This window comes from Pseudomonas sp. NPDC089428 (genome assembly GCF_044749325.1).
In the GTDB taxonomy this organism is placed as follows: domain Bacteria; phylum Pseudomonadota; class Gammaproteobacteria; order Pseudomonadales; family Pseudomonadaceae; genus Aquipseudomonas.
The window spans coordinates 110,836-562,659 of sequence record NZ_JBIVHT010000003.1; the positions used below are offsets into that span (position 1 = coordinate 110,836).

Consider the following 451,824-nt stretch of genomic DNA (forward strand, 5'->3'; position numbering starts at 1 on the left):
TGATGACCTGGTTCGGCGTGGCCTGTGAGCTGCACCGTGACTGGCGCAACGATATCGAAGGCCTGGGCACGCTGTTCTCCAACCACATTCCGGACTACCGCAACCTGATGACCAGCTACAACAAGCTGGCGAATTAAGGGCGTCAGGGCGCGGCAACTTGCCTGACAAGCGAAACGGCAAATCGCCATGGATCGACCATACTGACTCTTCATTCGCCCTCAGGAGAGTGCCATGGCCAAGCCGTCCAGGAAAAAAGACCCGAAAGATCAATCGGAAAAGCTGGGCGGCAAGGCCTATGAACAGGCGCTCAAGAAGCTGCACGTTGAACTCGTGAAGCTGCAGGAGTGGGTCGTGGCCAAGGGCCTGAAGGTCTGCATCGTGTTCGAGGGCCGCGATGGTGCTGGCAAGGGTGGCACCATCAAGGCCATCACCGAGCGGGTCAGCCCCCGGGTGTTCCGTGTGGTGGCACTGCCGGCACCGACCGAGCGGGAAAAGACCCAGATGTATGTGCAACGCTACCTGCGCCATCTGCCTGCCGCGGGTGAGGTGGTGATCTTCGACCGCAGCTGGTACAACCGCGCCGGTGTCGAGCGGGTGATGGGGTTCTGCAGTGAAGAGCAAAGCGCCAAGTTCCTCAGCGTGGTACCGCTGTTCGAGAAGATGATGGTCGAGTCGGGGATCATCCTCATCAAGTACTGGCTCGAAGTCAGCGCCGAGGAGCAGACCCGGCGCCTGCAGGACCGCATCAACGACGGGCGCAAGCTGTGGAAGCTGTCGCCCATGGACCTCAAGTCCTACACCCGCTGGGACGACTACACCCGCGCCCGTGACGACATGTTCGCCGCCTCGGATTCGTCCTGGGCGCCCTGGTTCATGGCGCATTCCGACGACAAGCGCCGTGCCCGGCTGAATATCGTCAGCCACATGCTGTCGCGCATCCCGTACAAGGACATCACCCGCGACGCGGTGGTGAAGCTGCCCAAGCGCGGCAAGATCGGCAAATACAAGGCCGTGCCTTATCCGTTCAAAGTGGTCGAAGAACGTTTCTGACCCCTCCCGGCTGTGCCTAGCAAGGGTGCGAACTTATGCCTCATGACGGCAGCCTGCTGCAGGCGACGGTAGTGTTCCTGCTGGCCGTGGTGCTTCTGGTGCCATTGGCGCAACGTTTGAAAATGGGTGCGGTGCCCGGTTATCTGCTGGCCGGGATCCTGATCGGGCCCTCGGTGCTGGGCCTGCTGGGTAACCCCGACAACGTCGCCCGCCTGTCGGAGATGGGCGTGGTCATGTTGCTGTTCGTGATTGGCCTGGAGCTGTCGCCGCGGCGGCTGTGGACCATGCGCAGGGCGTTGTTCGGCGTGGGCTCGCTGCAGGTGGGGCTGACGGCGGTGGTGCTGGGCCTGCTGGCCTGCTTCCTGTTTGATCAATCGAAAGCGGCGGCCATCGTGCTCGGCCTGGGGCTGGCGCTGTCATCGACGGCCTTTGGCCTGCAGGTGCTGGCCGAGCGCAAGGACCTGGGCAAGCCGCACGGTCGCCTGGCCGTCGCCATCCTGCTGTTCCAGGACATTGCCGCCATTCCACTGATTGCCGTGGTGCCGTTGCTCGGTGGTGATGTGAGCACCGCCGACGAAGGCAGCTGGCCGCTGCTGGCCGTGGCAGCGGGTATTGGTGTGCTGATTGTGTTTGGCCGCTACCTGTTGACCCCGGTATTCAAATGGACGGTCGGTTCGGGCTTGCCCGAACTGTCCACCGCTACCGCCTTGCTGGTGGTGCTGGGCACCGCCTGGTTGATGGAGCACGTGGGCGTATCCATGGCCCTGGGGGCTTTCCTGGCCGGTGTGATCATGGCCGAGTCGCCCTTCCGGCATGAACTGGAAACCCAGATCGAACCGCTCAAGGGCCTGTTGCTCGGGCTGTTCTTCGTCGGGGTCGGCATGAGCGCCGACTTGCAACTGCTGTTCGGCATGCCCTTGATCGTGCTGGGGCTGACGTTGCTGCTGGTGGTGATCAAGCTGCCGCTCCTGTTGGCGCTGGGGCGCACGGTGGGCGGCCTCAATCGTGCCCAGGCACTGTGCCTGGCGGTGGTGCTGGCGTCCGGTGGCGAGTTCGCCTTCGTGGTATTCAACCTGGCGCTGGATCACCAGGTACTGACCCAGCAGGTGCACGACCTGCTGGTGCTTGCCATCACCCTGTCGATGGCGGTGGTGCCATTGGTGATGATGGCGCTGGCGCGGCAACTGAGAGAAGACGACAGCCCGCAACCGACAGCGGAAGCAGGCTCTGATTCGCGCCGTGATGGCGCGCCTGACGTTCGGAGGTGAAGCATGCAGCCGAGTTTGAAGCTGGACAGCGCCGTGTCGCGGGGCTTGCTCGACGTGCTGATCAAGGCGGGGCTGGTGGCCGCCCTGGTGGTTTTCTCCTTCCAGGTATTCCAGCCGTTCCTGGAATTGATGCTGTGGTCGGTGATTCTCGCGGTGACGCTGTATCCGTTGTACTTGCGCATCAAGCGCGGCACCGGCATCAAGGATGGCTATGCGGCAACCTTGGTGGTGCTGTTGGTGCTGATCGTATTGCTGGTGCCGATCTACCTGGTGGTGATGTCCATCGGCGAGTCGGTGGACAGCATGGTGACATTGCTCAAGAGCGGCGCCTGGAGTGTGCCGGCACCGCCTGAATCGGTGGCGACCTGGCCGCTGATCGGGCCCAAGGTCCATGCGCTATGGCTGTCAGCCTCGGAAAACCTGGCGCATGTACTCAACCAGTGGATGCCGCAGCTGAAGGGGGCCGGGCGCACCGTGCTGGGTGCTGCGGCCAGTGCCGGTGGCGCCTTCCTGCTGTTCGTGGGGGCGATTATCGTCTCGGGCATCATCATGGCCTTTGGTGATCGTGGCGAGGTCGCCGCGCAGCGCATTGCCATGCGTGTCTCCGGCGAAGAGCGTGGCAAACCGCTTGCCAGGCTGTGCACCGCGACCATTCGCGCCGTTGCCCAGGGTGTTATCGGCATCGCCTTCATCCAGATGCTGCTGATCGGTGTCGGCTTCGTGATCAAGGGCGTGCCAGGCGCCGGCATGCTGGCCATCGTCATCCTCATGCTGGGGATTGCCCAGGCCCCGGCGACCCTGGTCACGGTGCCGGTGATCATCTACGTGTTCAATGCCGAGGGCTTCACCGTGGCGACCATCATCTTCGCCATGTACACCTTCGTCGCCGGGCTGGCCGACAACGTGCTCAAGCCACTGCTGCTGGGGCGCGGGGTGGATGTGCCGATGCCGGTGGTGCTGATAGGGGCGTTGGGTGGCATGGTGGTCAAGGGCATCATCGGGCTGTTCATCGGCCCGGTGATCCTCGGCGTGACCTACGTGTTGTTCTGGCAATGGGTCGCGTTGCAGGTGCCGGAGCAACCGGCGCCACCTGCAGCCTGAGCCAGGGCCTGCCATGGCCAATCGTTGCTATGGAATAGCAGTGCTGCTGGTCCTGGCCGGCTGTACCCAGGTCGGCCCGGATTTCGAGAAGCCCCAGGACCCATGGCTGGACAGCTGGAGTACGCCCCTGCTGGAGCAGGCCGGGCGTAGCGCCGCCACGCCAGACCTGCGGCAGTGGTGGGCAGTGTTCGCCGACCCGACGCTGGATGCGCTGATTGCCGAAGCCGACGCCAATAACAGCAACCTGCGCGTGGCGGGCCTGCGCATCGCCGAGGCCAGGGCACAGCTGGCCATCGTGCAGACCGGGCGTTATCCACAGCTGCAGCAGCTGCGTGCGCAGAGCCTGTACCTGAAGCAGGACCAGTCTGGCACTTCCACTGCCCGTGACTCGGTGTTCTGGCAGTCCAGCGCAGGCTTCGACATCGGCTGGGAAATCGACTTCTGGGGCCGTTTCAGCCGCGCCATCGAGAGCGCCGATGCGGTCTACTTCGCCTCCCAGGCCAACTACGCCGATGCCATGTTGCTGATGCGTGCGCAGGTGGCCGATACCTACTTCGCCCTGCGCACCGCCGAGGCACGGCTGGATATCGCACAGGACAACGCCAAGCGCCAGGCGCGCAGCCTGCAGATCACCGAGCGGCTGTTCCGGCATGGTGAGAACGACGAACTTGACTGGCAGCAGGCGCGTACCCAGTACCTGGCGACCCTGGCCACCATCCCCGAGTTCGAAAACCAGCTCAATGCCTTGCGCAACGTGCTCTGCGCGCTGCTGGGCAGGCCACCGGGGCCGCTGCCCGAGCTGGACGCGCGCCATGGGCAGTTGCCATTGCCGGACCGTGCGGTGTTGCAGGACGTGCCTGCCAGCCTGCTGCAACGGCGCCCGGACATCCGCGCCGCCGAACAGGCGGTGGCGGCGCAATCGGCGCTGGTGGGCGTGGCCGAGGCAGACCTTTATCCACAGCTGAGCCTGCTGGGCAGCATTGGCTGGACCTTCCTGTCGGCCAACCACCTGCCCAACACCTTCGACCTGGCGGCGGGGCCGAGCCTGATCTGGAACCCGTTCGACTACGGCCGGCGCAAGAACGCCGTGCGGGTCGAGGACGCCCGCCTGCAGCAACTGATCGAGCTGTATCACCAGAGCGTGCGCGAAGCTGCACGTGAGGCCGACGACGCTGCCAGCGGCCTGGTGCGCTCGCTGCAAAGCGCCCACATTCGCCAGGATGCCTCGCAGGCCGCCCAGCGTTCGCTGACCCTGGCCAGTTCGCAGTACCAGGAAGGCTTTGCCGACTTCCAGCGCGTGCTCGATGCCCAGCAGCTGCTGTTGCAGCAGCAGGATGGCTATCTGGTCAGCCGTGGCAATGCGGTGAGCAGCCTGGTGAGCTTGTACAAGGCGCTGGGCGGCGGCTGGGACAACCGCCGCAAGCCGATCGACCCTGTCACCCGCCAGACCATGCAAAACCGTACCGATTGGGGCGACCTGCTTGACGAGCCGGCCCCTACCGCCCCCCAACAAGGTGAGCCGAAATGAGTGACGCCGCGGACACACCGCCAGCCCCTGATCGTGGCATGCGCTGGGTGCTGATACTGATCGTCGTCAGCCTGGTCTGGTACCTGCTGGCCGACCGTTTCACCCCCTATACCCAACAAGCCCGGCTGCAGGCCTACGTGGTACCGGTGGCCGCCGAAGTGGCCGGGCAGATCAAGCGTGTGGCGGTGGGCAACAACCAGGAAGTGCGCCAGGGCGATGTGCTGTTCGAACTCGATCAGGAGCAGTACCGCATCGCCCTGGCCCGCGCCGAAGCCGACCTGGACACCGTGCGCCGGCAGATCGGCGCCAGTACCGCCGGCATCGACTCGGCCCAGGCCGCGTTGGTGGCGGCCCAGGCCAACGAACGCAAGGCGCGCCAGGATGCCGAACGGCTCAAGCGGCTGATTGACGAAGACCCGGGCACGGTGTCGGTCCGCCGCCTGGAAGGCGCGCAGGCTACCCGTGATCAGGCCATCAGCCAGGTGGCAGCCGCCCGCGCTGAAGTGCAGCGGGCCCGTGAGCAGCAGGGCGGCGCCGACACCGACAACGCGCAACTGCGCAGCGCCGCAGCCAATGTGGAAAAGGCCCGCCTGGACCTGGCCCGCACGGTGGTGCGGGCCGATGCCAACGGCTTGATTACCGACTTGCGCACCGACGTGGGCCACTATGTCGGTGCCGGCAGCCCGATGATGACCCTGATCACCATCCACGACGTGTGGATAAGTGCCGACATGACCGAGAACAACCTCGGCCGCCTGCGCCCCGGTGCGCCCGTGTTGGTGGTGCTCGACGCCCTGCCCGGTACGGTACTGAAAGGGCAGGTTCGCAGTATCGGCTATGGCGTGAGCGTCGGCCAGCCGGCGCCGCCAGGCAGCTTGCCGACCGTGCAGAACAGCCGCGACTGGCTGCGCTCGGCGCAGCGCTTCCCGGTGATCGTCGAGCTCGACCGCGATCAGCTGGCCGACAAGTCTGGCTTGCGTGTGGGCGGGCAGGCCGAAGTCATGGCCTTGCCCAGCGAAGGTAACCCGCTGAACCTGCTAGGCCGTGTGTTCATGTGGCTGATGAGCTGGCTGTCCTATGCCTATTGAGCTGCGTCGCCTGCGCGCGCTGCGCCTAGCCTGGGGCGTGGCGCTGTGCCTGGCGAGCAGTTTCGGCCTGGGCCTGCCGGTGCCGATCCTGGCACCGGTGTTCGCGGTGCTGCTGCTGGCCATGCGCAGCGAGCCACTGCCGGTCAAGGCGGCGCCGGCGCTGGCGATTCTGGTTCTGCTCAGCTGCGGCAGCGGTTTGCTGCTGATTCCGCTGTTGCGCCATGCCCCGCTGAGCGGGGTGCTGCTGGTCGGCGTGGGGGTTTTCCTGGTCTTGCGCTACGCGCTAAAGGGCGGCAACGGCCTGCTGGCCAACCTGCTGGTGATCGGCCTGACCATGATCGCGGCGGCCGGTACCAGCGATTTCACCCTGGCGCTGTCGGTGGTCGAGGCCCTGGCCAAGGGCATGCTGCTGGCGGTGTTGGGCACGGCGTTGGCCCATGTGCTGTTTCCCGAACCTGCTGGCGCGCCGGTGCAGCCCTCGCCACCGTTGCTCGACAGCGCCGATGTCAGTTGGGTGGCCTTGCGTGCCACGCTTATCGTCATGCCGGCGTTCCTGCTGGCGTTGATTGCCCCGGACCAGTTCATGCCACTGATCATGAAGGCGGTGAGCCTGGGCCAGCAGGCAGGGGAGACGCGGGCGCGGCATGCCAGCCGCGAGCTGATTGGTTCGACCTTGCTCGCGGGTGTGCTGGCGATGCTGGTGTGGGGGGCGTTGAGCCTGTTCGTGCACCTATGGATGTTCTTCCTGTGGGTACTGCTGTTTGTGCTCTGGCAGGCGCGCAGGCTCTACCGCGCGGTGGATACGAAGCAGAGCCCGGCGTACTGGGTGAGTTGCCTGACCACTATGCTGATCCTGCTTGGGCAGTCGGTGCAGGACAGTGCCGGCGGGCAGGATGTGTACAAGGCCTTTGCCGTGCGCATGGCGCTGTTCGTGGCGGTGTCGTTGTATGCCAGCGCCATGTTGATCTGGATCGACCGGCGCCGGGTTCGGGCGGCCTAGCAATCCTGCACTGGCCTCTTCGCGGGCAAGCCCGCTCCCACAGGGCCTGTGCAGCTTTCAAGTCGTGTGCAAATCCTGTGGGAGCGGGTTTACCCGCGAAGAGGCCAGCACAGGCAACTCAAGGCTTCCAGTCAATCCCGGTATCGGCCAGATAGGCATCCACCGCCGCCCCGACGGTAGGGTGAAACGCCCGTTCGCCCATATGCTCGAACAACTCGAAGCGCTTCATCTTGTCCTTCACCGGGTCCTTCATCTCGGCAAACTGCAGCTCCACGCCTCGAGCCTCCAGCGCCCGATCCAGCTCGGCGAGCATGTCTGCCGAAGTGATATCGATGCTGGTCACCGGTTCTGCTGCAATCACCAGCCGCTGCACCGGGGTCGGTGATTCATCCACCGCCGTGAGCACTGTGCTCTGGAACTGCTCGGCGTTGGCGAAGAACAGCGGTGCATCCCAGCGCAGCAGCACCAGCCCGGGAATCCGCCGTGCCTGTGGATAACGCGACACGTCATGATAGCCACGGGTGCCATCGACCCGCCCGAGTACCGCGTAATGCGGCCGCCAGCCGTCCCACAGGAATTCGATCACCGATATCGCCACGGCAATGCAGATGCCCGGGATGGCGCCGAATACGGCGACGCCGACGAAGCAGGTGATCGACAGCCAGAACTCCCATTGCTGCATGTGGAAGATGCGCTTGAGGTCGGCGAACTCGAACAGCCCCAGGGCCGCAGCGATCACCACGGCCGCCAATGCGCTGTTGGGCAGGTGCTGCATCAGGTTGGGCGCGACCAGCAGCAACAGGGTCACCGCCAGCGCACCGATGATGCCGGTCAATTGGGTTTTCGAGCCGGCCGCCTCGGCCACCGGGGTGCGCGACGAGCTGCTGCTGATCGGGATGCCCTGGAACAGGCCAGAGGCCAGGTTGGCAACGCCGAGGCCGAACATTTCCTGGTTCGGGTTGACCGGGGTCTTCAGCCGCGCGGCATAAGAGCGCGACAGCACGCTGGTGTCGGCGAACGACACCAGCGCCACGGCAATACCACCCAACACCACTTCGACCAGGTCGATGTCGCTGGCCCACGGCAAGACGAAGCTGGGCAGGCCCTGGGGCAACTGGCCTAGCACCTTCACGCCCAGCTGGTCGAGGTTGAACAGGCTCACGGCCAGGGTTGCCAGGACCACGGCGATCAGGATGCCCGGGATGCGCTTGAAGGGTTTGAGCAGCAGGATCAGCACCAGGCTACCGGCACCGACGATGAAGCTTGGCCAGTGCCCGGCGCCTGCGAACAGTGCCTGGCCGAGGTGCCAGAGGTCGCGAAGTGGGCCTTGGCTGTCGACTTTGATGCCGAACAGCTTGGGTAGCTGGCTGATCAGCACGGTGAGCGCGATACCGTTCATGTAGCCATAGCGGATCGGCTTGGACAGCAGCTCGGTGATGAAGCCCAGGCGCAGCAGCCCGGCGATCACGCAAAAGGCTCCGGCCACCAGGGCCATCAGGCTGGCGATGGCGATGGCACGCTGCGGATCGCTGGCGGCGTATTGCACCACCACCGCCAGGATCGGCGCGGCCAGTGCCGAATCCGGGCCGAGCACCAGGATGCGGCTTGGGCCGAACAGGGCATAGGCCAGCAGCGGAATGATGGTGGCATAGAGGCCATAGATGCCCGGCACCCCGGACGCTTCGGCGTAGGCGATGCCGACCGGCACCAGCATGGTGGTAAGCACCAGGCCGGCCGCGATGTCCTTGGGCAGCCAGGCGGGCTGGTAGTGCAGCAGGGTGGCCAGGCCGGGGAGCCAGCGTTGCCAGTCGAAGCGGGCAGGGGGCGGCGTTTCATGCATTGAAGAGGCTCCTTGGAGGAGGGCGCATGAACCGCTTCGGTGCCCTTCTGAAACTCAGCTTAGATGCAGAAATCTGAGGCTGCTCCTGCAGCAATTCGAGTCACTTCTGCGGCCTTGTGTCGCGCAAGGTTGCCAAGCAGCCCCGACAATCGTGCTCGAGAGCCACAAAGACAAAACCCCTTGAGACCGCAGGCCTCAAGGGGTTTTCAGTACTGCAGACTACCGCTTAGACGTTGAAGCGGAAGTGCATCACGTCACCGTCCTTGACGATGTAGTCCTTGCCTTCCAGGCGCCATTTACCGGCTTCCTTGGCACCGCCTTCACCCTTGAACTGGATGAAGTCGTCATAGGCCACCACTTCGGCGCGGATGAAGCCTTTTTCGAAGTCGGTGTGGATCACGCCGGCCGCCTGCGGGGCGGTGGCGCCGACGCGAACGGTCCAGGCGCGGACTTCCTGCACGCCGGCAGTGAAGTAGGTCTGCAGGTTGAGCAGCTCGTAACCGGCGCGGATCACGCGGTTCAGGCCAGGCTCTTCCAGGCCCAGGGCCTCGAGGAACATGTCTTTTTCTTCGCCGTCTTCAAGCTCGGCGATTTCCGCTTCGATCTTGTTGCACACCGGTACCACGACCGCGCCTTCTTCCTCGGCGATGGCCTTGACCACGTCCAGGTGCGGGTTGCCTTCGAAGCCGTCTTCGGCGACGTTGGCGATGTACATCACCGGCTTGCTGGTCAGCAGGTGGAAGCCACGGATGACGGCCTTTTCGTCGTCAGCCATGTTCTTCATCAGGCTGCGTGCAGGCTTGCCTTCGGTGAAGTGCGGGATCAGTTTTTCCAGGATCGCCTTCTGCGCCAGGGCGTCCTTGTCGCCGCCCTTTGCGTTGCGGGCAACCTTCTGCAGTTGCTTCTCGCAGCTGTCGAGGTCGGCGAAGATCAGCTCGAGGTCGATGATCTCGATGTCGCGCTTGGGGTCGACGCTGTTGGAAACGTGGATCACGTTCTCGTCTTCGAAGCAGCGCACCACGTGGGCAATGGCGTCGGTCTCGCGGATGTTGGCGAGGAACTTGTTGCCCAGGCCTTCACCTTTCGACGCACCGGCTACCAGGCCGGCGATGTCGACGAACTCCATGGTGGTCGGCAGGATGCGGTTAGGCTTGACGATTTCCGCCAGCGCCGCCAGGCGCGCATCGGGCATCGGCACGATGCCGCTGTTCGGCTCGATGGTGCAGAAAGGGAAGTTCTCCGCCGCGATGCCAGACTTGGTCAGGGCGTTGAACAGGGTGGACTTGCCGACGTTGGGCAGGCCGACGATGCCGCAATTGAAACCCATGGGTATTCCCCTCTCTAGGAAATCAGGCCTTCTGGCTGTGCAGCTCGCGCATGGCCTTGGCGAAGTCGCCGGCCAGCACGTCCGGCAGCACGCCGAGGGCAAAATCGATGCTGGCGTCGAGCTTCTCCTGCTCGGCGCGCGGCGCGCGGCCCAGGACGAAGTTGGAGACCAGTTTGGCGTCACCCGGGTGGCCGATGCCAAGCCGCAGGCGGTGGAAGTCGTTCTGGTTGCCGAGCTGCGCGATGATGTCGCGCAGGCCGTTGTGCCCCCCATGGCCGCCGCCGCGCTTGAGCTTGGCAACGCCCGGAGGCAGGTCGAGTTCGTCGTGTGCCACCAGGATCGCTTCCGGCTTGATGCGGAAGAAATTGGCCAATGCCGCCACGGCCTGGCCGCTACGGTTCATGTAGGTGGTGGGGATCAACAAACGAACGTCGTTGCCCTGATGGCTGAACTTAGCCGTCAGGCCGAAATATTTTTTGTCAGCGGTCAGCGATACACGCTGGGCGCTGGCAATGCGTTCAACGAAAAGAGCCCCTGCGTTATGCCGGGTCTGTTCGTATTCGGGGCCGGGGTTACCCAGGCCAACGATCAACTGGATGGCGGTCACGTCAGGGGCTCTTCCTTGGAGTTGGTGGGTTACAGGGCGCGGGGCGCACTGTAACCCGATCAACACCGGCGCGCGAGTGGATTACTCGGCAGCGCCTTCTGCTTCTGGAGCAACGCGTGGAGCGTGAACGTTGGCAACAGCTTTGTCATCACCGTGGGCCAGAGCGACGAACTCTACGCCTTTCGGAGCTTTCAGGTCCGACAGGTGGATGATGGCGCCGATTTCGGCCTTGGACAGGTCGACTTCGATGAACTCAGGCAGGTCTTTGGCTTCGCAGGAAACTTCGATCTCGGAAACAACGTGCGAGATTTCGCCGCCTTTCTTGACCGGGGCTTCTTCGCCAACGAAGTGAACTGGAACCTTGGCGGTCAGCTTCTGGCCAGCAACGACGCGAACGAAGTCGGCGTGCATGATGAAGCCTTTGGCTGGGTGACGCTGCATGGCCTTGACCACGACGTTCTGCTTGGCGCCATCGACGTTCAGTTCGATAACGTGGCTGAAGGCAGCTTCGTTTTCGAACAGCTTGGCGATTTCCTTGGCCACGATGGTCAGGGATTGGGCTTCTTTATCGCCACCGTATACAACGGCAGGGATGCTGGCGGAGTGACGCAGGCGGCGGCTCGCACCTTTCCCCAGGTCAGTACGCGCTTGGGCGTTCAGGATGAAATCAGTCATTTTGTTTCTCCAAAATAGCCTCCCGTAAGGCGTTTGCGACCAGCGCCAGACGGGGATGGCAAAAAAGCCCCGCCCCAACAAGTGCTGGGGCGGGGCGCTTCACATCAACACGTGTTCCGCTTAGCGGAACATCGCGCTGATCGATTCTTCGTTGCTGATGCGGCGGACCGCTTCAGCGACAACCGGTGCGATATCCAGCTGGCGGATACGGTCACAGGCTTGAGCAGCGGCGGACAGCGGAACGGTATTGGTCACCACCAGCTCGTCCAGTACCGACTTCTCGATGTTCTCGATCGCGCGGCCCGACAGGACAGGGTGCGTGCAGTAGGCGTAAACCTTGGCAGCGCCGTGTTCTTTCAGGGCTTTGGCCGCGTGGCACAGGGTGCCGGCGGTGTCGACCATGTCGTCTACCAGGATGCAGGTGCGCCCTTCGACGTCGCCGATGATGTGCATAACCTCGGAGTGGTTAGCCTTTTCGCGGCGTTTGTCGATGATACCGAGGTCGACGCCCAGGGACTTGGCAACGGCGCGTGCGCGCACAACGCCACCGATGTCCGGGGAGACGATCATCAGGTTCTCGAAACGCTGGTCTTCGATGTCGTCGACCAGTACGGGCGAGCCGTAGATGTTGTCGACTGGAATATCGAAGAAGCCTTGGATCTGGTCAGCGTGCAGGTCGACGGTGAGAACACGGTCGATACCCACGACAGTGAGCATGTCAGCGACGACTTTGGCGCTGATGGCTACACGTGCCGAACGCGGACGGCGGTCCTGGCGGGCATATCCGAAGTAAGGAATCACGGCGGTGATTCGGGATGCTGAGGAGCGGCGGAAGGCGTCGGCCATCACTACCAGTTCCATCAGGTTATCGTTGGTCGGGGCACAGGTCGGCTGAATAATGAAAACGTCTTTACCGCGGACATTTTCATTGATCTCAGTGCTGATCTCACCGTCGGAGAATTTACCGACAGAGACGTCACCGAGAGGGATATGCAGCTGACGTACGACACGCCGAGCCAGATCGGGGTTAGCGTTCCCCGTAAAGACCATCATCTTGGACACGCGCAGTACCTGAAGGCTGAGGGTATACCTGGATGAGTATAAGGAAAATGGCAGGGGCGGCTGGATTCGAACCAACGCATGGCAGGATCAAAACCTGCTGCCTTACCGCTTGGCGACGCCCCTGTATCTGTTGCTGCGAACGCTTATGCGCTCGACTTCTTGACCAGACTTTGCAGCTTGCGATGCAACATCGAAACATTGCTTCCTTTCGCCACAAACCCTGTTTGGGTCACTGAAAGAAGGGCCAGAACTTTATCAGCTTCGGCTTTGCTTGGGAAGGCCCCAAACACGCAACTTCCAGTACCGGTTAGTCGAGCCTCAGTGAATTTCCCCAGTGAATTCAACGCATTGCGAACTTCTGGGTAACTCTGCTCTACCACCGGTTGGCAGTCATTTCGACTGTTTCCCTCGGGAACGGGGCGCATCTTAAGGGGGAGTGAATCACGTGTCAACTGCGGATGTGAAAAAATTTCTACTGTGCTGACAGACACTTGCGGCACCAGCACGACGTACCAAGGTTCCTCGGGGTCGACCGGGGTCAGTTGCTCGCCCACGCCTTGGGCAAATGCCGCGTGACCACGGACGAACACCGGTACGTCGGCGCCCAGGCTCAGGCCCAGCGTGGCCAGGCGGTCTTCGTCCCAGTCCAGTTGCCACAAGTGCGCCAGCGCCAGCAGGGTGGTCGCCGCATCGGAGCTGCCGCCGCCGATGCCACCGCCCATGGGCAGCACCTTGGTCAGCCAGATATCGGCGCCCAACCGGGTGCCGGACTGTTCCTGCAATTTACGTGCGGCGCGCACGATCAGGTTGCTGTCGTGGGGCACCGCTTCGATTTCGGTGTGCAGGCGGATCACGCCGTCCTCGCGCAGGGCGAAACTCAGTTCGTCGCCATGGTCGAGGAACTGGAACACGGTTTCCAGCTCGTGGTATCCGTCGGGGCGGCGACCGATGATGTGCAGCCACAGGTTGAGTTTGGCCGGGGCGGGCAGGGTTAGCGTACGCATGAAATTAGTGCCCCAGCTGGCGCGGCTGCCAGTCCTTGACCACCAGGGTCACGTCGAGGTCCTTGCCGTGCAGCTTCAGGCGCTCGGGTAGCCAGTAGCCGTTCTGCTCGGTGTAGCTCAGGTACTGCACCTGCCAGCCATCCTGCTCGAGGCTGGCCAGGCGGCTATCGCCGTCCAGGGTCAGCTTGCTCTTGCTGTCGGGCGCGGGCAGGCCGCGGACCCACCAGACCAGGTGCGAGACCGGCAGCTGCCAGCCGAGCTGTTCTTCCAGCAGGGCTTCGGGGCTGGCTGCTTCATAGCGGCCCTGGTTGGCCACTTCCAGCACCACGCCACCGGGGCGGCCGGTGAGGCGAGCGGCGCCGCGGCCGAGCGGGCCGGCCAGGCGGATGTCGTAATAATCCTGGCGTTGCAGCCAGAACAGCGTGCCGCTGCCGGAATCGCGCGGTGCGCGGATGCCGACCTTGCCGTTGATCTGCCAGCCGTCGAGGCTGCTCAACTGCTCTTTATGGGCGCGCCACTGCTGTGGGTCGCCGTGGCCCTGCAGGGCCTCGCGGCTCCCGAAGCCGGCGCAGCCGGTCAGCAGGGCGATCAGGGTGAAGGTGATGCAATGGCGCAGGAACATGGCGTTAAAGAGTCTCGGATCCGGTCAGGCGCAGGAGGGTCTTGCGCAGGATGGGGCTGTCGGCCTGGGCTTCAAAGCCCTTGGCCCAGACCTGGCGGGCTTCGCGGCGCTTGCCGTTGGCCCACAGCACTTCGCCCAGGTGGGCGGCCACTTCGTGGTCGGGGAAGCGGCTGAAGGCCTGGCGCAGGTAGTTTTCAGCCACGTCGAGGTTGCCCAGGCGGTAGTTGATCCAGCCCATGCTGTCGAGCACGGCCGGGTCGTCCGGGGTCAGCTGGTGGGCTTTGTCGATCAGATCCTTGGCTTCGGCGTAGCGGGTGGTGCGGTCGGCCAGGGTATAGCCGAGGGCGTTCAGGGCCATGGCGTTTTCCGGCTCGCGGGCGATGATGGCGCGCAGGTCCTTTTCCATCAACGGCAGGTCATTGCGCTTTTCGGCCAGCATGGCCCGGGTGTACAGCAGGTTGAGGTCGTCCGGGTAGTGCTTGAGGGCTTGCTGCAGCACCTGGTCGGCCTGGGCGTCCTTGTTGTTGTTGCTGTAGCTTTCCGATTCGATCAGGTACAGCTGCACGGCCATGTCCGGCTGCGCCTCGCGGGCTTCGGCGAGCTGGCGCGAAGCTTCGGTGCCGCGGCCGTTGGCAATGAGGATGTCAGCCTGGCGCAGTTGTGCCGGCAGGTAGTCCGGGCCGGTGCCGACCAAGGCGTATTCGCGCAGGGCACCCGCCGGGTCGTGGCGTTCTTCGGCGATGCGGCCCAGGTTGAGGTGGGCGGCGTCGACGTTGCTGTCGCGCTCGATCAGCTCGCGCAGGTAGACCTCGGCTTCGTCCCAGTCCTTCATCTCCAGGCACACCAGGGCCAGGGAGTAACGCGACTCGTCGTCGTCCGGGTATTGCTGGACCAGGCTGAGGAATTCGGCCTTGGCATCAGCCATGCGGTCCTGTTCGACCAGGGTGCGCGCGTAGGTCAGGCGCAGGCGCTTGTCGTCCGGGTTGTCACGGATCGCCCCGCGCAGCAGCGGCAGTGCTTCGGGGCCGCGGTCCAGGGCCTGGAGCAGGCGGGCGCGCAGCAGGATCGGGGCGATTTCGCCATTCTGCGCAGGGTGCGCTTCGAGCAGGTCGAGGGCTTCCTGGGACTTGCCGTCCTGGTTCAGCAGCAACGCCTTGCCAAATACCAACTGGCTGTTGTCCGGGTATTTGACCAGCAGGCGGTCGAAGCTCTGCATCAGGCCGTCGCGGGTGCTCTGATCGGTTTCGGCGGCCGACAGGGCGAGGAAGTCGAAGTGGGTATCCCCCTGGCCTTGCAGCACCTTCTCCATATAGGTCATGGAGTCGTCATAGCGGCCGGCACGGGCCAGCTGGATGGCGGCGGCGCGCTGGGCGTCGAGGTTCTGCGGGTCGTTCTTGGCCCAGATCAGTGCGCTATCGAGGGCCGGCTCGTCGGCGCCGAGGTACTCGGCAATCCGGTAGGCGCGCTCGGAAACGCCCGGGTCCTGGGTCTTCTCGGCCTGTTCGGCGTAGTTGGCCAGGGCGATGTCGAAGCGATTGCGCTGGCCGGCCAGTTCGGCCACCAGCAGGCTATAAAGGGTGTCTTGCGAGAACGACCCATACACCACGGGCTTCTTAGCCTCGGCCTCGGCGGCGGGAGGCTCGGCCTTTTGCGGGGCCAGGCTCTGGCAGCCCTGGAGCAGGGCGAAGGCAAGCAGCAATGCGTAGGGTCTGTTCATAGAGAGGCTTAAAAAGACTAACCGGCGGTCGGAGCATGATGACACAAGCGCGGGGGCAAACCCACCTGCGAAGGTCGTGGTTTACAGCCTGGGTGGTGCTAGGTCGGACAGCGGGGTAGGTAAGAGGTTCGGTGGTATAGATCGCCCCGCTGATTCGGTTGCTGAGGGCAATGCTCACCTCGTTGAGCATTACATATTAATGCTTGAATTTGTCACCGTCGGCGCGGCAGGGCGAGATTCAAATGAAATGTTGGCATGCGTGAAGCAGCAGTAATGCTAAAAATAGTGCAAGGTTGAAGATAACGAGTCTGCATAGTCGTTTTTTCATTCGGGAGGGTAGTCGATCAACTTCATCAAGGTTTATCAGGCCTCTGCGTGCATACGCGTCTGGGAAAACTAACATGAGAGATAGCGCTCCAAATCGAATGATTTTGCCTGTCAGGCCAAATTTAGAATATAGCTTTCTGTTGTCGCTGATGATTTTACAGTTTGGTAGCAGGGATTCAATATGATCGGTGTCGCGATGTGATAAATAGAAAGTTATAGGTAGTGAGGTGAAAATCGCAGTAAATAGGATGCCATAGGCCGCTCCCAAAGCAAGTTGAATCGTGGTCACTTTATCACTCGCTCATACAAAATTTCGCCCAGATATTCTCCTCCTTCACTTCCGAGCTCTCCGCCGACCATTCCTCCCAAGGCTCCGCCCCCTACTCCGCATGCAATCGCTCCAGGCCCGCCCGAAGCTATTCCCAAAACCACGCTGCAGGCTGCCATGCCAATCAAATTGCCACCGATTGCGCCAATTAGGCCTCCTCCCACGCTACCTGCAAGTGCACCACTCTCAATGATGGTAGCTCTTTTGCATTCTTCGTCTCTCCCTTCAGTGCATGCTTTTTTGATTGATAGGCTTGTGCCCGCGACCTCCAACGCAATGCCTATATAGGCGCCTTTCTTGATCAGGTTGGCGGCCTTGCCGACTCCTGCGACCTTGTCGGCATACCCTGCGATCTCACTAGCGTGCAAATAGCTTTTCGTGGAAATCCCAAGGATTCTTTTGATCGACCCCTTATTTCGCAAGCTGGCACCAAACGCTGCCATTTTGCCCAACTGCTCATCCAGCCTGGCGAACAGCGCTGCACGCTTGGCATAAAACTGATCGCGAGCCTTGAGCGTGCCTGAACTCATATGTTCCTGATACAGCTTTTCAATTTCCAGCAATGTGTCCTGAATAGCCTTCAGGTGCCTGCTCCAGCCATCGCTGACCACGCCTGCGCCTGTGGCAGCATGGGTAAGCAGACTTTTGAGTAGCTCGAAATTATCCAGGAAAAACTCATCAGCACCTTGCCCGCTGCGCATCAGCCCCATATGTGTCTGGGCAGCCTTCGCCATCAGATAAGCCTCCTGGCTGGTACACGAAGGCGTCGACCAGTCGCCGACAATAACCAATTCGCCGCTCCTGACCACATTGTTGTAGATGTGTGCATTCAGAACGTCGAACTTGCTGGCCGAATGCCCGCTAAGCGCAAGGCCTGCCTTGAGTGTGTGGTAGTTCTGCATTTTGGGGTTGATGAACGCGCGGGCTTCGGTCATGGCATCCTCCTTAGGCGTATTTCTTGTTGCCGATTCGGTCCCACCCGCCAGCGATGTTTCCGCCGCCAGAGCCGTCGATGCGTTTCTGCTGGGTATAGGTGGTCTTGATTCGGCCGTAATCGAGTTGCACTACCTCGATCGGCACGCCATCGGCAGCACTCTGTGTGTAGTCGGCAATGATCACTTCTTCGAGAATGACCTCGTAATACTTGAGCTTGTCGCCGCCTGCGCGACACAGTGCGAGTTTCACTTCTTTGAGGTGCAGGCCTGAACAACTGGCTTCCATCAACTTGCAGCTGGCACTGTCGAGAAGTTTGGTGAATCTGAAGTTGCTGACGGCGGTGCGGCCCGAGGTGGCACCGCCGGCGGAGCTTGCAGTGGCCGAGGTGCTTTGGCTGACGCCAAAGTCGTAGCCGGTAACTTCAATCCATTTGTTGTATTTTTCATCCAGGGCTTCACCTGGGATTTCGTCGATTTGTATATATGCGTCAAATGCCATGCTTACCTCTCCTTGGCAATCAATTCTGGGAATGAATGACTGGCGGGGAACTTGGCCCGGTCAGTGATTGGCAAGGCTAGGTAGCGATATTGGGGAACGCAATAGAGGGACATCTATTTGGGAAACGGACTACAAGATTGTGGATAACTTCGCTGTATATATGTCGAAAGATTTCATTGAAAAGTGTTTTTGTAGGAAATATTCCCCGCCAGCTGTGCAATGGCTCGTTGCGGGGAGCCTGGTGCGGGAGGGGGCTCAAAGGAAACTGGCTTGACCTGCAATGGCCTCTTCGCGGGGCAAGCCCGCTCCCACAGGTTTCTTGCGTGCCTCAGCCGTGCGCAGGGGGCTCCGCGGGGTCGGGTCGGCCCGGGCTATCACGACAATAGCGAACGGTGGTTGTCCAAAAACCTGCGAAAGAGGACAATTATCGGCTTCCCGTCACAACCAGCGACCTTGCATGGCCTTTCTTGCACTCGGTATCAACCATAAGACTGCCTCGGTAGACGTACGCGAGCGCGTGGCGTTTACCCCAGAGCAGCTGGTCGACGCCCTGCAGCAGCTCTGCCGACTGACCGCCAGCCGTGAGGCGGCGATCCTGTCGACCTGCAACCGTAGCGAGCTTTATATAGAGCAGGATCACCTGTCCGCCGACGCCGTTCTGCAATGGCTGGCCGACTATCACCGGCTGAGCCTGGATGAGTTGCGCGCCAGCGCCTACGTCCACGAAGAACACGCTGCGGTGAAGCACATGATGCGGGTGGCCTCCGGGCTCGACTCACTGGTGCTCGGCGAACCGCAGATCCTCGGCCAGATGAAGTCCGCCTATGCGGTGGCGCGTGAGGCCGGCACCATCGGCCCACTGCTCGGGCGCCTGTTCCAGGCAACCTTCAGCGCCGCCAAGCAGGTGCGCACCGACACCGCGATCGGCGAAAACCCGGTTTCCGTGGCATTCGCCGCGGTCAGCCTGGCCAAGCAGATCTTCAGCGACCTGGGCCGCAGCCAGGCCTTGCTGATCGGTGCAGGGGAAACCATCACCCTGGTCGCCCGCCACCTGCATGAGCAAGGTGTGCGCCGTATCGTCGTGGCCAACCGCACCCTGGAGCGGGCCAGCATGCTCGCCGAGCAGTTCGGTGCCCATGCCGTGCTGCTGGCCGACATCCCGCAGGAGCTGGCCAACAGCGATATCGTCATCAGTTCCACCGCCAGCCAGTTGCCGATCCTGGGCAAGGGCGCGGTGGAAAGCGCGCTGAAGCAGCGCCGGCACAAGCCGATCTTCATGGTCGATATTGCCGTGCCGCGCGACATCGAGCCGCAAGTGGGAGAACTCGACGACGTCTACCTGTACACCGTCGATGACCTGCACGAAGTGGTCGCGGAAAACCTCAAGAGCCGCCAGGGCGCAGCCCAGGCCGCCGAGGAGCTGGTTTCGGTGGGCGCCGAAGACTTCATGCTGCGTTTGCGCGAGCTGGCCGCTGTCGATGTGCTGCGCGCCTACCGCCAGCAAAGCGAGCGCCTGCGCGACGAAGAACTGCAAAAGGCCCAGCGCCTGCTGGCCAATGGCGGCAACCCCGAGGATGTATTGGCGCAACTGGCCCGGGGCCTGACCAACAAACTCCTGCATGCGCCCAGCGTGCAGTTGAAAAAGCTCTCGGCCGAGGGCCGCCTCGATGCGCTGGCCATGGCCCAGGAACTCTTTGCCCTCAACGAGGGCTCGACGGACAAATCCCCGCAATGAAAGCGTCGCTGCTGAACAAACTGGAGATTCTCCAGGACCGCTTCGAGGAACTCACCGCGCTGCTTGGTGACGCCGAAGTCATATCCGACCAGACCCGCTTCCGCGCCTATTCCCGCGAATATGCCGAAGTCGAGCCGGTCTACGCCGCCTATAAAGAGTGGCGCAAGGTGCAGGACGACCTCGAGGGTGCCCAGGCGCTGCTCAAGGATGCCGACCCCGACCTGCGCGAGATGGCCGTGGAGGAAGTGCGCGAGGCCAAGGAGCAACTGGTCGACCTGGAGTCCAACCTGCAGCGCATGCTGCTGCCCAAGGACCCCAACGATGGCCGCAACGTGTTCCTTGAGATCCGTGCCGGCACCGGTGGCGATGAGGCGGCGATCTTCTCCGGCGACCTGTTCCGCATGTACTCGCGCTACGCCGAGAAGCGCGGCTGGCGCCTGGAGATCCTGTCCGAGAACGAAGGCGAGCACGGCGGCTACAAAGAGATCATTGCCCGTGTCGAAGGCGAAAACGTGTATGGCAAGCTCAAGTTCGAGTCCGGCGCGCACCGTGTTCAGCGTGTGCCGGAAACCGAATCCCAGGGCCGTATCCACACCTCGGCCTGCACCGTGGCCGTGCTGCCCGAGCCCGACGAGCAAGCGGCAATCGAGATCAACCCGGCCGACCTGCGTGTCGACACCTACCGCGCTTCGGGCGCCGGCGGTCAGCACGTGAACAAGACCGATTCGGCGATCCGCATTACCCACTTGCCCACCGGCATCGTGGTCGAGTGCCAGGAAGAGCGTTCGCAGCACAAGAACCGCGCCCGTGCCATGTCCTGGCTGTCGGCCAAGCTCAACGACATGCAGACCAGCGCCGCGCAGAACGCCATCGCCAGCGAGCGCAAGCTGCTGGTCGGTTCCGGTGACCGCTCCGAACGCATTCGTACCTACAATTATCCACAGGGGCGGGTAACCGATCACCGCATCAACCTGACCCTGTACTCCCTCGACGACATCCTCGCCGGTGGCGTGGAGGCCGTGATCGAACCGTTGCTGGCCGAGTACCAGGCCGACCAACTGGCGGCCCTGGGGGACTGATGACCATCATTGCCAGCCTTCTGCGCAACGCGCAGTTACCCGATTCGCCCAGCGAGCGCCTGGACGCCGAGCTGCTGCTGGCTGCCGCCATCGGCAAGTCGCGCAGCTTCCTGCACACCTGGCCCGAGCGGATTGTCAGCAGCGAAGATGCCGAGACCTACGCCGGCTACCTGCAGCGCCGCCGCGCCGGCGAGCCGGTGGCCTACATCCTGGGGCAGCAGGGCTTCTGGAAGCTCGACCTGGAAGTGGCGCCGCATACGCTGATCCCGCGCCCGGATACCGAGCTGCTGGTCGAAACGGCCCTGGAGCTGCAGCCCGCATCGCCCGCCAAGGTGCTCGACCTGGGCACCGGCACTGGCGCCATCGCCCTGGCCCTGGCCAGCGATCGCCCGACCTGGCAGGTGACGGCCGTGGACCGCGTCGAACAAGCCGTGGCCCTGGCCGAACGCAATCGCCAGCGCCTGGGCCTGGGCAACGTCCAGGTGCTCACCAGCCATTGGTTCGGCAGCCTGGCCGGGCAGCGCTTCGATCTGATTCTCAGCAACCCGCCGTACATCCGCGCCGAAGACCCGCACCTGGTCGAAGGCGACGTGCGTTTCGAGCCCAGCAGTGCACTGGTGGCCGGTATCGATGGCCTTGATGACCTGCGGCTGATCGTCGCCCAGGCGCCGGCGCATCTGTTGCCAGGTGGCTGGTTGCTGCTCGAACACGGTTACGATCAGGCCGCCGACGTGCGTGCCCTGCTCAGTGCCCAAGGCTTCACCGAGGTGGCCAGCCGCAAGGACCTGGGCGGCCATGAACGTATTTCACTGGGGCGCCTGGCATGCTGACCGATCAGGAACTGTTGCGTTACAGCCGGCAGATCCTGCTGGCCCAGGTGGACATCGACGGCCAGTTGCGGCTCAAGCACAGCAAGGCATTGATCGTCGGCCTCGGCGGCCTCGGCTCGCCGGTGGCGCTGTACCTGGCGGCCGCGGGCGTAGGTGAGCTGCACCTGGCCGACTTCGACACCGTCGACCTGACCAACCTGCAGCGCCAAGTCATCCATGACAGCGACAGCGTCGGCATGAGCAAGGTCGATTCGGCGCTCCAGCGGCTGCAGGCTATCAACCCCGAGGTCGCCCTGGTCGCCCACCGCCAGGCACTGGACGAAGACTCCCTGGCCGCGGCGGTGGCAGCGGTCGACCTGGTGCTGGACTGCTCTGACAATTTCGGCACGCGCGAGGCGGTCAATGCGGCCTGCTTCGCTGCCGGCAAACCGCTGGTGAGCGGCGCGGCGATTCGCCTGGAAGGCCAGTTGTCGGTGTTCGACCCGCGGCGTGACTACAGCCCTTGCTACCACTGCCTCTACGGCCACGGTAGCGAAGACGAGCTGACCTGCAGCGAAGCTGGCGTGATCGGCCCGCTGGTGGGGCTGGTCGGTAGCCTGCAGGCGCTGGAAGCGATGAAGCTGCTGGCGGGCTTCGGCGAACCGCTGATAGGCCGCCTGCTGTTGATCGATGCCCTCGGTACGCGCCTGCGTGAGCTGCGGGTCAAGCGTGACCCGGCCTGTGCCGTGTGCGGCAAGCGCGATGGCTGAGCGCTCGGCGCCGGTCGGCGTGATGGACTCGGGGGTCGGCGGCTTGTCGGTGCTCGCCGAGATCCAGCGCCTGCTGCCCAATGAGTCGCTGCTTTACGTGGCCGATTGTGGTCATGTGCCCTATGGCGAGAAATCCCCGGACTACATCCGCCAGCGCTGTCGGCGTATCGCCGAGTTCTTCCAGGCCCAAGGTGCCAAGGCAATGGTCCTGGCCTGCAACACCGCGACCGTGGCTGCGGTCGCCGATCTGCGCGAGTTGTACCCCGACTGGCCGTTGGTAGGCATGGAGCCGGCAGTCAAGCCCGCCGCTGCCGCCACACGTTCGGGGGTGGTCGGCGTGCTGGCCACCACCGGCACCTTGCAGAGCGCCAAGTTTGCCGCCTTGCTCGACCGCTTCGCCAATGACGTGCAAGTGGTCACCCAGCCCTGCCCGGGGCTGGTCGAACGGATCGAAACCGGAGACCTTGCCAGCCCGCAGCTGCGCCAGTTACTGCTGGGTTACGTGCAGCCGCTGCTGGCCGCTGGCTGCGACACGCTGATCCTCGGCTGCACCCATTATCCCTTCCTGCGCCCGCTGTTGGCCGAGATGGTGCCTGCCGATGTGGCCATCATCGATACCGGTGCCGCCGTGGCACGTCAACTGCAACGCCTGCTGGCTGCGCGTGACCTGCTGGCCGACGGGCCGACGCGTGGGGCTCGTTTCTGGAGCAGCGGCGACCCGCTGTCCTTGACGCAAATCCTGCCCGTGCTGTGGCATAGATCCGATAGTGTGCAAAGCTTTGCGTTGTAAGAAAAACGTGAAAAGAAGCTGAACTATCGTACTACTGCCGATTTCTACCGCATTGCCTGATGGCAGGCGGACACTAATAACAGTATGGAAAGAAGGATGTTTCTCATGAAGAAACTGCTCGGCTTGGCGGCGGCTGCCGCAGTTACCCTGGGGCATGTGGTGGCAGCGCAAGCGGCCGATGTATCGTTCTCGGTGGGGCAGACGGGTGACTCGACCATGGTGTACCGGTTGGGCCTGCAGTCGAACTGGGATGCGAGCTGGTGGCAGACCAGCGTCGGTCGGCTGACAGGCTATTGGGATGGGGCCTACACCTATTGGGAAGGTGACGAGACGTCTAGCAACCACAGCCTTTCGTTCGCACCTGTGTTCGTCTATGAGTTCGCCGGTAATTCGGTGAAGCCTTATATCGAAGCTGGGATTGGCGTGGCAGCCTTTGCCAATACCGAGCTCGAGAGCAACAAGCTGGGCTCGGCTTTCCAGTTTGAAGACCGAATTGGTTTCGGCCTGCGTTTTGCCGGTGGGCATGAGGTCGGGGTGAGGGCGATCCACTATTCCAATGCAGGGCTGCAGACCCCTAACGATGGTGTCGAGAGCTACAGTTTGCATTACCGCATGGCCCTCTGATAATTCCTCTACCGGCCTCTTCGCGGCTAAAGCCGCTCCCACACGAACTGCATTGCCTGGAATACAGGTGCGGTCCTTGTGGGAGTGGATTCACCCGCGAAGAGGCCGGACCGCAAATTACAAGGATTAGCGGGACAGTGGCCACAGGCTGCTGATATCCAGCACCTCCAGCACCAGCTCTGGTTCGCGCAACACCAAGCGGGACAGCAGTTCATCCGCTGCACTCTGCGGCGTCCAGGCATCCGGGACGGCTTGCACGGAAGTGACCGGTGACTTCAACGACTGTGGAGCCACCACTGTCAGGTCGATCCCCTGGTCGTTCAGCGCCTGACGTTGTTCACGTAACCACTGCGGCACATTGTTCCAACCCGCCTACACTTGGGTCGGCGAATAAAGCTGCAAGGCCGAATAGCGGTTGAAAATCGCCATGACCTGGGGCTGATGCCCCTGGGCCAACAAGGGCTGCGCATGGGTCAGGCAATACTCGCCAGCCAGTTGGTTGTCATTGACGATGGCCTCGAACAATTCGCTGTCCGCTACGGCATCAGCCAGGTAGTCGCTAGTCCCGGCGTTGATGATCAATACGTCCAGCGAGCACCAGGCATGGCATAGCTGTTCTGCCGCGCTGGCGGCCTGACCTTCTTGATGCAATTGCCATGGCAGTTTCAACAGCCGGCTGCCATGGCGCACGGCCAGTGCCTCCAGCGCCTCGCTGCTTTTGCCACTTGCGCCAACCCGGTGCCCTTGTTCGAGCAAGCGCTCCACCAGGGCCAGACCCAGTCCGTTGCTGGCCCCCGTAACCCAGAAACTACGCGAGTTATTCAAGATACTGCCCTCTGATCCTGCCGGCGTGGTAGGCCCTTGAAGGCCTCCAGTGCACGCTGGCGACTGCTGCCGAGATCGACAATCGGACTGTGATAGGAATTATTAGCAAAAAGGTCTGCAGACTTCACGGGCTGGTGGATGGCTTTTTCATCCAGCCCCCGCAACTCCGGTATCCAGTGGCGGATGAAGCGACCCTCGGGGTCGAAACGCTGCGACTGGGAAACCGGGTTGAAGATACGGAAATAGGGCACTGCGTCGGTGCCGGTCGAGGCACTCCACTGCCAGCCACCATTGTTCGCGGCCAGATCGCCGTCTATCAGGTGGCGCATGAAATGGCGTTCGCCCAGGCGCCAGTCGATCAGCAGGTTCTTGCTGAGGAACATGGCAACGATCATGCGCAGGCGGTTGTGCATCCAGCCGGTGTGCAGCAGTTGGCGCATGGCCGCGTCGATGATCGGGAAGCCGGTACGCCCCTCCTGCCAGGCCTTGAAGTCGTCCGGCGCATCGCGCCAGGGCAGGGCTTCGGTCTGGGCGCGGAAGGCCCGATGCCGGGAGACCTGTGGATAACCCGTCAGGATGTGTTTGTAGAACTCGCGCCAGAGCAGCTCGTTGATCCACGTCTGAATCCCGCTGCTGCCACTGTCGAACTCACCGTGGTTGCTGGCGAGGGCAGCATGCAGGCATTGGCGGGGCGAGATCACGCCTGCGGCCAGATAGGCAGACAGCTGGCTGGTGCCTGGTTTGGCCGGGAGGTCGCGCAAGCGTTGGTAGTCTTCGACCGTTTCATCGAGAAAGCGGCTGAGCCGCGCCTGCGCTTCGGCTTCACCGGCGGGCCAGTGATCGCTGAGTGCGCGAGCAGGCTTTTCGAAGCCGTCGATGTGCTGTGGGATCGGATCGCTGCTGATCGCCAGCGGGGCCTGTTCTTTTACGCGTCGGGCCAAGGTTGGCAGGCTGCGGTGCAGGTGCTCCAGGCAGGCCTTCTTGAACTGGGTGAAGACCTGGAAGTAGTCGCCGCTGCGCGTCAGGATGGTGCCCGGGCGGAAGAACAGCTGGTCGAGGTAGCTGTGGGCACGGATGCCGGAAGCCTCCAGCAGCTGGCGCGTGGCTGCATCGCGCCGCTCTTCATTGATGCCGTATTCATCGTTCCAGTGCACCGCCGCGATATTGTGCTGGCGGCAGATTTCGAGCAGGGTGGCCGGGGCTTGGTCCCAGGTGTCGATCTTGCGCACCAGCAGCGGGATGTTCAGCTGGTCCAGGGACTGGCGCAGCTGGCGCAGGTTGCGCAGCCAGAAGTCGACCTTGCAGGCGGCATCGTCGTGGGCCTGCCATTGGCCGGGGCTGGCTAGCCACACGGCCACGGTCGGGCCGCGTTCGCAGGCGACGCTGAGGGCGGAATTGTCATCGATGCGCAGGTCGCTGCGCAGCCAGATCAGTTGCATGGGGCACTCGTCTCTACAGGCCGGCGGACATTGCCTAGCAGCACACGCAATGCCGCCTGCGGGGTATCGAACAGGAAAAGGTCGGGCAGGTCGAAAGCGTGCAGCTGAGCCTGGTGCAGGGCGAGGGTGGCGCCGCCCAGCAGCTTGGTCCCGGCGATGCCCTGCAGGGTGCGCAGCAAGGCGTTGGCATCGATACGCGGGCCAAGGTGCATGAGCACTGCCCGCGGCTGCAGGGTGACCACCGCACGTTGCAACTGCGCGCTGGCCACCGGTTGCTCGAAAACTTCTACCGGGATGCCGTTGCTGCTCAGTAACCAGGCGCACAGCCACAGGCTTGGGTCGAACGGGCGCTCGCTGTCTTCGCAGAGCAGCACGGCTGGCCCTTGTAGCGATTGATTGTCGTGATACACCCGTGCCCCTAGCTTGCTGCGCAGCCAGGTGTGGAAAAACACCTGTTCAAGGCGTGCATTGAAGTGACTGCGCCAGCGTACGGCCAGGGACTCCAGCAAGGGCAACAGCAGCTGTTCGCACAGCGTCACGGCGGGGTACAAGGCCATGACCTGGTTCAGTTGCTGGTCGAGGGCACGTTGGGAAAGATTGGCGATGGCTTCGATCAGCTGCTGCTGGCGCGGTTGCCAGTCACCCATCGGTGCCCGCTCCAGCGGCTGGTCGAGCAGTTCGCGAACCTGGCCGACGGATGCGCCGCGCTCAAGCCAGGCGAGAATCGCCTGCACCCGCTCGAGTTGCTCTTGCCCATACAAGCGGTGCCCCTTGGCGGTACGTTGCGGCTTGAGCAGGCCATAGCGGCGCTCCCAGGCGCGCAAGGTGACGGGATTCACCCCAGTGCGCCGGGCCAGTTCGCCGATCGGCAGGAGCGTGTCAGACGGCATTGCGCAGGCCAAGGCTGTCAGGGTGCGGCTGCAGGTAGGTCTGTTGCTGCAGGTAAGGATCCGGATGCTTGCGCAGGTAATGCTTGAGCAAGGTCAGCGGCACCACCAGCGGCACCACGCCTTGTTGGTACTGCCCGATGATGTGCTGCAGTTCGGCCTTGTCCTGTTGTGTCAGCGAGTCCTTGAAGTAGCCGCTCAGGTGCTGCAGGACGTTGCAGTGTGTGCCACGGCTGGCGCAACGGCGCAGGGCCTGCATCAGCTGGCTGAAGTAGCGGGGGCCCACCTGCGCGGGGTCATCTTCACGGCTCATGCTGCCCAGCAGGCGGCCAAGCTGGCGATAGGCCTGGGGGTTGTTCGCCATCAGCAGGTACTTGTAGCGTGAATGGAAGCGTACCAGGGCGCCACGGCTCAATCCTTGCGTCAGCACTTGCTGCCAGTCGGCGTAGGCATAGACACGGCTGATGAAGTTTTCCCGCAGTACCGGGTCGTGCAGGCGGCCTTCCTCCTCCACCGGCAGGTCGGGGCGACGGGCGCAGAAGGCCGCGGCATAGGCCCCCCTGCCACCTTGCGGCGCAGGGTAACCGTTGTCCTGGTAGACCTTGACCCGTTCCAGGCCACAGGAGGGGGATTTCTGCATGAAGATGTAGCCACAGATGTCATCGAGCTCATTGGCCATCTGTTCGGCGTAGTTGCGCAGCGGGCCGCTCAGGTCGGCGCCTGGGTTGCGCGTACCGACCACAGCGGGGCTTGATGGGTCACCTACCAGGCGGATCGGCTCGCGTGGCACGCCCAGGCCGATGGCGACCTCAGGGCATACCGGCAGCCATTCGAAGTGCGCTTGCAATTGCTCAAGGCACAGATCAGAAGCCTTGTGCCCGCCGTTGTAGCGCACCTGACGACCGGTCAGGCAGGCGCTGATGGCGATACGGGGCTTATGTGCGGGGGCAGGTTCGTGCATGGCTGTCTCCGGAAAACTTGTACATGGACGCAAGCGCGTACAAGTTCATTCCAGCACAGCCAGAAACTTATGCAACTAGTATTTTTTGTATAGCTTTGCCGCGTGATGTTATTCGAGATGTTCCAGCAACCGTCTCGCGGCTTCCTGGCCGCTGAGCCAGGCGCCTTCGACGCGGCCAGACAGGCACCAGTCGCCGCAGGCATACAAGCCCTGATCGGCATCGGCCAGCGCGCCCCATTCGTGATTGCCGGCCGGCCGCGCGTACAGCCAGCGGTGGGCCAGGGCGAAGCTCGGCGCTGGCACCACGCAGCCGACCAGTTCGGCGAATTCCCCCCACAGTTGTTCGATCACTTCTTCCTTGGCCAGGTCGATGTGCTGCTTGCTCCAGTCGGCGGTGGCGTGCAGTACCCAGGTGTCGAGGTGTTCCTCACGGCCGGGTTTGCTGCGGTTGCGGGCCAGCCAGTCGAGCGCGCTGTCCTGCACGAAGCAGCCTTGCATCGGTGTATCCAGCGCAGTCTGGAAGGCCAGGGCAACAGCCCAGGTCGGTTCCATCTGCACACCGGCCGCCACGGCGGCGAGCTTGGGCGTGGCCGCCAGCAGCGGAGTGGCCTGGGGGGCGGGCACAGCGATTACCACGCGGCTGAACGGGCCATGGCTGCAACCTTCGGTGTCCTGCAGGTGCCAGTATTGCTTGCCGCGGAACACCTCGGCGATACGGCAGCCGAAGTTGACCGTGACGTCCTTGAGCAGGCCACGGGTGATGGCACTCATGCGCGGCACGCCGACCCAGCGCGTCTGTTCGTCGGGGGAGGGGGTGAGTTCGCCGTTGCGGTAGTTGTACAGCTGCGGCTTCCACTGCTCGGCCCAGCCGGCGGCGACCCATTGCTGCACCTGCTCGACGAAGCGCCGATCGCGGGCCGTGAAGTACTGTGCGCCAAGGTCGAGTGCGCCAGCTTCGCTGCGCTTGCTGGCCATGCGCCCGCCAGTGCCGTGGCCTTTGTCGAACACGTGGACGGACTGCCCGGCTTTTTGCAGGGCCTGGGCGGCGGACAAGCCGGCGATACCGGCACCGATGATGGCAATAGGTACTGTCATGATGGCCTCTTCGAACCTTGCTGTAGGCAGACTACGCTGTCAGGTAAACCTGTACAATGCACAATCTTTGTATAAGGTTATTCCGCTTCATAGGCATGTGGCCTATGGTTATCCGAGAGCGATTGGTCTGGAAAAGTGCCTTGTTCTTAAAAATAGACCATGGCCGCACGCTGCGAGGACACAGCCATGCATATATTGCTGACGGGTGGTACCGGCTTGATCGGCCAGCACCTTTGCCAATACTGGCTAGGCAAGGGCCATCGGCTTACCGTGTGGAGCCGGCGCCCTGAACAAGTGCCTCGATTGTGTGGCAGCGAGGTGCGTGGCATTGGCCGGCTGGAGGATCTGGGCGCTGATGAGCCGGTGGATGCGGTGGTCAATCTGGCCGGTGCGCCGATCGCCGATCGGCCTTGGTCGGCTTCGCGACGCAACTTGCTATGGGCCAGTCGCATTACCCTTACCGAACAACTGCTGGCCTGGCTGGGCAGCCGTGAGCAGCGCCCCGAGGTGCTGATTTCCGGTTCCGCCGTGGGCTGGTACGGCGATGGCGGCGAGCGTGAACTTACCGAAGCCTCGCCGCCGGTTCGCGAAGATTTCGCCAGCCAGTTGTGCATCGCCTGGGAAGAAACCGCCCAGCGTGCGCAGCACCTTGGCATGCGCGTGGTGCTGGTACGTACCGGGTTGGTGCTGGCCAGCGACGGCGGCTTTTTGTCGCGCCTGCGCCTGCCGTTCAAGTTGGGGCTGGGCGGGCCGTTGGGTGATGGCAGGCAGTGGATGCCGTGGGTACATATCGACGATCAGATCGCCCTGATAGATTTTCTCTTGCAGTACAAGGATGCCAGCGGTCCTTATAATGCCTGCGCGCCAGAACCGGTACGTAACCGCGATTTCGCCAAGGCGCTGGGGCGTGCGCTGCATCGGCCGGCGTTCATGCCGATGCCCGGCCTGCTGCTCAAGGCGGGCCTCGGCGAGCTGTCGACCTTGCTGCTTGGTGGCCAGCGGGCGCGCCCGGTGCGCTTGCTGGCGGCGGGCTTCACCTTCCGTTTCAACGATCTGCAATCGGCCCTGGGCAACCTGTCCAGCCGCCTCTGACATAGGACGCTGCATGACCGATCACGCTCTGCTGCTGGTCAACCTGGGTTCCCCGGCCTCTACCTCGGTGGCCGATGTGCGCCGCTACCTCAACCAGTTCCTCATGGACCCTTACGTGGTCGACCTACCCTGGCCAGTACGGCGCTTGCTGGTGTCGCTGATCCTGATCAAGCGCCCGGAGCAGTCGGCGCACGCCTATGCCTCGATCTGGTGGGATGAAGGCTCGCCGCTGGTAGTTTTGACCCGGCGCCTGCAGGCGGCGATGGTCGAGCACTGGCCGCACGGTCCGGTGGAAATTGCCATGCGCTACGGTGAGCCGGCGCTGCCCGAAGTGCTGGCACGGTTGGCGGCGCAAGGTGTGCGCAAGGTGACCCTGGCACCGCTTTATCCACAGTTCGCCGACAGTACGGTGACCACGGTGGTGGAACAGGCAAGGCAGACGCTGACCGAGCGCCAGTTGCCGTTGCAGCTGCGCGTGCTGCAGCCTTTCTATGAGCATCCAGAGTACATCGATGCGCTGGTTGCCAGTGCCCGTCCTTACCTCGAGCAGGATTTCGACCATCTGTTGCTGAGTTTCCACGGCTTGCCGGAGCGGCACCTGAAAAAGCTGTACCCGACCGGCAAGCATGATCTGCGCGCAGCCGACTGCTGTCGCGATGCCAGTGCCGAGGTACGTGCCGTGTGTTATCGCGGGCAGTGCCTGGCCACGGCCAAGGCCTTTGCGGCGAAGATGGGCATCCCCGATGGCAAGTGGTCGGTGTCGTTCCAGTCGCGGTTGGGGCGTGACAAGTGGATCGAACCCTACACCGAGACGCGCCTGGACGAGTTGGCCAAGGCTGGGGTGAAGAAGCTGTTGGTGATGTGCCCGGCGTTCGTCGCCGATTGCATCGAGACGCTGGAAGAGATCGGCATGCGTGGCAGCGAGCAGTTTGTCGAGGCGGGCGGCAAGGAGCTGGTGCTGGTGCCGTGCCTGAATGATCACCCGGAGTGGGTGAGGGTGTTGGCGGGGATGTGCGAGAAAATCTGAACAGCTGGGGCTGCAAAGCAGCCCCAGGAGCTTAAGGCAGCTGATCATCCAGCTTCTTGTGCTTCCAGCCGTCATTGCCCGGCAGGATCAGGTTCAGCGCGATCGCCACGATGGCGCACAGGGCAATACCCTTGAGGCCCCAGTCGTCCGGGCCATCGCCACTGCCGATCAGCACGCCGCCGATACCGAACACCAGGGTCACCGAAACGATGACCAGGTTGCGCGCTTCGGCCAGGTCGATCTTGTGGCGGATCATGGTGTTCATGCCCACCGCCGCGATCGAGCCGAACAGCAGGCAAAGAATGCCGCCCATCACCGGTACCGGGATGCTCTGCAGCAGCGCGCCGAACTTGCCGATGAAGGCCAGGGAAATGGCGAACACCGCCGCCCAGGTCATGATCTTCGGGTTGTAGTTCTTGGTCAGCATCACCGCGCCGGTCACTTCGGCGTAGGTGGTGTTGGGCGGGCCGCCGAACAGGCCGGCTGCGGTGGTGGCCAGGCCGTCACCCAGGAGGGTACGATGCAGGCCGGGCTTCTTCAGGTAGTCGCGGCCAGTTACGCTGCCGACTGCAATCACTCCGCCGATGTGCTCGATCGCCGGTGCCAGGGCAACCGGGACGATGAACAGGATGGCCTGCCAGTTGAAGGCTGGCGCGGTGAAGTTGGGGATTTCCAGCCACGGTGCGGCGGCGATCTTGGCGGTGTCGACCACGCCGAAGGCGAACGACAGGGCAAAGCCCACCAGCACGCCGGCAATGATCGGTACCAGGCGGAAGATGCCCTTGCCGAACACGGCGACGATCAGGGTGGTCAGCAGTGCCGGCATGGAGATCAGCATCGCCGTCTTGTACGGCAGCAGCACGCTGCCGTCACCGGCCTTGCCCATCGCCATGTTGGCGGCGATCGGAGCCATGGCCAGGCCGATGGAAATGATCACCGGCCCGATCACCACCGGCGGCAGCATGCGGTCGATGAAGCCGGTGCCCTTGATCTTCACCATCAAGCCCATGAAGGTGTAGACGAAGCCTGCGGCCATCACCCCGCCCATGGTCTCGGCCAGGCCGAACTGGCCCTTGGCAAGAATGATCGGGGTGATGAAGGCAAAGCTCGAAGCCAGGAATACCGGTACCTGACGGCCGGTGACCAGCTGGAACAGCAGGGTGCCGATGCCAGCGGTGAACAGGGCCACGTTCGGGTCGAGGCCGGTGATCAGCGGCATCAGTACCAGCGCGCCGAATGCCACGAAGAGCATCTGCGCGCCCGAGACGACCTGGCGCCAGAGCGGGTCGTTGAAGCCGTCCTGCATGGTCAGGCGTCCTTCTGCTTGGTGCCGAAGATCTTGTCACCGGCATCGCCCAGGCCTGGGACGATGTAACCATGCTCATTCAGGCGCTGGTCGATCGAGGCGGTGTAGATCTGTACGTCCGGGTGGGCTTTTTCCACCACGGCGATGCCTTCTGGCGCGGCGACCAGCACCATGGCGCGGATCTCCTTGCAACCGGCCTTTTTCAGCAGGTCGATGGTGGCGACCATCGAGCCGCCGGTGGCGAGCATCGGGTCGATGATCAGGGCCAGGCGCTGGTTGATGTCTGGCGCGAGCTTTTCGAGGTAGGTGTGCGCTTCGAGGGTTTCCTCGTTGCGGGCAACGCCGACAGCGCTGACCTTGGCGCCCGGGATCAGGCTGAGCACGCCGTCGAGCATGCCGATGCCTGCGCGCAGGATCGGTACCACGGTGATCTTCTTGCCGGCGATTTTTTCAACTTGCACCTTGCCGCACCAGCCGTCGATCTCATAGGTTTCGAGGGGCAGGTCCTGGGTGGCTTCGTAGGTCAGTAGCGCGCCGACTTCCTGGGCGAGTTCGCGAAAATTCTTGGTGCTGATATCGGCACGGCGCATGAGGCCGAGCTTGTGGCGGATCAGCGGATGGCGGATCTCACGAGTAGGCATAGGGGGCTCCGAAAGGCGGGCAAAAAAACCGCGCTAGATTAATCTATTCAGCCTTTGCTGTCGTGTAGTCCTTTTGCACGTTAGTCCATAAATGCTTGATCTGTGACGAGCGGATGCGTACCTTTGCCCGCTTTTCCAAAATGCCCCCCGGAGAGCGCCATGTCCGCCGATCTCGAGCACATCCGTCAAGTCATGCGCGAGGCAGACTGCCTGTACCACGAAGCCGAAGTCGAAGCGGCCATCGCCAAAGTCGGCGAGCAGATCTGCAAGGACCTGCATGACACCAACCCCGTGGTGTTCTGCGTGATGAACGGCGGCCTGATCTTCGCCGGCAAACTGCTGACCCACCTGCAGTTCCCGCTGGAGGTCTCGTACATCCATGCCACGCGTTATCGCAACCAGACCAGTGGCGGTGAGTTGTTCTGGAAGGCCAAACCGGAAGTGTCGTTCATTGACCGTGACGTGCTGATCGTCGATGACATCCTCGATGAGGGCCACACCCTCAGCGCCATCATCGAGTTCTGCAAGCATGCCGGTGCGCGGGCAGTGCACACCGCCGTGCTGATCGACAAGGACCACGACCGCAAGGCCAGCCCAGGCCTGAAGGCCAGCTACGCCGGCCTGCCGTGCATCGATCGCTATATCTTCGGTTACGGAATGGACTATAAAGGCTACTGGCGTAACGCAAACGGCATTTTCGCTGTGAAGGGACTGTAACCATGAGCCAGCCTGCATTCATCGACCAAACGTTGTTAACCGGGCTGGCGCAAAAAGCCGCCGATGCGCCGCGCCGGCGGCACCATCACAACTTCCATGACATGGAAGACCCTTGCCACCGCCTGGCAATAGGCTTGCAGCCTTCGACCTACATCGCACCGCACCGGCACCTGAGCGACGACAAGGCCGAGACCTTGCTGGTGCTGAAAGGCCGCCTCGGTCTGTTGCTGTTCGATGAGCAGGGCGCGTTGGCCAGCACACGCATCCTCGAAGCAGGCGGCGAGTGCATGGGCGTGGACTTGCCGCCGGGCGTCTACCATGGCCTGGTGGCGCTCGATGCCAACACAATCATGTTTGAATGCAAGGCCGGCCCTTACCGCCAGTTGGTCGAAGGTGAACATGCTCCCTGGGCGCCACGTGAGGGCGAGGCCGGTGCGCCTGAATACCAGGCCTGGATGCTCGCGCAGTTCGATTGAGGTTTGCCGTTGCCTGCGTGCTAGAGTGCTCCTTCATGCCAAGGAGCCTCACATGCGTGCGATTCTTCCCCTGCTGCTGGCGCTGAGCCTTCCTCTCGCCGCCGCACCGCTGCACAGCCAGTTCCTCCCGCCCGATGACCAGTCCCTGCGCCAGGAAGCGCCGACCGGCCAGCAATTGCTGCAAGTGACCGACTACTCGGTGGTGGTGGGGGCTCAGCGTCAGTCCGACCAACAGCCGATCCCGATTACTGCTTCGCTGCAGATGCGCCTGAAAGGCAAGCCGCTGAGCAAGGGCGCGACGATCAGCCAGGTGCTGCTCAACTTCGACGGTGAGGCTGGCAAAAGCCTGAAGAAGCCGGTGTACGACGACAAGACCCGAACCTTGAGCCTGAATTACCCGGTCAGCGATTATCGGGTGATCATGGACCTGCTGCGCAACGAGACGGTCTATGTGCAGTTCCTGACCTACGCCAACGGCCATATCTGGGCCGACCTGCACACCGGTACCGTACGTTCGCGTTGAGGCTTGCCGCCTGTGGGGGGTAAACTGCCGGCCTTCGAAATTCCATGATGGTCAGTTGGAGCCGGCAATGCGCAAAGACAAGAAGCAGGTGATTGGTGACGAAATCAGTGACGACTACATCAAGTCGTTCCTCCAGTTTGAGCCGGCCGATGGCGTGACCTCGCCTTCGCACCACAAGCTGATCAAAGGCTACCGTGGCCTGCGTGTCGATGACTTCGAGCGTTTCGTGGGCTTCTTCGTCGAGGCGGGCCTGGACCTGGATGGCAAGGACGAGCACGGCAAGACCTTCGTCGAAGTGATCGCTGACCAGCGCAACGCGCCGGAATACCTCGAGATCATCGCCAAGGCCCGCGGCTGATTGAGCCTGCACCGGCCTCTTCGCGGGGCAAGCCCGCTCCCACATTGATCGGCGTATACCGGACCTTGTGGGAGCGGGCTTGTCCCGCGAAGAGGCCAGTGCAGACTGATAGAGATTCCAGGCACAAAAAAACGCCCCGAGGGGCGTTTTTTCGTTTCAGGCCGGCTTAGGCGTAATGCTTGGCCGGGCTGTCTTCCACCAGTTCCAGCGCCGCATCGTTGTCGGCACTGATCTTGCGGTACAGCGCTGCGTCGGTGGCCAGGGCCTTTTCGCGAGCCGGGAAGATTTCCTTGAGCTTGGCAGCCCAGGCACCTTTGGCCTGCTCGGGGAAGCAGCGCTCGATCAGCTCGAGCATGATCGACACGGTCACCGAAGCACCCGGCGAAGCGCCGAGCAGTGCCGCCAGGCTGCCGTCCTGCGCCGAGACCAGCTCGGTACCAAACTGCAGGATGCCGCCTTTCTTCGGGTCCTTCTTGATGATCTGCACACGCTGGCCGGCCACTTCCAGGCGCCAATCTTCGGCTTTGGCCTGTGGGTAGAAGCGGCGCAGGGACTCCAGGCGCTGTTCCATCGACTGCATCACTTCGCTGACCAGATACTTGGTCAGGTCCATGTTGTCGCGGGCCACGGCCAGCATCGGGCCGATGTTGCCCATGCGGACCGACAGCGGCAGGTCCATCAGCGAGCCGTGCTTGAGGAACTTGGTGGTAAAGCCGGCATAGGGGCCGAACAGCAGCGACGTCTTGCCGTCCACCACGCGGGTGTCCAGGTGGGGCACCGACATCGGTGGTGCGCCGACCGCCGCCTGGCTGTACACCTTGGCCTGGTGCTGCTTGACGATTTCCGGGTTGTCGCAACGCAGCCACTGGCCGCTGACCGGGAAGCCGCCGAAGCCTTTGCTTTCCGGGATGCCGGACAGTTGCAGCAGCGGCAGGGCCGCGCCGCCAGCACCGAGGAAGACGAAGCGGGCGTCGACTTCGCGGGTACCGCCGCTGTTGACGTCCTTGATGCTTACGGTCCAGCCTTTGCCGTTACGGCGCAGGCCGACGACTTTCTTGCTGTACTTGACCTGGGCATCGGCGCTGTCGCCCAGCACTTTGAGCAGCTTGTTGGTCAATGCCCCGAAGTTGACGTCGGTGCCTTTGGCCACACGGGTTGCGGCGATGTGCTGGTCGGCCGGGCGGCCAGGCATCATCAGTGGCATCCACTCGTTCATCACAGCCTTGTCTTCGGTGTATTCCATCTCGGCGAAGGCGTGGTGCTGCTTGAGCAGCTCGAAGCGCTTCTTGAGGAAGGACACACCCTTGTCACCTTCGACGTAGCTCAGGTGCGGGACCGGGTTGATGAACGCACGTGCCGAGCCGAAGTTGCTCTTCTTGCTCAGGTAAGCCCAGAACTGGCGCGAGACCTCGAACTGGGTATTGATGTGCACGGCCTTCTTGATGTCGATACTGCCATCGGCGGCCTGGGGCGTGTAGTTCAGCTCGCACAGGCCGGCGTGGCCGGTACCTGCGTTGTTCCAGGGGTTGGAGCTTTCCGCGGCCCCGGAGTCCATTGCCTCGACGACCTCAAGCTTCAGGGTCGGGTCAAGCTCCTTGAGCAGTACGGCCAGGGTGGCACTCATGATGCCCGCGCCTACCAGTACCACATCAACCGATTCGTTCTGCGCCATTTAACGCGTCTCCACAATCTACAGCTACCTAATTGACAGCATAGGATCACTGGGGTTGCCAGGATCGCCATGTCCGACTCTTCGCAGTTCTTGCAACTTCCGCGGACACCGCCAATCAGTCTTCGGGTTCGGGTATTGAACGCCGTTTGCCACAGGTGCGGCAATTCGACTTATGGTCAAGGTGTCGTGCGTGCGTTATGGAACGACTTCAGACACTCATCCGGGATGAGCGCTTTTGCCGTCTGTTCAGGGCTGTTCGGGACACATCTGCCGCTTTTGCACATGCCAGACTGTTCATTTGCTCGCCACACTCTCGTGAAGTTGTGAAAAACCGTTTTTTCACGCTCTTTTGGAGACGTGAACCTCAAAAGGGGACTGCGCGATGGCAACCCACAGGTTCATGCAGTGCGAAGGGCCGGAAGAGCAGGCACGACAGCCGATGCAAGACCTGAGTGGAAGGCTCTCTGTGGGCGAAGCGGGTGACGGTGCCGGGGTCAAGCGGCGGATGCGGGGCCCGATCAGGAGACGTCCTTATAATCGGGGGGAGATTATAACGATGTCGCGGGCAGAAAGGTCGTTATTCGTGGTTTTTATTGCAGCGTTTGTCAGGCTGCGAGGATGCGCTGGTGCCAGCGGCGGCTTGCAGGGGCGCAAACCCGGGCCTCGGCGGGCAGCTCACGGCCCAGCCAGGTAAGCTGGATTTCGCCGATCCGGACCCAGCCGCTACCGCTGGGGGCCTGGCTGCACTGCTTGAAGGCCAGGCATTTGCCGTCGGCATCGAGGCGGGCATAGGCATTGTGGCGCGGGCGTTGGCAGAGCAGGGTCCAGAGCGAGGCCATGTCGGTGCGTCCTGTGCGTTTGGGCTTGGCGCAAGGATAAGGGCGCAGCGATGAAACGATTGTGACAAGCGGGGCGGACCGATGACTGGTCTGGTCTGGGCTGGGTATACTGTGGGCCTTCGCCGTATTTTCTGGAGAAACGCGCATGTTGCAACGTCTGTTGTTCGGTTTGATCGCCGTGGCCAGCCTCAGCCTGGTCGGTTGTGCCCACAGCCCGCAACAACTCAGCCCGCAACCCACGCTCAAGGCTCAGCTCGCACCGGTTGGTCACGGCCAGCCGGTCGTGGTCAAGGTGGTTGATGGGCGGGCTTCGCAGTCCCTGGGCACCCGTGGTGGCATGTACCCCGAAACCAGCACCATCAGCGTCAGTGGCAATGATGTGGTGCCCAAGCTGCAGGCCCAGGCCGAGGCCGCCGTGCGCCTGCTCGGCTTCACCCCGACGCCCAACGCCTACAACGCACCGCAGCTGACCGTGACCCTGGCCGAGCTGAAGTACCAGTCGCCGAAGGACAACCTGTACGTGACTGAAGCCACCATCGGTGCCACCTTCCGTGCCGATGTGCAGAATGCCAACCGCCGCTACAGCGGCCGCTACGGTGCTTCGCTGGACCAGCGCTTCGGCATGGCGCCGAACCAGGACACCAACACCCAGCTGGTGAGCGACGTGCTGAGCGATGCGCTGACCCGCCTGTTCAAGGACCCGACCATCGGGCAGGTATTGGGCGAATAAGCCTAAGGCTGCAAACGAAAAACCCGCTACCTGAGTGCCAGGTAGCGGGTTTTTTGTTGCCTGCTCCGACCTCTTCGAGGCGTCGAGCCGCCGCGAAGAGGCCGGAACAGGTTCAAGCGGCTGCTATGTGGAAATCCAGCAAGCTGACACCGGTGCTTGCGTCCACCTCGGGCAGGTCCGCGTGCACATGCCCACCCAGCGCGCAGTAGACCAGCCACTGGCGGTCCTGGACATTGATGGCAAAACCATCGATCAACGCCTGTTGCTCATCACTCTGGGCCACGAGATAGAGGCGGTCCTGGTTTTCGGCGTGCAGCATCGACAAGCTCCGGTACGGGAAAAGGCCGCTAGCGTGGCCTGCCCTGATGACGAGCTTATGACAGATGAAATCAATTGACACTTTGTCGCCAAGACCGGGCATGCGGGGTGGACTTCGGTAGAATGCCGGGCTTCGCTGTGGCTATGACCGAGGTTGCGTGATGTCTTTGCAAGTGCTCTGGGGGTTTCTCTGCGCCCACCCGACCAAGCTGATCAATCTGCTGGCGCTTTTGCTGACCTGCCCAGGCGGGTTGCTGCTGCAGAGTGCGCGCAGGCGTGAGGTGACGGCCCGTGAGCGCCTGGCGGTGGACGAAGGGGTGGTGGATGCCTTCGACCAGCGCGTGCCGCGCTACTACTACATTCTCGGCTTTTCCTGCCTGGCCATGGCCCTGCTGCTGTCCTGGTTCAGCACCTGGATCTGAAATGCCTGGGGCCGCTTTGCGGCCCCAAATTTGATCAGGCGACAGGCGCCTGCTGCTTGACCTGGTACTGATTGCGTACCGGCGTCGCATACTGCAACACCAGGTACGGCCGCTGCTCCTCGGGGCAGGCATCCAGGCGGCGCTGCCATTCTTCCCTTGCCTTGGCCAGCTCTTCGGCCGGGAACACCTTCTCGGCGCTCGGCACCTGCAGTGCGTCGTCCTTCTCGCTCCACATCGCATAGGCCAGGTAATGCACCGGGAACAGGCGGTAGCCGCCGAGGATCTGCCGGTCGGTTTCCAGTGCCAGCTGCTTGGTGTCCTCGTAGTACTCGGTCACCGGCGGGGCGAAGTTGATGTGTACCCGGCCCTTGTAGCCGGTGATGCCCTTGGCGATGCTGTTGTCGTCCTCGCCCGGCGCCTTCTTGTAGGTGCCGGTGGTGGCGCGGATGTACAGCTCGCGGGCCTTGGCCTGGTCGCATGGGTCGTATTCGTAGCTGATCGACACCGGGATCAGGTTCAGGCTCTGGATCACCGCACCGAACGGCTCGTCCTTGCGGCTCATGTGGAACATCTTGAGGATCGCCGAATCGGTACGGTCGTCACCGTCCTTGGCGCGGCCTTCGGCCTGGGCGATCCAGATCGACGTGCCGTCATTGCGGATCGAGTGGTTGATGTAGGCCGAGAGCAGCTGGTAGGCCGCGAGCTTTTCGCGGCGGCCGCTGATCGAGCGGTGCACGATGAAGCTCTTGTTCAGGCGCATCATGTCGCTGACGAACGGCTTCTGCAGCAGGTTGTCGCCGATGGCGATGCGCGGTGTTGGCAGGCCGGCGTGGTATACCGCGTAGTTGACGAAGGCCGGGTCCATGACGATGTCGCGGTGGTTGGCCAGGAACAGGTAGGCGGTGCCTGACTTGAGCTGCTCGACGCCGGAATAGGTGACGCCGTCGGTGGCACGCTCGATGGTCTGGTCGACGTAGTACTCGACTTTGTCCTGCAGGGTCGAGACGCAGGTGACGCCGGCGAATTCCTTGCGCAGGCGCCGGGCGATCAGCGGCTTGAGCAGCCAGCCGAGGGCGCCGGCCGCACGCGGGAATTTGAAGTGGGTGAGGATATCGAGGAATGCCGGGTCGCTGAGCAGGCGTGCCAGAACGGCAGGGACCTCAGCATCGTCGTACGGTCGGATGGCATCGAATTCGCCCATCATGCTCTCTTGTTGGAAACGGCTAGGGTAATAAGGTAAGGGGTGGGTCCCGAAAAACGGCTCGGGCACTCGCAAGCCCTGTAAACAGACCGGCAATTATACGCACAAGTCACCCCGGAGGCCGCGATGCTCGAAAAAGCGTTCTACGATTGCCCTTATTGTGGCGAGGAAGTCGAAACGACAGTGGACCTGTCCGGGGGAGACCAGGAGTACATCGAGGACTGCCAGGTGTGCTGCAAGCCTATCCGCTTTGTGCTGCAGGTTCATGGCGAGGAATGGATGCTGGATGTCTACGGTGAGAACGACTGATGCGGCGGATCTACGAACCGGAAAACCTGCTGGAAGCCGAAATGCTGGTGGGCATGCTCGTCAGCGAGGGCATCGACGTGCACCTGGCCGGCCGCGACCTGATGGGTGGCGTCGGTGAGTTGCCGTTGCAGGGTTTGCTCGGGCTGGCGGTGCCCGATGAACAGGCCGAATACGCACGGCAACTGATCGATGCGTACAATGGTGCCGAGCCGCTTGCCGGCGACGAGCCGGAGAGTCACCCCGGTACCTTGATCTGCTAGGTTCTGAAATCGCCCATGTGTGGACGTTATGCCCTGTTCCGCTGGCCCCAGGCGCTGGCCAGCCTGCCGGGTTTCCCCGCCGGCCAGCCGGCCCAATGGAACATCTCGCCCGGTGCCTCGGTGCTGATCCAGCGCCAGCTCGATGGCCAGCAGCAACTGGCCAAGGCACGCTGGGGGCTGACCCCCGCCTGGCTCACTGACCTTTCCCGCACCCCCGCCCATGCCCGGGCCGAGACCTTGGCCGAGCAGCCGATGTTTCGCGAAGCGTTTCGCCTGCGCCGTTGCCTGATGCCGGCCAACGGTTTCTACGAGTGGCGCGGTTCGGTGCGCAAGCGGCCTTACTGGCTGACGCCGGGGGAGGGCGCATCGTTGTATTTTGCCGCCGTGTGGGAAGCCTATCCGGTGCAGGACCAGGTGTGGCTGAGCTGCGCGGTGGTAACCCAGGCCGCGATGAACCAGCGCCGGCCGCTGATTCTCGACGAGGCCGGCCAGGCTGCCTGGCTGGACCCTGATACGCCGCTGCCGCGCTTGCATGAGTTGCTTGCCAGCCCGCCGGCGACGCTACGCGAGCGGGCCCTGGCGAACTTCGTCAACGACCCGAAACTGGACGCGCCGGAGTGCCTGACGCCCGCTTAGGTAAAATCTTCCCTGCGGCTATGGCGAGATACGGGCGACTCAGCCTAGGATACGGCGCATATAAATAGGGAGTGTTTTGATGCGTAAGTATTTTGTCGTCAGCCTGTTGAGTGCTGGCATCCTGCTGGCCGGCTGCCAGGCGGTGAATACCACCAGTGGCGGTGCTGTCGGCGTACAGCGTCAGCAGTACATGTTCAGCATGCTCTCGACCGATGAGGTCAACCAGATGTATGCCCAGTCGTACCAGCAGACCCTCGGTGAGGCGTCGAGCAAGGGGGTGCTGGACAAGTCCAGTGCCGACGCCAAGCGCGTGCAGGCCATCGCCAGCCGTCTGATCGCCCAGGCGCCCAAGTTCCGTCCCGATGCCGCGCAATGGAACTGGGAAGTCAACGTCATCAAGAGTGACGAGCTCAATGCCAACTGCGGGCCAGGCGGCAAGATCATCGTGTATACCGGGCTGATCGACCAGCTCAAGCTCACCGATGCGGAAATCGCCGCTGTAGTCGGGCACGAGATCGCCCACGCCTTGCGCGAGCACAGCCGTGAAGCGATGTCCAAGGCCTACGGTGTGGAGATGGCGCGCCAGGGCGCGGGTGCATTGCTTGGCCTTGGCCAGGACAGCATGGCGTTGGCCGACGCCGTGGTGAACTATTCCATGACCCTGCCCAACAGCCGCGCCAACGAGAACGAGGCCGACCTGATCGGCCTGGAGCTGTCGGCGCGTGCCGGCTACGACCCGAATGCCGCGATCACCTTGTGGAACAAGATGAGCAAGGCTTCGGAGGGTGCACCGCCCGAGTTCATGAGCACTCACCCGGCGTCCAGCAGCCGGATCGCCTCGTTGCAGGCGGCGATTCCGAAGGTGATGCCGCTGTACGAAGCGGCCAAGAAGTAATACTCATAGGGGCTGCTTTGCAGCCCATCGCCGGCAAGCGCGGCTCCCACAGGGTATCGCCTTCCCCGTGGCAGATGCGCTTACCGCGATGGGCCGCAAGGCGGCCCCAGCTTTTCAGGTCAGCCTACCCAGCCGCTGGTTTTCATCGCCGAGTACACGGCCACGATCGCCAGCACGAAGAACGCGGTAGCCGCCAGGCGACGAATCAGCGTCAGTGGCAGTTTCTCCGCAGCGAAGTTACCCGCCAGCACGACCGGCACGTTGGCGATCAGCATGCCCAGGGTCGTCCCGAGAATAACCAGGATCAGGTGTGGGTACTGGGCAGCCAGCATCACCGTGGCGACCTGGGTCTTGTCACCGATTTCGGCCAGGAAGAAGGCGATCAGCGTCGTCAGGAACGGGCCGAAGCGGCGCGCCGGGTTCTCGTCATCGTCCATCTTGTCTGGCACCAGGGTCCACAGCGCGGTGGCTGTGAAGCTTGCGGCAAGTATCCAATGCAATACCGATTCGCTGAAGAAACTACCGACCCAGGCACCCACCGCACCGGCCGCGGCATGGTTGGCCAGGGTGGCGGCGATGATGCCAGCGATGATTGGCCAGGGCTTGCGGAAGCGTGCGGCGAGGATGAGCGCGAGCAATTGCGTCTTGTCGCCGATTTCGGCCAAGGCAACGATTGCAGTGGGGACCAACAGAGATTCCAGCATCAGGATTCCTACGGGGGCGGGTCGACACGGCTATGACACGTACAGCCTCCCCGCCCCGGGTAAGGTGTGCGTGTCATAGGTCTTGTCAAACCCCGGACCTGTCTGTGCAGGTCGCTGGGTCGCACGCGCCATGGCCTGTGGGCCAAGTATGTTGACGCGTACCGGGCGAGCAGGGCGCTCGCGGGAGACTACTCCCCTAGGACGGTGCGGATTCTGCCTAGCCGAAACGGTTTCGGCAAGCCCTGATTTCTATCCACGTGTGGCGCGGTAGATGCGGAAGCCATCCGCCTCGGCGCAGGTCTGGCAGTTACCCAGGGCGCCCTCGATCAGTGGCTGATAGCGCAGGAAGCTATTCGCCACAAGGCGCATTTCGCCACCTTTTCGCAGATGTTGGCCGGATTTTTTCAGCAGGTTTTCCGACGCCTGGTAATTGGTGTGCACCCCGGTGTGAAACGGTGGGTTGCTCAGGATCAGGCTGAGGTCGGCGGGCGCGGCATCAATGCCATCGCCGCTGATGACCTCGCCTTCAAGGCTGTTGGCCGCCAGGGTCAGGCGGCTGGCGGCCACGGCGAAGGCATCGACATCCAGCAGGGTAACCCGGCTCTGTGGATAACGGCGTTTGACCGTGGCACCGAGCACGCCAGCGCCACAGCCGAAATCGAGCACATGGCCGACCGGCAGGTTGTCCAGGTGCTTGAGCAGCAGGGCGGTGCCGCGATCGAGGCGACCGTGGCTGAATACTCCCGGCAGGCTCACCACCTGCAGTGGGCCGTCTTCGAGGTCGAGGGTGAAGCGCTCGGCCAGGCTTTCCAGCGGTGTGGCTTGCGGGGCGTTGGCCACGGTTACCTGCCACAGCTGGCAATGCCGTGCGCTGTCCAGCTTGCGCGGTTTGCCGAAAGCCTGCAGCTGCTTGGCTGCGCCCTCGATGCCGCCACGCTTTTCACCCACCAGGTACAGCTCACGGCCAGCCAGGCGCGAGGCCAGGGCATTGAGCAGGTAGGCCGCCAGTTCGCGAGACTTGGGCAGGAACAGCACGGCCGCCTCGAAAGCGACCGGCGGTACGTCGACGCCGTAGTGGCTGCGCCCGGCAAAGCGGCTGTCGAGCATGGCCTGGTCACCGGCATGCCAAGTCCAGCCATGGGCCTGGGGCAGTTGCCCGAGCAGGCCGTCGGCGGGGGCGCCGGCGAGCAGCAGCGGGCCCTGGAACAGCTCTGCCTGGCGGAGCAACACTTCACTGCGCGGGTCCATGGACGACGCCTCCTGAAAAAAGTGGCGCAGTGTAGCAGAGCTGGGCGCGGGACTGAGCTGGCGCTCAGCTGACCACGCGGCGTGGCTGGCCTTCGAAGAAGGCCTGGGCGTTTTCGCTGAGCTGGCCGACGATGCGCTGGCGCGACTCCACCGCGCCCCAGGCGCTGTGCGGGGTGATCAGCAGGCGCGGGATGCCCTTTTCCAGCAGCGGGTTGCCATTGACCGGCGGCTCGACGCTCAGCACATCGGTGGCGGCGCCGCCCAGGTGGCCGTTGCGCAAGGCGTCGGCCAGGGCCTGTTCGTCGATCAACCCACCACGAGCAGTGTTGACCACCAGCGCACCTTTCTTCAGCAGCGCCAGTTCGCGGGCGCCGATCATGTGCCGGGTATGCTCGTTGAGTGGGCAGTGCAGGGTCAGCGCGTCGACCTGCGGCAGCAGTTCGTCCAGCGCCAGGCGATCATCACGGGCCGGGCGGCCAGGGATCTGTCCGCTCAGCACGCGCATGCCGAAGGCTTCGGCCAGCCGTGCCACTGCACCACCCAGTTCGCCATGGCCGAGCAGGCCGAGGGTCTTGCCTTCCAGTTCGACGATCGGGAAATCCAGCAGGCAGAACTGGCTGGCCTTGGCCCACTGGCCGTCGGCCACTGCCTGGTTGTAGTCGCACAGGCGCGTGGCCAGGGCCAGCAGCAGGGCGAGGGTGTGCTGGGCCACCGACGGTGTGCCGTAGCCCTGGCAGTTGCAGACCGTAATGCCCTGGGCGCGGGCAGCTGCCAGGTCGACATTGTTGGTGCCGGTCGCGGCCACCAGGATCAGCTTCAGCTGCGGGTTGGCGGCCAGGGTGGCGGCATCGAGCATGACCTTGTTGCTGACCACCGCCACAGCGCCCTGCAGGCGTTCGGCGACCTGCTCCGGGCGAGTGGCGGCAAACAGCTCGAATTCGTCGAACTGTTGCTGCAACGGTGAAAGGTCGAGGTCGCCAAGGTCCAGAGATTGGTGATCGAGAAACACGGCACGGCGCAAGCTGGGCATCGGTGGGGCTCCGGTGGCAGGGCAGGGGTTGATCCATCCACCCGCACAATGCCACTCATACCTCGCACAGCCAAATCATTCCTTCGGCTGATTTGACCGTCACATTCAGCTACTACAGTAGTTCCAGACTTGTTCGGCATGCTTTTCAGAAAAGGGATCACCATGTTGCAGACCCGCATCATCAAGCCCGCCGAGGGCGCCTATAGCTTCCCTCTGTTGATCAAGCGCCTGCTGATGTCCGGCAGCCGCTACGAAAAGACCCGCGAGATCGTCTACCGCGATCAGCTGCGTCTGACTTATCCACAGCTCAACGAGCGTATCGCCCGCCTTGCCAACGTGCTGACCGAAGCCGGGGTCAAGGCCGGTGATACCGTGGCGGTGATGGACTGGGACAGCCACCGTTACCTGGAATGCATGTTCGCCATCCCGATGATTGGTGCGGTGGTGCACACCATCAACGTGCGCCTGTCGCCGGAACAGATCCTCTACACCATGAACCACGCCGAAGACCGCTTCGTGCTGGTCAACAGCGATTTCGTCGGCCTCTATCAGGCCATCGCCGGGCAACTGACCACGGTCGACAAGACCGTGCTGATCACCGATGGCCCAGACAAGACCGCCGACCTGCCGAACCTGGTCGGCGAATACGAACAACTGCTCGCCGCCGCCAGCCCGCGCTACGACTTCCCGGATTTTGACGAGAACTCGGTGGCCACCACCTTCTACACCACCGGCACCACCGGTAACCCCAAGGGCGTCTACTTCACCCACCGCCAGCTGGTGTTGCATACCCTGGCCGAGGCCGCAGTGACCGGCAGCATCGACAGCGTGCGCCTGCTCGGCAGCAACGACGTGTACATGCCGATCACGCCGATGTTCCACGTGCATGCCTGGGGCATCCCCTACGCGGCCACCATGCTTGGCATGAAGCAGGTCTACCCGGGCCGCTACGAGCCGGACATGCTGGTCAAGCTGTGGCGCGAAGAGAAGGTCACCTTCTCCCATTGTGTGCCGACCATCCTGCAGATGCTGCTCAACTGCCCGTCCTCCCAGGGCGAGCATTTCGGTGGCTGGAAAATCATCATCGGCGGTAGTGCGCTCAACCGGGCGTTGTATGAGGCGGCGTTGGCCCGCGGTATCCAGCTGACGGCTGCGTACGGCATGTCGGAGACCTGCCCGCTGATTTCCGCCGCGCACCTGAATGACGAACTGCAGGCCGGTAGCGAGGATGAACGCGTCACCTACCGCATCAAGGCCGGCGTGCCGGTGCCGCTGGTGGAGGCTGCGATCGTCGATGGCGAGGGCAACTTCCTGCCGGCCGATGGCGAGACCCAGGGCGAACTGGTGCTGCGTGCGCCCTGGTTGACCATGGGTTACTTCAAGGAGCCGGAAAAGAGCGAGGAGCTGTGGCAGGGCGGCTGGCTGCACACCGGTGACGTCGCCACCCTTGACGGCATGGGCTACATCGATATCCGCGACCGCATCAAGGATGTGATCAAGACTGGCGGCGAGTGGATCTCCTCGCTGGACCTCGAAGACCTGATCAGCCGTCATCCGGCCGTGCGCGAAGTGGCGGTGGTCGGGGTTGCCGACCCGCAATGGGGCGAGCGCCCGTTCGCCCTGCTGGTGGTGCGTGACGACAAGGCCATCGACGCCAAGGCGCTCAAGGAACATCTCAAGCCTTTTGTCGAGGAAGGGCACATCAACAAGTGGGCCATTCCGAGCCAGATCGCCGTTGTTACTGAAATTCCCAAGACCAGTGTCGGTAAGCTCGACAAGAAGCGCATCCGCCAGGACATCGTCCAGTGGCAAGCCAGCAACAGCGCCTTCCTGTCCACCTTGTAGCACCCAGCCGGTCGCGTACGATGTAACGCGACCCGCATGCTAGAGGGGCTGAAGCCTTGCCAAACGAAAAAAATCGTCCATGCTTCAGCACGGCCAACGCGCAGTCTGCGCAAATCACACTTTAGAGGGATCAAGCACCTGTGCCTGCTGGCTATAGTCGGGGCCAGGGGATTTTCAGAAATGGGGGAGGGCGGCGCGCGCAAGACGCGTCGTCGCGGGTGCAAGCTCGCATACCGGTCGCACGGGCCGTTTCTGAAGGGACTCACTGCCATAACAATAAAGTACATGGAGTAGCGTCGATGAAATCTGCAAACCCGTTCTGGCGCCGGGCCAAGTTGCCCTTGGCCGTCAGCCTTGCTTCAACGCTCGCAAGTCCTGCTTTCGCTGTCAGCTTCAATATCGGTGAAATCGAAGGCCAGTTCGACTCGTCGCTCTCCGTTGGCGCCAGCTGGTCCACTGCCAACCCCAACAAGAACCTGATCGGTGTCAACAACGGCGGCAAGGGCCTGTCGCAGACCTCCGACGACGGCCACCTGAACTTCAAGAAGGGTGAAACCTTCTCGAAGATCTTCAAAGGCATCCATGACCTTGAACTCAAGTACGGCGACACCGGTGTGTTCGTGCGTGGCAAGTATTGGTACGACTTCGAGCTGAAAGACGAAGGCCGCGAGTTCAAGGACATCAGTGACTCGGGCCGCAAGGAAGGCGCCAAGTCGGCGGGCTCGGAGCTGCTCGATGCGTTCGTCTACCACAACTACTCGATCGGTGATCAGCCTGGTTCGGTACGTTTTGGCAAGCAGGTGGTGAGCTGGGGTGAAAGCACCTTCATCGGCGGCGGCATCAACTCGATCAACCCGATCGACGTAGCAGCCTTCCGCCGTCCGGGTGCCGAGATCAAGGAAGGCCTGATCCCGGTCAACATGTTCTACATCTCGCAGAGCCTGACCGACAACCTGTCGGCCGAGGCCTTCTACCAGCTGGAGTGGGACCAGACCGTCGTCGACAACTGCGGCACGTTCTTCTCCCAGCCTGACATCATCGCCGACGGCTGCACCGACAACCTGCGCGTGCTCAACAGTAGCCGTACCGTGCCTGCTGCGGCCCAGCAGTTCCTCGCCACCCGTGGCGTCAATATCAATGAAGAGGGTGTGATGGTCGCCCGGGGCGCAGACCGCGACGCCCGGGACAGTGGCCAGTTCGGTGTGGCCATGCGCTACATGTTCGAACCGCTCGACACCGAGTTCGGCGCCTACTTCATGAATTATCACAGCCGCGCACCGATCTTCAGTGCCACCGGCGCCTCGCCGTCGGTGTTCCAGGGCATCGCCGGGCTGCCGGCGCAGCTGCGCGCGCTGGCGCCGCTGATCGTTGCGGGCAACTCGAAGTACTTTGTCGAGTACCCCGAAGACATCCGCCTCTACGGCCTGAGCTTCTCCACCACGCTGCCTACCGGTACTGCGTGGAGCGGTGAGATCAGCTACCGGCCTAACGCCCCGGTGCAGCTGAACACCACCGATATCCTGTTCGCCGGTGTACGGCCACTGGGTGGCGCGCTGACCAACGCCTCCCTGCTCACCGGTACCCCGGGCCAGGACCTGCACGGCTATCGCCGCAAGGAAATCACCCAGTTCCAGACCACGCTGACGCACTTCTTCGACCAGGTGATGGGCGCCAGCCGCATGACCGTGGTTGGTGAACTGGGCGTCACCCATGTCGGTGGCCTGGAAAACGCGCACGACACCCGCTATGGCCGCGACCCGGTATTCGGCCCTGGCCCGCTACCCGCTACCGGCGGCGCTGACACCTGCCAGGCGCTCAATGCCAGCACCATCGCCGGCGCCGGCGCTGGCGCCTCGACCACCAACCTCAACCGCAAGTGCGAGAACGACGGTTACACCACCAGTACCTCCTGGGGTTACCGCGCCCGGGTCATCTGGGACTACAACGACGTGTTCGCAGGGGTCAACCTCAAGCCGAACGTGGCCTGGTCGCATGACGTCTCCGGTTACTCGCCAGGCCCTGGCGGCAACTTCGAGGAAGGGCGCAAGGCAGTCAGCCTGGGCCTGGACGCGGAGTACCAGAACACCTACACCGCCAGCCTTTCGTACACCAACTTCTTCGACGGCAAGTACAGCACCGTGGATGATCGCGACTTCGTCGCCCTCAGCTTCGGCGTGAACTTCTAAGAATACTGATCCAGGAAGACACGAGATGAACAAGACCAGAAGTCTGCTGCAAGCCGGTGTACTGGGCCTGTCCCTGCTGGCGACCAGCGTCATGGCTGCGGTATCCGCCGATGAAGCGGCAAAACTGGGCAGCACCCTGACCCCGATGGGCGCGGAAAAGGCCGGTAATGCCGATGGTTCGATCGGCCCGTGGGAGCCGTTGTCCAAGAGCGCAGGCAGCGTCGATGCCAAAGGCTTCCTCGCTGACCCGTATGGCAGCGACAAGCCGCTGTTCACCATCACTGCGCAGAATGCCGAGCAGTACAAGGACAAGCTCTCGCCAGGCCAGCTGGCCATGCTCAAGCGTTACCCGGACACTTACAAAATCCCGGTGTTCAAGACCCATCGCGGCGCCACGGTGCCTGACGATGTGTTTGCCGCCATCAAGAAGAACGCCACTGCGACCACCCTGGTCGAAGGCGGCAACGGCCTGAACAACTTCCAGACAGCCGTACCGTTCCCAATCCCGAAAAGCGGCCTGGAAGTGATCTGGAACCACATCACCCGCTACCGCGGCGGCAGCGTCACCCGCCTGGTGACCCAGGCCACGCCTCAGCAGAACGGCTCGTACAGCCTGGTGTATTTCCAGGACCAGTTCGTGTTCCGCGACCGGATGAAGGACTACGACCCGAACAACCCAGGCAACATCCTGTTCTACTTCAAGCAGGAGGTGACCGCTCCGGCACGCCTGGCCGGTACCGTGCTGCTGGTGCACGAGACCCTCGACCAGGTCAAGGAACCGCGCAAGGCATGGATCTACAACGCCGGTCAGCGCCGCGTGCGTCAGGCCCCGCAGGTGTCGTACGACGGCCCGGGTACTGCGGCCGACGGCCTGCGCACCTCGGACAACCTGGACATGTACAACGGCGCTCCGGACCGCTACGACTGGAAGCTCGAGGGCAAGAAGGAGATGTACATCGCCTCCAACGCCTTCAAGCTGGATGACCCCAAGCTCAAGTACGCCGACATCCTCAAGGCCGGGCACATCAACCAGGACTTGTCCCGTTACGAACTGCGCCGCGTCTGGCACGTGGTTGCAACGCTCAAGCCCGGCCAGCGGCACATCTACGCCAAGCGTGACTTCTATATCGACGAGGACACCTGGCAAGCGGCGGTGATCGACCAGTACGATGGTCGCGGTCAGCTGTGGCGCGTATCCGAGGCCCACGCCCAGCCGTATTACAACGTGCAAGTGCCGTGGTACACCCTCGAAGCCATCTACGACTTGCAGTCGGGCCGCTACCTGGCCCTGGGCATGAAGAACGAAGAGAAGCGCGCTTACGACTTCGGCTTCAGTGCCAGCAAGGCCGATTTCCAGCCAGCCGCCTTGCGTCAGTCGGGTATCCGTTGAGCTGAAAACCTGCAACTCCGTGTGACTCTCCCAGAACGCCCCGGCTTGCCGGGGCGTTTCTGTTTGGCCGGTCGATAAGACCGATGAATACCTCGCCAAAGCCCCGTTCCAGCCACTGTCCATCAGCCATGTTGCTTTTTGTCGCAGTCTTTTCCAGGCTTATGGCGCCCATCATCTTCAAATGCGTGGCATTACCCGCTAGTCTCGCAAGCATCCGTACCGCCGTAGTTTTTCCAACAGAACGAGCCGGCCATGACAGATCTGTCCCGTACGCATGGATTCGCCAGCCAGGCCCTGGGCCTGCTGGACGGGCGTTTCTTCCGGCCTCCGCAGCCGGACGGCCACGTGCCGCGTGCACGCTTGTGCCAGCGCTTGCAGGGCGGCCTTGGCGGGCGCCTGTTGCTGGTCAACGCCCCTGCCGGCTTTGGCAAAAGCTCCCTGGCCATTGAGTTCTGCGAGTCGCTGCCCAGCCATTGGCGCAGCCTCTGGCTCGGCCTGAGCCAACGGGACGCTGACCCCGGTCGTTTCCTCGAACGCCTGCTCGAAGGCCTGCAGCAGTACTGCCCGGCACTGGGTGGGCAGGCCATGGGCCTGCTGAAGATGCGTCAGCGCCACCAGCCCTTTGCCTTCGAAGAATGGCTCGACAGCTTGCTCGACGAGTTGGCGCTCTATCTCCAGGCCGATACGCCTTTGCTGATGGTGCTGGACGACTACCATCTGGCCCAGGGGCCCGTACTCGATCGCTGCCTGCAGTTCTTCCTCAACCACTTGCCCGCTGGCCTGGTACTGCTGGTGACCAGCCGCCAGCGCCCGGACTGGCACCTGGCGCGGCTGCGCCTGTCCCGGCAGTTGACCGAACTCAGCGAGCAGGACCTGCGCCTGACCCCTGAAGAGTCACTGGCGGTGATTGGTCGCCAACCCACAGGGCTGCGTGGCCAGGCGCTCGACAACCTGATTCAACGCAGTGACGGCTGGGTGGCCGGGCTGCGTTTCTGGCAGTTGGCAGCCAGCGAAGCCGGTGACGAACATGCCTTGCCCCAGGCCCTGCACGGTGGTGAAGGGTTGATCCGCGACTACCTGCTGGAAGAAGTCATCGAGATGCTGCCTGCGGATGTGCAGGCGTTTCTGTTCGACACGTCCTGCCAGGAGCGCTTCTGCGCGGCGCTGTGCGATGCACTGCGTGACCGTCATGACAGTGAAGCGATCCTGCGGTATCTGCAGGCGCATCAGGTTTTCCTGGTGCCACTGGACGAGCATGGCCACTGGTATCGCTACCATCACCTGTTCTCCGACCTGCTGCGCAGCCGCCAGTCCAGCGAACCGCTGGCGCGCCTGCACCTGCGTGCCTGCCGCTGGTTCCAGGCCCAGGGCTTGCTCGACGAGGCGGTGGAACAGGCGCTGCGCGCCGGCCACCTCGATGTCGCTGCCGACCTGGTGCAGAGCCTGTCCGAGGAGCAACTGCTGGCCGAGCAGAATGTCGGCATGCTCTTGCGCTGGAAGATGGACTTGCCCGACAGCCTGCTGATCAGCACCCCGCGCTTGATCGTGCTTTACAGCTGGGCGCTTGGCCTGGCCTGCCAACTGGATGCCGCTGAGGAACTGGCCAGTTATCTCAGCCGCTTCCTGCCGGCACCTTCAGCCACCGCACAGAAGTCGATGCTGGCGCAGTGGCTGGCCCTGAGCGGGGTCATTGCCCGTGGCCGGGGTGACCGCGAGCGCACGCTGGCCTATTGCGGCGAAGCGCTGCAGAGCCTGCCGAGCAAACGCTACGGGCAACGACTGGTGTGCCTGTCGACGCTGTCCAACCTGGCCATTGCCGATGGCGACTTCTGGCGTGCGCGCGGCTGGAACCGCGAAGCGCTGGAACTGGCGCAGCGTGTCGGCAACCCGTTGTTCGAGGCGCTGGCGCATTACGATCGTGCGCGGGTGCTGCATGCCCGCGGCGAGGTATTGCGGGCGCTGGATGAAGTGCGCCAAGGTTTGCAGCGCCTGCAGGGGCTGTCGGCACAGCGGCTGTACGCGGTGCGGGCGCGGCTGACCCTGTACGAGGGTTATCTGCTGGTGGCACGCCTGCATCCCGCGCAAGGGCGGGCGCGCCTGCGTGCAGGGCTGGGCGAGGCGCGCGCCTGCCGAGACATCAGCGTGCTGATCGGCCATTGCGTGATTGCCTCGCTCGATGGCCGTGAGGGCCAGTATGCCGAGGCGTTCGCCGAGCTGGCCGAGGCGGAACGGTTGATGCACATCTGGGATGTGCCACCGATCTTCTACCTGGCGATGATTACCCTGGTGAAGTGCGAGCTGTGGCTCGCCCAGGGCCGTATCGACCTGGCCGAATCCTGGTTGCTGCGCCTGGGGCAGACCTACGGCGGCGAGCACCCTGCGGCGGCGCCAGAGTTCCACCCCTTGTTGCCGCTGCATATCGAATTGCAGCAGGCACTGCTCGAGCGCGTGCAGCAGCGCAGCGAAGACGCCGTGGCACGCCTGTGCGCCCTGGCCGAACGCGGGCGGGCCAGTGGCGGCATGATGCTCACCCTGCACGCATTGTCGCAGTGGGTCGACCTGTTGTTGAGCGAGGGGCGTGAAGCACAGGCAGCGCAGCTGCTGCCCATGGCTTTGAACGCAGCCCGGGGTGGGGTTGTACAACCTTTCCAGCGGCTGATCGAATTGCACCCTGCATGGCTGCGTGAGCAGCTGCTTGCGCAACCAGCCTGCCAGGCCCAGGCAGAACTGCTGACTCGACTGCCCGAGCCTGCAGCCCATACAGGCAGCGCCGCTGAAGCATTGAGCGGTCGGGAGCTGGCGGTGCTCGAGTTGATCGCCCAAGGCTGTTCCAACCAGCAGATCAGCGAGCGGCTGTTCATCTCCCTGCACACCGTCAAGACCCACGCCAGCCATATCAACAGCAAGCTTGGGGTGGAGCGTCGTACCCAGGCAGTGGCCCGGGCCAAGTCGTTGGGCTTGCTGGCCTGAAGCTAGCCGCAAGGGGCATGGCGTCATAAAATAATGGCTCTGAGCCATCATGCCTTTTCGGGGCGAGTCCGCTGCATTTTCCACCCTCATCTTTCCAGACCGGTTGCCGATAAAGGTTTCGGCGGTATGCATGGCCTCACGCCATCCACTCAACTACTCAATACAGGTCGTGTTGATGCTGCAGTACGGGCAAAAAAGCTTTCTGATCGTCGACGACTTCACCGACTTTCGCACGTCGACCCGTTCCATGCTGCGCGAACTGGGCGTGCGCGATGTGGACACTGCGGACAGCGGCGAGCAGGCCCTGCGCATGTGCGGGCAGAAGCGCTACGACTATATCCTCCAGGACTTCCACCTCGGCGATGGCAAGAAGAACGGCCAGCAGGTCCTTGAGGACTTGATCCTCGACAAACTGATCAGCCATGAATGCGTATTCATCATGGTCACTGCCGAGAGCAGCCAGGCCATCGTGCTCAGTGCTCTCGAGCACGAGCCGGATGCCTACCTGACCAAGCCGTTCAACCGCGTGGGCCTGGCCCAGCGCCTGGACAAACTGACCCAGCGCAAGAGCTTGCTCAAGCCGATTCTGCAGGCCCTCGACCGTGGTCGCCCGGCTGAAGTGCTGGCGGCGTGTGCCGAGCTGTGCAAGAAGGATCCGCGTTTTGCGCCGTTGTGCCTGCGTTATCGCGCCGACGCGCTGCGCGACCTCAACCGCTTCGATGAACTGGAGAAGTTTCTCAAGAGCATCCTCGCCAGCCGCCCGCAGCCCTGGGTGTATTCGGCGCTGGGCAGCTTGATGCACAAGCGTGGGCAGAACGCCCAGGCCCAGGGTGTCTATGAGCAGGCGCTCAAGGCATTCCCGATCATGCCCGGGCTGTACGATGGCATGGCCGAAGTGCTGGTCGCTCAAGGCGAAACCCGGCGTGCCCAGAGCATGCTCGAGGAAGCGGTGCGCTTGTCACCCCTGGCGGTGCGCCGGCAGGCTGCACTGGGCAAGTTGGCGCTGAGCAACGAAGACTTCGAAAGCGCCTCCAAGGCCTTCCGCCATGCGGTGAATCAGGGCCAGAGCTCGCGCTACAAGGATGCCGAAAGCAACCTTGGTCTGGTCCAGGCGCTGATGAGCAAGAACGCCGGCTTCGGCCTGGATGCCCGTGCCCGGGTCGAAATCAACACCGTGCTCAGTGAAGTGGCCAAGGACAACATCGAAGATCAGGGCCTGCAAGTGCGTGCCCGGCTGATGAAGGCCGCCAGCCTGCAGCAGGCGGGCGACCCCGAGACCGCCGCCAAGCTTACCGAGCAGGCCATGCAGCGGCTGGAGAAGATGGACCAGTTCTTCTCGGTCGAAGCCGCCCTGACCGTGGCCAAACAGTTGCAGTCGCTCGGCCAGGAAGCGGCAGGCGGCACCATTCTCAAGGGGTGCGTGGAAACCTACGGCGACGACCCCAAGGTCATGCAGAGCGTGGCCAAACTGACTGATGACCCGGCCGTGTTGGGCGCCGTCACCGAAGCGGTCGACCTCAACCGCCAAGGCGTGCGCAGCTACCAGGCCGGGCAGCTCAACGAAGCCTTGCAGATGTTCCGCAAGGCCCTGTCGCTGCAACCGAAGAACATCAGTATCGCGCTCAACACGGCGCAGGCCTTGCTGCGCATCGGAGGTGAGGTGACCCCGCCAGCGATCCAGCAGGAATGCCGCGACTGCCTGACCCGCGTGGCCGGCATCCCGACCAGCGACAGCCGCTACGACCGCTACCGCAAACTGCACATCAAGGTCTTCGGCGCATGAGCCAGGATAATCAGGGGCTGGATTTTTCCACGGTGATCGCCTCCACCGTGCATGACCTGAAGAACTCACTGTCTGCGCTGATCCAATCCCATGACCAGTGGCTGGCACGGCTGCCCGAAGAATGGCGCAGCGGTACCGAGCAGGGCGTGATCGAGCATGAGTTCCGCCACCTTAACGGCATGCTGGTGCAGTTGCTGGGGCTGTACAAGCTGGGGGTGAACCAGCTGCCGGTATGCCCGGACTACCACGAGCTGGATGACTTCATCGAGGCCCAGCTGGCGGCCCACCAGGAAGTGCTGCAGCACAATGACATCCTGGCGACCTGGCGTGTCGACACCGACAACCCGCTGGGTTTCTTCGACCGCGAGCTGGTGGCCTCGGTGATCGCCAACGTGATCACCAACGCCACCCGCTATGCCGGCCATGCGCTGTTGGTCAGCATTGGCGAGGAGCACGAGCATCTGGTCATCAGCGTCAACGACGACGGCCCGGGCTATCCAGCGCGGATGCTCGAGCGTCAGCAGGATTACGTGCAGGGCATCGACTCGCAGAGCGGCAGTACCGGGCTCGGGCTGTATTTCGCGGCGCGGATTGCGGCGTTGCATGAGCGTAACGGCGTGCGCGGGCGGATCGAGATTGCCAATGGGGGAGCACTTGGGGGCGGGTTGTTCAGGTTGTATTTGCCGTAGCGTGAGGGCTGCCATGTGTTCGCCACAACATCTTCAGCGCCTGTGAGATCGAGCGCCGCCCGCGCGGCGCTCGGTCTCACAGGCGCTGCATCTCTCAAGACAGACACCCCAGACCACGCTAACATCCGGGCAGTAGTCAGGAGCCCCCATGAACACTGCCCCAACCACCCTCATCCGCGAAACCTTCCCCGTAGGCCCCCTGCAGTGCAACTGCACGCTGATCGGCGACCCGGTCAGCAAGAAGGCCATCGTCGTCGACCCGGGTGGTGACCCGGACAAGATCCTCGCCCGGCTGCAGGCCCATGGCCTGACGCTGGTGAGCATCATCCACACCCACGCGCACTTCGACCATTTCCTTGCTTCGGGCAAGCTCAAGGAACTCACCGGCGCCACCTTGCACCTGCACAAGCAGGACCAGCCGCTGTGGGACAACCTGGAGATGCAATGCCAGATGTTCGGCGTGCCCTACACCCCGGTGCCGTCGCCAGACCGTTGGCTCGGCGATGACGAGGAGCTCGCCTGTGGTTGTGGCGTGGCCCTGCACACGCCAGGGCACACGCCAGGCTCGATGAGTTTCTGGTTCGCCGACGCCAAGCTGCTGATCGCCGGCGATACCCTGTTCCGCCGTGGTATCGGCCGCACCGACCTGTGGGGTGGTGACCAGCGCGCCATCGTGCGCTCGATCAAGGAGCGGCTGTATCGTCTGGACGAAGATGCCGTCGTGGTCACTGGCCACGGGCCGGATACACGCCTGGGCGACGAGATGCGCGAGAACCCGTTCGTGCGGGCCTGAGCCTGCATGAAAAGCCTTTCATGGAATTTTTCCGTATCCTGGCAATCCAAGGCTGGCATAGATCCCTCCGTGATCTGCCGCACACACGAATTTTTGTAGGAGCTTGTCCATGTTCACCATGCGTCGTCTGATTATCGTCGCAACCGCTGCTGCCCTGATGACCGGCTGTGCCGGGCAGAATCCTTACGACAGCCAAGGCCAGGCGCAGGGCGAGTCCTCGGGGATGAGCAAGACCGCCAAGTACGGTGGCCTGGGCGCCCTGGCCGGCGCAATCGCCGGTGCAGCCATCGACCACAACAACCGTGGCAAGGGTGCGCTGATTGGTGCCGCCGCCGTCGGTGCCGCCGCTGCCGGTTACGGCTACTACGCCGACAAACAGGAAGCCGAGCTGCGCGCGAAAATGGCCAACACCGGCGTTGAAGTTCAGCGCCAGGGCGACCAGATCAAACTGATCATGCCGGGCAACATCACCTTCGCCACCGACTCGGCCAACATTTCGCCGAGCTTCTACAACCCGCTGAACAACCTGGCCAACTCGTTCAAGTCGTTCAACCAGAACACCATCGAAGTGGTCGGCTTCACCGACAGCACCGGCAGCCGCCAGCACAACATGGACCTGTCGCAGCGCCGCGCTCAGGCCGTCAGCACCTACCTGACCTCGCAGGGCGTGGATGCTTCGCGTGTGACCGTACGTGGCATGGGCCCGGACCAGCCGATCGCCAGCAATGCCGACGCCAACGGCCGCGCGCAGAACCGCCGTGTAGAGGTCAACCTGAAGCCTATTCCAGGTCAGCAGTATGACCAGCAACAAGGCCAGGTTCAGCAGTACCCGTAAGCCGTTCAGTACGGCGCAATGAAAAAGGGCAGGCCGGTCACGGTCTGCCCTTTTTCATTTCAGCGGATGCTGCTGGCCTGAATCGCAGTCAGGGCGATGGTATGCACGATATCGTCCACCTGCGCCCCGCGTGGCAAGTCGTTCACTGGTTTGCGCAACCCCTGCAGCATTGGCCCCAGGCTGACCCCGTCGGTGCTCCGCTGCACCGCCTTGTGGGTGGTGTTGCCGGTGTTCAGGTCCGGGAACACGAACACCGTCGCACGCCCGGCCACCTGGCTCTCTGGGGCCAACTGGCGAGCGACTTGCGGGTTGGCAGCCGCGTCGTACTGCAGCGGCCCGTCGATCAGCAGCCCTTGCTCCGCAGCCTGCGCCAGGCGCGTGGCTTCGCGCACTTTCTCGACTTCCTCGTCACTTGCCGAATCGCTCGAATAGCTGATCATCGCCACCCGTGGCGCGATGCCGAAGGCTTGCGCCGATTCAGCGCTCTGCCGGGCAATTTCGGCCAGTTCACTGGCGCTGGGGTGCGGGTTCATCACGCAGTCGCCGTAGACCAGCACCTGCTCGGGGAACAGCATGAAGAACACCGACGATACCAGGCTGGCGCCGGGCGCGGTCTTGATCAGCTGCAGTGCCGGGCGAATGGTGTTGGCAGTGGAGTGCACCAGGCCCGAGACCAGGCCATCGACCTCGTCCAGGGCCAGCATCATGGTGCCGATCACCACTGGGTCTTCCAGTTGTTGCTCGGCCATGGGCGCATTGAGATTCTTGCTCTTGCGCAGGTTGACCATCGGTTCGACATAGCGCCCGCGAATCAGCTCGGGGTCGAGTATCTCCAGGTCTGGCGGCAGGGTAATGCCTTGCGCGCGGGCCACCGCTTCGACTTCCTCTGGCTTGGCCAGCAGCACGCATCGGGCGATGCCGCGCGCCTGGCAGATTGCCGCAGCCTGTACCAGTAGCGGCTCGGCGCCTTCCGGCAGGACGATGCGCTTGTTGGCCTGTTGTGCCCGCTGGATCAGTTGATAGCGGAATACCGCCGGCGACAGGCGCATTTCCCGTGGTGTGCCGCAGCGCTGGTGCAGCCAGGCGGCATCCAGGTGGCTGGCGACGAAGTCGGTGATGAATTCGGCCCGGTCACGGTCATCCACCGGGATTTCGCGGTTCAGCGAGTTGAGCAGGTTGGCGGTGTCGTACGAGCCGGTGCTCACCGACAGGATCGGCAGTCCGGCCTGCAGGGCGCCACGGCACAGGTCGAGGATGCGTGCATCGGGTTTGCTGTCACTGGTCAGCAGCAGGCCGGCCAGGGGCACGCCGTTGATGGCGGCCAGGCTCACGGCGAGGATGATGTCGTCGCGATCGCCCGGGGTCACCACCAGGGTGCCCGGGGTCAGCAGGGGCACGGTATTGGCCACGGTGCGGGCGCAGATGATGATCTTGTTCATCCGGCGTTGCTCGTAGTCGCCGGCGTTGAGCACCTGGGCACCCAACAGTTCGGCCACGTCGCGGGTGCGTGGGGCGTTCAGCTCGGGCTGGTAGGGAATGCAGCCGAGCAGGCGAAAGTCGTTGCCGCGCAGCAGCGGCGAATGTTCGCGCAGGCGGGTGGCAAAGTCGGCCATGCTCTCGTCGGTGCGTACCTTGTTGAGGATCAGCCCGAGCACTTTAGGATCGCGTGGGCCGCCGAACAGCTGGGCCTGCAGCTCGACCCGCCCGGACAGCTCGCTGAGCACTTCGTTTTCCGGGGCGGAAACCAGGATCACTTCGGCATCCAGGCTCTTGGCCAGGTGCAGGTTGACCCGCGCCGCATAGCTGGCATGGCGGGTCGGCACCATGCCCTCGACCACCACCACGTCATTGCCGACGCAGGCTTGCTGGTACAGGCGGATGATCTGTTCGAGCAACTCGTCCAGCTGGCCATCGCCAAGCATGCGCTCGACATGGGCCAGGCTCAGTGGCACCGGTGGCTTGATGCCGTGGGTGCGGGCAACCAGTTCGGTGGAGCGCTCCGGGCCCGTGTCGCCGGGGTGAGGCTGGGCGATCGGCTTGAAGAAGCCGACCTTGAGCCCTGCGCGCTCCAGGGTGCGGACCAGGCCCAGGCTGATGGAAGTCAGGCCGACACCAAAGTCGGTCGGCGCAATGAAAAATGTCTGCATGCGTGCTTCTCGGAATAAGCGGTGCAAGGAATCAACGGCCAAGGGTAGCGCTATCGGCCCCTTGTGCGCACCAGCCGCAAGCGAAAGGCTGGCCGATGTGCCCGGCGCGCTGCCCGGCGTCGAGCACCCACGGGCGAGCCTGCCACGGTGGCTGGTGGCGCAGGTGCTGGGTGTGGCCGCAGGACAGCTCGACCACCCAGTGGCCTTCTTCGTCCTGGTGGAAGCCGGTGATCCGACTGATGGGTCGCCCCTCGTCCGCGCTGCGGTCGCAATCGGGCGATGCCTTGGTTACACTTGTCCGCTCTACATACTTTTGCAAAAGGTCTTGCCCCATGCTGATCGCCGCCAACAAGGCTGTCTCCATCGACTATACCCTGACCAACGACGCCGGGGAGACCATCGACAGCTCCGCCGGTGGCGCGCCGCTGGTTTACCTGCACGGTGCCGCCAACATCATCCCAGGCCTGGAAAAAGCCCTGGAAGGCAAGCAGGCCGGTGACGAGCTGGAAGTTGCCATCGAGCCGGAAGATGCTTACGGCGAATACCTGGCCGAACTGGTCAGCACCCTGAACCGCAGCCTGTTCGAAGGCGTTGACCAACTGGAAGTCGGCATGCAGTTCCACGCCTCTGCGCCGGACGGCCAGATGCAGATCGTCACCATCCGCGATATCGACGGCGACGACATCACTGTCGACGGCAACCACCCACTGGCTGGCCAGCGCCTGAACTTCAAGGTCAAGGTTGTCGACGTGCGTGACGCCAGCGAAGAAGAAATCGCTCACCGTCACATCCACGGTGAAGGTGGCCATCACCACTGATTTTCTGCGCTAAGCTCAGAAAGTCGCCAGGCGCTCGGACAAGCCGGCATGCCTCCCCAGCGGGAGGTGCGCGGCTTGGAAGAGCGCCTTTTTAGTGGGCGCAATTTGCCCCCAGCGGCAACCGGGAACCTGAGAGGGGATTCATCATGAGTGCATTTCACGACCTGACGTTGAAAGCGCTGAACGGCGAGGACCTGCCCCTGGCACCGTTCAAGGGCCAGGTGGTGCTGGTGGTCAATGTCGCCTCCAAGTGTGGCCTGACGCCTCAATACGCCTCATTGGAAAAGCTCCAGCAGCAGTTCAAGGGCAAGGGCTTCAATGTGCTGGGCCTGCCCTGCAACCAGTTCGCCGGCCAGGAGCCTGGCAGCGAAAAGGAAATCCAGGATTTTTGCAGCCGCAACTACGGCGTGAGCTTCCCGCTGAGTGCCAAGCTCGAAGTCAATGGCCATGACCGTCACCAGCTGTACCGTCTGCTGGCGGGCGAGGGGGCGGAGTTCCCCGGTGACATCACCTGGAACTTCGAGAAGTTCCTGGTGGGCAAGGACGGCCGGGTGCTGGCGCGCTTCGCCCCGCGTACCGCGCCGGACGACCCGACCGTGGTACAGGCAATCGAGAGAGCGCTGACCTGACTGCGTAACCTGTGGGAGCGGGTTTACCCGCGAATGCTGCAGTGGCCATACCGACGCATTCGCAGGTAAACCCGCTCCCACAGTCTTCCACCTCGATACCTGCGAATCACTCAAATCAATAATGCTGGGCCCAGGCCCGCGCTGCCCCTAACCTCAGGCGCATTTCCTCCTTCAGACGGAAGCGCCCCATGTCCAGCAACCCCCTGTTCCAGCCCTTCACCCTCGGCGCGCTCGAGCTGCCGACCCGCGTCGTCATGGCGCCCATGACCCGTACCTTCTGCCCCGGTGGCGTGCCGCACGCCGGCGTGGTCGAGTACTACCGCCGCCGTGCAGCAGCAGGCGTGGGGTTGATCATCACCGAGGGCACCACGGTCGGGCACAAGGCCGCCAACGGCTACCCCAATGTGCCGCGCTTCCATGGTGAAGATGCCTTGGCCGGCTGGAAGCAGGTGGTCGATGCAGTGCATGCCGAAGGTGGCCGTATCGTGCCGCAGCTGTGGCATGTGGGCACGGTGCGCCGCCTGGGCACCGAACCGGACGCCAGCGTGCCGGGCTATGGGCCGAGCGAGAAGGTCAAGGACGGCCAGGTGCTGGTGCATGGCATGACCCATGACGATATCCGCGACGTGATCGCCGCCTTCGCCCAGGCGGCCCGCGACGCCAAGGCCATCGGCATGGACGGCGTGGAGATCCATGGCGCCCACGGCTACCTGATCGACCAGTTCTTCTGGGGCGCCAGCAACCGCCGCAATGACGAGTATGGCGGTGACCTGGCCGGCCGCTCGCGCTTCGCCATCGAGCTGATCCAGGCCGTGCGCGCAGCCGTGGGGCCGGACTTCCCGATCATCTTCCGCTTCTCGCAGTGGAAGCAGCAGGACTACAGCGCGCGCCTGGTCGAAACGCCAGAAGCATTGGCCGCGTTCCTTGAGCCGCTGTCGGCAGCGGGTGTGGATATCTTCCACTGCTCGACCCGGCGCTTCTGGGAGCCAGAGTTCGAAGGTTCCGAGCTCAACCTGGCCGGCTGGACCCGCACGCTCACCGGCAAGCCAACCATCACCGTCGGTAGCGTGGGGCTCGATGGCGAGTTCCTGCAGTTCATGGTCGCTACCGACAAAGTGGCCAAGCCCGCCAGCCTGGAAGGCTTGCTGCGCCGTCTGGGCGATGAAGAGTTCGACCTGGTGGCGGTGGGCCGCGCACTGCTGGTTGATGCCGAATGGGCGCAGAAGGTGCGTGAGGGGCGTGAAGCGGATGTGCTGCCGTTCAGCCGCGAGGCGTTGACGACCCTGGCTTGATCGCCAGTGCGGCGCCAGCCGGCCGGGTGCTGGCTGGCGCCGGGTGGCAGGCGTTGAACAGGTGCGATTCGAACTGCTCGACGATCGCCGGCCAGCCTTGGCGGCTGGCATGCTGGCGGGCGTTGAGGCGGACCCGGCGCAGGGTTTCATTTTCTTCCAGCAGCCAGCAGGCGGCATCGATGAACGCGCACTGATCGCCAGGCATGGCCAGCGCGCCGCTGTGGCCATGGCGGATATGCTGGGCCGCGGCCGCTTCATCGTAGGCGACCACGGCCAAGCCAGAGGCCATGGCTTCGAGCACCACGTTGCCGAAGGTTTCAGTCAGGCTCGGGAACAGGAACAGGTCGCCGCTGGCATAGTGCTCGGCCAGTGCTTCGCCGCGCTGGGCGCCGCAGAACACTGCATCTGGCATCAGCTGCGCGAGCGCTGCCCGCAGCGGGCCGTCACCCACCACGATCAGTCGTATGTGCCGCTGTGGATAAGCTTTCTGCAAGGCTTGCAGGCAGGGCTGCAGCAGCGTCAGATTCTTCTCCGCGGCCAGGCGCCCGACGTGCAGCACGGCGATGTCATCGGCGCCGAGCCCCCAGTTTTCGCGTAAGGCCTGGCTGCGCCGGGCCGGGTTGAACAGGCTGGCATCGACGCCACGGGCCATCAGGGCCAGGCGCTCGAACCCGCGTCGCTCCAGTTCCAGGCGCTGGCTGGCGCTGGGCACCAGGGTGGCGGCGGTGCGACGATGGAACCAGCGCAGGTAATGGGTCAGCAGGCGCGCCAACAGGCCGAGGCCGTATTGGCCAGAGTATTGCGGGAAATTGGTATGAAAGCCGCTGACCACGGCAACCCCCAGGCGCCGCGCGGCGCGCAGGGCACTGAGGCCCAATGGCCCTTCGGTGGCGATGTACAGCACGTCCGGGCGCTGCCTGCGCCAGCGGCGCAACAGCTTGTGCATCGATACCTCGCCCCACTGCAGGCCGGGATAGCCGGGCAGTGCCCAGCCTCGGCAGAGCAACAGACCCTGGTCATCGTCCGCCGGTATCTCGTTGGCCTGTCGTGGGCGAACGATCTCCACCTGATGGCCACGCTCTCGCAAACCTTCGCTGAGGCGGCCAAGGGTGTTGGCCACGCCGTTTATCTCGGGTGGGAAGGTTTCGCTGACGAGCGATATACGTAGGGCAGGTGTATTCATGACAAAAAGTGTCCACCTGCTGCGTTGCGCTCACATGACAGTCTGGTGACGCTCAGGTGATGCCTGATTGCTGGCAGTTTCGGCGTTGTGAATATTTCTTTTCAGGGTGCTCAAGCGGCACGCGGTGCAGCCGATGAAGATGCATCCGAATCGGTTTGATGCGCTCCGGGAGTGCGGTGATGTTCAACAGCAAGCTCAAGAAAGAAATCCAGCAACTGCGCGAAGAGCTGATGGCCATCGAGCAGGTCAAGAGCAGCCTCGACAGCGAGATGCTGGTGCTGCAGCTCGACCCCCAGGGGCGTATCGAGCAGGTCAACGGCAACTTCGAGAGTGAAATGCTCTACCGCGCCGAGCAACTGATTGGCCGCAACATCGAAGACATCGTGCCGGCACACGTCAAGAAGCTCGATTTCTACCAGCGCATGAAAAACGCCATCACCCGTGGGGAGCACCTCAACGGCGCCTTCCGTCTGCTGCGCGGCAACGGCCAGGAAGCCTGGCTGCGCTCAATCCTGCAGCCGGTGAAGAGCGCTGACGGTCGGATCAGGCATTTCTCCATGCACTCCAGCGACCTGACCCGCACCATCGAAGCGTCCCGTGAGCACGAGAGTCTGATCAAGGCACTGATGCGTTCCACCGCCGTGATCGAGTTCAACCTCGACGGCGAGGTGCTGACCGCCAACGACCGCTTCCTGCAGACGGTGGGCTACAGCCTGGAACAGGTGCGTGGCAAGCATCACCGCCTGTTCTGCGAACCTGAGGAAGCCAACTCGGCGGGTTACCAGGCCTTCTGGGAGAAGCTGCGCCGTGGCGAGTATGTGGCCGACCGTTTCAAGCGGATCGATGCCCATGGCCGCACGATCTGGCTGGAGGCTTCCTACAACCCGATCTTCGATGCCCATGACGTGCTGTACAAGGTGGTCAAGTTCGCCACCGTGATCACTGAGCAGGTCAATCAGGAACAGGCCGTGGCGCAAGCCGCCGACATCGCTTACAACACCTCCCTGGAAACCGACAGCAGCGCCCGCAAGGCCACCGAAGTCGTGACCCAGACCGTGGACGTGATGCGTGGCCTGGAAGGCTCGATGCAGGACGCTGCCGAGGGTATCCAGGCGCTGGACAAGCAGTCCAAGGTGATTGGCGCAATCATCAAGACCATCAGCGACATTGCCGGGCAGACCAACCTGCTGGCGCTCAACGCCGCCATCGAGGCCGCCCGTGCCGGTGAACAGGGCCGTGGTTTCGCCGTGGTCGCTGACGAAGTGCGGCAGTTGGCCTCGCGTACCAGCAGTGCCACCGAGGAGATTGCCAAGGTAGTACAGCAGAACGAACAGCTGGCCCAGGCGGCGGTGGACATCATCGATACAAGCAAGCGCCAGGCAGAGCAGGGGTTGGCGCTGGCGGCGGATACCGGTGGGGTGATCGTCGAGATCCAGGAAGGGGCGAAGAAAGTGGTGGATGCGGTGGGGCAGTTTTCCAGCCAGCTAAGCCACTGATGGCAGCCCCGGGGGCATGACGGGAAGGGCGCAGGCTGGCCCTTCCCGGTGGGTATTGGTCAATCGGCCTGTTCGGTTTGCTTGATGTGCCGGTAGACGGTCGAGACGGCATCGTGGACGGCCGCCAGATCGACGTTGATATGATGCTCTTCCCCATTCACCCCACGCGCACCGAAGATGCCTCCAGCCGGCCCTATGGTGGGCGTTTCACTGTTGAGCACTGCATCGACCAGCAACTCGATCAGGGGCTTGCTGTAGTTGACCGACCCACTGTCCGAGTCCCAGGTGGTGTAGTGCAAACGCTCGATCGGCTCATGGATATCCTTGGCCTCCAGCGCCTCGCGCAGCCGCCACTTAACCCGCTGCTCGGCGATAGTGGTGCCGTGAAGATGGTCGGGGATGCCTGCCAGTTCAATGAAGTCTTTCGATTTGACGTCTGTGAATTCCATATTCGATCTCCAGGGAAGAGGTCGCTACATTGCGGCCTTGAACGCATTGGAAACCGGACAAGTCCTGGCCAGGCCCTATCTATTTACCACGAGGGCTCGTGCCCATAGCACACCGCACCATCAGTACATTCCAGCGACCTGACCCGCACCTGCCACACCTCCCTGGAAACCGGCAGCAGCGCCGCAAGGCCACCGAGGCGATTGCCAAGGTGGCGCAGCAGAACGAACAACTGGACCAGGCGGCAGTGGACAACATCGATACCAGCAAGCGCCAGGCCGAACCGGGGGTTGGCGCTGACGGCGGATACCGGTGGGGCAGTTTTTCCGCCAGCTGAGCCATTGATCATGGCTTAGGTTATCTAGCGCCTGTGAGATCGAGCGCCGCCCGCGCGGCGCATCGCGGATGAATCCGCTCCTACATTTGTTGCAACGTGCCGAACCTGTTACGCCATGGTTGCCCGCCTTGGTGCATGTCTCAAGTGATGTGAAGCAGCATCAATGCACACCTCGATACCCCGTCGGGCCAGCGAGGCTGACAACCATGGCCTCACAGGCATGGTCACGTTGCAACAAATGTAGGAGCGGATTCATCCGCGATGCGCCGCGCGGGCGGCGCTCGATCTCAAGGGCGCCAAATCCCTCCAGCCGTACCCCTCGCAGCATCAACCCAACCCCCAACGTCCCCACCAGCATCGAATCGACTTTTCCTACAACTGACTCAGGAACGTCCTACCCGCACCCCATGATGTGATTCCCCTGCACAAAACTGGCAGGGAGACGCCTCATGCTGCTCTGGCACATCGTGCCCACCTGGCACGATATCGAGTCACGCATCACCGATGAAATGGGCTATCAGGGAGGCGCCCATTTCCGTACCTACCTCAACGAAGAAGTACCGTCACTGGCCCTCAACCTGCGCCGTGTCGACAGCGTGCGGCGCGCTTTCAACAAGGCCGAATGGGTAGCGGGCGAACTGCTGCGCCAGCGCTTCGCCGACCTCGACATCAAAAGCATCCTCAACGACCTGCTCGGCGTCGCCGAGCAGATGGCGATGATCGTCGCCGGCAGCGCCCTCACTGGCGGCCTGCTCGGTGCCGGCATTGGTGCCTTCGCCGGCGGCGTCGGTGCATTTCCCGGCGGGGTTGCAGGTACCGCCATCGGCTTCAAGGTCAGCGGCTGGATCCTCGGTGTGCTGGGCATCGCCTCCCTCGCCGAGTTCTTCGTCGACGGCTTGCCGCGCATTGGCGAGTGCTACCTGGACGGCATCGGCATCGCCTGGGAGGGCCCACGCGGTGAACAAGGGCTGAACGCGTTCAGCCAGGACAACCCGTTCGCCATCAATCAGGCCGCGCATTTCATTGCCACCGGGCATGTGGAAGTCGTGATGCTGCTGTTGGGCGCCATGGTGTCCTACCTCACCCGCGGTGGTGGCAATGCGGGTGTGTTGGCTCAGGAAATGGCCGCCAGCAAGAAAGGCGCACGGATTGGGCAATGGATGCTCAAGCATGAGGAGGCCTTGAAGAAACGGCCGGACCTGCAGGTGCCGGAGCGGCGCAAAGGCGCGGTGAGTGAGCCGCAGCCTGCGCAGCCGAACCGGCCAGCGGGGAAAGACAAGGAGCCTTCCACGGGCAAGCCCGGTAGCATGCCGTTGCATACGGTGGCGTGTTTCAAGGCGGACAATTTGCCAGCGTCGAAGCATGGAGAGTTTGAGCGTCAATTAAAAGGGCAGCAGGATGGATTGAACCGGCTCACAGTTGAAGAATTTTTGGAGAATGTTGTAAATCCCAAGGAGCGTGATCCGAAGGTTGCGAGAAATGCAAGAAGGAAATTGTATGATGATCTGAGGAGAAGAGCTTATGACGAGCTATCTAAGGATATGAGCCAAGTTGAAGCAAAAAAACTCTCAGCGAAACAGGCGAAGGAAACTATGTCCTCTCTTGCTGCGCTGCACAATCCAGATTTAATCGCCGGTGGCAGGGATGTCATTTCTGACTTCGGTGATAGGCAAGTAAATTCCACTATAGGTCCCCAGTGGAAAAGCAGGGTAGGTGAGCTAATACAATCAGTCAAAAAGCAGTCCAAAGAGGACGGTGTCTCAGGCTTTTTGAATGTTAGATTGCATAAGTGCTAATAAACTGAGGAGCACAAGAATGGACGACGTTTACTCACTTTTCATAGAGGAAATGGGCGAGCCGGTGTTCAGGCAGGAGGTACCTCCCTCCAGCATTGAGCGCTACAGAGGTAAGTTGCCGGAAAAACTGTTAGGATACTGGGCCGAGCACGGCTGGTGCGGATATGGTGATGGGATATTTTGGACCGTCAATCCTCAAGATTACGAGGGCGTGGCTGCCTCATTCATAGAGGGCACTCCGCTAGAAGGGCGGGATACCTATCACATCATTGCCCGTGGCGCTTTTGGTGACCTCTACCTGTATGGTGAAAATTCCGGATTTTCATTAAATATCGTAGCCCATACTTCAAACTATTGCGGTTCGGCTGGTGAACTTGATGCGAATAATATGGATAAGGAGGTAGAGGGTTTCTTTCTTTTGATGGAGCGAGAATCCAATGATTTTGGGGAGTTCTTCGCGCCTGCAAAGGAACGTTTAGGTGTCCTTGGGTGTGATGAGATGTACGGCTTTGTTCCTGCGCTAGCGTTTGGTGGGTTAAGCAAGCTCGATAATCTACAAAAGGTAAGTGCAGTAGAACATTTGATACTGCTCTCTCAGTTGTCACCTCTTAAACCCTACAGCTTCTCCGATTTTTAATAAAACACGCTGCGTAAGTGGCTGCCCGGCAGCCCCTCGCTCAATCAGTTCCGCTCGCGCACCCAGAACAACGTAGCCCCCGCCACCGCCGCCGGCATCATCAGCACGTTGACGCCAGGAATCAGCAACGCCAGGTAGGTGATGCCGCCAAAGCCCAGCGACTGCCAGCGCTTGCTGCGCAACCAGGCAAGCATGTCCTGCCAGCTCATCTTGTTGTTGTCCGCCGGGTAGTCGATGTACTGGATGGCCATCATCCACACGCCGAAGATCAGCCACAACGGCGCGGCGACGACGTTGACCACCGGGATCAGCGACAGAATGAACAGGCCAATCGCCCGCGGCAGGAAGTAGCCGAGCTTGCGCATCTCGCGGCCGAAGGTGCGCGGCACCATGGCCATCAACTCGCCCCAGCTGAATGCCGGGAACGGGTCTTCACCACGAACGACCACCTCGACCTTTTCCGCGAGAAAACCATTGAACGGCGCGGCGATGACGTTGGCCACCAGGGTGAAGGTGAAGAACACCATCAGCACCAGCAAGGCGACGAACAGTGGCCACAGAATGTAGGAAAGGAAGCTCAACCAGCTGGGCAGGGTCGGCATCAGCGCGTCGAGCCACAGGCTGAACTCGTGGCCGGCGAAGTAGATCAGGCCGCCGAACAGCAGCAGGTTGATCGCCAGCGGCAACAGCACGAACATCCGCAGGTTGGGGCTCAGCACCAGTTTCAGGCCTTCGCGCAGGTACTGGGGGCCGGAGAGGACAGGGGCTTGCATCGGGACACTCCGCAGAGAAGGGAAAACGCGCTGACCTTACCGAGTTTGCCGCGCCGACGAAAGGCAGGCGCACATGAAGAAACCGGCTGTAACAAATGCGCCAGGGCCGTTCGCCCGGGTGAAATTCGCAGATAGAGGATGCCTATGAGGTGGATTGTCGAAGGATATTTCCTTAATCTCTGCCACCTCGCTACAGTGCGCTCAACTTTCCGCTTTCTGGGCCTGCGCGTTGTAGCCTTCCCCAAGTGCTGCGTGGGTCCTTTTTAATTTCCAGCTGGCGGCCGCTGCGGCCCGCTCGACAGGAGTTCGACATGTCTGAAGTACGTCATTCGCGCGTCATCATCCTCGGTTCCGGCCCCGCCGGTTACAGCGCTGCGGTCTACGCCGCCCGCGCCAACCTCAAGCCACTGCTGATCACCGGCATGCAGGCGGGTGGCCAGCTGACCACCACCACCGAAGTCGACAACTGGCCGGGCGACCCCCACGGCCTGACCGGCCCGGCCCTGATGCAGCGCATGCAGGAACATGCCGAGCGTTTCGAGACCGAGATCGTCTTCGACCACATCAATGCCGTCGACCTGGCCAACAAGCCGTTCACCCTGCAGGGTGACAGCGGCAAGTACACCTGCGACGCGCTGATCATTGCCACTGGCGCCAGCGCCCGTTACCTGGGCCTGCCGTCGGAAGAAGCGTTCATGGGCAAGGGTGTATCGGCCTGCGCCACCTGCGACGGTTTCTTCTACCGCAACAAGCCGGTCGCCGTGGTCGGCGGCGGCAACACTGCCGTGGAAGAAGCACTGTACCTGGCCAACATCGCCAGCAAGGTGACCCTGGTGCACCGCCGCGAGACCTTCCGCGCCGAGAAGATCCTGGTCGACAAGCTCAACGCACGTGTCGCCGAAGGCAAGATCGAGCTCAAGCTCAACGCCACCCTGGACGAAGTGCTGGGTGACAACATGGGCGTGACCGGTGCGCGCCTGAAGAACAACGACGGCAGCAGCGACGAAATCAAGGTCGACGGCGTGTTCATCGCCATCGGTCACACCCCGAACACCTCGCTGTTCGAAGGCCAGCTGACCCTCAAGGACGGCTACCTGGTGGTCGCCGGCGGCCGTGAAGGCAACGCCACCGCCACCAACGTCGAAGGTGTGTTCGCCGCTGGCGACGTGGCTGACCACGTTTACCGTCAGGCCATCACTTCCGCCGGTGCCGGCTGCATGGCAGCCCTGGACGTCGAGCGTTACCTGGACGGCCTGGCCAACGCCTCGTTCTAAGCTGACATTGCTGGGGCCGCTTTGCGGCCCCTCGCCGGCAAGCGCGGCTTCTACAGGGGTTATGCAGTCCCTTGTGGGAGCCGCGCTTGCCGGCGAAAGGGGCGCAAAGCGCCCCCACAAAAAAACCGGCCATCTGGCCGGTTTTTTCATGCCTGCGATTCGCTCACAGGCTCAGTCGCATCGACAGGTCCACGGCCTTCACATCCTTGGTCATCGCGCCGATCGAGATGTAGTCGACGCCGGTCTCGGCAATCACCCGCAGGGTAGTTTCGTTGACCCCGCCGCTGGCTTCCAGTTTGGCCTTGCCAGCGGTGATACGCACCGCTTCGCGCATTTCATCCAGGGTCAGCTCGTCGAGCATGATGATGTCGGCGCCAGCATTCAGCGCCTGGCGCAGTTCATCCAGGCTTTCCACTTCGATTTCCACCGGTTTGCCGGGGGCAATGCGGTGCGCCGCCGCCACTGCCTCGGCCACGCCACCGCTGGCGGCGATGTGGTTTTCCTTGATCAGGAAGGCGTCATACAGGCCGATGCGGTGATTGTGGCAACCGCCGCAGGTGACCGCGTACTTCTGCGCCAGGCGCAGCCCAGGCAGGGTCTTGCGGGTGTCGAGCAGTTGCACCTGGGTGCCTTCGACCAGGTCGGCGAGGAAGCGCGCACGGGTGGCCACGCCCGACAGCATCTGCAGGAAGTTAAGTGCGCTGCGCTCACCGCTGAGCAGCGAACGCGCCGGGCCTTCGAGGTGGAACAGCGGCTGATTGGCAGTGGCGCGCTCGCCATCGGCCACCTGCCAGTGCACGGCCACGCGTGGGTCGAGCTGACGGAACACGGCATCGACCCAGGCGGTGCCGGCAATCACGCAGTCTTCGCGGGTGATGATGGTGGCCTTGGCCAGGCGCTCGGCCGGGATCAGCTGCGCGGTGATGTCGCCACTGCCGATGTCCTCCAGCAGTGCGCGGCGCACATTGGCTTCGATCTCGGCGGTCAGGTCGGCAAGGCGTAGGTTCGGCATGGTCGGCTCCACAAGCTAGATGCCGGCGATTATAGGGCAGGGGGACGGCGCCGTGTACAACTGCCTGGCAGGCGACCATTGGTCAGGCCAGATGAGCATTTTGCCGAAAACACAGTCATTTACCCGCCAGTGAAGAGTACTGGCAGCTGTAGCCATTTTTACCGATAATGGCGTCTAACATTTGGCGTCATAGCTTTGACGATTTCTCGCCCTATCGAATACGTCACCCAGCAAGGAGTCCGGGATGCATAAAGAAGGCAAGGTGGTGCCCCTGGCGGCCGCCATCGATCGAGGCGCACGTACGCCTTTACCTTGCCTTCCGGTGTTGCTCCTGCAAGTGCGTGACAAGGCCGCCCTGCAACTGCGCCAGGGCCTGCAGGCGCTGTTCGACAATGCCGACGATACGCTGTTCGAAATGGCCGACCGGGCGGCTGACCGCTTCGACCAGAACTTGTATTTCGAGGCCATGCGTGACCTGCGCCTGAAGCGCAAGCACATCGAACGCGGTTTTCTCGACATCTTCTACGACACGTTCGCCCGGATCGGCCAGTTCGACCCGCTGGGCCGGCTGGGGGCGACTAACAAGGCACAAATGGAGCGTGCCGCTGCTGTCGACGGCATGGTTGCCCGGGTGCTGTCGCGTGATGGCGTCGCCCTTGAGCAACTGGGCCAGCGCTTGCAATGCCTGCTCGGGCGCAGCTTCGACGAACAGCAGAACCCGTTCGGGCCTGCTGCGCTGTGTGGCTATTTCCTCGATGCCGGGCGCAATCTGGGCGTGGGCTTGCGGGTCAAGCTGATCCTGCTGAAGCTGTTCGAGCGTTATGTGCTGCGTGATATCGACGTGCTTTATGCTGAAGCCAACCAGTTGCTGGCCGCTGCTGGCGTGATGCCGGAACTGCAGCCGGCACCGCGTCGGCGCGCCGAGGACCGCCGCCTGAGTTCGCGGCGAGTGTCGGCCAACCTCGAGCCTGATGCCATGGGCGCAGACAGCGCCGGGCATGCCTTCATGCGTTCACTCGAAGGCCTGCTATCGCCGTGCCGAGGCCGCATCGCCCCGCGCCTGCAAGCTGCCGCCAGCGCCCAGCCGATCAGCACCGCCGACTTGCTGCGCCTGCTATCGCACCTGCAGCACTATGTGCCGGCCACGATCGACGATGACGACTTCGACCTGGGCCAGCAGCTTGAACAGCTGCTGCTGCGGGTCAGCGTGCGCAGCGGTACCCGCCGGCGCATCGCATGCGCCGACGAGGACATGATCAACCTGGTCGACCTGCTGTTCGCTTACATCGCAGCCGACGACAACCTGCCGCTGAGTCTGCGCGCACTGATCGTTCGCCTGCATATACCGCTGCTCAAGGTGGCGCTGCTGGACAAAAGCCTGTTCAGCCGTGCCAGCCACCCGGCGCGGCGCCTGCTCAACGAGATCGCCGCTGCCGCGATCGGCTGGGAAACCGGCAGCGAAGGCCTGCGCGACAGCCTGCATCTGCGCGTGGAGCGCATCGTCCAGCGCCTGCTCAATGATTTCACCGAAGACGCCACGCTGTTCGCCGAGTTGCTGGAGGATTTCCTCGCCTTCAGCCAGGACGAGCGCCGGCGCAACGAACTGCTGGAACAACGTACGCGCGATGCCGAAGAAGGCCGTGCCCGTGCCTTGCAGGCCCGCCAGCAGGTGCAGCAGGCGCTCAACCAGCGCCTGCGCGGTCGCACGCTGCCGCAAGGGGTCGTGCACATGCTCGTGCAGTCCTGGAGCCAGGTGCTGTTGCTGGCCTGGCTCAAGCAGGGCGAAGCGTCCCAGGCCTGGCAGCAAGCGCTGGCGACCATGGATACCTTGCTCGCCAGCATTGCCCCGCATCAATCGCCGCAGGTTTTGCTGCAACAAGTGCCAGGCCTGCTCAAGGCCCTGCGTGACGGCCTGGCCAGCGTGGCGCTGGACTCGGCGGCAAGCCGTGGATTCTTCCAGCAGCTGGAGCAGCTGCACCTGCGCGCGTGTGCACAGGGCACACTGCCTGCTGGCAGCGATGCACTGGCCGAAGTCCTGGTGGCCGAGGATATCGTACTGGCCGTCGCCGACGAGTCCGCCTGCGCGCCGCTGCATCAACTCGATGAGCAAGCGGCAGAGCTGCGCCTGGTAAAGCGCCTGCGTATCGGTGCCTGGGTCGAAATGCTCGATGATGACGAGCCGCTGCGTTGCAAGCTGGTCGCGCGCATCGACAGCAGCGACCGGCTGGTGTTCGCCAACCGTACCGGAATGAAGGTGCGCGAATGGAACACGGTCAGCCTGGCCCAGGCCTTGCGCCGTGGCGCGGCGCGATTGCTGGATGACGGCCTGCTGTTCGAGCGGGCACTGGAAACCGTGCTCCAAGGCCTGCGCCAGCAGCAGGTGCAGTGAGCTGGCGGCATTACAATCATTCACATGCACAGCGCCCCACGCCCAAGGCATACTGCAGCTCTGTACCGGTGCTTTTCAGGATCTGCCCCATGCAATTGGACCGTGCCACTGGCTGGTTCCACGGAAACGGAATCACCCACTGCCCCTCGCCGAACTTCAACGCCCGCCCGGAGGGTGAGGCGATTTCCCTGCTGGTGATCCACAACATCAGCCTGCCGCCGGCGTGCTTCGGCAGCGGCAAGGTCCAGCAGTTCTTCCAGAACCGCCTTGACCCGAACGAACACCCTTACTTTGCCAGCATCAGCCACCTGACCGTTTCGGCGCACTTGTTCGTCGAACGCGACGGTGCAGTGACCCAGTTCGTCTCGTTGCTCGACCGTGCCTGGCATGCCGGCGTGTCGAGTTTCGACGGGCGTGAGGGCTGCAACGACTTTTCCATCGGCATCGAGCTGGAAGGCACCGACGATCTGCCCTATACCGATGCCCAGTACACCGTGCTGGAGCAACTGACCCGGCAAATCCAGGCCGCCTGGCCGGTGATCGGCCTTGAGCGTATCCAGGGCCACAGCGACATTGCCCCGGTGCGCAAGACCGACCCCGGCCCGGCGTTCGACTGGGCGCGCTACCGCAAGGCCATGGGGTACAACGAGGACAACGCATGAGTTTTCTGGTGCTGTTACTGGCGCTGTGGGTAGAGAAGTTCTCTGCGCTGCGCCATCAAGTTCAACGAGACGCTTTCTTCCTGGGCGAACTGGTGCGCCTGGAGCGCAGCGGCAAGGTCCACCCCTGGTGGACGCTGGCGATCCTGGTGCTGGCGCCGGTGGCGGTGCTGGTGCTGTTGCTGCACGTGCTGGACCCGGTTGCCTACGGCTTGCTGGCCTTGCCGCTGCACTTGCTGGTGCTGATCTACAGCCTGGGGCGCGGCGATGCCAAGGCTTCCCTGGGGCCATTTCGCGATGCCTGGCGGCGTGGCGATGACCAGGCTGCACTGCATGTGGCCGAGCGCGACCTGGGCTTGGCGGCCGACGAGCCACACAGCCTGCTGGTGCGGGTGCAGGGTTACCTGTTGTGGCAGGCCTACCAGAGCTTCTTCGCGGTGATCTTCTGGTACTTCGTGCTCGGCCCCGGCGCGGCGCTGGCATACCGCTTGCTGGCACTGACCGCCGAGCATAGCCGTCAGCCTGCGCTCAAGGCCCGTGCCGAGCAGCTGCGGCACATCATGGACTGGCTGCCGGTGCGGGTGCTGGCCCTGAGCTTCGCGCTGGTCGGCAATTTCGTCGCGGTGACGCGGGTGATGCTGCACGAGCTGCTCAACTGGCACATCAGTGCCGGGCACCTGGTGGCCAGGGTCGGGCGCGTTGCCGATGACATCCCCGAGGAAGAAGACCCCCAGCGCGGGCTGGGGAGACTGGACAGCCTGTGGGAGCTCCTGCTGCGTTGTGCGGTGCTGTGGTACGCAGGGTTTGCCCTGTGGACAGTCCTCGTATAGTCAGCTGCGGTCGCTCCTACAGAGGCATTCGCGGGCAGCGGTTAACCTTAAGTTACAAACCTCCGATTCGATCTGCGTTATACAGGTGGCCTAGTGCTATCTCTGCAGAACAACAAGAATCCATGGAGGTGCCCCGTGAAGCGTCTGCTCTACCCGGCCATCGCATTGATGAATCGGCTGAGCTTCGGCCAGAAGTTCAGCCTCATCAGCGTCCTGTTCTTCCTGCCCATGTTGGCCACCAGCTTTTATCTGGTGCGTGATGCCTACCAGCAGTTCCAGGCCACCCGCGCCGAGTTGCAGGGCATGGCGCCGCTGGCTGACAGCCTGAGCCTGCGCGCCGACCTGGAGGCGCTGGGCAACCTCTTGCAGATCAATGCCGTGCTTGGCCAGTCGGGCCAGGCCGGGGACCTGGAGGCACGAATCGCTGCATTGCAGGACAAGGTCCAGGCGCAGTTGCACAGGCTGCAAGGGGATGCGGCGGTACCTCAAGGCAAGCTCGAAGAATTGGCTGGGGCATTTGCCAGTGCCCGGGCTGAATCGTCGCTGCAGAACAAGGCCGCACTGTTCGACAAGCTGCTGTCCCAGGCGCAGATGCTGGCCAAGCAGGTGGTCAGCCAGTCTGGCCTGAGCCAGGACAGCCAGGCTTCGGTGCGTCAGTTGAGCGAACTGCTGGGGGGCGCCACGGCGCAGGTCACCCAGGCCCTGGGTGAGGGCCGGGCCATGGGCGCCATTGCCCTGGGGCGGGGGTTCATCGACTCTTCTGGCAGTGCCCGTTTCGAAGACCTGCTGCAACGCCTCGATCGCCTTGGCGCCGACTATGCCTTGCGGCTGGATGATGCCCTCGCCACGGAGCGGACTGCCAAGGCCAGCTTGGCGGGCGCGGCAGCAAGCAGCCAGGCGACGGTCAGGCAGGCCGCGTCGTTGTTCGAAGAGCAGGTAGTGGTGGCGGAAACGCTCGATGCCCCTTGGCCAGCGTTCTATCAGCAGGTCAGCGAACTGATGGCGCAGACCTATCGTTTCAACGATGCCTTGCTTGCGGACCTGCAGGGGCAGCTGCAACAGCGCCTGGCTGAGCAGCGCGTGCGCATGCTCGCCCTGGGCGCGGTGCTGGCCGGTGTCTTCGTGCTGATCCTGTACTTGTATGGCGGCTTCTATGTATCGACCCGGGCCACCTTGCGCCGGCTGGGCTGTGCCATGGACAAAGTGGCTGCCGGTGACATGACGGTCAGCTTCCAGGCCCACAGCCGCGATGAACTGGGTGAGTTGGGTCAGGGCTTCAGTGAAACCGTGCGTCGTATCCGCGGCCTGATCGACCAGGTCGGGCGCACCGTGGTGGCCGTCGAAGAGCAGGCCGGGCAGGTGCTGGCGGTGTCGGCGCGGAGCAATCAGGCGGTCAGTGGCCAGCGTGAACAGATAGAGCAGGTGGCCACGGCGATGAACCAGATGAGCGCCACTTCGCAGGAGGTGGCACGCAGTGCCGCGCTGGCCGCCAACGGGGCACAGCAGGTCAATCGTGAAAGCGCCAATGGCCGCACGTTGGTGGAGAGCCAGCAAGACAGCATCGGCCGCCTTGCCGAGGAAATCGACCAGACCGTGCTGGCAATCAATCGGCTGGCTGACGACAGCCAGGCAATCGGTCAGGTGCTGGAGGTTATTCGCAGCATTGCCGAGCAGACCAATCTACTGGCGTTGAATGCGGCCATCGAAGCTGCCAGGGCCGGTGAGCAAGGGCGTGGGTTTGCCGTGGTGGCTGATGAAGTGCGCACCCTGGCCCGGCGTACCCAGGACTCCACTGAGCAGATCGCGCTGATGATCCAGCGCCTGCGTGAGGGTGTGGCTGCGGCGGTGCAGGCGATGGGCAGCAGCCATCAGATGGCGGCGGGTACGGTCGATGAAGCACGCCAGGTGCAGCAGGCACTGGGCAATATCCTGGGGGCAGTGGGTGGCATCGTCGAGCAGAACCAGCAGATTGCGGCGGCGGTCGAGCAGCAGACGGCGGTGGCCCATGACATCGATCGCAACATCGTCGCGATCAACCGGGCGGCGCAGGACACCACCCAAGGGGCTTGCCAGGCCGAGGATGCCAGCCGGGTGCTGTCGACGCAGGTGGTGGAGCTGAAACGCCTGATCGGGGCGTTCAGGGTTTAAGGCCGGCTCTTGAGTTTGTCTGTATTGGCCCATTCGCGGGTGAACCCGCTCGCACAGAGACTGCGCAACACTCGGTCTCTGTGCAATACCTGTGGGAGCGGGTTCACCCGCGAAGAGGCCGGTACTACCAGCCAAACAGCTCACAGGCATTGCGACTGCTGGCCTCAGCCAGTGCTTCAGGCTCAATGCCCATCAGCTCGGCCAACGCCTCGGCAATCTCCGGCAGATGCTCCGGGCTGTTGCGCTCGCCGGCATACATCGCCGGGGCCATGTCCGGCGAATCGGTCTCCAGCACGATGCTGTCCAGCGGCAGGCGCGGGAGGGTCTTGCGCAGGCGTAGCGCCTGCGGCCAGGTCGCTGCGCCACCCAGGCCAAGCCGAAAGCCCAGCTTGATGTACTCGCGCGCCTCTTCGTAACTGCCGGCAAAGGCATGGATCACCCCCGCGCGCGCCGGCTTGTAGCGCTTGAGCGTGGCAATCACCTGGGCATGGCTGCGACGCACATGCAACAGGGCAGGCAGCCCGAAGTCACAGGCCATCTGCAACTGGGCTTCGAACAGCGTCTGCTGGCGTTCCTTGTCCAGTGCTTCGAGGTAGTAGTCCAGGCCGAACTCGCCGACGGCGCACAGCCTTGGGTCGCCGTGCAGGCGCTCCAGCCATTCGCGCAGCTGCGTCAAGTGCTCCGGCCGGTGCTGCTCCAGGTAGATCGGGTGCAGCCCCAGTGCCGCATGCACGCTGCGTTGCGCGCAGGCCAGGTCCCACACCCGCTGGAAATTCGCCTGGTACACCCCCAGCACCACCATGCGCTCCACCCCGCGCGCCGCTGCGTTGGCCAGCAGGCGCGGGCGGTCGGCATCGAAGTCGGGGAAGTCCAGGTGCGTGTGGGTGTCGATCAGGCGCATGTTCAGGCTGCTGTGATGCGTTGCTTGAAGGTGCGGCCAATGGCGTGCACGCCAGGTTCGTAGCGTTTTTCCTCGATCGCGGCCAGGGCCAGCTCCAGCGCGGTGGCGGCGATCAGGCCGTGCTGTTGGGCCATGGCGTTGACCGGCAGCGGCAGGAAGTCGAGCAGTTGGTTGTCACCGAACGTGCCCAGCTGCAGCTGACGCGAATCGGCCGGGCGAGCCTGCAAGGTATCGAACACACCTTGCAGCAGCACATAGGAGGTGGTCACCAGGGCATCCGGCAGGCCGCCGTGTTCTTCGATCAATTGTTGCATCAGGCGTTGGCCGCATTCACGGCTGAAGGCCTCGCCCTGATAGCGACGCACCACACCTTCGAAACCTTGCATGGCTTCGTCGAAACCACCGGCACGGGCCTGGCTCACCGACAGTTCCTGGCGAGCGCCGATCAGCGCGATGCTGCGCGGGGCAGTCGCCAGCAGGCTCTCGGCCAGCTGACGGCTGGCATCGCGGTCATCGCTGATCACCGAACAGAAGTGGGCCGGGTTCAGGCGCCGATCGATGGCGATTACCGGCAAGCCTTTGTCCTGCAGCTCACGGTAGCTGTCGTCCTCTGGCGGCAGGCAACTGGCCACGAACAGCGCATCGCAACGGCGGGCGCGGAACAGCTGCTGCAGTTGGCGCTCACTGTCGGGCTGGTCGTCGCTGCTGGCAATCAGCAGCTGGTAGCCACGGGCGCGGGCGCCTTGCTCAAGCTGTTTGGCGATGCGGGCATAGCTGGGGTTCTCCAGATCCGGGAGAATGAAGCCCAAGGTACGGGTATGCCGGCTGCGCAGGCCAGCTGCTTGCGGGTTGGGCGTGAAGCCATGGGCCTCGACCACCGCGCGCACGCGCTCGACAGTGCTGTTGCTGATGCGCTGCTGTTCGGCCTTGCCATTGATGACATAACTGGCAGTGGTCACTGACACACCGGCCAGACGGGCGATATCGCTGAGTTTCACCGAATTTTCCTTGTTATTACCGGGACTGGCTACGGAACCAGGACCGGGTAGTTTGACCCGGGTTGGCCGCCACGCGCAGGCGACCATTGTCGCAATTGTCCGACAGGATGGGGCTTTTTCATCAGGAGATTATCGAGTAACGTGGCCGCTTGGTCAGATTAAACGTTTCAGCTATTAATTTTTCTGCCTCGGCCGCCGCCCATGCAAGGCTGTCGAACTGGCTGATTCTGTGAATATCACAACAATACCTCAGTACCCGGCATCAAAACCAAGCTGGGGCTGCAAAAGGAGAAGGTCATGCTCGAGCTTGCCAAAGAGCAGATAGCCATGGGCCAGAAGGCCGCCAACAAGGCCGAGGCGCTAAGCCTGCTGGCGGATCAGCTGGTAGCCGACGGCCTGGTTGCCGAAGGTTATCTTGACGGCCTGCAGGCGCGCGAAGCGCAAGGCTCGACATTCCTTGGCCAGGGCATCGCCATCCCGCACGGCACCCCGCAGACCCGCGAGCTGGTGTTCGCCACGGGGGTGCGCCTGCTGCAGTTCCCTGAAGGCGTGGACTGGGGCGATGGCCAGATCGTCTACCTGGCCATCGGCATTGCCGCACGCTCCGATGAACACCTGCGCCTGCTGCAGTTGCTGACCCGTGCCCTCGGCGAAACCGACCTGGCCGAGGCGCTGCGCCGGGCCAGCTCTGCCGAGGCGTTGCTCAAGTTGCTGCAAGGTGCGCCCCAGGCGCTGGCGCTGGACGCGCAGCTGGTCGGCCTGAACCTGCCGGCGGAAGATTTCGATGAACTGGCCTGGCGCGGTGCCCGCCTGCTGCAGCGCGCCGGTTGTGTCGACAGCGGCTTCGCGGCCGTGCTGCAACAGGCCGACCCCCTGCCACTGGGCGAGGGCCTGTGGTGGCTGCACAGCGAGCGCCAGGTGCGCCAGCCCGGCCTGGCCTTCATCACCCCGCAGCAGCCCCTGCGTTATCGTGACCAGCCGCTCAATGGCCTGTTCTGCCTGGCCAGCCTCGGCGCGGCCCACCAGGCGCTGCTCGAGCGCCTGTGCGAAGTGCTGATCGAAGGGCGTGGGCAAACGCTCTACCAGGCCACCAGCAGCCGCGCGGTACTGGAGGTGCTGGGCGGTGAGGCACCGGTAGACTGGCCCAGTGCGCGGGTCGTGCTGGCCAACCCGCATGGGCTGCATGCCCGCCCGGCGAAGGTCCTGGCGCAACTGGCCAAGGGCTTCGAGGGCGAAATCCGCGTGCGGGTGCTCGACAGCGCGCAGCCGGCGGTGTCGATCAAGAGCCTGAGCAAGCTGCTCAGCCTGGGCGCCCGACGCGGCCAGGAACTTGAACTGATGGCAGAACCGTTGATTGCCGCCGATGCCTTGCCGGTCCTGTTGGCAGCCATTGAGCAGGGCCTGGGCGAAGACGTCGAGCCGTTGGCGCAAACGGCCGCAGTGGCCGTTGCCAGCGCAGTCGACGTACTTCAGGCGCCTGCTGCAGGCAGCCGTATCCAGGGCGTCAGTGCATCCCCAGGTATCGCCAGCGGGCCGGCGCATGTCTGTGTCGAGCGCGAAATCGACTACCCACTGCGCGGCGAGTCGCCAGCCCAGGAGCGCCTGAAGCTGCGTGGCGCGCTGGATGCCGTCAATGGTGAATTGCAGGCGCTGGTGCAGCGCAGCGACAAGTCGATAGGCGAGATCTTCGTCACCCACCAGGAAATGCTCGCCGACCCCGCCCTGAGCGACGATGTCGACGCACGCCTGGCCCAGGGCGAAAGTGCGGCAGCGGCCTGGATGGCGGTGATCGAAGCAGCGGCGCGCCAGCAGGAAGCGCTGCACGATGCGCTGTTGGCCGAGCGTGCTGCCGACCTGCGCGACATTGGCCGCCGGGTGTTGGCCCAGTTGTGTGGCGTGCAGGCCCAGGCCGAACCTGAACAACCTTACGTACTGGTGATGGGCGAGGTCGGCCCCTCCGATGTCGCCCGCCTGGACCCGGCCCGCGTCGCCGGCATCGTCACCGCTCACGGCGGTGCCACCGCGCACAGCGCGATCGTCGCCCGCGCCCTGGGCATCCCGGCGGTGGTCGGCGTGGGCCCGGCGATGCTGCTGGTCGATTCCGGCACTCTACTGCTGCTCGACGGCCAGCGCGGCGTGGTCTGCGTCGCACCGCCGGCTGATGAACTGCAACGCGCACTGGCCGAGCGCGACCTGCGCGAACAACGCCTGCAAGCCGCCTGGGCCAAGCGCCATGAGCCGGCCGTGACCCGCGATGGCCATGCCATCGAAGTGTTCGCCAACATCGGCGAGAGCAGCGGCATCGACAAGGTGGTGGAGCAGGGTGCCGAAGGCGTTGGCCTGCTGCGCACCGAGCTGATATTCATGGCCCATTCGCAGGCACCCGACGTTTCTACTCAGGAAGCGGAGTACCGCCGGGTGCTCGATGGCCTCGGCGGCCGGCCACTGGTGGTGCGCACCCTCGATGTGGGGGGCGACAAGCCATTGCCGTACTGGCCGATCGCCGCCGAGGAAAACCCGTTCCTTGGCGTGCGCGGCGTGCGCCTGACCCTGCAACGCCCGCAGATCATGGAAGACCAGCTGCGTGCTTTGCTGCGTGCCGCCGATCAGCGGCCCCTGCGCATCATGTTCCCCATGGTCGGGCAGGTGCACGAGTGGCGTGAGGCGCGGGCCATGGTCGAGCGCCTGCGCCTGGAAATCCCGGTCGCCGACCTGCAAGTCGGGATCATGGTCGAAGTGCCGTCCGCCGCCCTGCTGGCGCCGCAACTGGCCCGCGAAGTGGACTTCTTCAGCATCGGCACCAACGACCTGACCCAGTACACCCTGGCCATCGACCGTGGTCACCCGAGCCTTTCCGCCCAGGCCGACGGCCTGCACCCGGCGGTGCTGAGCCTGATCGACATGACCGTGCGCGCCGCCCACGCCGAGGGCAAGTGGGTCGGTGTTTGTGGCGAACTGGCCGCTGACCCGCAGGCGGTGGCCGTGCTGCTGGGCCTGGATGTGGACGAGCTGAGCGTGGCTGCCCGCAGCATTGCCGAAGTCAAAGCCCTGGTGCGCCAGGCTGATCACCAAACGGCCCGCGCCCTGGCGCGCGAGGCCTTGCAACAGGACAGCGCCGCGGCGGTTCGCGCGCTGGTGGAGCGTTACTGATGGCCAAGATCCTCACCCTGACCCTGAACCCGGCGCTGGATATCACCGTCAGCCTCGATGCCTTGCGCCCGGGGCACGTCAACCGTGCCCAGGCCCAGCAAAGTCACGCGGCGGGTAAAGGCCTGAACGTGGCCCAGGTGCTCGCCGACCTGGGCCACAGCGTTACGGTCGGGGGCTTTCTGGGCCGCGACAACCCGCAACCGTTCGAGGCACTGATCGCCCGGCGCGGTTTTGCCGACTGCTTCGTGCGGGTGGCCGGTGAAACCCGCAGCAACCTCAAGCTGGTCGAGGCCGATGGCCGGGTCACCGACATCAACGGCCAGGGCCCGGAAGTCGACGAAGCCGCCCGCGCCGAGTTGCTGCACCGCCTGGCGCAGGTGGCGCCAGGGCACGACGCGGTGGTCGTGGCCGGTAGCCTGCCGCGCGGTATCAGCCCTGAGTGGTTCCGCCAGTTGCTCGAGCAGTTACAGGCACAAGGGCTGAAAGTGGCCCTCGACAGCAGTGGCGACGCGTTGCGTGCCGGGCTGCAGAGCGCGCCATGGCTGGTCAAACCCAATACCGAAGAGCTGGGCGAAGTGCTCGGCCTGGTCGTGCAGACCGCCGCTGAGCAGCGCGCCGCTGCCGAGCAACTGCTGGCCAGTGGTATCGAGCATGTGGTGGTTTCGGCGGGCGAGCAGGGTGTCAGCTGGTTTGCCGCCGGCCAGGCGCTACAGGCACGGCCGCCGCAGGTGCGGGTTGCCAGTACCGTGGGCGCGGGTGATTCGCTGGTCGCCGGTATGGTCCACGGCCTGCTGGCAGGGGAATGCCCACAGCAGACCTTGCGCCGCGCCACGGCCATCGCGGCGCAGGCCGTGACCCAGGTCGGCTTCGGCATCAGCGACCGCGAGCAACTGGCGCACCTGGAAGCCGCCGTGCAACTGACAGAACAACAAGAGGGTTGCCGATGAACATTGCCATTGTCACCGCCTGCCCCAACGGGCAGGTGTCCAGCGTGCTCAGTGCCCGCCTGCTGGCAGCTGCCGCCCAGCGCCGCGGCTGGAGCACCAGTGTCGAGGTACAGGATGCCGAACATCCCGAGCGCCAGCTGACGCCGGCGCAGATTGCCGAGGCCGATTGGGTGCTGGTGGTCAGTACCGGCCCGGTTGACCTTGCGCGCTTCGCCGGCAAGCGTGTGTACCAGAGCACACCGGCGCAGGCCCTGGCCGACCGTGAGGGCTTCCTCGACGAGGCGGCGGGCAAGGCCGAAGTGCTGGCTGCCCAAGCGCTCGGCACGGTGCCTTCAGCGGCGGTACGCATTGTTGCGGTTACCGCCTGCCCGACGGGCGTGGCGCATACCTTCATGGCTGCCGAAGCCCTGCAACAGGCGGCGCAACAGTTGGATTACCAGCTCACCGTCGAGACCCAGGGCTCGGTCGGTGCACGCAACCCACTGTCGGCCCAGGCCATTGCCGAGGCCGATGTGGTGCTGCTGGCCGCCGACATCGAGGTGCCGACGGCACGCTTTGCCGGCAAGCGTATCTATCGCTGCGGCACCGGTATCGCCCTCAAGCAGGCGCGTGCGACCTTGGAAAAAGCCCTGGCCGGGGCCAAGGTCGAGAATGCCGCGGACGCTGCCTCGGCGGCGCCGGCCAAGGCTGAGAAAAGCGGCGTCTACAAGCACTTGCTGACCGGCGTTTCGTTCATGTTGCCGATGGTGGTGGCCGGTGGTTTGCTGATCGCGCTGTCGTTCGTCTTCGGCATCGAAGCCTACAAGCAACCGGGTACCCTGCCTGCCGCGCTGATGCAGATTGGGGGTGAGGCGGCGTTCAAGTTGATGGTGCCGCTGCTCGCGGGTTACATCGCCTGGTCCATCGCTGACCGACCGGGGTTGGCGCCGGGCATGATCGGGGGCCTGCTGGCCAGCACCTTGGGTGCCGGTTTCATCGGTGGCATCGTCGCCGGCTTTCTCGCCGGCTACAGCGCCAAGGCCATCGCCCGCTGGGCCCGCCTGCCGAGCAGCCTGGATGCGCTCAAGCCAATCCTGATCATCCCGCTGCTGGCCAGCCTGTTCACCGGCCTGGTGATGATCTACGTGGTCGGCCAGCCAGTGGCGGCCATGCTCGAAGGGCTGACGCATTTCCTCGACAGCATGGGCACCACCAACGCCATCCTGCTCGGGCTGCTGCTGGGCGGGATGATGTGCGTCGACCTCGGCGGGCCGATCAACAAGGCCGCCTATGCCTTCTCGGTGGGGCTGCTGGCGTCTTCCAGCTATGCACCGATGGCGGCGACCATGGCCGCCGGCATGGTGCCGCCGATCGGGCTGGGCATCGCCACCTTCCTGGCCCGGCGCAAGTTCGCCCAGAGCGAGCGCGAGGCGGGCAAGGCGGCGTTGGCGCTGGGGCTGTGCTTCATTTCCGAAGGGGCTATCCCGTTTGCTGCCAAGGACCCGCTGCGGGTGATCCCGGCGAGCATTGCCGGTGGCGCCTTGACCGGTGCGCTATCGATGTACTTCGGCTGCAAGCTGATGGCGCCGCATGGTGGGCTGTTCGTGCTGCTGATCCCCAATGCGATCAACCATGCGCTGTTGTATCTGCTGGCGATTGTGGCGGGGAGCCTGGTGACGGCGGTGGTGTATGCCGTGATCAAGAAGAGCGAGCGGGTGGAGTTGGCGGTGGCGCCGGTGAAAGGTTAAGCCTTGTGTTGGCATTGGCGGCCTCATCGCGGCTAAAGCCGCTCCTACAGGGACGGCGCTATCCTTGTAGGAGCGGCTTTAGCCGCGAAGGGTCATGACAGGCTAGCGCCGATGTTTTTGCCGCAATGGCTCCAGCAGGTCGCTCAGGCCGTTATGGTCGACCTCGTGCATCAACGCCAGCAACCCGCCCAGTTCCCCTGCCGGAAAGCCCTTGCGCGCGAACCACGCCAGGTAATCGCCCGGCAGGTCGGCAATGATCCGCCCTTGGTATTTGCCAAAGGGCATGGTGCGGGTGACCAGCAGTTCGAGCATTTCCGGTTTCATCGACGAAGCCTGGTAGTGAATGAGCGCCGACCATACTGCAATCTGCACGAGCACCCAAGCGGCAATCATGCATAACGCCGTTTTCAGGCTTCCTCTCGAGATCACTAACCTATTGTTTTTAAAGGTTTTATTTTAGTTGTGCGGTTTGGCATGAAGGCTGCTCCAGTACAAGTGAATATCACCTGCCAAGGAGTTCGTGCCATGAGCAACCCCAACAAAGACGTGATCGACGTATTGAACGACCTGATCGAGTACAGCAAGGATGGCGAAAAAGGCTTCAAAGCCTCGGCCGATGATGTGAAGAACCCCGAACTGAAGGCGTTCTTCGTTCAGCGCGCCGGAGAGTGCGCCAATGCCGCCAGCGAGCTGCAGAGTGAAGTACGCCGATTGGGTGGGGATCCGGAAACCTCCACCAGCATCAGCGGCGACCTGCACCGTGGGTGGGTCAACCTCAAATCGATGGTCACCGGCAAGGATGAGGAAGCGGTGCTCAACGAAGTTGAGCGTGGTGAAGACCATGCCCTCAAGGCCTACAAGGAAGCACGTGAGAAACTGGTCAAGCTTGGCCGCCAGGCCAGTGATCAGAGCTATGCGCTGGTTGAGAAACAGCTGCAGGGTGTGCAGCGTAACCACGATCAGGTGAAGGCACTGCGCAACGCCGCCCGCGCCCGTTCCTAGTCCATCGGCCCCTCGACCCGGTTGCGGCCATTGGCCTTGGCCCGGTAGAGCGCTTCGTCCGCGGCACCTAGCACCTGTGTCAGGTCTTGCTGGGTGCCGGGGATGTAGACCCCGACGCCAATGCTCACTGTCACCGAGTGAGCATCATCGGCAAACGGTGCCAGCGCCTCGACCTGGGCACGAATGCGCTCGGCCAGTAGCAGCGCGCCGGCCAGTTCGGTTTCCGGCAGGATCACCTGAAATTCTTCTCCGCCGTAGCGTGCAGCCAGGTCTGCCGGGCGCCGGATACACCGCTCCAGTGTACTGGCGACCTCGCGCAACGCGTGGTCCCCTCCCGCGTGGCCATGGCGCTGGTTGAATGCCTTGAAATGATCCACATCCACCATCAGTACCGCCAGCGGCTTGCGGTTGCGCTGCGCGCGTGACCATTCCTGTCGCAACACCTGGTCCAGCCGACGGCGGTTGGCCAGGCCGGTCAGGCTGTCGGTGGCGGCTAGGGTCGCCAGGCCCAGTTCGGCTTCGTGGCGGCGGCGCAGTTCGCGGCCCAGCAGCAACGTCAGCCAGAGAATGCCGATACACAGCACCCCTGTGGCGACGCTGACCAGAATGGCCGTGCGCCGCCATGACTGGAACACTTCGTCGGCGGAGTGCACCACCAGTACGATCAGCGGCAGGTCGGCGACCTGGGCGAAGGTGTACATGCGCTGGGAAGGGGAGCTGCCAGAGCGGGCGGTGAAGCTGCCGCTGTGCTCGCTGAGAATGCGCTTGAAGTTTGGGCGCTCGCCGTAATAGGTGCCGATTGCCGAATCCTCTGGGCTTGCAGGTTCCCGGGCGAGCAGCTGGCCGTTGGTATTGAACAGGTTGATGCTGCTTTCATCGCCGATATCCAGACGGCGGAACAACTCACTGAAGTACGACAGGCGCAGAGCCCCGGCGGCCAATCCGGCAAATTCGCCGTGTGGGCCATTGATGCGTCGGCTGAAACTGATGCACCAGTCCATGTTACCCAGCTTGGCCTTGAAGGGCGGCCCCACCAGCAAACCCAGGTTTGGATCATGCTGGTGTGCCTGGAAAAAGACGCTGTCGGCGAAGCTGGCCTTGGGGGGGACGGGGCTGCTGGAGTCCCCGACCACATTGCCATCCTTGTCCAGCCACAGCACATTACCGCGCTTGCGGTCGACGAAGGCTTCATTGAACAGCAGATGCTGGCGCAGCGGGCCGGAGATCTCCGGCAGTTCCTTGCGGCTGACCGCCCAGATCAGGCCTTTTAGCGAGTGGTCGTAGAGTTCGACATTGCGCAGGATGTCGCTTTCGATCAGCTGGACGATGTTGTTCGAGGAGCGGATGGCCGATTGCTCCACACTGTCGCGCTCGCGGGCCAGCAGGTAGCTGACGATGGCCACGATGGCGAGCACGGCAAGGCAACTGCCCAGGTTGAGGATCAGCTCGGGGTGCGACCTGTAGAGTGCGAAACGCGAAGATCGAGTGGGCATGCGCGCTACTGCTGAGGCAGGGCCATTTGCGGCGGGCGACATTCTAGGGAAGCGTGGATTGTCGGACAAGATTTGTCCGACGGAAATACGCAGGGGGCTGCTTTGCAGCCCATCGCCGGCAAGCTCGGCTCCCACAGGTATTTCACCGCCCTTGAGGCCTGTGGTGTCCTGGTGGGAGCCGCGCTTGCCGGCGAAACGAGGGCAAAGCCCTCGCCAGCGGTCTCAGGTCAGAAGATGTTCAGTGGGTAATCGACGATCACCCGCACTTCATCGTTGTCGCTGTTGCTGTCGATCGAGGCATAACCCTGGCTGCCACGGTGGGTGGCATAGCGCAGTTGCACCGCCAGATCCTTCAGGTCGCCTTCCTGGAACACATATTTCACATCCATGTCGCGCTCCCAGTGCATGGCGTTCTTGCCATCGGCGCGGTAGTAGTCGTAGTGGCTGGTGTCCTGGGTGGCCTTGGTCAGGTCCGCCTCACCGCGCGAGTACGACAGCGAGGTGCTCAGGCCTGGAATACCGATTCCGGCAAAGTTGTAGTCGTACTGCAGCTTCCACGAACGCTCGTTGGGGGCGTTGAAGTCCGAGTACATGCGCGAGTTGTCCAGGTACACGCTGTCGCCCAGGTTGATGTAGTCGAACGGCGTGTTGCCGTTGACCCGCTGGTAGGCGGCCGTGACGCTGTGGTAACCGGCGTTGACGGTGAAGTGCAGGCTGTAGGTGTTGTTGTCGATCTTGCCCAGCAGCGCCTGGCCGGTGTCCTGGGTGTGGTAGAAGTGCACGCCCGGGTTCAGGCTGACCAGGTCGTTGACCACGTAGGTGTAGTCGAAGTCGGCGTAGTACTGGTTCCAGACGTCCTTGAGCTCGGCCGCATACAGGTTGGCGGTGACGTTCTCGGTACCGCTCCACGTGGCGCCCGCCCAGTTCAGGTGCTTGCTGGTCTGGCCCTGCATGTCGCCGTAGTAGCTGTCGATACGACGGTGGCCGCTCTGGTTGTACGGGTGGGTGAAGCTGACCTGGCCGCCTTCGAGCAGCAGGCCGTCGACGCTGTGGTTGGTCAGGCTCACACCGCGGAAGGTCTGCGGCAGCATGCGGGTTTCGCCGCCTGCGATCACCGGGTTGGTGATGAACAGGTCACCGGCTTTCAATTCGGTGTCGAAGGCCTTGAGCTTGACCGCTGCACCGGCGGTGGAGAACGAGTGCGGTGCGGCGCCCAGTTCACCGTTGTCCTTGATGTGCTCGGGCAGGATGCTGGTGCCGGCATGGCCGCCACCGCCGTCGAGCTTCAGGCCCAGCATGGCATGGGCGTCGAGGCCGAAACCGACCACTCCCGGGGTGTAACCGGACTCGAAACGGGCGACCGCGCCCTGGCCCCACTCGCGGGTGTCGCGCACGCCGGCATTGTGGTTGTCACGGTTGAAGTAGGCATTTCGGAAATGCAGATTGAAGGACGAACCTTCGATGAAGCCATCAGCCTTGTCTTCATCTGCCTGGGCGGCGAAAGGGATCGTTGCAGTCAACGCAATGAACAACGGGGTGAAACGAAACGCGGAAGGCACCGGTACTAGCTCCTTGGGTCGGGCGGTGGGGCAGTTTTTATTTTTGAATGTGCGTCTTTTTATAGGTGTACGTTACGGCGGGGCTGATAGTTAGAGCACATAAAAAAAGGCGCTGATCGGCAGCGGCTTTGAAAGGCTAACATATCGGCACCGACGGTGCCCATGGTATAGCCAAGGGAAAACTGGAGCAGGTGCAACGCCCGATCAGCTATCGGCATTGGCGTCGCTGGAAACTTTTGAAGCTGTCTGTTCTGCGCCTTTGCCGGCGTCGGCCTTGTGTGCCAGGGCTTCGCGGGCATCTTGGTGAACAGCGGCAAGTTCTGCAGTGCGAGCAACGAAAGCCGGGGATTCTTCGGCCATGGCCAGGGGCGACAACAACAGGGACGACAGAACGAAAACGCTGGCAATACCCATACTGTTGGACATGTTTGAAACTACCTTCTTGCTTGGCAAGTGCTATGAGGACGGGGCTAAAGTTAGTCCTTAAAGTGCCGCGGAAACAGCGTCTTTGGCGATAAGCACTGTTGCGCAAAAAGTAATGATCGATGGAAAAGCAATTGAACTTTGGCCGAAAACCAGCATGCTAGAGGGCCTGCTCGTGTTTTGCGGGCCTGTGCGCCGCGCTGTGGGAGCAACTGTCTTGCTCAATTTCTAGAGTCTGGCGCGATCCTTGTGGGAGCGGGCAAGCCCGCTCCCACAGGGTGCTAGACGGGCTTGCAGATGGGTAAACGGATGCCAAAAGTATTGGCGCCGGCAGCGCTGCGCACGAAAACTTCCCCACCGTGCATCAGCGCGATCGCCTTGACGATTGCCAGCCCCAACCCATGGTTCCCGCCGCCACTGTTGCTGCGCGCCGCGTCCACCCGGTAGAACCGTTCGAACAGCAGCGGCAGGTGTGCGTCGTCGATGGCAGGCCCCGGGTTGCTCACGGCAATGCTGACGTGTTCTGGCCCGTCCTCGATGTGCACGCCGATCACCTGATTCGGCGCGGTGTGCTGCACGGCGTTGTTCAGCAGGTTGATCAACGCCCGGCGCAACTGGGCCTTTTCGATGGGCGCCTGGGCATCACCGCTGACGGTGACGCTGACCTGGGCGTCTTCGAGGATGTAGTCCAGGTAATCAAGGGTGGTGGCCACCTCCTCGGCCAGCGAGGCCTGGGTCAGCGCGGTGGCCTTGCTGCCCTGGTCGGCACTGGCGAGGAACAGCATGTCGTTGATGATGCTGCGCAGGCGCTCCAGTTCTTCCAGGTTCGATTGCAGCACCTCGAAGTAATGCTCGGCGCTGCGCCCGCGGGTGAGGGCGACCTGGGTCTGGCCGATCAGGTTGGTCAGCGGCGAGCGCAGCTCGTGGGCGACGTCGGCGTTGAAGGCCTCCAGCCGTGAATAGGCCTGGCTGACCCGGTCCAGCGCGGCATTGAAGGCGCCGGCGAACTGCGCCAGTTCCGGTGCCAGGTCCTGGGTCTGCAGGCGCCCGTCCAGGCGCGGCGGTGCCAGCGCCTGGGCCTCGACAGACAGCGCCAGCAGTGGCCGCAGGCCGACGCGGGCAACCCAGTAACCCAGTACCGAAGCCAACAGCACACCGAGCACGGCCAGGCCGACAATGGCCACCAGCAGGCTGTGCTGGGCCTGCCAGAACGTTTCGGTGTCGATGCCGATCAGAAAGCGCAGCGGCGGGCGCTCGCCCAGGGCTGGCAATTCGCTGACCAGCACCTTGTACGGGTAAGGCTGGTCAGGCAGGCGCAGGTCATGCATGCCTTGCGGGCCTTCGGCAAAGGCGCGGACCAGTTCGCTGGGGTGGCCGTATTCGTAGGCCGGGTTGCTGCTGACTACCCAGAAACGGATGCGCTTGTCTTCTTCGCTGAGCAGGTTGAGCTTGTTGTTGATCTTGGCCCAGTGCTCGGGTGTACCGAAGCGGTTGAGGGTGGACTCGAGCACGCTGAACCGCGCATCCAGTTCGGCGGCCGGCAGCAGGTCGAGGCTGCGGTCGACCTGGCGATACAGCGCCGTACCGATCAGCAGGAACACCCCCAGCGCCACCAGGATGAACAGCGTCGACAGGCGCAGGGCGATGGAATTAAGCGGCACGGTTTTCCAGGACATAGCCCATGCCTCGGATGGTGTGCAGCAGCTTGTTGTCGAACGGCCCGTCGAGCTTGGCGCGCAGGCGTTTGATGGCCACTTCGACGACATTGGCGTCGCTGTCGAAGTTGATGTCCCAGACCAGCTCGGCGATGGCGGTCTTGGAGAGGATTTCGCCCTGGCGCCGGGCCAGCACGCTGAGCAGCGAGAATTCCTTGGCGGTCAGCTCCAGGCGTTGGCCGGCACGGCTGGCCTTGCGCGCCATCAGGTCGATCCACAGGTCGCCGACCTGGATCTGCAACGGCTCGTGGCTGCTGCTGCGGCGGGTCAGGGCCTGCAGCCGGGCGACCAGCTCAAGGAACGAGAACGGCTTGCCCAGGTAATCGTCGGCACCTTCGCGCAGGCCGTGGATGCGGTCTTCGACGCGCTCGCGGGCGGTGAGCATGATCACCGGTGTCTGCTTGCGCGCGCGCAGTGCGCGCAGCACGCCGTAGCCGTCCAGGCCCGGCAGCATCACATCCAGCACGATCACCGCGTAGTCGCCTTCCAGGGCCAGGTGCAGGCCGTCGATGCCGTTGCGCGCAAGGTCGACAGTGAAGCCTTGCTCGGTCAGGCCGCGATGCAGGTAGTCGGCGGTTTTTTCTTCGTCTTCGATGATCAGCACACGCATGGTCTTGTCCTAGCTGGCACTTGGCGCCGCCGCACGGGCGGCCTGGCGGCGGTGGAAGAGGCGCTCCAGGGCCAAGTATATGACCGGGGTGGTGAACAGCGTCAGTGCCTGGCTCACCAGCAGCCCGCCGACCACCGCGATGCCCAGCGGCTGGCGCAGCTCGGCGCCGGCGCCGAAGCCGAACATCAGCGGCACCGCGCCGAGCAGGGCGGCGAGGGTGGTCATGATGATTGGCCGGAAGCGCGTCAGGCACGCCTGGTGAATCGCCTGCTCGGGTGCCATGCCCTGGTGGCGCTGGGCTTCCAGGGCGAAGTCGATGAGCAGGATGCCGTTCTTCTTGACGATGCCGATCAGCAGAACCACGCCGATCAGGCCCATGATGCTGAAGTCCTGGCCCATGCCCCAGAGCAATATCAACGCACCCAGGCCGGCCGAGGGCAGGGTGGAAATGATCGTCAGGGGGTGGACGAAGCTCTCGTACAGCACACCGAGGATGATGTACACCGCCACCAGCGCGGCGAGGATCAGCCACGGTTGGCTCGACAGCGAACTCTGGAAGGCCTGGGCCGCGCCCTGGAAGTTGCCGCTGATCGAGTCGGGCATGCCCAGTTCGCGCTGGGTGCGCTCGAGGATCTTCACCGCATCGCCCAGGGCCACGCCGGGGGCCAGGTTGAACGACAGGTTGGCCGCCGGGAACAGGCCGTCGTGGCTGATCGACAACGGGCCGGTGCTCGGTGGCGCGACATGCGCCAGGGCCGACAGTGGCACCATCTCGTTGGTCAGTGGCGAGCGCAGGTAGAAGAAGTTCAGGCTCTCGGCCTTGCCGCGCTGCTTCGCGTCCAGTTCGAGGATCACCTTGTACTGGTTGGTCTCGGTCTGGAATTCGCTGATCTGCCGCTGGCCGAAGGCATCGTACAGCGCCTGGTCGACGTCGGTGGTGGTCAGGCCGAAACGCGCCGCGGCCTGGCGGTCGATGTCGATGCGGGTGACGCTGGCGCCCAGCTGCAGGTCGTTGGACAGGTCGCGGAACACCGGGTTTTCCCGCAGGCGGTCGGTCAGGCGCTGGGTCCACAGGTTCAGGGCCACGCCGTCGTTGCTCTTGAGCACGTACTGGTACTGGGTGCGCGACGGGCCGGAGCTGAGGTTGATGTCCTGGCCGGCACGCATGTACAAGACGATGCCCGGCACCTGGGCCAGTTTTGGCCGCAGGCGGTCGATCAGCTCGCTGGCCGACACGTCACGCTCACCGCGAGGCTTGAGGGCGATCCAGAAGCGGCCGTTGGCGATGGTCTGGTTGCTGCCAGTGACCCCCACCGAATGGGAGTAGGCCTGCACCGCCGGGTCGTCGCCGATGATCTTCGCCAGCGCCAGGTGCTTCTCGACCATCGAGGGGTACGAAACGTCTGCCGCCGCCTCGGTGGTGCCGAGGATGAAGCCGGTGTCCTGCAGCGGGAAGAAGCCTTTGGGGATGCCGACATAACCGACCACGGCCAGGGCCAGGGTCACGCCGAACACGCCAAGGGTCAGGCGCTGGTGGGCGAGGGCACGGTTCAGGCCCTTTTCATACCACTTCACCAGGCGCTCGCCAAAGCCGCCGTGCTGCTCGCCGGGCGGGCGGCGCATGAACAACGCACACAAGGTGGGGGCCAGGGTCAGCGACACCATCACCGAAATCAGGATGGTCGAGGTGGCAGTCAGGGCGAACTCCTTGAACAGCCGGCCGACCACACCGCCCATGAACAGCAGCGGGATGAACGCGGCGATCAGCGAGAAGCTGATTGACACCACGGTGAAGCCGATCTCGCCAGCGCCCTTGAGCGCTGCCGTGCGGCTGTCGTCGCCGGCCTCCAGGTGGCGGTGGATGTTCTCGACCACGACGATGGCGTCGTCCACCACGAAGCCCACCGAGATGACTATGGCCACCAGCGTGAGGTTGTTCAGGCTGAAGCCCAGCACATACATCAGTGCGCAGCTGGCGATCAGCGACACGCCGAGCACGCTGGACACCACCAGGGTCGCCGACCACTGGCGCAGGAACAGCGCCATCACCCCGATCACCAGGGCCACGGCGATCATCAGGGTCAGCTCCACCTCGTGCAGGGAGGCGCGGATGGTCTGGGTACGGTCCTGCAGCACCGACACTTCGATCGACGCCGGGAGCATTTCCTGCAGCTTGGGCAGGGACGCCATCACCCGGTCGACGGTGTCGACGATATTCGCCCCGGGCTGGCGGAACACCACCAGGTTGAGCCCTGGCTGGTCGCCGGACCAGGCCTTGACGTAGGCGTTCTCGGCGCCGTTGATCACCTTGGCGACGTCCTGCAGGTGCACCGGTGCGCCGTTGCGGTACGAAACGATGAGCTTGGCGTAGTCCTCGGGGTGGAACAGCTGGTCGTTGGCGGCGATGGTCGAGACGCTGTGTTCGCCGTACAGCGCGCCCTTGGCCAGGTTCAGGCTGGTCTGCTGGATGGCCAGGCGCACATCGGCAAGGGTCAGGCCGATGGCGGCGAGTTTTTCCGGCTGGGCCTGCACGCGAATGGCCGGGCGCAGCTGGCCGGTGATGTTGATCAGGCCGACCCCTTCGATCTGGCTGAGCTGGCGAGCCAGCAGGGTTTCGGCGTAGTCGCTCAGGTCATTGCCGGGCATTTGCGCGGAACTGACGGTGAGCACCAGCACCGGGCTGTCGGCCGGGTTGACCTTGCGCCAGGTCGGCGGGTTGGGCAGGTCCTGGGGCAGGCGGGCGGTGGCGGTGTTGATCGCCGCCTGGACTTCCTGGGCGGCGGTGTCGATGTTCTTGTCGAGGGTGAACTGCAGGATCAGGGTGGTCGAGCCCAGCGCACTGCTGCTGGTCATCTGGGTCATGCCGGGGATGGCACTGAACTGCACCTCCAGCGGCGTGGCCACCGACGACGCCATGGTTTCAGGGCTGGCACCGGGCAGCTGGGTGGTGACCTGAATGGTCGGGAAGTCCGCTTCGGGCAGGGGGGCCACCGGCAGCCGCGGGAACGCAATGGCGCCCAGCAGCACCAGGGCGAAGGTCAGCAGCAAGGTGGCGATCGGGTGATCGATGCACCACGCCGACACGCCGTTGCGGGTATTCATGGCTGGCTCCTGCGGTCAGCCATTTCTGCCGGTGGCGGTGCGTCCGGGGTGACCTCGACCCGTGCACCGGGCTTGAGCCGTGACTGGCCGTCGAGCACCAGGCGCTCGCCCGGCTTGACCCCGGCGATGATGTTCAGGCCGCTGTCCTGGTACAGCACCTTGACCGGCACGCTGGTGACCTTGTCGCCGTCCAGGCGGTAGACGAAGTGCCCGTCGATACCGCGCTGCACCACTGGCGGCGGCACCACCAGGGCATTCTCTTCGATCGCAGTGCGCAGGCGGATGGTGACCAGCTGGCCCGGCCACAGGCGGCCGTCCTTGTTGTCGAATTCGGCCTTGACCCGCACCGTGCCGGTGTTGGCCGAGATCTGGTTGTCGATCAGGGCCAGGTGGCCTTCGCCGAGCAGGTTGCGTTCGCCGTCGGCGTCCATGTAGGCCTGCACCAGCGCCGGGGTTGGCGCCTTGAGCAGGGCTTGCAGGGTTGGCAGCATCTGTTGTGGCAAGGCGAACTCGACAGCGATCGGGTCGATCTGGGTGACGCTGAACAGGCCTTGGGTATCGCTGGTGCGCACCAGGTTGCCGGGGTCGACATTGCGGATACCGACACGCCCGGTCACCGGCGAGCGGATCTGCGTGTATGACAGCTGCACCTCGGCGTTGGCGATGGCTGCCTGGTTACCTTTGACTGTGGCCTGCAACTGGTTGACCAGCGCCTGTTGCTGGTCGAGGGTCTGCTTGGACACGCCATCGTCGGTGCTGAGCAGGCGGTAGCGCTTGAGGTCGACACCGGCCACCTGGATCTGCGCCTGGCTCTGGCCGAGCTGGGCACGGGCCTGGTCGAGGCTGGCGCGGATCGCCCGGTCATCGAGGGTGGCGAGCAGGTCGCCTTCTTTTACCCACTGGCCCTCTTTGACCAGCACCTGGGTCAGCACCCCTTCGACCTGGGGCCGCACTTCAACGCTGTGCAGGGACAGCACCGCGCCGATGGCGCTGGCGTAGCGGGGTACGTCCTGCTGGGCGACGCTGACCACCCGCACCGGAATCGCCGCTTGCGCGCGCGGCGCAGTGGTTTGCTGGCGCTGGCCATACCAGACGCCCAGGGCCACCAGGGCGAGCAGGGCCAACGCGGCGAGAAGTACGGAACGGGAAGGACGTCGCATCGGCGCGGGCACCTTGGCCAAGGGGTGGGAAACGGAGGTCTGTATTGAAGCTTATAGCGCTGTGACCGGGTCGGCAGCGTGACAGCTGGCTGACAGCGGTGACAGGTTGGGTTTTGTGTTGGCTTTGCGGGTGCCTGGCTGGAGGTTGATGTGGGCTTTGGGGTGCATGCCGTGAGGTTTGCGGTGATGCGGAAATCGAGCGCCGCCCGCGCGGCGCATCGCGGATAAATCCGCTCCTACATTTGTTGCAACGTGCCGAACCTGTGACGCTATGGTCGCCTGCCTAGCGCATGTCTCAAATCATGTGAGGCGGCATCAATGCCCACTTCAAAATCCCGTCATGCCAACAAGGCTGAAAACCATGGCCTCACAGGCATGGCCACGTTGCAACAAATGTAGGAGCGGATTTATCCGCGATGCGCCGCGCGGGCGGCGCTCGATCTCATAGGCGCTGAAGATGTTGTGGCAAGCACCTGGTGGCCCTAACGCGATCCTGTTACCAGCTGTAGGAAGATTCTGAACCTGAAACCAAATGCTTCAAGAGCGCAGGCATGACGAATTATCCTACGCGCCCTGTCGGATGGCGTCTGATAGTCGGGGAACTGCTTCAGCGATAACTTCACGGTTCGCCAATAACGGCGAGCGGCCGTGAGAAGCTGCGGCTGTATCTGGGATGCCTGTTTTCATGGCAGCCGTGCGCGTGCGGATTTCGGTCCGGGCCGCGGTTCCTGGACGCGGTCTTCTCACCTCGCGTACGGCTGCCACCCAATCCGTGAGAAGAGCACGGTGGTTGCTTTCCAATAGCAATTTTCAGGAAAGTTACGATGAAAAAAATAGTTCCAGATCCACCACCCGCGTACCCACTCCCTTACATCACAATAATCGCCGACCTAACCTTCGAAGACGCCAAACCCCACGCTGCCGCCCTCATGGACAGCCTCTCCAGCACCATCCAGGTCTTGCTCGAAACCGAGGCCGAGGACCACCGCAAGGTCCTGCTGGAAAACATGAGCATCCTCACCGAGCTGCTGCGTGCCCTGTTCGCCCATATGGCAATGCAGGAGGCCACCCATGAGCAATGAGCTGAAGTCGCGCAGCACGGCAGGCAAAGAAACCTTCCTCGACTTGTACGCCATCCAGCCGGGTATCCCGCTCGATCATGCCTTCGATGAGTTGTCTGTCCTGCTCGGTTGCATCCGCCATTTGAGCGAAGAGGCCGAGATGGAAGGCAATCTGATCGCAGGCAGTGCAACGCGGATTCTCAGCGCCATGGCCAAGGCGCTGATCAATGATATGGAAATGGGCTTGAACCGCAGTGCCTGATAGTTATCGGGGCCGCTTTGCGGCCCTTCGCGGGCCTGCTTACCTAAAACCCGATGAAGGCATAGTAGACCGGCGTTTCAGCAGTGGTCCGCAATCCCTGAGCCTGCAAATCATTCACCAGCCCAGGCTGCTCCACATGCAGCAACCAATCAGCCCCGGTCCCAGATGGCGTCTGTGCCAGCACCCCGGCAAAGGCCGCCATCTCTGGCAGGTAAGCGGTAAACCCATTGCCTTTAAGCGCACTGGTGGTCATCCCCAGCGCCTCGCAGATGGCCACCTTGGCCGCGATATCATCGCGATCCGCCTGCCGCGAAGCCTGCACCAGCGCCAGCAACGCCGGGTCCACCGGCAGCGAGCCATGGATCAGTTCAGGCCCCTGTTCCCACGCCTCGGGCGGGCAGTCCTTGTTCTCTGGCCGCAACGGAATATGCGGGTTGATCTCCACCGGATAGATGCGGCAGACCAGTGGCCGGCTTTCATAGATGGTGCACAGGTCGTTGTCGTCGAGGTTGCGACAGCGCCCTGGGTTGAACGCGGCAAAGGTCACCGAAACGCGGGCTTCGCTGCCGCCACAAGGCACCGGGTACGAGCGGCGCATCACATGCTCGCGCTGCTCTGCAGGCATGCCTGGCCCATCGGTCACGAAGGCTTCGATCAACACGATCACCTGCCCACCGGCCGTCGCCCACTGGCGTGCCTCGGCCAAGGTCAATGGCACATGGTGGCCGGTGCAGCACTTGCCGCAACCGGTACAGGCAAAGCGCAGGCTGTCGTTCACTTGGCGTCCGGGTTCCATTCGCTGATGTAGGCCTGCTGCTGCTTGCGGTCGTACAGGCAGAGCTCGGTGCCGGTACGTTGCTGCATGTGCTTCTGTGGATAAACACCTTCGATCAGCAGGGCACTGAAACCGACCTGATCATCGAACTCCGCCGGTTTGCCACGGGCGTGGGCATCCTTGAACTGGCTGGCCTTCAGGCAGGCCTTGAGCATCTGCTGGCGCTGCTCGTTCCAGGCCTGGCTGCTGGAGGCCTGGGCGACACCGCTGAACAGGGCGCAGGCGATCAGAATAGAGCTGAAAAACTTCATACGCGGTTCCGGGAAATTATCCGAGGGGCGCGAATTATGCCCGAGTCATCCCTGGCGGCAAGCCAGGGAGTTTGTCGCTGAATATAACAACACGTGCTTCAGCGCTCGGCAAACACCACGGTCCGCGCCGCCGTCACCAGGCAGTCGGTCAGGTCGGGCGAAGAGAACTTGGTGAGGATGGCATTGGCCCCGGCCAGCCTGGCTTTCTCGCTGCTCATGGCGCTGTCCAGCGAGGTATGCAAAAGCACGTAGAGGTGCTGGAAGTCCGGCGTCTCGCGCAGGGTGCGGGTGAAGGCATAACCGTCCATCTCGGACATTTCGATGTCCGAGACGATGATGTTGATCTCCTGCGCGGTGCCTTGCAGCTCCAGCAGCACGTTTATCGCATCCTTGGCGCTGCGTGCGGTGTGGCAGTCGATGCCGAGGTTGCGCAGGGTGTGCACCGACTGCTGCAGCGCCACCTGGCTGTCGTCGACCACCAGAATGTTGGCGGCGGCCAGCAGGCTTGCGTCTTCCTCGCTCAGCTCACCCGGTTGTGGCTCCGGCTCGGGCGGGGCGATGCCGTGGATGACCTTTTCGATGTCCAGCACCTGCACCAGGGTGTTGTCGACCCGAGTCACGCCGGTGATGAACGAACGGTTGCCCGAACCGAACGGCGGCGGCTTGATGTCGGTGCTCAGGCAATGGACGATGCGGCTCACCGCCTGCACGTGCAGGCCCTGGCGCGAGCGGCTGATCTCGGTGACGATCAGGCAGCCGCCATCCGGGTCGGCCAGCGGGCGTTCGCCGATGGCCCGGGACAGGTCGATCACCGACAGCGAATTGCCGCGCAGGGTCGCCACGCCTTTCACGTGCGGGTGCGATTCGGGCAGCTTGGTCAGGGGCGGGCAGGGGATGATCTCGCTGACCTTGAGCAAGTTGATTGCCATCAGCTTGCCGCTGCGCAGGGTGAACAGCAGCAGGGACAGCGAATCCGCGCGGGCATTTTGCGTGGCCATGGTGACCTTCGTGGGAAACAGGGGATGCCGGGTTATCGGCCTGATCTGGCTGCGCTTTAGCGCCCATGTACATATTGCAGAGCGGATCTGGATCCTGTGGGAGCAACTGACTTGCTCAATTTCTTGAAGCTGGCGCCATCCCTGTGGGAGCCGGGGGGGGGGGGGGGGGGGGGGGGGGGGGGGGGGGGGGGGGGGGGGGGGGGGGGGGGGGGGGGGGGGGGGGGGGGGGCGGGGGGGGGGGGGGGCGCGGGGGGCGGCCGCCGCCCGCGCGCCGCGCCCCCCCCCCCCCCCCCCCCCCCCCCCCCCCCCCCCCCCCCCCCCCCCCCCCCCCCCCCCCCCCCCCCCCCCCCCCCCCCCCCCCCGGCTCCTACAGGGGATCTCTACCGGGGCCCAGATCAGCGTTCGCGCAGGGCTTCGCGGGCGCGGTTCAGCGGCTTGATCAGGTAATCGAGAATGGTCTTCTCGCCGGTGCGGATATCCACCGTGGCAATCATCCCCGGCACGATCGCGAAGTGCTTGCCGGCCTTGTTGGTCAGGCTGTCCTGCTCGGTGCGGATGAACACCCGGTAGTAGTAGATCTCCGGTTTCACCTCGTCCTGCAGGGTATCCGGCGATATCCCCACCACCTTGCCATCCAGGCCGCCATACACCGAGTAGTCATAGGCGCTGATCTTGACCTTGGCGGCCTGATCGGGGTGGATGAAGGCGATGTCGCGTGGGGCGATACGTGTTTCGATCAGCAAGCGCTCGTCCATCGGCACGATCTTCATCACCTGGCCGCCGGGCTGCACTACGCCGCCCAGGGTGTTGACCTCGATGTCCTTGACGATGCCGCGTACCGGCGAGCGCAGGGTCAGGCGTGTCAGCGAATCGCTGCGCCCGCGGATCACTTCCGACAGGCTGTCGGCTTCGGCACTGGCCTTGGCCAGTTCTTCGCGGGCACGTACCAGGTAGTCGGAGCGCGCTTCGTTGGCCTTGAGTTCCAGTTCCGAGCGCTGGCGGTTCAGGCGGATCACTTCGACCCGGCTGGAGGCCCCCATCTTGGCCAGGTTCTCGGTGATCTTCAGCTCCGCACGCACCAGCCGCAGTGAGTCCTCGATGCCGGCCAAGGTCTGCTCCAGGCCACGGCGGCGGGTTTCGTACAGCGCCGTCTCGGCGTCGATCAGGTCGGGCGAGTCACGCAGGCTTTCGGGGAAACTCAGGGGTTTGCCGGTGACCTCGGCACGCAGCCGCGCCACGCTGGCTTTGGCAGCACGGTACTTGGCCTCGCTTTCGCCAACGCTGGAGGCGGTCTTGGTCGGGTCGAGCTGGGCCAGCACCTGGCCGCGTTCGACCAGGTCGCCTTCGGCCACGTTCATTTCAGCGACGATGCCGCCTTCGAAGGACTGGATCACCTGCTCGCGTGAACTGGGGATCACCTTGCCGGTGCCGGTGGAGACTTCGGTCACCTCGAACCAGGCCGCCCAGGCCAGGAACGCGGCGAGCATGATGGCGCAAAGGGTGATCACACGGCCGGCGCGCAGCACCGCCTGGTCATCCTGGCCGTCCAGGTAGGACGCGGGGAGTTCGTGGTTGCTCATGCCTGCGCTCCTTGCAGCTTGGCCAGGGCAGCGTCGCGTTTGTCGTCGATGACAATACGCCCGCCGTCCAGCACGATGATGCGTTCGACCCGCTGCAGCAAGCTCAAGCGGTGCGTGGCGATCACCAGGGTGCGGCCCTGGCAGAAGCGATCAAGGTTATCCAGCAGCTTGCGTTCGGTGACGTCGTCGAGCGAGGCGGTGGGTTCGTCGAGCAGCAGTACCTGCGGCTGGCGTACTAGCAGGCGAGACAGTACCAGGGCCTGACGCTGCCCGCCGGACAGGCCCTGGCCACCTTCGAGGATCAGGTGGTCGAGGCCCTTGGGCAGGTGGCGGACGAACTCCAGCGCACCGGTGGCGGCCAGCGCGGCCACCAGTTCCTGGTCGCTGGCCTGGCCGGCGCCCAGGGTAAGGTTCTCCCGCAGGGTGCCATGGAACAGCCGGGCGTACTGGGCCAGAAGGCCGACGTCACGGCGCAGGTCGGCCGGGTCGAGGTGGGCCATGGCGATGCCATCGAGGCTGACTTCGCCCTGGCTCAGGTCCATGGCGCCGCCCAGGGCCTGCAGCAAGGTCGATTTGCCGGCGCCGTTGCGCCCTAGCACGGCGATGCGCTCGCCGGGCTCTATGTGCAGCTGGCCGATGCTCAGTACCGGTGGGGCTTCCGGGCTGTAGCGGAAGGTGGCCTGGCGCAGGGCATATTCGCCGCGGATGGCCGGCAAGTGCACGCGGGCTTCGCCTTCAGGGTGGTCGACCGGAGACTGCATCAGTTTGTCCAGGCCCTGCAGGGCCACCTTGGCCTGCTGCCAGCGGGTCAACACATGGGTCAGCTGCGCCAGTGGTGCCATCATCCGAGACGACAGCATCGAGGCGGCGACCAGGCTACCGGTGGTGAGGTCGCCGGCAATCACCATCGGTGCGCCGATCACGATGACCACGGCAAACACCGCGCCCTGCACGTTCTGGGTCCAGGTCACCAGGCCGTTGGTCAGGGTGCGCAGGCGCAGGCTGGTGTGCGCACAGGCGGCGTTGTACTGGTTCCACTGGCGCTCGAAACGCGCCTCGGCCTGCAGCGCCTTGATCTCGTCCAGGCCCTGGATGCTCTCCACCAGCATGGCATTGCGCAGCGAAGATTCACGCATCGAGGCATTGGCCAGTACCGCCAGGCGCCGTTGTGCGAGCAGGCCCGGGATGACCATGGCCAGCAGCGCCACCAGCGGGATGAATACCAGCACCCCACCGATCAGCCAGAACACAAACAGGAACAGCAGGAAGAACGGCAGGTCGGCCAAGGCGGTGGCGGTGCTCGAGGTGATCAGGTCGCGGATCGACTCCAGCTCGCGCAATTGCGAGATGAACGAGCCGGTGGATTTAGGCCGGGCCGAGTTGCGCAGCCGCAGCGCATGCCCATAGACCAGGTCGGACACCCGCAAGTCGGCACGCTTGCCGAGCAGGTCGGTAACCTTCAACCTCAGCAGGCGCATGCTGAAGTCGAACACCAGCGCCAGCACCACACCGCCGAACAGCACGTACAGGGTTGGCAGGGATTCGGCGGGGATCACCCGGTCGTACACCTGCATCGAGAACAGTACCCCGGCCAGGGCCAGCACGTTGGCCACCAGCGAGGCGACCATCACCTGGCCGTAGGGGCGCAGGTCGCGCAGCACGATGCGGGCGAACCAGTGCCGATCATAGGGCGCGGTGTAGTCGTCGGTGCGCACATCGCGCAGCGGCCGCGCCGGGCGCATCAATGCCACGCGGTTGATACGCCCTTCAAGTGCCTCGCGGGGCAGGCGCGAGGTCAGGCGCTGGTCGCCAGCGAAGACCACGGCCAGCTCGTTTTCTTCGGTCACCGCCTCGACCGTGGCCAGCTGGCCATCGTCCAGTTCCAGCACCAGTGGCGTGCGCCATTGGCGCAGGGCCTTGGCGTCGTAGCGCACGAAGCGCAAGGTCAGGCCAGCCTGGCGCGCCATGTGCCGGAGGATTTCATCCAGCGGGCGCGCATCTTCGACCGCTGCCAGGCGAATGCGCTGGGGTGAGACGTCCAGGCGATAGTGATGGGCGACTTGCAGCATCACTTCCAGCCAGGGGCCCAGGTCGGGGCGATGTACCACCGGCTGCTCCGGGTTCTGCTCCTGAGCGGCCTGGGTCAGCTTCACGGTATCGTTCATGGCTCGATTTCCACCCCTTGCAGGTTGCGCCCTTCCAGCCCGAAGGCGGTACGCAGGGCGCCGGTGTTGTACAGGCAGTCGACATCCAGGCGCAGCAGGTCGGAGCGGGTGCCGGCAAGTTCGAAGCGTGACTGGTAGATCTCCTGCTCGGCGTTGAGCAGGTCGAGCAGTGGCCGGGTACCCAGGTCCAGGTACTGCCGGCCATACAGTTCGCGGGCTTCCTGGATGCTGGCCTGGCGCGCCTCCAGCGAGTTGAGGCGCCGGCCCAGCCCGGACGTCTGTGCCATGGCTTCGGCCAGGCCGCGGCGGGCTTGCAGGCGTGCGGCGTCTTCGGCGGAGTCGGCGGCGCTCAGGGCATGGCCGGCGGCGCGGCTGCGGGCGCTGATGGCACCGCCCTGGTAGATGGGCACCTCGACGTTCAGGTAGATGCCCGCCTGGGTACGGTCCAGGCTGCGGTTGTCGCGGTTGTAGTCGTTGTCCAGGTAGTGATTGACCTGTGGTTGCAGCGACAGCGTGGGGTAGGCTTCGGCCTTGGCCTGGGCCAGTTCGGCCTGGGACTGGGCACGCAAGGCCAGGGCCATGAGCACGGCCGGCAGCCGGTCGCTGCTGCCTGAGGCGCGCTTGCAGGCCTGGTTCAGCTCTGGCGGTTGTTCCTCGGCGAGGGCCGGCGGCGCTACCCGGCCAAGCAGTTCGGCCAGGGTCGAACGCCAGCGTTCGAACTGCGACTGGTATTCCTCGAGGGTGGCGCGGGCACCTTCCACCCGTGATTCGGCCTGGACCACGTCAGAGCGCGTGCTGGCGCCCATGTCGCTGCGTTGGCGGGCCATGCCGGCGATGTCGCCCACGCCACGGATCTGGTCGCGGGCAATCACCATCAGCTGTTCATAGCGGCGGGTTTCGATCCAGGCGTAGGCCGTGTCGCGGGCGAGGTCGTCGACCACCAGCAAAATATTGGCCTGGGCCCGGGTAGCGGCGGCCTGGGCGGCGCTGACGGCACTGTCGACCTTGCCGAAGTCGTAGAGCATCTGTTTCAACGACAGGTTCAGCGCCTGGCTGTTGCGGTCGCCGCCGTAGCCGCTGTCATAGCCGGTGCGGATACCGCCGGAAATCTGTGGGTAATAGCCGGCACGGGCGACGTTGATGCCTTCGCCCTGCTTGTACAGGTTGCCGACTGCTTCGGCGATGCTCGGGTGCCACTGCGCGGCGGTCAGCACCGCCTCGGCCAGCCCCAGCCGGTCGCCATGGCTGGCGGCCTGGCCGGAAGGCGGGCGGGCGGGGATGGCATCGGGCGCGTCGCGCATCAGCGACGGGCCGATGGTGCGCAGTCTGGGGTCTATGTCATCGGCTGCCTGGGCAACCGGGTTCAGGTTCACTACCAGGAGCCCGAAGGCTCCCAGCCACAGCGGTGACAGCGGACTGCGTCGCTTCACGTAATTCCCTTACTGCTGATCGTCCTTGCCGCCGGGCGGTGTGCCCGGCGGATTGCAGCGGCCTCAGACGACATGGATGCTGTTCTGCACCCAGAGGTGGTGGCTCGGATCTTCCTGGGCCGTGTATTGGTTATAGTCGATGCCGTCGGCAGTCTGGTTGCCGACCAGGGTCCAGTTGTCCGTCATGTGCACCGAGTCTTTGTCATCCCCCTTGATGATCAGTGTGTTGTTGCCGGTTTCGGTGATTGCCACCACGTCGGCCAGGTTGAGGGTCAGCGCCACCGCACTGGTGTCGTTGAGGTCGATCACCTCGATGTTGTGGATGCGTTCGGCCAGGGTGCCCAAGTCGATGCTGGCATCGCCGCCGCCCCACAGCAGGGTGTCGGTACCGCTGCCGCCATCGACGCTGGCGAAGTTCTGGTCGACCACTTCGAGGATGTCGTTGCCGGCGCCGCCTTCCAGGGTGATGTGCCCGCCCTGGCTGCCCACCAGGTGGTCGTTGCCGTCGGTGCCGGCGAGCACTTCGCTGGAAGCGGCGGCCGCCACGCTGGCCACGGCCAGGCTGTCGTCGCTGGTGTCGGCCACCAGCGCGGAGAAGGTGGTGAGACCGGCGGCGTTGTCCAGGTTGACAGTCAGCGTGGCGGTGTCGGTGGTGCCGTTGGGGTGGGTCAGCTCGTAGGTGAAGGTGTCGTGCTGGCCGATCACCGCCGAAGTCAGCCCGCTGTTGAGGGTGTAGGTGTAGCTGCCGTCCGCATGCACCAGCAGCGTGCCGTAGGTCCCGGCCACGCTGACGCCGTTGTAGCCGGGGATGGTATACGTGCCGGCGGCCGTCAGCACGCTCAGCACGGTCAGTGCCGAACCCAGGTTGTCGGTACCGGTCGGGTCGGTGATCAGGTTGCCGCTGGCCACCGTGGCGCTGCTGACCACGAACTCGGTGAGGTGCGTGGTGGTGGTGTTGAGGCTGGTGGTGATCGAACTGAGCAGCCCGATGCCACTGGAGCTGACGCGGACCTGGTAGCTGCCGGCTGTCTGCCCGGTGAAGGTGTAGCCGGCGCCACCACCGAGCAGGGTAAGCAGCGAGCTGCCCGGCACCGATTGCACCAGCACGTACTGGCCGGTGCTGGTGTTGAGCTTGTACAGGGCAATGGTGGTGTTGCCGAGCAGGGTCAGCAGGTTGGCCGAGTTGACCACCACTTGCAGGTCGGCGCTGGTGTCGGCGGCCACCGACGTGGTGTAGATGGCCTGGCGCGAGCCGATCACCGGCAGGCTCAGCGTACCCAGGGTGGCGCTGCTGCTGTCGACCCGGTTGGCCAGGGTGATTTGGCTGCTGTCGATATCGTTGACCGCATCCACCACCGTGGCCGGCGCGCTGAGGTTGCTGTCGCTCCAGATTTCCGTGGCCTGCGGGCTGTCGATGCGCACGTACAGATTGGCGGAGTCGGACAGGCCGTTCGGGTGCACCAGCTGGTAGCTGAACACGTCCACCTTGCCGACGCTCGAAGGGCTGCCATTGGGCGTATAGGTGTAGCTGCCGTCCGCATGGATCACCAGGGTGCCGTACTGGCCCTGTACCGTGGTCCCCGCACCGCTGGCGGCGGCCACGTAGGTACCGTTCTTCAGCACCTGCAGCACGGCGCCGCTGTCCGGGCCGCGTGAGTCGACGGTACCGTCTGTGCCCGTATCGGTGATGACGTTACCTGAGGTGGCGCTGCCCGTGCCGGTGAACTGGGTGAGGCTGGTGGCTTCGATGTCCAGGCTGGTGGTGACCTGAGTCACCAGGCCGATGCCGCCGCTGGCCACGGTCAGACGGTAGTCGCCGGCCTGCAGCTTGCCGATATCGACCTGCAGCCCCAGCGGCAGCACGATCAGGTCGAGCAGCCCTTGGGTGTTGCCGGTGGCGATGGTCACCCAGGCGCCGGTGGCATCCTTCACTTGCAAGGTGAAGGTGGAGTTGTTCAGCAGTGCCAGCACGCTGTTGGTGGTCAGTGTCAGGGTCGGATCGACCGTGGTGCCGGCCGCCACCGTCCAGGTGTAGGTCTTGCTGAAGCCCGACAACAGGGTGGTGAAGCTGTCGGTGTAGGTGGTGGTGGCGGTGACTGGCGCCAGGTTGACGGTGGCAGTGGCCAGGTTGTCGCTGGCGATGACCGGGGCGTTGGCGTCGATGTCTGGCGCGGTGATGTTGACGTTGCCAGAGGTATTGTTGCGCGGGTCGGTGAGGGTCACCGTGAGCACCTGGCCGTTGTCCTGGGCCGGGCTCAGGGTCACGCTGAAGGTGCCATTAGGCTGTACCACCGCGGTTTGCAGCACGGTGCCGCTGGCACTGCGCACGGTCACCGTGGCACCGACCTCGCCGGAGCCGGTGAGGGTGGTGCCGTCGGCACTGATGACCAGGTTGCTGGCATTGGCCGGTGGGGTGAGGTCCGGGGCGTTCAGCGCAGTGGCGCTGGAGGTGTTGCCGGCGGCATCGGTGAGGGTGACGCTCAGCGCCTGGAAGTTGATCTGCGCCGCATTCAGGCTCACGGTGTATTGGCCGGTGCTGCCCACCGTGGCGGTGCCGAGCACGGTGCCGGCGCTGTTGCGCACGGTTACTGTGCTACCGGCCTCGCCAGTGCCGCTGACCGTGGTGCCGTTGGCGTTGATTGTCGCTACCGGGGCGACTGGCGGGGTGGTGTCTGGCGCAGTGATGCCGGTGCTGCCGGATGCGTTGCCGGCGGCGTCGGTCTGGCGCACGACCAGGGCCTGGCCATTGTTCTGGGCGCTGGTCAGGGTGATGTTGAAAGTGCCGTCGCTCTGCACGATGGCGCTGCCGACCTGGCCGCCGGGGCCTTGCACGGTCACGGTCGCGCCCGGCTCGCCGTTACCGGTGAGCAGGGTGCCAGCGCCATTGATCACCAGGTTGGTCGGTGCCAGCGGGGCCTGGGTGTCTGGCGCCGTGTAACTGGTGGTGCCAGAAACGTTCAGGGCGGTATCGGCCTGGCTCAGGCTCAGCACCTGGCCATTGAGCTGGGCACTGCTGAGGTTGATGCTGAATGCCCCTGCACCGTTGACCAGGCCGCTGCCGAGCACATTGCCGCTGGCATCGCGCACGGTCACGGTGGCTCCGGCTTCACCGGTGCCGCTGAGCACCAGGCCATTGGCCGACAGCGAGGTGACTACCGGGTTGGCCGGTGGTGTGGTGTCGGCCGCGGTGACGAACACTGGTTGCGACTCGCCACCGAGCAACGACTCTGCCGTCACCGTCAGGTGTTGCCCGTTGAGCTGGGCGTTGTTCAAGGTGATCGAGAAACCACCGTTGACGATATTGGCCGTACCGGTGCCGATCAGGTCGCCGGCGGCGTCGTAGACACGGATCGACGCGCCGGCGGCTGCTGTGCCTGTCAGGGTCAGGCCGTTGGCGGCCAGGGTCACGTTGACCGGTGGTTCCGGTGGGGGCACGAACGGCGTGGTGTAGTCGAACACCGCCGAGGTGTTGTTGGCGGCATCGGTCTGGGTTACTTGCAGGGTGGCCGACGCACCGGGTGCCGGTGACAGGTTGATCGAGAAGTTGCCGCCGCTGTCGACCAGGCCGGTGCCGATCGGCACGCCGCCGAAACTGACCGTTACGGTCGCACCCGCTTCACCACGCCCGGTGAGCACGTTGTAGTCGGTGTTGATGGCAAGGTTGGTGACGATGGCGGGCGGTGAGGTATCGGCGCTCTGGTACTCGGCCGGCAGCGAGGTGTTGCCGGCGTTGTCGGTGGAAATCACGCTCAGCAGCTGACCGTTGTTTTGCGCCGGGCTCAGGCTGACAGTGAATTCGCCGCCTGCCGGCACGGTGACGGTGCCGACCACGGTGCTGGTAGCGTTGCGCACGGTGATCACGCTGCCCGCTTCAGCGCTGCCGCTGAGCAGCGTGCCGTTCCCGGTCAGGGCCAGGTTGCTGGGCTGTACCGGTGGTGTCAGGTCCGGGGCGATCAGTTGCAGGGGCGCGGACGGGTTGCCAGTGGCGTCCTGGGCGATCACGGTCAGCACCTGGCCGTTGACCTGCGCTGCGTTCAGGTTGAGCACGAAGAGACCGTCGGGGTCGATGGTGCCCTGGCCGATCAGGTTGCCCTGGCTGTCCATCACGGTGACGCGCGCGCCGGCTTCGCCGGTACCGACCAGTTGCGTGCCGCTGGCGTTGAGGCTGGCGATCACGGTGCCCGGCGGTGTGCTGTCGACGGCTGTCACCGTGCTGATCGGCGAGAGGTTGCCACTGGCATCTGTCAGGGTCACCTGCAGGACCTGGCCGTTGAGTTGCGCCGGGCTCAGGTTGACCACGAACGTGCCGTTGGCAGCCACCGTGGTGGTGCCGACTTCGATGCTGCCGACGTACACCCGTACGGTCGTGCCGGCTTCACCGGTACCGCCGAGCTGGTCGCCCGCGGCATTGAGCCGCAGGTCGAGCGCCGCGGCGGGCGGCGTCAGGTCAGGGGCGTTGACGGTGACCGGCTCGCTGATGTTGCCGGGTGGGTCGGCCTGTTGCACCGACAGCGCCTGCTGGTTGATCTGCGCAGGGCTGAGTTCGACGCGGAAGCTGCCGTCGGCGAGCACCGTGGTGGTGCCCAGCAGTACACCGGCGGCGTTGTTCACGGTGACTGTCGCACCTGGCTCGCCACGGCCACTGACCACGCTGCCGTCGGCATTGATGACCACGTCGGTGAGGGCGTCTGGCGGGGTGAAGTCCGGGGTTTGCAGGGTCGCTGCCGCCGACACGTTGCCGGCAGCGTCGGTCTGGGTAAGGCTGAGCAGTTCTGCGTTGCCCAGCGCCGGGTTGAGGGTCACGGTGAAGTGGCCACTGGCGTCGACGGTCGCCGTGCCGATCTCGTTACCGGCAGCGTTGGTCACGCTGACCCTCGCGCCGACCTCGCCGCGTCCGGTGAGGGTAACGCCATCACTGGAAATCGCCAGCTCGCCCGGCGCCGCCGGTGGCGTTGTGTCGGGCGCGGTGATGGCAGTCGCCGGGGACTGGTTGCCGGCGGCATCGGTAAGCACCACTTGCACGGCCTGGCCGTTGGCCTGTGGCGGGTTGAGGGTGACCTGGAAACTGCCATTGCTCATCACCGTCGCGGTGCCCAGCACAGTACCGTCGGCAGCGACGACTTTTACCGTGGCATTAACCTCGCCAGTGCCGTTGAGCAGGCTGCCGCCACCGGCGAATGCCAGGTTGGCCGGCGCATTGGGTGCCGTGATGTCTGGCGCGTTGAGGCTGACGCTGTTGGACTCGTTGCCGGCCGCGTCGGTCTGTGCGGCGCTGAGCAGTTCACCGTTGACCTGTGCGGCGTTGAGGTTGACGGTGAAATTGCCATTGGCGCCGACCACGGCGGTACCCAGGTCGGCCCCGCCGATACCCAGCACGGTCACGGTGGCACCTGGCTCGCCGCGGCCGGTGAGCACCAGGCCGTCGTTGGATATCACCAGATTGCTCAGCGGTTGCGGCGCGGTGATGTCCGGGGCTTGCAGGTCGGCCGGCAGCGAAGCGCTGCCATCGGTGCCTACCGCACTGACTTGCAACAGCTCGCCGTTGACCTGGGCACTGCCGAGGTTGACGGTGAAGGTGCCGTCGTTGCCGACCGGCGCGGTGCCCAGCAACACGCCGCCCGGGCCGTAGACGCTGACCGTGCTGCCCGGCGCGGCGCTGCCGGTGACTACCAGGCCGTTGGCGGACAGCACCAGGTTGTCGGGGGCATCTGGCGCCAGCTCACCCGGTGCGGTGACGCTCTGTGCCGGCGAGGCATTCTGCGCCGCGTCGGTTTGCACCACGCTGAGGCTTTCGCCGGTGGTGGCGGCCGGTGCAAGCGTGACCGTGAAGCGACCATTGCTGCCCACCGTGGCGGTACCCAGCGAAGAACCGTCCGGTGCGCGCACGGTGACCGTGGCGCCCGCTTCGCCGCTACCCGTCAGGGTGGTGCCGTCGGGCGACACGGCCAGGTTGCTGACTGCCGCCGGTGGTGTGGTGTCGGCAGCCGTGTACGGCGTGGCGGGCGATACGTTGCCTGCCGCATCGGTAGCCGTGACCTGCAAGGTCTGGCCGTTGGTCTGGGCACTGCTCAGGGTGACCTGGAAGGTACCGTTGGCGCTGGCCACGGCAGTGCCGAGCACATTGCCCGCCGCGTCGCGCACGGTGACGGTGCTACCGGCCTCGGCGCTACCGCTCAGTTGCAGGCCGGTGCCCGCCAGCGCCAGCGCAGTGGGCGCTGCCGGCGGGGTGTGATCCGGTGCGATGACAGTGACTGCGACCGATGTGTTGTTAGCGGTGTCGGTCTGGGTCACGCTCAGGTGCTGCGCATTGAGCTGCGCGATGGCGAGCGAGAGCGTAAAGGTGCCATTGGCGGCCACCTGGCCGGTACCGATGATGGTGCCGTCAGGGCCGCGCACGGTGACGCTGGCGCCAGCTTCGCCAAGGCCGGTCAAGGTCACGCCGTTGTTGTTCAGCGCGACATTGGTCAATGCTGCAGGCGGGGTCAGGTCCGGTGTGATGACGCTCACGGCTGGCGAGACGTTGCCAGCGGCATCCACCTGGCTTACGCCGATGGCCTGGCCATTGGCTTGCGAGGTGCCGAAGGTAACGGTGAATCGGCCGTCGGCGCCGACGATGGCGGTGCCGAGCACAGTACCGGCCGCATTGCGTACCTGTACCGTGGCGCCGACTTCACCGCTGCCGGACAGTTGCCGGCCATCGGCACTGAGCAGCGGGTTGCTCACGGCCGCCGGCGGCGTGCGGTCCGGGGTCGCCAGGCTGGCCGGGCCGGAGACGTTGCCGGCGGCGTCGCTAAGGGTGACCTGCAGCGCACTGCCGGTGGTTTGTGCGCTGGGCAGGGTGATCTGGAACTGGCCGCTCTGGTTGACCGTGCCGGTGGCCAGGATCGCACCACTGGCATCGCGCACGGTCACCAGCGCGCCCGCTTCGCCTTGGCCGCTGACCACGGTGGCGGCGCTGTTCAGGCTCAGGCCAGTGGCGGCATCCGGGGCTTGCAGGTCGGGTGCCTGCACGGTGGCTGCCAGCGAGACGTTACCGGCGGCATCGGCCTGGGTGATGGTGAGGTTTTGCGCATTGGTCTGCGCCGGCACCAGGGTGACGTTGAACAGGCCGTTGCTGCCCACGGTGCCGCTGCCTACGAGGGTGCCATTGGCATCGGTCACGTTTACGGTCGCACCGACTTCGCCATGGCCGCTGAGGGTGCTGCCGCTGCGGTTGATGGCAACCTGGGTGGGGGCGTCGGGTGGGGTGGTGTCCGCCGCCACGATGGTGGCCGGTACGGATGGGGTGCCGCCGGCTGAAGCGCGCGCACTGACGCTCAGAACTTGCGCATTGAGCTGGGCACTGGCCAGGAAAATGTGGAAGAAACCGTCACTGCCGACCGTGCCGGTGCCCAGCGTCGCGCCGCCGGAGGTGACGGTGATCAGCGAGCCGACGGTACCTTGACCGGTCAGCAGGAAGCCATCGGCACTGATGACAAGGTTGCTCGGGGTGGCGAGCTCGCTGCCAGTCGGGCCATTCACGGTGATCGCGGTTTCGTTGTTGCCATTGTCTTGCACCACCAGCTGCACGCTGTCGCCAGTGGCCAGGGGTGGGCTGACCTGAACCACGAACGTGCCGTCCGGGCCGACGGTGACGGTGCCCAGTTCGGAGTTGCCGTCACGCACGATCACGGTGGTACCGGGTTCGGCAGTGCCGCTGATGGTGCTGCCATCCGGGCTGACCGAGATATCCGTGGCCGGTGCCGGTGGTGTGCTGTCTATGGCACTGACGCTGGTGGGTTGGGTCGCGTTGCCAGCGGCATCGGTGACCACCACCGTCACCGTCTCGCCGTTGAGCAGGGGAGGGGAAAGCGGAACGCTGAAGGTGCCGTCAGGGTTGACCGCTACGGTGGACTCGACGCCGGTCGCGCTGATTACGGTGACCGAAGTCGCGCCCGGTGCGTTGCCGGTGAGCGCCAGGCCATCGGGGGTGATCGCCAGGGCCGTGGGCTGTGCGGGTGGAGTAAGGTCGGGCGCGGTGGCCTGGGCGGCGCCGGAGACAATGCCCTGGGTATCGGTCTGGGTGATGTCGAGGGTCTGGCCGTCCAGTTGTGGCGGGTTCAACGCCACACTGAAGTTACCGCTGGCCGGCACCACCACGCTACCTAGCAGATCGCCGGCGGCGTTGCGCACCTCTACCGTTGCGCCGGCCTGGCCGGTACCTTGCAAAAGAGTACCGTCGGCACTCACCTGCACGCCGCCCGGGACCGCCGGGCCGCTGGTATCGTCAGCGGTGAAGGGGGCCGAAGGCGAGGCGTTGCCAGCGGTGTCGATCAGCACCACCGACACGGTTTCGCCGTGGGTCTGTGGTGGCGCCAGGCTGATGCTGAAGGTGCCGTCCTCTTCAACGACGCCGCTACCAAGCAATTGCCCGGCCGTATCGCGCACTTGCACGAGGGCGCCGGGTTCACCCTGGCCGGAGAGCACAATGCCATTGGCGCTCAAACCAAGGCCTTGTGCCGGCGCGGGTGCTTCGAGGTCGCTGGCGATCAGGGTGTTGGGGGAGGACGGGTTGCCGCCGCCGTCAGTCTGGATGACGGTCAGGGTCTGGCCGTTGAGTTGTGGTGGATCGATGGTCACACGGAAGCTGCCATCGGCTTGCACCGTGGCGGTGCCGAGGACGGCGCCGCCAGCGCCGGTGACCTGCACCTGCGCGCCGGGTTCGCCATTACCGGTGACTTGCGTACCGTCTCTGGTCAGCGCCAGGCCAGTGGTTATCGAGGGCGGAGTGGTATCGGGTGCTGGCAGATCGACGGCGACGGAAACGTTGCCGGTAGGGTCGCGCTGCTCGACGGTCAGTACCTGGCCATTGGTCTGCGGGGGATTGAGGGTGACTTCGAAGTTGCCATTGGCGCCTACCAAGGCGGTACCGAGGACGCTGCCACCAGGGCCACGCACGGTGACGGTGGCGCCAGCTTCGCCGGTACCCGTGACGGTGCTGCCGGTGCCGTCGATGACCGGGGTGCCGACGGTTTGTGGCGGGGTGCTGTCCGGTGCGGTGAAGTCCACCGGCCCAGCGCTGTTGCCCTGGCTGTCGGTAGCCTCGACCGACAGGCTTTCACCATTGCGCTGGGGCTGGTTGAGGGTGACATCGAAGCGCCCGTCGGCAGCGACCGTGGCGCTGCCCAATACGCTTCCGTCCGCCGCGCGCACGGTGATGATCGATCCGGCCTGGCCCTGGCCGGTCAGGTGCAGGCCTGTACTGTCGATGGCCAGGGCCGAAGGTTGCAGCGGGCCGTCCAGGTCGGGTGCGGTGATGGTGGTGGTCGAACTGTTGCCTGCGCCGTCGCGCAGCACCACGTCCAGTTGCTGCCCGTCGGTCTGGGCCGGGCTCAGGGTGACGCTGAACGTGCCATTGGCGCCGACCACGGCGCTACCCAGTACGGCGCCCTGGGCGTTGGTGACTTGCACGGTGCTGCCGACCTCGCCGCGGCCGGTCAGGGTCACGCCGTCGCTGCTCAACTGCAGGTCGCTGGCTTGGTTCGGCGGGGTGATGTCCGGGGCGTTGATCTGGGTTGGCAACGAACTGTTGCCGTCGGCGTCGATGGCCACCACATCGAGCAGCTCGCCATTGGCCTGGGCCGGGGAGAGGGCAATGGTGAAGGTGCCATCGTTGCCCACTTGCACGCTGCCAAGTACCGTGCCATTGGCATCGCGCACTTCCACCAGGCTGCCCACCGGGGCCGAGCCGCTGATGGAACTGCCATTGGCCGCCAGCACCAGGTCCGCCGGGCTTTCCGGTACGGCAGTGGCAGGGACGATGACGGTGAGCGATACCGAAGGGTTGCCGGCGGCATCGGTCTGTACCAGTACGATGGCATCACCGGCAGTGACCGGGCCGTTGAGGTCGACCAGGAAGGTACCGTTGGCCGCGACTATGCCGGTGCCGATGACCGCGCCGTTGGCATCACGCACTTCCACCGTGGCCCCCGGCTCGCCTCGGCCAGCCACGACCAGGCTACCGGAGCCGATGATGACGTTGCTGATGATCGACGGTGGCGTGGTGTCCGGCACGGTGTAATCCAGCGGTTCCGAACGGTTGCCGGCGGCATCGATCACGCTGATGGCCAGGTGTTCGCCATCGGTCTGGGCCGGGTCGAGGGTGAAACTGAAGCTGCCGTTCGGGCCGGCGATGCCGCTGCCGATCAGGGTACCGTTGGCATCGCGTACCTCCACGCGGGCGCCCGCTTCGGCGCTGCCGCTCAGGGTCACGCCATTGGCCAGGTTGAGCCCGCTCGGTTGTGCGGGCGGTACCAGGTCCGGCGCGGTCAGCGGGCTGGGCGTGGAGACGTTGCCAGCGGCATCGGTGAGAGTGACCTGCAACGACGAGCCATCGACCACTGGCGAAGTCAGTTGCAAGGTGAAGCTGCCATCGGGTTGCACGGTACCGGTGCCGATCAGCTGACCTTGATCGTTCAGGACATTGACGGTGGCGCCGACTTCGCCACGGCCAGATACGGTGCGCCCGTCGGCGCTGATGATCAGGTTGCTGGCCGGGAGTGGCGGGGTGGTGTCACCGCCGTTGTCGATATCCGGTGCGGTGATGTTGCCGGCAGTGGAGGTGTTCCGCGCTGCGTCGGTTGCCGTGACCTGCAACTGTTCGCCGCTGACTTGCGGCGGGTCAAGGGTAATGCTGAATTCACCATTCGCACCGACTACGGCACTGCCGAGCACTGCGGTGCCATCGGCAGTCAGCACGCGCACGGTGCTACCTGGTTCGGCACGGCCGGTGACCACGGTACCATCGGCGCTGATGACAAGGTCGGTCGGGGCATCCGGAGGCGTGGTATCGGGCGGGTTGCCGACGTTGTCATCCGGTGCAGTGATGGCGGTGGCGGAGGAGGTATTTCCGGCCGCGTCGGTGGCGGTGACTTGCAAGGCCTGGCCGTCGGTCTGCGGCGGCTGCAAGGTAATGCTGAACTGGCCGTCGGCACCGGCAACCGTGCTGCCCAGAACGGCGCCGTCGGCACCGAGGACCTGCACGGTGGAGCCCGGCTCGGCGCGGCCGGTGAGGGTGTCGCCTTGCTGGTTGATCGCCAGCTCCGCAGGTGTTGACGGCGCGGTGATGTCCGGTGCGGTGACGGTAACGGATTGCGAGGTGTTGCCTGCGGCATCGGTCAGTGACACACCGAGGTTTCCGCCATTGGCCTGCGGGGTGTTCAGGGCGACATCGAAGCGGCCATCGGCATTCACCGTGCCACTGCCGATGAGGTTGCCTGCGGCGTCGAACACATTCACCGTGGCACCCGCTTCACCGCGGCCGCTCAGGCGCAGGCCGTCGGGCGAAACCAGCAGGTCGATGGCCGTGGCTGGGGAGGTGGTGTCGCCCGGTGCGCTGCCGCCACCTCCACCACTGCCGCCACCGCTGTTGTTTGCCGCTGCCGCCACGCCGCCGACACCGAGCAGGCTGAGGCCGGCGATGGCGAAGGTCGAGGTCCCGGCACCGGCGACACCGATGCCTGCCACCAGTTCGTCAAGCGAGGCCACTTCGTCGAAGGTGAAGCCGTTGAAGGCCGTCGCGTCATAGTTCGCGTGCCACAGGGTACCGTCTTCGCCAACGAACACCATGTCGCTGCCAACACCTGCCTGGTCCACGGCAAAGAAGTTGCCGACAGTGACCTTTTCTCCGGATTTGAGCGTGACGATGAGGTCCTGCCCGCGCCGGGTGACGGTCGCCACCTGGTCGGGGGCGATGGGCATCTGCACGACGGCAGGGTTGTTGAGGGTGATGTTGCCCCAGACATTCTGGGTGGCGACGGCGGATTGCTTGTCGGCGACGACGATGTTGTCCATGAGTGCTCCCTGCTGGATTTCGGTCCACCGGGTCGCGTTTGGCGACCCTTGGCCGTGGCACGGCCGCGTAACCGGAGATTAGGGAGATATAGCAGCCCAGCAGATTGCCACCAGATGGCTTTCCGGGTAGTCCTTTAGTGCATGGTGCCTCAGCGAAGCCCCAGACGACGGGCCAGGCGGCTCAGGTTGGCACGGTCCAGGCCCAGTTCGCGGGCCGCTGCGGCCCAATTGTCCTGATGGCGTTGCAGGCAGGCGTCGATTACCTGGCGCTGATAGTCATCGATAGCCTCGCGCAGGCCGCCATTGGGTACCGCCAGGGCTGCAGGCGTAGCAGGGGCAAGGGCGGCAGTCACCGCTGGCGCGGTGGCACGCAGGTCGAGATCGCTGGCTTCCAGGGTGAGGATGCGTGGGCGCTCCGGGTGTTGGCCCATGGCCTTGAGTGCCGAGCGACCGATCAGGTGTTCGAGTTCGCGCACGTTGCCTGGCCAGTCATACGCAAGCAATGCCGCTTGCGCCTCGCTGCTCAGCCGAAGGCTGTTCAAACCCAGGCGTGAGCGGTTCTGTTCAAGGAAATAGCCAGCAAGAAGCAGCACATCGCGCCCACGTTCGCGTAACGGCGGCACCTGTAGCGGGTACACGCTGAGGCGGTGGTAGAAGTCAGCGCGGTAGTTGCCCGTGCGCACCTCGGCGGCCAGGTCGCGGTTGGTGGCGGCGATCAGGCGCACATCGACCCGGTGTTCGCGGTCCGACCCCAGGCGTTGCAGTTGGCCGCTCTGCAGCACGCGCAACAGCTTGGCTTGCACGGTCAACGGCAATTCGCCCACTTCATCGAGGAACAGCGTACCGCCGTTGGCCAGTTCGAACTTGCCGCGGCGCTCGCCGTGGGCGCCGGTGAAGGCGCCCCGCACATGGCCGAACAGTTCGCTTTCCACCAAGGTGTCGGGCAGGGCTGCACAGTTCAGGCTGACCAGAGGTTTGTCGGCGCGGTTGCTGGCCTGGTGCAGGGCCATGGCCACCAGTTCCTTGCCCACGCCGGTTTCGCCGGTGATCAGCACGGTCAGCTCGCTGGCGCCCACCAGGCGGATTTCATCCAGCAGGCGCTTGTGCGCCGGGCTCTGGCCGATCAGCTCTTTGTCCTGGCCGCTGGCCTGGCGGTAGATCTCGGCGCGCTGGTGCTCGTCTTCGGCGCGCAGGGCCAGGTGCTCGATGCGCTCGGCCACGGTCACGGTGGCGGCGGCCAGGCTGGCGAAGGCTTGCAGGGATTCCAGCTCCAGGCTCTGGAACTGGCCGGGGGTGAGGGCGTCGAGGGTCACCAGGCCCCAAGGGCGCTCGTCGACCATCAGCGGGCAGCCCATGCAGTCGTGCACCTCGAGGTCGGCGTCAGGTGCATTGACCAGGCCATCGTAGGGGTCGGGTAATTCGGAGTCGCTGGCAAAGCGTGTCGGTTCCGGGCGGCTGAGCAGGATCTGGAAACGCGGGTGCTCGCTGACCTTGAAGCGACGACCCAAGGTATCCGGGGAGAGCCCGTCGACGGCTAGCGGCACCAGCCATTCGCCATCCAGGCGCAGCAGCGCGGCGGCATCGCACGGCAGCAGCCCGCGCATGGCTTGCAGCAGGCGGCGGTAGCGCTCCTGGTCGGGCAAGTCGCGGGACAGGTCACTGACCAGGGGCAGCAAGGTGGTGAGCAACGGCTTTGTAGTCATATGGACTCCTGCGTGTCGATTTGACTATACACCTGAGTAGGTCTTTTTGACATGATCGCTGCCAGTGGCTTGATTTCATTGGCGAAAAAAGTTGGCACGATTGCTGAAGTAGCAGGGGCAACCATTTGAAGCCACAGGCTCAGGAGTCGTTGCAAATGCTCAATGCCGAACAACGTGCAATCATCAAAGCCACTGTCCCTCTGCTGGAAACCGGTGGTGAAGCGCTGACCACCCACTTCTACAAGATGATGCTCAGCGAGTACCCAGAGGTCCGCCCACTGTTCAACCAGGCCCACCAGGCCAGTGGCGACCAGCCGCGTGCCCTGGCCAATGGCGTGCTGATGTATGCCCGTCATATCGACCAGCTGGAGCAGCTGGGTGGCCTGGTCGGCCAGATCATCAACAAGCACGTCGCCCTGCAGATTCTGCCGGAGCACTACCCGATCGTCGGCAGCTGCCTGCTGCGAGCCATCGAGGAAGTGCTGGGCAAGGAAATCGCCACCCCTGAGGTCATCGCCGCCTGGGCCGCAGCCTATGGCCAGCTGGCCGACATCCTGATCGGTGCCGAAGAAAGCCTGTACAAACAGAAGGAAGAGGCCGCCGGCGGCTGGCGCGGTACCCGCGAATTCCGCCTGGTCCGTCGTGAACAGGAAAGCAGCGAGATCACCTCGTTCTACTTCGCCCCGGTGGATGGCCAGCCGGTACTCAAGGCCGAGCCTGGCCAGTACATCGGCCTGCAGCTGTTCATCAACGGTGCCGAGCAGCGCCGCAACTACTCGCTGTCGGCCCTGTGCGACGGCCAGGGGTACCGCATCAGCGTCAAGCGCGAGGAGGGCGGCAAGGTTTCCAACTACCTGCATGATGAGCTGGTGGTGGGCGACACCTTGCAGTTGTTCCCGCCAGCCGGTGACTTCACCCTGGCTGCCAGCGACAAGCCGTTGGTGCTGATCAGCGGTGGTGTGGGCATTACCCCGACCCTGGCGATGCTCGAAGCGGCCCTGAAGACCCAGCGCCCGGTGCATTTCATCCATTGCGCACGTAACGGTGCGGTGCACGCCTTCCGCGACTGGGTCGACGGCCTGGCCGAGCGCCATCCGCAGCTCAAGCGCTTCTATTGCTATGCCGAGGAAACGGGCGCACAGAAGGCCGACGCAGTGGGGCTGCTGAGCCAGGACCTGCTGGGCGAGTGGCTGCCGCGTGAGCGCGATGTGGATGCCTACTTCCTCGGGCCGAAAGGCTTCATGGCAGCGGTCAAGCGCCAGCTGAAGGGCCTGGGTGTGCCGGAGCAGCAGAGCCGTTACGAGTTCTTCGGGCCGGCGGCTGCCCTGGAGTGATGGAGTGATGTACTGACTGGGCCGGCCTCTTCGCGCCGAACCGCCGCGAAGAGGCCGGTACAGGTTCATCAAAACATCATCCCAGTCGCTGGCAAGCCAGCTCCCCTGCAGCAGTGCTCCCGCCCGTGGGTAATCGAGAACGAAACGGTCGATCGCATTCGCCGCGCGGGGGCTGGCTTGCCAGCGACTGGGCCGATCAATACTTCCTGCCTATATATAAGGAAAGATGAAGGGTGCCTCGGCACCTTTCATCTTTAATCCTCCTTTAATCACTGTATCCTTCACTCCCGGGTGTCGAGGGGCTTGCCCCTGCGCGGCACCCGGGCAGCCGCTTTTTTACCGGCCGACGTTGAACCGACCTTGCTGCATCCGGTCTCAGCATCTCCGGATAGCCCTGTGCAGTGCTGTCTCGCCGCCTCCTCGACACGCTAAAGGGCCATGCCTGCGTGTAGAATCGCACGAAGGCGGGCGGACCACGCTGCCACTATCCATCGAAGGAATCGGCAATGAACGAACAAACCTTGCGCCTGAACCGCGAACGGCGCTTTCTGGTGCTGCTGGGGGTGATCTGCCTCGCCCTGATCGGCGGTGCGCTGTACATGCAGGTGGTACTGGGTGAGGCTCCTTGCCCGCTGTGCATCCTGCAACGCTATGCCTTGCTCTTTATCGCCATCTTCGCGTTCATTGCCGCCGCCATGCCCGGGCGCCGCAGCCTGACCCTGTTCGAGGGCCTGGTGGTGCTCAGTGCCATTGGCGGAATCGTTGCGGCCGGCAACCATGTGTATATACTCGCCAACCCCATGGTCAGTTGCGGCATCGATACCCTGCAACCGATCGTCGACGACCTGCCCCTGGCCAAGCTATGGCCGCTGGTGTTCCAGGTCGATGGCTTCTGCAGCACGCCGTACCCGCCGATCCTCGGTTTGTCGCTGGCGCAGTGGGCACTGGTGGCGTTCGTCCTGACTGCCATCCTGGTACCGTTCGGCATCTACCGCAACCGGCGCCAGTCTTAGACATAAGTCCCGATTTCGGTGTGGTCTTTTGCACCGGATGAGAAGAGTGAAAAGTCCTCTCCCGCTTGATCCAGATCAACCTCAAAGCCTTGTGAAATGCGGGCTCGAGGGCTAGCAAGCGGGGTGCGACAAACTGTCGCGAAGTTGATTTGTCGAGCTGTATTGTTACAGATCCTGTAAAGGACTGTTGCTCAATAAGTCATAGTCAAGGGTTGGCGACCTATCTACAATCGCCCCCAATTTCCGTTCGGCACTGCTTGCGAGTCGCAGGATTGAAGGAAGCCCCAGCGCTCCTTTTTGCTGACTTCGTCAAGTTTCGCCCAACGGCGATACCGGGCGGACCCCCCTCCGCGTTTTCCCGCACCAAATGGACTTGGTCTGAAGTACAGGCCTGTTGCCTACGAAACCATAAGCACCGCTAACCCGCTTTGCGCCAAGGTCCTGCAGTCGGACCCAGGCAGGAGCGAGTACGGGCGCGAAATGCCGCACTTGGCAGGACGAAGTGTTGGCTACCAAAACACAAATTGCATTGAAGCAAGCTGATCTAGAGGTCGTGAGATGAGTAAAAAGCGTTACCCCAGACTGTTTGGCATATTGCCCTTTTTAGGCATGCTTTTACTCAGTGGGTGCAACTGGACCCTGCTCGACCCGAAAGGTCAGGTCGGCATTGAGCAAAAGAACCTGATCCTGATCGCTACCGGCCTGATGCTGCTGGTGGTGATTCCGGTCATCATCATGACCGTGGCATTCGCCTGGAAGTACCGTGCTTCCAACAAGGCCGCCACCTACACCCCAGACTGGTCGCACTCGACCAAGATCGAAGCCGCGGTGTGGATCATCCCGATCATCATCATCATCGCCCTGGGCTACGTCACCTACAAGTCGACCCACAAGCTGGACCCGTACCGTCCACTGGATTCCGATGTGAAGCCGGTGCAGATCGACGTGGTCGCGCTGGACTGGAAGTGGCTGTTCATCTACCCGGAGCAGGGCATTGCCACGGTCAACAAGATCGTCTTCCCGGCTAACACCCCGGTCAACTTCCGCGTCACCTCCGACGCCGTGATGAACTCGTTCTTCATCCCGGGCCTGGGTGGCCAGATCTACGCCATGGCTGGCATGACCACCAAGCTGCACCTGATCGCCAACGAGAACGGCGAATTCGACGGTATCAGCGCCAACTACAGCGGTGCTGGCTTCACCGGCATGAAATTCAAGGCCACTGCAACCTCTCAGGAAGACTTCGACAAGTGGGTCGCCGAGGTCAAGCAGTCGCCGAAGAAGCTGGACAAGGCTGAATACGACGCCTTGGCCAAACCAAGCGAAAACAACCCAGTCGCGCTGTACAGCGAGGCCTCGCCTGACCAGTTCCAGATCATCGTCGACAAGTACGAAGGCATGAACCGCGGTCGTCCGAGCCACGAAGAAGCAGGCAGCAAAGATCTGGCCACAACCAAGGGTGTGGAATCGAGTATGCAACCAGCTGCCGGTGCAGAGGAGTAAGAGATGTTCGGTAAATTAACCCTGGAGGCGATACCCTTCCACGAGCCGATAGTCATGGTGACCCTTGCCATGATCGCGCTCGGGGGTATTGCTGTCGTTGGTGCTATCACCTATTTCCGCAAGTGGACCTACTTGTGGACCGAGTGGTTGACCACCGTCGACCACAAGAAAATCGGGGTGATGTACATCGTCGTCGCGATGGTCATGCTGCTGCGCGGCTTCGCCGACGCCATCATGATGCGTACCCAGCTGGCTGCCGCTACCGGTGGCTCCGAAGGCTACCTGCCGCCTGAACACTATGACCAGATCTTCACCGCTCACGGTGTGATCATGATCATCTTCATGGCGATGCCGTTCTTCACCGGCCTGATGAACCTGGCGGTTCCTCTGCAGATCGGTGCACGTGACGTTGCCTTCCCGTTCCTGAACTCCCTGAGCTTCTACCTGCTGCTGGCAGGCGTGCTGCTGGTCAACATCTCGCTGGGCGTTGGTGAATTCGCCAAGACCGGCTGGGTTGCCTATCCGCCGCTGGCGGGCATTCAGTACAGCCCTGGGGTGGGTGTCGACTACTACATCTGGGCGCTACAGCTCTCAGGCTTGGGTACGACACTGACCGGCGTGAACTTCCTCGTCACCGTGATGAAGATGCGCGCACCTGGCATGAAGCTGATGGACATGCCGATCTTCACCTGGACCTGCACCTGGGCCAACGTGCTGATCGTGGCTTCGTTCCCGATCCTGACCGCTGCACTCGCTCTGCTGACTGTTGACCGTTATCTGGACTTCCACATTTTCACCAACGAGCTTGGTGGGAACCCGATGATGTACGTCAACCTGTTCTGGGCGTGGGGTCACCCTGAGGTTTACATTCTGATCCTGCCGGCCTTCGGCGTGTTCTCGGAAGTGACTTCGACCTTCTCTGGCAAGCGTCTGTTCGGCCACCACTCGATGATCTACGCATCGGGCGCCATCGCCGTTCTGGGCTTCGCTGTATGGCTGCACCACTTCTTCACCATGGGTGCCGGCGCCAGCGTCAACACCTTCTTCGGCCTGGCGACGATGCTGATCTCCATCCCGACCGGTGTGAAGCTGTTCAACTGGCTGTTCACCATGTACCAGGGCCGTGTGCGCTTCACCGCGCCAATGCTGTGGACCCTGGGCTTCATGATCACCTTCTCGATCGGTGGCATGACTGGCGTTCTGCTGGCTGTTCCAGGTGCTGACTTCGTACTGCACAACAGCCTGTTCGTTATCGCTCACTTCCACAACGTGATCATCGGTGGTGCGGTATTCGGCTACATCGCCGGCTTCGCCTACTGGTGGCCAAAAGCGTTCGGCTTCAAGCTGAACGAGAAGTGGGGCAAAGCTGCCTTCTGGTTCTGGATCTCTGGCTTCTACGTAGCGTTCATGCCGCTGTACGCCCTGGGCTTCATGGGCATGACCCGTCGTCTGAACCACTCCGACAACCCACTGTGGGAACCCTACCTGTACGTAGCCGTTGTCGGCGCCGTGCTGATCCTGTTCGGTATCGCCTGCCAGCTGATCCAGATCGTCGTTTCGATCCGCGATCGCGAGCAGAACCTGGACGTGACCGGCGACCCATGGGGCGGCCGTACCCTGGAATGGTCGACTTCGTCGCCACCTCCGTTCTACAACTTCGCCCACATGCCTGAGAAAGTTGGCCTGGACTGCTGGAACGAAGCCAAGGAAGCCGGTGTTGCCTACAAGGTGCCAGGCAAGTACGAAGCGATCCACATGCCGAACAACACCGCTACCGGTCTGTTCATGGGTCTGTTCCTGACTGTCTTCGGCTTCGCTTTCATCTGGCACATCTGGTGGCTGGTTGGCGCGAGCCTGCTGGCAACCATCGCGGTCTTCGTTCGCCACGCTGCACGTGACGACCAGGGCTACATGGTTCCGGCCGAAGAAGTGGCGCGCATCGAAGGCGAGCGTCTCAAAGCGCTGGCCAAAGCAGGTGCTCTGCCTGCCGGCGCACGTGTCGAATCGTTTGAACGGGTGTAATCAATGTCCAGTCAAGTAATCCACGGTGGCGCGCATGGTCATGACCATGCTCACGATGACCACCACCACGACTCGGGCCAGATGACCGTCCTCGGTTTCTGGCTGTACCTGATGACCGACTGCATCCTGTTTGCGTCGCTCTTCGCCACCTACGCGGTGCTGTCCGGCAGTTTTGCCGGCGGCCCGTCGGGTCACGACATCTTCCAGCTCGACTTCGTAGCTGTAGAAACGCTGTTCCTGCTGCTGTCCTCGATCACCTTCGGCTTCGCCATGCTGAAGATGTTCGACGGCAAGAAAGCGGGCGTACTGGGCTGGTTGGCTGTGACCTTCCTGTTCGGTGCAGGCTTCATCGCGATGGAAATCTATGAATTCCATCACCTGATCGGCGAGGGCTTCGGCCCGACCCGCAGTGGCTTCCTGTCGGGCTTCTTCGCCCTGGTAGGTACCCACGGTCTGCACGTGACCGCCGGCCTGATCTGGATGGCAATCATGATGTACCAGATCAACAAGCACGGCATCACGCCGACCGCCAAGACCCGCATGAGCTGCCTGAGCCTGTTCTGGCACTTCCTGGACGTGGTCTGGATCTGCGTATTCACCGTCGTCTACCTGCTGGGAGTTCTGTAATGGCTAACGCACACGACACTCATCACGAAGGTAATCACGGCAGCGTCAAGTCGTACATGATCGGCTTCATCCTGTCGATCATCCTGACCGCGATCCCGTTCGGCCTGGCCATGTCGCCAAGCCTGCCGAAGAACCTGACCGTTCTGATCATCGTGGCCATGGCCGTGATTCAGGTAGTGGTACACCTTGTGTACTTCCTGCACATGGACCGCTCGAAAGAGCAGCGTTCCAACGTGTCGACGTTCCTGTTCACCACCCTGGTAATCGCTCTGCTGGTCGGCCTGTCGCTGTGGATCATGTTCAGCATCCACTTCGAAATGATGGCCAAGTGAGGTAAGACTGCATGTCCGTTAAGCACTTTATCCAAATCACCAAACCGGGGATCATTTTCGGTAACGTGCTTTCCGTGGCAGGCGGTTTCTTCCTTGCCTCGAAGGGCCATGTGGACTTCGCCCTGTTCCTGGCGGTGGTGATCGGTACTTCGCTGGTGGTGGCGTCCGGATGCGTGTTCAACAACTGCATCGACCGTGACATCGACCACAAGATGGAGCGCACCAAGAACCGCGTCATGGTGCAGGGCGGCATGTCGCTGACCCTCGCGCTGATCTACGCCACCCTGCTCGGGGTGGCGGGTTTCAGCCTGCTGTATGTCCAGGCCAACCCGCTGTCGGCGTTCTGCGCAGCTGTAGGCTTTATCGTCTACGTCGGTTTCTACAGCCTCTGGCTGAAGCGCAAATCGGTGCACGGCACCTTGGTCGGCAGCCTGTCCGGTGCCATGCCTCCGGTGATCGGCTACTGCGCCGTTAGCAACAGCTTCGACCTGGCTGCAGTGACCCTGCTGGTGATGTTCAGCCTGTGGCAGATGCCGCACAGCTTCGCCATCGCCATCTTCCGCTTCAAGGATTACAGCGCTGCCAACATTCCGGTCCTGCCGGTGGCACGTGGCATCCTCGCGGCGAAGAAGCAGATCGTGCTGTATGTGCTGGCCTTCCTGCTCGCCACCTTGATGCTCACCCTCGGCGGTTACGCCGGCCTCGGCTACCTGGCCGTGGCAGCAGCCATGGGCCTGTACTGGCTGTACATGGCCTGGGGTGGCTACAAGGCTGAAGACGACAGCAAGTGGGCCCGCAAGGTGTTCGGCTTCTCCATCCTCACCGTCACTGCCCTGAGCGTGATGATGTCGGTGGACAGCCAGACCGCTGCGGACGTGCTGATGACCTACGCGCGCTGATCGAGGCGAGTGCTTCACTAGAAACCCGGCCACTGTGCCGGGTTTTTTTATGCCTGTTTTCCTGTGCCGACCCTTTCGCGGGACAATCCCGCTCCCACAGGTACAGCGTCAGCTTCTAATGTGGCGTGGTCCCTGTGGGAGCGGGCTTGCCCCGCGAAGAGGCCGGGCTAAAACATAAATCTTTGATTTTCAAAAAATACATCTGAAAAGTTCTAACAAAACAGGAAATTATCCTTTACAGATATCCTGTTTCGGCACTATCTTCTGAATCAGGCCGCCGCAGCGGCCAACGTCGCTCGGACGGTTCCGGGCGCTTACGTCTGCAGAGGAAACCATGGCCAATCCAGGTTCGCCGCGCCGCTTCGCGCGTATCGATCGTCTCCCCCCCTACGTCTTCAACATCACCGCCGAACTCAAGATGGCTGCCCGCCGCCGTGGCGAGGACATCATCGACCTGAGCATGGGCAACCCCGATGGCGCGACCCCGCCGCACATCGTCGAGAAGCTGGTGCAGGTCGCCCAGCGTGATGACACCCATGGTTACTCCACATCCCGCGGCATTCCGCGCCTGCGCCGGGCTATCTCCAACTGGTACAAGGAGCGCTACGAGGTCGACATCGACCCGGAAAGCGAAGCCATCGTCACCATCGGCTCGAAAGAGGGCCTGGCGCACCTGATGCTCGGCACCCTCGACCACGGCGACACCGTGCTGGTGCCCAACCCGAGCTACCCGATCCACATCTACGGCGCCGTGATCGCCGGCGCCCAGGTGCGCTCGGTGCCGCTGGTGCCGGGGGTGGACTTCTTCAACGAGCTGGAGCGGGCGATCCGCGAATCGATCCCCAAGCCGAAGATGATGATCCTCGGCTTCCCGTCCAACCCCACTGCCCAGTGCGTGGAGCTGGATTTCTTCGAGCGCGTGGTAGCCCTGGCCAAGCAGTACGACGTGCTGGTGGTGCACGACCTGGCCTACGCCGACATCGTCTACGACGGCTGGAAGGCCCCGTCGATCATGCAGGTGCCGGGCGCCAAGGACATCGCGGTGGAGTTTTTCACTCTGTCCAAGAGCTATAACATGGCCGGCTGGCGGATCGGTTTCATGGTGGGCAACCCCGAGCTGGTCAGTGCCCTGGCGCGAATCAAGAGCTACCACGACTACGGCACCTTCACCCCGCTGCAGGTCGCTGCCATCGCCGCGCTGGAAGGCGACCAGCAGTGCGTGCGTGACATCGCCGAGCAGTACCGCCAGCGCCGCAACCTGCTGGTCAAGGGCCTGCACGAGCTGGGCTGGATGGTCGAGAACCCCAAGGCCTCGATGTACGTGTGGGCGAAAATCCCTGAGCAGTACGCGCACCTGGGTTCGCTGGAGTTCTCCAAGAAGTTGCTGGCCGAAGCCAAGGTCTGCGTGTCGCCGGGCATCGGTTTTGGTGACTACGGCGACGACCATGTGCGCTTCGCTCTGATCGAGAACCAAGACCGGATTCGCCAGGCGATTCGAGGTATTCGCCAGATGTTCCGGGCCGATGGATTGACCCAGAAATAGCGCTTCACCCGGGCCCGCTTTGGCGGGCTCGGGCCAGCCGGATCAACGGCAAACTATTTTTGCATTACCCCTCTTCTCAGCCGACCTGGCTTCGATTACAAATGGCGCGCGGGCCAGCCCCGATAACAACAACCTTCCCTCCGTGCCATCATGTCCGAATACAACCCTTGCCTTGACTGCGGCGCCTGCTGCGGGTATTTCCGTGTGTCCTTCTTCTGGGGCGAATGCCAGTCTGCCGGCGGTGTTGTGCCGGATGACCTGGTGGTGCAGATCAACCCCACCCGCGTTGCCATGATCGGCACCGACGCCAAGCCTTGCCGCTGCGTGAGCCTGCAGGGCGAGATCGGTACCGAGGTGGCGTGCACCATCTACGCCAACCGTTCCAGCCCTTGCCGCGAGTTCGAGGCATCGTGGGTGGGTGGTGTGCATAACCCGAGTTGCGACGATGCGCGGGCGGCCTATGGCTTGCCGCCGCTGACCCCGCCGGGGGCAAACGAGCCGCACTGGCCGGATGATGGGGCGGAGGTGGCCTGAGCCATTTTCGCTATCTGCGGCACCTGTAGGGGGTTCGCCCACAGAGATGCAGCGCTCTTGAGACCGAGCGCCGCCCGCGCGGCGCATCGCGGATAAATCCGCTCCTACATCTGTTGCAACGTGCCAAACCTGTAACGCCATGGTTGCCAGCCCTGGCGCAGGTCTTGAGTCGTGCAAACCGGTTGACAACCATGGCCTCACAGGCATGGCCACGTTGCAACAGATGTAGGAGCGGATTTATCCGCGATGCGCCGCGCGGGCGGCGCTCGATATCCGCCCCACCGCAAACCCCAAGACATACACCCGCAGCCCCCACATAACGTTAAACTGTCATCTCCCCAGCAATGGACAGGAGATCCGGCGTGACCCCACCCCGCAGTTTCCCCACTGACCTCTGCCTCGACAGCCCGCGCCTGCAGTTGCGCCCGATGCGCCATGCCGACGCTGAGCAATGGCTGACGATCATGGCTGACCCCGAGGTCATGCGTTACTGGCACCATGCCCCCTGGCAAGACCTGGCCGAGGCCGAAAGCGCACTGGCCGCCGACCGCGAAGCCTATGCCAATGGCGACCAGCTCAAGCTCGGCATGTACCGCCGCGACAATGGCGAACTGATCGGCATGGTCCAGCTGTTCAACATCGACGACGTCTCGCGCCGTGGCGAGATCGGCTACTGCCTGGCCAGCGCCGTGCAGGGCAGGGGCTACATGGACGAGGCGCTGACCTGCTTCATCGACTACATCGCCCATACCCTGCACATGCGCCGTCTGGAAGGCGAAATCGACCCACGCAACCAGGGCTCGGCCCGTACCCTCGAACGGCAGGGCTTCGTGCTCGAAGGCACATTGCGGGCGCGCTGGTGTGTGGCGGGCGAACTGACCGATTCGGGTATCTACGGCCTGCTGCTGGAGCCGCCAGTCGCATGACACTGGGCGCCCGTTTACCGGCCTTCTACCTGACCCTGAGCCTTGCCCTGTATCTGCTCAGCCTGGCCTTCGACGGCGCCCTGATGAGCGCAGGCCGGTACATGCCGGCGCTGCAGATGTTCCTGTACGGTCCCTGGGGCATCCCCTTCGGAATGTTCCAGTGGTTCGCCAACCCACTGCTGGCGGTAGCCATCCTTTGCCATCGACGCCTGCGTCGGCTGGCCTTGCTGCTTGGGCTGGGTGCGTTGTACCTGGCGGCCAGCAGCTTTGGCATCGAACGGCTGCCTGACAACATCAGCTATGAATTTACCAATCGCACCGGCTTTGGTGCGGGCTTCTACCTGTGGCTGGCAGCGTTCGCCGTATTTTGTTTGGGCCAGGCCTGGCAGTGCTGGACCGCACGCAGCAGTACCGATGTGCCGGGCTGGAACTGGCTGGATGTCGCCCTGATCGCGGCGCTGGCGGTGACCGCTTACGCGGCCACCCAGATGCCATCGCTGCAATTCGAGCCAGGCAAGGTGCTGATGCCGCCGGCGCCGGTACAAACGCTCTGAAAGGATTTGCGATGAACAAGCGATATCTGATGCACCTGGCCTTGCTTGCACCCATGGCGCTGGCCGACGACAACTCGCCGGCCTACAGCCAGTGCATGGACAAAGCCTCCAGTACGGTGGCCATGAGCAGCTGCATCCAGGGGGAGACCCAACTTCAGGACCAGCGCCTGAATCGGGTCTACAAGCAACTGATGAGCAAGCTCCAGACCGGGCCGCAGAAGAGCTTGCGCGATGTGCAGCGGCAGTGGATCGCCTATCGTGATGCGAACTGCACGTTCCATGTGCAGGCCAGTGGCGGCACCCTGGCGCAGCTGGAAGGCGGCATGTGCGTGCTGGACATGACCCGCGAACGGGCGGCGGAGCTGGAGCGGGTTCTCAGCCCCGGGCAGTGATCTTGCCTGAGGCTGGCGCTCGCGCAGGTGGGGCGCGTTTAGATCAACGTCGGGCGCGTGCCTTGAGGTACTCGCGTACTTCCACGGCATCCCCGGCGAACTCGATGCGCTCGGCCTTCGCCTCGCGTTGATAGGCGTACATCGGGTCGTAGTATTCCTTGAGCAAGACCTCGAGCCAGCCGCGGTGCAAATCCACCTCGCCACTGCGCAGCTGCTCCTCCAGCGCCTGGCGCAGCAGTTCGGACATGCGCTGGTGGCGCTCGCCTCCGAGCCGCTTGCGTATGTTGCCCATGCTTTGCGTCAGCCGTTCGGCATACAGGTGGCGACCTTGGTCTTCACCGTACCTATCGATGAATTCTGCGCAGAGATTTATCCCGTAGTCGCGCAACAGGCGGCCCACACGGTTCTCGAAGCTGTCCTCCAGCCACACCAGCGGATAGCGCTGCATGCCCTTGTAAAGCTCCAGCGGTACCATACAGCTACCGACGATACGGCCCTCATCCTCAAGCACGAACTGGTCGATGCCACGGGCACGCTTTTTCAGCACATCGACGGCCAGCTTGTTCTCGAAGTCGATCTGTGCCGGCTGTGCGGTGGCCCGCTTGCCGAAGCTGGAACCGCGGTGGTTGGCATGGCCTTCGAGATCGAGTGCGTTGCCGAGCTGGTGCAACACATCGGTCTTGCCGCTGCCGGTAAGGCCGCCGACCAGGATGAAATCGCATTGCTCGACGGCCTGCTGGGTGGTGTTCAGCAGGAAGCTGCGCATCGCCTTGTAGCCACCCTTGATCCGCGGGTAGTCGATGCCGGCCTCGTCGCGCAACACGTTTTGCACGAGCAGTGAGCGCAGGCCGCCGCGGGCACAGTACAGGTAACCATCGGGATGCTTTTGGGCAAAACTGACCCAGGCGTGCAGGCGCTCGCGCAGGACGGCGCCGCTGACCAGCTGGTGGCCGAGGGTGATGGCGGCGGCCTGGCCCTGTTGTTTGTAGCAGGTGCCGACCTTCTGCCGCTCCTGGTCATTCATCAGCGGCAGGTTGACGGTGCCGGGGAAGGCACCCTTGGCAAATTCGATCGGCGCGCGCATGTCCATCATCGGCGCGTCGTTCAGGAACAGCTGGCGGAAGTCGGTGCAGTCGGGGCGCATCAGTTCACCTCAACTGCGTGGCTCTGTCGCTCGACCAACTGGCCGATCGGCGCCAGGTTAAGGCCCAGTTCGGTGGCCAGCGCGAGGAACTCGGCTTCGCCTTCAGGGGTAACGGCAACCAGCAGGCCACCGCTGGTCTGCGGGTCGCACAGCAGGTGCTTCTGCTCGTCGGTCAGCCTACCGAGCTTGTGCCCGTAACTGTCGAAGTTGCGCAGCGTCCCGCCAGGGATGCAGCCCTCGGCCAGGTAATGGTCGACACTCGGCAGGCGCGGTACGGCGGCATAGTCCAGCTGAGCGGTCAGGCCACTGCCTTCGGCCAGCTCGACCAGGTGGCCGAGCAGGCCAAAACCGGTCACGTCGGTCATCGCCTTGACCCCATCGAGCTTGCCGAAGCGGCTGCCCGGCGTGTTCAGCGTGCACATCCAGTCGCGTGCCAGGCCCTGGTCCTGCTCGCGCAGCTTGGCCTTCTTCTCGGCGGTGGTGAGGATGCCGATGCCCAGCGGCTTGGTCAGGTACAGGCGGCAGCCGGCGGTGGCGGTGTCGTTGCGCTTGAGGTGGCGTTTGCTGACCACACCGGTGACAGCCAGGCCGAAGATCGGCTCGGGGGCGTCGATGGAGTGGCCGCCGGCCAGCGGAATGCCGGCCTCGGCGCATACGGCGCGGCCACCGCGGATCACTTCGCGGGCGACTTCCGGTGGCAGCACGTTGACTGGCCAGCCGAGGATGGCGATGGCCATCAGCGGGTCGCCGCCCATGGCGTAGATGTCGCTGATGGCGTTGGTCGCGGCGATGCGACCGAAATCGTAAGGGTCGTCGACGATCGGCATGAAGAAATCAGTGGTCGAAACCACCCCGCGCTCGTCGTCCAGGGCATACACGGCGGCATCGTCACGCGAGGCATTGCCGACCCACAACTTCGGGTCCAGGGCCTGGGCGCCGCTTTCGGCAAGGATCACATCCAGCACCTTGGGGGAGATCTTGCAGCCACAGCCGGCACCGTGGCTGTACTGGGTCAGGCGAATCGGCTCGCTCATACGTACCTCAGGGGATCAATTTGTTGCGCGATTGTAGCAAAGCTGGCCTTTGCGCCTGTGGCTCTTATAATTCCCACCGTCGGCGCGTTGCCGGCACTTTCCCCGCTATTGAACCGGAGAACTCCCATGCTCAAACGCCCCCTGGCGCTCGCCGCCGGCCTCGTGCTGTCCTGCTGTGCTGTTGTTGCCCAGGCTGCCGACACCTTGCGGGTCAGTGCCATCCCCGACGAGGCGCCGACTGAACTGCTGCGCAAGTTCGAGCCACTGGGCAAGTACCTGTCCAAGCAGTTGGGCATGGACGTGAAATTCGTCCCGGTAGCCGACTACCCAGCAGTGGTCGAGTCGCTGGCCAGCGACCGCCTGGACATGGCCTGGCTGGGTGGTTTCACCTTTGTCCAGGTGCACCTGAAAGACCCGACCGCCACGCCGCTGGTGCAGCGTGAGCAGGACGCCCAGTTCACCTCCAAGTTCATCACTGCCAACCCGGCCGTGAAGAGCCTGGCCGACCTCAAGGGCAAGTCGTTCGCCTTCGGTTCGATCTCGTCCACCTCGGGCAGCCTGATGCCGCGTTACTTCATGCTCAAGGAAGACAACATCAAGCCTGAAAGCTACTTCAGCCGCGTGGCCTATTCCGGTGCCCACGACGCCACTGTCGCCTGGGTGCAGGCCGGCAAGGTCGATGGCGGCGTGCTCAATGCCAGCGTCTGGCAAAAGCTGGTCGATGCCGGCAAGGTCGATACCAGCAAGGTCAAGGTGTTCGCCACCACGCCGGCCTACTACGACTACAACTGGACCGTGCGCGGCAACATGGACCCGGCGCTGAAAGAAAAGATCAAGAAGGCCTTCCTCGACCTCGACCCGGCCAACCCGGAGCACAAGGCGATCCTCGACCTGCAGGCGGCCAGCCGCTTCATCGAGACCAAGCCCGAGAACTATGCGGGTACCGAGCAAGCCGCACGTGAGGCCGGCCTGCTCAAGTGACTATTCATGTACACGGCGCCGGCCTGCGCCACGGCCAGGTCCGCGCGCTTGATGGGGTAAGCCTGAGCATCGCCAAGGGTGAGCGGGTCGCGATCATCGGCCCCTCGGGGGCCGGCAAGTCCAGCTTGCTGCACCTGATGGCCACCGCCGTGCAGCCCAGTAGCGGGCACCTGGAACTGTTCGGTGAGCAGCCCTGGGCGCTGTCTGCCGGGGCGCGCCAGCGCCTGCGCGCGCGCATTGGCCTGGTGCACCAGGCACCGCCACTGCCGCCGCGCCAGCGCGTGGTGACGGCGGTGCTGGCAGGGCGCCTGGGGCAGTGGAGCCTGCTGCGTGGCCTGCTTAACCTGGTGTATCCGACCGACGTGCCGGGGGCGCGCCAGGCCTTGGCCGAGTTGGGCCTGGCCGACAAGCTGTTCGTCCAGTGCGGGCAGTTGTCCGGTGGCCAGTTGCAGCGGGTCGGCATTGCCCGGGCGTTGTATCAGCGCCCGGAAGTGCTGTTGACCGACGAGCCGGTATCGGCCATGGACCCGGTGTTGGCCGATCACAGCCTGGCACTGCTCAATCGCCATGCCCAGGCCAATGGCGTGACCCTGGTGGCCAGCCTGCACGCGGTGGACCTGGCGCTGGCGCATTTTCCGAGGGTGATCGGTATTCGTGAAGGGCAGGTGGCGTTCGACTGCCCGGCCGAGGCGGTGACCGAGCAGTTGCTGGATGCGCTGTACGCCAACGAGCAACTGGGTTCGCCAGTGCAAGCCCAAGGGCCGACCCTGACTGTGCAGATTCCCCGATGCTGAAGGCCGACGCCCGCGACCCGGCTGCGTTGCCGCGGTTGCTGCTGACCTTGCTGGCGCTGGCCGTGCTGTGGCCCGGGCTGCAATTGAGCGAACTGAACCCAGGTGTTTTGCTGCAGGCGGAAAACCGTCAGCAGATTGCCAACTTCACCCGTGCCTTCTGGCCACCGGCACACAGTGGCGAATTCCTCACGTTGTTGTACCAGTCCACTTTGCAGACTCTGGCTGTGGCGACTGCCGGCATGGCCCTGGCGCTGTTACTGGCGGTTCCGACCAGCCTGTTGGCAAGCCGTGCGCTTTCACTGCGTGCTGCGTCCCGTGGTGGCCGGGCAGGTGTGGGGTCGCGCTTGCTGCGCCTGCCCGTTCGCGGCTTGCTGATATTCCTGCGCAGCGTGCCGGAGATCGTCTGGGCGCTGCTGTTCGTGCGGGCGGTGGGCTTGGGGCCGACGGCCGGGGTGCTGGCCATCGCCATTACCTACAGCGGGATGCTTGGCAAGGTCTACGCGGAAATCTTCGAATCGGTCGACCAGCGCCCGGCGCATGCCTTGCTGCAGGGCGGCAGCGGCCGGTTGACGGCATTCTTCTACGGCATCCTGCCCAGTGCGTCGGCGGAAGTGGTGTCCTACACCGTCTACCGCTGGGAGTGTGCCGTGCGTGCGTCGGTGGTGATGGGCTTCGTCGGTGCCGGCGGGTTGGGGCAGCAGATCGATCTGTCGATGCGCATGTTCGCCGGGGGCGAGGTGGCGAGCATGCTGCTGGCGTTCCTCGGCCTGGTACTGTTGGCCGACCTGCTCAGCCGCTTCCTGCGTGGGAGGCTGGCATGAACCGGGTGATCAACCTGCTGGTGATCGTTGCCATCGTGGCGGCGGTGGTGGCGTCGTTCGGTTATCTGGAGCTGGACCTGCACGCCCTTGTGGGTGATGGCGGATTGGGGCAGATGGGCGAGTATGCCGCCCGCTTCCTGCATCCGGACCTTTCCGTCGAGCACCTGCAAGCTGTAGTGCGAGGGGCTCTGGAAACCCTCGCCATGTCAGGGCTGGGCACGTTGCTGGCAATGGTCCTCGGCATGCTGCTGGCCCTGCCGGCGGCGGGGCGTTTCGGTTGGCCGCTGCAGTCGCTGGCACGTTTGCTGCTCAATGCCCTGCGAGCCATACCCGAGTTGGTATGGGCGGCATTGACCGTGCTGGCGGCAGGCCTGGGGCCCAATGCCGGTACGCTGGCCTTGGCGCTGCACACCTCAGGGGTGCTGGGGCGATTGTTCGCCGAAGCGCTGGAGAATGCGCCGGCCGAGCCGGCGGCGGCCATTCGCCTGCAAGGCAGCGGGCAGGTGGCGGCGTTCTGCTTCGGCACGCTGCCGAACCTGTGGCCGCAATTGCTTGCGTACAGCTTGTACCGCTGGGAGAACAACATTCGCATGGCCAGTGTGCTGGGGTTTGTCGGGGCAGGGGGGCTGGGGCAGATGCTCTATACCACCCTGAGCCTGTTCCAGGAGGCCCAGGCCAGTACGGTGATCATGGCCATGTTGCTGCTGGTGTTGTTGGTTGATGCTTTCAGTGATGTGCTGCGCCAGCGCTATGTGCGTGCCTGAGCGATAGTTGGGGGCCCCGCAGCGGCCCCCTTACTGCACCAGTTCCCCACACTGCGCTTCGCGCTGCATCGATTCCAGATTCCGCTCAATGGTCTCGCAAATCGTATCCATCTGGATCTGATGCTCACTGAAGCGAAACGGGCTCTGCAGATCCGTCCCGATCCGCTCGATCGCCAGCAGCATGAACCCCACCACCGTAGACGCCAGTGGCGTGAACCAGCCCAGCGATTCAACCAGCCCCACCGGCACGATCAGGCAGAACAGGGTGATGAACAGCCGTGGGAAATACACATAAGGGTAGGGCAGCGGCGTATTGGCGATCCGCTCCATGCCGCCCTGGGCGTTGGACAGGTCCACCAGCGTCGACTCCAGCCGCGCCAGGCGAATGCTGTCGAGCCTTCCCGCCTGGTATTCCTTGGCCAGCAACGCCGCCGAGCCACCCAGGATGTCGTTGGCGAAGTTGTTCGAACGGTTGCGCCGTTCAAACTCACCCGGCGGGATGAACGCCATCAGCGCGTCCGGGCAGGGCTCACCCTTCAGGTGCGCCGCCAGGCAGTTCACATAGGCGATGTGCCGGCGCAGCAAGGTCGCCTTGACCGGGTTCAGTCCATCTTCGGGGTCTTCGATCAGTGTCAGCGTCTGCCGGGCGAAGCTGCGCGAACTGTTCACCAGCGCCCCCCACAAGGTGCGTGCTTCCCACCAGCGGTTGTAGGCGCTGCTGTTGCGAAAGCTCACCAGCACCACCAGCGCCGAACCCAGCAAGGTCAGCGGGATCAGCGGCAGGGTGAACTTGCTGTTGAAGAACAGCATGAAGTCGATGGTGACCAGCACGTCCCAGAGCAGCAGCCAGAACAGTGACCAGCCGATGTAGCTGAAGGTCTTGACGACCAGGCGGTATTTGCGGGCGATGACGTCTTTCACGCGAGCTGCCTCGAAAAGTCGGGGATGCAGGATGGGACGTCGACGGATGGCTATGGTTCGGCGCTGTTCGTTCAGGGGTGTTTCTGAACGTGTTGTTTCATCTGCACCAGGGCTACCCGCTTGCCATCATGAGCCTGCCGTTCTTCGATGCCAAAAGGTACGAAACCAAGTTGTGGATAAAGTAGCAAACCCGCCGTGTTGTGGTTGAAGCACGACACCCAGACCTCCCGCGCTGTGAACTGCTCGCGGGCAAGGTCGACCATGCATTGCACCAGGTAACGCGCCACGCCCTGACCGCGAGCGGCGGGGGCGACCACCACGTTGCCGAGGGCGCAGATACCCCCGTGCTCGGCCTTGTAGAAGTTGGCAAAACCGAGCACCAGTCCGTCGCCCTCGACCACGGTCGAGCCGCTGCGCTGGGCGATGGCCTCGCTCAGTTGCACGGGAGTCAGCGGGTAGCTGGCCTTGGGGAACATGTAGAACAGCTCGTCCGGGCCTTGCGCAAAGCAGCAGATGGCCGGGATGTCACCGGGTTGGACGGGGCGGTGGGCAAGGTGCATGGCAGGTCCTTTTGCGTGCAGGTGCTGGCTACATCATCAGTGCCGACCGCTACCGTATCATGTTGGCTTGCGCAGAGGAGCAGGGGAATGTTCAGCGTCACTCTCAACGGTAAATCAAGGCTTGCTGGCTACCGCCACATAGCCCTTGATCGCGTCAGGTGCGCCATGCGGCTTGCCCTTGTGCACCAGGTACTGAAAGCGCCGCCATTCCTTGTCGATTTCGCTGTACGACAGGAACACGCTGACCCGTGCCTTGCTGGCCAGATCCGGGCGGTTGCGGGCATCGATCTCATCCTTGGCGATGAAGGCGACGTTCATCCCGACCACCTTGCCGTCATCGGCGAACACCGGGCCTCCGGACATGCCCTTGGTGATAGGGCCATCATGCACCGAGTAGAAAACGCTGCCCGGCGTGCCTTCGAGTCGCACCAGGGAGTCGAGCGTGCGGCCCTTGCCTTGCACCGGCATCATGAAGCTGTTGAAGCCGACTGCGGTCACCGACTCGCCCGGCACGAACTGACGCCACTGCGGCACCTTGCTGGCCTTGTGCTTGAAGAACACCAAGTCCCCCAAACCTTCGTGCACCACATTGGGCAGGAACGGTGTGTGCTTGGCGGTGACGGCAAAGTCTTCGTTCCACTGGATGGCAGTGGCCATCAGCAGCATTGGCAGGGGGGCACCGGAGGTGACGACAAAAGCCTGGTCGTAGACGGGGTCTGAAACGTATGCGGTTGGCATTCCATTGCACCCACTCAGCAGCATCATTGCTGCCAGACAGGGCGCGGTTCTGTTCATGGGGCACGCGGTGGTTGGCTGGAAAAGGAGCGCAACTATGGCTGGATGTCATTAGGCCATCAATGCTTTCGGAATATATATCCGACCAGTGACAGCTTATTGCTATCACTCACGGCTTGGCCAATAGATTGAGTGGATTGCTGGAATGCGCCTGGTCGTTGGGTTGGCGTCAAAAAGGCCCAGGTAGAAGGCTTGCAGGGATGAATAATTTGAGCTCGATCGAGCTGCATTGAGCTGAATACGGCATATGGCCTATTCGTGGTCAGACCCAAGGCCACATGGAGGCGGTAAATGCTGAAAGACGGGCACAAAAAAACCGACCATAAGGTCGGTTTTTTCCGGATCTTGGTGCCCCGAGGGAGACTCGAACTCCCACTCCTTTCGAAAACGGATTTTGAATCCGCCGCGTCTACCAATTCCGCCATCAGGGCTTGTGGCGCGCAGTATAGAGAGGTGCCCGTGGTCGGTCAATCGGCTTTCATGGTCAATTTTCACACATTGGGCTAAACTTCCCGGCCCTGTCGAACCCGAACATCATCATGCGCGTCGCCGATTTTTCCTTCGAACTCCCCGATTCCCTGATCGCCCGCCACCCGCTGGCCGAGCGCCATGGCAGCCGTCTGCTGGTCCTCGATGGGCCGAGCGGGGCGTTGGCGCACAAGCAATTCCCGGATCTGCTCGACTACCTGCAGCCGGGCGACCTGATGGTGTTCAACAACACCCGGGTAATTCCCGCGCGGCTGTTTGGCCAGAAAGCCTCCGGCGGCAAGCTGGAAGTGCTGGTCGAACGAGTGCTCGACAGCCACCGCGTGCTGGCCCATGTGCGTGCCAGCAAGGCCCCTAAAGAAGGCGCGATGATCCTCATCGATGGCGGTGGCGAGGCCGAGATGGTCGCCCGCCACGACACGCTGTTCGAGCTGCGCTTCACCGAAGAGGTGCTGCCGCTGCTCGACCGCGTCGGCCACATGCCGCTGCCGCCGTACATCGACCGCCCGGACGAGGGCGCCGACCGCGAGCGCTACCAGACCGTGTACGCCGAGCGTGCCGGTGCCGTGGCTGCGCCGACTGCCGGCCTGCACTTCGACGAAGCGCTGCTGGAGAAGATCGCAGCCAAGGGCGTCGAGCGGGCCTTCGTCACCCTGCACGTGGGGGCTGGCACCTTCCAGCCGGTGCGGGTCGACAAGATCGAAGACCACCACATGCACAAAGAGTGGCTCGAAGTGAGCCAGGACGTGGTCGATGCCATCGAGGCCTGCCGGGCCCGTGGCGGCCGGGTGATCGCGGTCGGTACCACCAGCGTGCGCTCGCTGGAGAGCGCGGCGCGCGATGGCGTGCTCAAGGCCTTCAGCGGGGACACCGACATCTTCATCTACCCGGGCCGGCCGTTCCATGTGGTCGATTGCCTGGTCACCAACTTCCACCTGCCGGAGTCCACGCTGCTGATGCTGGTCTCGGCCTTCGCCGGTTACCCCGAGACCATGGCTGCCTATGCGGCGGCGGTCGACAACGGGTACCGCTTCTTCAGTTACGGTGATGCCATGTTCATCACCCGCAATCCGGCGCCACGCGGCCCAGAGGATCAAGCATGAGTCGCACCTGTCGAATGTCGTTCGAACTGTTGGCCACCGACGGCAAGGCCCGTCGTGGTCGGCTGACCTTCCCCCGTGGCACGGTCGAGACCCCGGCGTTCATGCCGGTGGGCACCTACGGCACGGTCAAGGGCATGCTGCCGCGTGACATCGAGGCCATCGGCGCCGAGATCATCCTCGGCAACACCTTCCATCTGTGGCTGCGCCCGGGTACCGAGGTGATCAAGATGCACAATGGCCTGCACGACTTCATGCAGTGGAAAGGCCCTATCCTCACCGATTCCGGTGGTTTCCAGGTGTTCAGCCTGGGCGCCATGCGCAAGATCAAGGAGGAGGGGGTGACCTTCGCCTCGCCAGTCGACGGTTCCAAGGTGTTCATGGGCCCGGAAGAGTCCATGCAGGTGCAGCGCGACCTGGGCTCGGACATCGTCATGATCTTCGACGAGTGCACGCCGTACCCGGCCGAGCACGACGTGGCGCGCACTTCCATGGAGCTGTCGCTGCGCTGGGCCCAGCGTTCGAAGAATGCCCACGGCGACAACACCGCGGCGCTGTTCGGTATCGTTCAGGGCGGCATGTACCAGGACCTGCGCATGCGTTCGCTGGAAGCCCTGGAAAACATCGGTTTCGATGGCCTGGCCATCGGTGGCCTGTCGGTCGGTGAGCCGAAGCACGAGATGATCAAGGTCCTCGACTACCTGCCGGACCAGATGCCGGCTGACAAACCTCGTTACCTTATGGGGGTAGGCAAACCGGAAGATCTGGTTGAGGGTGTGCGCCGCGGCGTCGACATGTTCGACTGCGTGATGCCCACGCGCAACGCGCGCAACGGCCACCTGTTCGTCGATACAGGGGTGATCAAGATCCGCAACGCGTTCCATCGCCATGATGATTCGCCGCTGGATCCGACCTGTGATTGCTACACCTGCACCAACTTCTCCCGCGCTTATCTCCATCACCTGGACAAGTGTGGCGAAATGCTGAGCAGCATGCTGAATACCATCCACAACTTGCGCCATTACCAGCGCTTGATGGCCGGTTTACGCGAGGCTATTCAACAGGGTAAATTGGCCGCCTTTGTCGACGCCTTCTACGCCAAGCGCGGGCTGCCTGTGCCGCCTTTGGACTGACTGTTCGCATCCATTATTAGAAAATTACATTAGGAGTGCCCAATGAGCTTCTTGATCCCCGCCGCATACGCGGATGCTGCTGCACCCGCCGCTGGCCCTGCCGGCACCGGCTTTGAGTGGATTTTCCTGGTTGGTTTCCTGGTCATCTTCTATCTGATGATCTGGCGCCCGCAGGCCAAACGTGCCAAAGAGCAGAAGAACCTGCTGAGCAACTTGCAGAAAGGTGACGAAGTTGTCACCAACGGCGGTATCGCCGGCAAGATCGTCAAGGTTTCCGATGACTTCGTGGTCCTGGAAGTTTCCGACACCGTCGAGCTGAAGTTCCAGAAGGGTGCCATCGCGGCCACCCTGCCAAAAGGTACGCTCAAGGCTATCTGAGTTACCGGTTTCATTTTTCCAGTCGGGGCGCGCAAAGCGCCCCGCGTCTTGAACGGGCGGCGTGATGCTGAACAAATACCCTCTGTGGAAATACGCACTGATCCTGGTGGTACTGGCGATCGGTTTCATTTATTCCGCTCCCAACCTCTACCCGGATGATCCGGCGGTGCAGATCAGCGGTGCCAGCTCGGCGCTGCAGGTCAACCAGGCCGACCTCGACCGCGTCAGCAAGGCGCTGGTCGATGCCGGTATCACCGTCAAGGGCGCGAGCCTGGGTGAGAAGGGCAGTGGGCTGATTCGCCTGACCAACCAGGAAGATCAACTGCCAGCCAAGGATGTAGTGCGCAAGGCACTGGGCGATGATTATGTCGTGGCCCTGAACCTGGCCCAGACTACCCCGCAGTGGCTGCGTAACCTGGGTGCAAGTCCGATGAAACTGGGCCTGGACCTGTCCGGTGGTGTGCACTTCCTGCTGGAAGTGGACATGGACAAGGCCATGAGTGCCCGCATGAAAGTCTACGAAGGCGAGGTCAAGACCTTGCTGCGCAAAGAGCGCATCCGCTACCGCAGCCTGCCGCAGCAGGATGGCGGTGTGATGCTGGGCTTCGCTGACGATGCTACTCGCGAACAGGCACGTGCCCTGATCCGCAAGAATTTCAATGATTTCGACCTGACCACCACCGAGCGCAACGAGCTCGCCGTGCTGCGTCTGGCGCTGACCCAGGCGAAAGTCGCCGAGATCCGCGAATACTCGATCAAGCAGAACCTGACTACCGTCCGCAACCGTGTGAACGAGCTGGGCGTGGCCGAACCGCTGGTGCAGCGCCAGGGCGCCAACCGCATCGTGGTCGAACTGCCGGGCGTGCAGGACACTGCCGAAGCCAAGCGTATCCTCGGCAAGACCGCCAACCTGGAGTTCCGCTTCGGTGCCGAGCCGGGGGCTTCCAAGGCCACTACCGAGGTCTTCGAGTTCCGTGAAGGCAACCGTTCCGCTGCGGTCGAGCGTGGCCTGATCATCACCGGTGACCAGGTCACCGACGCCCAGGCCAGCTTCGACGAGCACGGCCGCCCGCAGGTGAACATCCGCCTGGATGGTCACGGTGGCGAGCTGATGAGCCGCGCGACCCGTAGCAACGTCGGCCGCAGCATGGCGGTGATCTTCATCGAGCAGAAGCCGGTCACCCGCTACGTCAAGCAGACGGTCGACGGCGTCGAGAAGGACGTTGCCGTTCAGAGCTTCCAGGAAGAGAAGAAGATCATCAGCCTGGCGACCATCCAGTCGCCACTGGGCAGCCAGTTCCGCATCACCGGCCTGAATGGCCAGGGTGAATCGTCCGAGCTGGCCCTGCTGCTGCGTGCCGGTGGTCTGGCCGCGCCGATGTACTTCGCCGAAGAACGTACCATTGGCCCAAGCCTGGGTGCCGACAACATCACCAAGGGTATCGATGCGTCGCTGTGGGGCATGCTGTTCGTCTCGCTGTTCATCATCGCCATCTACCGCGGCTTCGGCGTGATCGCCACCGTCGCCCTGGCGGGCAACATGGTGCTGCTGCTGGCGCTGATGTCGCTGCTGGGCGCGACCCTGACCCTGCCGGGTATTGCCGGTATCGTGTTGACCATGGGTATGGCGGTGGACGCCAACGTGCTGATCTTCTCGCGTATCCGCGAGGAGCTGAATGCCGGCATGTCGGTGCAGCGCGCCATTCACGAAGGCTTCAACCGCGCCTACACCGCGATCATCGACGCCAACCTGACCAGCCTGCTGGTCGGCGGCATCCTGTTCGCCATGGGTACCGGCCCGGTCAAGGGCTTCGCGGTCACCATGTCCCTCGGGATTTTCACCTCGATGTTCACCGCCGTCATGGTGACCCGCGCAATGGTCAACCTGACCTGCGGCGGGCGTGACATCAAGAAGCTGTGGGTTTGAGGGAGCTGCGATGAAAACCATCAACTTCATGGGCGTGCGTAATGTCGCGTTCGCCGTTACCGTGCTCCTCACCGTGCTGGCGCTGTTCAGCTGGTGGCAGAAGGGCCTGAACTTCGGCCTGGACTTCACCGGCGGTACGCTGATCGAGCTGACCTACGAACGCCCGGCCGACCTCAAGGCGGTGCGTGCCGAGCTGGTCGAGTCCGGCTTCCACGAGGCCGTGGTGCAGAGTTTTGGCGCCACCACCGACCTGCTGGTGCGCATGCCGGGCGATGACCCGCAACTGGGTGCCAAGGTTGGCGCTGCCCTGCAGAAGGCTGGCGGTGACAACCCGGCCACCCTCAAGCGCGTCGAGTTCGTCGGCCCGCAGGTGGGTGAAGAGCTGCGTGACCAGGGCGGCCTCGGCATGCTCCTGGCGCTGGGCGGCATCCTCATCTACCTGGCCTTCCGCTTCCAGTGGAAGTTCGCCGTTGGCGCGATCGTGTCGCTGATCCACGACGTGGTGGTGACCCTGGGCATCCTGTCGTTCTTCCAGATCACCTTCGACCTGACGGTGCTGGCGGCGGTGCTGGCGATCATCGGCTACTCGCTGAACGACACCATCGTTGTCTTCGACCGGGTGCGTGAGAACTTCCGTGTGATGCGCAAGGCCTCGCTGATCGAGAACATCAACGTCTCGACCACCCAGACCCTGCTGCGCACCATCGCCACCTCGGTTTCGACCTTGCTGGCGATCGCCGCGCTGCTGTTCTTCGGCGGCGACAACCTGTTCGGCTTCTCCCTGGCACTGTTCATCGGTGTCATGGCCGGTACCTACTCGTCGATCTACATCGCCAACGTGGTGCTGATCTGGCTGAACCTGAACAGCGAAGACCTGATCCCGCCGGCGAAGAACGAAGGCGTGGATGACCGTCCTTAAGGATTAGTCCTACGCCGTTCGGCGACCAAAAAGGCGCGAGTGTTGAACTCGCGCCTTTTTTTTCGCTCCAAGGCTTGGAGAAAGCAGGTTAGCCCTGCCGGTACAACAGGAGGTTCGTGTGAACAAATCAATGCTCGTAGGCGCTGTGTTGGGTGCTGTCGGTGTTACTGCCGGAGGTGCTGTCGCCACCTACAGCTTGGTGAACAAGGGGCCTGAGTATGCCCAGGTCACCGACGTGCAACCGATCAAGCAACAGGTCAAAACCCCGCGTGAGGTCTGCAAGGACGTCGCCGTCACGCGTCAGGCGCCGGTCAAGGACCAGCACCAGATCGCCGGTACCGTGGTCGGTGCTATCGCTGGCGGTTTGCTGGGTAACCAGATCGGCGGCGGTACCGGCAAGAAGATCGCTACAGTGGCAGGTGCGGTCGGTGGTGGTTATGCCGGTAACAAGGTGCAGGAAGGCATGCAGGAGCGTGACACCTATACCACCACGCAAACCCGCTGCAACACGGTCAACGATATCAGTGAGAAAGTCGTTGGGTATAACGTGAAGTACACCCTCGGCGACAAGGCCGGGCAGGTGAAGATGGATCATGAGCCGGGTTCCACCATTCCTGTGGACAAGAATGGCAAGCTGATCCTCAGCGAAGCCGGGCAGTGATCTGACTGTTCCTGTGCTGGCTTCTTCGCGGGGCAAGCCCGCGAAGAGGCCGGCACAAGCAGTGCTAAACCATCAGGCACAAAAAAAGCACCCCGAGGGGTGCTTTTTTTTGCCTGCAATCCGCGCTTAGCGCTTCATGTGCTCTGGCAGGTGCGGCTGGATAGCGGTCAGTACGGCCTTGAAGCACTTGATGTTGCCTGCAACGATGTGGCCCTTGTCGAGGAAATCGTGGCCACCGTTGAAGTCGCTCACCAGGCCACCGGCTTCCTGGATCAGCAGCACGCCAGCTGCCATATCCCACTCGGACAGGCCCGACTCCCAGAAGGCGTCGAAACGGCCGGCAGCCACGTAGGCCAGGTCCAGGCTGGCGGAGCCGGCACGGCGGATGCCGGCGGTCTGGCCAGTCAGGGCGCGGAACATGCCCAGGTAGTTGTCCATGTCAGCCATCTGGTTGTCACGGAACGGGAAGCCGGTGCCCAGCAGGGCGCCGTCCAGGCTGGTGCGCGAGCTGACGCGCAGGCGGCGGCCATTGAGCTGGGCGCCACGGCCACGGCTGGCGGTGAATTCTTCCTGGCGAACAGGGTCGACGATCACGGCGTGCTCGAGGCGACCACGGTATTTGCAGGCGATGCTGACAGCGAAGTGCGGGATGCCACGCAGGAAGTTGGTGGTGCCGTCCAGCGGATCGATGATCCACAGGTAGTCCTTGCCTTCTTCGCCGGTGCCGGCGTGCAGGCCGGTTTCTTCACCTTGAATGGAGTGGTTCGGGTAGGCCTTGCGCAGGGCGTTTACGATGCTCTGCTCGGCGGCGCGATCCACTTCGGAGACGTAGTCCTTGGCCTCTTTCTCGTCGACCTTGATGCTATCCAGGCGTTCGATGGAGCGGAAAATCAGTTCACTGGCGCTGCGAGCGGCGCGCAGGGCGATATTCAGCATAGGCTGCATGGGCGGGTCACCTGGAGATGTTAAAGAAGAAAGCCGAACATTCTAGCAGAAAAGTTTGGCGGCAGAAGTGCCACATTTGCTTTCATGGCGTTACGCTGGTCGGTTCTGTAAGATCGATTTCCCCCAAACCTGCATCTGTGAGCACAACACCTTGCTGCAAAATATTCGTGTTGTTCTGGTCAATACCAGCCACCCCGGCAACATCGGCGGCGCTGCACGTGCCATGAAAAACATGGGCTTGTCGCGTCTGGTGCTGGTGCAGCCGAAAGAATTCCCCGCCTTGGATGCCAGTGCCCGCGCGTCGGGCGCAGACGATGTGCTGGACAATGCCCAGGTGGTCGACAGCCTCGAGCAGGCGCTGGTCGGCTGCAATCTGGTCATGGGTACCAGCGCTCGTGAGCGCAGCATCCCCTGGCCGTTGATCGGCCCGCGTGACTGTGGTGCCAAGGCGGTGGAACATGCCAATGGCGGCGAAGAGATCGCCCTGGTGTTCGGGCGCGAACACGCCGGCCTGACCAACGAAGAACTGCAGCGATGTCACTTCCACGTGCACATTCCCTCCAACCCCGACTTCAGTTCGCTGAACCTGGCGGCCGCTGTCCAGGTGCTCGCCTATGAGGTGCGCATGGCCTGGCTGGCCGCCGGCGAAGCGCCGGGCAAAGTCGAGAAGGTTGACGCCAGCGAGCTGGCGACCATGGACGAAATGGAGCTGTTCTACGACCACCTGGAAAAAACCCTGGTGGGCATCGGCTTCCTCGACCCCGAGAAGCCCAAGCACCTGATGCCGCGCCTTCGCCGGCTGTATGGGCGGGTGGCGGTCGAGCGTTCGGAAATGAGCATTTTGCGTGGCATCCTCACCGAGACCCAGAAAGTGGTCCGGGGCGAGCCGCATAAACGGAAGGACTGACAGATGTTCGAACGTCTGCGTGAAGATATCCAGAGCGTATTCCATCGTGACCCGGCGGCGCGCAACGCCTTCGAGGTGCTGACCTGCTACCCCGGCATGCACGCCATCTGGCTGCACCGCCTGGGCAATGCCTTGTGGAAGCGCGACTTCAAATGGCTGGCCAGGCTGGTGTCGAACTTCGGTCGCTGGCTGACCGGTATCGAGATCCATCCCGGTGCGACCATTGGTCGGCGCTTCTTCATCGACCACGGCATGGGCATCGTCATCGGCGAAACCGCCGAGATCGGAGATGACGTCACCCTTTACCAGGGCGTGACCCTGGGGGGCACCAGCTGGAACAAGGGCAAGCGCCACCCGACCCTGGAAAACGGTGTGGTGGTAGGGGCGGGCGCCAAGGTGCTCGGCCCGTTCACGGTCGGCGCCGGGGCCAAGATCGGTTCCAATGCGGTGGTGACCAAGGCGGTGCCGGCGGGGGCCACTGCGGTTGGCATCCCTGGGCGGATCATCGTCAAGAGCGAAGACAGCGAAATCGAGGCCAAGCGCAAGGCCATGGCCGAAAAGATCGGTTTCGATGCCTATGGCGTCAGTGGCGACATGCCTGACCCGGTGGCCCGCGCCATCGGCCAGATGCTCGACCACCTGCAGGCCGTAGACGAGCGCCTGGAGGGCATGTGCGGCGCGCTGACCAAGATGGGCAGTGACTACTGTGCCAAGGCGCTGCCGAAGCTGCCGGAAGATGACTTCGCGATCGAAACCCAGGCTGCCCAGCGCGACACTCAGTCGCATTGATTGCGCCGCGCTGAAGCCGCACTGACATATGGGGCGTGTGCTCACGCCCCTTTGCTGCTACAATCGCGCCCGCCTCCCTGATGCAAACCCGACTAAAGCAGTAGGTCTAATAGTTGACTTAAATGCTCGGGAATCGCATACTCGCTCCCATCCCGTAACTCCCGTGGTACCCATTAGCCATGCGACTGACTACCAAAGGCCGATACGCCGTGACTGCCATGCTCGACCTGGCATTGCACGCGCAGCATGGGCCGGTGTCTTTGGCCGACATTTCCGAGCGCCAGGGCATTTCCCTCTCTTATCTGGAACAGCTGTTCGCCAAGCTGCGCCGCAGCAGTCTGGTTTCCAGTGTGCGCGGTCCGGGCGGTGGCTACCAGCTGTCGCGCGGCATGGAAACCATCCAGGTGGCCCAGGTCATCGACGCGGTCAACGAATCGGTCGATGCCACTCGTTGCCAGGGCCTCGGGGATTGCCATGCCGGTGACACCTGCCTGACCCACCATCTGTGGTGTGACCTCAGCCAGCAGATCCACGAATTCCTCAGCGGCATCAGCCTGGCCGACCTCGTCATGCGCCGTGAGGTGCAGGAAGTCGCCCAGCGCCAGGACCTGCGGCGTGTCGCAGGCCGTACCGCCATGCTGGACAAGATTGAGACGTCCGCCGTCGACTGAAACTCTGCAGTGACGAGCGACGCCACCGCCTGATAGGAGATACCCATGAAGTTGCCGATCTACCTCGATTACTCCGCTACCACGCCGGTCGACCCTCGTGTCGCCCAGAAGATGGCCGACTGCCTGCTGGTCGACGGCAACTTCGGTAACCCGGCCTCGCGCTCCCACGTATTCGGCTGGAAGGCCGAAGAAGCGGTCGAGAACGGCCGTCGCCAGGTTGCCGAGCTGATCAATGCCGACCCGCGCGAAATCGTCTGGACCAGCGGTGCCACCGAGTCCGACAACCTCGCCCTGAAAGGCGTGGCGCACTTCTATCAGACCAAGGGCAAGCACATCATCACCTCCAAGATCGAGCACAAGGCGGTCCTGGACACCGCTCGCCAGCTCGAGCGTGAAGGTTTCGAAGTCACCTACCTGGAGCCGGGCGAAGACGGCATCGTCACCCCGGCCATGGTCGAAGCCGCCCTGCGCGACGACACCATCCTGGTCTCGCTGATGCACGTGAACAACGAAGTCGGCTCGATCAACGACATCGCCGCCATCGGTGAACTGACCCGCTCGCGCGGCGTGCTGTTCCACGTTGACGCCGCCCAGTCGGCCGGCAAGGTCGAAATCGACCTGCAGAAGCTGAAAGTCGACCTGATGTCGTTCTCCGCGCACAAAGTCTACGGCCCTAAAGGTATCGGCGCGCTGTACGTCAGCCGCAAGCCGCGCGTGCGCCTGGAAGCCATCATCCACGGCGGTGGCCATGAGCGCGGCATGCGTTCGGGCACCCTGCCGACCCACCAGATCGTCGGCATGGGCGAAGCCTTCGCCATTGCCAAGCAGGAAATGGCCGCCGAGAACGTGCGCATCAAGGCCCTGAGCGACCGCTTCTTCAAGCAGGTCTCGGACCTCGAAGAACTGTACGTCAACGGCAGCAAGACTGCCCGCGTGCCGCACAACCTGAACCTGAGCTTCAACTACGTCGAAGGCGAGTCGCTGCTGATGTCCCTGAAGGACATCGCCGTATCGTCCGGTTCGGCCTGTACCTCCGCTTCGCTCGAGCCGTCGTATGTACTGCGCGCTCTGGGCCGCAACGACGAGCTGGCGCACAGCTCGATCCGCTTCTCCTTCGGCCGCTTCACCACTGAAGAAGAAGTCGACTACGCCGCGCAGAAAGTCTGCGAGGCCGTTAACAAACTGCGTGAGCTGTCGCCGCTGTGGGACATGTACAAAGACGGCGTTGACATCTCCAAGATCGAGTGGGCCGCCCACTAAGCAGTCGCCGGCAAGAGCGGCTCCCTGATGAGGAAGGAATTGCACCATGGCATACAGTGAAAAGGTCATCGACCACTACGAAAACCCACGCAACGTCGGCAAGATGAACGCCGAAGACCCGGATGTCGGTACCGGCATGGTCGGCGCCCCAGCGTGTGGTGACGTGATGCGTCTGCAGATCAAGGTCAACGAGCAAGGCATCATCGAAGACGCCAAGTTCAAGACTTATGGCTGCGGTTCGGCCATCGCCTCCAGCTCCCTCGCCACCGAGTGGATGAAGGGCAAGACCCTGGACGAGGCCGAAACCATCAAGAACACCCAGCTGGCGGAAGAACTGGCGTTGCCGCCAGTGAAGATCCACTGCTCGGTACTCGCCGAAGATGCCATCAAGGCAGCCGTTCGCGACTACAAGCAGAAGAAAGGCTTGATCTAAGCCGCCCGTTGCAAGGTAAGACTCAAGGAGTTCCGATGGCTATCAGCATGACAGAAGCCGCCGCCAACCACATTCGTCGCTCCCTTGACGGGCGCGGCAAGGGTGAGGGCATTCGCCTGGGCGTGCGCACCACCGGCTGCTCGGGCCTGGCCTACGTGCTGGAGTTCGTCGACGAGCTGGCTGAAGAGGACCAGGTGTTCGAGAACCATGGCGTCAAGGTGATCATCGATCCCAAGAGCCTGGTCTACCTCGATGGCACCGAGCTGGACTTCGTCAAGGAAGGGTTGAACGAAGGCTTCAAGTTCAACAACCCCAACGTGCGCGGTGAGTGTGGCTGCGGCGAAAGCTTCAACGTCTGAGGCTGGCCGTGGGTACTCCTTGTCATTTCGCTCTGTTTGACCTCCAGCCCTGCTTCCGCCTGGATCTCGACAAACTGGCCACTCGCTATCGCGAGCTGGCCCGCGAGGTTCATCCGGACCGCTTTGCCGACGCCTCCGAGCGCGAGCAGCGGGTAGCGCTGGAAAAATCCGCGGCTCTCAACGACGCCTACCAGACCCTGCGCAGTGCGCCGCGCCGTGCCCGCTACCTGCTGGCAATCGGTGGCCACGAAGTGCCCCAGGAGGTCACGGTCCATGACCCTGACTTCTTGTTGCAGCAGATGCAGTGGCGCGAAGAGCTCGAAGAGCTGCAGGACGAAGCCGACCTCGATGGCGTAGCTGTGTTCAAGAAGCGCCTGAAGGCCGCTCAGGACACGCTCAACGAGGATTTCGCCGCCTGCTGGGATGTGCCTGCCGAGCGCGACAAGGCCGAGCGCCTGATGCGCCGCATGCAGTTCCTCGACAAGCTCGCCCAAGAAGTGCGCCAACTGGAAGAGCGCCTCGACGATTAACCCGGTGTCGTCCGTGATGACGCCTAAGGTATTCAGATAAGCATGGCCCTACTGCAGATCGCCGAACCCGGTCAAAGCCCTCAGCCGCACCAGCGCCGCCTGGCGGTGGGGATCGACCTGGGTACCACCAATTCTCTGGTCGCTGCCGTGCGCAGCGGTCGTAGCGAGCCCCTGCCCGATGCGCAGGGCAACGTCATTCTGCCGTCGGCGGTGCGTTACCTGGCTGGCCACAGCGAAGTCGGCCTGGCCGCGCGCGAAGCGGCTTCCAGCGACCCGCTGAACACCGTGCTGTCGGTCAAGCGCCTGATGGGCCGTGGCCTGGCAGACGTCAAGCAGCTCGGCGAGCAACTGCCGTACCGCTTCATCGGCGGCGAGTCGCACATGCCGTTCATCGACACTGTCCAGGGGCCGAAAAGCCCGGTGGAGGTGTCGGCCGACATCCTCAAGGTGTTGCGCGAGCGTGCCGAAGCCACCCTGGGTGGTGAGCTGGTGGGGGCGGTGATCACCGTGCCGGCCTATTTCGACGACGCCCAGCGCCAGGCCACCAAGGATGCTGCGCGCCTTGCCGGCCTGAGCGTGCTGCGCCTGCTCAACGAGCCGACCGCCGCCGCCGTGGCCTATGGCCTGGACCAGAATGCCGAAGGCCTTGTCGCCATCTATGACCTGGGTGGGGGTACCTTCGATATTTCCATCCTGCGCCTGACCGCCGGTGTGTTCGAAGTGTTGGCTACCGGTGGCGATACCGCCCTGGGCGGTGACGATTTCGACCACGCCATCGCTGGCTGGATCATCGAGCAGGCCGGTCTGTCCGCCGATCTCGACCCGGCCACCCAGCGCCAGCTGCTGCAGGCCGCCTGCGCCGCCAAAGAGGCCCTGACCGATGCCGATAGCGTCAGCGTCAGCCATGGCGCCTGGCAGGGCGAGCTGAGCCGCGCTGCCTTCGAAGCCATGATCGAGCCACTGGTTGCCCGCAGCCTGAAAGCCTGCCGACGCGCCGTGCGCGACAGCGGTGTCGAGATGGAAGAGGTGGGTGCAGTGGTGATGGTCGGTGGTTCGACCCGCGTGCCGCGTGTGCGTGAGGCGGTGGGCGCGCTTTTTGGTCGCACCCCGCTGACGTCGATCGACCCGGATCAGGTGGTGGCCATTGGCGCCGCCATCCAGGCCGATACCTTGGCTGGCAACCGCCGCGAAGGTGGCGAACTGCTGCTGCTTGACGTCATCCCGCTGTCCCTGGGCCTTGAGACCATGGGCGGGCTGATGGAGAAGGTGATCCCGCGCAACACCACCATTCCGGTGGCCCGCGCCCAGGAATTCACCACCTACAAAGATGGCCAGTCGGCCATGATGATTCACGTCCTGCAGGGTGAGCGCGAGCTGATCAGCGACTGCCGCTCCCTGGCGCGCTTCGAGCTGCGTGGCATTCCTGCCATGGTTGCCGGCGCCGCCAAGATTCGCGTGACCTTCCAGGTCGATGCCGACGGCCTGCTCAGCGTTGCCGCCCGCGAACTGGGCTCGGGCGTGGAAGCCAGCATCCAGGTCAAACCGTCCTACGGCCTGACCGACGGCGAGATCGCCCGCATGCTCAAGGATTCCTTCGAGCACGCAGGCTCCGACAAGCAGGCGCGCCAGCTGCGCGAGCACCAGGTCGATGGCGAACGCCTGCTCGAAGCGGTGCAGGGTGCCCTGGATGCCGACGGTGATCGCCTGCTCAGCGAAGACGAGCGGGTAGCCATCGAGTACCAGATGCAAGAATTGCGTGATTTGCTCAGCGGCACCGATGGCGCAGCCATCGAGCAGCAGACCAAGCGTCTGTCGCAAGTGACCGATGCCTTTGCCGCCCGTCGCCTTGATTCGACGGTCAAAGCCGCACTGGCCGGGCGCAACCTGAATGAGATCGAGGAGTAACCGATGCCCCAGGTGATTTTCCTGCCGCACGAGAAGTTCTGCCCGGACGGGCTGGTGGTTGAGGTGGAGCCAGGGACCAACATCCTGGAACTGGCCCACGAACACCACATCGAGATGGAAAGCGCGTGTGGCGGTGTGTGCGCCTGCACCACCTGCCACTGCATCGTGCGCGAAGGCTTCGACTCGCTCGAAGAAGCCGACGAGCTGGAAGAGGATATGCTGGACAAGGCCTGGGGCCTGGAGGCGCAATCGCGCCTGGCCTGCCAGGTCATCGTCGGTGAGGACGACCTCACCATCGAGATTCCCAAGTATTCGCTCAACCACGCTGCCGAAGCGCCGCACTGAGGTTTGCCCCATGAGCCTGAAATGGATTGATGTACTTGAGATCGCCATCCAGCTTGCGGAAAGCAAGCCGGAAGTCGATCCTAAATATGTGAATTTCGTCGATCTGCACCGTTGGGTGCTGGCCTTGCCAGAATTCAGCGACGATCCGTCACGCGGCGGTGAGAAAGTGCTCGAGGCCATCCAGGCGGCCTGGATCGAAGAAGCCGACTAAGCGTGAAGCTGCAGGTTAGGCAATCCCCTGGAACCCGCGTATAATTCGCGGGTTTAATTTTTCGTAACACTCATATTCTGGAGTTTTCCATGGCTGTTCAACGTACTTTCTCGATCATCAAGCCTGACGCCGTTGCCAAGAACGTCATCGGCAAGATCACCACTCGCTTTGAAGAAGCTGGTCTGAAAATCGTTGCCTCGAAAATCAAGCAACTGTCCAAAGCCGAAGCCGAAGGCTTCTACGCCGAGCACAGCGCTCGTGGCTTCTTCGGTGACCTGGTTGCCTTCATGACTTCCGGTCCGGTCGTTGTTCAGGTTCTGGAAGGCGAAAACGCCATCGCTCTGAACCGTGAGCTGATGGGCGCTACCAACCCTAAAGAAGCTGCTCCAGGCACCATCCGTGCTGACTTCGCCGAGTCGATCGACGCCAACGCCGTTCACGGTTCGGACTCCGAAGCTGCTGCTGCTCGCGAAATCGCTTACTTCTTCGCTGCTACCGAGGTAACCACTCGCTAAGCGAAAGCTTAAGGGTGAAGGTGAATCCATGACGACATCTACCGGCAAAATCAACCTGTTGGGGCTGACCCTGCAGGAAATGGAACAGTTCTTCGACTCGATCGGGGAGAAGCGCTTTCGCGCCGGCCAGGTGATGAAGTGGATTCACCATTATGGCGTCGATGATTTCGCCGCCATGACCAATGTCGGCAAGGTCCTGCGTGAAAAGCTCGAGGCCGTTGCCGAGATTCGGGGGCCGGAAGTGGTCAGCGAAGACATTTCCGCCGACGGTACCCGCAAGTGGGTGGTTCGCGTTGCCTCCGGCAGCTGTGTCGAGACCGTCTACATCCCAACCGACGACCGCGGCACGCTCTGCGTCTCGTCGCAAGCCGGCTGTGCCCTGGACTGCAGCTTCTGCTCCACCGGCAAGCAAGGCTTCAACAGCAACCTCACCGCCGCCGAAGTGATCGGCCAGGTGTGGCTTGCCAACAAATCCTTCGGGACCGTCCCTGCCAAGATCGACCGCGCGATTACCAACGTGGTGATGATGGGCATGGGCGAGCCTCTGCTGAATTTCGACAATGTCATCGCCGCCATGAAGATCATGATGGAAGATCTTGGCTATGGCATTTCCAAGCGTCGCGTCACCCTGTCCACCTCGGGCGTGGTGCCGATGATCGACGAGCTGGCCAAGCACATCGACGTGTCCCTGGCACTGTCGCTGCACGCGCCGAACGACGAACTGCGCAACCAGCTGGTACCGATCAACAAGAAGTACCCGCTGAAGATGCTGCTCGAGTCGTGCATGGGCTACATGTCGACCCTGGGTGGCAAGCGCGTGCTGACCATCGAATACACCCTGCTCAAAGACGTCAACGATCAGCCTGAGCATGCGGCACAGATGATCGAACTGTTGCGCGACGTTCCGTGCAAGATCAACCTGATCCCGTTCAACCCGTTCCCGCACTCGGGTTACGAGCGCCCGAGCAACAACGCGATCCGCCGCTTCCAGGATCTGCTGCACCATGGTGGTTTCAACGTCACCACCCGCACCACCCGTGGCGACGATATCGACGCCGCCTGTGGTCAGCTGGTCGGCCAGGTCAATGACCGTACCCGCCGCAGCGAGCGCTACATCGCCGTCCGCCAGCTGTCCGCTGACGCCGATCTGCAAGACAGCGCAGTGCGCCACTGAGTCCGGCCTTGCCATGAGCCTGCGCGCCGCGCTGTCGATCCTTGCGCTTTCGCTGCTGGCCGGCTGCGTGTCGGGCGGCGCGAGCGACCCCCTGGCCAACCGCCAGGGGCGTACGGAGGCGGGGAGGGCCTACACGCAGCTTGGCCTGGGTTATTTGCAACAAGGTTTGACCGAACAGGCCAAGGCCCCATTGGGCAAGGCCTTGGCGCTGGATCCCGGGGATGCCGATGCCCACGCGGCTCTTGCTCTGGTGTTCCAGGCCGAAGGTGAACCTGCCCTTGCCGAGGCACACTTCAAAAAAGCGCTGGCTTCCCACCCGGACGACACGCGAATTCGCAACAATTACGGCAGTTTCCTATATGCTCAGCAACGTTTTGCCGAAGCCGAGCAGATGTTTCGCCTGGCCAGTGCCGATACCCTGTATCCTGAGCGCTCGCGGGTGTACGAGAACCTTGGCCTGACGGCCTTGAAGCTCGACGATCGCGACCAGGCACATGCGTATCTGACCAAGGCCCTGCAACTTAACCAGCGCCAACCCAGAGCGTTGCTGGAAATGGCTGAGTTGTCCTACGAAAACAGGCATTATGTGCCGGCCCGAGACTACTACGATCGTTTCAGCCAGTTGAGTGATCACAACGCCCGTAGCCTTCTGCTGGGCAGCCGTCTTGCCCGGGTATTCGACGAGCAGGGCACCCTGGCCGAACTGGGCCAGCAATTACAACGACTTTATCCCGGTACGCCGGAATATCAGCAATACCTGTCGGAGCAACGATGAAAGCCGCGCATCCCGAAGTAGCAGCAGCGACTGGCCAGAACCCCGGTGAGCTGTTGCGCCAGGCCCGCGAGAAACGGGAGTGGTCGCAAGCCGAGGTGGCCCGCAAGCTCAACCTCACCGTAAGTTCGCTGAACCACGTGGAAACCGGCGCCTTCGACAAGCTGCCCGGGCACACTTTCGCCCGCGGTTATATCCGCGCCTACGCCAAGTTGATGGACATGGACCAGGCTCCGCTGGTCGAGGCGTTCGACCAGTACACCGGCACCCACGCGAAAGGCAGCGAAGTGCATTCGCTGGGTCGTATCGAAGAACCCGTGCGTCTTTCGCACAACATCATGCGCGGTGTCACCCTGTTGCTGCTGGTCGCCGTGGTCGGCGGCAGCTTCATCTGGTGGCAGGACCAGGGCAGCATGAAAGGCAAGGACCTGGCCAAGATCGCCCTCGAGCACGTAGAAGTTGAAAGTGCCGACGGCACCACCCAGATCCACCCGCTGGACGAGCCTGAAGACCAGGCCGTAACGGCGGGCCAGCAGCCCGAAAGCGCGCCGCTGCCGCTGGAGCAGGCCCCTGCCGAGGCAGCTGCCGAAACCACCGGCGAGGCCGCCCCGGCCGCTGCTGCACCGGCACCGGCACCTGCACCTGCACCTGCTCAGCAGGCGCCGGCCCATGCTGTTGCGCCAACCCCGGTCCCGGCCCCGGCCGCTCCGGTAGCAGCCCCGGCCGCGCCGGTGGCCAGCGTGCCAGCCATCGCCGCCACCGAGCCTGCCGCCCCTGCGGCCGTGCCGGCCGGTAGCGCCAAGGTTGCAATCCAGTTCACCGCCGATTGCTGGACCCAGGTGTCCGATGGCAACGGCAAGGTGCTGTTCAGCGCCATCAAGCGCAAGGGGGACAACCTCGAGCTGACTGGCAAGCCGCCATTCGCGGTACGTCTGGGCTTTGCCCGTGGCGCCCAGGTCAGCTACAACGGCCAGGCCGTCGATGTTGCCCCGTTCACCAGTGGCGAGACCGCTCGCCTGAAGTTGGGACAGTAAGTCATGCACGGCGAATCTCCGATCAAACGTCGCGAATCCCGCAAAATCTGGGTCGGCAATGTGCCGGTGGGTGGTGATGCCCCCATCGCGGTGCAGAGCATGACCAACACCGACACCAACGATGTCATGGCCACCGTGGCGCAGATCCAGCGCCTGGTCGATGCCGGCGTCGACATCGTCCGTGTTTCGGTGCCGGACATGGACGCCGCCGAGGCGTTCGGCAAGATCAAGCAGCTGGTCACTGTGCCGCTGGTTGCCGACATCCATTTCGACTACAAGATCGCCCTGCGTGTGGCCGAGCTTGGTGTCGATTGCCTGCGCATCAACCCCGGCAACATCGGCCGTGAAGACCGCGTGCGCGCGGTGGTCGATGCCGCCCGCGACCGCGGCATCCCGATCCGCATCGGTGTCAACGCCGGCTCCCTGGAAAAGGACCTGCAGAAGAAGTACGGCGAGCCGACCCCGGCCGCGCTGGTCGAATCGGCCCTGCGCCACGTGGAGCACCTCGACCGCCTGGACTTCCAGGACTTCAAGGTCAGCGTCAAAGCCTCGGACGTGTTCATGGCCGTCGAAGCCTACCGCCTGCTGGCCAAGCAGATCATCCAGCCGCTGCACCTGGGCATCACCGAAGCCGGTGGCCTGCGCTCCGGGACGGTGAAATCCGCTGTCGGCCTCGGTATGCTGCTGGCCGAAGGCATTGGCGATACCATCCGTATCTCGCTGGCGGCCGACCCGGTCGAGGAAGTGAAGGTCGGCTACGACATCCTCAAGTCGCTGCACCTGCGTTCGCGTGGCATCAACTTCATCGCCTGCCCGAGCTGCTCGCGGCAGAACTTCGATGTGGTCAAGACCATGAACGAGCTGGAAGGGCGCCTGGAAGACCTGCTGGTACCGCTGGATGTGGCGGTGATCGGTTGCGTGGTCAACGGCCCGGGTGAAGCCAAGGAGTCCCACGTGGGGCTGACCGGTGGTACGCCGAACCTGGTCTACATCGACGGCAAGCCGGCGCAGAAGCTGACCAATGACAACCTGGTCGATGAGCTGGAGAAGCTCATCCGCCAGAAAGCGGCCGAAAAGGTCGAGGCTGACGCGGCGCTGATCGCGCGCAGCTGACACACAGATTCGTAAGGACTTTTCGTGAGCAAATCGCTGCAAGCCATCCGTGGCATGAACGACATCCTGCCAGAGCATTCGCCGCTCTGGCGCTACTTCGAAGGCACCGTTGCCGGCCTGCTGGACACCTACGGGTACAGCCAGATCCGCACGCCGATCGTCGAATTCACCGAGCTGTTCAAGCGCTCGATCGGTGAAGTCACCGACATCGTCGAAAAAGAGATGTACACCTTCGAGGACCGCAACGGCGATTCGCTCACCCTGCGCCCTGAAGGCACGGCCGCCTGCGTGCGCGCTGTACTGGAGCATGGCATCACTGGCAACGGCCAGGTGCAGAAACTCTGGTACATCGGCCAGATGTTCCGCCACGAGCGCCCGCAGAAAGGCCGCTACCGTCAGTTCCACCAGATTGGCGTGGAAGTGTTCAACCTGGACGGCCCGGACATCGACGCCGAGCTGATCATGCTGACCTGGCGCCTGTGGGGTTTGCTGGGCATCCAGGACGCGGTCAAGCTCGAGCTCAACAGCCTGGGCACCAGCGAAGCCCGCGCCCGCTACCGTGACGCGCTGGTCGAGTTCCTCTCGGCGCGCCTGGAGCAGCTCGACGAAGACAGCCAGCGCCGCCTCAAGAGCAACCCGCTGCGCATCCTCGACAGCAAGGACCAGGGCACCCAGGCGGTGCTGGTCGGCGCGCCGAAGCTGGAAGACTACCTGGACGAAGATTCCCGCGTGCACTTCGAGGGCCTCAAGGCGCGCCTCGACGCAGCCGGCATCCCGTTCGTGATCAACACCAAGCTGGTACGTGGCCTGGACTACTACAGCAAGACCGTGTTCGAGTGGGTCACCGACAAGCTCGGCGCCCAGGGCACCGTCTGCGCCGGTGGCCGTTACGACGGCCTGGTCGAGCAAATGGGCGGCAAGCCGACCACTGGTGTTGGTTTCGCCATGGGTATCGAGCGCCTGATTCTCCTGCTGGAAACCCTCGGCAAGGTCCCGGAGTCGATCAACCGCACCATCGACGTGTACCTGTGCGCCTTTGGCGAGCAGGCGGAACTGGCCGGCCTGCGCCTGTCCGAAGGCCTGCGCGACCGCTTGCCGGGCCTGCGCCTGGCGGTCAATGCTGGTGGCGGCAGCTTCAAGAGCCAGTTCAAGAAAGCCGACAAGAGCGGCGCGCTGTTCGCCCTGATCCTCGGCGACGACGAGCTGGCCAAGCAAGAGATCGGCTTGAAGCCCCTGCGTGGTCAGGGCGAACAACAGAACATTGCCTGGGATGCTCTGGCTGAGCACCTGGAAACCGCGATCGCTCAGGCGTAACGCGGTTCAACAAGCGAATAGGCGAAAAGGAGTATTGGGGTGTCGAGTACCGATGATGAACTGGCAGGGGTCAAGGACTGGTGGAACCGCAACGGCAAGCCGCTGCTGACCGGTGCCCTGCTGGCTGGCGTGGTGGTGTTGGGCTGGAATACCTGGCACAAGTACCAGAGCAACCAGTCGCAAGGTGCCTCGCAGCTGTATCAGGCTTTGCTTGAGACCAGCCTGACGCCAAGTGGCCAGCCTGACGCAACCAAGGTCGCGGAACTGGCCGGCAAGCTCAAGAGCGAGTTCGGCGGTACGGCGTACGCCCAGTACGGCAGCCTGTTCGTGGCCAAGGTCGCTGTCGAGAGCGGCAAGCTCGACGACGCTGCTGCCGAGCTGAAAAGCGTGCTGGACAAGCCGGCTGACGTCACCCTGGGTGAAATCTCGCGCCAGCGCCTGGCACGTGTGCTCGCCGCCCAGAACAAGGCCGAAGAGGCCCTCAAGCTGCTCGACGGCGACGCTGACAAGGCGTTCCTGGCCAGCCGCGAAGAATTGAAGGGTGACCTGCTGGTGCAGCTGGGTCGCGGCGACGATGCCCACAGTGCCTACGAAAAAGCCAAGGCCGCGCTGTCTGACGAAGCAGCGGTCGGTGGCCTGCAACTGAAGCTGGATGACCTGGCCAAAGGGGACGCGTAAGTGATCGGTTGGAAACAAGCAGCAGTGCTGACCCTGGCCGTGCTGGCCGCAGGTTGCAGCAGCAACAGCAAGAAGGAACTGCCTCCGGCCGAGCTCACCAAGTTCACCGAAGAAGTGGTGCTGAAAAAGCAGTGGAGTCGTTCGATCGGTGACGGCCAGGGCGAAACCTACAACACCCTGGTTCCGGCCATCGAGAACGACCGTATCTACGCATCGGACGTCAACGGCGAAGTCTTCGCCCTCGACCGCATCACCGGTGACGTGGTGTGGAAGAAGGACCTGGACAAGCCGGTTTCCGGCGCGGTCGGTGTCGGCTATGGCCTGGTCATGCTCGGCACCCTCAAGGGTGAAGTGATCGCCCTGGATTCCAGCACCGGTGAGGAGCGCTGGAAAGCGCGCGTCACCAGCGAAGTGCTGGCTCCGCCCGCCAACAACGGTGACGTTGTGGTTGTGCAGACCCAGGATGACCGCCTGATCGGCCTGGACGCCGCTACCGGCGACCGCCGCTGGATCTACGAAAATACCCCGGCCGTGCTGACCCTGCGTGGCACCGGCGCGCCGATCGCCACCAACCGCCTGGCCGTCGCCGGCCTGTCCACCGGCAAGGTGGTGGCGGTGGACATCAACAACGGTGTGCCGGTGTGGGAGAGCCGCGTGGCCATCCCGCAGGGCCGTTCCGAGCTGGACCGCGTGGTCGACATCGACGGTGGCCTGCTGCTGTCTGGTGGTACCCTGTATGTCAGCACCTACCAGGGCCGTGTAGCGGGCCTGGACCTCGAAAGCGGACGCGTACTGTGGCAGCGTGATGCTTCCAGCTACGTGGGTGTCGCCCAGGGCTTTGGCAACGTCTATGTCAGCGAAGCTACCGGTACCGTTGAAAGCGTCGATGAGCGCTCTTCCAGCGCCCTGTGGAGCAACGATTCGATGGCTCGCCGCCAGCTGACCGCCCCCGAGGTGTTCTCCAGCTACGTGGCGGTCGGTGACTTCGAGGGTTACCTGCACCTGCTGAGTCAGGTCGATGGCCGTTTCGTCGGCCGTGAACGTATCGACAGCGATGGCCTGCGCGCCCGCCCACTTGTGGTCGGCGACACCATCTACGTCTTTGGCAACAGCGGCAAGCTCGAGGCACTGACCATCCGCTGAAGCTATGCTTGAAGCCTTGCCGGCTTCAGGCCGCGGCGTAGGATACGCCGCCCGAACTCCGGCCGCTGCCTTGCAGCGGCCTTTGCATTTTCAAGAATTCTAGAGTGGAGAGCCGATGGTTCCCGTAATCGCCCTGGTGGGCCGCCCGAACGTCGGCAAATCCACCATGTTCAACCGCCTGACCAAGACCCGCGATGCCATCGTCGGTGACTTGTCGGGCCTGACCCGCGACCGCCAGTATGGTGATGCCACCTGGCAGGGTCGTTCCTTCATCCTCATCGACACCGGCGGTATCACCGGTGACGAAGTGGGCATGGACGAGAAGATGGCCGAGCAGTCGCTGATGGCCATCGAAGAAGCCGACTATGTGCTGTTCCTGGTCGACGCCCGCGCCGGCATGACCGCCGCCGACCAGATGATTGCCGAGCACCTGCGCAAGCGCAACAAAGAGGCGATCCTGGTCGCCAACAAGATCGACAACATCGACGCCGACGTCGCTTGCGCCGAGTTCTCGCCGCTGGGCATGGGCAACGCCATTCCGGTGGCCGGCTCCCAGGGCCGTGGCATCAACGCGCTGATGGAAGCTGTGCTTGGCCACATCCCGCGTGACCAGGTCGAGGAAGCACTGGACGCCGAGGTCGCCGAAGGCGAGGAAGCGGTGCGCATTCCAGGCCCGAGCGAAAAGGACGGCATCAAGATCGCCATCATCGGCCGCCCGAATGTGGGCAAGTCGACCCTGGTCAACCGCATGCTCGGTGAAGAGCGCGTGGTGGTGTACGACCAGCCGGGCACTACCCGCGACAGTATCTACATCCCGTTCGAGCGTGATGACGAGAAGTACACCTTCATCGACACCGCCGGTGTGCGCAAGCGCGGCAAGATCCACGAGGAAGTCGAAAAGTTCTCGGTGGTGAAGACCCTGCAGGCGATCAAGGACGCCAACGTGGTGATCTTCGTCATGGATGCCCGCGAAGGCGTGGTCGACCATGACCTCAACCTGCTGGGCTTCGCCCTGGAAGCCGGCCGCGCCATCGTCATCGCCCTGAACAAGTGGGATGGCATGGAGTCGGGCGAGCGCGACTACGTGAAGACCGAGCTGGAGCGCCGGCTGTTCTTCGTCGACTTCGCCGACATCCACTTCATTTCCGCCCTGCACGGCACCGGCGTGGGCCACCTGTACAAGTCGGTGCAGGCCGCGTTCAAGTCGGCGGTCACCCGCTGGCCGACCAGCCGCCTGACGCAGATCCTCGAAGATGCCGTCAGCGAGCACCAGCCGCCGCTGGTCAATGGCCGCCGCATCAAGCTGCGCTATGCCCACCTCGGTGGTGCCAACCCGCCGCTGATCGTGATCCACGGCAACCAGACCGACAAGATTCCGAAGTCGTACTCGCGTTACCTGGAAAACACCTACCGCCGCGTGCTGAAGCTGGTCGGTACGCCGATCCGCATCGAGTACAAGGGCGGTGAGAACCCATACGAGGGCAAGAAGAACACCCTCACCGATCGCCAGGTCAACAAGAAGCGCCGCTTGATGTCGCACCACAAGAAGGCCGAGAAGAAGCGCCGCGACAAGCGCTGATTCCGCGTCAGCTTCTTCGCGGGCGAGCCCGCTCCCACAGGTAATGCACAGTATTCGAAATCTGTGAGGTTCATGTGGGAGCGGGCTTGCCCGCGAATGGGGCCTTTGATCCAGCGCAATCCCCCTATTGTTTCAACCTTTTTCCTGACCGCTCGATCCGCTATGCTCGGACTCCACCCCGTGCCGGATACACCCCAGGAAAGAGGGCTCCATGATCCGCAGCAAACTGCCGAATGTCGGCACGACCATCTTCACCACCATGTCCCAGCTCGCCATGCAGACCGGCGCGCTCAACCTGTCCCAAGGTTTCCCCGACTTCAACGGCCCGCAGGCACTGCTCGATGCAGTCGGCCGACACGTGGCCGCCGGGCATAACCAGTATTCGCCGATGACCGGTTTGCCGGCCTTGCGCCAGCAGGTGGCGGCCAAGGTCGCGCGGCTGTATGGCGCCCAGGTCGATGCCGACCAGGAAGTGACCATCACCCCAGGCGCTACCGAAGCGATCTTCTGCGCCATTCAGGCGGTAATCCACGCCGGCGACGAGGTGATCGTCTTTGATCCCTGCTACGACAGCTACGAGCCTTCTGTAGAGCTGGCGGGCGGGCGTTGCGTGCATGTGCAACTGAGCGACGGTGACTTCCGCATCGACTGGCAGCAGTTCAGCGATGCCCTGAGCCCACGCACGCGGATGGTGATCCTCAACTCACCCCACAACCCCAGCGGTGCGCTGATCAGCCGTGAAGACCTCGACCAGCTGGCGCGGCTGATCGGCGACCGCGATATCTACCTGGTCAGCGACGAAGTTTACGAGCACCTGGTCTACGACGGCGTGCGCCATGCCAGCGTGCTCGCCCACGAGCAGCTGTACCAGCGGGCATTTGTCGTCAGTTCGTTCGGCAAGACTTACCACGTCACCGGCTGGAAAACCGGCTACGTGATAGCGCCGCCGGCCTTGAGCGCCGAGCTGCGCAAGGTGCACCAGTACGTCAACTTCTGCGGCGTGACGCCGCTGCAATGCGCATTGGCGGACTTCATGGCCGAGCACCCGGAGCACATCGATGAGCTGCCGGCCTTCTACCAGGCCAAGCGCGACCTGTTCTGCGACCTGCTCGAAGGCTCACGTTTCAGCTTTACCCGCACCGCAGGCACCTATTTCCAGCTGGTGGACTACTCGCAGATCCGCCCCGACCTGAACGATGTCGACATGGCCTTGTGGCTCACCCGTGAACACGGTGTGGCGACCATCCCGGTGTCGGTGTTCTACCAGCAACCCATCCCCGAGCAACGCCTGGTGCGCCTGTGCTTTGCCAAACGTGAGGAGACGCTGCGTCAGGCAGCGGAAAAACTATGCGCGATCTGAGTGCACTGCCCAACCTGAAAGTCGCCCTGGTCCAGACCACCCTGGCGTGGCATGACCGTGAGGCCAACTACGCGCATTTCGAGGTGTTGCTGGACCAGGCCCGTGGTGCCGATCTGGTGGTGCTGCCGGAGATGTTCACCACGGGTTTTTCCATGCAGTCGGAAGCCTTGTGCGAGCCTGAGAACGGCCCGACCTACAAATGGCTCAAGGCCCAGGCCAAGCGCATCGATGCGGTGATTACCGGCAGCGTGATCATCCAGGCCGCCGACGGCAGCCACCGCAACCGCCTGCTGTGGGCGCGGCCGGATGGCGAGATCCTGCATTACGACAAGCGCCACCTGTTCCGCATGGCGGGCGAGCACAAGCACTACACCCCGGGTGAGCGCCAGGTGCAGTTCGAGGTCAAGGGGTGGCGGGTGCGCCCGCTGATCTGCTACGACCTGCGTTTCCCGGTGTGGAGCTGTGATGCCCAGGACACCGACCTGCTGCTGTACACCGCCAACTGGCCCGCGGCACGGCGCCAGCACTGGAACCGGCTGTTGCCGGCGCGGGGTATCGAGAACCTGTGCTATGTGGCGGCAGTGAACCGGGTGGGTACGGACGGCAAAGGCTTTGCCTATTCCGGCGACAGCCAGGTGCTGGACTTCCAGGGCGAAAGCCTGCTCAGTGCAGGGGAGGCCGACGGGGTGTTCACTGCAGTGTTGAGCGCGGCGGAGCTGGCGGCCTACCGCACCAAGTTCCCGGCCAACCTGGATGCCGATACCTTCGAGCTGCACTAATACAGAGCCGGCCTCTTCGCGGGCTTGCCCGCGAAGAGGCCGGCCCTTGGTTACCTCAACGTCCGATCAGTACACATCCCGCCGATACCGCCCATCCTCGACGAGCTGCTGCACCGCTTCTTCCCCAAGAATGCCCTTGAGCGCTGCATCCACGCCAGCCGCCATCCCTTGCAGGCTGCCGCAGACATACACGCAAGCCCCGTCAGCCACCCAGCGCTTGAGTTCCTCGGCGTGCTGCAGCAGCACATCCTGCACATACACTTTCTCGGCCTGATCCCGCGAAAACGCCAAGTCCAGCCGCGCCAGGTCGCCGCTGTCGAGCCAGCTCTGCAGCTCTGCGCCACACAGCAGGTCATGCGCCCGGTTGCGTTCGCCAAACAGCAGCCAGTTGCGCTGTTCGCCAGCATTGATCCGCGCCCGCATCAGGCTGCGCAGGCCAGCCAGGCCGGTGCCGTTGCCGATCAGGATCATCGGTGCCGCCGTGTCCGGGAGGTGGAAACCACTGTTGCGGCGCAGGCGCAGGCTCAAGGTGCCGCCCTGCGGCAGGTACTCGGTCAGCCAGCCGGAACCCAGGCCGAGGTTGCCGTCGGCATGGCGCTCCTGGCGTACGATCAGTTGCAGCACGCCATCGCTGGCGATCGAGGCAATCGAATACTCGCGGCTGCCGATCGGCACCAATGCATCGACCAGCGCTTGCGGGTGCAGGCCGATCAGGTGATCGCGACGGCTTGGCAACTGGCGGCCAGCCAACGTCTGGCCCAAGGCTTGCTGCAGGCCTTCGATGTGGACGATGGCCTTGGCGTCCAGTGCCATGCCGTCGAGGAACGCATCGATCCGTGGCTGGCCATTGAGTGGCAGGATTTCCACCAGATCTCCGGCTTCCCAGCTGGCCGGTTGCTCGGGTTGCAGGCCCAGCAGGTAGACCGGTTGGCCCTGGCTGCCTGGGTTGAGCAGGTCGCGCTGCACCAGGGTCCAGTTGCCGAAACTTGGCGGCTGCCAGGCGCTGACGGGCTGGGCACCGGTCAGTTGCGCCAGTTCCTGCTGCCACTGTTGCAGGGCGGCCTGGTCAGCGTTGTCCACTTCCACCGGGCTGAATGCGCTGCTGGCGCCACGCTCGGCAAGCCACGCCTGCAGGCGCCGGGCGAAGCCGCAGAAGTGCGGATACTGGCGGTCGCCAAGGGCGAGCAGGGCATAGTTGAGGTTGCTCAGTGCCCAGGGTTGGCCGAGGACCTTGCGTTCGAAGCCGCGGGCGCTGTCGGGCGCTTCGCCGTCGCCGAAGGTGCTGACCACGAACAGGGCGCGGCGCGTCTGGCGCAACTCGTCTTCACCCAGGTCGGCCAGGGCGCGTACCTGTACCGGCAAGCCGGCGGCCTGCAACTGCCCGGCACTTTGCCAGGCCAGCTGCTCGGCTAAGCCACTCTGGCTGGCGAAGCCGATCAGCCAGCTGTCGCCGCTGGCCTGGGTACTGCCGACATTGTCGCGGGCGGCACGCACCTGGCGCTTCTTGCGCCGGCGGTCGAGGTACAGCAACCAGCCAGTGACGAAGAACAGCGGCATGGTCAGGCTGGCGAGGGTGACGATGATGCGCCCCGGCAGGCCGAAGTATTCGCCGACGTGCAGGGCGTAGACGCTCTGCAGCAGCTGCGCCTTGAACGACTTGTCGGTGTAGCGGTCCTGACTTTTGACCTGGCCGGTGGCCGGGTCGAGCACCAGGGTGTTGAACGCGCGCGGGTGGGCGGCGTCCTCCAGCAGATAGAACAGGTTGGCCGGCTGGCCGCCCGCCGGCGGCAGGCGCAGGTTGTACATGGCCAGGCCCGGGCCGGCAGCGTCCTTGAGGTTGGCCCAGATGGCGTCGTAGTCGACCACCAGCGGCGGCGCGTTCTTGTCGACCTTGGGTGGCCCGTGGCGGCCACGGCCTTCGCCACGCTTCTGCTGCTGCCCGGCGGCGGGTTCGTCTGCCAGCAGTTTGTTAAGCCCTGAGCGATACCATTCGTAGGACCAGAACAGACCGGTCAGCGCGAACAGCAGATAGAACAGCAGGCACCAGGTACCGGCTACGGCATGCAGGTCCCAGTTGAAGGCGCGGCCTTTCTTGGCCCAGTCGAAGGTCAGCCAGGTGCGCCAGTTCAGCGCCTTGCGCGGCCAGCGCAGGTACAGGCCGGACAGGCAGAAGAACACCAGCATCAGGGTGCAGGCACCGGTGATCTGGCGGCCAGTGTCGCCCATGGCGAGGAAGCGGTGCAGGGTCAGCATCAGGTTGAAGAAGCCTTGCCCGCTGGCCTCGCCCTTGAGCTCGCCGGTATACGGGTCGGCATAGCGCAGTGCGCCGCGGCGTTCACCCGGCGGTGGTGTGAAGAACACCCGCGCGGCGTTGCCTTCGCGCACGTCCACCCATAACATCGACACCTTGTCGCCTTGCTCAGCCTCGACCCGGCGCACCAGCTCGGCCGGTGGCAGCACGCCCTCGGCGCGCACCTCGACCTTGAGCACATCGACGTTGAAGGCGCGCAGCAGCTCTTCCTGGAACGAGTACAGCGCACCGGTGATGCCCATCAAGGCCAGCACCAGGCCAGCGGTAATGCCAAAGAACCAGTGCAGCTGGAACAGTGTCTTCTTCACCACATCTCTCACCTTGTGTAGCTGCCACAGACTACGCGGCGTGCATTATGCCTTGATACGCAAAAGCCCCGCTCACAGGTATGAACGGGGCGGGGGTGGGCTTCGTTTATGTCTGTTCCGGCCTCTTCGCGGGCAAGCCCGCGAAGAGGACGGTTCAGGCTAGCCCAACCCCATCATCAGAAGTGAACGCTGGTGGTCAGCAATGCCGTCCTGCCCGCCGCCTGGTTGGCGAAGTGGGTGGAGAAGGCCTTGTCGTAGTACACCTCGTTGGTCAGGTTCTGCACGTTCAGCTGCAGGTCGACGTTCTTGGTCAGCTTGTAGGCGGCCATGGCGTCGTAGCGCACATAGCTGTCGACCATGGTGGTGTTGGCCACGCTGCCGTACACATCATCCACGTAGAACGCACCGCCACCGACAGTCAGCTTTGGCGTGATCGAGTAGGTTGTCCACAGGCTGGCGCTGTTGTTCGGCGTGTTCGGCAGCTGGTTGCCGTCGTTGGCCTTGCCCAGCGGGCCGCCGTCGATCTGGCGCGCTTCCATGTAGGTGTAGCCGGCGAACACCTGCCACTTGTCGGTGATCTTGCCGCTGGCCGACAGCTCGATGCCCTGTACGCGGGTTTCGCCGACGTTTTCGTAGCTGGTGGTGTCCACCTGGACGCGGGCGTTTTCCTTCTCGGTGCGGAACAGCGCGGCGGCCAGGGACAGGCGCTCGTTGAGCAGGTCCCACTTGGTGCCGATCTCGTAGTTGGTGGTTTCTTCCGGCTCCATGTCGCTGCTCAGCAGGTTGCCGGAGCGATCGGTGGTGTTGCCCAGCGGATTGCCTTCAGTGCCTTCACCGAGCATTGCACCAGGTGGGGTTGCTGAGGTCGCGTAGGACACGTAGATGCTACCGTTGTCGGCCGGTTTCCACACCAGGCCCAGCTGGCCGGTGACGAACTCACTGGTGTCCTTGCCCTTGGAGGCAACGCCCTTGCTGTTCACCACGGTGGCGCCGGCGGCGTCGTAGGTGCGGTACTCGGTGTCGAAGTGGTCGTAACGCAGGCCCATGTTCAGCAGCCACTGAGGCGACAATTCAAGCGTGTCGAACACGTAGATCGCACGGGTGTTGCTCTTGGTGTCGGTACCTGCATAGTTGCGCGCAATGCTGCCGTTCCACGGATCATCCGGGTTCGGATTGCTCAGCGAGGTGCAGTTGTAGCCGCTGGTGGCGCCGATCATGCCGGGGGTGCAGTTGGTGTTGGCTGCGCCACCCGGAACGGTATCGGTGTCTACGGTGTAGGAAGAGCGGTCGCTTTCTTCACGGCTCAATTCGATACCGGTAGAGAAGCTGTTCTTCATGCCGCCCAGGTAGAACTCACCAAACAGGTCGGTCTGGTTGGTGGTAGTGGCGGTGTTGCCAACGCGGGTGTTGGCACGGCGCCAGACGCTGCCGTTGTTGACGTTGCCCTTGCTGTCATCGGGCTGGGTCAGGATGTAGTCCTGCATGCTGTTGCCGTGACGGAAGGTGTTCTTGATGGTCAGCGAGTCGGTCAGGTCGTGCTCGATGGCGAAGGTGGCGATATCCACGCGGCTCTTGCGGAAGTCGCGGTCGGTCAGGCCGTAGAAGTTGTCGCTGTCGCCGCCGTCGTATGGCTTGCTCGGGTGAGCAGAGGTCCGCGCAGCGCTGCCAGCGGTCGGGATGGTGTACGGGATGCCCGAATCTGGCAGGTCGTCGCTTTCGAGGTGGTAGTAGTCGAGGTTGACCCGGGTCGCGGTGCCCAGGCCGAAGGCCAGCGACGGGGCGATACCCCAGCGGTCGTAGTTGACCTTGTCACGGCCGGCAACGTTGCTTTCGTGGGTCATCAGGTTCAGGCGGCCGGCAACGGTGTCACTGAACTGGTAGTTGCCATCGAAGGTGTAGCGCTGGGTCTGGTCGCTGCCCCAGGTCCAGGCACCGTCGAGCGAGTTGCCCAGGTGCGCGCGCTTGCTCACCAGGTTGATGGTGCCGCCAGCGGCACCGCGGCCACCGATGGCCGAGTTCGGGCCCTTGGCCACTTCGACCGATTCGATGGCGAAGATTTCGCGGGTCTGGGCGCCGGTGTCGCGTACGCCGTCCAGGTAAGTGTCACCCTGGGCGTCGAAGCCGCGGATGAACGGGCGGTCGCCTTGCGGGTTGCCGCCTTCGCCGGCACCGAAGGTGATGCCAGGCACGGTGCGCAGGGCGTCCTGCAGGGTCAGGGCGTTGGTGTCCTTGATCACTTGCTGCGGGATCACGGTGACCGAGCGCGGGGTGTCCACCAGCGGTGCGGTGTACTTCTGCGAGGAGGCCTTCTCGACCTTGTAATCGGTGCTGGCCTGCTCAGCCTTGCCATTGACGCTGGTGGCGTCCAGGGTGATGGCGTTGCTGGCAGCCGGGTCAGCCGCGTAAGCGCCCGAAGCGCTGAGGGCGACACCGATGGCCGAAACGATCAGGCGTGGTGAACTCACTGCAGATGGTACGTGACGCATTGTTGTAGGCCTTCCCCAAGGTGTGAAGGCCGCGGATGTTAATGTAAGGATTTGTAAGGCACAATTGAGACTCGTTACCATTCGCTATGAATTTACAATCTTTACATATTCTCTTTACGTTTTGTGGACGCTGAATCGTCTAAAGCGCAGCCAGGGCTTGTGCGGCGTAAAAGGGAATCAATATCATTGACGCTTTACGGATCTTAACGGTGCCGCCGCCATGCTGCTTCATATCCCAGGGTTGTTCGACGCCGATGAGCTGGCCCGTATTCGCGAGGCGCTGGAGCAGACCGACTGGGCCGACGGCAAAGTCACGGCCGGCTACCAGTCGGCCAAGGCCAAGCACAACCTGCAACTGCCGGAAGGGCACCCGCTGGCCAAGGAGATCGGCAGCGCACTGATCGACCGCTTGTGGCAGAACCCGCGTTTCATGTCGGCGGCCTTGCCACACAAGGTGTTCCCGCCATTGATCAACTGCTACCGCGAGGGCGGCAATTTCGGCTTCCACATCGACAATGCCCTGCGCCAGCCCAAGGGCAGCCCGGAACGGGTGCGCACCGACCTGTCCTCGACCCTGTTCCTCAGCGACCCGGACAGCTACGACGGCGGCGAACTGGTGATTCAGGACACCTACGGCCTGCAGCAGGTCAAGCTGGCGGCCGGCGACCTGGTGCTGTACCCCGGCACCAGCCTGCACAAGGTCAACCCGGTGACCCGTGGTGTGCGCTACGCGGCGTTCTTCTGGACCCAGAGCCTGGTGCGCGAGGACAGCCAGCGGGCCTTGCTGTTCGAGATGGACAATGCCATCCAGCAGCTCACTGCCGATGTGCCAGACCACCCGTCGCTGCTGCAACTGACCGGCACCTACCACAACCTGCTGCGCCGCTGGGCCGAGGTCTGAGCCATGTCCTATCAGTTGCGGCGTGAAGAAGTGGTGGATGCTGCCGGCCTGCAGGCCATGCTCGAACACAGCCCCGGCAAGGCGGCCCAGGCGATCCTGGCAGCGGCGGGGGAGGGCATGGTCGAGGCGCAGTTGCTGCTCGGGCAGATCCTGCTCGATGGCCGGGGTATCGAGCAGGATGCCGGCGTTGCCCGGCGCTGGTTTGGTATTGCCGCGCAGGGCGGCAGTGCCATGGCGCACAACATGCTCGGTCGTTGCCTGGAACATGGCTGGGGGGGCGAGGTGAACCTTGCGCAGTCGGCCATTCATTATGCACGGGCGGCCGATGCCGGGCTGGACTGGGGGTTGTACAACCTGGGCAACCTGCTGGCCACCGGGCGTGGGCTGCCGGCCAACCAGGCCCAGGCGCTGGCCTGTTACGAGAAGGCCGCGCAGATGGGCCATGCCAAGTCGATGAACCTGTATGGGCGTTACCTGGAGCATGGCATCGCCACCGCGCCGAGCCCGGTGCGGGCGGTACGCTGGTATCGGCGCTCGGCCGAGGGGGGGGATTTTCGCGGGATGTTCAGCCTGGCGATGGTGCTGGCCGAGCGTGGGGAGTTAGTGGAGGCCGGGGCTTGGCTGGAGAAAGCCAAGGTCGAGGGGAACCTTAATTTCCTGCGCAGTGCCTTGGTGACCTTGCAGGGGGCGGGGCCGGCGTTGATGGCCTTTGCCGGGAGCTATGCCCAGGAGCTGGAGCGGCGCGAAATCTGATGTTGACTGGGCCGGCCCCTTCGCGGGCAAGCCCGCTCCCACAGGTACAGCGCCAGTTTTCAATGTAGCGCCGTCCCTGTAGGAGCGGGCTTGCCCGCGAAGAGGCCGGTGCAGGAGAGCACAAATGAAAACGGGGCCTTTCGGCCCCGTTTCGCATTACAGGTAGTAAGCCTTCAGCGGCGGGAAGCCGTTGAATTCCACTGCGCTGTAGCTGGTGGTGTAGGCACCGGTCGACAGCCAGTACAGGCGGTCACCGATGGCCAGGTTCAGCGGCAGGCCGTACTTGTAGTTTTCGTACATGATGTCGGCGCTGTCGCAGGTCGGGCCGGCGATGACCACTTCTTCGGCTTCGCCTTTCTTCTCGGTCCAGATCGGGAACTTGATGGCTTCGTCCATGGTTTCGATCAGGCCGGAGAACTTGCCCACGTCGGTGTAGATCCAGCGCTCGACGGCGGTGCGCGACTTGCGCGCGACCAGCACCACTTCGCTGACCAGGATACCGGCGTTGGCGATCAGCGAACGGCCTGGCTCGAGGATGATTTCTGGCAGGTCGTCACCGAAGTCTTCCTTCAGGAAACGGATGATTTCTTCGGCGTAGGTCTCGAGGCTGTTGGTACGGGTGATGTAGTTGGCCGGGAAGCCGCCACCCATGTTGATCAGCTTCAGCTCGATGCCGTCTTCTTCCTTGAGGCGCTCGAAGATCACCTTGACCTTGGCGATGGCCGCGTCCCACACGCTGATGTCGCGCTGCTGGGAGCCGACGTGGAAGGAGATGCCATAAGGCACCAGGCCCAAGTCACGGGCAAGGATCAGCAGGTCCATGGCCATGTCGGTCTGGCAGCCGAATTTGCGCGACAGCGGCCAGTCGGCAGTGGTCGAGCCTTCGGTGAGGATACGCACGTATACTTTCGAGCCCGGCGCGGCCTTGGCGATGTTGCGCAGGTCGGCTTCCGAGTCGGTGGCATACAGGCGCACGCCCTTCTCGTAGAAGTAGCGGATGTCCTTGGACTTCTTGATGGTGTTGCCGTAACTGATGCGGTCGGCGCTGACACCACGGCCCAGGACCTTGTCCAGCTCGTAGATCGAGGCGATGTCGAAGCTCGAACCTTTCTCTTTGAGCAGGTCGATGATCTCGACGGCCGGGTTGGCCTTGACCGCGTAGTACACCTTGGCGAACTCGAAACCAGCGCGCAGGTCGTCGTAGGCCTGGCTGATCATCTGGGTGTCGATGAGTACGAACGGGGTTTCCTGCTTGTCGGCGAACGCCTTCATTTTCTGGAAGGTGTCACGCGCGAAATAGTCTTCGACCTGGATCGACATGCTCAGGGACTCCATGGGCAAACTGAAAGAATAAGTGGCTGCAAACTGAACGTCCTCCGTATCCCCACTTTGGTTCGCCTACTCAGTACTTGAGCCGGATGGATCGTTTCCAGCATGGACGTTCGGCGCGCACTTTAGGGCGTGAAGAATGCAGAATCAACAGGCAATCCGGGTGCGATCGTCGTGGATCGACGCCCTACCAGCTGAATAACCGACTCGCATGACCGACTGATGTTCCTCACGGTGTTTCAAGCGTAAAAAATTGTGGAATGGAGCGTTTTGCCCCCTTGGCAGGCAAGCCCCTTTTTACAGGCATCACACGTTTTCCGCGGCAACGGGCTTGCCCACGAAGGGGCCCGAGGTGTTCATATTTATGGCCACGTTTCCTGGTACTCACGTACATGAAATCAGTCATAAATTTTTTGTTACCGACTGGCGGATTTGCTGGTTTTGATGAGAAACATTACTATTCGCACCCTCATCCGCCTCCCTGACGACCCCCAACGTGTCCGGACCCAAAGGCTTCCTCGACCACTACCATGAGCTGATCGGCACCTGGACGCGCAAGCTGCGCAATCGTCAGCAGGCCGAGGACCTCACCCACGACGCCTTTGTAAGGGTGTTGGAAAACCCGCGCGAGCAGGTCGAGCAACCGCGCGCCTACCTGCACCAGACGGCCCGCAACATCGCCGTGGATGGTTTCCGCCGCGAGGACCGGCGCCAGGCCCTGGCGCAGGAAACCTTCGACGAGGGCGTGGCCACCAGCGACGACCCGGAAGCCTACGTGCATGCCCTGGAGCTGGCCGAAAGCGTCGAGCGGGCGCTGGCCGAGTTGCCGCTGAACTGCCGCCGGGTGTTCATCTGGCAGAAGCTCGAAGGCCTGAGCCAGGCTGAGATCGCCGAACGCATGGGTGTGACCAAGAACATGGTCGAAAAGTATATGATCCGCACGCTCCGGCATCTGCGTGAGCACCTGGATGTGTCGGCATGATGAGTCAGGAGACCTTTCCCATGAAACAGCACGGTTCCGAGACCGTCCGTGAGCAGGCGGCCGCATGGTTCGTCCGCATGCAGGACGCGCCGCGCGATGCCGCGCTGCAAAAGCAGCTGCGCGCCTGGCTAGCCGCCGACCCCAGCCACCGTGCCGAGTACGATGCCCTGGCCACGGTCTGGAGCGCGGCTGAACTGATCCCGCGTCAGCGTCTCGAAGCACTGTGCGAGCCGGCCCCGGTGCGCCCGTTACCGCAGCGGCGCCTGGTGCGCCAGGCGCTGGCGGCGAGTGTGGCAGTGGTGGCGCTGGGGCTGGGCTGGACGGGCTGGCACTACCAGCGGCTCAATCACCAGGGCAGCCTGCAGACCGCCTTTGGCGAGCGCCGTCAGGTCGAACTGCCCGATGGTTCGCACCTGGAGCTCAACGGCGCAACCCAGCTGCACGTCGATTTCAGCCCAGGCCGCCGACACATTCAGCTGAACGCAGGTGAGGCGATGTTCATCGTCGCCCACGACAGCAGCCGCCCGTTCGTGGTCGATACCGCCCAAGGCAGCGTGACCGTGACCGGCACCCGTTTCGATGTGCGTCTGGACCCGGCCGCTACCCGGGTGGCGGTCGAGCAGGGTTCGGTGCGTGTGCAGGGCAGCGACGCCTCGCTGGCGCAACTGGGCGCTGGCCAGGGTTCGTGGATCGATGCGCAGGGCCAGGTCGCTGCGCCTTATGCGGTCAACACCGCAGCCCTGACGGCCTGGCGCCAAGGCAAGCTGGTGTTCGACAACGCCACCCTCGCCGACGTGGTGGCCGAAGTGTCGCGCTACCGCGCCCAGCCATTGCGCGTGGCACCTGGCAAGGCTGCCCAGATGCGTATCTCCAGCACCTTCAGCACCGATGACACCGACGCGCTGTTGCGCGCCTTGCCGAGCATCCTGCCGGTGGCGATCAAGGCCCATGAAGACGGCTCCCGCGAAATAATCGCGAAATAGATTCAGGTTTTTTTCCGCTCGTTCGTCTTCCCCGCCAGCTGCAACTGCCAAGCATTTCCATTTGCATGCAGTTGGCGTTTATTCCTTCTTCAGGATGTTTCGACGACGTGAACAACAACAAACCTTTTCCACCCCTGAGCGCGCTGGCCCTGGCCCTGGCGGTCAGCACCGCGGCCGTCAACGCCCAGGCCGAGCAGGCCGGCAACGCGATCCAGATCCAGGCGCAACCTTTGGCCTCGGCACTGAGCCAGTTGGGCCAGCAGACCAGTCTGCAGCTGTTCTTCAGCCCTGAACTGGTGGCTGGCAAGCAGGCCCCGGCGGTGTCCGGCAACCTGGCACCCGAGCAGGCGCTGCAGCAACTGCTGCAAGGCAGCGGGCTGACCTATGAAAAGTCGCAAGACACGGTGGTGGTAAAGCCGGCCCAGGTAGCCGGCACGCTCACCACCGGCAGCCTGGAGCTGGCGCCCACCGACGTGAAGGTGGTCGGTGACTGGCTGGGCGATGCTGACCAGGCCGTGGTGCAGAACCACCCCGGCGCGCGCACCGTGGTGCGCCGCGAGGCGATGGTGGAGAAGGGCGCGATGAACGTGCGCGATGTACTGCGTGGCATCCCGGGCGTGCAGGTGCAGGACAGCAACGGCACCGGTGGCAGTGACCTGTCGCTGAACGTTGGCGTGCGTGGCCTGACCTCGCGCCTGTCGCCGCGCTCGACCGTGCTGATCGACGGCATTCCGGCTGCGTTTGCGCCCTATGGCCAGCCGCAACTGTCGATGGCTCCGATCTCTTCGGGCAACCTCGACAGCATCGACGTGGTGCGCGGTGCCGGCTCGGTGCGCTATGGCCCGCAGAACGTCGGCGGCGTGATCAACTTCGTCACCCGAGCGATCCCCGAGAAGGCCTCGGCGCAGCTGTCCACCACCTTGGAAACCTCCCAGCATGGTGGCTGGAAGCACACCGAGTCGGCTTTCGTTGGTGGCACCGCCGACAACGGCATGGGCGTGGCCCTGCTGTACACCGGCGTGAACGGCAACGGTTACCGCGAAAGCAACAACGGCAACGACATCGACGACGTCATCCTCAAGACCCACTGGGCGCCGACCGACGTCGACGAATTCTGGCTCAACTTCCACTACTACGATGGCCGTGCCGACATGCCCGGCGGCCTGACCCAGGCCCAGCACGACAGCAACCCCTACCAGTCGCTGCGTGATTACGACTATTTTGCCGGGCGGCGCAAGGATGTGTCGTTCAAGTGGCAGCGCCAGCTCGACGATGCCACCCAGTTCGAAGTGCTGACCTACTACACCGACAGCTTCCGTGGCAGCGCCATTGCCGCGCGCGACATGAAGACCCTGTCGTCGTACCCGCGCAACTACCACACCTTCGCCATCGAGCCGCGGGTGTCGCGGATCTTCTTCGCCGGCCCCACCACCCAGGAAGTCAGCGTCGGTTATCGCTACTTGAAAGAAGCGATGCGCGAACAGTCGACCCGCCTGGCGCTGATCGACAACGTCCCCACGCCCACGCCGACCTCCGACGGCCACGTGTTCCAGGACCGCAGCGGCGGCACCGAAGCCAGCGCCTACTACATCGACGACAAGATCGATGTCGGTAACTGGACCATCACCCCGGGCATCCGCTTCGAGCACATCAATACCGACTGGCGCGACCGCCCGGTGCTCGGCACCAATGGCCAGCCGGTGCCGGAGAAGAACCGCAGCATCACCAGCAACGAGCCGCTGCCCGCGCTGAGCGTGATGTACCACCTCTCCGATGCCTGGAAGCTGTTCGCCAACTACGAGACCTCGTTCGGCAGCCTGCAGTACTTCCAGCTGGGCCAGGGCGGTACCGGCAACAGCACGGCCAATGGCCTGGAGCCGGAAAAGGCCAAGACCTACGAACTCGGCACCCGCTATGACAACGGCGGATTCGCCGGCGAACTGACCGCGTTCTACATCGACTTCGATGACGAACTGCAGTACATCAGCAACGACGTGGGCTGGACCAATCTTGGGGCGACCAAGCACCAGGGTATCGAGGCTTCGCTGCGCTATGACCTGGCAGGGCTGGACCCGCGCCTGGAAGGGCTGTCGGTAAATGGTGGCTACACCTACACCCGCGCAACCTATGAAGGGGATATCCCGGGCTTCAAGGGCCGTGACCTGCCGTTCTATTCACGTCAGGTGGCCACTGCCGGTGTGCGCTATGCGATCAACCGCTGGACCTGGAATCTGGATGCCTATGCCCAGTCCAAGCAGCGTGCGCCGGGGACCGGCATCAATGCCGATGGCAGCTTCAATGGTGACTACATCACCGAGCCGAGTGCCGATGGGCAGTACGGCGACATTCCGGGTTACGTGACCTGGCATGCCCGTGGCGGGTACGAGTTCGGGCCGGATATGTCCAACCTGAAGCTGGCGGCGGGGGTTAAGAACTTGTTCGACAAGCAGTACTTCACCCGCTCCAGTGACAACAATGCCGGCATTTATGTGGGTGAGCCGCGGACCTTTTATGTGCAGGCCAGTGTAGGGTTCTGACCAAGATCGCCGGGGCCGCTGTGCGGCCCATCGCCGGCAAGCGCGGCTCCTACAGGTCCTCTGCAAGCCTCAAGGTTGGCGCTGTACCTGTGGGAGCCGCGCTTGCCGGCGATGGGGCGCAAAGCGCCCCCGGTGATTACGAAGCCACCACCTCAGCCGGCGAGACAATGCTGGTCTTGGCCCCGCGCGAACGCCCCGAGCTCAGGTAGGCCGCAATCGACTCCTGGGTAACCTCCCCCAGGAACACCTGCTCGGCATCCAGCACCGGCAACCACGCCCGGTTGAACTCGTACATCCGCGACAGCAGGATGCGCAGGTGCTCGTCATGCGAGGCCGTGGCATTGAACGGCCGCAGGAAGTCGCCACAGGTGCCCTGCTGGCGGTGCATGTCGCGTCGGCGCACATAGCCTAGGGCCTTGTTCTGCCCGTCGGTCACTACCACATAGCGGCGGTCGTGCTCGTCGAGCAGCTCCAGCGCATCGCTGACCGGCGTCTGCGGGCTTACCGACGGCGCGTTGTCCGCGGCATCCTCGGCGCGCACCAGCAGCAGGCGCTTCAGTGTGCTGTCCTGACCGACGAAGTTGCTTACGAAGTCATCCGCCGGGTGCGCCAGCAGGGTGTCCGGGTGGTCCAGCTGGAGCAGCTTGCCGGCGCGGAAGATGGCGATCTTGTCGCCCAGCTTGATCGCCTCGTCGATGTCGTGGCTGACCATGATCACGGTCTTGTTCAGCGCCCGTTGCATCTCGAAGAACTCGTTCTGGATCATCTCGCGGTTGATCGGGTCGACTGCACCGAATGGCTCATCCATCAACAGTACCGGTGCTTCCGCCGCCAGCGCGCGGATCACCCCGATGCGCTGTTGCTGGCCACCGGAAAGCTCGCGTGGATAGCGCTGCAGGTACTGCTTGGGTTCGAGCTTGATCATGTGCATCAGCTCGCGGGCGCGTTCGTGGCACTTCTGCTTGTCCCAGCCGAGCAGGCGCGGGACCACGGTGATGTTCTCCTCGATGGTCATGTTGGGGAACAGGCCGATCTGCTGGATCACGTAGCCGATGTGCCGGCGCAGGGTCACTTCGTCCAGCGCGCTGGTGTCATCGCCATTGATGAACACCTGGCCGGAGGTCGGTGTGATCAGGCGGTTGATCATCTTCAGCGTGGTGCTCTTGCCGCAGCCCGAGGGGCCGAGGAACACGCAGATTTCGCCTTCGTTGACAGTGAGGCTGACGGCGTCGACGGCTTTGACGTCCTTGCCGTTGACGTTGAAGGTCTTGCTGAGGTTCTTGAGTTCGATCATGAGCGCAGTCCTTCTGGAGTCAGGGCACGTTGCAGGGTTTGCAGGAGCAGGTCGGCGATGATCGCCAGCAGGCTGACCAGTACGGCGCCTACCAGCAGCATCGACATGTCGCTGCGGCTGATGGAGGTGAGGATGAGCACGCCCAGGCCGCCAGCGCCAATGGTGGCGGCGATGGTCATGACGCCGATGTTCATCACCACGGCGGTGCGCACGCCGGCGAGGATCACCGGCACCGCAATGGGCAGCTCGACCATGCGCAGGCGCTGGCCGAAGGTCATGCCGATGCCGCGTGCTGCTTCACGGATGCCCGGCTCGACGTTGGTCAGGGCCAGGTAGGTGTTGCGCAGGATCGGCAGCAGTGAGTAGAGGAACACCGCCGTGATCGCCGGCAGCGGCCCGAGGCCCTGGCCGAACTTGGAGTAGAACGGCAGCAGCAGGCCGAACAGGGCGATCGAGGGGATGGTCAGCAACACCGTGGCGCTGGCCTGCAATGGGCCGGCGACGGCCGGGAAGCGGGTCATCAGGATGCCCAGCGGCACGCCGACGATGATCGCCATGCCCACGGCGACGCCGACCAGCATGATGTGCTGCCAGGTCAGCTGCAGCACCTGGGCCCAGTCGAGGTGGGCGAATGTGTCGAGCAGGTTCATGGTTGTACCTCGCCAGGCATTGGGTGCTCACGCAGGAAGGCGGCGGCCACCGTGGTCGGGTTCTGGTGTTCGACGTCGACCTTGGCATTGAGCTGGCGCATGGTTTCGTCATCCAGCTGCTCGGCCAGTGGCTTGAGCAGGCCGGCCAGTTTCGGGTTGGCGTCGAGCACCTGTTTGCGCACCACCGGGGCGGCGGTGTAGTCGGGGAAGTAGTGCTTGTCGTCTTCCAGCAGCTTGAGGTTAAACGCGCTCAGGCGGCCGTCGGTGGTGTACACCAGGCCGGCGAACACCTGGTTGTTGTGCATGGCGGTGTAGACCAGGCCGGCATCCATCTGGCGGATGTTGGCGCGGCCCACTTGCAGGTCGTACATCTGCTTCAGGCCGACCAGGCCGTCCGGGCGGTTGGCGAACTCGGTGTCCAGCGCCACCAGGTGGTTGCGGCGGCTTTCATCACGCAGCACCTGGTTGAGGTCGCTGATCGAGTTGATCTGCGGATAAGCCTCGGCGACCTGCTTGGGCAGGCCCAGTGCGTAGGTGTTGCTGAACTTCGACGGAGTCAGCCAGATCAGGCCCTTCTTCGCATCCAGTGCCTTGACCTTGGCGTAGGTGGCCTCGGCACTGGGCATGCGCTCGTCGATATGGTTGTACGACACCAGTGACACGCCGGTGTATTCCCACATCAGGTCGAGCTGCCCGGTTTCCTGGGCCTGGCGCGCGATGCTGCTGCCAAGGCCGCTGGTGACGCGCACGTCGAAGCCGTTGGCACGCAGGTATTGCGCGGTGATTTCGGCGAGCACGGTCTGTTCGGTGAACACCCGCGCGCCGATGCGGATAAGCGGTTTTTCCGCTGCCTGGGCAAATCCTGCGAACAGCAGGGCCGCGCCCAGCAGCAAGGCGATTCTCTTGTTCATACGTTCCCTCTTGTTATCCAGCCAGGCCACGTTCCAGCCAGCGCTTGCTGGAGAAACTCACCACCGCGTCGAGCACCAGCGCGAGCAATGCGGTGCAGGCGGCACCCAGCAGCAGTTGTGGCTGGTTGTTCAGGGCGATGCCGGGGAAGATCAGGCTGCCCAGGCTGTTGGCGCCGATCAGGAAGGCCAGTGGCGCGGTGCCAACGTTCAGCGCCAGGGCCACGCGCACACCGCCGACGATGATCGGCACGGCGTTGGGCAACTCCACCTGCCAGAGTTGCTGGCGCGGGGTCATGCCGATGCCGGTGGCGGCTTCCTTGAGCGAGGCGGGGACGTTTTTCAGACCCTCGTAGGTGTTGCGCACGATGGGCAGGAGCGAGGCGAGGAACAGCGCGAAGATCGCAGGCCCGGCGCCGATGCCGAGGATACTCAGGGCGATGGCCAGAACGGCCAGGGGGGGAATGGTGTTGCCAACGTTGAAGAACTGCATGAAGCGCTCGGCTTTGTCGACCCGTTGCGGTCGACTCAAGGCAATGCCGGCAGGGATGCCCACGGCCAGCGCCGCCGCCATCGAAGCCAGCACCAGTACCAGGTGCGCTTGCAGGTAGAACCCAAGATCGTCGCGATAACGCGCAATCGTGTCGATGCCGATCCAGTGGATCAGCAGGGCCAGGATGACGAGCACGGTGGCGCATCCCAACAGCCCTTTTCCGTAGCGTTTAGCCACAGGCGGACTCCTTGTATTGTCGGCGAGCACACTTCTTGGTAGCCGGCCAGTCCTGGCGGCAGGTGGTGTGTTCGCGAGTAGCAGCGTGAAGCAACCGAAGGCTGCGATCAGGCCATGAGCCGAACCCCGTCGGGCCCGAAAATGCTGATGAAACCAGTCCCCAACCGAAGCGGGTTGCAGGGGAGTGGACGTCTCCGTGGGTGGAAAGGTTCCCATCTGAAGCGGCATTTGGCCAGCGTTAATCACTGGGACGGTGGATTTTTCACACGAAAAATAAGCGCAAATCCTACTTCAAGGCGTTGAATTACCTGCTATCGATCAACCTTCACCTATCGACAGAATTCTCTTCCTGAATTTCTCAATAATCACTTGAGAGAATATTCCTTGGGAGGTATTTTTCTGGTGTGGACGATCAGATTCTGTGACGAGTTCACAAGCGACTTCGATGATATGGATGAAAGCACTCAGGAGCGGATGCTGGGGCATCTGCGATTACTGCAAGCTTCAGGGCCGGCGCTTGGGCGTCCTCATGTCGATACGCTTAACGGTTCTCGATATCCGAACATGAAAGAACTGAGGTTCACTGAGCGCAATTCGGTATGGCGGGTTGCATTTGCCTTCGATCCGGATCGCCATGCCATCATTCTGGTGGCCGGTGATAAGGCCGGGATGAGGGAGGAAAGGTTCTATCAGGGGTTGATCAGGCGAGCAGATGCTCGTTTCGATAACCACCTGTCGAAAGGAGGAGAGAAAGATGTCCAAGACACTTGATGAGGTCATAAACGGATTGTCCCCAGAGCGCAGGGAGCGCGTGGAGCACCTGGGTCGTGAGCTGATCCGCGAAGAAATGACACTCCAGGCATTGCGTAAGCAACTCGAATTCACTCAAGAAGGCCTGGCTGAGCGACTGGATATTCGTCAGGGCAACATTTCAAAAGTGGAAAAGCGCAGTGACATGCTGATTTCGACACTTCGCAGCTATGTAGAAGCACTGGGCGGCACTCTGGAACTCGTTGCGCATATGCCCGGTCGTCCACCTGTCACGCTTGAGGGGTTTTGTGAGGAACAGGCAAAACGCGCGTGACGGCGATGATTGACCAGCGGACGGGGATCAAATTTTGGTCCCCGCCCAACTTCAGGTATGATATCGCCCCTTTTAAATCCCCCAGTCAGGCGATTTCCCATGACCAACCAGGCCGCCGAAGTCGCGAAGCGCCGCACTTTCGCAATCATTTCCCACCCCGACGCCGGTAAGACCACCATCACCGAGAAGCTCCTGCTGATGGGCAAGGCCATTGCCGTCGCGGGTACCGTGAAGTCGCGCAAGTCCGACCGCCACGCCACCTCCGACTGGATGGAAATGGAGAAGCAGCGCGGCATCTCCATCACCACCTCGGTGATGCAGTTCCCGTACCGCGAGCACATGATCAACCTGCTCGACACCCCCGGCCACGAAGACTTCTCGGAAGACACCTACCGCACCCTGACCGCGGTGGACTCGGCGCTGATGGTGCTCGACGGCGGTAAAGGTGTAGAGCCACGGACCATCGCCCTGATGGACGTGTGCCGCCTGCGCGACACGCCGATCGTCAGCTTCATCAACAAACTCGACCGTGACATCCGTGACCCGATCGAACTGCTCGACGAGATCGAAGCCGTTCTGAAGATCAAGGCCGCGCCGATCACCTGGCCGATCGGTTGCTACCGCGACTTCAAGGGCGTGTACCACCTGACCGGCGACTACATCGTGGTCTACACCCCAGGCCACGGCCACGAGCGCACCGAAGCCAAGATCATCCAGAAGCTGGACTCGGACGAAGCCCGTGCTCACCTGGGTGACCAGTACGATTCGTTCGTCGAGCAACTGGAGCTGGTGCAGGGCGCCTGCCACGAGTTCAACCAGGAAGAGTTCATCAACGGTCAGCTGACCCCGGTGTTCTTCGGTACCGCACTGGGCAACTTTGGTGTCGACCACGTGCTCGACGCCGTCGTCGACTGGGCGCCGCGCCCGCTGGGCCGCGTGGCTCACGAGCGGACCGTCGAGCCTGTGGAAGAGAAGTTCACCGGCTTCGTGTTCAAGATCCAGGCGAACATGGACCCGAAACACCGCGACCGCATCGCCTTCATGCGTATCTGCTCGGGCAAGTACGAGAAGGGCATGAAGATGCGCCATGTGCGTATCAACAAGGACCTGCGTGTCGGCGACGCGCTGACCTTCTTCTCCTCGGAGCGTGAGCAGCTGGAAGAGGCCTATGCCGGCGACATCATCGGCCTGCACAACCACGGCACCATCCAGATCGGCGACACTTTCACCGAAGGCGAGGCGCTGGGCTTCACCGGTATCCCGCACTTCGCCCCTGAGCTGTTCCGCCGCGTGCGCCTGAAAGACCCGCTGAAATCCAAGCAGCTGCGTCAGGGCCTGCAGCAGTTGGCCGAAGAGGGCGCGACCCAGGTGTTCTTCCCCGAGCGCAGCAACGACATCATCCTCGGTGCGGTCGGTGTGCTGCAGTTCGACGTGGTCGCGAGCCGCCTGAAGGAAGAGTACAAGGTCGAGTGCGCCTATGAGCCGATCACCGTGTGGTCGGCCCGCTGGATCGGTTGCGACGACAAGAAGAAGCTCGAGGAATTCCAGAACAAGGCCATGGAAAACCTGGCCATCGACGGTGGCGGCCACCTGACCTACCTGGCACCGACCCGGGTCAACCTGGCGCTGATGGAAGAACGCTGGCCGGACATCAAGTTCCGCGCCACCCGCGAGCATCATTAAAGAATGAAATGGGGCCGCTTTTGCGGCCCTTCGCGGCGGTTCGGCGCCCCGACATGCCCGCTCCCACAGGGCTGCACAACTTCAGACCTGGCGCTAAATCTGTGGGAGCGGGCATGTCGGGGCGCCGAACCGCCGCGAAGGGCTGCAAAGCAGCCCCAATTCAATTACCTGCCTTGATACTGGTCCAGATCCGGGTTCTGATGCGGTCGATCTTGGCCGGCATCGCCTCCAGCGCATACAGCTTGCCCATCACGTCCTCGCTCGGGTAAATCATCGTATTACCCTTCATCGCCGGCTCCACCAGCCCGTCCGCCTTGAGGTTGCCGTTGGCGTACTGCACGTGGTTGCTGATGTTGGCCATCACCTCCGGCTGCAGCAGGTAGTTCATGTAGGCATACCCGGCCTTCTCATCCGGCGCATCGGCCGGCATGGCGACCATGTCGAACCACATCGGCGCACCTTCCTTGGGGATCGAATACCCCACCTTCACCCCGTTCTTCGCCTCTTCGGCGCGGTTCTTCGCCTGCAGCACATCCCCCGAGAAGCCCACCACCACGCAGATGTCGCCATTGGCCAGGTCGCCGGTGTACTTCGAGGAGTGGAAGTAGCTGATGTACGGCCGCACCTGCATCAGCAACGCCTTGGCCTTGTCGTAGTCGGCCGGGTTCTGGCTGTGGTGCGGCATGCCCAGGTAGTGCAGGGCGATTGGCAGCAGTTCGGGGCCGTTGTCCAGTACCGCGACGCCGCAGCTTTTCAACTTGCTCATGTACTCGGGCTTGAAGATCAGGTCCCAGGAGTCCACCGGGGCATTGTCGCCGAGCACTGCCTTGACCTTGTCGATGTTGTAGCCGATGCCGGTGCTGCCCCACAGGTATGGAAAGCCGTATTGGTTGCCCGGGTCATTGACCTCCAGTGCCTTGAGCAGCACCGGGTTGAGGTTGTGCCAGTTGGGCAGCTGCGACTTGTCCAGCGGCTTCAGGGCCTTGCCCTGGATCTGCCGGGCCATGAAGTGGTTGGACGGGAACACCACGTCGTAGCCGGAGTTGCCGGTCATCAGCTTGCCGTCGAGGGTTTCGTTGCTGTCGTACACGTCGTAGGTCGGTACGATGCCGCTGGCCTGCTGGAAGTTCTTCAGGGTGTCGGGCGCGACGTAGCTGGACCAGTTGTAGATCTTCACCGTTTCGGCGGCGCTGGCGAAGCTTGCGGCCAGCATCAGGGGAGCGAGAAGGAGCGTGCGCATATCGGGTTTACCTTGCTTTGTCTGTTGTTATCGAAGGCAGGCGATCAGCGGATCAGAAAATCAGCACGTAGGTCTTGCGCACGGTCTCCTGGATATCCCAGGTGCCGGTGCTGTTGGCCGGTAGCATCAGGGCATCTCCGGCTTCTATGAGCAGGGGCTCGCCACCGTCGGGGGTGAAGGTGCAGCGGCCCTTGATGAAATGGCAGAACTCCTGCTGCACGATCTGCCGCCGCCAGCGCCCGGGAGTGCACTCCCAGATGCCGGTTTCGACGCCGTCGCTGCGCTCCACGCAGGTGACCGACGTCACTGCCACGGGTTCGCCAAGTGGCACCGCGACCGGGTTGGAGCTATCGAGCACGGCGCTGTCGGTGTGTTTGAACTGGGTGATGCTCATGACCGGTGGATCCTGTGTCGGGGAAAGGGAAGTCAGTGCATGAAGCCTTCCATGAAGTCCGCAAGGGAGCTGGCCAGGCGCCGCCTCCAAGGCGCGCTGGCGGGGTTGGCGAGGGTCCGGTCCTCGTGGACGAAGCTCTGGATGATCGCGTTGTAGCCGAGCCAGCGGCAGGGCTCGGGTGGCCAGCTGGCCAAGCTGGAAACCGGACGGTTGTCGAGTACCCAAGGTTGTGCGGTCAGCAGGTTGTGCTGGTTGAGGATCAGCGCCGCCAGCGTGCGCCCGCCGAGGTTGGTGGCGCCGACACCTTCGCCGCCGTAGCCGCCGGCCAGGGCGATGCCGCGCTGGCGGTCGCAGAGCATATGCGGGCGGAAGCGCCGTGCCATGCCCAGGTTGCCGCCCCAGGTATGCGTGATGCGCACGTGCTTGAGCTGCGGGAACAGTTCGCTGAACAGGTAGCGACGCAGTTCGATTTCGTGCTCGTCGAGGTTGAAGTTCTCGCGCAGGCGGCCGCCGAAGCGGTAGCCGCCGCGGGCACCGAACACCAGGCGGTTGTCGGCGGTGCGCTGGCCGTAGGTGACCTGGCGGCTGCTTTCGCTGAAGGCTTGGCCTTGGGAGAGGCCGATCTGCTCCCAGGTCGACTCGGGCAGTGGCTCGGTCGCCACCAGCAGGCTCTGCACCGGTAGCTGGTGCTTGCCCAACGGCGGCAGGCTGGCGGCGTACCCTTCAACGGCGGGTACCATCCATTGGCAGCGGATGCGCGCCAGGGGCGAGCGCACTTCACCGGGTTGCCAGTCGATGGCCGGGGTGTTCTCGTAGATCGTTACCCCCAGCGCCTCCACCGCTCGCGCCAGGCCGCGGGCCAGCTTGGCCGGGTGGATGGTCGCGGTATGCGGGCTGTAGATGGCGCCGTAGGCATTGCTGACCCGCAGTTGCGCGTCCAGTTGCTCGGGGCGCAGCCAGCGGTAGTCGTCCTCGGTCATGCCCTGGCGGTACAGCTCGTCCAGGTAAGCTCGCAGGCTGCGTTCCTGCTCCGGGTAACGCGCGGCGCAATACAGCACGCCGCCTTTGCGGTAGTCGCAGTCGATGCCCTCGCGTTGCAGTACGCTGTGCACTTCATCGGGAATGCCATGCAGCAGGTCGATGCTGGTGCGGCGCTGCTGCGGCGACAGGGTGGCGAGCAGGCGGTCTTCGCCGAGTAGGTTGCCCATCAACCAGCCGCCGTTGCGCCCCGAGGCGCCGAAGCCGGCGATGTTGGCCTCGATCACCGCGATGTTCAGTTGCGGCGCCTGGCGCTTGAGGTAGTAGGCGGTCCACAGCCCGGTGTAGCCGGCGCCGATGATGCACACATCGACCTCGAGGTCTTGGCGCAGGGCCGGGCGCGCGCACAGCGGCTCGTCGAGCTGGTCCATCCACAGGCTGAGCGTGCGCAGGGGTTGCATCGGGTTTTGCTCCACATCCGTCAAGGTCTGTGGGCGATGCTAGTGGTGTCTGCCAGTGCCTGTCTTACGTGCGTGCACGCAGGGAAATTTGCTTCAGATAGGCCTTGGGGGTGAGGCCGGTGTGCTCGCGGAAGCACTTGTAGAACGCCGAGAGCGAGTTGAAGCCGGCGCTGAACGCCAGCTCGTCGATCGTCGCTTCGACGCTGTCATCGTCAAGGCTGGCCATCAGGTGTTGCAGGCGCGCCTGGTTGACGTAGCGGTAGAAGCTTTGCCCGAGCACCTGGTTGAGCAGATAGGAGATCTGGTTGCGGCTGTAGCCGCTGGCGTCGGCCACCTGCTGCAGGTCCAGTTCCGGATCGAGGTAGGGGCGCTGGCGCTGGAAGTAGTGCTCCAGGTCCTGGGCCATGGTCGACAGCTGCCTTGGCGACAGGCCCAGGCGGCTGGTGGCCGGGCGTGGGCCGCTGCTGGCCAGGCCGTTACCATTCTGGCGAACCAGAGTGGCGTATTCGTTGACCCGCCAGATCAGCCCGTCCTTGACGGTGATCGCTTCGCTGGACTGGAACGCCACCAGCCCGTCGCCACCTTGCACCGTGACCTGGTACTGGATGAAGGCGGTGCAACCGTCGACGCGGATACGGTCGCTATGGACGATGTCCTCGCCGGCTTCATGGGGCAGGCAGGCGCGCACGTAGTCGCGCAGCTCGAGGTAGCCGAGCACGCGGTTCTGGAAGAAGTCGTGGTACTGGATGTCGGGGTGGTAGAGCGCGATTACGCCGTCGAGGTCACGGTGCTTCCAGCACAGGTGGTAGCGCAGCACGGTGTCGGCGGTCAGCGGGGTCTGCTCGGGGCCGTCGGGGAGGGTGATGGCGGTCATGGGCCTGATAGTGCATTGCAGAACACCCAGGTGCAAGGGGGCGGATCCTGCATATTGCACGGTTCGGGCAAGCGGCTTTAGCGGTAAGGCGTTGATTCTTATGAGCGTAATTTTTTGATACAGCTGGCATGGGGAGTGCACCTTTCCTGTTACCACCGAACAAGGAGAAAGGCCATGCGCTCGATACTGCTGTGGATGATTGGAGTGCCGATTCCGGTGATCATCCTGATCTGGTTCTTTATGCATTGAGATTTTTTGCGCCGCTGTGCGGCCCTTCGCGCCGGTTCGACGCCTCGATAAACCCGCTCCCACAGGGACCGCACAGATTTCGAATGCTGTGAAACACCTGTGGGAGCGGGTTTACCCGCGAAGAAGCTCATACCGAACTAGAGGAACTGCTCCGCATAGTGGCAGGCCACCTGCCGCGTACTCACTTGCCGCAGCGCCGGCACTTCCTTGGCACACCGCTCTGTCGCATACGGGCAACGCTTGTGGAACGCACAGCCATCTGGTGGATTCAGCGGGTTGGGCAGCTCCCCGGCAATGCGGATCTTCGGCTTCAGCGGATCTGGGTGGATCGCCGGCGTCGCCGACAGCAGCGCCTGTGTATAGGGATGCAGCGGCTTCTCGTAGATATCCGCCTTAGGCCCCATCTCCGCCGGCCGCCCCAGGTACATGACCAGCACCTGATCGGCCACATGCCGCACCACCGCCAGGTTGTGCGAGATGAACACGTAGGCGGTGTTGAACTCTTTCTGCAAATCCATGAACAGGTTCAGCACCTGGGCCTGGATCGACACGTCCAGTGCCGAGGTTGGCTCGTCCGCCACCAGCACCTTGGGCTGCAGCATCATCGCCCGGGCCAGTGCGATGCGCTGGCGCTGGCCGCCGGAGAACATGTGCGGGTAGCGCTGGTAATGCTCGGGGCGCAAGCCGACCTGCTCCATCATCTTCTGCACTTTCTCGCGCCGCTCGGCCTTGCTCAGCGAGGTGTTGATCAGCAGCGGCTCCGCCAGCTGATCACCGATCTTCTGCCGTGGGTTGAGCGAGGCGTAGGGGCTTTGGAACACCATCTGCACGTCGCGGCGCAGTTGCTTGCGCTCGGCCTTGCTGGCGCCCTTGACCTCGGTGCCGGCGATCTGCAGCGAGCCGGAAGACGGTTCTTCGATCAGCGTCAAGGCACGGGCCAGGGTCGACTTGCCACAGCCGGACTCACCGACCACGGCCAGGGTCTTGCCGGCCTCCAGTTCGAACGACACACCATTGAGCGCGCGCACCAGGGCGTGGCCCTTGAACAGCCCGCGGGAGACTTCGTAATGCCGGGTCAGCTCCCGGGCAGTGAGAACGACGGCCATCACGCCACCTCCTGGTTCAGCGGGTAGAAACAACGCACCAGGCTGTGTGCCTGTGGGTCGAGGGGCGGGCGCTGGTGCCGGCAGTTGTCCTGCACGTACGGGCAGCGCGGTGACAGCAGGCAGCCAGCCGGGCGGTCATAGCGGCCGGGGACGATGCCGGGCAGGGTAGCCAGGCGCTCGGCGCCGACGCTGTGCTCAGGGATCGCCGCCAGCAGCGCTTCGCTGTAAGGGTGGGCAGGCACGTCGAACAGCTCCGGCACCTGGCCGACTTCCACGGCCTGGCCGGCGTACATCACGCACACGCGCCTGGCGGTTTCGGCGACCACGGCCAGGTCGTGGGTGATCAGGATCAGCGCCATGTTGCGCTCTTTCTGCAAGTTGACCAGCAGCTCCATGATCTGCGCCTGGATGGTCACGTCCAGCGCGGTGGTCGGTTCGTCGGCGATCAGCAGCTTGGGTTCGCCGGCGATGGCCATGGCGATCGCCACGCGCTGGCTCATGCCGCCGGACAGCTGGTGCGGGTAGGCATCCAGGCGGCTTTCCGCAGCCGGGATCTCGACTTTCTTCAGCAGCTCCAGGGCACGCTGGCGCGCGGCCTTGCCTTTCAGGCCCAGGTGTTGGCGCAGCACTTCTTCGATCTGGTAGCCCACGGTGTAGCTTGGGTTGAGTGCGGTCATCGGGTCCTGGAAGACCATGGCGATGTCCTTGCCCACCACCTTGCGCCGCAGGCGGGGGCTGAGCTTGAGCATGTCGGTGCCGTCGAAGGTGAGCGCATCGGCAGTGATGCGCCCCGGGGCGTCGATCAGGCCCATCAGGGCCATCATGGTGACGGACTTGCCTGAGCCGGACTCGCCGACGATGGCCAGGATCTCGCCAGCCTCCACCGTCAGGTCCAGGCCGTCGACCACAGGGACTGCATTGGCGTCGCCGAAGCGCACATTCAGGTTGTTGATCTGCAACAGTGACATGGCGTTCTCCTCAGGCGGCGTTCTTGAGTTTCGGGTCCAGCGCATCGCGCAGGCCGTCGCCCATCAGGTTGATTGCCAGCACACTGAGCAGAATGGTCAGGCCGGGCAGGCTCACCACCCACCAGGCGCGCTCGATGTAGTCACGGGCCGAGGCCAGCATGGTCCCCCACTCGGGGGTTGGCGGTTGCACACCGAGGCCGAGGAAGCCCAGCGCGGCGGCGTCGAGGATCGCCGAGGAGAAACTCAAGGTTGCCTGCACGATCAGCGGCGCCATGCAGTTGGGCAGCACGGTGACGAACATCAGCCGTGGCAGCCCGGCACCGGCCAGGCGTGCGGCGGTGACGTAGTCGCGGTTCAGTTCGCCCATCACTGCGGCGCGGGTCAGGCGCACGTAGGAGGGCAAGGAAACGATGGCGATGGCGATCACCGTGTTGATCAGGCCTGGGCCGAGGATGGCGACGATGGCCACGGCCAGCAGCAGTGACGGCAGCGCCAGCATCACGTCCATCAGGCGCATGATCGAGGGGCCGAGCACCTGCGGGAAGAAGCCGGCCAGCAGGCCCAGCAGGATCCCTGGGATCAGCGACATCACCACCGACGACAGGCCGATCAGCAGCGACAGCCGCGCGCCCTGGATCAGCCGCGACAGCAGGTCGCGGCCCAGTTCGTCGGTGCCGAGGATGAACTGCCAGTTGCCGCCTTCGAGCCACACTGGCGGGGTCAGCAGGAAGTCGCGGTACTGCTCGCTCGGGTCATGTGGGGCGACCCACGGCGCGAACAGCGCGCAGAACACCACCAGGCACATGAAGGCCAGGCCCATTACCGCGCCCTTGTTGCGCGAGAAGGCGTGCCAGAATTCTTTGTAGGGTGAGGGGTAGAGCAGGCTCTGGTCCACCGGGCTGGCCGGTGTGACGGATTTCGGAATCGGGCTAGTCATGGCGAAGGCCTCAGCGCTGATGACGGATGCGTGGGTTGGCCAGGCCGTAGAGGATATCCACGACGAAGTTGACCAGGATCACCAGGCAGGCGATCAACAGGATGCCGTTCTGGACCACGGGGTAGTCACGGGCGCCGATGGCTTCGATCAGCCATTTGCCGATGCCCGGCCAGGAGAAGATGGTTTCGGTCAGTACGGCACCGGCCAGCAGCGTGCCGACCTGCAGGCCGAACACCGTCAGCACCGGGATCAACGCGTTGCGCAGGCCGTGCACGAAGACCACGCGGGCCGGCGACAGGCCCTTGGCGCGGGCGGTGCGGATGTAATCCTCGCGCAGCACTTCGAGCATCGACGACCGGGTCATGCGGGCGATCACCGCCAGCGGGATGGTGCCGAGCACTATGGCTGGCAGGATCAGGTGCATCACCGCATCCTTGAATGCGCCTTCCTCGTCGCTGAGCAGGGTGTCGATGAGCATGAAACCGGTTTTCGGCTCGATGTCGTAGAGCAGGTCGATGCGCCCGGAAACCGGGGTCCAGCCCAGGCTCACCGAGAAGAACATGATCAGGATCAGGCCCCACCAGAAGATCGGCATGGAATAGCCGGCCAGGGAGATGCCCATCACCCCGTGGTCGAACAGCGACCCCCGCTTGAGTGCGGCGATCACCCCGGCCAGCAGGCCGACGACGCCGGCGAACAGCAAGGCGGCGAGGGCCAGTTCCAGGGTGGCGGGGAACAGGGTGAGGAACTCGGTCCACACGCTCTCGCGGGTGCGCAGCGATTCACCCAGGTCGCCGTGGGCCAGCTTGCCGACATAGTCCAGGTACTGGACTGGCAGCGGCTTGTTCAGGCCCAGGCGCTCCATGGCCTGGGCGTGCATTTCGGGGTCGACCCTGCGTTCGCCCATCATCACTTCCACCGGGTCGCCGGGGATCAGGCGTATGAGCGCGAAGGTCAGCAAGGTGATACCGAAGAAGGTCGGTATCAGCAGGCCCAGGCGCCGGGCAATAAAACTCAACATTGTCGGGGTTACCTCATCAGCAGGTCACGCAGTGTCGCCGGTGCCCGTGCGGGATCCCGGCGATCGTTGTTGTTCTACTTCACCTTGGTGGTGGCGAAGTTGTTGTTGGTCAGAGGGTTGATCACGTAGCCCTCCACGTTGTCACGCATGGCGGTGAACATCTTCGGATGGGCCATGCTGATCCAGGGTTGATCGTCATCGTACACCTTCAAAGCCTCGGCATAGAGCCTGGCGCGTTCGTCGTTGTCGATCACTTCGCGGGCGCGGGTGATCAGTTCCTGGAATTTGGCATTGCACCAGCGTGCATAGTTCTCGCCGCTTTTGGCGGCGTCGCAGCTAAGCAGCGGGCTGAGGAAATTGTCCGGGTCTCCGTTGTCGCCGGCCCAGCCGGTGGACACAAGGTCGGCCTCGCCCTTCTTGGCGCGGCGCAGCATTTCGGCCCATTCCATCACGCGGATATCCAGCTTCAGGCCGATCTGCTTGAGGTCAGCCTGCAGCATCTCGGCGGACAGGCGCGGGTTGGGGTTGGTCGGGCCGCCGCCATTGCGGGTGAACAGGGTGATCACCGCGCCTTCCGGCACGCCGGCCTGCTTGAGCAGCTCGCGGGCCTTGGCCAGGTCGCGGGGCGGGTTCTTGTTCTCGGTGTTGTAGCCGATCATGGTCGGCGGATACGGGTTCACGCCGACCAGCGCGTTGCCCTTGCCGAACAGCTGGTCGACGTGAGTCTGGCGGTCGAAGGCCATGTTGATGGCTTTGCGCACGCGCACGTCGCTCAGGTACTTGTGTTCGGTATTCATCGAGATGTAGCCGGTGACCAGGGCTTCGATTTCGTCGACCTTGAGTTTCGGATCTTGCTTGATCAACGGTACGTCATCGGGCTTGGGGTACAGCGCCACCTGGCACTCGTTGGCACGCAGCTTCTGCAGGCGCACGTTGCTGTCGGTGGCGATGGCGAAGATCAGCGCGTCGGCAGGCGGCTTGCCACGGAAGTAGTCCGGGTTGGGCTTGTAGCGAACCTGGGCGTCCTTGTTGTAGCGCTGGAAGATGAACGGGCCGGTGCCGATCGGCTTGCTGTTGAGGTCGCCGGTCTTGCCCGCCTTGAGCAGCTGGTCGCCATATTCGGCGGAGTAGATCGAGGTGAAGGCCATGGCCATGTCGCGCAGGAATGGCGCTTCCGGGCGGGTGAGGGTGATCACCACGGTGTGGTCGTCGGTCTTGGTTACCGACTTGAGCAGGTCCTTGAAGGCCATGCTTTCGAAGTACGGGTAGCCGACACTGGTCTTGGCGTGCCAAGGGTGGTTCGGGTCGAGCTGGCGGTTCAGGCTCCACAGCACGTCATCGGCGTTGAACGCGCGGGTCGGCGTGAAGTACTCGGTGGTGTGGAACTTGACCCCTTGGCGCAGGTGGAAGGTGTAGGTCAGGCCGTCGGGCGAAATGTCCCAGCGTTCGGCCAGGGCCGGCTGAATTTCGGTGGTGCCGGGCTTGAAGTCGACCAGGCGGTTGAACACCGTCTCGGCCGAAGCATCGGCGGTGACCGCAGTGGTGTACTGGACGATGTCGAAGCCTTCCGGGCTGGCTTCGGTGCAGACCACCAGCGGTTTGGCCGCGAGGTTGCCAGCGGCGCCCAGGATGACCGCTGCCAGGGCAGCGCGGAGCGGTAGCGATGTCATGGAAACTCCCTGCATGCATTGATTCCAGCGTAGCCGCCACGGCCCGGGTTGAAGCGGGCCGTGGCGCCATCGGTCAGAGAATGTTGAATGGAATGGTGGTGACCACGCGGAACTCGTCCAGGCTGCCATCGGCCTGGGCCTTGCTGGCGCGGTGCGCGGTGTAGGTGGCACGGATGCTGGTGTCCTTGAACGGCCCGCTCTGCACCGCGTAACTGGTGCCGATGCCCCACTCGTAGTGGGTTTCGCCGTCCAGGCCGTTCACGTCATAGGCGGTGCCCCGGTAGTGGGTGCCGTCGATGCCCCAGCCGCGGGCGTTGTACAGGTTGAACTTGAGGCCCGGCACGCCGTACGGCGCCATGTTCAGCACGTAGGAAAGCTGCAGGGACTTCTCGTTGGGGCCGTTGAAGTCCGACAGCAGCGAGTTGGCCAGGTAGATGCCGTTGGTTTCGTGCAGGTAGTCGAAGTACTCGTTGCCGTTGACCTGCTGCCAGGACGCGGTGAGGGTGTGCGCCTGGTGGGTCAGGCCGAACGACAGGCTGTAGGTGTCGTTGTCGATCTCACCCATCTTCTTGCTGCCTTCGTCCACGGTCTTGTAGTAGTTCAGGCCGGTGGTCAGGGCGAGCACGGCGTTGTCGCCGAGTACGTGGTTGGCGCCGAAGTAGTACTGGTTCCAGAAGTCGTCGACCTTGGTGGCGTACAGGCTGGTGGTCAGGCTCTTGAACGGCTGGTAGTTGACCCCGGCGGTGCTGGCGCGGTCGGTCTCGACGCCAGTGGCGCCGTACTCGCTGCGGAACTTGCTCAGGCTTTGTTCGGTACGTGGCGAAACGCGGTCGAAGGTGCCCAGGTCGATCGACAGGTTGTCGAACTCGGCGCTGTGCAGGAACGCGCCCTGGAAGCTCGACGGCAGCGCACGGTTGCCGATGTAGGCGATCATCGGCGTATCCACCGACTGGCGGCCGACGGTGAGGGTGGTGTTGGAGACACGTGCCTTGACGTTGGCCAGGCCCATCTTGCTCCACTGGCCGACCGGGTCGCCGTCGCTGTGGGTGAGCGTTCGGTTGTTCGGCCCGGCGATTGCGGCGCGGCCCTGCTGCAGAGCGATGGCGTTGTAGCCGGCGGCCTCGACGGCAAAGCCGACGGTGCCCTGGGTGAAACCCGAACTGTAGTTGAGGATGGTGCCCTGCACCCAGTTGTCGCGGCTGTGGGTGTCGTGGCGGGTGCCGTCGCCCTTGTAGTACTTCCACAGTGGTGCGCGGGTGGCGCGTTCGTGGGCGTACCAGTTGCGGGTGCTGCCGGACAGGCTCTGGCCGTCGATGAAGCCGTTGGCCTGATCCTGTTCGCTGCTGGATTTGAGGCTGAACGGGACATAGTCCTGGCTCTGGGTGTCGGCCTCTGTCACGGCGGAAAAGGTGCCGATGGATAAGGCCAAAGCGGTCAAGGTGAATAGTCTCAAGGTTAAAGCTCCCTTTCTGTTCTTTTAGTTATCACCTGGCCTTGTGGGCCGGGTTGCTTGCTGCGGTGTTGCCAGGGTTGCCCGGGGTTACCGGGCAAAATCGGGGCGTTGTGTTGGCTGTGCCGGCCCTTTCGCGGGGCAAGCCCGCTCCCACAGATTTCCTGAGATCTGCAAGCTTGTGCTGTGCCTGTGGGAGCGGGCTCGTCCCGCGAAGAGGCCGGTAAGGGCTATTGCTCAATCAACACTCACACCGGAAAAGTTATTGCGCCCGAACGGGCTGACCTTGAAATCGGCCACCTTGATGCTCAGCGGCTGGTTCACCGTGGAATGCGCCACCGGGGTGATCGGCACTTGCTGCTTGAGGCGCTGCTGGGCCTGCTGGTATAGCGCCGTGCGCTGCTCGCGGTCGGTGACCTGCTTGGCCTGCTTGACCAGGCTGTCGTACTGCGGGTCGCACCACAGCGAATAGTTGTTGCTGCCGATGGCGTCGCAGTTGTAGAGGGTGCCGAGCCAGTTGTCCGGGTCACCGTTGTCGCCGGTCCAGCCGATCAGAGCGATGTCGTGCTCGCCGCTCTTCATGCGCTTGAGGTATTCGCCCCATTCGTAGCTGACGATGCGCACCTTGAAGCCGAGCTTGTTCCAGTCGGACTGCAGCATCTCGGCCATCAGTTTGGCGTTGGGGTTGTACGGGCGCTGCACGGGCATCGCCCACAGGGTGATCTCGGTGCCTGGCTTGACCCCGGCTTGCTGCAGCAGCTGCTTGGCCTTCTCCGGATCGAAGGGCGCGTCCTTGAGGCTGCTGTCATAGGACCATTGGGTCGGCGGCATGGCATTGACTGCCAGCTGGCCGGAGTCCTGATACACCGCCTGGAGAATGGCCTGCTTGTTCACCGCCATGTCCATGGCCTGGCGCACTTCCAGGCGGTCGAACGGTGGGTGCTGGGTGTTGTAGGCGATGTAGCCAAGGTTGAAGCCCGGCTGCTGCATGACCTGCAGCTTGCCGTCGGCCTTGAGCGCCGGCAGGTCGGCCGGGCGCGGGTGCAAGGTGACCTGGCATTCATTGCGGCGCAGTTTCTGAATGCGTACCGACGGGTCGGTGTTGATCGAGAACACCAGGTTGTCGATCTTCACTTCATCTGGCGCCCAGTAATCCTTGTTGCCCTTGAAGCGGATCTGCGAGTCCTTCTGGTAACGCTGGAACACGAACGGCCCGGTGCCGATCGGTTGCTGGTTGATGTCGCTGGGGCGCCCGCTGGCCAGCAGCTGCTCGGCGTATTCAGCAGAGAGTATCGAGGCGAAGCTCATCGCCAGGTTCTGGATGAATGCGGCGTCGACCTTGTTCAGGCTGAACACCACGGTCATCGGGCCGGTTTTCTCGACCCGGGCGATGTTCTTGTCCAGGCCCATGCTGACGAAGTAGGGGAATTCGGTGGGGTAGGCCTTACGGAATGGCTGGTCCTTGTCGAGCATGCGGTTGAAGGTGAACAGCACATCGTCGGCGTTGAAGTCACGGCTTGGCGTGAAGGCCTTGTTGGCGTGAAACTTCACGCCCTCGCGCAGGTGGAAGGTGTAGCGCAGGCCATCGTCGGAGACTTCCCATTTCGTCGCCAGCGCCGGGTGCACGGCGGTGCCGCCGCGTTCGAATTCCACCAGGCGGTTGTAGATCGGTTCGGCGGCATCGTTGTCGGTGGCGCTGGTGTACTGGGCGGTGTCGAAGCCGGCCGGGCTGCCTTCGGAGCAGAACACCAGGTTCTTGGCCTGAAGGGCAGGGGCCTGGCTCAGCAGGCCGAGGGCCAGTAGGGTCGAAAGGCGAGTGACGTGGCGCATGGCGGTTCCTTTTCCAGCTGTTTACGCCGCTTCGGGGTACGAATGACGGCAACAGTTTGCCGACTCCGTCGCGGATAGCGTCGGAGTGGGCACGAGATGCTTGATGGTGGTGAGGAGGCCTCCGCCGTCGATCGGGGGGGGCCGGGACCTACCCTATTTGTCCACGCTGACGCCGTAGAAGGCGTTCAACGCGAATGGGCTGATCTTGAAGTCCTTCACCTTGGCGCTCATCGGCTGGTAGACCGTGGAGTGGGCGATCGGGGTGATAGGCACCTGCTCCTTGAGGATGTGCTGGGCCTTCTGGTACAGCTCGGTACGCTTGCCCTGGTCGGAGGTGGCCTTGGCCTGCTTGATCAGGTCGTCGTAGGGCTTGTAGCACCACTTGGAGAAGTTGTTGCCGTCGATGGCGTCGCAACCGTAGAGGGTGCCGAGCCAGTTGTCCGGGTCACCGTTGTCGCCACTCCAGCCAATCAGCATGGCGCCCTGTTCGCCGCCTTTGGACCGCTTGATGTACTCGCCCCACTCGTAGCTGACGATCTTGGCCTTGATGCCGATCTTCGCCCAGTCCGATTGCAGCATCTCGGCCATCAGCTTGGCGTTGGGGTTGTATGGGCGCTGTACGGGCATTGCCCACAGGGTGATCTCGGTGCCTTCCTTGACGCCGGCTTTCTTGAGCAGTTCCTTGGCCTTTTCCGGGTCGTACGGCGCATCCTTGATGCTGGTGTCGTAGGACCACTGGGTCGGTGGCATGCCGTTGACGGCGAGCTGGCCGGCGCCCTGGTAGACCGATTCGATGATCTTCTTCTTGTCGACGGCCATGTCCAGGGCCTGGCGCACTTCAAGCTTGGCCATCGGGTTAGGCTCGTTGCTGCCCTTGATCTTGTCCATCACGTTGTAGGCGATGTAGCCGAGGTTGAAGCCGGCCTGTTGCGGCATCTGCAGGTTCTTGTCGGCCTTCAGCGGCTCGATGTCGGCCGGGCGCGGGAACAGGGTGACCTGGCACTCGTTCTTCTTCAGCTTCTGCATGCGCACCGAGGCGTCGGTGGTGATGGCGAAGATCAGGTTGTCGATCTTCACGTCCTCGGGCTTCCAGTAGTCCTTGTTGCCCTTGAAGCGGATCTGCGCGTCTTTCTGGTACTTGCTGAACACGAATGGGCCAGTACCGATCGGCTTCTGGTTGATGTCGGCGGCCTTGCCGTCCTTGAGCAACTGGTCGGCGTACTCGGCGGACTGGATGGAGGCGAAGCTCATGGCCAGGTTCTGGATGAACGCGGCGTCCACTTCATTGAGGGTGAACTTCACCGTGTGATCGTCGAGTTTCTCCACCTTGGCGATGTTCTTGTCCATGCCCATGTCGGTGAAGTACGGGAATTCGGTGGGGTAGGCCTTACGGAAGGGGTGGTTCTTGTCGAGCATGCGGTTGAAGGTGAACAGCACGTCGTCGGCGTTGAATTCGCGGGTCGGCTTGAAGTAGTCGGTGGTGTGGAACTTGACCCCTTCACGCAGGTGGAAGGTATATGTCTTGCCGTCCTCAGCCACGTCCCACTTGGTCGCAAGGCCCGGGATGACCGCGGTGCCACCGCGCTCGAACTGGGTCAGGCGGTTGAAAACGGTCTCGGCCGAGGCGTCGAAGTCGGTTCCGGTGGTGTATTGCCCCGGGTCGAAGCCGGCCGGGCTGCCTTCGGAGCAGAACACCAGGTTGGACGCGGCGTGGGCCAGCGGAGCGCCAGCGAGCAAGCCTGCACCTAGCAGGAACGGAATGACTGCGTGTTTGAGCATGGTGGCCTCATTGTTGTCATTTTTGATTTTGAGGTGGCCTCGTGAGCCGACCTGCGGATACTTATGCAGGGGGTATTCCCAATGCAACAGGCACAAGGATAGTTGGCGTCAGAAAAGTAGTACGAGCGTACATGAATGTCGCATTCGTATAACTTTCAGCGAAGTTGAACGTTTGCGCAGGCGAAATGATGGCTTTTTGCGGGATATTTCGGGGCGGGGGAGTGTGTAGGAAGCACCTATATGGTGCGTAGGAAATTTCTCTGTTTCGGGAATTTCACCCGTGGTTCCTGTGGGAGCGGGCTTGCCCGCGAACACCGGCAAAGCCGGTGCCAGGCAACGTGTCGCCTTTTTCGCGGGCAAGCCCGCTCCCACAGGTACTGCTTATCGGCTTAAGGCATCTGCACTTCGATCAGGCCATCAGCATTCATGCTGACTTCGCTGGTGCCGGCCTCGATATCCGGCGCCGGCGCCGCTTCATCGGCCGCCATGGCCTTCATCGCCATTGGGGCGCTGCGCAGGTAAGGGCGCGGATACCCGGAACTGTTCAGGTTCAGGCTGACCACTTTATAGCCCTTGCCCCCCAGCGCCTCGGTGGCCAGCTGCGCACGGGCCTTGAACGCATTCACCGCGTCCTTGAGCAGCTCATCCTCGCTGGCCTTGCGCGTGGCCGGGGCAATCGAGAAGTCCATGCCACCCATCTTCAGGTCCTGCAGCAGGTCTGCGGTGAGCTGGGACAGGGCCGGGAAGTCGGCGCCTTCCAGGCGCAGCTCGGCGCGTTCGCGCCAGCCGGTGATCTTCTGGCCCTTGCTGTCATAAACCGGGTAGCTGTTACGGCTGCCCTGGCTGATCTTCACGTCCTTGACCTGGCGAGCCTGCTGCACGGCCTTGTTCATGGTTTCGGTGATCTGCTTGGCGAGCTTGCCTGGGTCGGTATTCTGCGCTTCGCTATAGAGGGTCACGACCATCAGGTCACGTGCCACTTCCTTGCTGACTTCGGCGCGCAGCGATACCTGGTTGAAGCGCGGCTCGTCGGCCGCCAGTGCCGGCAGGCTGGCGAGCAGGCCGCAGGAGAGGATCAGGGCCGCGCCGCGACGTGGGATGTGCATGTGTTACTCCTTGGCAATAGTGGGCGTGGGGTCTGGCCATCCATTCCACGCATGGCCCATCAGACCCGGAGCAGTGTAGTGGGTTCAAAAGTGCCACTATTAACTTGTGACAAAGTGTGGCGCTTTGCCGCATCGCTGCAGCGGGGCGCCCGGCTTCGGTATACTTCAGCCGATTGAGCACTCATCGGGAGAGCGCATGCTCGCCGCCGCACAACCGTTATCCGCAACACGCCAGAACCTCTGGCGCCTGACTGTCATTCGCGTTCTGGTCCTGGCCGCCCAGGCAGGCTCTGTGGGCGTCGCCTACTGGACCGACCTGCTGCCGCTACCCTGGCTGTCGCTGGCCGCCACCTTGGCGCTGTCGTCGATCCTCTGCGCCTTCACCGCCTTGCGCCTGCGCCTGTCGCTGCCGGTCACCGAAACTGAATACGCCCTGCAGCTGGCCTGCGACCTGCTGATTCACAGCGCCTTGCTATATTACTCCGGCGGCTCGACCAACCCGTTCGTGTCCTATTACCTGGTGCCGCTGGCGATTGCCGCAGTGACCTTGCCGTGGCTGTATTCGCTGATCCTCTCGGGCATCGCCCTGACCGCCTACAGCCTGCTGCTGGTGCAGTTCTACCCGCTCGAGGGGCTGCCGATGGCGCGGGACAAGATGCAGGTCTACGGCATGTGGCTGAGTATTGCCCTGGCCGCCGCCGTGATCACCTTCTTCGCCGCGCGCATGGCCGAAGAACTGCGCCGCCAGGAGCAACTGCGTTCCGAGCGCCGCGAAGAAAGCCTGCGTGATGAGCAGCTGCTGGCCGTCGCCACCCAGGCTGCCGGCGCCGCCCACGAACTGGGCACACCCTTGGCGACCATGAGCGTGCTGCTCAATGAAATGCGCCAGGACCACACCGACCCGCTGCTGCAGGAAGACCTGCAGATCCTTCAGGACCAGGTCAAGCTGTGCAAGGAAACCTTGCAGCAACTGGTGCGCGCCGCTGAGGCCAACCGCCGCCTGGCGGTGGTCGAGCAGGATGTCACCGCCTGGCTCGACGAGGCGTTGAACCGCTGGCACCTGATGCGCCCGGAGGCCAGCTATCGCTTCCAGCGCCTGCGCGACGGCCAGGTGCCGCGCCTGACTCCGCCACCGGACCTGACCCAGGCGCTGCTGAACCTGCTGAACAATGCCGCCGATGCCTGCCCCGATGACCTGCAGGTGACCCTCGACTGGGATGCCCAGGACATTCTGATCAGCATCCGCGACCATGGCCCCGGCGTGCCGCCGGCCATCGCCGAAGCGATCGGCAAACCCTTCATTACGACCAAAGGCAAAGGTTTCGGCCTGGGCCTGTTCTTGAGCAAAGCCAGCGTGACCCGTGCGGGCGGTTCGGTGAAACTCTATAGTCATGAACAGGGTGGCACCCTGACCGAATTGCGCCTGCCCCATGGCAAGCGAGGAGATGAATGATGAGCGAAGAAAACCAGGTCGAAGGCGAAGAGCTGCCGCACCTGCTGCTGGTGGACGATGACGCCACCTTCACCCGGGTCATGGCCCGCGCCATGAGCCGCCGCGGTTTCCGCGTGAGCACGGCCGGTTCTGCCGAGGAAGGCCTCATCCTGGCCCAGCAGGACCTGCCGGACTACGCCACGCTGGACCTGAAGATGGAAGGCGACTCGGGCCTGGTGTTGCTGCCCAAGCTGCTGGAGCTGGACCCGGAGATGCGCGTGGTGATCCTGACCGGTTACTCGAGCATCGCCACCGCCGTCGAGGCGGTCAAGCGCGGTGCCTGCAACTACCTGTGCAAGCCGGCCGACGCCGACGACGTGCTGGCAGCACTGCTGTCGGAACATGCCGACCTGGACTCCCTGGTGCCGGAAAACCCGATGTCGGTGGACCGCCTGCAATGGGAGCACATCCAGCGCGTGCTGAACGAGCACGAGGGCAATATCTCCGCCACCGCGCGGGCGCTGGGCATGCACCGCCGGACCTTGCAGCGCAAATTGCAGAAGCGCCCCGTTCGCCGCTGAATCGGTGTTGGCTTCTTCGCGGGGCAAGCCCGCTCCCACAGGTTCGCCACATCCTTCGGGCCTGTTGATATTTCTGTGGGAGCGGGCTTGCCCGCGAAAAGGCCGGCACAGGTTAATCGAGAAACGTGCATATGGTCCTCCACGATCCCCGCATTTCCTGACGCGTTGGCGTATCATTAGCGGCCTAACGGCAACCCCATCAGGACCGCTTGCGCATGCTCGCCCTTCTTATCCAGACGCTGAACATCACGGCGCCCGTCTTCGCCATGCTGTTCATGGGCGTGCTGCTCAAACGCATCCACCTGATCGACGACAATTTCAACCGCGTTGCCTCGCAGCTGGTGTTCAACGTCTGCATGCCGGCACTGCTGTTTCTCGGCATCTATCACGCCGACCTGACAGCGGCAGTCAAACCCAAGGTCATCCTCTACTTCGTCGCCGCCACCCTGGTCGGCTTTGCCGTGTCCTGGGGCGTGGCCATCTGGCGCAGCCCGCTGGCTGACCGCGGCATCTACACCCAGGGTGCGTTCCGCGGCAACAACGGCGTGATCGGCCTGGCCCTGGCCGCCAGCCTCTATGGCGACTACGGCATCTCCCTGGGGGCGGTGCTCGCCGGCCTGGTGATCCTCATGTACAACTCGCTGTCGGCGGTGGTGCTGGCGGTGTACAGTCCGGACCTCAAGTCCGACCCCTGGAGCATCTGCAAGAGCATCCTCAGCAACCCGCTGATCATCAGCGTGCTGGTGGCCACGCCGATGGCTTACGGCCAGGTGCCACTGCCCAACTGGCTGCTGACTTCGGGTGACTACCTGGCGCAGATGACCTTGCCGCTGGCGCTGATCTGTATCGGCGGTACCCTGTCGCTGGCGGCGCTGCGCGACAGCGGCAAGCTGGCCATCGATGCCAGCCTGGTGAAGATGGTCTGGCTGCCGCTGATCGGCACCCTGGGTGCATGGTTGTGCGGCTTCCGTGGCGCCGAGCTGGGTATCCTGTTCCTGTACATTGGCAGCCCGACCGCAGCGGCCAGCTACGTCATGGCCCGCGCCGCCAACGGCAACCATGAACTGGCGGCGTCGATCATCGTGATCACCACGCTAATGGCGGCGATCACCACCAATATTGGTATTTTCATCTTGCAGTGGGGCGGATGGATCTAGATCCTTGACTGCAAAACAACAGAAACAACACTGCCTCACTGAGCCAAAGGACACTTCATGCAAGACCAGAGCACGCCCGAGCCGTTGAAGCGCGGGCTGAAGAATCGCCATATCCAGCTGATCGCGCTGGGTGGTGCCGTTGGCACCGGGCTGTTCCTGGGCATCGCCCAGACCATCCAGCTGGCCGGCCCCTCCGTTTTGCTGGGTTACGCCATCGCTGGCCTGATGGCCTTCTTCATCATGCGCCAACTGGGTGAAATGGTGGTCGAGGAGCCGGTCGCCGGCAGTTTCAGCCACTTCGCCCACCAATACTGGAGCGAGTTCGCCGGGTTCGTCTCCGGTTGGAACTACTGGGTGGTGTACGTGCTGGTTGGCATGGCCGAACTCACGGCCGTGGGCATCTATGTGCAGTACTGGTGGCCGGAATTCCCGACCTGGGCCACGGCGGCGATCTTCTTCGTGGTGATCAACCTGATCAACCTGACCCAGGTGAGGGTCTACGGCGAGATGGAGTTCTGGTTCGCCCTGGTCAAGGTGGTGGCGATCGTCAGCATGATCGGCTTTGGCGCCTGGATGCTGGCCAGCGGACATGGCGGCGCGGATGCCAGTGTGGCCAACCTGTGGCAATACGGCGGGTTCTTCCCCAATGGCGTGACCGGGCTGGTGATGGCGCTGGCGGTGATCATGTTCTCGTTCGGTGGCCTGGAGCTGGTCGGCATCACTGCAGCCGAGGCCGACAATCCGCGCCAGAGCATCCCCAAGGCGACCAATCAGGTGGTGTACCGCATCCTGATCTTCTACATCGGCGCCCTGGCCGTGCTGCTGTCGCTGTACCCCTGGCAGAAAGTGGTGCAGGGCGGCAGCCCGTTCGTGATGATCTTCCACGAACTGGACAGCGACCTGGTGGCGACCATCCTCAACATCGTGGTGCTGACCGCGGCGCTGTCGGTGTACAACAGCTGCGTTTATGCCAACAGCCGCATGCTGTTCGGCCTGGCCAGCCAGGGGGATGCACCGCGTCAGCTGCTCAAGGTCAGCCGCAGCGGCGTGCCACTGACGGCGTTGGGCGTTTCGGCCTTTGCAACCGGCATGTGCGTGCTGATCAACTACATGATGCCTGGTGAGGCGTTCGGGCTGCTGATGGCGTTGGCGGTGTCGGCGCTGGTGATCAACTGGGCCAGCATCAGCATTACCCACCTGAAATTCCGCAAGGCCAAGCTGGCGGCGGGCATTACCCCGTTCTACCAGAGCTGGGGGCACCCGCTGACCAACTACCTGTGCCTGGCGTTCATCGTGCTGATTCTGGTGGTGATGTACCTGACCCCGCCGATTCGCATCTCGGTGCTGCTCATTCCGGGTTGGATTGCGCTGCTATGGGTGGCCTTCAAGCTGAAGAAGGCTCGCCAGGCCCTGTAAGTAAGACAGGCCCGGCCTTTTCGCGGGTAAACCCGCTCCCACAGGTTCTGCACTGTACCTGTGGGAGCGGGTTTGCCCGCGAAGAGGCCGGGCCTGAAAAGGCTGAATCAGGCTTGATAGCTGTCGATGACTTCCTGCGCGGCCCTGAACGCATCGATCGCCGCCGGCACCCCCGCATAGACTGCGCAATGCAGCAGCGCTTCGCGAATCTCCTCTACCGTACAGCCATTGTTCAATGCCCCGCGCACATGCCCCTTGAGCTCCTGTGGGCACTTGAGCGCCGTCAGCGTGGCCAGGGTAATCAGGCTGCGGGTTTTCAGCGGCAGCCCGTCACGTGCCCAGACACTGCCCCAGGCATGCTCATTGACGAAGTCCTGCAGCGGCTGGGTAAAGTCGGTGGCATTGCCCAGGGCTCGGTCGACGAAGGCATCGCCCATCACCTGGCGGCGAATCTGTTCGCCGGTCTTGTTGCTCTCAGCCATGTTGTTTTCCTTAGTGTTGGCGGCGCCAGGCACGAACGGTGGTGAACAACAGCACCACCACGAGCACCGGCAGAACGTAGAACAGCATCAACCGCTCCAGGCGGCCGGCCAGCGGCATGCCCATGGTAAAGGCCGCCACATGCAGGCCGTAGACCAGGTACAGGCAGAGGAACACCAGCCCCTCGGCGCGGGTGATGCGATAACCGGAGTAGAACACCGGCAAGCTCAGCGCGGCGACGCCAAGCATCACTGGCAGGTCGAAGGCCAGTGCATTGGGCGAGATGGTCAGTGGCTCGGGGGTGACCAGCGCGGTCAGGCCGAGTACTGCCAGCAGGTTGAACAGGTTGCTGCCGATCACCGTGCCGACCGCAATTTCCCGTTCACCCCGAATGGCGGCGATCAGCGCGGCGGCAAGCTCAGGCAGCGATGTGCATACCGCGACCACGGTCAGGCCGATGACACGTTCGGACAGGCCCAGATCAGTAGCCACTTCAATGGCAGCTTCCAGCAGCAGGTGGCCGGCCAGGCTCAGCAGGCCAAGGCCGAACAGCACCTGTAGCAGTGTCCCGGACCAGAAGCGCCCGGCGCTGGCTGCCCCGGCATCTGGCGCAGGGTAGGTGCGCGCATAGTTGCGTGACTGGTGCCACAGCATGGCCAGGTAGCCCGCCAGGGCGAGCAGCAACAACAAGCCTTCGAACCGGCCAAGATGGCCATTGGCACAGAGTGCATAGACCAGGCCGCTGGCGGCAATCATCAGCGGGATGTCCAGACGCACCAGTTGGCGCGACACCCGCAAGGGGATGATCAGCGCCGCCAGGCCGAGGATGACCAGCACGTTGAAGATATTGCTGCCGATCACGCTGCCCACGGCCACGTCGGGCGCACCCTGGTAGGCGGCCTGCAGGCTCACGGTCAGTTGCGGTGCGGTACTGCCGAAGGCCACCAGGCTCAGGCCGATGATCAATGGCCGCACGCGCAGGCGCCCGGCCAGGCGCAGCGCCGCGCGCACCAGCAGTTCAGCTCCGGCGATCAGCAGCAGCAGGGCAACGCCCATTTGCAGCAGGCTGAAGGTGGGGAGGGTGGCCAGGTCGAAAATGGTCGGGCTCCAGTCAGGGCGGGTGTCAGGTCAGTCGCTCAGACCTTGTACCCGGACGCGCGCCGTTCCGCTACGGAGCATGCCGATTTTTTCTGCTGCGGCACGTGACAGGTCGATCAACCGGCCGCGGGTGTGCGGGCCACGGTCGTTGATGCGTACCACCACGCTGCGGTCGTTGGCCAGGTTGGTAACCAGCACCCGGCTGCCGAAGGGCAGGCTGCGGTGGGCGGCGGTGAGGCCGTGCTGGTTGAACGGTTCGCCGCTGGCGGTGCGTTTGCCGTGGTGGCGCGAGCCGTAATAGGACGCGGTGCCGGTTTCGTTGTAACCGCGGGGGTCGATGTCATGGCTGGCGCAACCGGCCAGCACAGAGAAGAAAGCGAGGGTGGTGAGGGATCGTTTTAGCAATTCGGATGCTCCGATATGGCCCTTTCGCGGGCAAAGCCCGCTCCCACAGGCACAGCGACATACCTGTGGGAGCGGGCTTGCCCGCGAACGAGGGCAAAGCCCTCGCAAGGCTACAGGGGAAAAACAATCACCCTTCGAGCTTGGCCTTGAGCAATTGGTTCACCTGCCCCGGGTTGGCCTTGCCTTTGGACGCCTTCATCGCCTGGCCGACGAAGAAGCCGAACATCTTGCCGCGCTTGGCCTCGTCGGCGGCGCGGTACTGTTCGACCTGTTCGGCATTGGCCGCGAGCATTTCGTCGAGCATCTTGTCGATCGCACCGGTGTCGGTAACCTGCTTGAGGCCTTTGCTTGCGATGATGCTGTCGGCATCGCCTTCACCGGCGGCCATGGCTTCGAACACCGTCTTGGCGATCTTGCCGCTGATGGTGTTGTCGCGAATGCGCAGCAGCATGCCGCCCAGGTGCGCGGCGCTGACCGGCGCCTGGTCGATCTCAATGCCGAGCTTGTTCAGCAGGCTGCCCAGCTCGACCATGACCCAGTTGGCGGCCAGTTTGGCGTCGCCACCGATCTTCACCACTTCTTCGAAGTAGTCCGCCTGTTCGCGGCTGGATGCCAGTACGTTGGCGTCGTAGGCCGACAGGCCGTACTGGCTCTGGAAGCGCTCGACCTTTTGCGGTGGCAGCTCCGGCAAGCCAGCGCGGACGGTTTCGAGGAAGCTGTCCTCGATCACCACCGGCAGCAGGTCCGGGTCGGGGAAGTAACGGTAGTCGTTGGCTTCCTCCTTGCTGCGCATCGAGCGGGTCTCGTCCTTGTTCGGGTCGTACAGGCGGGTTTCCTGCACCACCTTGCCACCGTCCTCGATGAGGTCGATCTGGCGCTGGATCTCGCTGTTGATCGCGCGCTCGATGAAGCGGAACGAGTTGACGTTCTTGATCTCGCAGCGGGTGCCGAACTCGGCCTGGCCTTTCGGGCGGATCGACACGTTGCAGTCGCAGCGCAGCGAGCCCTCGGCCATGTTGCCGTCGCAGATGCCCAGGTAGCGCACCAGGGCGTGGATGGCCTTGACGTAAGCCACGGCTTCCTTGGCGCTGCGCATGTCCGGCTCGGAGACGATTTCCAGCAGCGGCGTGCCGGCACGGTTGAGGTCGATGCCGGTGGAGCCGCTGAAGTCTTCGTGCAGGCTCTTGCCGGCGTCTTCTTCCAGGTGCGCGCGGGTGACACCGATGCGCTTGATGGTGCCGTCTTCCAGGGCGATGTCCAGGTGGCCCTTGCCGACGATCGGCAGGTCCATCTGGCTGATCTGGTAGCCCTTGGGCAGGTCGGGGTAGAAGTAGTTCTTGCGCGCGAACACGTTGCGCTTGCCGATCTCGGCATCGATCGCCAGGCCGAACATGCAGGCCATGCGCACGGCTTCCTGGTTCAGCACCGGCAGTACGCCGGGCATGCCCAGGTCAACCAGGCTGGCCTGGGTGTTCGGCTCGGAGCCGAAGGTGGTGGCGCTGCCGGAGAAGATCTTCGACTGGGTGGCCAGCTGGGTATGAATCTCCAGCCCGATCACAACTTCCCATTGCATGTGTGAATTCCTCAGAAGCCGTTAGGGGCGCGGGTGTGCCAGTCGGTGACTTGCTGGTAACGGTGCGCGACGTTGAGCAGGCGGCCTTCCTGGAAGTACGGGGCCAGCAGTTGCACGCCGACCGGCAGGCCATCGACGAAGCCGGCTGGCATCGACAGGCCGGGCAGGCCCGCCAGGTTGGCGGTGATGGTGTAGACGTCTTCCAGGTACGCGGCGACCGGGTCGCTGCTCTTGGCGCCAAGCTTCCAGGCCGGGTTCGGCGTGGTCGGGCCGAGGATCAGGTCGACATCGTTGAAGGCGGCCATGAAATCGTTCTTGATCAGGCGGCGGATCTGCTGCGCCTTGACGTAGTAGGCGTCATAGTAGCCGGCCGACAGGGCGTAGGTGCCGACCATGATGCGGCGCTGCACTTCGGCGCCGAAGCCTTCGCCACGGGAACGCTTGTACAGGTCGGTGAGGTCTTTCGGCTCCTCGCAGCGGTAGCCGAAGCGCACGCCGTCGAAACGCGACAGGTTGGAGGAGGCCTCCGCCGGGGCGATCACGTAGTACGCCGGAATGGCGTGCTGCATGTTCGGCAGGCTGATTTCCTTGACCACCGCGCCGAGCTTTTCCAGCTCCTTGACGCTGGCCTGGACCAGTTCGGCAATGCGCGGGTCGAGGCCGGCGCCGAAGTATTCCTTCGGCAGGCCGATGCGCAGGCCCTGCAGCGAGCCATTGAGGCTGGCGCTGTAGTCCGGCACCGGCTCATCGATGCTGGTGGAATCCTTGGCGTCGAAGCCGGCCATGCCTTGCAGCAGCAGGGCGCAGTCTTCGGCGGTGCGTGCCAGCGGGCCACCCTGGTCGAGGCTGGAGGCGTAGGCGATCATGCCCCAGCGCGACACACGACCGTACGTCGGCTTGAGGCCGGTGAGGTTGGTCAGTGCTGCCGGCTGGCGGATCGAGCCGCCGGTGTCGGTGCCGGTGGTGGCCGGCAGCAAGCGCGCGGCCACGGCCGCGGCCGAACCGCCGGACGAGCCGCCTGGCACGTGCTCGAGGTTCCACGGGTTCTTCACCGCACCGTAGTGGCTGGATTCATTGGCCGAACCCATGGCGAATTCGTCCATGTTGGTCTTGCCAAGGGTGACCATGCCGGCTTCGGCCAGCTTGGCGACCACGGTGGCGTCATATGGCGCCTTGAAGTTGTCGAGCATCTTCGAGCCGCAGCTGGTGCGTACGCCGAGGGTGCAGAACAGGTCTTTGTGGGCGATCGGAGCACCCAGCAGCGCACCGGTCTCGCCAGCGGCGCGACGGGCGTCGGCGGCGCGTGCCTGGCCCAGGGCCAGTTCTTCGGTGACGCTGATGAAGCTGTTGATCTGCGGGTCGATCTGCTTGACGCGCGCCAGCAGGGCGCCGGTCAGCTCTTCGGAGGAAAACGACTTGTCGGCGAGTCCGCGGGCGATCTCGGCCAGGGTCAATTCATGCATGGCAGGCTCTATCCCTTACTCGATGACTTTGGGAACCAGGTAAAGACCGCTTTCGGTCGAGGGTGCGATGGCCTGGTAGGCGTCGCGCTGGTTGCTTTCGGTGACCTGGTCGGGACGCAGGCGCTGGCTGGCCTCCAGGGGGTGGGCCAGGGGCTCGATGCCGTTGGTATCGACCGCTTGCATCTGGTCGACCAGGCCGAGAATGCTGTTCAGGGCGTCAGTAATGCGTGGCAGTTCGCCGTCATTCAGGCCCAGGCGGGCCAGATGGGCGATCTTTTCCACGTCGCTGCGTTCAAGCGCCATGGTGATCTCCAGGGGAAACAAAGAACGGAATAGGGTCCGCGGTGAGGAACATGTCAGCATTTTGGCGGTCTATCGGCCGCGATCATCTGCTGGCGTGCTCGGAAAAACAGCCAATTTAACATATTGGCTCCTTGCCCAAAATCCCTGCCATTGTTAGAGTTTGCCGCACTTTTTTACCCACGCTTTCCCCAGGGTCACTTTCCCATGTTCAAGAAACTGCGTGGCATGTTTTCCAGCGATCTTTCCATCGACCTGGGGACTGCCAACACCCTTATTTACGTGCGTGAGCGCGGTATCGTCCTGAATGAGCCCTCGGTTGTTGCCATCCGTACCCACGGCAACCAGAAAAGCGTCGTCGCCGTCGGTACCGAAGCCAAGCGCATGCTGGGCCGTACGCCAGGTAACATCGCTGCCATTCGTCCGATGAAAGACGGCGTCATCGCCGACTTCAGCGTTTGTGAAAAAATGTTGCAGTACTTCATCAACAAGGTTCACGAGAACAGCTTCCTGCAGCCCAGCCCTCGCGTGCTGATCTGCGTGCCGTGCAAGTCGACCCAGGTAGAGCGCCGCGCCATTCGCGAGTCGGCCCTGGGTGCCGGTGCCCGTGAAGTGTTCCTGATCGAAGAGCCCATGGCCGCTGCCATCGGTGCCGGCCTGCCGGTCGAAGAAGCCCGTGGCTCGATGGTCGTCGATATCGGTGGCGGTACCACCGAAATCGCCCTGATCTCGCTGAACGGTGTGGTCTACGCCGAGTCCGTGCGTGTTGGCGGCGACCGCTTCGACGAAGCCATCGTCACTTACGTGCGCCGCAACTACGGCAGCCTGATCGGCGAGTCCACCGCCGAGCGCATCAAGCAGGAAATCGGCACCGCCTACCCGGGCGGCGAAGTGCGCGAAGTCGACGTGCGCGGCCGTAACCTGGCCGAGGGCGTACCACGTGCCTTCACCCTGAACTCCAACGAAGTCCTCGAAGCCCTGCAGGAATCACTGGCGACCATCGTCCAGGCGGTCAAGAGCGCCCTGGAGCAGTCGCCGCCGGAGCTGGCCTCCGACATCGCCGAGCGCGGCCTGGTGCTGACCGGTGGTGGCGCGCTTCTGCGTGACCTCGACAAGCTGCTTGCCCAGGAAACCGGCCTGCCGGTGATCGTCGCCGAAGACCCGCTGACCTGCGTCGCCCGTGGCGGCGGTCGCGCCCTGGAGATGATGGACAAGCACGCGATGGACCTGCTCTCCAGCGAGTGATCCTTGCTGCTTTCGAGCGCCCGGTTTACAGGTAGCACACGCAGTGCTACCTGTATGCGCTGGGCTGGCGTCCATCCGGGCGTCGTTTCCGTCAACCCGCAACCAGGCTGGTGCGTTGTCCCATGTCCAATGACCTCCTGAGTCGTCCACGAGGAACGGCCCATTAAACCGCTTTTCTCCAAGGGCCCTTCGCTGGGCGTTCGCCTGCTGGTACTGGTGGTGCTGTCGGTCGCGTTGATGGTTGTCGATGCGCGTTTCGACGTGCTCAAGCCGGTGCGCAGCCAGATGGGCCTGGTGCTCATGGAATCGTACTGGATCACTGACCTGCCGCAGCGTATGTGGCAAGGCGTGGCGGGCCAGTTCGGCAGCCGCACCGAGCTGATCGCCGAAAACGAAAAACTCAAGACCGAAGCCCTGCTGCTGCAGGGGCGCCTGCAGAAGCTGGCGGCCCTGACCGAGCAGAATGTGCGCTTGCGCGAGTTGCTCAACTCCTCGGCGCTGGTCAACGAGAAGGTCGAAGTGGCCGAGCTGATCGGTGTCGACCCCAACCCGTTCACCCACCGCATCCTGATCAACAAGGGCGAGCGTGATGGCGTGTTTCTCGGCCAGCCGGTGCTCGATGCCCGTGGCCTGATGGGCCAGGTGGTCGAGCTGATGCCGTATACCTCACGCGTCCTGCTGCTGACCGACACCACCCACAGCATCCCTGTGCAGGTCAACCGCAACGGCCTGCGCGCCATCGCCAGCGGTACTGGCAACCCGGAACGCCTGGAGCTGCGCCATGTCGCCGACACCGCCGACATCAAGGAAGGCGACCTGCTGGTGAGCTCCGGCATGGGCCAACGCTTCCCGGCCGGCTACCCGGTGGCCACGGTCAACGAGGTGATCCACGACTCCGGCCAGCCGTTCGCCATCGTCCGCGCCATTCCTACCGCCGCGCTCAACCGCAGCCGTTACATGTTGCTGGTATTCAGTGATCGCCGTAGCCCGGAGCAGCGTGCCACCGATGCGGCAATTGCCCAGGAAGAAGCCGATCGCAAAGGTGCTGGCCAACCTGCCGCAAACCCCGAGCACCCGGCAGCAGCCCCGGTGCAGCCAGCGGCTCCGACAGCTGCGGGTCCGGCTCCTGCAGCCCCGGCCGCCAGCCCCGCCGCTGCGCCAGCGGCACCCGCCCATCCACGGAGGCAATGATGGCCAAGTCGCGCCGTAATCACGGTTGGGTCATCTGGCTGACGTTCGCCATCGGCCTGCTGCTCAGCGTTTCGCCCATGCCGCAGTTCCTCGAAGTGTTCCGGCCGATGTGGCTGGCAATGCTGGTGTCGTTCTGGACCTTGAACGTGCCGAACAAGGTGGGCATGACCACCGCTTTCGTCCTGGGCCTGGCCGAGGACGTGCTGTATGGCACCTTGCTCGGGCAGAACGCGTTCATCCTCACCTTGATCACGTTCCTGGTGCTTTCGCTGCAGCAGCGCCTGCGCATGTTCCCGCTGTGGCAGCAGAGCCTGGTGATCCTGGTGATCTTCGGTATCGCCCAGCTGATACAGCTGTGGCTCAGCGCGCTCACCGGTAACCGCCTGCCAACCCTGGCACTGGTCTGGTCAGCCGTGATCAGTGCCTTGCTCTGGCCCTGGATCAGTTTCGCCCTGCGCGACCTGCGCCGACGTTTGCATATCAACTGACGGCGCTGCCACCACTGACAGGGAGATGTCTGAATGAAACCCCTCTACCTCGCCTCTGGCTCCCCGCGCCGGCGTGAACTGCTCGGCCAGATCGGCGTGCCGTTCACCGTCATCAGTGCACCCATCGATGAAACCCCGCTGCCGGGCGAAAGCGCCGAGGTCTATGTCGAACGCCTGGCCCGGGCCAAGGCCGAAGCCGGCCTGGCCTCGCTTCAGGGCCCTGCCGTGGCGCTTGGCGCCGACACGGCAGTGGTGCTCGATGGTCGTATTCTCGGCAAGCCGGAAAACCGTGAACATGCCCTGACGATGCTGGCAGACCTGGCTGGCCGCGAGCACCAGGTGCTGACGGCCGTGGCGTTGAGCGATGGCCAGCGCTGCGAGAGCCTGTGCGTCAGCAGCACGGTGCGTTTTCGTCCAGTCGATGGCGCAGAAGCCGAGCGCTATTGGGCCAGTGGCGAGCCAGCGGACAAGGCCGGCGGCTACGCTATCCAGGGCCTGGGCGCGGTGTTCGTCACCGGGCTCGAAGGCAGTTATTCGGCGGTGGTCGGCCTGCCGCTGTGCGAAACGGCCGACATGCTCGCCCGCTTCGGTATCGCCTGCTGGCAGGTACCGGCGCTTTTGCCGGAGGTAACAATCCAGCGGTAGCCAGCCCAGCACGCGCGATCCATCATTACCGAAGACCTTTGACGAGAGCCTGCCATGAGTGAAGAGATCCTGATCAACATCACCCCGATGGAATCGCGTGTGGCGGTGGTGGAAAACGGGGTGCTGCAGGAAGTGCATGTCGAGCGCACCCAACGTCGCGGCATCGTCGGCAATATCTACAAGGGCAAGGTGGTGCGGGTGCTGCCGGGCATGCAGGCAGCGTTCGTCGATATTGGCCTGGAGCGTGCTGCGTTCATCCATGCGTCGGAAATCTCCCAGCGCGAAGGCTCGGCAGTGGAGAACATCACCGCACTGGTGCACGAGGGCCAGGCCCTGGTGGTACAGGTGACCAAGGACCCGATCGGCACCAAGGGCGCACGCCTGACCACGCAGCTGTCGATCCCTTCGCGTTACCTGGTGTACATGCCACGCAGCAGCCATGTCGGTATCTCCCTGAAGATCGAAGACGAAGCCGAACGTGATCGCCTCAAGCAGGTGGTCAGCGACTGCATGGACAGCGAGAACATCAAGGACGCCGGCGGCTTCATCCTGCGCACTGCCGCCGAGGGCGCGCGGGCCGAGGAGATCCTGCAGGACATCCGTTACCTGCGCCGCCTGTGGGAGCAGATCGGCAGCCAGATCAAGACCTGCGGGGCACCGACGGTCATTTATGAAGACCTCGGCCTGGCCCTGCGCACGCTGCGCGACCTGGTCAACCCGAAGATCGAGAAGATCCGCATCGATTCGCGGGAAACCTTCCAGAAAACTACGCAGTTCGTCGCCGAACTGATGCCTGAAATCGCCGATCGGCTCGAGCATTACCCAGGCGAACGGCCGATCTTTGACCTGTATGGGGTCGAGGACGAAATCCAGCGTGCCCTGGAGCGCAAGGTACCGCTCAAGTCCGGTGGCTACCTGGTGGTCGACCCGGCCGAGGCGATGACCACCATCGACGTCAACACGGGGGCGTTCGTCGGCCACCGCAACCTCGAAGAAACCATCTTCAAGACCAACCTCGAAGCTGCCACGGCCATCGCCCGGCAGCTGCGCCTGCGCAACATCGGCGGGATCATCATCATCGACTTCATCGACATGGAAGACGAGGAGCACCAGCGCCAGGTGCTGCGTACCCTGGAAAAGCAGCTGGAACGCGATCACGCCAAGACCAATATCATCGGCATCACCGAACTGGGCCTGGTGCAGATGACCCGCAAACGCACCCGCGAAAGCCTGGAGCAGGTACTGTGCGAACCCTGCATCGCTTGCCAGGGGCGCGGCAAGCTGAAAACCCCCGAAACCATCTGTTACGAGATCTTCCGTGAAATCCTCCGCGAAGCCCGTGCCTACCAGGCCGAAGGTTATCGCGTGCTGGCCAACCAGAAGGTGGTCGATCGCCTGCTGGACGAAGAGTCCGGCAACGTTGCCGAACTGGAGACCTTCATTGGTCGAACCATTCGCTTTCAGGTCGAGTCGATGTATTCGCAGGAACAATATGATGTGGTGCTGCTCTGAGGCGTTCTGATACCCACCCAGGATCGCTCTGGCTGGCAAAATCGGCACGTCGGGCCATGATGGATAAACGACCTGGAGGGCCATGGCCATGGGACGTCTGAACCGCGTTCTTGTTGCCTTGACCCGCTGGGGGCTGGGCATCTGCGCGCTGCTCGCGGTGCTGGTGGCGTTGTATGTCAGCCTCGGTCGCGAGCTGGTGCCACTGGTGGCCGAATACCGTGCCGACGTCGAAAGCAAGGCCGAACAGGCCCTGGGCCTGCCTGTGCATGTGGGGGCTCTGGAAGGGCATTGGAGTGGCCTGGCGCCGGTATTGCGCGTGCGTGACCTGCAACTGGGCGAGGGTGCTTCGGCACTGCGCCTGGATGACGTCAAGGTGGTGCCCGACCTGTGGGCCAGCCTGACGTCCCGCGAGGTGCGCCTGGCGCGCATCGAACTCGGTGGCCTGCAATTGATTCTGCGGGAGGATGAGCAGGGAGGCTGGGCCCTCGAAGGGCTACCGAAAAAGGACGACGCGCCGCTGGACCCCGCCGAAATGCTGCAGCGTCTGCGCCAACTGGGGCGCATCGATGTGTTCGACAGTCAGGTTACCCTGCAGCCCTGGCAGCGTGACCCGTTGACCCTCACCTATGTCAGCGTCGGTCTGCAGGCTGGCGCATCCCGCCAGGCCCTGGACCTGCGTGCGACCTTGCCCGATGGCCAGCCGCTGGCGGTCAACCTGCGCAGCCGGGCGAGCGCCAAGGCCTGGCGCGAGGGTGAGGTCGAGGCCTACCTGAGCCTGCCGCAAAGCGACTGGGCGCGGTGGTTGCCACCGCGTTTGCTGGGCCAGTGGCGGGCCGAGGCGCTGAAGGCCGGTGGCGAGTTCTGGGTCGACTGGAGCAAGGGCCAGTTGCAGCAGGCGGTGGTCCGCCTCAATGCCCCGCAACTGCGGGGTGCCTACGCCGAACGCAAGGCCGTGGCCCTGGACAATCTCGCCTTGTCCGCCTGGTTCCAGCGCCGCGATCAGGGCTTCGACGTGGTGGTGGATTCACTCGCCGCAAGCATTGGCAAGACCCGCTGGGAGTCGCACCTGCAAGTGAACCAGCGGCTCGGCGATGAGCCGGCGGGCGAAACCTGGCAATTGCAGGCCGACCGCCTTGACCTCACCCCGTTGACCCCGTTGATCGAGGCATTGGCCCCCTTGCCGGACAAGCTCATGACTGTGGTCGATGCGCTGAAGGTGACTGGCGCCCTGCGTAACGTTCGCCTGGAAGCACGGCCAAAAGCCGAGGGCGACCAGCGCCTGCAGTTTGCCGCGAATCTTGAGAGGGTCGGTTTCGATGCCTACCATGGCGCACCGGCGGCCGGTAATGTCAGTGGCAGCATCAGTGGTGACCTTGGGCATGGCGAGCTGCGCCTCGATACTGACGCGTTCATGCTGCATCTGTATCCAATCTTCGCCAAACCCTGGCATTACCAGAAGGCCAATGCGCGCCTGACCTGGGCCCTCGACAAGCACGGCTTCACGCTAATCGCGCCCTACCTCAAGGTACTGGGCGAGGAAGGCAAGATTGCCGGCGACTTCCTGATTCGCCTGCTGTTCGACGAAGGCACTGAAAGCTACATGGACCTGCGTGTCGGCCTGACCGAAGGCGATGGCCGCTACACCGCCAAATACCTGCCTGAAGTGCTGAGCCCGGCCCTCGACGAATGGCTGCGCAGCGCCATCGTCAAGGGCAATGTCGACCAGGGCTATTTCCAGTACCAGGGTTCGTTGAACCATGGCGCCGCGCCGGAAGCACGCAGCATCAGCCTGTTCTTCAAGGTCCACGACGCCGCGCTGGACTTCCAGCCTGGCTGGCCGCAGGTGCAGCAGGTGGACGGCGATGTGCTGATCGAAGACAGCGGCGTGCGCATCAAGGCCAGCAAGGGCTTGCTGCTCGACACCCAGGTCAGCGACGTCAGTGTGAATATTCCCCATGTCGACAGCGGCCAGCACAGTCACCTGTACCTCGACGGTGATTTCGATGGCAGCCTCGGCGATGGCTTGAAGATTCTCAAGGAAGCACCGATCGGCACTGGCGAGATCTTCGCCGGCTGGGAAGGCGAGGGCCCCCTCAAGGGCAAGCTCAAGCTCGACGTCCCCCTGGCCCACGGCGAGCGGCCAAAAGTGCTGGTGGACTTCGCCACTGCCGATGCACACCTGAAAGTTGCCCCGCCCAGCCTGGACCTGACGCGCCTGAAGGGTGACTTCAGCTTCGACTTCGACAAGGGCCTGAGCGGCAAGAACATCAGCCTGCAGGTATTCGGCAAGCCGGCCACTGCGCAGATCAGCGCCGAGGGCCAGCCCGGGCAGATGCAGACACGCATCAATGCCAGCGGCCAGGCCTCACTGAAGTCACTGACTGACTGGTTGCAGTTCAAGCAGACCTTGCCCGCCTCCGGCGATCTGCCCTACCAGTTGCAGCTTAATTTGGGCAGCCGCGACAACAGCTTGAATGTCAGCTCTTCGCTCAAGGGCCTGGCCATCGACCTGCCAGCGCCATTCGGCAAGGCGGCGGCGGATACCCGCGACAGCCGTTTCAGCATGAACCTGCAAGGTCCAGAACGGCGTTTTGATGCGGCTTACGCCGATCTCGCCCGTTTCGCCTACGCAGCACCGGCCGACAAGCTGGGCCAGGGTCGCGGCGAATTGCTGCTCGGTGCCGGGCAGGCGCAGTTGCCGGCGGGCCAGGGGCTGCGGGTGAAAGGGCGGCTGGAAAGCCTGGACCTGGCGCCCTGGCAGCAACAGGCCGCACGCTTTGCCGGTGACGACCCCGGTGGCAATGCCCGGCAGAACCTGCAGAGCGTCGACCTGAGCATCGGCCAGCTGAAAGCCTTCGGCATGGACCTGAACCAGGCCGTGGTGCGGCTGGCCCGTGGTGGCCAGGCCTGGGACCTGCGCCTGGACAGCAAGGAAGTCATCGGCAACGCGCGCGTGCCAGATGCCAAGGCTGCGCCGATGACCGTGCGCCTGCAGACCCTGCGCCTGCCGCCTGCCGACCCGGCTGAGACACAATCGGAAGAGGGCCCCGACCCGCTGGCCTCGTTCGACCCACGCAAGGTGCCAGCCCTGGACCTGAGCATCGACAAGCTGTACCGCGGCGATGACCTGTTCGGCAGTGCCGCGCTGAAGCTGCGCCCGACTGCACGTGGTGTGGCGGCGCAGGACATCGACCTCGATTTCAAAGGGCTACATGTCGATGGCAGCGGTGGTTGGGAAGGCGAAACCGGCGCGACCAGCAGCTGGTACAAAGGCCGACTCGATGGCAAGAACCTTGCTGATGTGCTCAAGGCCTGGGGCTTCGCCCCGACCGTGACCAGTCGCGATTTCCGCCTGGATGTGGACGGCCGTTGGCCCGGTTCGCCAGCCTGGGTCGGCCTCAAACGCTTCTCTGGCAGCATGGATGCAGCCTTGCGCAGCGGTCAGTTTGTCGAAGTGGAAGGTGGCGCCCAGGCCCTGCGCGTGTTCGGCCTGCTCAACTTCAACTCGATTGGCCGGCGCCTGCGCCTGGACTTCTCCGACCTGTTCGAAAAGGGTCTGGCCTATGACCGGGTCAAGGGCCTGCTGGTGGCCAGCAACGGCGTCTATGTGACCCGCGAGCCGATCACCGTGACCGGGCCGTCGAGCAACTTCGAACTCGATGGCACCTTGGACCTGGTGCGCGATCAGGTCGCTGCCAACCTCCAGGTGACCCTGCCGGTGACCAACAACCTGCCGCTGGCCGCACTGATCGTCGGTGCGCCAGCGGTCGGTGGTGCGCTGTTCCTGGTCGATCGGCTGATCGGCGACCGGGTGTCGCGTTTCGCCAGCGTGCACTATCGCGTCGAAGGCCCGGTGAAAGAGCCTAAAATCACCTTTGTGAAACCGTTCGATAAATAACTTCGGGAGTGCCCATGAAGGCAGCGGTGATCCAGATGGTCAGCCAGGACGATGTGCTGGCCAACCTGCAGCGTGCGGGGGCCCTGCTCGAACAGGCGGCCCTGGGCGGCGCACGGCTGGCGGTGCTGCCGGAAAACTTCGCGGCAATGGGGCGCAAGGATGCCGCCGCCATCGGCCGCGCCGAAGCCATGGGCGATGGCCCGATCCTGCCATGGTTGAAACGTACCGCACGCGACCTCAGATTATGGATTGTCGCCGGTACCTTGCCGCTGCCACCACAAGGTCAGCCTGAAGCCAAGGCCCATGCCTGTTCGCTGCTCATCGACGAACACGGCGAAGTGGTGGCGCGCTACGACAAGCTGCACCTGTTCGACGTGGATGTGGCCGACAACCGTGGCCGCTACCGCGAGTCCGATGACTATGCCCATGGAGCCCGGGTGGTGGTGGCCGATACGCCGGTAGGGCGCCTGGGGCTCAGCGTATGCTACGACCTGCGCTTCCCCGAGCTGTACAGCGCCTTGCGCAGCGCCGGAGCGGAACTGATCACGGCACCGGCCGCCTTTACTGCGGTCACAGGCGCAGCGCATTGGGAAGTGCTGATCCGTGCCCGGGCCATCGAAACCCAGTGCTATCTGCTGGCCGCGGCCCAGGGCGGCACCCATCCAGGCCCACGGGAAACCCACGGGCATGCGGCGATCGTCGACCCTTGGGGGCGGATCGTCGCCGAACAGGCGCATGGCGAAGCGGTATTGCTCGCCGAGCGCGACATTGAAGAACAGGCGTCCATCCGGGCGCGCATGCCGGTCATTAGCCACCGGCGCTTTTTCTCGCAGGACGCCTTGCGGCCTGCGCACACCTCGGAGTGACTATGAGCCAGATGTTATCCACCGTCAGCGAGCAGCTCCTGGCCCCGGGCGGACTCACCCTCGACAGCCTGCAGAGCGTGCTGGGCGAGCTGGCCGGCCCCGGCATCGACGCCGCCGATCTGTATTTCCAGGGCCAGATTTCGGAAACCTGGGCGCTGGAGGACGGCATCGTCAAAGAGGGCAGCTTCAACCTTGACCAGGGTGTGGGCGTGCGTGCCCAGTCTGGCGAGAAGACCGGCTTCGCCTACAGCAATGCGATCAACCTCGAGGCGTTGACCTCAGCGGCCCGCGCTGCCCGCTCGATTTCCCGCGCCGGCCAGAATGGCAAGGTGCAGGCGTTCCGCAGCCAGGACGTGACGGCGCTGTATGCGCCGGACAACCCGCTGGACGTACTCAGTCGTGCCGAGAAGGTCGAGTTGCTCAAGCGTGTCGATGCTGCCACCCGTGCCCTTGACCCGCGCATCCAGCAGGTCAGCGTGAGCATGGCCGGGGTCTGGGAGCGCATCCTGATCGCCGCGGCCGACGGTAGCCTGGCCGCCGATGTGCGCCCGCTGGTGCGCTTCAACGTCAGCGTCATCGTCGAGCAGAATGGCCGTCGCGAGCGCGGCGGGCAGGGCGGTGGCGGGCGTACCGACTACCGCTTCTTCACTGAAGACCGCGTCATGGGCTATGCCCGCGAAGCGCTGCGCCAGGCGCTGGTCAATCTCGAGGCTGTCCCGGCTCCGGCCGGCACCTTGCCGGTGGTACTGGGTTCCGGCTGGTCGGGCGTGCTGCTGCACGAAGCGGTCGGCCATGGCCTGGAAGGCGACTTCAACCGCAAGGGAAGCTCGGCATTCAGTGGGCGGATCGGCGAGAAGGTCGCTTCGAGCCTGTGCACCATTGTCGACGACGGCACCCTCGAAGGTCGCCGCGGCTCGTTGAGCGTGGATGACGAAGGTACCCCGACCGAATGCACCACGCTGATCGAGAACGGCATCCTCAAGGGCTACATGCAGGACAAGCTCAATGCGCGCCTGATGGGCATGGCGGTTACCGGCAACGGTCGTCGCGAGTCTTATGCGCACCTGCCGATGCCGCGCATGACCAACACCTACATGCTGGCCGGCAAAAGCGACCCGCAGGAAATCATCGCCTCGGTGAAGAAGGGCATCTACTGCGCAAACCTTGGCGGTGGCCAGGTCGATATCACCAGTGGCAAGTTCGTGTTCTCGACCAGCGAAGCCTACCTGATCGAAGACGGCAAGATCACCGCCCCAGTCAAAGGCGCAACCCTGATCGGCAACGGCCCCGAGGCCATGAGCCGGGTGTCGATGGTCGGTAACGACCTGGCGCTGGACAGTGGTGTGGGAACCTGCGGCAAGGATGGTCAGTCGGTGCCGGTAGGCGTCGGTCAGCCGACCTTGAAGCTGGACGCGATTACCGTGGGCGGTACTGGCGCTTGATGATACGCGCTGCCTGTAGGGGCGGCCTTGTGTCGCGAAAGGGCCGCAAGGCGGCCCCGGGATATCAGCGACACAGCAGAAACAGAGGGGGCTGCTGCGCAGCCCTTTCGCGATGCAAGGCCGCTCCTACAAGCGGCCAGCGGCGGGAATCAGCGCAGACCGCGCTGCATCTCGTCGAGATCACGGATGTACTTGAACACCTTGCGCGCAGCGGCAGGCGGTTTGTTCCGCGCCTTTTCGTGCTGGGCATGACGGATCAGCGAGCGCAGTTGCTGGCGATCGGTCTCGGGGTATTCGTTGACGAAACGCTCGAGGTCTTCGTCGTTACCGTCGATCAGGCGGTCGCGCCAGCGCTCCAGATTGTGGAAGCGCTCGTTGTACTGGCGGCTGGAGCTGTCGATCTGCTCGAGCACGGCGTGGATGGCGTCCAGGTCCTGGTCGCGCATCAGCTTGCCGACGAAGGACATGTGGCGTTTGCGTGCGCCGTGGGCGGTGTGCTTGCTGGCGTCGGCCAGGGCCTTGCGCAGCTCGTCGGTGAGTGGCAGGCGCGCCAGGGTGTCGGCCTTGACTGTGGTCAGGCGTTCGCCGAGTTCGACCAGCGCATGCAGCTCGCGCTTGATCTGGGTTTTGCTTTTTTCGCCGTCGAAGGCGTCGTCGTATGAATCAACCATGGTGGCAGTCCGCTAGAAATCGCCGCCATGATAACCAGTCGGGGGCCGCTTGTCCGGCCCGGTCGTAGAATGACCCTTGCCGAACGCAGAATTTGAGTGGAGAAAACCATGAGTGCAGTCCAGAGCGTAGGCCCCAAGGACCTGCCAGCGTTGCAGGAGCAGGTCGAAGCGATCATTGCAGAAGCGCGCAAGCAAGGCGCCAGTGCCTGCGAAGTGGCGGTGTCGCTGGAGCAGGGCCTGTCCACCACGGTGCGTCAGCGCGAGGTCGAGACGGTAGAGTTCAACCGCGACCAAGGCTTTGGCATCACCCTCTATGTCGGCCAGCGCAAGGGCTCGGCCAGCACCTCGGCCAGTGGCCCGGAGGCTATCCGCGAGACCGTTGCCGCTGCCTTGGCGATTGCCAAACACACGTCCGAGGACGAATGCTCGGGCCTGGCTGACGCCGCGCTGATGGCCCGCGAGATTCCCGACCTCGACCTTTATCACGACTGGGACATCGAGCCTGAGAAAGCCATCGAGATGGCGCTGACCTGCGAGGCGGCGGCATTCGACGCCGACAAGCGCATCCTCAATGCCGATGGCACCACCCTGAATACTCACCAAGGTTGCCGCGTATACGGCAACAGCCACGGCTTCATCGGTGGCTACGCTTCGACCCGGCACAGCCTGAGCTGCGTGATGATCGCCGAAGGTGATGGCCAGATGCAGCGCGACTACTGGTATGACGTGAACCGCCAGGGCAATCTGCTGGCCGACCCGCGCAGCATTGGCGTGCGCGCCGCCCAGCGTGCCGCCAGCCGCTTGGGCGCGCGGCCGGTACCGACCTGCGAAGTGCCGGTACTGTTCTCCGCCGAGCTGGCAGGCGGCCTGTTCGGCAGCTTCCTGTCGGCCATCTCGGGGGGCAACCTGTACCGCAAATCGTCGTTCCTTGATGGCGCCATTGGCCAGCGCCTGTTCCCGTCCTGGCTCACCCTCGACGAGCGCCCGCACATTCCGCGTGCGCTGGGCAGCGCCGCATTCGACGGTGACGGCCTGGCGACCTACGCCAAGCCGTTCGTCGACCAAGGCGAGCTGGTGTCCTATCTGCTGGGTACCTACTCCGGGCGCAAACTGGGCCTGCCGAGTACTGCCAACGCCGGGGGCGTGCACAACCTGTACGTTACCCATGGCGTCGAAGACCAGGCGGCGCTGATTCGCCGCATGGGCCGTGGCCTGCTGGTAACCGAGCTGATGGGCCATGGCCTGAACATGGTGACCGGCGACTATTCGCGCGGTGCGGCGGGCTTCTGGGTCGAGAATGGCGAGATCCAGCATGCTGTGCAGGAAGTGACCATTGCCGGAAACATGAAGGATATGTTCCAGCAGATTGTCGCGATCGGCAGTGATCTTGAGACCCGTAGCAATATTCACACAGGGTCGGTGCTGATCGAGCGGATGACCGTCGCTGGCAGCTGAAAACTGCCGGAATTGCCCCCTGACATTGAAACCCGGCCATCGCGCCGGGTTTTTCTTTCATCACGACCCACTTGAAGTGATTATGTTTATCACTTAATAATGAATATCATTATCCAGTAACCCGGCGATGATGTTCATGAAACCCGTCCTCCGCGAACTGCCCTACCTGGAAAACTGGCGCTGGCTCAGCCGTCGCATCCGCTGCGCCCTCGAACCCGACGAGCCGCGCCTGATCGAGCACTACCTGGCCGAAGGCCGTTATCTGGTGTGCTGCACTGAAACCTCGCCATGGACCGTGGCACTGACCTCCTTCCGCCTGCTGCTGGATACCGCCTGCGACCGCATGTTGCCGTGGCACTGGCGTTGCCTGTGCCTGGACCAGGCCTGGCGCCCGCTGCTTGACCTGCGCAACCTCGATCGCCGCGAGCAGAACCAGCGCTGGCAGCCCTATGCCTTGCAGCTGGCCAACTGCCGGCTGCTGCCGTCGATTTCTCCCGATGAACTGATGCAAGGACTTGAAGATGAGTGATACCCGTATCGAGCGTGACAGCATGGGCGAACTGCAGGTGCCGGCTAAGGCCCTGTATGGCGCCCAGACCCAGCGCGCGGTCGACAACTTCCCGATCAGCGGCCAGCGCATGCCGGCCCAGTTCATCCGGGCCCTGTTACTGGCCAAGGCCGCTGCGGCCAAGGCCAACATCGAGCTGGAGCAACTGTCGGCGGGGCAGGGCCAGGCCATCGCCAAGGCGGTCGAGCAGCTGTTGGCCGAAGATTTCATCCAGCACTTCCCGGTGGATGTATTCCAGACCGGTTCCGGCACCAGTTCGAACATGAATGCCAACGAGGTGATCGCCACTCTGGCCAGCCGCATCCTCGGCGAGCCGGTCAATGCCAACGACCACGTCAACTGTGGCCAGAGCAGCAACGACATCATCCCGACCAGCATCCACGTCAGTGCCGCCCTGGCCCTGCATGAGCAACTGTTGCCGGCGCTGAGCCATCTGGTCCAGGTGATCGAGGCCAAGTCAGCACACGTGCATCAGTATGTGAAAACCGGTCGTACCCACCTGATGGATGCCATGCCGGTGCGCATGAGCCAGGTGCTCGACGGCTGGGCTGCGCAAATCAACGCTGCCAAGGCACATATCCAGGCAACCTTGCCGAGCCTGCAGGCACTGGCCCAGGGTGGCACGGCCGTGGGCACCGGGATCAATGCCCATCCACAGTTCGCTGCCGGCTTCGCGCGCCAGTTGAGTGCTCTCACCCAGGTCGAGTTCACCCCCGGCCAAAACCTGTTCGCCCTGATCGGCTCCCAGGACACCGCCGTTGCGCTGTCTGGCCAACTCAAGACCACCGCGGTGGCGCTGATGAAGATTGCCAACGACCTGCGCTGGATGAACTCAGGCCCCTTGGCCGGCCTGGGCGAAATCGAGCTGCAGGGCCTGCAGCCGGGCTCATCGATCATGCCGGGCAAGGTCAACCCGGTGATCCCGGAGGCCACCGCCATGGTTGCCGCCCAGGTGATCGGCAATGACGCCACCATCGCGGTGGCCGGCCAGTCGGGCAACTTCGAACTGAACGTGATGCTGCCGGTGATCGCCCGCAACCTGCTGGAGAGCATCGAGCTGATGGCCAATGCCAGCCGCCTGCTGGCCGACAAGGCCATTGCCAGCTTCAAGGTCAACGAAGGCAAGCTCAAGGAAGCCTTGGCGCGCAACCCGATCCTGGTCACCGCGCTGAACCCGATCATCGGTTACCTCAAAGCCGCCGACATTGCCAAGACGGCCTACAAACAGGGCCGTCCGATCATCGATGTCGCACTGGAGCACACCGACCTGTCGCGCGACCAGCTGGAGGCGCTGCTGGATCCGGAAAAACTCACCGCAGGCGGTATCTGACAAGCCGCCGGCCCATAGGAAGTAACGTCATGCAGCACTGGAAACGCACCACCGAGGCCGCCAACCGCCTGTTCGAACAGGGCCAGCTGGTCGATGCCCGGGAGCACTATCTGCAAGCATTGGCCCTGGCCCAGGTGCTGTTCGAGCGCTGGCATGACGTGGACGAAGCGGTGGCCGCGCTGGTCATCGCCCATCACAACCTGGCCGACCTGCACCTGCGCCTGAACCAGCCGCACGAGAGCGCCGACTACCTGTGCGCCGCCCATCAGCGATTGCTCCAGGCCAGCCAGGAGGCGCGTTTGCCGCAGGCGCTGCGTGCTGCAGCGCTGCGCCACAGCGGACGAACCTATACCGAACTGCTGAGTTTCATCGCCGAGTACGGCCAGTACCCGCGTACCGAGCGCCTGCTCAACCGCCATGGCACCGTTGCCAGCGAACTCGCTGCCCAGCCGGACGTGGCGCCCAGAACCCAAGCCTACGGAATCCACTGATATGCCGCATACCTTGCCTGCATTGACTTATGCCTACGATGCGCTGGAACCGCACATCGATGCGCAAACCATGGAAATCCATCACACCAAGCACCATCAGACCTACGTCAATGGCCTGAACGCGGCCATCGAGGGCACCGAGTGGGCCGAATGGCCGGTCGAGAAACTGGTCGCTGCGGTCAAGCAGCTGCCCGAGAACCTGCGCGGTGCAGTCACCAACCACGGGGGTGGCCACGCCAACCACAGCCTGTTCTGGACGGTCATGTCGCCCCAGGGCGGCGATCAGCCACACGGCCAGCTGGCCCTGGCCATCGACGCTGAGCTCGGTGGTTTCGAAGCGTTCAAGGATGCCTTCACCAAGGCGGCGCTGACCCGTTTTGGCAGCGGCTGGGCATGGCTCAGTGTTACGCCAAAAAACAAGCTGGTAGTGGAAAGCAGTGGTAACCAGGACAGCCCGCTGATGCACGGCAATACGCCGATACTTGGCCTGGACGTGTGGGAGCATGCCTATTACCTGAAGTACCAGAACCGTCGCCCGGAATACATTGGCGCTTTCTACAACGTGATCGACTGGGCGGAAGTGGATCGCCGCTATCACCAAGCCTTGAAGTGAGTCGGCCCGGTATGCGCACGGAGGTGATGTCTGTCGGCAGTGTGCGCCTGTTCCGGCTGGCGCTGGGTACCTTGCTGTTGCTGGTCGGCACTGCGCTGCTGCTGGCCCGGGGCATCGCCTGGCTGGACCTGGAACCGCGCATGCTGCGTGCCCTGGAAGGTGGCGCACTGTGCGCGCTAGGTACGGCGTTGGGTGCTGTACCGGTGCTGGTGATCCGCAATATGCCGGTAGCCCTGGCCGATAGCTTGTTGGGCTTCGGGGCAGGGGTGATGCTGGCGGCCACGGCGTTCTCGCTGATCATCCCCGGCCTGGATGCCGCCCAGGCCATTGGTTTCAGCCCTTGGGGCGCCGGAGGCCTGATCAGCTTCGGCCTGATGCTCGGTGCGCTGTGCCTGTTTCTGGTCGACCTCAAGGTCTCTGGTGCTTCGCCGCAAGCGCTGGTCGGTATCGAGAATCAGCCCGTGATCGCCGCGCGGATCTGGTTGTTCGTGATCGCCATCATTGCCCATAACATCCCTGAAGGTATGGCCATCGGTGTATCAGCAGGCGGTGGCATGGCCGACGCCGATAGCCTGGCAATGGGCATTGCCTTGCAGGATGTGCCCGAAGGGCTGGTGATAGCGCTGGTGCTGGCAGGGGCGGGGATGCTACGGTTCAAGGCGTTTCTGATCGGTGCCGCTTCTGGTCTGGTAGAGCCAGTGGCTGCTGTGATCTGTGCTTGGCTGGTGAACCTGGCAGAGCTGCTGTTGCCGGTGGGGTTGGCCTGTGCTGCCGGAGCAATGCTGTTGGTGGTGACCCAGGAGATCATTCCCGAGTCACGCAGCAATGGCCATCACCGCTTGGCCAGCCTGGGGCTTTGCCTCGGTTTTTGCCTGATGATGGTGATGGATACGGCAATGTCTTGATTCGCCGTGAGGCCAAGTCGTCCCTTGTGGCTACTCGCCTTCGTCGAAGTAGTTGTTGATCAGCGCCACCAGCGCTTCCAGCGCATCGTTATCCTGCTCCCCTTCGGTATGCAGGTGCACCTGAGTGCCTTTGCCCGCGGCCAGCATCATCACCGCCATGATGCTTTTGCCATCCACCAGCTTGTCGGGCGCGCGACCGACACGGACCTGGCACGGGTATTTGCCGGCCACGCCGACGAATTTGGCTGCCGCCCGGGCATGCAGGCCCAGCTTGTTGATGATGGTGATTTCGCGGGCGGGCATCGTGCGGTGGATCCTGTGGGCTAGAGGTCGCGGTGGCGGACCTGGACGTTTTTAAGAGATTGCTGCAGCAGTTGGCCGAGGCGTTCGGTGATGTAGACCGAGCGGTGGTGGCCACCCGTGCAACCAATGGCGATGGTGACATAGGCGCGGTTGCTGGCAGCAAAGCGTGGCAGCCATTTGAGCAGATAGCTGGAAATGTCGTTGAACATTTCCTCGACGTCCGGCTGTGCGGCCAAGTAATCGATGACCGGTTGTTCCAGGCCGGAGTGTTCGCGCAACTCTGGTTTCCAGTACGGATTGGGCAGGCAGCGAACGTCGAACACCAGGTCGGCATCGACCGGCATTCCGCGCTTGAAGCCGAACGACTCGACCAGGAAGGCGGTGCCGGGCTCGGGCTGGTTGAGCAGGCGCAGTTTGATCGAATCGCGCAACTGGTAGAGGTTGAGGCTGGTGGTGTCGATCTTCAGGTCGGCAAGGTCGGCAATCGGCCCCAGCAGTTCGCTTTCAACGCGGATTGCTTCGGCCAGCGAGCGGTCGGCGTTGGTCAGCGGGTGACGTCGACGGGTTTCCGAGAAACGCTTGAGCAGTGTGTCTTCGTCAGCATCGAGGAACAGCACATCACACTGGATGTGGCGCCCACGGGCCTCCGCCAACAGTTCGGGGAAGCGCGAGAGGTGGCTGGGCAGGTTGCGCGCATCAATCGATACGGCCACCTTGGGTTGCAGCAGTTCGGTATTGATCAGCGCGTTCTCTGCCAGCTGCGGTAGCAGCCCGGCGGGCAGGTTGTCGATGCAATAGAAACCGTTGTCTTCCAGCACATCAAGGGCGGTGCTCTTGCCGGAGCCGGACCGGCCGCTGACGATGATCAGGCGCATGTTCAGTGCTCGTTCTGTGCGTCCAGGACAACCTGGTACAGGGCCTCGCTGCTACCGGCGGCACGCAGGCGATCGCGGACCTCCTTGCGATCGAGCATGCTGGCTATCTGGCGCAGCAATTCAAGATGGGCATCGGTGGCCGCCTCTGGTACCAGCAGGACGAACAGCAGATCCACCGGGGCGCCATCGATGGCGTCGTAGTCGATCGGCGCATCCAGGTGCAGCAAGGCACTGACCGGGGAGGAGCAGCCTTCGAGCCGGCAGTGGGGAATGGCAATACCATTTCCAAAGCCGGTCGAGCCAAGTTTTTCGCGAGCGATGAGCTTTTCGAAGACGTCTTGCATCGCAAGCGCGGGTACTTGATCGGAAATCAGGGTGGCGACCTTTTCCAGGGCGCGCTTCTTGCTGCCGCCCGGCACGTTCACCAGGGAACGGCCGGGGGTCAGGATGGTTTCAAGTCGGATCATGGATGAGAGGGATCAGCGGGCGGCTGCACCTTGCAGCAGGCTTTGCTGTTTTTCCTTGTGTTTTTTCAGTTGGCGGTCGAGCTTGTCGGCCAAGGCGTCGATCGCTGCATACATGTCTTCGTGTTCCGCGTTGGCAACCACTTCACCGCCTGGAATCTGCAGGGTCGCCTCGACCTTCTGCTGCAGCTTCTCGACTTTCATGATGACCTGCACGTTGGTGATCTTGTCGAAGTGACTTTCCACGCGAGCGAGCTTTTCAAGCACATAATCGCGCAGTGGCTGGGTGACTTCTACATGCTGTCCACTGATATTGACTTGCATACAGCTTCTCCTTTGTTGCCCGTGCATAAAGAGGCAGGTATTGCACCTGCCCCACAAACGCTGTGGCACATCCGGGGGCTACATCAGTCGCTTGCGCTCGCTCGACGGTGCGATGCCGAGGGACTCGCGGTACTTGGCGACGGTGCGACGGGCTACCTGGATGCCTTGTGCCTCCAGTAAACCAGCGATCTTGCTGTCACTCAATGGCTTTTTCTGATTTTCCGCTGCAACCAGTTTCTTGATGATCGCGCGGATCGCCGTAGACGAGCATTCTCCGCCTTCGGCGGTGCTGACGTGGCTGGAGAAAAAGTATTTCAGTTCGTAGATGCCACGCGGGGTGTGCATGTATTTCTGCGTGGTCACCCGCGAAATGGTCGACTCATGCATGCCCACTGCTTCGGCGATGTCATGCAGGACCAGTGGCTTCATCGCTTCGTCGCCATGGTCGAGGAAGCCGCGCTGGTGCTCGACGATCTGCGTGGCGACCTTCATCAGCGTTTCGTTGCGGCTTTGCAGGCTCTTGATGAACCAGCGCGCCTCTTGCAGCTGGTTGCGCATGAAAGTGTTGTCGGCGCTGGTATCGGCGCGGCGCACGAAGCCGGCGTACTGCGGGTTGACCCGCAGGCGTGGGATTGCTTCCTGGTTCAGCTCGACCAGCCAGCGGTCGCTGTCCTTGCGCACGATCACGTCAGGTACCACGTATTCCGGTTCGCTGGACTCGATCTGTGAACCGGGCCGCGGGTTGAGGCTCTGCACCAGTTCGATCACCTGGCGCAGCTCGTCTTCCTTGAGCTTCATGCGGCGCATCAGCTGGCTGTAGTCGCGGCTGCCGAGCAGGTCGATGAAGTCGGTGACCAGGCGCTGGGCTTCGCCCATCCACGGCGTGCTGGCGGGCAGCTGGCGCAATTGCAGCAGCAGGCACTCGCCCAGGTTGCGGGCGCCGACGCCGGCCGGCTCGAACTGCTGGATACGGTGCAGCACCGCTTCGACCTCGTCGAGCTCGATATCCAGCTCCGGGTCGAAGCCTGCGCAGATCTCTTCGAGGGTGTCTTCCAGATAGCCCTGGCCGTTGATGCTGTCGATCAGGGTGACGGCGATCAGGCGGTCGGTATCGGACATCGGTGCCAGGTTCAGCTGCCACAGCAGGTGGCTCTGCAGGCTTTCGCCGGCCGATGTGCGGGTGGTGAAGTCCCACTCGTCGTCATCGTTGCTCGGCAGGCTGCTGGCGCTGGTCTGGTAGATGTCTTCCCAGGCGGTGTCGACCGGCAGCTCGTTGGGGATGCGCTCGTTCCACTCACCGTCCTCCAGGGTTTCGGCACTGCTGGTGCTTTCCTGGAAGCTGGTGTCCTGGACTTCGGCGGCCGGCTTGTTCTCGGCGTTGTCCGCCATCGGGTCGCTGTTGTCGAAGTCGTCGCCGTCTTCCTGACGTTCGAGCATCGGATTGGATTCCAGCGCTTCCTGGATTTCCTGCTGGAGGTCCAGGGTGGAGAGCTGAAGTAGGCGGATGGCCTGTTGCAACTGCGGTGTCATCGTCAGTTGCTGGCCCATTTTTAGGACGAGCGATGGTTTCATGGCTGGGGCTTAATACCTTATTCGCCGGCGCGCATGCGCCATCCACTACACGAGGGCGCCGGAGCGCCAAATTCAAGCAAGTTTTATGCCTTAAATTGTAGCGTTTGCCTAGAGCACTGTAACAACTTAAGCCCCGACAGGGCGTTAATGCCAGCGCTCCAGGCAGGTCCCAGGGGTCAGAGTCGGAACTCGTGACCCAGGTAGACCTCCTTGACCAGATCGTTGGCCAGAATGGTCTCGGCATCACCCTCGGCGATCAGTCGGCCGTCGTTGACGATATAGGCGGTCTCGCAGATATCCAGGGTTTCACGGACGTTGTGGTCGGTAATCAGTACACCGATGCCCTTGGCCTTCAGGTGGTGGATGATCTGCTTGATGTCGCCCACGGAGATCGGGTCGACACCGGCAAAGGGTTCGTCCAGCAGGATGAACTTCGGTGCGGTGGCCAGTGCACGGGCAATTTCGACCCGGCGGCGTTCACCACCGGAAAGGCTCATGCCGAGGTTGTCGCGGATGTGGCTGATGTGGAACTCCTGCAGCAGGCTTTCCAGCTCCTTGCGCCGGCCTTCGCGGTCGATGTCCTTGCGGGTCTCGAGAATGGCCATGATGTTGTCGGCCACCGATAGCTTGCGGAAGATCGAGGCTTCCTGCGGCAGGTAGCCGATACCGGCGCGGGCGCGGCCGTGCATGGGCTGGTGGCTGACATCGAGGTTGTCGATGAGCACGCGCCCCTGGTCGGCCTGGACCAGGCCGACGATCATGTAGAAGCAGGTGGTCTTGCCGGCGCCGTTGGGGCCGAGCAGGCCAACGATCTGCCCGCTGTCGATCGACAGGCTGACATCGCGTACGACTTGCCGCCCCTTGTAGCTCTTGGCCAGGTGCTGGGCTTTGAGGGTTGCCATTTACTCGGCCTTCTTCTTCGGCTGGATCACCATGTCGATGCGCTGACGTGGTTGAGTCACGTTGCCACCGCGACCGGCGGTCGCAACCTGGGTCTTGGTGTTGTAGATGATCTTCTCGCCTTCGGTGGTGTTGCCTTCGTTCTCGACCTTGGCGCGATCAGTGAGGATCACCGTGTCTTTCTGCGCCTGGTACTGGATGGTCACCGCCCAGCCCTTCATCTTGTCAGGCTTGGCCGTGCTCTGCTGCTGCTCGAAGTAGGCCAGGTTGCCCACCGAAGTCACTACGTCGATGTCGCCATTGGCGGCACGGGTCATGGTCACGGTGTTGCCTTTGATCATCATCGAGCCCTGGGTGATGATCACGTCGCCGGTATAGGTGGCCACGCCTTGCTTGTCGTCCAGGTGCGCGTTGTCGGCCTGGATGCGAATAGGCTGGTCACGGTCGGTCGGCAGGGCGAAGGCGCTCGCGCTTCCCAGTGCTGCGCTCAGGCTGAGCAAAAGGGGGAGGGTTTTAACGAGCCTCATACTGTCCTCTTACGTTAGAGAGCAAGTCCATCTTGCCTTCTTTCAAATACGCTTTCATTCCCTTGCCTGTGGTTGTGCCACCGGCGCCGTCGATTCTAACGGCTTGCTCGGTCTGAGCATATTGCTTCTGCGGGAATACGGTCATGCGCGAGCTGGTGATGATGGTATCGCGCTGCTTTTCATCGGTGCGGGCAACTCGCACCTGGTCGATCAGTTCGACTTCGCTACCGTCGGGGTTGACCTCGGCGCGCAGGCTTTGCACGTGCCACGGGTATTCAGTACCGCGGTACATGTGCAGGTTGGGCGTGGTCACCAGTGTGACCTCGCTGGCCTTGAGGTGTTCGACCTTGTCGGCAGTCATTTCGTATTGCAGCCTGCCGTCGGGCAGGAACTGCACGCTGTGGGCGTTGATCGCATAGTAGTCGATGGCGCTTTCGTCGACCTGGACCGTCGGCTCCTCGAGGAAGCGCTCAGGGCTGACGTTCCAGTAGCCGACCGCCACCAGGAGGGCGGCGATGACCACGAGCAGCGCAATGTTGCGGGCTTTCTTGCTGAACATGGGCAGCCTTAAAGGTAGTTGGCGTTGGCAGCGTCCAGGGTGCCCTGGGCCTGCATGATCAGTTCACAGAACTCGCGAGCGGCACCTTCGCCACCCCGTGCCTCGGTCACGCCATGGGCGTGCTGGCGTACGAATGATGCGGCATTGGCCACCGCCATGCCCAGCCCGACACGGCGAATTACCGGCAGGTCAGGAAGGTCGTCACCCAGGTAGGCGACCTGTTCATAGCTTAGGCCCAGTTCGGCGAGCAGGCCGTCCAGCACCACCAGTTTGTCCTCGCGGCCCTGGAACAGGTGGGGGATGCCCAGGTTCTTCGCCCGGCGCTCGACCACCGGGGTCTTGCGCCCGCTGATGATTGCCGTGGTCACGCCTGAGGCCATGAGCATCTTGATGCCTTGGCCGTCGAGGGTGTTGAAGGTCTTGAATTCGCTGCCGTCTTCAAGGAAATACAGGCGGCCGTCGGTGAGCACGCCGTCCACGTCGAACACGGCGAGCTTGATGGCCTTGCCACGTTGCATCAGGTCTTGGTTCATAGTCATGACTCTCGGTTACATGACGCCTGCGCGCAGCAGGTCGTGCATGTTCAGCGCACCTGTCGGGCGGTCGTTCCTGTCGACCACTACCAGCGCGTTGATCTTGTGATCTTCCATGATTTTCAATGCTTCGGCGGCGAGCATCTCGGCGCGAGCGGTCCTGCCGTGCACGGTCATCACCTGGTCGATCAGGGTGGTGTGCACATCGATGTTGCGGTCCAGGCTGCGGCGCAGGTCGCCATCGGTGAAGATCCCGGCCAGGGTGCCGTCCTGCTCCAGGACCACGGTCATGCCCAGGCCCTTGCGCGACATTTCGAGCAGTGCGTCCTTGAGCAATGTGCCTCGTTGAACCTGTGGCAGCTCGTCGCCGGCATGCATGACATTCTCGACCTTGAGCAGCAGGCGCCGGCCCAGTGCACCGCCGGGGTGCGAGAAAGCGAAGTCTTCTGCGGTGAAGCCGCGCGCTTCGAGCAGCGCGATGGCCAGCGCGTCGCCCAGCACCAGCGCGGCGGTGGTGGAGGAGGTCGGGGCCAGATTGAGCGGGCAGGCTTCCTGTGCGACGCGGGCATCGAGGTTGACCTCGGCAGCCTGGGCCAGTGGCGAGTCCGGGTTGCCGGTCAGGCTGATCAGCTGGATGCCAAGGCGCTTGATCAAAGGCAGCAGGGTAACGATTTCGGCCGTGCTGCCGGAATTGGATAGCGCCAGGATCACATCATCCCGGGTGATCATGCCCATGTCGCCGTGGCTGGCCTCGGCCGGGTGCACGAAGAATGCCGGTGTGCCGGTGCTGGCCAGGGTGGCGGCGATCTTGTTGCCGATATGCCCTGACTTGCCCATGCCGACCACCACCACGCGGCCCGTGCTGGCCAGGATCAGTTCGCAGGCCTTGACGAAGTTCGCGTCGATGCTGGCTGCCAGGCCCTGTACGGCCTCCAGCTCCAAGCGCAAGGTGCGCTGGGCGGACTGGATCAGCTCATTGGATTGGCTCATGTCGAAAACACTGCCTGAAGAAAAGGCGGCGATTATAGCCGCAATGTAAGAAAGCCTCATCCATTGGATTGCCTGAACATTTGTCATGAAACCCTGTCGTTGCCCTGAACGACACGTTGCATGCCCTTGGGGGCGCGGGGTCAGCGGTGCTATAGTTCGCCGCTATTCGGCCTGCCAAGGGCGCGTGTGTCTTCACGATGAGGGCCGGCGTCCATTAGTGCGAGGCTGCACTAGCAAGGAGTCTAGATGAGTGTGGATAGCGCCTACGCGGTCGAGTTGAAGGGAGTCACCTTCAAGCGCGGTTCGCGCAGCATTTTCAGCAATGTCGACATCCGTATCCCGCGCGGCAAGGTCACTGGGATCATGGGGCCGTCGGGTTGCGGCAAGACCACGCTGCTACGCCTGATGGGCGCGCAGCTACGGCCGTCGAGCGGTGAAGTGTGGGTGGCGGGGCAGAACCTGCCGAGCCTTTCGCGCAGCGACTTGTTCGACGCACGCAAGCAGATGGGCGTGCTGTTCCAGAGCGGCGCGCTGTTCACCGATCTCGATGTGTTCGAGAACGTCGCTTTTCCGTTGCGCGTGCATACCCAGCTTTCGGACGAGATGATCCGCGACATCGTGTTGATGAAACTGCAGGCCGTGGGCCTGCGCGGTGCCATCGACCTGATGCCGGACGAACTGTCCGGCGGGATGAAGCGCCGGGTGGCGCTGGCCCGGGCGATTGCCCTGGACCCGCAGATCCTGATGTACGACGAACCGTTCGTCGGCCAGGACCCGATTGCAATGGGTGTGCTCGTGCGGCTGATCCGACTGCTCAATGATGCCTTGGGTATCACCAGCATCGTGGTCTCCCACGACCTGGCCGAAACCGCCAGTATCGCCGACTACATTTATGTGGTCGGTGATGGCCAGGTGCTGGGCCAGGGAACGCCCGACGAGCTGATGGGCTCGGACAATCCACGCATTCGCCAGTTCATGAAAGGTGACCCGGATGGCCCGGTGCCCTTCCACTTTCCCGCGCCTGACTATCGCGCCGATCTGCTGGGGGCGCGGTGATGCGCAGAAAATCCTTACTCGAACGTATCCGCCTGCTCGGGCGCTCGGCGATCGACGTGCTGGCAGTGCTCGGGCGCTCGTGCCTGTTCCTGTTCCATGCACTGATTGGCCGTGGCGGCATCGGCGGCGGTTTCCAGTTGCTGACCAAGCAGCTGTACTCGGTGGGCGTGCTGTCGCTGGCGATCATCGTCGTTTCCGGCGTGTTCATTGGCATGGTGCTGGCCCTGCAGGGCTACAGCATCCTGACCAAGTACGGCTCCGAGCAGGCGGTCGGGCAGATGGTCGCCCTGACTCTGCTGCGTGAGCTCGGCCCGGTGGTCACCGCGCTGTTGTTCGCCGGCCGCGCCGGTTCTGCACTGACCGCCGAAATCGGCAACATGAAGTCCACCGAGCAGCTGTCGAGCCTGGAAATGATCGGCGTCGACCCGCTCAAGTACATCGTCGCGCCACGCCTGTGGGCTGGTTTCATCTCGCTGCCGCTGCTGGCGCTGATATTCAGCGTGGTTGGGATCTGGGGTGGATCGTGGGTCGCGGTCGACTGGCTGGGCGTTTACGAAGGCTCGTTCTGGGCCAACATGCAGAACAGCGTTTCCTTTACCGACGACGTGCTCAACGGGCTGATCAAGAGCCTGGTATTCGCCTTCGTCACGACTTGGATTGCCGTGTTCCAGGGGTACGACTGCGAACCCACCTCTGAGGGGATCAGCCGTGCCACCACCAAGACCGTGGTCTATGCCTCGTTGGCAGTACTGGGTCTGGACTTTATTCTGACCGCCTTGATGTTTGGAGATTTCTGATGCAAAACCGCACCCTGGAAATCGGTGTCGGCCTGTTCCTCCTGGCCGGGATCCTGGCGCTGCTGCTGCTGGCCCTGCGCGTCAGCGGGCTGTCCGCCAGCCCGAGCAGCGATACCTATAAAGTTTATGCGTACTTCGACAATATCGCCGGTTTGACGGTCAGAGCTAAAGTGACCATGGCCGGTGTAACGATCGGCAAGGTCACCGCCATCGATCTGGACCGTGATTCCTACACCGGTCGGGTGACCCTGCAACTGGACAAGTCGGTCAACAACCTGCCGACCGACTCCACTGCTTCGATCCTGACTGCCGGCTTGCTTGGCGAGAAGTACATCGGTATCAGCGTGGGCGGTGAAGAAGACGTGCTCAAGGATGGCTCGACCATCCATGACACTCAGTCGGCGCTGGTGCTGGAAGATCTGATTGGCAAGTTCCTGCTCAACTCCGTTGGCAAGGAACCAAAAGAAGCGCAACCGGCTAATTAAGGAGTTTCCATGATTTCGATCCTGCGACGTGGCCTGCTGGTGCTGCTGGCGGCCTTCCCCCTGATGACCCTGGCCGCGCAGTCGCCGCATGACGTGGTTCAGAGCACCACCACTGAGTTGCTCAGCGATCTGAAGGCCAACAAGGAGCAGTACAAGACCAACCCGAATGCCTTCTACGATTCGCTCAATCGTATTCTCGGTCCGGTAGTGGATGCTGAAGGCATCTCGAAAAGCATCATGACCGTCAAGTACTCGCGCAAGGCCACCCCTGCGCAGATTCAGCGCTTCCAGGACAACTTCAAGCGCAGCCTGTTTCAGTTCTATGGCAATGCGCTGCTGGAGTACAACAACCAGGGCATTACCGTCGACCCGGCCAAGGCTGATGACGGCAAGCGCGCCAGTGTCGGCATGAAGGTTACCGGCAACAACGGTGCGGTCTATCCGGTGCAATACACCCTGGAAAACCTCGGCGGTGAGTGGAAGGTGCGCAACGTCATCGTCAACGGCATCAACATCGGCAAGCTGTTCCGCGACCAGTTCGCCGATGCCATGCAGCGCAATGGCAACGACCTGGACAAGACCATCGACGGCTGGGCCGGCGAAGTGGCCAAGGCCAAGGAAGCTGCCGACAACTCGCCAGAGAAGACCGTCAAATGAGCGAGGCCGCTGTAACCATGGCCGAGCCGGGCGTGCTGTGCCTGGCCGGCGAACTGGATTACCGCAGCGGGCCGGCCCTGCGCAAGCAGGGCAAGGCGCTGATCGGCGCCTGCCGTGAAGCGCGTCTGGTGCTGGATTGCTCGGCCGTGGCGCGCTCCACCAGTGTCGGCCTGTCGCTGCTGCTGGCGTTCATCCGTGACGCCCAGGCTGCCGGCAAGGCCTTCGAAGTGCGTGGCATGCCCGACGACATGCGGGAAATCGCCGGGGTCTACGACCTCGATGAGGTACTGGCAAGCTGATGGCTTGGCAGTGATGAGAGGCCCCTCGGTCGCGCGCCCCTTCGTTGGGCTTCGCAGGCGAGGGGCTTTTTTGTATGATGGCCGACCCGTGCGCATCGGGCGCCGATTGAGGTTGAGCATGCAGGCCGTAGAAGTTAAGAGCTTCCTTGAAGAGAAATTGCCGGGATCCCGGGTCGAAGTTGAAGGCGAAGGCTGCAACTTCCAGTTGAACGTGATCAGCGACGAGTTGGCTGGCCTGAGCCCGGTCAAACGTCAGCAGGCGATCTATGCTCACCTGAATCCGTGGATTGCCAATGGCAGCATCCATGCGGTAACCATGAAATTTTTCAGCAGCGCAGCCTGGGCTGAGCGCACCTGAGCCAACTTGGCGGCGAGACACCAATGGACAAACTGATTATTACTGGCGGCGCTCGTCTTGACGGCGAGATCCGCATTTCCGGCGCGAAGAACGCGGCCTTGCCGATCCTGGCGGCGACCCTGCTGGCCGATGGCCCGGTCACCGTGGGCAACCTGCCGCACCTGCACGACATCACCACCATGATCGAGCTGTTCGGGCGCATGGGCATCGAGCCTGTGATCGACGAAAAGCTGGCGGTGGAAATCGACCCGCGCACCATCAAGACCCTGGTAGCCCCTTACGAGCTGGTCAAGACCATGCGCGCCTCGATCCTGGTGCTCGGCCCCATGGTCGCGCGCTTCGGTGAAGCCGAGGTGGCACTGCCAGGTGGCTGCGCCATCGGTTCGCGCCCGGTCGACCTGCACATCCGCGGCCTCGAGGCCATGGGCGCGAAGATCGAAGTCGAAGGCGGCTACATCAAGGCCAAGGCCCCTGAAGGCGGCCTGCGCGGCGCGCACTTCTTCTTCGACACCGTCAGCGTGACCGGCACCGAAAACATCATGATGGCCGCGGCACTGGCCAAAGGCCGCAGCGTGCTGCAGAACGCCGCGCGCGAGCCTGAAGTGGTCGATCTGGCCAACTTCATCAACGCCATGGGCGGCAAGGTCCAGGGCGCAGGCACCGACACCATCACCATCGATGGCGTCGAGCGTCTGCACAGCGCCCACTACCGCGTCATGCCCGACCGTATCGAGACCGGCACCTACCTGGTCGCCGCCGCCGTGACCGGTGGCCGCGTCAAGGTCAAGGATACCGACCCGACCATCCTCGAGGCGGTACTGGAAAAGCTGAAGGAAGCGGGCGCCGACCTCACCACCGGTGAGGACTGGATCGAGCTGGACATGCACGGCAAGCGGCCCAAAGCCGTCAACCTGCGTACCGCCCCGTACCCGGCGTTCCCGACCGACATGCAGGCGCAGTTCATCTCGCTGAACGCCATCGCCGAAGGCACTGGCGCGGTCATCGAGACGATCTTCGAAAACCGCTTCATGCACGTGTACGAAATGCACCGCATGGGTGCGCAGATCCAGGTCGAAGGCAACACCGCGATCGTCACGGGCGTACCGACCCTCAAAGGGGCGCCGGTAATGGCCACCGACCTGCGTGCATCCGCCAGCCTGGTGCTGTCGGCGCTGGTCGCCGAAGGCGATACCCTGATCGACCGCATCTACCACATCGACCGTGGTTACGAGTGCATCGAGGAAAAACTGCAGATGCTCGGCGCGAAAATCCGCCGCGTACCGGGCTAGTCGCCCACTGGCACAAGGATGTGTCATTCGAATTGAATGCGGTCGGGCGATAGTTGCCCGGCCGGCAGTAGCCGCTTAAGGACCGACGTTCCAATGTTGACCATCGCGCTTTCCAAAGGCCGTATTCTCGACGATACCCTGCCATTGCTGGCTGAGGCCGGTATCGTGCCGACCGAGAATCCGGACAAGAGCCGCAAGCTGATCATCCCCACCACGCAGGACGACGTGCGCCTGCTGATCGTGCGTGCCACCGACGTGCCGACCTATGTCGAGCATGGTGCTGCCGACCTCGGTGTGGCTGGCAAGGACGTGCTGATGGAGTACGGCGGCCAAGGCCTGTATGAACCACTGGACCTGCAGATTGCCCGCTGCAAGCTGATGACCGCCGGTGTGGTCGGTGCGCCAGAACCCAAGGGCCGCCTGCGCGTCGCCACCAAGTTCGTCAACGTGGCCAAGCGTTATTACGCCGAACAGGGTCGCCAGGTCGACATCATCAAGCTGTACGGCTCGATGGAGCTGGCACCGCTGATCAACCTGGCCGACAAGATCATCGACGTGGTCGACACCGGCAACACCCTGCGTGCCAACGGCCTGGAACCCCAGGAACTGATCGCCACGATCAGCTCGCGCCTGGTGGTCAACAAGGCTTCCATGAAGATGCAGCACGCCCGCATCCAGAGCCTGATCGACACGCTGCGCCAAGCGGTCGAATCCCGACACCGCGGCTAAGACTCACTACCTCCTGCGCGCGGCCTCCGCTGTCGCGCCCGTCTATCCGCGTCATAGCCATTTTTCTCGGGTGCCCGCGCGGATGGACTGGTAGCCTAGGGCGCCTGAGCATTCGCTAACAATCGAGGCCCTCGCCATGACCGTGTCCACTGCAATTGCCCGTCTCAACGCTGCTGATCCGGATTTCGCCCGACATCTGGATCATCTGCTGAGCTGGGAAAGTGTGTCCGATGACGCGGTCAACCAGCGCGTGCTCGACATCATCAAGGCCGTGCGCGAGCGCGGTGACGCCGCGCTGGTGGAATTCACCCAACGCTTCGATGGCGTTGACGCCAAGTCCATTGATGACCTGATCCTTGGCCGCGAGCGCCTGGAGCTGGCACTGACCCGCATCACCGACGCCCAGCGTCGAGCCCTGGAAAAAGCCGCCAGCCGCGTGCGCCTGTACCACGAGCGCCAAAAGCAGGACTCCTGGCAGTACACCGAAGCGGACGGCACCGTGCTTGGTCAGAAGGTCACGCCGCTGGACCGCGCCGGCCTGTACGTGCCGGGTGGCAAGGCGTCGTACCCTTCGTCGGTGCTGATGAATGCCATTCCGGCCAAGGTCGCTGGCGTCACCGAAGTGGTGATGGTGGTGCCGACCCCGCGTGGCGAGGTCAACGAGTTGGTGCTGGCAGCCGCCTGCATCGCCGGTGTCGATCGGGTGTTCACCGTTGGCGGCGCCCAGGCCGTTGCAGCCCTGGCCTATGGCACCGAAAGCGTGCCTCAGGTAGACAAGATCGTCGGCCCGGGCAACATCTACGTGGCCACTGCCAAGCGCCACGTGTTTGGCCAGGTCGGCATCGACATGATCGCCGGCCCTTCGGAAATCCTCGTGGTGTGCGACGGCCAGACCGACCCGGACTGGATCGCCATGGACTTGTTCTCCCAAGCCGAGCACGATGAAGACGCCCAGGCCATCCTGGTCAGCCCGGATGCCGCATTCCTCGACCGCGTGGCCGCGAGCATCGACAAGCTGCTGCCGACCATGGAGCGCGCCGAGATCATCGGCAAGTCGATCAACGGCCGGGGTGCGCTGATCCAGGTGCGCGACATGCAGCAGGCCATGGAAGTGGCCAACCGCATCGCCCCTGAGCACCTCGAGCTGTCGGTTGCCGACCCGCAAGCCTGGCTGCCGCAGATCCGCCACGCCGGCGCGATCTTCATGGGCCGCCACACCAGCGAGGCCCTGGGTGACTACTGCGCGGGCCCCAACCACGTGTTGCCGACCTCCGGCACCGCGCGTTTCTCGTCGCCGCTGGGCGTGTACGACTTCCAGAAGCGCTCGTCGATCATCTTCTGCTCAGAGCAGGGCGCATCCGAGCTGGGTCACACCGCCTCGGTCCTGGCCCGTGGCGAGTCGCTGACCGCCCACGCCCGCAGTGCTGAATACCGTATCCTGACCCAAGACAAGGGGAACTGAACATGAGTCGATTCTGGAGCCCCTTCGTCAAGGCACTGGTGCCGTACGTGCCGGGCGAGCAGCCGAAAATGGCCCGCCTGGTGAAGCTGAACACCAACGAGAACCCATATGGCCCGTCGCCCAAGGCGCTGGAAGCCATGCGCGCTGAACTGAACGACAACCTGCGCCTGTATCCGGACCCGAACAGTGACCGGCTCAAGCAGGCGGTGGCCGACTACTACGGCGTCACCGCGGCCCAGGTATTTGTCGGCAACGGCTCGGACGAGGTGCTGGCGCACATTTTCCACGGCTTGTTCCAGCACGATCGTGGCCCGCTGCTGTTCCCGGATGTCAGCTACAGCTTCTATCCGGTCTATTGCGGCCTGTATGGCATTCCATTCGAGCAGGTGGCGCTGGATGAGCAGTTCCAGATCCGCATCGCCGACTACGCCAAGGCCAACGCCGGGATCATCTTCCCCAACCCCAACGCGCCAACCGGCTGCCTGCTGCCGCTGCAAGCGATCGAGCAGTTGCTGCAGGCCAACCGCGATTCGGTCGTGGTGGTGGATGAGGCCTACATCGATTTCGGGGGTGAGACGGCCATCAGCCTGGTGGATCGTTATGACAACCTGCTGGTGACCCAGACCCTGTCGAAATCGCGTTCGCTGGCCGGTCTGCGGGTCGGCTTGGCCGTCGGCCATCCGGACCTGATCGAAGCGCTGGAGCGAATCAAGAACAGCTTCAACTCCTACCCGCTGGACCGCATGGCCATCGTGGGTGCAGCGGCGGCGTTCGAAGATCAGGCCTATTTCGAGGAAACCTGCCGCAAGGTGATCGGCAGCCGTGAAGCGCTGGTCGAGCAGTTGGTTGCAAAGGGCTTCGAAGTGCTGCCTTCGGCGGCCAACTTCATCTTTGCCCGCCACCCGCAGCACGATGCCGCGCAACTGGCGGCGCGCCTGCGTGAGCAAGGTGTGATCGTGCGTCACTTCAAGCAGGAGCGGATTGCCCAGTTCCTGCGTATCACCATTGGTACGCCCGAGATGAACCAGGCGTTGATCGACGCCCTGAACTGAGCCCGGCTTGCTGCAGGAGCGGGTGTGCTCGCTCCTGCAGGCTATGTGCACGCATCAGTAGCTGTTTTCTTCGATGACGATTGGTTTGCTGACGGGCCGGGTGCGCACCGCCACCGGTGTGTCATCCAGCTCAAGCACGTAGTCGTTGGGCTGGCGCATGCCCTGTGGATCAGTCCATTGCTGCAGGTAAGCTGGCACGTTAGCCACTACCTGGCCATTTCTGTGAATGATCACCGTGCCTTGCGAGTCGCTGTTCCACAGCAACTTGGCGGCGCCTTCAATGGCCCGTGCCTTGCGTACTCCCGTAGCGCCAAGCAGTGGGGTGCCATCGAGCCTCCATTCGGGCAGCAGGTCGAGCCCCATGTGCCTGAGCACGGTCGGGGCCACCGAGGTCTGCGCCGCGTAGCCATACAGGTTGTTGGGCCCCGGGTTGTCCTCTGGAATGCTTGGCTGGTTCAACTCTTCGTTCAACGGCTTGTTGCTGGCAATGAAGACCGTCTTCTCCTGTTCGGTCATCCCACCATGACCTGTGCCCTCGTAATCACGGCCGTGGTCAGTGCAGACGATCACCAGCCAGTCTTCCTGGGGGTTCTTGTAGGCACGTGCCTCGACCTTGTCCAGCAGGCGCCCGAGCCTGTTGTCAGCTTCGCGCAGGGCAAACTGGTAGGCCGGGCCAAAGCCGCTGGCATGGCCGACCTCATCGGGATCGTCGAGCTGGATGAAGGTGAAGTCGGCAGGTGTGCTTTCTAGGATCTCCAGAGTTCGGACGGTGACCTGTTCATCGGTCAGGCCGCTTTCGCGCACATTGTTGCCTTGCGCGTCCTCCAGCAGGAAAGCCGTGTTGATCGGTGACCAGTTGACGATGCTGGACAGGTAAGCGTTCGGCAGGGCATCACGTAGTCGTTTGAACAGGCTGGGGAACTCAGGGTCGACGCGCAAGGATCCGGCATTGGAAATGACCCCGTGCTTGTTTGCCCATACCCCGGTGAGCAAGGTCATCCAGCCTGGGCCACTGATGGTCGCCTGTTCACTTGCGCGGCCACTTATGCCGCCGGCATAGGCTTTATTGTGGAGCATACGCTTCTTCAGGTGGGTATCGGCGCCCAGTTGTTCGTAGTACTGCAACTGCACGCCGTCCATGCCGATGATGAGTGTTTTGGGGTGTATGGGGGGCTGCCTGTGCTCGCAACCTTTGAAGAGCAGGCTGAACAGCAGGGCGGCTGTCACCAGCGCACCCAACCGCAATGCTTTGGAAGTAAACATGAATCGTGCCTTGATGGAGTCGCGCCAAGCGTTACAACAAGGCATTCAACTGACAACTGGTAAAAATGCCAGTTGAATTGATGTCCGGAAGGCGTTCCATTAAGCTTCGCAAATTCATCGGATGATTGGTTGAGTGAAATGAGCAGTGAATTGGCCAAGCGATCCCTGGTCGAACTTGCCGTAGAGCGGATGCGTGAGCGCATTGTGCAAGGCGACTGGCAAGTCGGGCAGCGCCTGCCGACCGAGCCGGTGCTGGCGCTGGAAATGGGCATCAGCCGCAATACCGTGCGCGAAGCCATGCGCGTGCTGGCATTCAGTGGCCTGGTGGAAATCCGCCAGGGTGACGGCAGTTACCTGCGCACCTGCCAGGATCCGCTGCAAGCCGTGCAGGCCATGTCGCGTTGCACCCTGGAGCAGGCCCGCGAAACCCGGCGCATCCTCGAAACCGAGGCGATCGGCCTTGCGGCGTTGCGCCGTACCGACGCGGACCTGCAAGCCTTGCGCGCAGCACTGACGGGCAGTGCCGAGCACTTCCACGGTGATGTCGATGCCTATGTCAGCTGCGACCTGGTGTTTCACCAGCGGCTGATCGACGCCGCGCACAACCCGGCACTGAGCGAGCTGTACCGCTACTTTTCCGGCGTGGTGGCCGCCGCGCTGCAACACAACATGGCGACCGTGCCACGCAGCCAGGCGACTTTCGACCTGCACGGGCAGATCCTCGACGCCATCGAACAACGCGATCCGGAGCGGGCCAAGGCCCTGAGCCGGACCCTCATCGAATCCTGAAGACGAAAAGGCCATGGCTGAACCAATGACCCGAGACGCGCCTGCCCGCGAGCGAGAACTGGAAGAACTGCTGATCGACGCCGAGGCCGACGATGCCCAGGTGCAACAACAAGCGCCGGCTCTGCAGCGGCCCTGGCTATTGCTGCTGGGCCTGGTGCTGGTGGCGCTGAACCTGCGGCCGGCATTGTCGAGCATGGCGCCCGTGCTTGGCCAGGTCGCTGCGGGGCTGGGCCTGAATGCTTCCGAGGCCGGTCTGCTGACCACCTTGCCGGTGCTCTGCCTGGGGCTGTTCGCACCGCTGGCACCGGTCCTGGCGCGCCGTTTCGGCAGCGAGCGGGTGATCCTGGGCATCCTGCTCACCTTGGCATTGGGTATCGTGGTGCGCAGCGCCCTGGGGGCTGCCGGGGTGTTCATCGGCAGCCTGATGGCGGGGGCCAGCATCGGCATCATCGGGGTGCTGTTGCCGGGTATCGTCAAGCGCGACTTCCCGCAGCATGCGGGTACCCTGACCGGCGTCTACACCATGGCGCTGTGCCTGGGGGCGGCCATGGCCGCAGGGGCCACAGTGCCGCTGACCCAGCATTTCGATGACAACTGGGCCCTGGGCCTTGGCTTCTGGATGATACCGGCGCTGCTGGCGATGCTCATCTGGTTGCCACAAGCGCGCCAGGGCCACGGCCTGCACAAGGCTGCCTACCGGGTACGCGGGCTGTGGCGAGACCCGCTGGCGTGGCAGGTAACGCTGTACATGGGGTTGCAGTCGTCGCTGGCGTACATCGTCTTTGGCTGGTTGCCGTCGATCCTCATTGGCCGCGGCCTGAGCCCGACCGAAGCCGGCCTGGTGCTGTCCGGCTCGGTGATCGTACAGCTGGTCAGCTCGCTGAGCGCACCTTGGCTGGCGACCCGTGGCAAAGACCAGCGCCTGGCCATCGTGATCGTTATGCTGGTGACGCTGGCTGGGCTGTTCGGTTGCCTGTATGCACCGGTCGACGGTTTGTGGGGCTGGGCGGTACTGCTGGGGCTGGGGCAGGGCGGTACTTTCGCCTTGGCCCTTACGTTGATCGTGCTGCGCTCGAAGGATGCCCATGTGGCGGCAAACCTGTCGAGCATGGCGCAAGGGGTGGGGTATACCCTGGCGTCCATGGGCCCGTTTGCGGTTGGCCTGGTGCATGACCTGACCGGGGGCTGGGCGGCGGTGGGCTGGATTTTCGCCGTGCTGGGCGTCGGGGCGATCGTGTTCGGGCTTGGCGCCGGGCGGGCTTTGCACGTGCAGGTGAGCAGCGAAAAACTCTGACATCGAGGCTTGCCTTGCCGGCCTCTTCGCGGGTAAACCCGCTCCCACTGGAGTACCGCCAGCGCGAGGATTGCGGTGAGCCTGTGGGAGCGGCGGTTCGGCGCCCCGACTTGCCCGTGAAGAGGCCGGTACTGGCATATGCAGGCGGGGCAGATTATCGTGCAACTTCCCATTCCCAGGACGGACCAGCCCCCCATGAGCGACGCCAACCGTGACCTGATCACCCGCTTCTACCAGGCCTTCCAGCGCCTGGACGCCGAGGCCATGGTGGCCTGCTACAGCGACGACATCGTTTTCAGCGACCCCGTGTTCGGCACCCTGCGCGGCCGCGACGCAGGCGATATGTGGCGCATGCTCACCACCCGCGCCAAGGATTTTTCGCTGACGTTCGACCAGGTCCGCGCCGACTCGCACAGCGGCTGCGCGCACTGGGTTGCAACCTACCTGTTCAGCCAGACCGGCCGCACCGTGGTCAACGATATCCAGGCGCGCTTCATCATTCGCGACGGGCTGATCTGCCAGCATGACGATACCTTCGACCTGTGGCGCTGGTCGCGTCAGGCACTGGGGGTGCCAGGGGTACTGCTGGGTTGGTCGCCAATGCTGCAGAACAAGGTGCGCCAGCAGGCGTTCAAAGGGCTGCGAGCGTTCCAGCAGACGCGCTAAGCGGTTAAGCTGTCGGCCATGAGCATCGTCAACGAAGTCAGCGAAACCCCGCTGTGCAAACCTTGGTATGTGTATCTGGTGCGGGCTGCCAATGGCTCGCTGTACTGCGGTATCAGCGATGACCCGCAGCGGCGTTTCGCTGCCCACCAGAAGGGCCAGGGTGCCCGCTATTTCAAGACCAGCCCGGCACAGGCGTTGGTCTACGTCGAGCAATGGCCGGACAAGGGCGAGGCGCTGCGCCAGGAGCGCCTGGTGAAGAAGTTGCGCAAGTCGGCCAAGGAGGCGCTGGTCGCCTCCTATGCGGCCGTCTGATCAGTCCTTGCGGCGCTTGAGCTGATCCACCAGCGTGGTCGGCAGGCCTTTGATGATCAACGTGCCGGCGGCCTCGTCATACTCCACCTTGTCACCCAGCAGGTGCGCCTCGAAGCTGATCGACAAGCCTTCGGCGCGCCCGGTGAAGCGGCGGAACTGGTTGAGGGTGCGTTTGTCCGCAGGGATTTCCGGCGACAGGCCGTAGTCCTTGTTGCGGATGTGGTCGTAGAAGGCCTTGGGGCGGTCCTCGTCAATCAGGCTCGACAGCTCTTCGAGGGTCACCGGTTCACCCAGCTTGGTCTGGGTGGTGGCGTACTCGACCAGGGTCTGGGTCTTTTCGCGGGCGGCTTCTTCTGGCAGGTCCTCGCTTTCGACGAAGTCGCTGAAGGCCTTGAGCAGGGTACGTGTCTCTCCCGGGCCGTCGACGCCTTCCTGGCAGCCGATGAAGTCGCGGAAGTAATCCGACACCTTCTTGCCATTCTTGCCCTTGATGAACGAGATGTACTGTTTGGAGTTCTGGTTGTTCTTCCACTCCGACAGGTTGATTCGCGCCGCCAGGTGCAGCTGGCCGAGGTCCAGGTGGCGCGACGGTGTCACGTCCAGCTCGGCATTCACCGCCACGCCTTCACTGTGGTGCAGCAGGGCGATGGCCAGGTAGTCGGTCATGCCTTGCTGGTAGTGCGCGAACAAAATGTGGCCGCCCGTGGAGAGGTTGGACTCTTCCATCAGCTTTTGCAGGTGCTCGACCGCGACCCGGCTGAATGCGGTGAAGTCTTTCTCGTCTTCCAGGTACTGTTTCAGCCAGCCACTCAGCGGGTAGGCGCCGGACTCGCCGTGGAAGAAGCCCCAGGCCTTGCCTTGCTTGGCGTTGTAGCTGTCGTTGAGGTCGGCCAGGAGGTTTTCGATGGCGTCCGATGCGCCCAGTTCGGTATCCCGTGCATGGAGCACGGCGGGGCTGCCATCGGGCTTCTTGTCGATCAGGTGAACGATGCAATGACGGATTGGCATGGAATTCTCGGTGAGTCCGGGGCGGCCAAAAGCCGCGCTGCAAAAGTTGTCCAGTTTACCTCAGACAACAGGCGCTGCAGTGGCCGCATGTTGGCAGAAATGCCGGTTGTTCGTTTTTTGTTCAAAATTGTGGGATTTCGGCTAAAACCCCCGAAAAACCTGCACTAAATCGAAGCGGGTAGCGGATATTTATCCATTCCTGTGGTAGCTTTGCGCCGTCTTGCGCCCCGTGTGTGGCGCATTGCTGGCAGCGTGCTCATGCCGTGTCGAACCAAACGCCGATTTACGCATCTACATGCGCGATTGGCGCGGCCCTCCAGAATTCAGGGGCTGGCCCGATAACGTCGTAGAACGCTGCATAACCACTGAATTAGATAGGGAAGGAACACCACCATGGCATTGACCAAAGACCAACTGATTGCCGATATCGCTGAAGCCATCGACGCGCCAAAAACCACCGCTCGTAACGCACTGGAGCAACTGGGCCAGATCGTTGCCGACCAACTGGAAAACGGCGCTGAAATCACCCTGCCAGGCATCGGCAAGCTGAAAGTCTCCGAGCGTCCTGCCCGTACCGGCCGCAACCCTTCGACTGGCGCTGCCATCGAAATCGCTGCCAAGAAAGTCGTCAAGTTCGTTCCGGCCAAAGGCCTGACCGACGCTGTCAACAAGTAATCCGTTGACGCAATGACGAAGCCGCGCCCGGCTTGCCCGGGCGCGGTTTTTTCATGCCTGCGATTTACCCAGGGCTCGCCAGGCCTGGCGAGCGGTGGTGTCCTGGAAGCTCCAGGCGACCATGCGGCTCTGCTTCTGGCCTTGGCCCATCTCGGTGATGCGCACGGCCTTGGCGCCGGCCTTCTTCAGCGCCGCCTCGATACCCGGCAGGTTGCTGGCCTTGGACACCAGGCTGGTAAACCACAGCACCTGCTGCGCGTATTGCGCGCTTTCGTCGACCAGTTGGGTGACGAAGCGGATCTCGCCGCCCTCGCACCATAGTTCGTTGTTCTGCCCGCCGAAATTGAGCACCGGTAGCTTGCGCTTGGGGTCCTGCTTGCCGAGGTTCTTCCACTTGCGCTGGCTGCCGCGGGTAGCCTCCTCGCGTGAAGCATGGAAGGGTGGGTTGCACAGGGTCAGGTCGAAGCGCTCATCCTCTTGCAGCAGGCCACTGAGGATGTGCTTGGGGTTGGCTTGCTGGCGCAGGCTGATGCCCTTGCTCAAACCATTGGCCTGGACGATGGCCTTGGCCGAGGCCAGCGCAACCGGGTCGATGTCCGAGCCAAGGAAGCGCCAGCGGTAATCGCTATGGCCGAGCAGCGGGTAGATGCAGTTGGCACCCACGCCAATGTCCAGCGCGCGAACCTGGGCGCCCCTGGGTACCTCGCCGGCATTGTCCTCGGCCAACAGGTCGGCGGCCACATGGATGTAGTCGGCACGGCCGGGGATCGGCGGGCACAGGTAATCGGCAGGAATATCCCAGTGCTGGATGCCGTACTGCGCCTTGAGCAGGGCGCGGTTGAACACCCGCACGGCTTCGGGGTTGGCGAAGTCGATGCTGGGCTTGCCGTGGGGGTTGGTGATGGTGAAGCGGGCCAGGTCAGGGTGGGCCTTGATCAGGCTGGGGAAGTCGTAGCGACCCTGGTGGCGGTTGCGCGGGTGCAGGGTGGGTTTGTTCTGGGTCATGCTCGGGTCCGGTGTTGCTTGCGCTGGCCAGAGGGCCGCTGTGCGGCCCATTCGCGGCCAAGGCCGCTCCCACAGGACAGTGGTGCTACCTGAAGGCAGCATCATTCCTGTGGGAGCGGCCTTGGCCGCGAACGAGGGCGAAGCCCTCGCCGGTCAGATCAGCAATGTCAGGTTACAGCGCTGCAATCCGCGCATGCTGCTCGGTGAAGTTGGCCAGGGCCTGCTCGGACTCGGCCAGCTTGGCGCGTTCCTTCTCGATCACTGCAGGCGGTGCCTTGTCGACGAAGGCCGCGTTGGACAGCTTGCCGCCCACGCGCTGGACTTCACCCTGCAGACGCTGGATTTCCTTGTTCAGGCGAGCCAGTTCGGCGTCCTTGTCGATCAGGCCGGCCATCGGCACCAGTACCTGCAGGTCGCCCACCAGGGCAGTGGCCGACAGCGGTGCTTCGTCGGCGTCGCCGAGCACCGTGAACGATTCGACCTTGGCCAGCTTCTTCAGCAGCGCTTCGTTTTCCTGCAGACGACGCTGGTCGTCGGCGTTGGCGTTCTTCAGGAACAGCGGCAGCGGCTTGCCTGGGCCGATGTTCATCTCGGCGCGGATGTTGCGCAGGCCAACCATCAGCTCCTTGAGCCACTCGATATCACCTTCGGCGGCGGCATCGATGCGGCTTTCATTGGCCACTGGCCACGGCTGCAGCATGATGGTCTTGCCTTGGATGCCGGCCAGCGGCGCGATGCGCTGCCAGATTTCTTCGGTGATGAACGGCATGAACGGGTGCGCCAGGCGCAGCGCCACTTCCAGCACGCGCACCAGGGTGCGACGGGTGCCGCGAGCGCGCTCGACCGGGGCGTTCTCGTCCCACAGCACGGGCTTGGACAGCTCCAGGTACCAGTCGCAGTACTGGTTCCAGATGAACTCGTACAGCGCCTGGCTGGCCAGGTCGAAGCGGAACTGCTCGAGCTGGCGGGTCACTTCGGCTTCGGTGCGCTGCAGCTGCGAGATGATCCAGCGGTCGGCCAGCGACAGCTCGTAGGCTTCGCCGTTCTGGCCGCAGTCTTCGCCTTTGTCCAGCACATAGCGGGCGGCGTTCCAGATCTTGTTGCAGAAGTTGCGGTAGCCTTCGACGCGGCCCATGTCGAACTTGATGTCGCGGCCGGTGGAAGCCAGCGAGCAGAAGGTGAAGCGCAGGGCGTCGGTGCCGTAGCTGGCGATGCCTTCAGGGAACTCGGCCTTGGTCTGCTTGGCGATCTTCTCGGCAAGCTTGGGCTGCATCATGCCGCTGGTGCGTTTTTCCAGCAGGGCGTCGAGGGTGATGCCGTCGACGATGTCCAGCGGGTCGAGCACGTTGCCCTTGGACTTGGACATCTTCTGGCCTTGGCCGTCACGTACCAGGCCGTGTACGTACACGGTCTTGAACGGTACCTGCGGAGTGCCGTCCTCGTTCTTGATCAGGTGCATGGTCAGCATGATCATGCGCGCAACCCAGAAGAAGATGATGTCGAAGCCGGTCACCAGCACGTCGGTGGAGTGGAACTTCTTCAGGAACTCGGTCTGCTCCGGCCAGCCCAGGGTGGAGAAGGTCCACAGGCCCGAGCTGAACCAGGTGTCGAGCACGTCGTCGTCCTGGCGCAGTTTCACCTCGCTGCCGAGGTTGTGCTTGGCGCGGACTTCTTCTTCATTGCGCCCGACATATACCTGGCCAGCCTCGTCGTACCAGGCCGGGATGCGATGGCCCCACCACAGCTGGCGGCTGATGCACCAGTCCTGAATGTCGCGCATCCAGGAGAAGTACATGTTCTCGTACTGCTTGGGCACGAACTGGATGCGGCCGTCTTCCACGGCTTCGATGGCCGGTTCTGCCAGCGGCTTGGTGGAGACGTACCACTGGTCGGTCAGCCACGGCTCGATGACGGTGCCCGAGCGGTCGCCTTTCGGCACTTTCAGGGCGTGGTCGTCGATGCTCACCAGCAGGCCCTGGGCGTCGAGGTCGGCGACGATCTGCTTGCGGGCGACGAAGCGGTCGAGGCCGGCGTACTGGGCAGGCAGGCTGGTATCGACCTGCTCGTTGAGGCTGCCGTCGAGGTTGAAGGCCTGGGCGGCGGGCAGCACCAGGGCGTTCTTGTCGAAGATGTTCAGCAGCGGCAGGTTGTGGCGCTTGCCGACTTCATAGTCGTTGAAGTCGTGGGCCGGGGTGATCTTCACGCAGCCTGTGCCGAACTCCGGGTCGCAGTAGTCATCGGCGATGATCGGGATGCGGCGGCCGACCAGCGGCAGTTCGACGAATTTGCCGATCAGCGCCTGGTAGCGCTCGTCGGTCGGGTTGACAGCAACCGCGGCGTCACCCAGCAGGGTTTCCGGACGGGTGGTGGCGACTACCAGGTAGTCCTTGCCCTCGGCGGTCTTGGCGCCGTCGGCCAGCGGGTAGCGCAGGTTCCACAGGTGGCCCTTCTCGTCGTGGTTTTCCACTTCGAGGTCGGAGATGGCCGTGTGCAGTTTGGTGTCCCAGTTGACCAGGCGCTTGCCGCGGTAGATCAGGCCGTCCTCGTGCAGGCGCACGAAGGCTTCCTTGACCGCCTCGGACAGGCCGTCGTCCATGGTGAAGCGCTCGCGGCTCCAGTCTACCGACGAGCCCAGGCGACGGATCTGGCGGCTGATGTTGCCGCCCGATTGATCCTTCCATTCCCAGACCTTTTCCAGGAATTTCTCACGGCCCAGGTCGTGACGGTTCTGGCCCTTGGCCTCGAGCTGGCGCTCGACCAGCATTTGCGTGGCGATACCGGCGTGGTCGGTACCTGGCTGCCACAGGGTGTCGCGGCCTTGCATGCGGCGGAAACGGATCAGGGCGTCCATGATCGCGTTGTTGAAACCGTGGCCCATGTGCAGGCTGCCCGTCACGTTCGGTGGCGGGATCATGATGGTGTAGGACTCACCTGCACCTTGTGGAGCGAAATAGTTTTCGGACTCCCAGGTGTTGTACCAGGAAGTTTCGATGGCGTGCGGCTGGTAGGTCTTATCCATGCGCGGCGGGACCCTGTGCATTTATTCGGGAAAGCCGGGAAGTATAACCAAGCTGGGGGCCGCAGGCGACAAGCTGCTGACAACTGTCGGAACAGTGGCGCCTGCTTCGCGGGCAAGCCCGCCCCCACAGGTTCTGCGCAGATTTGAAGGTGTGGGAGCGGATTTACCCGCGGAGCAGGCGCCGCCGATCTCAGGGGATTACTCGGAACGCTTGATCAAACGCTCGATCCGCGCATCGAGGCGGCGCTTGATCTCGTTCTCGATATGCGGGGTGAAGTCGTTGATCACGTCCTGCATGATCATCTGCGCGGCGGCGCGCAACTCGCTCTCCAGGTGCAGCAGGGTGTCCTGGCGGCGGGTTTGCGGATCATCCTCGGGCTCAGTTGCTGCGGGCTCGGCTTCGGGCGCCGCGTTGCCTGCAGGCACGTCGAGCAACAGCGGAATCTGCTCGACCGTATCGGTCAGCAGCGGCGGCTGCAGGTCGGCATCGCCGAGCAACTGGCGAATCGATTCCAGATCGTCCAGCAGATGGGCAGAATCGGGTAGGGCGGAAGGCTTGTCCATCGTCGTTAAAGTCGCTGTAAGCGGTGGTCTTGCAGAGCATAGCCCTGTTCGCGGTAGAAACGGAACCGCTCGCGGGCCGATTGGCGAATGCCGGGCTCCTCGACAACGATCTCGGCAACCCGCTCGAACTGGCCGACGAACCCTGGTACATCGGCACCCAGGTTGATCAGCAGGTCCCGGTGCTCGCCGGCATTGTCTGCCAGGCCCAGGGCAACCGAGGCGTGCGCGTGCACTTCAGCCAGGTCATGGGGCACGAAGGCTTCGCCCTTGAAGCGCCACAGGCGTTGATCCAGCTCGTTGCGCTGCTCGGCGTCCTGGCAATGCAGGTAGACCCGGTGGCCGAGGCGCCAGGCCTTCTCGCACAGCTTGCAGGCGAAATCCAACCGTGCCGACAGCGAGTCGGTGGGCAGGATATAGAAATCGACTTTGCTCATGGTGTGCTCTGCCAGCCAGCGGCGCCTGGGGCGCCGCCAGCTTCACGGCATCAGGCGCCAGCGCGGTCGAGCAGGTACTGGGTCAGCAGCGGCACCGGGCGCCCGGTGGCGCCTTTGTCCTTGCCGCCGCTGATCCAGGCCGTGCCGGCGATGTCCAGGTGCGCCCAGTTGTAAGCCTTGGCGAAGCGCGACAGGAAGCAGCCAGCGGTGATGGTGCCGGCTTTCGGCCCGCCGATGTTGCCCATGTCGGCGAACGGGCTGTCCAGTTGCTCCTGGTACTCATCGAACAGCGGCAGCTGCCAGGCACGGTCGTCGGCACGCTTGCCGGCGTCGAGCAGTTGGCCGACCAGCTCGTCGTTGTTGCCCATCAGGCCCGAAGTGTGGCTGCCCAGGGCGACGATGCAGGCGCCGGTCAGGGTGGCGATGTCGATCACCGCCTGCGGCTTGAAGCGCTCGGCGTAGGTCAGGGTGTCGCACAGCACCAGGCGGCCTTCGGCGTCGGTGTTGAGGATTTCGACAGTCTGGCCACTCATGGTGGTGACGATGTCGCCTGGGCGGGTGGCGCCGCCGCTTGGCATGTTCTCGGCGCAGGCCAGCAGGCACACCAGGTTGATCGGCAGTTGCAACTCGAGGACCGCACGCAGGGTGCCGAACACGCTGGCGGCGCCGCACATGTCGAATTTCATTTCATCCATGCCGGCGCCGGGCTTGAGGCTGATGCCGCCGGTATCGAAGGTGATGCCCTTGCCCACCAGCACGAACGGCTTGTCGGCCTTCTTGCCGCCTTGGTAGTTGAGCACGATCAGGCGTGGCGGCTGGTCGCTGCCCTGGCCAACGGCATAGAACGCGCCCATGCCCAGGTCCTTGATCTTCTTCTCGTCCAGCACCTCGACCTTCAGGCCCTTGTGGGCCTTGCCCAGGTCCTTGGCCTGCTCGGCCAGGTAGCTCGGGTGGCACAGGTTGGGCGGCAGGTTGCCCAGGTCGCGGGTGAAGGCCATGCCGGTGGCGATGGCGCTGGCGTGTTTCACTGCGCGCTCGACCTCGGCCAGGCCGGCCTTGTCGGCCAGCAGAGTGACCTTCTTCAGGGTGCGCGGTTCGGCCTTCTGGCTCTTGAAACGGTCGAACACGTATTCGCCGTCGAGCAGGGTCTCGGCCAGCAGGCGGTACTTGCCGTAATGAGCGTCGCGGTTGCTGACGGCGATGTCGTCCAGGGCCAGCACGGCATCGCCGCCATTCAGGCCCTTGAGCACGCCGGCCACGCTGGCGACCAGTTTGCGCCAGGCGCGGTCACCGAGGGCTTCGTCCTTGCCGCTGCCGACCAGCAGTACGCGCTCGGCCTTCAGGCCCGGCAGGCTCTGCAGCAACAGGGTCTGGCCAGGCTTGCCGGCCAGGTCGCCACGTTTGAGCACAGCGCTGATGGCGCCTTCGCAGGCTTGGTCGACGGCCTTGGCAACGGTCCCGAGCTTGCGCCCTTCACCGACCGGTACGACCAAGGTGGCGGTTTTTACGGATGCAGCAGCTACGCTTTTTACAACCAGTTCCATGTCAGGGTCCCCGAATGATCTATGCAGTTGGCGCTATACTTTTCGCGCTCTGGACGGGCCTGGACGCGTTGTCGCGTACCAGTGGAAAAGCTGCCAGTTTGAGCCTCTGGCAAGCGTGCTGACAAGCCCGAAGTGGGGCTTCATGCGCGGCCAAGTGACAGGCGCGGTCAATCACAGGATAATGCGCGCACTTCATATGGAGGTTCGCCGTTGGCGAACCGGCTTTGGTCCTGGCTGTAACAGGCCAATGTTTGGCAGTCCGCCCCTGACAACCCAGGAGTGTCTGGTTTGATCGTCTTTCGTTATCTGTCCCGCGAGGTCCTGGTGACCTTGAGCGCCGTCAGCGCCGTGCTGCTGGTGATCATCATGAGCGGGCGCTTCATCAAGTACCTGGCCCAGGCGGCCCAGGGTATCCTCGACCCGGGCGTGCTGTTCCTGATCATGGGCTTCCGCATGCCAGGTTTCCTGCAGTTGATTCTGCCGCTGGGTCTGTTCCTAGGGATTCTCCTGGCCTACGGCCGGCTGTACCTGGAAAGCGAAATGACCGTCCTGTCGGCGACCGGCATGAGCCAGCAGCGCCTGCTGGGCCTGACCATGGCACCGGCGGCGCTGGTCGCCGTGCTGGTCGCCTGGCTGAGCCTGAGCCTGTCGCCCCTGGGCGTTGCCCAGGTGCAGAAGATCATTGCCCAGCAGGATGCCATGACCGAGTTCGACACCCTGGTGCCGGGCCGCTTCCAGACCCTGCGCGACGGCTCGCGGGTCACCTACACCGAGCAGCTGTCGGATGACCGCGTCAAGCTGGCTGGAGTGTTCATTTCCGAGAAGCGCTTCAACCAGGACAAGACCAAGGACCGCGCACCATCAGTGCTGGTCGCCGAAAAAGGCCATCAGGAAATACAGGCTGATGGCAACCGCTACCTGGTGCTGGAAAACGGCTACCGCTACGACGGTAACCCGGGCCAGGCCGACTACCGTGCCATCAAGTACGACACCTATGGCGTATTGCTGCCCAAGCCGGAAGTGGCCGAGGAAGTGACCGATCGCGAAGCGATCCCGACCCTTGAACTGTTCGGCAAGACCGACCTGCGCGAGCGTGCCGAGCTGCAATGGCGCCTGTCGCTGCCGATCCTGGTGTTCATCGTGACCCTGATGGCGGTGCCGCTGGCCAGGGTCAACCCGCGCCAGGGGCGCTTCCTCAAGCTGCTGCCGGCGATTCTTCTGTACATGGCTTACCTGACAATGCTGATTTCCGTACGCGGTGCCCTGGAGAAGGGCAAATTGCCGATTGGCCTTGGCATCTGGTGGGTGCATGGCCTGTTCCTGCTGATCGGCCTGGCGCTGATGTACTGGGAACCGCTGCGCCTGAAAATGGCTGCCCGTCGTGCGGAGGTGGCCCGTGGCTAAACTTGACCGTTATATCGGCCTGAGCGTGCTGCTGGCCATTCTGGCCGTGCTGGGGATCATCCTCGGCCTGGCCTCGCTGTTCGCCTTCATCGACGAGATGGGTGAGCTGAGCGACACCTACACCTTGCTGGACGCGGGCAATTTCGTCTTGCTGACTGCACCTCGGCGGCTGTACGAGATGCTGCCGATGGCGGCACTGATCGGTTGCCTGATCGGCCTCGGCAGCCTGGCCAGCAACAGTGAACTGACCATCATGCGCGCCGCTGGCGTGTCCATCGGCCGTATCGTCTGGGCGGTGATGAAACCGATGCTGGTGCTGATGCTGGTCGGCCTGCTGATTGGTGAATACGTCGCCCCGGTGACCGAGAACAAGGCCCAGGCTGACCGCTCCCTGGCCCAGGGTGGGGGAGAAGCGCAAAGCTCCCGCCATGGCATGTGGCACCGCCAGGGCGAGGAGTTCGTGCACATCAACTCCGTACAGCCCAATGGCTTGCTGCTGGGCGTGACGCGTTACCGCTTCGACAGCGAGCGCAAGATCCAGACCTCGAGCTTTGCCCGTCGTGCCCAGTACAACGACGACCACTGGACGCTCAGCGATATCAGCACCACCTACTTCCACGGTGACCGTACTGAAGTGGTGAAGGCGCCGACTGAGCTCTGGGACGTTTCGCTGACACCGCAGTTGCTCAATACCGTGATCATGGCCCCTGAGTCGTTGTCGATCACCGGGCTGTGGGACTACATCCACTACCTGTCCGACCAGGGCCTGAACAACGCCCGCTACTGGCTGGCGTTCTGGACCAAGGTGTTGCAGCCGATGGTGACTGCAGCGCTGGTGCTGATGGCGATTTCCTTCATCTTCGGCCCGCTGCGTTCGGTAACCCTCGGTCAACGCGTATTCACCGGTGTGCTGGTGGGCTTCGCGTTCCGCATCGGCCAGGACCTGCTGGGCCCATCGAGCCAGGTGTTCGGCTTCCCGCCGCTGCTGGCGGTGGTGATACCGGCGGGCATCTGTGCTTTGGCCGGCCTGTGGTTGCTGCGACGGGCAGGATGATCGCCTGATTCGTACAAAAAAGCCGACCCCAGGGTCGGCTTTTTGCTGGCATTTACATGGCCTCTTCGCCCGCAAGCCCAGTGATATCGCTGTGGGAGCGGGCTTGCCCGCGAAGGGGCGGGACGGCAATACAGCGCTCAGCTCAATTCTTCTGCTTGGGCACCCGCACCAGCTGAGTTTCCGAATAGATGTCATGCCAGCCGCGCTTGCGCTTGTCGATCAGCGACCAGAAAAACCCAAGCCCCAGGCACAGCCAGGAGGCAATCGACACCACGAAGCGCAACAGTGCCTGCCACAGGCTGATCGCGCTGCCATCGGCGTTCTGCACGCGTACACCCCACACCTGCATGCCCAGGGTCTGACCGCCATGGGTCCAGAACTTGGCAAAGAAGCCGAACAGGGCGAACAGCAGAACGGTCGACAGCAGCGGGTCGCCATCCAGTGCGCCGGCTTCGGTCAGTTCACGCATGCGCGCTTCGCCGATGATCGCCATCTGGATCAACTTGTAAGCACCGGCCGTGACGATCAGCAGCGCCGTGCACAGCAGGAAGTCGTAGAACATCGCCGCCAGGCGTCGGCCCAGGCCGACCGGTGGGAAATCACCCTGGGGGGAGAGCAGAGGCTTGGACATGCAGAACAGCTCCGAATGGCGAAGCCGCTATTCTACGGGCAAAAAAAAGCCCCTGCACATGGCAGGGGCTTTTCTTCGAAGTCGGGGGCGGCTTAGCCGGCGACCTGAACCTTGTCAGCCTGCATGCCTTTCTGGCCTTGGACTGCTTCGAAGGTGACCTTCTGGCCTTCTTTCAGGCTCTTGAAGCCGTTACCCTCGATGGCACGGAAGTGCACGAACAGATCCGGACCGCTTTCTGGGGTGATGAAGCCGTAACCTTTTTCGTCATTGAACCACTTGACGGTACCGTTCTGACGCTCAGCCATTGTCTTATTTCCTATGAAGCTTAAATATTGATGACAGTTTCTTTCACGTTCTATAAAAGTGAAAGAGTACTGGGCTGGGTTGCAGGAAAGTAAGAGACGTCGAACGGGTTGTAGCAAATCTCGGCTACTGGCCCAGGTCACGAACTGTTGCGACCCATGCAAACACAGTGCAGTGACTCTACGCCAACTCCCAAGAAAAAAACAAGCCCTTGGTCGTATGGAAAATCGGCGTTTAGCCGATAACCGACAGATTTGTCGGAAACGGCATGGCGCCTGGCCTGGCGCCATGTTCAAAAGTTATTGGACAGGTTCGAAATCGAATATGTAGGACCCGCCCGCAAACCTCAGGCCGTACCTTCAACCACGGTAGTAACGCTGCGCAACGAAAGGCATTTTGCTGACTTTCAAGGCAACCTTCTTGCCCCGCACCAAGGCAAACAGTGCTGTGTCGAGTGCACTGTGTTCGATATCGACATAGCCCATCGCAACAGGGGCACCGAGTGTCGGGCCAAAACCGCCACTGCAGACTTTGCCTACGTTTTTATCGAACGCATCAACAATTTCCGCACCTTCACGCACAGGCGTACGTTCTTGCGGCAACAGGCCTACCCGTTTGCGGGCTACGCCTTGTTGCTGCTGAGCGAACACTGCCTCGGCGCCCGGGAAACCACCGGCACGGCCACCGTCGGCGCGACGGACCTTGGACACTGCCCACAGCAGGCTGGCCTCGACCGGGGTAGTGCTGGTATCCATGTCGTGGCCGTACAGGCATAGGCCGGCTTCCAGGCGCAGCGAGTCGCGGGCGCCCAGGCCGATAGGCTGCACTTCAGGTTCGGCCAGCAGGCGACGTGCCAGGGCTTGGGCAGCACCAACCGGCACCGAGATCTCGTAGCCGTCTTCGCCGGTGTAGCCCGAGCGGCTGACGAAGCAGTCTTCACCGAGCAGTTTCACCGGGCGGAACTGCATGAAAGTCATGCCTGCCACTTCAGGCGCCAGGCGTTCCAGCACCTTCACCGCAGCGGGGCCTTGCAGGGCGAGCAGGGCACGCTCGGCGAACAATGGCTGCACTTCACAACGGCTGCCGATATGCGCCTGCAGGTGGGCCAGGTCCTGGTCCTTGCACGCCGCGTTGACCACCAGGAACAGGGTGTCGTCACCGAGGTTGGCGACCATCAGGTCGTCGAGGATGCCGCCTTGCTCGTTGGTGAACATGGCATAGCGCTGCATCCCCACCGGCAGGTCGATGATGTCCACCGGTACCAGCGACTCCAGTGCCTTGGCGGCACCGGCGCCACGCAGGACAATCTGGCCCATGTGCGAGACGTCGAACAGGCCGGCCTGTTCGCGGGTGTGCAGGTGTTCCTTGAGCACGCCCAGCGGGTATTGCACCGGCATGTCGAAGCCGGCGAACGGCACCATGCGCGCGCCCAGCTCCAGGTGCAGGGCGTGCAGCGGGGTCTTTTGCAATGTTTCGGACATCGATGACTCCTTGGTTTTTTATCGGGTCAACATTCGATGATGTTGACGGCCAGACCGCCGCGGGCGGTCTCCTTGTATTTGCTTTTCATGTCGGCGCCGGTCTGGCGCATGGTGCGGATCACCTTGTCGAGCGACACGTAGTGCTGCCCGTCACCGCGCAAGGCCATGCGCACGGCGTTGATGGCTTTCACCGAGCCCATGGCGTTGCGCTCGATGCAGGGCACCTGAACCAGGCCGCCGATCGGGTCGCAGGTCAGGCCGAGGTTGTGTTCCATGCCGATTTCAGCGGCATTTTCCACTTGCTGCGGGGTACCGCCCATCACTTCGCACAAGGCCCCCGCAGCCATGGAGCAGGCCACGCCGACCTCGCCCTGGCAGCCGACTTCGGCCCCGGAAATCGAGGCGTTTTCCTTGTACAGGATGCCGATGGCCGCAGCGGTGAGCAGGAAGCGCACCACCCCGTCGTCGCTGGCACCAGGGACGAAACGCATGTAGTAGTGCAACACCGCCGGGACGATGCCCGCTGCGCCGTTGGTGGGCGCAGTGACCACGCGCCCGCCGTAGGCGTTTTCTTCGTTGACCGCCAGGGCGTAGAGGTTGACCCAGTCCAGCACCGACAGCGCGTCGCGCAGGCTGGCCTCTGGATGGCGGCTGAGCTGGCGGTACAGCGCCGGGGCGCGGCGCTTGACCTTGAGCCCACCGGGCAGGATGCCTTCGTGCCGGTAACCGGCTTCGACGCAGTCCTGCATCACCTGCCAGATGTGCAGCAGCCCACTGCGTGTTTCGCGTTCGGGGCGCCAGGCGGCCTCGTTGGCCAGCATCACCTGGCTGATCGACAGCTGCTGTGCAGTGCAGTGGCCGAGCAGTTCCTTGGCGGTCTTGAACGGGTAGGCCAGCACGGTGCTGTCCTCGACGATGCGATCCTGGCCGGCAGCGTCCTCGTCCACCACGAAACCGCCACCCACGGAGTAGTACTCCCTGCTGCGGATTTGCAGTCCGGCTGCATCGAACGCACGAAAGATCATGCCGTTGGGGTGATAGGCCAAGGGCTTGCGGATCATCGCCAGGTGCTGCTTTTCGTTGAAGGCGATGGTCTGCTCACCGAGCAGGCAGAGCTGGCCGCTGGCGCGGATGGCCTGCAGGCGGGCGGGGATGGATTCGGTGTCGACGGTATCAGGGTGCTCGCCTTCCAGGCCGAGCAATACCGCCTTGTCACTGCCGTGGCCTTTGCCGGTGGCGCCGAGCGAGCCATACAGCTCGGCCTTGACGCAAACGGTGCTGGCCAGCAGGCCATCGCGGCGCAGCCCTTCGGCGAAGCGCGCGGCGGCGCGCATCGGGCCGACCGTGTGGGAGCTGGAGGGGCCGATGCCGATCTTGAACAGGTCGAAGACGCTCAGTGACATGGTGACCTCCTGCCAGGTTCGTGGAGCGGACGGTGAGCCCTGTGGGAGCGGGCTTGCCCGCGAATGCGATAGTGGCTCTACCGCCGCATTCGCGGGCAAGCCCGCTCCCACAGAGGCCCACACCTCGGATCAGGGAACGGGCCGAAGGCTATCAGGCGTCCTGATAGCTCTCGATCGACGGGCAGGCGCAGACCAGGTTGCGGTCGCCGAACACGTTGTCGACCCGGCCGACCGGTGGCCAGTACTTGCCTTCCACCAGGCTCGGGAGCGGGTACACCGCCTGTTCGCGGCTGTAGCCATGGGCCCATTCGCCAACCAGCTCGGCCGCAGTGTGCGGGGCGTTCTTCAGCGGGTTGTCATCCTTGTCCAGGCTGCCGGTTTCCACCGCGCGGATTTCTTCGCGGATCTGGATCATCGCGTCGCAGAAGCGATCCAGTTCTTCCTTGGACTCGCTTTCGGTCGGTTCGATCATCAGCGTGCCGGCCACCGGGAACGACATGGTCGGAGCATGGAAACCGAAGTCGATCAGGCGCTTGGCCACGTCATCGACGCTGATGCCGCTGGTGTCCTTGAGCGGGCGCAGGTCGAGGATGCATTCGTGGGCGACCAGGCCATTGCCGCCGGTGTACAGAACAGGATAGTGCTCTTCCAGGCGGCGGGCGATGTAGTTGGCGTTGAGGATCGCCATCTGCGAAGCACGCTTGAGGCCGGCACCGCCCATCATGCGAATGTACATCCAGGTGATCGGCAGGATGCTGGCGCTGCCGAACGGCGCGGCGCACACCGCGCCCTCGGTGTTGGCAAGCGCCGCGTGGCCTGGCAGGAACGGCGCCAGGTGCGACTTCACGCCGATCGGGCCGACGCCCGGGCCGCCACCGCCGTGCGGGATGCAGAAGGTCTTGTGCAGGTTCAGGTGCGACACGTCGCCACCGAACTTGCCCGGGGCGCACAGGCCGACCATGGCGTTCATGTTGGCGCCGTCGATGTACACCTGGCCACCGTTGTCGTGGATGATCGCGCAGATCTCGCCGATCGCTTCCTCGAACACGCCGTGGGTCGACGGATAGGTGATCATGATCGCGGCCAGGCGATCGCGGTGCTCGATGGCCTTGGCGCGCAGGTCCTCGACATCGACGTTGCCGCGGGCGTCACAGGCCGTGACCACCACGCGCATGCCGGCCATGTGCGCGGTCGCCGGGTTGGTACCGTGGGCCGAAGACGGGATCAGGCAGATGTCGCGGTGGCCTTCGCCACGGCTGCGGTGGTAGGCACGGATGGCCAGCAGGCCGGCGTACTCACCCTGGGAGCCGGCGTTGGGCTGCAGCGACACGGCGTCGTAGCCGGTGGCGGCGCAGAGCATGGCTTCCAGCTCGGTGGTCATCTGCAGGTAGCCCTGGCTTTGCTCGGCCGGGGCGAACGGGTGCAGGTTGCCGAACTCGGCCCAGGTCACCGGGATCATCTCGCTGGCAGCGTTGAGCTTCATGGTGCACGAGCCCAGCGGGATCATGCTGCGGTCCAGCGCCAGGTCCTTGTCGGCCAGGCGGCGCAGGTAGCGCATCAGCTCGGTTTCGCTGTGGTAGCGGTTGAACACCGGGTGCTCGAGGATGGCCGACTGGCGCAGCAGGGCGGCCGGCAGGCGCGAGCCGGTGCTGGCGGCCAGGGCGGCGAAGTCAGGTTGGGCCTGGTCGGCGCCGAACAGTTGCCAGAGGGCTTCGACATCGGCCTGGGTGCTGGTTTCGTCGAGCGACAGGCCCAGGTGAGCGGCGTCGATCTGGCGCAGGTTGATGCGCTGTGCGCGGGCCTGTTCGTGCAGGCTGGCGGTGGCACTGCCGGTGGCCAGGGTCAGGGTGTCGAAGGCGGTTTCGCCGACCACTTCCTGGCCCAGGGTTTTCAGGCCGGCAGCCAGGATCGCGGTGAGTGCGTGGGTGCGTTCGGCAATGCGCTTGAGGCCGGCCGGGCCGTGGTACACGGCGAACATGCTGGCGATGTTGGCCAGCAGCACCTGGGCGGTGCAGATGTTGCTGGTGGCCTTCTCGCGGCGGATGTGCTGTTCGCGGGTCTGCATGGCCAGGCGCAGTGCGGTCTTGCCGAAGCGGTCGATCGACACGCCGACCAGGCGGCCCGGCATGTCGCGCTTGAAGGCATCGCGGGTGGCGAAGTAGGCCGCGTGCGGGCCACCGAAGCCCAGTGGCACGCCGAAGCGCTGGGCGCTGCCGATGGCCACGTCGGCGTCGAACTCGCCCGGCGGGGTCAGCAGGGTCAGGGCCAGCAGGTCGGCGGCAACGGCGACCAGGGCGTTGGCGGCGTGGAAACGCGCGACCACGTCGCGGTAGTCGAACACTTCGCCGTTGCTGGCCGGGTATTGCAGCAGAGCGCCGAAGAAGGCACTGACATCGCCCAGTTCACGCTCGTCGCCGACCACGATCTCGATGCCCAGCGGCTCGGCACGGGTGCGCAGCACGTCGAGGGTCTGCGGGTGGCAGTGCACGGAGGCGAAGAAGGCGTGGCTGGCCTTGTTCTTCGACAGGCGCTTGCAGAAGGTCATGGCTTCGGCAGCGGCAGTGGCTTCGTCGAGCAAGGATGCGTTGGCGATCGGCAGGCCGGTGAGGTCGCTGATCAGGGTCTGGAAGTTCAGCAGCGCTTCCAGGCGGCCCTGGGAAATTTCTGGTTGGTACGGGGTGTAGGCGGTGTACCAGGCCGGGTTTTCCAGCAGGTTGCGCAGGATCGGCGCGGGGGTGTGGGTGTTGTAGTAGCCCTGGCCGATGAAGCTCTTGAACAGTTCGTTCTTGCCGGCGATGGCTTTCAGCGCAGCGAGGGCATCGGCCTCGCTCTGGCCGTCTTCCGAACCGAGCACGCTGGTGCCCTTGATGCTGTCGGGGATGACCGCGGCGCTCATCGCTTCCAGCGAGTCGAAGCCCAGGGTGGCAAGCATGGCTTGCTCGTCGGCGGCGCGAGGGCCGATGTGACGGGCAATGAATTCGTTGGCGGTGCCGAGGTTGATGGTCATGGTCGGATTCCTCAGGCGTCGTCGTTGGCTTTGATCAGGCGGTCGTAGGCGTCCTGGTCGAGCAGGGCGGTGACTTCGCTCATGTCGGTAGGGATGAAGCGGAAGAACCAGCCTTCGCCCAGCGGGTCTTCGTTGACCAACTCGGGGCTGTCATTGAGGCCATCGTTGACGGCAACCACTTCACCGGCCAGGGGCATGTACACGCCGCTGGCGGCTTTCACCGACTCGACGGTGGAGGCTTCGGCGCCTTTGTCGTACTGCTGCAGCTCAGGCAGTTGCACATAGACCACATCGCCAAGGGCGTTCTGGGCGTAGGCGGTGATGCCCACGGTGACGCTACCGTCGGTTTCGACGCGCAGCCATTCGTGATCTTCAGTGAAACGCAACTCGCTCATGGGGAATCCTCGGGAAGCAGGGCGTTGGGCGCGGTGTGTCCGCGCTCTTGGGTTGCGATTCCCTAAGCAATAATGCGGCCAGTCTATAAAAAGCCTTTTAAATCAGTAGCTTAATTATTTTATGTGGCCGTTTTCCCATTCTTGTGGAATGAAAACGCTACAGCGGGGAGGGTGATGAAAAGGGTTTGGGGATCAAACCCTTGCGTAGAGGGATAGAGAAGGTGTTGTATTGATTTCAATACGCTGTATTGAAATCAATACGAAAAGACAGGTTCGCTTCAACCGGCAGTGAAAAGGGGTAATGCCAGGTACAACTTGATAACGATGACATTGATGATGTCGATGAAGAACGCCCCCACCATCGGCACTGCCAAAAATGCCAGTTGCGAGGGCCCGAAGCGTTGGGTCACCGCTTGCATGTTGGCAATGGCAGTTGGCGTAGCCCCAAGGCCGAACCCGCAATGCCCTGCTGCGAGCACTGCAGCGTCATAGTTGCGGCCCATGACCCGGAAGGTGACGAAGATCGCGAACAGGGCCATGAGCAGCGTCTGCACGGCCAGGATGATCAGGAAGGGCAGGGCCAGTGCCGCCAGGTCCCACAGTTTGAGCGACATCAGCGCGATGGCCAGGAACAGTGACAGGCTGACGTTACCCAGCACGGAAACCTCACGCTCGAAGACTTGATACAAACCCAGCGCAGAAAGCCCGTTGCGCAACAGCACACCGACAAACAACACGCAAACGAAGGTCGGCAATTCGAACGCCGTGCCATGGAGCTGGCCATTCAACAGCGTGCCGCCGAGCAGGCTGACCGAAATCAGTGCCAGGGTCTCGATGAATGAAAACGGCGTGATCAGTCTCTCTTTCTGAGGTTCTTCAAACCCTTTGGGCATGTGGGGTACTGCTTGTTCGACGCCTGGCGTTTGTACCCGCTTGATCAGCAGACGGGCGACCGGGCCACCGATCAGGCCGCCCAGCACCAGGCCAAACGTGGCCGAAGCCAGGGCCAGTTCCGAGGCCGAGGCCAGGCCATATTTTTCGCTGAACGTAGTGCCCCAGGCCGCGCCTGTGCCATGGCCGCCGGACAGTGTGATGGAGCCCGTCAGCAGCCCCATCAGCGGGTCTAGCCCCAGTGCGGTGGCCAGGCCGATGCCCATCGCGTTCTGTACCAGCAGCAAGCCGGTAACTGCGAGCAGGAAGATCACCACCACGCGCCCGCCTTTTTTCAAGCTGGCAAAGTCTGCGTTCAGGCCGATGGTGGCGAAGAACGCCAGCATCAAAGGCGCCTGCAGTGAAGTATCGAATTGTACTTTCAGGTCGAAACTGCGTAATCCCAGCAGTATCAGGGCCACCACCAGGCCACCGGCAACAGGTTCGGGGATATTGTAGGTGCGCAGGACAGCGACACGTGTCACCAGCCCGTGGCCCAATAACAGCACCAGTGAGGCGGCGACCAATGTGCCATAGAAGTCGAGTTCCAGCATGAGAGGCGCTCTCTCTCCATCAACAAAGAAGAGCGTCATTTTCGCAGCAGTGCTTGTTGAAGTATTGGCTGGACCCGTAGGAATAGTCTGAAACCTGACAGCGTAAAGTTCTAATTCTTGCCCGGAATACCATGATTTGCGCAAATGTTGTGCGATCGCGGTACGCGATGCTTGCCGTCGGCCCGCCATTCTCCGGGCAGATCAAAAACGGCCGGCTGACCAAAGCCTTGTAAACGCGCCCTCAAACGATCGTGTATCAAATGCTACGGCGTACCGAAATCGATACGTATCACATCTGTCATGGGCTGATGAAGTGCGGAATGGAGAGTGGGGGAGCCGATCATGCAGCATCTCCATGCAATGGGGCAGTAACCTATTTTAAATAGGCGGTGTTTACGGGAATGTATGTGTGTGACAGTTATTTGTTCCTTGCTTGTAGGACCTGTCTATTTTCAATGACTCATCTCTTTTTTCTTGGGCTGTTGTATTAGGCTGAGTGCTCCGGCGCAGCAGTGATTTGCATTTTGTTTGAGAGCGGCAGGGGAGTTGGCTAAGCCACTTTTCTCGGTTTCGCTCGCCCTGGAACTTATCAATGTAAATCGCGAATGTTGTGATCGGCGCGCACGAGGCTAATGAGAATTTCTCAAGGAGATATATATGGGCCGAAAAAAAAGACAAGTCATATTGCCACCAACCTTTGTCGGGGCACAACCTTCACGTCCAGGGGCTTCTGCACCCGGGGGGGCTGTTGCCAATCATGTAGGGCCGATTCTGGACGGGTTTAAGATATCCGCCGCTGGCGCGATGAAGATCGCTGATGATGCAGCGAGGGTCGTTTATCTGGAAAGCTTGTCTGCACTGGCTGGTATGCTCGAGCAGGAAGTCGTTGCTGTACGTAATGAATTGGGTAGCGCTCAGGAAACGAATATTGAGAGCCTTAAGCAAGATATCGCTGCTCGGTCAGTTTTGCTGGAACGAAAAACTAATGATTTAAGGCAGCAACAGGAACAGGCGAATAGCTATTACGGATCGTCGCCATTTGGTAAGAGTGCCGAGGATTATGCCAGTACCACGTTTAAAAATATTGCGACTGGTCGTATAAGAGTTGCGAACATTCAAGAGGCTTTGAACGCAGCGTATCGTGCCGCTTACATGGTGCAGTTGCGAGAAGCCGAAGTACAAATGCTTCAAGCGCAAATCGCAGCGCTGCAGCAGGCTCTTCACACTGCGCAGGAGCAACTGAGAGCGGAAGCAGAGGCCCAAGCTCGTGCCCAAGCGGAGGCGGAAGCTGCGGCTCGTGCCCAGGCAGAGGCGGAAGCTGCGGCTCGTGCCCAGGCAGAGGCGGAAGCTGCGGCTCGTGCCCAGGCAGAGGCAGAAGCTGCAGCACGAGATCAGGCAGAGGCCCATGCCGAAGCTGAAGCGCATGTCAAAGCCCAAGAGGCGGCTGAGAGGGCGTTGGCAGAGCAGGCGACGCGTCAAGCCAACACATTTAAAGCGCCGCTATCTGAGTTAGCGGCAAAGCCAGCCATCGTCTTGGCTACGGCAGCGGCGCCCGTGCTAGAGGCTGGCGTAGCACTGGGCACGGCCATTCGCTCCGCCGTCGCATCGTTGAGTGTCGCTTCCATCGAAGCTGTGGCTGGGCCTTTCCTGGTGGGGACCTTCGCACTGCTCTACACCCCCAAACTGGGGAATGCGGAGTTGCCGGACAACTATGTCCTGACCTCGCCGCTGACCGACCTGACGGTCGAATTGGATGCTGCAGCTCAAGCTGCCGCCCTTGAACTTGGCACGGTCGATCTTCCAGTGCGGATGGGCGACATGCGCGAGCAAGTCGGGTCTATCGAGCTGTTCGCCGCCCGCACCGGGGGGGCCGTCATTCCTTCCACAGTGCCGGTACTGGCGGCAGCGTATGACGCCCAAAGCGGTCAGTACACCGTCACCACCGATGACATACCGTCCAGAACACTGACCTGGACGCCCGCAGTCGAGCCTCAGGACAGCTCGACAACCTTACCAGCGACTCCTCCATCTGGAGCGGCACTGGTTGGACCGACGCTCGAGCCACTCGAGGGCCGGCTCGACATTTACCCTGAGCTGCCAGATTTCGGGTTCGATGACTACGTCATCATTTTCCCCGCCGATTCGGGATTGCCGCCGCTTTATGTGATGTTCAAAAGCCGCCGCCTCATGGCGGGGGAAGTGGAAGGTGAAGGCAAACTAATCGATGGTGAGCTTTTACATGATGGAAATCGAGAAGGCGCGCCGATTCCCATGCAGATCGCCAGCGAGTTGCGAGGGCAAAAATTCAGTAGCTGGAACGCATACCGGCGCAGGTTGTGGCAGTTGATAGGGCGTAGTCCCCTTTTTGAAGGCCAGTTTGACAGGGTGGATCGCGCTTTGATGTTGCGCGGGTTGGCACCCTATGCTAGTAAAGCTGAATGGATAGGTGGGCGGATCAAATATGAAATTCATCATGTGAAACCAATCAGTGATGGTGGGGGCGTTTATGATAATGATAATCTCGTGATTATTTCTCCTAAATTTCACATCGAACTTCATAAGTGAAGAGTGTTTTCATGAAAAGCATAGCTGACTATACAGAAGAAGAATTCTTGAGTTTCGTTAGTGGGATTTATCATGCTGATCCTCATCTCTATCCCACTGAAAAGTCACATGTCAATGCAGTCTTTGAGTTCGAACGATTGACAGAACATCCCCTTGGGGCCGATTTGCTAACAAAGCCCACAAAAAATGGTTTCAAAGACACGCCGCAAGATATGGTCAATGAAGTGAAGCGATGGAGAAGTGAGCAAGGTCTGGCGGGGTTCAAAGCCTCGTAGGCGTTTAAAGGTAGCTTCGGCTGTTTTCGGTCAGGTCTTTTCAGACTGAACTAAGATAAGTGTTCGTGTTGATCGTTGTGACAGTTTTTAAGCGGAGTTGTCGCGACGCACGGCAAGTGGAAAGCCCGGGTTCCGCGAGAACTGAATCACTGCTTGATCTGGCTTGATGATTAACTATGAAGCCCCTTTGTGGTGCAACCCGCGAAGGGGTGATGGTTGCATCATTAAATTTTCGTTTTGGGAATTCCATACTTACGCAGCCGCTGGGCTATCGCGGTATGCGAAGTCTGCAAGCGCCCCGCCAGCTGCCGGGTGGAGGGGTAGCTGGCGTATAGCCGCTGGAGTAGTTCTCGTTCGAAATCGCCCACCGCTTGATCAAGGCTCGCCACCTCGCCGTCCTGCCCCCGTGCCACCGATGTCCCCGCGATATCCAGGTCGCCGATATCCACTAGGTTGCTTTCACAGATCGCTGCTGCACGGAAGATCACGTTCTGTAGCTGGCGCACGTTGCCAGGCCAAGTGTTGGCAAGTAGTGCCGAATGGGTGGCAGGCGTCAGCCGGCAGGCCGGGCGCTGAATCTGCGTGCAGGCCTGCTGCATGAAGTAGTGCGCCAGCATGAGGATGTCCTGGCCTCGGTCGCGCAGCGGCGGTACCTGCAGGTTGAGCACGTTGAGGCGGTAGAACAGGTCCTCGCGGAAGGTGCCTTCGGCGACCATGCGTTCCAGGTCGCGGTGGGTGGCGCTGATGATGCGCACGTCCACCTTCACCTCGCGGTCGCCACCCACGCGGCGGAAGCTGCCGTCGCTGAGAAAACGCAGCAGCTTGGCCTGCAGGTACGGCGACATTTCGCCGATCTCGTCGAGAAACACCGTGCCCTGGTTGGCCAGCTCCATCAGCCCCGGCTTACCGCCACGTTGGGCGCCGGTGAAGGCGCCGGGTGCATAGCCGAACAGCTCGCTCTCGGCCAGGCTTTCAGGCAGTGCGGCGCAGTTCAGGGCAAGGAACGGCGCGGTGTGGCGGCTACTGATGGCATGGCAGGCGCGGGCCACCAGTTCCTTGCCGGTGCCGGTTTCGCCGTGCACCAGCAACGGCGCATCGAGGGCCGCCACGCGCAGGGCGCGGGCCTTGAGGGTGCGGATCGCCGGTGATTCGCCGAGCAACGCATCGAAACCTTCTGCGTGGTCGTGGTGCAGGGCTGACAGGCGCTCGCCCATGCGGTTCGGCGCATACAGCGTCAGCAGGCCGCCGGCGTTGGTGATGGGCGAGGCGTCCAGCAGCAGACTCTGGCCGTTGAGCTGCATCTCGCGCATCGGCAGGTGGAAATTGTTGTCCAGCAAGGCCTGCAGCAGGTCGGGGTCGTTGAACAGTTCGCCCACCGTGCGCCCGGCGGATTCGCGGCCGCACAGGGCGATCAGCGCCGGGTTGGCCAGTAGCACCTTGCCGGCGCTGTCGACCGCCAGCACCGGGTCGCTCATGGCCGCGAGCAGGGCGTCGAGCTGCAGGTGGCGGCGCTGGCCGGGGAGGATGTCGACCACGTCCACCGACTGCACGCCGCGGACTTCGAACAGGGCGTCATGGAGTTCTTCGAGCACCGCCGGGCTGAGGGTCGGGGCGTCGATGTAGACGTTCGGCGGGACCATTTCCACGGCGTCCAGGTTGAGGTTGCGGGCACCGAGCAGGGCGAGGACTTCCTGGGTGATGCCGACGCGGTCGATGAAGCTGACGTGGATGCGCATGGAGTTCGAACAGTAGGCGACGGAGTTCGCCAGTATGCCTTGAGTCGGATGCCAGGCCCAACATCGGCGGTGGCATCTTCGCGGGCAAGCCCGCTCCCACAAGGACTACACAGGCCTCAAGGGCAATGATCAACCTGTGGGAGCTTGCCTGCGAATGGTGTCACTCGAGGTGTTCAGGCTTGATCGGGTCGCCCGATTTCACATCCAGTTTCTGGCGAATGTCTTCGAACATGGCGTCGTACAGCTTGTGCGGCGAGCCCAGGCTCTCGAACTTCTGGTGGGGTGCCAGGTAGGACTGGGCCTTGCGCGAGGCAATCATGAGGAAGCTGGGCAGTACCTGGTCCTTGGCCAGGAAGAACGGTTCATCCACCTTCTTGCCTTCGATGATCCCGTGCATGCGGAACTGGATACCGCGGCCTTCCTTGGGGTCTGTCGCCGCCTCGTACTCGATATTGAGGTCGTAGCTGTGGTCGTTCTTGGTCAGCGCAGTGCGCTCGATATGGACGTGGCCGGGTTGAAACTGGGCCATGGCAAACTCCTCCGGAAGGTGAAAATGGCGGGCCCGTAAGCCCGCCCACTGCATTCAACGGTAGCTGATCCCCGGCTTTTCGGTGCTCACACGGGTGCCGGCGACGCCTTTGACGATGCCCTCGATGTTCTCCAGCGAGCTGATCACCGCCACCTTGCCGGTGTGGCGGGCAAAGTCGCAGGCCGCTTGCACTTTCGGCCCCATGGAGCCGGCTGCGAAGCCGAGGCGTTCGAGTTCGTCGGGGTGGGCCTGGGCAATGGCCTTCTGCGTCGGCTTGCCCCAATCAATGTAGGCCGCATCGACGTCGGTGGCGATGATCAGAAGGTCGGCTTCCAGCTGCTCGGCCAACAGGGCAGAGCACAGGTCTTTGTCGATCACCGCCTCGATGCCCTTGAGCTTGCGGTTTTCGTCGTACATGGTGGGGATGCCGCCGCCACCGGCGCAGATCACGATGCTGCTCTTTTCCAGCAGCCACTTGATCGGGCGGATCTCGAAGATGCGCTTGGGTTTCGGGCTGGCGACCACGCGGCGGTACTTGTCGCCATCGGCCTTGACCACCCAGCCTTTTTCCTTGGCCAGGCGCTCGGCCTCGTCCTTGCTGTAGACCGGGCCGATGAACTTGCTCGGGTCCTTGAAGGCCGGGTCGTTGGCGTCCACTTCCACCTGGGTCAGCAGGGTGGCGAACGGCACTTCGAACGCCAGCAGGTTGCCCAGCTCCTGTTCGATCATGTAGCCGATCATGCCTTCGGTTTCGGCACCAAGCACGTCCAGCGGGTAGGCCTCGTCGGGCTTGTACGACAGCCCTTGCAGCGCCAGCAGGCCAACTTGCGGGCCGTTGCCGTGGGCGATGACCAGTTCGTTGCCGGGGTGAATCTTGGCGATCTGTTCGGTGGCCGTGCGGATATTGGCGCGCTGGTTGTCAGCGGTCATGGGCTCGCCGCGGCGCAGCAGGGCGTTGCCGCCCAATGCAACAACGATACGCATGGGGAATGTCCTTTAAGCGAAAGAAATGAACGCTGCTCGGGGCGGGACACAGCCCCTGTGGGAGCGGGTTCACCCGCGAATGCGTCAGCGGCCCCAACGGTAATACCTGGGCTGACGCTTTCGCGGGTAAACCCGCTCCCACAGGGGAGCGGGTTGCCCGGCCAGGCGAGTCAGCCTTACAGGTCAGCCAGGGTCGAAACCAGAATCGCCTTGATGGTGTGCATGCGGTTTTCCGCCTGCTCGAAGGCGATGCACGCTGGCGACTCGAACACGTCATCGGTCACTTCGATGCCGTTGGCCAGGTCCGGATACTGCTCGGCAATCTGCTTGCCGACCTTGGTCTCGGAGTTGTGGAAGGCCGGCAGGCAGTGCATGAACTTGGTCCGTGGGTTGCCGCTGGCTTTCATCAGCTCCTTGTTCACCTGGTAGGGCTTGAGCAGCTTGATGCGCTCGCCCCAGGCTTCGATCGGCTCGCCCATCGAGACCCAGACGTCGGTGTGAATGAAGTCGACCCCCTTGACCGCCGCCTTGGGGTCTTCGGTCAGGGTGATGCGTGCACCGCTTTCTTCGGCGTACTTGTGGCAACGCTCGACCAGGTCTTCATGCGGCCACAGCGCCTTGGGCGCGGCGATGCGCACGTCCATGCCAAGCTTGGCGCCGATCAGCAGCAGCGAGTTGCCCATGTTGTTGCGGGCGTCGCCCAGGTAGGCGTAGCTGATGTCGTGCAGTGGCTTGTCGCTGTGCTCGCGCATGGTCAGCACGTCGGCGATCATCTGGGTCGGGTGGTATTCATCGGTCAGACCGTTGAACACGGGTACGCCGGCGAACTTGGCCAACTCCTCGACGATTTCCTGCTTGAAACCGCGGTACTCGATGGCGTCGTACATGCGCCCGAGCACGCGGGCGGTGTCCTTCATGCTTTCCTTGTGGCCGATCTGCGAGGAGTTGGGGTCGATGTAGGTGACGTTGGCGCCCTGGTCATAGGCGGCGACTTCGAAGGCGCAGCGGGTGCGGGTCGAGGTCTTCTCGAAGATCAGGGCGATGTTGTTGCCCTTCAGGTGCTGCTGCTCGGTGCCGGTGTACTTGGCGCGCTTGAGGTCGCGGGACAGGTCCAGCAGGTATTTCAGCTCACGGGTAGTGTGGTGTTCGAGGCTGAGCAGGTTGCGGTTGTGAATGTTGAACGCCATGACTTTTCTCCTTGAATTCGGTGATGTCCCGGCCGCCACTTCGTGAGTGCGGCCGGGCGTGATGGGCGTTAGTAATTGATTGGATCGCGCACGATCGGGCAGGTCATGCAGTGGCCACCGCCCCGGCCCCGGCCCAGCTCGCCGGCGCTGATGGTGATGACCTCGATGCCGGCCTTGCGCAACAGGGTGTTGGTGTAGGTGTTGCGGTCGTAGCCGATGACCACGCCGGGCTCGATGGCCACCACGTTGTTGCCGTCATCCCACTGTTCGCGTTCGGCGGCGAAGCTGTTGCCGCCGGTCTCGACCACGCGCAGCTTGACGCCCAGCTGCTCGCCCACCACCTCGATGAACGATTTGTTGATGCGGCGCACGTCCATGCCGTATGGCTTTTTCTCGTCCGGGCGGATGATGAACGGCACGATCTCATTGACCACTTCCGGGAAGACCGTGACCAGGTCGCGGTCGCAGAAGCTGAACACGGTGTCCAGGTGCATGGCGGCGCGGGACTTCGGCAGGCCGGCGACGATGACTTCCTTGACCGCGCCCTTGGCGAACAGGTTGCGCGCCAGTTGGCCGATGGCCTGACGCGAGGTGCGTTCGCCCATGCCGATCAGCACGATGCCCTTGCCGATCGGCATCACATCACCGCCTTCGAGGGTGGACTGGCCGTGGTCCTTGTCCGGGTCGCCGTACCAGACTTCGAAGTCGGCGTTGGTGAACTCCTTGTGGAACTTGTAGATGGCGGTGGTCAGCAGGGTTTCCTGGCGACGCGCCGGCCAGTACATCGGGTTCAGCGTCACGCCGCCGTAGATCCAGCAAGTGGTGTCGCGGGTGAACTGGGTGTTGGGCAGCGGCGGCAGGATGAAGCTGGAGTGGCCCAGGTAGTCGTTGTACATCTTGACCACATCGGCGCCTTCGCTCTGTGGCAGGTCCTGGCCGGCCACACCACCGATCAGGAACTCGGCGAGGTGACGCGGCTCCAGGCCTTCGAGCCAGCTGCGCACTTCGTTGTTCAGGCCAACACCGACGGTGTCATCGGTGATCTTGCGGTCGAGAATCCACTTCAGGGCTTCAGGTTGCTGGACAATGTCGGTCAGCAGGTTGTGCATCTCCAGCACATCGACGCCACGCTCGCGCATCTTGGTGACGAAGTCGAAATGGTCACGCTTGGCCTGGTCGACCCAGATCACGTCGTCGAACAGCAGCTCGTCACAGTTGCTTGGCGTCAGCCGCTTGTGCGCCAGGCCCGGTGCGCAAACCATTACCTTGCGCAGCTTGCCGGCTTCGGAGTGGACACCGTACTTCTGTTTTTCAGCGGACATGGTTTCATTCCTCCAATTGAACGAAGACGTGGGTCAAAGGGTCAGGAAGCCGTCATACAGGCCGAAGGCCGCCACCAGGGCGCCGATGACCACGGCTGCGAAGATCAGTTTTTCCACGTTGGTGAAGATCGGCTGGCCCACCTCGCGCTTGGCCTTGGCGAACAGGATTGCGCCAGGAGCGTAGAGCAGGGCCGAGAGCAGCAGGTATTTCACGCCGCCGGCATACAGCAGCCAGATGGCATATATCAGCGCGATGGCGCCGATGATCAGGTCCTTCTGCCGCTCGGCAAGGGCCTGCTCGTAGGTTTCGCTGCGCAGTGCCAGCAGGAAGGCATAAGCCGCCGACCACAGGTACGGCACCAGGATCATCGAGGTAGCAAGGTAGATCAGCGACAGGTAGGTACTGTTGGAGAACAGGGTGATGACCAGGAAGATCTGCACCATGGCGTTGGTCAGCCACAGGGCGTTGGCCGGCACCTGGTTGGCGTTCTCGCGGCGCAGGAACTCCGGCATGGTGTGGTCCTTGGCGGCGGCGAACATGATCTCGGCGCACAGCAGCACCCACGAGAGCAGGGCGCCGAGCAGCGAGATGATCAGGCCGACGCTGATCAGCACCGCGCCCCAGTGGCCGACCACATGCTCGAGCACGGCAGCCATCGACGGGTTCTGCAGCTTGGCCAGTTCCGGTTGGGTCATGATGCCCAGCGACAGCACGTTGACCAGCACCAGGAACAGCAGCACGGTGATGAAGCCGATGACCGTGGCCTTGCCCACGTCGGAGCGTTTTTCCGCCCGTGACGAGAAGATGCTCGCGCCTTCGATACCGATGAACACCCACACGGTGACCAGCATCATGTTGCGCACCTGGTTCATCACGCTGCCCAGGTCCGGAGTGCCCACCGCCCAGATGTCGGCGGTGAAGATGTCGAGTTTGAAGGCGAACAGGCAGATCAGTGCAAACAGCACCAGCGGCACCACCTTGGCCACGGTGGTGACCAGGTTGATGAACGCTGCTTCCTTGATGCCGCGCAGTACCAGGAAGTGCACGGCCCAGAGCAGTACCGAGGCGCCGATGATCGCCGCCGGGGTGTTGCCTTCGCCGAAGATCGGGAAGAAGTAGCCGAGGGTGCTGAACAGCAGCACGAAGTAGCCGACGTTGCCCAGCCAGGCACTGATCCAGTAGCCCCAGGCCGAAGAAAAGCCCATGTAGTCGCCGAAGCCGGCCTTGGCGTAGGCGTACACACCGCCATCCAGGTCAGGCTTGCGGTTGGCCAGGGTCTGGAACACGAAGGCCAGGGTCAGCATGCCCACCGCCGTGATCGCCCAGCCAATGAGTACCGCGCCAACGCCTGCACTGGCGGCCATGTTTTGCGGCAGCGAGAAGATCCCGCCACCAATCATCGAGCCGACCACAAGTGCAACTAACGCGCCGAGCTTTAGTTTTCCGGAAGAATCAGACATTTAACAACTCCTGCCAGGAGAAAGTTGACGACAGAATAAATCCGACGCCTGGACCATGAGCTGACTTGGGTCAGTTCTTGGCAACGCGAAGGTAGGAAATTTCCTTCACGCGGCTCCTGGAGAGTGCCGACAGCTATGCTGCAGGCCTTGTGCGCTGGCACCTCCATGTCCTACTAGAGCAAACGCTCTGTTTAGCCTGCGATTTTTGAAGCTAGCCGCTTTTGTCGCTTTCGCAAATTTTTCACAAGAATTTCGAGTTTTATCAGTTTCTTTTCTAGTTGCTTGGCAGCTGCTAGTTTTTACAGAGGCATGGCGATAGACATTGTGGTTATTAATGCTATAGGTTTAATGGTTTTGGCCATATAAGTAACAGCATCTATATGGCCACCATGGCTGTTGCAAACGCATGACAGCACGGAAAAAAGGGAGCCCCATGAGCGAACCGGGACAAAAGCTGCGTCTGGGTGCACTGATCGCACTGGTGGTCGGTTCGATGATTGGTGGCGGGATCTTCTCGCTGCCGCAGAACATGGCAGCGCGTGCCGACGTCGGCGCCGTGCTGATTGGCTGGGCGATCACCGCCGTGGGCATGCTGGCCCTGGCCTTCGTGTTCCAGACCCTGGCCAACCGCAAGCCTGAGCTGGATTCGGGGGTATACGCCTACGCCAAGGCCGGGTTCGGCGAGTACATGGGGTTTTCTTCGGCCTGGGGCTACTGGATCAGTGCCTGGCTGGGCAACGTCGGCTACTTCGTGCTGTTGTTCAGCACCCTGGGCTTCTACTTCCCGGTGTTTGGCGAAGGCAACACGCCGATTGCCATCGGCTGCGCCTCGCTGCTGCTGTGGGCGGTGCACTTTCTGGTGCTGCGTGGCATCAAGGAGGCGGCGTTCATCAACCAGGTGACCACCGTGGCCAAGGTGGTGCCCCTGTTGATCTTCGTCGTCATCGCCGCCTTTGCTTTCCGCGCCGATATCTTCACCCGTGATATCTGGGGTCTGAGCAATCCGCAGTTCGGCAACGTGCTGAACCAGGTGCGCAACATGATGCTGGTCACGGTGTTCGTGTTCATCGGTATCGAGGGCGCCAGTGTCTATTCCGGGCGGGCGCAGCGTCGTTCCGACGTTGGCAAGGCCACGGTGATCGGCTTTCTCGGGGTGCTGGCGCTGCTGGTGCTGGTCAACGTGCTGTCGCTCGGGGTGATGACCCAGCCGGAGCTGGCCGGGTTGCAGAATCCGTCGCTGGCCTCGGTGCTGGAGCATATCGTCGGACCTTGGGGGGCATTGCTGATCAGCATTGGCCTGGCAGTGTCGCTGCTCGGTGCCTTGCTGTCGTGGGCATTGCTGTGCGCGGAGATTCTTTATGCCACGGCACGTGACAAGACCATGCCGCGCTTCCTGGCCAAGGAAAACGCCAACCATGTGCCGGCCAATGCCCTGTGGCTGACCAACTGCATGATCCAGGGCTTTTTGCTGATTACCCTGGTTTCAGAAGGCACTTATACCAGCCTGATCTATCTCGCCTCGTCGATGATTCTGGTGCCCTACCTGTGGTCGGCGGCCTATGCGGTGTTGCTGGCCTGGCGCGGGGAGAGTTACCAAGGGCAGGCGGGGCTGCGGCGCAAGGACCTGCTGGTGGCGGCTGTGGCGCTGCTGTATGCGGTGTGGCTGCTGTACGCGGGCGGCCTCAAGTACCTGCTGCTGTCGGCGCTGCTGTATGCCCCAGGCGTCATCCTGTTTGCCCGGGCCAAGCATGAACAAGGGCAGACCCTGTTCACCACTTGGGAGAAGCTGATTTTCGCGGCAGTGCTGGCGGGGGCGGCACTGGCGGCCTACCTGCTGTACTCAGGGCTGCTGAGCTTGTGACACAGCGGGGCAGGGCTGTTCCGGGCGTGACCAGATCCACAGGTTGCCCAGGGTCATGCCGGCAATCGCCAGAAACACCGGCCAGTGGTGTTCGAGGAAAATCAGCATCAGTGCGGCGCAAAGCAGCATGCTGATGGTGGCGCTGACCTTGGCACGGCGCTGGATCACCTTGCCGTTGCGCCAGTTGTACAGAATCGGCCCGAACAGACGATGGTTCTCCAGCCAGGCGGACAGGCGCGGTGAACTGCGCGTTGCGGCCCAGGCGGCCAGCAGGATGAACTCGGTGGTCGGCAGGCCGGGGATGACGATGGCGACCAGGCCTATCCCCAAGCTCACGTAAGCCAGGATGCCATACAGCAGGCGGGACAGTTTCGAGCGGGCGGGTCGGGTCATGTTCTCACTGCGCAAAAACGTCCGGCCACCGGGAAGGTGGCCGGTTGGTGCGTATCAGGCCAGCGCGGCATCTGCGGCGTAGGCATGCTTGAGCAGTTCGGTGAAGCGCTCGAAGGCGGCAACCGCACCGCGCTCGGCGGCGGCGTCTTCCTCGGGCGACAGCGCCAGGCCATCGAGGATACGGGTGAACTGCTTCCAGCCTTCGGCACGGCCACCGGCCGGCTCGCCGAGGTGGCGGGCACCGAAACTGTCGGACAATTCCAGGGCCACGGCACGCTTGATCAGGAACGCTGCGCCAAGTTTGGAGCCTTCTGACACGAAGATCCAGCCCATTGCCTCACCCAGGCTTGGGTTCTGCAGCGCGCCGGGCACGGCAGCTGGCACTTCGCTGCCGAGGTCGGCGAGGTCCAGGCGGGCCTGTTCGGCGCGGCAGCGCTCGGCCAGGTCGGGGACGATGGCGATCAGTTGCGGGTCGTTGTACAGCGCTTGCAGTTCGGCCTGGAACAGGTACTGGGCGACGACGAAGCGGGCGAAGCTTTCGCGGCTGTCGAAGGGGGCGTGGGATTTGACCAGTGCGTCGAGTTCGCTGTGCGGAGCGTGGGTGGCCTGGTTCAGGCGTTGCGAGCGCAGGGCTGGGCGGTCGGTCATGGGTGTGTCCTTGGTAAATGAGGGCGTCTAGTGACAAGACGAAACAGCGGGGTGGTAACAGTAAAAAAACTGGGTTTTCATGCTGAGTTCTGCAGCGCCTATGAGATCGAGCGCCGCCCGCGCGGCGCATCGCGGATAAATCCGCTCCTACATTTGTTGCAACGTGCCGAACCTGTTACGCCATGGTTGCCCGCCCTGGCGCATGTCTTGAGTCTTGCAAACCGCTGACAACCGTGGCCTGTCAGGCGTGGCCACGTTGCAACAAATGTAGGAGCGGATTTATCCGCGATGCGCCGCGCGGGCGGCGCTCGGTCTAACAGGCGCAACAATCCTCAAACCGTACCGTCAGATATCCCACACCACATTGATGGCGAAGTTGCGCCCCGGCATGGTCAGGCGATCAAGGTTGGCCGGTTGGGTCACACCTGCTTCACCCTGGCCGTCGTAGCCGCGCACCGAATCCCACTGCCAGTACTTCTTGTCGGTCAGGTTGTACAACCCGGCGTTGACGGTGACGTCGTCGGTCACTTTGTAGAAGCCACTCAGGTCAAGCACACCATAGCCGGGCGTGCGGAACTGCGAGCTCTGGCCGTCCGGTGCGAAGAACGTGGTGTCGTCGACACGGGTCTTGCGCTTGACCAGGGTCCAGCTCAGCAGGCCGCCGTAGTTCGGCTGCTCGTAACCCAGGCCGAACACGCCGGTCAGCGGGTTGACGCTGTTCAGTGGCTGCCCATTGTCATCGTTGCGGCCGTAGGCGTAGGCGATCGAGCCCTGGGTGTACAGGCCCTGCGCCGCACCGAAGTGGTCGAGGTTCAGGCGGCCCTTGATCTCGGCGCCCTTGATGGTGGCGTGCTTGATGTTGTTGGCCTGGAATGTGGTTTCCAGGTTGGCCGATTGCACGGCGTCTTCGTCGATGAAGTCGCGGTACTTGTTGTAGAACACCGCCACGTCGAAGTTGCCGGCGTCGAAGTTGCCACGCAGGCCGGTTTCGTAGCTCTTGCTCTTTTCCGGTTCGAGCCCGGGGTTGCCCTGCACGCTGTAGCCCAGGGTCGGGTTATCGAAGCGCCCGTACATCGACTTGGCGGTCGGGGTACGGAAGCCCTCGGCGTACTGGCCGTACCAGGTGTAGTTGTCGTTGAAGGCGTAGGTCAGGCCGAACTTGGGCGAGACGCGGTGCCACTTCTTGTCCGAGTCGTCGAGGCTGCTAGGAGCGGTACCCGAACCCTGTATGCCACGCAGGAACTCCTCGGTGAACTTCGGCTCCATGCGCGTGTAGTCGTAGCGTGCGCCGGGCATGAAGGTCCAGTTGTTCCAGCGGATCTCATCCTGCACGAACAGGCTGTAGGTGTTCACGGTCGGATCCGGGAAGTCGCTGACCAGCGCCTGGGCGTCGCTGGTGCTGACCTGGCCGATGGTGCGGCAGGTGCCACCGACCGCTAGGCAGGTGCCGGTGCCGCTGCGCGAGCCGGTGACCTTTTCGTGCTTGAGGGTGGTGCCGTAGGTCAGCAGGTGATCGGTGGCGCCGATGCTGAAGGCCTTGTCCAGCTGGGCGTCGAACACCCACTGGCGGTCCTTGTAGGTGGTGTCGCGGGTGCGCAGCACGGTGCGGCTGAACGGGAAGTAGACTTCCTCGGTGCTCTGGTCGGTCTTGGCGACCTGATAATTCAGGCTCCACTTGACGTGGTCGGCGACCAGCGAATCCAGGCCGAACTCGTGGTTGATGCCGAAACGCTCGCGGGTCACCGTGTCGTTGCCGATGCGGCTACGGTACATGCCCAGGCCGGTGCCGTTGGTGAACGGGCCGCCGACGGCGCTGAGGATGTTCTGGTCGCGGTCATCCTTGTAGCGCTCGTAGGTGAAACCCAGGCGGGCATCGTCGGCGTAGTTCCAGCCCAGCTTGGCCAGCACGTTGGTGGTGCGCACGTCTTCCGGGTTGGCCTCGGTGCGTGCCAGGCCGGTGCCGCCATGGCTGCCGTAGGAGTCGGTCTCGTGGCCATTGCGCTGGCTCAGGTGCAGCAGGCCGTCGAAATCGCCGGTACGGCCAGCCACGGTAGCCGAGGTCAGCCAGCTGTCGTCGGCCGAGCTGTAGCCGGTCTTCAGGCGTGCACCGACGTCCTTGCCGGGCTTGATGATGTCGTCCGGGTCGAGGGTGAAGTAGCTCACTGCGCCGCCGATGGCGTTGCTGCCGTACAGCACCGATGCCGGGCCGGGGAGGATTTCCACACGCTTGACGATCTCGGGGTCGACGTAGTTGCGCTGGGTCTGGGCGTAGGGGCCATAGAAGAAGCTGTCGGGGATCGACACGCCATCGACCTGGGTAAGGACGCGCTCGCCGTCGATGCCGCGGATGTTGTAGCCGTTCAGGCCGCTGCGCTGGCCGGTGCCCCCCACCGATACACCCGGTTCGTAACGGACCAGCTCCTGGATGTTGTTGACGTTCTGCCGGTCCAGTTGCTCGCGGGTCTGCACGGTCACGGTGCTCGGCACCTGGCTCACGTCCTGGGCGCTACGGGTGGCGCTGACTGTCATCTGCTGCAGGGCGATGACGTTGCCCGCCGACTGGCGTTCGAGCACTACGTTACCGTTGCTGATCTTACGAAAGCCCAGGCCGGTGCCCTGGAGCAGGCGCTTGAGGGCGGCGTCTGGCGGCAGCGAACCCTGAACGCCAGGCGACGCCACGCCGTCGGCCAGTTCGGCGCTGAAGCCGACCTGCCAGCCGGTGACCTTGCTGAAGGCGTTGATCGCCTCGACCAGAGGCTGCTGGGCAATGCTGAAGCGGTAGTCGCCCATGCGCGGGCTGCTGGCCTGAGCAGGTTCGGCGGCCAGCGCCGGCAGGCTGAAGGTACCTGTGGCGAGCAGCGCCAGCGTCAGCAGGGACAGCTGACCGGTACGGCGGGGAAGGGTGGACGGGCGAGTTGGACCTGTGGACATCGAAAGCGCTCCCTGACGCGCGAACTGTTATAGGTGATGACCGTTCTTGTTTTCAAACAAGAATCAGTTGCATTGGCTATAACGAGACGGACGGGGTTGCGCGATCGCGTAAAAAAACTTGTAGGTCAGTTGATGATCACCACGGCGGGGAACTCGTGCAGTTGCGCCGAGGTGATGTGGGCCAGGGCGCGCAGGGTTTCCAGCGGCTGATCGAGGCGGTAGTTGCCGGTCACCGCCATGTCGTCGAGGTGGTCGTTGCGGTTGATGATCCAGCCGGGGTAATAGCGCCGCACTTCGGCCAATACCTGGCTCAAGGGGCAGTTCTCGAACACCAGGCGGCCATCGACCCAGGCCAGGTCCTTGTGCATGTCCGGGCGTTGGCGCTGGCCGAAGCCCTGCGGGCCAACACTGATGCTGTCGCCGGCACTGAGGCGGATGCGCTGGTTGCTGGCGGCCTGCAAGTCGACGTCGCCACGTTGCACGCGAACCTGCGCCTCGCCGTCGAGGTAGCGCACGGCAAAATCGGTGTCGCGCACCTGTGCGCGCACTGGCCCTGCCTGCACTTCAAGCGGCAGCTGGGCACTACCGGGCACCTGGAAATACGCCTCGCCCTGCAGCAGGCGCGCGACCTGGCGCCCGCCCTGCAGGTCGCTGGCGAAAGCGGAGTTGGTGTTGAGCAGGACCTTGGCGCCGTCATCCAGCTCCAGGCGCTGGCGCTCACCGACCACGGTCAGGTGGTCCGCCTGCAGGCGCACCGGCAAGTTGCCAAATGTGAACAGCCCGACCAGCAGCACGGCGGCGGTCGCCAGTGGCTTCCAGTGTGCACGCAGGCGCCCGCGCAACGAGCGGCGCTGATGCTGGTGCAGGTGCAGGGCGGCCTGGCGCAGCGGGGTACCGTTCCACAGGGCTTCGGCCTCGACATAGGCTTCGGCGTTCTCAGGCGCTGCGCTGAGCCATTGCTCGAAGGCCAGGGTGTCGGCCTCGCTGGCGCACTGCAGGCGCACGAGCCAGTCCAGCGCCTCGTCCAGCGCACGGGCGCGGGCGTCGGGCCCGGTGGCTGGCGGGCGAGTGACGGGGCTGTCGGTCACGGTGGGTCCTTGCAGGTATTTTTGCGAATGATCAAGGCTGGGGCGAAGCATGGCAAGGGCTACGGCGCATTCGGCGAGCCGGCGGTCGGCTCATTTGAGGCGGTCGGCCACGCCCATGCAGATCGCCATGATCAGTTTCAGTTCCTTCTGTACCGTGCTGGCCGAGACTTGCAGTTGCTCGGCAATTTCCAGGTAGCTGGCGCCGTGCAGGCGGCTGAGGATGAAGATACGCTGCTGGCGTTCGGTCAGCTGGTTGAGGCTGACGCTCAGGTGCTTGAGCAGTTGTTCGGCGTGGGCGGCGTCCTCGCTGCTGCCGAGCGGGGACGCGACATTGTGCAGCACCTCGTCAGGCACATCGTCGACCAGCATGCGCGACTGCACCCGCCGTGTACGCAGGTGGTCCAGGGCAAGGTTGCGGGCGGTCTGGAAGACGAACGGCTCGAGGTGTTCGATGGGCCGTTCACCCAAGGCGCGGGATACCCGCAGGTAGGTTTCCTGCAACAGGTCCTCGGCCGTGCTGGGGTTGCCCACCATGCGTTGCAGGGTACGCAGCAGGGAAAGGCGCTGGACGAGGAAGACGGAGTTGAACCGGGACTGACTCACGGGGGGACCTGGCCGACGAAAGGTTAATGATAATGCTTATCATCTTGCGCTCAGGTCAAGCTGGGAATTGTTAGGGAAAGGTAAAGATTGTGAGCTGTGGGGGCTTGGATGGGGATGTCTGGAGATATTCAGCGCCTGTGAGATCGAGCGCCGCCCGCGCGGCGCTCGATTTCACAGGCGCCAAAAACCTACAGCCAGGAGGAGCCCTCAGCGCGCGCTGGCCAACGCCAGGCAGTTGTCCAGCATGCGGTTGGAGAACCCCCACTCGTTGTCATACCAGGCCAGCACCTTGAGCATCCGCCCGTTGGCGCGGGTATGGTTGGCATCGAAGATCGACGACAGCGGGTTGTGGTTGAAATCGCAAGACACCAGCGGCAGGGCGTTGTAACCGAGCACCTTGGAGTGCCGGCTGGCTTCGAGGAACAGCTGGTTGACCTGCTCGGCGGTGGCCTCGCGTTTGAGGTTGACGGTAAGGTCGACCAGTGACACGTTGATCACCGGTACGCGCACGGCCATGCCGGTGAGCTTGCCGGCCAGTTCCGGCAGCACCAGGCCCACGGCCTCGGCGGCGCCGGTCTTGCTCGGGATCATCGACTGGGTGGCCGAACGGGCGCGGTACGGGTCGCTGTGGTAGACGTCGGTCAGCACCTGGTCATTGGTGTAGGCGTGGATGGTGGTCATCAGCCCCTGTTCGATGCCGAACTCGCGGTGCAGCACCTGGGCGATCGGCGCCAGACAGTTGGTGGTGCACGAGGCGTTGGAGATGATCTGGTGCGAAGCCCGCAGGATATCGTGGTTGACCCCGTACACCACGGTGGCATCGACGCCCTTGCCCGGTGCCGAGACGATCACCTTGCTGGCGCCAGCAGCCAGGTGTGCGGCGGCCTTGGCGCGGTCGGTGAACAGCCCGGTGCATTCGAAGACCACGTCGATCGCTTCGGCCTTCCAGGGCAGTTCGGCCGGGTTGCGGATGGCACTGACCGCGATACGGTCACCATTGACCGTGAGGCTTTCATGGTCGGCCTCGACCACTGCATCGAAGGTGCCGTGCACGCTGTCATATTTGAGCAGGTGTGCGTTCATCGCGCTGTCACCCAGGTCGTTGATGGCGACGACCTGCAGGTCCTGGCGGTAGCCTTGGGTATACAGTGCGCGCAATACATTGCGCCCGATGCGGCCGAATCCATTGATGGCGATACGTAGGGTCATGGCAGTACCTCTGGCGGTCCGAGTGAAACCTGTGGCAAAAAAGCGCTTCACTGAAACGGTTTTGTTGTTGGAATTACAAGATTATTCACTGGCCGATAGAAAACAAGCCTTTTTGATGGCAGTATTTTGTTTAAATATACAACGAGTGGTTGGGCGCAGTGCCTCCCCCGATGTTGCCGCCCCCTCTACCATGAGCCTAGGCCGCAATCGTTTGGAGGGGAAATGCCCGGTAAACCGCCCTTACAATTAGCCTGGAGTCCAGTACATGCATCCGCGCATCCTTGAGGTCACCCAACGGCTGATCGAACGTAGCCGTGCCACCCGCGAACGCTACCTGCAGCTGATTCGTGGCGCGGCCAGTGACGGCCCCATGCGTGCCAGCCTGCAATGCGCCAACTTCGCCCACGGTGTGGCCGGTTGCGGCGCCGAGGACAAGCAGACCCTGCGCTTGATGAACGCGGCCAACGTCGCCATCGTCTCGGCCTACAACGACATGCTCTCGGCGCACCAGCCGTATCTGCATTTCCCTGACCAGATCAAGCAGGCCCTGCGCGAGGTCGGCTCGGTCGGCCAGTTCGCCGGTGGCGTGCCGGCCATGTGCGACGGCGTGACTCAAGGCGAGCCGGGTATGGAACTGGCTATCGCCAGCCGCGAAGTGATCGCCATGTCCACGGCGGTAGCGCTGTCGCACAACATGTTCGACGCAGCGTTGATGCTCGGCATCTGCGACAAGATCGTCCCCGGCCTGATGATGGGGGCGCTGCGCTTCGGCCACCTGCCGACCATCTTCGTTCCGGGCGGGCCGATGGTTTCCGGCATTTCCAACAAGCAGAAGGCCGACGTGCGCCAGCGCTATGCCGAAGGCAAGGCCAGCCGCGAGGAACTGCTCGAGTCGGAAATGAAGTCCTACCACAGCCCCGGCACCTGCACCTTCTACGGCACTGCCAACACCAACCAGCTGGTGATGGAAGTCATGGGCCTGCACCTGCCAGGTGCCTCGTTCGTCAACCCTTACACCCCGCTGCGCGATGCCCTGACCGCCGAGGCAGCACAGCAGGTCACGCGCATGACCAAGGCCAGTGGCAGCTTCATGCCGCTGGGCGAGATCGTCGACGAGAAGGCGCTGGTCAACTCCATCGTGGCGTTGCACGCTACTGGCGGCTCGACCAACCACACCCTGCACATCCCGGCAATCGCCCAGGCGGCCGGCATCCAACTGACCTGGCAGGACATGGCCGACCTGTCCGAAGTGGTGCCGACCCTGTCCCACGTCTACCCCAATGGCAAGGCCGACATCAACCACTTCCAGGCTGCGGGCGGCATGGCCTTCCTGATCCGTGAACTGCTCGATGCCGGGCTGTTGCACGAAGACGTCAACACCGTCGCTGGCCACGGCCTGCGCCGCTACACCCAGGAGCCGTTCCTCGACAACGGCAAGCTGGTGTGGCGCGAAGGGCCGCAGCAGAGCCTGGACGAGAGCATCCTGCGCCCGGTGGCGCGGCCATTCTCGGCCGAAGGCGGCCTGCGGGTGATGGAAGGCAACCTGGGCCGTGGCGTGATGAAGGTCTCGGCGGTAGCGCCTGAGCACCAGGTGGTCGAGGCGCCGGCACGGGTGTTCCATGACCAGCAGTCGCTGGCCGATGCCTTCAAGGCCGGTGAGCTGGAGTGCGATTTCGTTGCCGTGGTGCGCTTCCAGGGCCCGCGCTGCAACGGCATGCCCGAGCTGCACAAGCTGACGCCGTTCCTGGGCGTGCTGCAGGACCGTGGCTACAAGGTGGCGCTGGTGACCGACGGGCGCATGTCAGGCGCTTCGGGCAAGATCCCGGCGGCCATCCACGTCTGCCCCGAAGCGTTCGATGGTGGGCCGCTGGCACGCGTGCGCGATGGTGATATCGTGCGGGTCGATGGCGTCGAAGGCACGCTGCGGGTCATGGTGTCGGCAGAAGAGCTGGCCAGCCGTGAGCTGCCGCCCGCGCCCCAGGGCAACGACCTGGGCTGCGGCCGTGAACTGTTCGGCTTCATGCGCATGGCGTTCAGCCCGGCAGAGCAGGGCGCGAGCGCCTTCACCTCGGCCCTGGAGAACCTCAAATGAAGGACCTGCTGGTTGGCGACATCGGTGGCACCAATGCCCGTTTTGCGTTGTGGCGTGACAACCAGCTGTGCCAGGTGCAGGTCTTCGCCACGGCGGACTACACCAGCCCGGAACAGGCCATCGAGGCTTACCTGCAAGGCCAGGGTATTGCCCGTGGCGGCCTTGCCGCGGTGTGCCTGGCGGTGGCCGGGCCGGTGAATGGTGATGAGTTCCGTTTCACCAACAACCACTGGCGGCTGAGCCACAAGGCGTTTTGCCAGACCTTGCAGGTCGAGCGGCTGCTGCTGATCAACGACTTTTCTGCCCAGGCCCTGGGCATGACCCGGCTGCAACCCGGCGAGTATCGTGAGGTCTGCGCAGGCCAGGCGGACCCGACGCGGCCCGCGCTGGTGATCGGCCCGGGTACTGGCCTGGGCGTTGGCAGTCTGCTGCGCCTGGGCGAGCAGCACTGGCTGGCGCTGCCGGGTGAGGGTGGGCATGTCGACCTGCCGGTGGGCAATGCCCGCGAGGCGGCGCTCCATCAGCAGATGCACGACCAGATCGGCCACGTCAGCGCCGAGACCGTTCTCAGTGGTGGTGGCCTGGTGCGCTTGTATCAGGCCATGTGCGCGCTGGACGGCGACACGCCCAGACACACATCCCCGGCGCAGATCACCGATGCGGCACTGAGCGGCGAACCACGGGCGCAGGCGGTGATCGAGCAGTTCTGCCGCTTCCTCGGGCGCGTGGCTGGTAACAATGTGCTGACCCTCGGCGCACGCGGCGGGGTGTACATTGTCGGCGGCGTGATCCCGCGCTTTGCCGAGCTGTTCCTGCGCAGCGGTTTTGCCGCCAGCTTTGCCGACAAGGGCTGCATGAGTGGCTACTTCGCGGGCGTGCCGGTGTGGCTGGTGACAGCCGAGTTCTCTGGCCTGCTCGGTGCCGGTGTGGCACTGCAGCAAACCCTGGATCACTGATACTCTCGAACAGGCTGCACCGTGCCAGCAGGCGAAAAGACCTGCGACAACAAGAGGGCGGGATACCTTGAGCACTGCCGGAAAATCGATCCTGATGGTCGACGACGATCAGGAAATTCGTGAACTGCTGCAAACCTACCTGAGCCGCGCCGGCTTCCAGGTCCACGGCGAAGCCGACGGCCAGGGTTTTCGCCGCGCCTTGGAAAACGCCCACTGCGACCTGGTGATCCTCGACGTCATGCTCCCCGACGAAGACGGCTTCAGCCTGTGCCGCTGGGTGCGCCAGCACCCGCGCCAGTCGCGAGTACCGATCATCATGCTGACCGCCAGCTCCGATGAAGCCGACCGCGTCATCGGCCTGGAACTGGGGGCCGATGATTACCTGGGCAAGCCGTTCAGCCCGCGTGAGCTGCAGGCGCGCATCAAGGCCCTGTTGCGCCGCAGCGAGTTCGGCCAGGCCGCGCCAGCCAGTGCCGTGCTGGCCTTCGATGACTGGCGTCTGGATACCGTCAGCCACCGCCTGTTCCACCGCGATGGTGAAGAGGTGATTCTGTCCGGGGCCGACTTCGCCCTGCTCAAGCTGTTTCTCGATCACCCTCAACAGATTCTCGACCGCGACACCATCGGCAACGCCACCCGTGGCCGCGAGCCGATGCCGCTGGACCGCATCGTCGACATGGCGGTCAGCCGCCTGCGCCAGCGCCTGCGCGACACCGACAAGCCGCCCCGGCTGATCCGCACCGTGCGTGGCAGTGGTTACCTGCTGGCTGCCCATGTCTGCTGCGCGTCCTGAGCGGCGCTGGCGCCTGCTGCCGCGCTCGCTGCTGGGGCGCATGCTGCTGCTGACCCTGCTCGTGGTGCTGCTGGCCCAGGGCCTGTCGAGCCTGATCTGGGTTGCCCAGTTGCGTGCCAGCCAGTTGCAGGGGCTGCGCGCCAGTGCCGGGAGCCTGGCCCATTCCATGAGTGCCAGCGTCAGCTACTTCCGCTCGTTGCCGGTGGCCTATCGGCCGATGGTACTCGATCAATTGCGCAGCATGGGTGGCACGCGCTTCTTCGTATCGCTCAACGACAAGCCGCTGGACATGCCGGTGTTGCCCATCACGCCACGCAAGCAGGCGGTGATCGACGTGTTCCAGCAGGTGCTGCACGAACGCCTGGGCGAGCAGATGGAAATCTCCGTCGAATTCGTCGCCCCCGATGACCTGCGCATCTTCAACAGCGGCCTGAAGCTCGATGAGCTGCCGCGCTCGTGGGCCCATTACTCGCTGACCCTGGAGCCGCTCAACCCGCCAGTGCTGGTGACCCAGATCCGCCTGGACCAGGGCGAGTGGCTGTACATCGCATCCTTGCTGCCCGAGCCTTACACCAGCCTCGAAAGCGAACGCCTGCCGCGCCAGCAGATCGGCTTCATTGTCCTCACCACGGCCTTGCTGCTGTTGTTCATCGGCTTGCTGGTGCACTGGCAGAGCTGGCCGCTCAAGCGCCTGGCCCGCGCCGCGCGTGAGCTGTCATTGGGCGCGGATGTGGCGCCGGTGGCCGAGGGCGGCGGCAGCGAGGTGGTCGAAGTGGGGCGGGCGTTCAACAGCATGCGCGAGCGCATCAGCCGTTACCTGACCGAGCGTTCCCAGTTGTTCAGTGCCATTTCCCACGACCTGCGCACACCGATCACGCGCTTGCGCCTGCGCGTGGAACTGCTCGAGGACGAGCGCCTGCAGGCCAAGTTCAGCCAGGACCTCGACGAGCTGGAGCTGCTGGTCAAAGGGGCACTGCAGTGCGTGAAGGACACCGACATCCACGAGAACATCGAGCCGATCGACCTCAACCAGGTGCTGGAGATTCTCGCCGAGCCCTATCTGGGTGACGGCCGTATTACCGTCGAAGGGCGAGCCCTGTCGCCGTACCCGGGCAAGCCGCTGGCCCTGCGCCGCTGCATCGGCAACCTGATCGACAATGCCATCAAGTATGGCGAGCGGGCACACCTGCGCATCATCGACAATGCCGAGGGCTTTGTCCTGCAGGTGGATGACCAGGGCCCCGGCGTGCCGCAACAGCAGATGGAGCAGGTGTTCGAGCCGCATTTTCGCCTGGCCGGCAAGCAGCAGGGCTATGGCCTGGGCCTGGGTATCGCGCGCAACATCGCCCATAGCCATGGCGGCGAAGTGAGCCTGCTCAACCTGCGCGAAGGTGGCTTGCGGGTGACGCTCTATCTACCAAGAGGCGTGGATTGATCCGTGTCACAGATTGGTGACACATCCGTCCCCCTTCGTGACATACCAGTCAGGACGGCTGGCTAGACTTCACCGACCACACGCAAGGAACGCGCTGGCCCATGAATACCCCTGATCTGGCCCCCGGCAGTTGGCTGGGTTCAACCGTACATGCCGCCTGGCTGCAGGCTGAAGGGCAACGCCTGCTGGCGTTTGCCAGGGCTTCGCAGTTGCCTGAGGGCTTCGGCTGCCTCGATGCACAAGGTTGCCTGCCGTCCGCTGCTGGCAGCGAAACCCTGCAGACCACGCGCATGACCCACAGCTTCGCCCTGGCTCATCTTCAGGGTGTGCCCGGCTGCCTGCCATTGGTCGAGCATGGCGTCAGCGCCTTGCGCGGTGCCTTGCACGATGCTCGCCACGGCGGCTGGTTCGCTCACCCGCCAGGGCAGGGCGACAGCGCCAAGGCTGCCTACCTGCATGCCTTCGTCGCGTTGGCCGCAAGCTCTGCGGTGGTCGCGGGTGCCATGGGTGCTCAGGGCTTGCTGGCGGATGCCATCCATACCCTCGAAGCGCGGTTCTGGAGCGAGGAGCAGGGCGCCCTGCGCGAGTCGTTTTCCAGCGACTGGCAGCAGGCGCAGGCCTATCGCGGGGCCAACAGCAACATGCACGCCACCGAGGCATTCCTGGCGCTGGCCGATGTCACCGGCGATACGCTGTGGCTCGATCGCGCCCTGCGTATCGCCCAGCGCATCATCCACACCCATGCCGCCGCCAACGGCTTTCGGGTGGTCGAGCATTTCGACGCGCACTGGCAGCCGCTGCCGCACTACAACCGCGAGGATCCCGCCAACCACTTTCGGCCTTATGGCACCACGCCTGGCCATGCATTCGAATGGGCGCGGCTGCTGCTGCATCTGGAAGCGGCTCGCGATCTGGCCGGGCTGCATGCACCGGACTGGTTGCTGGGCTGTGCCCGTGGCCTGTTCGACAGCGCCTGTCGTGATGCCTGGAACGTCGATGGCAGCAAGGGCATCGTCTACACCCTGGACTGGGACAACCGCCCGGTGGTGCGCGAGCGCCTGCACTGGGTGCATGCCGAAGCCTGCGCCAGTGCGGCAGCCCTGCTGCGCCGTACCGGCGAGGCGCAGTATGAGCGCTGGTACCGCTGCTTCTGGGATTTCATCGACTGCCATTTCATCGACCGAGCGGCCGGCAGCTGGCATCACGAACTCGACCCGGGCAACCGGCCTGCCGCGACCATCTGGGCGGGCAAGCCGGACCTCTATCACGCCTATCAGGCGGTACTGTTGCCGGGGTTGCCGTTGGCGCCGAGCCTGGCAACTGCCGTTTCAGGTTATGTAACCAAACGATGACATTCGCGCATCGCTTCGTTACCTGGCGAAGCGGGCACGCTGATTAGACTCCATGCAATGCAAGCGACCGACTTGCCCGGCATAACAACAAGAAAGGTATTCCGATGACTTCGACTCTCCGCCTCGCCGCCGCGATCTCCCTCGCCTCGCTCTTGCCGCTCAGTGTCTGCGCCGCCGAATCCAAAGGCAGCGTCGAAGTGGTGCACTGGTGGACCTCCGGTGGTGAAAAAGCTGCTGTGGATGTGCTCAAGGATCAGGTCGAGAAAGATGGCTTCACCTGGAAGGACGGCGCTGTCGCCGGTGGCGGTGGTGCCACGGCCATGACCGTGCTCAAGAGCCGCGCAGTGGCGGGCAATCCGCCGGGCGTCGCGCAGATCAAGGGGCCGGACATCCAGGACTGGGCCGCCACCGGCCTGCTCGATGCCGATGTGCTCAAGGACGTTGCCAAGGAAGAAAAGTGGGACTCGCTGCTCGACAAGAAGGTCGCCGACACCGTTAAGTACGACGGTGACTATGTCGCCGTACCGGTCAACATCCACCGCATCAACTGGCTGTGGATCAACCCGGATGTCTTCAAGAAGGCTGGCATCGACAAGGCGCCGACCACCCTCGACGAATTCTACGCCGCGGCCGACAAGCTCAAGGCCGCCGGTTTCATCCCGCTCGCCCACGGCGGCCAGCCCTGGCAGGACAGCACGGTGTTCGAAAGCGTGGTGCTGGCTGTGATGGGGTCAGAGGGCTACAAGAAAGCCATGGTCGACCTGGACGAATCGGCGCTGACCGGGCCCGAGATGGTCAAGGCGCTCACCGAGCTGAAGAAGGTCGCCACCTACATGGACCCGGACGGCAAGGGCCAGGACTGGAACCTGGAGGCGGCCAAGGTCATCAACGGCAAGGCCGGCATGCAGATCATGGGTGACTGGGCCAAGAGCGAGTGGACCCTGGCCAAGAAGACCGCCGGCAAGGACTACCAGTGCGTGCCGTTCCCCGGCACTGAAAAGGCGTTCCTCTACAACATCGACTCGCTGGTGGTGTTCAAGCAGAACGACAAGGGCACAGCTGCCGGCCAGCAGGACATCGCTCGCAAGGTGCTTGGCGATCACTTCCAGAAGGTCTTCAGCATCAACAAGGGCTCGATCCCGGTGCGCAACGACATGCTCGCCGACATGGGCAAGTACGGTTTCGATGCCTGCGCCCAGACCTCCGCCAAGGACTTCCTTGCCGACGCCAAGAGCGGCGGCCTGCAGCCGAGCATGGCGCACAACATGGCCACCACGCTGGCCGTGCAAGGCGCATTCTTCGATGTGGTGACCAACTACATCAACGACCCCAAGGCCGACCCGGCCGATGCGGCGAAGAAGCTGGCGGCGGCGATCAAGGCTGCCAAGTAGCCACCTCGAGGCTGGCGAAGTCCCTGTGGGAGCGGGTAAACCCGCTCCCACAGGTGATGTGTTGACTCTAACCTGGTGGCTAACATGACTACACTGACCGCCCAATTGCGGGCCTCCCCCCTGGACGCGCTGCAGCGCTGGCTTCCGAAGCTGGTACTGGCGCCGAGCATGTTCATCGTCCTGGTGGGCTTCTATGGCTACATCCTCTGGACCTTCGTCCTGTCCTTCACCACCTCGACCTTCCTGCCGACCTACAAGTGGGCCGGCCTGGCGCAATACGCCCGGCTGTTCGACAACGACCGCTGGTGGGTGGCGAGCAAGAACCTGATGCTGTTCGGCGGCCTGTTCATCGCCATCAGCCTGGCCATTGGTGTGCTGCTGGCGGTGCTGCTGGACCAGCGCATCCGCCGCGAAGGCTTCATCCGCACCATTTACCTGTACCCCATGGCGCTGTCGATGATCGTCACCGGCACCGCCTGGAAATGGCTGCTCAACCCCGGCATGGGCCTGGACAAGCTGCTGCGCGACTGGGGCTGGGAGGGCTTTCGCCTGGACTGGCTGATCGACCCTGACCGGGTGGTGTACTGCCTGGTGATCGCCGCTGTGTGGCAGGCCTCGGGCTTCATCATGGCGATGTTCCTCGCCGGCTTGCGTGGTGTCGACCAATCGATCATCCGTGCCGCGCAAATCGACGGTGCCAGCCTGCCGCGCATCTACTGGACCGTGGTGCTGCCCAGCCTGCGCCCGGTGTTCTTCAGCTCGCTGATGATCCTGGCGCACATTGCCATCAAGAGCTTCGACCTGGTGGCGGCGATGACTGCCGGCGGCCCGGGCTACTCCTCCGACCTGCCCGCGATGTTCATGTACTCCTTCACCTTCAGCCGCGGCCAGATGGGCATGGGCTCGGCCAGCGCCATCCTCATGCTCGGGGCGATCCTGGCGATCCTCGTGCCGTACCTGTACTCGGAGCTGCGGAGCAAGCGCCATGCATAGTCCAACTGACAGACCGGCACTGAGCCTCAGCCGGGTCGCCATCCATGCCGTGCTGCTGCTCGCCGTCCTGCTGTACCTGGTGCCCCTGGTGGTGATGCTGCTGACCAGCTTCAAGTCCCCGGAAGACATCAGCACCGGCAACCTGCTGAGCTGGCCAACCGTGGTCACCGGCATCGGTTGGGTCAAGGCCTGGGGCACGGTCAGCGGCTACTTCTGGAACTCGATCATGATCACCGTGCCTGCGGTGCTGATCTCCACCGCCATCGGTGCGCTTAACGGCTACGTGCTGTCGATGTGGCGCTTCCGCGGCTCGCAACTGTTCTTCGGCCTGCTGCTGTTCGGTTGCTTCCTGCCGTTCCAGACCGTGCTGCTGCCGGCGTCGTTCACCCTCGGCAAGCTGGGCCTGGCCAGCACCACCAGCGGCCTGGTGCTGGTGCACGTGGTCTACGGCCTGGCCTTCACCACGCTGTTCTTCCGCAACTTCTACGTGAGCATTCCCGATGCCCTGGTCAAGGCCGCGCGCCTGGATGGCGCCGGCTTCTTCACCATCTTCCGCCGCATCATCCTGCCGATGTCGACACCGATCATCATGGTCTGCCTGATCTGGCAGTTCACCCAGATCTGGAACGACTTCCTGTTTGGCGTGGTGTTCTCCAGCGGCGACTCGCAACCGATCACCGTGGCCCTGAACAACCTGGTCAACACCAGCACCGGGGCCAAGGAATACAACGTCGACATGGCGGCGGCGATGATCGCCGGCCTGCCAACCCTGCTGGTCTACGTGGTGGCAGGCAAATATTTCGTCCGCGGGCTCACGGCCGGCGCGGTCAAGGGGTAAGTCATGGCAACGCTCGAACTTCGCAATGTGAACAAGACCTACGGCAGCGGCCTGCCGGACACCCTCAAGGACATCCAGCTGTCGATCAGGGACGGCGAGTTCCTGATCCTGGTCGGCCCCTCGGGCTGCGGCAAGTCGACCCTGATGAACTGCATCGCCGGCCTTGAAAACATCACCGGCGGTGCGATCCTCATCGACGACCAGGACGTCAGCGGCATGAGCCCCAAGGATCGCGACATCGCCATGGTGTTCCAGTCCTATGCGCTGTACCCGACCATGAGCGTGCGCGAGAACATCGAGTTCGGCCTGAAGATCCGCAAGATGCCGCAGGCGGCCATCGATGAAGAAGTGGCGCGGGTGGCCAAGTTGCTGCAGATCGAGCACTTGCTCGCGCGCAAGCCGGCGCAGCTGTCCGGTGGCCAGCAACAGCGTGTGGCCATGGGCCGGGCGCTGGCGCGGCGGCCGAAGATCTACCTGTTCGACGAGCCGCTGTCCAACCTCGACGCCAAGCTGCGGGTCGAGATGCGCACCGAAATGAAACTGATGCACCAGCGCCTGAAGACCACCACGGTGTATGTCACCCACGACCAGATCGAGGCCATGACCCTGGGCGACAAGGTGGCGGTGATGAAGGATGGCATCATCCAGCAGTTCGGCACCCCGCAGCAGATCTACAACGACCCGGCCAACCAGTTCGTCGCCAGCTTCATCGGCTCGCCGCCGATGAATTTCATTCCGGTGCGCCTGGCTAAGCAGGACGGGCGCCTGCTGGCGCTGCTCGACAGTGGCCAGGCGCGCTGCGAATTGCCGTTGGGGCCGGCCAACGATGACCTCGAAGGCCGCGAGATCATCCTCGGCATTCGCCCCGAACAGATCGCCCTGGGCGCAGGCGAGGGCAACGGCCTGCCGGGTATCCGAGCCGAAGTGCAGGTGACCGAGCCCACCGGGCCAGACTTGCTGGTGTTCGTCACCCTCAACCAGACCAAGGTCTGCTGCCGCCTGGCGCCAGATGTCGCCTGTCGGGTGGGCGATAGCCTGAACCTGCAGTTCGACCCGGCGCGGGTGCTGCTGTTCGACGCCGACAGCGGCGAACGTCTGCACCTGGCCAGCAGCATTACCGCGGTAAAGGACAATGTGGCTCACTTCAAGGGCCGCTGATTCGTCTACACCACCAATAAGAAAAAAGAGGACGCAAAGGGATGGAACAGCGCAATCGCATCAGGACCTTGGGTTCACTGGCCCTGCTCGCCGTGGTTGGCAGCAGCGGCGTGCAGGCTGCCGAGGCATTTTCCAGCGAGTCGAAATGGATGACCGGCGACTGGGGCGGCACCCGCACCGAGCTGCTGGACAAAGGCTATGACTTCACCCTCGACTACGTCGGCGAGGTCGCCGGTAACCTGCATGGCGGCTACAACGACGACAAGACCGCACGCTACAGTGACCAGTTCGCCCTCGGTGCGCACCTGGACCTGCAGAAGATCCTCGGTTGGCACGATGCCGAGTTCAAGCTGGCGATTACCGAGCGCAGTGGCCGCAACCTGTCCAACGACCGCATCAGTGACCCGCGCGCCGGGCAGTTCAGTTCGGTGCAGGAAGTGTGGGGCCGCGGCCAGACCTGGCGCCTGACGCAGATGTGGGTCAAGCAGAAGTACTTCGACGGTGCACTGGACGTGAAAGTCGGCCGTTTCGGTGAGGGCGAGGACTTCAACAGCTTCCCCTGCGACTTCCAGAACCTGGCTTTCTGCGGCTCGCAGGTGGGCAACTGGGTCGGCGGCATCTGGTACAACTGGCCGGTCAGCCAGTGGGCGCTGCGGGTCAAGTACAACATCACCCCGGAGTTCTTCGTCCAGGTCGGAGCCTACGAGCAGAACCCGTCGAACCTGGAGACCGGCAATGGCTTCAAGCTCAGCGGCAGCGGCACCAAGGGCGCGATCCTGCCGGTGGAGATGGTCTGGTCGCCCAAGGTCAATGACCTGCCGGGTGAATACCGCCTAGGTTATTACTACAGCACGGCCAAGGCCGATGATGTGTTCGAAGACGTCAACGGCAACCCGCAGGCGCTCACCGGCGAGGCCTTCAAGTCGCACTCGAGCAAGCACGGCTGGTGGGTGGTGGCGCAGCAGCAGGTTACCGCCCATGGCGGCGACATCAATCGCGGCCTGAGCCTGTTCGCCAACTTCACCGTGCACGACAAGGCCACCAACGTGGTCGACAACTACCAGCAGGTCGGCCTGGTCTACAAAGGCGCCTTCGATGCCCGGCCCAAGGACGACATCGGCTTTGGCGTAGCCCGCATCCACGTGAACGATGACGTGAAGAAGCGCGCCGAGTTGCTCAATGCCCAGAGCGGCATCGACGACTACGACAACCCGGGCTTCGTGCCGCTGCAACGCACCGAGTACAACGCCGAGCTCTACTACGGCTTCCACGTCACCAACTGGCTGACCGTGCGGCCCAACCTGCAGTACATCAAGAGCCCGGGCGGTGTGGATGAAGTGGACAACGCGCTGGTCGCAGGTTTGAAGATTCAGTCGTCTTTCTAAGCCTACTTGTTGTAAATTTACGCCAATCCAAATTCGGCTCCCGGCACCCACTGGCTTGCAGTGGTTGTCGGGGTTGGGCCGAGACAGCGCTATCTCAAACAACAAGAGCTTGGAACCATGCCTGAACATCCGCTACATCGCTTCTTTTCCTCGCAGCGGCCCCGGCCGACATTCGAGTGGGAGCGTTACCAGCAGCGCGATGTGCTGATCATTGACCATCCCCGTTGCCAGGCGGTGTTCAGCCGCCAGGGCGCGCAACTGCTGCACTTTCAGCCGGCGGGGGAACGGCCCTGGCTGTGGTGCGCCGAGCAATGGCCGCAAGTGGGCGCCATTCGCGGAGGTGTGCCGGTGTGTTGGCCCTGGTATGGTCGCCATCCCAGTGAAGACCTGTGGCCCGCCCATGGTTGGGCGCGCTTGCTGGACTGGAAGCTGGTGGACAGCCGCGAAGACGAGGAGGGTGTGAGCCTGAAGTGGCGGCTGGACCTGTGCGACTGGCAGGTTGACCTGCACGCCAGGCTAGGCAGCCGCATGGAATTGAGCCTGAGCACCGAGCACCAGGACAGCGAGCCCTGCCAGCTGAGCCATGCGCTGCTGGCATACTGGCGTATCAGTGACGTGTCCGAGATAGCGCTGTCCGGGCTTGAGGATATCGAAGGCTATGACCGCCTGAGCCGCCAGGCCTGCCGTGAAGATGGCGCGCTCAAGCTCAAGGGTGGCTGCCAGAAGGTCTACCCGGGCACGCCACGGGTGCAGTTGCAGGACCCGGCCTGGGAGCGGGAACTGTGCATCGACACTGGCGACAGCGACGATACCGTCGTCTGGCACCCAGGCAATCGGCCGCTGATGGGCGTCAGCGGCCGTGAATGCCAGGGTTTCGTCTGCGTCGAGGCGGCCAGTGGCAGTGGCCAAGGCCTGAGCCTGGCGCCGGGGCAACGTGCGCACCTGCGGCTGCAGGCGCACCGGCTCAGTTGAGCTCGTCGTCCTCGATCGGGTAGCGACTGGCGTTGAGGCTTTCCTTGATCTTGCGCAGGTGCGGCTGGAAGTCCACACCACGGCGCAGGGTCATGCCGGTGGCCAGTACGTCGAGCACGGTCAGCTGGATGATCCGCGAAGTCATCGGCATGTAGATGTCGGTGTCTTCCGGCAGCGGGATGTGCAGGCTCAGGCTGCAGGCCTGGGCCAACGGCGAACCGGCTGCGGTCAGGCCGAGCACCGAGGCACCGTTTTCCCGGGCCAGGCGCGCCACTTCGACCAGTTCGCGGGTGCGGCCGGTGTAGGAAATGATCACGAACAGGTCACCGGTGTGTGCCACCGAGGCCAGCATGCGCTGCATCAGCACGTCGGCATGGGCCGAAACCGCGAGGTTGAAGCGGAAGAACTTGTGCTGGGCATCAAGGGCTACCGGGGCCGAGGCGCCGAGGCCGAAGAAGTGGATCTGCCGGGCCTGGATCATCATGTCCACGGCGCGGCTGACCTGTTGCGGGTCAAGCTGCTGGCAGGCGCTGTCGAGCGAGGCGATGGCGCTGCCGAAGATTTTCTGGGTGTAGGCTGCCGGGTCGTCGTCGGCTTCCACCGCGCGGCTGACGTAAGCGGCGCCGCTGGCCAGGCTCTGCGCCAGCTGCAGCTTGAGTTCCGGGTAGCCGCTGACGCCGAACGAACGGCAGAAGCGGTTGACGGTCGGTTCGCTGACCTTGGCTGCCTGGGCCAACGCGGCGATGCTGAAGCGGGTGGCTTGTTGTGGGTTGAGCAGGATGACTTCGGCGACTTTGCGTTCGGCCTTGTTCAGCTCGTCGAGGCGTCCCTGGATCTGTTCCAGGAGGTTTCGCACGCGGTCCATGGGTGTGTCCTTGGGTCGGGAAGACAGCCGGCTGTGTGAGCAGCAGGCTTTTTGCACGGTCGTCTATCGTACTGTCGGTGCGGTTGACGTACCACTTGTCTGTAACGCTTGTGTGTAATGTTGTGGTTTTTACTACATTATCCCTTGAAAACCGTGTGTGAAAGCGGTATTCCTAGACCAACTTTAGGAAAGAACCAACATCATGGCTGCGATCAGTGTCGAACCTTGCACCTTTGCCCTGTTTGGCGCCCTTGGCGACCTGGCATTGCGCAAGTTGTTTCCTGCGCTCTACCAGCTCGACCGTGCCAACCTCCTGCACGCCGACACCCGCCTGCTGGCGCTGGCCCGCGAGGCCGGCAGCGCCGAGGATCACCTGAACACCATCGAAGCGCACCTGCGCCGGCATGTGGCCGAGGCTGACATCGAGCCCGCCGCGCTGGGGCGTTTCCTCGGCCGCCTGCGCTACCAGCACCTGGATTTCCTGCAGCCCGAGGGCTACCAGGCCCTGGCCGAACAACTGACCGGCGACCAGCCGCTGATCGCCTACTTTGCCACGGCGGCGGCCGTCTACGGCGCTATCTGCGAAAACCTCGACAAGGCTGGCCTGGCCGCGAGCACCCGGGTGGTGCTGGAAAAGCCCATCGGCCATGACCTGGAGTCGTCGCGGCGGGTCAACGATGCCGTGGCGCGCTTCTTCCCGGAGAGCCGGGTCTATCGCATCGACCATTACCTGGGCAAGGAAACGGTGCAGAACCTGATCGCCCTGCGCTTTGCCAACAGCCTGTTCGAAACCCAATGGAACCAGAATTCCATCTCCCACGTGGAGATCACCGTGGCAGAGAAGGTCGGCATCGAGGGCCGCTGGGGCTACTTCGACAAGGCCGGCCAGCTGCGTGACATGATCCAGAACCACCTGCTGCAGCTGCTCTGCCTGATCGCCATGGACCCGCCCAGCGATCTGTCGGCCGACAGCATCCGTGACGAGAAGGTCAAGGTGCTCAAGGCACTGGCACCGATCACCGGCGAAGGCTTGAGCACCCGTGTGGTGCGTGGCCAGTACATCGCCGGCTACAGCGACGGCAAGCCAGTGCCCGGTTACCTGGAAGAAGACAATTCCAACGCCCAGAGCGACACCGAAACCTTCGTTGCCCTGCGCGCCGATATTCGCAACTGGCGCTGGTCGGGCGTGCCGTTCTACCTGCGTACCGGTAAACGCATGCCACAGAAGCTGTCGCAGATCGTCATCCACTTCAAGGAAACGCCGCACTACATCTTTGCCCCGGAACAGCGTTTGCAGATCGGTAACAAGCTGATCATCCGCCTGCAACCGGACGAAGGCATATCCTTGCGGGTGATGACCAAGGAGCAGGGCCTGGACAAGGGCATGCAGCTGCGCAGTGGCCCGCTGCAGCTGAATTTTTCCGACACCTGGCGCAGTGCGCGGATTCCGGATGCCTACGAGCGCTTGCTGCTTGAGGTGATGCGCGGCAACCAGAACCTGTTCGTGCGCAAGGACGAGATCGAGTACGCCTGGAAGTGGTGTGACCAGTTGATCGCCGGCTGGCGTAACGCGGGCGATGCGCCCAAGCCTTACGCGGCGGGTTCCTGGGGACCGATGAGCTCGATTGCATTGATCACGCGCGATGGGAGGGCGTGGTATGGCGATATCTGATTTGAAGTTGCCGGCGGCCGTGCAGGTGCACGACCTGGCGGATGCCAGGACACTGGCCGCAACTCTGGCCCGCGACGTGGCCGAGCGCCTGCGTGCAGCCATTGCTGCCAAGGGCCAGGCCTGTGTGGTGCTGTCCGGCGGCCGCAGCCCGGTGCCGTTCCTCGAGCAGCTGGCCGGCGAACAGTTGGACTGGACCAAGATTACCGTCAGCCTGGCCGACGAGCGCTGGGTGCCGGTGGAGCACGCCGACAGCAATGCCGGGTTGCTGGCTCGCCACTTGTTCAAGGGGCCTGCCGCCAAGGCCCGCTTCGTCGGGCTCTATCAGCAGGCCGAAAACCTCGACGCGGCTGCAGCCATTACCGATCAGGCGTTGGCAGAGTTACCTCCAATCGACGTACTGGTGCTGGGCATGGGTGACGATGGCCATACCGCCTCGCTGTTCCCCGATAGCCCCAACCTCGTCGAAGGGCTGGACCCGAGCAGCAAGCGCCGTTGCCTGCCGATGCTGGCCCCGAGCGTGCCGCACCAGCGCCTGTCGATGACCCGCCCATTGCTGGCCAGCGCGGCATTCATCGCGCTGTCCGTGCAAGGCCCGGGCAAACTCGCTACCCTGCGCGCCGCGCTGGCGGGCAACGACCTTTCCGAAATGCCGATTCGCGCCTTTCTTCACGACCCCCTGGACATCTACTGGTGCCCATGAGCCAAGGATCCACTGTCATGACCACCCTTGAACGCCCACAGCCCAAGCTTTCGATGGCTGATAAAGCCGCCCGGATCGATGCCATCTGCAAACAGGCGCGCATCCTGCCGGTAATCACCATCGCCCGTGAGGAAGACATCCTGCCATTGGCTGACGCCCTGGCCGCTGGCGGTATCCGCACCCTGGAAGTGACCTTGCGTTCGCAGCATGGCCTGAAGGCCATCCAGGTGCTGCGTGAGCAGCGCCCGGAGTTGTGCGTGGGTGCCGGTACCGTGCTCGACCGCGGCATGTTCGCTGCGGTGCAAGCCGCCGGTGCGCAATTCGTCGTCACCCCGGGCATTACCCAGGACATCCTGGAAGCGGGTGTGGACAGCGAGATCCCGCTGCTGCCGGGCATCAGCACGCCGTCCGAGATCATGATGGGTTATGCCCTGGGCTACCGCCGCTTCAAGCTGTTCCCGGCGGAAATCAGTGGCGGCGTGGCAGCGATCAAGGCGTTCGCCGGCCCGTTCGGCGATATCCGCTTCTGCCCGACTGGCGGCGTGAACCCGGCCAACGTGCGCAATTACATGGCGCTGCCAAACGTGATGTGCGTGGGTGGCACCTGGATGCTCGACAGCAGCTGGATCAAGAACGGCGATTGGGCGCGGATCGAGGCGTGCAGCGCCGAGGCTATGGCGTTGCTCGACGCCAACTGAATTTGTTGTGTGCTTTACGGCTTATGGGGCGCTTGGTCGGCGCCCCTTTTTTTTGCCTTGGATTTGTATATTGCCTGTGCCGGCCCTTTCGCGGGTAAACCCGCTCCCACAGGTACTGCACAGTATTCAAAAGCTGTGTGGTCCCTGTGGGAGCGGGTTCACCCGCGAAAGGGCCGGCACAGAAAAACAAAAAAGCCCGCATCCAAGGATGCGGGCTTTTCATTCATCGCGGTGATGCTTAAGCCGCTTTGGCTTCCTGCTGGCTCAGCGAGCGGTTCAGCGCGCTGAACAGTGCCTTGAAGCTGGCCGTGGTGATGTTTTCATCGATGCCCACACCGTGTACCGGGCGACCGCCGGCCACGCGCAGTTCGATGTAGGCCGCCGCTTTGGCGTTGGTGCCCGCACCGATGGCGTGCTCGTTGTAGTCCATGATCTCGACCGATACCGGCAGGCCGGCGACCAGGGCTTCCAGGGCACCGTTGCCCTTGCCGCGCCAGTGCAGAGTGGTTTCGCCTTCACCGGCGACTTCCACTTCCACGGCGCTGTGGCCGTTTTCTTCCTGCAGGCGGTGGCTGACCAGCGCGTACGGGGCGTTGGCCTGGAGGTATTCCTTGTGCAGCAGGCTGTAGATCTGCTGGGCGGTCATTTCCAGGCCCAGGCGGTCGGTTTCACCCTGTACCACCTGGCTGAATTCGATCTGCATGCGGCGTGGCAGGCTGATGCCGTATTCCTGCTCGAGCAGGTAGGTGATGCCGCCTTTGCCCGACTGGCTGTTGACGCGGATCACCGCCTCATAGCTGCGGCCGATGTCGGCCGGGTCGATCGGCAGGTACGGCACTTCCCACAGCTCGCCTTCCTGCTGCTTGGCGAAGCCTTTGCGGATGGCGTCCTGGTGCGAGCCAGAGAAAGCAGTGTGGACCAGGTCGCCGACGTACGGGTGACGTGGGTGCACCGGCAACTGGTTGCACTCTTCGACCACCTTGCGCACACCATCGATGTCGGAGAAGTCCAGCAGCGGGTCGATGCCCTGGGTGTAGAGGTTCAGCGCCAAGGTCACCAGGTCGACGTTGCCGGTGCGTTCGCCGTTGCCGAACAGGCAGCCTTCGGCACGGTCGGCGCCGGCCATCAGGCCCAGCTCGGTGGCGGCGATGCCGGTGCCGCGGTCGTTGTGGCAGTGCAGGCTGATGATCACGCTGTCGCGGCGGCTGACGTTGCGGCAGAACCACTCGATCTGGTCGGCGTAGATGTTCGGCGTCGACACTTCCACGGTGGCTGGCAGGTTGAGGATGATCTTGTGCTCGGGGGTCGGGTTCCATACTTCGATGACCGCGTCACAGACTTCCTTGGCGAACTCCAGTTCGGTGGCGCTGAAGGTTTCTGGCGAGTACTGGAAGGTCCACTGGGTTTCTGGCTGCTGGGCGGCGTATTTGACGAACAGCTTGGCCGCGTTCACCGCGATGTCCTTCACGCCCTGCTTGTCCTGGTTGAAGACGATGCGGCGGAACGACGGGCTGGTGGCGTTGTACAGGTGGACAATGGCCTTCTTCGCGCCGCGCAGCGACTCGAAGGTACGGGCGATCAGGTCTTCGCGGGCCTGGGTGAGCACCTGGATGGTGGTGTCGTCCGGGATGTGGCCCTCTTCGATCAGCATGCGCACGAAATCGAAGTCGGTCTGCGAGGCCGAGGGGAACGAGGCTTCGATTTCTTTCACGCCAACCTGCACCAGGGTCTTCCAGAAACGCAGCTTTTTCTCCGAATCCATCGGCTCGATCAGCGACTGGTTGCCATCACGCAGGTCGGAGCTGCACCAGATCGGTGCCGCAGTGATGGTCTTCGACGGCCAGGTACGGTCAGGCAGGTCGATAGTCGGGAAAGCGCGGTATTTCTTCGATGGGTCTTTGAGCATGGTCATGGAAGCAATCCTTTTGTGTGCGGCCGAGATCGGGCCTGCCGAGTAATAACGAGATGAAGGGGCGAGGCGACGCGATTCAACCTGGTAGTCGGGCGCTGACCAGGCAGAGGCTGCGATGTTGTCGGAGCAGGATGAGGGTGTTGAAGGTTTTCATGCCCTCAACCCTAACCAGTGGGTTGGGGGATGGCAAGTGTTCGAAAAAAATTGAGAGAAATGCTTAAAAAAAGCTGAATGGCGAGATCTTATCGCTAAAAAGCAAGCTGGGTTTTTGAATTGTTGCGCAGTATTTTTCGATGGCGCAACAGAATAAAACCGCTGTGTCGTGTGCCGACCTCTTCGCGGGTAAACCCGCTCCCACAGGGTTTTCGCGGCCCCTGTGGGAGCGGGCTTGCCCGCGAAGCTGGCGGCGCCGATCTCAGGGCTGGAACGCGCCGATGAAGATAGCGGGATCGACCCGGGCATCGTTCAGGCTGACGTTCCAGTGCATGTGCGGCCCGGTCGCCCGACCGGTCGAGCCCACGCGCCCGACCACATCGCCCCGGCGCAGTTGCTGGCCCACCTGCACGTCGATCTTCGACATATGGCAGAACATGCTGATGAAGCCCTGCCCATGGTCGACGAACACCGTGCGGCCGTTGAAGAAGTAATCTCCCACCAGGATCACCTTGCCGTTGGCCGGCGTCTTGATCGGGGTCCCGGCCGGCACCGCGAAGTCCAGCCCGGCATGCGGGTTGCGCTCCTCGCCATTGAAGAAGCGACGCACGCCGAACTTGCTCGACAGCGGCCCGCTGACGGGTTTGTCGAGGACCAGGTTGCTCGGCAGCACCGGGCTGAAACTGCGATACGCCTTGATCTGCTCGGCTAGCTCACGGTCGATGCGCTTGAGGTCGTCCGGGTTGGGGTTGACCTGGCGGGTGTTCTTCAAGGTGATGTGCTGTTCCGGGTATTTCTTGCTGCCGACGTTGAAGGGCAGGCTGCGGCCGCCCTGGGTCAGTACGGCGGTGCCGGGCTTCTGGGTCAGCGGGATGCCGACGATGGCCAGCCAGTTGTCCTGTTCCTTGACCACCAGCACCGGCTTGCCATCGAAGCGCGCGCTCGGCGCATTGGCTGCCGGGCCGAGGTCGACCACCGCCACGCCACCCGGCACGGGCTTGTTCAGGGTGCGGGTGATGTAGCTGGCCTGGGCGCCTGCGGCCAGCAGCATGAGGGAAAGGGCGAGCAGGGGCGCGAACAGGCGGGGCATGTGTCAGTCCAGTAAAGAGAGGGTGACCGGGGTCAGGTGATTGTCTTCGACGCGTACCTGCAGCTCACCCTGGTTCAGGCGGGCGGTCAGGCGTTGGCCATTGCGGGTCTGTTCGGCACTGCGGATGGCCTGGCCATGCTCGTCGAGGAGGATGCTGTAGCCACGCGCCAGGGTCGCCAGGGGGCTGACCACTTGCAGCGTTTGCAGTTGTGCCTGGAAGCGCTGGCGGCGGTCCTTGAGCACCTCGCGCATGGCCCTTGGCAGGCGCTCGGCGAGGCTGTCCAGGCGCTGGCCCAGCAGTTTCAACGTGCGCCCCGGGTGCTGCGCGGCCAGGCGTGTATCGAGGCGCGCCAGGCGCTCACGGCGCTGGTTGAGGTTGAGCATGAACGCCCGGCGCAGGCGCATGTCCAGGTCGTCCAGGCGTTGCGCCTGCTGGCGCAGGCGCTCGCCGGGGTGGCGCAGGCGGCGGGTTAGCGACTCCAGGCGCAGGCGGTCGTGGGTCAGGCGGTTCTGCATGCGCAGCAGCAGGCGCCGCTGCAGGCCGTCGAGGCGCTGCTGCAGGCCGCTGTTGTCGGGAGCCAGCAGTTCGGCGGCAGCCGAGGGTGTAGGTGCGCGCACGTCGGCGACGAAGTCACTGATCGACACATCGGTCTCGTGGCCCACGGCACTGACGATCGGCGTCACGCAGGCAGCCACGGCACGTGCCACGGCTTCTTCGTTGAAGCACCAGAGGTCTTCCAGCGAGCCACCACCACGGGCCAGGATCAGCGCGTCGAAGCCCAGCCGGTCAGCCTGCTGCAAGGCGCGGACGATCTGGTTGATCGCCTCGCGGCCCTGCACGGCGGTGGGAATCAGGTTCAGCTCGACCTGTGGCGCGCGGCGGCGGAACACGCTGATGATGTCACGGATCACCGCGCCAGTGGGCGAGGTGATGATGCCGATGCGTTGCGGATGCGCCGGCAGCGGCTTCTTGCGCTCGGCGCTGAACAGCCCCTCGGCGCCGAGCTTTTCCTTCAGCGCCTCGAAGGCCAGGCGCAGGGCGCCATCACCGGCCGGCTCGACCGTGTCGAGGATCAACTGGTAGTCACCACGCCCTTCGAACAGCGAGACCTTGCCGCGCACGCGCACCGCCAGGCCGTCACGCAGGGCCTGGCGCACGCGGGTGGCGTTCTGCCGGAACAGCGCGCAACGCACCTGGGCGCCGCTGTCCTTGAGGGTGAAGTACATGTGGCCGGAGGCCGGGCGGGCGAGGTTGGAAATCTCGCCTTCCACCCAGACGCTGCGGAACACGTCTTCCAGCAGCACGCGGGCGCGGCCGTTGAGCTGGCTGACGGTGAGGACCTCGCGGTCCAGGCCGAGTCGTTCGAAAGGGTCTCTGATCATGGCGGGCATCATAAAGGACATCGGCCCCGGTTGTCTGTCTTGCCCCTGTCTTCGGGCATATCGCGGTCACTGCCGGAGCGCATTCATTCATGGCCGGTGCCGTCAACCCTGCATCGCCGCCACGAACTGGTGCACCATCTGTCCCGCATCGCGCCGGCAGGCCAGCGCCACTGTACTCTCGCATGCCCCTTCCAGCGCCACGAAGCTGACCGACGCCGGGGCAATTTCACGCATGCACGCCGGCAACAACGCTACCCCGAACCCGGCCTGGATCAGCTGCAACTGTGTGGTCTTGCGCGACAGCACCTGCGCTGCCCGAGGGAAAAACCCCGCCCCCATGCACAACGAAGCCGACAGGTAACTCAACCCCCCACGGTCGCGGTGCGGGATGGAAACAAAGCGCTGTTCCCGCAGTTGCTCCAGCCGCACCTGCGCAGCATCGGCCAGCGGATGCCCTGCGGCGACTGCCAGCAGCAACGGTTCGCTGAACAGCTCGTGCAGCACCACGCCTTCATGCTGGCGCAGCACCGGCAAGCGCAACAGGCCAATATCCAGCCGCCCGGCGGCGATATCCTCCAACTGCGCCTCCGACGACTGCTGGGCGATCTCCAGCGCAATCCCCGGGTTGCCCCGCAGATAGCCGCCCAGGCGAGCCAGCAGCGGGCCGGTCAGCGGTACCGTGCTGGAGTGGTTCAGGCGCAGGCTGCCTTGTAGCCCTTCGCCAATGTCGCGGGTCACCCGCTCAGCCTGGGCCAGGTCGGCCAGCAAGCGCCGCGCGCGCTCCAGGAAGGCCTGGCCGGCCAGCGTCAGGCGCGGCAGGCGCGCGGTGCGCTCGAACAGTGGTGTGCCCAGTTGCTGCTCCAGCTCCTTGATCTGCCGGCTCAGCGCCGACTGGGCGATGTACAGCCGTTCGGCGGCAGCGCTGAAGCTGCCGCATTCGGCGATTTCCACGAAGTAACGCAACTGGCGGATCGACGTCATGTCATGCCTTTTCGAGATGGGTAGGGGGCTAAAGGCATATTAGTCGGCATGGCTTATGGCTGGCTAACCTTTGCCTGTCTTCCCAGGAACTGCTGCCATGCTCGCCCAGCTGTCGTTTTCCGGCCTTGACTGGCTGCCCATCCTGCTCGGTGTCGGCGCTGCCTACATCGTCTTCGGCATCGCCGGTTTCGGCACCGCGCTGGTGGCCGGCCCGGTACTGATCCATTTCATGCCCCTGTCGCGGATCATCCCGCTGCTGGTGTTGCTGGACTTCGTCGCCGCCTTCGGCAACCTGTTGCCGTCACGCCGCGACGTGGTACGCGGCGAGCTGCTGCGGCTGTTGCCGTGCATGGCGCTGGGCTGCGCCCTGGGCGTGGTGTTCCTGCTGCACCTGAAGTCCGACCTGCTGTTGCTGCTGATGGGCCTGTTCGTCACGGCCTACGCGATCTACGGCCTGGCGGTGAGCGTGCGACCAGCCAGCTTGTCGGGCCTCTGGGCAGTGCCGATGGGCACGATTGGCGGGCTGTTCGGTGCCTTGTTCGGCAGCGGCGGTTTCCTTTATGCGATCTACCTGAGCGCACGCCTCGACGTGAAAGAGCAGGTTCGTGCGACCCAGAGCGCCCTTATCAGCTGCAGCACCATCGTGCGCCTGTCGCTGTTCCTGCTTGCAGGTGTATATGCCGATACCCGCCTGTTGCTGCTGGCCGGTTGCCTGCTGCCGGTAATGTTCATCGGCCTCTGGGTTGGCCGCCGGCTGACCCTGAAGCTGTCGCGCGAAGCCTTCGTGCGCCTGGTCACCTGGCTGGTGCTGGCCAGCGGCCTGGCGCTGATCGGTCGCTACCTGAGCGGCTGAGCTGTAGAATTACAGGATTACCGCAGTCCGCAGGCCCGCTTCGCCCATGAACACCCAGAGCATCATCGTCCCCAAGCTGTCCACCGTCCCCTCGCATGAAGCCCGTTCGCGGGCCATCCTGCGCTGGCTGGTGCGCGAGAAAATCGTCGAAGAACAACTGACCACCTGCGGGCGCACCGGCAACCGCATGGGCCACGCCTTGGCCGAGGGCGCGCGCAAGATGGCCCTGCACCCTGAGAAATTGCCATTCGGCGAGCAGGTCAACGGCCTGGAAGTGATGCTCAAGCGCTGCATCTACACGCCGACCGAAGGTTTTCTCGAGGAGGCCGGCTGCCCGGAGTGCCGGCGCGAGGTAGGCGAGCCGCTGTTCGAGAGCCTGGAAGAGTGGATGCCGGCGGTGAGCGACAACTTCACCTGCCCGCTGTGCGGCCATGAAGACGACATCAATGGCTTCATTTACCTGCAGCCATGTGCCTTTTCCAACCTTGGATTCATCTTCAACAACTGGGGCGAGGCCGGGTTTACCCAGGCCTTTCTCGACAGCTTCGCCGACTGGCTCGACCAGCCAGTGGCGGTGGTGCAGGTAAAACTGCCACAAGGCTGACCGAAGGCCCTTATTTTGCATTGAGCGGCGCGCCGTGCATGAGTATAATGGCGCGCTTCCATTTTTCCCGCCCGGGAGCCCCCGCGATGCTGCGTATCAGCCAAGAAGCCCTGACCTTCGACGATATCCTCCTTGTACCTGGCTACTCCGAGGTACTGCCCAATGAAGTCAGTCTCAAGACCCGTTTGACTCGTGGCATCGAGCTGAACATTCCGCTGGTTTCCGCTGCCATGGATACCGTGACCGAAGCGCGCCTGGCCATCGCGATGGCCCAGGAAGGCGGTATCGGCATCATCCACAAGAACATGACCATCGAACAGCAGGCCGGCGAAGTGCGCAAGGTCAAGAAGTTCGAGGCTGGCGTGGTCAAGGACCCGATCACCATCGACGCCGACGCCACTGTGCGCGACCTGTTCGACCTGACCCGCCTGAACAACATCTCTGGCGTTCCAGTGCTGGCGAACGGCGACCTGGTCGGCATCGTCACCTCCCGTGACGTGCGCTTCGAAACCCGTCTGGATGCCAAGGTCCGCGACGTGATGACGCCGAAAGAGCGTCTGGTCACCGTCCGTGAAGGCGCCGACAAGAACGAAGTGCGCGAGCTGCTGCACAAGCACCGCCTGGAAAAGGTCCTGATCGTTGACGACAAGTTCAACCTCAAGGGCATGATGACCGTCAAGGACATCGAAAAGGCCAAGGCCTACCCGCTGGCCAGCAAGGACGACCAGGGTCGCCTGCGCGTCGGCGCTGCGGTCGGCACCGGCAAGGACACCGGCGAGCGCGTTGCCGCCCTGGTTGCCGCTGGCGTTGACGTGGTTGTCGTCGACACCGCCCACGGTCACTCCAAAGGTGTGATCGACCGCGTTCGCTGGGTCAAGGAAACCTACCCGCAAGTGCAGGTGATCGGCGGCAACATCGCCACCGGCGCTGCTGCCAAGGCTCTGGCTGAAGCCGGCGCCGACGCCGTCAAGGTCGGTATCGGCCCAGGCTCGATCTGCACCACCCGTATCGTAGCCGGTGTCGGCGTACCGCAGATCAGCGCCATCGCCAACGTCGCCGCTGCACTGGAAGGTACTGGTGTGCCGTTGATCGCCGACGGCGGTATCCGCTTCTCCGGTGACCTGTCCAAGGCCATCGTTGCCGGTGCTTCCTGCGTGATGATGGGTTCGATGTTCGCCGGTACCGAAGAAGCACCGGGCGAAGTCGAACTGTTCCAGGGCCGTTCCTACAAGGCCTACCGCGGCATGGGCTCGCTGGGTGCCATGGCACAGGCGCAAGGATCGTCCGACCGTTACTTCCAGGACTCCTCGGCCGGCGCCGAGAAGCTGGTACCGGAAGGCATCGAAGGCCGCGTTCCTTACAAGGGCGCCCTGGCCGCAATCATCCACCAGCTGATGGGCGGCCTGCGTTCGTCCATGGGCTACACCGGCAGCGCAACCATCGAAGAGATGCGCACCAAGCCGGAATTCGTGCGCATCACCGGTGCCGGCATGGCCGAGTCCCACGTGCATGACGTGCAGATCACCAAAGAAGCCCCTAACTACCGCGTAGGTTGAGGCTTCCAGCTACAACATAAAAGCGGGGCTGTCACGACAGCCCCGCGTCGTTTCCGATTTCCACTGACGAGATTGAGTCATGGCCCTCGACATTCACGCTCACCGCATCCTGATCCTCGATTTCGGTTCCCAGTACACCCAGCTGATCGCCCGCCGCGTGCGCGAAATCGGCGTGTACTGCGAGCTGCACCCGTTCGACATGGACGATGAAGCGATCCGCGAATTCAACCCGCGCGGCATCATCCTCGCCGGCGGCCCCGAGTCGGTCCACGAAGCCAACAGCCCGCGCGCCCCGCAGGCCGTGTTCGACCTGAACGTGCCAGTGCTGGGCATCTGCTACGGCATGCAGACCATGGCCGAGCAGATGGGCGGCAAGGTCGAAGGTTCCGACCTGCGTGAGTTCGGTTATGCCCGTGTCGACGTGGTCGGCAAGAGCCGCCTGCTCGATGGCATCGAAGACCACGTCGACGACGACGGCGTGCTGGGCCTGGACGTGTGGATGAGCCACGGCGACAAGGTCACCCAGATGCCGGGCAACTTCCACGTGCTGGCCAGCACCCCGAGCTGCCCGATCGCCGGCATGTTCGACGATTCGCGCGGCTACTACGGCGTGCAGTTCCACCCGGAAGTGACCCACACCAAGCAGGGCGGTCGCATCCTGTCCCGCTTCGTGCAGGACATCTGCGGCTGTGAAGCCCTGTGGACCCCGTCCAACATCGTCGAAGACGCCATCGCCCAGGTGCGTGAGCAAGTCGGTTCGGCCAACGTCCTGCTGGGCCTGTCCGGCGGCGTCGACAGCTCCGTGGTTGCCGCACTGCTGCACCGCGCCATCGGCGACCAGCTGACCTGCGTGTTCGTCGACAACGGCCTGCTGCGCCTGCACGAAGGCGACCAGGTGATGGCCATGTTCAAGGAGAACATGGGCGTCAAGGTGATCCGCGCCGACGCTGAAAAGCAGTTCCTCGACAACCTGGAAGGCGAAGCCGACCCAGAGAAGAAGCGCAAGATCATCGGCCGCACCTTCATCGACGTGTTCGATGCCGAAGCCAGCAAGCTGGAGAACATCCAGTTCCTCGCCCAGGGAACCATCTACCCGGACGTGATCGAGTCGGCTGGCGCCAAGAGCGGCAAGGCCCACGTGATCAAGTCTCACCACAACGTCGGTGGCCTGCCGGAGGAAATGAACCTCAAGCTGGTCGAGCCACTGCGTGAACTGTTCAAGGACGAAGTACGCAAGATCGGCCTGGAGCTGGGCCTGCCGTACGACATGGTCTACCGCCACCCGTTCCCGGGCCCGGGCCTGGGCGTGCGTATCCTCGGTGAAGTGAAGAAGGAATACGCCGACATCCTGCGTCGTGCCGACCACATCTTCATCGAAGAGCTGCGCAAGGCCGACTGGTACCACAAGACCAGCCAGGCATTCGTGGTGTTCCAGCCGGTCAAGTCGGTTGGCGTCGTTGGCGACGGCCGTCGCTACGCCTGGGTCGTGGCCCTGCGTGCCGTCGAGACCGTGGACTTCATGACCGCGCGTTGGGCACACCTGCCGTACGAGCTGCTGGAAACCGTCAGCGGCCGTATCATCAACGAAATCGACGGTATCTCCCGCGTCACCTACGACGTGTCGAGCAAGCCGCCAGCGACTATCGAGTGGGAATGATCCCTACCCGCCGCTGAACGAGAAGGGCCTGCATTGCAGGCCCTTTTCATTTGCGCGAGGAAAACCTATTCGCTGCCCGGAGGGTGGCCGAAATAGGCCTTGTAGGCATGGCAGAAGTTGGCGGGGTTGGCATAGCCGACATGGTAGGCCACCTGCGAGACCTGCCAGCGCCGCTCCAGCAGTAGGCTGCGGGCCAGTTCCAGGCGTTGTTGCCGCACGTACTGCAGGATAGGCCGGCCAAATTCTTCGCGGAAAGCACGGCGCAAAGTGGTCTCGCCCACGCCCAGTTGGCGCGCCAGGCTGGCGGCGGTTGGCGGAGCGCTCAGTTGCGCATCGAGCAGGCGGCGCGCTTCGATGGCCAGGTCGCGTAGCCCGCGATCCGGCCTGCTCGTGGCTTGCGCAGGACCGATCAGGTGGCGGGCCAGCTCCAATACGATGGCCAGGCTCAGGCTTTCGCAATGCAGGCGCCTGAGCCCGCCGGTATAAGGTGACAGATACAGCTGCTGCAGCAGGCGGCTTACTGCCGGGCAGTGCGGCAACTGATCGAAACGCATGCCGTCTGCCGTCAAGGCCAGCAGGGGTATCAGCTGCGCTTCGTCCCGGGCCAGCTCATGCAGGTAGTCACCGGCAATACGCACGCCCGCCATGCGCGCATGGCTATCGGCAGGCAACTGGTCCTGCGCCTCCAGGCTCTCGCCGAGGCCTAGCAGGTGCAGCTGGCCTGGCGTGTAACGGTTCAGTGTGCCATCGACCTTGTGCTGCCAGGCGCCATCGAACAGTTGCACGATGCACAGGCTCTGCGGCAGCACCTTGTCGATCTTCAGCGGCTCCGGGAACTGCAGGTTGCAATCGAAGTACTGCAACCCTGTGTGTACCGTCTGCGCCCGATAGTGCCCGGTTGCGCTACCCATTATCCGTGCCTTGCGGCTGTCCAGCACGCCGGCTTCGGCGAGCGACCCCGGGCTGTCGAAGGAGAAGTCGGTGTCCAGGTAGGGGCTGGTCGATGGCATGAGCGCTAAGCATCCTTGGTCGGCGGCGGCATGAGCACAAATGGTAACGCGCGCACATTTTCGGCAACAGCCATTGTGCGCGACGGGCCATCTTTTGTGCGAACCGGCCATGGGGGTTGGCAGTGCCGGCGGTGCTGTTTTCAATGGTCGATCGTTTCGCATCAGGATGGAAAAGATGTTCGCTTATCGCAAATGGGTTGCCTTGCTGGTGGCCTCGCTCATCTTCTGGCTGGGCCAGGCCCACGCAGAACAACGGCCGGATGTGGCCGAGCAGGTTGTCGCCTACATGGGGACAGAGGGCGTCAAAGTGTGGACGCTGCGCATTGGCGAGCGCGCCGCCAATGAAGCACTGGTTCAGATCGAAGGGGTTGATCACGACTGGGACATGCGCATCCAGAAGATGCAGGTGGAGAAGACCACAAAGGACACCCGTTACTCGACGACGGTGGACGGCAAGAAGTTCGTGGTACTGGTCGTTCAAAGCGGCTGGGGCGGTGAATTGTACCTGCCCGGTGAGCCGCAACCGGTGCAGGTTGGCTATTCCGAGGGGCTGTCGCGTCAAGGTAATGCCCAGGCATTCCTGACCGATTACCTGGCCAAGCAGCAATGAGCAGGGAGAACGACTGACCATGGTTGAACCTACCGATCCGCTGTCCGAGCTTTCCGGCTCGCTTGGCGAAGCCTATGACCAATCCCGTGCAGCCCAGCGCGACCGGGTAATCGCCGAGCTCAAGCAGGTGATCGAGCGCGTACCGCCGCAAAGCGAGTTCACCAATTCCCGCCGTTACAAGGTCTGGGGGCCGATAATCCTGGTGGGCGCCCTGATTCTTCTGGGCGTCACCTTCAATTTGCAACGCATGGGAGCGGTCGCAGCGGGTGTCTTCATCGTCTGCATTGCTGCTGCGGTGACCTGGCAGCACCGCAACGCTGGCACCCAGGTATTCATGCGCCTGACACGTCGGCAGTTGTTCGTCGATACGCTGGACGCTCCGGTTGATATGGCCGAAGTCGAGGACATCGCGGTCAAGGATGAAGGCCTGGTCATGGTGCAGACGCTGGAAATGAGCAGCGAAGCCGCGCTGCCGAAGCATCGTGTGGTCAAGCTGCAGTTCTTCGGTAACCAGGCAATGGCACTGAAAAAACCACGACCGCAGATCCGTATCATGTCCGCCGGCCTGGCCTGCAATGGTCGCAAGCTGGACAACGAGGAAGTGCTCGCAATGCTGGCGGCCTACCGCGATGCGGCCCACGCGCAGCGGCAACTGGAACTGATGCAGGCAGATGGATAATGCCGAGCGCGAAGCGCATCTGGCGTACCTGCAGGCACAGGCCGACGGTCCCCACGACAGCTTCGAACTGCTGGAGCGTTCGTTCGGCAAAGCGCTGGCTTGCGCAATAACCGGCCTGTTGCTCTGCGGCCTGGGCGCCTGGCTGGTCTGGCTGGCGTTGCTGTTCGGCGCTCAGGCCAGCAGTGGCGCGCTGTGGCTGCTTTCGGGCTGCGGCCTTGGCCTGCTCGCTGTGGGGCTGGCCGCTCTGGCCTGCTCCGCCGCGCTGTACCGCCGGCAGGGCAAGCGGGTATTGAGCGTGACACCCGATACCTTGTGCTTTGCCAATGCCCAGGCACCGACACCTCTGCATGCGTTCGACGGCTTCGAGGTCCAGCAGGGTTATTTCAGCACCCGCCTGATTTTCACGATGGCGGCGTCCAGCCTCGCGCCCGCGCTGCTTCCGGCCAGTTTCAAAGGGCTGGCCTCGCCTGACGCGATCACTGTGGCCGGTGGCTTGCGCGTGCGTTTGTGGCTGTGCACGCCGGTAGTGAACGGGCGTCGCCTTGACCTGCAGGAACTGGTGGACATGCTCTATGCCTACCTGCAAGCCGCGCAGGCCAGGCACACCCTGGCACAGTTGTTTCCGGGCGTGGCACGGCTGGGCGTATCGGCAACATGAAGCGCCTGGGGTGGGGCCTGGTCATGCTGCTGTTGCCGCTGGCGCTGTTCGGCTGGGCCACTGTGCAGCACTGGCGGGCGGAGACGGCGCAAGAGCAGGCACGGATCACCCGGCAATGGCTGGCGGCACCCAGCGATACCCTGCTGCAGGCACTGCCTTGGGCTGCACGCAAGCAATTTGCCGGGCGCGTCGACACGCGTGAGGTGCTGCAGCGGCAGTTGGACGAACTCGACAGCGACCGTCAGTGGTTGAGCGTGCGCAAGTCCATGGCCTGCCTCGGCGGCTGGTTGGCACTGGGCGCTCTGGTCGCCAGCATTGGCGCCTGGCTCAGGCTCAGGGTCGACGCCTGGCGCGCCTTGCGCTCGGCGCACTACCTGCATCAGTGCATGACGGCCAGCTGGCGGGTGCTGGTGCGTTGGCTGAGCGCCTACATGGGCATGCTCGCAGGCTCACTGTGCCTGTTATTGCTCTATGAAACCAGCGCCGGCTTGAGCCACGCAGCGCAGGGCGGCTTGACCGCGTTGGTCGTGGTACTGCCGCTGGCGTCAGTGCTGGTCGTCTGCCTGCGTACCCTCTGGCGAATGTGCCAGCAGTGGCCGCGCATGGGGGCGTCAAACGCTGGTTTTCTCGGCCGTGAGCTTGAACGGCAAGAGGCTGCGGCGCTGTGGCAATGGGTCGAAGGCCTGGCAGCGCACCTGCAGGCACCGGTGCCGGACCACATCGTGGTCGGGATCGACCAAGGCTTTTTCGTCACCAGCGTGCCGATTGTGCTGCAGCCTGGCCAGTCGGCGCTCAGCGGACGAACCTTGTACCTGTCATTGCCGTGTCTCAGCGTCTTGAGCCAGCAAGAGGCCGCCGCGCTCATTGGTCATGAACTTGGCCATTTCCGCAGCCGAGATACGGAGCAGGGCAGTGAAATCAATGCGCGCTTCAGCTTGATGTGCGCACAGTTCTCGGCCATTGTCGACGCCGAGCGGGCGGTGGACTGGGTAGCCCGGCCAGTGGTGTGGATGGCCGGGCAGTTCCTGCATCACTTCCAGATCGCGGTGCATCACTGGGGGCGCGCGCAGGAATTGTTGGCGGATCGGGCCGGGGCCGAAGTGCATGGCCCGAAGCTGTTCGTTCAGGCGCTGCTGCGGGCAATTGCCTTGGGCAGGGTCGTCGATGCATTGCTGCTCGAACGCGGTGGCGAAGGGCTGCTTGCAGCGCTGACCCGGTACCTGCAGCAGGTGCCGTTGCACCTGGGCGAGGAAGTGCTCGGGCTGACAATGCCCCATCCCTTCGACACGCACCCACCCATCGCCGCGCGCCTCGATAATCTGGACGTGATGCTTGACGCGGTGCTGGTGCAGGCCGCCATGCGCGAACCCTCTGGCCATGACCGGCAGTGGTTCAACCAGCTCTGCGGGGCTCCTGCAGCCAAGGTATGGACAGACTTCACTTAATATTTCCCATTTGCAGGTGTATCGTATTCGCCCTTCATCGCCAGCCGTGCTGGCAGCTTGATTGCGCAGAACGCGAGGTACCCGCACCGATGTCCTTCACCCGTCGACAAATGCTCAAGGGCCTGACCGGCCTGGTTGTGGTTGGCCTGGGCGCCGGTGGCGCGGCACGTTACTGGCTGGGCAAGGTCGAGGACGACAACGCCGGGCATGACTACGAGCTGATCGCTGCTCCCCTCGACGTCGAGCTGGTGCCGGGCTTCAAGACCGAGGCCTGGGCCTTCGGCCCTTCGGCGCCAGGCACCGAGTTGCGTGTGCGCCAGGGCACCTGGCTGCGGGTGCGCTTCATCAATCACCTGCCGGTGGAAACCACCATCCACTGGCATGGCATTCGCCTGCCGCTGGAAATGGACGGCGTGCCTTATGTCTCGCAGCTGCCGGTAAAGCCGGGCGAGTACTTCGACTACAAGTTCCGTGTGCCGGATGCCGGCAGCTACTGGTATCACCCCCATGTCAGCAGCTCCGAGGAGCTGGGGCGTGGCCTGGTCGGCCCACTGATCGTCGAGGAGCGCGAGCCCACCGGTTTTGCCCATGAGCGCACCCTGAGCCTGAAGAACTGGCACGTGGACGAGAAGGGCGCCTGGCTGCCCTTCAGCATCCCCCGCGAGGCCGCACGCAACGGCACCGCCGGGCGGCTGATCACCATCAATGGCCAGGCCGATTCGGTCACCGAGCTTCCGGCCGGGCAGGTGGTGCGCGTGCGGGTGCTTAACCTGGATAACACCTGGACCTACCGCCTCAACCTCAAAGGCAACTGCGAGGCGAAAATCTATGCGTTGGACGGCAACCCGGTGACCCCTCGGGCACTGGATGATGATTACTGGCTCGGCCCTGGCATGCGCATTTGCCTGGCCATCCGTATTCCTGAGGCGGGCGAGGAGGTCTCCCTGCGTGACGGTTTCGTGCGCCTGGGCACCTTGCGTTCGGTAGCCAGCAGCGAAGCACCGGGCGAGTGGCCCAAGGCCCTGCCGGCGAACCCGATTGCCGAGCCGGACCTGGAGAATGCCGAGAAGCTCAACTTCAATTTCGAATGGGCAGCGAGCGTCTCGGTCACCAGCGACCCGGACAAGCCGTCGAGCATGTGGCAGATCAACGGCCAGGCCTGGGACATTACCGACAAGACCTGCGCCGACCGGCCGATCGCCACGTTGAAGAAGGGCAAAAGCTACATCTTCGAGCTGAAGAACATGACCCAGTACCAGCATCCGGTCCACTTGCACGGCATGAGCTTCAAGGTGATCGGCTCCAATCGCCGGCAAATCCCTGAGCCCTACTTCACCGACACCTACCTGCTGGGCAAGAACGAGCGTGCCCAGGTCGCCCTGGTGGCGGATAACCCAGGCACCTGGATGTTCCACTGCCACGTCATCGACCACATGGAAACCGGCCTGATGGCCGCGATCGCGGTGGTCTGATGCGTCCGCAGATCATCGACCGCAGCCGCGATCAGGAATTCATGCGCCTGGCCCTGGCGCTGGCTGCCGAAGGCGCAGCCATGGGCGAGGTGCCGGTGGGCGCGGTGCTGGTGCAGCATGGTCAGGTCATTGGCCAAGGCTTCAATCGGCCGATCATCGACAGCGACCCGAGTGCCCACGCGGAGATGGTGGCGATCCGCGCGGCGGCGAAATCCGCCAGCAACTACCGGCTGCCCGGCAGCACCCTGTACGTGACCCTGGAGCCGTGCAGCATGTGCGCGGGGCTGATCGTGCATTCGCGGGTGGCGAGGGTGGTTTTCGGGGCGCTGGAGCCCAAGGCGGGGATCGTGCAGAGCCAGGGGCAGTTCTTCGGGCAGGGCTTTCTCAACCATCGGGTGATGGTGGAGGGTGGGGTACTGGCGCAGGAGTGCGGGCAGATCCTGAGCGACTTCTTCAAGGCCCGCCGGGCCAAGGCGTAACTTTCACCGGTCCCTTCGCGCCGAACCGCCGCGAAGGGGCCGGTCCTGGCAGTAAAGATGCAACAGGCCGGAAGGCCTACATAGGCGGCGACTGATCCGCCGGCTTGTCCTTGTTCACCCCGGGCACATGCAGGTTGCCCTCGGCCACCTGGCCTTCGAGCTGCGGCTGGGTCACCCAGGTGAGGATGTCGTAGTAACGACGGATGTTGGCCACGAAGTGCACGGGTTCGCCACCGCGGGCATAGCCGTACTTGGTCTGCCGGTACCACTGCTTCTGGGCCAGCCGTGGCAGCATCTTCTTCACGTCCAGCCACTTGTTCGGGTTGAGCTTTTCGCGCTTGGCCAGGGTGCGGGCGTCTTCCAGGTGGCCGGTGCCGACGTTGTAGGCGGCGAGGGCGAACCAGGTGCGGTCCGGCTCCTGGATGCTGTCGTCGAGCTCTTCCTTGATCTTCATGAAGTACTTGGCACCGCCCTGGATGCTCTGCTTCGGGTCCAGTCGGTTGGACACGCCCATGGCCTGGGCAGTGCGCTGGGTCAGCATCATCAGGCCGCGCACGCCGGTCTTGGAGGTGACTTCCGGCTGCCACATCGATTCCTGGTAGCCGATCGCGGCCAGCAGGCGCCAGTCCACCTGTTCGACCTTGGCGTAGCTCTTGAAGTGCTTCTCGTATTTGGGCAGGCGCTGCTGCAGGTGCTGGGCGAAGGTATAGGCACCGACGTAGCCGAGCACGTCGACATGGCCGTAGTAACGGTCCTTCAGGCGCTGCAGGGTGCCGTTCTTCTGCGCCTTGTCGAGAAATTCGTTGATTTCGTTGAGCAGGCTGTTGTCGTCACCGGCCGCCACCGCCCAGCGCTGGTCGCGGGTGTCGCCAAGGTCGAAGGCGACCCGCACGTTGGGGAAGTAGACCTGGTTCATGGCCAGTTCATTGGAATCGACCAAAGTCAGGTCAATCTGGCCTTCGTCGACCATGCGCAGCAGGTCGACCACTTCGACCGCGTCTGACTCTTCGTATTGCAGGCCCGGGTACTGCTTTTTCAGTTCGGCCAGCTGGTCGGCGTGGCTGCTGCCCTTGAGCACCATGATCTTCTTGCCGACCAGGCCCTTGGCATCGGTGGGACGAGGGCGGCCGTTACGGTAGATGACCTGCGGGGTCACTTCCAGGTAGGGGTGCGAGTACCTGACCTGGGCCTTGCGCCGGTCGCTGCTGACCAGGCCGGCCGCCGCCAGCACCGGGCCGGAAGGCTTGCCGAGCGAGTCGTACAGTTCGTCGAGGTTGTCGGCGGTTTCGATCTGCAGCTTCACGCCGAGATCTTCGGCGAAATGCTGGACGAGTTCGTACTCGAAGCCGGTTTCGCCGTTGCGATCCTGAAAGTAGGTGGCTGGGCTGTTGCGGGTGATGACGCGCAGCACGCCATCCTCCTTCACGCGCTCGAGGGTGCTGGGTTTTTCAACGCAGGCACCGAGCAGCAGAAAGAGTCCGGTTGCGATTAGCCATCTGGCGCAACGTTGGCGCAAAGCAGTGTGGGCGAACATAGGTTGCAGTATACGCAAAGGACCGGCACAGCCATATCTCGACAACGGTTAGCTTGTCTGGTAGCGAGTTGTGTGGTGGGGTTGGGAATGCATCAAGGCAAACCCTGGAAATTTTGACCCCGAAGTCCGGTTCCGCCGCCCGGCAGCCATGGCTTAGAGCGGGTGCCGAAAGCCGTCGAATTAGGCTAGAATGCACGGCCTCTAAGCACACCCCTTCCTGAGGCTGTCCCGACGATGTTGATCCTGCGCGGCGCTCCTGCCCTTTCTGCCTTTCGCCACGGTAAATTACTCGAGCAACTGAGCCAGAAAGTCCCCGCTGTTACTGGTTTGTATGCCGAATTTGCCCACTTCGCCGATGTTGAAGGCGAGCTGACCGCCGACCAGCAGCAGGTGCTGGGCCGTCTGCTCAAATACGGCCCGAGCGTGCCGGTACAGGAGCCGACCGGCCGCCTGTTCCTGGTCGTGCCGCGCCTGGGCACCATCTCGCCGTGGGCCAGCAAGGCCAGCGACATCGCCCACAACTGCGGCCTGCAGTCGATCCAGCGCCTGGAGCGCGGCATCGCCTATTACGTGGCTGGCAACCTGAGCGACGCCGACGCCGAGCTGATCGCCGCCGAACTGCACGACCGCATGACCCAGCGCGTGCTGGCCAAGCTGGAGCAGGCAGCCGACCTGTTCAGCCACGCCCAGCCCAAGCCGATGACCTCGGTCGACATCCTCGCCGGTGGCCGCGCCGCCTTGGCCCAGGCCAATATCGACCTGGGCCTGGCCCTGGCCGAAGACGAGATCGACTACCTGGTCAACGCCTTCCAGGGCCTCAAGCGCAACCCGAACGACATCGAACTGATGATGTTCGCCCAGGCCAACTCCGAGCACTGCCGCCACAAGATCTTCAACGCCAGTTGGGACATCGACGGCCAGGCTCAGGAAAAGAGCCTGTTCGGCATGATCAAGAACACCTACCAGATGCACAACGAAGGCGTACTGTCGGCTTACAAGGACAACGCCTCGGTGATCGTCGGCAGCGTCGCCGGCCGGTTCTTCCCGAACCCTGAAACCCGCCAGTACGGTGCGGTGCAGGAGCCGGTGCACATCCTGATGAAGGTCGAGACGCACAACCACCCGACCGCCATCGCCCCGTTCTCCGGCGCCTCCACCGGCTCCGGCGGCGAAATCCGCGACGAAGGCGCGACCGGCCGTGGCGCCAAGCCAAAAGCCGGCCTGACCGGCTTCACCGTGTCCAACCTGCGCATCCCCGGCTTCGAACAGCCATGGGAGCAGGCCTACGGCAAGCCAGAGCGCATCGTCGACGCCCTCGACATCATGATTGAAGGCCCACTGGGCGGCGCCGCGTTCAACAACGAGTTCGGTCGCCCGGCCCTGACTGGCTACTTCCGTACCTTCGAGCAGGCCATCGACACCCCGCATGGTGAAGAAGTGCGCGGCTACCACAAGCCGATCATGCTCGCTGGCGGCATGGGCAACATCCGTGAAGAACACGTGCAGAAGGGCGAGATCACCGTCGGCGCCAAGCTGATCGTGCTCGGTGGCCCGGCCATGCTGATCGGCCTGGGCGGCGGCGCCGCTTCGTCGGTGGCCACCGGTGCCAGCTCGGCTGACCTGGACTTCGCCTCGGTACAGCGCGAAAACCCGGAAATGGAGCGCCGTTGCCAGGAGGTCATCGACCGCTGCTGGCAGCTGGGCGACAAGAACCCGATTGCCTTCATCCACGACGTGGGCGCCGGTGGTATCTCCAACGCCTTCCCGGAGCTGGTCAACGACGGTGGCCGTGGTGGCCGCTTCGAACTGCGCAACGTGCCGAACGACGAGCCGGGCATGGCCCCGCACGAAATCTGGAGCAACGAATCGCAAGAGCGTTACGTGTTGGCTGTCAGCGCCGTCGATTTCGAGCGTTTCCAGGCCATCTGTGAACGCGAGCGTTGCCCGTTTGCCGTGGTCGGCGAAGCGACGCAAGAGCCGCACCTGACCGTAAGCGACAGCCACTTCGGCAACACCCCGGTAGACATGCCACTCGACGTGCTGCTGGGCAAGCCGCCGCGCATGCACCGTTCGGTTACCCGCGAAGCCGAACTGGGCGATGACTTCGACCCAAGCGAGCTGGATCTGGACCAGGCTGTGCAGCGCGTGCTGAACCACCCGGCCGTGGCCAGCAAGAGCTTCCTGATCACCATCGGCGACCGCACCATCACCGGCCTGGTTGCCCGCGACCAGATGGTCGGCCCGTGGCAGGTGCCGGTGGCCGACTGTGCTGTCACCGCCACCAGCTTCGACGTCTACACCGGTGAAGCCATGGCCATGGGCGAGCGTACCCCGCTGGCCCTGCTGGATGCCCCGGCGTCCGGGCGCATGGCGATCGGCGAAACCCTGACCAACCTGGCCGCTGCACGCATCGAGAAGCTGTCCGACATCAAACTGTCGGCCAACTGGATGTCCGCCGCTGGCCACCCAGGTGAAGATGCGCGCCTGTACGACACCGTCAAGGCTGTCGGCATGGAGCTGTGCCCGGAGCTGGGCATTACCATTCCGGTCGGCAAAGACTCGATGTCGATGAAGACCAAGTGGAGCGAAGAGGGCGTCGAGAAGAGCGTCACTTCGCCGATGTCGCTGATCATCACCGGCTTCGCCCCGGTCACCGACATTCGCAAGACCTTGACCCCGCAACTGCGCATGGACAAGGGCGAGACCGACCTGATCCTGATCGACCTGGGCCGTGGCAAGAACCGCATGGGCGCCTCGATCCTGGCCCAGACCTACGGCAAGATCGCGGCCCAGGCTCCGGATGTCGACGACGCCGAAGACCTCAAGGCGTTCTTCGCCGTGATCCAGGGCCTGAACGCCGACGGCCACCTGCTGGCCTACCACGACCGTTCCGACGGCGGCCTGCTGACCACCGTGCTGGAAATGGCCTTCGCCGGCCACTGCGGCCTCGACCTGCAACTCGACCCGCTGACCGATAGCAAGGGCGACGTGGCAGCCATTCTCTTCAACGAAGAGCTGGGCGCGGTCATCCAGGTTCGCCAGGATGCTACCCCTGACGTGCTGGCGCAGTTCAGCGCTGCCGGCCTGGGCGAGGGTTGCGTTTCGGTGATCGGCAAGCCGGTCAACAACGGTGAAGTGTCCATCAGCCTCAACGGCGAAGTGCTGTTCGACGACGAGCGTCGCATGCTGCAGCGCCAGTGGGCCGAAACCAGCTACCAGATCCAGCGCCTGCGCGACAACGCCGATTGCGCAGACCAGGAATTCGACCTGCTGCTCGAGGAAGAAAACCCGGGCCTGTCGGTCAAGCTGGGCTACGACGTCAACGACGACATCGCCGCGCCGTACATCAAGAAGGGCGTGCGCCCGCAAGTGGCGATCCTGCGCGAGCAGGGCGTCAACGGCCAGGTCGAGATGGCTGCCGCCTTCGACCGCGCAGGCTTTGCCGCCATCGACGTGCACATGAGCGATATCCTCGCTGGCCGTGTGGACTTCGAAGCCTTCAAGGGCCTGGTCGCCTGCGGTGGCTTCTCCTACGGTGACGTGCTGGGTGCCGGTGAGGGCTGGGCCAAGTCGGCGCTGTTCAACAGCCGCGCCCGCGATGCCTTCCAGGCCTTCTTCGAACGTACCGACAGCTTCGCCCTGGGCGTGTGCAACGGTTGCCAGATGATGTCCAACCTGCACGAGCTGATCCCGGGCACCGAGCACTGGCCGCACTTCGTGCGCAACCGTTCGGAGCAGTTCGAGGCGCGCGTGGCCATGGTCGAGGTGCAGAAGTCCAACTCGATCTTCCTGCAGGGCATGGCCGGTTCGCGTATGCCGATCGCCATCGCCCACGGCGAGGGCCATGCCGAGTTCGCCAGCGAAGAGGCACTGCTGGCAGCCGACCTGTCCGGTTGTGTCGCTCTGCGCTACGTCGACAACCACGGCAAGGTCACCGAAGCCTACCCGGCCAACCCGAACGGCTCGCCGCGTGGTATCACCGGCCTGACCAGCCGTGACGGCCGCGTGACCATCATGATGCCGCACCCGGAGCGTATGTTCCGCGCCGTGCAGAACTCCTGGCGCCCAGATGAGTGGCAGGAAGACGCCGCGCTGATGCGTATGTTCCGCAACGCTCGCGTGTGGGTGAACTAAGGCGTGTACAAGCTCGCCTTCTTCGTCCCGGCCAGCCATGTTGAAGTGGTCAAGGCCGCCGTGTTCGCCGCAGGTGGTGGGCGTATCGGCGACTACGACCACTGCGCCTGGCAGACCCTGGGCCAAGGCCAGTTTCGCCCGTTGCACGGCAGCCAGCCGTTCCTCGGGCAAACCGGCCGGGTCGAGGTGGTCGAGGAGTGGAAGGTTGAGCTGGTGGTGGCCGACGACCTGATCGTTCAGGTCGTCGCTGCGCTCAGGCAGAGCCACCCGTATGAGACGCCAGCCTATGAGGTCTGGCGCCTGCTGGATTTTTGAGGCAGCAGCGTTTCATCCCCAGGGCGCAGGCCCTGCGTCTGACAGGTTGGCAATGCTCCAGAAACTGGTGCCGGTCAGTTCTTCTGTTTCCTCAATGTGTTTCACTGCTGTTTTCATTGCGTCCTGTACTTTTTTCAGCTCGTGCTCGAGTTCCTCGGTCTGAAGTTGCCTGAGTGTTTCGATCGATTCACCCTGCCTGACCTTTTCAGGGTTTTTTCGCGCCCAGTCATCAACGGTTTGCGTGAACCAATCGGTATCGTTGGGATGGACGATAAAGCGCTCGGCCACAATCTCCGGGCCGTCCAGTTCTTCGCCCAGCTTCATCCAGTGATTGCGCATGGCCCGGCCAACGTCCTTCACCGCTTGCGCGGCCAGTATCACCGCCAGGGAATGGAAAGGGTGCGTGTCGTGATCCTTGGCCAGATGAGAATGGGTTGCCAAGACATTAGCGTCGGTGTTCGGGTCTCCTTCCAGATGAATCTGCAAGGTCGCGATATGGTCACCCGCCCAGTTCAGCAGTGGTTTCCTGATCAGGTTGATCACGTGATCGATGGCTTTTCTGGGTAGCTTGGCCGTATCTTTCATACCTGTTACCCATTGGTAGAACCCATTGTTCCTGACGTTGTCGCGTGCCTTGAGGTAAAGATCGTAGGCGTCGAACAGATAACGGTCCTCACCCTTCAGCAGTATCAGCATCACGTTATCAAAGTCGCTACGCTCACCGGGCTTGGGGTCTGCCTTCTCGTCGCCATAAAGCAGCTCGGCCAGCGGATCGCTGACACTTCCGACGATATCCAGTGCACCGAACATGCCGGTGATGACGGGCCACTCATGGCGGCTGATATCCCTTGACTCGATGCGTGTGGTCCATGGCAACACCTTGTCGTGGCCCAGTTTTCTCAAGCTGAGTTCAACAAAGTTGGAGTGAGCGAAATAGTCTTCCAGTACATGCAGGCCTTCGCCGAACAGCCGCATGCCTTTTGCTGTCATGCCTTCATTTTTCGCAGCTTCCAGCTGTTTGATCATGTAGGTGATTGGCCGGCGGATGTAACGCTTCATCGAGCGCTTGGGTAGCACCGTATTGAGTTTGTCTTCAGGGAACACCAGTGCGGTGAAATCGGGGTCGATACTACGTGGGTCGAACGCCTCTCGGTCCAGTGTGGTTGGGTTATCGATGTGTTCGTGAGCCCGGTAAACCCCAAGCAGCTCAGGGGTAACGCGATAGTTTGCACGTTCTTCAGGTGTTTGCTGCAAGCTGTGGAAATGCTTCAGCGCAAACAGATCGACAATGGCCGTCAGCTTTTCTCGCGATATGCGCGGTAGTTCCCGTGCCGCAATGGCCTTGATGATCTCCGTCGTATCGATCTGGGCATTGCTTACGGGATGAACGATCTTTGGGTCAATCAGCTGCGAGTAGTCGCGCAGCCAATTGCCAAAGTAGATGGCCTTGCGTTCCGCCTCGCTGAAACCGACGGTTTCCAGGGCATCTTCAATGGATTGATGACCGAAAGAGTTGAGACCGTGACCTCGTCCAGCAGCGAAGCGTTTCTGACGGCTTGGCGGGCTTGTAGGAGGGCTGAGTATCAAGGTGTGTTCGGTGCCCGCCTCACTGAATGTTGCAAAGGTGCTCCCGACTTTGATCGGTTCGTTATAGAAGAGCAGCGTTTGCACAAATGCCTTGGTGATATCCGCGGGTACTGCCGGGTTAGAGTCTGGCGTATCAGCTCCTGTGCCGCCATGCAGTAGAAGGTCATGAATGTACAGCGCAAATGCTTCCATGAGCGCAAGCATGAGCGGGGCGGCCTCGGCAGGTTGATCAATGGCCTGTGCAATGGTCTTGCGTTGCACGAGTATCTGGCGCGTTTCTCGCTGGTAGATGCAAGGCTCGGTGATATCGTTGCTGACTTGGTAACTTGGGTTATTGAAGGTTTTGGCAGTCAGTTGCCGTTGAAGGTGCATGAATAAAGAGGGTGAGAGACGGCTGCCAAATACTGGCCTGAACAAGTGAGTGAAGAGCTGAAGGTCGATAGCCGAGGCGAGCGTCTGCAGTTGTTCAAGGGCGAAGGTGCTGGAAAATGCGGGAGCATCTGGCTGTTGGTTGGTCATGGCGTTTACCTGATCAGGATGAACAACCAGCATGCGTAGTTGGCTGCCAACAGAGCATGGTGAAACGCTACCGGCGGGTCGTCAGTCTTATGCGGCTGCATCAGCTGGGCGTGGGCAATTGCTGGTTGAGCAGTGAACATGTCGGCCAATCGCACCCAGACCACGATAGACGTCGCAACCGGGATCTCGACGGCCGGTGCCGAGCGTCAGGAACAGCGCCATGATGAAGTCCAGGCGTAGCGAGTTTCAGTTTGAGGTTTTTGGCGGGCAGCCAGCAAAATGTCGACTGCCCGGTAGGGGGTCAGACTGTGCCGATCTCCCCGCCATCATCCCGCTGGATCACCACCGTCGCAGCGCGTGGCCTCACTTTGGTCCCTGTCGGGGTTGCATCGGTCGCCTTGTCGGTATACGGCCAGTTATCCGGGTGCTGGATGTTGATGAACAGCGTCTTGTTGTCCGGCGTGAAGCTGATGCCCGTCACCTCGCAACCATTCGGTCCGACGAAGAATCGGCGCAGGGCCGCCTGGTTCTGGGCATTGATCGGCACTTGCTTGCCACTGGCATCGACCAGGTCAGTGGGAATCACCGCCAGCAGTTGGTCGTTGGTGTAGTCGGTGAGGGTGGTTTCACCGTTGTCGGTCTCGAACCACAGCACGCCCCGGCTATCGAAGCTCATGCCGTCGGGGCTGGCAAACTGGTTGAGTTCGGTCAGGCCAGAGCGGTTGATGTCCTCCGTACCGCTGGCGTTGGCGCCGAACACGAAGATGTCCCAGGTGAAGCTCAGCTGGTCTTCGCTGTCGTGCCAGCGGATGATGTGGCCGTGGCGGTTCGGGCCGCGCGGGTTGGCCGCATCGACCTTGTCGGCAGCCCGCGCGCTGTTGTTGGTCAAGGTCAGGTAGGCGTCGCCGTTTAGTGGGTTGACCGCAGTCCATTCCGGGCGGTCCATCGGCGTGGCGCCCACGGCGTCGCCAGCACCTCGGGTGTTGAGGATGATGCCGGCGAGGCCACCATAAAGCGCACCCAGAGTGCTGCCGCTGGAGGTAGCCGTGTTCACGTCGAGCAGCAGCCACACGCCGGTGCCGTCGGCATTGAAGCGGGCGACGTACAACTTGCCATGGTCCAGGTACTTGGCCCCGGTGGCCAGGCGGTCGGCCGGGGTGGCGTCAGCGGCATCCCACACAGCCGAGGACACCCACTTGTACAGGTACTCGTTGTTCGAGTCGTCGCCCATGTACCAAACCAGCGGCTTGCCGGCTACCGGCAGGCCTGGGCAGCAGCCTTCGTGGCGGAAGCGGCCCAGGGCCGTGCGCTTGGTGGCCAGGGTGCTGCTGTTGTACGGGTCGATCTCGACGATGTAGCCATAGGTGCTGGCTTCGTTGCGGTAATCATCGGTGGCACTGGCACCTTTGACGGTCACGTCGAAGCGGGCGAATTCATCTGCAACTTCGCTGCTGTCGCCGGCCGCGCTTTCCCACTGGTACTGGCCACTGGAGGTGCCCACGCCGATGCGGCGCTGGTCTTCGGGGCGGGTGCCCTTGTTGACGAAGATGCCAGGCCAGTTCTCCTCGCAGGTCAGGTAGGTGCCCCATGGGGTATAGCCGTTGCCGCAGTTGTTGTTGGTACCGCGGCAGTGGGTGCCGTCGACCGAGTACTTGGTCTTGACGTGGTCGGTGCCGCGCAGCGGCCCGGTGATTTCCATGCGCGAAGCGGTGGTGAAGCGGCGATTGAGCGGGTCGTTGTCGACCACTTGCCAGCGACCGTTGCGCTTCTGCAGGCGTACCACGCCGGCGCCGTGGGCGTTGATTTCCTTGCGCACTTCTTCGGCCGGGCGCTTGCCGCTGGTGTCGGTGGTCGGGCCGTTGGGGTGCAGGGCAGCCGTGTCGATGTATTCGAAGTTGATCGCCAGCAGGCCGTCTTCGGAGCTGCCGTTGATCGGGAAGAAGTGCATGCCGTCATGGTGCATGCCCATGGCGTTGGCCTGGTCGGTCGAGGTGTTGCTGCCGTCCGATTTCCATGGGGTGGCGTTGCTGTTCAGCGGTGTGCCCCAGGGGGCCAGCACATAGGCGCTGTAACCGGCGGCGACCACACAGGCATCGCTGCGCGAGCCAGGGATGGACTGGAAGCCAAGGGCCAGTTTCGGCTCTTCAGGCTCGCTCGCCGGTGGTTGGGTGGCCGGACCGTGACCGGAACTGCCATTGCTGTCGAAGCAGCCGCTCAGGCCGGTACCGGCAATCATGGCAATGGCGGCGCCCAGGCTCCCGCGCATCACGCTGCGACGGCTCAGATAAGCGTCCATGACGCTGGCCATCGGCAGGTTACCGCTCTGGTTGCGGTCAAGATTATCGCCGGTATCTCGACTCATCGGGATGTCCTTATAGTGGCTGAGTGGGATGAGACCGCGACTTTAGGGCGCTACTGTGATGATTCATTTGCAGAAATATTAACGGGCTTTTAAAGCTGTAAGTTCTTATTGCTACCTCACACAGCTCGTTTTTGCGTGTTTGAAGGGAATGGACAAAGCGGACCGTGGAGACCTCACAGGAGCGCCTGGCCCGAAACAGATGTGAGCGGATTCATCCGCGATGCGCCGCGGGGGCGGCGCTGGGTCTCACAGACGCTGACTATCTCAAGGCTGGCAATTCTGCGCCAACCGCTTATTCCGGCTTGCCCTGCACACTGGAAACCCACTGCTCACTCCGACTATGGCCACTGGTCCTCAGCAACCCCAGGTCCAGCGCATTCTCGCCATCCGCCGCGCCTTTACCCTTGGCGATCTCGGCAATCGCCGTACCCAGGTCCACCGGCGAATTGGACGCATCGACCGAAACATCCCGGCGGTAATCATTGCCACTCAGGGTTTGGCGGCTTACCGAGCTGGCATCGAGCGTGACCGCACCCTTCGCCGATTGCAGGCGTACGCCAACCAGCTGTGCCTCACCCCCCACCTTCAGCTCGACACCATCACTGCCCTTGAGCACCGACTGCTGGCCCACGCTGTCGCGCAGTACATGCGATACCTCAAGGCTGAAGGTCGGCGAGAGGCCTGGGTCGGCTTTGCTCAGGGCCGAGCGGGCTTTCTCCTTGACCTTGCCAGCCAGCGGCCCGGCCAGCGAGGTGGCGGCATTGACGTAGCCTTGCGGGTTCTTCTCCTGGCTCAGCCGGGCATCGCCTTTCACCGTCAGTGTGTCGACGTTATCCTTGCGACTGGCGATGCGCAGGTCGCCATCGATCACGCCGGTGATGCGCCCGGCGTCGAGGCTGGCAGCTTCGATGCGGGTGTCACCAAGGCTTTGCAGGTCGATGTTCTCTGCGCGCAGGTTGCTGGCGTTCCAGGTCTGGTTGTCGCGCTTGTCCAGCTCGACCTTGGCACGGCCATGCAGGCCGCGGGTGTCGGTGGTGCCTGCGGTCATGTTGAAACCGGCACCGGCGGTGATATCGAGGTTGTTGCGCTGCTCCTGATTGGACGAGGCCTCGATCAGCATGCCGCCATTGGAAGCGTTGAGCTCGATCTGCTCGGCGGATGCCTGCAGGCCCTCCAGGTGCACGGCAATGTCCTCGCGAGCATGGCTGCTGAGGGTCAGCTTGCCGGCACTGGCGAATTGGGCATCGACGGCTTGACGGGCGTTTTCATCCTGCTTGCCATGGGTGAAATGGCCGCCAATGCCGCCGCCTTTGCTCTCGCCCATCCTGGCGGCCAGCTCCAGGCCACCGCCGAGTATGCCGCCGCTGGCTTGCTGGGTGTCGTTGCCTGCCTTGACCTGGAGGCGGCCGTCGCTGTGCAGGTGAATATCGCCAACCTTGGCTTCGCGACTGCCGATGCGGGTGCCTTCGAGCAACAGATCACCCACGCTGCTCAGGCGTACTTCACCCTTGGCGTCGATTTGTGCCACCTGAGCCTTGGTTTGCAGGGCTTGCTGCTGTGCGTGGTCGAGATAGCCACGCCCGTCGATGCCGGTGCTGCCAGGGCGATTACCGACCTTGGCCCAGGCGTTGCCGTCAAGTTGGCGGGTCAGCTGCTCGGCGCGGTCGCTGGCCTGGGGCACCGATAGCGTGCCGGCACTGTGGATGACCACGTCGCCTTCGCCACCCTCCATGCGTGTGCCTTCATACTGGCCATCGCTGCCCAGCTGGACCTGGATACCCTGTTGTCCATAAAGGCTGCCGGGCACTGCAGTGCTGGCCGTGGTCAGCTTGCCCAGCGACCCACCCTGGCCTGCGGCGCGCACGTTCACGTCACTGCCGGAGCTGGTGTCGACGCGCATGTCACCGCCATAGGCCAGGCGCTGCACGCTGACCTCCTCGGTATTTTCGGCGGCGCGCAGGGTGTGCGCTTGTGCATCGATCTGCAGTTTGCCGGCCCCGGCACGCCAGGCGGTACCTTGGTCCTCGATCGTGTCGGCCTTGACCTCAACCTTCGCGCCGGTCAGCTCGCTTACCTGGGCAATGCCACGGCGCTGGTTTTCCAGGCGCTTGAGGTGTTCCACGGTCATGTCGGCACCGACGCTGGGCGCTACCATGGCGTCCTCGGGCGACGCCTGCTGGAAGCGCGCGGCTTCTTCACCCAGTACCAGCCGTTCGATTGGCCGGGTCAGGTCGCGGTACTCGACGCTGGCGCCGAGGCTGCCGGACCACTCGTTGCGGAGTTCTTCCCGTTCATGGGTATCCACAACCGCACGGTTGTCGATGCGCCTGGCGGTCACCTTGAGGGTATCCCCGGCAGTGACGCGTGCGGCTTCGGTCACCAGCTCGTCAGCATCGAGCTTCAGGTTGCCACTGGCCTGCAGTTCGCTGCGTTGGGCCTTGCTGTCGCGCTCGGTGACCGCCGTGCTGTCGTGATGGCCTTCGAACAGGCTGCCCAGGCGGTCGATGCCGCCGGTGACGGTCAACCCACCGCCGCTCTGGCTTTCGCCCGTGGTGACTTCGTGCTCATTGCGGGTGGCACCCAGTGTCACTTGCGTGGCCTTCACATCGAGGTCGCCGGCACTGGCCTGGACCTTGGAGCCGTTGACTTGCAGGTGCCGTTCACTGCTCAGGCCAACCGTAGCCCCCTTCAGCTCACTGGCGACCTGCGTGGTGTCGCGCACCTTTTCGCTGCTGTTGACCACCTCATAGGCCACGCCCGCCGCGTATTGGCGTGACTCCGGCTTGCCGTCTTCGGCGTCCTGGGTTTGCCGTGCACTGGCCGTCAAACCCCGTTGCTGCTCGCGGGTTTCGCTTTCGCTGACCGCTTGTGCGCTACCGATCAGCAGGTCGCCCTTGGCTTCGACCTGCAGGTGCGCACCGGCTTCGACCTTGGCGCCCTGGATGCGCAGCTCATCGGCACTGGCCAGGCGCAGGTTGCTGGACGAACTGACATCGCTGAGCAGCACCTGCTGTTGGCGTGTGGTGCTCTCGTGATCACTGCCGATCAAGCCGAACAGCTTGCTGTCGCTGTTGCGCTCGGTGGAGCGGGTACTGCCATGGTCTGCTTCGATCGCCAGCGCGCCTTTTTCGCTGTACAGCACGGCATCCTCTTTGCCGCGCACGGTGCTGCCCTTGATGCTGACCTGGCCGGCGTGGATCTTCAGCTTGCCATCAGCGGTGACGCTGCTGCCGGCAACGTTCTGGCCCTCGGTGTCATTGCCCTTGCGATTGCCGAAGAAGGTTCCGGATACCAGGTCGCCTCGGTAGTTGCCGTCGCTGCTGCGTTGTTGCAGGGCGGTTGTGCCGACCTTGACCTGCGTGGCATTGATGTCCATGTCGCCGCGGCTATCCAGGGTGCTGCCCTCGACCTTGAGTGTGTCTTTCGCGTTGATTGTCATGCGTTGTGCGCTCAGTGTGCTGGGGCGTGCGGTTTCTGTGTACCGGTCGGTATCGCTGTCGCCGCGCCAGAGGTCCTTGCGATGGCGCACCTGCTCAGTGATTTGCTTGCTGTCGATGCCGGCGGCGATGTCCAGGTTGGCGCCGCTGTCGAGGGTAATGTCAGCGCCTGCATTCACCTCGGCGGCGGCCAGGCGCATGTCGGCACCGGACTGCAACCTGATGCTGTCGCTGCCCTGCAACTGCACGCCACGCTGCTGGCGTTCGGTGGTGGTGCTGTCGCGGCTGTACGTTTCGCGGGTGATGAACAGGAACTTCTTGTTCCAGCTTTCGCGGTCGTGGCTGATGTTTTCGCGGGCCTTGGCGTCCAGCGTGAGTTTCTTGCCGGCCTTGGCTTCGATGCGCTCGGCCTTGCCGTCGGTGGCGCTCAATGTCAGGTCATCGACGGCACTGAGCAGCAGGTCGCCTTGTTCACTGTGCAGTTCGGCAGGGTTGTCGGCTTCGCCACTGATCGCCAACGAGCCGGCCGAGTGAATGGCAATGCCGTTGTCGGCCTTTACCTTCGCCCCCATGCGCACGCCCGCACCTTCGGCCGTACTTACCACGCGAATGCGCCCGGCGCGCATGGCGCCGAACAGGTTGGCGTCGATGCTCGACGGGGTGCCCGGCAGGTGTTCGAGGATCTGGCCATCGGCATGTGCGATGCGGTTGCGGCCAACGGTTACCTCAAGGTCGCCTTTGGCCATGAGCAAACCGTACTGGTCCACCTTGGGTGCAATCAGATCAAGCGCACCTTCGGCATTGCTCTGGCCACCCTGGAGCACCTGCAATGTGCCACTGGCATTCAGGGTGTTGAAGTGACGCAACTGTTCATCCTGCAACTCGGGCGTACCGACCACGAACCCGGCGCGGGTGGTGTTGATGAAACTGCCGCCATTGAGGGTGATGCCGTTGGGGTTGGCGAGGATGTAGTCGGCGGGGCGGCCGAAGATTTCCTGTGGGCCTTCGATCAGCGAGGCATTGCGGCTGACCACTTCGTTGAGAATGGTCGACGCCGCCTGGCCCTGGAACTGCGGGTTGGCGGCGAGTGCTCCAGCCAGTTGCGACTGGCCGTCGTGCACGGCGTTGTTCATTACCACACCAGGGCGGGCGACGTTGTAGTCGAGGAACTGGTTATGCGACAGGCCACTGGCGTTGGGTGGGACGATGTCGATCACCGGGACGCCATGATCGTTGTTGATGATGGGGGTGCCTGCCGGGCCGCTGGCGGCTTCCAGCCCACCCTGCGCGAAAGCGCTGGTGGGGCCGAGCAGGGCAAGGAAGATGGCCCAGCGCAAGGAATCCGGGCGGGTAGACGGTAACGGCGAGAGTATCTGCATGTTCTCGTTCTCTTTGTTGTGGGTGAATCAGATGCTCAGGGTGCACTCCAGTACCCAGAAGCCTGGCTCCAGCTGGGAGCGGGGCAGGTCACTGGTGTAAAGGGCATGCTGGTAATCGAGGCGCAGACGGGTGTCCGGCAGGCTCAGCTCGATGCCGGCGGCTGCGCCTGCCAGGCGTTGCGAGGGCTTGCCAGAGGCTGGCCGGGCCCAGCCGACATCGAGGCCGAGGTAAGGGCGTATCTGCATGGGGTGGGCCCAGTTAGCTGGCAGTGGTTGGCTGAAGGTATTGCGCCAGGCCGCACCACTGGCCCCGGAGTAAGTGCGCAGGCGAAAGCCCCGTACGGTCGAGTCGTCACTGACCAGCAGTTGTTCGATGGCCGGCAGTGCGTCGTCGCTGTACTGCAGGGCCAGTTCGCTTTGCCAGCGCCATGGTGTATTTGCCGGCCCCTGGCGCAAGTGCAGGAGGCTGGCGCGGTACTTGCGAAAATTCGGGCGCAGGCGTTCCACGCCTAATGGCGAATCATCGGCAGCGAACCAGTCCAGGCCTTGGGCAATGCCTACATAGCCGTTCCATAACCCACCTTCGAGCCACAGCAAGTTGATACCCGCCTCGACGCTGGTAAGTGTTGGGCTCTGCTGGGTGACAACGGTGCCGGCGCTGCGGTTGACCAGTTGCTTGCGGTCCAGCCTTGTGCTGGCGCTGAGAACGCCTTGCTGGTTGCGCCACAGTACCCGCTCGATACTCAGGCCCTGGTAGCTGCTGCTGCCGTCGCTGGTTTGTCGGCTATGCGGCAGGGGCGCGTCGTAGGTCAGTTGGCTGGCGTTGAGGGCAAAGGTCCAGGGGCCGTAAGGGACGCTGTAGTACAACGTGATGCCTTGCGTCTGGCCGGGTGCGTGGAAAACCGTGGAGAGCAACGAGGCACGCAGGTCGTCATTCAGGCCGAGCGGGCTGTCGAGGCCAAGGCTGAGGCTCAGGCGGTGGCGGCCAGTCAGCTCACTGCCGCGGTTGTCCAGGCGCGTGTCCAGGTGCCAGCGTGAGCCGAGCTTGCGGGGCTGCAGAAGCACCCGGGTACCCCCTTGCATTTCGCCCGGCAGCAGGTCCATGCCCAGGTCATAGGCACGCAGGCGGTTGAGTTGGTCGAGCCCTTGTTCCAGGTAGGGCAAGTACAGGGGGTGGCCTAGTACGCCGGGGAAGGCGCCGCTCAGCGACAGAGGCAATGCGGGGCCGGCGAGCTCGATGGTTTCGACGAAGCCTTCGACGATGACGATGTCCAATGGAGCACCAGCCTGAGGCTGCTGACGCAGATAGGGACGGCTGGTTGGAAAGCCTGCGCTGACATACAGCTGGGTGATGCCCCTGAGCAGGCTATTGATGTCATCGATGCCCATGCAGGGCAGTGTCCGGTCGCGCAGAAAGGGCTCAAGCGCCTGATCCGGCAGTTGGCGGTTACCTATGATGCGCAGGCCGGACACGGCCCAGCACTGACTGTCGAGCCTGTGGGTGGGGGGCTGCTCGCCGCTCTCGGGCAAAGGAGGCTGCTGCCAGCGCTTGAGCCGCTGTTGCTGTTCGAAATCCCGCAGTGACTGCTGCTGGTCGCGCAGTTGCAGGCTGGCGGGGTCGTCAGCCAGGGCCGTGGTGGTGACCAACAAGCCCGCCAGGTAGCCGGCGAGCAGACTGCTGGCGATAGGGCGAAATCGGCATGGCATGGAACATCCCCGCAAGTGGCGTACGAATCACGTACTCATTTGCGTGGATGCTAAAAATTCATGCCCCTGGTTGGATGCAGTACCCGGCCTCGGCTGGGCGTAGGTGGGGTGTGCATTTGCAGTATGAAAGGTCCTACAAGCTCAGTCTGCTTGTAGGACTATCAAGGACGAATCTCGATCAGCGTGCCATCGCGGACCAGGTCCCACACTTCCTGCATGTCTCGGTTACGCATGGCGATACAGCCATCGGTCCAGTCGAGGGTGTGGAAGTACCACTCGGGGTAGTCATCGTTGATCGGCGTGCCGTGGATCATGATCATGCTGCCGGCACTCCAGCCTTCGCGGGTGGCGCGGGCGGCGTCGCTGATGTTCGGGTAGGTGATGTGCATGGCCAGGTTGAAGCGGTCGCTTTCCTTGCGCCAGTCCAGCCAGTAAAGGCCTTCCGGGGTCTTCTTGTCGCCTTCCCGCTCCTTGGCGCCCTTGGGTTGTTTGCCCAGGGAGATGCGGTAGGTCTTCAGCGGCTCGCCGCGGCTGATCAGTTGCAGGCGCCGCTCGGACTTGATCACCAGCACCTTGTCGATCAGCGGCTGCATGGCCGCCTGGGACTGCGACTGAGCCGGCACGGGCGGTTGGGGCTTGCGAATGACGACTTCGGTGAAGGCCGCCTGGGACACCGTGGTAACGCAAAGGCAGAAAAGGGCGAACAACCAACGCATGAAGCAGTACCTGCGAGCTTAAGTGGTGGGCGAAACATTCATCGGCGGCAGGTATTCATGGCCTATCGGGTAGTGCTGCCTGATGCGGTCGCGATAATAGCATTCTAGTGTGCGAGTGACGGTGCGGAAAGCCAGCTCGCCCCACGGTATTTCGTGTTCCTCGAACAACCGCACCTCCAGGCTTTCGACACCCACGGCGAATGCCAGGTCGGCCAGCTCGGCGCGGAAGAATACATGCACCTGGTTGATGTGCGGTAAATCGAACAATTGGTAAAGGGCCATTTCCCCGACGCGGGCGCAGGCTTCCTCGACGGTTTCGCGACGGGCGGCCTGGTCGAGGGTCTCGCCGTTTTCCATGAAACCGGCCGGCAGCGTCCAGAAGCCGCGGCGCGGCTCGATGGCGCGGCGGCACAGCAGCACCTGGCTGCCCCAGGTGGGCAGCACCCCGGCGACGATATTGGGGTTCTGGTAGTGGATGGTCTGGCAATACTCGCAGACGAACCGCAGGCGGCTGTCGCCCTCGGGGATCCGCTGAATGACCGGCTGGCCGCACGCGCTGCAGAATTTCATGGTGTTCTTCCCTGTTGACCCGGTTATCTTGGCGCGCCAGGTGGGGCTGCCGCAAGCGCACGGGGCTTGGGTGCTTCGCGGCTTTGGTGCATCATGCAAGGCAGGCCTTGGAAACGAGAGTGCGCAATGCTGGACGAGCTACTTCGCCGTATGAGCAACCACCAACCTGCTTCACTGGAAACCGACCGACGGTTCCCCGAGGCGGCGGTACTTTTGCCCATCACCCGCAGCGAAGCGCCCGAGCTGGTTTTGACGCTGCGTGCCAAGGGGCTTTCGACCCATGGCGGCGAAGTCGCCTTTCCCGGTGGGCGCCGCGATCCGGAAGACCCGGACCTGGTGTTCACCGCGCTGCGCGAGGCCGAAGAAGAAATCGGCCTGCCACCCGGCCTGGTGGAGGTGATCGGCCCGCTCAGCCCGCTGATCTCCCTGCACGGCCTGAAAGTGACCCCGTTCGTCGGCTTGATCCCGGATTTCGTCGAATACCGCGCCAACGATGCCGAAATCGCGGCAGTCTTCAGCGTGCCGCTGGAATTCTTCCGCCAGGACCCGCGTGATCACACCCACCGGATCGATTACCAGGGCCGCAGCTGGTACGTGCCCAGCTATCGCTACGGCGAGTACAAGATCTGGGGGTTGTCGGCGATCATGATCGTCGAGCTGGTCAATCTGTTGTATGACGCCGGTATCAGCCTGCATCAACCCCCTGAGCGCTACATCGAAATCTGAGCGGGGATACCCTGCCGTCTGCGTGAACCTCTGAGGAACGAACATGAAATACCGCCTGGGCGACCACCGGGTCGACTGCCACCCCACCAGCTGGGCCGCACCCAACGCCACCCTGATCGGCAAAGTGCGCCTGCAGCCCCGTGCCAGCGTGTGGTTCGGTGCCGTGCTGCGGGGGGACAACGAACTGATCGACATCGGCGAGGGCAGCAACGTCCAGGACGGTACAGTGATGCACACCGACATGGGCTCGCCGCTGACCCTGGGCAAGGGCGTGACCATTGGCCACAACGCCATGCTGCATGGCTGCACGGTGGGCGACTACAGCCTGATCGGCATCAACGCGGTCATCCTCAATGGTGCGCGCATCGGCAAACACTGCATCATCGGCGCCAACGCGCTGATCCCCGAAGGCAAGGAAATCCCCGACGGCTCGTTGGTGATGGGCTCGCCGGGCAAGGTGGTGCGCGAGCTGACTGAACAGCAGATGCGCATGCTCGAAGCCAGCGCCGCACACTATGTACACAATGCCGAGCGTTATGCGCGAGAACTGGTGGTTGACGATGAGTGAAGTTGCAGTAGAACGGCCGGTGGCGTCGCCATGCGTGAGCATTTGCGCGCTGGACGAGCAGGATATCTGTACCGGCTGCCAGCGCACCGTGGCCGAGATCGGCCGCTGGGGGCGGATGGACAACAGTGAGCGCCGGGCGGTGTTGAAGCTTTGTCATGAGCGGGCGGTGGCGGCCGGGTTGATTATCGGGGCGTGATCTTGCGTCGGCTTGTTCGCGGGTTTACCCGCGAACAAGCCAGCGGTAATCTGTGGGGCTTGCCCACAGAAAATCTGCCCATGTTCTATCTCATTGCCTATATCAGTAGCGTAGTGCTGATCAACTACGCCTTCTCCAGCGCCCCGCACCTGGACATCATCTGGTCCTGCTGGGGCGGCCTGGTGTTCATCCTGCGCGACATGGTGCAGACCCGCTACGGCCATGGCGCGCTGATCGCCATGCTGCTGGCGCTGGTGCTGTCGTATGTCACCTCGGAGCCGGCCATTGCCCTGGCCAGCGCCACTGCGTTCTTCGTCTCCGAACTGATCGACTGGCTGGTGTTCAGCATCACCCGGCGGCCACTGCGTGACCGCCTGTGGCTGAGTTCGGCGCTGAGCATTCCGGTGGATACCTTTATCTTCTTTGGCATGATCGGCGCCCTGACGCCGGCGGTGATCGGCACCGCCATGGCCTCGAAATTCGCCGGTGTCACGGCCGTCTGGCTGGCCATGGCATTTCGTGCGCGGCGGGCCGCTGTGGCGGGCTGATGGTGTAGAATACCGGTCCTTTTTCAGCGGGCCGTGCCAAGCCTGGCACGGCCCCGGACGCCTTCGAGGACCTGAAATGACCCGTATCGGAACCCCATTGTCGCCAACCGCGACCCGTGTACTGCTCTGCGGCTGTGGCGAGCTGGGCAAGGAAGTGGTGATCGAGCTGCAGCGCCTGGGCGTCGAAGTGATCGCCGTCGACCGTTACGCCAATGCCCCGGCGATGCAGGTGGCGCACCGCAGCCACGTGGTCAACATGCTCGATGGCGTTGCCTTGCGGGCGGTCATCGAAGCGGAAAAGCCGCATTACATCGTTCCGGAAATCGAAGCCATCGCCACCGCCACGCTGGTCGAGCTGGAGAATGAAGGCTTCACCGTGGTGCCAACCGCCCGCGCCACCCAGCTGACCATGAACCGCGAAGGCATCCGTCGCCTGGCCGCCGAAGAGCTGGACCTGCCCACCTCGCCGTATCACTTTGCCGACACCTACGAGGACTACGCCAAAGCCGTGGCCGATGTCGGTTACCCTTGCGTGGTCAAGCCAGTGATGAGTTCCTCGGGCAAGGGCCAGAGCCTGCTGCGCAGCGATGCCGACCTGCAGAAATCGTGGGACTACGCCCAGGAAGGCGGCCGCGCCGGCAAGGGGCGGGTAATCATCGAGGGCTTCATCGACTTCGAATACGAAATCACCTTGCTGACCGTGCGCCATGTGGGCGGCACCACCTTCCTCGAGCCGGTCGGCCACCGTCAGGAGAAGGGTGACTACCAGGAATCCTGGCAGCCACAGGTCATGAGCGCGAAAGCCTTGGCCGAGTCGCAGCGCGTGGCCAAGGCGGTCACCGATGCACTGGGTGGTCGTGGCCTGTTCGGTGTGGAGCTGTTCGTCAAAGGCGACCAGGTGTGGTTCAGCGAAGTCTCGCCGCGCCCGCATGACACTGGCCTGGTGACCCTGATTTCCCAGGACCTGTCGCAGTTCGCCCTGCATGCCCGTGCCATTCTCGGCCTGCCGATTCCGGTGGTGCGCCAGTTTGGCCCTTCGGCTTCGGCGGTGATCCTGCCGGAAGGCCAGTCGCAGCAGACCAGCTTCGCCAACCTGGGTGCTGCCCTGAGCGAGCCGGACACGGCCATCCGTCTGTTCGGCAAGCCGGAAATCAACGGCACGCGCCGCATGGGTGTGTGCCTGGCGCGTGATGAGTCGGTCGAAGCGGCAAGGGCCAAGGCGACCCGTGCTGCGCAGGCGGTCAAGGTAGAGTTCTGATCCAACGGGGGCTGCTTTGCAGCCCTTCGCGGGCAAGCCCGCTCCCACAGAGATCGGCATGCTCCCTGTGGGAGCGGGCTTGCCCGCGAAGGGTCGCAAAGCGGCCCCAATGGCTCAAAGCTCGGTATTGCGGGTTTCTTTAAGGCACAGCACGGCAATCAGGCTGATCACCGCCGCCGCCGACACATAGCCCCCCACCCAGCTCAACCCGCCCATGCTCACCAGCTTCTGAGCAAAGAACGGCGCCGCCGAAGCCCCGACAATGCCACCCAGGTTGTACGCCGCCGAAGCGCCGGTATAACGCACATGGGTCGGGAACAGTTCAGGCAGCAGTGCCCCCATCGGTGCAAAGGTCACTCCCATCAGGAACAACTCGATGGCCAGGAACAGTGCCACGCCTGTGGTTGACCCTGAGGTCAGCAATGGCTCCATGGTGAAGCCCGAAGCCACCGCCAGCAGGCCGCCGACAATCAGTACCGGTTTGCGCCCGTAACGGTCGCTGAGCCAGGCCGACAGCGGTGTGGCCAGGGCCATGAACACCACGGCGAAGCACAGCAGGCCGAGGAAGGTCTCGCGGCTGTAGCCCAGGGTTGTCACGCCGTAGCTCAGCGAGAATACCGTCGAGATATAGAACAGCGCATAGCACACCACCATGGCGGCTGCGCCCAGCAGGGTCGGCAGCCAGTACTTGGCGAACAGGTCGACCACCGGCAGCTTCACCCGCTCGTGGCGCGCTACTGCCTTGGCGAACACCGGGCTTTCTTCAAGCTTCAGGCGCACATACAGCCCCACCATCACCAATGCGGCACTGAGCAGGAACGGAATGCGCCAGCCCCAGTCGCGGAACTGTTCATCACTGAGCAGCATGGCCAAGGTCAGGAACAGGCCGTTGGCAGCAAGGAAGCCGATCGAAGGGCCAAGTTGCGGGAACATGCCAAACCACGCACGTTTGCCTTCTGGTGCGTTCTCGGTGGCCAGCAGTGCTGCGCCGCCCCATTCACCACCCAGGCCCAGGCCTTGGCCGAAGCGCAGCAGGCAGAGCAGGACCGGTGCCCACACACCGATGCTGTCGTAGCCCGGCAGCACACCGATCAGCGTGGTGGACACGCCCATCAGCAGCAGCGAAGCGACCAGTGTCGACTTGCGCCCGATGCGGTCTCCGAAATGGCCGAACAGTGCCGAGCCCAGCGGGCGGGCGAGGAAGGCAATGCCGAAGGTGATGAACGCCGCGAGCATTTGCGCAGTGCCCGACCCGGACGGGAAGAACACCGGGCCGATCACCAGCGCGGCAGCGGTGGCATAGACGTAGAAATCGTAGAACTCGATGGCAGTGCCGATGAAGCTGGCGGTGGCAACCCGTGCAGGCGAGTTGACCGGCGCGGCAGGCGCTTGGGCATAGGTGCTGGTGGTCATTAAGTAGGTCCCTAACAGTCTGGTCCGCTCCATGGGCTTTGTCTGCGCTGTGTGCATGGGTCGAAGGCAGGCACAGCTTGGCGGACGCCGGAGCGTATTGTTGTTGTGTTCGCGCGACTGACGATTGGCCCGAGGAGGGTAGGGGCGGGAGCGGGCACTGTTCGGGGTATTGAAGCAGAACCGCGGGGCGTGTCAGTGGAGCGGACTGGCCGTGTGGCGCCGGGTGCGGGTAGCAGGCGGAACGGCGGGGCTGGGTAAGCGTGACCCGAGTATAGCTATCGGGTCACGGTCCACACCAGTACCTTGCTGGCGCAATTGTCCTCTGTTTCGAGGATTTCCAGGCGATAGCGGCCGATCTTCAGGCAAACAGCGCTTTCCGGAATGCTCTCGAGGGCTTCGGTGACCAGCCCGTTGAGGGTTTTCGGGCCGCCGTCGCAAGGCAGGTGCCAGCCCAGGGTGCGGTTGATTTCGCGCAGCGAGGCGGTACCTTCGATGACGAAGGTGCCATCGGGCTGCGGGTGCACGTGCGGGTTGTCGAGGCTCTGTTCATCCTCGAATTCACCGACGATCTCCTCGAGGATGTCCTCCAGGGTGACGATGCCCAGCACCTCGCCATACTCGTCCACCACCACGCCCAGGCGCCGCTGTTGCTTGTGGAAGTTCAGCAATTGCATTTGCAGGGGCGTGCTTTCCGGTACGAAGTACGGTTCGTAGCAGGCACCCAGCAGTTGCTCCAGGGTCAGCTCGGCCTTGGGCAGCAAGTGGCTGATGAGCTTGGTGTTGAGGATCGCTTCGACCTGGTTGATGTCGTTGTGGTACACCGGCAGGCGCGTGTGGCGGCTGACGATCAACTGCTCGATGATGTGCGCGATAGGCTCGTCAAGGTTGATGCCATCGACTTCATTGCGTGGCACCAGGATGTCATTGACGGTGATCTTGTCCAGCGACTGCAGGCCGTCCAGCAGGCCGTGGCGCGGTGCCTCGTGCTCGTCGTCTTCGTCGAATTCGTCAGCTTCCTGCGGGTGCAGGGCAACCGCCGTGGGCTGCGCGCGAAACGGCCGCAGTATCAGCTTGGCGATGCCATCGAACAGGCAGGCCAAAGGCTGCAGCAGGGCCAGTGGAAATGGCCGCAGGCTCAGGCCAAGGCTGATGAAGGCCTGTGGGTTGCGCCGAGCCAGGCGCCGCGGCAGGAACTCGGCGAAAACCAGCAACGCTGCCACAGCGGCCAGGCCAGCCAGCCAGAAGCCGTGCTCGCCGCTCTGGCGTTGGCCGATCAGGCAAGCCAGGCCCAGCACCAGCAGCTTGCCCAGGCTGGCGCACAGCACCAGGGCTTGTGCCGGCAGCAGCGGTTGGCCGTCATCGCCATTGCGCAGCGAGCCGTTGAGCAGCAGGCGGGCGGCGTCCACGGCGGTGAACAACGCCGACCACAGTAGCGCCAGTGCCAGAATGCCGAGTAGCGGTGCGTACGGCAGGGTGTCCATGGGCGGCCGTCAGATATGCAGGATGAATTCGCGAACCAGCTTGCTGCCGAAATAGGCCAGCATCAGCAGGCAGAAACCGGCCAGGGTCCAGCGGATCGCCTTGTGCCCGCGCCAGCCCAGGCGGGTGCGGCCCCATAGCAGCACGCTGAACACGATCCAGGCGATGCAGGCCAGCGAGGTCTTGTGCACCAGGTGCTGGGCGAACAGGTTCTCAAGGAACAGCCAGCCGGAAATCAGCGACAGCGAGAGCAGGCACCAGCCGGCCCAGAGAAAGCCGAACAGCAGGCTTTCCATGGTTTGCAGTGGCGGGAAGTTGCGGATCAGCCCGGACGGGTGCTTGTTCTTCAGCTGGTGGTCCTGCAGCAGCAACAGCAGCGACTGGAACACCGCGATGGTGAACAGGCCATAGGCCAGGATCGACAGCAGGATGTGCGCGAGGATGCCCGGTTCTTCGTCGATCAGCGGTACTGTGCCGGGCGGGGCGAACTGCGCCAGCAGGGCGGTTACCGCGCCAAGCGGGAACAGCAGCACCAGCAGGTTCTCCACCGGGATACGCAGGCAGGCCAGCAGCGTCAGGGCGATGACCGCCACGGCGATCAGGCTGGCGGCGCTGAAGAAGTCCAGGCTCAGCCCCAGCGGGGTAATCAGCTGGAAGAACAGTGCGCCGCCCTGGGCGACCACGGCGAGGGCGCCGAGCAGGCCAAGCAGGCGTTTGTCGGCCTTTCGGCCCTGGGCCAGGTAGGTGCCCTGGTAGATGGCCGCAGCTATATATAAGGCGGCGGCGATCAGGTTGGGGATGAGGCTGGGTGAGGAAACCATAAGTCCTGGTTGCAGAGCCTTAAAGAGACGGAGTTTGGCATAGATTCCGCTGCTCTAGGAAGACTGCGGGCCCGCGTCGTGGCATTCGCGGGTAAACCCGCTTTCAACAGGTGCGGCGCCGCCCTTGAAACCTGCACAGGTCCTTGTGGGAGCGGGTTTACCCGCGAAGAGGCCGGTGCAGGCACCGAATGTCTCCCAAGGTGTCCGCCGCCGCCGCACTTCGTTATAATCGCCGCCTTGCTGTGCCTGGCGGGTGTGCATTTCCCCCTCGGGTGCCTGACAAACCTCGGCTTTTACTGGGCCTGAAAGGATCACCATGTTCGAAAACCTGACCGACCGCCTGTCACAGACGCTGCGCCATGTCACCGGCAAGGCCAAGCTGACTGAAGACAACATCAAGGACACATTGCGCGAAGTGCGCATGGCTCTGCTCGAGGCCGACGTTGCCCTGCCGGTGGTCAAGGATTTCGTCAACAGCGTCAAGGAACGTGCGGTCGGCACCGAGGTGTCGCGCAGCCTGACCCCGGGCCAGGCGTTCGTGAAGATCGTCCAGGCCGAGCTGGAAAGCCTGATGGGCGCGGCCAACGAAGACCTCGCGCTTAACGCCGCGCCGCCAGCCGTGGTGCTGATGGCAGGCTTGCAGGGTGCGGGCAAGACCACCACCGCTGGCAAGCTGGCGCGCTTCCTCAAGGAGCGCAAGAAGAAGAGCGTGATGGTGGTTTCCGCCGACGTTTACCGCCCGGCGGCGATCAAGCAGCTGGAAACCCTGGCCAACGACATCGGCGTGACCTTCTTCCCGTCCGACATCAGCCAGAAGCCGGTGGCCATCGCTGAAGCGGCGATCCGTGAAGCCAAGCTGAAGTTCATCGACGTGGTCATCGTCGACACCGCCGGCCGCCTGCACATCGATGCCGACATGATGGCCGAGATCAAGGCGCTGCACGCCGCGGTCAAGCCGATCGAGACCCTGTTCGTGGTCGACGCCATGACCGGCCAGGATGCGGCCAACACCGCCAAGGCCTTTGGTGAAGCCCTGCCGCTGACCGGCGTGGTGCTGACCAAGGTCGACGGTGACGCGCGTGGTGGTGCCGCGCTGTCGGTGCGTGCCATCACTGGCAAACCGATCAAGTTCATCGGTATGGGCGAGAAGACCGAAGCCCTCGAGCCGTTCCACCCCGACCGTGTCGCCTCGCGCATCCTCGGCATGGGCGACGTGCTCAGCCTGATCGAGCAGGCCGAGCAGAACATCGACAAGGCCAAGGCCGACAAGCTTGCCAAGAAGCTGAAGAAGGGCAAGGGCTTCGACCTCGAAGACTTCCGCGACCAGCTGCAGCAGATGAAGAACATGGGCGGCCTGGGCGGCCTGATGGACAAGCTGCCGAGCATCGGCGGGGTCAACCTGTCGCAGATGGGCAACGCCCAGGGCGCGGCCGAGAAGCAGTTCAAGCAGATGGAAGCGATCATCAACTCGATGACCCCGGCCGAGCGTCGCGACCCTGACCTGATCAGCGGTTCGCGCAAGCGCCGCATCGCCCTCGGTTCCGGCACCCAGGTGCAGGACATCGGCCGGCTGATCAAGCAGCACAAGCAGATGCAGAAAATGATGAAGAAGTTCTCCGCCAAGGGCGGCATGGCCAAGATGATGCGCGGCCTGGGCGGGATGCTGCCAGGCGGCGGCATGCCGAAGCTGTAACCCCTATTTTGGGCGCCTGCTTACATACGGGCAGGCGCCCGGAACCCCCGCTTCGGCGGGGCAACGGCCGCGGATTCCGTGGCTTAACCGGCAAATCTGGACGGTAGGGCAGGACTCTGCCGAAAAAGGCATTTGCAAATGTCCGTGTATTCCCCGAGAATATGCGGCCTTTTGGGCACCCGTGTGCCTATTTGGCATTCAGATTTGCAGCACCGACTATAGGAACAATGTTCACATGGTAACCATTCGTCTGGCCCGTGGCGGCTCGAAAAAGCGCCCATTCTACCACCTGACCGTGACCAACTCGCGTAACGCCCGTGACGGCCGTTTCGTTGAGCGCGTAGGTTTCTTCAACCCGATCGCTGCTGGCGCCGAAGTCAAGCTGTCGGTCAACCAGGAGCGCGTTTCCTACTGGCTGAGCCAGGGCGCACAGCCGTCTGAGCGTGTTGCTCAGCTGCTGAAGGAAGCTGCCAAGGCTGCAGCCTGAGCAGTATGAACGCGACGCCAGAAAAGGCTGACGACCTCATCGTCGTTGGCAAGATTTTTTCGGTTCACGGCGTTCGCGGCGAGGTGAAGGTGTATTCCTTTACCGATCCGATTGAAAACCTGTTGGATTATCCGCGCTGGACGCTTCGGCATGAAGGCAAGGTAAAGCAGGTCGAGCTGGTCAACGGTCGTGGCTCCCAAAAGGGCCTGGTCGTGAAGCTGAAAGGCCTCGATGATCGCGATGAAGCCCGTCTTCTGAGCGGTTACGAAATCTGCATTCCGCGGAGCCTTTTGCCCAACCTGGCTGCCGACGAGTACTACTGGTACCAGTTGGTGGGTCTGACGGTCATCAACCAGGACGAACAACTGTTCGGCAAGGTCGATCACCTGTTGGAGACCGGTGCGAACGATGTAATGGTGGTCAAACCCTGCGCAGGCAGCCTGGATGATCGCGAGCGTCTGTTGCCCTATACGGCGCAATGCGTGCTCGATATCGACCTGGAAGCAGGCGTTATGCGGGTTGAGTGGGACGCGGACTTCTAAACGATGGGTAACCTTCGCGTAGACGTCATCACGCTGTTCCCCGAGATGTTCTCGGCCATCACGGAGTACGGCATTACCGGCCGCGCGGTGAAACAGGGGTTGCTTCAGGTGACTTGCTGGAACCCGCGGGACTACACCACAGATCGCCACCATACCGTGGATGATCGGCCGTTTGGCGGTGGTCCGGGCATGGTGATGAAAATCAAGCCTCTGGAAGACGCCCTGGTTAGCGCCAGGCAAGCGACCGGAGCAGCGGCGAAGGTGATCTACCTCTCGCCACAAGGCCGCAAGCTGACTCAGCAGGCGGTCAAAGGCCTGGCCGAACAGGAATCGTTGATCCTGATCGCCGGTCGTTATGAAGGCATCGACGAGCGTTTTATCGAGGCTCATGTCGATGAAGAGTGGTCGATTGGCGACTATGTGCTTTCCGGTGGTGAGCTGCCGGCCATGGTTCTGATCGATGCGGTTACGCGGCTGCTGCCCGGAGCTTTAGGGCATGTGGACTCGGCGGAGGAAGACTCCTTCACCGACGGTCTGCTGGATTGCCCGCACTACACCCGGCCTGAGGTGTATGCGGATCAGCGTGTTCCCGACGTGTTGCTAAGTGGCAACCATGCACATATCCGGCGTTGGCGGATGAAGCAGTCCCTTGGTAGGACCTTCGAACGACGCGCCGATCTTCTGGAAAGTCGCTCGCTTTCTGGAGAAGAGAAGAAGCTGCTCGAGGAATATCTCCGCGAGCGGGACGATAGTTAAACGTATCGATGGTGGATCAAGTATCCATCTTAGGAGCACAGCATGACCAACAAGATCATCCAGCAGCTCGAAGCCGAGCAGATGAGCAAGGAAATCCCGACCTTCGCACCAGGCGACACCATCGTCGTCCAGGTTAAAGTGAAGGAAGGTGATCGTTCCCGTCTGCAGGCTTTCGAAGGCGTTGTCATCGCCAAGCGTAACCGCGGTCTGAACAGCGCCTTCACCGTGCGCAAGATCTCCAGCGGCGTAGGCGTTGAGCGTACCTTCCAGACCTACAGCCCGCAGATCGACAGCCTGGCCGTGAAACGTCGTGGTGACGTGCGTAAAGCCAAGCTGTACTACCTGCGCGACCTGTCCGGCAAAGCCGCTCGCATCAAGGAAAAACTGTCCTGAGTACAGTTTGCCCGGTGGCCTAAGGCCCCTTGCGAGAAAAAAGCAGCCTTCGGGCTGCTTTTTTGCTTTCTGAAATCTGTAAAAGTGACGGATATGACCAGCCGAGACCAGGAAATCCAGCGCCGCACCGAGCTGTCGGTGACCCGCGTGACCAAAGCCGTGTTCCCCAACACTACCAATCACCACAACACCCTGTTCGGCGGCACCGCGCTGGCCTGGATGGACGAAGTGTCGTTCATCGCCGCCACACGCTTCTGCCGGTTGCCGCTGGTGACGGTGTCTACCGACCGCATCGATTTCAAGCACCCGATCCCGGCAGGCTCGATCGTCGAACTGGTGGGTTCGGTGATCAAGGTGGGCAATACCAGCTTGCAGGTGCAGGTGGATGTATTCGTCGAAAACATGTACCTGGATGGCCGCGAGCGGGCGATCCACGGGGTGTTCAGTTTTGTCGCCATCGACGAGGACAAACGCCCGGTGCCCGTTTTGCCCGCGGCCTGAGCGCTGCTGTGCTGGTCTCTTCGCAGCTAAAGCCGCTCCTACAGATTTTGCGCGATCCTGTAGGAGCGGCTTTAGCCGCGAATAGGCCAGTACAGACAACAAAGATGCTGCTGTGAAACACTAGGCCCACTTCCAGCACCCAGCAGCCCCGAATGCCCGCCCTAGACCATCCTCTGATCGACCAGTTCCTCGACGCCCTGTGGCTCGAAAAAGGCCTGTCCGACAATACCCGCGTCTCCTACCGCAGCGACCTGGCCTTGTTCAACGGCTGGCTCCAGGAACGTTCGGTGGCCTTGCCCGATGCCGGCCGCGAATTGATCCTCGACCACCTGGCCTGGCGCCTCGACCAGGGTTACAAACCGCGCTCCACCGCACGCTTTCTCTCAGGCCTGCGCGGCTTCTTCCGCTACCTGCTGCGGGAAAAACTGGTCGCCGTCGACCCCACCCTGCAGGTCGACATGCCGCAGCTTGGTCGCCCCTTGCCCAAGTCACTGTCGGAAGCCGACGTCGAAGCCCTGCTGCAGGCCCCGGACCTGGGCGAAGCCATCGGCCAGCGCGACCGCGCCATGCTCGAAGTCCTTTACGCCTGCGGCCTGCGCGTCACCGAACTGGTCAGCCTGACCCTCGACCAGGTCAACCTGCGCCAGGGCGTGCTGCGGGTGATGGGCAAGGGCAGCAAGGAACGCCTGGTGCCGATGGGCGAGGAGGCAGTGGTATGGCTGGAGCGCTACCTGCGTGACGGCCGCGCCGAACTGCTCAACGGCCGCCCCAGCGATGTGCTGTTCCCCAGCCAGCGCGGCGAGCAGATGACCCGCCAGACCTTCTGGCACCGCATCAAGCACCAGGCGCGGGTGGCCTGTATCGACAAGCCGCTGTCACCGCATACCCTGCGTCACGCCTTCGCCACGCACCTGCTCAACCACGGCGCCGACCTGCGCGTGGTGCAGATGCTGCTGGGCCACAGCGACCTGTCGACCACGCAGATCTACACCCATGTGGCCAAGGCGCGCCTGCAGCAGCTGCACGCCCAGCACCATCCGCGTGGATGAATGTTTTTCATGTTCCGCCGACCGGTCCTTGCAGGCCCCTTCACCAGCAGCGTGATGTGGTAGGCTTGGGCGGTTTGCATCAAGGGCCGCACGGTTGCCGCGTTTTTTCCGCAGGTGACGCCCTCCGGCCCCTGTCCGCCTCCAGGAGTTCCCCATGCGCGTGACCCAGATTTTCGCCGCCGCCGTGTTGGCGCTGGCCAGTACCTTTGCCGTAGCCGCGGCTGACAGCAATGCCAGCGCCGAGCAGGCCATCCGCAAGTCGTTGCAGAACCTCGAACTCGAAGTACCGGTTGAAAGCGTTGGCAGCAGCCCGCTCAACGGCCTCTATGAAGTCAAGCTGCAGGGCGGCCGCGTGCTGTATGCCAGCGCTGATGGCCAGTACGTCATGCAGGGCTATCTGTATCAGCTGCAGGATGGCAAGCCGGTCAACCTGACCGAGAAGACCGAGCGTCAGGGCGTAGCCAAGCTCATCAACGGCATTCCGGCCGCCGAGACCGTGGTTTATCCTGCCAAGGGCGAGACCAAGTCGCATATCACCGTGTTCACCGACACCACCTGCCCGTACTGCCACAAGCTGCACGCCGAAGTGCCCGAGCTCAACCGCCGCGGTATCGAAGTGCGCTATGTCGCCTTCCCGCGTCAGGGGCTTGGCTCGCCGGGTGACCAGCAACTGCAGGCGGTCTGGTGCTCCAGCGACCGCCGCGCGGCGATGGACAAGATGGTCGAAGGCAAGGAAATCAAGGCCGCCAAGTGCGCCAACCCGGTCAGCAAGCAGTTCCAGTTGGGCCAGCAGATCGGCGTCAACGGCACGCCGGCCATCGTGCTTGAAAACGGCCAGGTGATTCCGGGCTACCAGCCCGCACCACAAGTGGCCAAGCTGGCCCTCGCTGGCGAGCAGCAGGCCGCCAAGTAATTCATTCAATACGCCGTCGTCATGGGGTGACGGCATGTTTCACGGTCGGTGAAGGCGCCGGCCGTTCAATGGGGAGTTCACAGTGAAACCGGTCAAAGTAGGCATCTGTGGGTTGGGGACCGTCGGTGGCGGAACCTTCAATGTACTTCAGCGCAACGCCGAGGAGATTGCCCGCCGTGCCGGGCGCGGTATTGAAGTGGCACAGATTGCCATGCGCTCGCAGAACCCCAACTGCCAGATTACCGGTACCCCCATTACCGCTGATGTGTTTGAAGTTGCGAGCAACCCGGAAATCGACATTGTCATCGAGCTGATCGGTGGCTACACCGTCGCCCGTGATCTGGTGCTCAAGGCGATCGAAAACGGCAAGCACGTGGTCACCGCCAACAAGGCGCTGATCGCCGTGCACGGTAACGAGATTTTCGCCAAGGCCCGCGAGAAGGGCGTCATCGTTGCCTTCGAAGCGGCAGTGGCAGGCGGCATCCCGGTGATCAAGGCCATCCGCGAAGGCCTGTCGGCCAACCGCATCAACTGGCTGGCCGGCATCATCAACGGCACTGGCAACTTCATCCTCACCGAAATGCGCGAGAAAGGCCGCGCCTTCCCCGACGTGCTGGCCGAAGCCCAGGCACTGGGCTATGCCGAAGCAGACCCGACCTTCGACGTCGAAGGTATCGATGCCGCGCACAAGCTGACCATCCTGGCGTCCATTGCCTTTGGTATCCCGCTGCAGTTCGACAAAGCCTACACCGAGGGCATCACCCAGCTGACCACCGCTGACGTGAACTACGCCGAAGCGCTGGGCTACCGCATCAAGCACCTGGGCGTGGCGCGTCGCACCGCCGAAGGCATCGAGCTGCGCGTGCACCCGACGCTGATCCCGGCCGACCGCCTGATCGCCAACGTCAACGGCGTGATGAACGCAGTCATGGTCAACGGCGACGCCGCCGGTTCCACCCTGTACTACGGTGCCGGCGCCGGCATGGAGCCTACCGCTTCGTCGGTGGTGGGTGACCTGGTCGACGTGGTCCGTGCCATGACCTCCGACCCGGAAAACCGCGTGCCGCACCTGGCCTTCCAGCCAGACTCGCTGTCGGCCCACCCGATCCTGCCGATCGAGGCCTGCGAAAGCGCCTACTACCTGCGCATCCAGGCCAAGGATCACCCAGGCGTGCTGGCCCAGGTGGCGAGCATCCTGTCGGAGCGCGGTATCAACATCGAGTCGATCATGCAGAAGGAAGCCGAGGAACAGGACGGCCTGGTGCCGATGATCCTGCTGACCCACGGCGTGGTCGAGCAGCGCATCAACGACGCCATCGTCGCCCTGGAAGCACTGCAGGACGTGGTCGGCAAGGTCGTGCGCATCCGCGTCGAACAGCTGAATTAATTTGCCAATCGGGCCGCTCGCGCGGCCCTAGCATCGAAGGTTTGCACCCATGCGCTATATCAGTACCCGCGGTCAGGCTCCGGCCCTGAATTTCGAAGACGTGCTGCTGGCTGGCCTGGCCAGCGACGGCGGCCTGTACGTCCCTGAAAACCTGCCACGCTTCACCCAGGAAGAGATCGCTTCCTGGGCCGGCCTGCCATATCACGAACTGGCTTTCCGGGTAATGCGCCCGTTCGTCGAAGGCAGCATCGCCGATGCCGATTTCAAGAAGATCCTCGAAGAAACCTACGGCGAGTTCGCCCACGCGGCGGTCGCCCCGCTGCGCCAGCTGAACAGCAACGAGTGGGTGCTGGAGCTGTTCCACGGCCCGACCCTGGCGTTCAAGGACTTCGCCCTGCAACTGCTCGGCCGCCTGCTCGACCACGTGCTGGCCAAGCGCAACGAGCGTGTGGTGATCATCGGCGCCACCAGCGGTGACACCGGCTCCGCCGCCATCGAAGGCTGCCGCAGCTGCGAGAACGTCGACATCTTCATCCTGCACCCGCACCAGCGTGTGTCGGAAGTGCAGCGCCGGCAGATGACCACCCTGTTCGGCGACAACGTCCACAACATCGCCATCGAAGGCAACTTCGACGACTGCCAGGAAATGGTCAAGGCCAGCTTCGCCGACCAGTCGTTCCTCAAGGGCACTCGCCTGGTTGCGGTCAACTCGATCAACTGGGCGCGGATCATGGCCCAGATCGTCTACTACTTCCATGCGGCCCTGCAGCTGGGCGGCCCGGCCCGTTCGGTGGCGTTCTCGGTACCGACTGGCAACTTCGGCGATATTTTCGCCGGTTACCTGGCGCGCAACATGGGCCTGCCGGTCAGCCAGCTGATCGTTGCCACCAACCGCAACGACATCCTGCACCGCTTCATGAGCGGCAACCAGTACGTGAAGGAAACCCTGCACGCGACCCTGTCGCCATCGATGGACATCATGGTGTCGTCCAACTTCGAACGCCTGCTGTTCGACCTGCACGGCCGCAATGGCGCCGCACTGGCCGAGCTGATGGCGACCTTCAAGCAGGGTGGCGGCTTCAGCGTCGAACAGGACCGCTGGACCGAGGCGCGTAAGCTGTTCGACTCGCTGGCAGTCAGCGACGAGCAAACCTGCGAGACCATCGCCGAGGTGTTTGCCGCCACCGGTGAAGTGCTCGACCCGCACACCGCAATCGGTGTGAAGGCCGCCCGCGAATGCCGCCGCAGCCTGGACACGCCGATGGTGGTGCTGGGCACCGCGCACCCGGTCAAGTTCCCGGAAGCGGTGGAGAAGGCCGGTGTCGGCAAGGCACTGGAGCTGCCGGCGCACCTGAGCGACCTGTTCAGCCGTGAAGAGCGTTGCACTGTGCTGGCCAATGACCTGAAGGCTGTCCAAGCCTTTGTCAGCCAGCATGGTAATCGCGGCAAGCCTTTGTAGTCTCATTAACATCGGGGGCCGCTTTGCGGCCCATTCGCGGGGCAAGCCCGCTCCCACAGGCCAGGCGTGCGCTGTACTTGTGGGAGCCGCGCTTGCCGGCGAAGGGCCGCAAAGCGGCCCCGGCAATTTCATGCAACGACCTTGAAACCGTGGGGCCGCTTCGCCGGCAAGCGCGGTTCCCACAGGGATTGCACAGTCCTTGAGGAACGTGGGCTCTCTGTGGGAGCGGGCTCGTCCCGCGAATGGGCTGCGGAGCAGCCCCAGGTTCAGAAACTTCCTATACCTTTCACGGAATTGTCCTATGTAAGGCTGTGGAAGCCTTGCCTAGAGTGACCGGTCCTTCCCCCAAGGAGCGGCACATGCGACAGCCCTACGTGTTGATCCACCCGGCACGCCCATCTCACCAGATCCCCCTGCATCAGGCCTGTAACGCCCAAGGCCTGTTCAACGTGCGCGTCACCCTCGACCTGGCTGACCTCGACACCTGCCTGGCCCGTCAACCGCGCGCGGACCTGCTGATCCTTGAGCATGCCGTGAGCGATGGCCTGGCCGTGCTCGAACGGGCCTGTAACACCCGTGCCGTGCTGTTCGTCGGCCATGCCAGTGCAGGCAGCCCGAACCTCGCCACCGAAGCCCGGCGCCGAGGCTTGTGGGTCCTGGCTGACCTGCCTTGGCCCCTGCCGGTCGGGCGTTGGCACCGAGCCCTCAAGCGTATTCAAACTGTCACGTCACCCACGCATGCTCACTAGCACAGCCGTGGCGTAACGAACTTTCTGCCGCGCTTGCTGGTCAGTTCCTTCATGTCCCATTACAAGCGAGTGATCCGGATGGAAAGAATCTGCAGACTGCTCAACGACGCCCTCACCCCCTACCAAGCCAAGCTGGGGGCAACGGATGCCAGCGGCAATCGCCAACTGACCGTGTACGACAGCCTCGGTGGCACAGCCTTGCGACGTACGGTCAGCCTGCGCCAGTTGCAGGAGCAAAGCCTGCTGATCGACCTGGTAGACGGCTTGCACCGTGACCTGCAGATTGTCGAAGGGCGCTTGCAGCCCTGTGTGATCGCGGCATTGCAACAGCGCCAGCAGCCGCAGGGAACCTTTGCCTGACTGGCGTATCAGAAATACCAAGGGCAGCCGGCCAGTGCATAGCTCCGGTACTGGCAGGTTGCCGCTGGAAGTCCATGAGGACTTTCGATTGGCCCCGGGCGTCTTCCCCAGCGTCCGGGGTTTCTTTTTTGCCCCCGCTTCCACTGGCTGAAACTCAGCGGTTTTCGAAGAAGTACCTGCTTTCTTCCAGGTAGCTTGCGCGCAGCTCGGGGTCCAGCCAGTGTGCATACAGGGCAGGCAGCGTGTTCTGGCGCAGGGCTGGCAGCAACTGGTTGATGTGGCTGATGGCGGCGCGCCCCAGTGGCGTGTCCGAGCAGCCTACGTGCAGGAACTGGTAGCGGTTCACGCCCTGAATCGGGTGAAACTGGTAGTCCGCCGGCGAGCCGCCCTGTTGCTGAATCAGATAGCGCACCTCCGGCCAGTAGCCGAGCACCAGTTGCAGGCGCCCAAGCTGTTGCATCTGCAGCAGGTTGGCGGTGGCATCGTTGCCGTAATGGCGGCTGAACGCCGAGTCTGGCAGCTGGCGCAGGATCTCGTCGACCTGGCTGCTGTAGCTGCGTTCGGCGACGATGCCCAGCTTGAGCTGGGTATTGCCGAGCAAACCCTTGAGGTCGATCTCCTGGCCGTCGAGGAATGGTGCCAGCAGCGCCTGCCCGTTCTTGCGCACCACCACACCGCTGCTCAGCACGCCGAGCGTCGGCTCTGAGAAGTACACGAATTTCGCACGCTCCGCCGTCCACAGCAGTGTCGGGTCGCAGGTGAAGCTGGCCGGGTCCTGGAGCATCTGGATCCCGCGCGCACGGTTGACCCGGATGATGCTGTGGTCGTATTCGGGCATCTGCTCGATCAGCAGCGGCAGCATCTGGTCGATGACCCCGTGGCCTTTCTCCGTGCCTTCATACACGGTGAATGGCGGCAGGTCGCGCACCAGCCACAGCAGGCGTTCCTTGGCTTGCGCCGGCGCCACCAGCAGGGCAAGCAGCAGCGCGCAGCACAGGGCCAGTGAACGCATCTGCAGCAGCCTCAGACCGTGCCCGCCTGGCGCAGGCTGGCGATCGCCGCCTGGTCATAGCCCAGCGAAGCCAGCACGCTGTCGGTATGTTCACCCAGTGTCGGGCCAACCCATTCGGCAGAGCCCGGGGTTTGCGAGAGCTTGGGCACGATGCCCGGCATCTTGAACGGCTTGCCGTCCGGCAGGCGCGCTTGCAGGAACATCTCACGGGCCAGGTACTGCGGGTCGCTGAACATGTCCTCGGCCGAGTAGATCCGGCTGGCCGGCACTTCGGCGTCGTTGAGCACCTGCATCAGTTGGTCCAGCGGCAGGCTGTTGGCCCAGCGGTCGATCACTCCGTACAGCTCGTCGCGCCGGGCATCGCGGCCGTCATTGCTGGCCAGGTCCGGGTCGTTGGCCAGGTCGGTGCGGCCGATGGCCTGCATGAAACGCTTGAAGATGGCGTCACCGTTGGCGCCGATCTGCACATGCTTGCCGTCGGCGCTGGTGTGGATGGAGGAGGGCGTGATGCCCGGCATGATGTTGCCGGTACGCTCGCGGATGAAACCGAACACGTCGAACTCCGGGACCATGCTCTCCATCATGGCGAAGATCGCTTCGTACAGCGCCACGTCCACCACCTGGCCCTGGCCGCCATTGACCTCGCGATGACGCAGTGCCATCAGCGCGCCAATCACACCCCACAGCGCAGCGATCGAATCACCGATGGAAATCCCGGTGCGTACTGGCGGGCGGTCGTCGAAGCCGGTGATGTAGCGCAGGCCGCCCATCGATTCACCGACCGCACCGAAGCCCGGTTGGTCCTTCATCGGCCCGGTCTGGCCAAAGCCGGACAGGCGCACCATCACCAGGCGCGGGTTGAGGGCGTGCAGCACGTCCCAGCCCAGGCCGAGCTTTTCCAGCACGCCGGGGCGGAAGTTCTCGATCAGGATGTCGGCCTCGCCGAGCAGGCGCTTGAGCACTTCACGGCCTTCGGGGTGCTTGAGGTTGAGCGTCAGCGACTGCTTGTTGCGCGCCTGCACGAACCACCACAGCGATGTGCCCTCGTACAGCTTGCGCCATTTGCGCAGCGGGTCGCCGCCGTCCGGCGACTCGACCTTGATCACTTCAGCGCCGAATTCGGCGCAGATTCGCGAGGCGAACGGCCCGGCGATCAAGGTGCCGAGCTCGATGACTTTCAGGCCGGCGAGGGGTTTGCTGGGCGTAGACATGAGGCATCCGTGGCAACTGGTCAGAGCCGTGGTTTTAGCATAGGTCCGAAGCGGCCGATACTGCTCCGGCGCAAGCGCAGGCAGGATCGGTTAGACTAGGTGACTTTTTTCTACGCACGAAGCCCCTTCGACCATGGCACAGCCGTCCACCACCTACAAATTCGAACTGAACCTGACCGACCTCGACCGCGGCGTGTACGAAAACGTCCGTCAGACTATCGCCCGCCACCCTTCGGAAACCGAAGAGCGCATGGCTGTGCGCCTGCTGGCCTATGCCCTGTGGTACAACGAGAACCTGTCGTTCGGCCGTGGCCTGTCCGATGTGGATGAAGCGGCGCTGTGGGAAAAGAGCCTGGACGACCGCATCCTGCACTGGATCGAAGTCGGCCAGCCGGATGCCGATCGCCTGACCTGGTGCTCGCGCCGCACCGAGCGCACCAGCCTGCTGGCCTACGGCAGCCTGCGGGTGTGGGAAGGCAAGGTGGTGGGTGCGGTCAAGGGCCTGAAGAACCTGAGCATTGCCGCTGTGCCGCAGGAGGTGCTGGAAGTCCTGGCCACCGACATGCCACGCACCATCAAGTGGGATGTGATGATCAGCGAAGGCACCATATTTGTTACCGACGACCGTGGCCAGCACGAAGTGCAACTGCAATGGCTGCTCGGTGAGCGTGGCTGAACCGACTGACACCTGACTGCCGAAGACCCCATGCGTATCGAACCCCGCCCGCTGCCATCGACCCTGCCATTTCTGGGTAACCTGCCACCTTTGCTGACCCGCCTGTACGCCGCCCGCGGCGTGCAGTCCGAAGCCGAACTGGACAAGAGCCTGGCGCGGCTGCTGCCGTATCAGCAGCTCAAGGGCATCGAGGCGGCGGTGGACTTGCTGGTCGAAGCCCTCGACCAACGCCAGCGCATCCTCATCGTCGGCGACTTCGACGCCGACGGCGCCACCGCCAGCACCGTTGGCGTGCTCGGCCTGCGCCTGCTGGGCGCGGCCCATGTCGATTACCTGGTGCCCAACCGCTTCGAATACGGCTATGGCCTGACACCAGAGATCGTCCAGGTGGCGCTCGAGCGCCAGCCGGACCTGCTGGTTACCGTCGATAACGGTATCTCCAGCGTCGAAGGTGTTGCCGCCGCCAAGGCGGCCGGGCTCAAGGTGCTGGTCACCGACCACCACCTGCCGGGCCAGCAGTTGCCGGACGCCGACGCCATCGTCAATCCGAACCAGCCTGGATGCGGCTTCCCCAGCAAATCGCTGGCCGGGGTCGGGGTGATCTTCTATGTGCTGATGGCCCTGCGTGCACGCCTGCGCAGCCTGGGGCGCTATGAAACGCAGCCGCAGCCGAACATTGGCGAGCTGCTCGACCTGGTCGCCCTGGGCAGCGTCGCCGACGTGGTGCCGCTGGATGCCAACAACCGCATCCTCGTCCACCAGGGCCTTGAGCGCATCCGCGCCGGCCGTGCACGGCCTGGCCTCAAGGCCATCCTTGAAGTGGCACGGCGTGACCATCGGCGCATCACCTCCACTGACCTCGGCTTCATCCTCGGCCCACGGCTCAATGCCGCCGGGCGCCTGGATGACATGAGCCTGGGCATCGAATGCCTGCTGTGTGAAGACCAGGCCTTGGCCCAGGACATGGCCCAGCAGTTGGATGATCTGAACCAGGACCGCAAGTCGATCGAGCAGGGCATGCAGCGCGAGGCCCTGGCCCAGCTCAAGGACCTGCCGGTCGAGTCCATGCCTTATGGCTTGTGCCTGTTCGATGCCGATTGGCACCAGGGTGTGATCGGGATCCTCGCCTCGCGCCTGAAGGAGCGCTACCACCGGCCGACCATCGCCTTCGCCGATGCGGGCGACGGCATGCTCAAGGGTTCGGCCCGTTCGGTGCCGGGCTTCCATATCCGCGACGCGCTGGACGCCGTGGCAGCGCGCCAGCCGCAGCTGATCAGCAAGTTCGGCGGGCATGCCATGGCGGCGGGGTTGTCCCTGCCGGAAAGCAATTTCCCGGCGTTCGCCGAAGCCTTCGATGAAGAAGTGCGGCGCCAGCTGCGTGAGGAGGACCTGACCGGTCGTCTGCTGTCGGACGGCAGCCTGGCGGTGGAGGAGTTCCACCTCGACCTGGCCAAGGCCCTGCGCAACGCCGGGCCTTGGGGGCAGCACTTCCCCGAGCCGCTGTTCCATGGGGTGTTCCAGTTGGTGGAGCAACGTGTGGTCGGCGAGCGGCACTTGAAGGTGGTGCTCAAGAGCGAGTGCGGCTCGGTCCGGCTGGATGGTATTGCGTTTGGCATCGACCGTGATGTGTGGCCGAACCCGACGGTGCGGTGGGTGGAGTTGGCGTACAAGCTGGATGTGAATGAGTTTCGCGGGAATGAGAGCGTGCAGTTGATGATTGCGCATATGGAGCCGCGCTGAGGGTCCTGCAGGTGCCTGCCTTGGGTTTTGTGGGGTTGCGGACATCGAGCGCCGCCCGCGCGGCACTCGATCTCATAGGCGCTGCAAAACTGCCGGCGAACACCTGGCCGCCCTGACGCATTAACAAGCCGGAATCCATTGGTTAGCCTGTCATGCCTAATTCGGCATCATCCATGAGTGCCTTGGCCATGGCACTGAGGTAGTGGGATGCCCAGATCATCATGGGTTTCTCATCCATCAGTCCGATGATGGTCAGTTCCCGCACATACCCCATTAACTCTGAAGCCTGCTCGCGGGCATCCCGGCAGGGAATGCCTGGCTCGATGCGGAACAGGGGATGGGTCTGGTGTTCGCCTTGGAAGAAGGTGGTCTTGCCGACAGTGAATTGGGTGTCGTCTGGGGTCATCGAATGCCCTCCTGATATGTTTCGATTGCCTGTTCCGGCCTCTTCGCGGGTAAACCCGCTCCCACAGGGGCATCACAAGGCTCAAGGCTTGCGCCTGAGCTGTGGGAGCGAAGAGGCCCGTGAATCCAACTTCAATGCAGGCTGGTAGTTCGCTCCAGGGCCAGTGACAGCGCATCCGCCTGGCCCCAGGCAATCTGCATGGCACGCAGCCCATTCACCAGCGATTCCCGGGTGCTGTCATCTTCGATGGCATCGAGGGTCCGGTGGCAATGGTTGTAGGCAAGCATCAGGTAATGGGTGACGTTCATCACCACGTGGTCGATGGGCACGATGCCCTCGCTGACGGCGTTGGTGAGGGTCTTTTCGGAGGGAAGGTCGAAATGATGGGGTGGGTCGGGGACGATCTTTTTCATAGCAATTCCTTGAAGATTAAAGGAGTTGCCACCGCCGTTTCCACACGAAAGGCGGCAACTGTACGCGGGGTGGAAAACCGGTCTTCAAGGAACCCCGGTAGGCCATACGGCCTCCCGCGTACAGCTGCCATTACGACAGGCACTTGAAGATTGTCCGGGTTTCCACACCCGCATCGCTGATGCTTTCAGCGACCCGAAAAAGCCTAAAGGGCGGTGTTTCCAGGGACAATCAGACGCGAGTCGACAGGGTTTGTAGGATATTTCCCTTATCTATTCCCCGCCAGTTCATATGCGTAGGAAGCATCTGATACATGTGTCGGACCAGTCGGAAATCTCAGTGAGCGGCGCTTAGAGATGGTGCCCGCCTTGGTTCTTGCAGGGTTGCTGAAATCGAGCGACGCCCGCGCGGCGCATCGCGGATAAATCCGCTCCTACATTTGTTGCAACGTGCCGAACCTGTAACGCCATGGTTGCCAGCCTTGGCGCATGTCTTAAGTCTTGCAGACAGGCTAACAACCATGGCCTCACAGGCATGGCCATGTTGCAACAAATGTAGGAGCGGATTTATCCGCGATGCGCCGCGCGGGCGGCGCTCGATCTCATAGACGCTGCAAAACTACCGGCGAACACCTGGCCGCCCTGACGCGCCGCGCGGGCGGCGCTCGATCTGACAGGCGCTGCAAACCTTCCGACGAACACCCCGCCATCCCACTGAACCTTCCCCCCCACCAATCTGGTCTAGTCTGATTAATGACCGGCACCGGGCCAGGGATGTGCACTTGAGTGTCCGGACCGGATCACCATTGGAGTCCTTGGGAGGTGCTCTCATGAGCCTGCTGCTCGAGCCTTACACCCTGCGTCAGCTGACGCTGCCCAACCGCATCGCGGTCTCGCCGATGTGCCAGTATTCCGCTATCGATGGCCTGGCCAACGATTGGCATCTCGTTCACCTGGGGAGCCGCGCCGTGGGTGGCGCGGGCCTGGTCATCAGCGAAGCCGTCGCGGTGACTGCCGATGGTCGCATCACTGCCGAAGACCTCGGCCTGTGGAATGACGACCAGATCGTCCCATTGCAGCGCATCACCCGTTTCATTACCGCTCAAGGCGCCGTCCCCGGCATCCAGCTGGCCCACGCCGGGCGCAAGGCCAGTACCTATCGGCCCTGGTTGGGCAAGCAGGGCAGTGTGAAGCTCGAGGACGGTGGCTGGCAGCCGGTGGGCCCTTCGAAGATCGCCTTCGACCCGCAGCACACGCCTCCGCGCGAATTGAGCAAGGACGAGATTCAGGGCGTGATCAATGCCTTCGTCGCCTCGACCGAGCGGGCGCTGAAAGCCGGCTTCAAGGTCGTCGAAATCCACGCGGCCCATGGGTATCTCCTGCACCAGTTCCTCTCACCACTGAGTAACCAGCGCCGTGACGAGTACGGTAGCTGCTTCGAGAACCGCATCCGCCTGACCCTGCAGGTGGTCGAGGCCGTGCGCAATGTCTGGCCTGCAGAGCTGCCGCTGTTCGTGCGCGTATCGGCAACCGACTGGGTCGAGGATGGCTGGAACCCGGATGAAACCGTCGAACTGGCCCGCCGCCTGCGGGTGCTGGGTGTCGACCTGATCGACGTGTCCTCCGGTGGCACCTCGGTCAATGCCGAAATCCCAACTGGCCCGGGCTATCAGACCCGCTTTGCAGAACGCGTGCGCAAGGAAGCAGAGATTGCCACGGGCACCGTCGGCATGATCACCGAACCGGCCCAGGCCGAGCATATTCTGCGCACCGGGCAGGCCGATGTGATCTTCCTGGCGCGGGAGCTCCTGCGCGATCCTTACTGGCCGCTGCATGCCGATGATGACTTGGGTGGCAACAAAGCCACTTGGCCGGCGCAATACCAAAGGGCGACCAGCCGGGCCAACCCGATTCACGAGTCGGATTTGCGAGATTAGGGCATTTGGAGTGCGGGTGCCTGACGTCAGCCGTGCGGTGGGGCGGAAATCGAGCGCCGCCCGCGCGGCGCTCGATCTCGCAGGCGCTAAACAACTACAGGCATGCGCCACCCGCCCCACGTCAATGCTTGATCATCACATGCCGCACACAGGTGTAGTCCTCCAGCCCATACATCGACATGTCCTTGCCATACCCCGAGTGCTTCTGCCCGCCATGGGGCATTTCGCTGACCAGCATGAAGTGGGTGTTGACCCAGGTGCAGCCATACTGCAAACGCGCCGCCAGGCGGTGGGCGCGGCCGGTGTCACGGGTCCACACCGATGATGCCAGGCCGTATTCGGAATCGTTGGCCCATTCCAGTGCCTGCTCCTCGGTGCTGAAGCGGGTCACCGATACCACCGGGCCGAACACCTCGTTGCGCACGATCTCGTCATCCTGCAAGGCGTCGGCCAGCACGGTCGGCTCGAAGAAGAAGCCATCCCCCGCAATCACCTTGCCGCCAGTCACCAGGCGGATATGTGGCTGGGCGATGGCGCGCTGGACCAGGCCGGCCACCTTGTCGCGGTGCTGGGCGCTGATCAGCGGGCCGAGTTCGGTGTCCTCGGCATCCTGCAGGCCGGCCTTGAGGCTGGAAACGGCCTTGCCCAGGCGTTCGACGAAGCGCTCATAGATACCCGCCTGCACATACAGGCGGCAGGCGGCGGTGCAGTCCTGGCCCGCATTGTAGAAACCGAACGTGCGGATGCCGTCGATGGCCGCGTCGATATCTGCGTCGTCGAACACCAGCACCGGCGCCTTGCCGCCCAGTTCCATGTGCATGCGCTTAACGCTGTTGGCAGTGGCACCAATGATATGTGCCCCGGTCGGGATGGAGCCGGTCAGCGACACCATGCGCACCTTGGGGTGGGTGACCAGTGGGTTGCCGACCGTCTGCCCGCGGCCGAACAGGATATTGAGCACGCCGGGCGGCAGCAGGTCCTTGGCCAGCTCGCCCAGGCGCAGGGCGGTCAACGGGGTCATTTCCGAGGGCTTGATGACCACGGTGTTGCCGGCTGCCAGGGCCGGGGCGATCTTCCACGCCAGCATCATCAGCGGGTAGTTCCATGGCGCGATCGAGGCCACCACGCCCAACGGATCGCGGCGGATCATCGAGGTATGGCCCGGCAGGTATTCACCCGCCGCCGAGCCACCGAGGCAGCGGGCGGCGCCGGCGAAGTAACGGAACACGTCGGCGATGGCCGGGATTTCGTCATTCAGGGCCGCGGCAAACGGCTTGCCGCAGTTCTGCGACTCCAGCCGGGCCAGTTCATCGCCATGGGCTTCGATGGTGTCGGCCAGCGCCAGCAGCGTCAGCGAGCGTTCCTTGGGGCTGGTCTGCGACCAGCTGTCGAAGGCCTGGTCGGCGGCACGCACGGCGGTATCGACCTGGGCCTCGGTGGCTTCGTTGATCTGCGCCAGGGCGCTGCCCTCGGCCGGGTTGAGCACGGTCCAGGCTGGGCCATCGCCTGCGACCAGCTTGCCGTTGATCAGCATTTTCGTTTGCATCGGGGGACTCCTCGTGGGTCATTTGCCACTGCCCGCAACGCTTTCGCCGCCACGGGTCAGGTAATAGGCGCCGAGAATCGGCAGCATGGTCACCAGCATCACCATCATGGCGACCACGTTGGTCACCGGCACGTCACGCGGGCGGCTGAGCTGGTTGAGCAGCCAGATCGGCAGGGTGCGTTCGTGGCCTGCGGTGAAGGTGGTGACGATGATCTCGTCGAACGACAGGGCGAACGCCAGCATACCGCCGGCCAGCAGGGCCGAGCCGAGGTTGGGCAGGATGATGTAGCGGAAGGTCTGCCAGCCATCGGCGCCGAGGTCCATGGACGCCTCGATCAGGCTCTGCGAGGTGCGCCGCAGGCGGGCGATCACGTTGTTGTAGACGATCACCACGCAGAACGTGGCATGGCCTATCACGATGGTGAACACGCCGGGCTCTATGCCCAGGCGCTTGAATGCCGAGAGCAGGGCGATACCGGTGATGATGCCGGGCAGGGCGATCGGCAGGATCAGCATCAGCGAGATGCTCTCCTTGCCGAAGAAGCTGCGCCGGTACAGCGCTGCCGAGGCCAGGGTGCCGAGCACCAGCGCGATCAGCGTGGCCAGGCAGGCCACCTGCAGCGACAGTTTGATGGCTTCGAGCACGTCGGGGCGGGCGAAGGCCACGGCGAACCAGTTGAGGGTGAAGCCCTTGGGCGGGAAGCTGAACGCTGCGTCTTCGGTGTTGAAGGCGTACAGGAAGATGATCAGGATCGGGAAGTGCAGGAACAGCAACCCGCCCCAGGCCGCCAGGCGCAGGCCGACCGACGCTTTTTCAGAGTGCATCGAAAGCCCCCAGGCGCTTGACGATGGACAGATACACGGCAATCAGCACGATCGGCACCAGCGTGAACGCCGCAGCCATCGGCATGTTGCCGATCGCCCCTTGCTGGGCATAGACCATGCTGCCGATGAAATAGCCCGGTGGGCCGACCAGCTGCGGGACGATGAAGTCGCCCAGGGTCAGCGAGAAGGTGAAGATCGAGCCGGCGGCAATCCCGGGGATCGACAGCGGCAAAATAACCTGCAGGAACGTTTGCCCGGGCCGGGCACCCAGGTCTGCCGAAGCCTGCAGCAACGACGGCGGCAGGCGCTCCAGCGAGGCCTGGATCGGCAGGATCATGAATGGCAGCCAGATGTACACGAACACCATGAAGCGCCCCAGGTGCGAGGTCGACAGCGTGCTGCCGCCAACGCCAGGCACCGTCAGCACGGCTTGCAGCAGGGCGTCCAGGTGCAGCTGCTGGACGAACCACTGGGCCACCCCGCCCTTGGCCAGCAGCAGGGTCCAGGCATAGGTCTTGACGATGTAGCTGGCCCACATCGGCATCATCACCGCGATGTAGAAAAACGCCTTGGTCTTGCCGCTGGTGTAGCGCGCCATGTAGTAGGCGATCGGGAAGGCCAGCACCGCACTGGCCAGCGATACGGCCACGGCCATGGTCAGGGTGCGCAGGATGATGTCGAAGTTGGACGGGTTGAACAGCGCGGCGAAGTTGCCCAGGGTCAGCTCCGGGGTAACCGCCATGGTGAAGTCGTCGAAGGTGTAGAAGCCTTGCCACAGCAAGCTGAGCAGCGAGCCCAGGTAGATGGCGCCGAACCAGGTCAGCGGGGGGATCAGCAGCAGTGCCAGGTAAAGGTTGGGGCGCCGGTACAGCAGGTCGGATATGCGGCGCATGTCAGTGGGCCTCTGCCTGCACGGTTTCCTGCAAGGCGGTCATCGCTTCGCGTGGCCAGCGCACCTGCACCTGCTGGCCGGCCTGCCAGGGCCGTGGCTGCTCCTGCCAGCGGTCGTTGGCGTGGCTCACTGCCAGAAGCTGGCCGCTGTCCAGTTGTACCTCGTAGCGGGTGGCGCTGCCCTGATACTGGACGTCGCGCAGCAGGCCACTGAGCTGAACGTCTTGCGCCTGGCCTGGCTGGTCCACCAGGCGGATATGCTCGGGGCGAATGGAAAACGGCGAGCGACTGCCGCTGAGTCGTTCGGCGAGGTCGCCACGGATGACGTTGGAGGTGCCGACGAACTCGGCGACGAAGGTGGTCGCGGGCTTCATGTACAGGTTGCGTGGCGTGTCGACCTGCTCGATGCGGCCACGGTTGAACACCGCCACCCGGTCCGACATCGACAGCGCTTCGGTCTGGTCGTGGGTGACGAAGATGAACGTGATGCCCAGCTGGCGCTGCAGCTTCTTCAATTCGCCCTGCATCTGTTCGCGCAGCTTCAGGTCGAGCGCGCCCAGCGGTTCGTCCAGCAGCAGTACCCGTGGCCGGTTGACCAGCGCGCGGGCCAGGGCCACGCGCTGGCGCTGGCCGCCAGAGAGTTGCGCCGGTTTGCGTTCGCCGTAACCGGCCAGGGCGACCATGGCCAACGCTTCTTCGGCGCGCGCCAAGCGTTCGGCCCTGGCCACGCCCTTGACCTTGAGGCCATAGGCGATGTTGTCGCGCACGTTCATGTGCGGGAACAGGGCGTAGTCCTGGAACACGGTGTTGACGTCACGCTGGTAGGGCGGCACGCCAGCGGCCTCGACGCCATGGATGCGGATCGAGCCGCTGTTGGGTTGCTCGAAGCCGGCGATCAGGCGCAGGCAGGTGGTCTTGCCCGAGCCGGAAGGGCCGAGCATGGAGAAAAATTCGCCGTCTTCGATGTCGATGCTGACCTGGTCGACGGCCTTGACCTCGCCGAAGGTGCGGGAAACCTGGGTGAACTGGACGGCTAGGGGCATTGCATTGGCTCCGTTCGATTCCTGTCTCCTGCACTGGCCTCTTCGCAGGACAAGCCCGCTCCCACAGGACTCTCACAACCTTCAGGCCAGTGATATTTCTGTGGGAGCGGGCTTGCCCCGCGAAGAGGCCAGAACAGGCTTCAACCGGCCTCAGCGCCCGCCCATGATCGCAATGTAATCCTGGGTCCAGCGGCTATATGGCACGAATTTGCCGCCCTGGGCCTGTGGGGTTTTCCAGAAGGCGATCTTGTCGAAGTTGTCCCAGCCGTTCGTCTTGCAGCCCTCGGCACCCAGCAGTTCGCTATGGGTACAGGCGTCAGGCACTGCCGGCAGCGAGCCGAACCAGGCTGCCACGTCGCCCTGCACTTTCGGCTGCAGCGACCAGTCCATCCACTTGTAGGCGCAATTGGGGTGCTTGGCCTCGCTGTGCAGCATGGTGGTGTCGGCCCAGCCGGTGGCACCTTCCTTCGGAATGGTCGAGGCCACTGGCTGGTTCTCGGCCTTCAGGCCATTGACCATGTAGCCCCACGAACTGGAGGCGACCACGCCTTCGTTCTTCACATCGCTCATCTGCACCGTGGCGTCGTGCCAGTAACGGTGGATCAGCGGTTGCTGTTGGCGCAGCAGCTCGAGCACGGCCTTGTACTGTGCTTCATTGAGCTCGTACGGGTCCTTGATGCCCAGCTCGGGTTTGGCTGATTTCAGGTACAGCGCCGCGTCGGCGATGTAGATCGGTCCGTCATACGCCTGCACGCGGCCCTTGTTCGGCTTGCCATCGGGCAGGTCCTGGGGCTCGAACACCACGCTCCAGCTGGTCGGTGCCTGCTTGAAGGTATTGGTGTTGTACAGCAGCACGTTCGGGCCCCACTGGTATGGCGTGCCGTACACCTGTTTGTCGAGCACGTACCAGCCACCATTCTGCAGGCGTGGGTCGATGTGCTTCCAGTTGGGGATCAGCGCAGTGTTGATGGGCTGTACGCGCTTGCCGACGATCAGGCGCAGCGAGGCGTCGCCGGAAGCGGTCACCAGGTCGTAGCCGCCCTTGGTCATCAGGCTGACCATTTCATCGGAGGTGGCTGCGGTCTTGACGCTCACCTTGCAGCCGGTTTCCTTTTCGAAGCCGGTGACCCAGTCGTAGGCCTTGTCGCTTTCACCGCGCTCGATGTAGCCGGGCCAGGCGACGATATCCAGTTGGCCTTCGCCGGCGCCCACGGCCTTGGGCAGGTCGGCGGCCTGCAGGCCGGCGCTGGCCAGCAACGCGCCGGTCACGGCGCCGAGCAATGCGGTCTTGTGCACTGACATGGTGTTCCCTCTTCTTGGAGATCTTGGTCGGGGCAGTCGTCAAGAAAGCAGTAAAGCAATGGTTATAAGCGTAGTTGCTTGTGCGAGTGGTTGGCGATCACGAGTCTAGTTGGCTTTTTGCCAGCTAATGCAACATCCGGAAGCAAATCATTGGGTGGCCGGTTACGTGGCAAGCCTTACGCTGCGCTTTCCCTTTCGTACCGTGGAGACATGCACATGAACACTCGGGGCCTGCTCGATCAATTGCTCAAATCCGGCCAGGAACTGCTCAACAAGCAGTCCGGGGCGGGCAAGCCGTCGGCTGGCGCCGGTGGGCTGGGTAGCCTGCTCTCCGGTGCCGGCACAGGCGCCTTGGGGGCGGGTGCGCTGGGCCTGTTGCTGGGCAGCAAGAAAGCCCGCAAGTATGGCGGCAAGGTGCTCACTTACGGTGGCCTGGCGGCGCTTGGCGTGCTGGCCTACAAGGCCTATGGCAACTGGCAGGCGCGCCAGGGCACAGGGCAGGGCGCCGAGCCGCAGACCCTCGACCGACTGCCGCCAGCCCAGGCCGAACAGCACAGCCAGGCGGTGCTGCGCGCATTGGTGGCAGCGGCCAAGTCCGATGGCCATATCGATCAGCGCGAGCGGGCCCTGATCGAAGGCGAATTCACCCGCCTGGACAGCGATCGCGAGCTGCAGCACTGGCTGCACGATGAGCTGAACAAACCGTTGGACCCTGCCGAAGTCGCCCGCGCCGCGCAAACGCCGGAGATGGCTGCCGAGATGTACCTGGCCAGCGTGATGATGGTCGATCAGGAAAACTTCATGGAGCGCGCCTACCTCGACGAACTGGCCCGCCAGCTGCGCCTCGACCCGGCCCTGCGCCAGGAACTGGAGAGCCAGGTACGGCTTGCCGCAGCCCAATGAACTGGCAAATGGCCTGTCCGCCAGCGATAGAGGCCTGAATACCTCGTATTTCAGCCGCAAAAGCGTAGGAAGCCTGGGCTATACTTCGGCGATTTTTCCCGCTCGTTGTGAATTCCTGAGGGCTGAATGTGAAGAACTGGACCTTGCGCCAACGGATCCTGGCAAGTTTCGCCGTGATCATCGCCATCATGCTGCTGATGATCGTAGCCGCCTACTCGCGGCTGGTGACGATCGAAAGTGCCGAGGAAGCGGTGGGGACAGACAGCATTCCAGGTGTTTACTACAGCTCGATGATCCGCAGCGCCTGGGTCGACAGCTACGTCACCAGCCAGCAGCTGGTGGGCCTGTCCAACCGCCGCGAAATCACCCAGGCCGACATGGAGCTGTTCAAGAGCTTCGAGGATCGCCTCAAGCAGTACATGGCCAGCTACCAGGGCACCATCCAGGACACCGACGACCAGGAGCGTTTCGACACCTTCATCAAGCTCGAGGAAAACTACCTGAAGGTGGTCGGCCAGGTCCTCGACGCCTACCGCCAGCACAACTACGCCGAAGCCGAGCGGTTGATCGGTGAGGTGCTCACCCCGGCCTGGGTGGACGGGCGCAAGCACCTGAACACGGTGATCGAGCACAACCGCCAGTCCGCGGACGCCGCCACCCACGAAATTGTCAGTGCCGTGAGCACCGCCAAGGGCAGCATGATGGTCTCGCTGCTGCTGGCGATCATTGCCGCCGGTATCTGCGGCCTGCTGCTGATGCGCGCCATTACCGCGCCGGTGCAACGCGTGGTACATGCCCTCGACAAACTGCGCTCGGGCGACCTCAGCATGCGCCTGAGCCTGGACCGCAAGGATGAGTTCGGCGCCATCGAAAGCGGCTTCAACGAAATGGCCGAAGCGTTGGCCAACCTCGTGGCCCAGGCGCAGCGCTCATCGGTGCAGGTGACCACCTCGGTCACCGAGATTGCCGCCACCTCCAAGCAACAGCAGGCCACCGCCACCGAAACGGCCGCCACCACCACCGAGATCGGCGCCACCTCGCGTGAAATCGCCGCCACCTCGCGCGACCTGGTGCGCACCATGACCGAGGTCACCTCCGCCGCCGACCAGGCCTCCAGCCTGGCCGGCTCCGGCCAGCAGGGCCTGGCGCGCATGGAAGAGACCATGCACCAGGTGATGGGCGCCGCCGACCTGGTCAACGCCAAGCTGGGGATCCTCAACGAAAAGGCCAGCAACATCACGCAGATGGTGGTGACCATCGTCAAGGTGGCCGACCAGACCAACCTGCTTTCGCTCAATGCCGCCATCGAGGCGGAAAAGGCCGGTGAATATGGCCGTGGTTTTGCCGTGGTTGCCACCGAGGTGCGGCGCCTGGCCGACCAGACGGCCGTGGCCACCTACGACATCGAGCAGATGGTGCGGGAAATCCAGTCGGCGGTGTCGGCCGGGGTGATGGGCATGGACAAGTTCTCCGAAGAAGTGCGCCGCGGCATGTTCGAGGTGCAGCAGGTGGGCGAACAACTGAGCCAGATCATTCACCAGGTGCAGGCCTTGGCACCGCGTGTGTTGATGGTCAATGAGGGCATGCAGGCCCAGGCCACCGGTGCCGAGCAGATCAACCAGGCCCTGGCCCAGCTCAGCGATGCCAGCACCCAGACGGTGGAGTCGCTGCGCCAGGCCAGCTTCGCCATCGATGAGCTGAGCCAGGTGGCCGCCGGCCTGCGCGGTGGTGTATCGCGCTTCAAAGTCTGATCACCATGACCAACCTGCATCCCAACCCGGCAGCAGCGGCCAGTGCCAAGGGCACGCTGTACCTGCAGTTTCGCCTCAACCAGCAGCGCTTTGCCCTGGACGTTCGCGAAGTGATCGAAGTACTGCCGCGTCGTCCGCTCAAGCCGATTGCTCAGGCGCCGGCCTGGGTGGCCGGCATCCTGGCGCATCGCGGCGTGCTGGTGCCGGTGGTCGACCTGAGTGCGCTGAGCTTTGCCCAGCCGGCAGCCGAGCGCGCCAGCACGCGCCTGGTGCTGGTGCGTTACCGGCACGAACAGGTGTTGGGGTTGATCCTTGAGCAAGCCACCGAAACCCTGCGCTGCATGGCCGATGAGTTCCAGCCCTATGGCCTGGACAACGGCGAAGCGCGCTACCTGGGCCCGGTTCGCCAGGACGCCCAGGGCCTGCTGCAGCGGATCGTGGTGGATGACCTGCTGACGGATAGCGTGCGCGAGCTGTTGTTCCCGCACGAGCCAGGGCAGGTGGCGCCATGAGCGAGCAACGTTTCTTCCGCTTCCTGCAGGAGCGCATTGGCCTGGATGTCGAATCCGTGGGCGTGCCGATGGTCGAGCGGGCCCTGCGCCAGCGCTGCATCGCGCTGAATGCCGCCGATCTGGATGACTATTGGGTCCGCTTGCAGCAGTCGCCGGACGAGCAACTGGCCCTGATCGAGGCTGTGATCGTTCCGGAAACCTGGTTCTTCCGCTACCCGGAATCGTTCACCGCGCTGGTTGGCCTGGCCCAGAAGCGCCTGGCCGAACTGGCCGGTGAGCGGCCGTTGCGCCTGCTCAGCCTGCCGAGCTCCACTGGCGAGGAGCCTTACTCGCTTGCCATGGCCTTGCTCGACGCCGGTATCAGCCCGTTGGATTTCCGCATCGACGGGATCGATATCAGTCCAAGCTCTGTCGCCAAAGGCATACAGGGCTTTTATGGCCGCAACTCGTTCCGTGGCAGCGAACTGGCGTTTCGCGAGCGCCATTTCCGTGAACGCGATGACGGCCACCAGCTGGATGAACGGGTACGCCAGCAGGTGAACCTGGAGGTCGGCAACGTGCTCGATCCGGCGCTCGCCAGCCGCAATGGCCAGTACGACTTCGTGTTCTGTCGCAACCTGCTGATCTATTTCGATGTGCCGACCCAGCAGCGCGTATTCGAAGTGCTCAAGCGCCTGGCGCAGCCACAGGGCGTGCTGTTCATCGGCCCGGCCGAGGGCAGTCTGCTGGCGCGGTTGGGGATGCGGCCGTTGGGCATCGCCCAGTCGTTTGCCTACGTTCGGCAACCGGCGGATGCGGCCGCCGTGCCAGCCCTGCCGCCAAGTCGTGTGGCGCAACCCGTTGCCCCAAGTCGGCCACGGCCCGTTCCTTCGCCACCTGCGCGGCCGCTGCGAGCAGTTGCGCCTGCACCTTCGGCAGCGCCCCCGCGCGAGAGCGAAAGCGAGTTGCTGGCCAGCATCGCACGCCAGGCCAATGCCGGCGACAGCGCCCAGGCCCGCGCCAGTTGCCAGCGCTACCTGCGCCAGTTTGCACCCAAGGCCCAGGTCTACTACTGGCTGGGGCTGCTGAGCGATACCGAAGGCGATGCGCAACAGGCGCTCACCCATTACCGCAAGGCACTGTACCTGGAGCCTCAGCACCCAGAGGCATTGCTGCACCTGGCCACGCTGCTGGCGGCCCAGGGCGACGAAGTCGGTGCCCGCCGCCTGCAGGAACGCGCGGCGCGGGTTGGTCGGGAGTCTGAACGATGAAAGCCGAACAGGCGATGGAGCTGCTGGCCCAGGACGATGAGCGCATCGACGACTGCTGGAACCGCATCGGTGTACACGGCGACAAGCAATGCCCGTTGCTGGAGCGGCACATCCATTGCCGCAACTGCGAAGTCTACGCGGCGGCGGCCACGCGTCTGCTCGACCGCTATGCGCTGATCGATGCCGACCTGGCGCACGCAGATACCCCCGTTGAAACTGGCGCCGGGCGCTCGCTGCTGCTGTTCCGCCTGGGCGAGGAGTGGCTGGCCCTGGCCACTGCCTGCCTGGCCGAGATCGCCCCCCTGCAGCCGGTGCATTCGTTGCCGCATCAGCGCTCTCGGGTGCTGCAAGGCGTAGCCAACGTGCGCGGTGTGCTGGTGCCGTGCCTGTCGCTGGGCGACCTGCTGGGTGTGGAGCGCTTGTCCGAGCCTGTGCGCAGTGGTCGGGTGATGCCGCGCATGCTGATCCTGGCGGCGTCAGGTGGGCCAGTGGTGATGGCTGTGGATGAGATCGATGGCATTCACCGCCTCGATGCCGCGCAGCAGGGCGCTAGCGAGGATGCCGCGCCGTTCACTGCCGCGGTATTGCAGTGGCGCGGGCGCAGCGTGCGGGTGCTGGACGATCAACAATTACTGTCTGCCGTGCAGCGGAGCCTGTCATGACCCCAGAGCAAATGCGCGACGCATCGCTGCTCGAACTGTTCAGCCTGGAAGCCGAGGCGCAGACCCAGGTGCTCAGTACCGGGCTGATGGCACTGGAACGCAACCCGACCCAGGCTGACCAGCTGGAAGCCTGCATGCGTGCGGCGCATTCGTTGAAAGGGGCGGCGCGCATCGTCGGCATCGACGCCGGGGTCAGCGTTGCCCATGTCATGGAAGATTGCCTGGTGGCGGCCCAGGAAGGCCGGCTGCTGTTGCGCGCTGAACATATCGATGCGCTGCTGCGTGGCACCGACTTGCTGATGCATATCGCCACGCCTGGTGACCCGAATGGCGAGGCGCTGGTGCCGGCGTTCCTGCTGCAGATGGCCAGCTTGCTCGACCCTGGCGCCGCGCCAGCCCCCGCCGCAGTTGCGCTCGAACCACCGTTGCCGGTGGCCCCGCCAGCCCAGCCCGAACCGGTGGCGGCGGCCGTCGAGGCCGAGGTGGAGCCGGCCGTACCGCGCAAGGCCGGCAAGCGCGCGGTCGAGGGCGGTGAGCGGGTTTTGCGCGTGACCGCCGACCGCTTGAACAGCCTGCTCGACCTGTCGAGCAAGTCGTTGGTCGAGACCCAGCGCCTCAAGCCCTACCTGGCCACCTTGCAGCGCCTCAAACGCATGCATGGCCAGGGCATGCGCGCCCTCGACGGCCTGAAAACGCAGCTCGAAGACAGTGGCCAGAGCCCCGAAGTGCTCGACGCCCTGGCCCAGACCCAGCGCCTGCTGCTGGAAACCCAGCAGATCCTGCAGCAGCAGGCTGCCGACCTCGACGAGTTCGGCTGGCAGGCCAGCCAGCGTGCCCAGTTGCTGTATGACACGGCACTGGCCTGCCGCATGCGCCCGTTTGCCGACGTGCTCACTGGCCAGAGCCGCATGGTCCGCGACCTGGGCCGTTCGCTTGGCAAGCAGGTGCAACTGCAGATCGATGGCGAAAAGACCCAGGTCGATCGCGACGTGCTGGAAAAGCTCGAAGCGCCGCTGACCCACTTGCTGCGCAATGCCGTCGACCATGGTATCGAACTGCCCGAGCGGCGCCTGCTGGCGGGCAAGCCTGCGGAGGGCACGATCCGCCTGCGCGCCTCGCACCAGGCCGGGTTGCTGATCCTTGAACTGAACGATGATGGCGCCGGTATCGACCTTGAGCGCCTGAGACGCAACATCGTCGAGCGCGGCCTGTCGCCGGCCGATACCGTGGCGCAGATGAGCGAGGCCGAACTGCTCACTTTCCTGTTCCTGCCCGGCTTCAGCCTGCGCGACAAGGTCACCGAAGTGTCTGGCCGCGGTGTCGGCCTGGATGCCGTGCAGCACATGGTGCGCGACCTGCGCGGTTCGATCGAGCTGAGCCAGGTGTCTGGCCAGGGCTGCCGCTTTCACCTGGAGGTGCCGCTGACCCTGTCGGTGGTGCGCAGCCTGGTGGTAGAGGTGGGCGAGGAGGCTTATGCGTTCCCCCTGGCGCATATCGAGCGCACGCTCGAAGTGGCGGGCGATGAGATCGTGCAGATCGAGGGTCGCCAGCACTTCTGGCACGAAGGCCGGCATATCGGTCTGGTGGCTGCCAGCCAGTTGCTCAACCGGCCGGCAGGGCAGGGTGAGGCCAGCAGCTTGCGGGTGGTGGTGATCCGTGAGCGCGAGCAGCTGTATGGGGTGGCCGTGGAGCGCCTGATCGGCGAGCGGGTGCTGGTGGTGATGCCGCTCGACCCGCGCCTGGGCAAGGTCCAGGACATCTCTGCCGGGGCGTTGCTGGACGATGGATCGGTGGTGCTGATCATTGATGTCGAAGATTTGTTGCGCTCGGTCGAGAAACTGCTCAGCACAGGCCGACTGGAACGTATCGAGCGCGGCGCGCAAGGGGCGCGAGGCGTCAGCCGCAAGCGTATCCTGGTGGTCGACGACTCGCTCACCGTGCGCGAGCTGCAACGCAAGCTGCTGAGCAACCGAGGCTACGACGTCGCGGTGGCGGTGGACGGCATGGATGGCTGGAACGCCCTGCGTAGCGAGGACTTCGACCTGCTGATCACCGACATCGACATGCCGCGCATGGACGGCATCGAACTGGTCACCCTGGTGCGCCGCGACCAACGGTTGCAGTCGTTGCCGGTGATGGTGGTGTCGTACAAGGACCGTGAAGAAGATCGCCGCCGTGGTCTGGACGCTGGCGCCGACTACTATTTGGCAAAGGCCAGCTTCCACGACGATGCGTTGCTGGATGCCGTGGTAGAACTGATCGGAGGTGCTCAGGGATGAAGGTCGCCATCGTCAACGATATGCCCATGGCAGTAGAAGCATTGCGCCGGGCCCTGGCCTTCGAGCCGGCGCACCAGGTGATCTGGGTGGCCAGCGATGGTGCCGAAGCCGTGCGCAAGTGCGCCGAGGACACCCCCGACCTGATTCTCATGGACCTGATCATGCCGGTCATGGACGGCGTCGAGGCGACCCGGCGGATCATGGCCGAAACGCCCTGTGCCATCGTGATCGTCACCGTCGACCGCAAGCAGAACGTGCACCGGGTGTTCGAGGCCATGGGCCATGGCGCCCTGGATGTGGTCGACACCCCCGCGTTGGGCGCCGGTAACGCACGTGAGGCAGCGGCGCCGCTGCTGCGCAAGATCCTCAACATCGGTTGGCTGATCGGCCAGCAGCGGCCCGGCGCGAGCAAGTCGGTCGCCGCCCCCCTGCGTGAGGCTTCCCAGCGCAGCGGCCTGGTGGCCATTGGTTCGTCCGCAGGCGGCCCTGCCGCGCTCGAAGTGCTGCTCAAAGGCCTGCCGCGGGGTTTTCCGGCTTCGATCGTGTTGGTCCAGCATGTAGACCAGGTGTTTGCTGCCGGCATGGCCGAATGGCTCGCCAGCGCCTGCGGCTTGCCGGTGCGCCTGGCCCGCGAAGGCGAGCCGCCACAACCCGGTCAGGTGCTGCTGGCCGGCACCAATCACCATATCCGCCTGCTACAGGGTGGCCAATTGGCCTACACTGCCGAACCTGTCAACGAAATCTACCGGCCCTCGATCGACGTGTTCTTCGAGAGTGTGGCGCGCTATTGGAGCGGCGATGCGGTGGGGGTGCTGCTCACCGGCATGGGGCGTGATGGCGCCCAAGGCTTGAAACTGATGCGCCAGCAGGGCTTTCTGACGATTGCCCAGGACCAGTCCAGCAGCGCTGTCTACGGTATGCCCAAGGCCGCTGCGGCTATCGATGCAGCGGTAGAAATCCGCCCGCTTGAGCGAATTGCCGGGCGCTTGATGGAACTCTTTGCAAAATGACGACAAGTATTGAATCGCGCCGCATGGTCGGCCGTGGTCAGGTGAATTCGAATGACTGATCTACCGATCGAAGGTTTTGCAACGACCAACGAGAATTCGGCCATGGTCCTGCTGGTCGATGACCAGGCGATGATCGGCGAAGCGGTGCGGCGTGGGCTGGCCCAAGAAGAGAACATCGATTTCCACTTCTGTGCCGACCCGCACCAGGCGGTGGCCCAGGCCATGCGCATCAAGCCCACGGTCATCCTCCAGGACCTGATCATGCCCGGTCTTGACGGTCTGACCCTGGTGCGCGAGTACCGCAACAATCCGGCCACTCGCGACATCCCGATCATTGTCCTGTCGACCAAGGAGGACCCGCTGGTCAAGAGCGCTGCCTTCGCCGCCGGAGCCAACGACTACCTGGTCAAGCTGCCGGACAACATCGAACTGGTGGCGCGAATCCGTTACCACTCGCGTTCCTACCTGACCCTGCTGCAGCGCGACGAGGCCTACCGCGCCCTGCGCGTGAGCCAGCAGCAACTGCTCGACACCAACCTGATGCTGCAGCGCCTGATGAATTCCGACGGCCTCACCGGTTTGTCCAACCGCCGTCATTTCGACGAGTATCTGGAGCTGGAGTGGCGCCGGGCCATGCGTGAGCAGCAGCAATTGTCGCTGCTCATGATCGATGTCGATTACTTCAAGGTCTTCAACGACAGCTTCGGCCACCTGGCCGGCGACGAGGCCTTGCGCCAGGTGGCCGAAGCCATTCGTGGCTCCTGCTCGCGGCCGACTGACCTGCCGGCGCGCTACGGCGGAGAGGAGTTTGCCCTGGTGCTGCCCAACACTTCACCCGGCGGCGCGCGTCTGGTTGCAGAAAAGCTGCGCCAGACCGTACTCGGCCTGAAAATTGCGCACAGCACGCCGGCTGCAGACTCGCTGCTGTCCGTGAGCATCGGCCTGGCGACCCAGACGCCGGCCATTGGCAGCCACTGCCGGCAGCTGATTTCGGCGGCGGACAAAGGCCTGTATCTGGCCAAGAACAACGGGCGCAACCAGGTCGGCACCGCCTGAGGCTGATGCGGCTGCCCAACGGGCTGCCGCAGCTCCCTGGATCGGTTATACTCGCGGGCTTTTCACCGAATTCGCACGAGTAGCCCGCCCATGGAAATCCAACCGATTCTGAACACCATCAAGGACCTCACCGAGCGTTCCCTGTCCATTCGGGGGTATCTTTGACTACGATCACAAGCATGACCGCCTGATCGAAGTCAACCGCGAGCTGGAAGACGCTGCCGTCTGGAACAAGCCCGAGTACGCCCAGGCCCTGGGCCGCGAGCGTGCCATGCTGGCGCAGGTCGTCGAGACCCTGGACAAGATGGCCAACGGCCTGGCCGACTGCAAGGACCTGCTCGACATGGCTGTCGAGGAAGGTGATGAAGGCGCCGTCAGCGACGTCGAGACCGAACTGCAGGCCCTGGAAGAATCCCTGGCCCAGCTTGAGTTCCGTCGCATGTTCAGCGGCGAGATGGACATGAACAACGCCTACCTGGACATCCAGGCCGGCTCCGGTGGCACAGAGGCGCAGGACTGGGCCAACATCCTGCTGCGCATGTACCTGCGCTGGGCCGACAAGCGCGGTTTCGACGCCACCATCATCGAGTTGTCCGAAGGTGAAGTCGCCGGCATCAAGGGCGCCACCGTGCACATCAAGGGCGAGTACGCCTTCGGCTGGCTGCGCACCGAGATCGGCGTGCACCGCCTGGTGCGCAAGAGCCCGTTCGACTCCGGCGCGCGTCGCCACACCTCGTTCTCGGCGGTGTTCGTGTCCCCCGAGATCGACGACAAGGTCGAGATCGAGATCAACCCGTCCGACCTGCGCATCGACACCTACCGCTCCTCCGGTGCCGGTGGTCAGCACGTGAACACCACCGACTCGGCGGTGCGTATCACCCACGTTCCGACCAACACCGTAGTGGCCTGCCAGAACGAACGCTCCCAGCACGCCAACAAGGACACCGCCATGAAAATGCTGCGGGCCAAGTTGTACGAGCTGGAAATGCAGAAGCGCAATGCCGCCTCGCAGGCACTGGAAGACAGCAAGTCGGACATCGGCTGGGGCCACCAGATCCGTTCCTACGTGCTGGATGACTCGCGTATCAAGGACCTGCGCACCGGCGTCGAGCGCAGCGACTGCCAGAAGGTCCTGGACGGCGACCTCGACCAGTACCTGGAAGCGAGCCTCAAGCAGGGCCTTTAAGCCGTACACCACTGCCGCGCTACCTGGCCAGCTGCCGGTAGCGCGTGCCCTGCCCGAAAAGGGCAACGAACACCTGATGGAAAGAATGACGACATGAGCGACCTGAAGACCGAATCGCAAGACCTGCAACAGGAAGAGAACGCCCTGATCGCCCTGCGCAAGGAAAAACTTGCCGCCGAGCGTGCCAAGGGCAATGCCTTCCCCAACGACTTCCGTCGCGACAGCTACTGCAACGACCTGCAGAAACAGTACGCGGACAAGACCAAGGAAGAGCTGGAAGCAGCCGCGATCCCGGTCAAGGTTGCCGGCCGCATCATGCTCAACCGTGGCTCGTTCATGGTCATCCAGGACATGACTGGCCGTATCCAGGTCTACGTCAACCGCAAGACCCTGCCGGAAGAGACCCTGGCCGCGGTCAAGACCTGGGACCTGGGCGACATCATCAGTGCCGAAGGCACCCTGGCCCGCTCCGGCAAGGGCGACCTGTACGTCGAGATGACCAACGTGCGCCTGCTGACCAAGTCGCTGCGCCCGCTGCCGGACAAGCACCACGGCCTGACCGACACCGAGCAGCGCTACCGCCAGCGCTACGTCGACCTGATGGTCAACGAAGAAACCCGCCACACCTTCCGTGTGCGTTCGCAGGTGATCTCGCACATCCGCAAGTTCCTCATCGAGCGCGACTTCCTCGAAGTCGAGACGCCGATGCTGCAGACCATCCCGGGCGGTGCCGCGGCCAAGCCGTTCGAAACCCACCACAACGCCCTGGACATGGCCATGTTCCTGCGTATCGCGCCGGAGCTGTACCTCAAGCGCCTGGTGGTCGGTGGCTTTGAAAAAGTGTTCGAGATCAACCGCAACTTCCGTAACGAAGGCGTTTCGACTCGTCACAACCCAGAATTCACCATGCTCGAGTTCTACCAGGCCTACGCCGACTACCGCGACAACATGGACCTCACCGAGGAACTGTTCCGCGAGCTGGCGCAGCTGGTGCTGGGCACCACCGACGTGCCATACGGCGACAAGGTGTTCCACTTCGGCGAGCCATTCGCACGCCTGTCGGTATTCGACTCGATCCTCAAGTACAACCCGGAGCTGACCGCTGCCGACCTGCAGGACGTCGACCGTGCCCGCGAGATCGCCAAGAAGGCCGGCGCCAAGGTGCTGGGCCACGAAGGCTTGGGCAAGCTGCAGGTGATGATTTTCGAAGAGCTGGTCGAGCACAAGCTGGAGCAGCCGCACTTCATCACCGAGTACCCGTTCGAAGTCTCGCCGCTGGCCCGTCGCAACGACGACAACCCGGCCGTGACCGACCGCTTCGAGCTGTTCATCGGTGGCCGCGAGATCGCCAACGCCTACTCCGAGCTCAACGATGCCGAAGACCAGGCCGAGCGCTTCCTGGCCCAGGTGGCCGAGAAGGATGCCGGTGACGACGAAGCCATGCACTACGACGCCGACTTCGTGCGTGCGCTGGAGTACGGCATGCCGCCGACCGCCGGTGAAGGCATCGGCATCGACCGCCTGGTGATGCTGCTGACCAACTCGCCGTCGATTCGCGACGTGATCCTGTTCCCGCACATGCGCCCACAGGCCTGAGTGATCTGAACAAGCCGCCTTTCGGGGCGGCTTTTTCTTGCCTGTACACTTGTATTGGCTGTACCGGCCTCTTCGCGGCGGTTCGACGCCTCGACAAGCCCGCTCCCACAGGGCAGCACATGCATTCTGTGGGAGCGGGCTTGTCGAGGCGTCGAACCGCCGCGAAGAGGCCGGTACAGGTCGACCACTGTCCATGAGGTAATCAGAGTGACACCCGCAATGGCCCAACAAGGCGCCGCCGGCATCGCCACCGCCGTCGCCGAAAGCGTGCAGTACCAGGGTCGCAAGACCGCCCGTCAAGGCAGCGAACAGCGCCGCCAGCTGATCCTCGACGCCGCCATGCGCATCGTCGTGCGCGATGGCGTGCGGGGTGTGCGCCACCGCGCCGTGGCCGCCGAGGCGGGTGTGCCGCTGTCGGCCACCACCTACTACTTCAAGGATATCGAGGACCTGCTCACCGATACCTTCGCCCAGTACGTCGAGCGCAGCGCCGCCTACATGGCCAAGCTCTGGGCCAACACCGAGGTGGTCCTGCGCCAGCTGCTGGCCCAGGGCGATGGCAGCGCGCAGTCGCGGGCCCGGCTGGCCGACGAAATCGCCCGCATGACCGCCGACTATGTCCAGCGCCAGTTGCTCAACCGCCGCGATTTCATGATGGCCGAGCAGGCTTTCCGCCAGGAGGCCCTGCTGTGCCCGCGCCTGGCTGAGCTGGTGTGCGCCCACGAGCAGATTCTGCTGCATGGCGCCCGTCAGATGCTGCAAGTGATCGGTTCTCAGCAACCGGAACAGGACGCCCAAATGTTGACGGCGATTATCGAGCAGATGGAATATCAGGGCCTGCTCAGGGATGCCGATGCGCAAGCCGATGGGCAGATGCTCGCTATGCTTACCCGTTACCTGCACCTGGTGTTGGCATCGGCCTGAGCTGAGACCGAACTTTCAAGGAGAACCTGATGAAAGCCTGGCGTGTGGTGTTGTTGACGTTGTCATTCCTGCTGCTGGGCGGTTGTCTGGTGACCTTTCATGAGCCGCTGCCGAGCAACCAGGCGGCGCCCAAGGCCTTGCTCGGCAAGTGGAGCAGCAAGGACGCCTGGGGCGAGCCGCTGAAGCTGACCATCAGCCGCAGCGGCGGCGATGCCTACAAGGCGGTGGCCACGGCCAAGGGCAAGGCGCCCGAGGAATACACCTTCACCGTCTCGCGCCATGGCAACCGCTGGTACCTGTCGGCTGGCGTGCCCAAGCGCCTGGGCGGCAACTTCCTGATCGGCGGTTTCGACATCATCGATGGCAAGGAACTGGTGGTCTACAACCTCGACATCGAGCAGGTGCAGCAGGCGGTCGAGCACAAGGAGCTGACCGGGCGCACGACCCAGGTGCCGGAAGAGAACGGCGAAGGCGTGCTGATCGACAGCCCATCGACACGGGTGCTGGCCTACCTGGATGATCCGGCCAACTCCGACTTGTTCGTCGAAGTGGCGCGGTTCCAACGGGTCGGCAAGTAGTTACCTGCACCGACCCTTTCGCGGGGCAAGCCCGCTCCCACAGGAGAGCGCCACCGTTGCTGCTCATGGCGTACCTGTGGGAGCGGGCTTGCCCCGCGAAGAGGCCGGCACAGGCCAAGCAAGGTTTGGCACTTTGTTCCAATAAGGAGTCCCCGGTGGACGAATACCAGCAAACCATCCGCGCCCTGTCCGACCGCATCGTCGCGGCGCAGACCCCGATCCGGGTCCTGGACGCGGTGAAATGGGACGACAACATTCGCCAGGGCTTCCTCAAGGCCAAGGGCAAGGAGCCGCCCGCCGTTGACCGCGAGTATTACCAGGCCCGCCCGCTTTCGTTCGACTCCAGTGCAGTGAAGGCCGAGTTCCAGGCCATCGAGCGTGACATCATTCGCCAGCTCGGCCAGTTCAACCCGGTCGGGCAGATCATGAAGCGCATGTGCCGCGAGTACCGCATGGTGGTGCGCATGCTCGAAGCCCGCGGTACCGAAGACTTCGGGTTGATCTCCCAGGAACTGTACGGCGCGGCCTCCGACGCCTTCCACGCCGGTGATCCGACCCTGGCCGACCTGGGGTTGATGCTCTCGGACTACCTGAACAACATCGACGGCCGCGGCGACCTGAAGGACGAGCCGAAGAACCTGACCGCCAAGGAGGCCGTGGACATCCTCCAGCGCCGCCTGAACAAGGTGTTTGGCGAGGCCGAGGAAACCATCCGGGTGTTCGAGTCGGACGGTATCGTCGCCGATGCCGCAGCCGGTGCCGACTACATCAAGGTGCGCGCCGATGCCATGTTCAACAACCGTGACGTCCGTGCTCTGGAAGTACATGAAGGGTTGGTGCACGTGGGGACCACCCTCAATGGTCTGAACCAGCCGATCTGCACCTTCCTGGCCAAGGGCCCGCCCTCGTCGACAGTGACCCAGGAGGGCCTGGCGATCCTCATGGAGGTGATCGCCTTCGCGTCCTACCCCAGCCGCCTGCGTAAACTGACCAACCGCACCCGTGCCATCCACATGGTCGAGGAGGGCGCCGATTTTCTGCAGGTGTTCGACTTCTTCCGCGAACAAGGCTTCGAGATGGCGCAGAGCTACAGCAACGCCAGCCGGGTGTTCCGCGGCTCGGTGCCCAATGGCCTGCCATTCACCAAGGACTTGTCCTACCTCAAGGGCTTCATCATGGTTTACAACTACATTCAGTTGGCCGTGAAGAAGGGCAAGCTCGAACAGATTCCGCTGCTGTTCTGCGGCAAGACCACCCTGGAAGACATGCGCACCCTGCGCCAACTGGTCGAGGAGGGGCTGGTGGAGCCACCCAAGTACCTGCCGGAGCAGTTCCGTGACCTCAATGCGCTTTCGGCGTGGATGTGCTTCTCCAACTTCCTCAACCACCTGAGCCTGGATCGCATTGAAGCCGACTACGCGAACATTCTCTGAGCGTTGCCGCCAGCTCGCCCTGGGCCTGCTTTTGCTGGGGCTGGGCGGTTGCAGCAGCCTGTTGTTCTACCCGGAACCCGGCCAGCCGTTCACCCCGGAGCGGGCCAAGCTGCAATACCGCGACATCAGCCTCACCACCGCCGATGGCCTGCGCCTGCACGGTTGGTGGCTGCCGGCCAAGGCGGGGGTGGTGGTCAAGGGCACGGTGCTGCACCTGCACGGCAATGGCGGCAACCTGCCGGGCCACCTGGGTGGCAGCTACTGGTTGCCGGAGCAGGGTTACCAGGTGCTGATGGTCGATTACCGCGGCTACGGCCTGTCCGAGGGCACGCCGAGCTTGCCTGAGGTCTACCAGGACATCGACGCGGCGATGGCCTGGCTGGCCCAGGCCCCCGAGGTCCAGGGCAAGCCCCTGGTGCTGCTTGGCCAGAGCCTCGGTGGGGCGATGGCGATCCATTACCTGGCGCAGCACCCCGAGCAGCGCCAGCGCTTCAGTGCCCTGGTGTTCGACGGCGTGCCGGCCAGTTACCGTGGGGTCGGCCGATATGCCCTGAGCACCTCGTGGATGACCTGGCCGCTGCAGGTGCCGCTGTCCTGGCTGGTGCCGGACGGCGACAGTGCGATCCGTTCGATCGGGCAACTGAGCAGCCCGCCGAAGTTGTTCTTCCACAGTATTGACGACGCCCTGGTGCCGATGGACAACGGTATCCGCCTGTATCAGCAGGCACCGGCCCCGCGCGTGCTGCAACTGACCCGAGGCGGCCACGTGCAGACCTTTGCCGACCCGGTGTGGCGCCAGGTGATGCTGCGCTTCCTCGATGACCCCAGCCATTTCAACGGCCTGCGGCGGCTTGCCGAAGTGCCCAACTACCCTGATGAGAAGAACAAGCAATGAGTGAAGAACGCAACGCCATCCCGCTGATCCTGACCGGTGTCGGCAGCATCATCGTGACGGTGGGAGCCCTCTGGTACTACGGCTACCTGCATTTCGCCAAACCTGAGGATGCGCTGCTGCTGCAGGACTTCACCATGCTCAAGACCATCCCCGGCGAGGACTACAAGGTATCGCTGGACCCGGCGCCGCAGGTGGCCCAGTGTGTGGATGGCGTGCTGGTGCTGTTCGATACCGAACAGAAAGGCCTGACTGGAGTGCTGGTGGACAGCCGCAAGCGCGCGGTGCGTTGCATGGGCCAGGAGACCCCGCAGCAGGTGCAGTGACCCGAGCCTTGTGGCACCTGTACCGGCCCTTTCGCGGGCTTGCCCGCGAAAGGGCCGGTACAGGCAAAGAAAAGCCCCGCATCGATCGCGGGGCTTGTCATTTAGCCAACCGGTCTTACTGGCTGACCTGGCTCACCGAACGCGGTGCCACCGGCTGATTGTCGTTGGAGATGGTCACCTCCACCCGACGGTTCTGCGCGCGGCCCGAGTTGCTGCCGTTGTCCGCCACCGGGTATTCCTTGCCATAACCCTGGGCGACGATGCGCGCCGGGTCTACGCCTGCGCGCACCAGCGCCATGCGCACGCTGGCGGCGCGGCGTTCGGACAGGCTCTGGTTGTAGTTGGCCGAACCGACACTGTCGGTGTAGCCCTCGACGATCACTTTGCGCTCCGGGTTTTCCTGAAGGAACTGGGCCAGCTTGGTGATGTTCGGGTAGGCGTTGCTCTTGAGGTTGGCCTTGTTGAAGTCGAACAGCACGTCACCGAAAGTCACCAGGGTGCCGCGGTCGGTCTGCTTGGCGTTGAGGCTGTCCTGCAGCTTGGCGATCTGCGCGTCGCGGGCATCGAGCTTGGCCTGGGCACGTTGGGCCGAGGCATTTTTCAGTTCATTCTCGGCGGTACGCAGGGCGATGGTTTGCTTGGCCACCTCGATGCGCTGGTTGGTCAGGTAGGCGAGCTGGTCGACCATCTTGCTGTCTTCACGGTCCATGAAGGCCTTGTCGGACTTGTTCAGCCAGTCCTGGGCATCCTTGGTCTCGAGCGCGGCGACCTTGCTCGATTGCGGGTCGCTCTGCAGCGCCGAGAAGTTGCTGCGGGCCGACTCCAGGTTGGGGTTCGGGTTGTGGGAGCAGGCGGCGAGGCCGATGCTCAGGGCCAGCAGGGCGGGAATCATGACGTGGTTGCGCATAGTGTTCATCCTTTGATCAGTTGCGAAGGCTCGGGTTGGCGTGGCGGCGCTCATTGCGCGCTGCGCAGACCTTCCTGACGTACGTCCTGAACGCCCTGGCGGGCATCCTGCACGGCCTTCTGGGCCTTGGCTGCCTGGGCCTTGCGTTCGGCGACGCGGGCATCCCACTCGGCCTGCTCGGCCAGCAGCTTGGCTTCGTCATACTTTTTGTCGTGCATGGCGATTTCAGCCTGCTTGAACTTGTCCTGGGCCGCTTTCATTTCCACGGCGGCGAACTCGGTACCGCCCGCGCTGACGGCGGAATTCACGGCGGACTGGGTAACGGCGTACTGCTCGGTGGGCGGGTTGCCCGCACAGCCGGCCAGGACCAGGCTACTGCCGAGGGCCAGCGCGGCCAGCTTGAGCCCGCGCACGTGGGTGGATAAGCGTTTTGCAGTGCGGGTCTTCATGGTGGTCAGCTCCATTGGATCACTCCTGATAACGACGATGTCCGTAGCAGTCCATCGCTCAATCCCTGACATTGCCTGCGCTTGCGCTGAACGATGCACCACGGCAGGTGTGCAGGGTTTTAGCGTGATGGCTATTGGCTGGGACTTGAGCGTTTTTTGAAAGGTTCAGAAAAAGTTGCCCGGGCTACCTATCTATTTCTGACTAATCGGTCAGCGGGATTTGCCTGGAACTTTGTGTGCCGGGCGTGGTTTCCGGGCCCGTTGCAGGCCCGGAAAATCGGAGTGTTGCTCAGTTGTCGCTGTTGTCGCCGGTGTTGCTCAGATCGTGCAGATGCCGCCGCGACAGGGCCAGAAAGCGCGGCGTCGGGCCGATGTCTTCAAACAAGGGGTCGCCTTCCTCGTCGATGGCAATGACTTTGCGGCCTTGCACATAAGGGAAGCTGGCTTCCAGTTCTTCCAGTGCGGCGGCGACCAGTTCGCCGAGCAGTTCCTCGGCGGTGCGCTTGGGGTACATGTCGATCAGGGCGGCCAGGCGAGCTTCGGACTCCAAGTCCAGGTGCAACGCATGGCCGGTGGGGCTCAGGGTGCCGGCGGCATTCTGTTCCCAGTGCTGGGCGAGTTCGCGGATTTTCATGATGACCTCTGTCAACGCCAGAAAAGGCTGCATTGCCTGGGACTGCTGTGCCTTGATTTTAGTTTGCTTTGCACGATCTCGGCTTGCCATTGCGCCTTGGCAGTGGGCACTCTTGGGCCAGTGCTGTTTCCTGAGCAGAGTGCGGGCGAGCCGCGCCGAAGAGAGAGCCAATGACTGATATCGATGTGCGCTTGCGTGAAGATGTCCATGTGTTGGGGGAGTTGCTGGGCGAGACCATCCGCCAGCAGCACGGTGATGCGTTCCTGCAGAAGATCGAGGACATCCGCCACAGTGCCAAGGCCGACCGCCGCAGCGCTGGCGAGCAGTTGAGCTCGACCTTGGCGGACCTTGCCGAAGAAGACCTGCTACCGGTGGCGCGGGCCTTCAACCAGTTCCTCAACCTGGCCAACATGGCCGAGCAGTATCAGCTGATCCGCCGGCGCGATGCTGGCCAGCCAGAACCGTTCGAAGCGCGGGTGTTGCCCGAACTGCTGGCACGGTTGAAGCAGGCCGGGCACAAGGATGACGCCCTGGCTCGGCAACTGGCCAAGCTCGATATCCAGCTGGTGCTGACCGCACACCCCACCGAAGTGGCGCGGCGCACATTGATCCAGAAATACGATGCCATCGCCGGCCAGTTGGCCGTGCAGGATCATCGCGACCTGACCCCCGCCGAGCGCCAGCAGGTGCGCGAGCGCCTGCGCCGGCTGATCGCCGAAGCTTGGCACACCGAGGAAATACGCCGTACCCGGCCAACCCCGGTGGACGAGGCCAAATGGGGCTTCGCGGTGATCGAGCACTCGCTGTGGCATGCCATTCCCAACCACTTGCGCAAGGTCGACAAGGCACTGTTCGAGGCCACCGGCCTGCGCTTGCCGCTGGAAGCCGCGCCCATCCGTTTTGCCTCGTGGATGGGCGGCGACCGTGACGGCAACCCCAATGTCACGGCTGCTGTGACCCGTGAAGTGCTGCTGTTGGCTCGCTGGATGGCGGCCGACCTGTTCCTGCGTGATGTCGATGCGCTGGCGGCCGAGCTGTCCATGCAGCAGGCCAGCCAGGTATTGCGTGAGCGGGTAGGTGACAGTGCCGAGCCGTACCGGGCGCTGCTCAAGCAGTTGCGCGACCGCCTGCGCGCGACCCGTGCCTGGGCCCAGGTCGCGTTGACCAGCAGCCAGCCGCCCAGCGCCGAGGTGCTGGTGGACAACCGTGACCTGATCGCCCCGCTGGAGCTGTGCTATCAGTCGCTGCATGAGTGCGGCATGGGCGTGATCGCCGATGGCCCGTTGCTCGACAGCCTGCGCCGGGCGGTTACCTTCGGCCTGTTCCTCGGCCGCCTGGACGTGCGCCAGGACGCAGCCCGGCACTGTGACGCACTGGCCGAAATCACCGATTACCTGGGCTTGGGCAGTTATGCCGACTGGGACGAAGAGCAACGCATCGAATTCCTCCAGGCCGAGCTGAAGAACCGCAGGCCTTTGCTGCCGGCGCACTTCAAACCGCAGGCAGAGACGGCGGAAGTGCTGGCTACCTGCCGTGAGATTGCCGCTGCACCGGGCGCCTCGCTGGGGTCCTACGTGATTTCGATGGCGGGCGCCGCCTCCGATGTGCTGGCCGTGCAACTATTGCTCAAGGAAGCCGGCCTGACCCGGCCGATGCGCGTGGTGCCACTGTTCGAAACCCTGGCCGACCTGGATAACGCCGGGCCGGTGATGCAGCGACTGCTTGGCCTGCCGGGCTACCGCGCCAGCCTGCGCGGGCCGCAGGAAGTGATGATCGGCTACTCCGACTCGGCCAAGGACGCTGGCACCACGGCGGCCGCCTGGGCCCAGTACCGCGCCCAGGAAAACCTGGTGCGCATCTGCCGCGAGCATCAGGTCGAGCTGCTGCTGTTCCATGGCCGTGGTGGGACCGTCGGCCGTGGCGGCGGCCCGGCCCATGCGGCGATCCTGTCGCAGCCGCCAGGCTCGGTGGCAGGGCGGTTCCGCACCACTGAGCAGGGTGAGATGATCCGCTTCAAGTTCGGCTTGCCGGGCATCGCCGAGCAGAACCTCAACCTATACCTGGCCGCCGTGCTCGAAGCCACCTTGCTGCCACCACCGCCTCCAGAACCGGCCTGGCGCGCACTGATGGACCAGCTGGCGGCCGATGGCCTCAAGGCCTACCGCGGCGTGGTGCGGGAAAACCCGGACTTCGTCGAATACTTCCGCCAGTCCACGCCCGAGCAGGAACTGGGCCGCCTGCCGTTGGGCAGCCGCCCGGCCAAGCGCCGTGCCGGTGGCATTGAAAGCTTGCGGGCGATCCCGTGGATCTTCGGCTGGACCCAGACACGCCTGATGTTGCCGGCCTGGCTGGGTTGGGAAACGGCCCTGAGCAATGCCTTGGCGCGTGGCCAGGGCGAGCTGCTGGCGCAGATGCGTGAGCAGTGGCCGTTCTTCCGCACCCGCATCGACATGCTGGAGATGGTTCTGGCCAAGGCCGACGCAGAAATTGCCAAGGCCTACGACGAACGTCTAGTGCAACCAGAGTTGCTTGCGCTTGGTGCGCACCTGCGCGACCTATTGTCGCAGTCGTGCCAGGTGGTACTGGGCCTGACCGGGCAGCCGGTGCTACTGGCACACAGCCCAGAGACCCTGGAATTCATCAGCCTGCGCAATACCTATCTGGACCCGCTGCACCGCTTGCAGGCCGAGTTGCTGGCCCGTTCGCGCCGCCGCGAAGCCGCTCTGGACAGCCCGTTGGAGCAGGCCTTGCTGGTGACCGTGGCAGGCATTGCAGCAGGCTTGCGCAACACCGGTTGAGGCCTGCTGCTGCGGCCCTTGCCACTCGGCAAGGAATGGGCCAGAACAGGGCGGTGAGGGTGGTTGCGCCGGGCGCAACCACCTGCGGCTCTGGTTACAGATGGCGCATTGCTGCAACTTTGGGACGCTTGTCTGGCTGCCGGGCGCTGTGTATCTTGAGCAGCCTTCTGACCGTTTTATGGTCATACCCGATTTTCCGGACTTGGCCTCGATTGCCGAATCCATTGAATTTCATAAAAAAATTTGAGGAGCACGAGATGCGCGTAATTCTGCTGGGAGCTCCCGGGGCCGGTAAAGGTACTCAGGCAAAGTTCATCACCGAGAAGTTCGGTATTCCACAGATCTCCACCGGTGACATGCTGCGTGCCGCCGTCAAGGCCGGTACCCCACTGGGCCTGGAACTGAAGAAAGTCATGGATGCCGGCCAGCTGGTCTCCGACGAGCTGATCATCAGCCTGGTCAAGGAGCGCATCGCCCAGCCGGATTGCGCCAATGGCTGCCTGTTCGACGGCTTCCCGCGCACCATTCCGCAGGCTGAAGCCATGGTTGCCGCAGGCGTGGACATCGACGCCGTGGTTGAAATCGCCGTCGACGACGAAGAAATCGTCGGCCGTATGGCAGGCCGCCGTGTGCACCTGGCCTCGGGCCGCACCTACCACATTCAGTACAACCCGCCGAAAGTGGAAGGCAAGGACGACGTCACCGGCGAAGACCTGATCCAGCGTGACGACGACAAGGAAGAAACCGTGCGTCACCGCCTGTCGGTCTACCACAGCCAGACCAAGCCGCTGGTGGACTTCTACCAGAAGCTCTCGGCTGCCAATGCCGGCAAGCCAAAGTACAGCCACATCGAAGGTGTCGGCTCGGTCGAGTCGATCACCGCCAAGGTGCTGGCAGCGCTGAGCTGATCCAACGCCATGCGTCACCACGGCCCGCTTGCGGGCCGTTGTCGTTTATACTGCCGCTCTTTTCCCTAGCACCTGGATACCTGTTCGATGACCACCCTGCTGGCCCTGGATACCGCCACCGAAGCCTGTTCCGTCGCGCTGCTGCATGACGGCAAGGTGACCAGCCATTACGAGGTGATCCCGCGCATGCATGCGCAGAAGCTGCTGCCGATGATCAAGCAGCTGCTGGCGGATGCCGGCGTGGCGCTGAATGCACTGGATGCCATCGCCTTTGGCCGTGGCCCGGGTGCATTCACCGGCGTGCGCATTGCCATTGGTGTGGTGCAGGGCCTGGCGTTTGCGCTGGAGCGCCCGGTGCTGCCGGTGTCCAACCTGGCTGCGCTGGCCCAGGGCGCGCTGCGTGAGCACGGTGTGCAACAGGTGGCAGCGGCCATCGATGCGCGCATGGATGAAGTGTACTGGGGGTGCTACAAGGCCGAGGCCGGCGAGATGCGCCTGCAGGGCCTGGAGGCAGTCCTGGCGCCTGAGCGCGTGGCGCTGCCGGAGGGCAGCAGCGGTGACTGGTTCGGTGCCGGTACCGGCTGGGGCTATGCCGAGCGCCTGGCAGTGCAGGCCAGTGCCAGCAACCCCGCGGCACTGCCCAATGCGCTGGACATCCTCAGCCTGGCCAGCTTTGCCTGGGCACGTGGCGAGGCTATCGTCGCCGAACAGGCGCAGCCGGTTTACTTGCGCGATAATGTAGCCACACCCAAGGCGCGCTGAGTGCTGTTCGTCGGTTATCGCGGTTGACGATAAAACCTTCGGCGCAAACTGTGGTCCAGTTATCACTCGAGCATTAGCGACGGAACTCTGATGCTGCTAGATTGCCATCATTGGTCCTGAGTGCTCACGCCATGCGTATCGACGGTTTCTCATCGCAGTCCTACCCGATCAAGCGCACGCCGCGCAAGGCAGCGGTGCGCGACGAGAGCGTCGACGATGCCGAGCTGATCGAAGAGAGCGAAGCCACCCAGGAAGCGGCTGCCCGCCGTCGCCCGGCAGGCCTGCCGGCGCGCCAGCAAGACATGGTGTTCCCTCGCGCCCGTGACCGGCGCACCGCCACGGCGCTGGCCAGCTACCTCAGCACGGCCGGTTTTACCGATTGGGACATGGAAGTACTGGGGCTCGACCTGTACATTTGATGGATGAATCCGTCACCCCTGCCATATTTTGTGGGTTGTCCGTCCTGGAGCGAAAACGCCTGGCGCGACTACCTGTATCCTGCCGACGCCAGCACCGGTGAAATGCTTGGCTACTACAGCCAGGTGTTCAACGCTGTCGAGGGCAATACCACGTTCTATGCGCGCCCCGCACCCGGCACCATCGCGCGCTGGGCGCAGATCATGCCCCCGCACTTTCGTTTCACGGCCAAGTTTCCCGGGGACATCAGCCATGAGGGTGACTTGCGTGATCAGCTTGAGCCTGCCTTTGATTTCACCCGCCTGATGGCGCCCCTGGGCCAGCGCGTATCGCCGTACTGGCTGCAGTTGTCAGCCCAGTTCGGCCCTGCACGGCTCGGCGAGCTGTGCCACTTCCTCGACGAAATCGGCGTACCGGTGGCCGTGGAGGTGCGCCACCCGGCGTTCTTCGCCAAGGGTGAGGAAGAGCGGCTGCTCAACCGCCTGCTGCACGAGCGTGGCGTGGAGCGCATTTGCCTCGACCCCCGTGCCCTGTTCAGTTGCACTTCACGTGACCCTGCCGTGCTGCACGCGCAGTCGAAAAAGCCCAAGGTACCCCCGCGCCCCGCTGCCTTCAGCCAGCACCCGCAGGTGCGCTTCATCGGCCATCCGCAGCTTGAGGCAAACGAAACCTTCCTTACCCCCTGGGTCGACAAGGTCGCCGCCTGGATCGAGGAAGGGCGCAGCCCGTATGTGTTCCTGCATACCTCCGACAACCACCTGGCCGCCGCGCTGGCTCAACGCTTCCACCAGCGGCTGATGGCCCGCTTGCCTGGCCTGGCGCCTTTGCCTGAATTGCCACGCGCCCCCGAGGTCGAACAACTGGGGCTACTCTGACCTTTCCCTGACCCCGGAGGTTGTGACCATGGATGTACAGACCCTGCGAGCCGAAGCCTTCAAGGCACTGCACGAGCGTGACGGCGCTTTCGTCATTCCCAACCCCTGGGATGCCGGATCCGCCAAGCTGCTGGCCAGTCTCGGCTTCGAAGCGTTGGCCACCACCAGCGCAGGCCTGGCCTTCAGCCTCGGGCGACCGGATGCAGAAGGCGCCTTGAGCCTGGATGAAACCCTGGACAATGCCGCGCTGATCGTCGATGCCACGCCTCTGCCAGTGGCCGCCGACCTGGAAAACGGTTTTGGCGACCTGCCCGAGGACTGCGCGCAGACCATCCTGCGTGCCGCCGAAGCGGGGCTGGTCGGTGGTTCGATCGAAGATGCCAGCGGCCGCGCCGCCGCGCCGATCTATGACTTCGATCTGGCCGTGTCGCGGGTGAGGGCTGCTGTGGAGGCCGCGCGCAGCCTGCCATTTCCGTTCACCCTGTGTGCCCGTGCGGAGAACCTGCTGCACGGGCGCATGGACCTGGATGACACCATCTTGCGCCTGCAGGCCTTCGCCGAGGCGGGTGCCGACGTGCTCTATGCGCCGGGCTTGCGCAGTGCCGATGAAGTGCGTGCGGTGGTACAGGCCGTGGCACCGAAACCGGTCAACGTGTTGATGGGGCTGGCCGGTGTGCCGCTGAGCGTCAATCAGTTGCAGGACCTGGGCGTGCGCCGCATCAGCGTTGGTTCGTCACTGGCGCGCGCAGCGTTGGGGGCATTGCAGCGCGCGGCCGTGGAAATTCGTGATCACGGTACTTTCAATTATGGCGAACAGGCTTTGCCGTTCGCCCAGCTCAACGACCTGTTCCGCCGCTGAGGCGTCATGCGCGCACTGATGCTGTTGTGCGGCCTGCTAATGTTGACGGTGGGCCTGGCCTGGCAGTTCGGCTGGCGCCTGCCGGACGCCTGGAACCCCTGGGCGACGCTGGATGTGCGTCAGCCGGCCAACTGGCTGACAACCTACAAGCTGTCGCGGCTGCGCAACGACCCAGGCTTGTGCCGCCAGACGCTGGAGACTTCCGGCCTGCGTTACCGGGCGCAAGCCGACAGCCCGGCATCAGCCAACTGCCCGCTGCAGAATGTGTGGCGCATCGAGCAAGGGCAAGCCCGGCTGAGCAGCAGCTTCCTCGCCAGTTGCCCATTGGCAGTGGCTTATGCGCTGTTCGAGCAGCATGGGCTGCAAGCGGCTGCACAACGGGTATTCGGCCAGCCTGTGGTGCAGGTGGATCACCTGGGTAGTTTTGCCTGCCGCAATGTCTACAACCGCAAGCAGGGGCGCCTGAGCCAGCATGCTACGGCTAACGCGCTGGACATCAGCGGCTTTCGCCTGGCGGACGGTCAGCGCATCGTGCTGGCGCGGGACTGGCAGGCGAGTGGGCAGAAGGGCGAATTTCTGAGGCAGGTGCGGCAAGCGGCCTGCGACAGTTTCAGCACGGTGCTGGGGCCTGACTACAACGCCGCCCACCACAATCACTTTCATCTGGATATGGGGCGTTGGCAGGTCTGCCGCTGACCTCAGGCGTGCACGCGAACGTTGTTCAGCACCACTGGGCGTGCCCAGTGCATGTCGAATTCCAGGTCGTTCTGTTGCTTGGCCAGGGTCGCCTCGTCGTATGGCTCTGGCGCGGGGTCGAGCAGGTTCATCTCGAACTCGGCAATTGGCAGGCGCAGCGGGCGCGGGGAGGGTGCCGGGCCGGGCTCTGCCAGTGGCTGACCCTGGCTCATGACAATCGGACGCAGCCAGTTGTTGCTGATGTCGAGCTGGCGCTGCTGCTGGATCATCTCGGCAACGCTGAACGGCTCCGGCGCCGGCTCCAGCAGGTTGGCCTCAAGTTCCGCCTTGGGCAGGAACAGGGGCTCGGGCGGTGTGACAATGGTGTCCTGCACGGGGCAGGCGCGCTGGGTTTCGATCAAGGCCAGGGCCTTGGCCCCACCGATCGGCTCGCCGCTGGCCTGGTCATACTGGACCATGGCCTGGCTGACACTGTCCGGTTCTTCCGCTTGTTGTTCGGCCATCGCCCGGGCAAAGAAATCCTGCCACAGGTGGCTGACGCCCCCGAGTGCCTGGGTATTCTGCCGACCGTAGTTGCCGACAGGCGACAAGTAGGTCAAACCGATGGGAAGAGTTTCTGACATGGCAGTCGTGCGCGCTGTGCTCTGGCAGAATAGCGGGATATTGCCTGTATCGGCCGCGGCCGGTGATTCATTAAGGGCTTCATCAATTTTTTCGAGTGCGGGTTGAGATGGAAGAGCAGGAGCAGGGCACAGGTCTGAGGGTCGAGGCGCTGGCGCCGGAGTACGCGGCGCAGGCAGCCATCTGGGCCGAACGCCTGGGCTTGCCGCTGGAGAACGAGGCCGCCGGATTTGCCGTGCAAGTCGGCGCCGATGGGTTGCAGATCCAGCAGCTGGGGCCGCAGGCACCGGGGCCGGTGCGGGTCGACTTCGTCGAGGGCCAGGCCGCCCATCGGCGCCTGTTCGGCGGTGGCAACGGGCAGATGATCGCCAAGGCGGTCGGTATCGCCCAGGGCGTGCGGCCGCAGGTGCTGGATGCCACGGCGGGCTTGGGCAAGGACGCGTTCGTGCTGGCCAGCCTGGGCTGCCAGATGACCCTGATCGAGCGCCAGCCACTGATTGCAGCGTTGCTGGAAGATGGCCTTGCGCGGGCCCGAGGCGATGAAGAAGTGGGGGCCATCGTTGGCCGCATGCGCCTGCTTACCGGCAATGCCATCGAGCGCATGCGCGCCTGGGAGGGCGAGCCGCCGCAGGTGATCTACCTCGACCCGATGTTCCCGCATCGCGACAAGAGTGCGCTGGTGAAGAAGGACATGCGGGTGTTTCGGCCGCTGGTTGGCGATGACCTGGATGCGCCGGCGTTGCTCGAAGCTGCGCTGGCGCTGGCCAGTCACCGGGTGGTGGTGAAACGCCCGCGTAAGGCACCGATCATCGACGGCCCGAAGCCGAGCCATAGCCTGGAAGGCAAGTCGAGCCGGTATGACATCTACCCGAAGAAAGCCTTGAAGGCCTGACTACCTGCACCGGCCTCTTCGCGGCTGAAGCCGCTCCCACAGGGATCGCGCCATACCTGTAGGAGCGGCTTTAGCCGCGAGAGGCCAGTACAGGCTGATTCAGGCCTTGAAGGCCCGGATGAACAACCCGACCACTTCGCGCACATGCGCCTCCGCCTCATCCCCTTGCAGCGGCCCGGCACAGCCCAGCAGCAAACGGTAATCCGGCGCGCCCTTGATCAGGCAGAAGAAGTGCTCCGCCGCACTCAACGGATTGGCAATCCGCAGCAGCCCGCGCTCATCGATCCCGCGCAGCAACGCTTCCATCCCTGCCAGCACGCGCTTCGGTCCGGCCTCATAGAAGTACTCGCCAAACCCCGGATCCTGGCTGCCCAGTGCCATGATCAGGCGGCTGAGCTTGACCGCCTCGTCGCTGCTGATCAGCGCCTGGAAACTACGGCCGATGTTCAGCAGCACATCCTCCACCGGCGCCCCTTCGGGGTACTCGAAGATCAAGTCAGGCAACTGGTTCTGGCAGGTCGCCATGACCGCCGAGCCGAACAGCGTCTGCTTGTCGGTGAAGTGGCTGTAGACCGTGAGCTTTGAAACACCTGCCGCCGCAGCGACCGCATCCATGCTGGTGTTGGCATAGCCAAGGCTGAGGAACAGGGCCTTGGCGGCTTCGAGGATAGCCTCGCGCTTGGCCAGGTCCTTGGGCCGGCCCGGGCCGTTGGGTGCGTCGTTGGACATTGGAATCCGCATTTGCTTGAAGGGGCGCCCATCTTACCGGCTCGAACGGCCTCCGGCTGCATGTCGCGACCCTCGTTAATGATGTTTTCGTGGCATTTCACCAACATTTGAATCGTCTGGCGTATCAAACAGCAGCCTACAAAGGCCATGGTCAGTATGGCAGAGACCGGTGTTCCATCGAATCAGTGACTTTGTGGCGATTGAGGCGACCTGTTCGTGCCTCTCAACAACTCCGGTACCGATCCGCCGCCGTTGCTGCCGAAAATCGGCTAGCGCTCTGGCACGGCTACTGCGGTGCGATTTGGCGCTGGCGGCCGTTTTTTTCCTCGAACCCCAATTGACGAGTCTGCAAAAGCCTGACTATTCTCGAGCAACTGGAATAAGAATTCTAATTCTGTTGTTGGGTTTGAATGGTTGTTGCCGACCCCGCAGTGCTTGCTCCAGTCACTCATCATGACAATAAGAGGACACACATGATGCGCTTCTCAGCATTCCTGGTCGGTCGCTCGACCGCCCCCGAGCAAGACCGTTTTGTCATGGACGCTTTGGTGGAACACGCCCGCGCTGCCGAGCGCCTGGGCTTTGATGCGGTATTCATGCCGGACCACCATTTCACCGGCTATGCACCGATGTCCAGCGACCCGTTCATGTTTGCGGCATATCTGGCCGCTCAGCTCAAGCGGGTGCATTTCGGCATGTCGGTGACCACCGTGCCGTTGCATCACCCCGTGCGTTTCGCCGAGCGAGTGAACCTGCTCGACCAACTGACCGATGGGCGCTTGCTGGTAGGGGTAGGCAGTGGCACCACGCCAGAGGAAATGATCGGTTTCGGCGTCAACTACAAGCAGGCCTCGGCCCTGTTGCAGGAGAACCTCGACCTGGTGCAGCGCCTCTGGGACAAGGAGATCGAGGACGAACCAATCAGCTTCGAGACCGCGCATTACAAGGGCGCCGTCGTGCAGCGTATCGTGCCGACCGCCTACCAGAAGAAATTCAACCGCATCATGCCGGTGGCCCTGCGCGAAACCAGCATGCAACGTGCCGCCGACTCAGGTTGGCCGGCCTTCATCCCGGCGTTTACGCCGCCGGTGGCGGCCAGTGCCGATCCGTTCTCGGAACTGACCCGCTACTTCCTCCGCTATCGAGATGCACTGCACGAAGCAGGGCATGCGCCAGAGGTGATCGAGCACTGCCTGTCGTGGACCACCCACACCTATCAGTGCGTGCACCTGGCCCCAAGCGCGGAACAGGCGGAAGAGGAACTGATGCAGATCCTCAAGGCTTACAAGCAGGCCATTGACCGTGAGTACCACTACAACAAGCGGGCAGAGGTGCTCAGCGGGGTGTCGCTGCATCCGCACCCGGACTGCTTCAGCCCGGAGTGGATCAGAACCTGGTGCCTGCACGGCACGCCGGAGCAGGTGGCCGAGGAGCTGCACAAGCATCAGCAACTGGGCATAGGCAATGTGCTGATGGGCTTTACCAACGGGCCGCTGACCGAGCAGCGCATAGGCTTTGCCAATCAGTCGCTGGACCTGTTCTCGCGCAAAGTCATGCCGCAGTTCCGTTGAGGGGAGGTTCAGGCCATGAAACATACCGTTCATTTACACGATGCCGATCGGCCATTGATCGTCGGTATCGGTGGCACCACACGACCAGGGTCAAGCACGGAGAAAGCGCTGCGTTGTGCGCTGGAGCGTGCGCGGCAACTGGGCGCGCGGACCTTGCTGTTCGGTGGCGCGGAACTGGCTGCGCTGCCCGCCTTCGACCCGCAGACGATCGAGCGCACGCCGGCCGAGCAGGCTTTGATCGAGGCCGTACGAGCTGCCGACGGTGTGATCTTTGCCACGCCGGGGTATCACGGTGGGGTATCGGGGCTGGTGAAGAACGCCATCGACCTGCTCGAAGACTTGCGCCAGGACAGCCGGGTCTATCTGGATGGCCGTGCGGTAGGCTGCATTGTCACCGCAGCCGGCTGGCAAGGTTGCAACACTACCTTGGGCGCCTTGCGCTCCATCGTCCATGCGCTGCGAGGCTGGCCGACGCCGTTGGGGGTGACGCTCAATACCGCGGGTGCAGCGCTGTTCGATGCGCACGGGCATTGCACTGACGCGCAAGTGGCCGCCGCGCTGGCCACGCTGGCCGAGCAGAGCCTGGTATTGGCGCCGCAGCGCAAGGGCGCAGGGCAGAGGGTCAGCCATGGATAGGCTGGGGGCCGATTGGCGCCAGATGGCGCACCTCACGGCGGGGCAGGACATGTGGTCGACCCACCCGCTGCCGGCTATCGGGCTCAAGTCCGTGCGCCTTTCCGATGGCCCCATGGGCATTACCGGCGGGCGGGTCGACGAGCGCGACCTGGCATTGCTCACCCCTTGTGGCCTTGCGTTGGCAGCGAGCTGGGATGTCGCGTTGGTACGCCAGGTTGGCCAGGTGGTGGGCGATGAGGCGCTGCGCCTGGACATCCAGGGTATCCTTGCACCCAATCTCAACCTGATGCGCAGCCCACTGGCGGGCCGGGCCTTCGAATTGTTCGGCGAAGATCCGCTGTTGATCTCGCACCTGGGTGGCGCCTGGGCCGACGGGGTGCAGTCGCGGGGCGTGGCGTCGGTGGTCAAGCACCTGGTCTGCAACGACTCGGAAACCGACCGGCGCAACATGAATGTGGCGGTGGACGAGCAAACCCTGCGAGAGGTGTACTTCCGCCCGTTCGAATACACCGCCAGTCGCGGGGCATGGGGCATGTTGACGGCTTACAACAGCGTCAACGGGGTGCGTTGCGCCGAGCTGGACCAAGTGATCGGCTGGCTCAAGCAGGGCATGGGCTGGGATGGTCTGGTCATGTCAGACTGGTTCGGCACCCACAATGGCCTCGCGAGCCTGAAGGCCGGGCTGGACCTGGAAATGCCAGGGCCTGCTCGCCACATGGGTGAAGCGTTGGCCGATTCGCAAGACAACGGCAAGTACGTGGTAGAGGCGGTTCAGCGCCTGCAGCGCCTGGCCGAACGGGTGGCCAACCCACTGCCGTATGACGCCAGCACCACTGCCGAAACCAGGCGCAGGCAAGTGCTCGAAGACGCGGCCGCAGCCGGTATGGTGCTGCTGCGCAATGATGGCCTGCTGCCGCTCAATCCAGGCAAGGACAAGCGCATAGCGGTGATCGGCCCCAATGCCGTCCAGCCCTGCTTCCAGGGCGGCACCTTTGCCAAGGTGGCCCTCGACCCAGGGACGGAAATGCCGGTCGCGTCGATCATGGCGCGGTTTGACCAGGTGCAATATGCCGAAGGCGTGGTCGCCGAGTACCGGATCCCGCCTTTGACCTTGAGTCGCGGGGCAGCCCGGGAGCCGCTGAACCTGAATGTGACCTTCCGTGATGGCGAGGGGCGCCAGGTGCATCAAGAGTTCCGACACGCCTCATCACTCATCTGGTTCAAGCATATGCCCGGCGTGGGCGACCTGCTGTCGCTCGAAGGCACTGCCAACGTCACCGCTCGCACGGTCATGCAAGCCCAACGCAAGGGTGTGCATCGCTTCTTCCTCGGTGGCACGGGCGAGGTCAGTTTGTTTATCGACGGGCAGCTGCGGGCTGGCTTCGATGGCGTCACCTTGTCCGGTGACATCATGGGCAAACTGATGCAGAGCCCTCACACCACGGTGGACGTGGTGCTTGAGGCGGGCCAGCAGGTTGCACTCGAGTTCTCGATGAACATTGGCCGCAGCCTGGCCCATGGCCTGTGGTTCGGCTGCCGGCCGCCCGAGCAGGGCGATCTGCTTGAGCAGGCCGTGGCGCTGGCAGGGGATGTGGACAGTGTGGTGCTGATGGTGGGTGAAACCGCCGACGCCGGATTGGAGAGCGTCGACCGCGACACCACCCAGCTCAGTGCCGCTCAGCAAGCGTTGATCCGTTCGGTCTGCGAGGTCAACCCGCGTACCGTGGTAGTGCTCAACGTGGCCCACCCGGTTGACACCACTTGCCTCAAGCAAGCCGCTGCGGTGATCGTCGCCTGGTACCCGGGGCAAGGTTTCGGCCCGGCACTGGCCTCGGTGCTGGCCGGTGACCGCGAGCCGGGCGGGCGCTTGCCGGTGACCTTTGCCGCAGAGGAACAGGACTACCCAGCCTGGTCCCTGACACCGGGAGCGACCGGCAGCCTTCGTTACCACGAGCAATGGTGGGTGGGGTATCGCCATTTTGCAGCGAAGTCGCTCAAGCCGGCCTTCGCGTTCGGCCATGGCCTGAGCTATGCCTCGATCGAACCCGATGTGGCCCAACTGTCCGGTGAGCGGGTCGACGCCCTGAGCGTAAGCCTGTCCTTGCTCAACAGCTCGGCCCGCCCGGGCAAGGCTGTCCCGCAACTCTACCTTGAGGCCCCGCCCGAACATGGGCAGCCAGGGCGGTATTCCCTCGAAGCGTTCCAGGCGCTGGAGGTGCCGGCGATGGGGAGGGCGGTTGCCAACCTGGTGCTCGAGGCGCGCAGTTTTTCCCGTTGGGATTGCCAGGGGCAGCGCTGGCGCTTGCGGCCCGGCCTCTATCGCCTGACCTTAGGTGCTTCCAGCACCGAGGGCTGGCTGCAGCTGGCGCTCCATGTCGATGACCAGGGGCAAGTGGAGGCGGGAGCATGGCATTCGCTGTTCCCTCAATCATCGGCGCCTGTGATAAGGCAATCACGAGATAAATGATTGTGCGCAGGTGCCATCGTTATGGCTCACTGCTCAATAATCAGAATACGAATACTCGTTCATGAAAATGGCGGTGCAGCACCGCCGCACAGGGAGGTAAACGTGTATCCATCAGCCTGTATCGAATGGCTTTTTGAGGATGACTGCCCGGATTTCGCCGACCGTATCCGCGCAGCGAAGGCCGCTGGCCTAAGCCATGTCGAGTTTCACCTATGGCGCGACAAGCCCATGGACAAGGTGGCGCAAGCCCTGCGTGAAACCGGCGTGACCTTGACCAGTTTCTGCGTCGACCCGCGCCGTAGCCTGGTCGATCCGGCCCAGCATGGCGAGTTCATCGAGGCGGTGCGTGACAGCCTGGTGGCCAGCCAGCAAGTCGGCTCGCCACCGCTGATCGTGGCCTCTGGCTTCACCCGCGAGGGCGTATCCCGGGCCGAACAGCGCGCCGCGGCGATCAAGGCATTGACCGAGGCCGCAGGCCTGGCTGAGGCGGCGGGTATCGAGTTGCTGGTCGAGCCGCTCAACACCCGTATCGATCACCCCGGCATGTTCCTCCACGACACCCGTGAAACCCTGGACATCATCGAGGCGATCGGCAGCCCACATCTCAAGCTGCTGTTCGACGTGTACCACTCCAGCGTGATGGATGAATCGCTGGAGGAGGTGCTGGCCGGGCGCATGCACCTGGTGCGCCACGTGCAGATCGCCGATCTGCCGGGGCGCAACGAGCCCGGCACCGGTCAACTCGACTGGAGCGACCTGCTGCAACGGCTCAAGGTGCTGGGTTACCAGCAAGCCATCGGCCTCGAATACAAACCCACCCTGCCTTCCTTGCAATCGCTGGCCAGCGCGCGACAAGCCACCGGCCTGTAACAGCCCTTCAGGAAAACCGTCATGAACAACAAGATCAAACGCGGCGTCAGCCTGTACAGCTTCCAGAACGAAACCTTCCTCGGCAAGATGGACCTGGCCGACTGCATTCGCCATTGCGCCGACATGGGCGCAATGGGTATCGAGATCATCGGCGAGCAGACCTTTGCCGGGTGGCCGGAACAGGGCGTGGCCGATACCGCCATCGAGCACTGGCACCACTTGATGAAAAAGCATGGAACCGTCCCAGTCAGCCACGATTTCATGCTCGACTACAAACGCTACAAGGGTCGGCCGATGCCGTTCGACGAGCAAGTGCGCAGCGTGCGCAACGACTTGGCGTTTGCCGCGCGGCTGGGCATGAAATACGTCCGTTCGCTGGTTTCGGTAGACCCTCAAGTGTTGGTGGCGGCAGCCCCCTATGCCGAAGAACTGGGGCTGAAGATCCTGCTGGAGGTCCATGCACCGCTGCACTTCGACCATCCCTGGATCATCCGCCACGCCGAGGCCTACGAGCGCTCCGGCAGCCAGGCGCTGGGCTTTTTGCCCGACATGGGCATGTTCCTGTTCCGTTACCCCCGGGTGTGGAAAGAACGCTTCATCCGCAACGGCTGCCCGGCCGAGGCTGCGGACTTCATCGAGAAAAGCTTCGAGGACCGCCGCCTGAGCGAGTACGTGATCCTCGATGTGATGGAAAAGTGGGGCCCGGGCCCGCAAATGGCGATGGCCGAGACCCTGCGCCACAACGCAGCGTTCGAGCCCAAGCGAATGCTCGACTTCATGCCGCGTATCCACAACATCCACGCCAAATTCTACGAGATGACCGAGGCGCTGGAGGAGTGGTCGATCCCCTACGACGAAATCGTGCGCGTGCTGCAAAAGGGCGGCTACGAGGGGTACCTGTGCTCGGAGTACGAAGGCAACCGTTGGATCGAGGATGCCGCCGAAGTCGATAGCCTGCATCAGGTTCGCCTGCAACACCGCATGTTCTGCAAACTGCTCAACGAAGACCTGCCCGCCGCGCTGGCTGCCTGAGGATTGTTCCCATGTTCGATAAACACATGATTTGCCAGGAAGGTTTCAACAACGTCGTCGAAGGCGGCCAGGTTACCGGCTTCCGCTTCCTGGCCCGCCTGCCGTATTACCGCGGCCTGGGCCTGTCGATGATCGAAGATATCGCCATCAGCGTCGATGGCGAGGCGGTCGAGCGCAGTGCCATCCGCTTTAGCGTGCGCGGGCGAAGCTGGAGCCTGGATGAGCTGGAAACCGTCTATGACGACCGCTGGAACTTCGGTGAGAAAGCCGAGCTGATCGTGCTCAAACCCGGAGGCCTGACCGAGGGCAAGCATCGCCTGAAACTGGCCGAGAAGCTGCGCATCTCCTACCTGCCGTTCGTGCCCGTCACCACCTGCGAGACGGAAGTCGCGCTGAGTCGGTAACCCGAGTGCAGGCGAATCGGCCTGGTCCGATTCGCCTTGCTGCGTGCCCAGCTTGTTTCATCTCCACAAGAACAATGAAGGAGAAGACCGTGGGAAATACCCAATCTGCAGCTGAAACCCCTCAACGCGCCGGGTTGGCGCAGGGGCTCATCATGGTGTTGACGGGCTTTTTGCCCATCCTTGCCATCGTCTCGCTGGCGCCGGCGGTGCCAACCCTGATCGAGCACTTCGCCGATGTGCAGTACGCACAGGTGCTGATCCCGCTGATGATCACCGCACCTGGCCTGATGATCGCGTTCACCGCGCCGTTCGCCGGCTTGCTGGCGGATCGGCTCGGGCGCCGTCGCCTGCTGATCGGCGCCACGGTGCTGTTCGGCTTTTGCGGCACCATGCCGCTGTGGTGCGAGTCACTGGCCGTGATCTTCGCCAGCCGCCTGGGCGTGGGCTTGGCTGAGGCTGTAGTGCTGACGCTGGCCAACACCATGCTGATCAACTACTTCAACGTCCGCCGGCGGCGCTTCTGGCTGGCGATTCAGGGCTTCATCGGGCCGTCGCTGGCTGCAGCCGTCATCGCCAGTTCCGGCTACCTGACTGCCATGGCCTGGAATGGCGCGTTCTGGATCTACGCCATTGCCTTCCCGCTTGGTCTGGCGATGAAGGTGTGGATGTTCGAGCCGGATGCCGGCAAGCGCCACGATGACGAGCCGTTGATCGATGACACGGTGTTCCCTTGGCTGCGCATCGCCACCATCTGCTCGCTCACCTTCCTGATTGCCGTGGTGTACTACGTCTATACCATCAACGCCGGCAGCGCGTTCCATGCCCTGGACGGCGCGTCGCCCCAGCGTATCGGCGTGCTGATGTCGCTGGCGTCGCTTGCGGTTCCGTTGGGGGCTGTGTTGTTCGGGTTTGTTTCCAGCCGCACCACGCCGGAGCGCGTGCTTACGGTCACCCTGCTGCTCATCGGCGTCGGCATGATCGTCATCGGCATGGCGCAGAGCACCGTGGCCATGGGCGTAGGCGCGGTGGTGCAACAGGTGGGTGCCGGCATGGCCGTCAGCGCAATGATCTTCTGGGTGGCATCGCTGGTGGGGCCTGCGCACCGCGGGCGGGCGATGGGGGCGTGGTCCAGTGCCTTCTTCGCCGGGATGTTCGTCAGCCCGCTGTTCGTCAACCTGCTGCGGGTGCACGCCGAGGGCAGCATCATGGTGCCGTTCTCGGTGCTGGGTTGCGTGGGGCTGTTACTGGGGGTGGCCATCTTCGCCTACACCCTGTCGGGCCATGGGCACGCATTGCGCAAGGTCCCGGCGTGAAAGGTTGCCACTGCGGTGAATGAAAGGGCCTCCTGTTCAGGAGGCCCTTTTACTTTTCAGTGCCCTGATTCGGCCGTCGCGCTGGCCGCTAGCCCATGGCGTGCCTGGGCGCGCAGCCAGACGATGCCGCCAAGCATGAACACCTGGCAGGCGGCGCAGACCATCACCATCGAAGGGCCGGCGCCAATTGACGCCACGGCTGCCACCAGCGCGCCTGCCAACGAGGCGCCGCCCATCTGCAACGCACTCATGAGTGCGCTGGCGCTGCCCGCGTGCTGCCGAAAAGGCTGCAAGGCCAATTGCGTGGCATTGCCGCTGACCAAGCCGCCAGACATCGTCAGCGCAATGATCGAAGCCAGCCAAGGCCAGACAGAACGGGCGTCGGCAACCGCGCAGACAGCCAGCCCTGCACAGCCCGCCACGGCCAGCCCGGCGCCGGCGAGCAGCAGCGTGTGAGCCTCGACATGCCTGGCGCTCAGGCGCCCATTGCTCACAGCCCCCACGATCAACCCGGCCGAGCAGGCGCCGAAGGTCAGGCCGAACTGGTCCGGGCTCAGCCCCAGGTCGTCGATGAACAGGCTTGGCGCGGCGCCGACATAGGCGAAAATCGAGGCGAACGAGGCAGAAGTGACCAAGGTGCCGGCGAGGAACTGTGGTTCCCTGAGCGCCATCATGTAACCGCTGACCAACGACCTTGGGCTGAACTGCAGCAGGGGCGAGGCGAGGGTTTCCTGGAAGCCACGGGCGAACAGCAGGCCGATCCCGATGCCGTAGACGGCCAGCAACACATACAGCATCTGCCAGCTGGCAATGCCGATCAGCACCGCGCCCAGGCCCGGCGCCAACAGCGGCGCGAGCATGCCCAGGGCAGCCATGAACGACAGCTTGCTGCGTGCCTGGCTACCCTGGAAACAGTCGCGCATCACCGCCAGGATGACCGGCCTTCCAGCACCACCGCCGATGCCCTGCAGCAACCGCCAGGCCAGCAATGTGCCGAGGCTGTCCGACAACGCGCAGCCGATGCTGGCCACGCTGAACAGTGCCAGGGAAGCCAGCAGTACAGGCTTGCGACCAAAGCGGTCGCTTAGCGGGCCGGCCAGCAACGGCGCAGCGGCGAAGCCTGCAAGAAACACGCTGAGCGACCAGGCCATGGCTTCCGGGGCAATCCCCAGTGCCAGGGCCGTGCTGCCGTTGGCCGGCAACGCCATGTCGATGGCAAGCGCGCCCAGGGCGCTCACCGAAGCCAGCAATATGAGAAAAGCGCGTGCGTGCGGGTCTATGGCCTTCAAGGGCAAACCTCCCGAATGGATGAAATGAGAATTCTAATTCTAATTTGTGGGCGGCGCCAATCCGAATCGAACATTCAGCCGAGGTGGGGGATGGTCAGTGGGTCAGGAACAGCACGCTCATGGTGCCCAGATCTTGCTTCAGGTGCGTCCAGTCGCCTTCGCCAGCAGCGTCGGCCGCCGAGCCCAGGCCGAGGAAGCGGGCCAGTGACGAGTAGATGATGCGGAAGCAGGAATTCACGGCGCGCTCAGGGTCCGGATGGCGAATTTCAGCCTGGTGGGCGCGGACCTGAGCGATGAAGGCATCCGCCATGCGTGCGTGGGCCGCCTTGCCACTGCGGGCGATGTCGGCGTGGCCGGCACGGTTCATGAACGGCTTGATGATCGCGGCATGCCGCGCCAGGTGCTCGGCCAGGGTGTCGACCAGCAGCGGCAAGCGCTCGGACAGGGTCAATGGACGGGCACCCAGGTCGCTCATCAGGCTCTGCCACTCCAGGTCCATCGTCTCCAGGGCATCCTCGAACACCACCTGCAGCAAGTCGTCCTTGCCTTTGAAGCGGCCGTAGATCGAGCCGATCGAGACACCGGCGGTCTTGCTGACGTCGTGCAGGGTGAGGTCCGCGGTCAGGCTTTCACACAGCAGCTGACGCGCTGCTGCGAGCACTTTTTCCAGGGACTGGCGGCTGCGGTCTTGCTGGGGCGGGCGTACGTTCGATGAGGTCATGGCGGCAAGCTTGGAGTTTTTTCTGGTGGCCCGCAAGGAAAAACTTGACGGGTATGAAAAGGCAATCAAGTATGAGGCATAGAATCAGAATTATAGTTCTATATGCAAGCATCGCTGCTTGCTATCAACAACAAGAAAGGCTCGCTTTTCGAGGAGTACGGCGTTCATGCGATTGAAGGGATTGGATCTGAACCTGTTGCTGGTGCTGGATACTTTACTGCAGGAGTGCAACGTCTCCAGGGCCGCTCAGCGGCTGGGGCTGGGCCAGTCGACGGTCAGTTCGTCGCTGGCCAGGCTGCGTGAGCATTTCAACGACGACCTGTTGGTCAAAGGAAGCCAGAGCATGCTCCCCACGGCGCTCAGCCAGGAACTCAGGCCGATCGTCAGCCAATGGCTGAAGGCGGTCGGAGGGTTGCTCGAACGGCCAACGGACTTCGCGCCTGCGCAGTGCCACGCCACTGTGCGCATCGCCTGCACCGATGACCAGGCACAACTACTGCTGCCGCAAGTCATCAAGACGCTGAGCCGACAAGCGCCCGGCATGCATGTGCAACTGCTGGCCGCTCCCAGGGGTAGCCCTCAACACCTTGATGGCTGGATGGCCCGCCAGCACATCGACTTCATGATCGCCAGCGACGCCGGCAGCCACAGCGAAGTGCTTCTGGAGGAGCAGTGGCAATGCATCGCCAGGGCCGATCACCCTGACTTGAAGGCCGGCCTGAGCCTGGACACCTTCAACCGCTTGTCGCACCTGCGCGTGGCGGGGCAGTGTTTCGCGGGCGATGAGACACGGGAGATCAGTGCGCAGGTGCCGGGTTATCTGGCCCTGGATACCTACCTGGAAGTGTGCGACTCGATCGCTTGCGTGCCTGCGTCGTTGAGCCGTGCCTACAGAACGGAAAAACCGCTGCAGGTTTGGCCGCTGCCTTTCGACGCAGCAAAGCCGGTGCAGCGGCTGTCCTGGCGTGCCGATGTCATCCATGAGCCTCTGCACGACTGGTTGCGCCAGCTGATTCGTGGTTGCGTGAACGGAGCGGACGACGGAGTGCTGCCATGCGCTATCGGGCTCTAGACCTCAACCTGCTGGTGGTGCTGGATGCATTGCTGGAGCATTGCAGCGTCAGCCGTGCGGCCGAGCAACTGTATGTGAGCCAGCCCGCTATCAGCGCTGGCCTGGCCCGTTTGCGCCAGCACTTCGACGACCCCCTGCTGGAACTCGACGGCCGACGCATGCGCCCCACGGTACTGGCACTGGAAATGCGAGAGCAGGTTCGCCTTGCCGTGCAGCAGGCGGCTGAAATCGCCCGCGGGAACCTCACCTTCGATGCCGCGCGTACCCGCCAATCGTTCAAAGTGATGTGCTCGGACATCGATGCCGGGTTCCTCATTCCGCGGCTATACCAGCGCCTGGTGAAGGTGGCGCCTGGGGCACGCCTGGAGGTGTTGCCGAATGCCCTGCTGAATGAAGGCGCGGTGCAGGATGCCTTCCTGCGCCACGGTGTCGATCTGCTGATCGTACCCAGCGATCAATGCGACCCGGCCTATGCCAGCCATGTACTGCTCGACGTGCCGCTGGCGACGCTGGTCTCCCAGCGCCCGGTCGAGCCGAGTTTTGTGGTCGACCCGGCCGATGGCTGCGAGGTGATCGCCTCGGAGCTTGAAATGAAGGCCACAGAGGGCTGGTGTACCGACCACCTGCTGGCGTTGCCGGCACTGCTTGGCTCGAGCAACCTGCGTGTGCGGCTACCGGAATTCGTTGCGCGCAAGTTCTGCCAGCGCCACCCCAATCTGCGCATGCTCAATGCTACACGGCATGCGCCGCGTTGCCGGCAGGTGTTGCAGTGGCCGAGCCACCGCGACCAGGAACCTGCACACCTGTGGCTACGCCAGCAATTGATCGAATGCGCGGCCCATCTGGTGCAGGCGGCAGCGGTAGGCGAGGGCGACTCAGTGCGCCAGCTTCACCCACTGGCCTCCCGCAGCGTGGCTGCGCAGCATGGCTTCAATGCCGGCCAGCCCTCGTAGGCCGGCCTCGAAGCCTGGAAGCAGATCGCCTGAATGCGGGGCAGGACAGCCGCTGTGCCGCGCCTGCCAGCGCTCTGCGTAATCCCAGTAGAGCTGGGCGAAGGCCTCGATGAAACCTTCCGGGTGGCCTGCAGGCAGGCGCAGCAGCGCGTCCTGCTGCTGGGCATGTTCCCCTGCCGCACGTTTGAGGATGCGCGTTGGCTGGCCGGTTTGCGTGACCAGCAGCACCTCTGGTTGCTGCTGATCGAAGGTCAGCGAACCCTTGCTGCCGAATAGCCGCAGGCGCAGGCCATTGTCCTGGCCTGGCGCCACCTGGCAGGCCCAGAGCCCACCGCGGGCGCCGTTCTCGAACCTCAGCAGTGCCTGGACCTGGTCGTCCAGGCGGCGACCCGGCACCAGTGTTGCCAGGTCGGCGCAGACTTCGCTCAGCGCCACGCCGCTGACGAACTCCATCAGGTGCAAGGCATGGCTGCCAATGTCACCCAGCGCCCCTGCCGGCCCTGCCTGGGAAGGGTCGTCGCGCCAGCTGGCCTGTGGGCTGTCTACCGATTCGGTGAGCCAGTCCTGGGCATACTCGACCTGGATCACCCGCAGTTCGCCCAAGGCACCGGCGGCTACCAGGCGACGTGCCTCCCTGACCATGGGGTAGGCGCTGTAGGGGTGCGTCACGGCAAAGATGCAGCCGCTTGCGCGTACGGTCTCGGCCAGCGCCTGCCCCTCTGCATAGCTTCGCGCCAGTGGCTTTTCGCAGATCACGTCAATGCCCTGGGCGATGAACGCCGAGGCGACAGGCAGGTGCAGATGGTTGGGAGTGACGATCACCACGGCATCTATGGCATCCTCGCGCGCCGCCTCGGCGCGTGCCATCGCCTGCCAGTCGTGGTAGCTGCGCTCCGGCTGGATGAACAGCGCGCTGGCACTGGCATCGGCGCGCTCGGGGTCCCTGCTGAAGGCCCCAGCCACCCATTCGAAGCGGTCATCGAGCCTGGCGGCCATGCGGTGCACGGCACCGATGAAGGCGCCATCGCCGCCGCCGACCATGCCCAGGCGCAGGCGTCGTGTCAGCGCATTCATCGTTCACCTCCCAGGCCCAGCAGCCCAGACAGCGTCGCATTGTCCACCGGGCTGCGGGCAAAGTCGTCGAAGGCATGCTGCGCCACGTGGATGATGTGTGCGTCGATGAACTGCGCACCTTCGCGGGCGCCGTCCTCGGGGTTTTTCAGGCAGCATTCCCATTCCAGCGTGGCCCAGCCTGGGTAATCGTTTGCGGCCAGGCGCGAGAAGATCGCCTTGAAGTCGATCTGCCCGTCGCCCGGCGAGCGGAAGCGGCCGGCGCGGGAAACCCAGTCTGTATAACCGCCATAGACGCCTTGGCGGCCATCGGGCCGGAACTCGGCATCCTTGACGTGGAACGCGCCGATGCGTGCGTGGTAGTGGTCGATGAAGGCCAGGTAGTCAATCTGTTGCAGGTGCAGGTGGCTTGGGTCGTACAGCAGTTTCGCCCGCGGATGCTGGTCGACCACCGCCAGGAAGCGCTCGAAGCTGATTCCGTCATGCAGGTCTTCCCCCGGGTGCAGTTCGAAGCAGACATCCACCCCGTGGGTGTCGAACGCGTCGAGCAGGGGGCGCCAGCGCTTGCCCAGTTCGTTGAAGGCCAACTCGACCAGGCCTTGTGGGCGCTGCGGCCAGGGGTAGAGGTAGGGCCAGGCCAGGGAGCCGGAGAAGGTTGCATGGGCGCTCAACCCCAGGCGGCCGGAGGCGCGTGCCGCCAGGGCCACTTGCTCGCTGGCCCACTGCCGGCGTGCCTCGGGGTTGCCCTGAAGCGCGCGCGGGGCGAAGGCGTCGAAAAGGCTGTCGTAGGCGGGGTGGACGGCAATCAGCTGGCCTTGCAGGTGTGTGGAGAGCTCGCTGATCACCAGGCCATGGCGGTCCAGGCGGCCACGTACGTCGTCGGCATAGCTTTGGCTGGTCGCCATTTGCTGCAGGTCGAACAGGCGCGGGTCACAGGGCAGTTGCAGGGCCTTGTAGCCCAGCCCGGCCGCCCATTCGGCGAGGTTGTCCAAGGTGTTGAAGGGGGCGCTTTCGCCGAGGAACTGAGCGACGAACAGTGACGGCCCCTTGAGGGTGATCATCGGCGGAGCTCCTGTTGGATGCGCTCACAAGCGCGTACGGCCAGGGCGACACTGGTCAGCGTCGGGTTGCAGGCGGTCGGTGTGGGGATGACGCCGTTGCCGGCCACGTACAGGTTGCGCATTCCCCACACCTTGCCGCGGTCGTCACAGACACTGGTGCCATCGTCCACTTCACCCATGCGCGTGGTGCCCTGGTAGTGAAGGGAGCTGCCGGGCGGCAGCATCAGGGGCGTCTCGCCCAGCGGTTGGCCGAGCGCCCTACCGGCACGCTGCAGCAGGTCACGCGCTGCGCCCACCTGTTGGAGGTCGCGCTCGGTCAGGCTGTAGTCCAGCGTCATCGCCGGCAGGCCAAGGAAATCTTTTTCGGTCTCGCTGAAACGCACCCGGTCTTGCGCGCGGATGTCCTGCTTGCAGCAGAACCAGCCCATGGCCACGATGTGCTCGACGTTCGCCTGGGCGTCATCGGTCAGGGCCACCGGGCAGGCTTCCATCTGCATGACCTGGCCATGGAAGGGGTGATGCTGCTGATCATACGGGACCCAGTACACGCCTACGGTCGGGTCCGCGCCAGCCTGGTTGATGCCGCACGCATCAGCATCGAGGCGCACCGCATGGACAACCTGGGGCTGGTCATTGAGGTAGCGGCCGAGGGCCTCGGGGCGAATGCCCGAGGCCCACAGCAATTGAGGGGTGCGCAGTGCATCGGCGGCGACGATGACGGTCTTTGCATCGACCCGATACTGGGTGCCGGTCGTGCGATCGAGCAGCTGCGCGCCGACGACATGATCGTGCCGTACGATGAGCTGGAGGCAGGCGGTGTTGTGCCGGATCTCGAACCGTTCAGGCCGGCCTGATTCTTCTGCCATTTCGCCGAGAATCGTGTCGCTGCCACTCCAGCGGCGCTGCGAGAGATCGGTACTGCAAGCCAAGGGCATGCGCTGCACAGGTCGTCCCTTGGCGGTGAACTCGGCGAATGCGCTGCCCAGCCGCTCGCGCAGGCGCTGGCTGACCGGGGTGTCCGGGTACGCGGCCGTGGTGACCTGCAGCAGTTCCCTGGCCTTGGCCAAGGCGGCCTGCATCTGAGCGGCGGGAATGAACTCGATGGCTTCCCCTTCTGCCGGCGTCGGGCAGGCACAGGTCCAGTGCGCGCCCATGCCACCTACATTGGTCGAGCAGGCGGCGGCCGGCAGTTCGCCCCATTGCTCGCCGTTGGGCAGGTGCGTGCCGGGGCGTACCAGGTGCTCCAGGCGATAGTCACCTGTCAAGGCCGCGCCGGCGCGTTCCGGCATGCTGGGCACGGGGTAACGGAAGGGCGTCGGCCCCTGGGCGGCAACCTGCGCCGCCAGGCGGACTTCTTCGGGCAGGTTGCGAACGTGCTCGCCAGCGCGCTCGGAGAGTTGCGGGCCGGCATCGACCATCAGCACGCTCAACCCACCCTCATCGACCAGCAGGCGTGCGCAGGTGGCGCCGACCGGCCCACTGCCAACGATAAGCACATCCACATCGAACATCGCGTTACGCATTCTTGGAATTCTCCGCGAGTGGTTAATGGTCTGAAAGTATGTGCGGGGAATGTTTTGGCGACGCATGATAAATATCGATATCCCTCTATCCGATACTGGGATGGTTATCGCCCAGGCATAAACAATGAAGATGAGGGGTGCTCGCCATAAACGATTTCAACGTGGCTGGCTGCCGTGGATTACTTGTGGTGCAAGTCCTCGCCTTGTGGCGGGTTCCGTAAAAACTACAAGAACTTCGGGAGTCATGACGTGCTTAAACTTTCATTGGGCGGCTGCCTGCCTTCACTTGCGCTAATTGTGGGTTCATCTCTTATTGCCAACCCGGTTTTCGCGGTATCGACTGAAGAAGCAGAAACCACTGTCGGCCAGGCTTCCGAAGCCCCCGGGCGCTATAGTTGTGAATACTTCGACCAGTTCAATAGCCGGGCCACGGCCGTTATCCGTGCGCAATCGAACTGCGAGTCGTTGCTTGGCGATGCAGGGGGGCTGCGTTCCGAGCTGGCCGACATGGGCATCGGTGCGCAATTGAGCTGGAACCCGATGGCGATGTATGACCTGAAAGGGCAGAACCGCGACCCGCAGGAGTACGGTGGGCAGAACTTCACCTACAGCCAGAGCCTGCAGCTGAGCCTGACCTACGACCTTGAGCGCGTGGGGTTCAGCAAGGGCGCCCAACTGAGCTTTACCCCGCAGTTGCAGACGTCCAACTACCAGCAAGGTTATCCGCGGTTGCACAACGTGGCCGTGCTGGCCGTGAACCAGCCCCTGAACGACGGCAGGCTGGAATTGCAATACGGCTTCTACCCGCTGATCCGCCAGTTCTACGGCATGATTCTGGGCGGCAACTCGGCGTCGGCGGCCCTTGGCCCGACCAGCGTCATCCCGGTGCAGGTCGGCCTGAGCCTGAACGCGCCAACCCCGGCCTTCGACGTGACGTTTCGCGACGCGAGCAAACGTTGGTATAACCATTCGTCCATCAGCCGCAGCATGACCCCCGAGGGTTTTCTGGCCGACGTTGACAAGAACCCCTATGGCTTGAAGTGGCGGGTGGATGGGGCGAATCCGATTTTCGTCAATGAGTTCGGCTACAAGACCGAAGCAGGTCAAGGCAGCCGGGCGCACTGGTTCCGTGCCGGGTTGATCTACAACACTTCGCACTACACTTACCTGAAAACCCAGCAACCCACGGACAGCAACTACGGTGCCTATGTCGCCAACACCGTTCAGTTGACCACGCCCACCCCCGGCACCCCGCAAGGGCTGTACCTGGATACCAAGGCGAGCTGGGCACCGAAGGACCGCAATGCCTACAACGGCGACGTTCAGGTAACCCTGTTCGATATCGGTCTGTTCCCAGGGCGACCGCGAGACATGACATCGCTTGGTTTCACCCGGTCGTTCATAAGCAAGGATTTCCGCGAAGCACTGGGCGAACAAGGGCTGGAACCTGCCGATACCATCACGGCCGTTTCACTGTCCCACGCCTTCCGGGTCACCAAAGGCATCTACTGGATCAATGGCCTCACTTACCAGGACAACCCCACGCTGGTGCCCAAACGGGGTGATGCCTTCTTGTGGCAGACCAGCATGTACTGGAACTTCTGAGCACACTCGCTTTGCCTGGTCTCTAGGAGTAGGTACGCAAAGGCTTTCTCCTAGAGCACGTAATAGCCATGGTTTCCTGTTCGCCTTAGTTGGGTGCTGCGAACGTTTGAGGACGAATGCTTGGTTATTCTGGACGAGGCTCAAAGGAACTCTGGATAACCATTCGCCAGTGTTCATAAACTTTCCAGAAGCAAAAGCACCACCTTTGCTTGCGGCTGAGGTGGCTTGGCTTATTGGATTCAGGGTTCAGCCGGTTTTTAGAAAATCAGCCGATCCTGAAAAACAACGGGCCAACCGACCTATCCCAGCTCAACGCATCTCCGCCTGATGCTCGTTAGACGAGTATCGAAGAAGCTCATCTCATTCTTGAGTCATGATCTTGCTAATCCAAGAGATTGGTGGGCTCGGCTATTTCTTTTTCAGTCTGTTCTGGGCCAGGCGACGTTTGGCTTCCACCCGCGCCGTGTTCAATCCCTGCCTGGCGGTGGCATGGCGATGCGATCGCATCCGATTTCTTGGCGAGGTCCGTTTCAGGATCTGCGACGCTCTTTTGTCATCGCATCCTCCGACAAGCGTTGATCTGGGCACGGTTCCAAGCGCTCAGCAAGCTGTGTTCGTTTCAGGGGCGGCGGTGCAACGTGGATGAAAAAGCCTGAGTGAGGTGAAAAGCCACGGATTTCTTTCCGGCGCTGGCTTCCCGGCCTCGCTTCCCTGACTTAATATACTCGCCAGTATAAATATTCGATGTGCACTTCGCGAAAGGATTCATCATGTTGCGCCATGCCTTGTCCCTCGCCCTGCCCGCCGCTGCCGCCCTGTTGCTGGCAGCCTGCGGCCAGGAAGCCGCCGCGCCTGCCGCACCGCGCCCGGCCCTCGTGGTCCAGCCGCAGCCGGCCGAAGCCGCTGCCGACAGTTACCCCGGCGAAGTGCGTGCGCGCTTCGAGCCGGAGCTGGCCTTCCGCATCGGCGGCAAGGTCAGCAAGCGCCTGGTCGAGGAGGGGCAGCGAGTCAAGGCCGAACAGCCGCTGGCCGAACTCGACCCGCAGGACGTGCGCCTGCAGCTGGAGGCCAACCGTGCCCAGCTGGCAGCAGCCGAGGCCAACCTGTCGCTGGTGCGCACCGAGCGCGACCGCTACCAGAAGCTGCTGGATCGGCAGATGGTCAGCCACTCCCAGTACGACAACGCGGAAAACCTCTACCGCGCGGGCCTGGCCCGCGTGAAGCAGGCCAAGGCTGAATTCGACGTGGCCGGCAACCAGGCCGATTACGCGGTGTTGCGTGCGCCGCAGGCGGGCGTCATTGCCAAGCGTCAGGTCGAAGTCGGCCAGGTGGTCGCAGCCGGTCAGACCGTGTTCACACTCGCCGCCGACGGTGAGCGTGAAGTGGCCATCGGCCTGCCGGAACAACAGTTCGCCCGCTTTGCCGTGGGCCAGGATGTCAGCATCGAGTTGTGGTCGCACCCTAACCAGCGCTTCCAGGGGCGTATTCGCGAGCTGTCACCTGCGGCTGACCCGCGCTCACGCACCTTCGCCGCACGGATTGCCTTCACCTCGGCCAAGGTGCCAGCCGAGCTCGGTCAGAGTGCGCGCGTATTCATCGCCCATGGCGGGGTGATTCCACTGGCGGTGCCGTTGTCGGCTGTCACCGCCGAAAACGGCCAGGCCTATGTCTGGCGCGTCAACAAGGACAGCCGCCTGGAGCGCGCGGTGGTGCGCCTTGGCCCGTATGGCAGTGAAACCGTGCCGGTGCTCGAAGGCCTTGCGCCAGGCGACTGGGTGGTCGCCGCGGGTGGCCATGTGCTGCGCGAGGGGCAGGAGGTGCGGCCGGTGGATCGCACCAACCGTGTGGTGAACCTGACGGTCAAGGAGTAAGTCCCGATGGGTTTCAACCTTTCCGCCTGGGCGCTGCGCAATCGCCAGATCGTCCTGTTCCTGATGATTCTGCTGGCTGCCATTGGCGCGATGTCCTACACCAAGCTGGGGCAGAGCGAAGATCCGCCGTTCACCTTCAAGGCCATGGTCATCCGCACCCTGTGGCCGGGTGCCACGGCTGAGGAAGTCTCGCGCCAGGTCACCGAGCGCATCGAGAAGAAGCTGATGGAGACCGGCGAGTACGAGAGGATCGTCTCGTTCTCGCGCCCGGGTGAATCGCAGGTGACCTTCATGGCCCGCGATTCGCTGCATTCCAAGGACATCCCCGAGCTGTGGTACCAGATCCGCAAGAAGGTCGCGGACATCCGCCACACCTTGCCGCCGGAGATCCAGGGGCCGTTCTTCAACGACGAATTCGGTACAACCTTCGGCAATATCTATGCGCTGACTGGTGCCGGCTTCGATTACGCGGTGCTCAAGGACTACGCCGACCGTATCCAGATCCAGCTGCAGCGGGTCAAGGACGTGGGCAAGGTCGAACTGATCGGCCTGCAGGACGAGAAGATCTGGATCGAGCTGTCCAACCTCAAGCTGGCCACCCTCGGAGTACCACTGGAGGCGGTGCAGCAGGCGCTGCGCGAGCAGAACGCGGTCAGCACCGCCGGCTTCTTCGAAACCCCCAGCGAGCGCCTGCAATTGCGGGTGAGCGGGCGCTTCGATAGCGTCGACCAGATCCGCCAGTTCCCCATCCGTGTGGGCGATCGCACGTTCCGCATCGGTGATGTGGCCGACGTGCACCGTGGCTTCAACGACCCGCCCGCGCCACGCATGCGCTTCATGGGCGAGGACGCCATCGGCCTGGCGGTGTCGATGAAGGATGGCGGCGACATTCTGGTGCTGGGCAAGGCGTTGGAGGGCGAGTTCGAGCGCCTGGCGCGCAACCTGCCTGCCGGCATGGAGCTGCGCAAGGTGTCGGACCAGCCAGCTGCGGTCAAGGCCGGTGTCGGCGAATTCGTCCAGGTGCTGGTCGAGGCGCTGGTGATCGTGCTGCTGGTGAGTTTCTTCTCCCTCGGCCTGCGCACCGGCCTGGTGGTGGCCCTGGCCATCCCCCTGGTACTGGCCATGACGTTCGCCGCCATGCACTACTTCGGCATCGGCCTGCACAAGATCTCGCTGGGCGCGCTGGTGCTGGCGCTTGGCCTGCTGGTGGATGACGCGATCATTGCCGTGGAGATGATGGCGATCAAGATGGAGCAGGGCTTCGACCGCCTCAAGGCGGCCAGCTACGCCTGGACCAGCACCGCTTTCCCGATGCTCACCGGTACGCTGATCACGGCGGCGGGCTTCCTGCCGATTGCCACGGCGGCATCCAGCACCGGCGAGTACACCCGTTCGATCTTCCAGGTGGTGACCATCGCCTTGCTGACCTCGTGGGTCGCGGCGGTGGTGTTCGTGCCTTACCTCGGTGAACGGCTGCTGCCGGACCTGGCCAGGCTGCATGCTGCCCGCCATGGCAAGGACGGGCAGGCGCCAGACCCTTACGGCACGCCGTTCTACCAGCGCGTACGGCGAGTGGTGGAGTGGTGCGTGCGGCGGCGCAAGACGGTGATCCTGCTGACCATTGCCGCCTTTGTCGGCAGCATCCTGCTGTTCCGCTTCGTGCCCCAGCAGTTCTTCCCGGCCTCGGGGCGCCCGGAGCTGATGGTCGACCTGAAGCTTGCCGAAGGCGCCTCGCTGGCCAACACCGCCGAGCGGGTCAAGCAATTGGAAGCGTTGCTCAAGCAGCAGGACGGCATCGACAACTACGTAGCCTATGTGGGCACCGGTTCGCCACGCTTCTACCTGCCGCTGGACCAGCAACTGCCGGCCGCCAGTTTTGCCCAGTTCGTGGTGCTGGCCAAGTCGATGGAGGACCGCGAGCGCCTGCGCAGCTGGCTGATCGACACCGTCGACCAGCAGTTCCCCGACCTGCGCGCCCGCGTCACGCGCCTGGAAAATGGCCCGCCCGTGGGCTACCCGGTGCAGTTCCGGGTTACCGGTGAGCATATCGAGAAGGCCCGTGTCCTGGCCCGCGAAGTGGCGGACAAGGTGCGTGAGAACCCGCACGTGGTCAACGTGCACCTGGACTGGGAAGAACCGAGCAAGGCGGTATTCCTCGAGATCGATCAGGACCGCGCCCGCGCCCTGGGCGTGAGCACCGCGCAGCTGTCGAGCTTCCTGCAGAGCTCGCTGACCGGCACCACGGTCAGCCAGTACCGCGAGGACAACGAACTGATCGAAATCCTTCTGCGTGGTACCCAGCAGGAGCGTGGCGAACTGGGCAACCTCGGTAGCCTGGCATTGCCCACCAACAACGGCCAGAGTGTGGCGCTGTCGCAGGTGGCAACCCTGGAATATGGCTTCGAGGAAGGCATCATCTGGCACCGCAACCGCCTGCCGACGGTAACCGTGCGTGCCGACATCTACGACAAGGAGCAGCCGGCGACGCTGGTGCAGCAGATCTTGCCGACGCTGCAGGAAATCAAGGCCAAGCTGCCGGATGGCTACCTGCTGGAAGTGGGCGGCACGGTGGAAGACTCCGAGCGTGGGCAGAAATCGGTGAACGCCGGCATGCCGCTGTTCATCGTGGTGGTGCTGAGCCTGCTGATGATCCAGCTGCGCAGTTTTTCGCGCACGGTGATGGTGTTCCTCACCGCGCCGTTGGGGCTGATTGGCGTGACCCTGTTCCTGCTGGTGTTCCGCCAGCCGTTCGGCTTCGTTGCCATGCTCGGCACCATTGCCCTGGCGGGGATGATCATGCGCAACTCGGTGATCCTGGTGGACCAGATCGAACAGGATATCGCCTCGGGGCTGGACCGCTGGCAGGCGATCATCGAGGCCACGGTGCGGCGTTTCCGGCCGATCGTGCTGACCGCATTGGCGGCGGTGCTGGCGATGATTCCGTTGTCCCGGAGTGTGTTCTACGGGCCGATGGCGGTGGCGATCATGGGCGGGTTGATCGTGGCCACGGCGTTGACCCTGTTGTTCCTGCCGGCTTTGTATGCGGCATGGTTCAGGGTGAAGAAAGGCTGAAGATCGCAGGGCAGGGCTTTGCCCTCCATTCGCGGGCAAGCCCGCTCCCACAGGGCCTGAGTTGATCCCCTGCAGGAGCGGGCTTGCCCGCGAATGGCTGCTGAATAATCTTCAGAGCGCGCCGAAGACTTTCTTGGCCAGGCTGGTAGCGGCCTGTGCCGGGTTCTGGCGAATGCTCTCTTCCTGCTTGGCAATCATCTCGAACAGCCCGTCCAGCGCCTTCTCGGTCACGTAGTTCTCGATGTTGGCGTCATCCTTGATCAGCCCCAGGCCTTTGGCCTGGCCGGCAAACGCGTTGTACTGCTGGGCTACGCCGACTTTGTCGGTGGCCTGTTTGACGATCGGCAGGAACTTGGCGCGGATCTGCTCGCGGCTGCTTTTGTTCAGGTACTGGGTGGCCGAGTCCTGACCACCGCTGAGGATGCCCTTGGCATCGGTCACGGTCATCTTCTTCACGGCATCCACCAGAATCGCCTGGGCTTGCGGCACGGCGGCTTCAGCGGCCTTGTTCATGCTGGTTTCCAGGGCGTCGACCTGGTCGCCCTTGCCGAACATCTTCATTGCCTTGGCGGCTTTGCCGAGGTTGCCCGGCAGCTCGATGCGCACATCGGGGTTGTTGCTGAAGCCGCCTGGCGTGCTCAATTGCTTGACGGCAATCTGCGCGCCTTGGGTAAGGGCGTCCTTCAGGCCACCGGTGGCGTCGGACTGGCTCAGGTCGCCAAGCGACAGGGCCAGGGCACTGGCCGACAGCAGCAGGCCGGCGCACAGGGTGGTGAAGCGCAGGGAGGCGCGAATCATGGGTATTTCCTTATCGATGAAGTGGGGCTGGCTCAGCGCACCGGGTCGACTTTGACCCGTACCGGCTGCTGGTCGCTGCCGTCGAGTGCGACGCCGTGGTGTTCGGTGTTGATGAACAGCAGCTTGCCGTTAAGCTCGATCCGCGCGCTCACCGCGTAGCGGTGGCCGGGCTTGACCTGGGCCGGGTCGTAAGTGAGGTGGAACGGCAGCGGTACGTTGCCTTTGACCGGGCCGGCCTGGCGGGCCAGGGTCACGGCGGGGGCGTCCATCAGCGAGACATCCTGCAACTCGACGCTCAAGGTGGCGGCAGGTGGCAGGGCAATGCGCTGCAGGTAGAAGACTTCGCCATCCAGGCTGGCCTGGCTGGTCGGGGTTTGGCTGGAACAGGCTGCAAGCAGGGATGCGCAACACAGCATAAAGAGCTTTTTCATGGAATCTCCGGTGTCCTTGGAGCTGGCTTGTGGCCAACCCCAGGGACTTTAGCGGATTTTCCGGACCGGGTCGTCAGTCCATGCGATTACCGCCGTGCATGCCGTCGACAGCGGTAGCAATCTTGTCGACGGTGACCCGTTGCGGACCGAACGCCGTGTCCGGCTTTATCGGGTGATGACGGGTATTGATGTACAACAATTGGCCATCTTTCTCGATGCGCACGGAAAGGGCATAGCGGTGCCGTGGGTCGATCTGGCTGCTGTCAAAGGTCAGCTGCAGGTTGATGGGCATCAAGCCGCCGCAGCGCAGGCGCAAATCGGCAAGGCTGATGGCGGGTGCATCAGCCAGCGAAACGTCAAGCAGGCTCAGTTGAACCTGGCCGGATGGCGGAAGCGTGCTGTCGCCGGAGGAAACGATTTCAACGTCGAATGTCTTCATCTGTGTCATGTCAGTGTTCCTTGAGAGGGGGCGCTTGATCCTGGCCCCTCCCAAGGCCTGACAGCAGGCTGAAAACCTACCCCGGCAGAGCATCCCCCGGCTCATCGCGATGCAGCGCCACCTGGCGGATCGACAGGCGCAGCTCGGCGGACAGCACGCGCTTGGCCACGCCTTCGGCCAGTTCGCTGAGCTTGTCGTGGTAACCCAGCTTGCCGTTACCATCCGGCCGTAGCACACCCTGTTCGATCAAGGTCTGAATGAAGTGGCGGAACAAGGTCTTGTCGAAAAACTCCGGTGCATTCAGGCCATGCAGGATGGACAGGCGCTGGGCCATCATCACGCACAGATCCTCCAGTTCTTCGGCGCTCAGGCTCTTCTGACCGCTGTTGAGCAGCAGCGAAGTGGCCATGTAGAAGCGCTGCAAGGTCTGGGTGATGGTGCGGGCGAGCAGGGTCAGCAGCACGAACTGGCGAGAGCTCGGCGCTGGGCGCATGTACAGGTCGTTCTCGTGACGCAGCAGGCCTTGTTCGACCAGCGCTGCCAGCCACTGGTCGATCACCTCGTCCAGTTGCGCAGGCGTCCAGCGCAGGAACAGCTCGGCCTGCAGGTACGGGTACAACGCATGCACGTACTGGCCGAGCAATTCGCGACTCATGCGCGAGCTGCTGAGGAAGAAACTGGCCAGCAGCGCCGGCAGGGCGAAGATGTGCATGACGTTGTTGCGGTAATAGGTCATCAACACCGCGTTGGCTTCATCCAGATACAGGATGCGGCCCAGGGCGTCCTTCTGCTCGGCCAGCAGGTCCATGCCGCGAACGTGCTCGATCAGCGCCAGGCCGTCGCCTTCGGGCAAGGTGGTGTGCTCGGAGTAAGGCACCTGGCGCAGCAACGCCAGGTACAGGTCCAGCACTCGGGTCAGGGCGCGCTCGTCCAACGCCAGGCGGCTGGTGGAGAGCAAGGCCAGCGCCACCAGGTTGACTGGGTTGACCGCCGCAGCTTCGTTGAGGTGACGGGCCACGGTTTCGCCCAGGCGGGTGGTGGCTTCGTTCAGCCAGGCCGGGCGGTACTGTGGGCCCAGTTCCTGCTCGCGCCAGCCAGGCTGCTGTTCGTCGAGGAAGCTGGCCAGGCGGATCGGCTCGCCGAAGTTGACGTAGACCTGGCCGAAGCGCTGCTTGAGTGCGCCGAAGACCTTGAAGATGTCGAAGATCGACTCCTTCTTCTTGCTCGCGCCACGCAGTTCGCCGAGATAGGTACGGCCTTCGAGCACCCGCTCGTAGCCGATGTACACCGGCACGAACACGATCGGCGTGCGCGACGAGCGCAGGAAGCTGCGCAGGGTGATCGCCAGCATCCCGGTACGCGGCTGCAGCATGCGCCCGGTGCGCGACCGGCCACCTTCGACGAAGTACTCGACCGGGAAGCCCTTGGTGAACAAGGTGTGCAGGTATTCATTGAATACGGCGGTGTACAGCGGGTTGCCCTTGAACGTGCGGCGCATGAAGAAGGCGCCGCCACGGCGCAGCAGGCCGCCGATCACTGGCATGTTCAGGTTGATGCCGGCGGCAATGTGCGGCGGCGTCAGGCCGTTGCGGAACAGCAGGTAGGACAGCAGCAGGTAGTCGATGTGGCTGCGGTGGCAGGGCACGTAGATCACTTCGTGGCCCGGGGCGATGCCCTGCACCTGCTCGATGTGGTTGACCTTGATACCGTCGTAGATCTTGTTCCAGAACCAGCTCAGCACCACTTCGAGGAAGCGGATCGCGGTGTAGGTGTAGTCCGAGGCGATTTCGTTGCCATAGCGCAGCGCCAGGGCTTCGGCCTTGGCCACGGGCATGTTCTCGCGCTGGGCTTCTTCGGCGATGGCCTGGCGAACAAGCGGGGCATGCACCAGGCCCTTGACCAGGTTGCGCCGGTGCGAGAGGTCCGGGCCGATCACAGCGGTCTTCAGGTTGCGAAAGTGCACGCGCATCAGGCGCTGGGCCATGCGCACGGTGCGCTCGTGGCCTTTGTTGTGCTGCACCAGTTCGCGCAGGTGGATCGGTGCGGAGAACTGCACGCGGGTCTTGCGCCCCAGGATCAGCACGGTCAGCAACCGGCGCAGGCGCCCGGTCACGGCCCAGCTGTCGGCGAACAGCAGCTTCCACGGGCTGTTTTCACTGGCCGGGGTCTGCCCCCAGAACACGCTGACCGGAATGATCTGCGCGTCCTCCTCGGCGTGCTGGCTGATGGCGGCGACCAGGCGTTCCAGGGTCGGTGGCGCGCCGCGCTTGTCGTGGCGGCCGAGCCAGTCCGGGTCCGGCGTCAGGTAGAAGAACGCGGCAGGTTCATGCAGCGGGCCGACCGCAACCGGCAGTACCGGGCGCGGAAGCCCCGCTTTGGTGCACTCACGGTCGACCACCGCCAGGTCGGTGAGCGATGGCGAGGGCAGGGCGTAGAACACCGGGCGGCTGCGGTCGAGATTGAGCGTCAGGGACGACTGGTTGATGGTCTCGGAGCGCACCCACAGGTACATCAGGCGACGCAGGGCGCCGAAAATCAGGCGGCGCAGGGGGGAACGGGTCATGGGGTGAGTGCCCTGGGAGTGAATTTCTGAGAATAGACAGCCATTTAGTCTGCCGTATCGGCGTAAGTTCAGCAAAATTCGGTAAATAGCGCGACGGTCATGAATTTTTTTTGTTCTGTGTCATATACTCGGCCTGCCGCTTGCAGGATATTTCGGCAAGCGGCGTCGACATAGGGAGGACACCCTGTGTCTACAAGGCGATCTTCACAATAAAAATCCGGAGTAGTTCAGATGTCGTCTCGTGAGACTGGGAATGTTAAGTGGTTCAACGATGCCAAAGGTTATGGCTTCATTCAGCGCGAAGGTGGTGCGGATGTGTTCGTCCACTATCGGGCGATCCGCGGTGAGGGGCATCGTACCCTGGTCGAAGGGCAGCGGGTGGAATACGCCTGCGTGCAGGGCCAGAAAGGCCTGCAAGCCGAGGACGTAGTCGGGCTCTGAGCCTCATGTGGTAAGCCTCAAGCTGCAAGTTGACCGTGTAACTTGCAGCCTGAAGCAACCGGTTTCAGCTGGTGCGCCAGGTGATTTCCTCTTCACCGTCGGCGCTGATGCGGATCCAGCGATCAGCATCTTCTTCACCGTCTTCCTCGACCCAACCACCCGGTGCACAGCGCACTTCGACGTTCAGTGCGGCGAACGCAGCACGGGCGCAGGCGACGTCATCGGCCCATGGGGTCTGGTCGCTTTCCAGGTACAAGCTGTTCCATTTCCCTACAGCTTTGGGTAACCAGGTGACTGGAATGTTACCGGCCTGGCATTTGAAGGTCTGGCCTTTCTGCTTCCATTCGCTGCACGGGCCGATCGCCTGGCTGAGCCACTCGGCAATCTGCTTGTGGTCGACGTCGGCGTCCTTCAGGTAGATCTCGATATCAGGTTGGCGCATAAGGGCTCCGGTGTGCTCAGTGTTGGCGCACGAAATAGTCATAACGCATGGAAACCGTTACCTCGAAGGGTTCGGCCTGGTCGATCACCCGGGCGCGCTTCTCGGCGCTGGCGCGCCAGCCGTGCGGAGTCATCGCCAGCAGGTCGGCGCGGGCCTTGGGTTCGGCCAGGCTCAGGCGGAACTCGAGGGTTTCGCTGTGGGCGTGGGCCATGCCCTCGGGCACCAGGGCCAGGTGCTTGTCGTCGGCGTAGGGGCGCACTTCATCGTAGAGCACTTCGCGCAGCTCCATCAGGTGGCCGCTGGTCGGGCCCACGCGCATCAGGCCGCCACCGGGGCTCAACAGGCGCTTGGCCTCGTCCCAGTCGAGCGGGCTGAACACGCTGGCGATGAACTGGCAGCTGGCGTCGGCCAACGGCACGCGGGCCATGCTGGCGACCATCCAGGTCACCTCGGGGGCGCGGCGACAGGCGCGCTTGACCGCCTCGCGAGAAATGTCCAGGGCATAGCCATCGGCGGCCGGCAGGGCCTGGGCGATCTGTGCGGTGTAGTAACCCTCACCGCATCCGATGTCCAGCCAGGCGCCCGGCTGACGCTCGGCGGCCAATTCCGCCAGGCGGCGGGCCACCGGGGCGTAGTGGCCGGCGTCGAGGAAATCGCGGCGGGCTTCGACCATGGCCTGGTTATCGCCCGGGTCACGGCTGTTCTTGTGCTGCACCGGCAGCAGGTTCAGGTAACCCTGGCGGGCGCGGTCGAAGCGGTGGCCGGCCGGGCACACCACACCGTTGTCGAGCCGCGACAGGGCAGCCTGGCAGAGGGGGCAGGCGAGCATCAGGCGAGCAACCGGACCAGGGTCTGGTAGTAGATTTCGGTCAGCAGGTCGAGGTCGCTGGCCAGGATCCGCTCGTCGACCTGGTGGATGGTAGCGTTGACCGGGCCGAGCTCGACCACCTGGGTGCCCATGGTGGCGATGAAGCGGCCATCGGAGGTACCGCCGCTGGTCGATGGCTCGGTGTCGCGGCCGGTGACGCCCTTGATGCTGGCTGCCACGGCGTCGAGCAGTTCACCCGGTTCGGTGAGGAACGGCAGGCCCGACAGTGCCCAGTCGATCGACCAGTCCAGCTCGTGTTTATCGAGGATGGCCGATACCCGCGCCTGCAGGCCTTCGACGGTCGACTCGGTGGAGAAACGGAAGTTGAACAGTGCGGTCAGCTCGCCCGGGACCACGTTGGTGGCGCCAGTGCCGGCATTGAGGTTGGAGATCTGGAAGCTGGTCGGCGGGAAGAACGCATTGCCTTCGTCCCAGTGTTCGGCTGCCAGCTCCGCCAGGGCCGGGGCGGCCAGGTGAATCGGGTTGCGCGCCAGGTGCGGGTAGGCGACGTGGCCTTGCTTGCCGCGTACGGTCAGCTTGGCGCCGAGCGAGCCGCGACGGCCGTTCTTGACCACGTCACCGAGCAGGGTAGTGCTCGACGGCTCGCCGACGATGCACCAGTCCAGGCGCTCGTTGCGCGCTTTCAGGCGCTCGACCACCGCCTTGGTGCCGTGGTGGGCCGGGCCTTCCTCGTCGCTGGTGATCAGGAAGGCGACCTTGCCGCGGTGGCCCGGGTAATCCTGCACGAAACGTTCACTGGCGATCACCATCGAGGCCAGGCTGCCTTTCATGTCGGCGGCGCCGCGGCCGCAGAGCATGCCGTCGGCGTCGATTAATGCTTCGAACGGCTCGTGCTGCCACTGCTGCACCGGGCCGGTGGGGACCACGTCGGTGTGGCCGGCAAAGCACAATACCGGGCCGTCCTGGGTACCGTGGGTGGCCCAGAAGTTGTCGACGTCTTCAATGCGCATCGGCTCCAGCTGGAAGCCCACGGCGCCGAGGCGGTTCATCATTTGCGCCTGGCAGTCGGCATCCACAGGGGTGACCGAGGGGCGGCGGATCAGGTCGCAGGCCAGTTGAAGGGTAGGCGAGAGCTCGGCAGGGGCCGTCATGGTAAAACTCCGAAAGCAGGGCAAGGCAGGCAAGGATCGGTAGTTTAAAGCAAAAACCTTTGCGTGAAGCGTGCGGTGTCGAGTGATCGCAGCGGAACGCTTGCCTTGCAGGAAAAAGGTTCACGCTGAATCCGGAGAACGGGTGGGGGTAGCTTGCATCGCCCCCCTAGAGGGGCAACCAACCCGCATCGAAAGGTAGAAGAGCGTTATGAATATCAAGCAGTGGATTGCCATGAGTATGGCACTGGGATGCAGCACAGCCGTGTTCGCCAGCACTACAGATGTTATCGTCACCGGGGTGATCAAGCCGGCTGCATGCACGCCGTCCCTGAGCGGAGGCGGAACGTTCGACTTTGGTGTCATCTCGGCTACCGAGCTCAAACAGGACGACGTTACACACTTTATATCCCCTATCCAGCAACTTGCAGTGAGCTGTGATGCGCCAACTCGGTTCGCCTTGCGGGGCGTTGATGGTCGGGCAGGCACCTCCCTTTGGTCTGCCAGTAAAAGTCGTTTTGGCCTGGGTACCAATGATCTCGGCCAGAAAATTGGTGGTTATTTATTGCAAACGCTTGCCAGTACTTATGTCGCAGACGGGATCAGTCCAGTGACCCGTCTCGTTACGGCCAACAACGGCACATCCTGGGGGCCTGACAGCAACTCCAGTTTTTCCTACCTGTACAACGGCGCAGAGGGCCACTTTCACGGCTTTTCGGTAGGTGCGGATGTACCAAGTGCCATCAAGCAGTTGACCGCCGACCTGCAGATCGACATGAGCATCGCCCCGCTCAAGGACCTGACGGTCAACGATGACATCACCATCGATGGTGCTTCAACCATCGAAGTGTCCTACCTCTAAGGGCGCACAGAGCGCGCTTGTCGCGACGGTGGCAAGCGCTGCTCGGTCTTTTCCTTCGTTCGCTGCCCCATAGGGCCGCGAGCTTGTCTTGTACAGAGTCGAGCATGAGCATGTTGAAGCAATTGCTGTTGAGTGCTGGCTGCATTCTGCTGTCAACCAGTATCGCCCTGGCCGCCGGCATGGTCCCGGAGACTTCCGTGGTGATTGTCGATGAAGCCGAAGGCGAGGTATCGATCACGGTGCGAAATGATGATCCAGCCCCTGCACTGTTACTGGTAACCCTGCAGAATCTGCCGGAGGATGAAGAGCCCCTGCTGTTTCTCACCCAGCCCGCCTGGCGCGTCGAGGCCGGCGAGGAGCAGCGGGTGAGGTTCATGCTGCGTGCTACTGCGCCTTTGCGCACCCAGCGGTTGAAGCGAGTGATATTCGAAGGCGTGCCACAGCAGGAAGTGGCGGGTAAGCGTATAGCCAGGGTTGGGGTCAGTGTGAGGCAGAACCTGCCGGTGATCATTCACCCCAAGGGCCTGGCTCCCAACCGCTCACCCTGGGAGGGCTTGCAGTGGCGCTATGGCACGCAAGGTTTACAGGTTGAAAATCCGACTCCTTATGTGGTTCGGTTGGCGCAGGAAGTGAGGTTGATGCCCGCGAACGAGCAAGGCTACTTGCCACGCGCCTATATTTTGCCAGGGGAGACGCTTGAGGCCCGGCTGGAGTCGCCAGCCTCACAGGCCCCGCAAAGTATCAGGCTGTTCCCGGCCACGGTGTACGGCTTTGCCGTGGATGAATTTGAGGCTCCGTTACTCAGGGGCGAGAGTTGAATGTGCGGGCCGGGAGCAGGCGAGCGGCAAACTGGCATTGCCTGATGGCGCTTCCTTGGGCCTTTTTATTTTTTGAGTGCAGAGCCAACGATGGCAAGACATTCGATCTCGAACTGTTGCGTCAGCGGGGGGTGAGTGAAGAGCTTGCGGCCTACTTTGGTGAGATGCCGCGCTTCACCCCAGGCAATCACGTCGTGAGCCTGAAGATAAATGGTTCACGATCAGGGCAAGTACAGGCACGCTTTCTGGATGATGGCAGCTTGTGCATTGATGCAGACCTGCTGGACGCGGGAGGGATTCGGTTGCCGTCAGGTTCATTGAGTGCAAGCCCGGACTCCTGCATCGACTTGTTATCGAGTTACCCGCAGAGCCAGATACAGGCAGACCCTCAGTCCGCCAGTTTGACCATGGTGGTGCCTGCGCAAGCCCTGCGCCCGGCCGCTGCCGACGGTGATCTTTCGGCTTATGACTCAGGCGGGTTCGCTGCAGTGTTCAACTACGACGTGTCGATGCTCGATACGCGTTTCAACAGCGGCAGCAGCAGGGCCTGGACTGCCCTCACCGAGCCAGGATTTAACCTGGGGGACTGGATCGTGCGCAGCCGTCAGACTGCCAGTCTGGGGCAACAGGCAAGTCGGTTCAACGCACTGGAAACCTACGCCCAGCGAACGTTTACCGATCAGGCGGCCGTCTTGCAGGTCGGTCAGATCCACATGGGTAATCCCGTGCTCTCCGGCGTTTCTGTTGACGGTTTTCAGCTGTTTTCCGAGCAGTCCCTGGGGCATCTTCGACAACGACGCGTGGTTCAAGGTATCGCCAAATCCCAAGCGAGAGTGGAGATCTACCAGCGCAACCGCCTGGTGTATGCCACAGTCGTGCCGCCTGGTCCGTTTTCCATTGATACCCCTGCGCCAGTCGATGCCTTTGCCGAACTGGAGATGGCCATCCATGAAGCGGACGGTGAGGCGCGTCGTGTGACCTTGCCCGCCTCGCCCATGGCGGCGGAATTGTCAGGGGGATACCAGTTCGGCATCGGCCAACTTCGCCACAGCAGTACGACGTCACCTTGGGTACTCAGTGCCGGGTGGAGCGGGGGGGTACTTGATGGCGTGGCAATGGGTGGTGGTGTGCTTGCGACAGACAGCTATCAGGCCACAGGGTTTGCTCTTGGCGCTCAGCCGTGGACGCACGCCCAGATGCAGTGGTCGCTGGGTTACTCGCAGCCTTTGCGTCAGGAAGGAGGAATGCAGAGCCAGGTTACCCTTAGCCAGCAGTTTGGCGGCGGGTGGGGAGCGGGCTTGTCCTATGGACGGCAGAACCGAAGTTATCAGGACCTTATGCAGGCGCTTGACCCGTCAGCGCACTTGGGGGGCTTGCGCGATTTCTTCAGCGTCAGCCTGTCTTGGCAGGGCACCGGGCTGGGCAACTTCAGTGTCGGTGGCGGCCAGTCGCAAACGCATGATGGCAAGACCCGCAGCCATGCAAACCTGCGCTGGGGAGCGACATTGCGGCAGGTGTCGTTGAATGCTGGTGTGGAATGGAGTTTCAGGGGGGAAGACGATCGAGGGCGTCTGGTTTACGTGAGCGCTAGCTTGCCATTGGCCACCCATCGTCGGCTGAGCACCTCGACCCGAAGTTCGGGCAACAGGTACCGCTCTTCCTTCAACCTGCGCGAGCAAGTCAGCGAATCGTTAGGTTATCGCCTCGGTGCCAGCCACGATAGCCATGATTCGGCACTGCGCCCCAGTGCCGGCGTTTCCTGGTTGGCACCCTTCAGCCAGGTGCAGCTGGACTACACAAAGACTGGCAACTCCGCACGAACCGTGGCAGCCAACCTGCGCGGCGGGGCCGTTGGGCATGCACAAGGCATCACGTTATCGCCCTATGCCATTCAGGACACGTTCGCACTCATCGAGGTGGGTGATGTGCAAGGAGTGAAAGTCGATACGCCAAGCGGCCCTGTGTGGACCGATGGCGATGGCCGAGCCATTGCCTCACGGATCAGTCCCTACGCGGATAATCGGGTGCAGGTGCAGCCCCGAAGCCTGCCGCGCAATGTCGATTTGGCCAACAGCCTTGGCATCGTCCGTGCTGGTCGAGGCGCCGTTTCCCAATTGAGTTTCCTCGTCGAGCGGACCAGGCGTGTGCTGTTGCAGGCTGTGCAGGGCGATGGGCCACCCTTGGCGGAGAGTTCGATGGTAGTGGACGCCAGCGGAAGCTTCGTGACCATGGTGCAGGCGGGTGGCTTGATATTCCTGCATGACTTCCAAGAGCAAGAGCGCTATCAGGTGACCTCGCCAGACGGCTCTGGTTGCGCCCTTGAATTTACGCTCAGCGACAGCCCTAACCCGGAGCAATATTATGAAGCGACCACCGCACGCTGCCATGCGATCTGAATGCATGGGCAGTAAGCTTTGCCTGGCCTTGCTGTTGATGGGCATGAGCGGCGCTGCAGCCGCGCAGGGCTGCCAGATCACGCTCGTCCAGCCGCTGATCGATTACGGCAAGGTCAACAAGACCCAGTTGCACAGGCAAGGCGATCGCTACCTGCTGGGAGAGCGGCATCTGCAACTCACAGTCCAGTGTTCAAGAGAAACCGATATGGTTCTCAGCTATCAGGCTGATGGTGTCAATGGTGATGTTTTCGGTTTTGCTGGGCGAGGGCAGTATTCACTGCTGCTGGCTGATGCGCGACTCGATGGACGTCCGGTGGCGTTGGGAGCAGCCAGCTCGCGCAGACCCTGGCAGATGAAGGGCGACAAGGTTCGCTGGTTGCCAGACATGCAGCTCGCACCCCTACAGGCAAACGTGCCCCTTAAAGGCACAACCTTCACCGCTCGGCTGAGCGTAACTGGATGGCTCGACGCTACGTCGGACCTGTCGGGCGCTGCCGAGTTGCAGGCAAGTGGCATGTTGGCCGTCGGGGGCGCTGCCGTGGCCGTGGCATTGCAGGCCAGCGTTGTACCGGCAGCGTGTAGATTGCAGCTGGGTAATGACGGCCTCGTGGACTTCGGCGTGATCGAGGCAGGGCAGTTGTCTGTCAGCAAAACCAGTACCTTGCAACGCTCCTTGTCCGCCGCAGTGACATGTGACAGCCCTACTCGGTTCGCCCTTCGCGCGATGGATAACCGTCAGCCAGGAACGTTCAGCCATGTGCAAGGCGGCGCGCGTTCCATACTGTTTGGCGCGGGTAAAAAGGCCAATGACGGCCTGGCATGGTCATTGCGGTTCGAGGGGCCGGTGCTAGGAGACGGGCATGCATTGCAACCCCTGTATGCATCCCAAGATGGAGCTGGCTGGGAGCCCACCCCATTGGCAGTTTTCCTTCACACGGACAATCGCCTGCTGGGGTTCGCGAGCCGCGATGGCACGGCTGCCGGGCCTGCCTTGATCAGGCAGCTCGACGCCATGCTGATGGCGGAGCTGTATGTCGCGCCGTTGCGCCAACTCGACCTGCGTGACGAGACGCCCATCGATGGTGCTGCCACCCTGGAGCTCATCTATCTGTGAAGATGAGCTCCAGGGTGGCAGCCCGGCTCAAGTGTGTGCTGGTTGCGCTTCGGCTACAGGCTTTGGCAGCGAAGACAGGAAAGCCATCACCAACGCCGCCGCATACGGCAGCGACTGCACCAGCAGCATCGCCACCCAGAAGCGCATGTCCGAGCTCGGCAGCCCCTGCACCAGGAAGATCCCGGCCGCTGCGCCCCACAGCAGCAGCATGATGAACAGTTCTTCCCGCGCTTCGGAAATCGCCACCAGCAAGCCATGGCTGTCGGCATTCTTCGGAGTGCGGAAGAACGGCATGCTGCTGGTGAAGAACCCGTACAGCACCGCCTTGGCGATGGTGTGCGACAACGCCAGCCCCGCCAGTGCCGCGGCAAAGGCATCCTTGAGGTTCACCCCCACCGCGCGGCGGTACAGGAAGATGATCTTGCCGACCTTGAAGAAGAACAGCGCCAACGGCGGGATGGCGAAGATCATCAGCGGCGGGTCGACCCGGTGCGGCACGATGATCATCGCGGCCGACCACAGCAGTGCGCCGACGGTGAAGAAGATGTTCATGCCATCGGCGATCCACGGCAGCCAGCCGGCCAGGAAGTGATAGCGCTGGCCCCGGGTCAGCTCGCTGTCCTTGCCGCGCAGCAGGGCGCTGGCGTGGTGCTTGATGATCTGGATGGCGCCATAGGCCCAGCGGAAGCGCTGCTTCTTGAAGTCGATGAAGGTATCGGGCATCAGGCCCTTGCCGTAGCTGTTGTGGGCATAGGCGGCCGATAGGCCTTTCTCGAAGACGCGCAGGCCCAGTTCGGCATCCTCGCAGATGCACCACTCGGCCCAACCCAATTCTTCCAGTACGCTGCGCCGGGTCATGGTCATGGTGCCGTGCTGGATGATCGCATCACGATCGTTGCGGGTGACCATGCCGATGTGGAAGAAGCCCTTGTATTCGCTGTAGCAGAGTTTCTTGAAGGCGCTCTCGTTCTGGTCGCGGTAGTCCTGTGGCGACTGCACCACGGCGATCTTCGGGTCGGCGAAGTGCGGCACCATGTGCTTGAGCCAGTTGCGGTCGACGCAGTAGTCCGAGTCGATCACCGCGATCACTTCGGCGTCCTTGGCGGTGTGCGGGATCAGGTAGTTCAGCGCGCCGCCCTTGAAACCGGCCAGGGGCGCGACGTGGAAGAACTTGAAGCGCTCGCCGAGCTTCTCGCAGTGGGCTTTTAGTGGCTCCCACACGGCAGGGTCCTTGGTGTTGTTGTCGATCACCAGCACTTCATAGTCCGGGTAATCCAGCGCGGCGAGGGCGTCGAGGGTCTGTTTGACCATCTCCGGTGGCTCGTTGTAGCACGGCACATGCACCGACACCTTGGGCCGGTAGGCACTGTCGCCCTGTACCGGCAGGAATTCGCGCCGGCGCTTGAGCGTCCACACCGCTTCGGCCAGTTCGTGGGCTTCGGTCATCAGTACGATGAACACGCCCAGCGCGCCCAGCGCCAGCAGCACTCCGACGGTAAGGCTGAACCAGGTGCTGTATTGCTGGCTGTAGTCATAGGCGATCCACACCAGCACCGACCCGCACAGGAAGGTGATGAACGTGAGGAAGGTGCGGCCGCGCTGGCGCAAGGCCGAACCATCGATCAGCAGCACGGCCAGGGCGATCATGGCCAGTACCACCGAGGCGACCGCCAAGGCCCGCCACTGCGGGATCGCCACCACCGGCCCCTCGAAGTTGAACTTCTGCTGGCGCTCGGCGTTGTACACGCCCCAGTAGGCGCCCACCGAGCCTTCGTCGTTGGCTTTCCAGGGCTGGTCGTAGGCCTCGATGACGAAGTAGTTGTAGCCACGGCGGTTGAGGGCGTTGACCAAGGTGCGCAGGTAGATGGCCTGGTCGGCCTGGGTGGCGTCGGCACCACCGCGCATGCGGCCGTTGCTCGGCCAGCCGACTTCCGACAGCAGCAGCGGCTTGTGCGAGAACTGGTGGCGTAGCTCGCGGGCGCGGTCGAGGACGAACTGCACCGAGTCTTTCATCGGCACGAATTCCCAGTACGGCAGGATGTGCGCGGCGATCAGGTCGACGTGCTTGGCCAGTTCCGGGTGTTCCTTCCAGATGTGCCACTGTTCACTGGTGGTGACCGGCACCTTGACGGCGGCACGTACCCGATCGAGGTACTTGATCAGCTCTTCGGGCGTGACTTCCTCGCGGAACAGCGCTTCGTTGCCGACCACCACCCGCACCACGCTGCGTGAATGGTTGGCCAGCTCGATGCCTTTTTCGATCTCGCGTTCGTTGCGCTCCAGATCTTTGCTGATCCAGATGCCCAAGGTCACGCGCAGGCCGAATTCTTCGGCCAGCCGCGGGATCTCGGCCTGGGTGCCCTCGACGGTGTAGATACGAATGTTGTCGGTGAGCTTGTTCATCTGGTCCAGGTCCTGGCGCATCTCGTCTTCGCTGGGGTATTGGCCCTTTTGCGGGCTTTCCCCAAGGCGGAACGGCGAGTACGAGAAGCCGGAGATCTGTTCCGGCCAGGCAGGTGCGGAGACTGGGCGATTGATCAGCGCCCAGAACCCGGTGAACAGCGCGGCGATGGCCAGGACCACCACCAGGTTGAGGCCGAACTTGCGTGATGACATTGTGGTCCGCTTTTGTCTAAGTGATGAGATATTAAAGCAGTAATGCCAGGGTGTTTCCTAACGATGGAGGTGAAAGCGGCCGCTGGCCTATAATGCGCGCCGATTTTTGCGTATGAGTGTCGGGGTAGCAACATGAGCACAGAGGATCCACGCTTTGCCGGCGTTGCGCGGTTGTACGGCGACGAAGGGCTGCAGCGTCTGAGCAACGCCCATGTGGCGGTCGTCGGCATCGGCGGGGTCGGTTCATGGGCGGCCGAAGCCCTGGCGCGCAGTGGCGTGGGCGAAATCACCCTGTTCGACCTGGACGATGTCTGCGTCAGCAACACCAACCGCCAGGCCCACGCCCTGGAAGGCCAGGTAGGGCGGCCCAAGGTCGAGGTCATGGCCGAGCGCCTGCGGGCGATCAATCCGGCGATCACGGTGCATGCGGTGGCGGATTTCGTCACCCGTGAGACCATGGCCGAGTACATCACCGAACAGATGGATGCGGTGATCGACTGCATCGACAGCGTGATGGCCAAGGCCGCGCTGATCGCCTGGTGCCGGCGCCGCAAGATTGCCATTGTCACCACCGGTGGTGCGGGCGGGCAGATCGACCCGACACAGATCCAGGTCGGCGACCTCAACAAGACCTTCAACGACCCGCTGGCCTCACGGGTGCGCTCGACCCTGCGTCGGGACTACAACTTCTCGCGCAATACCAGCCGCAACTATGGCGTGCCGTGTGTGTTTTCCAGCGAGCAGCTGCGTTATCCGAAGGGGGATGGCAGTGTCTGCCTGCAGAAGAGCTTTGTTGGCGAAGGCGTGCGCCTGGACTGCGCGGGGGGCTTTGGTGCGGTGATGATGGTGACCGCCACCTTCGGCATGGTCGCGGCGAGCAAGGCAATCGAGAAGCTGGTGGCTGGCGCGCGGCGGCCCTCGGAACGAGTAAAACCTGAATAGTTGTGTTGGGTTCTTCGGGCAAGCCCGCTCCCACAGGTAAAGCGTTGTCCTGAGGGTTTGCGCTATGTCTGTGGGAGCGGGCTTGCCCGCGAAGCAGACGCCGCCGATTCAGCAGGTGGACGCCAGCTCCGCCATCCGCAGCAACACCGCATGCAGGCCATTGCTGCGCGATGGCGACAATTGCCGCTCCAGACCTAGCCGAGTAAACCACCCAGGCAGATCCAGCTCGGCCAAATCCGCACTGGACAGACCTTGTACACGCACCAGCAACAGGGCCAGCAACCCGCGCAACAACCGCGCATCACTTGCCGCCTTGAATCGCCACTGGCCGTCGACATGTTCGGCGACCAACCACACCAGGCTTTCGCAGCCATGTACGCGATTAGCCTCGACCTTGTCCGCCTCACTCAGCGGCTCCAGCCGATCACCCCATTGCATCAGCAGGCGCGCCCGCTGCTCCCAGCCACGGGCCTGTTCGAAACTGGCCAATGCCTCCTGAGCCTGTACCGGCAAACTCATCGCAACAGCTCCAGGCCTTGGTCCAGCGCCTCGAAGAACCGTTGCAGGTCGTCACTGTCGTTATACAGCCCCAGCGACACCCGGATTGCCCCCTCCAGCCCCAGGCCCTTGAGCAGCGGCATGGCGCAGTGGTGCCCCGCGCGTACAGCTATGCCTTGTTCGGTCAGCATATGGGCGATATCGGCGTTGTGTACCCCTTCGATGACAAAGCTGGCCAGGGCCGTTTGTGGTGTACCAAGGACGCGTACACCCTCGCGGTCGGCCAGGCCACGCAGCAAGTGCTGGTGCAGGCTGGCTTCGTGGGCCTCGACGGCACGGCCATCGAGGCTGGCCAGGTAATCCAGCGTCGCACCCAGCCCGATCACCCCGGCGATCGGCGGGGTGCCGGCTTCGAAGCCCAGCGGTGCGGGGCGGAAACTGGCGCTCTGGTAGTCGGCCAGTTGCACCATTTCACCGCCGAACTGCCAATGACGCAGCAGTTCCAGGGCATGGCTACGGCCATACAGTACGCCGACACCTTCCGGCCCATACAGCTTGTGGCTTGAAAAGACATAGAAGTCGCAGCCCAACTGTTGCACATCATGGCGGCCATGGACCACGCCCTGAGCGCCATCAACCACGGTCAGCGCGCCTTGTGCACGGGCATGAGCCAGCAGCGCAGGCAGGGGTTGCCAGGTGCCGAGCACGTTGGACAGCTGGCTGACGGCGAGCACGCGGGTACGCGGGCCGATCAGCTGCAGCGCCTGGTCCAGGTCGATACGGCCGTGTTCGTCCAGCGGCAGCACCACCAGGCGCAGGTCGCGCCGCCGAGCCAGTTGCTGCCAGGGCAGCAGGTTGGCGTGGTGTTCCAGCGCGCTGATGGCAATCTCGTCGCCCGCTTCGAAACGGTGCTCCAGGCCATAGGCCAGCAGGTTAAGGGCTGAAGTGGCGCCATGGGTGAACACGATCTGCCGTGAGTCCGCGGCATTGAGCCAGGCGGCCACCTTGTCGCGGCTGGCCTCGAAAGCCTGGGTCGCCAGCGCGCCAGGCAGGTGCTGGGCGCGGTGCACGTTGGCGGCACCGTGGCCGTAATAATGGCTCAGGGCATCGAGCAACGCCTGGGGCTTCTGGGTCGTGGCGGCGCTGTCCAGGTAGGTCTGGTGCTGCCGTTGCAGGGCGGCGATGGCGGGGAAATCGGCGCGCCAGGGGGAGGGCTGGAACATGTTCGCGGGGCCTGGAATGAAAATCGGGTCTGGCGCGTGCACGCCAGACCCGATCTTAACACTTCAGCCCGTCAAGGTCCGCAGTTCGCGGGCAAGCCCGCTTCTGCCAGGGGCAAAGGTTCTCAGTTGTGGGCGTGCAGTGCCTCGTTCAGCTCGATGGCCGACTTGTGGGTCTTGCACTCCACGGCGCCGTTCAACGAGTTGCGGCGGAACAGCAGGTCGGTCTGGCCGGCCAGGTCGCGTGCCTTGACCACTTTCACCAGCTCGTTGTTCTCGTCGAGCAGGTTCACCTTGGTACCAGCGGTAATGTACAGGCCGGCTTCAACGGTGTTGCGGTCGCCCAGCGGAATGCCGATACCGGCGTTGGCGCCGATCAGGCAGCCTTCGCCGACCTTGATGACGATGTTGCCGCCACCGGACAGGGTGCCCATGGTCGAGCAACCGCCGCCCAGGTCCGAGCCCTTGCCGACGAATACGCCAGCGGAAACGCGGCCTTCGATCATGCCCGGGCCTTCGGTGCCGGCGTTAAAGTTGACGAAGCCTTCGTGCATGATGGTGGTGCCTTCGCCGATGTAGGCGCCCAGGCGCACGCGGGCAGTGTCGGCGATGCGCACGCCGGCAGGGACCACGTAGTCGGTCATCTTCGGGAACTTGTCCACCGAGAACACTTCCAGCAGCTCACCCTTCAGGCGTGCTTCCAGTTGCAGTTCGGCCAGTTCGCTCAGGTCGACGGCACCCTGGTTGGTCCAGGCCACGTTCGGCAGCAGCGGGAAGATGCCGGCCAGGCTCAGGCCGTGTGGCTTGACCAGGCGGTGCGACAGCAGGTGCAGCTTGAGGTAGGCCTCTGGGGTCGAAGTCAGCGCGGCGTCTTCGGCCAGCAGGGTGGCGACCAGCGGCTTGTGGCTTTCGGCCAGGCGGGTCAGCAGGGCAGCCTGGGCGGCGTCGACGCCTTTCACGGCTTCAGCCAGCTGGGCGGCTTGGGCGGTGGTGAAGGCGATGGCCTGGTTGCCACCTTCGTAGCCAAGGATCGGCGCTACTGCGGCGACCAGCTCGGCGCTCGGGTTGAGCAGGGGTTGTGCGTAGAACACTTCAAGCCAGGTGCCCTGGCGGTTCTGGGAGCCGACACCAAAGGCCAGGCTGAACAGGGTATTGGACATGTGATTACCTCGTGCGAAATAGGGTAGGGGCTCAGGCCAGCGCGGCGGCGTACAGATCGGGCTTGAAGCCGACCAGCGTGCGCTCGCCAAGGTCGAGCACCGGGCGCTTGATCATCGACGGCTGGGCGTGCATCAGTTCGACGGCCTTGGCCTGGTCGAGGTCGGCCTTGCTGGCGTCGTCGAGCTTGCGGAAAGTGGTGCCGGCACGGTTGAGGATGACTTCCCAGCCGTGTTCGTCGCACCAGCGGTTCAGGCGGTCGCGGTCGATGCCTTGGGTCTTGTAGTCGTGAAATTCGTAGGCGATGGCTTTGTCTTCGAGCCAGGTGCGTGCCTTCTTCATGGTGTCACAGGCTTTGATGCCGTAGAGCGTGTAGGTCATTGTGTGCATTGAGGCCACAGGCTGCCCCAATCTCTCCATTTCCGAATGTCAGTCGCGGGATTATGCGGGAACGATTGTATGAGCGCCACGGTGTCTGTATGTCTTGAGACTTTTGTTGCCTGTGAAACCGAGCGCCGCCCGCGCGGCGCATCGCGGATGAATCCGCTCCTACATTTGTTGCAACGTGCCGAACCTGTTACGCCATGGTTGCCAGCCTTGGTGCGTGTCTTGAGTCGTGCAAAGCGGCTGACAACCATGGCCTGTCAGGCATGGCCACGTTGCAACAGATGTAGGAGCGGATTCATCCGCGATGCGCCGCGCGGGCGGCGCTCGATCTCAGCACCTCCCCCCCACCAGGCATGCTCCCTCAGCCTCCCCAAAGCTCAAACCCGGTACCCCATCAAGTATCATCGTGTTACACATTCATCCACCACCTGCGACTATCGTGCAGCGGTCGCGTTTCGCCATACCCCGCTAACATATTGTTTCAATGGCGATCTCTCGCCACCGCTATCGTTTTTGGTTCACAAAGGAAGCTTTCACGGATGCAGTCCGCCTACACCGTCCTCATCCTGCTGACGCTGGTAAGCGTGTCGAAACTGGTCGGGCGGGTGATCCCGTTGCCGCTGCCACTGGTGCAGATCGCCGCCGGCGCGCTGCTGGCGTGGCCGACGCTGGGCCTGCATGTGGCCCTGGACCCAGAATTGTTCCTGTTCCTGTTCTTGCCGCCACTGCTGTTCGCCGACGGTTGGCGCATCCCCAAGCGCGAACTGTGGCGCATCCGTGGGCCCGTGGTGGCACTGGCCGTGGGGTTGGTGCTGTTCACCGTGGTCGGCGCCGGGTACTTCATCCACTGGCTGCTGCCGAGCATTCCACTGCCGGTGGCCTTCGCCCTGGCCGCCGTGCTGTCGCCCACCGATGCCGTGGCGGTGTCGGCCATCACCCAGGACCGCCTGCCGACCCCGCTGATGCACATGCTGCAAGGTGAGGCGCTGATGAACGATGCCTCCGGTCTGGTGACGTTCAAGTTTGCCCTGGCCGCCGCCATCACCGGGGCGTTCTCGCTGGCCGATGCCAGCTTCAGTTTCGTGCTGGTCGCCCTCGGTGGCCTGGCGGTGGGGGTGGGCCTGAGCTGGCTGATCGGCCGCCTGCGGGCCTGGATGATCGCCCGTGGCTGGGATGACCCGGCCACCCATGTGGTATTCATGCTGCTGTTGCCATTTGCCGCCTATGTGCTGGCTGAACGCCTGGGCGTGTCGGGCATTCTCTCGGCGGTGGCCGCCGGCATGATGCAGAGCTGGCTGGACCTGTTGCCGCGCCAGACCAGCACGCGGCTGCTCAACCGCAGCGTCTGGTCGCTGCTGGAGTTCGCCTTCAATGGCCTGATCTTCCTGCTGTTGGGCCTGCAGCTGCCGGACATCATCAAGGCTGTGGTCAGCCACGAGACCACCGTCTGGCCGACCCTGGCCTGGCGTTGCCTGGATGTGCTGGCGATCTTTGCCGCGTTGATTGTGCTGCGGTTCGTCTGGGTGCAGAGCATCTGGCGCTCGATTGGTGTAGTCCGTCGCTGGCGCGGTAAGCCGGCGCTGGTGTTGATGCCCACTGCGCGCTCCTGCTGGCTGCTGACGTTGGGCGGTGTGCGGGGGGCGGTGACCCTGGCGGGTGTGATGTCGGTGCCCTTGCTGATCGGCGCGGGCCAGGCGTTCCCTGAGCGCGACTTGCTGATCTTCATTGCTGCCGGGGTGATTCTGCTGTCGCTGATCAGTGCCTGTATTGCCCTGCCGTTTTTGTTGCGCGGGATCACCAAGAGCCCGGACGAACGGCTGCATCAGGAAGTGCAGGAAGCCTGGCGGCGTACGGCCGAGGCGGCGATCCATGCGCTTGAGGCTGAAGAAGTGATCGATGCCAGCGCGCCTCAGGATGCGGCCCAGGCGACCTTGGCCACGGAGTTGAAGGCGCGGCTGATGGCCGAATACCGGGATGAGCTGGACAGCTACAACGACACGGCTGAGGCACGGGCATTGGCCGAACAGATGGACTTGCTGGAGCGGCGTTTGCGCTTGCGTGCGCTGCGCGCGCAGCGGCTGGAGCTGTATAACCTGCATCGCCAGCATCTGGTGGGGGATGAGGTGGTCAGGCAGGTGTTGGGTGAGCTGGATTTGAGTGAAGCGAACCTGGGGCAGGTCAAGTAGATCTGCTTGAGGTCATTCGCGGGAAAGTCGGGGTGCCGAACCGCCGCCCCGACTTGCCCGCGAATGGGGCGCAAAGCGCCCCCAGATGCTATCAGCGGTTTTGCAGGAAAGCGCGAATCCGTTCGGCGGCCTCGATGCACTCGGCCAGCGGCGCAACCAGCGCCATGCGCACCCGGCCAGCGCCTGGGTTCACACCATTTACTTCACGCGACAGGTACGACCCCGGCACCACGGTCACGTGCTGGGCCTCGAACAGGTCGCGGGTGAACTCGGCATCACCGCCCGGCACCTTGGCCCACAGGTAGAAGCTGCCATCTGGGCGTTGCACGTCGAGCACGGGCTGCAGGATGTCGAGTACGGCATCGTACTTGGCACGGTACTGGTCGCGGTTCTCACGCACATGCGCCTCGTCCTGCCAGGCGGCGATGCTGGCCAGCTGGGTCTGCACCGGCATGGCACAGCCATGGTAGGTGCGGTACAGCAGGAACGGCTTGATGATCGACGCATCACCGGCGACGAAGCCCGAACGCAGGCCCGGCAGGTTGGAGCGCTTGGACAGGCTATGGAACACCACGCAGCGCTTGAAGTCACTGCGGCCGAGCTCGGCGCAGGCGCTCAGCAGGCCCGGTGGCGGCGCGTCTTCGTCGAAGTAGAGCTCGCTGTAGCACTCGTCGGCGGCGATCACGAAGTCGTGCTCATCGGCCAGGGCGATTAGCTTCTTCAGAGTGTCCATCGGCACCAGGGCGCCGGTGGGGTTGCCCGGCGAGCACAGGAAGAGGATCTGGCAGCGCTTCCAGACGTCGGCCGGCACGGCATCGAAGTCGGGGTTGAAGCCGTTGTCTTCCAGGCAGGGCAGATAGTGCGGGGTGGCACCGGCCAGCAGGGCTGCGCCTTCGTAGATCTGGTAGAACGGGTTGGGGCTGACCACCAGGCCGTCATCGGCGCGGTTGACCACGGCCTGGGTGAAGGCGAACAGGGCCTCGCGGGTACCATTGACCGGCAGGATATGGCGGTCGGCATCCAGCCAGCCGGTTGGCACGCCGAAGCGGCGCTCGCACCACTGGCCGATGGCCTGGCGCAGGGCCGGCAGGCCGATGGTGCTCGGGTACACCGCCAGCTTGTCGAGGTTGTCAGCCATGGCCTGGGCGACAAACGCCGGCGATTCGTGCTTCGGCTCACCGATCGACAGGGCGATGGCGCGTTTGTCCGCCGCAGGCTTCACAGTGCCCAGCAGGGCGCGCAGTTTCTCGAACGGGTAGGGCTGAAGCTGGGTCAAGGCATGGTTCATCGGCGCAAGGTCTCGTCAATCGTCTAATCGTTAAAAAGTCACGCGGGTGGGGCTGGCATCGTTGGCCTGGCCGGCCTGCAGCTGCTGCACGATGGCTTCCTGCAGGCGGCTGCACAGCTGCGGGTCGGACAGCGGCTGGTTGTCGGCATCGGTGATGAAGAACACGTCCTCCACCCGCTCGCCGAGGGTGGCGATCTTGGCGTTTTGCAGCGACAGGTCGAACTCCAGGAAGATCCGCCCGATGCGTGCCAGCAGACCAGGGCGGTCCGGTGCAGTGATCTCGAGGATGGTCACCGGGCGCTGGGCATCGTTGAGGATGGTCACCTGCGGCGGGAAGTTGAAGTGCTTGAGCTGGCGCGGCACCCGGCGCTGGATGATGTTCGGGTAGTCCTCCGGGTTGCGCAGGGCTTCGGTCAGGCCGTCGCGGATCTGCTTGACCCGTTGCGGATTGTCGCCGATCGAGCCGCCGTCGTTGTCGAGCACGATGTAGGTGTCGAGGGTGAACTGGCTGCTCGAGGTGATGATCCGCGCATCATGGATGTTCAGGTTCAGCTGCGACATGGCCGCCACGGTCACGGCGAAGAAGTCGTGCTGGTCGGGTGCGTAGATGAAGATCTGCGTGCCGCCCTCGAATTCGCGTTGGGTGGTTTCCTTGATCAGCACCAGCGGCCCGCCATCGGCCGGTTGCTGGAGAATGGCGTCGCTGTGCCAGGCCACGTCGGCGGCGGTGTGCTTGAGGAAGTAGTCATCGCCCAGCTGCGACCACAGTTGCTCGACGTCATCCGGGTCGGTGCCCTCGCGCACGAGGATGTCCAGCGCGGCGGATTGGGTCTGGCGGATCTGCTCCTCGCGGTCCAGCGGGTTTTCCAGGCCGCGGCGCAGGGCGCGCTTGGTCTCGGTGTAGAGCTGGCGCAGCAGGCTGGCGCGCCAGGAGTTCCACAGGCTGGGGTTGGTGGCGTTGATATCGGCTACGGTCAGCACATAGAGGTAGTCCAGGCGTGTCTCGTCGCCCACGTGCAGGGCGAAATCGTTGATCACCTGCGGGTCGGACAGGTCCTTGCGCTGGGCGGTGGTCGACATCACCAGGTGGTTCTGCACCAGCCAGACGATCAGCCGGCTGTCCCAGGCCGGCAACTGGTGGCGTTCGCAGAACTTCTGCGCATCCACCGCGCCGATCTCCGAGTGGTCGCCCTGGCGGCCCTTGCCGATGTCGTGGTACAGGCCGGCCAGGTAGATCAGTTCGGGCTTGGGCAGGCGGCCCATGAGCTTGCTGGCCAGCGGGAATTTCTCGGACACCGGCGTGTACTGCAGCTTGCGCAGGTGCTTGATGAGGTTGAGGGTGTGCGCATCGACCGTGTAGATGTGGAACAGGTCGTGCTGCATCTGCCCGACGATCAGGCCGAACTCCGGCAGGTAGCGGCCGAGGATGCCGTAGCGGTTCATCCGCCGCAGGTTGCGGTGGATGCCGATCTCGCACTTGAACAGTTCGATGAACAGGCTGGTGTTGCGGATGTCCTTGCGGAAGGTGTCGTCGATCAGGTGCCGGTGTTCGCGCAGCAGGCGCACGGTATCGGCGCGCACGCCCTTGATCTCCGGGTGCTGGGCCATCAGCACGAAGATCTCCAGCATGGCGAACGGGGTACGCTTGAACACGTTCGGCCTGACCGCTTCGATATAACCGTCATGCAGGCGGAAGCGGGCGTTCAGCGGCTGGGTGGTGCCGCTGTCGTCATCGGCAAGGATGACTTCTTCGAAGTGCTGGATGATCAGGTCGCACAACTGGCTGATGCTCATCACCACCCGGTAGTACTGCTGCATGAACTGTTCGATGGCGCGCTTGGGGTTGTCGTCGCTGTAGCCGAGCAGTGCGGCGATGCTGCGCTGGTGGTCGAACAGCAGGCGGTCCTCGGCGCGGCCGGCGAGCATATGCAGGGCATAGCGCACTTTCCACAGGAAGTCCTGGGAGGAGGCCAGCAGTTCGTTCTCGCTTTCCAGCAGGAAGCCTTCGCCGGCCAGGGCGTGCAGGTTCAGCGTGCCGTACTGGCGACGGGCTACCCAGAGTACCGTCTGGATGTCGCGCAGGCCGCCGGGCGAGCCTTTGACGTTGGGCTCGAGGTTGTATTCGGTGTCGTTGTACTTGTGGTGGCGGGCCTTGAGTTCGGCGCGCTTGGCCAGGAAGAACTCCTTGCTCGGCCACATGTAGGTGGTGCTGGTCACCTCGAGCATGCGCTGGCGCAGCTCTTCGGGGCCGGCAATGGTGCGGCTTTCCATCAGGTTGGTGATCACCGTCAGGTCAGCGCGGGCCTGTTCGGCGCACTCGCCAACGGTGCGCACGCTCTGGCCGACTTCCAGGCCGATGTCCCAGAGCAGGGTGAGGAAGCGCTCGATGGCCTCGCGGTACTGCTCATGCTCGGCGGCGCCGAGCAGGATCAGCAGGTCGATGTCCGAATGCGGGTGCAGTTCACCGCGGCCATAGCCGCCAACCGCCACCAGGGCGATACCGCTCGGGTCGCCCCAGTCGAACTGGTTCCAGGCCTGTTGCAGGATGTTGTCGACGAGCCAGGCACGGGCTTCGATCAATGGGCGGATTTCACAGCCCGTGCGAAAACGCCTGTCGAGCACCTCGCCGGCCTGGCGGATGGCTTTCTTGAAGGCGGCGATGGGGCTCGCCTTGAGGGCCAGTTCCGCCTGGAACTGGCCACGGTCGAACAGCTCGGGATCCACCTGGGGCATTGCGTCGCGTTCCTGTCTAGGGGTTGCCTTGGGTGCAATCAGGCCGAGGTGCGCGGGATGGTGTCGTCCTTGCGCAGGGTGAAGATCTCGTAACCGGTAGCCGTCACCACCAAGGTGTGCTCCCACTGGGCCGAGAGCTTGCGGTCCTTGGTGATGGCGGTCCAGCCGTCGCCCAGCACCTTGGTGTCGGCCTTGCCCTGGTTGATCATCGGCTCGATGGTGAAGGTCATGCCTTCCTTGAGCTCCATGCCGGTGCCGGCGCGGCCGTAGTGGAGGATCTGCGGCTCTTCATGGAACACCTTGCCGATGCCATGGCCACAGAACTCGCGCACCACGGAGAAACCGTTCTTTTCGGCGTGCTTCTGGATCACTTCACCGATGTCACCCAGGCGGCAACCCGGCTTGACCAGCTCGATGGCCTTGTACATGCATTCCTGGGTGACCTTGGAGAGGCGCTCGGCCCAGACCGGTACGGTGCCGACGTGGAACATGCGGCTGGTGTCGCCGTGGTAGCCGTCCTTGATCACGGTGACGTCGATGTTGAGCGTGTCACCGTCCTTGAGCGGCTTGTCGTTGGGGATGCCGTGGCAGACCACATGGTTGATCGAGGTGCAGATCGACTTCGGGTAGCCCTTGTAGTTGAGGGGCGCCGGGATGGCCTGCTGAACGTTGACGATATAGTCGTGGCACAGGCGGTCGAGCTCTTCGGTGGTGACACCGGGCTTGACGTGTTCTTCGATCATTTCCAGCACCTCGGCGGCCAGGCGGCCGGCGATGCGCATCTTCTCGATGTCTTCTGCAGTCTTGATGGTGACGGTCATTACAGGCTCTCTACGGCGCCGCAGGCGGCGCGAACAAACGGGAAAGGCCGGATTCTAGCAGAGCAGGGCGGCATTCTGTCGGGATAAAGGCGGCCATGCTGTGGTCTATAGAAGGCATTCTGGCCTGTTTGCCAGGGTGCTGCAAAAGCTGCTGACGGACGCAACCTGATTCGGGTTCCGTTCGCTCGCGGTCTGTGGTATAAAATGCGCCGCTTTCGGGGACGACCCCGTCAGCTCCAAACCCACACACGTGTCGACACGATGACCTGGGTGCCCCGGATCGAATGGTTCGTGGGTTGGTCATTGGGATACGTGGAGGCCCAACCCGACTTATCAAGGAACTATCATGTCCCAAGTCAACATGCGCGATATGCTGAAGGCCGGTGTGCACTTCGGCCACCAGACCCGTTACTGGAACCCGAAAATGGGCAAGTACATTTTCGGCGCGCGTAACAAGATCCACATCATCAACCTGGAAAAAACCCTGCCGATGTTCAACGACGCTCTGTCGTTCGTAGAGCGCCTGGCCCAGGGCAAGAACAAGATCCTGTTCGTCGGCACCAAGCGTTCCGCCGGCAAGATCGTTGCCGAGCAAGCTGCTCGCGCAGGTTCGCCATACGTTGACCACCGTTGGTTGGGCGGCATGCTGACCAACTACAAGACCATCCGTGCTTCGATCAAGCGTCTGCGCGACCTGGAAACCCAGGCCGAAGATGGCACCTTCGCCAAGCTGACCAAGAAAGAAGCCCTGATGCGTTCGCGCGATCTGGAAAAGCTGGACCGCAGCCTGGGTGGTATCAAGGACATGGGCGGCCTGCCTGATGCCCTGTTCGTGATCGACGTTGACCACGAGCGCATTGCTATCACCGAAGCCAACAAGCTGGGCATCCCGGTTATCGGCGTTGTCGATACCAACAGCAGCCCAGAAGGCGTTGACTTCGTTATCCCAGGTAACGATGACGCCATCCGCGCTATCGAGCTGTACATGACTTCGATGGCTGACGCCGTCATCCGCGGCCGCAACAACGTTGCCGGCGGCACTGAAGTCTACGCTGAAGAAGCGGCTGCACCTGCTGCTGAGTAATAGGCGCTAGCGTCTACTTGGCACGCGAAAAGGGGGCTCTGCCCCCTTTTTGCCACCTTGAAATCCTGCTGTCAGCAACGGCCCCGCATGATGGGCGAGCTGATATAAAGCAGCGATTTGCAGAATTTAACGCCCGTGACGAGCGGGTGGAATGGTTGAAAAACTTTCCAAGAGGATTTTGAAATGGCAGCAATTACTGCGGCGCTGGTCAAAGAACTGCGCGAGCGTACCGGCGAAGGCATGATGGATTGCAAAAAGGCCCTGGAAAAGGCCGGCGGCGACATCGAGAAAGCCATTGACGACATGCGTGCCTCGGGCGCCATCAAGGCCGCCAAGAAGGCTGGCAACGTCGCTGCTGAAGGCGCTATCGCCGTCAAGACCGACGGCAAAGCCGCCGTTCTGCTGGAAGTGAACTCGCAGACCGACTTCCTGGCCCTGCAAGACGACTTCAAGAACTTCGTGGCCGAAAGCCTGGAAGAAGCCTTCGCTCAGAAGCTGACCGACGCTGCCCCGCTGATCGCCTCGCGTGAAGCTGCTCGTGAAGCCCTGGTCGCCAAGTGCGGCGAGAACGTCAACATCCGTCGCCTGGTGCGCGTTGAAGGTGACGTCGTTGGCGCTTACCTGCACGGCAACAAGATCGGCGCTGCCGTTGTCCTGAAGGGCGGCGACATCGAGCTGGCCAAGAACATTGCCATGCACGTTGCAGCCTCGAACCCAGAGTTCCTGGATTCGTCGGAAATCTCCGCCGAGGCCATCGAGCGCGAGAAGGGCGTCTTCCTGCAGCTGAACGCTGACAAGATCGCCGGCAAGCCGGAAAACATCGTTGAGAACATGGTCAACGGTCGTATCGCCAAGTTCAAGGCCGAAGCCTCGCTGAAAGAGCAAGCTTTCGTCATGAACCCAGAAGTCAAAGTTGGCGAGCTGGCCAAGAAAGCCGGCGCTGAAATCGTTTCCTTCACCTACTTCAAGGTTGGCGAAGGCATCGAGAAGCCAGTCGACGACTTCGCTGCTGAAGTTGCCGCTCAGGTAGCAGCTGCCAAGCAGTAAGACAGCCCCGTCTGTCGCCCCAAAGAGGCTGCCCGCTCACGCGCGCAGCCTCTTTGTCAAAACGGCAAAGGGTTTATAAGGCCCGATGCTGCTGGCACCAAAACGGTGCCACGCTACAGTTAGCAAGCCGAAAACGGCTCGCACGAATTTTCTAAAAGTACGCCGCAGGAGAGACTCGCAATGGCTCAGCAGGTGAGTGGTCGCCAACCTCGCTATAAACGCATTTTGCTCAAACTTAGCGGCGAGGCCCTGATGGGCTCGGAAGACTTCGGGATCGATCCGAAGGTGCTGGATCGCATGGCCCTTGAAGTGGGCCAGCTGGTAGGGATCGGCGTTCAGGTCGGCCTGGTGATTGGTGGTGGCAACCTGTTCCGCGGCGCAGCGCTCAGCGCAGCCGGCATGGACCGTGTCACCGGCGACCACATGGGCATGCTGGCCACCGTTATGAACGGCCTGGCCATGCGCGACGCGCTGGAGCGTTCGAATATCCCGGCCCTGGTCATGTCGGCCATTTCCATGGTTGGCGTCACCGATCATTACGATCGTCGCAAAGCTATTCGCCACCTCAACTCCGGGGATGTGGTAATTTTCTCTGCTGGTACCGGCAACCCGTTCTTCACCACCGACTCTGCAGCCTGCCTGCGCGCCATCGAAATCGATGCCGACGTGGTGTTGAAGGCGACCAAGGTCGATGGCGTGTACACTGCCGACCCATTCAAGGATCCGCACGCCGAGAAGTTCGATCACCTGACCTATGACGAGGTCCTGGATCGCAAGCTGGGTGTGATGGACCTGACCGCAATCTGCCTGTGCCGTGACCACAAGATGCCATTGCGGGTATTCAACATGAACAAGCCTGGCGCCCTGCTGAACATCGTGGTAGGTGGCGCTGAAGGTACTCTGATCGAGGAAGGCCAAGCATGATCAACGACATCAAGAAAGACGCGCAGGAGCGCATGGGCAAGTCCATCGAAGCCCTGGCTCGCAACCTGGCGGCGATCCGTACCGGTCGCGCCCACCCAAGCATCCTGGACAGCGTCAAGGTCACGGCCTGGGGTAGCGAGATGCCGCTGAACCAGGTGGCTGCGATCACCGTCGAAGACGCCCGCACCCTGAAGATCGTCGCTCACGACAAGAACCTCAGCGCTGCCATCGAAAAGGCCATCCTGACCTCCGACCTGGGCCTGAACCCGTCCAGCGCCGGTACCACCATCCGCGTACCAATGCCGGCCCTGACCGAAGAGACCCGCAAGGGCTACACCAAGCAGGCCAGCGGCGTTGCCGAAGACGCCAAGGTGGCCGTGCGCAACGTGCGCCGTGATGCCCTGGGTGATCTGAAGAAGCTGACCAAGGACAAGGAAATCAGCGAAGACGAAGAACGTCGCGCCGCTGATGAAATCCAGAAGCTGACCGACAAGTTCATTGCTGAAGTCGATGCTGCTTACAAAGCCAAGGAAAAGGACCTGATGGCCGTTTAAGGCCGAGGTTTTTTAATGGAAAAGTCCAAGTTGGCGGCACCATCGTCGGTGCCGCGTCATGTCGCGATCATCATGGATGGCAACAACCGCTGGGCGAAGAAGCGCCTTTTGCCCGGCGTCGCCGGGCACAAGGCCGGCGTCGATGCGGTGCGCGCAGTCATCGAGGTGTGTGCCGAATCCGGGGTCGAAGTGCTGACCCTGTTCGCGTTCTCCAGTGAGAACTGGCAGCGCCCGGCCGACGAGGTTGGTGCCTTGATGGAGCTGTTCTTCTCGGCCTTGCGCCGTGAGGCCCGGCGCCTCAACGAGAACAACATCAGCCTGCGCATCATCGGCGACCGTTCGCGCTTCCACCCCGAACTGCAGTCTGCCATGCGCGAAGCGGAGGCGCTGACTGCAGGCAGTAACCGCTTCATTCTGCAGATCGCCGCCAACTACGGTGGCCAGTGGGACATCGCCCAGGCTGCCCAGCGCTTGGCGCGTGAAGTCCAGGCCGGCCATCTGCGTCCGGACGACATCACCCCGGGCCTGTTGCAGACCTGCCTGGCCACCGGTGAGCTGCCATTGCCCGACCTGTGCATCCGCACCGGTGGCGAGCACCGCATCAGTAATTTCCTGCTGTGGCAGCTGGCTTACGCCGAACTGTACTTCTCCGACCTCTACTGGCCGGATTTCAAACACGAGGCCATGCGCAAAGCCCTGGCCGATTTCGCTTCGCGCCAGCGCCGCTTCGGTAAGACCAGCGAGCAGGTCGAGGCTGGAGCTCGTGCTTAATGCTTAAACAACGCATCATTACTGCGCTGATCCTGTTGCCGGTCGCGCTGGGTGGTTTCTTCCTGCTCAACGGTGGGGACTTCGCCCTGTTCATCGGCTTCGTGGTGACCCTCGGTGCCTGGGAGTGGGCGCGTCTGGCCGGGCTTGTGGCCCAGCCTCTGCGCATCGCCTATGCCGCCGTGGTCGCCGGAGCGCTGATGCTGCTCCATCTCATGCCGGACCTGGCACCCTGGGTGCTCGGGGCTTCAGTCATCTGGTGGGGGCTGGCCACCTGGCTGGTGCTGACCTATCCACGCAGCAGCGAGCTTTGGGCCAGCGCGGCCTGCAAGCTGCTGATCGGCCTGCTGATCCTGCTGCCGGCCTGGCAAGGGCTGATCCTGCTCAAACACTGGCAGCTGGGTAACTGGCTGATCCTGTCGGTCATGGTGCTTGTGTGGGCGGCCGATATCGGTGCCTATTTCTCCGGCCGTGCCTTTGGCAAGCGCAAGCTGGCGCCGCAGGTGAGCCCAGGCAAGAGCTGGGAAGGCGTCTATGGTGGCCTGGCGGTCAGCCTGGTGATCACCCTGGTGGTCGGCATCAGCCGTAACTGGGGCTTTGGCCAGCTTCTGCTGGGGCTGCTGGGCGCCGCGCTGGTGGTCATGTCGTCGGTTGTCGGCGATCTGACCGAAAGCATGTTCAAGCGCCGTGCCGGTATCAAAGACAGCAGCAACCTGCTGCCTGGTCATGGAGGTGTGCTTGATCGAATCGACAGCCTGACGGCAGCGATCCCGATCTTTGCCGTGCTGCTGTGGGCGGCTGAATGGGGTGTGATGTGAGCAGCGTGCAGCGTATTACCGTCCTGGGTGCTACCGGCTCGATCGGCCTCAGCACCCTCGATGTGATTGCACGGCACCCTGAGCGATATCAGGTTTTCGCGCTGAGCGGCTATTCGCGCATCGACGAGCTGTTGGCCCTGTGCGTCAAGCACCGTCCGGTGTATGCCGTGGTGCCCAATGGCGAGGCCGCTGCGCGCCTGCGTGATGGCCTGGTGAGTGCCGGCTGCGCTACGCAGGTGCTGGAAGGGGAGGCAGGCCTCTGTGAGGTCGCAGCTGCCCCTGAAGCGGATGCTGTGATGGCGGCCATTGTCGGTGCTGCCGGCCTGCGCCCGACCCTGGCTGCGGTCGAGGCGGGCAAGAAGGTATTGCTGGCCAACAAGGAAGCGCTGGTGATGTCCGGCGCGCTGTTCATGGATGCGGTGCGGCGCAGCGGTGCCGTGCTGCTGCCGATCGACAGCGAGCACAATGCGATCTTCCAGTGCCTGCCAGGCGATTATGCCCGTGGCCTGAGCCAGGTTGGCGTGCGCCGTATCCTGTTGACTGCCTCGGGTGGGCCGTTCCGCGAGACGCCCCAGGCAGCCCTGGTCGACGTCACGCCGGAGCAGGCCTGTGCCCACCCCAACTGGTCCATGGGCCGGAAGATTTCGGTGGACTCCGCCAGCATGATGAACAAGGGCCTGGAGCTGATCGAAGCCTGCTGGTTGTTCGATGCGGCGCCGGCCAAGGTCGAAGTGGTGGTGCATCCGCAAAGCGTGATCCACTCGCTGGTCGACTACGTCGATGGTTCGGTGTTGGCCCAGTTGGGCAATCCGGACATGCGTACCCCGATCGCCAACGCCCTGGCCTGGCCGGAGCGTATCGATTCCGGTGTTGCGCCGCTGGACTTGTTCGCCATCGCGCGTCTGGACTTTCAGGCACCGGACGAGCAGCGCTTCCCCTGCCTGCGCCTTGCGCGCCAGGCGGCCGAGGCTGGCAACAGCGCGCCTGCGGTGCTCAATGCGGCCAACGAGGTCGCAGTCGAGGCATTTCTCCAGCGGCGTATCCGCTTCCCGGAGATCGCGGGTATGATCGAACAGGTGCTTGATCAGGAACCTGTGGTGCCGCTGCTGTCGCTGGAGGCTGTGTTCGCTGCCGATCAGCGCGCCCGCGAGCTGGCTCGCGAGTGGCTGAGGCGTCACGGCCGTTGAGGCTGGTGATTCTGCCAGGGTTCTGCTGAACGTCATTCGGAGATAGATATGACTGCGCTCTACATGATTGTCGGCACCCTGGTGGCTCTGGGTGTATTGGTCACGTTCCACGAATTCGGCCACTTCTGGGTTGCCCGGCGCTGTGGGGTCAAGGTGCTGCGCTTCTCCGTCGGCTTTGGTACGCCGCTGCTGCGCTGGCATGACCGTCAGGGCACCGAGTTTGTGGTGGCGGCGATTCCACTTGGCGGCTACGTCAAGATGCTGGACGAGCGTGAAGGCGATGTGCCTGCGGCGCTCGCCCATCAGTCTTTCAATCGCAAGTCTGTGCGCCAGCGCATCGCGATCGTGGCAGCAGGCCCCATTGCCAACTTCCTCCTGGCCATCGTCTTCTTCTGGCTGTTGGCGATGCTCGGCACGCAGCAGGTCCGCCCGGTCATCGGTGCGGTCGAATCCGGGAGCCTGGCGGCGTCGGCCGGGTTCGCCGCTGGTCAGGAAATTGTGTCTATTGATGGCAAGGCGACCAGCGGTTGGTCGGCGGTCAATCTGCAACTGGTTCGGCGCCTGGGCGAGAGCGGCACACTGCAAGTCGGTGTACGCGACGAAGGTGTCAGTGCCGAGCGCCAGCTGCAGGTAAAGCTGGACCATTGGCTCAAGGGGGCTGACGAGCCGGATCCCATCCAGTCGCTGGGCCTGCGCCCATGGCGGCCGGCAGTGGCGCCGGTTTTGGCCGAGATCGATCCGAAAGGCCCGGCCGCTGCCGCTGGTCTGAAGGCTGGCGACAAGCTGCTTGCTCTCGATGGTGCTGCGCTGAGTGATTGGCAGCAGGTGGTGGATAGCGTTCGCGCCCGCCCGGATGCCCAGGTAGTGCTGCGTGTCGAGCGCGATGGTGCGGCCCTGGATATGCCGGTCACGCTGGCTCACAAAGGTGAAGGCAAGGCAGCCGGGGGCTACCTCGGGGCAGGTGTGAAGGGGGCCGAATGGCCGGCCAGCATGCTCCGCGAAGTCAGCTATGGCCCGCTGGATGCCGTGGGCGAGGGCCTCTCGCGGACTTGGAACATGAGTGTCCTGACCCTCGAGTCGCTTAAGAAAATGCTGTTCGGGGAGCTCTCGGTAAAAAACTTGAGCGGACCGATAACCATTGCTAAAGTGGCGGGCGCTTCAGCCCAGTCCGGCGTGGGGGATTTCCTGAATTTCCTGGCCTACCTGAGCATTAGCCTGGGGGTTCTTAACCTGCTGCCCATTCCAGTACTGGATGGGGGGCATTTGCTGTTTTACCTGGTCGAGTGGGCGCGCGGTCGTCCGCTGTCGGAACGGGTGCAAGGTTGGGGGGTCCAGATCGGTATCAGTTTGGTCGTAGGGGTGATGTTGCTCGCCCTGATCAACGATCTGGGTCGACTTTAAAAGCTTCGCTCAATTGCGAACCTGCCGCCTCCATGCGGCGGGTTGTTTATTGCCAGTTGGAATAAAAGGACTTCATGAAACGTCTGCTGCTAACTGCGGTCATGTCCGCACTGATGATCGCTGAAGTTCACGCCGAGTCCTTCACTATCTCCGATATTCGAGTCAACGGCCTGCAGCGGGTATCCGCCGGCAGCGTGTTCGGCGCCTTGCCGCTCAACGTCGGTGACCAGGCTGACGACCGCCGCCTGGTGGAGTCGACCCGTTCGCTGTTCAAGACCGGCTTCTTCCAGGACATCCAGCTCAACCGCGATGGCAACGTCCTGATCATCAACGTGGTCGAGCGCCCGTCGGTGTCGAGCATCGAGATCGAGGGCAACAAGGCGATCAGCACCGATGACCTGATGAAAGGCCTGAAACAGTCTGGTCTGGCCGAAGGCGAGATCTTCCAGCGTGCCACCCTCGAAGGCGTGCGTAACGAGCTGCAGCGCCAGTACGTGGCCCAGGGCCGCTACTCGGCCGA

The 451,824-nt window shown here is 63.4% G+C and carries 402 protein-coding genes, 2 tRNA genes, 3 pseudogenes and 1 riboswitch (1 of these 408 only partly in view); of the genes and pseudogenes, 238 read left to right on the forward strand and 169 right to left on the reverse strand.

Translation table 11 applies throughout. The annotated features are described in order from the left end of the window. The 7 genes from ycaC to ACIPZ5_RS06900 form a co-directional block, all read left to right on the forward strand. On the forward strand, positions 1–137 hold the end of the coding sequence (ycaC, locus tag ACIPZ5_RS06870) for an isochorismate family cysteine hydrolase YcaC (protein ID WP_343595705.1). It extends 484 nt beyond the left edge of the window; 137 of the gene's 621 nt are visible here — the last part of the coding sequence; its start codon lies beyond the left edge, outside the window; its stop codon occupies positions 135–137. 94 nt (positions 138–231) lie between these two features. Next, complete coding sequence (ppk2, locus tag ACIPZ5_RS06875) at positions 232–1,050, forward strand: polyphosphate kinase 2 (RefSeq protein WP_261942647.1); 819 nt, start codon at positions 232–234, stop codon at positions 1,048–1,050. Between the two features lie 35 nt (positions 1,051–1,085). Then, positions 1,086–2,318, forward strand: coding sequence for a monovalent cation:proton antiporter-2 (CPA2) family protein (locus ACIPZ5_RS06880; RefSeq protein WP_261942648.1), 1,233 nt, complete (start codon positions 1,086–1,088; stop codon positions 2,316–2,318). A 3-nt stretch (positions 2,319–2,321) separates the two neighbouring features. Then, positions 2,322–3,419: an AI-2E family transporter gene (locus ACIPZ5_RS06885; protein ID WP_400807463.1), complete on the forward strand. Its 1,098-nt coding sequence runs from the start codon at positions 2,322–2,324 to the stop codon at positions 3,417–3,419. A gap of 13 nt (positions 3,420–3,432) precedes the next feature. Continuing rightward, positions 3,433–4,947: an efflux transporter outer membrane subunit gene (locus tag ACIPZ5_RS06890; RefSeq protein WP_400807465.1), complete on the forward strand. Its 1,515-nt coding sequence runs from the start codon at positions 3,433–3,435 to the stop codon at positions 4,945–4,947. Next, the gene (locus ACIPZ5_RS06895) at positions 4,944–6,035 is read left to right on the forward strand and encodes an HlyD family secretion protein (RefSeq protein ID WP_261942651.1); all 1,092 of its coding nucleotides are present in this window, start codon (positions 4,944–4,946) and stop codon (positions 6,033–6,035) included. Before ACIPZ5_RS06890 ends, ACIPZ5_RS06895 begins: the two co-directional genes overlap by 4 nt. Further along, positions 6,025–7,035: a DUF2955 domain-containing protein gene (locus tag ACIPZ5_RS06900; protein ID WP_400807469.1), complete on the forward strand. Its 1,011-nt coding sequence runs from the start codon at positions 6,025–6,027 to the stop codon at positions 7,033–7,035. The genes ACIPZ5_RS06895 and ACIPZ5_RS06900 overlap by 11 nt, the downstream gene beginning before the upstream one ends. Before the next feature lie 118 nt (positions 7,036–7,153). Here ACIPZ5_RS06900 and ACIPZ5_RS06905 read toward each other — a convergent pair whose 3' ends face one another. The 11 genes from ACIPZ5_RS06905 to ACIPZ5_RS06955 form a co-directional block, all read right to left on the reverse strand. After that, positions 7,154–8,875, reverse strand: a complete 1,722-nt coding sequence (locus ACIPZ5_RS06905) for a SulP family inorganic anion transporter (RefSeq protein ID WP_400807471.1) — start codon at positions 8,873–8,875, stop codon at positions 7,154–7,156. A gap of 226 nt (positions 8,876–9,101) precedes the next feature. Continuing rightward, the gene (gene ychF, locus ACIPZ5_RS06910; RefSeq protein WP_261942654.1) at positions 9,102–10,202 is read right to left on the reverse strand and encodes a redox-regulated ATPase YchF; all 1,101 of its coding nucleotides are present in this window, start codon (positions 10,200–10,202) and stop codon (positions 9,102–9,104) included. A 22-nt stretch (positions 10,203–10,224) separates the two neighbouring features. Beyond that, complete coding sequence (gene pth / locus ACIPZ5_RS06915; protein ID WP_009686183.1) at positions 10,225–10,809, reverse strand: aminoacyl-tRNA hydrolase; 585 nt, start codon at positions 10,807–10,809, stop codon at positions 10,225–10,227. Positions 10,810–10,890: 81 nt separating this feature from the next. Further along, complete coding sequence (locus tag ACIPZ5_RS06920) at positions 10,891–11,484, reverse strand: 50S ribosomal protein L25/general stress protein Ctc (protein ID WP_085673914.1); 594 nt, start codon at positions 11,482–11,484, stop codon at positions 10,891–10,893. Positions 11,485–11,604: 120 nt separating this feature from the next. Further along, on the reverse strand, positions 11,605–12,546 hold the full coding sequence (locus ACIPZ5_RS06925) for a ribose-phosphate pyrophosphokinase (protein WP_003247410.1): 942 nt from the start codon (positions 12,544–12,546) through the stop codon (positions 11,605–11,607). Between the two features lie 48 nt (positions 12,547–12,594). Further along, positions 12,595–12,669 (reverse strand) — tRNA-Gln (locus ACIPZ5_RS06930). 20 nt (positions 12,670–12,689) lie between these two features. Then, positions 12,690–13,550 (reverse strand): 4-(cytidine 5'-diphospho)-2-C-methyl-D-erythritol kinase, encoded by an 861-nt coding sequence (gene ispE, locus ACIPZ5_RS06935; RefSeq protein WP_343595687.1) that lies wholly within the window; start codon positions 13,548–13,550, stop codon positions 12,690–12,692. A gap of 4 nt (positions 13,551–13,554) precedes the next feature. Then, on the reverse strand, positions 13,555–14,172 hold the full coding sequence (gene lolB, locus ACIPZ5_RS06940; RefSeq protein WP_261942657.1) for a lipoprotein insertase outer membrane protein LolB: 618 nt from the start codon (positions 14,170–14,172) through the stop codon (positions 13,555–13,557). Positions 14,173–14,176: 4 nt separating this feature from the next. Further along, entirely contained in the window at positions 14,177–15,889 is a 1,713-nt protein-coding gene (locus tag ACIPZ5_RS06945; protein WP_261942658.1) for a tetratricopeptide repeat protein, read from the reverse strand. Between the two features lie 612 nt (positions 15,890–16,501). Further along, complete coding sequence (locus tag ACIPZ5_RS06950) at positions 16,502–17,479, reverse strand: hypothetical protein (RefSeq protein ID WP_343595684.1); 978 nt, start codon at positions 17,477–17,479, stop codon at positions 16,502–16,504. Between the two features lie 10 nt (positions 17,480–17,489). Then, positions 17,490–17,978 (reverse strand): type VI secretion system tube protein Hcp, encoded by a 489-nt coding sequence (locus ACIPZ5_RS06955; protein ID WP_261942660.1) that lies wholly within the window; start codon positions 17,976–17,978, stop codon positions 17,490–17,492. 457 nt (positions 17,979–18,435) lie between these two features. On the opposite strand from ACIPZ5_RS06955, the gene hemA reads away from it, so the two are divergent. From hemA to ACIPZ5_RS06985, 6 genes are all read left to right on the forward strand, one after another. After that, the gene (gene hemA, locus ACIPZ5_RS06960; RefSeq protein ID WP_313711439.1) at positions 18,436–19,713 is read left to right on the forward strand and encodes a glutamyl-tRNA reductase; all 1,278 of its coding nucleotides are present in this window, start codon (positions 18,436–18,438) and stop codon (positions 19,711–19,713) included. Continuing rightward, positions 19,710–20,792 carry a peptide chain release factor 1 gene (prfA, locus tag ACIPZ5_RS06965; protein ID WP_261942662.1) on the forward strand — a complete coding sequence of 361 codons (1,083 nt, stop codon included), beginning with the start codon at positions 19,710–19,712 and terminating at the stop codon, positions 20,790–20,792. The genes hemA and prfA overlap by 4 nt, the downstream gene beginning before the upstream one ends. Beyond that, a complete protein-coding gene (gene prmC, locus ACIPZ5_RS06970) occupies positions 20,792–21,622 on the forward strand; it encodes a peptide chain release factor N(5)-glutamine methyltransferase (RefSeq protein WP_400807480.1) in 831 nt (276 codons plus the stop codon). Before prfA ends, prmC begins: the two co-directional genes overlap by 1 nt. Next, positions 21,616–22,371 carry a molybdopterin-synthase adenylyltransferase MoeB gene (locus tag ACIPZ5_RS06975; protein ID WP_261942664.1) on the forward strand — a complete coding sequence of 252 codons (756 nt, stop codon included), beginning with the start codon at positions 21,616–21,618 and terminating at the stop codon, positions 22,369–22,371. The genes prmC and ACIPZ5_RS06975 overlap by 7 nt, the downstream gene beginning before the upstream one ends. Further along, the gene (gene murI / locus ACIPZ5_RS06980; protein ID WP_261942665.1) at positions 22,364–23,161 is read left to right on the forward strand and encodes a glutamate racemase; all 798 of its coding nucleotides are present in this window, start codon (positions 22,364–22,366) and stop codon (positions 23,159–23,161) included. Before ACIPZ5_RS06975 ends, murI begins: the two co-directional genes overlap by 8 nt. Before the next feature lie 105 nt (positions 23,162–23,266). Beyond that, positions 23,267–23,785: an acyloxyacyl hydrolase gene (locus tag ACIPZ5_RS06985; protein WP_261942666.1), complete on the forward strand. Its 519-nt coding sequence runs from the start codon at positions 23,267–23,269 to the stop codon at positions 23,783–23,785. A gap of 126 nt (positions 23,786–23,911) precedes the next feature. On the opposite strand, the pseudogene ACIPZ5_RS06990 reads toward ACIPZ5_RS06985, so the two are convergent. The 5 genes and pseudogenes from ACIPZ5_RS06990 to ACIPZ5_RS07010 form a co-directional block, all read right to left on the reverse strand. Next, a pseudogene (locus tag ACIPZ5_RS06990) lies at positions 23,912–24,610 on the reverse strand (SDR family oxidoreductase). Next, positions 24,607–26,049, reverse strand: a complete 1,443-nt coding sequence (gene phrB / locus ACIPZ5_RS06995) for a deoxyribodipyrimidine photo-lyase (RefSeq protein WP_400807483.1) — start codon at positions 26,047–26,049, stop codon at positions 24,607–24,609. Before phrB ends, ACIPZ5_RS06990 begins: the two are co-directional and overlap by 4 nt. After that, complete coding sequence (locus ACIPZ5_RS07000; protein ID WP_400807486.1) at positions 26,040–26,939, reverse strand: MerR family transcriptional regulator; 900 nt, start codon at positions 26,937–26,939, stop codon at positions 26,040–26,042. The genes phrB and ACIPZ5_RS07000 overlap by 10 nt, the downstream gene beginning before the upstream one ends. Then, positions 26,929–27,897, reverse strand: coding sequence for a YbgA family protein (locus ACIPZ5_RS07005; protein ID WP_400807488.1), 969 nt, complete (start codon positions 27,895–27,897; stop codon positions 26,929–26,931). Before ACIPZ5_RS07005 ends, ACIPZ5_RS07000 begins: the two co-directional genes overlap by 11 nt. Positions 27,898–28,005: 108 nt before the next feature. Continuing rightward, entirely contained in the window at positions 28,006–28,992 is a 987-nt protein-coding gene (locus ACIPZ5_RS07010; protein ID WP_261942671.1) for an NAD(P)/FAD-dependent oxidoreductase, read from the reverse strand. Between the two features lie 186 nt (positions 28,993–29,178). Between ACIPZ5_RS07010 and ACIPZ5_RS07015 the strand changes: the two genes are divergently transcribed. Together ACIPZ5_RS07015 and hemH are read left to right on the forward strand one after the other, a co-directional pair. Then, entirely contained in the window at positions 29,179–30,084 is a 906-nt protein-coding gene (locus ACIPZ5_RS07015) for a TIGR01777 family oxidoreductase (RefSeq protein ID WP_400807490.1), read from the forward strand. Positions 30,085–30,097: 13 nt separating this feature from the next. Then, positions 30,098–31,111 carry a ferrochelatase gene (hemH, locus tag ACIPZ5_RS07020; RefSeq protein ID WP_400807493.1) on the forward strand — a complete coding sequence of 338 codons (1,014 nt, stop codon included), beginning with the start codon at positions 30,098–30,100 and terminating at the stop codon, positions 31,109–31,111. Positions 31,112–31,142: 31 nt separating this feature from the next. Here the strand turns inward: hemH and ACIPZ5_RS07025 are convergent, their stop codons facing one another. Continuing rightward, entirely contained in the window at positions 31,143–32,417 is a 1,275-nt protein-coding gene (locus tag ACIPZ5_RS07025; RefSeq protein ID WP_261942674.1) for a uracil-xanthine permease family protein, read from the reverse strand. Positions 32,418–32,419: 2 nt separating this feature from the next. Next, positions 32,420–33,058 (reverse strand): uracil phosphoribosyltransferase, encoded by a 639-nt coding sequence (gene upp, locus ACIPZ5_RS07030; protein ID WP_110638424.1) that lies wholly within the window; start codon positions 33,056–33,058, stop codon positions 32,420–32,422. 159 nt (positions 33,059–33,217) lie between these two features. On the opposite strand from upp, the gene ACIPZ5_RS07035 reads away from it, so the two are divergent. The 4 genes from ACIPZ5_RS07035 (at position 33,218) to ACIPZ5_RS07050 (ending at position 35,132) form a co-directional block, all read left to right on the forward strand. Then, positions 33,218–33,775 (forward strand): hypoxanthine-guanine phosphoribosyltransferase, encoded by a 558-nt coding sequence (locus ACIPZ5_RS07035; protein ID WP_176506861.1) that lies wholly within the window; start codon positions 33,218–33,220, stop codon positions 33,773–33,775. Positions 33,776–33,777: 2 nt separating this feature from the next. Continuing rightward, positions 33,778–34,251 (forward strand): WbuC family cupin fold metalloprotein, encoded by a 474-nt coding sequence (locus ACIPZ5_RS07040; RefSeq protein ID WP_400807495.1) that lies wholly within the window; start codon positions 33,778–33,780, stop codon positions 34,249–34,251. A gap of 52 nt (positions 34,252–34,303) precedes the next feature. Continuing rightward, a complete protein-coding gene (locus tag ACIPZ5_RS07045; RefSeq protein WP_313711454.1) occupies positions 34,304–34,774 on the forward strand; it encodes a hypothetical protein in 471 nt (156 codons plus the stop codon). A 67-nt stretch (positions 34,775–34,841) separates the two neighbouring features. Then, positions 34,842–35,132, forward strand: coding sequence for a PA4642 family protein (locus tag ACIPZ5_RS07050; RefSeq protein ID WP_261942677.1), 291 nt, complete (start codon positions 34,842–34,844; stop codon positions 35,130–35,132). Positions 35,133–35,298: 166 nt separating this feature from the next. Here the strand turns inward: ACIPZ5_RS07050 and mqo are convergent, their stop codons facing one another. Next, the gene (gene mqo / locus ACIPZ5_RS07055; protein WP_343595648.1) at positions 35,299–36,804 is read right to left on the reverse strand and encodes a malate dehydrogenase (quinone); all 1,506 of its coding nucleotides are present in this window, start codon (positions 36,802–36,804) and stop codon (positions 35,299–35,301) included. 605 nt (positions 36,805–37,409) lie between these two features. Then, positions 37,410–37,643 carry a hypothetical protein gene (locus ACIPZ5_RS07060; protein WP_400807500.1) on the reverse strand — a complete coding sequence of 78 codons (234 nt, stop codon included), beginning with the start codon at positions 37,641–37,643 and terminating at the stop codon, positions 37,410–37,412. A gap of 145 nt (positions 37,644–37,788) precedes the next feature. Between ACIPZ5_RS07060 and ACIPZ5_RS07065 the strand changes: the two genes are divergently transcribed. Continuing rightward, positions 37,789–38,373 (forward strand): YajG family lipoprotein, encoded by a 585-nt coding sequence (locus ACIPZ5_RS07065; RefSeq protein WP_261942680.1) that lies wholly within the window; start codon positions 37,789–37,791, stop codon positions 38,371–38,373. A gap of 112 nt (positions 38,374–38,485) precedes the next feature. Here the strand turns inward: ACIPZ5_RS07065 and ACIPZ5_RS07070 are convergent, their stop codons facing one another. Then, positions 38,486–38,692: a hypothetical protein gene (locus ACIPZ5_RS07070; protein ID WP_343595646.1), complete on the reverse strand. Its 207-nt coding sequence runs from the start codon at positions 38,690–38,692 to the stop codon at positions 38,486–38,488. A gap of 160 nt (positions 38,693–38,852) precedes the next feature. Between ACIPZ5_RS07070 and ACIPZ5_RS07075 the strand changes: the two genes are divergently transcribed. Beyond that, on the forward strand, positions 38,853–39,113 hold the full coding sequence (locus ACIPZ5_RS07075) for a hypothetical protein (RefSeq protein ID WP_400807502.1): 261 nt from the start codon (positions 38,853–38,855) through the stop codon (positions 39,111–39,113). 34 nt (positions 39,114–39,147) lie between these two features. Here ACIPZ5_RS07075 and ACIPZ5_RS07080 read toward each other — a convergent pair whose 3' ends face one another. Further along, positions 39,148–40,317 (reverse strand): 1-acyl-sn-glycerol-3-phosphate acyltransferase, encoded by a 1,170-nt coding sequence (locus ACIPZ5_RS07080; protein WP_261942683.1) that lies wholly within the window; start codon positions 40,315–40,317, stop codon positions 39,148–39,150. 123 nt (positions 40,318–40,440) lie between these two features. On the opposite strand from ACIPZ5_RS07080, the gene ACIPZ5_RS07085 reads away from it, so the two are divergent. From ACIPZ5_RS07085 to ACIPZ5_RS07100, 4 genes are all read left to right on the forward strand, one after another. After that, positions 40,441–40,623: a CPXCG motif-containing cysteine-rich protein gene (locus ACIPZ5_RS07085; protein ID WP_261942684.1), complete on the forward strand. Its 183-nt coding sequence runs from the start codon at positions 40,441–40,443 to the stop codon at positions 40,621–40,623. After that, a complete protein-coding gene (locus tag ACIPZ5_RS07090) occupies positions 40,623–40,883 on the forward strand; it encodes a DUF2007 domain-containing protein (protein WP_261942685.1) in 261 nt (86 codons plus the stop codon). Before ACIPZ5_RS07085 ends, ACIPZ5_RS07090 begins: the two co-directional genes overlap by 1 nt. Before the next feature lie 15 nt (positions 40,884–40,898). Continuing rightward, positions 40,899–41,519 carry an SOS response-associated peptidase gene (locus tag ACIPZ5_RS07095; RefSeq protein ID WP_313712908.1) on the forward strand — a complete coding sequence of 207 codons (621 nt, stop codon included), beginning with the start codon at positions 40,899–40,901 and terminating at the stop codon, positions 41,517–41,519. Between the two features lie 79 nt (positions 41,520–41,598). Next, complete coding sequence (locus ACIPZ5_RS07100; protein WP_343595641.1) at positions 41,599–42,414, forward strand: M48 family metallopeptidase; 816 nt, start codon at positions 41,599–41,601, stop codon at positions 42,412–42,414. Between the two features lie 119 nt (positions 42,415–42,533). Here the strand turns inward: ACIPZ5_RS07100 and ACIPZ5_RS07105 are convergent, their stop codons facing one another. From ACIPZ5_RS07105 to ACIPZ5_RS07115, 3 genes are all read right to left on the reverse strand, one after another. Next, on the reverse strand, positions 42,534–43,115 hold the full coding sequence (locus ACIPZ5_RS07105; RefSeq protein ID WP_313712914.1) for a TMEM165/GDT1 family protein: 582 nt from the start codon (positions 43,113–43,115) through the stop codon (positions 42,534–42,536). A 91-nt stretch (positions 43,116–43,206) separates the two neighbouring features. Next, positions 43,207–43,327: riboswitch (yybP-ykoY riboswitch) on the reverse strand. A gap of 40 nt (positions 43,328–43,367) precedes the next feature. Further along, positions 43,368–44,366 (reverse strand): methyltransferase, encoded by a 999-nt coding sequence (locus tag ACIPZ5_RS07110; RefSeq protein ID WP_400807505.1) that lies wholly within the window; start codon positions 44,364–44,366, stop codon positions 43,368–43,370. 64 nt (positions 44,367–44,430) lie between these two features. Further along, entirely contained in the window at positions 44,431–45,396 is a 966-nt protein-coding gene (locus ACIPZ5_RS07115; protein ID WP_343595638.1) for a 2-hydroxyacid dehydrogenase, read from the reverse strand. Positions 45,397–45,558: 162 nt separating this feature from the next. On the opposite strand from ACIPZ5_RS07115, the gene ACIPZ5_RS07120 reads away from it, so the two are divergent. From ACIPZ5_RS07120 to ACIPZ5_RS07155, 8 genes are all read left to right on the forward strand, one after another. Continuing rightward, positions 45,559–47,241: a fatty acid--CoA ligase gene (locus ACIPZ5_RS07120; protein WP_400807506.1), complete on the forward strand. Its 1,683-nt coding sequence runs from the start codon at positions 45,559–45,561 to the stop codon at positions 47,239–47,241. Between the two features lie 299 nt (positions 47,242–47,540). After that, the gene (locus tag ACIPZ5_RS07125; protein WP_343595634.1) at positions 47,541–49,427 is read left to right on the forward strand and encodes a DUF1302 domain-containing protein; all 1,887 of its coding nucleotides are present in this window, start codon (positions 47,541–47,543) and stop codon (positions 49,425–49,427) included. Between the two features lie 25 nt (positions 49,428–49,452). Then, complete coding sequence (locus ACIPZ5_RS07130) at positions 49,453–50,817, forward strand: DUF1329 domain-containing protein (protein WP_343595632.1); 1,365 nt, start codon at positions 49,453–49,455, stop codon at positions 50,815–50,817. 252 nt (positions 50,818–51,069) lie between these two features. After that, positions 51,070–53,787 (forward strand): LuxR C-terminal-related transcriptional regulator, encoded by a 2,718-nt coding sequence (locus tag ACIPZ5_RS07135; RefSeq protein ID WP_400807510.1) that lies wholly within the window; start codon positions 51,070–51,072, stop codon positions 53,785–53,787. A 175-nt stretch (positions 53,788–53,962) separates the two neighbouring features. Continuing rightward, complete coding sequence (locus ACIPZ5_RS07140; protein ID WP_400807859.1) at positions 53,963–55,570, forward strand: response regulator; 1,608 nt, start codon at positions 53,963–53,965, stop codon at positions 55,568–55,570. Next, positions 55,567–56,259 carry a HAMP domain-containing sensor histidine kinase gene (locus ACIPZ5_RS07145; RefSeq protein ID WP_343595628.1) on the forward strand — a complete coding sequence of 231 codons (693 nt, stop codon included), beginning with the start codon at positions 55,567–55,569 and terminating at the stop codon, positions 56,257–56,259. Before ACIPZ5_RS07140 ends, ACIPZ5_RS07145 begins: the two co-directional genes overlap by 4 nt. Positions 56,260–56,407: 148 nt before the next feature. After that, a complete protein-coding gene (locus ACIPZ5_RS07150; RefSeq protein ID WP_261942695.1) occupies positions 56,408–57,052 on the forward strand; it encodes an MBL fold metallo-hydrolase in 645 nt (214 codons plus the stop codon). A gap of 109 nt (positions 57,053–57,161) precedes the next feature. Further along, positions 57,162–57,887, forward strand: a complete 726-nt coding sequence (locus tag ACIPZ5_RS07155) for an OmpA family protein (RefSeq protein WP_085673827.1) — start codon at positions 57,162–57,164, stop codon at positions 57,885–57,887. A 59-nt stretch (positions 57,888–57,946) separates the two neighbouring features. Here ACIPZ5_RS07155 and pta read toward each other — a convergent pair whose 3' ends face one another. Then, a complete protein-coding gene (gene pta / locus ACIPZ5_RS07160; protein ID WP_261942696.1) occupies positions 57,947–60,034 on the reverse strand; it encodes a phosphate acetyltransferase in 2,088 nt (695 codons plus the stop codon). 31 nt (positions 60,035–60,065) lie between these two features. After that, complete coding sequence (locus tag ACIPZ5_RS07165; protein ID WP_400807514.1) at positions 60,066–60,368, reverse strand: DUF3565 domain-containing protein; 303 nt, start codon at positions 60,366–60,368, stop codon at positions 60,066–60,068. Here ACIPZ5_RS07165 and ACIPZ5_RS07170 point away from each other — a divergent pair. The 3 genes from ACIPZ5_RS07170 (at position 60,367) to ACIPZ5_RS07180 (ending at position 62,773) form a co-directional block, all read left to right on the forward strand. Continuing rightward, positions 60,367–60,852: a peptidylprolyl isomerase gene (locus tag ACIPZ5_RS07170; RefSeq protein WP_027918346.1), complete on the forward strand. Its 486-nt coding sequence runs from the start codon at positions 60,367–60,369 to the stop codon at positions 60,850–60,852. The two genes, ACIPZ5_RS07165 and ACIPZ5_RS07170, sit on opposite strands and share 2 nt — an antisense overlap. 146 nt (positions 60,853–60,998) lie before the next feature. Continuing rightward, complete coding sequence (locus tag ACIPZ5_RS07175) at positions 60,999–61,481, forward strand: glutathione peroxidase (RefSeq protein ID WP_261942698.1); 483 nt, start codon at positions 60,999–61,001, stop codon at positions 61,479–61,481. A 188-nt stretch (positions 61,482–61,669) separates the two neighbouring features. Next, on the forward strand, positions 61,670–62,773 hold the full coding sequence (locus ACIPZ5_RS07180; RefSeq protein WP_343595614.1) for an NADH:flavin oxidoreductase: 1,104 nt from the start codon (positions 61,670–61,672) through the stop codon (positions 62,771–62,773). Here ACIPZ5_RS07180 and ACIPZ5_RS07185 read toward each other — a convergent pair. Continuing rightward, complete coding sequence (locus tag ACIPZ5_RS07185) at positions 62,742–63,956, reverse strand: glycosyltransferase family 1 protein (RefSeq protein ID WP_343595612.1); 1,215 nt, start codon at positions 63,954–63,956, stop codon at positions 62,742–62,744. The two genes, ACIPZ5_RS07180 and ACIPZ5_RS07185, sit on opposite strands and share 32 nt — an antisense overlap. A 179-nt stretch (positions 63,957–64,135) precedes the next feature. Here ACIPZ5_RS07185 and ACIPZ5_RS07190 point away from each other — a divergent pair, with 179 nt between their 5' ends. Next, positions 64,136–65,452 carry a methyl-accepting chemotaxis protein gene (locus ACIPZ5_RS07190; protein ID WP_400807518.1) on the forward strand — a complete coding sequence of 439 codons (1,317 nt, stop codon included), beginning with the start codon at positions 64,136–64,138 and terminating at the stop codon, positions 65,450–65,452. Between the two features lie 59 nt (positions 65,453–65,511). Here ACIPZ5_RS07190 and ACIPZ5_RS07195 read toward each other — a convergent pair whose 3' ends face one another. Beyond that, a complete protein-coding gene (locus ACIPZ5_RS07195; RefSeq protein WP_343595608.1) occupies positions 65,512–65,901 on the reverse strand; it encodes a hypothetical protein in 390 nt (129 codons plus the stop codon). Positions 65,902–66,089: 188 nt separating this feature from the next. Here ACIPZ5_RS07195 and ACIPZ5_RS07200 point away from each other — a divergent pair. The 3 genes and pseudogenes from ACIPZ5_RS07200 to ACIPZ5_RS07210 form a co-directional block, all read left to right on the forward strand. Beyond that, a pseudogene (locus ACIPZ5_RS07200) lies at positions 66,090–66,222 on the forward strand (chemotaxis protein); the annotation flags it as partial. A 463-nt stretch (positions 66,223–66,685) separates the two neighbouring features. Further along, positions 66,686–68,032, forward strand: coding sequence for a DUF6861 domain-containing protein (locus tag ACIPZ5_RS07205; RefSeq protein WP_400807521.1), 1,347 nt, complete (start codon positions 66,686–66,688; stop codon positions 68,030–68,032). A 19-nt stretch (positions 68,033–68,051) separates the two neighbouring features. Next, on the forward strand, positions 68,052–68,669 hold the full coding sequence (locus ACIPZ5_RS07210; protein WP_343595602.1) for a GAD-like domain-containing protein: 618 nt from the start codon (positions 68,052–68,054) through the stop codon (positions 68,667–68,669). A 44-nt stretch (positions 68,670–68,713) separates the two neighbouring features. Here ACIPZ5_RS07210 and cysZ read toward each other — a convergent pair whose 3' ends face one another. Next, the gene (gene cysZ / locus ACIPZ5_RS07215) at positions 68,714–69,442 is read right to left on the reverse strand and encodes a sulfate transporter CysZ (protein ID WP_085673811.1); all 729 of its coding nucleotides are present in this window, start codon (positions 69,440–69,442) and stop codon (positions 68,714–68,716) included. A gap of 311 nt (positions 69,443–69,753) precedes the next feature. Here cysZ and trxB point away from each other — a divergent pair, with 311 nt between their 5' ends. Continuing rightward, entirely contained in the window at positions 69,754–70,716 is a 963-nt protein-coding gene (gene trxB, locus ACIPZ5_RS07220; protein ID WP_085673809.1) for a thioredoxin-disulfide reductase, read from the forward strand. 163 nt (positions 70,717–70,879) lie between these two features. Here the strand turns inward: trxB and nadC are convergent, their stop codons facing one another. Further along, a complete protein-coding gene (gene nadC, locus ACIPZ5_RS07225; protein WP_152956585.1) occupies positions 70,880–71,728 on the reverse strand; it encodes a carboxylating nicotinate-nucleotide diphosphorylase in 849 nt (282 codons plus the stop codon). 244 nt (positions 71,729–71,972) lie between these two features. Here nadC and ACIPZ5_RS07230 point away from each other — a divergent pair, with 244 nt between their 5' ends. From ACIPZ5_RS07230 to ACIPZ5_RS07245, 4 genes are all read left to right on the forward strand, one after another. Continuing rightward, complete coding sequence (locus ACIPZ5_RS07230; protein WP_400807524.1) at positions 71,973–74,117, forward strand: DUF1631 domain-containing protein; 2,145 nt, start codon at positions 71,973–71,975, stop codon at positions 74,115–74,117. A gap of 89 nt (positions 74,118–74,206) precedes the next feature. Beyond that, complete coding sequence (gene ampD, locus ACIPZ5_RS07235) at positions 74,207–74,779, forward strand: 1,6-anhydro-N-acetylmuramyl-L-alanine amidase AmpD (RefSeq protein WP_343595592.1); 573 nt, start codon at positions 74,207–74,209, stop codon at positions 74,777–74,779. Further along, the gene (ampE, locus tag ACIPZ5_RS07240) at positions 74,776–75,606 is read left to right on the forward strand and encodes a regulatory signaling modulator protein AmpE (protein WP_343595590.1); all 831 of its coding nucleotides are present in this window, start codon (positions 74,776–74,778) and stop codon (positions 75,604–75,606) included. Before ampD ends, ampE begins: the two co-directional genes overlap by 4 nt. Before the next feature lie 1,443 nt (positions 75,607–77,049). Continuing rightward, positions 77,050–77,754: a methyl-accepting chemotaxis protein gene (locus tag ACIPZ5_RS07245; protein ID WP_400807862.1), complete on the forward strand. Its 705-nt coding sequence runs from the start codon at positions 77,050–77,052 to the stop codon at positions 77,752–77,754. Between the two features lie 124 nt (positions 77,755–77,878). Here the strand turns inward: ACIPZ5_RS07245 and ACIPZ5_RS07250 are convergent, their stop codons facing one another. Then, the gene (locus ACIPZ5_RS07250; protein WP_343595586.1) at positions 77,879–78,655 is read right to left on the reverse strand and encodes a TatD family hydrolase; all 777 of its coding nucleotides are present in this window, start codon (positions 78,653–78,655) and stop codon (positions 77,879–77,881) included. 2 nt (positions 78,656–78,657) lie between these two features. Next, the gene (cra, locus tag ACIPZ5_RS07255) at positions 78,658–79,653 is read right to left on the reverse strand and encodes a catabolite repressor/activator (protein WP_343595584.1); all 996 of its coding nucleotides are present in this window, start codon (positions 79,651–79,653) and stop codon (positions 78,658–78,660) included. Between the two features lie 297 nt (positions 79,654–79,950). Between cra and ptsP the strand changes: the two genes are divergently transcribed. From ptsP to ACIPZ5_RS07270, 3 genes are read left to right on the forward strand one after another with little or no spacing between them, the layout of a single operon-like run. Next, positions 79,951–82,803: a phosphoenolpyruvate--protein phosphotransferase gene (gene ptsP / locus ACIPZ5_RS07260; protein ID WP_400807529.1), complete on the forward strand. Its 2,853-nt coding sequence runs from the start codon at positions 79,951–79,953 to the stop codon at positions 82,801–82,803. Next, positions 82,803–83,750 (forward strand): 1-phosphofructokinase, encoded by a 948-nt coding sequence (gene pfkB / locus ACIPZ5_RS07265; protein WP_343595580.1) that lies wholly within the window; start codon positions 82,803–82,805, stop codon positions 83,748–83,750. The genes ptsP and pfkB overlap by 1 nt, the downstream gene beginning before the upstream one ends. Continuing rightward, positions 83,747–85,477, forward strand: a complete 1,731-nt coding sequence (locus ACIPZ5_RS07270) for a PTS fructose-like transporter subunit IIB (protein WP_400807532.1) — start codon at positions 83,747–83,749, stop codon at positions 85,475–85,477. The genes pfkB and ACIPZ5_RS07270 overlap by 4 nt, the downstream gene beginning before the upstream one ends. 102 nt (positions 85,478–85,579) lie before the next feature. Here ACIPZ5_RS07270 and ACIPZ5_RS07275 read toward each other — a convergent pair whose 3' ends face one another. Next, positions 85,580–85,801, reverse strand: coding sequence for a DUF3820 family protein (locus ACIPZ5_RS07275; RefSeq protein ID WP_343595868.1), 222 nt, complete (start codon positions 85,799–85,801; stop codon positions 85,580–85,582). Between the two features lie 201 nt (positions 85,802–86,002). Between ACIPZ5_RS07275 and ACIPZ5_RS07280 the strand changes: the two genes are divergently transcribed. After that, positions 86,003–86,479 (forward strand): PA2169 family four-helix-bundle protein, encoded by a 477-nt coding sequence (locus ACIPZ5_RS07280; RefSeq protein ID WP_261942711.1) that lies wholly within the window; start codon positions 86,003–86,005, stop codon positions 86,477–86,479. Here the strand turns inward: ACIPZ5_RS07280 and ACIPZ5_RS07285 are convergent. From ACIPZ5_RS07285 to ACIPZ5_RS07315, 7 genes are all read right to left on the reverse strand, one after another. After that, positions 86,476–87,972: a sensor domain-containing diguanylate cyclase gene (locus tag ACIPZ5_RS07285; protein ID WP_400807535.1), complete on the reverse strand. Its 1,497-nt coding sequence runs from the start codon at positions 87,970–87,972 to the stop codon at positions 86,476–86,478. The two genes, ACIPZ5_RS07280 and ACIPZ5_RS07285, sit on opposite strands and share 4 nt — an antisense overlap. Before the next feature lie 227 nt (positions 87,973–88,199). Further along, a complete protein-coding gene (locus tag ACIPZ5_RS07290; protein ID WP_400807538.1) occupies positions 88,200–89,531 on the reverse strand; it encodes an OprD family porin in 1,332 nt (443 codons plus the stop codon). 204 nt (positions 89,532–89,735) lie between these two features. Next, positions 89,736–89,957 carry a hypothetical protein gene (locus ACIPZ5_RS07295; protein ID WP_313712877.1) on the reverse strand — a complete coding sequence of 74 codons (222 nt, stop codon included), beginning with the start codon at positions 89,955–89,957 and terminating at the stop codon, positions 89,736–89,738. A 278-nt stretch (positions 89,958–90,235) separates the two neighbouring features. Further along, positions 90,236–91,630, reverse strand: a complete 1,395-nt coding sequence (locus ACIPZ5_RS07300) for a heavy metal sensor histidine kinase (protein ID WP_400807541.1) — start codon at positions 91,628–91,630, stop codon at positions 90,236–90,238. Beyond that, on the reverse strand, positions 91,605–92,279 hold the full coding sequence (locus ACIPZ5_RS07305) for a heavy metal response regulator transcription factor (RefSeq protein ID WP_261942716.1): 675 nt from the start codon (positions 92,277–92,279) through the stop codon (positions 91,605–91,607). The genes ACIPZ5_RS07300 and ACIPZ5_RS07305 overlap by 26 nt, the downstream gene beginning before the upstream one ends. A 9-nt stretch (positions 92,280–92,288) precedes the next feature. After that, entirely contained in the window at positions 92,289–95,381 is a 3,093-nt protein-coding gene (locus tag ACIPZ5_RS07310; protein WP_400807543.1) for a multidrug efflux RND transporter permease subunit, read from the reverse strand. Continuing rightward, positions 95,378–96,541 (reverse strand): efflux RND transporter periplasmic adaptor subunit, encoded by a 1,164-nt coding sequence (locus ACIPZ5_RS07315; RefSeq protein WP_400807546.1) that lies wholly within the window; start codon positions 96,539–96,541, stop codon positions 95,378–95,380. Before ACIPZ5_RS07315 ends, ACIPZ5_RS07310 begins: the two co-directional genes overlap by 4 nt. An 824-nt stretch (positions 96,542–97,365) precedes the next feature. Here ACIPZ5_RS07315 and ACIPZ5_RS07320 point away from each other — a divergent pair. Continuing rightward, positions 97,366–97,623: a hypothetical protein gene (locus ACIPZ5_RS07320; RefSeq protein WP_400807548.1), complete on the forward strand. Its 258-nt coding sequence runs from the start codon at positions 97,366–97,368 to the stop codon at positions 97,621–97,623. Continuing rightward, positions 97,613–97,864: a DUF3077 domain-containing protein gene (locus ACIPZ5_RS07325; protein ID WP_343595560.1), complete on the forward strand. Its 252-nt coding sequence runs from the start codon at positions 97,613–97,615 to the stop codon at positions 97,862–97,864. The genes ACIPZ5_RS07320 and ACIPZ5_RS07325 overlap by 11 nt, the downstream gene beginning before the upstream one ends. Before the next feature lie 43 nt (positions 97,865–97,907). Here ACIPZ5_RS07325 and ACIPZ5_RS07330 read toward each other — a convergent pair whose 3' ends face one another. The 8 genes from ACIPZ5_RS07330 to norR all read right to left on the reverse strand — a co-directional run bounded on the left by ACIPZ5_RS07330 (position 97,908) and on the right by norR (position 118,658). Next, complete coding sequence (locus ACIPZ5_RS07330; RefSeq protein ID WP_400807550.1) at positions 97,908–98,642, reverse strand: YkgJ family cysteine cluster protein; 735 nt, start codon at positions 98,640–98,642, stop codon at positions 97,908–97,910. Then, positions 98,639–98,950, reverse strand: a complete 312-nt coding sequence (locus ACIPZ5_RS07335; RefSeq protein WP_343595556.1) for a hypothetical protein — start codon at positions 98,948–98,950, stop codon at positions 98,639–98,641. The genes ACIPZ5_RS07330 and ACIPZ5_RS07335 overlap by 4 nt, the downstream gene beginning before the upstream one ends. 98 nt (positions 98,951–99,048) lie before the next feature. Next, on the reverse strand, positions 99,049–99,948 hold the full coding sequence (locus tag ACIPZ5_RS07340; protein ID WP_313714405.1) for a chemotaxis protein: 900 nt from the start codon (positions 99,946–99,948) through the stop codon (positions 99,049–99,051). A gap of 395 nt (positions 99,949–100,343) precedes the next feature. Next, positions 100,344–101,528, reverse strand: a complete 1,185-nt coding sequence (locus tag ACIPZ5_RS07345) for an HlyD family type I secretion periplasmic adaptor subunit (RefSeq protein ID WP_261942722.1) — start codon at positions 101,526–101,528, stop codon at positions 100,344–100,346. Beyond that, on the reverse strand, positions 101,525–103,693 hold the full coding sequence (locus tag ACIPZ5_RS07350) for a type I secretion system permease/ATPase (RefSeq protein ID WP_400807554.1): 2,169 nt from the start codon (positions 103,691–103,693) through the stop codon (positions 101,525–101,527). The genes ACIPZ5_RS07345 and ACIPZ5_RS07350 overlap by 4 nt, the downstream gene beginning before the upstream one ends. After that, complete coding sequence (locus ACIPZ5_RS07355) at positions 103,690–105,123, reverse strand: TolC family outer membrane protein (RefSeq protein ID WP_400807556.1); 1,434 nt, start codon at positions 105,121–105,123, stop codon at positions 103,690–103,692. The genes ACIPZ5_RS07350 and ACIPZ5_RS07355 overlap by 4 nt, the downstream gene beginning before the upstream one ends. Before the next feature lie 63 nt (positions 105,124–105,186). After that, positions 105,187–116,955 (reverse strand): BapA/Bap/LapF family large adhesin, encoded by an 11,769-nt coding sequence (locus ACIPZ5_RS07360; protein WP_400807558.1) that lies wholly within the window; start codon positions 116,953–116,955, stop codon positions 105,187–105,189. A gap of 149 nt (positions 116,956–117,104) precedes the next feature. Next, positions 117,105–118,658, reverse strand: coding sequence for a nitric oxide reductase transcriptional regulator NorR (gene norR / locus ACIPZ5_RS07365; protein WP_400807561.1), 1,554 nt, complete (start codon positions 118,656–118,658; stop codon positions 117,105–117,107). Between the two features lie 155 nt (positions 118,659–118,813). On the opposite strand from norR, the gene hmpA reads away from it, so the two are divergent. The 12 genes from hmpA to ACIPZ5_RS07425 all read left to right on the forward strand — a co-directional run bounded on the left by hmpA (position 118,814) and on the right by ACIPZ5_RS07425 (position 130,337). Next, on the forward strand, positions 118,814–119,992 hold the full coding sequence (gene hmpA / locus ACIPZ5_RS07370) for an NO-inducible flavohemoprotein (protein WP_343595543.1): 1,179 nt from the start codon (positions 118,814–118,816) through the stop codon (positions 119,990–119,992). A 506-nt stretch (positions 119,993–120,498) separates the two neighbouring features. Then, positions 120,499–121,005, forward strand: a complete 507-nt coding sequence (locus ACIPZ5_RS07375; protein ID WP_261942728.1) for a disulfide bond formation protein B — start codon at positions 120,499–120,501, stop codon at positions 121,003–121,005. A 558-nt stretch (positions 121,006–121,563) separates the two neighbouring features. Then, the gene (cyoA, locus tag ACIPZ5_RS07380; protein ID WP_085673753.1) at positions 121,564–122,508 is read left to right on the forward strand and encodes a ubiquinol oxidase subunit II; all 945 of its coding nucleotides are present in this window, start codon (positions 121,564–121,566) and stop codon (positions 122,506–122,508) included. Positions 122,509–122,511: 3 nt separating this feature from the next. Continuing rightward, positions 122,512–124,530, forward strand: coding sequence for a cytochrome o ubiquinol oxidase subunit I (cyoB, locus tag ACIPZ5_RS07385; protein ID WP_054887537.1), 2,019 nt, complete (start codon positions 122,512–122,514; stop codon positions 124,528–124,530). Positions 124,531–124,533: 3 nt separating this feature from the next. Next, positions 124,534–125,157: a cytochrome o ubiquinol oxidase subunit III gene (cyoC, locus tag ACIPZ5_RS07390; RefSeq protein WP_027920308.1), complete on the forward strand. Its 624-nt coding sequence runs from the start codon at positions 124,534–124,536 to the stop codon at positions 125,155–125,157. Beyond that, positions 125,157–125,489, forward strand: a complete 333-nt coding sequence (gene cyoD / locus ACIPZ5_RS07395; protein WP_054887538.1) for a cytochrome o ubiquinol oxidase subunit IV — start codon at positions 125,157–125,159, stop codon at positions 125,487–125,489. Before cyoC ends, cyoD begins: the two co-directional genes overlap by 1 nt. Before the next feature lie 11 nt (positions 125,490–125,500). Further along, the gene (cyoE, locus tag ACIPZ5_RS07400) at positions 125,501–126,388 is read left to right on the forward strand and encodes a heme o synthase (protein ID WP_343595536.1); all 888 of its coding nucleotides are present in this window, start codon (positions 125,501–125,503) and stop codon (positions 126,386–126,388) included. A gap of 334 nt (positions 126,389–126,722) precedes the next feature. After that, complete coding sequence (alaC, locus tag ACIPZ5_RS07405; RefSeq protein ID WP_103445641.1) at positions 126,723–127,931, forward strand: alanine transaminase; 1,209 nt, start codon at positions 126,723–126,725, stop codon at positions 127,929–127,931. A 150-nt stretch (positions 127,932–128,081) separates the two neighbouring features. Next, entirely contained in the window at positions 128,082–128,465 is a 384-nt protein-coding gene (locus ACIPZ5_RS07410; protein WP_313712814.1) for a YkgJ family cysteine cluster protein, read from the forward strand. Between the two features lie 362 nt (positions 128,466–128,827). Continuing rightward, positions 128,828–129,391 carry a GNAT family N-acetyltransferase gene (locus ACIPZ5_RS07415; RefSeq protein WP_085673742.1) on the forward strand — a complete coding sequence of 188 codons (564 nt, stop codon included), beginning with the start codon at positions 128,828–128,830 and terminating at the stop codon, positions 129,389–129,391. Next, positions 129,388–129,945 carry a hypothetical protein gene (locus ACIPZ5_RS07420; RefSeq protein ID WP_400807566.1) on the forward strand — a complete coding sequence of 186 codons (558 nt, stop codon included), beginning with the start codon at positions 129,388–129,390 and terminating at the stop codon, positions 129,943–129,945. Before ACIPZ5_RS07415 ends, ACIPZ5_RS07420 begins: the two co-directional genes overlap by 4 nt. An 11-nt stretch (positions 129,946–129,956) precedes the next feature. Beyond that, on the forward strand, positions 129,957–130,337 hold the full coding sequence (locus ACIPZ5_RS07425; RefSeq protein ID WP_400807568.1) for a lysozyme inhibitor LprI family protein: 381 nt from the start codon (positions 129,957–129,959) through the stop codon (positions 130,335–130,337). 43 nt (positions 130,338–130,380) lie between these two features. On the opposite strand, the gene mnmH is transcribed toward ACIPZ5_RS07425, so the two are convergent. Together mnmH and selD are read right to left on the reverse strand one after the other, a co-directional pair. After that, positions 130,381–131,481, reverse strand: a complete 1,101-nt coding sequence (mnmH, locus tag ACIPZ5_RS07430; RefSeq protein ID WP_400807571.1) for a tRNA 2-selenouridine(34) synthase MnmH — start codon at positions 131,479–131,481, stop codon at positions 130,381–130,383. Then, on the reverse strand, positions 131,481–132,515 hold the full coding sequence (gene selD, locus ACIPZ5_RS07435; RefSeq protein ID WP_400807574.1) for a selenide, water dikinase SelD: 1,035 nt from the start codon (positions 132,513–132,515) through the stop codon (positions 131,481–131,483). Before selD ends, mnmH begins: the two co-directional genes overlap by 1 nt. Positions 132,516–132,641: 126 nt before the next feature. Here selD and ACIPZ5_RS07440 point away from each other — a divergent pair, with 126 nt between their 5' ends. From ACIPZ5_RS07440 to phnE, 4 genes are read left to right on the forward strand one after another with little or no spacing between them, the layout of a single operon-like run. After that, positions 132,642–133,496: a putative selenate ABC transporter substrate-binding protein gene (locus tag ACIPZ5_RS07440; RefSeq protein ID WP_261942736.1), complete on the forward strand. Its 855-nt coding sequence runs from the start codon at positions 132,642–132,644 to the stop codon at positions 133,494–133,496. Next, a complete protein-coding gene (locus tag ACIPZ5_RS07445) occupies positions 133,493–134,290 on the forward strand; it encodes a phosphonate ABC transporter ATP-binding protein (RefSeq protein WP_400807577.1) in 798 nt (265 codons plus the stop codon). The genes ACIPZ5_RS07440 and ACIPZ5_RS07445 overlap by 4 nt, the downstream gene beginning before the upstream one ends. Then, the gene (locus ACIPZ5_RS07450; protein ID WP_343595515.1) at positions 134,284–135,111 is read left to right on the forward strand and encodes an ABC transporter permease; all 828 of its coding nucleotides are present in this window, start codon (positions 134,284–134,286) and stop codon (positions 135,109–135,111) included. The genes ACIPZ5_RS07445 and ACIPZ5_RS07450 overlap by 7 nt, the downstream gene beginning before the upstream one ends. Then, a complete protein-coding gene (phnE, locus tag ACIPZ5_RS07455; protein WP_343595513.1) occupies positions 135,108–135,875 on the forward strand; it encodes a phosphonate ABC transporter, permease protein PhnE in 768 nt (255 codons plus the stop codon). Before ACIPZ5_RS07450 ends, phnE begins: the two co-directional genes overlap by 4 nt. A gap of 30 nt (positions 135,876–135,905) precedes the next feature. On the opposite strand, the gene ACIPZ5_RS07460 is transcribed toward phnE, so the two are convergent. From ACIPZ5_RS07460 to ACIPZ5_RS07475, 4 genes are all read right to left on the reverse strand, one after another. Next, positions 135,906–136,796 carry a bestrophin family protein gene (locus ACIPZ5_RS07460; RefSeq protein WP_400807580.1) on the reverse strand — a complete coding sequence of 297 codons (891 nt, stop codon included), beginning with the start codon at positions 136,794–136,796 and terminating at the stop codon, positions 135,906–135,908. Positions 136,797–136,867: 71 nt separating this feature from the next. Beyond that, complete coding sequence (locus ACIPZ5_RS07465) at positions 136,868–137,356, reverse strand: GNAT family N-acetyltransferase (RefSeq protein ID WP_400807582.1); 489 nt, start codon at positions 137,354–137,356, stop codon at positions 136,868–136,870. A gap of 114 nt (positions 137,357–137,470) precedes the next feature. After that, positions 137,471–138,118, reverse strand: a complete 648-nt coding sequence (locus ACIPZ5_RS07470) for a trypsin-like peptidase domain-containing protein (protein ID WP_343595866.1) — start codon at positions 138,116–138,118, stop codon at positions 137,471–137,473. Between the two features lie 379 nt (positions 138,119–138,497). Then, positions 138,498–138,582 (reverse strand) — tRNA-Leu (locus ACIPZ5_RS07475). A gap of 108 nt (positions 138,583–138,690) precedes the next feature. Between ACIPZ5_RS07475 and queA the strand changes: the two genes are divergently transcribed. From queA to ACIPZ5_RS07505, 6 genes are all read left to right on the forward strand, one after another. Continuing rightward, positions 138,691–139,740: a tRNA preQ1(34) S-adenosylmethionine ribosyltransferase-isomerase QueA gene (gene queA / locus ACIPZ5_RS07480; RefSeq protein ID WP_343595496.1), complete on the forward strand. Its 1,050-nt coding sequence runs from the start codon at positions 138,691–138,693 to the stop codon at positions 139,738–139,740. A 14-nt stretch (positions 139,741–139,754) separates the two neighbouring features. Next, positions 139,755–140,870: a tRNA guanosine(34) transglycosylase Tgt gene (gene tgt / locus ACIPZ5_RS07485; RefSeq protein ID WP_400807865.1), complete on the forward strand. Its 1,116-nt coding sequence runs from the start codon at positions 139,755–139,757 to the stop codon at positions 140,868–140,870. A gap of 42 nt (positions 140,871–140,912) precedes the next feature. Continuing rightward, the gene (gene yajC / locus ACIPZ5_RS07490) at positions 140,913–141,248 is read left to right on the forward strand and encodes a preprotein translocase subunit YajC (RefSeq protein ID WP_008092587.1); all 336 of its coding nucleotides are present in this window, start codon (positions 140,913–140,915) and stop codon (positions 141,246–141,248) included. A 64-nt stretch (positions 141,249–141,312) separates the two neighbouring features. Continuing rightward, complete coding sequence (secD, locus tag ACIPZ5_RS07495) at positions 141,313–143,175, forward strand: protein translocase subunit SecD (RefSeq protein ID WP_085673714.1); 1,863 nt, start codon at positions 141,313–141,315, stop codon at positions 143,173–143,175. 10 nt (positions 143,176–143,185) lie between these two features. Further along, the gene (gene secF / locus ACIPZ5_RS07500; RefSeq protein WP_085673712.1) at positions 143,186–144,094 is read left to right on the forward strand and encodes a protein translocase subunit SecF; all 909 of its coding nucleotides are present in this window, start codon (positions 143,186–143,188) and stop codon (positions 144,092–144,094) included. A 118-nt stretch (positions 144,095–144,212) separates the two neighbouring features. Further along, positions 144,213–144,755: a glycine zipper 2TM domain-containing protein gene (locus ACIPZ5_RS07505; RefSeq protein WP_343595493.1), complete on the forward strand. Its 543-nt coding sequence runs from the start codon at positions 144,213–144,215 to the stop codon at positions 144,753–144,755. 126 nt (positions 144,756–144,881) lie between these two features. Here ACIPZ5_RS07505 and suhB read toward each other — a convergent pair whose 3' ends face one another. Beyond that, on the reverse strand, positions 144,882–145,700 hold the full coding sequence (gene suhB / locus ACIPZ5_RS07510; RefSeq protein WP_016393981.1) for an inositol-phosphate phosphatase: 819 nt from the start codon (positions 145,698–145,700) through the stop codon (positions 144,882–144,884). Positions 145,701–145,851: 151 nt separating this feature from the next. Between suhB and trmJ the strand changes: the two genes are divergently transcribed. From trmJ to ACIPZ5_RS07615, 21 genes are all read left to right on the forward strand, one after another. Continuing rightward, on the forward strand, positions 145,852–146,607 hold the full coding sequence (gene trmJ, locus ACIPZ5_RS07515) for a tRNA (cytosine(32)/uridine(32)-2'-O)-methyltransferase TrmJ (RefSeq protein ID WP_343595490.1): 756 nt from the start codon (positions 145,852–145,854) through the stop codon (positions 146,605–146,607). A gap of 3 nt (positions 146,608–146,610) precedes the next feature. Beyond that, positions 146,611–147,396 (forward strand): serine O-acetyltransferase, encoded by a 786-nt coding sequence (gene cysE, locus ACIPZ5_RS07520; RefSeq protein WP_400807587.1) that lies wholly within the window; start codon positions 146,611–146,613, stop codon positions 147,394–147,396. Positions 147,397–147,575: 179 nt separating this feature from the next. After that, entirely contained in the window at positions 147,576–148,067 is a 492-nt protein-coding gene (gene iscR, locus ACIPZ5_RS07525; protein ID WP_261942749.1) for a Fe-S cluster assembly transcriptional regulator IscR, read from the forward strand. Between the two features lie 45 nt (positions 148,068–148,112). Beyond that, on the forward strand, positions 148,113–149,327 hold the full coding sequence (locus ACIPZ5_RS07530; RefSeq protein ID WP_013971017.1) for an IscS subfamily cysteine desulfurase: 1,215 nt from the start codon (positions 148,113–148,115) through the stop codon (positions 149,325–149,327). Between the two features lie 46 nt (positions 149,328–149,373). Beyond that, a complete protein-coding gene (iscU, locus tag ACIPZ5_RS07535) occupies positions 149,374–149,760 on the forward strand; it encodes a Fe-S cluster assembly scaffold IscU (RefSeq protein ID WP_007929523.1) in 387 nt (128 codons plus the stop codon). A gap of 35 nt (positions 149,761–149,795) precedes the next feature. Further along, positions 149,796–150,119, forward strand: a complete 324-nt coding sequence (gene iscA, locus ACIPZ5_RS07540; RefSeq protein WP_011532338.1) for an iron-sulfur cluster assembly protein IscA — start codon at positions 149,796–149,798, stop codon at positions 150,117–150,119. Positions 150,120–150,127: 8 nt separating this feature from the next. After that, a complete protein-coding gene (gene hscB, locus ACIPZ5_RS07545) occupies positions 150,128–150,649 on the forward strand; it encodes a co-chaperone HscB (protein WP_027920280.1) in 522 nt (173 codons plus the stop codon). 42 nt (positions 150,650–150,691) lie between these two features. After that, positions 150,692–152,554, forward strand: coding sequence for a Fe-S protein assembly chaperone HscA (hscA, locus tag ACIPZ5_RS07550; RefSeq protein ID WP_343595481.1), 1,863 nt, complete (start codon positions 150,692–150,694; stop codon positions 152,552–152,554). Between the two features lie 3 nt (positions 152,555–152,557). Beyond that, entirely contained in the window at positions 152,558–152,899 is a 342-nt protein-coding gene (gene fdx / locus ACIPZ5_RS07555; protein WP_054887566.1) for an ISC system 2Fe-2S type ferredoxin, read from the forward strand. 10 nt (positions 152,900–152,909) lie between these two features. Further along, positions 152,910–153,110: a Fe-S cluster assembly protein IscX gene (gene iscX, locus ACIPZ5_RS07560; protein WP_016393987.1), complete on the forward strand. Its 201-nt coding sequence runs from the start codon at positions 152,910–152,912 to the stop codon at positions 153,108–153,110. Positions 153,111–153,199: 89 nt separating this feature from the next. After that, positions 153,200–153,625, forward strand: a complete 426-nt coding sequence (gene ndk / locus ACIPZ5_RS07565) for a nucleoside-diphosphate kinase (RefSeq protein ID WP_011532343.1) — start codon at positions 153,200–153,202, stop codon at positions 153,623–153,625. Between the two features lie 28 nt (positions 153,626–153,653). Beyond that, entirely contained in the window at positions 153,654–154,799 is a 1,146-nt protein-coding gene (gene rlmN / locus ACIPZ5_RS07570) for a 23S rRNA (adenine(2503)-C(2))-methyltransferase RlmN (protein WP_400807592.1), read from the forward strand. 13 nt (positions 154,800–154,812) lie between these two features. Next, complete coding sequence (gene pilW, locus ACIPZ5_RS07575; protein ID WP_400807594.1) at positions 154,813–155,574, forward strand: type IV pilus biogenesis/stability protein PilW; 762 nt, start codon at positions 154,813–154,815, stop codon at positions 155,572–155,574. After that, the gene (locus tag ACIPZ5_RS07580) at positions 155,571–156,605 is read left to right on the forward strand and encodes a RodZ domain-containing protein (protein WP_400807596.1); all 1,035 of its coding nucleotides are present in this window, start codon (positions 155,571–155,573) and stop codon (positions 156,603–156,605) included. The genes pilW and ACIPZ5_RS07580 overlap by 4 nt, the downstream gene beginning before the upstream one ends. Before the next feature lie 3 nt (positions 156,606–156,608). Next, positions 156,609–157,718, forward strand: coding sequence for a flavodoxin-dependent (E)-4-hydroxy-3-methylbut-2-enyl-diphosphate synthase (gene ispG / locus ACIPZ5_RS07585; protein ID WP_261942755.1), 1,110 nt, complete (start codon positions 156,609–156,611; stop codon positions 157,716–157,718). Positions 157,719–157,742: 24 nt separating this feature from the next. Continuing rightward, entirely contained in the window at positions 157,743–159,032 is a 1,290-nt protein-coding gene (gene hisS / locus ACIPZ5_RS07590; protein WP_400807598.1) for a histidine--tRNA ligase, read from the forward strand. A 39-nt stretch (positions 159,033–159,071) separates the two neighbouring features. Further along, positions 159,072–159,710: a tetratricopeptide repeat protein gene (locus ACIPZ5_RS07595; protein WP_343595469.1), complete on the forward strand. Its 639-nt coding sequence runs from the start codon at positions 159,072–159,074 to the stop codon at positions 159,708–159,710. Then, positions 159,711–160,853: an outer membrane protein assembly factor BamB gene (gene bamB / locus ACIPZ5_RS07600; RefSeq protein WP_343595467.1), complete on the forward strand. Its 1,143-nt coding sequence runs from the start codon at positions 159,711–159,713 to the stop codon at positions 160,851–160,853. 115 nt (positions 160,854–160,968) lie between these two features. Next, positions 160,969–162,432: a ribosome biogenesis GTPase Der gene (der, locus tag ACIPZ5_RS07605; RefSeq protein ID WP_400807601.1), complete on the forward strand. Its 1,464-nt coding sequence runs from the start codon at positions 160,969–160,971 to the stop codon at positions 162,430–162,432. A gap of 211 nt (positions 162,433–162,643) precedes the next feature. Then, positions 162,644–163,792, forward strand: a complete 1,149-nt coding sequence (locus tag ACIPZ5_RS07610; protein ID WP_343595465.1) for a pyridoxal phosphate-dependent aminotransferase — start codon at positions 162,644–162,646, stop codon at positions 163,790–163,792. After that, a complete protein-coding gene (locus ACIPZ5_RS07615) occupies positions 163,780–164,571 on the forward strand; it encodes an amidohydrolase (RefSeq protein WP_400807603.1) in 792 nt (263 codons plus the stop codon). The genes ACIPZ5_RS07610 and ACIPZ5_RS07615 overlap by 13 nt, the downstream gene beginning before the upstream one ends. A gap of 66 nt (positions 164,572–164,637) precedes the next feature. On the opposite strand, the gene ACIPZ5_RS07620 is transcribed toward ACIPZ5_RS07615, so the two are convergent. Together ACIPZ5_RS07620 and ACIPZ5_RS07625 are read right to left on the reverse strand one after the other, a co-directional pair. Continuing rightward, positions 164,638–167,193, reverse strand: a complete 2,556-nt coding sequence (locus tag ACIPZ5_RS07620; RefSeq protein ID WP_400807606.1) for a PepSY domain-containing protein — start codon at positions 167,191–167,193, stop codon at positions 164,638–164,640. Between the two features lie 173 nt (positions 167,194–167,366). After that, positions 167,367–169,676 carry a TonB-dependent receptor gene (locus tag ACIPZ5_RS07625; protein WP_400807609.1) on the reverse strand — a complete coding sequence of 770 codons (2,310 nt, stop codon included), beginning with the start codon at positions 169,674–169,676 and terminating at the stop codon, positions 167,367–167,369. 220 nt (positions 169,677–169,896) lie between these two features. Here ACIPZ5_RS07625 and ACIPZ5_RS07630 point away from each other — a divergent pair, with 220 nt between their 5' ends. After that, positions 169,897–170,577, forward strand: a complete 681-nt coding sequence (locus ACIPZ5_RS07630; RefSeq protein WP_343595457.1) for a Fe2+-dependent dioxygenase — start codon at positions 169,897–169,899, stop codon at positions 170,575–170,577. A 3-nt stretch (positions 170,578–170,580) separates the two neighbouring features. Then, on the forward strand, positions 170,581–171,330 hold the full coding sequence (locus ACIPZ5_RS07635) for a tetratricopeptide repeat protein (protein WP_343595455.1): 750 nt from the start codon (positions 170,581–170,583) through the stop codon (positions 171,328–171,330). A gap of 156 nt (positions 171,331–171,486) precedes the next feature. On the opposite strand, the gene ACIPZ5_RS07640 is transcribed toward ACIPZ5_RS07635, so the two are convergent. Then, positions 171,487–172,650, reverse strand: a complete 1,164-nt coding sequence (locus ACIPZ5_RS07640) for a type III PLP-dependent enzyme (protein ID WP_025337787.1) — start codon at positions 172,648–172,650, stop codon at positions 171,487–171,489. A 505-nt stretch (positions 172,651–173,155) separates the two neighbouring features. Between ACIPZ5_RS07640 and ACIPZ5_RS07645 the strand changes: the two genes are divergently transcribed. From ACIPZ5_RS07645 to ACIPZ5_RS07655, 3 genes are all read left to right on the forward strand, one after another. Further along, the gene (locus ACIPZ5_RS07645) at positions 173,156–173,641 is read left to right on the forward strand and encodes a sigma-70 family RNA polymerase sigma factor (protein ID WP_343595452.1); all 486 of its coding nucleotides are present in this window, start codon (positions 173,156–173,158) and stop codon (positions 173,639–173,641) included. Positions 173,642–173,661: 20 nt separating this feature from the next. After that, complete coding sequence (locus tag ACIPZ5_RS07650; RefSeq protein WP_400807612.1) at positions 173,662–174,624, forward strand: FecR family protein; 963 nt, start codon at positions 173,662–173,664, stop codon at positions 174,622–174,624. Between the two features lie 107 nt (positions 174,625–174,731). Then, positions 174,732–177,161, forward strand: a complete 2,430-nt coding sequence (locus ACIPZ5_RS07655; RefSeq protein ID WP_400807613.1) for a TonB-dependent siderophore receptor — start codon at positions 174,732–174,734, stop codon at positions 177,159–177,161. A gap of 136 nt (positions 177,162–177,297) precedes the next feature. On the opposite strand, the gene ACIPZ5_RS07660 is transcribed toward ACIPZ5_RS07655, so the two are convergent. The 4 genes from ACIPZ5_RS07660 to ACIPZ5_RS07675 are packed head-to-tail and all read right to left on the reverse strand — an operon-like array spanning position 177,298 to position 180,743. Then, entirely contained in the window at positions 177,298–178,455 is a 1,158-nt protein-coding gene (locus ACIPZ5_RS07660; protein ID WP_343595446.1) for an ABC transporter ATP-binding protein, read from the reverse strand. Beyond that, complete coding sequence (locus ACIPZ5_RS07665) at positions 178,452–179,105, reverse strand: ABC transporter permease (protein WP_343595444.1); 654 nt, start codon at positions 179,103–179,105, stop codon at positions 178,452–178,454. Before ACIPZ5_RS07665 ends, ACIPZ5_RS07660 begins: the two co-directional genes overlap by 4 nt. After that, complete coding sequence (locus tag ACIPZ5_RS07670) at positions 179,102–180,016, reverse strand: glycine betaine ABC transporter substrate-binding protein (protein ID WP_343595442.1); 915 nt, start codon at positions 180,014–180,016, stop codon at positions 179,102–179,104. The genes ACIPZ5_RS07665 and ACIPZ5_RS07670 overlap by 4 nt, the downstream gene beginning before the upstream one ends. A gap of 13 nt (positions 180,017–180,029) precedes the next feature. Continuing rightward, positions 180,030–180,743, reverse strand: coding sequence for an ABC transporter permease (locus tag ACIPZ5_RS07675; RefSeq protein ID WP_261942768.1), 714 nt, complete (start codon positions 180,741–180,743; stop codon positions 180,030–180,032). Between the two features lie 384 nt (positions 180,744–181,127). Between ACIPZ5_RS07675 and ACIPZ5_RS07680 the strand changes: the two genes are divergently transcribed. From ACIPZ5_RS07680 to ACIPZ5_RS07690, 3 genes are all read left to right on the forward strand, one after another. After that, positions 181,128–181,514, forward strand: coding sequence for a type II toxin-antitoxin system RelE/ParE family toxin (locus ACIPZ5_RS07680; RefSeq protein ID WP_400807617.1), 387 nt, complete (start codon positions 181,128–181,130; stop codon positions 181,512–181,514). Further along, positions 181,498–181,827 carry a helix-turn-helix domain-containing protein gene (locus ACIPZ5_RS07685; RefSeq protein ID WP_343595437.1) on the forward strand — a complete coding sequence of 110 codons (330 nt, stop codon included), beginning with the start codon at positions 181,498–181,500 and terminating at the stop codon, positions 181,825–181,827. The genes ACIPZ5_RS07680 and ACIPZ5_RS07685 overlap by 17 nt, the downstream gene beginning before the upstream one ends. A gap of 99 nt (positions 181,828–181,926) precedes the next feature. Beyond that, positions 181,927–183,510 (forward strand): peptide chain release factor 3, encoded by a 1,584-nt coding sequence (locus ACIPZ5_RS07690; RefSeq protein ID WP_085673665.1) that lies wholly within the window; start codon positions 181,927–181,929, stop codon positions 183,508–183,510. A gap of 160 nt (positions 183,511–183,670) precedes the next feature. Here ACIPZ5_RS07690 and ACIPZ5_RS07695 read toward each other — a convergent pair whose 3' ends face one another. The 13 genes from ACIPZ5_RS07695 to ACIPZ5_RS07755 form a co-directional block, all read right to left on the reverse strand. Beyond that, a complete protein-coding gene (locus tag ACIPZ5_RS07695) occupies positions 183,671–184,750 on the reverse strand; it encodes a polyamine ABC transporter substrate-binding protein (protein ID WP_400807621.1) in 1,080 nt (359 codons plus the stop codon). 52 nt (positions 184,751–184,802) lie between these two features. Beyond that, entirely contained in the window at positions 184,803–185,144 is a 342-nt protein-coding gene (locus ACIPZ5_RS07700) for a cupin domain-containing protein (protein WP_343595432.1), read from the reverse strand. A 32-nt stretch (positions 185,145–185,176) separates the two neighbouring features. Beyond that, positions 185,177–186,583 (reverse strand): FAD-dependent oxidoreductase, encoded by a 1,407-nt coding sequence (locus ACIPZ5_RS07705; RefSeq protein WP_343595430.1) that lies wholly within the window; start codon positions 186,581–186,583, stop codon positions 185,177–185,179. Between the two features lie 64 nt (positions 186,584–186,647). Further along, positions 186,648–187,457: a helix-turn-helix domain-containing protein gene (locus tag ACIPZ5_RS07710; protein WP_400807624.1), complete on the reverse strand. Its 810-nt coding sequence runs from the start codon at positions 187,455–187,457 to the stop codon at positions 186,648–186,650. A 386-nt stretch (positions 187,458–187,843) separates the two neighbouring features. Further along, a complete protein-coding gene (locus tag ACIPZ5_RS07715) occupies positions 187,844–188,812 on the reverse strand; it encodes a peptide ABC transporter ATP-binding protein (RefSeq protein ID WP_261942774.1) in 969 nt (322 codons plus the stop codon). Further along, on the reverse strand, positions 188,812–189,780 hold the full coding sequence (locus tag ACIPZ5_RS07720) for an ABC transporter ATP-binding protein (RefSeq protein WP_343595426.1): 969 nt from the start codon (positions 189,778–189,780) through the stop codon (positions 188,812–188,814). Before ACIPZ5_RS07720 ends, ACIPZ5_RS07715 begins: the two co-directional genes overlap by 1 nt. Positions 189,781–189,790: 10 nt before the next feature. Beyond that, positions 189,791–190,717, reverse strand: coding sequence for an ABC transporter permease subunit (locus ACIPZ5_RS07725; protein ID WP_261942776.1), 927 nt, complete (start codon positions 190,715–190,717; stop codon positions 189,791–189,793). A 10-nt stretch (positions 190,718–190,727) separates the two neighbouring features. Further along, on the reverse strand, positions 190,728–191,738 hold the full coding sequence (locus ACIPZ5_RS07730) for an ABC transporter permease subunit (RefSeq protein ID WP_027920247.1): 1,011 nt from the start codon (positions 191,736–191,738) through the stop codon (positions 190,728–190,730). Between the two features lie 74 nt (positions 191,739–191,812). After that, the gene (locus ACIPZ5_RS07735) at positions 191,813–193,408 is read right to left on the reverse strand and encodes an ABC transporter substrate-binding protein (protein WP_400807629.1); all 1,596 of its coding nucleotides are present in this window, start codon (positions 193,406–193,408) and stop codon (positions 191,813–191,815) included. 73 nt (positions 193,409–193,481) lie between these two features. Beyond that, the gene (locus ACIPZ5_RS07740) at positions 193,482–194,861 is read right to left on the reverse strand and encodes an OprD family porin (RefSeq protein ID WP_261942778.1); all 1,380 of its coding nucleotides are present in this window, start codon (positions 194,859–194,861) and stop codon (positions 193,482–193,484) included. A 234-nt stretch (positions 194,862–195,095) separates the two neighbouring features. Further along, complete coding sequence (locus tag ACIPZ5_RS07745; protein WP_343595415.1) at positions 195,096–196,688, reverse strand: ABC transporter substrate-binding protein; 1,593 nt, start codon at positions 196,686–196,688, stop codon at positions 195,096–195,098. 153 nt (positions 196,689–196,841) lie between these two features. Then, positions 196,842–198,467, reverse strand: a complete 1,626-nt coding sequence (locus tag ACIPZ5_RS07750) for an ABC transporter substrate-binding protein (RefSeq protein ID WP_343595413.1) — start codon at positions 198,465–198,467, stop codon at positions 196,842–196,844. A 389-nt stretch (positions 198,468–198,856) separates the two neighbouring features. Then, entirely contained in the window at positions 198,857–199,573 is a 717-nt protein-coding gene (locus tag ACIPZ5_RS07755) for an SIMPL domain-containing protein (protein WP_313712259.1), read from the reverse strand. Positions 199,574–199,769: 196 nt separating this feature from the next. On the opposite strand from ACIPZ5_RS07755, the gene ACIPZ5_RS07760 reads away from it, so the two are divergent. The 4 genes from ACIPZ5_RS07760 (at position 199,770) to ACIPZ5_RS07775 (ending at position 204,159) form a co-directional block, all read left to right on the forward strand. Further along, a complete protein-coding gene (locus ACIPZ5_RS07760) occupies positions 199,770–201,026 on the forward strand; it encodes an ATP-binding protein (RefSeq protein ID WP_085673641.1) in 1,257 nt (418 codons plus the stop codon). After that, the gene (locus ACIPZ5_RS07765) at positions 201,026–201,586 is read left to right on the forward strand and encodes a response regulator transcription factor (protein WP_079229623.1); all 561 of its coding nucleotides are present in this window, start codon (positions 201,026–201,028) and stop codon (positions 201,584–201,586) included. The genes ACIPZ5_RS07760 and ACIPZ5_RS07765 overlap by 1 nt, the downstream gene beginning before the upstream one ends. A gap of 215 nt (positions 201,587–201,801) precedes the next feature. After that, positions 201,802–202,743, forward strand: coding sequence for an AEC family transporter (locus ACIPZ5_RS07770; RefSeq protein ID WP_400807630.1), 942 nt, complete (start codon positions 201,802–201,804; stop codon positions 202,741–202,743). A 57-nt stretch (positions 202,744–202,800) separates the two neighbouring features. Continuing rightward, positions 202,801–204,159 (forward strand): amino acid permease, encoded by a 1,359-nt coding sequence (locus ACIPZ5_RS07775; RefSeq protein WP_261942783.1) that lies wholly within the window; start codon positions 202,801–202,803, stop codon positions 204,157–204,159. 107 nt (positions 204,160–204,266) lie between these two features. Here the strand turns inward: ACIPZ5_RS07775 and ACIPZ5_RS07780 are convergent, their stop codons facing one another. From ACIPZ5_RS07780 to gatC, 6 genes are all read right to left on the reverse strand, one after another. After that, positions 204,267–204,641, reverse strand: coding sequence for a carboxymuconolactone decarboxylase family protein (locus ACIPZ5_RS07780; RefSeq protein WP_261942784.1), 375 nt, complete (start codon positions 204,639–204,641; stop codon positions 204,267–204,269). Between the two features lie 10 nt (positions 204,642–204,651). Next, entirely contained in the window at positions 204,652–205,695 is a 1,044-nt protein-coding gene (locus ACIPZ5_RS07785) for a calcium/sodium antiporter (protein ID WP_343598341.1), read from the reverse strand. Positions 205,696–205,767: 72 nt separating this feature from the next. Next, positions 205,768–206,142, reverse strand: coding sequence for a septal ring lytic transglycosylase RlpA family protein (locus ACIPZ5_RS07790; RefSeq protein ID WP_085673632.1), 375 nt, complete (start codon positions 206,140–206,142; stop codon positions 205,768–205,770). 127 nt (positions 206,143–206,269) lie between these two features. Continuing rightward, positions 206,270–207,715, reverse strand: a complete 1,446-nt coding sequence (gatB, locus tag ACIPZ5_RS07795) for an Asp-tRNA(Asn)/Glu-tRNA(Gln) amidotransferase subunit GatB (protein WP_261942787.1) — start codon at positions 207,713–207,715, stop codon at positions 206,270–206,272. Positions 207,716–207,726: 11 nt separating this feature from the next. Further along, a complete protein-coding gene (gene gatA / locus ACIPZ5_RS07800; RefSeq protein ID WP_261942788.1) occupies positions 207,727–209,178 on the reverse strand; it encodes an Asp-tRNA(Asn)/Glu-tRNA(Gln) amidotransferase subunit GatA in 1,452 nt (483 codons plus the stop codon). Between the two features lie 15 nt (positions 209,179–209,193). Further along, a complete protein-coding gene (gatC, locus tag ACIPZ5_RS07805; RefSeq protein ID WP_060511330.1) occupies positions 209,194–209,481 on the reverse strand; it encodes an Asp-tRNA(Asn)/Glu-tRNA(Gln) amidotransferase subunit GatC in 288 nt (95 codons plus the stop codon). Positions 209,482–209,685: 204 nt separating this feature from the next. On the opposite strand from gatC, the gene mreB reads away from it, so the two are divergent. The 8 genes from mreB to tldD all read left to right on the forward strand — a co-directional run bounded on the left by mreB (position 209,686) and on the right by tldD (position 220,765). Beyond that, positions 209,686–210,723, forward strand: coding sequence for a rod shape-determining protein MreB (mreB, locus tag ACIPZ5_RS07810; RefSeq protein WP_003255163.1), 1,038 nt, complete (start codon positions 209,686–209,688; stop codon positions 210,721–210,723). Between the two features lie 207 nt (positions 210,724–210,930). Then, positions 210,931–211,914 carry a rod shape-determining protein MreC gene (gene mreC / locus ACIPZ5_RS07815; RefSeq protein ID WP_400807867.1) on the forward strand — a complete coding sequence of 328 codons (984 nt, stop codon included), beginning with the start codon at positions 210,931–210,933 and terminating at the stop codon, positions 211,912–211,914. Continuing rightward, the gene (gene mreD, locus ACIPZ5_RS07820; RefSeq protein WP_103445582.1) at positions 211,914–212,402 is read left to right on the forward strand and encodes a rod shape-determining protein MreD; all 489 of its coding nucleotides are present in this window, start codon (positions 211,914–211,916) and stop codon (positions 212,400–212,402) included. Before mreC ends, mreD begins: the two co-directional genes overlap by 1 nt. Before the next feature lie 33 nt (positions 212,403–212,435). Continuing rightward, entirely contained in the window at positions 212,436–213,047 is a 612-nt protein-coding gene (locus ACIPZ5_RS07825) for a Maf family protein (protein WP_343598348.1), read from the forward strand. 54 nt (positions 213,048–213,101) lie between these two features. Next, positions 213,102–214,559, forward strand: a complete 1,458-nt coding sequence (gene rng, locus ACIPZ5_RS07830) for a ribonuclease G (RefSeq protein ID WP_261942790.1) — start codon at positions 213,102–213,104, stop codon at positions 214,557–214,559. An 82-nt stretch (positions 214,560–214,641) separates the two neighbouring features. Next, entirely contained in the window at positions 214,642–218,457 is a 3,816-nt protein-coding gene (locus ACIPZ5_RS07835) for a YhdP family protein (protein ID WP_343598350.1), read from the forward strand. Positions 218,458–218,471: 14 nt separating this feature from the next. Continuing rightward, positions 218,472–219,323 (forward strand): carbon-nitrogen hydrolase family protein, encoded by an 852-nt coding sequence (locus tag ACIPZ5_RS07840; protein WP_261942792.1) that lies wholly within the window; start codon positions 218,472–218,474, stop codon positions 219,321–219,323. 2 nt (positions 219,324–219,325) lie between these two features. Then, complete coding sequence (gene tldD, locus ACIPZ5_RS07845; protein WP_400807639.1) at positions 219,326–220,765, forward strand: metalloprotease TldD; 1,440 nt, start codon at positions 219,326–219,328, stop codon at positions 220,763–220,765. Positions 220,766–220,914: 149 nt separating this feature from the next. On the opposite strand, the gene yjgA is transcribed toward tldD, so the two are convergent. Further along, positions 220,915–221,436 carry a ribosome biogenesis factor YjgA gene (gene yjgA / locus ACIPZ5_RS07850; RefSeq protein WP_027920225.1) on the reverse strand — a complete coding sequence of 174 codons (522 nt, stop codon included), beginning with the start codon at positions 221,434–221,436 and terminating at the stop codon, positions 220,915–220,917. Between the two features lie 108 nt (positions 221,437–221,544). Here yjgA and pmbA point away from each other — a divergent pair, with 108 nt between their 5' ends. The 6 genes from pmbA to ACIPZ5_RS07880 all read left to right on the forward strand — a co-directional run bounded on the left by pmbA (position 221,545) and on the right by ACIPZ5_RS07880 (position 226,798). Continuing rightward, on the forward strand, positions 221,545–222,891 hold the full coding sequence (gene pmbA / locus ACIPZ5_RS07855; RefSeq protein ID WP_261942794.1) for a metalloprotease PmbA: 1,347 nt from the start codon (positions 221,545–221,547) through the stop codon (positions 222,889–222,891). A 127-nt stretch (positions 222,892–223,018) separates the two neighbouring features. After that, positions 223,019–223,420, forward strand: a complete 402-nt coding sequence (locus tag ACIPZ5_RS07860) for a FagA protein (protein ID WP_261942795.1) — start codon at positions 223,019–223,021, stop codon at positions 223,418–223,420. Beyond that, positions 223,413–224,789, forward strand: a complete 1,377-nt coding sequence (locus ACIPZ5_RS07865; RefSeq protein WP_400807642.1) for a class II fumarate hydratase — start codon at positions 223,413–223,415, stop codon at positions 224,787–224,789. The genes ACIPZ5_RS07860 and ACIPZ5_RS07865 overlap by 8 nt, the downstream gene beginning before the upstream one ends. Before the next feature lie 29 nt (positions 224,790–224,818). Then, entirely contained in the window at positions 224,819–225,280 is a 462-nt protein-coding gene (locus ACIPZ5_RS07870; protein WP_400807644.1) for a hypothetical protein, read from the forward strand. A 1-nt stretch (position 225,281) separates the two neighbouring features. Beyond that, a complete protein-coding gene (locus tag ACIPZ5_RS07875) occupies positions 225,282–225,893 on the forward strand; it encodes a superoxide dismutase (RefSeq protein WP_400807647.1) in 612 nt (203 codons plus the stop codon). A gap of 11 nt (positions 225,894–225,904) precedes the next feature. Next, positions 225,905–226,798 carry a ZIP family metal transporter gene (locus ACIPZ5_RS07880; RefSeq protein ID WP_400807649.1) on the forward strand — a complete coding sequence of 298 codons (894 nt, stop codon included), beginning with the start codon at positions 225,905–225,907 and terminating at the stop codon, positions 226,796–226,798. A gap of 30 nt (positions 226,799–226,828) precedes the next feature. Here the strand turns inward: ACIPZ5_RS07880 and ACIPZ5_RS07885 are convergent, their stop codons facing one another. The 10 genes from ACIPZ5_RS07885 to ACIPZ5_RS07930 form a co-directional block, all read right to left on the reverse strand. Next, positions 226,829–227,101 carry an HPr family phosphocarrier protein gene (locus ACIPZ5_RS07885; RefSeq protein WP_060478765.1) on the reverse strand — a complete coding sequence of 91 codons (273 nt, stop codon included), beginning with the start codon at positions 227,099–227,101 and terminating at the stop codon, positions 226,829–226,831. A 20-nt stretch (positions 227,102–227,121) separates the two neighbouring features. Next, entirely contained in the window at positions 227,122–227,976 is an 855-nt protein-coding gene (gene rapZ, locus ACIPZ5_RS07890; RefSeq protein WP_085673597.1) for an RNase adapter RapZ, read from the reverse strand. Between the two features lie 2 nt (positions 227,977–227,978). Further along, on the reverse strand, positions 227,979–228,443 hold the full coding sequence (gene ptsN, locus ACIPZ5_RS07895; RefSeq protein ID WP_343598365.1) for a PTS IIA-like nitrogen regulatory protein PtsN: 465 nt from the start codon (positions 228,441–228,443) through the stop codon (positions 227,979–227,981). A gap of 12 nt (positions 228,444–228,455) precedes the next feature. Next, positions 228,456–228,764 carry a ribosome hibernation-promoting factor, HPF/YfiA family gene (gene hpf / locus ACIPZ5_RS07900; protein WP_003255135.1) on the reverse strand — a complete coding sequence of 103 codons (309 nt, stop codon included), beginning with the start codon at positions 228,762–228,764 and terminating at the stop codon, positions 228,456–228,458. A 78-nt stretch (positions 228,765–228,842) separates the two neighbouring features. Beyond that, positions 228,843–230,336 carry an RNA polymerase factor sigma-54 gene (locus tag ACIPZ5_RS07905; RefSeq protein WP_261942802.1) on the reverse strand — a complete coding sequence of 498 codons (1,494 nt, stop codon included), beginning with the start codon at positions 230,334–230,336 and terminating at the stop codon, positions 228,843–228,845. A 176-nt stretch (positions 230,337–230,512) separates the two neighbouring features. Next, complete coding sequence (gene lptB, locus ACIPZ5_RS07910; protein WP_060511298.1) at positions 230,513–231,238, reverse strand: LPS export ABC transporter ATP-binding protein; 726 nt, start codon at positions 231,236–231,238, stop codon at positions 230,513–230,515. Continuing rightward, positions 231,239–231,763, reverse strand: coding sequence for a lipopolysaccharide transport periplasmic protein LptA (lptA, locus tag ACIPZ5_RS07915; protein WP_079229603.1), 525 nt, complete (start codon positions 231,761–231,763; stop codon positions 231,239–231,241). It lies immediately after the preceding gene. Further along, positions 231,750–232,322, reverse strand: a complete 573-nt coding sequence (gene lptC, locus ACIPZ5_RS07920) for an LPS export ABC transporter periplasmic protein LptC (protein ID WP_343598371.1) — start codon at positions 232,320–232,322, stop codon at positions 231,750–231,752. Before lptC ends, lptA begins: the two co-directional genes overlap by 14 nt. 8 nt (positions 232,323–232,330) lie before the next feature. Beyond that, the gene (locus ACIPZ5_RS07925; protein ID WP_313712285.1) at positions 232,331–232,855 is read right to left on the reverse strand and encodes an HAD family hydrolase; all 525 of its coding nucleotides are present in this window, start codon (positions 232,853–232,855) and stop codon (positions 232,331–232,333) included. Positions 232,856–232,870: 15 nt separating this feature from the next. Then, complete coding sequence (locus ACIPZ5_RS07930; protein WP_343598373.1) at positions 232,871–233,845, reverse strand: KpsF/GutQ family sugar-phosphate isomerase; 975 nt, start codon at positions 233,843–233,845, stop codon at positions 232,871–232,873. 246 nt (positions 233,846–234,091) lie between these two features. On the opposite strand from ACIPZ5_RS07930, the gene ACIPZ5_RS07935 reads away from it, so the two are divergent. From ACIPZ5_RS07935 to hisC, 10 genes are all read left to right on the forward strand, one after another. Next, on the forward strand, positions 234,092–234,901 hold the full coding sequence (locus ACIPZ5_RS07935) for an ATP-binding cassette domain-containing protein (protein ID WP_043213285.1): 810 nt from the start codon (positions 234,092–234,094) through the stop codon (positions 234,899–234,901). Next, on the forward strand, positions 234,901–235,698 hold the full coding sequence (gene mlaE / locus ACIPZ5_RS07940; protein ID WP_079229598.1) for a lipid asymmetry maintenance ABC transporter permease subunit MlaE: 798 nt from the start codon (positions 234,901–234,903) through the stop codon (positions 235,696–235,698). The genes ACIPZ5_RS07935 and mlaE overlap by 1 nt, the downstream gene beginning before the upstream one ends. Beyond that, positions 235,698–236,183, forward strand: coding sequence for an outer membrane lipid asymmetry maintenance protein MlaD (mlaD, locus tag ACIPZ5_RS07945; RefSeq protein ID WP_110637464.1), 486 nt, complete (start codon positions 235,698–235,700; stop codon positions 236,181–236,183). Before mlaE ends, mlaD begins: the two co-directional genes overlap by 1 nt. Positions 236,184–236,192: 9 nt before the next feature. Then, the gene (locus tag ACIPZ5_RS07950; protein ID WP_261942805.1) at positions 236,193–236,840 is read left to right on the forward strand and encodes a phospholipid-binding protein MlaC; all 648 of its coding nucleotides are present in this window, start codon (positions 236,193–236,195) and stop codon (positions 236,838–236,840) included. Next, a complete protein-coding gene (locus tag ACIPZ5_RS07955; RefSeq protein WP_261942806.1) occupies positions 236,837–237,139 on the forward strand; it encodes a lipid asymmetry maintenance protein MlaB in 303 nt (100 codons plus the stop codon). Before ACIPZ5_RS07950 ends, ACIPZ5_RS07955 begins: the two co-directional genes overlap by 4 nt. 118 nt (positions 237,140–237,257) lie before the next feature. Then, on the forward strand, positions 237,258–237,497 hold the full coding sequence (locus ACIPZ5_RS07960; protein ID WP_003255121.1) for a BolA family protein: 240 nt from the start codon (positions 237,258–237,260) through the stop codon (positions 237,495–237,497). A gap of 23 nt (positions 237,498–237,520) precedes the next feature. Then, positions 237,521–238,786, forward strand: coding sequence for a UDP-N-acetylglucosamine 1-carboxyvinyltransferase (murA, locus tag ACIPZ5_RS07965; RefSeq protein WP_261942807.1), 1,266 nt, complete (start codon positions 237,521–237,523; stop codon positions 238,784–238,786). A gap of 93 nt (positions 238,787–238,879) precedes the next feature. Then, positions 238,880–239,515: an ATP phosphoribosyltransferase gene (hisG, locus tag ACIPZ5_RS07970; RefSeq protein ID WP_023382134.1), complete on the forward strand. Its 636-nt coding sequence runs from the start codon at positions 238,880–238,882 to the stop codon at positions 239,513–239,515. A 136-nt stretch (positions 239,516–239,651) separates the two neighbouring features. Next, positions 239,652–240,977, forward strand: a complete 1,326-nt coding sequence (gene hisD, locus ACIPZ5_RS07975) for a histidinol dehydrogenase (RefSeq protein WP_400807659.1) — start codon at positions 239,652–239,654, stop codon at positions 240,975–240,977. Positions 240,978–240,979: 2 nt separating this feature from the next. Next, complete coding sequence (hisC, locus tag ACIPZ5_RS07980) at positions 240,980–242,029, forward strand: histidinol-phosphate transaminase (RefSeq protein WP_400807661.1); 1,050 nt, start codon at positions 240,980–240,982, stop codon at positions 242,027–242,029. 54 nt (positions 242,030–242,083) lie between these two features. On the opposite strand, the gene ACIPZ5_RS07985 is transcribed toward hisC, so the two are convergent. Then, positions 242,084–243,274, reverse strand: coding sequence for an alkaline phosphatase family protein (locus ACIPZ5_RS07985; RefSeq protein WP_400807870.1), 1,191 nt, complete (start codon positions 243,272–243,274; stop codon positions 242,084–242,086). Positions 243,275–243,430: 156 nt separating this feature from the next. On the opposite strand from ACIPZ5_RS07985, the gene ACIPZ5_RS07990 reads away from it, so the two are divergent. From ACIPZ5_RS07990 to ACIPZ5_RS08005, 4 genes are all read left to right on the forward strand, one after another. Then, positions 243,431–244,081, forward strand: a complete 651-nt coding sequence (locus ACIPZ5_RS07990) for a FadR/GntR family transcriptional regulator (RefSeq protein WP_343598383.1) — start codon at positions 243,431–243,433, stop codon at positions 244,079–244,081. Positions 244,082–244,094: 13 nt separating this feature from the next. Next, positions 244,095–245,375 (forward strand): CynX/NimT family MFS transporter, encoded by a 1,281-nt coding sequence (locus ACIPZ5_RS07995; RefSeq protein ID WP_343598385.1) that lies wholly within the window; start codon positions 244,095–244,097, stop codon positions 245,373–245,375. Between the two features lie 195 nt (positions 245,376–245,570). Further along, on the forward strand, positions 245,571–246,041 hold the full coding sequence (locus tag ACIPZ5_RS08000) for a nuclear transport factor 2 family protein (protein WP_343598387.1): 471 nt from the start codon (positions 245,571–245,573) through the stop codon (positions 246,039–246,041). 18 nt (positions 246,042–246,059) lie between these two features. Beyond that, positions 246,060–246,353: a GIY-YIG nuclease family protein gene (locus tag ACIPZ5_RS08005; protein WP_261942813.1), complete on the forward strand. Its 294-nt coding sequence runs from the start codon at positions 246,060–246,062 to the stop codon at positions 246,351–246,353. Here ACIPZ5_RS08005 and yejK read toward each other — a convergent pair whose 3' ends face one another. Continuing rightward, positions 246,354–247,361: a nucleoid-associated protein YejK gene (gene yejK / locus ACIPZ5_RS08010; RefSeq protein ID WP_343598389.1), complete on the reverse strand. Its 1,008-nt coding sequence runs from the start codon at positions 247,359–247,361 to the stop codon at positions 246,354–246,356. 393 nt (positions 247,362–247,754) lie between these two features. On the opposite strand from yejK, the gene ACIPZ5_RS08015 reads away from it, so the two are divergent. Beyond that, complete coding sequence (locus ACIPZ5_RS08015) at positions 247,755–248,036, forward strand: HU family DNA-binding protein (protein ID WP_027920195.1); 282 nt, start codon at positions 247,755–247,757, stop codon at positions 248,034–248,036. A gap of 51 nt (positions 248,037–248,087) precedes the next feature. Here ACIPZ5_RS08015 and rlmF read toward each other — a convergent pair whose 3' ends face one another. The 5 genes from rlmF to ACIPZ5_RS08040 all read right to left on the reverse strand — a co-directional run bounded on the left by rlmF (position 248,088) and on the right by ACIPZ5_RS08040 (position 254,602). Beyond that, complete coding sequence (gene rlmF / locus ACIPZ5_RS08020) at positions 248,088–249,041, reverse strand: 23S rRNA (adenine(1618)-N(6))-methyltransferase RlmF (RefSeq protein ID WP_343598391.1); 954 nt, start codon at positions 249,039–249,041, stop codon at positions 248,088–248,090. Between the two features lie 172 nt (positions 249,042–249,213). Next, the gene (locus tag ACIPZ5_RS08025) at positions 249,214–252,060 is read right to left on the reverse strand and encodes a valine--tRNA ligase (RefSeq protein ID WP_261942816.1); all 2,847 of its coding nucleotides are present in this window, start codon (positions 252,058–252,060) and stop codon (positions 249,214–249,216) included. 198 nt (positions 252,061–252,258) lie between these two features. Next, complete coding sequence (locus ACIPZ5_RS08030) at positions 252,259–252,624, reverse strand: DNA polymerase III subunit chi (RefSeq protein WP_343598394.1); 366 nt, start codon at positions 252,622–252,624, stop codon at positions 252,259–252,261. Between the two features lie 5 nt (positions 252,625–252,629). Then, a complete protein-coding gene (locus ACIPZ5_RS08035) occupies positions 252,630–253,058 on the reverse strand; it encodes a DNA polymerase III subunit chi (RefSeq protein WP_261942818.1) in 429 nt (142 codons plus the stop codon). 50 nt (positions 253,059–253,108) lie between these two features. Next, on the reverse strand, positions 253,109–254,602 hold the full coding sequence (locus ACIPZ5_RS08040; protein ID WP_400807667.1) for a leucyl aminopeptidase: 1,494 nt from the start codon (positions 254,600–254,602) through the stop codon (positions 253,109–253,111). Between the two features lie 288 nt (positions 254,603–254,890). Here ACIPZ5_RS08040 and lptF point away from each other — a divergent pair, with 288 nt between their 5' ends. Then, positions 254,891–256,006 (forward strand): LPS export ABC transporter permease LptF, encoded by a 1,116-nt coding sequence (gene lptF / locus ACIPZ5_RS08045; protein ID WP_085673548.1) that lies wholly within the window; start codon positions 254,891–254,893, stop codon positions 256,004–256,006. Continuing rightward, entirely contained in the window at positions 255,999–257,060 is a 1,062-nt protein-coding gene (lptG, locus tag ACIPZ5_RS08050; RefSeq protein ID WP_261942821.1) for an LPS export ABC transporter permease LptG, read from the forward strand. Before lptF ends, lptG begins: the two co-directional genes overlap by 8 nt. Positions 257,061–257,202: 142 nt before the next feature. Here the strand turns inward: lptG and ACIPZ5_RS08055 are convergent, their stop codons facing one another. The 7 genes from ACIPZ5_RS08055 to gltS all read right to left on the reverse strand — a co-directional run bounded on the left by ACIPZ5_RS08055 (position 257,203) and on the right by gltS (position 265,764). Next, on the reverse strand, positions 257,203–257,691 hold the full coding sequence (locus ACIPZ5_RS08055) for an RDD family protein (protein WP_343598400.1): 489 nt from the start codon (positions 257,689–257,691) through the stop codon (positions 257,203–257,205). Positions 257,692–257,783: 92 nt separating this feature from the next. Further along, positions 257,784–257,996 carry a cold-shock protein gene (locus ACIPZ5_RS08060; protein WP_003257941.1) on the reverse strand — a complete coding sequence of 71 codons (213 nt, stop codon included), beginning with the start codon at positions 257,994–257,996 and terminating at the stop codon, positions 257,784–257,786. A 357-nt stretch (positions 257,997–258,353) separates the two neighbouring features. Next, positions 258,354–259,475, reverse strand: coding sequence for a glycine cleavage system aminomethyltransferase GcvT (gene gcvT, locus ACIPZ5_RS08065; RefSeq protein ID WP_343598402.1), 1,122 nt, complete (start codon positions 259,473–259,475; stop codon positions 258,354–258,356). Between the two features lie 26 nt (positions 259,476–259,501). Continuing rightward, complete coding sequence (locus tag ACIPZ5_RS08070; protein ID WP_261942824.1) at positions 259,502–260,878, reverse strand: L-serine ammonia-lyase; 1,377 nt, start codon at positions 260,876–260,878, stop codon at positions 259,502–259,504. 151 nt (positions 260,879–261,029) lie between these two features. Continuing rightward, the gene (gcvP, locus tag ACIPZ5_RS08075; protein ID WP_343598405.1) at positions 261,030–263,885 is read right to left on the reverse strand and encodes an aminomethyl-transferring glycine dehydrogenase; all 2,856 of its coding nucleotides are present in this window, start codon (positions 263,883–263,885) and stop codon (positions 261,030–261,032) included. An 11-nt stretch (positions 263,886–263,896) separates the two neighbouring features. Further along, the gene (gene gcvH / locus ACIPZ5_RS08080; RefSeq protein ID WP_400807672.1) at positions 263,897–264,280 is read right to left on the reverse strand and encodes a glycine cleavage system protein GcvH; all 384 of its coding nucleotides are present in this window, start codon (positions 264,278–264,280) and stop codon (positions 263,897–263,899) included. 278 nt (positions 264,281–264,558) lie between these two features. Continuing rightward, positions 264,559–265,764: a sodium/glutamate symporter gene (gltS, locus tag ACIPZ5_RS08085; protein WP_343598511.1), complete on the reverse strand. Its 1,206-nt coding sequence runs from the start codon at positions 265,762–265,764 to the stop codon at positions 264,559–264,561. A 657-nt stretch (positions 265,765–266,421) separates the two neighbouring features. Between gltS and ACIPZ5_RS08090 the strand changes: the two genes are divergently transcribed. Both ACIPZ5_RS08090 and ACIPZ5_RS08095 read left to right on the forward strand, forming a co-directional pair. After that, entirely contained in the window at positions 266,422–268,329 is a 1,908-nt protein-coding gene (locus ACIPZ5_RS08090; protein ID WP_400807675.1) for an S-type pyocin domain-containing protein, read from the forward strand. A gap of 11 nt (positions 268,330–268,340) precedes the next feature. After that, entirely contained in the window at positions 268,341–268,604 is a 264-nt protein-coding gene (locus ACIPZ5_RS08095; protein WP_343598411.1) for a bacteriocin immunity protein, read from the forward strand. Positions 268,605–268,828: 224 nt separating this feature from the next. On the opposite strand, the gene ACIPZ5_RS08100 is transcribed toward ACIPZ5_RS08095, so the two are convergent. The 6 genes from ACIPZ5_RS08100 to arcD (ACIPZ5_RS08125) form a co-directional block, all read right to left on the reverse strand. Next, positions 268,829–270,340, reverse strand: a complete 1,512-nt coding sequence (locus ACIPZ5_RS08100) for a sigma-54-dependent transcriptional regulator (RefSeq protein ID WP_400807678.1) — start codon at positions 270,338–270,340, stop codon at positions 268,829–268,831. A 160-nt stretch (positions 270,341–270,500) separates the two neighbouring features. Further along, on the reverse strand, positions 270,501–270,869 hold the full coding sequence (locus tag ACIPZ5_RS08105) for a DUF5064 family protein (RefSeq protein ID WP_261942830.1): 369 nt from the start codon (positions 270,867–270,869) through the stop codon (positions 270,501–270,503). 54 nt (positions 270,870–270,923) lie between these two features. Beyond that, positions 270,924–271,853, reverse strand: coding sequence for a carbamate kinase (gene arcC / locus ACIPZ5_RS08110; protein WP_261942831.1), 930 nt, complete (start codon positions 271,851–271,853; stop codon positions 270,924–270,926). A 176-nt stretch (positions 271,854–272,029) separates the two neighbouring features. Then, positions 272,030–273,040, reverse strand: coding sequence for an ornithine carbamoyltransferase (locus tag ACIPZ5_RS08115; protein WP_261942832.1), 1,011 nt, complete (start codon positions 273,038–273,040; stop codon positions 272,030–272,032). A gap of 68 nt (positions 273,041–273,108) precedes the next feature. Further along, a complete protein-coding gene (gene arcA, locus ACIPZ5_RS08120) occupies positions 273,109–274,362 on the reverse strand; it encodes an arginine deiminase (RefSeq protein WP_400807682.1) in 1,254 nt (417 codons plus the stop codon). 33 nt (positions 274,363–274,395) lie between these two features. Further along, positions 274,396–275,823, reverse strand: coding sequence for an arginine-ornithine antiporter (arcD, locus tag ACIPZ5_RS08125; RefSeq protein ID WP_261942834.1), 1,428 nt, complete (start codon positions 275,821–275,823; stop codon positions 274,396–274,398). 433 nt (positions 275,824–276,256) lie between these two features. Between arcD (ACIPZ5_RS08125) and arcD (ACIPZ5_RS08130) the strand changes: the two genes are divergently transcribed. Next, on the forward strand, positions 276,257–277,684 hold the full coding sequence (arcD, locus tag ACIPZ5_RS08130; protein WP_261942835.1) for an arginine-ornithine antiporter: 1,428 nt from the start codon (positions 276,257–276,259) through the stop codon (positions 277,682–277,684). On the opposite strand, the gene ACIPZ5_RS08135 is transcribed toward arcD (ACIPZ5_RS08130), so the two are convergent. The 6 genes from ACIPZ5_RS08135 to gap all read right to left on the reverse strand — a co-directional run bounded on the left by ACIPZ5_RS08135 (position 277,664) and on the right by gap (position 284,556). After that, complete coding sequence (locus ACIPZ5_RS08135) at positions 277,664–278,077, reverse strand: YbaN family protein (RefSeq protein WP_261942836.1); 414 nt, start codon at positions 278,075–278,077, stop codon at positions 277,664–277,666. The genes arcD (ACIPZ5_RS08130) and ACIPZ5_RS08135 overlap by 21 nt on opposite strands. Positions 278,078–278,131: 54 nt before the next feature. Next, positions 278,132–278,725, reverse strand: a complete 594-nt coding sequence (locus ACIPZ5_RS08140) for a biliverdin-producing heme oxygenase (protein WP_313713667.1) — start codon at positions 278,723–278,725, stop codon at positions 278,132–278,134. 345 nt (positions 278,726–279,070) lie between these two features. Continuing rightward, positions 279,071–281,656, reverse strand: coding sequence for a TonB-dependent receptor (locus ACIPZ5_RS08145; protein WP_400807687.1), 2,586 nt, complete (start codon positions 281,654–281,656; stop codon positions 279,071–279,073). A gap of 125 nt (positions 281,657–281,781) precedes the next feature. Beyond that, entirely contained in the window at positions 281,782–282,744 is a 963-nt protein-coding gene (locus ACIPZ5_RS08150; protein WP_261942839.1) for a FecR domain-containing protein, read from the reverse strand. A 90-nt stretch (positions 282,745–282,834) separates the two neighbouring features. After that, positions 282,835–283,347: an RNA polymerase sigma factor gene (locus tag ACIPZ5_RS08155; RefSeq protein WP_085673511.1), complete on the reverse strand. Its 513-nt coding sequence runs from the start codon at positions 283,345–283,347 to the stop codon at positions 282,835–282,837. Between the two features lie 207 nt (positions 283,348–283,554). Continuing rightward, positions 283,555–284,556, reverse strand: a complete 1,002-nt coding sequence (gene gap, locus ACIPZ5_RS08160) for a type I glyceraldehyde-3-phosphate dehydrogenase (RefSeq protein WP_343598428.1) — start codon at positions 284,554–284,556, stop codon at positions 283,555–283,557. Between gap and ACIPZ5_RS08165 the strand changes: the two genes are divergently transcribed. From ACIPZ5_RS08165 to ACIPZ5_RS08220, 12 genes are all read left to right on the forward strand, one after another. Beyond that, positions 284,555–284,806: a hypothetical protein gene (locus ACIPZ5_RS08165; RefSeq protein WP_343598430.1), complete on the forward strand. Its 252-nt coding sequence runs from the start codon at positions 284,555–284,557 to the stop codon at positions 284,804–284,806. The genes gap and ACIPZ5_RS08165 overlap by 2 nt on opposite strands. 15 nt (positions 284,807–284,821) lie before the next feature. After that, positions 284,822–286,648 carry a phosphogluconate dehydratase gene (gene edd / locus ACIPZ5_RS08170; RefSeq protein WP_261942841.1) on the forward strand — a complete coding sequence of 609 codons (1,827 nt, stop codon included), beginning with the start codon at positions 284,822–284,824 and terminating at the stop codon, positions 286,646–286,648. Continuing rightward, positions 286,645–287,604 (forward strand): glucokinase, encoded by a 960-nt coding sequence (locus ACIPZ5_RS08175; protein ID WP_400807694.1) that lies wholly within the window; start codon positions 286,645–286,647, stop codon positions 287,602–287,604. The genes edd and ACIPZ5_RS08175 overlap by 4 nt, the downstream gene beginning before the upstream one ends. A gap of 67 nt (positions 287,605–287,671) precedes the next feature. Then, positions 287,672–288,397 carry a two-component system response regulator GltR gene (gene gltR, locus ACIPZ5_RS08180; RefSeq protein WP_261942843.1) on the forward strand — a complete coding sequence of 242 codons (726 nt, stop codon included), beginning with the start codon at positions 287,672–287,674 and terminating at the stop codon, positions 288,395–288,397. Further along, the gene (locus tag ACIPZ5_RS08185; RefSeq protein ID WP_400807696.1) at positions 288,378–289,832 is read left to right on the forward strand and encodes an ATP-binding protein; all 1,455 of its coding nucleotides are present in this window, start codon (positions 288,378–288,380) and stop codon (positions 289,830–289,832) included. The genes gltR and ACIPZ5_RS08185 overlap by 20 nt, the downstream gene beginning before the upstream one ends. Before the next feature lie 101 nt (positions 289,833–289,933). Beyond that, positions 289,934–291,184, forward strand: a complete 1,251-nt coding sequence (locus tag ACIPZ5_RS08190; RefSeq protein WP_400807698.1) for an AGE family epimerase/isomerase — start codon at positions 289,934–289,936, stop codon at positions 291,182–291,184. Between the two features lie 104 nt (positions 291,185–291,288). Next, the gene (locus tag ACIPZ5_RS08195) at positions 291,289–292,575 is read left to right on the forward strand and encodes an ABC transporter substrate-binding protein (protein ID WP_400807700.1); all 1,287 of its coding nucleotides are present in this window, start codon (positions 291,289–291,291) and stop codon (positions 292,573–292,575) included. Positions 292,576–292,659: 84 nt separating this feature from the next. Next, positions 292,660–293,568: a sugar ABC transporter permease gene (locus ACIPZ5_RS08200; protein ID WP_313713680.1), complete on the forward strand. Its 909-nt coding sequence runs from the start codon at positions 292,660–292,662 to the stop codon at positions 293,566–293,568. Continuing rightward, the gene (locus tag ACIPZ5_RS08205) at positions 293,561–294,406 is read left to right on the forward strand and encodes a carbohydrate ABC transporter permease (RefSeq protein ID WP_400807702.1); all 846 of its coding nucleotides are present in this window, start codon (positions 293,561–293,563) and stop codon (positions 294,404–294,406) included. Before ACIPZ5_RS08200 ends, ACIPZ5_RS08205 begins: the two co-directional genes overlap by 8 nt. Positions 294,407–294,409: 3 nt before the next feature. Further along, positions 294,410–295,564, forward strand: coding sequence for an ABC transporter ATP-binding protein (locus tag ACIPZ5_RS08210; protein WP_261942849.1), 1,155 nt, complete (start codon positions 294,410–294,412; stop codon positions 295,562–295,564). Between the two features lie 41 nt (positions 295,565–295,605). Beyond that, a complete protein-coding gene (locus ACIPZ5_RS08215; RefSeq protein ID WP_343598446.1) occupies positions 295,606–296,949 on the forward strand; it encodes a carbohydrate porin in 1,344 nt (447 codons plus the stop codon). Positions 296,950–297,066: 117 nt separating this feature from the next. Continuing rightward, positions 297,067–297,921: a D-hexose-6-phosphate mutarotase gene (locus ACIPZ5_RS08220; RefSeq protein ID WP_261942851.1), complete on the forward strand. Its 855-nt coding sequence runs from the start codon at positions 297,067–297,069 to the stop codon at positions 297,919–297,921. On the opposite strand, the gene hexR is transcribed toward ACIPZ5_RS08220, so the two are convergent. Then, positions 297,914–298,777, reverse strand: coding sequence for a DNA-binding transcriptional regulator HexR (gene hexR, locus ACIPZ5_RS08225; RefSeq protein ID WP_177326722.1), 864 nt, complete (start codon positions 298,775–298,777; stop codon positions 297,914–297,916). The two genes, ACIPZ5_RS08220 and hexR, sit on opposite strands and share 8 nt — an antisense overlap. A 211-nt stretch (positions 298,778–298,988) precedes the next feature. On the opposite strand from hexR, the gene zwf reads away from it, so the two are divergent. The 3 genes from zwf to ACIPZ5_RS08240 are packed head-to-tail and all read left to right on the forward strand — an operon-like array spanning position 298,989 to position 301,856. Beyond that, positions 298,989–300,458: a glucose-6-phosphate dehydrogenase gene (zwf, locus tag ACIPZ5_RS08230; protein ID WP_400807706.1), complete on the forward strand. Its 1,470-nt coding sequence runs from the start codon at positions 298,989–298,991 to the stop codon at positions 300,456–300,458. Then, positions 300,445–301,158: a 6-phosphogluconolactonase gene (pgl, locus tag ACIPZ5_RS08235; protein ID WP_400807708.1), complete on the forward strand. Its 714-nt coding sequence runs from the start codon at positions 300,445–300,447 to the stop codon at positions 301,156–301,158. Before zwf ends, pgl begins: the two co-directional genes overlap by 14 nt. A 17-nt stretch (positions 301,159–301,175) precedes the next feature. Then, entirely contained in the window at positions 301,176–301,856 is a 681-nt protein-coding gene (locus ACIPZ5_RS08240; protein WP_261942854.1) for a bifunctional 4-hydroxy-2-oxoglutarate aldolase/2-dehydro-3-deoxy-phosphogluconate aldolase, read from the forward strand. Positions 301,857–302,094: 238 nt separating this feature from the next. Here ACIPZ5_RS08240 and leuA read toward each other — a convergent pair whose 3' ends face one another. The 4 genes from leuA to ACIPZ5_RS08260 all read right to left on the reverse strand — a co-directional run bounded on the left by leuA (position 302,095) and on the right by ACIPZ5_RS08260 (position 307,375). Then, entirely contained in the window at positions 302,095–303,768 is a 1,674-nt protein-coding gene (leuA, locus tag ACIPZ5_RS08245; RefSeq protein WP_313713686.1) for a 2-isopropylmalate synthase, read from the reverse strand. A gap of 415 nt (positions 303,769–304,183) precedes the next feature. Then, positions 304,184–305,011, reverse strand: coding sequence for a peptidoglycan DD-metalloendopeptidase family protein (locus ACIPZ5_RS08250; RefSeq protein WP_343598453.1), 828 nt, complete (start codon positions 305,009–305,011; stop codon positions 304,184–304,186). A 3-nt stretch (positions 305,012–305,014) separates the two neighbouring features. Beyond that, positions 305,015–306,394, reverse strand: coding sequence for an exodeoxyribonuclease VII large subunit (gene xseA / locus ACIPZ5_RS08255; RefSeq protein ID WP_313713688.1), 1,380 nt, complete (start codon positions 306,392–306,394; stop codon positions 305,015–305,017). Between the two features lie 102 nt (positions 306,395–306,496). Then, on the reverse strand, positions 306,497–307,375 hold the full coding sequence (locus tag ACIPZ5_RS08260; protein WP_400807711.1) for a LysR family transcriptional regulator: 879 nt from the start codon (positions 307,373–307,375) through the stop codon (positions 306,497–306,499). Positions 307,376–307,472: 97 nt separating this feature from the next. On the opposite strand from ACIPZ5_RS08260, the gene ACIPZ5_RS08265 reads away from it, so the two are divergent. From ACIPZ5_RS08265 to guaA, 4 genes are all read left to right on the forward strand, one after another. Then, positions 307,473–308,228 (forward strand): TSUP family transporter, encoded by a 756-nt coding sequence (locus tag ACIPZ5_RS08265; protein ID WP_400807714.1) that lies wholly within the window; start codon positions 307,473–307,475, stop codon positions 308,226–308,228. 46 nt (positions 308,229–308,274) lie between these two features. After that, positions 308,275–308,832: a sugar ABC transporter ATPase gene (locus ACIPZ5_RS08270; RefSeq protein ID WP_400807717.1), complete on the forward strand. Its 558-nt coding sequence runs from the start codon at positions 308,275–308,277 to the stop codon at positions 308,830–308,832. Positions 308,833–308,918: 86 nt separating this feature from the next. Further along, a complete protein-coding gene (gene guaB / locus ACIPZ5_RS08275) occupies positions 308,919–310,388 on the forward strand; it encodes an IMP dehydrogenase (RefSeq protein WP_016713074.1) in 1,470 nt (489 codons plus the stop codon). A gap of 79 nt (positions 310,389–310,467) precedes the next feature. Continuing rightward, on the forward strand, positions 310,468–312,045 hold the full coding sequence (gene guaA / locus ACIPZ5_RS08280) for a glutamine-hydrolyzing GMP synthase (protein ID WP_027920146.1): 1,578 nt from the start codon (positions 310,468–310,470) through the stop codon (positions 312,043–312,045). Positions 312,046–312,110: 65 nt separating this feature from the next. On the opposite strand, the gene ACIPZ5_RS08285 is transcribed toward guaA, so the two are convergent. Then, positions 312,111–313,055, reverse strand: a complete 945-nt coding sequence (locus ACIPZ5_RS08285; protein ID WP_400807720.1) for a helix-turn-helix transcriptional regulator — start codon at positions 313,053–313,055, stop codon at positions 312,111–312,113. Between the two features lie 175 nt (positions 313,056–313,230). On the opposite strand from ACIPZ5_RS08285, the gene ACIPZ5_RS08290 reads away from it, so the two are divergent. The 6 genes from ACIPZ5_RS08290 (at position 313,231) to tadA (ending at position 318,398) form a co-directional block, all read left to right on the forward strand. Then, positions 313,231–313,665 (forward strand): hypothetical protein, encoded by a 435-nt coding sequence (locus ACIPZ5_RS08290; RefSeq protein ID WP_261942862.1) that lies wholly within the window; start codon positions 313,231–313,233, stop codon positions 313,663–313,665. 19 nt (positions 313,666–313,684) lie between these two features. Continuing rightward, positions 313,685–314,344 carry a hypothetical protein gene (locus ACIPZ5_RS08295; protein ID WP_261942863.1) on the forward strand — a complete coding sequence of 220 codons (660 nt, stop codon included), beginning with the start codon at positions 313,685–313,687 and terminating at the stop codon, positions 314,342–314,344. Further along, complete coding sequence (locus tag ACIPZ5_RS08300) at positions 314,337–315,002, forward strand: hypothetical protein (protein WP_400807724.1); 666 nt, start codon at positions 314,337–314,339, stop codon at positions 315,000–315,002. Before ACIPZ5_RS08295 ends, ACIPZ5_RS08300 begins: the two co-directional genes overlap by 8 nt. After that, complete coding sequence (locus ACIPZ5_RS08305) at positions 314,999–316,447, forward strand: M48 family metallopeptidase (protein ID WP_400807727.1); 1,449 nt, start codon at positions 314,999–315,001, stop codon at positions 316,445–316,447. Before ACIPZ5_RS08300 ends, ACIPZ5_RS08305 begins: the two co-directional genes overlap by 4 nt. Before the next feature lie 89 nt (positions 316,448–316,536). Further along, the gene (locus ACIPZ5_RS08310) at positions 316,537–317,919 is read left to right on the forward strand and encodes a multicopper oxidase family protein (protein WP_400807729.1); all 1,383 of its coding nucleotides are present in this window, start codon (positions 316,537–316,539) and stop codon (positions 317,917–317,919) included. Further along, positions 317,919–318,398 carry a tRNA adenosine(34) deaminase TadA gene (gene tadA / locus ACIPZ5_RS08315; RefSeq protein ID WP_400807732.1) on the forward strand — a complete coding sequence of 160 codons (480 nt, stop codon included), beginning with the start codon at positions 317,919–317,921 and terminating at the stop codon, positions 318,396–318,398. Before ACIPZ5_RS08310 ends, tadA begins: the two co-directional genes overlap by 1 nt. 76 nt (positions 318,399–318,474) lie before the next feature. On the opposite strand, the gene mltF is transcribed toward tadA, so the two are convergent. Then, positions 318,475–319,932: a membrane-bound lytic murein transglycosylase MltF gene (gene mltF / locus ACIPZ5_RS08320; RefSeq protein ID WP_261942868.1), complete on the reverse strand. Its 1,458-nt coding sequence runs from the start codon at positions 319,930–319,932 to the stop codon at positions 318,475–318,477. Positions 319,933–320,166: 234 nt separating this feature from the next. Between mltF and purL the strand changes: the two genes are divergently transcribed. Next, positions 320,167–324,066, forward strand: a complete 3,900-nt coding sequence (purL, locus tag ACIPZ5_RS08325) for a phosphoribosylformylglycinamidine synthase (RefSeq protein WP_400807735.1) — start codon at positions 320,167–320,169, stop codon at positions 324,064–324,066. Between the two features lie 3 nt (positions 324,067–324,069). Further along, positions 324,070–324,381: an NGG1p interacting factor NIF3 gene (locus ACIPZ5_RS08330; protein ID WP_343598477.1), complete on the forward strand. Its 312-nt coding sequence runs from the start codon at positions 324,070–324,072 to the stop codon at positions 324,379–324,381. Positions 324,382–324,393: 12 nt separating this feature from the next. Here ACIPZ5_RS08330 and ACIPZ5_RS08335 read toward each other — a convergent pair whose 3' ends face one another. The 6 genes and pseudogenes from ACIPZ5_RS08335 to ACIPZ5_RS08360 form a co-directional block, all read right to left on the reverse strand. Further along, complete coding sequence (locus ACIPZ5_RS08335; protein WP_400807738.1) at positions 324,394–326,487, reverse strand: HET-C-related protein; 2,094 nt, start codon at positions 326,485–326,487, stop codon at positions 324,394–324,396. Positions 326,488–326,788: 301 nt separating this feature from the next. Continuing rightward, entirely contained in the window at positions 326,789–328,849 is a 2,061-nt protein-coding gene (locus tag ACIPZ5_RS08340; protein WP_400807741.1) for a PhoX family protein, read from the reverse strand. Between the two features lie 292 nt (positions 328,850–329,141). Next, positions 329,142–333,665, reverse strand: a complete 4,524-nt coding sequence (locus ACIPZ5_RS08345; RefSeq protein WP_400807744.1) for a hemagglutinin repeat-containing protein — start codon at positions 333,663–333,665, stop codon at positions 329,142–329,144. A gap of 27 nt (positions 333,666–333,692) precedes the next feature. Continuing rightward, positions 333,693–335,372, reverse strand: coding sequence for a ShlB/FhaC/HecB family hemolysin secretion/activation protein (locus tag ACIPZ5_RS08350; RefSeq protein ID WP_400807747.1), 1,680 nt, complete (start codon positions 335,370–335,372; stop codon positions 333,693–333,695). 161 nt (positions 335,373–335,533) lie between these two features. Further along, positions 335,534–335,953 (reverse strand): annotated as a pseudogene (locus ACIPZ5_RS08355) (murein L,D-transpeptidase family protein); the annotation flags it as partial. 153 nt (positions 335,954–336,106) lie between these two features. Continuing rightward, positions 336,107–336,658, reverse strand: a complete 552-nt coding sequence (locus ACIPZ5_RS08360) for an NUDIX hydrolase (RefSeq protein WP_261942875.1) — start codon at positions 336,656–336,658, stop codon at positions 336,107–336,109. A 126-nt stretch (positions 336,659–336,784) separates the two neighbouring features. Here ACIPZ5_RS08360 and ACIPZ5_RS08365 point away from each other — a divergent pair, with 126 nt between their 5' ends. The 5 genes from ACIPZ5_RS08365 (at position 336,785) to purT (ending at position 339,954) form a co-directional block, all read left to right on the forward strand. Next, entirely contained in the window at positions 336,785–337,384 is a 600-nt protein-coding gene (locus tag ACIPZ5_RS08365; protein ID WP_027920115.1) for a CoA pyrophosphatase, read from the forward strand. Positions 337,385–337,427: 43 nt separating this feature from the next. Continuing rightward, positions 337,428–337,952, forward strand: coding sequence for a gamma carbonic anhydrase family protein (locus ACIPZ5_RS08370; protein WP_343598486.1), 525 nt, complete (start codon positions 337,428–337,430; stop codon positions 337,950–337,952). Beyond that, complete coding sequence (locus ACIPZ5_RS08375; protein ID WP_343598487.1) at positions 337,945–338,148, forward strand: DUF1289 domain-containing protein; 204 nt, start codon at positions 337,945–337,947, stop codon at positions 338,146–338,148. Before ACIPZ5_RS08370 ends, ACIPZ5_RS08375 begins: the two co-directional genes overlap by 8 nt. An 80-nt stretch (positions 338,149–338,228) precedes the next feature. Then, positions 338,229–338,696: a VUT family protein gene (locus tag ACIPZ5_RS08380; RefSeq protein WP_261942878.1), complete on the forward strand. Its 468-nt coding sequence runs from the start codon at positions 338,229–338,231 to the stop codon at positions 338,694–338,696. 76 nt (positions 338,697–338,772) lie between these two features. Then, complete coding sequence (gene purT, locus ACIPZ5_RS08385) at positions 338,773–339,954, forward strand: formate-dependent phosphoribosylglycinamide formyltransferase (RefSeq protein ID WP_400807753.1); 1,182 nt, start codon at positions 338,773–338,775, stop codon at positions 339,952–339,954. A 114-nt stretch (positions 339,955–340,068) separates the two neighbouring features. Here the strand turns inward: purT and ACIPZ5_RS08390 are convergent, their stop codons facing one another. The 3 genes from ACIPZ5_RS08390 to ACIPZ5_RS08400 all read right to left on the reverse strand — a co-directional run bounded on the left by ACIPZ5_RS08390 (position 340,069) and on the right by ACIPZ5_RS08400 (position 343,667). Next, entirely contained in the window at positions 340,069–341,367 is a 1,299-nt protein-coding gene (locus ACIPZ5_RS08390) for an MFS transporter (RefSeq protein ID WP_313713069.1), read from the reverse strand. 275 nt (positions 341,368–341,642) lie between these two features. Next, positions 341,643–342,848 carry a transporter associated domain-containing protein gene (locus tag ACIPZ5_RS08395; protein WP_400807756.1) on the reverse strand — a complete coding sequence of 402 codons (1,206 nt, stop codon included), beginning with the start codon at positions 342,846–342,848 and terminating at the stop codon, positions 341,643–341,645. 9 nt (positions 342,849–342,857) lie between these two features. Beyond that, positions 342,858–343,667, reverse strand: a complete 810-nt coding sequence (locus ACIPZ5_RS08400; RefSeq protein ID WP_261942881.1) for an inner membrane protein YpjD — start codon at positions 343,665–343,667, stop codon at positions 342,858–342,860. A gap of 316 nt (positions 343,668–343,983) precedes the next feature. Between ACIPZ5_RS08400 and ffh the strand changes: the two genes are divergently transcribed. The 12 genes from ffh to ACIPZ5_RS08460 all read left to right on the forward strand — a co-directional run bounded on the left by ffh (position 343,984) and on the right by ACIPZ5_RS08460 (position 353,956). Beyond that, positions 343,984–345,360, forward strand: coding sequence for a signal recognition particle protein (gene ffh, locus ACIPZ5_RS08405; RefSeq protein WP_261942882.1), 1,377 nt, complete (start codon positions 343,984–343,986; stop codon positions 345,358–345,360). A gap of 235 nt (positions 345,361–345,595) precedes the next feature. Then, on the forward strand, positions 345,596–345,847 hold the full coding sequence (gene rpsP / locus ACIPZ5_RS08410) for a 30S ribosomal protein S16 (RefSeq protein WP_261942883.1): 252 nt from the start codon (positions 345,596–345,598) through the stop codon (positions 345,845–345,847). 5 nt (positions 345,848–345,852) lie between these two features. Continuing rightward, positions 345,853–346,389 carry a ribosome maturation factor RimM gene (rimM, locus tag ACIPZ5_RS08415; protein ID WP_343598490.1) on the forward strand — a complete coding sequence of 179 codons (537 nt, stop codon included), beginning with the start codon at positions 345,853–345,855 and terminating at the stop codon, positions 346,387–346,389. Positions 346,390–346,392: 3 nt separating this feature from the next. Beyond that, positions 346,393–347,145: a tRNA (guanosine(37)-N1)-methyltransferase TrmD gene (trmD, locus tag ACIPZ5_RS08420; protein WP_400807759.1), complete on the forward strand. Its 753-nt coding sequence runs from the start codon at positions 346,393–346,395 to the stop codon at positions 347,143–347,145. A gap of 42 nt (positions 347,146–347,187) precedes the next feature. Further along, complete coding sequence (gene rplS / locus ACIPZ5_RS08425; protein ID WP_023629812.1) at positions 347,188–347,538, forward strand: 50S ribosomal protein L19; 351 nt, start codon at positions 347,188–347,190, stop codon at positions 347,536–347,538. 93 nt (positions 347,539–347,631) lie between these two features. Further along, the gene (locus tag ACIPZ5_RS08430; RefSeq protein WP_261942885.1) at positions 347,632–348,039 is read left to right on the forward strand and encodes an acyl-CoA thioesterase; all 408 of its coding nucleotides are present in this window, start codon (positions 347,632–347,634) and stop codon (positions 348,037–348,039) included. 152 nt (positions 348,040–348,191) lie between these two features. After that, positions 348,192–349,088: a site-specific tyrosine recombinase XerD gene (xerD, locus tag ACIPZ5_RS08435; protein WP_085673381.1), complete on the forward strand. Its 897-nt coding sequence runs from the start codon at positions 348,192–348,194 to the stop codon at positions 349,086–349,088. 154 nt (positions 349,089–349,242) lie between these two features. After that, positions 349,243–350,001: a thioredoxin fold domain-containing protein gene (locus ACIPZ5_RS08440; protein ID WP_261942887.1), complete on the forward strand. Its 759-nt coding sequence runs from the start codon at positions 349,243–349,245 to the stop codon at positions 349,999–350,001. 82 nt (positions 350,002–350,083) lie between these two features. Then, on the forward strand, positions 350,084–351,388 hold the full coding sequence (locus tag ACIPZ5_RS08445) for a homoserine dehydrogenase (RefSeq protein ID WP_085673377.1): 1,305 nt from the start codon (positions 350,084–350,086) through the stop codon (positions 351,386–351,388). Positions 351,389–351,437: 49 nt separating this feature from the next. After that, positions 351,438–352,847: a threonine synthase gene (gene thrC / locus ACIPZ5_RS08450; RefSeq protein ID WP_027920098.1), complete on the forward strand. Its 1,410-nt coding sequence runs from the start codon at positions 351,438–351,440 to the stop codon at positions 352,845–352,847. A gap of 359 nt (positions 352,848–353,206) precedes the next feature. Then, entirely contained in the window at positions 353,207–353,596 is a 390-nt protein-coding gene (locus tag ACIPZ5_RS08455) for a histidine kinase (RefSeq protein ID WP_400807761.1), read from the forward strand. 78 nt (positions 353,597–353,674) lie between these two features. Further along, positions 353,675–353,956 (forward strand): DUF3509 domain-containing protein, encoded by a 282-nt coding sequence (locus tag ACIPZ5_RS08460; protein ID WP_261944272.1) that lies wholly within the window; start codon positions 353,675–353,677, stop codon positions 353,954–353,956. A gap of 154 nt (positions 353,957–354,110) precedes the next feature. Here ACIPZ5_RS08460 and ACIPZ5_RS08465 read toward each other — a convergent pair whose 3' ends face one another. Together ACIPZ5_RS08465 and ACIPZ5_RS08470 are read right to left on the reverse strand one after the other, a co-directional pair. Further along, the gene (locus tag ACIPZ5_RS08465) at positions 354,111–354,968 is read right to left on the reverse strand and encodes a TIGR02285 family protein (RefSeq protein WP_400807762.1); all 858 of its coding nucleotides are present in this window, start codon (positions 354,966–354,968) and stop codon (positions 354,111–354,113) included. A gap of 11 nt (positions 354,969–354,979) precedes the next feature. Further along, complete coding sequence (locus tag ACIPZ5_RS08470) at positions 354,980–356,179, reverse strand: CaiB/BaiF CoA-transferase family protein (protein ID WP_343598493.1); 1,200 nt, start codon at positions 356,177–356,179, stop codon at positions 354,980–354,982. Between the two features lie 133 nt (positions 356,180–356,312). Here ACIPZ5_RS08470 and ACIPZ5_RS08475 point away from each other — a divergent pair, with 133 nt between their 5' ends. Further along, positions 356,313–356,855 carry a YaeQ family protein gene (locus ACIPZ5_RS08475; protein WP_343598494.1) on the forward strand — a complete coding sequence of 181 codons (543 nt, stop codon included), beginning with the start codon at positions 356,313–356,315 and terminating at the stop codon, positions 356,853–356,855. 30 nt (positions 356,856–356,885) lie between these two features. After that, entirely contained in the window at positions 356,886–358,595 is a 1,710-nt protein-coding gene (recJ, locus tag ACIPZ5_RS08480) for a single-stranded-DNA-specific exonuclease RecJ (RefSeq protein ID WP_261942891.1), read from the forward strand. Between the two features lie 142 nt (positions 358,596–358,737). Here recJ and ACIPZ5_RS08485 read toward each other — a convergent pair whose 3' ends face one another. Together ACIPZ5_RS08485 and ACIPZ5_RS08490 are read right to left on the reverse strand one after the other, a co-directional pair. Further along, positions 358,738–359,001 (reverse strand): DUF3077 domain-containing protein, encoded by a 264-nt coding sequence (locus ACIPZ5_RS08485; RefSeq protein WP_343598495.1) that lies wholly within the window; start codon positions 358,999–359,001, stop codon positions 358,738–358,740. 131 nt (positions 359,002–359,132) lie between these two features. After that, entirely contained in the window at positions 359,133–359,414 is a 282-nt protein-coding gene (locus ACIPZ5_RS08490; RefSeq protein WP_313713086.1) for a hypothetical protein, read from the reverse strand. A gap of 827 nt (positions 359,415–360,241) precedes the next feature. On the opposite strand from ACIPZ5_RS08490, the gene ACIPZ5_RS08495 reads away from it, so the two are divergent. Beyond that, complete coding sequence (locus ACIPZ5_RS08495; RefSeq protein ID WP_400807767.1) at positions 360,242–361,348, forward strand: NADH:flavin oxidoreductase/NADH oxidase; 1,107 nt, start codon at positions 360,242–360,244, stop codon at positions 361,346–361,348. Positions 361,349–361,469: 121 nt separating this feature from the next. Here the strand turns inward: ACIPZ5_RS08495 and ACIPZ5_RS08500 are convergent, their stop codons facing one another. The 5 genes from ACIPZ5_RS08500 to ydcS all read right to left on the reverse strand — a co-directional run bounded on the left by ACIPZ5_RS08500 (position 361,470) and on the right by ydcS (position 366,955). After that, positions 361,470–362,894, reverse strand: coding sequence for a gamma-aminobutyraldehyde dehydrogenase (locus ACIPZ5_RS08500; RefSeq protein ID WP_400807770.1), 1,425 nt, complete (start codon positions 362,892–362,894; stop codon positions 361,470–361,472). Positions 362,895–362,912: 18 nt separating this feature from the next. Next, positions 362,913–363,719 carry an ABC transporter permease gene (locus ACIPZ5_RS08505; RefSeq protein WP_343598497.1) on the reverse strand — a complete coding sequence of 269 codons (807 nt, stop codon included), beginning with the start codon at positions 363,717–363,719 and terminating at the stop codon, positions 362,913–362,915. Beyond that, complete coding sequence (locus tag ACIPZ5_RS08510) at positions 363,709–364,611, reverse strand: ABC transporter permease (RefSeq protein WP_343598498.1); 903 nt, start codon at positions 364,609–364,611, stop codon at positions 363,709–363,711. The genes ACIPZ5_RS08505 and ACIPZ5_RS08510 overlap by 11 nt, the downstream gene beginning before the upstream one ends. Before the next feature lies 1 nt (position 364,612). Further along, the gene (locus ACIPZ5_RS08515; protein WP_343598499.1) at positions 364,613–365,653 is read right to left on the reverse strand and encodes an ABC transporter ATP-binding protein; all 1,041 of its coding nucleotides are present in this window, start codon (positions 365,651–365,653) and stop codon (positions 364,613–364,615) included. A gap of 150 nt (positions 365,654–365,803) precedes the next feature. Then, complete coding sequence (gene ydcS, locus ACIPZ5_RS08520; protein WP_400807774.1) at positions 365,804–366,955, reverse strand: putative ABC transporter substrate-binding protein YdcS; 1,152 nt, start codon at positions 366,953–366,955, stop codon at positions 365,804–365,806. A gap of 216 nt (positions 366,956–367,171) precedes the next feature. Between ydcS and ACIPZ5_RS08525 the strand changes: the two genes are divergently transcribed. The 15 genes from ACIPZ5_RS08525 (at position 367,172) to ACIPZ5_RS08595 (ending at position 383,313) form a co-directional block, all read left to right on the forward strand. Further along, the gene (locus ACIPZ5_RS08525) at positions 367,172–367,858 is read left to right on the forward strand and encodes a tellurite resistance TerB family protein (RefSeq protein WP_261942898.1); all 687 of its coding nucleotides are present in this window, start codon (positions 367,172–367,174) and stop codon (positions 367,856–367,858) included. 128 nt (positions 367,859–367,986) lie between these two features. Further along, a complete protein-coding gene (locus ACIPZ5_RS08530; protein ID WP_261942899.1) occupies positions 367,987–369,609 on the forward strand; it encodes a methyl-accepting chemotaxis protein in 1,623 nt (540 codons plus the stop codon). Between the two features lie 5 nt (positions 369,610–369,614). After that, positions 369,615–370,121 carry a chemotaxis protein CheW gene (locus ACIPZ5_RS08535; RefSeq protein WP_343598501.1) on the forward strand — a complete coding sequence of 169 codons (507 nt, stop codon included), beginning with the start codon at positions 369,615–369,617 and terminating at the stop codon, positions 370,119–370,121. Then, positions 370,118–371,371: a CheR family methyltransferase gene (locus ACIPZ5_RS08540; protein WP_400807777.1), complete on the forward strand. Its 1,254-nt coding sequence runs from the start codon at positions 370,118–370,120 to the stop codon at positions 371,369–371,371. Before ACIPZ5_RS08535 ends, ACIPZ5_RS08540 begins: the two co-directional genes overlap by 4 nt. Next, entirely contained in the window at positions 371,368–372,033 is a 666-nt protein-coding gene (locus ACIPZ5_RS08545) for a chemotaxis protein CheW (protein WP_400807779.1), read from the forward strand. Before ACIPZ5_RS08540 ends, ACIPZ5_RS08545 begins: the two co-directional genes overlap by 4 nt. After that, positions 372,030–374,312 carry a hybrid sensor histidine kinase/response regulator gene (locus ACIPZ5_RS08550; RefSeq protein WP_400807780.1) on the forward strand — a complete coding sequence of 761 codons (2,283 nt, stop codon included), beginning with the start codon at positions 372,030–372,032 and terminating at the stop codon, positions 374,310–374,312. Before ACIPZ5_RS08545 ends, ACIPZ5_RS08550 begins: the two co-directional genes overlap by 4 nt. Then, complete coding sequence (locus ACIPZ5_RS08555) at positions 374,309–375,322, forward strand: chemotaxis response regulator protein-glutamate methylesterase (RefSeq protein ID WP_261942904.1); 1,014 nt, start codon at positions 374,309–374,311, stop codon at positions 375,320–375,322. Before ACIPZ5_RS08550 ends, ACIPZ5_RS08555 begins: the two co-directional genes overlap by 4 nt. 51 nt (positions 375,323–375,373) lie before the next feature. After that, entirely contained in the window at positions 375,374–376,378 is a 1,005-nt protein-coding gene (gene wspR, locus ACIPZ5_RS08560; RefSeq protein ID WP_343598506.1) for a Wsp signal transduction system regulator diguanylate cyclase WspR, read from the forward strand. A 90-nt stretch (positions 376,379–376,468) separates the two neighbouring features. Further along, a protein-coding gene (prfB, locus tag ACIPZ5_RS08565) for a peptide chain release factor 2 (RefSeq protein WP_139831352.1) occupies positions 376,469–377,564 on the forward strand; the annotation gives its coding sequence in 2 pieces (ribosomal slippage) (positions 376,469–376,540 and positions 376,542–377,564; 1,095 coding nt in all). Positions 377,565–377,657: 93 nt separating this feature from the next. Then, positions 377,658–379,160, forward strand: a complete 1,503-nt coding sequence (lysS, locus tag ACIPZ5_RS08570; protein WP_261942906.1) for a lysine--tRNA ligase — start codon at positions 377,658–377,660, stop codon at positions 379,158–379,160. Between the two features lie 219 nt (positions 379,161–379,379). Continuing rightward, positions 379,380–380,084: a TetR/AcrR family transcriptional regulator gene (locus tag ACIPZ5_RS08575; protein ID WP_261942907.1), complete on the forward strand. Its 705-nt coding sequence runs from the start codon at positions 379,380–379,382 to the stop codon at positions 380,082–380,084. 29 nt (positions 380,085–380,113) lie between these two features. Then, entirely contained in the window at positions 380,114–380,662 is a 549-nt protein-coding gene (locus tag ACIPZ5_RS08580; RefSeq protein ID WP_343598507.1) for a hypothetical protein, read from the forward strand. A 155-nt stretch (positions 380,663–380,817) separates the two neighbouring features. After that, entirely contained in the window at positions 380,818–382,095 is a 1,278-nt protein-coding gene (locus ACIPZ5_RS08585; RefSeq protein WP_261942909.1) for a flavohemoglobin expression-modulating QEGLA motif protein, read from the forward strand. Continuing rightward, positions 382,067–382,990 carry an alpha/beta hydrolase gene (locus ACIPZ5_RS08590; RefSeq protein WP_343598508.1) on the forward strand — a complete coding sequence of 308 codons (924 nt, stop codon included), beginning with the start codon at positions 382,067–382,069 and terminating at the stop codon, positions 382,988–382,990. The genes ACIPZ5_RS08585 and ACIPZ5_RS08590 overlap by 29 nt, the downstream gene beginning before the upstream one ends. Beyond that, complete coding sequence (locus ACIPZ5_RS08595) at positions 382,987–383,313, forward strand: hypothetical protein (RefSeq protein WP_261942911.1); 327 nt, start codon at positions 382,987–382,989, stop codon at positions 383,311–383,313. Before ACIPZ5_RS08590 ends, ACIPZ5_RS08595 begins: the two co-directional genes overlap by 4 nt. A gap of 115 nt (positions 383,314–383,428) precedes the next feature. On the opposite strand, the gene ACIPZ5_RS08600 is transcribed toward ACIPZ5_RS08595, so the two are convergent. The 3 genes from ACIPZ5_RS08600 to ACIPZ5_RS08610 all read right to left on the reverse strand — a co-directional run bounded on the left by ACIPZ5_RS08600 (position 383,429) and on the right by ACIPZ5_RS08610 (position 385,303). Beyond that, positions 383,429–384,220, reverse strand: a complete 792-nt coding sequence (locus ACIPZ5_RS08600) for an OmpA family protein (RefSeq protein WP_400807785.1) — start codon at positions 384,218–384,220, stop codon at positions 383,429–383,431. 50 nt (positions 384,221–384,270) lie between these two features. Continuing rightward, positions 384,271–384,684: a DUF4398 domain-containing protein gene (locus ACIPZ5_RS08605; RefSeq protein ID WP_261942915.1), complete on the reverse strand. Its 414-nt coding sequence runs from the start codon at positions 384,682–384,684 to the stop codon at positions 384,271–384,273. Positions 384,685–384,958: 274 nt separating this feature from the next. Beyond that, the gene (locus tag ACIPZ5_RS08610; protein WP_400807788.1) at positions 384,959–385,303 is read right to left on the reverse strand and encodes a pilin assembly protein; all 345 of its coding nucleotides are present in this window, start codon (positions 385,301–385,303) and stop codon (positions 384,959–384,961) included. A 170-nt stretch (positions 385,304–385,473) separates the two neighbouring features. On the opposite strand from ACIPZ5_RS08610, the gene ppc reads away from it, so the two are divergent. From ppc to ACIPZ5_RS08645, 7 genes are all read left to right on the forward strand, one after another. After that, positions 385,474–388,101, forward strand: coding sequence for a phosphoenolpyruvate carboxylase (gene ppc / locus ACIPZ5_RS08615; protein WP_400807790.1), 2,628 nt, complete (start codon positions 385,474–385,476; stop codon positions 388,099–388,101). A 257-nt stretch (positions 388,102–388,358) separates the two neighbouring features. Then, the gene (adk, locus tag ACIPZ5_RS08620; protein ID WP_028691565.1) at positions 388,359–389,009 is read left to right on the forward strand and encodes an adenylate kinase; all 651 of its coding nucleotides are present in this window, start codon (positions 388,359–388,361) and stop codon (positions 389,007–389,009) included. Positions 389,010–389,096: 87 nt separating this feature from the next. Next, the gene (tsaB, locus tag ACIPZ5_RS08625) at positions 389,097–389,771 is read left to right on the forward strand and encodes a tRNA (adenosine(37)-N6)-threonylcarbamoyltransferase complex dimerization subunit type 1 TsaB (RefSeq protein WP_261942918.1); all 675 of its coding nucleotides are present in this window, start codon (positions 389,097–389,099) and stop codon (positions 389,769–389,771) included. 131 nt (positions 389,772–389,902) lie between these two features. Beyond that, positions 389,903–390,190, forward strand: a complete 288-nt coding sequence (locus tag ACIPZ5_RS08630) for a hypothetical protein (protein WP_313713442.1) — start codon at positions 389,903–389,905, stop codon at positions 390,188–390,190. A 3-nt stretch (positions 390,191–390,193) separates the two neighbouring features. Then, complete coding sequence (locus ACIPZ5_RS08635; protein WP_400807794.1) at positions 390,194–391,063, forward strand: DUF72 domain-containing protein; 870 nt, start codon at positions 390,194–390,196, stop codon at positions 391,061–391,063. 28 nt (positions 391,064–391,091) lie between these two features. Continuing rightward, complete coding sequence (locus ACIPZ5_RS08640) at positions 391,092–391,922, forward strand: isocitrate lyase/phosphoenolpyruvate mutase family protein (protein ID WP_343599810.1); 831 nt, start codon at positions 391,092–391,094, stop codon at positions 391,920–391,922. 6 nt (positions 391,923–391,928) lie between these two features. Then, entirely contained in the window at positions 391,929–392,618 is a 690-nt protein-coding gene (locus tag ACIPZ5_RS08645) for an extensin family protein (RefSeq protein WP_343599812.1), read from the forward strand. 2 nt (positions 392,619–392,620) lie between these two features. Here ACIPZ5_RS08645 and ACIPZ5_RS08650 read toward each other — a convergent pair whose 3' ends face one another. Next, positions 392,621–393,241, reverse strand: a complete 621-nt coding sequence (locus tag ACIPZ5_RS08650) for an energy transducer TonB (RefSeq protein WP_400807796.1) — start codon at positions 393,239–393,241, stop codon at positions 392,621–392,623. A gap of 107 nt (positions 393,242–393,348) precedes the next feature. Here ACIPZ5_RS08650 and ACIPZ5_RS08655 point away from each other — a divergent pair, with 107 nt between their 5' ends. Next, the gene (locus ACIPZ5_RS08655; protein ID WP_400807798.1) at positions 393,349–394,131 is read left to right on the forward strand and encodes a class I SAM-dependent methyltransferase; all 783 of its coding nucleotides are present in this window, start codon (positions 393,349–393,351) and stop codon (positions 394,129–394,131) included. A 99-nt stretch (positions 394,132–394,230) separates the two neighbouring features. On the opposite strand, the gene ACIPZ5_RS08660 is transcribed toward ACIPZ5_RS08655, so the two are convergent. After that, on the reverse strand, positions 394,231–394,872 hold the full coding sequence (locus tag ACIPZ5_RS08660) for a TetR/AcrR family transcriptional regulator (protein WP_400807801.1): 642 nt from the start codon (positions 394,870–394,872) through the stop codon (positions 394,231–394,233). A 461-nt stretch (positions 394,873–395,333) separates the two neighbouring features. Between ACIPZ5_RS08660 and ACIPZ5_RS08665 the strand changes: the two genes are divergently transcribed. The 7 genes from ACIPZ5_RS08665 (at position 395,334) to ACIPZ5_RS08695 (ending at position 403,153) form a co-directional block, all read left to right on the forward strand. Further along, positions 395,334–396,431, forward strand: a complete 1,098-nt coding sequence (locus ACIPZ5_RS08665; RefSeq protein ID WP_400807804.1) for an LLM class flavin-dependent oxidoreductase — start codon at positions 395,334–395,336, stop codon at positions 396,429–396,431. 15 nt (positions 396,432–396,446) lie between these two features. Then, positions 396,447–397,067, forward strand: a complete 621-nt coding sequence (locus ACIPZ5_RS08670) for an NAD(P)H-dependent oxidoreductase (RefSeq protein ID WP_343599820.1) — start codon at positions 396,447–396,449, stop codon at positions 397,065–397,067. Further along, a complete protein-coding gene (locus tag ACIPZ5_RS08675) occupies positions 397,060–399,534 on the forward strand; it encodes a beta-glucosidase (RefSeq protein WP_400807806.1) in 2,475 nt (824 codons plus the stop codon). Before ACIPZ5_RS08670 ends, ACIPZ5_RS08675 begins: the two co-directional genes overlap by 8 nt. Positions 399,535–399,636: 102 nt before the next feature. Continuing rightward, on the forward strand, positions 399,637–400,404 hold the full coding sequence (locus tag ACIPZ5_RS08680; protein WP_400807809.1) for a TIM barrel protein: 768 nt from the start codon (positions 399,637–399,639) through the stop codon (positions 400,402–400,404). 21 nt (positions 400,405–400,425) lie between these two features. Then, a complete protein-coding gene (locus ACIPZ5_RS08685; RefSeq protein WP_400807812.1) occupies positions 400,426–401,436 on the forward strand; it encodes a sugar phosphate isomerase/epimerase family protein in 1,011 nt (336 codons plus the stop codon). 11 nt (positions 401,437–401,447) lie between these two features. Then, a complete protein-coding gene (locus ACIPZ5_RS08690) occupies positions 401,448–401,840 on the forward strand; it encodes a DUF6379 domain-containing protein (protein ID WP_400807814.1) in 393 nt (130 codons plus the stop codon). Between the two features lie 89 nt (positions 401,841–401,929). Next, entirely contained in the window at positions 401,930–403,153 is a 1,224-nt protein-coding gene (locus ACIPZ5_RS08695; RefSeq protein ID WP_400807817.1) for an MFS transporter, read from the forward strand. Positions 403,154–403,209: 56 nt separating this feature from the next. Here ACIPZ5_RS08695 and ACIPZ5_RS08700 read toward each other — a convergent pair whose 3' ends face one another. Both ACIPZ5_RS08700 and ACIPZ5_RS08705 read right to left on the reverse strand, forming a co-directional pair. Further along, complete coding sequence (locus tag ACIPZ5_RS08700) at positions 403,210–404,442, reverse strand: multidrug effflux MFS transporter (protein ID WP_261942933.1); 1,233 nt, start codon at positions 404,440–404,442, stop codon at positions 403,210–403,212. A gap of 94 nt (positions 404,443–404,536) precedes the next feature. Next, a complete protein-coding gene (locus tag ACIPZ5_RS08705; protein ID WP_261942934.1) occupies positions 404,537–405,163 on the reverse strand; it encodes a TetR/AcrR family transcriptional regulator in 627 nt (208 codons plus the stop codon). A 166-nt stretch (positions 405,164–405,329) separates the two neighbouring features. Here ACIPZ5_RS08705 and ACIPZ5_RS08710 point away from each other — a divergent pair, with 166 nt between their 5' ends. Both ACIPZ5_RS08710 and ACIPZ5_RS08715 read left to right on the forward strand, forming a co-directional pair. After that, on the forward strand, positions 405,330–406,235 hold the full coding sequence (locus ACIPZ5_RS08710) for a LysR family transcriptional regulator (protein WP_400807820.1): 906 nt from the start codon (positions 405,330–405,332) through the stop codon (positions 406,233–406,235). After that, complete coding sequence (locus tag ACIPZ5_RS08715; RefSeq protein ID WP_400807823.1) at positions 406,217–407,188, forward strand: LysR family transcriptional regulator; 972 nt, start codon at positions 406,217–406,219, stop codon at positions 407,186–407,188. The genes ACIPZ5_RS08710 and ACIPZ5_RS08715 overlap by 19 nt, the downstream gene beginning before the upstream one ends. Here ACIPZ5_RS08715 and ACIPZ5_RS08720 read toward each other — a convergent pair. Genes ACIPZ5_RS08720 through ACIPZ5_RS08730 form a run of 3 tightly spaced genes read right to left on the reverse strand, consistent with a single transcriptional unit; the run spans position 407,111 to position 410,843 of the window. Next, positions 407,111–408,262 carry a Gfo/Idh/MocA family protein gene (locus tag ACIPZ5_RS08720; RefSeq protein ID WP_400807824.1) on the reverse strand — a complete coding sequence of 384 codons (1,152 nt, stop codon included), beginning with the start codon at positions 408,260–408,262 and terminating at the stop codon, positions 407,111–407,113. The genes ACIPZ5_RS08715 and ACIPZ5_RS08720 overlap by 78 nt on opposite strands. Continuing rightward, the gene (locus tag ACIPZ5_RS08725) at positions 408,259–409,320 is read right to left on the reverse strand and encodes a sugar phosphate isomerase/epimerase family protein (RefSeq protein WP_400807827.1); all 1,062 of its coding nucleotides are present in this window, start codon (positions 409,318–409,320) and stop codon (positions 408,259–408,261) included. The genes ACIPZ5_RS08720 and ACIPZ5_RS08725 overlap by 4 nt, the downstream gene beginning before the upstream one ends. Further along, complete coding sequence (locus ACIPZ5_RS08730) at positions 409,317–410,843, reverse strand: GMC oxidoreductase (RefSeq protein ID WP_400807830.1); 1,527 nt, start codon at positions 410,841–410,843, stop codon at positions 409,317–409,319. Before ACIPZ5_RS08730 ends, ACIPZ5_RS08725 begins: the two co-directional genes overlap by 4 nt. Positions 410,844–411,140: 297 nt before the next feature. On the opposite strand from ACIPZ5_RS08730, the gene ACIPZ5_RS08735 reads away from it, so the two are divergent. From ACIPZ5_RS08735 to ACIPZ5_RS08745, 3 genes are all read left to right on the forward strand, one after another. Continuing rightward, positions 411,141–412,448: a carbohydrate porin gene (locus ACIPZ5_RS08735; RefSeq protein ID WP_343599842.1), complete on the forward strand. Its 1,308-nt coding sequence runs from the start codon at positions 411,141–411,143 to the stop codon at positions 412,446–412,448. 770 nt (positions 412,449–413,218) lie between these two features. Then, the gene (locus ACIPZ5_RS08740; protein WP_343599844.1) at positions 413,219–414,319 is read left to right on the forward strand and encodes an efflux RND transporter periplasmic adaptor subunit; all 1,101 of its coding nucleotides are present in this window, start codon (positions 413,219–413,221) and stop codon (positions 414,317–414,319) included. A 6-nt stretch (positions 414,320–414,325) separates the two neighbouring features. After that, a complete protein-coding gene (locus tag ACIPZ5_RS08745) occupies positions 414,326–417,391 on the forward strand; it encodes an efflux RND transporter permease subunit (protein WP_343599847.1) in 3,066 nt (1,021 codons plus the stop codon). Positions 417,392–417,502: 111 nt separating this feature from the next. Here ACIPZ5_RS08745 and ACIPZ5_RS08750 read toward each other — a convergent pair whose 3' ends face one another. From ACIPZ5_RS08750 to plsB, 4 genes are all read right to left on the reverse strand, one after another. After that, on the reverse strand, positions 417,503–418,189 hold the full coding sequence (locus tag ACIPZ5_RS08750) for a DUF4197 domain-containing protein (protein ID WP_060512621.1): 687 nt from the start codon (positions 418,187–418,189) through the stop codon (positions 417,503–417,505). A 32-nt stretch (positions 418,190–418,221) separates the two neighbouring features. Continuing rightward, a complete protein-coding gene (locus ACIPZ5_RS08755; RefSeq protein ID WP_261942943.1) occupies positions 418,222–418,620 on the reverse strand; it encodes a YbaY family lipoprotein in 399 nt (132 codons plus the stop codon). A 73-nt stretch (positions 418,621–418,693) separates the two neighbouring features. Next, on the reverse strand, positions 418,694–419,068 hold the full coding sequence (locus tag ACIPZ5_RS08760; RefSeq protein WP_343599851.1) for a YbaY family lipoprotein: 375 nt from the start codon (positions 419,066–419,068) through the stop codon (positions 418,694–418,696). Between the two features lie 67 nt (positions 419,069–419,135). Further along, complete coding sequence (gene plsB, locus ACIPZ5_RS08765; RefSeq protein WP_400807836.1) at positions 419,136–421,622, reverse strand: glycerol-3-phosphate 1-O-acyltransferase PlsB; 2,487 nt, start codon at positions 421,620–421,622, stop codon at positions 419,136–419,138. Positions 421,623–421,853: 231 nt separating this feature from the next. On the opposite strand from plsB, the gene ACIPZ5_RS08770 reads away from it, so the two are divergent. Then, the gene (locus ACIPZ5_RS08770; RefSeq protein WP_003252255.1) at positions 421,854–422,063 is read left to right on the forward strand and encodes a cold-shock protein; all 210 of its coding nucleotides are present in this window, start codon (positions 421,854–421,856) and stop codon (positions 422,061–422,063) included. Positions 422,064–422,127: 64 nt separating this feature from the next. Here the strand turns inward: ACIPZ5_RS08770 and ACIPZ5_RS08775 are convergent, their stop codons facing one another. From ACIPZ5_RS08775 to dapE, 3 genes are read right to left on the reverse strand one after another with little or no spacing between them, the layout of a single operon-like run. Further along, positions 422,128–422,505, reverse strand: a complete 378-nt coding sequence (locus ACIPZ5_RS08775; protein WP_085673285.1) for a hypothetical protein — start codon at positions 422,503–422,505, stop codon at positions 422,128–422,130. 16 nt (positions 422,506–422,521) lie between these two features. Beyond that, positions 422,522–423,334, reverse strand: a complete 813-nt coding sequence (locus tag ACIPZ5_RS08780; RefSeq protein ID WP_343599857.1) for a putative RNA methyltransferase — start codon at positions 423,332–423,334, stop codon at positions 422,522–422,524. Next, on the reverse strand, positions 423,334–424,485 hold the full coding sequence (gene dapE, locus ACIPZ5_RS08785) for a succinyl-diaminopimelate desuccinylase (protein WP_261942947.1): 1,152 nt from the start codon (positions 424,483–424,485) through the stop codon (positions 423,334–423,336). The genes ACIPZ5_RS08780 and dapE overlap by 1 nt, the downstream gene beginning before the upstream one ends. 208 nt (positions 424,486–424,693) lie before the next feature. Between dapE and ACIPZ5_RS08790 the strand changes: the two genes are divergently transcribed. From ACIPZ5_RS08790 to ACIPZ5_RS08805, 4 genes are all read left to right on the forward strand, one after another. Further along, the gene (locus ACIPZ5_RS08790; RefSeq protein WP_400807838.1) at positions 424,694–425,344 is read left to right on the forward strand and encodes a DUF1120 domain-containing protein; all 651 of its coding nucleotides are present in this window, start codon (positions 424,694–424,696) and stop codon (positions 425,342–425,344) included. A 104-nt stretch (positions 425,345–425,448) separates the two neighbouring features. Next, entirely contained in the window at positions 425,449–426,162 is a 714-nt protein-coding gene (locus ACIPZ5_RS08795) for a fimbria/pilus chaperone family protein (protein WP_343599861.1), read from the forward strand. A 44-nt stretch (positions 426,163–426,206) separates the two neighbouring features. After that, positions 426,207–428,558 carry a fimbria/pilus outer membrane usher protein gene (locus ACIPZ5_RS08800; protein WP_400807841.1) on the forward strand — a complete coding sequence of 784 codons (2,352 nt, stop codon included), beginning with the start codon at positions 426,207–426,209 and terminating at the stop codon, positions 428,556–428,558. Next, positions 428,524–429,672, forward strand: coding sequence for a DUF1120 domain-containing protein (locus ACIPZ5_RS08805; RefSeq protein ID WP_400807842.1), 1,149 nt, complete (start codon positions 428,524–428,526; stop codon positions 429,670–429,672). Before ACIPZ5_RS08800 ends, ACIPZ5_RS08805 begins: the two co-directional genes overlap by 35 nt. Positions 429,673–429,699: 27 nt before the next feature. Here the strand turns inward: ACIPZ5_RS08805 and ACIPZ5_RS08810 are convergent, their stop codons facing one another. Continuing rightward, positions 429,700–432,288, reverse strand: coding sequence for a glycosyltransferase (locus ACIPZ5_RS08810; RefSeq protein ID WP_343599866.1), 2,589 nt, complete (start codon positions 432,286–432,288; stop codon positions 429,700–429,702). A gap of 132 nt (positions 432,289–432,420) precedes the next feature. Between ACIPZ5_RS08810 and tcdA the strand changes: the two genes are divergently transcribed. After that, the gene (tcdA, locus tag ACIPZ5_RS08815) at positions 432,421–433,230 is read left to right on the forward strand and encodes a tRNA cyclic N6-threonylcarbamoyladenosine(37) synthase TcdA (RefSeq protein WP_060512629.1); all 810 of its coding nucleotides are present in this window, start codon (positions 432,421–432,423) and stop codon (positions 433,228–433,230) included. 108 nt (positions 433,231–433,338) lie between these two features. Here tcdA and ACIPZ5_RS08820 read toward each other — a convergent pair whose 3' ends face one another. The 4 genes from ACIPZ5_RS08820 to ACIPZ5_RS08835 all read right to left on the reverse strand — a co-directional run bounded on the left by ACIPZ5_RS08820 (position 433,339) and on the right by ACIPZ5_RS08835 (position 436,487). Next, complete coding sequence (locus ACIPZ5_RS08820) at positions 433,339–433,749, reverse strand: SufE family protein (protein ID WP_313713425.1); 411 nt, start codon at positions 433,747–433,749, stop codon at positions 433,339–433,341. Beyond that, positions 433,746–434,951: a cysteine desulfurase gene (locus tag ACIPZ5_RS08825; RefSeq protein WP_343599867.1), complete on the reverse strand. Its 1,206-nt coding sequence runs from the start codon at positions 434,949–434,951 to the stop codon at positions 433,746–433,748. Before ACIPZ5_RS08825 ends, ACIPZ5_RS08820 begins: the two co-directional genes overlap by 4 nt. A gap of 122 nt (positions 434,952–435,073) precedes the next feature. Beyond that, the gene (gene dapD / locus ACIPZ5_RS08830; protein ID WP_343599868.1) at positions 435,074–436,108 is read right to left on the reverse strand and encodes a 2,3,4,5-tetrahydropyridine-2,6-dicarboxylate N-succinyltransferase; all 1,035 of its coding nucleotides are present in this window, start codon (positions 436,106–436,108) and stop codon (positions 435,074–435,076) included. A gap of 31 nt (positions 436,109–436,139) precedes the next feature. Further along, positions 436,140–436,487 carry an ArsC family reductase gene (locus ACIPZ5_RS08835; RefSeq protein WP_343599869.1) on the reverse strand — a complete coding sequence of 116 codons (348 nt, stop codon included), beginning with the start codon at positions 436,485–436,487 and terminating at the stop codon, positions 436,140–436,142. Between the two features lie 545 nt (positions 436,488–437,032). Here ACIPZ5_RS08835 and ACIPZ5_RS08840 point away from each other — a divergent pair. Then, complete coding sequence (locus ACIPZ5_RS08840; protein WP_343599870.1) at positions 437,033–438,679, forward strand: Na+/H+ antiporter; 1,647 nt, start codon at positions 437,033–437,035, stop codon at positions 438,677–438,679. Positions 438,680–438,770: 91 nt separating this feature from the next. Here ACIPZ5_RS08840 and dapC read toward each other — a convergent pair whose 3' ends face one another. The 3 genes from dapC to map are packed head-to-tail and all read right to left on the reverse strand — an operon-like array spanning position 438,771 to position 443,521. Further along, on the reverse strand, positions 438,771–439,967 hold the full coding sequence (gene dapC / locus ACIPZ5_RS08845) for a succinyldiaminopimelate transaminase (RefSeq protein WP_261942958.1): 1,197 nt from the start codon (positions 439,965–439,967) through the stop codon (positions 438,771–438,773). 30 nt (positions 439,968–439,997) lie between these two features. Continuing rightward, positions 439,998–442,700 carry a [protein-PII] uridylyltransferase gene (locus tag ACIPZ5_RS08850; protein ID WP_400807847.1) on the reverse strand — a complete coding sequence of 901 codons (2,703 nt, stop codon included), beginning with the start codon at positions 442,698–442,700 and terminating at the stop codon, positions 439,998–440,000. A 38-nt stretch (positions 442,701–442,738) separates the two neighbouring features. Next, complete coding sequence (gene map, locus ACIPZ5_RS08855) at positions 442,739–443,521, reverse strand: type I methionyl aminopeptidase (RefSeq protein WP_004375406.1); 783 nt, start codon at positions 443,519–443,521, stop codon at positions 442,739–442,741. Between the two features lie 346 nt (positions 443,522–443,867). On the opposite strand from map, the gene rpsB reads away from it, so the two are divergent. From rpsB to ACIPZ5_RS08900, 9 genes are all read left to right on the forward strand, one after another. Next, positions 443,868–444,605, forward strand: a complete 738-nt coding sequence (rpsB, locus tag ACIPZ5_RS08860; RefSeq protein WP_027920037.1) for a 30S ribosomal protein S2 — start codon at positions 443,868–443,870, stop codon at positions 444,603–444,605. Between the two features lie 183 nt (positions 444,606–444,788). Continuing rightward, the gene (gene tsf / locus ACIPZ5_RS08865) at positions 444,789–445,652 is read left to right on the forward strand and encodes a translation elongation factor Ts (RefSeq protein ID WP_085673257.1); all 864 of its coding nucleotides are present in this window, start codon (positions 444,789–444,791) and stop codon (positions 445,650–445,652) included. Between the two features lie 180 nt (positions 445,653–445,832). Beyond that, positions 445,833–446,576, forward strand: a complete 744-nt coding sequence (gene pyrH, locus ACIPZ5_RS08870) for a UMP kinase (protein ID WP_003252294.1) — start codon at positions 445,833–445,835, stop codon at positions 446,574–446,576. After that, positions 446,573–447,130, forward strand: a complete 558-nt coding sequence (gene frr / locus ACIPZ5_RS08875; protein ID WP_016712934.1) for a ribosome recycling factor — start codon at positions 446,573–446,575, stop codon at positions 447,128–447,130. The genes pyrH and frr overlap by 4 nt, the downstream gene beginning before the upstream one ends. A gap of 15 nt (positions 447,131–447,145) precedes the next feature. Then, a complete protein-coding gene (gene uppS / locus ACIPZ5_RS08880) occupies positions 447,146–447,901 on the forward strand; it encodes a polyprenyl diphosphate synthase (protein WP_343599872.1) in 756 nt (251 codons plus the stop codon). Further along, positions 447,901–448,716 (forward strand): phosphatidate cytidylyltransferase, encoded by an 816-nt coding sequence (locus tag ACIPZ5_RS08885; RefSeq protein ID WP_343599873.1) that lies wholly within the window; start codon positions 447,901–447,903, stop codon positions 448,714–448,716. The genes uppS and ACIPZ5_RS08885 overlap by 1 nt, the downstream gene beginning before the upstream one ends. Further along, complete coding sequence (gene ispC / locus ACIPZ5_RS08890) at positions 448,713–449,903, forward strand: 1-deoxy-D-xylulose-5-phosphate reductoisomerase (protein WP_343599874.1); 1,191 nt, start codon at positions 448,713–448,715, stop codon at positions 449,901–449,903. The genes ACIPZ5_RS08885 and ispC overlap by 4 nt, the downstream gene beginning before the upstream one ends. Positions 449,904–449,951: 48 nt before the next feature. Beyond that, positions 449,952–451,304 carry a sigma E protease regulator RseP gene (rseP, locus tag ACIPZ5_RS08895; RefSeq protein WP_400807852.1) on the forward strand — a complete coding sequence of 451 codons (1,353 nt, stop codon included), beginning with the start codon at positions 449,952–449,954 and terminating at the stop codon, positions 451,302–451,304. A 74-nt stretch (positions 451,305–451,378) separates the two neighbouring features. Then, the coding region (locus ACIPZ5_RS08900; RefSeq protein WP_400807855.1) for a POTRA domain-containing protein at positions 451,379–451,824 on the forward strand (446 nt) is incomplete at its 3' end.

Excerpts from the sequence above, each read along its gene's own strand:
- ppk2 (WP_261942647.1), top strand. The coding sequence starts at position 232 with ATGGCCAAGCCGTCCAGGAAAAAAGACCCGAAAGATCAATCGGAAAAG.
- ACIPZ5_RS06880 (WP_261942648.1), top strand. The coding sequence starts at position 1,086 with ATGCCTCATGACGGCAGCCTGCTGCAGGCGACGGTAGTGTTCCTGCTG.
- ACIPZ5_RS06885 (WP_400807463.1), top strand. The coding sequence starts at position 2,322 with ATGCAGCCGAGTTTGAAGCTGGACAGCGCCGTGTCGCGGGGCTTGCTC.
- ACIPZ5_RS06890 (WP_400807465.1), top strand. The coding sequence starts at position 3,433 with ATGGCCAATCGTTGCTATGGAATAGCAGTGCTGCTGGTCCTGGCCGGC.
- ACIPZ5_RS06895 (WP_261942651.1), top strand. The coding sequence starts at position 4,944 with ATGAGTGACGCCGCGGACACACCGCCAGCCCCTGATCGTGGCATGCGC.
- ACIPZ5_RS06900 (WP_400807469.1), top strand. The coding sequence starts at position 6,025 with ATGCCTATTGAGCTGCGTCGCCTGCGCGCGCTGCGCCTAGCCTGGGGC.
- ACIPZ5_RS06905 (WP_400807471.1), bottom strand. The coding sequence starts at position 8,875 with ATGCATGAAACGCCGCCCCCTGCCCGCTTCGACTGGCAACGCTGGCTC.
- ychF (WP_261942654.1), bottom strand. The coding sequence starts at position 10,202 with ATGGGTTTCAATTGCGGCATCGTCGGCCTGCCCAACGTCGGCAAGTCC.
- ACIPZ5_RS06920 (WP_085673914.1), bottom strand. The coding sequence starts at position 11,484 with ATGACTGATTTCATCCTGAACGCCCAAGCGCGTACTGACCTGGGGAAA.
- ispE (WP_343595687.1), bottom strand. The coding sequence starts at position 13,550 with ATGCGTACGCTAACCCTGCCCGCCCCGGCCAAACTCAACCTGTGGCTG.
- lolB (WP_261942657.1), bottom strand. The coding sequence starts at position 14,172 with ATGTTCCTGCGCCATTGCATCACCTTCACCCTGATCGCCCTGCTGACC.
- ACIPZ5_RS06945 (WP_261942658.1), bottom strand. The coding sequence starts at position 15,889 with ATGAACAGACCCTACGCATTGCTGCTTGCCTTCGCCCTGCTCCAGGGC.
- ACIPZ5_RS06950 (WP_343595684.1), bottom strand. The coding sequence starts at position 17,479 with ATGACCGAAGCCCGCGCGTTCATCAACCCCAAAATGCAGAACTACCAC.
- ACIPZ5_RS06955 (WP_261942660.1), bottom strand. The coding sequence starts at position 17,978 with ATGGCATTTGACGCATATATACAAATCGACGAAATCCCAGGTGAAGCC.
- hemA (WP_313711439.1), top strand. The coding sequence starts at position 18,436 with ATGGCCTTTCTTGCACTCGGTATCAACCATAAGACTGCCTCGGTAGAC.
- prfA (WP_261942662.1), top strand. The coding sequence starts at position 19,710 with ATGAAAGCGTCGCTGCTGAACAAACTGGAGATTCTCCAGGACCGCTTC.
- prmC (WP_400807480.1), top strand. The coding sequence starts at position 20,792 with ATGACCATCATTGCCAGCCTTCTGCGCAACGCGCAGTTACCCGATTCG.
- ACIPZ5_RS06975 (WP_261942664.1), top strand. The coding sequence starts at position 21,616 with ATGCTGACCGATCAGGAACTGTTGCGTTACAGCCGGCAGATCCTGCTG.
- murI (WP_261942665.1), top strand. The coding sequence starts at position 22,364 with ATGGCTGAGCGCTCGGCGCCGGTCGGCGTGATGGACTCGGGGGTCGGC.
- ACIPZ5_RS06985 (WP_261942666.1), top strand. The coding sequence starts at position 23,267 with ATGAAGAAACTGCTCGGCTTGGCGGCGGCTGCCGCAGTTACCCTGGGG.
- phrB (WP_400807483.1), bottom strand. The coding sequence starts at position 26,049 with ATGCAACTGATCTGGCTGCGCAGCGACCTGCGCATCGATGACAATTCC.
- ACIPZ5_RS07000 (WP_400807486.1), bottom strand. The coding sequence starts at position 26,939 with ATGCCGTCTGACACGCTCCTGCCGATCGGCGAACTGGCCCGGCGCACT.
- ACIPZ5_RS07005 (WP_400807488.1), bottom strand. The coding sequence starts at position 27,897 with ATGCACGAACCTGCCCCCGCACATAAGCCCCGTATCGCCATCAGCGCC.
- ACIPZ5_RS07010 (WP_261942671.1), bottom strand. The coding sequence starts at position 28,992 with ATGACAGTACCTATTGCCATCATCGGTGCCGGTATCGCCGGCTTGTCC.
- ACIPZ5_RS07015 (WP_400807490.1), top strand. The coding sequence starts at position 29,179 with ATGCATATATTGCTGACGGGTGGTACCGGCTTGATCGGCCAGCACCTT.
- hemH (WP_400807493.1), top strand. The coding sequence starts at position 30,098 with ATGACCGATCACGCTCTGCTGCTGGTCAACCTGGGTTCCCCGGCCTCT.
- ACIPZ5_RS07025 (WP_261942674.1), bottom strand. The coding sequence starts at position 32,417 with ATGCAGGACGGCTTCAACGACCCGCTCTGGCGCCAGGTCGTCTCGGGC.
- upp (WP_110638424.1), bottom strand. The coding sequence starts at position 33,058 with ATGCCTACTCGTGAGATCCGCCATCCGCTGATCCGCCACAAGCTCGGC.
- ACIPZ5_RS07035 (WP_176506861.1), top strand. The coding sequence starts at position 33,218 with ATGTCCGCCGATCTCGAGCACATCCGTCAAGTCATGCGCGAGGCAGAC.
- ACIPZ5_RS07040 (WP_400807495.1), top strand. The coding sequence starts at position 33,778 with ATGAGCCAGCCTGCATTCATCGACCAAACGTTGTTAACCGGGCTGGCG.
- ACIPZ5_RS07045 (WP_313711454.1), top strand. The coding sequence starts at position 34,304 with ATGCGTGCGATTCTTCCCCTGCTGCTGGCGCTGAGCCTTCCTCTCGCC.
- ACIPZ5_RS07050 (WP_261942677.1), top strand. The coding sequence starts at position 34,842 with ATGCGCAAAGACAAGAAGCAGGTGATTGGTGACGAAATCAGTGACGAC.
- mqo (WP_343595648.1), bottom strand. The coding sequence starts at position 36,804 with ATGGCGCAGAACGAATCGGTTGATGTGGTACTGGTAGGCGCGGGCATC.
- ACIPZ5_RS07060 (WP_400807500.1), bottom strand. The coding sequence starts at position 37,643 with ATGGCCTCGCTCTGGACCCTGCTCTGCCAACGCCCGCGCCACAATGCC.
- ACIPZ5_RS07065 (WP_261942680.1), top strand. The coding sequence starts at position 37,789 with ATGTTGCAACGTCTGTTGTTCGGTTTGATCGCCGTGGCCAGCCTCAGC.
- ACIPZ5_RS07070 (WP_343595646.1), bottom strand. The coding sequence starts at position 38,692 with ATGCTGCACGCCGAAAACCAGGACCGCCTCTATCTCGTGGCCCAGAGT.
- ACIPZ5_RS07075 (WP_400807502.1), top strand. The coding sequence starts at position 38,853 with ATGTCTTTGCAAGTGCTCTGGGGGTTTCTCTGCGCCCACCCGACCAAG.
- ACIPZ5_RS07080 (WP_261942683.1), bottom strand. The coding sequence starts at position 40,317 with ATGATGGGCGAATTCGATGCCATCCGACCGTACGACGATGCTGAGGTC.
- ACIPZ5_RS07085 (WP_261942684.1), top strand. The coding sequence starts at position 40,441 with ATGCTCGAAAAAGCGTTCTACGATTGCCCTTATTGTGGCGAGGAAGTC.
- ACIPZ5_RS07090 (WP_261942685.1), top strand. The coding sequence starts at position 40,623 with ATGCGGCGGATCTACGAACCGGAAAACCTGCTGGAAGCCGAAATGCTG.
- ACIPZ5_RS07095 (WP_313712908.1), top strand. The coding sequence starts at position 40,899 with ATGTGTGGACGTTATGCCCTGTTCCGCTGGCCCCAGGCGCTGGCCAGC.
- ACIPZ5_RS07100 (WP_343595641.1), top strand. The coding sequence starts at position 41,599 with ATGCGTAAGTATTTTGTCGTCAGCCTGTTGAGTGCTGGCATCCTGCTG.
- ACIPZ5_RS07110 (WP_400807505.1), bottom strand. The coding sequence starts at position 44,366 with ATGGACCCGCGCAGTGAAGTGTTGCTCCGCCAGGCAGAGCTGTTCCAG.
- ACIPZ5_RS07115 (WP_343595638.1), bottom strand. The coding sequence starts at position 45,396 with ATGCCCAGCTTGCGCCGTGCCGTGTTTCTCGATCACCAATCTCTGGAC.
- ACIPZ5_RS07120 (WP_400807506.1), top strand. The coding sequence starts at position 45,559 with ATGTTGCAGACCCGCATCATCAAGCCCGCCGAGGGCGCCTATAGCTTC.
- ACIPZ5_RS07125 (WP_343595634.1), top strand. The coding sequence starts at position 47,541 with ATGAAATCTGCAAACCCGTTCTGGCGCCGGGCCAAGTTGCCCTTGGCC.
- ACIPZ5_RS07130 (WP_343595632.1), top strand. The coding sequence starts at position 49,453 with ATGAACAAGACCAGAAGTCTGCTGCAAGCCGGTGTACTGGGCCTGTCC.
- ACIPZ5_RS07135 (WP_400807510.1), top strand. The coding sequence starts at position 51,070 with ATGACAGATCTGTCCCGTACGCATGGATTCGCCAGCCAGGCCCTGGGC.
- ACIPZ5_RS07140 (WP_400807859.1), top strand. The coding sequence starts at position 53,963 with ATGCTGCAGTACGGGCAAAAAAGCTTTCTGATCGTCGACGACTTCACC.
- ACIPZ5_RS07145 (WP_343595628.1), top strand. The coding sequence starts at position 55,567 with ATGAGCCAGGATAATCAGGGGCTGGATTTTTCCACGGTGATCGCCTCC.
- ACIPZ5_RS07150 (WP_261942695.1), top strand. The coding sequence starts at position 56,408 with ATGAACACTGCCCCAACCACCCTCATCCGCGAAACCTTCCCCGTAGGC.
- ACIPZ5_RS07155 (WP_085673827.1), top strand. The coding sequence starts at position 57,162 with ATGTTCACCATGCGTCGTCTGATTATCGTCGCAACCGCTGCTGCCCTG.
- pta (WP_261942696.1), bottom strand. The coding sequence starts at position 60,034 with ATGCAGACATTTTTCATTGCGCCGACCGACTTTGGTGTCGGCCTGACT.
- ACIPZ5_RS07170 (WP_027918346.1), top strand. The coding sequence starts at position 60,367 with ATGCTGATCGCCGCCAACAAGGCTGTCTCCATCGACTATACCCTGACC.
- ACIPZ5_RS07165 (WP_400807514.1), bottom strand. The coding sequence starts at position 60,368 with ATGGGGCAAGACCTTTTGCAAAAGTATGTAGAGCGGACAAGTGTAACC.
- ACIPZ5_RS07175 (WP_261942698.1), top strand. The coding sequence starts at position 60,999 with ATGAGTGCATTTCACGACCTGACGTTGAAAGCGCTGAACGGCGAGGAC.
- ACIPZ5_RS07180 (WP_343595614.1), top strand. The coding sequence starts at position 61,670 with ATGTCCAGCAACCCCCTGTTCCAGCCCTTCACCCTCGGCGCGCTCGAG.
- ACIPZ5_RS07185 (WP_343595612.1), bottom strand. The coding sequence starts at position 63,956 with ATGAATACACCTGCCCTACGTATATCGCTCGTCAGCGAAACCTTCCCA.
- ACIPZ5_RS07190 (WP_400807518.1), top strand. The coding sequence starts at position 64,136 with ATGTTCAACAGCAAGCTCAAGAAAGAAATCCAGCAACTGCGCGAAGAG.
- ACIPZ5_RS07195 (WP_343595608.1), bottom strand. The coding sequence starts at position 65,901 with ATGGAATTCACAGACGTCAAATCGAAAGACTTCATTGAACTGGCAGGC.
- ACIPZ5_RS07205 (WP_400807521.1), top strand. The coding sequence starts at position 66,686 with ATGCTGCTCTGGCACATCGTGCCCACCTGGCACGATATCGAGTCACGC.
- ACIPZ5_RS07210 (WP_343595602.1), top strand. The coding sequence starts at position 68,052 with ATGGACGACGTTTACTCACTTTTCATAGAGGAAATGGGCGAGCCGGTG.
- cysZ (WP_085673811.1), bottom strand. The coding sequence starts at position 69,442 with ATGCAAGCCCCTGTCCTCTCCGGCCCCCAGTACCTGCGCGAAGGCCTG.
- trxB (WP_085673809.1), top strand. The coding sequence starts at position 69,754 with ATGTCTGAAGTACGTCATTCGCGCGTCATCATCCTCGGTTCCGGCCCC.
- nadC (WP_152956585.1), bottom strand. The coding sequence starts at position 71,728 with ATGCCGAACCTACGCCTTGCCGACCTGACCGCCGAGATCGAAGCCAAT.
- ACIPZ5_RS07230 (WP_400807524.1), top strand. The coding sequence starts at position 71,973 with ATGCATAAAGAAGGCAAGGTGGTGCCCCTGGCGGCCGCCATCGATCGA.
- ampD (WP_343595592.1), top strand. The coding sequence starts at position 74,207 with ATGCAATTGGACCGTGCCACTGGCTGGTTCCACGGAAACGGAATCACC.
- ampE (WP_343595590.1), top strand. The coding sequence starts at position 74,776 with ATGAGTTTTCTGGTGCTGTTACTGGCGCTGTGGGTAGAGAAGTTCTCT.
- ACIPZ5_RS07245 (WP_400807862.1), top strand. The coding sequence starts at position 77,050 with ATGAGCGCCACTTCGCAGGAGGTGGCACGCAGTGCCGCGCTGGCCGCC.
- ACIPZ5_RS07250 (WP_343595586.1), bottom strand. The coding sequence starts at position 78,655 with ATGCGCCTGATCGACACCCACACGCACCTGGACTTCCCCGACTTCGAT.
- ptsP (WP_400807529.1), top strand. The coding sequence starts at position 79,951 with ATGCTCGAGCTTGCCAAAGAGCAGATAGCCATGGGCCAGAAGGCCGCC.
- pfkB (WP_343595580.1), top strand. The coding sequence starts at position 82,803 with ATGGCCAAGATCCTCACCCTGACCCTGAACCCGGCGCTGGATATCACC.
- ACIPZ5_RS07270 (WP_400807532.1), top strand. The coding sequence starts at position 83,747 with ATGAACATTGCCATTGTCACCGCCTGCCCCAACGGGCAGGTGTCCAGC.
- ACIPZ5_RS07275 (WP_343595868.1), bottom strand. The coding sequence starts at position 85,801 with ATGAAACCGGAAATGCTCGAACTGCTGGTCACCCGCACCATGCCCTTT.
- ACIPZ5_RS07280 (WP_261942711.1), top strand. The coding sequence starts at position 86,003 with ATGAGCAACCCCAACAAAGACGTGATCGACGTATTGAACGACCTGATC.
- ACIPZ5_RS07285 (WP_400807535.1), bottom strand. The coding sequence starts at position 87,972 with ATGCCCACTCGATCTTCGCGTTTCGCACTCTACAGGTCGCACCCCGAG.
- ACIPZ5_RS07295 (WP_313712877.1), bottom strand. The coding sequence starts at position 89,957 with ATGTCCAACAGTATGGGTATTGCCAGCGTTTTCGTTCTGTCGTCCCTG.
- ACIPZ5_RS07300 (WP_400807541.1), bottom strand. The coding sequence starts at position 91,630 with ATGTCCTGGAAAACCGTGCCGCTTAATTCCATCGCCCTGCGCCTGTCG.
- ACIPZ5_RS07305 (WP_261942716.1), bottom strand. The coding sequence starts at position 92,279 with ATGCGTGTGCTGATCATCGAAGACGAAGAAAAAACCGCCGACTACCTG.
- ACIPZ5_RS07310 (WP_400807543.1), bottom strand. The coding sequence starts at position 95,381 with ATGAATACCCGCAACGGCGTGTCGGCGTGGTGCATCGATCACCCGATC.
- ACIPZ5_RS07315 (WP_400807546.1), bottom strand. The coding sequence starts at position 96,541 with ATGCGACGTCCTTCCCGTTCCGTACTTCTCGCCGCGTTGGCCCTGCTC.
- ACIPZ5_RS07320 (WP_400807548.1), top strand. The coding sequence starts at position 97,366 with ATGAAAAAAATAGTTCCAGATCCACCACCCGCGTACCCACTCCCTTAC.
- ACIPZ5_RS07325 (WP_343595560.1), top strand. The coding sequence starts at position 97,613 with ATGAGCAATGAGCTGAAGTCGCGCAGCACGGCAGGCAAAGAAACCTTC.
- ACIPZ5_RS07335 (WP_343595556.1), bottom strand. The coding sequence starts at position 98,950 with ATGAAGTTTTTCAGCTCTATTCTGATCGCCTGCGCCCTGTTCAGCGGT.
- ACIPZ5_RS07340 (WP_313714405.1), bottom strand. The coding sequence starts at position 99,948 with ATGGCCACGCAAAATGCCCGCGCGGATTCGCTGTCCCTGCTGCTGTTC.
- ACIPZ5_RS07345 (WP_261942722.1), bottom strand. The coding sequence starts at position 101,528 with ATGAGCAACCACGAACTCCCCGCGTCCTACCTGGACGGCCAGGATGAC.
- ACIPZ5_RS07350 (WP_400807554.1), bottom strand. The coding sequence starts at position 103,693 with ATGAACGATACCGTGAAGCTGACCCAGGCCGCTCAGGAGCAGAACCCG.
- ACIPZ5_RS07360 (WP_400807558.1), bottom strand. The coding sequence starts at position 116,955 with ATGGACAACATCGTCGTCGCCGACAAGCAATCCGCCGTCGCCACCCAG.
- norR (WP_400807561.1), bottom strand. The coding sequence starts at position 118,658 with ATGACTACAAAGCCGTTGCTCACCACCTTGCTGCCCCTGGTCAGTGAC.
- hmpA (WP_343595543.1), top strand. The coding sequence starts at position 118,814 with ATGCTCAATGCCGAACAACGTGCAATCATCAAAGCCACTGTCCCTCTG.
- ACIPZ5_RS07375 (WP_261942728.1), top strand. The coding sequence starts at position 120,499 with ATGAACGAACAAACCTTGCGCCTGAACCGCGAACGGCGCTTTCTGGTG.
- cyoA (WP_085673753.1), top strand. The coding sequence starts at position 121,564 with ATGAGTAAAAAGCGTTACCCCAGACTGTTTGGCATATTGCCCTTTTTA.
- cyoB (WP_054887537.1), top strand. The coding sequence starts at position 122,512 with ATGTTCGGTAAATTAACCCTGGAGGCGATACCCTTCCACGAGCCGATA.
- cyoC (WP_027920308.1), top strand. The coding sequence starts at position 124,534 with ATGTCCAGTCAAGTAATCCACGGTGGCGCGCATGGTCATGACCATGCT.
- cyoD (WP_054887538.1), top strand. The coding sequence starts at position 125,157 with ATGGCTAACGCACACGACACTCATCACGAAGGTAATCACGGCAGCGTC.
- cyoE (WP_343595536.1), top strand. The coding sequence starts at position 125,501 with ATGTCCGTTAAGCACTTTATCCAAATCACCAAACCGGGGATCATTTTC.
- alaC (WP_103445641.1), top strand. The coding sequence starts at position 126,723 with ATGGCCAATCCAGGTTCGCCGCGCCGCTTCGCGCGTATCGATCGTCTC.
- ACIPZ5_RS07410 (WP_313712814.1), top strand. The coding sequence starts at position 128,082 with ATGTCCGAATACAACCCTTGCCTTGACTGCGGCGCCTGCTGCGGGTAT.
- ACIPZ5_RS07420 (WP_400807566.1), top strand. The coding sequence starts at position 129,388 with ATGACACTGGGCGCCCGTTTACCGGCCTTCTACCTGACCCTGAGCCTT.
- ACIPZ5_RS07425 (WP_400807568.1), top strand. The coding sequence starts at position 129,957 with ATGAACAAGCGATATCTGATGCACCTGGCCTTGCTTGCACCCATGGCG.
- mnmH (WP_400807571.1), bottom strand. The coding sequence starts at position 131,481 with ATGCGCCCCGACTGCACCGACTTCCGCCAGCTGTTCCTGAACGACGCG.
- selD (WP_400807574.1), bottom strand. The coding sequence starts at position 132,515 with ATGAGCGAGCCGATTCGCCTGACCCAGTACAGCCACGGTGCCGGCTGT.
- ACIPZ5_RS07440 (WP_261942736.1), top strand. The coding sequence starts at position 132,642 with ATGCTCAAACGCCCCCTGGCGCTCGCCGCCGGCCTCGTGCTGTCCTGC.
- ACIPZ5_RS07450 (WP_343595515.1), top strand. The coding sequence starts at position 134,284 with ATGCTGAAGGCCGACGCCCGCGACCCGGCTGCGTTGCCGCGGTTGCTG.
- phnE (WP_343595513.1), top strand. The coding sequence starts at position 135,108 with ATGAACCGGGTGATCAACCTGCTGGTGATCGTTGCCATCGTGGCGGCG.
- ACIPZ5_RS07465 (WP_400807582.1), bottom strand. The coding sequence starts at position 137,356 with ATGCACCTTGCCCACCGCCCCGTCCAACCCGGTGACATCCCGGCCATC.
- ACIPZ5_RS07470 (WP_343595866.1), bottom strand. The coding sequence starts at position 138,118 with ATGCTGCTGAGTGGGTGCAATGGAATGCCAACCGCATACGTTTCAGAC.
- queA (WP_343595496.1), top strand. The coding sequence starts at position 138,691 with ATGCGCGTCGCCGATTTTTCCTTCGAACTCCCCGATTCCCTGATCGCC.
- tgt (WP_400807865.1), top strand. The coding sequence starts at position 139,755 with ATGTCGTTCGAACTGTTGGCCACCGACGGCAAGGCCCGTCGTGGTCGG.
- yajC (WP_008092587.1), top strand. The coding sequence starts at position 140,913 with ATGAGCTTCTTGATCCCCGCCGCATACGCGGATGCTGCTGCACCCGCC.
- secD (WP_085673714.1), top strand. The coding sequence starts at position 141,313 with ATGCTGAACAAATACCCTCTGTGGAAATACGCACTGATCCTGGTGGTA.
- secF (WP_085673712.1), top strand. The coding sequence starts at position 143,186 with ATGAAAACCATCAACTTCATGGGCGTGCGTAATGTCGCGTTCGCCGTT.
- suhB (WP_016393981.1), bottom strand. The coding sequence starts at position 145,700 with ATGCAGCCTATGCTGAATATCGCCCTGCGCGCCGCTCGCAGCGCCAGT.
- cysE (WP_400807587.1), top strand. The coding sequence starts at position 146,611 with ATGTTCGAACGTCTGCGTGAAGATATCCAGAGCGTATTCCATCGTGAC.
- iscR (WP_261942749.1), top strand. The coding sequence starts at position 147,576 with ATGCGACTGACTACCAAAGGCCGATACGCCGTGACTGCCATGCTCGAC.
- ACIPZ5_RS07530 (WP_013971017.1), top strand. The coding sequence starts at position 148,113 with ATGAAGTTGCCGATCTACCTCGATTACTCCGCTACCACGCCGGTCGAC.
- iscU (WP_007929523.1), top strand. The coding sequence starts at position 149,374 with ATGGCATACAGTGAAAAGGTCATCGACCACTACGAAAACCCACGCAAC.
- iscA (WP_011532338.1), top strand. The coding sequence starts at position 149,796 with ATGGCTATCAGCATGACAGAAGCCGCCGCCAACCACATTCGTCGCTCC.
- hscA (WP_343595481.1), top strand. The coding sequence starts at position 150,692 with ATGGCCCTACTGCAGATCGCCGAACCCGGTCAAAGCCCTCAGCCGCAC.
- fdx (WP_054887566.1), top strand. The coding sequence starts at position 152,558 with ATGCCCCAGGTGATTTTCCTGCCGCACGAGAAGTTCTGCCCGGACGGG.
- iscX (WP_016393987.1), top strand. The coding sequence starts at position 152,910 with ATGAGCCTGAAATGGATTGATGTACTTGAGATCGCCATCCAGCTTGCG.
- ndk (WP_011532343.1), top strand. The coding sequence starts at position 153,200 with ATGGCTGTTCAACGTACTTTCTCGATCATCAAGCCTGACGCCGTTGCC.
- rlmN (WP_400807592.1), top strand. The coding sequence starts at position 153,654 with ATGACGACATCTACCGGCAAAATCAACCTGTTGGGGCTGACCCTGCAG.
- pilW (WP_400807594.1), top strand. The coding sequence starts at position 154,813 with ATGAGCCTGCGCGCCGCGCTGTCGATCCTTGCGCTTTCGCTGCTGGCC.
- ACIPZ5_RS07580 (WP_400807596.1), top strand. The coding sequence starts at position 155,571 with ATGAAAGCCGCGCATCCCGAAGTAGCAGCAGCGACTGGCCAGAACCCC.
- ispG (WP_261942755.1), top strand. The coding sequence starts at position 156,609 with ATGCACGGCGAATCTCCGATCAAACGTCGCGAATCCCGCAAAATCTGG.
- der (WP_400807601.1), top strand. The coding sequence starts at position 160,969 with ATGGTTCCCGTAATCGCCCTGGTGGGCCGCCCGAACGTCGGCAAATCC.
- ACIPZ5_RS07610 (WP_343595465.1), top strand. The coding sequence starts at position 162,644 with ATGATCCGCAGCAAACTGCCGAATGTCGGCACGACCATCTTCACCACC.
- ACIPZ5_RS07615 (WP_400807603.1), top strand. The coding sequence starts at position 163,780 with ATGCGCGATCTGAGTGCACTGCCCAACCTGAAAGTCGCCCTGGTCCAG.
- ACIPZ5_RS07625 (WP_400807609.1), bottom strand. The coding sequence starts at position 169,676 with ATGCGTCACGTACCATCTGCAGTGAGTTCACCACGCCTGATCGTTTCG.
- ACIPZ5_RS07630 (WP_343595457.1), top strand. The coding sequence starts at position 169,897 with ATGCTGCTTCATATCCCAGGGTTGTTCGACGCCGATGAGCTGGCCCGT.
- ACIPZ5_RS07635 (WP_343595455.1), top strand. The coding sequence starts at position 170,581 with ATGTCCTATCAGTTGCGGCGTGAAGAAGTGGTGGATGCTGCCGGCCTG.
- ACIPZ5_RS07640 (WP_025337787.1), bottom strand. The coding sequence starts at position 172,650 with ATGTCGATCCAGGTCGAAGACTATTTCGCGCGTGACACCTTCCAGAAA.
- ACIPZ5_RS07650 (WP_400807612.1), top strand. The coding sequence starts at position 173,662 with ATGAAACAGCACGGTTCCGAGACCGTCCGTGAGCAGGCGGCCGCATGG.
- ACIPZ5_RS07660 (WP_343595446.1), bottom strand. The coding sequence starts at position 178,455 with ATGATCGAACTCAAGAACCTCAGCAAGACCTTCAACGTCAACGGCAAG.
- ACIPZ5_RS07665 (WP_343595444.1), bottom strand. The coding sequence starts at position 179,105 with ATGAACCTGCTCGACACATTCGCCCACCTCGACTGGGCCCAGGTGCTG.
- ACIPZ5_RS07670 (WP_343595442.1), bottom strand. The coding sequence starts at position 180,016 with ATGAACAAGAGAATCGCCTTGCTGCTGGGCGCGGCCCTGCTGTTCGCA.
- ACIPZ5_RS07685 (WP_343595437.1), top strand. The coding sequence starts at position 181,498 with ATGTCCAAGACACTTGATGAGGTCATAAACGGATTGTCCCCAGAGCGC.
- ACIPZ5_RS07690 (WP_085673665.1), top strand. The coding sequence starts at position 181,927 with ATGACCAACCAGGCCGCCGAAGTCGCGAAGCGCCGCACTTTCGCAATC.
- ACIPZ5_RS07695 (WP_400807621.1), bottom strand. The coding sequence starts at position 184,750 with ATGCGCACGCTCCTTCTCGCTCCCCTGATGCTGGCCGCAAGCTTCGCC.
- ACIPZ5_RS07700 (WP_343595432.1), bottom strand. The coding sequence starts at position 185,144 with ATGAGCATCACCCAGTTCAAACACACCGACAGCGCCGTGCTCGATAGC.
- ACIPZ5_RS07705 (WP_343595430.1), bottom strand. The coding sequence starts at position 186,583 with ATGCAACCCCTGCGCACGCTCAGCCTGTGGATGGACCAGCTCGACGAG.
- ACIPZ5_RS07710 (WP_400807624.1), bottom strand. The coding sequence starts at position 187,457 with ATGACCGCCATCACCCTCCCCGACGGCCCCGAGCAGACCCCGCTGACC.
- ACIPZ5_RS07715 (WP_261942774.1), bottom strand. The coding sequence starts at position 188,812 with ATGGCCGTCGTTCTCACTGCCCGGGAGCTGACCCGGCATTACGAAGTC.
- ACIPZ5_RS07720 (WP_343595426.1), bottom strand. The coding sequence starts at position 189,780 with ATGTCACTGTTGCAGATCAACAACCTGAATGTGCGCTTCGGCGACGCC.
- ACIPZ5_RS07725 (WP_261942776.1), bottom strand. The coding sequence starts at position 190,717 with ATGACTAGCCCGATTCCGAAATCCGTCACACCGGCCAGCCCGGTGGAC.
- ACIPZ5_RS07730 (WP_027920247.1), bottom strand. The coding sequence starts at position 191,738 with ATGTTGAGTTTTATTGCCCGGCGCCTGGGCCTGCTGATACCGACCTTC.
- ACIPZ5_RS07735 (WP_400807629.1), bottom strand. The coding sequence starts at position 193,408 with ATGACATCGCTACCGCTCCGCGCTGCCCTGGCAGCGGTCATCCTGGGC.
- ACIPZ5_RS07745 (WP_343595415.1), bottom strand. The coding sequence starts at position 196,688 with ATGCGCCACGTCACTCGCCTTTCGACCCTACTGGCCCTCGGCCTGCTG.
- ACIPZ5_RS07750 (WP_343595413.1), bottom strand. The coding sequence starts at position 198,467 with ATGCTCAAACACGCAGTCATTCCGTTCCTGCTAGGTGCAGGCTTGCTC.
- ACIPZ5_RS07755 (WP_313712259.1), bottom strand. The coding sequence starts at position 199,573 with ATGCACATCCCACGTCGCGGCGCGGCCCTGATCCTCTCCTGCGGCCTG.
- ACIPZ5_RS07760 (WP_085673641.1), top strand. The coding sequence starts at position 199,770 with ATGCTCGCCGCCGCACAACCGTTATCCGCAACACGCCAGAACCTCTGG.
- ACIPZ5_RS07765 (WP_079229623.1), top strand. The coding sequence starts at position 201,026 with ATGAGCGAAGAAAACCAGGTCGAAGGCGAAGAGCTGCCGCACCTGCTG.
- ACIPZ5_RS07770 (WP_400807630.1), top strand. The coding sequence starts at position 201,802 with ATGCTCGCCCTTCTTATCCAGACGCTGAACATCACGGCGCCCGTCTTC.
- ACIPZ5_RS07775 (WP_261942783.1), top strand. The coding sequence starts at position 202,801 with ATGCAAGACCAGAGCACGCCCGAGCCGTTGAAGCGCGGGCTGAAGAAT.
- ACIPZ5_RS07780 (WP_261942784.1), bottom strand. The coding sequence starts at position 204,641 with ATGGCTGAGAGCAACAAGACCGGCGAACAGATTCGCCGCCAGGTGATG.
- ACIPZ5_RS07785 (WP_343598341.1), bottom strand. The coding sequence starts at position 205,695 with ATGGGCGTTGCCCTGCTGCTGCTGATCGCCGGAGCTGAACTGCTGGTG.
- gatB (WP_261942787.1), bottom strand. The coding sequence starts at position 207,715 with ATGCAATGGGAAGTTGTGATCGGGCTGGAGATTCATACCCAGCTGGCC.
- gatA (WP_261942788.1), bottom strand. The coding sequence starts at position 209,178 with ATGCATGAATTGACCCTGGCCGAGATCGCCCGCGGACTCGCCGACAAG.
- gatC (WP_060511330.1), bottom strand. The coding sequence starts at position 209,481 with ATGGCGCTTGAACGCAGCGACGTGGAAAAGATCGCCCATCTGGCCCGC.
- mreB (WP_003255163.1), top strand. The coding sequence starts at position 209,686 with ATGTTCAAGAAACTGCGTGGCATGTTTTCCAGCGATCTTTCCATCGAC.
- mreD (WP_103445582.1), top strand. The coding sequence starts at position 211,914 with ATGGCCAAGTCGCGCCGTAATCACGGTTGGGTCATCTGGCTGACGTTC.
- ACIPZ5_RS07825 (WP_343598348.1), top strand. The coding sequence starts at position 212,436 with ATGAAACCCCTCTACCTCGCCTCTGGCTCCCCGCGCCGGCGTGAACTG.
- rng (WP_261942790.1), top strand. The coding sequence starts at position 213,102 with ATGAGTGAAGAGATCCTGATCAACATCACCCCGATGGAATCGCGTGTG.
- ACIPZ5_RS07835 (WP_343598350.1), top strand. The coding sequence starts at position 214,642 with ATGGCCATGGGACGTCTGAACCGCGTTCTTGTTGCCTTGACCCGCTGG.
- ACIPZ5_RS07840 (WP_261942792.1), top strand. The coding sequence starts at position 218,472 with ATGAAGGCAGCGGTGATCCAGATGGTCAGCCAGGACGATGTGCTGGCC.
- tldD (WP_400807639.1), top strand. The coding sequence starts at position 219,326 with ATGAGCCAGATGTTATCCACCGTCAGCGAGCAGCTCCTGGCCCCGGGC.
- yjgA (WP_027920225.1), bottom strand. The coding sequence starts at position 221,436 with ATGGTTGATTCATACGACGACGCCTTCGACGGCGAAAAAAGCAAAACC.
- pmbA (WP_261942794.1), top strand. The coding sequence starts at position 221,545 with ATGAGTGCAGTCCAGAGCGTAGGCCCCAAGGACCTGCCAGCGTTGCAG.
- ACIPZ5_RS07860 (WP_261942795.1), top strand. The coding sequence starts at position 223,019 with ATGATGTTCATGAAACCCGTCCTCCGCGAACTGCCCTACCTGGAAAAC.
- ACIPZ5_RS07865 (WP_400807642.1), top strand. The coding sequence starts at position 223,413 with ATGAGTGATACCCGTATCGAGCGTGACAGCATGGGCGAACTGCAGGTG.
- ACIPZ5_RS07870 (WP_400807644.1), top strand. The coding sequence starts at position 224,819 with ATGCAGCACTGGAAACGCACCACCGAGGCCGCCAACCGCCTGTTCGAA.
- ACIPZ5_RS07875 (WP_400807647.1), top strand. The coding sequence starts at position 225,282 with ATGCCGCATACCTTGCCTGCATTGACTTATGCCTACGATGCGCTGGAA.
- ACIPZ5_RS07880 (WP_400807649.1), top strand. The coding sequence starts at position 225,905 with ATGCGCACGGAGGTGATGTCTGTCGGCAGTGTGCGCCTGTTCCGGCTG.
- ACIPZ5_RS07885 (WP_060478765.1), bottom strand. The coding sequence starts at position 227,101 with ATGCCCGCCCGCGAAATCACCATCATCAACAAGCTGGGCCTGCATGCC.
- rapZ (WP_085673597.1), bottom strand. The coding sequence starts at position 227,976 with ATGCGCCTGATCATCGTCAGCGGCCGGTCCGGCTCCGGCAAGAGCACC.
- ptsN (WP_343598365.1), bottom strand. The coding sequence starts at position 228,443 with ATGATCCGACTTGAAACCATCCTGACCCCCGGCCGTTCCCTGGTGAAC.
- hpf (WP_003255135.1), bottom strand. The coding sequence starts at position 228,764 with ATGCAAGTCAATATCAGTGGACAGCATGTAGAAGTCACCCAGCCACTG.
- ACIPZ5_RS07905 (WP_261942802.1), bottom strand. The coding sequence starts at position 230,336 with ATGAAACCATCGCTCGTCCTAAAAATGGGCCAGCAACTGACGATGACA.
- lptB (WP_060511298.1), bottom strand. The coding sequence starts at position 231,238 with ATGGCAACCCTCAAAGCCCAGCACCTGGCCAAGAGCTACAAGGGGCGG.
- lptA (WP_079229603.1), bottom strand. The coding sequence starts at position 231,763 with ATGAGGCTCGTTAAAACCCTCCCCCTTTTGCTCAGCCTGAGCGCAGCA.
- lptC (WP_343598371.1), bottom strand. The coding sequence starts at position 232,322 with ATGTTCAGCAAGAAAGCCCGCAACATTGCGCTGCTCGTGGTCATCGCC.
- ACIPZ5_RS07925 (WP_313712285.1), bottom strand. The coding sequence starts at position 232,855 with ATGAACCAAGACCTGATGCAACGTGGCAAGGCCATCAAGCTCGCCGTG.
- ACIPZ5_RS07930 (WP_343598373.1), bottom strand. The coding sequence starts at position 233,845 with ATGAGCCAATCCAATGAGCTGATCCAGTCCGCCCAGCGCACCTTGCGC.
- ACIPZ5_RS07935 (WP_043213285.1), top strand. The coding sequence starts at position 234,092 with ATGAGTGTGGATAGCGCCTACGCGGTCGAGTTGAAGGGAGTCACCTTC.
- mlaE (WP_079229598.1), top strand. The coding sequence starts at position 234,901 with ATGCGCAGAAAATCCTTACTCGAACGTATCCGCCTGCTCGGGCGCTCG.
- mlaD (WP_110637464.1), top strand. The coding sequence starts at position 235,698 with ATGCAAAACCGCACCCTGGAAATCGGTGTCGGCCTGTTCCTCCTGGCC.
- ACIPZ5_RS07950 (WP_261942805.1), top strand. The coding sequence starts at position 236,193 with ATGATTTCGATCCTGCGACGTGGCCTGCTGGTGCTGCTGGCGGCCTTC.
- ACIPZ5_RS07955 (WP_261942806.1), top strand. The coding sequence starts at position 236,837 with ATGAGCGAGGCCGCTGTAACCATGGCCGAGCCGGGCGTGCTGTGCCTG.
- ACIPZ5_RS07960 (WP_003255121.1), top strand. The coding sequence starts at position 237,258 with ATGCAGGCCGTAGAAGTTAAGAGCTTCCTTGAAGAGAAATTGCCGGGA.
- murA (WP_261942807.1), top strand. The coding sequence starts at position 237,521 with ATGGACAAACTGATTATTACTGGCGGCGCTCGTCTTGACGGCGAGATC.
- hisG (WP_023382134.1), top strand. The coding sequence starts at position 238,880 with ATGTTGACCATCGCGCTTTCCAAAGGCCGTATTCTCGACGATACCCTG.
- hisD (WP_400807659.1), top strand. The coding sequence starts at position 239,652 with ATGACCGTGTCCACTGCAATTGCCCGTCTCAACGCTGCTGATCCGGAT.
- hisC (WP_400807661.1), top strand. The coding sequence starts at position 240,980 with ATGAGTCGATTCTGGAGCCCCTTCGTCAAGGCACTGGTGCCGTACGTG.
- ACIPZ5_RS07990 (WP_343598383.1), top strand. The coding sequence starts at position 243,431 with ATGAGCAGTGAATTGGCCAAGCGATCCCTGGTCGAACTTGCCGTAGAG.
- ACIPZ5_RS07995 (WP_343598385.1), top strand. The coding sequence starts at position 244,095 with ATGGCTGAACCAATGACCCGAGACGCGCCTGCCCGCGAGCGAGAACTG.
- ACIPZ5_RS08000 (WP_343598387.1), top strand. The coding sequence starts at position 245,571 with ATGAGCGACGCCAACCGTGACCTGATCACCCGCTTCTACCAGGCCTTC.
- ACIPZ5_RS08005 (WP_261942813.1), top strand. The coding sequence starts at position 246,060 with ATGAGCATCGTCAACGAAGTCAGCGAAACCCCGCTGTGCAAACCTTGG.
- yejK (WP_343598389.1), bottom strand. The coding sequence starts at position 247,361 with ATGCCAATCCGTCATTGCATCGTTCACCTGATCGACAAGAAGCCCGAT.
- ACIPZ5_RS08015 (WP_027920195.1), top strand. The coding sequence starts at position 247,755 with ATGGCATTGACCAAAGACCAACTGATTGCCGATATCGCTGAAGCCATC.
- rlmF (WP_343598391.1), bottom strand. The coding sequence starts at position 249,041 with ATGACCCAGAACAAACCCACCCTGCACCCGCGCAACCGCCACCAGGGT.
- ACIPZ5_RS08025 (WP_261942816.1), bottom strand. The coding sequence starts at position 252,060 with ATGGATAAGACCTACCAGCCGCACGCCATCGAAACTTCCTGGTACAAC.
- ACIPZ5_RS08030 (WP_343598394.1), bottom strand. The coding sequence starts at position 252,624 with ATGGACAAGCCTTCCGCCCTACCCGATTCTGCCCATCTGCTGGACGAT.
- ACIPZ5_RS08035 (WP_261942818.1), bottom strand. The coding sequence starts at position 253,058 with ATGAGCAAAGTCGATTTCTATATCCTGCCCACCGACTCGCTGTCGGCA.
- ACIPZ5_RS08040 (WP_400807667.1), bottom strand. The coding sequence starts at position 254,602 with ATGGAACTGGTTGTAAAAAGCGTAGCTGCTGCATCCGTAAAAACCGCC.
- ACIPZ5_RS08055 (WP_343598400.1), bottom strand. The coding sequence starts at position 257,691 with ATGTCCAAGCCTCTGCTCTCCCCCCAGGGTGATTTCCCACCGGTCGGC.
- ACIPZ5_RS08060 (WP_003257941.1), bottom strand. The coding sequence starts at position 257,996 with ATGGCTGAGCGTCAGAACGGTACCGTCAAGTGGTTCAATGACGAAAAA.
- gcvT (WP_343598402.1), bottom strand. The coding sequence starts at position 259,475 with ATGTCCGAAACATTGCAAAAGACCCCGCTGCACGCCCTGCACCTGGAG.
- ACIPZ5_RS08070 (WP_261942824.1), bottom strand. The coding sequence starts at position 260,878 with ATGTCACTGAGCGTCTTCGACCTGTTCAAGATCGGCATCGGCCCCTCC.
- gcvP (WP_343598405.1), bottom strand. The coding sequence starts at position 263,885 with ATGACCATCAACCTCGGCACCGCCAACGAATTCATTGCCCGTCACATC.
- gcvH (WP_400807672.1), bottom strand. The coding sequence starts at position 264,280 with ATGAGCGAGTTGCGTTTCACTGAAGATCACGAATGGCTGCGCGTCGAA.
- gltS (WP_343598511.1), bottom strand. The coding sequence starts at position 265,764 with ATGCTGGAACTCGACTTCTATGGCACATTGGTCGCCGCCTCACTGGTG.
- ACIPZ5_RS08090 (WP_400807675.1), top strand. The coding sequence starts at position 266,422 with ATGGGCCGAAAAAAAAGACAAGTCATATTGCCACCAACCTTTGTCGGG.
- ACIPZ5_RS08095 (WP_343598411.1), top strand. The coding sequence starts at position 268,341 with ATGAAAAGCATAGCTGACTATACAGAAGAAGAATTCTTGAGTTTCGTT.
- ACIPZ5_RS08100 (WP_400807678.1), bottom strand. The coding sequence starts at position 270,340 with ATGCGCATCCACGTCAGCTTCATCGACCGCGTCGGCATCACCCAGGAA.
- ACIPZ5_RS08105 (WP_261942830.1), bottom strand. The coding sequence starts at position 270,869 with ATGGCCCAGTTTCAACCCGGCCACGTCCATATCGAGCGCACTGCGCTG.
- arcC (WP_261942831.1), bottom strand. The coding sequence starts at position 271,853 with ATGCGTATCGTTGTTGCATTGGGCGGCAACGCCCTGCTGCGCCGCGGC.
- ACIPZ5_RS08115 (WP_261942832.1), bottom strand. The coding sequence starts at position 273,040 with ATGGCGTTCAACATTCACAACCGCAACCTGCTCAGCCTCGAACACCAC.
- arcA (WP_400807682.1), bottom strand. The coding sequence starts at position 274,362 with ATGTCCGCTGAAAAACAGAAGTACGGTGTCCACTCCGAAGCCGGCAAG.
- arcD (WP_261942834.1), bottom strand. The coding sequence starts at position 275,823 with ATGTCTGATTCTTCCGGAAAACTAAAGCTCGGCGCGTTAGTTGCACTT.
- arcD (WP_261942835.1), top strand. The coding sequence starts at position 276,257 with ATGAGCGAACCGGGACAAAAGCTGCGTCTGGGTGCACTGATCGCACTG.
- ACIPZ5_RS08135 (WP_261942836.1), bottom strand. The coding sequence starts at position 278,077 with ATGACCCGACCCGCCCGCTCGAAACTGTCCCGCCTGCTGTATGGCATC.
- ACIPZ5_RS08140 (WP_313713667.1), bottom strand. The coding sequence starts at position 278,725 with ATGACCGACCGCCCAGCCCTGCGCTCGCAACGCCTGAACCAGGCCACC.
- ACIPZ5_RS08145 (WP_400807687.1), bottom strand. The coding sequence starts at position 281,656 with ATGTCCACAGGTCCAACTCGCCCGTCCACCCTTCCCCGCCGTACCGGT.
- ACIPZ5_RS08165 (WP_343598430.1), top strand. The coding sequence starts at position 284,555 with ATGGCAGTACCTCTGGCGGTCCGAGTGAAACCTGTGGCAAAAAAGCGC.
- gap (WP_343598428.1), bottom strand. The coding sequence starts at position 284,556 with ATGACCCTACGTATCGCCATCAATGGATTCGGCCGCATCGGGCGCAAT.
- edd (WP_261942841.1), top strand. The coding sequence starts at position 284,822 with ATGCATCCGCGCATCCTTGAGGTCACCCAACGGCTGATCGAACGTAGC.
- ACIPZ5_RS08175 (WP_400807694.1), top strand. The coding sequence starts at position 286,645 with ATGAAGGACCTGCTGGTTGGCGACATCGGTGGCACCAATGCCCGTTTT.
- ACIPZ5_RS08185 (WP_400807696.1), top strand. The coding sequence starts at position 288,378 with ATGTCTGCTGCGCGTCCTGAGCGGCGCTGGCGCCTGCTGCCGCGCTCG.
- ACIPZ5_RS08190 (WP_400807698.1), top strand. The coding sequence starts at position 289,934 with ATGAATACCCCTGATCTGGCCCCCGGCAGTTGGCTGGGTTCAACCGTA.
- ACIPZ5_RS08195 (WP_400807700.1), top strand. The coding sequence starts at position 291,289 with ATGACTTCGACTCTCCGCCTCGCCGCCGCGATCTCCCTCGCCTCGCTC.
- ACIPZ5_RS08200 (WP_313713680.1), top strand. The coding sequence starts at position 292,660 with ATGACTACACTGACCGCCCAATTGCGGGCCTCCCCCCTGGACGCGCTG.
- ACIPZ5_RS08205 (WP_400807702.1), top strand. The coding sequence starts at position 293,561 with ATGCATAGTCCAACTGACAGACCGGCACTGAGCCTCAGCCGGGTCGCC.
- ACIPZ5_RS08210 (WP_261942849.1), top strand. The coding sequence starts at position 294,410 with ATGGCAACGCTCGAACTTCGCAATGTGAACAAGACCTACGGCAGCGGC.
- ACIPZ5_RS08215 (WP_343598446.1), top strand. The coding sequence starts at position 295,606 with ATGGAACAGCGCAATCGCATCAGGACCTTGGGTTCACTGGCCCTGCTC.
- ACIPZ5_RS08220 (WP_261942851.1), top strand. The coding sequence starts at position 297,067 with ATGCCTGAACATCCGCTACATCGCTTCTTTTCCTCGCAGCGGCCCCGG.
- zwf (WP_400807706.1), top strand. The coding sequence starts at position 298,989 with ATGGCTGCGATCAGTGTCGAACCTTGCACCTTTGCCCTGTTTGGCGCC.
- pgl (WP_400807708.1), top strand. The coding sequence starts at position 300,445 with ATGGCGATATCTGATTTGAAGTTGCCGGCGGCCGTGCAGGTGCACGAC.
- ACIPZ5_RS08240 (WP_261942854.1), top strand. The coding sequence starts at position 301,176 with ATGACCACCCTTGAACGCCCACAGCCCAAGCTTTCGATGGCTGATAAA.
- leuA (WP_313713686.1), bottom strand. The coding sequence starts at position 303,768 with ATGACCATGCTCAAAGACCCATCGAAGAAATACCGCGCTTTCCCGACT.
- ACIPZ5_RS08250 (WP_343598453.1), bottom strand. The coding sequence starts at position 305,011 with ATGCCCCGCCTGTTCGCGCCCCTGCTCGCCCTTTCCCTCATGCTGCTG.
- xseA (WP_313713688.1), bottom strand. The coding sequence starts at position 306,394 with ATGATCAGAGACCCTTTCGAACGACTCGGCCTGGACCGCGAGGTCCTC.
- ACIPZ5_RS08260 (WP_400807711.1), bottom strand. The coding sequence starts at position 307,375 with ATGACGTCGATCCGCCAGTTGCGTTACTTCGTGGAAATCGCCGAATGC.
- ACIPZ5_RS08265 (WP_400807714.1), top strand. The coding sequence starts at position 307,473 with ATGCTCGCCCAGCTGTCGTTTTCCGGCCTTGACTGGCTGCCCATCCTG.
- ACIPZ5_RS08270 (WP_400807717.1), top strand. The coding sequence starts at position 308,275 with ATGAACACCCAGAGCATCATCGTCCCCAAGCTGTCCACCGTCCCCTCG.
- guaB (WP_016713074.1), top strand. The coding sequence starts at position 308,919 with ATGCTGCGTATCAGCCAAGAAGCCCTGACCTTCGACGATATCCTCCTT.
- guaA (WP_027920146.1), top strand. The coding sequence starts at position 310,468 with ATGGCCCTCGACATTCACGCTCACCGCATCCTGATCCTCGATTTCGGT.
- ACIPZ5_RS08285 (WP_400807720.1), bottom strand. The coding sequence starts at position 313,055 with ATGCCATCGACCAGCCCCTACCTGGACACCGACTTCTCCTTCGACAGC.
- ACIPZ5_RS08290 (WP_261942862.1), top strand. The coding sequence starts at position 313,231 with ATGTTCGCTTATCGCAAATGGGTTGCCTTGCTGGTGGCCTCGCTCATC.
- ACIPZ5_RS08295 (WP_261942863.1), top strand. The coding sequence starts at position 313,685 with ATGGTTGAACCTACCGATCCGCTGTCCGAGCTTTCCGGCTCGCTTGGC.
- ACIPZ5_RS08300 (WP_400807724.1), top strand. The coding sequence starts at position 314,337 with ATGGATAATGCCGAGCGCGAAGCGCATCTGGCGTACCTGCAGGCACAG.
- ACIPZ5_RS08305 (WP_400807727.1), top strand. The coding sequence starts at position 314,999 with ATGAAGCGCCTGGGGTGGGGCCTGGTCATGCTGCTGTTGCCGCTGGCG.
- ACIPZ5_RS08310 (WP_400807729.1), top strand. The coding sequence starts at position 316,537 with ATGTCCTTCACCCGTCGACAAATGCTCAAGGGCCTGACCGGCCTGGTT.
- tadA (WP_400807732.1), top strand. The coding sequence starts at position 317,919 with ATGCGTCCGCAGATCATCGACCGCAGCCGCGATCAGGAATTCATGCGC.
- mltF (WP_261942868.1), bottom strand. The coding sequence starts at position 319,932 with ATGTTCGCCCACACTGCTTTGCGCCAACGTTGCGCCAGATGGCTAATC.
- purL (WP_400807735.1), top strand. The coding sequence starts at position 320,167 with ATGTTGATCCTGCGCGGCGCTCCTGCCCTTTCTGCCTTTCGCCACGGT.
- ACIPZ5_RS08335 (WP_400807738.1), bottom strand. The coding sequence starts at position 326,487 with ATGACCAACCAACAGCCAGATGCTCCCGCATTTTCCAGCACCTTCGCC.
- ACIPZ5_RS08340 (WP_400807741.1), bottom strand. The coding sequence starts at position 328,849 with ATGAGTCGAGATACCGGCGATAATCTTGACCGCAACCAGAGCGGTAAC.
- ACIPZ5_RS08345 (WP_400807744.1), bottom strand. The coding sequence starts at position 333,665 with ATGCAGATACTCTCGCCGTTACCGTCTACCCGCCCGGATTCCTTGCGC.
- ACIPZ5_RS08350 (WP_400807747.1), bottom strand. The coding sequence starts at position 335,372 with ATGCCATGCCGATTTCGCCCTATCGCCAGCAGTCTGCTCGCCGGCTAC.
- ACIPZ5_RS08360 (WP_261942875.1), bottom strand. The coding sequence starts at position 336,658 with ATGAAATTCTGCAGCGCGTGCGGCCAGCCGGTCATTCAGCGGATCCCC.
- ACIPZ5_RS08365 (WP_027920115.1), top strand. The coding sequence starts at position 336,785 with ATGCTGGACGAGCTACTTCGCCGTATGAGCAACCACCAACCTGCTTCA.
- ACIPZ5_RS08370 (WP_343598486.1), top strand. The coding sequence starts at position 337,428 with ATGAAATACCGCCTGGGCGACCACCGGGTCGACTGCCACCCCACCAGC.
- ACIPZ5_RS08375 (WP_343598487.1), top strand. The coding sequence starts at position 337,945 with ATGAGTGAAGTTGCAGTAGAACGGCCGGTGGCGTCGCCATGCGTGAGC.
- ACIPZ5_RS08380 (WP_261942878.1), top strand. The coding sequence starts at position 338,229 with ATGTTCTATCTCATTGCCTATATCAGTAGCGTAGTGCTGATCAACTAC.
- purT (WP_400807753.1), top strand. The coding sequence starts at position 338,773 with ATGACCCGTATCGGAACCCCATTGTCGCCAACCGCGACCCGTGTACTG.
- ACIPZ5_RS08390 (WP_313713069.1), bottom strand. The coding sequence starts at position 341,367 with ATGACCACCAGCACCTATGCCCAAGCGCCTGCCGCGCCGGTCAACTCG.
- ACIPZ5_RS08395 (WP_400807756.1), bottom strand. The coding sequence starts at position 342,848 with ATGGACACCCTGCCGTACGCACCGCTACTCGGCATTCTGGCACTGGCG.
- ACIPZ5_RS08400 (WP_261942881.1), bottom strand. The coding sequence starts at position 343,667 with ATGGTTTCCTCACCCAGCCTCATCCCCAACCTGATCGCCGCCGCCTTA.
- ffh (WP_261942882.1), top strand. The coding sequence starts at position 343,984 with ATGTTCGAAAACCTGACCGACCGCCTGTCACAGACGCTGCGCCATGTC.
- rpsP (WP_261942883.1), top strand. The coding sequence starts at position 345,596 with ATGGTAACCATTCGTCTGGCCCGTGGCGGCTCGAAAAAGCGCCCATTC.
- rimM (WP_343598490.1), top strand. The coding sequence starts at position 345,853 with ATGAACGCGACGCCAGAAAAGGCTGACGACCTCATCGTCGTTGGCAAG.
- trmD (WP_400807759.1), top strand. The coding sequence starts at position 346,393 with ATGGGTAACCTTCGCGTAGACGTCATCACGCTGTTCCCCGAGATGTTC.
- rplS (WP_023629812.1), top strand. The coding sequence starts at position 347,188 with ATGACCAACAAGATCATCCAGCAGCTCGAAGCCGAGCAGATGAGCAAG.
- ACIPZ5_RS08430 (WP_261942885.1), top strand. The coding sequence starts at position 347,632 with ATGACCAGCCGAGACCAGGAAATCCAGCGCCGCACCGAGCTGTCGGTG.
- xerD (WP_085673381.1), top strand. The coding sequence starts at position 348,192 with ATGCCCGCCCTAGACCATCCTCTGATCGACCAGTTCCTCGACGCCCTG.
- ACIPZ5_RS08440 (WP_261942887.1), top strand. The coding sequence starts at position 349,243 with ATGCGCGTGACCCAGATTTTCGCCGCCGCCGTGTTGGCGCTGGCCAGT.
- thrC (WP_027920098.1), top strand. The coding sequence starts at position 351,438 with ATGCGCTATATCAGTACCCGCGGTCAGGCTCCGGCCCTGAATTTCGAA.
- ACIPZ5_RS08455 (WP_400807761.1), top strand. The coding sequence starts at position 353,207 with ATGCGACAGCCCTACGTGTTGATCCACCCGGCACGCCCATCTCACCAG.
- ACIPZ5_RS08460 (WP_261944272.1), top strand. The coding sequence starts at position 353,675 with ATGGAAAGAATCTGCAGACTGCTCAACGACGCCCTCACCCCCTACCAA.
- ACIPZ5_RS08465 (WP_400807762.1), bottom strand. The coding sequence starts at position 354,968 with ATGCGTTCACTGGCCCTGTGCTGCGCGCTGCTGCTTGCCCTGCTGGTG.
- ACIPZ5_RS08470 (WP_343598493.1), bottom strand. The coding sequence starts at position 356,179 with ATGTCTACGCCCAGCAAACCCCTCGCCGGCCTGAAAGTCATCGAGCTC.
- ACIPZ5_RS08475 (WP_343598494.1), top strand. The coding sequence starts at position 356,313 with ATGGCACAGCCGTCCACCACCTACAAATTCGAACTGAACCTGACCGAC.
- recJ (WP_261942891.1), top strand. The coding sequence starts at position 356,886 with ATGCGTATCGAACCCCGCCCGCTGCCATCGACCCTGCCATTTCTGGGT.
- ACIPZ5_RS08485 (WP_343598495.1), bottom strand. The coding sequence starts at position 359,001 with ATGACCCCAGACGACACCCAATTCACTGTCGGCAAGACCACCTTCTTC.
- ACIPZ5_RS08490 (WP_313713086.1), bottom strand. The coding sequence starts at position 359,414 with ATGAAAAAGATCGTCCCCGACCCACCCCATCATTTCGACCTTCCCTCC.
- ACIPZ5_RS08495 (WP_400807767.1), top strand. The coding sequence starts at position 360,242 with ATGAGCCTGCTGCTCGAGCCTTACACCCTGCGTCAGCTGACGCTGCCC.
- ACIPZ5_RS08500 (WP_400807770.1), bottom strand. The coding sequence starts at position 362,894 with ATGCAAACGAAAATGCTGATCAACGGCAAGCTGGTCGCAGGCGATGGC.
- ACIPZ5_RS08505 (WP_343598497.1), bottom strand. The coding sequence starts at position 363,719 with ATGCACTCTGAAAAAGCGTCGGTCGGCCTGCGCCTGGCGGCCTGGGGC.
- ACIPZ5_RS08510 (WP_343598498.1), bottom strand. The coding sequence starts at position 364,611 with ATGCGCCGCATATCCGACCTGCTGTACCGGCGCCCCAACCTTTACCTG.
- ACIPZ5_RS08515 (WP_343598499.1), bottom strand. The coding sequence starts at position 365,653 with ATGCCCCTAGCCGTCCAGTTCACCCAGGTTTCCCGCACCTTCGGCGAG.
- ydcS (WP_400807774.1), bottom strand. The coding sequence starts at position 366,955 with ATGTCAGTGCACAAGACCGCATTGCTCGGCGCCGTGACCGGCGCGTTG.
- ACIPZ5_RS08525 (WP_261942898.1), top strand. The coding sequence starts at position 367,172 with ATGAACACTCGGGGCCTGCTCGATCAATTGCTCAAATCCGGCCAGGAA.
- ACIPZ5_RS08535 (WP_343598501.1), top strand. The coding sequence starts at position 369,615 with ATGACCAACCTGCATCCCAACCCGGCAGCAGCGGCCAGTGCCAAGGGC.
- ACIPZ5_RS08540 (WP_400807777.1), top strand. The coding sequence starts at position 370,118 with ATGAGCGAGCAACGTTTCTTCCGCTTCCTGCAGGAGCGCATTGGCCTG.
- ACIPZ5_RS08545 (WP_400807779.1), top strand. The coding sequence starts at position 371,368 with ATGAAAGCCGAACAGGCGATGGAGCTGCTGGCCCAGGACGATGAGCGC.
- ACIPZ5_RS08550 (WP_400807780.1), top strand. The coding sequence starts at position 372,030 with ATGACCCCAGAGCAAATGCGCGACGCATCGCTGCTCGAACTGTTCAGC.
- ACIPZ5_RS08555 (WP_261942904.1), top strand. The coding sequence starts at position 374,309 with ATGAAGGTCGCCATCGTCAACGATATGCCCATGGCAGTAGAAGCATTG.
- wspR (WP_343598506.1), top strand. The coding sequence starts at position 375,374 with ATGACTGATCTACCGATCGAAGGTTTTGCAACGACCAACGAGAATTCG.
- lysS (WP_261942906.1), top strand. The coding sequence starts at position 377,658 with ATGAGCGACCTGAAGACCGAATCGCAAGACCTGCAACAGGAAGAGAAC.
- ACIPZ5_RS08575 (WP_261942907.1), top strand. The coding sequence starts at position 379,380 with ATGGCCCAACAAGGCGCCGCCGGCATCGCCACCGCCGTCGCCGAAAGC.
- ACIPZ5_RS08580 (WP_343598507.1), top strand. The coding sequence starts at position 380,114 with ATGAAAGCCTGGCGTGTGGTGTTGTTGACGTTGTCATTCCTGCTGCTG.
- ACIPZ5_RS08595 (WP_261942911.1), top strand. The coding sequence starts at position 382,987 with ATGAGTGAAGAACGCAACGCCATCCCGCTGATCCTGACCGGTGTCGGC.
- ACIPZ5_RS08600 (WP_400807785.1), bottom strand. The coding sequence starts at position 384,220 with ATGCGCAACCACGTCATGATTCCCGCCCTGCTGGCCCTGAGCATCGGC.
- ACIPZ5_RS08605 (WP_261942915.1), bottom strand. The coding sequence starts at position 384,684 with ATGGAGCTGACCACCATGAAGACCCGCACTGCAAAACGCTTATCCACC.
- ACIPZ5_RS08610 (WP_400807788.1), bottom strand. The coding sequence starts at position 385,303 with ATGAAAATCCGCGAACTCGCCCAGCACTGGGAACAGAATGCCGCCGGC.
- ppc (WP_400807790.1), top strand. The coding sequence starts at position 385,474 with ATGACTGATATCGATGTGCGCTTGCGTGAAGATGTCCATGTGTTGGGG.
- adk (WP_028691565.1), top strand. The coding sequence starts at position 388,359 with ATGCGCGTAATTCTGCTGGGAGCTCCCGGGGCCGGTAAAGGTACTCAG.
- tsaB (WP_261942918.1), top strand. The coding sequence starts at position 389,097 with ATGACCACCCTGCTGGCCCTGGATACCGCCACCGAAGCCTGTTCCGTC.
- ACIPZ5_RS08630 (WP_313713442.1), top strand. The coding sequence starts at position 389,903 with ATGCGTATCGACGGTTTCTCATCGCAGTCCTACCCGATCAAGCGCACG.
- ACIPZ5_RS08635 (WP_400807794.1), top strand. The coding sequence starts at position 390,194 with ATGAATCCGTCACCCCTGCCATATTTTGTGGGTTGTCCGTCCTGGAGC.
- ACIPZ5_RS08640 (WP_343599810.1), top strand. The coding sequence starts at position 391,092 with ATGGATGTACAGACCCTGCGAGCCGAAGCCTTCAAGGCACTGCACGAG.
- ACIPZ5_RS08645 (WP_343599812.1), top strand. The coding sequence starts at position 391,929 with ATGCGCGCACTGATGCTGTTGTGCGGCCTGCTAATGTTGACGGTGGGC.
- ACIPZ5_RS08650 (WP_400807796.1), bottom strand. The coding sequence starts at position 393,241 with ATGTCAGAAACTCTTCCCATCGGTTTGACCTACTTGTCGCCTGTCGGC.
- ACIPZ5_RS08655 (WP_400807798.1), top strand. The coding sequence starts at position 393,349 with ATGGAAGAGCAGGAGCAGGGCACAGGTCTGAGGGTCGAGGCGCTGGCG.
- ACIPZ5_RS08660 (WP_400807801.1), bottom strand. The coding sequence starts at position 394,872 with ATGCGGATTCCAATGTCCAACGACGCACCCAACGGCCCGGGCCGGCCC.
- ACIPZ5_RS08665 (WP_400807804.1), top strand. The coding sequence starts at position 395,334 with ATGATGCGCTTCTCAGCATTCCTGGTCGGTCGCTCGACCGCCCCCGAG.
- ACIPZ5_RS08670 (WP_343599820.1), top strand. The coding sequence starts at position 396,447 with ATGAAACATACCGTTCATTTACACGATGCCGATCGGCCATTGATCGTC.
- ACIPZ5_RS08675 (WP_400807806.1), top strand. The coding sequence starts at position 397,060 with ATGGATAGGCTGGGGGCCGATTGGCGCCAGATGGCGCACCTCACGGCG.
- ACIPZ5_RS08685 (WP_400807812.1), top strand. The coding sequence starts at position 400,426 with ATGAACAACAAGATCAAACGCGGCGTCAGCCTGTACAGCTTCCAGAAC.
- ACIPZ5_RS08690 (WP_400807814.1), top strand. The coding sequence starts at position 401,448 with ATGTTCGATAAACACATGATTTGCCAGGAAGGTTTCAACAACGTCGTC.
- ACIPZ5_RS08705 (WP_261942934.1), bottom strand. The coding sequence starts at position 405,163 with ATGACCTCATCGAACGTACGCCCGCCCCAGCAAGACCGCAGCCGCCAG.
- ACIPZ5_RS08710 (WP_400807820.1), top strand. The coding sequence starts at position 405,330 with ATGCGATTGAAGGGATTGGATCTGAACCTGTTGCTGGTGCTGGATACT.
- ACIPZ5_RS08715 (WP_400807823.1), top strand. The coding sequence starts at position 406,217 with ATGCGCTATCGGGCTCTAGACCTCAACCTGCTGGTGGTGCTGGATGCA.
- ACIPZ5_RS08720 (WP_400807824.1), bottom strand. The coding sequence starts at position 408,262 with ATGAATGCGCTGACACGACGCCTGCGCCTGGGCATGGTCGGCGGCGGC.
- ACIPZ5_RS08725 (WP_400807827.1), bottom strand. The coding sequence starts at position 409,320 with ATGATCACCCTCAAGGGGCCGTCACTGTTCGTCGCTCAGTTCCTCGGC.
- ACIPZ5_RS08730 (WP_400807830.1), bottom strand. The coding sequence starts at position 410,843 with ATGCGTAACGCGATGTTCGATGTGGATGTGCTTATCGTTGGCAGTGGG.
- ACIPZ5_RS08740 (WP_343599844.1), top strand. The coding sequence starts at position 413,219 with ATGTTGCGCCATGCCTTGTCCCTCGCCCTGCCCGCCGCTGCCGCCCTG.
- ACIPZ5_RS08745 (WP_343599847.1), top strand. The coding sequence starts at position 414,326 with ATGGGTTTCAACCTTTCCGCCTGGGCGCTGCGCAATCGCCAGATCGTC.
- ACIPZ5_RS08750 (WP_060512621.1), bottom strand. The coding sequence starts at position 418,189 with ATGATTCGCGCCTCCCTGCGCTTCACCACCCTGTGCGCCGGCCTGCTG.
- ACIPZ5_RS08755 (WP_261942943.1), bottom strand. The coding sequence starts at position 418,620 with ATGAAAAAGCTCTTTATGCTGTGTTGCGCATCCCTGCTTGCAGCCTGT.
- ACIPZ5_RS08760 (WP_343599851.1), bottom strand. The coding sequence starts at position 419,068 with ATGACACAGATGAAGACATTCGACGTTGAAATCGTTTCCTCCGGCGAC.
- plsB (WP_400807836.1), bottom strand. The coding sequence starts at position 421,622 with ATGACCCGTTCCCCCCTGCGCCGCCTGATTTTCGGCGCCCTGCGTCGC.
- ACIPZ5_RS08770 (WP_003252255.1), top strand. The coding sequence starts at position 421,854 with ATGTCGTCTCGTGAGACTGGGAATGTTAAGTGGTTCAACGATGCCAAA.
- ACIPZ5_RS08775 (WP_085673285.1), bottom strand. The coding sequence starts at position 422,505 with ATGCGCCAACCTGATATCGAGATCTACCTGAAGGACGCCGACGTCGAC.
- ACIPZ5_RS08780 (WP_343599857.1), bottom strand. The coding sequence starts at position 423,334 with ATGCTCGCCTGCCCCCTCTGCCAGGCTGCCCTGTCGCGGCTCGACAAC.
- dapE (WP_261942947.1), bottom strand. The coding sequence starts at position 424,485 with ATGACGGCCCCTGCCGAGCTCTCGCCTACCCTTCAACTGGCCTGCGAC.
- ACIPZ5_RS08790 (WP_400807838.1), top strand. The coding sequence starts at position 424,694 with ATGAATATCAAGCAGTGGATTGCCATGAGTATGGCACTGGGATGCAGC.
- ACIPZ5_RS08795 (WP_343599861.1), top strand. The coding sequence starts at position 425,449 with ATGAGCATGTTGAAGCAATTGCTGTTGAGTGCTGGCTGCATTCTGCTG.
- ACIPZ5_RS08800 (WP_400807841.1), top strand. The coding sequence starts at position 426,207 with ATGGCGCTTCCTTGGGCCTTTTTATTTTTTGAGTGCAGAGCCAACGAT.
- ACIPZ5_RS08805 (WP_400807842.1), top strand. The coding sequence starts at position 428,524 with ATGAAGCGACCACCGCACGCTGCCATGCGATCTGAATGCATGGGCAGT.
- ACIPZ5_RS08810 (WP_343599866.1), bottom strand. The coding sequence starts at position 432,288 with ATGTCATCACGCAAGTTCGGCCTCAACCTGGTGGTGGTCCTGGCCATC.
- tcdA (WP_060512629.1), top strand. The coding sequence starts at position 432,421 with ATGAGCACAGAGGATCCACGCTTTGCCGGCGTTGCGCGGTTGTACGGC.
- ACIPZ5_RS08820 (WP_313713425.1), bottom strand. The coding sequence starts at position 433,749 with ATGAGTTTGCCGGTACAGGCTCAGGAGGCATTGGCCAGTTTCGAACAG.
- ACIPZ5_RS08825 (WP_343599867.1), bottom strand. The coding sequence starts at position 434,951 with ATGTTCCAGCCCTCCCCCTGGCGCGCCGATTTCCCCGCCATCGCCGCC.
- dapD (WP_343599868.1), bottom strand. The coding sequence starts at position 436,108 with ATGTCCAATACCCTGTTCAGCCTGGCCTTTGGTGTCGGCTCCCAGAAC.
- ACIPZ5_RS08835 (WP_343599869.1), bottom strand. The coding sequence starts at position 436,487 with ATGACCTACACGCTCTACGGCATCAAAGCCTGTGACACCATGAAGAAG.
- ACIPZ5_RS08840 (WP_343599870.1), top strand. The coding sequence starts at position 437,033 with ATGCAGTCCGCCTACACCGTCCTCATCCTGCTGACGCTGGTAAGCGTG.
- dapC (WP_261942958.1), bottom strand. The coding sequence starts at position 439,967 with ATGAACCATGCCTTGACCCAGCTTCAGCCCTACCCGTTCGAGAAACTG.
- ACIPZ5_RS08850 (WP_400807847.1), bottom strand. The coding sequence starts at position 442,700 with ATGCCCCAGGTGGATCCCGAGCTGTTCGACCGTGGCCAGTTCCAGGCG.
- map (WP_004375406.1), bottom strand. The coding sequence starts at position 443,521 with ATGACCGTCACCATCAAGACTGCAGAAGACATCGAGAAGATGCGCATC.
- rpsB (WP_027920037.1), top strand. The coding sequence starts at position 443,868 with ATGTCCCAAGTCAACATGCGCGATATGCTGAAGGCCGGTGTGCACTTC.
- tsf (WP_085673257.1), top strand. The coding sequence starts at position 444,789 with ATGGCAGCAATTACTGCGGCGCTGGTCAAAGAACTGCGCGAGCGTACC.
- pyrH (WP_003252294.1), top strand. The coding sequence starts at position 445,833 with ATGGCTCAGCAGGTGAGTGGTCGCCAACCTCGCTATAAACGCATTTTG.
- frr (WP_016712934.1), top strand. The coding sequence starts at position 446,573 with ATGATCAACGACATCAAGAAAGACGCGCAGGAGCGCATGGGCAAGTCC.
- uppS (WP_343599872.1), top strand. The coding sequence starts at position 447,146 with ATGGAAAAGTCCAAGTTGGCGGCACCATCGTCGGTGCCGCGTCATGTC.
- ACIPZ5_RS08885 (WP_343599873.1), top strand. The coding sequence starts at position 447,901 with ATGCTTAAACAACGCATCATTACTGCGCTGATCCTGTTGCCGGTCGCG.
- rseP (WP_400807852.1), top strand. The coding sequence starts at position 449,952 with ATGACTGCGCTCTACATGATTGTCGGCACCCTGGTGGCTCTGGGTGTA.